This is a genomic window from Butyricimonas faecihominis (assembly GCF_033096445.1).
In the GTDB taxonomy this organism is placed as follows: Bacteria; Bacteroidota; Bacteroidia; order Bacteroidales; family Marinifilaceae; genus Butyricimonas; species Butyricimonas faecihominis.
The window spans coordinates 1,463,603-1,924,975 of record NZ_AP028155.1 but is presented as its reverse complement, the minus strand read 5'-3'; the positions used below and the strand labels follow the sequence as shown (position 1 = coordinate 1,924,975).

Sequence of the window (461,373 nt, the reverse complement as noted above, 5' to 3'; positions counted from 1 at the left end):
ACGATGTCCATGTCTTTCATGTCGGGTCGGTCTTTTGCCAGTATCCGGGAGAAAGAGTGTTCACCCACGAATGCCCCCGCAGCTATCGTGTGGAGTCCGTTGTTTTCAAGAATGTCTCGTAATTCGATTAGCGCATCATCGTAATCCCGGTTCCCGAAAAGCACGACTGGAACGGCTAAAGCCCCGTTGCCTTGCATCGTGTTCAAGTAGGGTAACAGTACGTTTGGAACTCGCCCGGCATATACCGGGGTACCCAACACCACGAGATCGGAGTCCGTGAATCGCAAGGATTGTGTCCTTGCCTTTGGTAAGGTAAAATCGTATTCTTCGAGATCGGTTTTTAATGCTCTTGAAAGGCCCTTGGCCGTGGCGGTTACGATCTTGCGGGTTGTCCCTGTCGGGCTGAAGTACACGGCCCGGATCTTGTTGATTATTGTCATTTGTTATATGATTTGAACCATTCGGCAAAGCGGGTAATCCCTGTTTCGAGTGATATTTGCGGGGTATACCCGTAGTCTTCCTGCAAGCGGGTAGTATCGGCCCATGTTTGGTAAACGTCTCCCGGCTGCATCCCGACAAACTCTTTACGGGCCTCTTTTCCCAAGTTCTTTTCCAGCAAGTGGACGAAGTCCATAAGCTGGATGGGGGTTCCATGCCCGATATTGTATATCGTGGCGGGGGTACCGGGTACATCTTCCCGCAGGATCCCCGGTGTTGACACGATTTTCTCGATTCCTGTCACGATGTCCTCGATATAGGTGAAATCTCTGGAGAGATTTCCGTTGTTAAAAATGCGAATCACCTCATCGTGTTGAATGGCGTTGGCAAAAAGCATGGGAGCCATGTCCGGGCGCCCGAAGGGACCGTATACCGTGAAGAATCGTAAACCGATGGTTTGTATGCCATAGAGATGGGCGTAGGCATTTGCCATCAACTCGTCACTCTTTTTCGTGGCGGCGTAAATGCTGATCGGGTGATCCACGGTGTCCGTCTCCTTGAATGGAACAGATTGATTGTTCCCGTATACGGAAGAGGACGAGGCGTATATGAATTTCTTACAATTCGTCTTTTTGCAGGATTCCAGTAAATTAATGAATCCCATCACGTTACTTTGCACGTAACTTTCCGGGTGTTTCAAGCTATACCGTACTCCGGCTTGTGCGGCAAGGTTCACCACGCAGTCGAAAGTATGTGTGGTGAATAATTTATGAATAGCCTCGGCGTCACACAGGTCCAACTGGCAGAACGTGTAATTCGTGTTCAGGGAAGATACGATTTCTTTGCCGGGAACGGGATGGTCTATGCCACAGGCGTGTAGGCGGTCGTGTTTCAAGGCAACATCGTAATAATGATTGATAGAATCGATTCCATAAACGGTGTGTCCTGCATCCAGTAATTTCTGAACAAGATAAAAACCGATAAACCCCGCTGTTCCAGTAATTAAGACATTCATAATACCTTGTTTTTTATTTTAAATACAATTTTTACGGCAACAAAAATATAAAATTACTCCGTAAAGTTTGTATTCTTCCGGAGGTTTATGCCGCGTGAAGTCCGGCATTTACGAGCCGAAAATGTCGGTTTTTAGTTCTACGGGTACGATCCGGTTTGCGAGGGAAGAGTCATAGGGGACTTCCACCCGGATGTAGTTGTCCGTGAATCCGCCGATTGATCCGGCAATGTCGCTTTCTTCAAACAGCACCGGACGGGTTTGTCCCACGTGTGCCGTGTAGAAATTGTGCAACTTCTGTTCGGAAATGTCTAGGAGTACGTTCACCCGACGATGCTTTTCCGCTTGCGGGACTATATACGGGATGTCCAGTGCTTTTGTTCCGGAACGTTCCGAATAAGGGAACACGTGTAACTGGGAAACATCCAGTCCGGCAATGAATTGGCGGGCATCTTCGAAGGCCTCCGGTGTTTCTCCCCGCATTCCGGCAATCACGTCCACCCCGATAAAGGCATCGGGAATAAGTGTCTTGATTTCCTGTACTTTCTCTGCGAAAAGTTCTCGTTCGTAGCGTCGTCTCATCAAGTGTAACACTTCGTTACTCCCGGATTGAAGAGGTACGTGGAAGTGTGGCATGAAACGCCGGGAGGAGGCCACGAAACGAATAATGTCATCTGTCAGTAGGTTGGGTTCGATGGAGGAGATCCGGAAACGCTGGATTTCTTCCAGCTCATCCAGAGTCCGTATCAAGTCGAGGAATGTTTCCCCTGTCTCTCTCCCGAAATCTCCCGTGTTTACTCCCGTAAGAATGATTTCCTTGATACCCTTGGATGCCACGTCACGGGCTGCCTTGATCACGTCTTGGATGGCAGCGCTACGACTACGTCCGCGGGCAAAGGGAATCGTGCAGTAAGAGCAGAAATAGTCGCATCCGTCTTGAATTTTTAGGAAACACCGGGTTCTGTCCCCGTACGAGTAAGCAAGATCGAAGGTTTTAACCCCGAAAATATCGCAGGAATGTGGTTCGTGCCGTTCCTGTTCTTCGAGGTGGTTCAAATAGTGGGCCACGTTGAACTTGTCTTGCGCGTTGAGTACGAGGTGGACACCTTCAATGTCCATGATCTCTTGCGCTTTGAGTTGGGCATAACAACCAACCACAACAATGTAGGCTCCGGGGTTTCGGTGGATGATTTTCCGGATCATCTGCCGTCCTTTTTTCTCTGCAATATCCGTGACGCTACACGTGTTAATCACGAATATATCCGCTCCATCTTTTTCTCCCACAGTCACGGCTCCTTCTTGTTCAAGGCTGTGCTTGATCGTGGAGGTTTCGGAGAAATTCAACTTGCATCCTAACGTGATATATGCCACTCTCTTCCCAACAATGTTCATATGCGATCTACTTTAAATTTGCTAGCGAGGGGCAAAGATAGAGTTTTTTCATTTCTTATCCATGAATTCCTCGTATAAAGCTACGGAACCATAATGCCATAATTTGGTGTTCTCTTTTTCTAGCGCCTTGTAAGTATTGGAGTGATAAAATTGTCGAATGGCATCTATGATAGAACCGCCATGTTCTTTTATATACAGTTGTACAAAAAGGCTGACTTTGGAAGGCAGTAACAAGTAAAGATTTTTGTCTGTAATTTCCCGGTTCATTTGAATACCTCCTTTACTTTTAAAAAGGTTAAATAGGATAGTGATCGTTCCGTGTGAAACAGGAGTTGATCTACTAAAAGATACGTTTTTAGTTCTTGAATTAATTCCTGTTTATTAAGCAGACCTCCTTCATATAAGGCGAAGGCTGCGTAAACACGATCGTTTGCTACCGGACCGTAAACAATATCGTAATTATGACGATAATCTTTGTTTGTTCGATTTTCCATTACAAAATCCAGCCATTCTTCCGTCGGTTCTGTAAAACGTAATACGTTTAATTTTTCTGCAGAAGATAAATCAAACTCGTATATATTAACAATCCCCTTTTCATTCCTTTCTCCAATTTTTCGTTTTACCCATAATTCTGCTTGTTCTTGGGAAGTTGTTGTATAGAATCCCATTCCGTAATCTAATGTACGATTGGCTAGTCGGATTTGTGGTTCTTTTACTATTTCTAAACTACCATGGTATAGTTTCATTAGTTTGCCTTCTTTTGTTTGGTAATGTATTCTTTGATTTCTTCCATCAGCCATTGTTGGCTTTGTGTATGTAATACTTCAAAGTTATCCGATAAGTATGATAAGACGTTATATTTCTCGAACAGGCTAATCGTCTCTTCACCAGATAATCCTTGTTTCATTTTGTATTGTTCAATACAAAATGAAAGGAAATAGGCAATATCTAATTCTTTTTTATTCATAATAATGTCGTTCTCCAAAAATCAGTTCTTATCATATGTTCATCTATTTGCAAAAATAAGAAATTTATAATGAATGGGAGCATGGTTGTCAAGTTTTATGTACTACAATGTTACTCGAGTATGTTGTTTTTATCCGGTATATTTATAAATGATAATTTTTTTGTAAGTTTGCCCAAAGAATAGAAAAAAGCCAATGAAATACTACGTTATTGCGGGAGAGGCATCGGGCGATTTGCACGCCTCTAATCTGATTAAGGGATTGAGAAAGTTTGACCCGGATGCAAAGGTCCGCGGGTGGGGAGGTGATTTGATGCGGGAGGCCGGATGTGAGATTGTTCGTCATTATAAGGACACGGCCATCATGGGTTTCCTGACAGTCTTGAAAAATCTGGACAAGATTAAGGCAAATATCGACGCTTGTCACCAGGATATTCTGGTATGGCAGCCGGATGTTGTGATTCTCGTGGATTACGGTGGTTTTAATCTCCGGGTGGCTAAATTTATCAAGGATGCGAATATTCCCGTGTTCTATTATATTTCCCCGAAAATCTGGGCTTGGAACACGGGACGGGTGAAGAAGATCAAGCGGTTGGTGGATCGTATGTTCGTGATTTTCCCGTTTGAAGTAGACTTTTATGCCCGGTATGATTATTCCGTGCAGTATGCCGGAAATCCGTTGGTGGATGCTATTCACGACCGTCCTTTCAAGAACGAAACATTCAATGAGTTCGTGCAGGTAAATGGCTTGTCCGGTAAACCGATCATCGCTTTGGTGGCGGGCAGTCGTTCGCAGGAATTGAAACACGTGTTGCCGAAGATGCTAACTATGGTAAAACATTTTCCCGATCATGAGTTTGTGATAGCGGGAGCCCCGTCAATGAGTGACGAGGATTATGCACCTTATTTGCAGGACGTGAAGGTTCGGATAATTTACGGGCAGACCTACCGGTTGGTACGACAGGCTCGTGCAGCTTTGGTCACGTCAGGAACGGCCACGCTGGAAACTGCGATTTTGCGGACACCCCAAGTGGTTTGTTACAGTGGGGAAGGGGGGGCGTTGAGTTATTTCCTGTTTAAGACCTTTGTTAAAGTGAAATATATTTCGTTGGTCAACTTGATTGCCGGTCGAGAAGTGGTAACCGAATTATTGATGCAGAAATTGAACGAGAAGAACCTGTTGCGGGAACTCTCGGCAATCCTTCCGGAAGGAGGGAAACGACATCAGATGTTGGACGGATATGATGAGGTGAACGAGAAATTGGGTGATGCCGGAGCATCCGAACGATTTGCCCGAATGATGATTGACGAGTTATCCCGGTTCCGTGGGTGAGTTGAAATCATGAACTCTTTTCGTTTTGTCTGAAAAGGAAACGCTGCCCGTCAAAATACGGTTCGATGAGTTCAAACCGGATGAATTTGGCTAGCGTGTTTTCTGCCTTGGGACGAGATATTTTTGCCATGTGGCAGTACTGGTTCAGGGTGATTGAGTCGTGTGAAGAAAGGTAATCCAGTAACATTTGTTCTGTTTCCGTGTAATGTACGAATACTCCTTTCGGGGTTCCGACTTGTTGCCATACTTTGATATGTACGGGGGTGGCAAGTATGTTTTCATCCCGAACCCGGATGTAGGCCCACCAGCGGTTATCGTGATCCTTGGCACAATAGGGTTTCTGTTCTCCCGGTGGAACAATGACTTCGAGAACAGTACGCCCTTCCACGGTGTGGACGTGCATTTCACAATCTATTTGCGGTTTGCAGTAAAGTTTTGCGGCAGCCTCGATCATGTAAATCTCCTCTTCCGAGCGAACTCCGGCAATCTTGCCGTTATCCTTTACTCCTACGAGCAATCGTCCCCCGTCCGTGTTGGAGAATGCGGAAAGGGATTTAGCGATCTTGCGAGCATCGGAAATCTCGAATTTGAAATCCTGTTGCTGGTGTTCTCCCTCTGCAATTCGAGCGTGTATGTAATCCGCTTTTACCTGAATCATACTTGGTTATTTTTAGGTATGCAAAGATATTGGTTTTAACAAAATGAATATAGGATATTTCAAAAATTCTCTTTATCTTTGTTTCTAGAAAATGAGACATGAATCCATATACATCCGTGAGGGATGTTGGTTTGTGTCTCTTTTTTTATGGGTGTGAGAGTGTCTAATCAAAGTAATTGGTGCATGGGAAGAATAAAAGAAAAAAAGCGAGTGGCGGCAGCGAGTAGGGGACAGGTTCATTTGAATACTTTAGGTATTGATGCGGCAATCAAGGCTTACAGGACGGCAGTTCTTGATAGCGAACGGATGCAGGAAAAGATCCGGGAATTGATCCGTATGGGGGATTTTTGCCGGGAGGTTTGCCGGGATGAGGAGGCTCTTGATGCTTACGAGCGAGCCCTCTCGTGTTGTCGGGAGAACGAGAATAAGCGATCCCCCCGTTTCTGGGAGGTGGCTTGTTATTGTGCGTCCCGTGTGGATGAGTTATCGGCTCATCAGCGAAAAGATTGTTCGACAATGGTCAGTCTGGTTGATTTTTATGCAGATAATTTTGAGGGCGTGTCAAAAGCCTTTTGGCACACCCTCTAGTTTATAAAGTTTGTAAAGTTGAACCTTTGGTTCTGAAAGTTCATAAAGTCCGTTGAGCCTAGCGGGCATTTTCTCTACGGTAGCTTTGCTACCGATGAACCCGGTCCGAAAGACTTCCGTTACCTTATGAACTTTATAAACCTTATAAACTTTTGATACTTCTTTAAATCAGGTCGTGTGGATTAATTTTCCAAAAAGAATTTCAAATCATCATCCGCAGTCGTGATCCCGGCGATACCGAATTTTTCCACGAGTACTTTCGCCACGTTCGGAGAAAGAAATCCGGGTAAGGTCGGTCCGAGGTGGATGTTCTTCACTCCAAGATAGAGCAGGGCTAACAACACGATGACAGCTTTCTGTTCGTACCAAGCGATGTTGTAAACGATAGGTAATTCATTAATGTCTTTTACCCTGAAAATTTCCTTCAGTTTCAAGGCAATAACCGCCAGCGAGTAGCTATCGTTACATTGTCCGGCATCCAGTACTCTTGGAATACCGTTAATATCCCCAAGGGGTAGTTTGTTGTAACGGTACTTGGCACATCCCGCGGTAAGGATCACCGTGTCTTTCGGGAGTTTCTGGGCGAATTCGGTGTAATATTCCCGGCCTTTCATTCGGCCGTCGCATCCTGCCATAACGAAGAATTTACGGATAGCCCCGGACTTCACGGCTTCCACGACTTTGTCTGCCAGTGCGAACACTTGGTTGTGGGCGAATCCTCCAATGATACTTCCGGTTTCGATGGCCTCCGGTGCCGGGCATCTTTTAGCGTGTTCGATGATTTCACTGAAATCTTTCGGTTGTCCGGGCTTGCGCTCGATATGCTTGAATCCGGGGAAACCTGCCGATCCGGTCGTGTACACCCGGTCCTTGTAATTTGCGTCCGGATGCGGGGGAACGATGCAGTTCGTGGTGAATAGCATCGGGCCGTTGAAATGTTGGAATTCATACACTTGTCTCCACCACGAGTTACCGTAGTTTCCGGCGAAGTGTTTGTATTTCTTGAATGCCGGGTAGTAGTGTGCGGGTAGCATCTCGCTATGGGTGTAGACGTCCACCCCCGTACCTTCCGTCTGTTCCAAAAGTTCGTACAGGTCTCGCAGGTCGTGACCGCTGATTAGGATACCGGGATTTTTCCGCACGCCGATGTCCACTTTCGTGATTTCCGGGTTACCGTAAGTGTCCGTGTTGGCTTTATCAAGCAAGGCCATGGCATCAACGCCATTTTTACCACATTCAAGAACCATCTGCACGAGTTGGTCGGCAGACAGAGGGAGCGTGGTGGCTACTAGTCCCCGGTCAATGAATTCGTAGATGGACGGGTTCTCGTGTCCGAGATTATAGGCGTGTTCCGTGTAAGCAGCCATTCCCTTCATCCCGTAGGTGAGCATCTCTCTCAAAGAACGGATGTCCTCGTTTTCGGTGGAGAGAACTCCCACAAATCCGGCTTTCGATTCCATTTCTTCCAACGTGTTGGCTGTCCAGAAGGCTCCCTCGAACGTGATCTTTTCGGTTTTCCCGCCTTTGTCGAGGAAGGTCTGTTTCAGTTGTTCTCGTAATTTGATAGCCTCTTTGATTTTTTCCACGAAACGTTGCTTGTCGAAGTTCGCGTTCGTGATGGTCATGAACAAGCCATCGAGAATAAAGCGATCTGCCGAGTGGTCAACGGCATCGAGGGCTCGGAGTTGTACCCGGTAGTGGGCGATTCCCTTTAGGATAAATAGTAGTAAGTCCTGTAAATTGGCTACATCCGATGTCTTTCCGCATACGCCGCGGACCGTGCATCCGGTTCCTTTTGCTGTTTCTTGGCATTGATAACAAAACATTTTTTCCATGGTCTAGTGTGTTTGATAAATAATTTCTTTAATTGTTTGTCGCGAATGTACGGGTGCGATAAAACAATAGTTGTAATATAAATTACAAACGTGAATTTAATTTTCAATAATTTATACGAGAGTGAATGAAAAAGGTTAAAAGTAAGATAAGGTGTTAAAGAAGAAAGTGATACATTTGTGTATCATTTAAAAGATAACAGAGCATGGATATAGCACGACTTTTCGGTTGCCCTTTATGCACGGGAATTCCCGAACGGGAGAGGGAGCAGTTTATAGAAGGATTTGATTATAGCGTGAAGAGCTATATGAAAGGGGAAGTGGTTTTCCGGCAGGGAGACGTGTGCAGGTTCCTTTATATCTTGCTGGAAGGGGAAGTCGAGGCGGAAATGACGGATGATTCGGGAGCCATGTTACGAATCGAGACGATCCGGGCGCCGAGAGCGCTTGCCCCGGCGTTCCTTTTTGCCGAGGATAATCATTTTCCGGTGACGGCCACCGTTTCGGAGAAGGCCAACGTGTTTATCGCCACGAAAGAATCCGTGTTCCGTCAGATGGGATGTTATGAAAGTTTCCTGCGTAATTTTCTGTCCGTGAACGCGAACCGGACAACTTTCCTTACCGGGCGTTTGCAGTTCCTGTCATTCAAGACGATCCGGGGAAAATTGATTCATTATATTCTGGAACTGGCCTTCCCCGATAAGAAAAAGGTGTTGTTGGGAAAGTCACAGCAGGAATTGGCCGAATATTTCGGGGTGACCCGTCCGGCATTGGCCAAGGTGTTGTACGAGCTGGCTGACGAGGGGATGATTTCCGTGAATCGCCGGGAAATTATCATTCTGGATCGGGAGAAGATGCGGAGGGCCTTGAGTTAGCCTGTCGTGCTGTCTTGTCGGGTATGAGAGGGAAAGAGTTTGTCAGTTATTGTAAAAGGGGGATATAAAATTAAACATTTTTTCGTCGTTTTCGTTAACACGATAACCGGGCGGATGATCATTCGGACATCTGTTTGGGGGCATATCGTGAACTTAAATTGTGATAAAATGAGTCTTAAAGAACAATACTGGAGATATTCCCTCGTGGCAATTATTCTGTTGCTGGGGATTCTTATATTTTTTCAAATTTTGCCGTTTTTCAGCGGGATTCTGGGTGCCATGACGATTTATATCCTTCTGCGTAACCAGATGTTGTATTTGACGGAAAGGAAACGGATGAAACGTAGTATCATGGCTATTCTTCTGTTATGCGAGACGATTCTTTGTTTTCTTATCCCCCTATCGATTGTCGTGTGGGTATTCGTGAACAAGTTACAGGCCATAAACCTGGATCCGCACAGCTTGATTGCCCCGGTGGAACATGTGGCTGAGCTGATCCGGGAAAAAGTAGGGTATGATCTTTTGAGCAAAGGGAATATAGATACGATATTGGCTGCCTTGCCGAAAGTCGGTCAGTTGCTGATGGGGAGTATCAGTAGTTTTGCCATTAACGTGGTGGTGTTGCTTTTCGTACTTTATTTCATGTTGATTGGGGGGCGGGATATGGAGGAGTACGTGAGCGAGATCCTGCCGTTTAATCAACGGAATAAAAAGAATATATTACACGAGTTCAACATGATCGTGAAGTCGAATGCGATCGGGATTCCTTTGCTTGCCGTGATTCAAGGGGCCATTGCCATGCTGGGATATTTTGTATTCGGGGCTCCGAGTCCCGTGTTGTGGGGATTCTTGTCCTGTTTTGCCACGATTATCCCGATTGTCGGGGCGGCGTTGATCTGGGCCCCGCTGGCGCTGTACATGGGAATGACGGGGCATTGGGGGATGGCGATCGGGTTGGCGGTCTACGCTCTGGTCGTGATCTCGAATGTCGATAACCTGGTTCGGTTCATGTTGCAGAAGAAGATGGCGGACACTCACCCGTTGATTACGATTTTCGGGGTGGTCATCGGGCTTTCCTTGTTTGGCTTCATGGGGGTGATCTTCGGACCTTTGCTCCTGTCAATCTTTGTCTTTTGCGTGAACATTTTTAAAGTGGAATACTTGGAAGGGGAGGGACGGACGAGACCCAAGATATACAAGCCTTGATTCGTTTGGTTTACAGATGGTAATGAATGGGTTGTGCTACCCTTTTTTCGGGGTGTTACTATCACAAGCTCGTTTCTACTCTCAACTAATAGCGTTACCCCGTCATTCCGCAGTGGGGGAATGGCGGGAGTGAAAGGGAGATGCAATACCCAAGAGATAGTATAACCTTATGATTACCTTGGCTTTGGTCTGATAATGGTTGATTTTTTCGAGATAGTTCTTAGATAGTTCATTTAGACCATCGTGCATTCATCGAGCATTCTTCTTGCATTTATCTTCGATAACAATGGGTGTTGGGTGTTCTCTGTTTACTTCCGGAATGTTATTTCGTGATTGCGGGGATTAGGGAGGATGTTTAGGGAAAGTTCGGGAATCACGGGGAAGCGTAAACCGTAATTTAGGTATGAATACCAGTAATTCGTGTACACGCGGGTTGGGAGTATTTGCTTATTTTTGCGATAAATTTAATTTTGAGTTGTATTTATGAGATTAATAAAAAGTTCAAGAAAGCGTATGGTACTATGGATTATTCTGTCGATCGTGGTGGTTATGGCCATTGTCGGGATTGTTTTCGTGAATCAGCCAAGTTTCGGGAGAATTCCCCGGGGAGAACGGCTGGCAAGGATTGAACGTTCGCCGAATTACCGGGACGGGGCTTTCCGCAATATACATGAAACTCCTTTAATGACCTCGGACAAGGGGCGTTTACAGGGATTACTGGATTTCGTTTTTAAGGATAAGACCGGACTGCAACCGGACACGGCGTTGACCGTGGTGAAAACGGATTTACGGCAGATCAACCCGGAAGAGGACGTGCTGGTGTGGTTCGGACATTCATCTTATCTGGTTCAAGTGGATGGAAAACGGGTACTCGTGGACCCGGTGTTCTGCATGGCTTCCCCGGTTTCTTTTATTAACAAGCCGTTCAAGGGAACGGACGTTTATCATCCGGAGGATATGCCGGATATTGATTACCTTGTTATTTCCCATGATCATTGGGATCACCTGGATTATCATACCGTGCGGGCGTTGAAAGACCGGATCGGGAAGGTGATTTGCGGTTTGGGTGTCGGCGAGCATTTCGAGTACTGGGGGTTCGACAAGGAGCGTATTATCGAGTTGGATTGGGAGGAAGAGGTTCGTTTGGATTCCGGTTTTGTCATGCATTGTTTGCCGGCCCGGCATTTTTCGGGGCGGGGACTTTCCGCCAATAAAACGCTGTGGGCCTCGTTCTTGCTTGAAACTCCTTCCCGGAAGATATATTTGGCAGGAGATGGTGGTTACGACACACATTTTGCCCGGATCGGGGATTGTTTTCCGGGTATAGATTTGGCCATTCTTGAAAACGGACAGTATAACGAGGGATGGAAGTATATCCACTTGATGCCTGATTACTTGACCCGGGCAGCCTTGGACCTGAAAGCGAAGAAGGTGATGACCGTGCATCATTCCAAGTATGCGCTGGCCCATCATCATTGGGATGAGCCGTTACGGAACGAGATGAACATGGCAAAGAACGACTCGTTACACGTGTTGATTCCTGTCATTGGCGAGGTCGTGAGGTGGGGAGAGTAGTTCTTGGGAAATGGTTCGTTTTGTAAACCAAATGATTTAGTGAATTTTATTCCTTCGCCTGGATATTATTTTTTATTTTTGCTTGTAAATATATTGGAGGACGGTATTATGGTAAAACAGGATTATCTCGTGCGCATGATTCAAGAAATTATTTCTGCAATTGCTAGGGCTATATTGAACAAGAAGAAGATTCGTCAGCAGGATCGGGACGAGTATGACTTGTTGACGCAGCAAATGTTGGGATTTCCCGTGAAGGAGCTGGCGACGATGGATGTGCAGGAACTGATTGACCGGTATGCCAACGAGGAAGACAGGATTGGTAAGATTGAACTTGCGTCCGTGTACCTGTTGAGATTTTCGGAGGAAGTGGAGGATGATATTTTGTTGAAGTCGAAATTGCGTCAGGATGGGATTCGTTTGCTTAAATATGTTCAGCAGGAAGATACAAACTTTTCAATACAACGGGATTGTCTGATCCGGATGCTGGAAACGAATCAGTAAAATTTGGGGTGTCGTTTGGGGGAATGTTTGCCGTGTTATTGTAATTATTGTAGCATTGTTAAATCTACTTTGTAATGTGTGGGGGCAACGTTGTTTTTTTCTAGGAACATGACCATATAAATCGGGGCATAAATGATCTTACCATTGATCCTGAGATTGTCGTTATTGAAAACCACAGCTTCAGGAAGTTCATATTCATCGCAATCCATTATATTGGATAAGGCGCGATGCGTGTCGTAGTCTTTTCCGGATTTTACCTCTATAGGTAGAACTTTGCCATCAAGTTCAATGATAAAGTCCAGCTCGCCGCGTTTCTTGTTATTATAATAGTATGGCTCTAGGGCGTGTGCTACCAATTCTTGTGCTACCGCGTTTTCGTATATAGAACCGAAATTGATGTCTTTATCGCCCTTTATTATGCGTAGTTGAATACCTTCGGCATATTGTGCGGCGAGTAGTCCCACGTCGTTTTGGAAAAGTTTGAACAGATTTCGTGAACGAGCGAGTAATAATGGCATTTTAGGTTCTTCTACATTGTAAACGGGTAATGCAACTCCTGCATTCTTTAACCACAGGAAACTGTTTTGATAACGTTCGAACTTCGCATTTTCATTTAGTTTTTTTAGAATAAACCGCTTGTTTTTTGCGTTGAGCTCGGGTGGAATAAGATTAAAAATCTCTTCTATGTAGAGTTTGTCATCGGGATCATACTGGGTGATATCGCGTCTGTATAAACGAATTATATCCTGCTGAATCGCCATAACTTCTTGTAAATTATTACTCTCGATGTATTTGCTCACGGCAGCTGGCATCCCGCCTACAATGAGGTATAGGCGGAATAATTCCATTATTTTGGAATGGATAAATTCATCAACAGGAGTACGGTCTTTCCATGCATCGCGTAAAGCCGTGATCACGTTGTCGTTGATGCCTATGCATGAAATGAACTCTTCGAAATCGAGCGGGTACATATCTTTGATACCCATGTAGCCAACAGGTTCCGAGCGTAAATCCTTTAATTCTACTCCTAGCAATGAACCGCTTAATATATAGCGGTACGAGCCTTCATCGACTAAGAATTTAATAGCCGTTACAATTTCCGGATATTTCTGTACTTCGTCAAAAAAAATGAGAGTTTCGCCTTTGATCAGGGGAACGGTTGTCATTGCGGACAAGCGAAATAATATATCGGTACTATTTTTTGCACCTTTGAAAACATCAATAGCCTCAGGATTATCAATAAAATTTATTTCTACGAAGCTTTTGAACGACTTACCGAATTTGCGGATGGAGTAAGTTTTGCCAATCTGTCTAGCTCCGGTGATAAGGAGGGCATTACGGGTAGTTTTGTAATAGTTCTGTATATAATTGTCAATCTTCCTTTTGAGCATGGCGTTTCCTTTTTTATGATAGAAAATGATGTCAATATTTCCACTTTTCTAATACAAATATGGTTTTTATTTGCCGTTTTTCCAATAGTTTTGTGGTATATTTTTGCCGTTTTTCTAATAATATGTATTATGGATTGTAACAGAGTTGTTTAGTGGGTACCGGATTTTACATTAATGGGAAAGAGTTTGGGAATATCGGAATAATGTTCTACTTTTATAACTTGTCATTTGGCTTGATTGTATAGAAAAGGTCGTGGTTGAAGGAAAGTACGAAAATAAAAAGTAGAAGAAATGATACAAATTCAACATTATGAATCTCCCTGTGGAGAGCTGATTCTTGGCTCTTTCGAGGGTAAACTTTGTTTGTGTGACTGGATGTTTGAAAAACGCAGGGCATCTATTGATAAACGGATTCAGAAAGCGCTAGGGGCCGATTACGAAGAGGGTGTTTCTGACGTGATCCGGGAAACAATCATCCAGCTTGACGAATATTTTGCTCGCCAGAGGAAAACGTTTGATATTCCGCTCGTCTTTACGGGAACGGAGTTCCAGAATTCGGTGTGGCAGGAGTTGCTGGATATACCATACGGAAAAACGGTGTCTTATGGTGAGTTGGCTAAAAAGTTGGGAAACCCGAAAGCTGTTCGTGCCGTGGCTGCAGCTAATGGTGCGAATCCTATTTCGATTTTTGTTCCTTGTCATCGGGTGATTGGGGGTAACCATAAATTGGTCGGTTACGGGGGAGGCTTGGAGGCTAAAAAGGGTTTGCTAGATCTAGAGATGGGGGTGAAAAGTTTATTGAATGGTATGCGGTAAAATTGTGCATGATAGCTATATTTGTGAAAATGAAGCTAGGGTCATGGAAAATATCATCGTAGAAAAAGTCTGGTTGACCGATACAGAGGTATGGATACGTATCACTGACGGTAGGGAAGCATGTGAAAGGTTTGCCGACTATCAAAGATTGAAGTTTGCAACTCCAAAACAACGTGAAAATTTTCAAGTGGGTGATTTTGGTATTCGCTGGGAAGAACTAGATGAGGATTTAAGTTTTGAGGGATTTTTCCTTGAGAAAAAATCTAATCCTTTATATGATTTGTTTATAGCTCACCCGGAGTTGAATGCTGCAGCTATAGCACGTCGTTTGGGTATGTCTCAAAGTTTATTTGCACAATATGTAAGTGGCACGAAGAAACCCTCTAAAAAGCGTTTGGAAGAAATTGTAGAAACAATACGTGCAATAGGACGTGAATTAATATCTATATCGGCATGAACTATGAACTTTTATTTTTAGGTGAAAATTATCTCTAAAATAAACGTTGCAAACGTTGCTTTTATTTAGTCTTAAAATCAGAAAATGTATTGAAAAACAAAAAAGTATTCGAGAGAGTATCTTACCCGGTTCGTTATGCCGTGATGATATGGTTTACCGGGATCGTGCGATACTTCACCGAACACGCTATTTACCGGGTGTTATTTTCCGGTACCGAGGAGCAAAATGAAAAAATTAACCTTGGTATGACTGAAACGATCATGTCCCTTTCGCTTGTTGGTTTCGGTACGACCGCCGAAATGGAGCGGGTATCGGTTGTCGATTATTTCGATATGCAGGTGAAGGCGTTGAAAAAAATGATCTCGGATACCCGAGGAGGAGGGGCAACACTGGATGATATGTTCGTAAACAGACTATAATATGAAAGAGAAAATTGATGCGTTGAAAGAGACTTTTTTTATTACTGCCGGAATGGGCGGATCGCTATAATTATTTTGTTGAGCTGGGGGAATCTTTACCTGCAATGCCCGTGGCATTTCAAGTACCGGAGAACCGGATTGCTTGCAATTCGATGTTGTATTTCTACGTGTGCCATACTAAGACCTTTGCTATATATTTGCTTCTGCCAATGCCGTGATACTTGCTGGGTTGGCCGCTATGCTTTTTAACCTCTGCAACGGGGTATCATGGAAGGACATCCGGGATAATATGCCGTATCTACTTGCTACCTTAAAAGAATTGGGGTTGATTGATAATCTCACGCTGTCGAGGCGTGTGGCACTATTGACAATGGTTGAGAAAATAACGAATTCATAAAAAATGATTCAACGAATATTTTGTAATAAACAAATGTTTATCTATATTTGTAGTGTAAAAGTTTCTTTGAAATGTTTTCCTATGAAGAGCTAAAGGCTCGGATAGAACATGAGAAAAATAGTCTTAGGTTCTATGTCCTTTACTGGCATATTTTGAAAAAAGATATGTCGGAAGAGGAACTGGAGAGAATGATTGACTTTCATTTAGATCGTTTGATCGAACTACTTCGGTTGAAAGGTTGACAGGAAGCTCTCGAAAGAGGGCTTCCCAAAGAAACTTTACAATTTTAAATATTTTAGATATGGCAAGTTACAAAGAATTAAACGAGGAATTGGAACAAATGAAAGCGGAATTCTTGACTCTTCATTCCGAGGAAGAAGAGCGGGAATTTGGTGAGAAGATGGAACGATTTGTAGCTTCCAAAAGCCCGGAAGATCGTAAAATTCTCGCTCAAGCGTTTGTGAATGGTGCGAAGGAATCTTGTGAACGTGCGGAGAAATTATACGATGAAACGTTACGTGTTTATCTGGAAGGGATATATGAATCAATTTCGTGGTCTTATGTTGCTCGACACTATTTTGGAAAGAGTCGATCATGGTTGTGTCAGCGTATAAATGGGTTGAAGATTAGAAATAAAGAAGTACAATTTACCGAGAATGAAAAGAAGATATTATTAGATGCGTTACTTGATTTAAGTAATAACATTAAACGTACAGCTCTTGTTATAGGGCATCTCTGAAACTTTTACAACTTTAGAGGAAACCCGCCACGAGAATGGCGGGTTTTTTAATAGTAAAATTGCTACGATTTGTTTTGTGGATAATAGTAATTTTACTATCGAAAATATTCCAGTAGAGGCTTATGATTATGTAGTAAATGGTAAAAGTGCTATCGAGTGGATTATGGAACGTTATGCCATCACTACTCATAAGGATAGCAGCATTACTAATGATCCTAACTGTTGGGCTGTAAAGCATAATAATCCTCGCTATATACTAGATTTTTGCTAAGTGTGATTTACTTAAGTATGGAAACCGTAGAGATTGTGAATAAATTACCGAAACTAATCTTTTAATTGTCAGAATGAAGAGTTTACAATGATAAATTATGACAAAATAAGGGAATGTAGGGTTAAAATGGCAATGAATGCCGATGGTGGATTTCGATTGTCTGTTTTTGCTATAAATGAATTATTAGGAAAGCAACAATATATTACAGAAGAAGCTATACGTGAAGGTTTTGATTTCGCAAAAGCGAAACAGGAAAAGGAAATAGAGGAAAGTGACTTTACTACGAATGAAGAGAAAGAAGTTGAAAAGAAACAGAGAGAGTTATTTCTTAAACTTTTGGAAGAGCAAGTTAAGCTATATCTTAAAAGTCAGCACAGATTACTGTGACGTACTAGATAAAGAAAAGAATTATATAAATCTAAGTTTGTTTTTTTATTAGTCTTAAAATCAGAAAATGTATTGAAAAACAAAAAAGTATTTATATATTTGCAGATATGATACTAAATAGGTAGGAGAGCCTATCTTGAAAATATTGTGAGTTTATTCTAATCTTAAAACAGAAAATCGCCAATTTGAAGAAACAAGATTAGACATGAGATTCACGCTGGTTAAGCGTGGGTTGTTGTCTGTCTGTTTCTAGGCGTTTGGCGATGCCTCTGTTTTAGATAGAATTTACAATCCTCGCTTTTTTATTTGTGCTAATTGAGAAATTATTTTATGATATACAATAACGACCTAAATGAAGATATGAAACAAAAAAATGAATTTATTCAACGTCAACTAACTCTTTTAATTTGACTTTAAGTCCTCGGCTTATTTTATAGAGAGTACGTATTGTTGGATTAGTATTACCAGATTCAAGTCTAGCAATATTAGCATTATCCATATTGGAAGCTGCTGCAAGTTCATCCAATGTCATAGGTTTAGAAAGCCTTATTTCTTTTATTCTTTTACCAATTTTTAAAATTAAGTCTCTATCGTCCATTTTATTCTATCATAAATGATAAAAACAAAGGAAAGGATATAAAACGATTAATTATCTATCATATATGATAGAGAAAATAAAAGTGATTTACCAGATTAATGATTAAACTAGAAACAAACAAAATGAAAGAACCCCAAGAATTTATTCCCGATGAAGATCTGAAAAGATTCTTCCTAACTGGAACTCTATTTCTCAATCTATCAGAAGAGCTAGAACAACAAGAGTATAACAGGTTACGCATGTTGTACAAGCTACACAAAAGTATACACGACCTATTGTTTCATCTTTATCAATGTAATTTGAACACGCATTGTTTAGACGTTTGTGAAGTGTTCGGGTTCTATTTCGTTGAAAAAGAAGGGGCAAAGAAAAAGAAACACTACATGAGCGCACGCTTGTACAACTACATTCGTTTCGTACAGCAAATTATGAAATCAAAAAGCATGATTGCTGATTATTTATTATATAGTGCCGGGCAATTAGATGAATTGGAGCGAATTGCTAGTATTTATTATCAAAAGGATATAGGGAAAGAAATAACAAGAGAGGAAATTTTTCAACGAAAGGGACAGGAGAAAAAATAAAACAGGGGGATATTCGCTGACTAGGAACCTTTGAATATCACCCCCTTGTATTAATCAATTATATAAATTAACTAATGATCAAAGTTATGAAAAAAACTTCTGACAGGAAAGCTTTTAAACGAAAGTTACAATCGAGAAAATTAACCGTGATCGTGATTATCCGTTTCGTCATGATCTTGCTTGCTGGTTATCCTTTACTGGTAAGTGCGGGAGGGGGAAACGCACTCCGGGACGGAGGTTACCGGGTAAAAGGAAAAGTGGTCGATCGGAAAGGTGAACCTTTGCCCGGGGTAACGATCCGATTGGATAGTACCACGGTGGGGAGCGTGACGGGACAGGACGGGACGTTCGTTCTCTTGTTGCCGGAGAGGGAAGGCGTGCTTGTTTTTTCGTTTATCGGTTACGAAACGGCACGGGTGAGATACAACGGGGAAACGGCCCCTTTACTCGTGATGTTGAAAGAAAAAGTTGCGGCTCTGGATGAGGTGACCGTGGTTGCCTACGGCACGCAGAACAAGCGAGAGGTCGTGGGGGCCATGTCCACGGTAAAGGGGGAGGACCTTGAGGATATTCCCTCTCCCTCGCTGGCTAACTTGTTACAAGGACGGGTGGCAGGTATGAACGTGCTGAACACGACGGGGGCTCCCGGCGGCGGCGGAGTTTCCGTGATTATACGAGGGTTTAACAGCTTGTCGATAGAATCATCTCGACGGGGATCGGAACCCTTGTGGGTGATAGACGGGGTGCCCATGTTATCGTTCACCTCTCCCGTGACGGGAACGAACACGCTGGCAGAGATTGACCCGAATGATATTGAAAGCGTGCAAGTGTTGAAAGACGCTGCCTCTGCCGCTATCTACGGTTCACGGGCGGCCAACGGGGTGATTCTCGTGACGACGAAAAAGGGACGCTTGAACCAGCGAGCCAAGGTGAGCGTGAATGTATCGAGGACTTTCATTTTTGACCCGGCGTTACCTGACATCACTGGAGGACACCGGGAACGCCTGCACCGCCTGGAGGCTTTGCGTGATTACCAGCAAGCGGCCTATAACGGGGAGACGAACACGTACGAGTACGTGGCGGGGTACAAGGATTCTTACTTGAATCGCTTACAGTATGATTACTTCTGGAATATGGGTGACGGGGCGAATGTTGCTCCTTATCAAGACAGCTTGAATAAATTCTATAATAATTCAACGAACTTGTTTGATTATTATTTTCGCACAGCAAGGGTGACGGATGCCAGTTTGCAGTTGAGCGGGGGAAATGCCGGGATCACGTATAACGTGGGAATCGGGTATTATGACGAATCGGGTGTGTTGAGAAACACGGGATTCGGGAGGGTGAAAATTTTGGGAAATTTCTGCATGATGCCATTCCCCAAATTAGAAACTAATATGCGTTTTTATCTTGCCCGTGCGGAACGTAAAAGATCATCACGGGAGATAAACAGGTACGGGTTCACGTCGGGAACGGAACTGGAACAGGTGCCGGAGGAGTTGCTGAACACGTCAACCGTGCTGCCGGGACCGGGAAATGCCGCTTTCGACGAGCTGGTCAAACGCTTTGAAACAATTAAAGAGAAGAATGAATCGTATCGTTTGCGGGTGGCTTTCGACGTGAGTTACGAGTTCGTGAAAGGCTTGACTTTCAAATCGTCGTTGTCCGCGGATTATTCCCAGCAAAACCAGCAATTGTTCATGCCCTCGGAAGTCGATGAATACAAGGAAACTTACTCAAGTGGTCAAATCTCTCGTAACTTGATGTTGTTGAACGAGAATTTGTTGACCTATAAGCACACCTTTGCCGAGGCGCATACCGTGGACGTGCTAGCCGGACTCTCGTTCCAAACGGACGAGATGTATCTGAATTCCGGCTGGGGACGAGGGGCTCCTTCTAACTTGATTCACTACGTGAGTTGGGAAGGGAACGTGTACGACACGAAAGATAACCGTTCCCTGAAGGATTTTACTTCCGACAAGGAGAAGAGTACGATGGTCGGTGTGTTCGGTCGGGTGAATTACAATTACTTGCAGAAATATCTCGTGTCGATAACTTTGCGAAGGGATGCCAGTTCAAAATTCGGGGAAAAAGTTCGCTGGGGAACTTTCCCATCGTATGCGATTGGTTATGCTTTCTCGGAAGAGTCGTTCATGGCATGGGCTAAAAGGGTACTGGATTACGGGAAAATACGGGTGAGTTTCGGGAAATCGGGCAGGCAGTTTGACCAACCGTACGTGGCGTACGGGGTGCTTGGGGCGAGCAAGCCGTTTCTGGGTAATCCGACAGTGGAGCCGGAACTAGGTTTCGGGTTGATAAACCGGGAACTGACATGGGAAGAAACCCGCCAGTGGGATGTTGGGATGGATATGGACTTGTTGAATTATCGTCTTGGTGTGGTGGTGGATTATTATCGCCGTTATACCGATAAATTGCTTTATCCTGTACGTTTACCGGGCACGCATAACGGGTACTCGGCTCAATGGCAGAATGCTTACGGGATTTTGAATGAAGGCGTGGAAGTCATGGTGAAATGGGATATTACGCAAGAACGGGAGGTGAAATGGGATATGACCTTTAATATTGCCCGAAACTGGAACAGGTTGAAAAAGAGTCAGGATGGGAAAGATTTTTCGTCTAACGCGGGTTTGAATAACATGAACGTGATCGGGAAACCGCTGAACGGGATTTACGCTTTCAGGACAGCGGGATATTATAATTCGATGGATGAAGTGCCTTGTTATTATATTGACGGGAAATACACCCCATTGAGAACACTTAAAACACAGTTTTACAGGCCGGGAGATCGGGTTATCGTGGATGCGGACGGGAATGGCCGGATAGAGGCAAATTCGACGGAAGAGGATCGTGAGTACGTGGGGGCTCCCTTGCCATTGGCTAGTGGGGGAATCACGACATCTTTGGAATGGATGGGATTTGACTTGAATATGTTGTTTAATTACGTGTTGGGACGTCATATTCTGAATGCCGGACGGGGTGCCTCGGTGGGGACCGTGGCGGGAATGATCGTGGAGGATATCACGAAACCCGTGTTCGAGGATTTGGGAAAGGTTACTTTTTGGCAGAAACCGGGAGATCGTACTGATTACCCGAAGAACAGGCTAGAGGCAGGATTATATAATTTTAGCACGAATATTTACGCGAACGTGCAGAATGTGAGTTTTATCAAGTTGAAAACGATCACGTTGGGGTATTCTTTGCCAGAGGCGGTAAGAAAGAAACTTCATTTCGGGGCAAGGGTGTTTGTTTCAGCCGAGAACTTGTTCACTATCACTAATTATAAAGGGGCTGACCCTGAAAGCGTGGACGTGGTGACGGGGGTTGATAATTTGGGTAATTACCCGCTTGCCCGACGGGTGACGATAGGTTTAACGATTAACTTGTGATAATATGAAAAAAGTAATATATCTTTTTTTGATGGTTGTGTTGTCTGTTTCTTGTTTCGACGATTTCCTGACGGAGGAACCGGAGACGTTGGTAACTAATAATAATTTTTGGCAAAACGAGAAAGACGTGGAAAGTGCCGTGTACGGGATGCATCGTTGGTTTCGTTGGGTGATCGGCCGGGTGGACGTACATTACCGGGATCGAGGGTTACCTTTTGATAACCTTGGGAGCTGGGCGAACATTTCGAATAATGACTTGAGTAGGTTCACGCCGGATGACCCGAACACTTACTGGGGCTACGAGTACGAGTTAGTGGCCGAGGCTAACACGATTGCGGATAATATTGGACGGGCAAATATGCCGCAAGAACGTTACAATTTTTATCTCGGGCAGGTGTTGACAATCAGGGCATGGAGCTATTTTTACATTATCCGTAATTGGGGGGATGCCCCTTACATTATACACGCGGAGGATGTCGGGGAGAGAGGTCGGATGGCGTGGCAGGATATTGCGGATGCGATTATCGATGATTTGAAGTTGGCGGTTGGGTATCTTCCTCGTGTGAACGATTTGCGGGATAGCGAGGGGAGAATGATAGATAGTAAGCAAGTGCCTTCCCGGGGAACGGCGTTTGCAATCATGGCTCAAGTGTATGCATGGAAGGCGGCTTTGAATAACGAGCCGGAGTTGAATAAGCTGGCGATTGCAGCCTGTGATTCAGTGATAGATAGCGGTTCCTATGCTTTAGTGGGAAGCATAAAGGACGTGTGCGAGCGGGTGATGCTGGGGAATAGCGAGGAAGGGATATTTGAGATTGATTACCGGAACACGGAGGATGATTTAAAGTCAGGAGGTTCTTATCTAGCAGCGTTTTGCCAATCATGGCCGATCATGCCTAATAGAACTCCGGCCACGAAAAGACGTGGGTTACGCCTTGATAATACAACCGTCTATAAGATGTATCCGGACAAGTCAGACCAGCGTCGGGAGGAGTATTTTTACAAGCTCGACAGTATGGCTGGCGTGTCAACTTCGATCACGCAGGGGGCTGTCTACGTGCGAAAATTACGGCATATATTGCTTTACACGAGTGGTAGCGAGATTGGACAACTGAAATCTTTCGAGGATAACGAGATTATTATCCGGTTGGCGGATATGATCTTGTTGAGAGCCGAGCTGAAAGCCAAGACTGGTGACACGGATGGTGCCATCCGGGACTTGAACCGGGTTCGTAACCGGGCCGGGGTGCGGGATTATTCACTCGCAGACGGGGATTTACAAGATGTTATTGCAGATGAACGTGATCGGGAACTCTTTTGCGAGGGAATTTCCACGCGTTATTTTGACATCATGCGTAACGGGACTTTCCGGGAGAAATTGCGGGGAAACTTCAAAACATTGACGGAACAAGATGTGGCAGACGGGGCATTGTATTATCCCGTGGCACGGCAGGCTTTTGAGGATAATACACTGATGAGGCAGACTTCTTATTGGAAACGTAACGGATTTTCTTTTTAGTAACTTGATAACATGTAAATGATGAAAATATTTTATGTTTTTTTGGTGTTGTGGGTGGTTTTCACGGGATGTGATAACGACTTTTATCATGATTCAGGTTTAGCTGATGGTAAACATGATTGCACGGTGTGGGAATACCTACAAACGGATCATTATAACTGGGATTCGGTGATCGTGATGATTGAACATGCGGGATTGAAGGATGTTTTTGACGGGACGAATCCAGGGTTTCAGCAGATTACTTTTTTTGCTCCCACGAATTTGTCGATCAATCAATTTTTGTTTAAAACAACGGACGAGGCAGGAGAAATGGTTTACTCTTCCGTGAAGGAGGTGCCTGCGGAGTTATGTCGGGAGATGTTGTTGGCACATGTACTGGATAGGCGGATGATGAAAGAGGATTTTGATTACGAGGTGAAAGGAACGCTTACAGGAGGTACGATGGTGACAACAATCGGGGGTGTCGAATTAAGGGTGTATAGGACACTAACCCCGTATAACGGGATACCGGATATTGGTCCGGAAAGCTTGTTCTTCCATGCTGTCTTGAGTGGTCATATTGCTATGGTTGCCTCTGCGGATATTGAAATGACGAATGGCGTGGTACATTCGTTGAGTTACACGTATGAATTTACTGAATTGTAATAATTTGAAGATATGAAAAGAATGTATTGGATAGCGAATTGTTTGCTTTTAATCGGGATGTTACAGACGGGATGTCAAGATAGAACGGTGGGTTTTCTAGATATTCGTCATGCTGCTTATGCGCCGGATTCCATGATCGTGAAAGCCGGGCTTGACCCGGATGATGATGCTTATCAGATCAAATTTAAAATACCTTGGCAATCCGGGGAGATGGAGGGAGTGGAGGGAACAAACCCGGTGAAGTACACGATTCGGAATGTCCGGAGTGAACACCCCGAAGCTGTTGCACAATTTCGAATGTTTGGGCGTGGACGAGTAGAATTACCTTGGAATCACACGGTTCCTGTCGGACGTTACGTGATAGATATGCGAATTTCTAACGAGGGACATTTTTGTGACCTTGATTCAATTTTCATCGTGATCGTGAGGTGACTTCAATATAGATGCTTTTGTGTTGTGAATTTGGGATACTTTTGTTTATTTTGCACATGAAAGTGATTGGATAAAGTTGCTCTTTTCAAGAGTGTGAATTATCTTTGTGTATAGAGTAGTCGGGCTATGTTTTCTTGTAAAATCATAGTGATTTTGAATAAGTAAGCATATATAACAAACGTACTTCCCGGCTACTCTCTTTTGTACATATATGAAAAGGATACGCTAGGGTATCCTTTCCAGTTTTTTGTATCTTGCAATAGTTGTTTATTGCATGTAGACAGACACGTTCGTGTTGTCTTTACTTAAGTCAAAGTCTTCTGTTCGGGTAGAGTAATCCCCATAATCTGGGTCTGAGAATTTGAGAGTTGCTGTTTGACTTGAATTTTTCACGGTAATGGAGAAATGACCGGAAACATCCGTTTTTGTTGAACTAGATGAAGTTCCGTTGATTTGCTGGATGTAGATTCCTTCTAACGGTTGATGTGACGATAGGTCATAAACCGTTCCGCTGATTGTTCGTTGAACTTCTGGAGCTGCTGCATTCGTGAATGCGAAACACGTGATTGCACACACGAATAAACTAAGAAATAATAGTCTTTTCATAGTGATAAAATTAAAAAATAAGACATGTAGGGAAAATCCCCATTTATAACAAACGTATTCACAAGGTAGGATTATTTCTGGATAAAAACAAGAAATTAGGTGAAATAACTTTGAATTTGTGAATGGACAGAATGATTTTTCTAATTGTATGATGCTCTTGATACCATTATTTATGCTTGAGAAGGGGATAAAAATTGGCATATTGAAGAATAGAAGGTTGATCTAATTTTTTAGGTGAGCTTGAATTTCGTGGTTGAATTATTTTTTTTACTAAGCATTTTGATTGTAAGTAAAATTGTAGTACACTTGTAATGTAGAACCTGCCGGGCCTAGTTGTTGTAAAACAATGCCTAAATTGGCAGGTCGTTTTTTATCTCTGAAGTATATTATGCCTTGAAGGTCATGTTGTCCTGATGAAAAATCGAGGACTTAAAATTGAAGATGAGAAAAAGGGGGCAGTTATTTGGAAAATATTGGTTATTTTCGATTGAGTATGATCCATTATTAGAGAGAACTAAAGAATATCATATAAAAGAGGAGCAGCTTTTAAAAAGATTTTTGACCTAATACTAAATACCATAGGAGTTTTATTTGTTAGATGGTATTGGCTCACGTTAGCCCCTAATTTTTCACGTTAACCCAAAAAGTATAATAAAAATGTAATCGCAATAAAAAAGAGAGGTTGTTTTAACCTCTCTAATTGTTTGATACTCAGTAGTCGGGATGACAGGATTTGAACCTGCGACAACACGCCCCCCAGACGTGGACTCTACCGGGCTGAGCTACATCCCGAAATGCGGATGCAAATGTAGTAAAAAAATTTGGAATGAAACAAGGAGTTGAGAGAAAAATCTGATGATTGTTTGTGCTTTTTGGCTTAGATTGCAGGTTTTCATGGGTTTGGGGAATGAGAATACGGGGATATGGGGTAAAAAAATTGGATAAACCATTTTTTTAGGTAACTTTGCAATCCATTACGTGAAATTGTATTGTAAATTAAAAGAAAGGAATTGTCTATGTCAACAGAAAATGCTATAGAAAGAGTTAAATGCTTGATTATAGGATCAGGGCCTGCCGGGTATACGGCAGCGATATACGCATCGAGAGCTAATTTGAATCCGGTGTTGTACACGGGAATGCAAATGGGTGGTCAGTTGACCACGACCACGGAAGTGGAAAACTTCCCGGGATACCCGGAAGGCGTGACCGGTCCGGTGATGATGGAAGATATGAGAAAGCAAGCGGAACGTTTCGGAACGGATATTCGTTTCGGGATCGCGACGGATGTTGACTTTTCCGGTCATCCTCATAAGGTTACGATCGACGGGGAGAAGGTGATCGAGGCGGATGCCGTGATTATTGCAACGGGTGCAACTGCCAAGTACTTGGGTTTGCCTTCAGAAGAGGCATTCCGCGGGGCTGGTGTTAGTGCTTGTGCAACTTGCGACGGATTCTTCTATCGCGGAAAAGACGTGGCTGTTGTAGGTGGTGGAGATACCGCTTGCGAGGAGGCTACTTATTTGGCCGGGTTGTGTCGTAAAGTATATTTGATTGTTCGTAAGAACTATTTGAGAGCATCGAAGGCTATGCAGGAACGTGTGTTCAGAACGGAAAACATTGAAGTATTGTTCGAGCATAACACGTTGGAATTGTTTGGGTCAGACATGGGAGTTGAGGGCGCTCGTTTGGTGTACAAGAAGGGGACCCCGGAAGAGGCAACCAAGGAAATCAAGATTGACGGGTTCTTCCTGGCTATCGGGCATACTCCGAATACAGAAGTGTTCAAAAAATATATCGAAGTCGACGAGCAAGGGTATATCATTACCGAAGGTAAGTCTTGCAAGACGAATGTACCGGGTGTGTTTGCCGCAGGAGACGTGATGGACCCGACTTATCGTCAGGGAATTGCTGCTGCCGGAACCGGTTGCCGTGCTGCTATTGATGCGGAACGTTACATCGGAGAATTACATGCGTAAGTGATTTTCTCTCGAAGAGAACTTTTTGAAATAAAAAAGCTGTTTGAAGGTGTCTTTGAACAGCTTTTTCCCATTAAAATGATGAATGATGACGAGATTCTGGTTGGTTTTGATTCTGTTTGTAACAGCCTCTTTCGGGAGGGTGGAGGCTCAGGAAAATCGTAATGGTTTTCGATTGGACACGATCTATAAATCCGGGGCAAAACGCCAAGTGGTGAAAGCTCCCGTGAAAAAGAGTGTCCCTTTGAAATCGTCCGTGTCCCGGAAAACGGGAAAATGGACATTAAGCGGTTCTTGCGGGATGTCCTTCGGGGATTATACCAGTATCGATGTTTCTCCCCAGATCGGGTATCGTTGGAACGAGTTCTTCTCGGCGGGAGGAGGGGTAAGTTACAATTATCACCATTCTTCCAATCGTTATGATATGAATTATCTCGGGGTAAACGTGTTCGGGCGGGTGAACCCGGTGCGGTATATTGCCCTCCAAATCCAGCCGGAACTGAAGGGAAGTTGGGGAAAATCGTATGAGAAGAAGATTGACTTCCGTTATGTCCCCACGATGCTAGTGGGGGGAGGTGGAGTTATTCCCACCGGAACAGGCTCTATCTCCGTGATGTTTTATTATGACGTGATACAGGATAAGTATTCTCCTTACGGGAAAAATTGGGTCTGTTCCGTGGGGTATTCCTTTAATCTTTGATTATTTTATCGTGACCATCGTGGCCCCGTAACCATATTGCTTGAAAGAGGCGTCCTGATGGTTGAAACGTTTGTATTTGGTTTGAAGTTCCCAGAGGATACGTTGCCTTAATACCCCGTCTCCTTTGCCGTGTATGAACACGATCTTTTGGCCCCGGCGGAGTTTGTATTGTTCCAGTGTTTTATGGAACACGTCCATCTGGTAGTCCAGCATATCCTTGTTTTCCATGCCTGTCGTGTCGTCGAGTAGCTTGTCAATGTGCAAGTCGATCTCGATGATGTTGCTATTGGATTGTTTGGGAGTTTCCTTGTGGGACGTGTCTTCCGTTTTATGAGGCGTTTTTTGTAAAAATTGTTCCGGAATGGTTTCCAAGCCTTCTTCTTTGACGATGGATTCTTTGTCCAGCGGTCGGAGTAGCGAGGTGGAATTAAACCAGCGGGTATGTTTGTAAGCTCCCGCTTTACACAAGTTTACCGGGGTGACCTTGATTTGCGTGTCGATGGCGTTTTTCAGAACGTGAACGCCTTTCTGATAGAACACGGATTGCACGTGTATCGCTTTAATCGTGTCGATTTCTTTGAGCGAGTAATTGCCGATCAGGTATGTCGTGTTCGGGTTGCAGTTGCCTGCCGTAATCCCGGTGTACTTTTCCCCGTCATGAAACGAGATGGAATAAAGACTGGTTTGAGTGGTATCGTTCACGAAATAAATATCGAACCGACTTTCTGTCAAGTTGTTGAAATTTTCGGGGACGAACGCGATGTAAAGGGTATCGGCCGATTCCATGACCACGTTTTTCTGTCCGGATGCGGATGTGGCGGAAACCGTTTTTGTCGTGTTACTGTCGGAATGAATGACCACTAGGTTATTCACGGATGCGGGAATTTCGAACCCGTATTCGTCACAATACACGTTCACGGTGTTGTTGTCAATGATGCCGGTAACTTTACCCTCTAGCTTGTCTGATATAAATCGTACAATGTCGCCTATTCTTATATTCATGTCATCTTCTGTTTTATTGTTAGGCAAAAATAGTGTTTTTTTCATTTGAAAATATTAATTTAGCCAGCCGATTGGTGAGTTAAAAACTAAAAGTTAAAAACTAAAAAGTGGGAAAGTAGAGACTAAATTAATGATTATTAGTTGATTCGTGGGGAATGGCAATAATAAAATGAAGTAAAAGATAATATAATGACATTACAAGAATTTCAACAATCAATTAGGGAAGGGATTCCAGCAGAATTGCCGGCTCCGAAGGCTTACGAGCCGGAGATTAACCATGCCCCTAAAAGGAAAGACATCCTGACGAAAGAAGAAAAGAAACTGGCGATACGTAACGCTTTACGTTATTTTGACCCGAAACACCATGCCGTGTTGGCCCCGGAGTTTGCCGAGGAGTTGGAGAAATACGGGCGTATTTACATGTATCGTTTCCGTCCGGATTACAAGATGTATGCTCATAATATCAATGATTATCCTCACAAGAGCCTGCAAGCGGCGGGTATCATGCTGATGATGAATAATAACTTGGATTATGCCGTGGCTCAACATCCTCACGAGTTGATTACTTACGGGGGCAACGGGGCGGTGTTCCAGAACTGGGCACAGTATCGTCTGGCAATGAAGTATTTGTCGGAGATGACCGACGAGCAGACGTTGGTGTTATATTCTGGTCACCCGATGGGATTGTTCCCGTCGCATAAGGATGCACCGCGTGTCGTGGTTACGAACGGTATGGTGATCCCGAATTATTCCAAGCCGGATGATTGGGAACGTTTTAACGCTTTGGGTGTTTCCCAGTACGGGCAGATGACTGCAGGTTCGTTCATGTATATCGGTCCGCAGGGAATTGTTCACGGAACCACGATTACCGTGTTGAATGCCGGGCGTAAGATTTCCAAACATGGAGAAGGATTAGCCGGAAAATTGTTTATCACCGCGGGATTAGGTGGTATGTCAGGTGCGCAGCCGAAAGCCGGGAATATTGCCGGATGTATCAGTATTACAGCCGAGATTAACCCGAAAGCCACGCATACCCGTCACTCTCAAGGATGGGTGGATGAGGTGATTGATGATTTGGATAAACTGGTGGAACGGGTGAAAGTGGCTCGTGAGAAGAAAGAGACTGTTTCCATTGCTTACCAGGGGAACGTGGTGGACGTGTGGGAACGTTTCGCGGAGGGTGATGTGCCTGTTGAACTGGGATCAGACCAGACGTCATTGCATAACCCGTGGGCTGGTGGTTACTATCCCGTGGGCGTGAGTTTCGAGGAGTCCAAGCGGATGATGGCCGAGGAGCCGGAGTTATTCAAACAAAAGGTACAAGAATCTTTGCGTCGTCACGTGGCTGCTATTAACAAGTGCGTGGCACGTTTCAATACTTATTTCTTTGATTACGGTAATGCGTTCTTGTTGGAGTCTTCCCGTGCGGGTGCTGACATCATGAAGCCGAACGGTGATTTCAAATACCCGTCATACGTGCAGGATATTATGGGACCGATGTGTTTTGACTACGGTTTTGGTCCGTTCCGTTGGGTATGTTCCAGTGGTGACCCGAAGGATTTGGCGAAGACGGATGAGATTGCAGCTCGCGTGTTAGAGGAAATCAAGACACATTCCCCGAAAGAGATCCAACAACAGATGGATGATAATATCCGTTGGATCAAGGCTGCCATGGAGAATCACTTGGTCGTTGGGTCGCAAGCCCGGATCTTGTATGCCGATGCTGAAGGTCGTATTAAGATAGCCGAGGCGTTTAACAAGGCTATTGCTACCGGGGAAATTTCTGCTCCCGTGATTTTAGGACGTGATCATCATGACGTTTCCGGTACGGATTCTCCTTATCGTGAGACTTCAAATATATATGACGGATCTCGTTTCACGGCCGATATGGCTATCCAGAACGTGATCGGGGATTCTTTCCGCGGCGCGACTTGGGTATCTATCCACAATGGTGGTGGTGTAGGTTGGGGAGAAGTTATTAACGGTGGTTTCGGGATGATGCTTGACGGTTCTGCCGATAGCGACAGACGTTTGAAGAATATGTTATTCTGGGACGTGAATAATGGAATCTCCCGTCGTAGCTGGGCTCGTAACGAGGGGGCTGTTTTTGCCATCAAACGTGCCATGGAAGCAAACCCGAATTTGAAGGTGACATTACCGAATTTTGCCGATGACCAGTTGATCGAGTCATTGTTTTAAATAAAATATTTTTGATGTGCGGGGAATACTTTTAGGAGTGTTCCCCGTTTTTTATTCCCCTTCTTCTAGGGTAACGAGTGTTACTTGCACTGTAGTTGTACCGTAGTCTCGTTAGTAAGTCAACGGGAAGTTAACGGGAAGTTAACCGGAAGTCAACGGGAAGTTGACGTGTCGGGGGCGTGAATGTGTGCTTGATTTTATCTTGAAATGGAATCAAGATATTAACGAGATACGCCTACGACTCCGGTGAGAGTACGGTGCAAGTTACTTGAACAGGGTCGTGAATTTCGTGGGAACGGGGGTCTCGAATTTCATTTCCTTTCCCGTGACGGGATGGATAAAAGTGAGCTTGAAAGCGTGTAGAGCCAAGCGATGCAAGGGGTTTTTCGTGGCCCCGTATTTGGGGTCTCCGGTAACGGGGTGTCCGATTTCCTGCATATGTACCCTAATTTGGTTTTTGCGTCCGGTTTCCAATTCAAGTTCCACGAGTGAGAATTGCCGGTTCGATTTTAAGGTTGTGTAGTTCGTGATGGCCAATTTCCCGTCTTGTGAAGAGGTGGAGTGGACGATCAAGGCTTTGTTCTCGCTGATGTAGGATTTCACCTGTCCTTGTTCCGGTTGCGGGCATCCCTCGATGACGGCGACATATTTCCGTTCCCGGATCATTTCGTTCCAGTTTTTTTGTAGGATTTCTTGAACTTTTTTGTTTTTGGCAAACATCATGATACCGGAGGTTTCTTTGTCTAGGCGATGCAGGATAAAGATATGGTTCCGGGGATCTTTATTTTTCACGTAGTTGTTCAGTATATAATAGGCTGTTTTGGTTTTATCCCGCTCTGTTCCCATGGAGAGTAGCCCGCTTGCCTTTTCCACGACAATCAAGTGTTCGTCCTCATGTAGGATGTTGAGCATGGGGTGATGGAAAGGTGCCGCATTTTTGTTCATCCCGACGGTTACCGTGTCCCCGGGTTTGAGTGGCGTGTCGAATTGTGTGGTGATGCGGTTGTTCACTTGCACGAGTTTGTGGGCGAGGAATGATTTCACGGCTGTCCTGCTTTGGTCATGTAAAGCTTGTAACAGGAAAGGCATTAGCGTGTTTTCTTCTTGTACTTCGAAACTACGGCTACGCGGGGCTTTGGCACGGGATGAATTCTGGGGTCTCATGGGTTTATTTGTTTAATTGGGGACAAAGGTAATAAAAGTAAGGACGTGATTTGCGGGTTTATGCGAAAATAGACACTTGTTATTGGGGAGTGTTGCGGAATTAGAGGCGATTTATTGGAACTTGGGCTTACACTTTGCTGTAAATTAATATTTAGGAATTTATTCCAAATATTATTAACCAACAAATGATCGATTATGAGTAACAAATTATTATTACTGTTGATTTTAGGAGTCGTGTTTTTTTCCGCTTGCAGCGATGATGACAAGGACCCGAATTATGACGGGACATATAAAGATTCGGGATTGGAGTTGTCAAGGGACGGGATGGCATTGAGTGGAAAGAGTGTCGCTTTATCAGGTAACACGCTAACCTTGGGTAACGTGATTCCGGGAGAACCGGCATTGGCGATTCCCGTGACGATCACGGGAAATGTAGTGGAAGGTACGAGCAGTAATGATTTCCGGGAAGTGAAGGTTTCCGGGAAAATTGAAGAAGGAAAAATGAACCTGACTCTTGCGGTAAAGAATAAGGCCACGGATATTGAGGGAACTTGGGCGGTAGGAAATCTGGATGCAGGCATTATGGCCACACATTTTACGTTTACGACTGATAAGGAAAAGGTGAAATACGGTGAGACCGAGGTCGCTCCGGAGAACGTGATAGGGTTTGTGAATGGTATATTTGGATGGATGTTACCCACTTTTCTAAAGGATATAACATTCACGAGTGATGGCAATATCACGGCTTCTTACAATAGTGATATGAATAATCCGCAATATGCAACGTCTCCTAAAGGCATGGCCTTTTATAATTTGACGGGAGGAAAGCTTTATATCTCGGCAAATATTGCAGGTATTATAGAGGATGTCGGGCGTAGTACTTCTGACCCATTGACAGAGATCATGGTCGTGTTGGAACAGGGCCTTCCTTTTGAAGTCACGAAAGATACGGAAAAAGAGACAATGGATGTCTATATGACCCGGGAGACGTTATTACCATTTATGTCTTTGCTTCCTATGTTGGGAGAGGTTATGCCTGAAGAATTCCAGAGTTACGCTGGATTTATCACGGATTTGGGACCGATTATCCAAGAAGGGAAAACGGCGGAACTGGGATTGGTGTTGACGCAAAGAAATATTACGGAATAGTATAATTTGCGATATAAGTGATTTAAGGGAGTTGTATTACTATGGTATGATGCAACTCTCTTTTATTGAATATAATGGAATGTGAGTTAGATCTATTTTAAATGATCATGAGCGATTTGAACATTCTTGGCTTAATTTTTGTTAGGAGTAAATGATAAAAATCTAACATGAGAATAGTTTTAACAGGTAAATTAAAGTATGATGAAAAACAAGTTTTTAGTATTAATGATTTTAGGGATAGTATTTATTACTAGTTGTAGTGATGATGATGACAAGGATTCTCCAAAGGATTTTAATGGAATCTATTCTACGACAAGTACAGAGCGTGTGTTAGATTTAAGATATAGTGATGTTGTATTTATAGGGAAATCTGTTGATTTTAATTCGGTGGATGGAAAGAGTGCAACGTTGAAGTTGCAAGGTGTTGTGCCGGGAGAGAGTGAAACGGTGTTTTCTGATGTACAATTGGTGGAAAATAACTCTGTTTATACTTTTGTTGCGGAGAATAAAAATGATGTGAGAACAGTGGCGTTGGAAGGTTCTATCGTGAAAGGGAAGTTAACAGTGGATGTGGATGTGAAGTTTGTTCAGAATGAATTGATGAAAAAATGGAAGCTTTCAACAGTAAAAATGACATGGCTTCCTAAAGATTATTATTTGGTTGAAGGGAAATTGAATACGGGAGGTGTTGCAACTTTACTTTCTTTAGGGGGAGGAATGTTATTAAAGCAGTATTTACAAGATGTAGCTTTTTTAGAGGATGGAAATATTGTTGCGACTTATAATGCGGCTGTTGCTACAGATGAGAATCCAGAGCCTGATGCTGATTGGCGATTATCTGAGTTGAATTTGGCTCATTATTACGTGAAAGATGATATTTGTTACGTGTATCCAAATGTAGAGATGATTATGCAGCAGGTTGAAGCAGATAAAATAGGACGTTCTACCGGATCAGATCCAATGCTTTCACTTTTAGAGCAGCTTTTAACAGGGGGGATTCCCGTTTATTTTGAAATAACAAAAGGAACAGGAACGAAAGCTGATGCTATATATATGTATTTGAATGAAGTATTACTTAAAAGTTTGAAACCTCTGATTCCCTTTATTGGAGGATTAGTCCCAGGGGATTATGAAATTCCAATCTTGAAAGTTCCGATGCAACCTATTATAGATAATTTACCTGGAGCTTTAGACGTAACAACTGAATTGAAAGTAGGGTTAAAGTGTAATGCTATTGAATAGTTTCTAATAATAAAGTATTATTAAAGAATTTAACCGAGAGATTCTCTCGGTTTTTTTTTGAAAATATTATTGAATGGAATGTTTGAATTAGTGTTATTTGATTTCATATATACAAAATAGAATTGATATCTTATGAGTTATTTTCACAAGATGCTAACCAATTAATTTATTACTTTTGAATAGACACGTAGTTGGAATATTTAATTAGAAATGAAAGTATCTCTAAATAGTATAAAGTGTGATTTGTAATGATCACGTAATTAGGAATATATGACTGTTAAAGTGTTAAAATTGAATACTCCTTGTAACATTTGATTAAATTTGCACGTTTTTTGCTAATAATAAGGCTGCATGGTGCAATAAATGAAGATTTATTGTTTGCATGAATATTTAAAGAGAGGACGGATAAGTCAATGTTTAATTAATGTTTAATGAAGTATGAAAAACAAATTTTTATTATTGTTGATTTTAGGTGTAACATTTTTTGTGAGTTGTAGTGATGACGATGATAAAGCATGGAAGAATATTCCTCAGGATGAAATAGAAATCCAAAAAGTTACATTTGAAGTTAATGGCGAACAGGCGACTACAGGTACATTGCAGATGGCGGTAAAAAACGGATCAGAAGCCGTGTTGACTTTAAAAAATGTGATACCGGGCTATGCAACAATCCCTGTTAATGTAAAATTGGAAGAACAGGCTGATGATTCTTTTGTTTTTTCCGGAGAGGAAGGTTTGACTACACCACCAGCAATGCTTATTGTTCGGTCTGATGCAAAACCTGTTATTTTAAATGTAAAAGTAGAAGGTAAAATCAGTGTAGAGGGTAAAGTTTCTGCAACCGCAACAACAAAATTGTCCGAGACCGCTCAAGCGGGATTAACGGGTTCTTGGAATTTGTCAGCTACAAGTAGTGGTGAGAGTACTCCATTGTTTTTTGTATGGTCTGCTATTGATTTGGAAAAACCTAATTTCGAGAATGCGGCAGCATTAGTAAATCTGTTTGGTTCGATGATTTTATTTAATGTGTTGAATCAAGTTACTTTCCATGAAGATGGTAATATTACTGCAAAATATTGGGAAAATTTTTCCATGGAAAATATGTTTGCTAATCAAGATAAAGGTCAACTTATTGCTTCGCATGATGATTGGAGCGATTCTCCTAAAAATTTGGCATTTTGGTATGCTAAGAACAGTATGATTTATATCGTTCCTAGCATTAATGCGATTGCGCAACAAGTGAATGGAGATAATGAAGACGTAGATATTAGTAATTCTGAAGATATAGTAACTCTTCTTGCGAAATTGAAAGAGTATAATATTGATGTTGATGCTCTGCTTCCAATAGTGATGCAATGGATTACAGAAGGTATTCCAGTGAAGTATGTTAAGACAGGTGATGCTTTAAAAATTTATATAGATAAGGAGATGGCGGCACCTTTTATAACTCCGCTTTTGCCTGCATTAGATAAATTGCAAGAAGACATGGAAAAGATTATAGAGGCTGGAGAAGATGAGAATACAATAGAAATGATTCAATTAGTTTTGGGTGTTTTACAGATTGAAAAATTGACAGATATAAAAACTATTTGGGAAGAGAATACGAATGAATTTGAGATATCTCTTAATTTTGTTAGTGCCAAGTAATATATATTTGGATTAAATATTATAAACGAGTTCGCCTAGATTCTGGCGGGCTCGTTTTGTTTTAGATGTGCTTTTTTGAAATTATTCATTCTTCTCTTGTAAAAAGGAAAGTTTTTCGTGAATTTGTCCTTATGAAAAGGAAAGACGTGATAAATTAAGGTGAGTTCGATATAATAAAGCATATTTGCCCCATCCGTTAGGAAAAAGACCGGATAAAAATGGGAATATATCGGTGTTTTTTAGTTTCTTGCACGAGATGATGTGATTATTTCGAAGTGATGGATTCCGTCGTTTCGGAAGTGCCGGAATAGGTGATGTGTCATCTTTTAACTTTGGGTTTTTATCTTTCCAACTACCCCCTCTAACTCCCCCTTATTCTTATGGTTTAAACAAGTAAATCAAGTAAAATTTATGGAATAAATATCATTTTTTCTAATGACGGCAAAAACACGAGCGACCAGCTTGGCCCTGATGGCATTGATGACGGTCATCTTGTTTTTGCCTTCTTCCACCTTTCTCTTGTAATACACTTTCAATTCACTCTTCTTTTTCCTTGTTATAGACAAGGCAGCCATGTGTAGTAACGTTTTTACCTGCTTGTTTGCCCTGCGCGAGACCCTGTTACGGGAGCGCACGCTACTGCCGGAGGTGTACTGGAAAGGGGCGATTCCCGCGTGACAGGCAAACTTTCTCGAGTCGGTGAACCTTGTGAACGCCGCGGTCTCGACGATAAAACACAAGGCGGTTTCCCTTCCAATGCCCTCCACCGAGGTTATTATTTTCATTTGACGTTTTAAAACATCACAAGAATCGATGATTCCCGTTATTTCTCGCTCCACGACATCGATCATCTTCTCTAGTTCCTTGATCACGTGTTTCAACCGGTTTGCCTTCGCCTTGTAAACGGTACTCTCCATGAAATTTTTCTGGTCCGAAAGTTGCCCCTTGTACTTGCTCAAGTCCGAACGGTAAAGAGAGCGTTCCTGTCTCAGTTGCTTGACCCGTTCCAGTTCCGGGGTAAGCTCGTGATACAACATGGCCTTGTCATTGAATCGAGAAGCGTACAACGCTATCCGCCGGGCGTCTACACGGTCGTTCTTGCCACGATGAACTCCCGACGAGTACTTCAACTGGGCGGGATTTTCCAGCCACAAACGACAACCTAGATCCCGGCAAGCCAACGTCAAGGGGTAAGTGTAATTTCCCGTGTGCTCGGCACAAACAAGGCAACTGCAAAGATCCAAGCCCCGCTTTTCCGCCATGTCGACAAGGAAACGGTGGATCGCGGACGGGTTATTATCTATAACGTCCTCTTGCAAAACTTCTTTACCTTGAAGAACGCAAATGTCAAGTTTATTTTTACTCACGTCGATGCCTATAAAACAATTATTTTCCATACTTTTGTGTTTAACAAGTCTAGAGAGAAAGGATTTTGAACCTGTCCCAAGTACCTTAACAATTCAAGTTAATTTCTTATACGGGCCTGGGTTCAAGAAAGGGAAAGGAGTCCAAATAAGGGGACGAGCATGAAAGCTCACCACAGGGGTTGGTTCACTCCATTCCCGCCTTTCTTTCAATACTTTGGTTTATCCTCCAAGTTTAAGCATTTATTATTATTGTTAGCCAAGTGTTCGTCTATTTATTTCGTGTACAAATCTAAGGTGCACAGGGGGAGGACACGCTACATTGAAACATTGGAGTGCGTCCTCGCAACGGTTTCTTCTTTCGTGTAATGTTATGTTTCTATTATTCAGAGATATAAATTTGTTTTTATAGCGAACTCACGTTAAATTAGCTAAGTTGCAGTAATATTAAGTAAGTGCAAATTTTGTACTTACTGGTTGACTTTGTATTAGTAAAAATTGTACAAAGTATTTGGATAATCAAATTCCTTTTATACATTTGCAGAACGAAAAAGACAAAATATGAATAGTACATTACATCATATGCATCATCATTGCCATCACTGTATTCAGGTGAGATGATGCTGTTGTGCTGTAATTTGAAATAAAAAGTATAAACGAGCTCGCCTGAATTCAGGCGGGCTCGTTTTGTTTTTTTCGATACCATAGATGCCTTCCCGGATTCAGTGCGACGATAAAATCAGATAGAAATGGTGAAGTTAAAAGTCGCGATTCAAAAATCAGGTCGATTGAATGAGGACACGCTCGAATTGTTGAAAGAGTGTGGGATTTGTATTAATAACGGGAGAGATCAGTTAATGGCACAAGCCTCTAATTTCCCGTTGGAGGTGTTGTATTTACGAAATTCGGATATACCTCATTACGTGGAGGATGGAATTGTTGATGTGGCGATTATCGGGGAGAACACGGTGATCGAGAAAAGGGCAAATGTATTGAATTTGTTGGATTTAGGTTTTTCAGGTTGCCGGGTTTCTATTGCTATTCCTAAATCGGAGGAATTTACCGGGTTAGATTGGTTGCAGGAAAAACGGATTGCTACTTCCTATCCCAACACGTTGAATGATTTTCTGGTACAAAATAAGATTCAGGCAGAGACGCACGTGATCACGGGGTCGGTGGAGATCGCTCCCGGTATCGGATTAGCTGATGCGATCTGTGACATCGTGAGTTCCGGGAGTACACTTTTTAAGAACGGGTTGACGGAGGTCTACACGTTGTTTAAGTCTACGGCTGTTTTGGTGGCTAACCCGAAGTTGGATGAAGAGAAAATGCGGTTGGTGGAACAATTGATATTCAGAATGAAGGCGGTGTTGGCTGCCAAGTGTAACAAGTATATCCTGTTGAATGCTCCCGAAGAGAAATTACAAGAGATTTGCGATATACTTCCGGGGGTGAAAAGCCCGACAATTATGCCGTTGGAAATGAAAGGATGGTTTTCTCTACATTCGGTGGTGAACGAGAATAAGTTTTGGGAGTCTATCGGGGCGTTGAAAGCGGCGGGTGCGGAAGGGATTTTGGTGGTACCCATTGAAAAGATGATAGAGTGATTGCCTGCGGCAAGTTGCAAGTTACAGGTTGACGGGTTACAGGTTTTATGAATAGATTAAATTTATGATTATGAATAAGATATTATATCCAAGGAAGGAAGAGTGGATGAAAATATTGGAGCGTCCGGAGAATCGTGGAGAAGATTTGGACAAAGTGTGTAAAGCGGTGTTTGATGAGGTGAAGAGGGATGGGGACGAGGCATTGAAGAAGTACACGTGGTATTTTGATCGGGTAAAGCTAGAATGTTTTGAGGTGACGGAGGAGGAGTTTCAAGAGGCAGAAAAGGCTGTGAAAAAGGAGTTGAAGGAGGCGATACGGGTTGCAAAAGGGAATATTGAGGAGTTTCATAAGATTCAGATTCCAGAGAAGTGTGAATACGTGAATGAACGGGGATTCCGATGCTGGCAGGAAGGTCGGGCGATAGATCGGGTGGGATTGTATGTCCCGGGCGGGAGCGCTCCCCTGTTTTCAACCGTATTGATGTTGGCGGTTCCGGCGAAGTTGGCCGGGTGCCGGGAGGTGGTGATCTGTACGCCGCCGGGAAGGGATGGACGGGTGAATCCGGCTATTTTGTGGACGGCCCGGTTATGTGGAGTAACCCGTGTTTTTAAAGTGGGAGGGATTCAAGCGATTGCTGCATTGGCATTAGGGACGAAGAGCGTGGGGCGGGTGGATAAGATATTTGGACCGGGTAATCGTTTCGTGATGGCGGCAAAACAATGGGTCGGGCGTTATGGTGTGGCAATAGATATGCCGGCGGGGCCTTCGGAGTTGATGGTGGTGGCAGATGAATCGGCACGGGCAACATTCGTGGCGGCAGATTTATTGTCGCAGGCGGAACACGGGCCGGATAGTCAGGTGTTTCTGGTGACTTGCGATGAATCATTGATTGATCGTGTAGAAGAAGAGTTGAACAAACAATTGAATCGGATTCCTCGGAAGGCAATTGCAGAGGTGGCACTGAGAAATTCTAAATATATTGTTTTGCGTTCCCGGGAAGAGTGTGTGGAGCTGGTGAATTGCTATGCCCCGGAGCATTTGATGTTGTGCGTGAAGGATTATCTGGATTGGGTGCCGGAAATTCGGAATGCGGGTTCTGTCTTCTTGGGACACTATTCCCCGGAAAGTGCGGGAGATTATGCATCGGGGACGAACCACACTTTACCCACGAATGGGTATGCCCGTGCGTATAGCGGGGTGAACATGGATGCCTTTATGAAAAAGATAACTTTCCAAGAGATCATGCCGGAAGGTTTGGCCTATTTGGGAAAAACGATCGAGATAATGGCGGATAACGAGAAGTTGGAGGCACACGGGAATGCGGTAAGGGTTAGGAATGTAGAATCTAAAATTTAGAATTTAGGATGAAGGAATTTGGAGATATAGTAAGGGAGAATGTAAAGAGGTTACAGGCGTATTCCTGCGCTCGTGCGGAATTCGAGGGGACGAATGTGGCATTGCTGGATGCGAACGAGAACCCGTTCGCGTCGGAATATAATCGTTATCCAGATCCGTTTCAGCGGGAATTGAAACGAGAGATCGGTAGATTGAAGGGGGTGGAGGTTTCCCGGTTGGTACTGGGAAATGGGAGTGACGAGTTGATCGATATGTTGATCCGGACGGTTTGTACGCCCCGGCGGGATAATATGCTCGTTTTTTCACCGGGCTATTCGATGTACGAGGTAAGTGGACGAGTGAATGACGTGGAGGTGAGGTGTTTGGAGTTGGACGGGGAGTTCCAGCCGGAGTGGAACACGTTGTTTGATAGCGTGGATCGGTTTACGAAAATGATTTTCTTTTGCACGCCGAATAATCCGGTGGGGAACGTGATTCCTTTGGAACGTATCCGGGAGGTGGCGTCTCGTTTTGATGGGATTGTCGTGGTGGACGAGGCGTATATTGATTTTACTGATATGCCATCGGCTGTTGTTTTGCAGGAGGTTTGCCGGAATGTTGTCGTGTTGCAAACTCTATCCAAGGCTTGGGGACTTGCCGGGTTACGGGTAGGAATTTGTATGGCGGACCCGGAACTGGTGATTTATTTAAACAAAGTGAAACCGCCTTATAATATCGGTTCATTGACTCAACGGCGGGCTTTGGATGTCTTGCGGAATGAGGCTGATTTCTTGGAGAAGGTGGAGGCGATCAAGCGGGAAAGAAAAAGGGTTATCGGTTTCTTGCGGAATTTATCTTGGTTGGAGGTTGTCTGTGATTCGGAGGCCAACTTCGTGTTGATTCGTTGTGAGCGTTTTCGGGAGTTGTATGAATATTTGGTGGAAGGTGGTGTTATTGTTCGGGTACGGCATATCCCGCCCCGGTTGAGTTGCGGGTTACGGATAACCATCGGGACACGGGAAGAGAATGATTTGTTGATCGAGCGATTAAAGAAATTCGGTGATTTATGAAGAAGATATTATTTATAGATCGTGACGGTACGATTATACAGGAACCGCCGGTTGATTACCAAGTGGATAGTATGGAGAAACTGGCCTTTGTTCCGGGGGTTATTGGAGCCTTGCGGGAGATTGTTCGGGAGACGGATTATCGGTTGGTTATGGTGAGTAATCAGGATGGTTTGGGGACGGAACGGTTTCCGATGGATGCTTTTTTGCCACCACATGAATTTATGTTGAAGACGTTGGCAGGCGAGGGAATTGTTTTTGACGAGATACTGATTGATGGGAGTATGCCGGGGGATGGTTCTCCCCGGAGGAAACCGGGGATCGGTATGGTCGAAAAGTATTTGAATGAATGGTTGGATCGGGAGAACTCTTACGTGATTGGCGATCGGTTGACGGATATGCAGTTGGCGGTTAATATGGGGATTCGGGGGATATTGCTGGGAAAAGAGGAGATGGAGTGTTTACCTATTGTTTTAACCACGGATTCTTGGAGAAAAGTCGTGCGTTTTCTGAAACAGGGAAGTCGACAGGCGGTGCAAGTGAGGAAAACGGCGGAAACGGCGGTTCGGATTGCGTTAGATTTGAATGGAACGGGGCAGGGCGAGGTGAAGACGGGAATTGCTTTTTTTGATCATATGTTGGAACAGATTATTCGGCACGGGGAAATAGATTTGGTGGTTTCCGTGGAGGGGGATTTACAGGTGGATGAACATCACACGATCGAAGACACGGCTATCGTGTTGGGACAATGTTTCTCGGAGGCGTTAGGGGGTAAGAAAGGGATCGGACGATATGGTTTTGCTTTGCCGATGGATGAAGCGAGGGCAGAGGTGTTGCTGGATTTGGGAGGGCGGAGTTGGTTGGTGTGGAATGTCGTGTTTAACCGGGAGTACGTGGGAGATTTTCCCACGGAGATGACCAAGCATTTTTTTGCTTCGTTTTGTGAAGGGGCTAAATGTAATTTGCACGTGGCTGCGAAAGGTGAGAACACGCATCACGTGATAGAAGCTATTTTTAAAGCGTTTGCCCGTAGTTTGAGGATGGCCGTCCGACAAGAGGCCGGAGGAAGGATTCCGTCGACGAAGGGGAGAATGGATTAATTTTAGATTTGGAGATTTTAGATTGAAGGGGGTGTCCCAAAAGTCATTTTATTAAAATAAACTCCTCCGTCACTTCGTGCCACCTCCTCTATAAACAGAGGAGGAGCTGGTGACTCTTCCCGAAAACAGGGAGTATTTCAACTCTCCCTCTGTTTATAGAGGGAGTACCCCGAAGGGGGGAGGGAGTTTGAAAAATGACTTTGGGAATAGCCCCGGAAGAATTGGATTATGATATTTTTTATTGAAATGAGTAAAATAGTAATTATAGAGTACGGGGCGGGAAATTTGTTTTCGGTGAGGGTTGCGATAGAGAGGTTGGGGTATGAGGTGGTTTGTAGTGCTGATCCACGGGTGGTACGGGAGGCTGATAAGGTGATTTTTCCGGGTGTGGGGCAAGCTGCCGCGGCAATGAGACAATTGAAGGAAAGCGGGATGGATCGGGTGATTCCGGAATTGAAGGTTCCCGTGTTGGGGATATGTTTGGGGATGCAGTTGATGTGTGCCTATTCGGAAGAGGGAGAGACGGAGGGTTTGGGAATATTCCCGATGCGGGTGGAAGAATTCGGGAGATGTGGTAAGGTTCCTCATATGGGATGGAATGAGATTCGGGGGCTGAAATCCGGGTTGTTTGACGGGGTTGTCGAGGGGGAGATGGTGTATTTCGTACATTCGTATTGCGTGCCTGTTGGAGAGTATTCCATTGCCACGTGTGATTATCAGATAGCTTTTTCCGCGGCGATTCGGAAAGGGAATTTCTGGGGATGTCAGTTCCACCCGGAGAAATCGGCCGGGGTTGGGGAAAAGATAATTGAAAACTTTTTAAAAATGTAAGAGAAATGAAGATAACGGTTATTCCGGCAATAGATGTTATAGGAGGAAAATGCGTGAGACTTACCCGGGGCAATTACGATGAGTGTAAGACGTATTATAATGATCCGGTGGAGGCTGCCCGATATTTCGAGGATATGGGAATGAGGCGTTTGCACCTTGTCGATTTGGATGGGGCTAGGGAGTCCCGGGTAATTAATTGGCGGGTTCTGGAACGAATTTGTGAGGCGACTCGTTTGGAGGTTGATTTTAGTGGGGGTGTCAAGAGTGACGAGGATATTTGTCGGGTGTTTGATGTGGGGGCCTCGTTTGTCTGTATCGGGAGTATGGCCCAGCAAAATAGAGAAAAGACACGGGAGTGGTTGGAAAGATACGGGACTGAACGGGTTATTGTCGGGGCAGATGTAAGAGACGGGTATGTGTGTATTCAGGGGTGGAAGGTGGAGACGAAGACGACGATACACGAGTTAATAGAAACTTATTTACCCGGGTTAAAGAATGTGATGTGTACGGATATTGCCCGGGATGGGATGTTGGGAGGAGTTTCTTTGGAGCTGTATCGGGAGCTGGTGGCTCGTTATCCGGATATTACGCTTATCGCATCCGGGGGAGTAGGTTCGTTAGTGGATATTCAGGCGCTGGAGGAGGTGGGTGTTTCTGCCGTGATCGTGGGGAAGGCTTTTTATGAAAAGTTTAAAATGTAGAGTTTAGAATGCAAAAGATTCCGTGATTGCCGATTCGATGATTGGATGATTAAAATCACTTAATCGAAAATCATTAAAATCACTTAATCGATAGGATCTAAAATTAATAAGTATGTTTTTAGCAAAAAGAATTATTCCATGTTTGGATGTAAAGGCGGGGAGGACGGTGAAGGGGGTGAATTTTGAGAATTTGAGGGATGCAGGGGATATTGTGGAGTTGGCCGGTCGATATTCAGATGAGGGGGCGGATGAGTTGGTGTTTTTGGACATCACGGCAAGCTCCGATCACCGGGGTACACGGTTGGAGTGGGTGGAACGGGTGGCCCGACAAGTGCGAATACCTTTTACCGTGGGTGGGGGAATTTCATCGGAGCGGGATGTTGAGGCTCTTTTGAAGAAGGGGGCAGATAAGGTGTCTGTAAATTCCAGTGTTTTGAAAGACCCGGGTTTGATAGATCGGTTGGCGGCGGCATTTGGAAAACAGTGTATTGTTGTGGCGGTGGATGCTTGTCGGGATGGTGAGAAGTGGAGAGTATACAGTCATGGGGGACGGGTGGCTACCGATCGGGAGCTTTTTTCGTGGGTAAAGGAGGCGGAAGGACGGGGAGCCGGGGAGATTTTGTTTACCTCGATGGATCATGACGGGACACATCAAGGATTTGCCTGCGAGGCAACGGGACAAGTGGCGGATTTGGTTAATATCCCGGTTATTGCATCCGGGGGGGCGGGCTGTCCGGAAGATTTCTATGAGGCTTTGACTCGGGGAAAAGCGGATGCCGTACTGGCGGCCGGAGTTTTTCATTTCGGGCAGATCCGGATTCCGGAGTTGAAATGTTTTTTGAAAGAAAAAGGTATTGTTGTTCGATAAAATATTTAATGAAATGGTAAATATTGCAGAATTAAAATTTGATGCGGCCGGGTTAATTCCGGCAATCGTGCAGGATGCAGATACACGGGTGGTGTTGATGCAAGGGTATATGAACCGGGAGTCTCTTGCCGAGACGGAGCGTTCCGGTAAGGTGTGTTTTTTTAGTCGCTCCCGGCAGCGTTTGTGGACAAAAGGAGAGGAAAGCGGACACTTTTTACTGGTGAAGGAGATTTTGGCTGATTGTGATCGGGATTCATTATTGGTGAAGGTGAACCCCGTGGGACCGACTTGCCACACGGGACAAGATACGTGTTGGGGAGAAGAGAACGTGGATCAGGATTTTTTGTTTTACTTGCAACGGTATTTGGAAAAACGAAAAGATGAATCTCCGGAAATATCCTATACGGCTCGCCTGATCGGGAAGGGAATTAACAAGGTTGCCCAGAAGGTGGGAGAAGAGGCCGTGGAGTTGGTTATCGAGGCGAAGGATGATAACGAGGGTTTATTTCTGAACGAGGCTGCCGATCTGATGTATCACTATATCGTATTGTTGATAGCGAAGGGGTACGGGTTGGAGGATGTGGTGAGGGTTTTGAAGGGAAGACATGGGAAAGATAAAAACTAAAAGATAAAAGTTAAAAGATAAAAGGAGGCTGTGATTGCTGATTTAATGATTAAGTGATTAATGAAGAGAGTGTGGTTGTGGGGGAGGAATCACTTAATCGGCAATCGTAAATCACAAAATTAATTAGGTCCTGTTAGAGTTTTATACGAATTTGGAAGGAGAGGTCGAATAGTTTGTTGTCGTTGACTTGGGTTAGGGAGGAGCTGATGGTTGATTTGTCGGGATAGTAGGTGAGGCCGGCTTTTAGGTAGAGGGTGATGAGGGTGAAGGGTTTCCAGTTAAGATTAAGGTAGGAACGAAAACCCCGGTCGTACAGGGCGGGAAAGGAGTAACCGTAGAGAACGTTGTTTTCGTAGGCGTATATTCTGGTGTTGTAGCTGTCCGTGTCAAAGTAAGCGAAACGGAATTGGGCTTTTAGGTTGGTTTGGAGGGAGGAATACATAAGGTCTTGATAGAGTAGGTAACCACCTTCGTGTTTTTCTTTTTTCATGTAACGTGTATAACTGGTTCGGGTTCGGGATTTTAATTGTTCGCAGATGGAGTAGGTAAATTGGAGCCTGTATTCTTGTTTTATGCGGGAGACGGATTGGAGGTTTTCTCCGGTTTTATCGTCTTCCGGTTTCTCCTCGTGTTTGAAACGAAATGAACAATCCCAGCGAGAGCGGTTGAACGTGACATCTCCCACGATTTCTTGGCCATTACCGGGGATGGTTGCCTGATAACGGGGAGAGAAAAAGCGGAACCTATCATAATAGGCATTGATTTTCAGACTGCGAAAAGGGGTGCTTTCGAGACCTAGGTATAGTCCTTCCTCGTTTGTTGTGTTGGAGTATTCTGCAAAACCGCTGTTGTAGTGAGAGTGATAGCCTTTGTCATAGTGGCGGTAAAGGGCGCATAAGGCGAAGCGGGGAATCCCACTGTAACGTAGCCCGTTGACGGTTGCCCATGTTCCGTTGTCACTACGTGCTGTTTCCCCGAATAGGTAGAAATGGTAACCTCCGGTTTTGTAGTCCACGCTTACGAGTGTACGTTGGTGGCCCGTTTCGTTGTATTGCTGGTAAGCGGCTTTGCCGATGGTTAGGGCGGGTGAAAAGTTGTAGTGTAATAATTGGACGCCGATGCGGAAATACCGATGATTGAGGTGGGTGGACAGGCCGGTTGTGAATTCTTTTAGGTTGTGTTTCTTCTCACATTCTGAAAGGTTTCGGTGATAACCTGTTTCGTAAAGGGTGGCCGTTTGTACAGTTTTTGGGGAGAGGGTGTCGAGGTCAGCGAGATTACCGTCTGTTTTTTTGTAAGATACGAAGATTTCGGTGGTAATCGTGCGTGTCGGGTGCAGGCTGACAGCCATGCCTCGCAAGTATCGGTTTTCATCGGTAGAAGTGTAGGGAGCAATACCATTTCCGGATTTCTCGTTACTAAGGGTAGATGTCGATTTCCCGGAAGAGTAACCGCTCCATGCCAGTAGTCCCTGTCCCCATTGTAATTTATAGTCCCCGACAATGATTCGGTGGATGATTTTTCCCGGGGTGTAGCACGCGTGGGCAGAAAGAAAGTCAAATCCTGTTTTTTGGCTTTTCGAGAAATAATTTTCTCCCGGGTCGTTTTCTAACGTGAGTCCCCCTTGCCAGTGTTGCTGGTTTGATATTTTGTATTTTAGTAATGTACCTACGGGTGGTCCTTGAAAGCGGCTTTGCTTTTTGGCGAGATAGTCCTTTTCATACAAAAAGGCTTTCCGGCTGTACTTTTTGTAACCGGCTTGTTTTGGGCGGGTCATTTTTAAGCGGGCGAGAATTTCTTGCGATAGGTGATAACGGGATTGCTTTTCGGGGGTGTATGTTCCGATGCGTATAAATGGTTTGATGTTGGATAAATCCTGTTGACTGATTCCGGTGACGAGTAGAAGTTCGTTCGGGTGAGTAAACGGCCCGTGTTTTTTACGAAAGTCCAGTAAATTGTCTATCTGCGCATCGGAAAGGAAAAATAACATTTTCAAGCTATCGAATCCGGCTGAATTGAGGTTTATCGGTTGTGCGGAGAGGCGGATTAGGGAGTTGATCATGTCCTCGTAATAATCTTCCGATGACTCGATGTCGTTTGTTTCCAAGAGTTTCTCGATATCCGGAATGCTCTGTGAGTACACGGAGTAGGGGATAATGAAAAGTAAGATAACGACATATGTAATTTGTCGCATGGTATAAATATTCAGATTAAAATTCGTGTTGACGGGAATTTAATCATATGAGTGAACACACCTAAATAGCCGATGTTTCAAAGGTATAAAATGTTTTGGATAATCTTTCTAAAAATCTTGTTTTTTTAGAAAGTCTGCCAAGTGTAGATGTTGAATGCCTTCAATGTTACTTCCTGTGTTTAAGGGATTAAGGCTGACCACGTATTTGGGATAATTATCGGGGATTGCTAATAGATTGCCAAATTCCCGTTCTTTTGTTTTCTCGTCAACAATGAGATAAGTCGCTTGTACGTAGATTTTCTTACCTTGTTTTAAAGCTACGAAATCAATTTCAAGACCATCCTGTTGACCCACGTAGATTTCATATTGTAGGATTGAGAGATGTAAATATATGGCATTTTCGATAAGTTTATGAATATCACGTTGTAGGTCAAAGCCTATTTGACTGTTACGTAACCCGATGTCTTCGAAAAAATACTTTTCTCCAATTTCAAACTTTTTCAAGCCATTAATCTCTATTCGTCCCACTTTATGAATTAAGAAGGCGTTACTTAAAGCCTTCAGGTAATTGATAACTTGAAGTGTTGAAATATCTACCCGTTGCGATTTCAAGTATTTACTAATATTGTTCGCGGAAAAGAGATTTCCGATATTGTCGGCCGTGTATATGGCTAGTGTTTCAAGAAAATCAATATTACGAATACCTTCTCGCTTAACAACGTCTTTTAATAAAATGGTTGAATACACGTTACGCAAATATTCAAATGCCATTTCATCATTCAGTTCCAAGCGTGAAAGATAAGGCAATCCTCCGTAAGTAAGGTATTTCGTCAAACTTTGCTGGTCGTCTGGGAGCTGGTGAAAAAGTAAAAATTCCGGGTAGCTTAGACTATGGATGTGAAATTCTATATATCGGCCGGATAAATAGGTGGCTAGTTCTCCCGATAACATTTTGGCATTGCTACCCGTGCAGAAAATATCACAGGAGTCTTTGGCTTGAAGGTCACGAAGGGTATGTTCGAAATGATCAATATCCTGAATCTCGTCAATGAATAAATAGTTGGCCTTTGCCGGGTTGATTTGTGTCTTCAAATATTGGGAAAGATCTTGATCGTTATGAATCATTCGAAATTCTTCATATTCCATATTTATATATATGACGTTAGCATCCGGGTGATCGGTTTTGATTTCTTCCATGAGTTGTAGCATGATGTAACTCTTGCCTACACGCCTTTGACCGGTAAGTACTTTTATGATACCTTTTCCGATAAAAGGTTTTATCCTTTTGCTGTATAATGGACGATCAATAATCTTCATTTTATATGGTATGATTTATATGTACGGCAAATATAGGAAATTTATAAGTTATAACTTATAAAAATGGGGAATTTGTTTTGTTTGTAAGTTATGATTTATAGTTTTTGATCGAAAGATAAACTGTTTCTTGGGGGTAGTAAATAAAGAATGGGGCTGTCCAAAAAGTTATTTTATTTCAAAAACTCCTCCGTCACTTCGTGCCACCTCCTCTATAAACAGAGGAGGAGCTGGTGACTCTTCCCGAAGACCGGGAGTATTTCAACTCTCCCTCTGTTTATAGAGGGAGTACGGCGAAGCCGGGAGGGAGTTTGAAAAATGACTTTTTGGACAGCCCCTTGTTATATTGATTCTTTCCGGGGGAGATCAGTTCGTTTTGTAATCGTATTTTACTTTTGCCAGTTCGTTGTTGGCATCGACGATTTTCTTTTTCAAAGATTCTTTGAAGTCCACGATTTTAGCTTTTAATGCATTGTCGCCAACAGCCAGAATTTGTGCAGCCAGAATACCGGCATTCATGGCCCCGTTGATGGCGGTGGTGGCAACCGGGATGCCCGGAGGCATTTGGGCGATGGCTAAAAGAGCGTCCATCCCGTCGAGAGAGGCGTTGATGGGAACACCGATCACGGGAATTGGCGTCATGGCAGCGATAACACCCGGTAGGTGTGCGGCCATTCCGGCTCCGGCGATGATAACTTCAATACCCCGTTTCTGTGCATTTTTGGCAAAAGACTCCACTTCAGCCGGAGTGCGGTGAGCGGAGAGGGCATTGATCTCGAAAGGTATGCAAAAGTCGTTTAACACTTTTGCGGCTTTTTCCATTACGGGCAGGTCTGACGTGCTACCCATGATAATACTTACTTTTGGGTCCATATTTTTACCGGATTTTAAATTCAAAGTTGTACTTTTGCGCAAAGTTAAATAAAAAAATGGATTAGAGAGACGATAGGTCTATCATTCAAAAGAGAAATATGCACAGGATGAAAAGAATCAAATTGCATGATCGGTGTTTCCGACTGATGATTGAGGCTGACGTGATCGACCGGGAAATAGAGAGGGTGGGGACTCAAATTAATCGGGAACTGGCAGGAGAACGTCCTTTGTTTCTGGGAGTGTTGAACGGGGCGTTTATGTTCGTGGCTGATTTGTTGAAACATATCACGATTGAGGGGACGGAAATCAGTTTCGTGAAGATTGCTTCTTACGCCGGATTGTCCTCGACAGGAAAGGTTCAGGACCTGATCGGGTTACGGGAAGATATTACGGGACGAACCGTAGTGATTCTGGAGGATATGATTGATTCGGGAGAGTCCATTATGCATATGAAAAAAATGTTGGAAGAGAAACATCCGAAACAAGTAAAGGTGGCTGCCTTGTTCTACAAACCGAAAGCGTTGAAGTACGACCTAACGATCGATTACAAGTGTATTGCGTTGGAGAATGATTTCGTGGTAGGGCATGGGTTGGATTATGACGGGTTAGGACGTAATTATCCAGACTTGTACGTGGTGGACGAGGGAACAAATGAAAATTGAAAATGAAAAAACAAACTCCCTCCCCCCTTCGGGGTACTCCCTCTATAAACAGAGGGAGAGTTGAATTACTTTTCGACTTTGGGAAGAGTTACCAGCTCCTCCTCTGTTTATAGAGGAGGTGGCAGCGAAGCTGACGGAGGAGTTTAATTTAAAATTATAAATCTAAAATAAAAAGAATGGCATCAACGAACTTTGTCGATTACGTGAAAATATTCTGTCGTAGTGGAGCCGGGGGGCCGGGATCTATGCATCTTCATCGGGATAAACGTTCTGCCAAGGGAGGACCTGATGGTGGTAATGGTGGACGCGGAGGACACGTGATATTAAAGGGAAACCGGAATTACTGGACCTTGATTCACTTGAAATTCCAGCGCCACGTGTATGCAGAAGACGGGGAGAGCGGGAGTGGGAATTTATGCACGGGAGCTGACGGGAAAGATGTCATTATAGATGTTCCACTGGGAACTGTTGCCCGGGATGCGGATACCGGGGAAACGATTTGCGAGATCACGAAAGACGAAGAGCTTTGTGTTGCTGTCAAAGGGGGGCGTGGTGGTTTGGGTAACTGGAATTTTCGTTCAGCTACAAATCAGACGCCTCGTTACGCGCAGCCGGGAGAACCCCGGGTGGAACGGAATGTTATTCTAGAGTTAAAAGTGCTTGCCGATGTCGGATTGGTGGGTTTCCCGAATGCGGGTAAGTCGACATTGTTATCCGTTGTTTCCGCGGCAAAACCGGAGATCGCGAACTATCCGTTTACCACGTTGGTTCCGAATTTGGGAATTGTGAATTACAGGGATAACCGTTCTTTTGTGATGGCTGATATTCCCGGAATCATTGAGGGGGCGCATCTGGGAAAAGGTTTGGGACTTCGTTTCTTGCGGCATATTGAACGAAATTCTGTATTGTTGTTTATGGTTCCCTCGGATAGTGAGGATATTCACGGGGAGTATAAAATTTTGTTGAACGAGCTAAAACAGTATAATCCCGAGTTGTTGGATAAAAAACGACTTCTGGCTATCAGTAAATCGGATTTTATTGATAAGGAGCTGATGTCTGAAATGGAGAAAGATTTACCGGATATTCCCTACGTGTTCATTTCTTCCGTGACGGGGAGTGGAATCATGGAATTGAAAGATATGCTGTGGAGGGTCTTGAACGAAGAGTAGCGAACGGCCTTTTCTTATTTTATATTTTTTTCAAGTAAACGGGGTAACCGAATATGTTAATCGCCGTATATTCATAGGAATTTAAATAAATGACTTATGAATTACGGAATTAGTGTATTGTTTCGATTTATTCCCTTGTTGATGGCGTTGATTTGCTTTTTCTTTGGAGGGTATATTTTTGGATTCGGGAATGATGAAGCACGGTGGGTAGCGGGGCCGGTCGTATTTTCATTAGGCGTACTTTGTATTGCGTTGTTTGCCACGGCAGCCACGATTATTCGGCAACTGATCCACACGTATAACCCTGTTGCGAAATATTTATTACCCGGTATGGGATATTTATTCGCTTTAGGAACGATGATTTGGGGTATTTATCTGTTCAGTTCTCCTGAACCGCAGAATTTATTTGTCCCGGGACACGTGATTTGTGGCGTGTCGTTGATCGCGGCTTGTATTTCAACGGCAGCAACTTCATCTACTAAATTCACACTTATTCCGGTGAATTCACACGGGACAAGCGATAAAATTAATCCTAACGGTTTCTCGGCTACGACGGAAACAGTGTTGATCGGGTTAACCGTTTTGTTTTCCACGGTAGCGTGGGTTTGGGCGATAGTATTATTGTCAGGCTCCGGGGGTGATCATTTGGTTGCCGGGAGCGTGATGGCCGGATTGGCTTGTATTTGTACGAGTTTGATCGGGCTGGTTGCAAGTATATCTCGTCAGATCAGGAATGATTATGGCGAGAAGGATCGGAAGTATTGGCCAAGACTGGTGTTTTTCATGGGGACAATCTGCATCGTGGGGGGAATTGTTGAGCTGTTGGCAGCACCTGTCCCCGTGAATACAACCGGTTTTATTCTGATCGGTTTAGGTCTTGTCTGTTTTAGTATTTCCAGTAAGATTCTGTTATTAGCCAAAGTGTGGCGTCAAGAGTTCAAGTTGGCGAATCGTATCCCGTTGATTCCCGTGATGACTGCCTTGTTGGCTCTTTTTCTGGGCGCATTCCTTTTTGAAGAATCGACGGTTGATAATGCATTTTTTGTGCCTGCCCGGGTACTGATCGGTTTGGGAGGTATTTGTTTCTCCCTGTTCTCGATTGTCAGTATTCTGGAAAGCGGGACTTCCAGTAAATAATATCCCTTTGGAGGTTTTGATTTGAGTTTATATTTCCGAGTCGCGGGAACTCTTTTGGGAGAGTTTTCGCGATTCTTTGTTTGTAATCTTTTAAAACGTGGTAGAATTCGTTATTTTCGCCTCCGAAATAAAAGAATAAAGTCATGGCTAAAAAAGAGAAGGTACAGGAGATGTTTAACGGGATCGCACCGAAGTACGATTTGTTGAATCATCTGTTGTCTATGGGTATAGATAAGAGCTGGCGTAAGAAGGCAATGAAAGTTGTCGGTGCGGGGCGAAAGGATTTGGTGTTGGATATTGCTTGCGGGACGGGAGATTTTTCGATCGAGGCGTTGAAACATGGAGTGAAACGAGTGGTCGGGGCCGATATTTCGGAAAATATGCTGGCCGTGGCACGGGAGAAAGCGAAAGCAAAGGGGTTATCTGATCAGCTTGATTTTCAGTTTGGGGATAGCGAGAACCTCACCTTCGACTCGAATACTTTTGATGCCGTGACAGTTGCTTTTGGCGTGCGTAATTTTGAACATCTTGAATTAGGACTGACAGAAATGTGTCGGGTGCTGAAACCCGGGGGAAAGGTGGTTATTCTAGAATTTTCGACGCCTGAACATTTCCCGATGAAACAGTTGTATAATTTTTATTTTAAACATATTCTGCCTTTTGTGGGAGGAGTGATTTCCGGAAACCGGAAGGCGTATGAATATTTGCCAGCCTCCGTGTTCGCGTTTCCGCAGGGGAAGGATTTTCTGGATATTATGCGGAGTGCCGGTTACTCGAATGTTTCGCAACAGCGGCTGACTTTTGGAATTGCCAGTTTGTATGTAGGAGAGAAATAAAAAGGGGCTGAAAAAAATCAGCCCTTTTTTATTTTACCATTCAACAGCATCGCGGTTGATCGGCATGGTCATGCATCTTGCACCACCACCTCCGCGGGGAAGTTCTGATCCCTCGATGGTGATCATGTATTTTTCGTATTTACTCAGATCGACTTTGTTGCTGATCACGTCGTTGGCACGAATAATCTCGAAACCGGCATTGTTCATGGCTTCAACGGTATAATTGTTGCGTGCGTAGCCTAACACTTTACCCGGGGCCACGCAGAAGAAGTTTGCACCACTATGCCATTGTTCTCTCTCCATATTCCAAGTTTCGTCTTCTCCACCGCAATACACGGGTTCCAAGTCCATACCCAGTTTTTTCAGGGCGTGTAACAATGTCTTTTCCCGGCGGATGCTGATTAGTTTCCCGTGTTGAATCTTGATGTGAACCGTCTGGTAATTGCCCGGACTCATGATCAAGGGTTCGTAAACCATACATTTGTCCTTATCTAGGAAAGTGAACACCATATCCAAGTGAATGAAGGATTCCGGGGAATGGGGTAGTTCCTGTACAAGAATATGTTGTACCTTGTCTTCGTTTCGGTTGATAAAGTTATACATCAAGGCGTCGATAGCGCGGGTTGACGTGCGCATACCGTTACCGATAACCAATATATCATCCCGTGCAATCTGTACGTCACCGCCTTCGATGGTTAATTTACGAAGGGGATCAGATTCTGTGTTCAAACTTAACGTCTTGGTGTTAAATCCGGGCGTGAAGTCAAAAATAGATTGCATGATGATTGCCTCGCGATCACGAACAGCGTTAGCCATCCTACCAATAAGTACTTCGTTGTACATACTCATGGAGGCATCGCGGGTGAAGAAGAAATTATGTAACGGGCGCAAGTCGTACCAATCTTTATTCAAGAATTTGGTCAACGTGTCGCGTTTCATTTCAACCCCTTCGATCAGCAAACGGGCCAAATCTTCGGCATTTTCATCCAACAATTGATCTTTAATTGATCCTTTGGGGGTTGTTTCAGCAATAAAAGGCTCTATCTTTTCGATGCGGTTCAACACTTCCAGTTTGATGGCATCGTCTTTTAAAATGTTTGTCAGGAGGTCTTTGACCTGGTAGGTTTTCGTGATTTTACCTAAAACCTCACTGAGTTGCTTGTATTCTTTTCGTGCGATTGATAAATTTAGAATATCGCTATAGAGCGCCCTCTCAGCGTTCTCGGGAGTCATGTTTTCTACCTCCTCGCCTGGTGTATGGAGTATCACTCCATTCAGTTTTCCGATTTCGGATTGAACATTTACCTCTACAATCTTAGACATATATGTGTTTTTTTGATTACGTGGCAAAATTACGATATAAAGGTTGATAAACCTTATAAATCACCACTATAATTATGCAAAAGGTAAAAATAAATATGCACTATTTAAAAGGAGAAAGGGATACGTCACGTACCCCTTTCAATATCTCGAAGAGTTGTCCGGCCTCTCCGAGCTGGTTGCATCTTAAATATTTTGAGTATACAATTCAACGTTTTCCATCACTTTTGAAATAGCCTGTATACATTAGTTCCAATAGAGGAATATCTCACCTAAATATTCTTTGCAAAATTATAATATAAAATTGATAATAACAAATAAACGTCAACATAATTGTCGGTTGATAGGGAGTATTGGTGTAATGCTTTGTTTTGTATTTGTAATATTGAAAGCCACCCCAAGATAACCCGGGATGGCTTTTGATAACCCAAACGGAATTTTGCAAATGATGGGTTATTTTTTATGTATTAATTTTAGAATCTAAATCCAATTTTCAACATCGGGTTAGATAGAAAATCAAATCCGTGAGTGTCTGATGATAGGAGTTTCAACCCGACTTGTGGTCGGATATTATATACCGTGTAGTCATAGGCAATCGGTCGAATTTCGATAGAAATAAAAAGTGCTTTGGAGACGAAATAATCGAATCCGGTGACACCGGCAACCCGGTATCCGAAAGCTTCTCCAATAGATTTTCCTAGATAGGATTCGTCATCCGCTTTTGCTTCTTGTTTCCCGTAAGAGAATCCAAATTCCCCTCCATAACGGAAAAATAGTTTGTCATATTTGGTTTTCACGAATCTTTCCGCTCCGAGGACAATGGAATACTTTATCTTATCTTTTGATGTTACGAAATTGTAATCTGGAATGTCTCCGGTTTCGAATTTTCCATCCGTGCTGTTACCGGGTAAAGCTTTGTACTCGGGATTATGCTTGAATGAAAATCCTCCCATTGCTTTCAGCGCCCATTTTTTCGCAAACATCCATCTGAATTCGAAATTCAGTGACAACTGTTTATCGAACCAGCTGGTTTGTGGGGCGGAGATATTGTAGGTGCTCAAATCCGGGGCCGGGGCTTCCATACCGACAAACGAGCCTACACCTAAATTTAAAGAGACGGATTTGTCCCCTTTCTTTGGTGTAAAATCATCTTTTGTTTGTGCGTTGGCAAGCAGTACCGATCCTGTCATGATGATAGCAATTGTCAATACTCTTTTTAGCATATATACAAATTTAGTGAATGTCAGTGGGGAAATCCCCACTGGCATTGGGTTTTACTTATTCGGCAAGTGCTGCTTCTGCGGCATCAATAGCTGCTTGTAAACGGTCAACACGTGCTTGTAGTTCAGGTTGGATTTCTTTGAGTTTTGAAATCTCGTTGTTGAGAACATTAATTTCTGCCTGGTATTCTTCATTTTGTATTCTGATGCAAGCTTCTAATTCTTCGTTCTTTTCTTCGTCACTTGCAAGAGCATTGAATTCTTTGATGGATTGCTCTGCTTTAGCGATGGCTTCTTCTGCTGTTTTTATCTCTTTTTTGTAGGTCTCTATTTGCTCATTGATGCTTTCGATGTCTAAAGAAGTTAGAATTTCCAACAGGCGATTAATACGCTCTATTTGAGAGCTTAATTCATTAGCTTCTCTTATTAATGTGGTGTATGCTGAATTCTCTAAAGCCGCTTCTGCTTCTTCTTTTTTCTGTTCAGTCGCCTCAATGTTGGCTACCGCTTCATCCCAATCTGCTTTGGCTTGATTCATCTCAGCCAGTAACGTTTCGGTTGTTTTGGCTGCATTGTCAACGATCGTGTTGAATTCATCGGCTAGTAACGTTGCGATTTCTAATTCATCAATTGCTTCTTGTACCTTAACAACAAGTTCACCTTGATTGATTTCCGAAACAGCAGCAACAGCATCATTGTATGCTTTTTGTGTGATTGTGACATTTTCTTTTGCCTTTTCGTATGCTGTTTCATTTTCTTCAAGAGCTTTGGTGGCATCAGCGATATCTTTTTTAGCTGTTGCTAATGCGGCATCGTTTGCTGTTACGGCATCGCTTGCTTTAGTCAGTTCAGCTAAAGCTTTTGCTTCATTTGTCTTGGCAACACCCAATAAAGCTTCTAACTCGGCTTTCTTCTCAGGAGTAGATCCGGATCTTTCAGCTCGTTGGTATATTTTACCACCACGCCTTTTTTCGCATCGTAATCTGTTTGGGCAGCAGTCTTTTTATTATTTAATTCGTTTACTTTACCTTCGTAAGTAGCTTTGTCTTTTGTCGCTTTTTCAAGTTTCGTTTTTTGTTCTTTGATTATTTCTTCAAGTGGTGCCAAAGCAGCTTTTGCATCTGTTGCTGCTTTCTCTAGTTTTCCTAAATTTGCTTTTGTTTCAGCTAGTTCTTTTTCAGCTCCTTCTTTTGCTGTAGTTGCCTCTTTAATAGCAGTTGCTTGTCTGTCTTTCTCGGCAGCAATCTTGGTTGTGATATTTTGTTCGAATTCAGGATATCCCGGGAAAGAGAATGTTTTTTCAGTTCCTTTGCTTGTTACAACTGTTATATCGAACGGAGAGATCAATTTTTTCGTGGGATTGCTGTTGTAATCCTCTTTTGCTTTTTCGTAAGCCTTTTCTTTGGTAATAGCCTCTTGTTTGGCCGTTTCCACTGCTTGTTTTGCATCACAAATAGCTTTCAATAATTTTTTTGCTTCGTCAGCAGTATTGATCATTTCTGCCGTTTTGGAATCAAGCTCTTTGGTAAGTTCTTCAAGCTTTGTATTAAGTTCATTGATTTTTTTTTCAATAGCGGCGTCTGTCAGCGTTTTTGAGGCTTCAAGCTCAGCAATAGCTTCTTTTGCAGTGGTTACTTTTTCTTGATTTTCTTTTATTATTTCTTGGAAACTAGCGAGGTGCACCTCGAAATTATCAGAAATGAGATTCTTGTACCGATTTACTCTGTCTTCGTTATTGGCGATTTCGTTTTGATTATTACGAAGTTTCCGCAGGGCTTTGACATAGTCTGCATACATTTGCTCTAGTTCCGGGTTGAGTTTACCGGCAATAATGGCGGCATTTAATTTGTTCAAAAAATCTTGTTGTTTGTATGCTTCCTCGGCTTTACGAGTTTCGTATTCAAGTTCATAAATTTTTTGTTGATATTCATTTGCTATTTCTGCTGCTTTTGCTTCATTCCGAATCTTTTCAGCTTCTGCAAGTAGTTTTTCAGCTTCAGCTTCCGTTTTGGCTACGTTGGCTTCTGCGATCAAACGTTCAATTTCAAGGCGAGCTGCTTCATTTTTAGCTTCATTCTCTACTTTCAATTTTTCGATTTCTGCCAGTAATTTTTGAGCCTCTCCTTGTGCTTGCAGCATTTCGGCTTGTGCCTTCAGCCATTCCGTTTTTGCGGTACGGATTTGTTCAACTGTAGCAGATTCCTTGTCATCCACGCAGGATGATAATAAGGCGACAGTTATCAACACAAATAATAAACTTATTTTTCTCATAACACCTTGTTTTTTAATTAAACATTTAATAATTCAATAATTTATTTAATACATTTACAAACGCCTTGTTGTATTCAATTGACAAAAGTATGGTATAAAATTTACATGTGCAAATAATATTCAACATTTTTGTGGTTATATATTACGTTTATTAAAACTTTTCTCGTGATAATTCTCGTAATTTTGAACTATGAAATTGGATATAGGAGAGATTATAAGGCAAGAGTTCGAGAAAAGTGGTTTGAGTGCCAGCCAGTTCGCTCGTATGATTAACAAAGAAAGGACGTTGGTATATCATCTTTTCAAGCGTCAATCTATTGATACAGATTTGTTGTATCAGATTTGCATGGTGTTGAATGTGGACTTGTTTAGTCTGTTCTCGGAGAAGTTGAGACAAGAAAATAATATTATTGGGGCATGTCATTCCCAAAAAGCCGAGAGTGTATCGTCCAAACGGAAGATTATGCTGGAGATAGAATTGGATGATGAAGAGTATCAAAAAATGATCCAAAAAGCATTGAACATATAGCCCTTCAATTATTCTTAATTCCGGATTATTTTAACACGAATTCGATAGAAGCAATTGTTTCCACGCTCATAGGGAGTCGGGGAAATAGTGATTTGTCCCAGTAAAGTGGGCATTTAAATGAAATTTCTATCTGATAGGGTTATTATCCTGTTTTCAAATTGTTATGATAGACTTACTTGAATGTTAATAATTACTATTGTAATCTAATATATTGTTATTTTGATAGGAGCGGAATAGGGGAGGAATGGGAGCGGAATGGGAGCGGCTCGCAATATGATAACAAGATAATCCTGTTTTGATAACGTTATTTTACATTATTTTGCATTAAGTTTTTGTAGAACACCCCTAAATCCGTGAGTGTTGAAACACGAATTTAGGGTATTCTTGAACAATTCTCGTATTGTTGGTTGCCCTCGTTTTCGAGAATATCAAGGATGTGGATTTATCCGGAATATAACCGCGTGTGGTTTATATATCCAGTTTCACCACGGTAATTCCCGAGCCTCCCATTTGTACATGTTCATCCCCGCAGGAACCCACGACCGGATTGGTCTTTAAAAAATCCCGTATGATTTGCCGAAGGGCTCCTGTACCTGTTCCATGTAAGATACGGAGGTCTTTCATGTTTAGCATGACGGCATTGTCAATGAATTCCGATACTTTCATGAGCGCCTCGTCTCCCCGTAGTCCTCGTACGTCGATCTCCGGTTTGAAATCCATGCGTTTCTGGCTGATGTTTTCCAGATAATTGGAAGAGGGGCGTGGCATCCTGTTTTGCGTGATTTTCTTGGCAGCACTGTTCGATATTTTCGAGAGGCGTTCCACTTTCACGGTAGTCATGAGACCGCCGAGAGCGATAACCGCGTTTTTCTCGTTAATTTCGATAATTTCACCCACGGCTTTATTATCCAGTTGCACGAGATCTCCTTTGCTGAAAGTCGGCGCCTGTTGCTGTTGATCGGTCTCTTCCGACGTGGAGGTTTGGGTGCGTTTCCCTTTTTCCTTTTGTTTCTTTTCCCGGTTTTTCAATTTCTCGATTTTTCTCTTCAGTCGTTCTTCCTCTTCTTCTTCGCTGAACAGTAACCGTCGTTTTTCTTCCTCGAATGTTTGGCGAACCAGTCGGGTTTGCTCCTTTTCGGCTTGACTTTCTTTGATTTGCCGGATGGTATTTTCTATCGTTTTGTTCGCCCCGGAGATGAGTTCTTTGGCTTTCTCTTGGGCTTCTTGGATGATTGTTTTCCGGAGTTTGGAGGCATCGTCCAGTTCTTTTTTATAACGCTCCAGCACTTCTTCCAAGCGTTTTTCATTTTCATGGATGCGTTTCCGTTTTTCTTCCCAGTAACGTTTATCCCGTAGGATTTCTTTCAAGTGCTTGTCGAAATTTACCCGGTCTTCACCGATCTTGCTGGCGGCATCGTCCAAAATCTCTTTGGGTAACCCGATTTTCTTGGCGATTTCGAATGCAAAAGACGAACCCGGTTTCCCGATCTCCAGTTGGAAAAGCGGCAACATCCGATGGCTGTCATAAAGCATGGCCCCGTTTGCAATTCCGGAAGCTGAAGAGGCAAAATGTTTTAAATTGGTGTAGTGTGTCGTGATGACACCTCTCGTTTGGTTATTATTTAAAGCATTTAAAATGGCTTCAGCTATCGCTCCGCCCAGCATGGGTTCGGTTCCCGTACCGAACTCGTCGATCAGGATAAGCGTATCCCGCGAGGCGTAACGGATGAAATTCTTCATGTTTACCAGATGCGAGCTGTATGTACTCAAATCATTTTCAAGAGACTGTTCGTCTCCCATGTCAATGAGTATTTTGTGGAATATCCCGAATTTACTGGATTCTTCCACGGGTACGGGTACGCCGCATTGGAACATATATTGTAATAAACCGGCTGTTTGCAGGCAGACGGATTTACCACCCGCGTTAGGACCGGAAATTAGGATGATTCGCTGATCTTCATTTATTTCAATATCCAAGGGAACAACCTCTTTCCCGTTTGCTTTCAAGCTTAGGTAGAGTAGGGGATGCTTTGCCCTGTACCATAGCATGGAAGGGGTATCTTCAAAAAGGGGGACGATGGCATTCACCCGGATGGCAAAGAGTGCTTTTGCTCGCACGAAATCCACGAATGCCATGAAATCATAGGCCGGAATCAGGTCATATATATAAGGACGCAAATCGTCGGCAAATTGCCGGAGAATACGGGTGATTTCCCGTTTTTCTTCTAGTTGTAGTTCCCGGATTTCATTGTTCGTCTCGATGATTTCCGCGGGTTCGATATAAGAGGTTTTCCCGGTGGTGGATTCATCATGCACGATACCATTTAATTTCCGCTTGAAGGCGGCAGGCACGGGAATCACCATTCTACCGTCCCGGATAGCAATGTTGCTGTCCTTGTCGGCCCATCCTTCCTCCTGTGCTTTCTGCAACAGGGATTGCATACGTCGGGAGATTCCGGATTGCTTTTTAGCAATGCTATGACGTATGTTGCCTAAAGCGGGTGAGGCGGTATCCTTGATTGTCCCGAATTTTGAAACGATCGAGTCCAGACGTTGCAGGATATAGGGGAATACCCGTACGTCTCCGGCCCGGGCTACCAGATGAGGGTAAACTTCTTGTTTGGTGTTGAAGAACCGCATGATGGCGTTCAGCGACTCCAGTGAATTTTTTAAGACAACCAGCTCGTTTACTTCCAGAAACAAACCCTCTACTTTTATACGCAACAAGAAGGGACGGGCATCATGGTAATAGGAAACCGGGAAGTTCTCTTCCTCTTGACAGATCCGCATGAATTCGGAGGTTTCGGCCAAAGAGGTTTCGATCCATCCGGCATCGGTGGAGAACTTGATGGCGCTGACCAGTTCCCGGCCCATGTCACTCAGGCAGTTATTGCTGATAAGTTGTCTTATTTTGTCGAATTTTATTTTAGATTCAAAATTTTCGGGATAAATCATATTGAATTGAAAATTGAAAGTACAAAATTGAAAATTACTTGTTCGAGATCATGAACTTGTGTGTCGTTCCCTGATCTGTTTTGATGAGGACGTAATCATCCGGCTTGATCTTGTCCGCGTGTTTCGGGAGATACCGGATGATGAGATTACCCATCATTTCCTTGCCCAACGTGAGAGGGGTACAGTCCACTTCTAAGTAGTCGGGTTTGAAAATCGACAGGATCGATATGTTCTTTTTACCCGTGTTGATCATGTTTATGATTTGGTGTTTCGTCTCTGCCTGTTTTAAGTGGATCGTGTCCGTGGTGAAACGTAAGTTACCCACCACGATGGGGTAGGTTGTCGGGATGTCAACCGATTTCGTGATGACTTCTCCTTCTAAACGCAATACGATGTTCGGGGGAGTGGCGTTCGTGTACACGATAATCTTTTTCGAGAACACGCCGGGGCGATCTTTCGGGTTGAACGTGACGGTGATCACGCTACTGTCTCCGGGAGGAATGGGTTTCCTGTTCCATTTGGGAGTAGTGCAACCACACGTGGTTTCAATAAATTTTATCAACAAGGGAGCTTTCCCTTTGTTTGTAAATTTAAATTCGTGAGTTACTTTTCCCCCGTTTTCCTGCACGAGTCCCATGTTGAACGTGGTCTTTTCGAACGCGATCTTGGCTCGTTGAGCGAATGATAGCGTGGGGATGAAAAGTAATATTACATATATAAATATCTTCATCTGTATTTCTTTTTGTTTGTGGAAAATTGGAATACAAAAATACAAAAAGGGTTGGAAAAGATTGGTTTATGTCGGAATAAAACGTATCTTTGCGGCGTTAAAATTAATATTAAATCTAAAAGACTGTACATCATGTATTTGACATCAGAAAAGAAAGAAGAACTTTTTTCACAGTACGGGAAGTCTAATAAAGATACCGGCTCTGTTGAGTCACAAGTAGCTTTATTTTCCTACCGTATCGCTCATTTAACTGAGCATTTAAAGAAAAACCACAAAGATTTCGCTACTCAAAGATCTTTGATTAAATTGGTTGGAAAACGTAGAGCGTTGCTTGATTACATGAAGAAGAGAGATATCGATAGATATCGTGCTATCGTTAAAGCATTGAATTTACGTAAATAATTACATAAAAACGACCCGGGTCGTCCGGGTCGTTTTACTTTTAATCCTCCCCTCCTCCTCCTTTTATCTAAAAAGAATTCCGTTAAAATGTTTAGTATTTTAACAGTTTTATTATTTCTATGAACATTATTGAAAAAAGCATTACCCTGAAAGATGGTCGGGTAATAACATTGGAAACCGGAAAATTAGCCAAACAAGCGGACGGTGCTGTCATGCTGAAAATGGGCAACACGATGTTGTTGGCTACGGTTTGTTCCGCGCAAGAGGCAGGTCCGGACGTGGACTTCATGCCTTTGTCGGTAGATTATAAAGAAAAATTTTCAGCGGTAGGACGTTTCCCCGGTGGTTTCACCCGTAGAGAGGGAAGAGCTTCCGATTACGAGATTTTGGTATCCCGTCTGATTGACCGGGCTCTGAGACCTTTGTTCCCGGATGATTATCATGCGGAAACTTTCGTGCAGGTAACGTTGTACTCGGCTGATGAAGAGTCTATGCCGGATTGTTTGGCCGGATTGGCTGCCTCTGCAGCTATTGCCGTGAGTGATATTCCTTTCCACGGTCCTATTTCCGAGGTACGTGTAGCTCGTGTAAACGGGGAGTTGATGATTAACCCGACGAAGAGCGAGTTGGCAACTGCCGATTTGGATATTATGGTTGCTGCAACCTACGAGAATATCATGATGGTTGAGGGTGAGATGAACGAGGTTTCCGAGAAAGAAATGCTCGACGCTATTAAATTTGCTCATGAAGCTATTAAAGATCATTGTTTGGTTCAAATGGAATTGGCAAAAGCCGTGAATAAAGAAAAACGGGCTTATTGTCATGAAGTGAATGATGAAGAGTTGCGTAAAGACATCTGGGCTAAATGCTACGATAAAGCGTATGCCGTTGCCCGTCAATGTAATGCCGACAAGCATTTACGCGAAAAGTTATTTACCGAGGTGAAAGAAGAGTATCTGGAATCACTTCCGGAAGAAGAGAGGGAGGCGAAGAAGAATATGGTTTCCCGTTATTATCATGACGTGGAGAAAGAGGCTGTACGGAGAATGATTTTGGATGAGGGGTTACGTCTGGATGGACGTACGACCGAACAGATTCGCCCGATCTGGTGTGAGGCCGGACCTCTTCCGGGACCTCATGGTTCTTCTATCTTTACCCGCGGTGAAACGCAGTCTTTGTCCACGGTAACTTTAGGAACCAAGCTGGATGAAAAGATTATAGATGAGGCTACTGAACAAGGAAAAGAAAAATTCTTGTTGCACTATAACTTCCCGCCGTTCTCAACGGGAGAGGCGAAAGCTAGTCGTGGTGTGGGGCGTCGTGAAGTGGGACATGGTAATTTGGCTCATCGTGCGTTGAAACGTATGTTGCCGGACAACTATCCTTACACGGTACGTGTTGTTTCTGATATTTTGGAATCTAACGGTTCATCTTCCATGGCAACGGTATGCGCCGGAACTTTGGCATTGATGGATGCCGGTATTCCGATCAAGAAACCGGTAACGGGTATCGCTATGGGATTGATCACCGATAACGAGAAATATGCCGTGTTGTCTGACATCTTGGGTGACGAGGATCACTTGGGAGATATGGACTTCAAGGTAACCGGAACGGTAGACGGTATCACCGCCACCCAGATGGATATTAAAGTAGACGGTCTTCCTTACGAGATTCTGGAGAAAGCTCTGGATCAAGCCCGGAGAGGTCGTTTACACATCATGAATATTATTAAGGAAACCTTACCTGAACCTCGTCCTGACTTGAAACCGCACGCGCCGCGTATGGTTACGCTTACGGTGGATAAGGATCAGATCGGAGCGATCATTGGCCCCGGAGGAAAGATTATTCAGGATATTCAGGAGAAATCCGGAGCGGTTATCGTTATTGAAGAAGTGGGTAATCAGGGTATCGTGGATATTGCTGCCACCAATGCAGAATCTATCGAGATTGCCGTTGCCCGCATCAAGGCTATTGCTTGCAAACCTGAAGTCGGAGAGATTTACGAGGGAGTTGTAAAGACAATCACCGCTTTCGGTGCTTTCGTGGAGTTCTTGCCGGGTAAAGACGGTTTGTTGCACGTGTCCGAGATCGATCACAAACGCGTAGAGAAAGTGGAGGATGTATTGAAAGAGGGAGATCGGGTACGTGTGAAATTGATCGATATTGATCCGAAAACCGGAAAATTCAAACTTTCCCGTAAGGTGTTGTTGCCTAAACCGGAAGGTATGGAGCAAAACGATCGTCAAAATCGCGGCGAGCGCCAAGATAGAGGCGAACGTCAAGATCGCGGACCTAGACAAGATCGGGGAGATCGTCCCCATCGGGACAGAGGTCCTAGACCGGAAAGAAAAGAAAATCAAGAATAGAGTAAAAGAGGGCAATGCCCTCTTTTTTTATCGATAAATATCGACTTTTTCATTATCTTTGTGCAAACGAAATGGTTTAAAACATGGAAAACAGATTAAATGTAGGAATCACGCACGGGGATGTAAACGGAATATCTTATGAGTTGATCATAAAATTGTTGGCAGAGAATCGGATTTGTGAGTTGTGTGTTCCTATCCTATACGGGTCGCCTAAAGTGGCCGCCTACTACCGGAAGGTATTAAATATTGAGAACTTCAGTTTAAACACGATTCGTGAGCCGGGTGAGGCCAACGGGAAACGATCCAATATCATCAATTGCGTGGATGATAACGTGAAGGTTGATCTTGGAAAAGAGACTCCCGAATCGGATCAGGCTACTATGGTTGCTTTGAAATATGCCTTGGATCAATTGGATCGGGACGAGATTGATGTGTTGACGCTGGCTCCTCAGGGACCGAATGCGTTCTTCACGGAAGAGGCCGGGTCTTTGGTGGAATATTTGGGTAAGCGTTATAATACCACGGATATTATGTCCATCTTGGTGAGCGAAAAGATAAAGATGGGTTTCGTGACCGAACAGGTTAAATTACGAGATGTGCCACATCAAGTTACACAAAAGAATATCTTCAAGAAATTAACCTTGCTGGATGATACTTTGCGTCAGGATTTTACTATTTTGAAACCAAAGATTGCTGTTCTGGGGCTAAACCCACAGGTAAATTGCGGTCAGAATGGAGATGAAGAAGTGAATGTTATTATTCCGGCGATTGAGCGAGCTAGAGAAGAGGGAATTATGGCCATTGGCCCATTCTCTGCCGAACGTTTCTTCTCGGAGAGAATGTACGAGAAATTTGACGCTGTTCTCGCCATGTATTACGATCAGGGGGTTGTGGCATTTAAGTCCGTGGACGAAGAAAGTGCCGCTTGTTATATTGCCGGGTTACCTGTGATTTGTTCGATGTCTTTAACAGATCCTCATTATGATATTGTAGGTCAGAATCTGGGTGATGAACAAGGACTTCGTAATGCTCTTTATTTGGCGATGGATGTTTGCGTGCATCGTGAACAAAATATCGAGTTACAGAAAAACCCGCTTCCACATTATGACATTGCCACAAATAGTAATGAGAGCGATTTGAACGTGGAACAGATTGAGGGAGTAAGAGCGGAACTTGAAGATTAAGTTTTTCTTTAGTCGAGAAATAAAAACGGGATTCACATAAAAATAGTGAATCCCGTTTTTATTTTAGGCTTCTGCAACCAGTTCTGCAATATCTTTTACCGGGATTTCCGGTGAGGTTTTACCCAATGTTTTTTTACATAGCGGACAGGCCGTGACAATAACATCCGGCTGGTATGCCGCATATGCTTTCACGGTATCACTACTAATTTTCGTTTTTTGCGTGGAATCAATGGCCGTATTTGCCAAGCTACCCCCGCAACAGAGTGATTTCTTCCCGTCATAGGCTGTCGAGATTTTCTGACTTACTTGTTTCAATACGCTTTCGGGGGCGTCAACGACACCGCAGCCTCTTCCCAGTTCACACGGGTTATGGAACACGGTCTTCAGATCAAGGGCGTTGACCTTTAATTGCCCTTCCTGAATCAGCATGTCGATATATTCCGTGTGGTGCATGACTTTTATATTCAACAGGTAATCCTCCTTGAAAGTTTTGTAACAGATCGGGCAGGAGGTAACCAATATATCGGCCTGTGAGGCATCAATCATTTGTAGGTTTTTATCCATGACCACTTGCGCCGCTTTCCAGTTCCCGGAAAGAGCTAACGGACGCCCGCAACAAACTCCGGCTTGTTCATCAATGAACGTGTAGTTCGCTTTTGCCTTTTCGAAAATCTGTTGCATGGATTTTATAATGCCCGGGGTAAGATGACTCATACATCCGGCAAAGTAAGCGACTTTAGCGGGTTTCACTTTCGGTTGGGGAACATAAGCATACGTGTCTTTTGTAACTCTTAATATATCCGGTCTTTTGCTTTGGCGGATGGCATTCAGGTTAATGCCCACGGGACATGAATTCTCGCAACGTCCGCACATCAGGCAGTCTTCCGCTTGTTGGGCATATTCCTCTCGATTACGCAGGCGACGGAGAAAATAGACGGGTTGCGTGTCATTTATATTACAGGACGTGTTTAATTGACAAGTGTTGATACATATTCCGCAACGGGAACAGGAATTGACCTGTATTTCACTGAATCCGTTATATTCTTTACCTTGTTTTACTCCCCAGTTTTTTAGGAAGATATAGACCATTTCAGTCGGGATATGCATGTACCGGGAAAATGGTAATAGTAGGAAGAATAGTCCAAGCAAGGAGGAGTAAAGCCACCAAGCAGGATAAGATAAACTTTCTAAGGGTAGAAATCCGCTGAAAAAGTCACCCGCGTTATGCGTGAGGAAGCTACCTCCACCGTTCAGACCGCTAGTGAAACTTTCTGCTAGGAAACGTACCGGGAAAATAAGCCAAAGTACGGTTAATATAAGCAAATCGTAAGCCCGTTGTTTCGTGGTTTTCTTCATACCGAAAATGCGGGAACAGAAACGTTTGGTGACAGCCAGTAAGATACCGATTAATAGGAATGTCAGAATCAAGTCCATCAAGAACGCGAAAAACTCGCTGTACGGGAATGTCTCTTTTGCCGGGTGGAAATAACGGAAAAAGATAGCAAAATAAGGTGGGTTGAAAGCACTGGTATGGTAAACCATGGATTCGATTTTCCCGACAACGATCAACAAGAACCATCCGAAAGCAAAGGTCATGTGCATGTATCCCAGCATCGGGTTCGTTTTGAATATATTATGATGCAACAAGCTTTCCCGGAAGATTTCCCAACCGGAACGAATGGTCTTGAAACTGAACAAGCCTTTGCGGATTTTTTTACGTTCTTCTTTCGGAAAGCTTTTGATCCACTTGTAGTATTTCACGCACAAGTATCCCAGTAGCACGACCAGTCCGATCGTGAACGGCAGGACAAAGTGATCGTAATATATTTTGTTCGTGTATTCGTATTGCTGCATAATAATTGGTTTCAGCTTTTCAATTTTGTTTTTATATAGTTGAGCATTTCTAAAATCATCTTTCGGGTTTCCACGCCTCTTGGGCAGACCAGCATGCATTTTCCGCACAACATACATTTCTGTAATTGCTCTTTCGCCTCTTTATTTTCGCCTCGCTTCATGAGCATCTGTATCTTCCGGATGTTAAAGTCCGTGAGATTCCCTGCCGTGCATCCTGCCGTGCATCCGCCACAGCCAATACATAATTTGCTGCTGGGAACGACACGTGCGATATGTTCCGTCATGGATTTGTCGTTCGTATCATAATTGATACTCCGTGTTTCCGATATGCTATAACCCCAAAAATTGATCATCTCTTAATTTTAAATCCTATTAATTTCTTGATTTAGTGATTTCCGATTCATTGATTTTTCCCCTCTATCCAACGCTCTTTTTAATCACTGAATCCTGGAATCGACAATCACAAAATCTTTTTAAGTTTCACGTATTCCATAATATTCATGGCTGCCGAACGGGCATCGGCCAGCGTGTCGGTCAGGTTCATCGGGGCACTTCCGCATCCGGCCACGAAAACACCTTCGACATTCGTGTTGTTGTTGCGATAGTGCGGGTCTTGGGATTTGATGAAACCATTGGGAGCCAAGTTCAAGCCTAGCGTGTCTGCCATCTGGCGACTACCTTCCGAGGATTCCATACCGACCAATAGGATCATCATGTCAAGCGTCATGCGCAAGGGTTTCCCGACAAGCGTGTCTTCCACCTTGATCTGTAATTGCTTGTTCATGTTTTCTGCGGCCTCGGACAATCTGCCCCGCACGAATTTGATATTGTATTTTTCCTGGGCATCCCGGTACATTTCCTCGTAACCCGGTCCGAACATACGCATATCCATGTAGAAACAGAAGATTTCCGTGTCGGGTAATAGTTCCCGAAGTTCAATGGCTTGCTTTACCCCGGTGATACAACAGAGTTTGGAGCAATGGTAGTTGCATACCTTTTCGTCACGGGAACCCACGCAATGGATGATCCCGATGCGTTTGGGGGTATTCCCGTTTGCCATTCTGATCGAGTGGTTGTAGAACATATTCTCCAGTTCCACGGAAGTGATCACGTTTTCATATATCCCGTAGCCGTACTCTTCTTTCCGGCGGGCATCGAAAAGTTTGAAGCCAGTGGAAACCAATAGGGTGTCACCTTCAAGCAAGCTGCCGTCGCTGAGAGGTACAAGAAATCTACCCTCTTTGTTCTTCTCGATTTTCCGGGGTTCCATGCCTAGATGTAACCGAATCTTCGGGTGATTCAGGTTTTGTTTTAATATGTCGTTCAGATCCTTGGCGGATTTCCGGTCAGGAAACAATTGGTACCAATTGTTCAAGTTACCGCCGGTTTCGTTGTTTTTCTCGACTAATTCCACGTCGATTCCTTGACTTGCCAGTTGATGTGCGGCTTCGCAGCCTGCCGGACCTCCTCCGATGATGATGACTTTTGCCATATATTAATTGAAAATTGAAAATTGAAAGTTGAAAATGAATGACTTCATGGTTCTTTTTCCAATTTTGTGGTTTAACATTATAATTTTGACACTCTTAGGTACGTGGGGCATTTGGGAACCCCGATGTCTTCTCCCCGGATGTTTTTGAATTTCGCTTCCGGATCGTACGGGATGCCCATTTTGTCCAGCAAGGGTTCCACGGAAACCTGGTGCATCTGCAACCCGATTTCCCACGGGTCATACCCCAAAACGAGTGCCGTGAGTTCCTCGTAGGTCAACACGGGGATACCGTAGCCGTCCTGCCCGTAGGTGGTTCCTTCCATCTCGCTGATCGTGTATTGCCATTTATCCATGAACATGGCGCACCCCGGACAGTTTGCCACGATAAAGTCGGGTTCGTAAGGTTGCATGGATTCAAATTTCTTTTTCGAGTTGGCCACGGAATATCCCCGGTTGGCCATCACGAGATACTGGCGAAAACCGAAACCGCAACAATGTCTTCTTTCTGGGTAATCGATTACATCGCCGCCCCAGGCATAAATCATACCGGATAATACGGCCGGAAATTCGGCTCCACCAATTCCTTTCGTGGGGAACATTTTCGAGTAATGACACCCGATGTGATCCACTCCCCGGAGAGGTCTTCCCGTGTGAACGTCCACCAGCTTGTATTTTGCCTGGGCAGCGATCTCGTTTCTGAACTTATAGATTATGTCTGATGTGTGAGCAAGATTTCTAGGTTTTTTAAATTCCCGTTTGGTGGCTTTCCAAAGGAATTCTCTGATTTTTTCTTCAACTTCCGGGTGGTGGTGCCATGTCTCCAATATCTCGGTATAAATGCCGAAAGATGTGATACAGGAGGGTGTCATGTTTTCGTACCCGGCCTCGGTCATGAGGGCAAAATGACGGGCGACTACTGTCATGATTGTTTCTGCCGGAACGATGTCCGAATGATAACCGATCCCGGTGCAAGTCGTGTGTCGCGGATCATCAATAACATCTTTCGCCAGTTTATTCTTCATAATATCCAAGTAAGCCCATTCCGAACCCGGGAAGAAAGTCTGGCGAATACAACTTCTCGCGTAAAAATAGTGATCATCGGCTATCTCTTTCTGATAATCCTTCCATATCTGTTGTTTACCCTCTAAATTCATCTTTCAATTTTAGATTTTTAATTTTAGATTTTAGATTTCCCTGCGCATTCCCATTCTAAATTCTAAACTTTAAATTTTAAATTCTTTTTACTGGTGTTTCCCGCTGTTTTCCATGTATGTTTTCAGGAAATAAGCCTCTTCCAGATCGACTTTCTCTTCGTCGGCCACGTGCTGGGAGCAACTGTCAATTTTTTCCAAGAATTCAGTTCCCCCGGTAACATCGAAAATTTTCCGCAATTCATCCATACTTTCCGAATCCACTTCCCGTAAGGCTCCGGCTCCCGGTTGACGATAGTTTGAGTGCATACGTTCGTACACGTCGTCCAGATGCTCGTATATCCATTCCCACACGGGACCTTGCTCCGGGTGCATTTCCGGTTTCACTAAGTCGGGAGTAACGCAATATCCTCTTTTGAGGATGGATTCCCCGATCACGTGCTTAAGTGCGTATTGTTGACGTCCTTTTTCCGAATAGACAAAATATCCCAGTTCCTGCGATATTTTTCTTAATGCCATGATCACGAGGCCCGGCGTGTTGCAGCGAGGACAACGGGTTTTACAAGACATACATTCCCCGCAATACCAGATCGTGTCGCTTTTCAACAACTCTTCGATCTCTTCTTCATTCCCCCGTTGCACGGTTTCCACGATCACCCGCGGGTCATAGTTATAGAATTCGGCTGCCGGACAAATTGCCGTGCATACCCCGCAATTCATACAGCTATTCAACCCTTCGATGAAATGAATATCTTTTTGTAACTTCTTTAAAATCTCTGACATAACTAACTCTATATGGAAAAATTACTCGTCATAATTCTTTTGCATACAAAAGTATATCTTAATATTTTGCAACTAAAGGAGAGAAATGCTTAAAATGTGGGGTATTTATACTACCATCAAGTTTGCTTGATGGGTAGTAGTTACAAGTTGCAGGTTGACCGGTTACAGGTTTGGATCTACATAGCTTGTAACTTAAAACGTCCTTTCCCCGTAAGAAAAAGGAAAAACCATGAACAAAAGTGTAAAGGGTTCTTTAACAGAGGCCAATCTTTTAAAATCATTTGCCGGAGAATCACAGGCAAAAAATCGGTATACTTTTTTCTCTGAAGTAGCGAAAAAAGAGGGATACGAACAGATAGCGGGCATATTCTACGAGACCGCTTTGCAAGAAGAGATGCACGCGAAACGTTTCTTCAGTCGTTTGGAAGGTGGAATGTTGGAGATCACTGCTGCGTATCCTGCCGGGGTTATTTTGGACACGGCCAGTAATCTGGTTGAGGCCGCGGAGGGTGAGTATGACGAGTGGCATCACTTGTATCCGGAATTTGCCAAAGTGGCCGAAGAGGAGGGATTTAAGGACATTTCCGTGATGTACCGTATGATTATCGAGGCGGAAAGAAATCATGAAACAAGGTATCGGAAACTCTTGTCGAACTTGCAGGATGGTATTCTTTTTGAACGTCCGAAAACGGTAAAATGGTATTGTCGCAAATGCGGGTATGTCCACGAGGGCCCCACGGCTCCTAAAGTTTGTCCGGCTTGTCTCCATCCGCAAGGATTCTTTGAATTGCTGGTAGAGAATTATTGAGATGAGTAGCATGAGTACAGGAACCTGAAAATGAATTTTGTCGTTTTCAGGTTTTTTATATAATTCGAATTACAATAATGACTGTCATAAATAATTAAGACAAGGGATAAGTATTATGCCGTTTGTATATATGGCTTCTGCGCTGTTGCTTAAAAACAAAATACCAGCTCAATCTCATAATGGTGTTGTAGGACAAATCGGACTATATTTCGTGACTACAGGAAGATTATCAAAAGAAAATGGACGTTTGTATTCTCGTTCTACATCTGGATCGTTTTCATAAGAAATATAAGGACGAACGACGAGACGTTTCGTTTGACCGATTGCCTATATGTAGGGGAGATGGGGATGCTACGGTAGAGCTTGCTTTACAGGAACAGAATCCAGTTCATCTCTTTTATTTCTTTGGTTCTGTGGATAATACACGCTTTTCGGGTTCGGGGTATTTCCAGTTAACGTGAGTTTGGATATTTAATTAAGAAATTGTGACGGATGAGGGAATAATCGTAGATACTCTCATCCGTTTTTTATGTGTGTTAAAGTTTGTGTACCAATAGGAAACAAAAGATTTGTCCAAAGAAAAGTAGGATGATAAAAAGGGATTGATATTGAAATGTTTATTGTGTTAATAAACGATCGATTGATGATATTAACACATTTAATAATTTTTCATTTTGGGCAAATATGTCAACCTCCTGATGGTTAAAAAGAAAAAAAATATCTGCATTCCATTTGTAAGCATGAAAAATTAGTATATTTGCAACGCAATAATCGATCGTTTTTTTAGATCAACAGTCTAGAATCAGTAAAATCAGATTATTTGCGTGGGGATGAATATAATTCTTCCAAAAGACAGTTTTTACGTACTGTACCTGTTTAAGGATGGTGCGTGAGGCACATGGGCATAAAAAGTTAAGCCTGATTCTAAAGGTTAGTGCGCGAAGCGTATCTACGTCAATCGTGATATATAAATTTTTTATTAATCAATCACGAGAATTTCCAGATTTCACAAACTATAAATATGTCAGAGGGTACGAGAACATTGCATTGGTATGCGGCGTACACTAAAATCAATCAGGAATTAACGATTAAAAAGCGGTTAGATCACTTGGAGATAGAAAATTATCTCCCCATGCGTGATGAGGTTCGTGAAACTTCTTCCGGGAGGAAAAACGTGCGGGTAATCTTGATCCCTCATTTGATTTTTATTCGAACGGATCAAACAACAGCTTTCTCGTTACTGAATGAACATGGTTTAAACGTCGTTTACCTGAAAGATTTAGAAACTCGTCATTTGTTGATTGTTCCCGATAAGCAAATGCGTGATTTCATGTTCTTGCTTGACTTTTCAGATTCCACCGTGGAGGTGATTAATGAAGAGTTGAAGCGAGGTGATCGGGTAAAAGTAATCAAAGGGCCGCTAATAGGGCTTGAAGGAGAATTGCTCCGCATAAAGGGGCATAAACGCGTAATAGTGCGCCTGGAAGGGGTCGTTTCTGTGGCAACCTCTTATATTCCGGGATCATTCCTAGAAAAAATTAAATAGAGATAGTGGCGATGAATCTTAATGATTTGTACAAAAAAGTATCGGTCATCCCAATTGGAGATTTCCCTCCATCTGCGTTGTCCGGTTTATTGCATGGGTATATCTCAATCTATTCCATCGTGCGAGTAAACCCGTGGTTGGAAGACGTGTATGGTAGCCAATGGGATATCCATGAACGGATTCGTGAAATAGCGGGAGAATTAGCCGATCTGATACAAGATCCATCTATTGCATTGGAAGATCGAGTTGGACATATTGCCGACTTGATGGAAACTTATTTGACCTATTCCGACATGGATTTTCTGGATATAGCTTTAGATGCAGCTTATGGGATAATATCACCGGAGGGTAGCGATGAGATTGTATTACCTTGTCGAACTCCGGAGATGTGTCGGTTGTTGTGTAGTTGTTATTATTTTACGGGGGAGGAGGAATGTGCAAGGCTGGCAAAGGAGATAATGATGGAATGGGAAAGTTGTGTGAAAAAAGCTTCTAAGAATCTGGAACAATTGAATGTATGGAAGTGGCTTCAGGCAGAGGAGTTTTATGAGAATATAATTGAGGAAAAGAGGAAGGGTGTACAACTAGGAGATATGAATCTTATTGGGAATAACCTTTTGGCTGGGTTAAAGATTGAGGAGCAGGATTTGAGGTGCGTTTCTTCATGTTTTGATGTATTAGCAACAAAAGAATATATTAATTTAAAATAATTTATGAAAGCTTGTTTCATGGGGTTAGGCTATATTGGTCTGCCCACAGCAATTATTGCTGCAAAACACGGTATTAAGGTTACCGGGGTGGATATAAATCCTAGTGTTGTCGAGTTAACAAATCAAGGGAAACTCCATATCGTGGAACCGGGATTGGAGGCATATTTACAAGAAGTCGTAAAAACAGGGAATTTAAAAGCTTCTCTGAAGCCGGAGGCTTGTGAGGCTTATTTTATGGTTGTTCCCACTCCTTTTAAAGGAAATCATGAGCCGGATATTTCTTACGTGGAGGCTGCCACTCGCTCTGTATTACCTTTATTAAAAGCTGGTGACTTGTATGTGATAGAGTCCACTTCCCCCATTGGAACAACAGAAAAAATGAGAGATTTGATTTATGGTGAACGACCGGAATTAAAAGATAAAATATATATAGCTTATTGCCCGGAACGAGTATTACCAGGAAACGTGATTTATGAATTAGTACATAATGACCGGGTGATTGGGGGAATTGATGAAGAGTCAACAAATAAGGCTATTGAGTTTTATTCACAATTTGTTCAAGGAACCTTACATAGAACAAATGCTCGTACAGCTGAAATGTGTAAATTGACAGAAAATTCTTCTCGGGATGTGCAGATTGCTTTTGCAAATGAGTTATCCTTGATTTGTGATAAAGCGGGAATAAACGTGTGGGAATTGATTAACTTGGCAAACAAGCATCCTCGTGTAAATATCCTTCAACCCGGTTGTGGTGTAGGGGGACATTGTATAGCTGTTGATCCTTACTTTATTACAGCGGATTTCCCGATGGAATCTAAAATTATAGCTAATGCCCGGGAAATAAATAATTACAAGGCATTCTGGTGTGCGGAAAAAGTACAAAACGAGATGTTGAAATTCGAGTTAAAGCATCATCGTAAACCGATCATTGCCATGATGGGTTTAGCTTTCAAACCGAATATTGATGACTTGCGGGAGTCTCCTGCAAAATATATTACAACCAAGGTGATGCAGTCCTGTAGTAATGCAGATATTCTTGTCGTTGAACCTAACGTGCAAGAACATAAAGTGTTTAAATTGACTGATTACAAGGAAGCTTATGACCGGGCAGATATTGTCGTGATGTTGGTCGCTCATGACGTGTTCAAGACTTTGTCATGGACAGATCAGAAGGTGATTCTTGATTTTTGTGGTATTTACAAAAAATAGATTGTTTTGATGAAAAAAATAATGTTAGTTTTTGGAACTCGTCCGGAAGCGATTAAAATGGCTCCTCTAGTGAAGGAATTCCAAAAATATCCGGAACAATTTCAAACAATTGTTTGCGTGACGGGACAGCATCGGGAAATGTTAGATCAAGTACTTCATATATTCGAGATTACACCTGATAATGATTTGAATATCATGAAACAAGGACAGGATTTATATGATGTGACGGCACGGGTTTTAACAGGAATGCGTGATGTTTTAAAAGAAGCTAATCCTGACATTGTTTTAGTACATGGAGATACTACAACGTCAATGGCTGCGGCTTTGGCTGCATTTTATCAACAGATACCGGTGGGTCACGTAGAGGCAGGTTTACGTACTCATGATATTTATAGCCCTTGGCCGGAGGAGATGAATCGTCAGATAACAGGACGAATCGCAACTTACCATTTTTCACCGACGCCTTTAAGTCGTCAAAATTTGTTAGATGAAGGTGTTTGTGATGAAAAAATTACGGTAACAGGGAACACGGTTATTGATGCCTTGTATATGGTAGTAGAACGGATAAAAAATGATAAAACATTAGATTTAGAGTTGAATTGTTCTTTGATCAATGCTGGGTATAATGTAGATCGTTTAAATGCAGGTAAGAGATTGGTATTGATAACTGGGCACAGAAGAGAGAATTTTGGCGAGGGTTTTATTAATATTTGTAAAGCAATAAAAGCATTAGTTGAAAAATTTCCAGATGTGGATTTTGTTTATCCGATGCATTTGAATCCTAATGTGAGAAAGCCAATACATGAAATGTTTGGAAAAGGTTTATCGAATTTGAAAAATATGTTTTTTATTGAGCCATTGGAATATTTGTCGTTTGTTTTTCTAATGGAAAAATCAACAATTGTGTTGACCGATAGTGGTGGAATTCAGGAAGAAGCTCCGGGATTAGGAAAACCTGTTTTAGTTATGCGAAATACTACGGAGCGTCCGGAGGCATTGGAGGCGGGAACTGTGAAATTGGTTGGAACGGATTTTAATAGGATTGTAGAGGAAGTTTCTCGTTTATTGGAAGATCAAGGTTATTATGGTGTGATGAGTGAAGCAGTGAATCCTTATGGAGATGGAAAGGCATGTGAGAGGATTGTTTATCAATTAAAAAATACAAGATAATTATCTTAGATGGTTGAATCTCTAAAGAATAAAACCGTAAAAGGGGTTGTTTGGAGCAGTGTGGAACGTTTTGCCGTAGCAGGATTACAATTTGTGATTATGATTATTATGGCTAGAGTCCTTACACCAGAAGATTATGGCTTGGTTGCAATGTTGCAAATATTTATTGCAGTGTCTCAATCTTTAATAGATAGTGGTTTTTCGCAAGCTTTAATTCGAAAATTAGATCGGACACAGGCAGATTATTCTACAGTATTTTATTTTAATATTGGGGTTGGCTTCTTTTTATATATGGTATTGTTTGTTGCTGCTCCTTTGATTGCTGATTTTTATAAAGTACCGGAATTGGTTGATATAACTCGTGTAATGGCGATTGGAATGGCTATTAATTCGTTCACAGTTGTGCAACGGGCAATTTTAACTATTAATATTGATTTTAAAACTCAAGCAAAAGCTACTGTTATTGCATCTATTATATCTGGTGTTATAGGTATAAGTATGGCATATAGTGGGTGTGGTGTGTGGTCTATTATAGTACAACAGCTTAGTAATATAGGCGTTAATGCAATTGTTTTGTGGTTCGTGTCACGTTGGCGTCCATCTAAATGTTTTTCTATGAAATCGTTTCGAGAATTGTTTGGTTTTGGTTCAAAATTGATGCTTTCAGGTTTGTTGAGTACTTTATGGAGTAATATTTACTTGATTGTAATTGGTAAGGCTTTTCCTAAAGCTGATTTGGGTTATTATACAAGGGCTCAACAATTTGCTGACTTTCCAGCTTCGGCTTTGACAGGAGTCTTTCAGAGAGTGACTTATCCCGTATTGTGTCATTTACAGAATGACAATGAACGTTTAGCTCAAAGTTATAGGAAATTATTGCGAATTGTTGCTTTTATTATTTTCCCTATTATGATTGGTCTTGCTGCAATATCGACACCTTTAGTTCTTCTTTTGCTAAGGGAACAATGGTTGTTTACTGCAGATTTATTGAAAGTTATATGTCTATTCATGATGTTTTATCCTGTACATGCGATTAATTTGAATTTGTTACAAGTAAAAGGGCGATCGGAGTTGTTTTTACGTTTGGAGGTTATAAAAAAAATAATCGGAATTGTAATACTAGTTATTACATTACCAATGGGATTAATGACAATGTGTGTAGGGCAAATAGCATCTTCGCTAATTTCTTTGGTAATTAATACTTATTATACAGGAAAATTGATAAATGTTGGGTTTGTTCGACAGATATTGGATTTGTCGCCTATTTTGTTGTTGACTTTTATTATGGGAGGCGGAGTTTATTATATAGTTACCTTTTTTACAAATATTCTTTTCCAGTTGTTAGCTGGTATAGGATTTGGCATTCTTTTCTATAGTGTGACTGCTTGGTTATTGAGATTCTCAGAGATGAAAGAATTAATGGCCATTATTAGACGTAATTAATTATGGATATTCAAAAGCAAATAACAGTGACGGCACCTTTGTTGCCTTCTTTGGATGATTTCCTGCCTTATCTGCAGGATATTTGGGAACGTAAATGGATTACAAATAACGGGTATTACCATCAGGAGTTGGAGAAAGCTTTGTGTGAGTACCTGAAAGTGCCGTATATCAGCTTGTTTACGAATGGTACGCTTCCCTTAATATGTGCTTTGCAAGCTTTGCGTATTACAGGGGAGGTGATTACGACACCATATAGTTTCGTGGCGACAACACATTCTTTGTGGTGGAATGGAATCAAACCTGTGTTTGTCGATATCGATTCGGATACATGCAATATTGACGTAGATAAGATTGAGTCTGCTATTACACCAAAGACGACAGCGATTATGCCCGTACATGTATATGGGAAGCCTTGTGATGTGAAACGCATTCAGGAGATTGCAGACAAATATGGTTTGAAGGTGATTTATGATGCGGCGCATGCTTTTGGAGTGGAGGTAGATGGTAGGTCCGTGTTAGAAGTTGGTGATATGTCTACGTTAAGTTTTCATGCCACAAAAGTATTCAACACGGTGGAAGGTGGTGCTTTAGTTTGTTGTGATGAAAAGACTAAACAGCGAATTGATTATTTGAAAAATTTTGGTTTTGCAGGAGAAACAACGATTGTGGCTCCTGGTATCAACGGAAAAATGGATGAGGTGCGTTCCGCTTATGGTCTGTTGAATTTGAAACAAGTGGACAAGGCTATAGAAGCTCGTCGCAAGGTTGCAGTTTGCTATCGTGAAGTTTTGCGGGATGTTCCAGGAATCAGTTTTATGGAAGATATGCCGGGTGTTCGGCATAATTACTCTTATTTTCCTGTTTTTGTGAATGCAGAAAAATACGGGATGACACGGGATGAACTTTATTTCAAAATGAAAGAACACGGGGTTTTAGGGCGACGTTATTTTTACCCGTTGATAAGTGAATTTTCCACTTATCGAGGATTAGAATCTGCCAGACTAGAGAATTTGTCTGTAGCATGTAAGATTGCAGATAGTGTTATTTGTTTGCCGATACATCATGAATTAGGGGTGGAAGAAATAGATAGAATACTAAGTTTGATTGTATTGTAATGAATAATATCGGTAGACGGAAAAAATTATTATTGTTGGGAGGATTACGGTATTTACTTCCGGTTATTAAAGTAGCACATAATCTAGGATATTACGTGATTACGTGTGATTATCTTCCAAGTAATATCGCTCATCAATATGCAGATGAGTATCACAATGTGAGTATTATTGATAAAGAGGCCGTGTTGACGTTAGCGAAGGAGTTACAGATAGATGGAATTATGTCATTTGCGGTAGACCCTGGTGTTATGACTGCTGCATACGTACAGGAACAATTGGGATTGCCTGCTTGTGGACCGTATGAGTCCGTGTGTATTTTGCAGAATAAGGATAAGTTTCGTGCTTTTTTGTCTGAGCATAGTTTTAGCGTGCCTTGGGCATTTGGTTTTTCTTCCATAGAAGATGCATTGTTGAAATCAGATGTTTTTACTTATCCTCTTATTGTTAAGCCAACAGATTCTGCGGGGAGTAAAGGGGTTACACGTGTTGATTTTTCAACAGAATTGGAGTATGCATTGCATGAGGCGTTTTTACATTCTATGTCCAGACGGGTGATTGTTGAGGAATTTATTGAAAAAGAGGGGTGTTCTTCTGATTCGGATTGTTTTTCTGTAGATGGAGAATTAAAATTTGTTTCTTTTTCGGCACAACATTTTGATGATCAAGCAGCTAATCCTTATACACCTTCAGCATATAGTTGGCCGTCAACTTTTACTGAAACACAAGAAAAGGAGTTGACATCAGAAATACAACGATTGTTGAAGCTTTTGGGGATGCGGACTTCTATTTATAATGTAGAAACCCGTATCGGTAAAAATGGAAAAATATATATTATGGAAGTATCTCCGCGAGGAGGGGGAAATCGTTTGGCCGAAATGTTACAATATGCCATGGGAGTGGATTTGATAAGTAATACTGTAAGGGCTGCAATGGGGGATGAAGTGGTAAACGTGGAGCAACGACCTTGTAATGAGTATTGGGTAGAAGTGATATTGCATGCCGATAAAGAAGGGATATTTGTAGGTTTAGAAATATCTCGAGAAGTGGCATGTTATGTTGTTGAAACTGATTTGTGGATACAGAAGGGGGATCGGGTCTCTGTTTTTAATGGTGCTAATGATACAATAGGTACCATGATTGTTCGATTTTTTTCAGTAGATCAATTAAATGAAAGAATTACGAGTGTGAATCAGTGGGTACGAATTAACGTGAATTGATGTATTGTTTATAAATCAGTAAAAATAGTGTTAGTAAATTTATTGTATTTAAATTAGTAATAATTGAAAATGAAAAAAATAATAGTTTTTGGTGCGACTGGAAATTTGGGAGCAAATATTTGTCTTCATCTGAAAGATAAATATGAAATTATTCCTGTTGGGCATAGGAAAAATGATAATGGCTTTTTTGCAGATTATAACATGCATTATTATTCGGTTGATATTAGTAAAAAGCAAGATTTTAATCAACTTCCTCATAAAGATGTTTATGCTGTCTTGAATTTCGCAGGAATGTTACCTGCTTCTATGAAAGGTTACGATCCAGAACTATATATATCTTCAATAATTTGTGGAACATTAAATATTCTTGAGTATATAAGAAAAATCAATGTGGATAGAATCATATTTCCTCAATCGTTGTTTGATATTAGTTATTTATTTGGAACAAAAACTCCGATTCCTGCAAATTCTATACGTAAAGCTCCGTATGAAGGTGATCATGCAATGTATGTGATTGCTAAAAATGCAGCAGTAGACATGATTGAACACTATCATTCTTTATATGGTTTGAAACGTTTCATATTTCGGTTATCGAGAATTTATAGTTATGATCCTAATCCATACACGTATACAGACGGAGAAAAGGTACTTATTTCTGATAGGTATTTAATTTATCGTGCAATGGAAGGTAAAGATTTGGAGATATGGGGAGATCCTAAACGTTTGTTAGAAACAGTACATGTTTATGATTTTTTACAGATAATCGAAAGATCTTTGGAAGTAGACCATGAAGGAGGAATTTATAATGTTGCGAGTGGAGGAAGCACTATCGAAGAAAGAGTGAAAGGAATAATGGAAATTTTTAATCCTAATCCCAATGCTAAAATTATTTATGCTCCAGAAAAAACAAATTCTACACAGTTTGTCCTTGATTATTTAAAAACAGTTAATGAATTAGGTTATAAACCATCATATACTTGGAAAGATTATTTAGAGTATTTTAAAGAGGAAATGAAAGTACAACGGTTTAAGAAGCTTTGGGGAGAGGAAAAAGATTATTACAAAAACAATATATGAAAAAAATACTGATATTAGGTGCTGCTAATGATCAACTACTTTTGATATCGAAATCAAAGGAACTTGGTTATTATGTTATAGTTTGTGATCGGACAACTACAAATCCTGGTCTAAAATATGTTGATAAACATTATCAGGTTGATTATATGGATCGGGAGGTTGTATTACAAATTGCAAAAGTTGAAGAAGTTGATGGGATAATATCGAATTCGGAAGTTGTAATGCAGAATGTCGCATATGTATGTGAAGAGTTGGGACTGCGTGGTAATACTTTAGAAAGTATTCGTAATATAGGAGAAAAGAATTTATTTAGAAAGTTACAAAATAGAATAGGAGTTTTTGCACCAAAGCAGACGGATGTAGATACAATGGAAAATGCTATCCAAGCAATAAAAGAAATGAGTTTGCCAGTATTGATAAAGCCATGTAGAAATTCTGCATCGAGAGGAATAACTAAGATAGATAGTTTTGATGAATCTCTAATAAGAAAATCGTTTGAAAATAGTGCTAGAGATTCTTGGAATAAAAAAGTTACAGTCGAAGAATTTGTTGAAATGCCTTCATTGACCGTGATAGAGGGAGATATTTTCATTTATGATGGTAAAATATTGTGGGATGGTATCTTTAATGACCAAAGAAGTTCTGGTGCACCAATGGTACCTATGAGTGATATTTCTCCATTGCATTTGTCAAGTGAGAAAAAGAATGTAATTAAAGATACCGTGGCCAAAATTGTGAAGGGGGCTGGACTTGAATTTGGTCAATTCAATATAGAAATGTATTTCACTAAAGATAACCAATTATTTGTTATTGAAATTAATACAAGGCAAGGGGGAATAGGGGTTCCTAAATTTATTGAACAATATTCTGGTTTAGATTACACAAAACTCTTAGTTTCATTATGTGTTAATGATTATAGCTATTGTAATGTATTGGATGAATGTCGGTATCCTATGTTTAAATATCTGACGCGTCACTCTGTGTTTAGTAGGGATGAAGGGATATATGATGGGTTATATATTGCTGAAGAAATAAAGGATTTTGTATGTGGTATTGAAGAAAATTTTAACAAAGGGGAAAAGGTCTTGATATGTGAAGACGGAACGGATGCCGTCGCTAGGATTGATTTTGAATTTCATACACTTGAAGAACAGAATAAGTATGCATATAGTATAGAAAATTATATTTATCCAAAATTAAAATAAAAAATGAATTGAAAATTTATAGTGGAGTTGTTCAAGAAATAAGAGCGAAAGCTTAACCTTGATCTCTTGGGATTTTGCGTTAAGTAAAAAAAGCAATGGACGGTTGTAAAAATAAGAGCAGGAGTCATATTATAAGCAGTTCAACAAGAATTAAAAAAATGCGAATTAATAGATAAGTTGAAATTAGGGAAATGAATAGAAAAGATCGGTATTTTGGGATGTCTCCACGTATTGCTCGATGGAAATTAGATACTCCATTCGAAAATTGGTTAGGTTATAAAGCAGATAAATCGGAGTTTTGGAAAAAACTTTACGTAATATATTATAAAATCTTTGATAGGAAATATTATAAAGGAGGGTTACCTTTTATAAAAGAAGAAATAGAATTACGTAGAGGAGAATGGGGTGAATTTAATGAATCTTATATTGTACGTGATATGATTTACTGTTTGCATCGTTTGGGGATTAGTTTTCAAGATTATTGTATATATGATTTAATAAATAAAAATTATCGTTGTCGTAATTCTTTCGTTACGGATAAAATGCGTTATTATTATTGTGATATTTTGAATGATAGAGAAATTTTGCCTTTGATGACAAATAAATATACATGCTATTTGAAATATCAAAGATTCTTTAAACGGGACGTGTTAGGGTGTTTTTCTGATGAAGATTTTGTGGCTTTTGAAAAATTTGTAACAAATCATCGAGATTTTATTTATAAGCCTTTAAATGAACATTCTGGACATGGTATTGCTAAATATAGTTTGGATGTAATTTCTATTTCAAGTTTTTTTCACGAAAAATTGAAACAGGGAGCTTTTGTTGTAGAAGAATTGATAACGCAAGGAGATGAAATAGCTGTGGTACATCCACAATCCGTGAATTCTTTTAGAGTTGTTACATTTACAATTGATAACAAAGTGTATATTTTGGGGGTTACTTGGAGAATTGGTACAGGAGAATCTATTATGGATAATGCTGGTGCTGGAGGTATATATGCAAGTATTGATTACCAATTAGGAGTTGTTGAATCGGATGCTGTAGATTATAGAGGTAAACATTTTAATATCCACCCAGATACTGGAGTGCAGATTGTTGGGTATAAATTACCTTGTTGGAATGAAGCATTGCTACTTGTTCATGATATGGCAACTCATCTTCCTGGTACAACTTTAATTTCTTGGGATATAGCTTATAGTGATAAAGGGTGGTTAATGATAGAAGCTAATGATAATGGTGATTGGAGTATTATACAATCTATTAAAAAGATAGGGAAAAAGGAAATCTTGTATAATTACATGGATGAGTATTTTTTAAAATGTAAATAAATTTTAGATAATAAATAGGAGTATATACGGAAAGGTATACTTTACTTATATCCTTGTAGCAAGGATAATCAATATATTAAGTACAAAATTGTGTGATAGGAGGCAGCTACTATGCTTTAGTGAAAAAGAATACTAATAATAATTTGTATATAATTAAAAAATTGAGGAAATCAAATTTAATTAGGAATTTTTGAGAATGAAAAAAGTAATTATGACTGTTGACGTAGAGGGACATGATGGTAGTGATCCTGTAACACATCTTATTATGGGAAAGACTGTGGATGGTACTAGTTATGGTATAGGTAAACTTATGGATATTTTTGATTATCATCATATTAAAGGTCTTTTTTTTGTAGATATTGCAGAAGCGTGGGATTATGGCGAAGCAGAAATTGCTACTGTACTTCGATATATAAAGGGAAGAGGGCATGATTGCGGTGTACATATTCATCCTGATCACATGGCTGATACTAATAGATTGTTTTTATGGGAATATACTAAAAATGAACAGAGAGAGATAATTAAAAAATGTACAGATTTTTATATCAAAATTCTTGGAGAAAAACCGAAAGCATTCCGTGCGGGGAAGTATGGAGCGAATCGTGATACTCTTGATATTTTAGTAGAAAATGGATATTTATGTGATTTTTCTGAATTTGTTGGTCAGCGATGGTGTCAAATTGAACCACCAGTAGCGTATAATAAAGCAACACGTTTGAGTAGTGGTTTGTTAGAGTTTCCAGTTACGTCATATAAAAGTTTTACGTTTGGGTCGTATTGTAGAAATGATAAATTAGATGCAAGTATGGCAATGAATGAGTTCAGATATTTAGTACCTCGTTTGGTAATGGAGGATTGTGTCGATCCAATTGTAATGTTTGTACATAGTTTTTCCTTATTAGATTGGAGGAAAACTCCAGATAAACCAAGAGTAAATAGGAAAAATATAAAAAAACTTGATATGATGCTTGCAATATTTAAAGAGGAATCAAGTTTGACTTTTGTATCATTGGATGAGTTACTTGATCAATCAATTATGAGTGAAGATGCATGCGAAACTATAATATCCATAAAAGGTTTTCGATCATGGCGATTCTTTATGCAGAGGGCTTGTAGTGTAATTAAAATGCGAGTTGAAACAAAAATGTGGAATACAAGGAGAAGGAAAAAATGAGAATTTATGTATTAATGGCAACGTATAGTCATCTTTATTCTAGTGGAGGGACTATCGCTAAAGCAACATACGAAATATTGCGGAAAGAGGGATATGATGTTAAAGTTATTTCAACTACAGATCAAAATATGCTGCAATGTAATGATGAGGTTACATATTTACCACTGGGATGGAAAATTCGTATAGGTTCGTTGCTGACTCGTATAGGGATGGCTGAGGACTATCTAGACCGATGGGTAAGTTCTGGATTAGAGTTTTTTAAAAAGGAGAATTTGACTCAAGAAGATTTACTTATTGCGACTAGTGTTGGTGAAATAGGAACACTCAAGCTTGCTAGTATATTGAAAAAGCTCTATAATTGTAAATATATTGCTCATTTACATGATCCTGTGAAGCATGCAAAAATGAATGGATATAAATACGATTGGAAACCTCATGCTTCACGTGAAAAGACTGAACGTAACTATCTGATCAATGCGGATTATGTCGTTACATGCTGTAATACATATTTAGAAGCATTGCACAAAAAATACTCTTTTTTGAGTAACCGTCTAGTTAACGCACACTTCGGTTGGATAGAGAGTGTCGAGAAATCAAATAGAAAAGCAGAGAATATATTAAGAATTGCATATGGAGGAAATTTTGGATGGCCACAATCTCCTGAAATTCTTGCGAAAGCTGTGGAGGGACTTGATGGTGTAGAAGCTGTTTTTATCGGAAAATATCAGAATTATAAACCTATATTGCGATTTACAGATAAATCTAACATTCGGTTGATTGACAGAATGAGTCATCGTGATTATATTATTTATATGCAAACTAATGTAGATGTTGCTTTTTTATCATTAAGTAAAGAATATTTTTCTGCATGTATTCCTGCAAAATTGTATGATTATATCAATATTGGTTTACCGATTTTAGCATCTTTACCAGATGGAGAAGCAAAAAAGATAATTAATGATAATCAATATGGAATTGCTGTATCAATTGATGTAAACGGATTACGCGAAGCAATTTGTTCTTTACTTGATGATAAGGTAAGACGTATTTTTATTAATAATATAAATTTGGATAAAAATAAATGGAATATAAAAAATCAATTATACCCATTAATTAATCTTGTCCATGAATTATCATAAACATTTTTGTTCATTGTATGAATAAAATTTTCTTTTTCTTTGTTAATATTTTAGCTGCAAGTAGATTTATGCCCAAAAGAATACGTTGTGTTATATACAAATTTTTGGGAATCGATAGTTATTCTAAAACTTTTGGAGCAGAATGTAGGATTACAACCAAAGAATTAAGCATTGGTTATGGGTGTTACATAAATCGGAACGTGATTTTTGATAATACTGCTCGAATTAGTATTGGCAATAATGTCTATATTGCAATGGGAGTACATTTTATTACGGAAGCACATCATGTCGGAACTTGTTGTAAAAGAGCAGGTAAAAACTATGCTAACTCCATTATTGTTGAAGATGGATGTTGGATAGGTGCAGATTCAATTATACTCCCGGGTGTTACTATAAAACATGGAACTATTATTGGCGCAGGGAGTGTTGTGACACACGATACTGATAGTAATGCTCTTTATTGTGGAAACCCAGCAATGAAAAAAAAAGAATATTGTGATGGTTAATTACAAGAATATTATCGTTCAGGCTACCGATCAAAATGCGTATCGCATTAGGGGAAATGTCTTATGGTTTATTCCATTTATTTTATTTTTTTCTATAGTTATATACATTCTTGGTTTGAGTGTTTATTCGAACTGGTTTTATCTTTCAATAATTTTATTAACTGTTTGTTTGAATATAAAGTTTCAAGGGTATCGCATACTTATGAGACCCTACGTATTAATATGCTTATATTATTTTGTATTTTGTTTGTTTCAAGGTTTACTTAGTGGTGTTAAATTAAGAGTGGCATTACAGGATATGTATGGAATTCTTTATTTTTTTACATCATATAGTATTGTTTTATCAGATCGATTCAGTGATCGGTGTATGATTAAAAATCTTTCAATGATAATTGTATTACTGATTCTTGTGTGTTGTTTCAATATTTTTAATACTGTATTTTCCGTTATTCAAAGGCAAGATCAAGAGGGATATCGTTTATTAATTTTTTCCATTGTTGGAGTGGGACCGGGATTATTATATTGTTTAAAAAATAATATACCAGTGAAAAAAATATATGCTATTATATTATTATTTTTATCTTGTCTTGCTGCTCTGATGTCATATTCTAAGCAGGCATATATAACAGTGGTCATCTCATTTATTATTTCTGCATTTTTATATTCAAAGAATATTTTTAAGACCTTGCGTAAACTGTTGATTTTTGGGATAATATTGTTGGGAGGAGGGCTGTTTTTTTCTTTATTAGCAGGTAAAATATCAATATTGAATACAATTAGTGAAGTATCATTATATAATTTGTATATTTTATTCGATAAAGATGCCTTTCTTTCACAAGAGGATTATCGAATAACAGAGATAAATCAATCTATTGCAGCAATAAAAGAAAATATGATTTTTGGAATAGGTTTTGGACGTAGTTACTATCATTCGGGAAGTAATTTAGATAATTGGGTACATAATGGATGGTTATGGCTGTGGCTTGATACAGGATTGATTGGTGTAATATTGATGATATCTCCATTTGTAATTGGGGTAAAAAAATTCATAAAGGCAAGGAAACATGTAAGTGATTCTCTCTTGTTTTTATTGAATACTTCGATAATTTATGTGCTAACAATATGTATAAACAGTGTGGCATCTCCAATTTTTTTTAGGGATTATACATCAATGTTATTGTTAGGAATGTTTACAGGATATTTGAATCGTAAAACATATATAGATAGATTAGAATGTTAAATAAGTATGTTTTTATTACTCCAACAATTATGGATATTGGTGGAGCTCAGACATATATATATAGTAAAGCTTGTTTTCTTGAAAAACAAGGTTTTAAAGTTGTTATTGTTACGTCATATAAAGGCGAGAGAATATTGAATTTTTCGTGTCCTCATTATTATTATGAAGAACTATACTTTTCTCCGTGTGAGTATTGTAAAAAAAAACGGGAGAAAATTATTACATCTATCATTGAGTCGACACACGTGGATTGTGATACAATTATTGAATCATCGACAATAACAATGGGACAGTGGGCAGAATTTATAGCGGAACGAATAAATGCTAAACATTTGTGTTATTCTTTAGAGGAGAACTTCAGCATAAAGAAACGTTCCTTGTATGATTTTGTAAAATTTAAATCGATACGGAATGAGCTGGCGGGAATAAGTGAGTATTCTGTTGGGATGATGTTGAAATATTTTGAACACATTAAGGGAAAGAGTAGGCAATATTTATTAGCGGCCTCGGATGATCCAATAAAAGATATTGATTGTAATGAGGTATTAATGGAGCAGTGTTGTGGGGTGGATTATGTGATTGGAACGGTAGGGAGGACTGACAAAATCCTTTTTAAAGTTTTACTTGAAAAGATTCCAGAGTATACAAAAATGCATCCAGATAAACGATTTTTGTTGATATTTATAGGTGGGCCTACTGTTAATAATAAAGTGTTAGAAAGGTATAATTCAGATAATCTCACAATTGTTAATACTGGGTATATGTATCCTATACCAGAAAAGTTAATAAAAAAGTTATCTGTAAATATTGCAACGGCAGGAAGTGTATACATCACAGCTATGTACGATATTCCATCAATATCAACTTCTGCGATGGATGCAGAGGCTATAGGTATCTTTAATTACACGACGACAAAAAATTTGTATTTGGATGATAATTGTAGCGAGGAGGGGAAAAACAATTTGTATCATTTACTTGATAGTATATTGTTTGAAAATTATTGTGTAACACACCCAGCGATGGGAGTATTCGAGTATAGGACAAGTGAAAAAATATTCGATATATTTATGGGGCATCTGGATTATCTTAATAAATCATGTCAAACGGTTATGTATTATAATATAAATTCCATCAGGTGTACTAGGTATGAGAAAATGGTTTATTTTTTTATCATTATATTTGGGATAAAATTTACAAGATTTACTTATAATATTGTGATATATATTAAAAAAAGAATAAAAATAAATAAATAAATAGTTAATTGGGATGACAATTGTATTTTTACTAACACATATACCAGACCCGCGTATAAACAAACGTATTGAAATTGCAAAACGTTCTAATAAAGTTATAGTTATTTGTGTCCGACGGGCTTCACAAGATATTTGGGAACCATATTATCAAGATATCATTCATGAGATTATTCATGTGGATCTCCCATCTGCGAGACAAATCTTTAAAAGAATTCTTGCTTCTTCGAAATATGGAAATGTGGCTAATCGACTTTTAAAGAAATATAGACCAGATATTATTTATACAGAAGGACTCGATTCTCTTTCAATTGCTGTCCGATACACACGAAGGGCATTGTGCAAGATTATATATGAAGTAGCTGATTTAAGGGAGAGTTTCATTGAAACACCATGTTCAATAACTGCTCGTATATTGACACGTTTCATAAAAAATAAAGAAATAAATCTTTTTAGGTATGTGGATAAGTTGGTAATCACATCTGAAAAATTTTATGATATTCATTACAATCGTTTGATTTCTAAAGATAATGTGATATTAATGCCTAATATTCCTGATGAAGAGCCGTTAAAAAATTATTTTAAGAAAAAAAATGGAATGTTTACTGTTGGTTTTATCGGTGGAATTAGATATTTGAAACAGATGAAAATGTTAGTGGATGCTGCAGAAATAGTTGGATGCAATGTTTTGTTTGCAGGAGCGGGTGGAACCAATTATGATTACGAGCAGATAACTGATTATTGTAAAGACAAACGGTACGTTACATTTACTGGTAGGTATATTTACAACACTGATATTGCAAAATTGTATGGTATGGTGGATTGTGTATATGCGGTATATGATGCAGATAATCCAAATGTGAGAATAGCTTTGCCAAATAAGTTGTATGAAGCGGTTTATTGTAATTTACCAATTATTGTAGCTAAAAATACTTATTTGTCTCAAGTCGTAGAAAATTGGGGAGTTGGGATATCGGTTAATCATAATGATACGAATGATTTGGTCTACGGATTAAAGAAAATGATAAATGATCCAGAATTTTATGCTTCATTATCAATTGCGTGTCAATCAAAAAAATATGAGATAAGCAATGAGAGGTATAATGCTGATCTAAAAAATGTATTATATGCAAAATAATCTGCCTGTATTAAATTATAGATTTGTTCATTTCCTTCATATTCATAAAATGAAGAGAATTGCTAGGATGCTATCTTGGTTAAACCGTTTACTTTTTTCGGTTTGGATACCTGGAAGTTGTAATATAGGTAAAAATTTTAAGTTAGGTTATTGGGGATTAGGTGTTGTAATTCATAGTAATACAGTTGTAGGTAATAACTGTACTATCGCTCAAAATGTAACCATAGGTCGGAATTTTGGTGATAAAAATGTTCCTGTAATAGGTGATGATGTTTATATTGGTACAGGAAGTGTTATCTTTGGGGATATTACAATTGGTAATAATGTCATTGTGGGAGCAAATTCTGTTGTAAATAAATCAATTCCTGATAATTGTACAGTGGTGGGCAATCCTATGCGGATTATAAAAACGAATCGTGTAAAAAAATATTATGAGATAGATAATTGCAAGAATGTGGAGGGTTAGTTTGAATGGGTGGTGCAGAAGGGAGGAGAGGCGTTAATTCCATTTGAAAGTATTGTAAATACGACTCGTGCTTCTTTTGTTTGTATCGAAAGTTTAAAGAAGAAGGCTTGGGGTGAGATTAGATAATTTTGTCGGATTGTTCTTTGAAGTAAATGTCAACTTTTAGTAAGATTGATATAATATGGAATACGGTTAAGTACTTAAAACCGATTCAGTGGCGTTATCGTGCTAAGTTGTGGTGGCAACGATTCTTTCCACAAAATTTGCAATCATTAGATACGACTCCTGATAGGCAAATATTGAATTTTGTACCGTCGATCCCGAATGAAATCACGTATTTAGGTGACAATACTTTTCAATTTTTAAATTTGCAGAAATCTTTTGGTGAGCAAGTTGATTGGGAATTTGTTGAGTTGGGAAGATTGTGGGGATATAATTTGAACTATTTTGAGTTTTTGAATCAAAAAGGTATAGACGTGAGGGAAGGGGAAAAATTGATTCAAGATTTCATTCAACATCTTCCGAAAGCCAGGATGGGGATGGAGCCTTACCCTTTGTCATTAAGGTCTATAAATTGGATTCGTTTTTTGTCGTGTAATGGTATAAATGATGTCGACATTGATGCTGTTTTATATGCTCAATTGAAATTGTTAATCCATAAACTTGAATATCATTTGTTAGGAAACCATTTGTTGGAAAATGGTTTTGCATTATTATTCGGGGCTTATTATTTTAATGATCCGGTTTTCTATAAAAAGGCAAAAGCGATACTGATACCGGAATTGCAGGAACAGGTGTTGGGTGATGGAGGGCATTTTGAGAGGAGTCCAATGTATCATTGTATCATGTTATATCGGGTGTTAGATTGCTATAATTTAGTGCGTAATAATGCTTTGTTCGGAAGGGAGTTGGAAGATATTCTGAAAGAAAGAGCAGAGGTTATGTTGGGGTGGTTGGAAGAAGTTGTTTATAGTAATGGGAGGATTCCACTACTGAATGATGCAGCTGTGGGAATAGCTCCGACTGCCAAGGAATTAATTGAATATAGCCAACGATTAGGGATATTTTGTGGTAAAAAAGTGAGGTTGAAAGAGTCCGGGTATCGGAAGGTTCGATGGGGAAAGTTCGAGTTGTTTATTGATGTAGGGGAAGTTGGACCGGATTATCAACCAGGGCATGCACATGCGGATACATTTAGTTTTGAGTTATATATCAATGGACGGCCTGTCATTGTCGATACCGGAACTTCCACGTACGAGGTAAATAATTCTCGTTTTTATGAAAGAAGTACAGCGGCTCATAATACGGTGGTTATATCCGGACAAAATTCCAGTCAGGTTTGGGCGGGACATCGTGTGGCTCGACGGGCAAGGGTTAAAGTCCTTTGTGATGAAGAAGAACGTGTTATTGCCGTGCATGATGGCTATAAACGTTTGGGATGTTTACATACCCGCAAAGTGGAAAAGATGAAAGAACATCTCCGGATTGTTGATGAAATTGATTGTGAGGGGGTGGCTTATTTACATTTTATGCCGAAAGAGGATATTGTTTTAGATGGAGACAGGCTCATGGGACCGGATTATTGTATAGAGCTCAAAGGAGCACGTGAGATTGAACCATTCACGTCTATGTACGCTCCGGAATTTAATAAAAGAGAAGAACGACGAAGCTTCCGTATTTCTTTTGACAGGAGGCTAGAGACTATTATACAATGAAAATTTTATTCTTAACTTTTTATTTTGAACCGGATCTTTGTGCCGGATCATTTCGTAATACACCGTTATTTCGAGAGTTATTACGCCAGATGAATGAGAAAGATTGGATTCATGTGATTACGACACAGCCAAATCGTTATCAGTCTTTTCATGTCGAGGGGCAAGCGAGGGAAATTGATGATAATTATAGGATAGATCGGATTTATATCCCAGAACATAAGAGTGGCTTTGTTGATCAAGCTCGTTCTTTTCGGGTGTTTTATAAAGAAGCGTTGCGATTGGCGGGAAAAGAGCGTTATGATTTGGTGTATGCTTCTTCTTCAAGATTGTTTACTGCTTTTTTAGGTAGAAGAATTGCGGGAAAACAGGGTATCCCTTTGTATTTGGATATACGAGATATTTTCGTTGATACGATCAAGGATATATTCAAGGGGAGGAAGATGATCCGGATTCCGGCCGGGATTTGTTTTGAATGGATTGAACGGTATACATTTTCGGGGGCAAAGCATATTAATTTAGTTTCGGAAGGATTTAAAACGTATTTCGAAAAATATAGTAAGCCTGTTTATTCGTATTTTACGAATGGAATAGATGATATTTTTCTTGATGTCCCGAAGTCTAAGCGGCAAGCTGCTGAAGTGAAAGTTATTACTTATGCCGGAAATATCGGGAGTGGACAAGGATTAGAAAAGGTAATCCCAATGGCAGCTAAAAAATTAGGAGATCGCTATTTTTTCAGGATTATCGGGGATGGTGGAATTAAGACATTGTTGAAAGATAGAATAAAAGAATTGGGAGTTCATAATGTGGAGTTGTTAGATCCGGTGTCAAGAGAAAAATTGATAGGATATTATAATGATTCTGATTTTCTGTTTTTACATTTGAATGATTTGGAGGCATTTAAAAAAGTACTTCCGTCAAAATTGTTTGAATATGCAGCATTTGACAAGCCTATTATAGCGGGTGTTGGTGGGTATGCTAGTCAGTTTATTCGAGAGAATTTGAGTAATTATATATTGTTTGCACCAACTGATATTGAGAGTATGGTGGAACAAATATTGAAATTTGACAGAGGGAATCAAGAACAGGGTGATTTTGTTAACAAGTTTGCCCGAAAAAATATAATGAAAGAGATGGCACGTTCTATTCTTGAGTGTCGTTAGTTTTATTGGTGTATATTTATGAATATTCTTATTACAGGAATCCACGGTTTCGTGGGTTCTAATCTTGTGTTGTCCTTAAAAGAGCGGCATGTTCTTTATGGTTTGGATATTGTTGCCCCGGAAAAAGAGGGGGTAATGAGGACGTATTCGTGGGAAGAATTGGAGGGGATAGAGGGAATAGATGCGATTGTTCATTTGGCGGGGAAGGCGCATGATACGAAAAATGAGGCGTTGGCGGAGACGTATTTTACGATAAATACGGGATTGACACAGAAGGTATTTGATTTTTTCATGAAGTCTTCGGCGAAGAAGTTTATTTTCTTTAGTTCGGTGAAGGCGGCAGCGGATTTTGTGGTGGGGGATAAGTTGACGGAGGAGGTAATCCCGACACCGAAGGGGCCTTACGGGGAGAGTAAGATTGCGGCGGAGAATTACATCCTTGAACAGTTGAAAGTTGAGAATGGAGAATTGAAACTGCAGGAGAAGCAGGTGTATATTTTGCGGCCTTGCATGATTCATGGGCCGGGGAATAAGGGAAACTTGAATTTGCTGTATAGTGTGGTGAAGAAAGGGTTACCGTGGCCGTTGGGAGATTTTGAGAATAGGAGGTCGTTTACTTCAGTGGATAATCTTTGTTACGTGGTGAATGGGTTGATTGAAAAAGAGGTACCGTCAGGGATTTATCACATGGCGGATGATGAGGCGTTGTCGACGAACGAGTTGATCCGGGAGATGTGTGAGGTGATGGGGAAGAAGGCGCATATTTGGCGGATGAATAAGGGGTTGATGAAGGAGTGTGCCGGGTTGGGGACTTTGTTACGTTTGCCATTGAATTTGGAGCGGTTGAAGAAATTGACGGAGAATTATGTTGTCTCGAATGAGAAGATCAAGCGGGCATTGGGTATTGAGCGGATGCCGGTGACAGCCGTGGAGGGGTTGAGGAAGACGATAAGGTCGTTTACGAATTGTAAATTTTAGATTTTAAATTGGGTGATTTTCGATTAGCTGATTGTTGAATTGCAGGATCGTTCAATCTCGAGATACTTTTATCTTTTAGTTTTTAACTTTTAGTTTCCATGTTGTATTATTGGGTGGTTTTTGTGGTGCTACTGGGGGTAGAGTTGCTCTATTTCCGGGTGGCGGACTATTTTAATATTATTGATAAACCGAACGAGAGAAGTTCTCACACGAGGATTACGTTGCGGGGAGGGGGGATTGTGTTTTACATGGGGGTGTTGGTTTATTTTATTGCTAGTGAGTTTAGTTTTCCGTGGTTTATGTTGGGGTTGACATTGATAGCCGGGGTGAGTTTTGTAGATGATGTGCGGTCCGTGACGCAGCGGGTGAGGCTGGTAGTGCATTTTGTGGCGATGCTATTGATGTTTTACCAGTGGGGAATGGTGTCATTGCCTTGGTGGTACGTGGTGGTGGCTTTGGTCGTCTGCACGGGGATCATTAATGCTTATAATTTCATGGATGGAATTAACGGGATCACGGGGGGATATAGTTTGGTGGTGTTGGGAGGATTGGCGTACGTGAATGGATGGGGTGTTCCTTTTGTTGACGAGAAGATGATTTACACGATGATGGTGGCGGTGTTGGTGTTTGATGGGTTTAATTTCAGGCGGAAAGCGAAGTGCTTTGCCGGGGATGTGGGAGCGGTGAGCATTGCTTTCGTGATTTTGTTTTTATTGGGGCGGTTGATTTTGGAAACGGGAGATTGGAGTTATATTATATTTTTGGCGGTTTACGGGGTGGATAGTGTACTGACAATCATACATCGGTTGATGTTACACGAGAATATCGAGTTACCGCATCGGAAGCATATGTACCAGTTGATGGCGAACGAGTTGAAGATTCCTCACGTGGTGGTTTCTTTGGTGTATATGGGGGTGCAAGCCGTGATAGTAGCGGTTTATCTGGCAATGCCGGGGATACATTATGCCTGTTTGGGAGGAAGTGTTGCCGTATTGGGGATAGGGTACGTGTTGTTTATGAGAAAGTATTTCAAGTTACACTTGGTCGTGAAGTGATTTGAAATTTTGTATAAAGAATTGAGCCTCGGAAATTCCGGGGCTTTTTTGTTTATAAATACGATGAAATTCGAGGTGATTCCGAAAAAGTTGAAGAATTTTTGGAATTGATTCCGAAAAAGTTGAAGAATTTTTGGAATTGATTCCGAAAAAGTTGTATTTTTGGAGAAAATATAGAGCAATTATGATCAAACGGAAGTTACGGGATATTATAGAAAAGAGGCTTTTTGATGGTAAGGCGATATTGTTAATGGGCCCTAGACAGGTTGGGAAAACAACTTTATTGAAAGAGCTTTTTGAAGGTCGGGAGGATGTTATGTGGCTAAATGGCGATGAGTTGGATGTACAGGCGTTGTTTGAAGGGGTTTCGGCAACTCGTTTAAAGGCAATGTTTGGTCGTAAAAAAATAATCATTATTGATGAAGCTCAACGAATTCCTAATATAGGTTTACGTTTGAAGTTGGTGACAGACCAAATAAAAGATGTACAATTGATCGCTACAGGAAGTTCTGCATTTGAATTGGCGACCAAAACGGGAGAACCTTTGACCGGGAGAAAATGGGAGTACAAGATGTACCCGCTCTCTTTTGGCGAGATGGTAGATGAGCATGGATTACTAGATGAGAAAAGAATGATCCCGCATCGTCTGATCTTTGGTTATTATCCGGAAGTCGTGATGCGTCCGGGAGAAGAACGGGAGATTTTAAGATTATTGTCTGATAGTTATTTGTATAAAGATGTATTGATGTCGGATCAAATCAACAAGCCTGATAGTCTGGTCAAATTGTTACAGGCTCTTGCCTTTCAGGTAGGTAGCCAAGTTTCTTATAATGAATTGGCTCAATTGTGTAGCTTGGATTCAAAAACGGTGGAGAAATATGTTATTTTATTAGAACAGTCTTATGTTATTTTCAGGTTGAATTCTTTTAGTCGAAACTTAAGAAATGAGCTGAAAACCAGTAAGAAAATATACTTCTATGATAACGGTATCAGGAATGCTTTAATTGCCAATTTTAATCAAATTGAGGGACGAGCTGATCGGGGTGCTTTGTGGGAGAATTTTTTAATATCAGAAAGGAAAAAGTTTTTGGAGTATAATCGTTTGTGGGGCAATTCATGGTTTTGGCGAACAAAAGAACAAAAAGAAATTGATTTGGTTGAGGAACGAGATGGAAAAATAACAGGATATGAATTTAAATGGAATCCTGATCAGAAAGTGAAAATTCCTCGTTTGTTTTTAGATTCATACGAAAATAGCGACTTCCAAGTGATACATCGGAATAATTGTGATTCGTTTTTGCTCGAATATTGAGGGGGAATGACACGGATGTGTGTTGCACAAGGTTGTGCAATTAGGTGGAAAAAGTTACTTTTGGCTTGAAAAAACAAATGTGGTAAGTATGATACAAGAATATCAAGTTAGCGGTTTTCGGGTGAGGGAATACGAGGAGTTGGAGTCCACGAACACGGAAGCAGAACGTGTGGGGTGGAGCGAGTTGGAAGATAAGATGGTGATTTTGACGTATAGGCAGACACAAGGTCGGGGACAAGTGGGGAATCATTGGGAGAGCGAGCCGGGGAAGAATATATCCATGACGGTGGTGTTTAAGCCGCGGGAGTTACTGGCGGGGCAACAGTTTGCCGTGTCGATGGTGATTGCTTTGGGGGCTTGTGATTTTATTTCCCGTTACGTGAGCGGGTGTTCCGTGAAGTGGCCGAATGATATTTACGTGGGGGATCGGAAGATTTCCGGGATATTGATCGAACATTCCATCATGGGGCGTTACGTGGGAGGTTCTTTGTGCGGTATCGGAGTGAATATTAATCAGGAACGTTTCTTGTCGGATGCTCCGAATCCGGTTTCCTTGTTTCAGTTGATCGGGGAGGAAATTCCCGTGAAGCGTGCGTTGGAGGAGTTGCTGGATTGTATTGGAAAGCGATATGAAACAATACGGGATTACGAGGGGATGGAACGTGATTTTTTGAAGGTGTTGTACCGTCGGGAGGGAGTGTATGATTGGGAAGATGAACGGGGAATGTTCCGGGCATCGATTCGGGGGGTAAACGAGTTCGGACAGCTGGTGTTGGAGGACGTGGAGGGGAATGAGCGGGTATATGGCTTTAAGGAAATCTCCTATAAATTTTAGATTTATGATTTACGATTTATGATTTTAAATTTTAGATTTTAGATTTTAAATTGCGGAGTTTTGATTATTTTTGTGCAAAACATGGATAACTTATGGTAGAGAACTATTCGGAAGATTCTATTCGGACGCTGGACTGGAGGGAACATATACGCTTGCGCCCCGGTATGTATATCGGAAAATTGGGGGACGGAGCGGCAATGGACGATGGAATATACATACTGGTTAAAGAGGTGGTGGATAATAGTATTGACGAGTTCGCGATGGGAGCGGGGAGCGAGATTATTATCAAGGTAGAGGAACGGACAGTTTCGGTACGGGATTTCGGACGAGGAATTCCGTTGGGTAAATTGATTGACGTGGCATCGAAGATGAACACGGGTGCCAAGTATGATTCCGAGGCTTTCAAAAAATCCGTGGGATTGAACGGTGTCGGTATAAAAGCCGTGAACGCTCTTTCCGAGAGTTTTATCATCCAGTCCTTCCGGGACGGGGAGACGAAACGGGTGCGATTCAACAAAGCGCTGATCGTGGAAGATCAGGAGGTGGTCCCGACCACGGAACCGAATGGTACGCTGGTGACTTTCATTGCGGACAAGGAGCTGTTCGGTAATTATCATTACATCATGGATTACCTGGAGGCCATGTTCAAGAATTACGTGTTCCTGAATTCCGGGTTGACTATCAATTTCAACGGTCAGAAATTACATTCCAAGAGAGGGTTGTATGACTTGTTGTCAGAGAATATGAGTGGGGAGGGGTTGTACCCGATCATTCATTTGAGGGGAAATGATATTGAGATGGCAATGACACACGGACGGCAGTACGGGGAGGAGTACTACTCTTTCGTGAACGGTCAGCACACGACGCAGGGAGGTACGCACTTGATTGCTTTCCGGGAGGCCGTGGTGAAGACGATCCGTGATTTTTACAAGAAAGATTTTGATTTGGCCGATATTCGTACTTCGATTATCGCAGCGATCAGCATAAAAGTACAGGAACCGATGTTCGAGTCGCAGACGAAGACAAAGTTAGGTTCTAAAGATATAGCCCCGGAGGGGCCTTCGGTGCGTAATTTTATTTTTGATTTCGTGACGAAGGAGCTGGATAATTACCTGCACCGGAATCCGGACACGGCAGAGTTGTTATTGCGCAAGATTGTCGAGACGGAAAAGGAGCGGAAAGCGATGTCCGGTATCCAGAAGATCGCGAGAGAACGAGCCAAGCAGGTAAGCTTGCACAACCGGAAGTTGCGGGATTGTCGGGTGCATTTCAATTCCAACCATGAACGGAAGACTGAATCGTCGATATTCATTACCGAGGGGGATTCTGCCAGTGGGTCTATCACAAAGTCGCGGGACGTGAACACGCAGGCCGTGTTCAGTTTGCGGGGTAAACCGTTAAATTCCTACGGGTTGACCAAGAAGATCGTGTACGAAAACGAGGAGTTCAATCTTTTGCAGGCAGCGTTGAATATCGAGAATGGAATAGAAGAATTACGTTATAATAATATCATTATTGCCACGGATGCGGATGTGGACGGGATGCACATACGATTGTTGTTGTTGACATTCTTTTTACAGTTTTTCCCGGATGTGGTACGGTCAGGACATTTGTATATTTTGCAGACCCCGTTGTTCCGGGTGCGGAATAAGAAGGAGACACGCTATTGTTACTCTGATGCAGAACGGGAAAAAGCGATCAAGCAGTTGGGGCCGAAACCGGAGATCACGCGATTTAAAGGTTTGGGAGAGATTTCCCCGGACGAGTTCGGTGGGTTTATCGGGAAAGACATCCGTTTAGAACCGGTACGCATGACAAAGCAAGACCCGATTGGTACGATCCTATCCTATTACATGGGAAAGAACACGAACGAGCGGCAGGATTTTATTATAGATAATTTGTACGTGGAGAAGGATGAAATCTAACCATTTTATGATTTTAGATTTTAAATTTTAGGTTTTAGATTGCAATTTTCAATTTTCAATTAATATGAGCGAGGAAATAGAGAACGGGGAAGTAGAGAATGTGGAGCCGGAGCAACAGGAAGAAAACGGCCGGGTGCGGTCGATTCAGCATTTGTCGGGAATGTTCGAGAAGTGGTTCTTGGATTATGCTTCCTATGTGATTCTGGAACGTGCGGTGCCTTACGTGAACGACGGGTTAAAACCTGTGCAGCGTCGTATATTACACGCGATGAAGGAGATGGATGACGGGCGGTTTAACAAGGTGGCCAATATCGTGGGGAGTACGATGGCTTATCACCCGCATGGAGATGCCTCAATCAAGGATGCGTTGGTGCAGTTGGGACAGAAGAACCTGTTGGTGGATTGTCAGGGAAACTGGGGAAATATCCTGACAGGAGATGATGCGGCTGCCGGACGTTATATCGAGGCACGTCTTTCGAAATTCGCTTTGGAGGTGGCTTTTAACCCGAAGACAACGAACTGGAAGCTGTCGTACGACGGTCGGAAAAGAGAGCCGGTGACGTTGCCCGTGAAGTTCCCGTTGTTGTTGGCGCAAGGGGTGGAAGGTATTGCCGTGGGATTGGCCTCGAAGATCTTGCCGCACAATTTCAACGAGTTGCTGGATGCCTGTATCGCTTATTTGAAAAATGAAGATTTTGTTTTATATCCGGATTTTCCGACGGGGGGAATGATCGACGTGTCGAAATATAATGACGGGTTGCGCGGGGGAGTGGTGAAAATTCGGGCCAAGATAGAGAAAGACGCCGGGAATAAGATCTTGCGAATCACGGAGATCCCATTCGGGCGGACGACTTCGGCTTTGATCGATTCGATTCTGAAGGCGAACGAGAAGGGAAAGATCAAGATCAAGAAAATTGATGATAACACGGCAGCAACGGCCGAGATTTTGGTATATCTGGCTGCGGGTGTTTCTTCCGACAAGACGATAGATGCTTTGTATGCCTGTACGGATTGCGAGTTGTCGGTTTCTCCGAACTCGTGCGTGATCGAGAATGATAAGCCGATTTTCATGCCGATTACCGATATTTTACGGAAATCGGTGGACGAAACGGTGGCCTTGTTGTTGTTGGAGTTGAAGATCAAGCTGGGCGAGTTGGAGACGGATTGGCAATATTCATCTCTGGAAAAGATATTTATTGAAGAACGTATTTACAAGGATAAAGAATTCGAGGAGAGCGAGTCGATTGATCAGGTGGTGGTTCACGTGCGGAAACGCCTGGAACCGTTCTTGCCAGAATTGATTCGTCCGGTGACGGATGACGATATAAAGCTCTTGTTGGAGATCAAGATGAAACGAATCTTGAAGTTCAACTCGGAACAGGCTGAGAATTATATTAAGGGATTGGAAGAGGAGATTGCGCGGGTGAAATTTGACATCGAGCATATCATTCCTTACTCGATCAATTATTACGAAAATATCAAGAAAAAGTACGGTAAAGGGCGGGAACGACTCACGGAAATTCGGAATTTCGAGAATATCGAGGCGACGAAGGTTGTGGTGGCAAACGAAAAGTTGTACATCAACCGGGAGGAAGGTTTTATCGGTACGGCCTTGAAGAAGGATGAGTTTATCTGCGAGTGTTCGGATATTGACGACGTGATCGTGTTCCGGAAGGATGGTACGTATTACGTGACCAAGGTGGCGGATAAGTTGTTCGTGGGAAAAGACGTGCTGTACGTGAATGTGTTCAAGAAGAATGATAAGCGCACGATATATAACGTGGCCTACCGGGATGGTAAGGTGGGACCGTCTTACGTGAAACGTTTCTTCGTGACGGGAACGACCCGCGATAAGCAATATAACTTGACGAAAGGTACGCAGGGATCACGGGTGCTGTATTTCAGTGCAAACCCGAACGGGGAGGCCGAGGTGATCAAGGTATGCTTGAAACCAAAACCGGGCATGAAGAAACTGGTGTTCGAGTATGATTTTGCAGGTTTGGCGATTAAGGGACGCGACTCGCAGGGAAACGTGTTGAGTAAGAATGATATTCACAAAATTTCGCTGGTACAGAAAGGAGCATCTACGTTGGGTGGTCGGAAAATATGGATTGACGAGGATGTATTGCGGTTGAATACTGACGGGCGTGGTCGTTACTTGGGAGAATTCCAGGGAGAGGACCGGATTCTGGTGGTGAATAAAAACGGTACTTACTACACGACGGATTATGATTTGAGTAATCACTACGAGGAGGGATTCTCGGTGCTTGAGAAATATGAACCGGAGAAAGTCTGGTCGGCTGTTTTCTTTGATGCGGAACAGCAATTCTATTACTTGAAGCGTTTCCGTTTCGAGAATGTGGCACGTCACACGCTGTTTATCGGGGAAACGGAAGGTTCGTATCTTGTAGCCTTGAGTGGTGAAAAGCGGCCTCGGTTCGAGGTTGTGTTTGGTGGACGTTACGAAAGTCGTCCGGCTGAGGTGATTGTTGCAGATGAGTTTATTGCCGAGAAATCGTACAAGGCTCGCGGAAAGCGGGTGACGACTTACGAGGTAAAACAGATCAGCGAGATCGAGCCTTTGGATAGCGGTGAGGAGGAAAGCGAGGAAACGGCTTCGACCGACATTGATTTCGAGATTACGAACCCGGATATGCTGAGTGACGAGACGCAGATGAAGTTGGATTTTGAATAAATGCCGGAAGTGAAAAGTATGAAGTACTTTATCGTGGGATATATGGCGAGTGGCAAGTCCACGTTCGGGAAGGAATTGGCCAAAGATAAAGGACTTCCTTTTCTGGATCTGGACGAGAGTGTCGAGAGCAGAGAGGGACGGTCGATTTCGGAGATTTTTGCCAAGGAGGGGGAGGAGTATTTCCGGAAGAGGGAACGGGAGATCTTGCATGAGATATGTAACGAGACGGATGAATTTGTGCTGGCCACGGGAGGGGGAACACCTTGTTTCTTTGACAATATGGACTATATGAACCAAGAGGGAACGACTGTTTTCTTGAACACGTCATCTCTTGTTATTGTCGATCGTTTGAAACGGCAACGCTCTAATCGGCCTTTGTTGGCGATGTATTCCGATAATGAGTTGGAGTTTTTTGTCCGGGAACATCTGGAATCCCGGCTTCCTTTTTATTTGAAAGCAAAAGAACAGATATAGAACCTGTGTCACGTGAGAGTTCGGGGCGTGTTTATTGGGAAATAAGCCCGTACGTGGCAACTAAAGACGTGTACCCTACCCATCATATTCGATCAGCTCAAGTGGCTTTGAAACGGAGGAAAATGGAGAGAGAAACGTCCATCCCGACTTATTTCCCGCCGAACTCTTTTCGGAATGATCCCAACTTTCTTTTATTTCCGTTTACAGATTTCGTTGTACGAGCAAGTACGGCACTTTTCCGGTAATTCCGTTTGCGTGAACGGTACTTCGGGTGAAAAGAGTTTTTCCAATAATTGCACGAGTAGATCTTGAAATTCCGGTTCGTATGGTTTAAAGCGATGAATCGGTTCTTTGTTACACTTCAACAGATAGCTGTAATTCGGTGTGAAAAGCAACTTCGTGCTGTATATTCCCGGAAGAATCGGGTCTGTACCCGGATTTTCGTACTCGTACATCATGCAATAGAGCAAGGTTTGGAAAGCCGCTTTATTTCGCTGTTTATTGTTTGAATCAAAGATGGACGGCAGGTCTTTAAGATCGGTTTTGTCGGCTCCGGTTTTGTAGTCTATGACACGGGTTCCTTGGGCGACCCGGTCAACCCGGTCGATGTCTCCTTCCACGTAGATCACGGTGGGCTGGTCAAAAGCGGAAATCGTGACGGGCATACGATATTTTCTTTCCATGGAAATGATGTGGAAAGGACATAACGTTTTATCAAATTCGAAAACCTTCTTCACGTATTTTTTCACGACAGATAGTACAAGGTCATTGGCCCCGCTTTCCAGCATTTTGGACACAGTCGTGTCGTATAACTTTTCGTAGGCAGTCTGAATGTGTTGTTCTATCAGTGAATCGTTTTTCGTCAAGGCATCGAGACCTTCTGCCGTGATCTCCCCGTCGGGGAAAGTTTGGTAGAGAGATTGTGTACTTTGATGGAAAATAGTCCCTAACAGGCGGTGATCCAACTCTTCGGCCATCTCTTCTTTCTCCTTGATCCGGGCGATATATTTGAAATAAAATTTCAGGTGACACTCCATGTACGTGTTGAGCGCGGATGGCGAGATGCCCCGTTCGTTTTCATCCGTGTAGCTTTTCAGTTGCTTTAAAATCGACGGATTTTTAGGGATGGAAATGGTCGGGTTGTCCTGAACCGATATTTTGTTTTGGAAATGGACTTCTCGGATGGGTAGTCCCGATTCGTATTTTATCTGGTAAAGGAAACGACTCATCTCGCCGCTACTCATGCCTTTCGTGACATCAGTGTACAATAGTTTGATGTTTTTAGCCCGTTGCAAGAGGCGGTAAAAGTAATAGGCGAAAAGGGCATCCATGTGTTCCGGAGTTGGTAATCCGAATCCCAGTCGCAGGTTGTAGGGGATAAATGACGAGGCGTGTCCGCCTTTCGGTAGAATTCCCTCGTTGGCGGACAGGATAATCAGGTTTTTGAAATCCAGCATACGGGTTTCCATCAATCCCATGATCTGCATTCCTTCTAGCGGCTCTCCGGAGAATGGGATGGACACACCTTGTAATATCTTGTGAATAATTTGCAGGTAAAACTTATTGTCCGGGATAATATTTTCTTCGATAAAGGTATTTTTAATGCCTTGAATCGTCGTGAAAATCGTGAATAGAAATTCCTTTTCGATGGCTAGTCCTTCATGGCTTTCGGGCTGTATGGAAGCAATCAGTTGTTTCAAAATGCGCAACAGGTAATCGAGTAAGTTCTCTTCCGACGAGGAGAATATGGTTCGTGTGATTTCGCTGAATTGAAGACTTTTTTCTGCCACGTACACGATATTGTTCGTGTTAATGTAATTCGTGATCTTGGGAATATCTTCCGAACAGGAACTTTTTATTAGTTTATGGTTCAACAGGGCGATGACTGGTTTGTAGTAATAATGGGTCATTTCTCCCTCTTTCTTGGCATAATGCTTTAAATCTCCCAGCATGGCAATCAAGGCGGCAATAGACGTGTTCTGTGCCGGATACCCCATCGTGATGTTGATTTTGTCGATCGTGTCGGGAATAGAATGAATGACCGGGGTGAGTAGGCTTTCGTCGCAAAGGACGATGGCCGTGTCCGTGTATGAATCCTGCCGTTCCGGATGGATTTGTTCAATCAGTGTCGGGATCAGTTTGGCCTGTCCGATGGTTGAGGGAACAGAGATGTACTCGATGGCTTTATCGTTGTACCTGAAGTTGTTGAAATGTTCCAGTCCCAGGGCATTGGGGAACAGTTTCATGTTCTCCCGGATATAAAGGCCTGCCTCGTGGTTGTCGTTTGCCGAATAGTACAAGTCGTAATCCCAGTAGAAGAGGGCTTGTCGGTTGTCCCGAAAATAGGAAAATATCCGTTTCTCGCATTGGTTTAAGGCATTGAATCCGGCAAATATCAGTTGACGATCCGTGTGATGTTGGGAGAGTTGTTCGCAGAATAGACGTTGTCCCATACCTTCGTAGCACAAGTTTTCATCGAGTAGTTTTGCCTTAAAACGAGTGTAGGTCGGGTAGAGTTTATCCCATACGTTTAGAAATTCCTGTTGTTCCCGACTGTATTTTTCCGAGTTGAAACTCCGCCAGAAACTTTGAATAAACTCCACCTGTTCCGGGGTAAGGTAGGGGAAGGCGGATTCAATTTCCCTCAATGCCGTGATGTTGGAAAAGAGGTCTTTGGCGTCCACGAGATATTTGTCTATGTCATCGAAATCCCCAAGTAACATATTGCCCCAAAAATAGAAATCGTCAAAACGTTCGGTCGTTCCGGCATATTCTTGATAGGTCTTGTAAAGTTTGATGATAAGAGTCAGTTCTTCGGCTTTTTTCAGTCCGGTCTGGCGTTCTATGAATTCGCTCAACGTCAGAATCTCCGGCATCCACACGGGACGATCAATCAGTTGGGCCAGTTCTTGAGCTAAGAATAGTCCGGCTCGTTTGTTCGGGAACAGAATGCTCAGGTTGTCAAAATTGTGGCCATATTTCTGAATCAGATCTTTTGCCAGGAGATGAAGAAACGAATTCATATTTTATTACTATTTTTGTTTCGGAACAAATTTACAATTTAATCATTAGATTCAATATAGATTTATGCTGAAAGAACTGTTATTAAAAAATAGAAGTTACCGTCGTTTTGTTCAGAACGTTCGGATCACACGGGAGGAATTGGCGGAATTGGTCGGACTGACTCGGTATTGTGCTTCGGGAAGAAACGCACAGGCGTTGAAATACAAGGTGGTGGCGGATGCCGATTTGTGTGGTAAGGTGTTTCCTAATTTAGCATGGGCTGGCTATCTAAAAGATTGGGACGGTCCGAAAGAGGGAGAACGCCCGGCAGCTTATTTGATCCAATTGTTGGATACTTCTATCGTGGAGAACTGTTTGTGTGATGACGGGATTCAAGCACAGACTATATTGTTGGGAGCCGTGGAGAAAGGATATGGCGGTTGTATTATCAAGGCTTTCAAGAACGAGTCGTTGCGAGAGGTGTTGCAATTGCCGGAGCATTTGAAGATTATGTATGTTATCGCTTTGGGTAGACCAAAGGAAACGGTGGTGTTGGAAGAGATGAAAGACGGTGATTACAAGTACTGGCGGGAAACGGACGGATCGCACCACGTGCCGAAACGGGCTTTGGACGAATTGGTGATTCTATGATCATTGAAGGTTTGATTCTAAATTTGGGATTGTAAAAATGAAATTACTTTGTGTGGAGTATAATGAGGCGGGTGAGGTTGCCTATAATGTCATTGGCGATAATGCCCTCCTGCGAAACAATGATGATTTCTATATTCCGGCTTTTGCCACCGAGTTGAGTTGTGTACCGCAAATAGTATTACGGGTTGGGAAGATCGGAAAACACGTGGCCGAACGTTTTGCCGGACGGTATTACGAGGAGGTGGGAGTCGGAATCCGTTTCTATGCGGATAATCTGGAAAGAGAATTGTTGGCGGCTTCTTTGTCTCCTACGGCGGCAATGGCTTTTGATTCTTCGGCGGCAATTTCACCGATGAAATCATTGGTGGACGTCTCGCTGGGAGATATGATCTTTTTATTTGAATTGAACGGTGAGAGCGTTCTCACACGTAAAGTTTGTGAGATTTCGCAAAAACCGGAGAAGACACTTGCAGCAATGTCTGAGTATTATATGTTGAAAATAGGAGACTTCTTGTTTTGTGGGGGTGTTTTTCGACAAAGGAATTTATCAATAGGAGATCACCTTCGGGTGCTTTTAGACGGGGAATGTTTGCTGGACTTTCAGGTAAAATGATAGAAATAAAAAATCGGGTTCCTAAAAACCCGATTTTTTTTATTATTTGCAATACAAGAAACGTTTGATCTTGTGAGTGGGTGTCTTTTCAAAAGGTTCATGTTGTACGAGTACAAGTTGTAGTTTTGAGAAGTTGTTTACCCGGGCGTTCACGTAATCCCGTAGTTCTTGTTTTTGTTCTTCAATGTAGTCGTTGATTTTTTCCTTATAGTTTCCGGCTTGGTCTTTCAATTTCTGGTACTGTTTTTCAAGTTCTTCCATGTTAAAATGAACCATGGCAACCAGTTTGCCGCTATTTTCCACTACGAGGGATTCGTTCACGAAACGGAAATTGTTAATGATAGATTCGATTTCTTCCGGGTAGATGTTTTCTCCGGATGCACCGAGAATCATGGTTTTGATTCTTCCGCGGATAGCTAATCTATTTTTCTTGTCGAAAGAACCCAAGTCTCCGGTTTTAAACCAACCGTCTTCTGTGAAGGTTTCTGCGGTAAGTTCCGGACGTTTGTAGTATCCTTTCATCACGTTAGGACCTTTGATCCAGATTTCACCTTGTCCGCTCTTGTCGGGATCGTTGATTTTAATTTGTACACCTTCCATGACGGGACCTACTCCTTGAAGGAATGTCTGTGATGGGTTGGAACCTGCAGCCATAGGAGCTGTTTCCGTAAGTCCGTAACCGATAGCATAGGGAAATTTAGCTTCCCGAAGGAATTGCTCTACGGTACCATCCAGTTTAGAACCACCGATTCCGAAGAATTTTAGTTCCCCACCAAAGGTTTCCATTAGTTTCTTTCCTGCCAATCGGTTGAATAATTTACGAGCCGGAGCGAATCGGTAGAGCTTGCTCATCAATTTCGAACTGGTGAATTTAGGCAACACTTGCGACTTGTAAATTTTCTCTATAATCAAGGGTACGGATAAAACTACCGTGGGACGGATTTTCTGCATTGCCGGAACAAGTAATTTTGGGGTCGGTACTCGATCCAGGTAATATACTTGTGCTCCGAACATCAAAGGTAACAAAAGTCCCAGTGTGTTTTCGTAAGTATGTGCCATGGGCAGAATACTTAGGAAACGGTAGGTTTCGTCTACAGGTTGGATAGTACGACACTGACGTGCATCCCATACCAAGTTTTTGTGTGTTAAGACTACTCCTTTCGAAAATCCTGTTGTACCGGAGGTGTAAATGATTGATGCAATGTCCTCTTCTTCAATTGAAACTTCGGGAAGAGGGGTTGTATTATTCAAATTAATATCCGGGACCAATTTATCCAAGTCTTCCGGTTGGTAGCATCCTTCCGGCATGGTGGCAAAGTTATTGATCAGGATTTTATGCTCAAGGAATGGTGTTTTTACTCCTTCCAAACATTTTGCCAGTAGGCGGGAAACGAAGATCACTTTTACCTCCGCATGTTCCAATATATTCTGGAGTTCTGTAGAACAGAATCCCGGTAAGATCGGTACGGCAATGGCTCCAATGTTTGCGATGGCGAATTGGGTGATTCCCCAGTTCGGCATATTCGCACTTAAAATGGCAACCTTGTCTCCTTTCTTTACACCTAAATGAAGTAAGTGGTTAGCAATAGATACGACCTCGTTATATAAATCTTGGTAAGTTTTTTTTCCGCTTGCGACAAAATTTAAAGATAAATTTTTTGAAAACTTGGAACAACTATTTTTCAAGAGTTCCGGTAGTGTCAATTTCTTTAAAGTCATGTTTTAATAATATGAATTTTCCATACAAAGATAATACAGAAAACAACACGATGTGGTTAAAATATTTAAAAATAGAGTAAATGGCTTGAAAGTGAGGGAAAATTGAAACAATTTCTAGTGTTTTACGTATCGGCAAGACTTGATTTATTTGAGGGGTCCGGCTTTTTATTCTTTTCGGGAAAAATGAGAAAAAAATAGACTCCGATAACGCCATCGGAGTCTATTTTTATTATTATTTCGTAGGAATTGCAGCTAATGTAGCTTTCAAGAATTCCCAGAATTTACTTACTGATTCGATGTTCACTTTCTCGTCCGGAGAGTGAGGAGAACTGATGGTCGGTCCGAAAGAAATCATGTCCCAATGTGGGTAGGCAGATCCTAGGATACCACATTCTAATCCGGCATGGATAGCCATGATTGCCGGTTTCTTACCGTATAATTTCATGTAAACTTCTTCCATTTCTTTGCGGATAGCTGAATCCGGATTCGGTTTCCATCCCGGGTATTCTCCGGTAAAGTTGATCTTGCTTGCTTCTGCCAGTTCAAATACAGATGCTACTACTTGAGCTAACGATGTTTTTGCGGTTTCAACAGAAGAACGCATTAACATGTAGATTTCGATCTTTCCTTCTCCACCTTTCACGATAGCCAAATTGTTGGATGTTTCAACCGTGTCCGGCATGGAATCGATCATTCTCATGGCACCATTCGGGCAAGCCTTGATGGCGTTAATCAGGTTGTATTGTACTTTTACCGGCATCACGTTTTGTGGAAGAGCTGTTTCTTCTGCAAAGAAAGTGAGATTCGGTTCTTTAGCGCTTAATTCAGCTTTAAATATTCCCTCGTATTCTTTTACTTTAGCAAGGAATTTGTCTGCATTAGCAGCCGGAACAGTTACGATTCCGAAAGCTTCACGCGGGATTGCGTTTCTCATGTTTCCTCCGGATACGGAAGAAAGACGAAGGTCTAATTCTTTGCTGACTGCTTTCAAGAAACGGAAATATAATTTGTTGGCGTTTCCTCTACCCAAGTTGATGTCCATTCCGGAGTGACCTCCTTTTAATCCTTTCAATGATAATTGGAATGCTTTATGTCCTGCAGGAACGGCTTCGGGAGTGTAGTCGAACGCGATCTCTCCATCAATACCTCCAGCGCAACCAACATACAATTCGCCTTCTGTTTCAGAGTCAAGATTTAACAAGATGTCTCCTTTTAACCAGTTGTGGCGGATGCCGTTTGCTCCATCCATTCCGGTTTCTTCGGTAGCCGTGATTAACACTTCAACCGGACCGTGAGGAATATCTTTTGATAATAGAATAGCCATTCCGGTGGCAACACCGATACCGTTGTCTGCTCCAAGAGTGGTTCCGTCTGCTGTTACCCATTCCCCGTCGATATATGCTTCAATAGGATCTTTGGTGAAGTCGTGTTGTTTGTCTTCATTTTTTTGAGGAACCATGTCCAAGTGACCTTGCAGGATAACTCCCTTGCGGTTTTCCATTCCCGGGGTTGCCGGTTTGCTTAATAATATGTTGTTAGCCTCGTCCATTTCAGCATGGATTCCGTTTTCTTTTGCCCAATTCATAATGAATTCTCTGGCTTTTTCTTCATGGTTTGACGGACGTGGAACTTGAGTTAGTTTATAAAAGTTTTCCCAGATAGCTTTGGGTTCTAACGTACAGATACATTTACTCATAACGTTTTTATTTTTTAATTTATGATTTAAGATTTCAGCTTAGTTATCCCGGAGATAATTACGCTGAGATCATGTTTATTTCTATCGTTTGCAAGATATAAAAAAAACAGATAAGTTGTGATCGAATCACAACTTATCTGTTTTTTTTGTTTCAGGTTGGTAAGTTACAAGTTACAGGTTCTTGACGTGCAAGCGTTGACGTTAAACCTGTAACTTGTAACCTGCCAACCTGTAGCTTGAATCAACATTTGAAATTTTATTTCAAATGTTGATTCAAGTAGTTCACAAATTTAGTGTATAACTGTAACCGGGTGTAACCACCGTATATGCTATGGTTACGGTTGGTGTAAATCTGCATATCGAATTGTTTGTTTGCCTGTACGAGAGCCTCGGATAATTCGTAAGTGTTTTGCACGTGTACGTTGTCATCCGCAGTTCCGTGGCATAACAATAAGTTTCCTTTTAAGTGTTTTACCCAGTTGATCGGGGAGTTGTCATTGTATCCGGAAGGATTATCCTGCGGGCGTCTCATGAAGCGTTCCGTATAGATGGAATCGTAGAATCCCCAGTGAGTAACGGGAGCAACGGCGATAGCCGTGGAGAACACGTCGTTCCCTTTCATAAGGCAAAGTGATGACATGAATCCGCCAAAGCTCCAACCCCAGATACCTACTTTTTGTGCATCGATGTAAGATTGTCCGGCAAGCCATTTTGCGGCAGCGATCATATCGTCGCTTTCGATTTTTCCGAGTTGCATATAGGTACATTTGCGGAATTCTTCCCCTCTGGCAGCCGTTCCGCGAGGATCGATGCAAGCCACGATATAACCTTCTTGTGCGAGGTATTGTGTCCAATCCATGCCCCAGCTATTGCTTACTTGCTGAGAGTTCGGCCCACTGTATTGGATGATTAATAACGGGTAAGCTTTTGATGCGTCAAAATTCACGGGTTTCATGAGCCATGCATTTAACATGGTCGTTCCGTCTGCTGCCGGGATTTGAATGAATTCTTTTTTGGCAACATTGTAATCTGCCAGTTTCGTTTTCAACGCGGCATTGTCTTCCAGCGTGCGAACAGCTTTACCGTTTGCCGCGTACAGGGTATACACGTGAGGCATATCCGCGTTAGATACTATATTAATATAGTATTTGAATGATTTACTGAATTCTGCTTCATTCCATCCTTTTGTCGGAGTGAGTTTCTTCTTCTTACCCTTCAAGTCAATAGAGTAGATATATTTTTCCAAAGGAGATTCTTCGTGAGAGGCGTAGTAATAAAGTTTTTTTACCGGATCGTACCCGTAGAAATCAACCACGTCGTATTTACCGGAAGTGATCGGCTGAATTTCTTTACCGCTCATGGCATACAAGTAGAGGTGAGAATAACCACTTTTTTCACTACTCATGATGAAATGTTGCCCGTCTTCCATGAAGATCAAGTTGTCCAAGTTGCTTTCCGCGATATAATATTTATTTTCTTCCCGGTAAAGCACGGTTGTACTTCCCACGCGGGCATTGGCCAACAGGATTTCCAGTTGATTCTGGAAACGGTTCAGTTTCATGATAGCTAATCTTTTCGGATCTTTTGTCCATTTGATACGAGGTATGTAAATATCTGCCTCTTCACCAATATTCATTGGGGTGGTGACACGATCTTTAATGTCGTAAACGTGGACGCTCACGATCGAATTGGCTTCCCCGGCTTTCGGGTATTTATAGGAATAGTTCGAGGGATAAAGGGCATTTTGTTCGTATGCCGGATATTGTCCTCTGAACATATTCATGTGGTAAGTCTTCACGGCTGATTCGTCAAATTTGATGAATGCGAGGGCAGATCCGTCGGGGGCCCACTCGAAGGCTTTGTTGAACCCGAATTCCTCTTCATATACCCAGTCGGGTGCTCCGTTAATGATTTCGTTAAATTTCCCATCAAAGGTGATTTGAATTTCGGAACCGAAACGTAAGTCCGCGATAAAGATGTTGTTGTCTCTCACGAATGCCACTTTCGTTCCGGTAGGAGAGAAGGTTGCCAAACGTTGAGAACCACCTTCCGATAAAGGTTTTAATTCCTTATTTTTAAAATCGAATACGAAGTAGTCTGCCGTGAATGAACGACGGTAGATCGGATTTATATTCGTGCAAATCAGAATCCGGTCTTCTTCCGGGCTGAATTCGTAATCTTGGATAGTCTGAACAGCTTTGTACTTGGGATCGTTCAAGTCTAGTAAAGTGCTTACGGCTTTCCCGGTTTTGTAACTATACATGACCAGCTTTTTGCCTTTGTCTTCCAACACGGTATAGTGTTCCCCGTCATTTAGCGAACGGAGGCCTGAAACACCTTGTGTCCTGAACGTGTAGGTCAAGTTAAAATCTTCCAGAGTGAATTTTTTGCCCTTGTTTTGAGCGTTTCCGGGTAGGGCAAACCCCACGATAAACATACATACAATTAACTTGTAAAACATCCTCATGACAATTATTTTTTGTTTTTTTAATTTGGACCAAAGATATAAATAATTTTAGATTTATGATTTTAGATTTAATTATTCCTATCTTTGTGCGCTCAAAATCATGATTAGATGAAATATACCCTTTTAGCGAAAGACAAAAACAGTGATGCACGATGTGGTGTGTTAACCACAAATCATGGGAATATTGAAACTCCGATCTTTATGCCTGTGGGTACGGTGGGAACCGTGAAAGCCGTGCATGCGAGAGAGTTGAAGGAAGATATTAAGGCCCAGATCATTTTGGGCAACACGTATCATTTGTATTTGCGACCGGGTACAGAGGTGTTGGAAGAAGCAGGGGGACTACATAAATTTAATTCATGGGATCGTCCGATCCTCACGGATAGTGGCGGCTTTCAAGTTTTTTCTTTAGGAGATTGTCGGAAAATCACGGAAGAAGGGGTCGTCTTCCGTTCTCATATTGATGGTTCGAAACATCTGTTTACTCCTGAAAATGTCATGGATATTCAGCGCAAGATAGGGGCTGATATTATCATGGCATTTGATGAGTGTCCCCCGGGGCAGAGTGAATACGGTTACGCGAAGAATTCTTTGGAGCTGACCCAGCGTTGGTTGGAACGATGCGTGAAACGATTTGATTCCACGGAGCCATTGTACGGTTATCACCAGTCGCTTTTTCCGATCGTGCAAGGATGTACCTTCCGGGATTTGCGGGAAAAGGCAGCGGAACACGCTGTTTCTCTTGATCGAGAGGGATATGCAATCGGGGGATTGGCTGTTGGGGAAGAGGCTGAGGTCATGTACGAGATGATTCAAGTCGTAAACCGGATTTTGCCGCAGGATAAGCCCCGTTACCTGATGGGTGTCGGGACCCCGGAGAATATTTTGGAGGCAATCTCTTTAGGTGTGGATATGTTTGATTGCGTGATGCCGACCCGAAACGGGAGAAATGGTATGTTGTTTACCACGGAGGGCGTGATCAATATAAAGAACAAGAAGTGGGAGAAGGATTTCAGTCGTATTGATCCGGCCGGGTTGAGTTTTGTAGATGATGATTACTCGAAAGCGTATTTGCGCCATTTAATCAAGGCAGATGAAATTTTAGGGCTACAAATTTGCTCGATCCATAATTTGTCGTTTTATTTGTGGTTAGTACGTGAAGCTCGTAAACATATACTGGAAGGAGATTTCGTGACGTGGAAGGAGAGTACGATAAAGAAAGTTACAAGAAGATTATAGTGCTGAGAAGCAACTAGCGTAAAATGAAGAAATTAGACTTATATATTATCCGGAAGTTCCTAGGTACCTTTTTCTTTTCGATGGTACTGATCTTGAGTATTGTCGTGGTTTTTGACCTTTCGGAGAGACTGGAGAAATTTATCGAAAACGAGGCTCCCGTGAAGGCGATCATATTTGATTATTACCTGAATTTCGTGCCTTATTTCGCAAACGTGTTTTCCTCTTTGTTTACTTTTATTTCTGTTATTTTCTTCACGTCAAAGATGGCTTATAATAGTGAGATTATCGCTATTTTAAGTACGGGTATCAGTTTCCGGAGAATGGTCCGGCCATACATGATCTCGGCCGGGGTGATTGCCTGTTTGTCACTTCTTTTGAGTGCTTTTATTATTCCGAATGCCAACAAGAAGCGGATCGAGTTCTCCGAGCAATATATTTGGAAAAAGTATAGTAACAAGGAAGAGAATATTCACCGGCAGATTGCACCGGGTGTTTTTATTTATATGTCGAGTTTTAACGTGTATTCCAGTCGGGGTAATGATTTTACTTACGAGGTATTTCGGGAGGATACGTTGGTTAGTAAATTGACGGCAAAATCTATTTCATGGAATAAGGAACTTGAGAAGTGGCGGATTAACAACTGGACGCTACGGGAATTTGACGGGATCAAGGAGACTTACACGACGGGACAAACTATTGATACGCTATTAAATTTTAGTGCGGCGGAATTCTCCGAGGACCCCAAGAAAATTAAGGAGCGCTTGACATTACCGGAACTGGATGAATACATCGCCCGGCAAAAATTGCGGGGAAGTAGTAACGTGGTTGAGTTCCAGATCGAGAAGTACAAGATGTTTTCGGGCGCTTTCGCTACATTCATATTGACGTTAATTGGGGTATGTATCGCCTCTCGTAAAATTCGAGGAGGAATGGGGTTCCATTTGGGATTGGGATTATTAATCAGTTTCTCGTACATATTATTTATGCAATTTTCCACGGTTTTTGCAACCAATGGGGGCATGAGTCCGTTATTAGCGGTATGGATACCGAATATGTTATTTGCTGTGGTGGCGTTATTTGTATACCGGGCGGCACCGAAATAATTGAAAGTTGAAAATGTAGAATTAAAAATGAATAATTAAGAAGGTATGAAAAATGAGTGCATATCTTCAATCAATAGAATAGGCCGATGAGGGCTATAAGCAAGAATCATAAATTTAAAATCAAAAATTTATACGTAAGTATATGAATAGGGAGACTAAAAGACCTAGAATTACAAGGCCGATCGAGAATCGTGATGAGAATCGTCGGAGCAGAACACCGCGTTTCGAAAACCGTGAAGGTGGAGAAAGCGAAACAAGAAGACCTAACCGTTTCAACACGGACAGACCGAGACGGGAACAAGGACACGGGTATATCCGTGATTTGAACAAAGAACGGGAGAGAGAGCGTAACGAGGGTACGGGAGATCGAGATAACGGGAATCGTTATTACCGGGATTCAGACAGAAATCGTGAAAGAGGGGATCGGGAGAATAATCGTTACGAGAATCGGGATAATAGAAGATCATACGAGAGAGGTAACAGGGATAACAATCGTTTTTCCGATCGTGGAGAGCGTCGTGAAAGGCGGCCTCAAGATCGGGATGAAAATGCAGAAAGAAGAGATAATCGTTATCAAAACAGGGATCGTAATGATCGACGAGAGGAAGGACGTCGGGAAAGAGGTTCCCGTGAGGAAGGAGGACGTGGAGAAGGGTATCGTGGCGATCGTCGGGATCGCAGAGAGGGGGATGATCGTCGGGATCGTTATTCTGATCGTCCGGCGAGAAAAGTGTTTACCCGTCGGGCAGATGGGGATGGCGCTCCCAAAAGTGTGTATAGTAAGAAAAAACAAATTGAATATCGCAAGAAGAACGAGGGGCAGGAGACAGAATTACGCTTGAACCGTTATATCGCTAAAGGCGGAGTGTGTTCACGTCGTGATGCTGATGTGTTGATTGCAGCCGGTCGGGTGAAAGTAAACGGGGAGGTCGTGCAACAAGTCGGGGTAAAAGTAAAGCGTACGGATCGAGTGGAGGTTGATGATCAAGTGATTACTCCCGAACGTAAAGTATACTTGGTGTTGAATAAGCCGAAAGATTACGTGACGACCGTGGAAGATCCTTTGGAACGTAGAACCGTGATGACATTGATCGAGGGAGCTTGTAAAGAGCGCGTGTACCCGATCGGACGGCTTGACCGCCAGACCACGGGAGTGTTGCTTTTCACGAATGATGGCGATTTGGCCAAGAAATTGACTCACCCGAAGTATAACCAGAAAAAGATATACCACGTGTTCTTGGACAAGGTGGTTCAAACGGGCGACTTGGAGGCTATCCGTAAGGGGATCGACTTGGAGGATGGTTTTATCCAAGCGGATGACGTGAGAGTGGCGGAAGATGATCGTACACAGGTGGGGATTGAAATTCATTCCGGTAGAAATCGTATCGTCCGGAGGATTTTCGAGCATTTGGGTTACCAGATTCTTCGTTTGGACCGTGTCTTTTTTGCCGGGATCACGAAGAAAAATTTACCCCGGGGCCACTGGCGTTTCCTGACTGAAGATGAGGTTAATATTTTGAAGGCCTACTAAAAAAATTTTTTTTTTAATATTATTACTATTACCTTTGCGGGTGTCCACCTTTTAGGAGGTTTATCCCGTGAAGGTTTTATTTTTATATTAAAAAATTATGGTTGCATTTATCACAAATGGTCTGAATAGAATGAGGACGTTGCGTTCATTCTCATACACTCCTCGATGGATTGTATTTTTGATTGACGTGGCTCTCGCTATTATGGCAGTTAGCGTTGCTTATCTGATTTGGGTCAATTTCCAGATTGACCGGATGAGATTGGATTTTGTCTTGACCGGGGCTCTCGTTATCGTGGGTGTCCGGGTGATCAGTTTCCTGTTGGGGCATACTTATTCCGGAATAGTACGTTTCACGGGAACGGAGGATGCTTTGCGCATCTACTACGTGTTGACGGCAGGGGAGATTGCCCTTCTTTTGGGTAGTGGCGTGTTTTTCCTGTTGTATGATTATCTTTTTATACCGGTTTCCGTTTTACTCACGGAGTACGTTCTTCTGACCAGTTTGATGGTTATGAGCCGGGTGATCGTGAAGAAAGTCTTTGCGCAGTATATCGGTGCGGAGCGTACTAAAAAGAATGTAATTATATGTGGTAGCGATGAATACGGTATCATGGCAAAACATGCCATGGATAACGTGGAGGATGCCACGTATAATATTCTTGCTTTTGTTGATGTGAATGATCGGAAAGCGGGAAAGATTATCGAGGGGGTCAAGATTTACAAGATGTCGTCTTTACCCGGTTTGTTGAAACGTAACCGGGTGGACAAGGTGGTCATCGCCAAAAAGATGATTTCTCCGGATAAAAAACGGGAGATTGTCGAGATCTGCTTGGCTGCAGATGTGAATGTACTCGAAGTGCCTCGTTTTGAAAGTTGGATTAACGGGGAGTTAAGTATGCGGCATATCCGGAATATCAAGATCGAAGATTTGTTGGAGAGGGACGTGATTCACATGGAGGAGACCAATCTTCGGAAACAATTATTGAATAAAGTGGTTTTGGTGACCGGGGCGGCTGGTTCTATCGGGAGTGAAATCGTGCGGCAGTTGACGCATTTTAATCCTTCTTTGATCGTTTTGTTTGATCAGGCCGAATCTCCGCTTTATGATATTGAGCTGGAACTGAAAGAAGAGTGTGGTTTCACGGATTATAAAATCGAGATCGGGGATGTACGTGATGCGAGCCGGGTGGAAGGAATCTTTAAAACATATCATCCCAATATCGTGTATCATGCGGCTGCTTATAAGCACGTTCCCATGATGGAAAAACACCCGATTGAAGGTGTGAAAACGAATATTTTCGGAACGAAAAATGTTGCCGATTGTGCTGTGAAATATGATTGCCAGCGTTTCGTGATGATCTCTACCGATAAAGCGGTGAACCCGACGAATGTTATGGGTGCAAGTAAGCGTATAGCGGAAATTTACACGCAATCATTGAATCGCATAGCGAATACTCGTTTTATTACTACTCGTTTTGGGAACGTTTTGGGATCGAATGGTTCGGTGATCCCTCGTTTCAAGAAACAGATAGAGGCGGGTGGCCCGATAACGGTTACTCACCCGGAAATAACTCGTTTTTTCATGACTATTCCCGAGGCATGTCAGCTCGTTTTGCAAGCGGGGGCGTTGGGAAATGGCGGTGAAATATTTGTTTTTGACATGGGTAAGAGCGTTAAGATTGTCGATCTGGCTCGTAAGATGATTAAACTTTCTGGTTATGAAGTTGGGAAAGATATTCATATCGTCTTTACCGGTTTGAGACCGGGAGAGAAATTGTACGAGGAGGTGCTTAACGTGAAGGAGACGACTTTGCCGACCGTGCATGAACGAATAAAGATTGCCAAAGTACGTGAATATAATTATAGTGAAGTTACGGATGCGATAAAGGCTCTTGATATAGCTTTGCAGACAAAAGATAATTTTGCCGTGGTGAAACAAATGAAATGTATTGTTCCTGAGTTTAAATCGAAAAATTCAACCTATGAATCTATTGATTTCCAGATGGAAGAGGAAGGTGTAGAACATCATATGGAAGAGGTTTTAAATAAAATTCAGGTAGCCGAAAATTTAGAAGTCAGAGAGTAATGGAGAAGACGAATTGGTATGCAGTTTTCACTGCTTCTCGGGCGGAAAAACGTGTGAAGGAGCGTTTGGAACAAGCAGGAATCGAGAATTATTTACCTGTGCGAAAGGTCGAATTCGAGAGAAACGGGCAGGTGAGGAGATTGGAAATTCCTGTGATTACGGGGTGTATTTTTGTCCGTGTTTCTGAAATGAATTTACCTTCCGTGTTATCAATTGGGGGCGTGATTGCGTTGTTAAAAGAGAAACAGGGCCCGGTTGTGATTTCGGACGAACAGTTGGATAGTTTGCGGATTTTGAATGAAAATGCCGGATCGCTTGAAGTTGTGAGTGGAAAGGCTCTGGTTGGATCTGGTGTACGTGTGATTCAAGGCGAATTAACTGGAGTTCAGGGGGAGTTGGTCGAGGTGGCTGGTGGACATCGGGTTGCGGTTCATATTCCGTGTTTGATAGGCGTTTGTGCGGATGTTTCATTAGATTGTGTAAAGGCGTTGTAAATATTCAGATTTATTATTTCTTTCGGAAAAGTGTATTTATTTAGCTTGTAAAATATACGAAAAGTGTGTTTTTGATGTGGCTTTTTTGTTGGAAAAGTGTATCCTTGAGTCTGCATAAACCAAGAAGAAGTGTATTATGTTATACCGGAAAGTCGAAAGCTATATTGAAAAGTACTTACAATCAGGTTCTAATAAAGTACTGTTCAAAAAGTATTTGATCGTGGGAGGATTGCCTGATGCGGTGAATACGTTTGTGGAGCAACATAACGTGGTGGCCATTCGGAAGATTCAGGAAGATATTCATGCTTTATACGGCCTTGATGCTTCAAAATATGAAAAGGAACATGCCAGATTGAAAATACAGCGTATCTATAATCTTATTCCGTCAAATCTTGAAAATAGAAAAAAACGAATAATAGCAAAAAGTATTGAGAAAAAGAAAGGCAAACGAATGACGGATTATGAAGATGAATTTGATTACCTTATTTCGGTGGGAGTGGCTTTGGAGGTGAGAGCTATCAGCGTTCCTAGCTATCCGTTGATGGAGATTTGTGGAAAGAATTTACTCAAACTTTATCTGAATGACGTGGGTTTGTTGACAGTTTATTTTTTAAAAATAATATTCAAGCCATCATGCAGAATGTGCGGAGTATCAATTTAGGGTCCGTGTACGAGACTGTCGTAGCGCAAGAGTTACGTGCGCATGGTTTTAATCTCTATTACTATGATAACAAAAATAATGGTGAGGTGGATTATCTGATAGATGATGCCGATCAACTTACTGTTTTGCCGTTGGAAATAAAATCAGGAAAAGATTATGCTATTTATAGTGCGCTTAATAAACTTTTGAAAATAAAGGAATACAATATACATCAAGGTTTTGTATTATCCAATGAACAAAAGGTTTATCAGGAGAATGGTATTACTTATCTCCCTATTTATGATATTATGTTTTTTGAGCCGGGAACAAAAGTTGTGGGAGAGCTATGATATATAGCTATGCTTAAAATCATCGTGTAAATATTTGCAGGTATTTGAATGAGAGTTATATCGTCAGAGACTTTTTTAGAGGCGTGATCGTGATTTTTGTTTTTTCTTTTATAGGGTCGAAATATATTCCTCTGCGTAGAACTAAGTTTATAATGAGAACCTGTTGAGAAGCTGGGGAAATCCTAAGGAAATAATCCTCCTTTTTCAGAGATGTTTCGAAATTTATTCGAAGTTCATTCATGCCGTAATATTTGAGCTACGAAGGATTTCGAGTAATCTCTGAATAAGAGAGAGTATTTGGGTAGGATTACTTCTTCATTTGGGTTGAATTTGTGTTATATGATATTTTTTCGGCTATAATTTTATTTGTTATGCTTGTTCCTTGGGTAATAATACTTTAATTCTATGGTTTAACTATCTCTTGGGCCTTACTGGTCGCTTCCTCTTACGTTATGTTCCCGTCACGTGGCGGTGGGATAACGATTTTGGATGTGGGAAGTAGCGGTTGAGAGGTAGTTGAACGTAAGGGAAAGGGTAGTAAAATCTTAGTAGCACAATGTAAGGAAATGAGATTTTAGTTTTTGTTTGGTAGTTGGTATGTTTTAAAATAGTCACTATGAATGATTATATCTGAGATTTTTTGAGCGTTTTCTCTACGTTCTTTTTCTCGGTTAGAGTTAGCAATAGAATCACTCATGAGTAAACTTCTTCCAACACCTCTCCAAGAGGATTGGATTCCTGTTAGATCAAGGAGAGTCGGGAATATATCCATTTGTTTGATTGTATTCTGGGGTGATTTTGTGATTTTAATTAGGGATATATGGTGAGAGGAATTTCTTGAGCAATGTATTCTTGGGCGGGAGATGATTTTAAAAGAGGTGTGTGTCGTGATCACTAACGATATTTTTTTAGTAAAAAGAAAGGAGAGTGATGTTGTTAATATGTTTAAAATAACGTTGTTATAATTTTTTTGAAGCAAATTATTTAAATTAGAATGTTTGTGAATAGAATAGTTTGGTGAGCCTATTAATTTTCTATACTTTTACGAAATTAAATTGTTATATTGATTTGACATTTGTGACTGTAGGATATTATTGATTTATAATAAATGGTTTTAATAAGTTATGGAAAAAGAAATGGATTTAGTAGCTTTATGTAGATATATTTGGTTGAGGCGCTATTTTGTATGTAAGGTTGCAGTTGCTGGAGTTATATTAGGGGTGATAATTGCTTTAAGTATACCTAAAGAATACAGTACAAAAGTTCAATTACTTCCTTATGCCTCTAAAAATGACCGTGCAGACAAGAATGCTTCTTTTGCGTCAATGTTAGGTTTAACAGTTAATAATTCTTCCCTAGAAGATATTGCCTTAGATTTTTATCCTGTTGTTGTAAAAAGTACTCCTTTTTTAGTAGATTTAGCACAAATGAAGGTTGTTCCTAATGGTTTATCTGAAATGAGTCTTTTTGAATATATAACAAAGGAGCAAAAGAAGCCTTGGTGGAATTCGATGTTAAAATTATTTGGGAAATTATTCTTTTCAACACGTCTAGAATCAGATGAAAATAGTAATTTGAATTGGGATCCTTTTTATTATACCTATTGGCAGGAAATGTATCTTGATGTGATGAATGATAAAATAGAGGTTTGGGTAGAGAAAAAAAGTGGTTTGGTAAATATCGAAGTTGACATGCAAGATCCTCTTGTTGCTGCATTGATTGCGGATAGTACCATTAATAAACTTCAAACTTATGTTTCGAGCATTCAAAAAGCAAAAATGTTGAATGATATGGGGTATGCAGAAAAAATGTACAATCAAGCTAAATATAATTATGAAGTGGCGAAAGATAGGCAGGGAACTATTAGTCGTGGTCAAATTGAGCTAGAAATGTCATTGAACCTGTGTAATATGCTTGCTCGACAGTATGAAATGTTGCAAGCAAAGGTTACAGAGGAACGTACATTGTTTTCTATAATTGAACCTGCAAAGGTTGCATTAAATGCAGATAAGCCTAATAGAAAAGTAATTGTTTTTGTCTTTACTTTCCTTTTCATTTTTAGTGGGATTATTTGGTTAATACTGAAAAGGGTCTTTGCGAGAGATTAATGTAGAGAGAATGGGTATAGTGTAAATTAATAGGAATGATTAGGTTACGTAAAACAGCATTAAATAGCGGAATAACATTGCTTTTTTTTATCTTAACCGTGCTGGTGAATTTTGTTGCACGTAAGATGTTTTTAGTTTATCTAGGTACAGAATACCTGGGATTGAATACGACATTAATGAGTGTGATTGATTTCCTCTTTTTAATGGAATTAGGAGTTACATCATCGGTTGCTGTAGCTTTATATAAGCCTCTTGCAGAGAATGATCAATCCCGTATAAATGAGTTAATGTGGCTTATGCGATATTTTTTTCGATATGTTGCATTAGCTATTTTGCTTATTGGTTTATTGTTGTCCCCTTTAATTCCTAGTTTGACTGCTAAGTCTGAAGTTGGAATTATGAGTTCGTATATTGCTTACGTTGTTTTTCTTCTTGTTGCAGTTGCAAATTTCTTTTTTGGTTATCCGAGAGTGTTGTTTCGTGCAGATCAAAAAAATTATATTCTTGTAATTGCCTCTAATATTATTACTTATGTAAAGATTTGTATACAGGTTGTTTTAGTTTATTATACGAGTAATTATATTTATTGGTTGTTTGTTGAGCTTGTATTTGGAGTTTTTGGACATTACTATGTGTTATGCCAATATAAAGCTCATTATAATAATTTAGAACAAAAATCACATTTGTCGTTTAGGAAATTGCTTCAAAGTTATGATGATGTATTTTATGATGCCAAGCGTATTGCTATTCAAAGTTTTTCAAGTTATGTATCTAAACAAAGTAGTAATATTATAATTGCTACAGTTATAAATCTATCTACGGTTACATATTTTGGTAATTATATGATGTTATTCAATAATATTAATATGATGATTTGGACTGTAATGCAGAATGTTTGGGCTGGAGTGGGGGATTTGGTTGTTACTTCAACTCGTGAACAAGTTTATCGAGTATACAGAGAATTGTTGGCATTGTCTTTTTATGTACAAATTATTATTGCATTTGGCTTGTTAGTTCTAGCTCAAGATTTTATTGCATTATGGCTGGGGGAGGAATATGTATTAGCTCCCACTATTTTGTATCTTCTTGTTGCTTGTCTTACATTGGGTGCATTTACAAATACAAACACTTGTTTTTTGGCCGCTTATCGTCTTTTTAATGATGCTTGGATATCTATTGTTGAAGCTTGCTTAACGGTTGGTTTAGGAATCTTGTTTGCATTCAAGTTTGGCGTTTTTGGTGTCGTTGGTGGTATGTTAGCTGGAATTTTTTTGCTTTTTCTATGGAAACCATATTATCTTTATCGGAAGGTATTTCCTTTCCCTCTCATATCGTACTTTCTTATTGTCGGTAAAATGTTTTTTTTCTCGATAATTATTTACTTAGGAGTTAATCAATGGATTGTGAGTCCTTTGAAGGATTGGTTAAATGTGAGTAATTTGGGAGAATGGTTTGTGTGGGCTTTGGGGTCTACCAGTGTTTATGCGGTTGTTTTAGGTATATTTTTATATATCTTTGACACAGGTTTCTCTACTTTTGTGAAACGTTTTATTTCAATTAGAAGAAAAGTATAATGAAAGAGGTTCGTGTCCGATTTTCAGTTATTATCCCGCTGTATAACAAGGAGGCGTATATAGAGCAAACTTTAGGTTCTGTTTTAGCCCAAACATATCCTTTTTTTGAAGTTATAATTGTTGATGATGGTTCTTCGGATGCTAGTTTGCAGATCGTGAATGGAATAACAGATTCTCGAATACGAGTGATTTCTCAAGTTAATAGTGGCGTTGCTACCGCACGTAATAGGGGGGTAAAGGAGGCGAAGGAAAATTATGTGGCTTTTATGGATGCTGATGATTTTTGGGCTCCCAATTATTTGGAAAGGATCGCTTTTTTAATTTCTACTTGTCCTGATGCGGGAATATTTGCTTGTCGTTATGTTGAAATGATGAATGGCAATAGAAAAGCTGTTTCGATTGATTTGGAAACGACATTTGAGTATGGATATATTTCTTATTTTAGTTTGTATGCAAAAACTTTTATTTCTCCCGTGTGGACTTCTGCAACTATAGTTCTCCGTGATATATTTTTGAAAAATGGAGGTTTTAATACATCACTAAAAATGGGAGAAGATATTGATTTATGGGTTCGGATAGCGTTGAAAGAACCTATTGCTTATTTAAATGAAGAGCTTGCATATTATAATAATGATCAAATTATAGAGAATCGGCTTTCAAAGAAATTGTACGCACCCGAAGAAAGTTATATATTTTCTTTGGATACATTGAAAAAAGGCGTTTCAAATGATTGTCTTTTCTTATTAGATGGATTGATTTTGCGTACGTTACGTCCTTATTATGCTTTGGGATTTTACCGGAAAGAAACGGATAGAATTTTGAAAAGTGTGAATTTTCAGAATCATCCATTAGTTTATAGGGTATATTATCACTTGCCTCGGTGGATGGCTAAAGGAATATATTTGTTGTTGAAAAAAATGAGAGCGGTACTATCATGATATGGGTAAATAAGAATGATATAATATTAAAAATCATAATACTCTCGGCGATAGTTTTCGTCTTGTCTGGGTATTTGTTGATGGGTTGGGATAAATTATTGGTTTATACATTGTTGGTTGTAAATGTCCTTGTCATGTATTATGTCCGGAACATGCAAGTGCCGATGTTGATGTTTATTTTCATGTTTACTTATAATGTTCATTATCTGTATAATTGGGCTGGAATTCAGTTAAGTCCTTATGAACAATTTCAGAGTATGGAATATTATGGCATATCGGCAATGCTAAATTTGCTAGTATTCGCAGGAGTTATTTTAGTTGTAAGACTTAATGGTAATAAGACTCGGGAACGAACGACTTTTTCTTTCTTAAAAGAGAAAGAAAAATCTTTTGTATGGTTTTGGGTTTGTGTTGCAGTTTGTATTTTGATTTTGTATTATTTACAGCGTCAAGGAACAAATTTATTATTTGCTGAAGGAGATTTATATGATCTTTATAGGGAAAATCTTGAAAGTATAAGCGGCTTTGCCGTGTATTTTTATATTTTCTTTTTCTTATTGTTTATTTACCGTCCTTCTCCTATTTACAATATTGTTATCGGTTTTATATTAGCTTGGTATCTTTTGTTTGCATTATCTAGGGGAACACGTATGTTAATGGTGCCACCGGTGTTAATCTTCTTTTTTTATTTTTTTGAGAATAAGTTTAAATCAAGTTGGATAATTATTTTTTCAACAATTGGTCTGTTTTTATTGAGGATCATAGATCGTTTTAAAAATAATTTGCCTTTGTTGGGTGGTAATGAAGAACGAGGAGATATATTAATAAATAATCAATCAGAATTACTTTATGGAGGAAATGCTGTTATTGGCAGTGTGCGGGAAATATTTATTAGTGTTGTGGATCGTATTGAATTATTAGGAGGGTATTTGATTACCTGTATATTGCCTCCTTCGTTGGTCCCGGAAAACATGAAATATCCTCACTATCTTGGAACTATTCATGTCGATTTTGGAGGAGGTGGTATCATTGTTTTTGCATTTTACGTGATATTAGGGATGATCGGACCTTTTTTATTAGGAATGTATTTGGGAGGTACAATTAATTACGTGTATGAGAGTCGAAGACCCAATTATTATGTAATGCTTTTTTTCGTGCTTTCTTTTTTCATGATTACTCGTTGGTATTCTTATGATCCCAATTTGTTATTTCGACTTTCTTTTTATATGTTATTTGTTTTTGCCGTATTTAAATTAATTACAAAAGCTAGTTATGGAAAAACGAAAAGTGTTAATAGTTAGTTGTACAAAGTTTTATGGTGGGGGAGAGATTTTTGTGAGTAGAGTTTTTCCTCAATTAGAAGAGTATTATGACTTTTTTTATCAAGTAAGGAGTAAAGAATTGTACGAGATATTACCTTCTGAATATAAATTTTTTGTTGAACATGAGGTTTCCTTTAAGCGAGAAATCGCATTTGCGAGAAAATTGATTCGACAATACAAAATAGATATTGTTGTTTTGAATGGGAATCGTGCTATATATATGGCTCCTTTCTTGCCTAATTGTGTGCGTAAAATTGCTTATAAGCATAGTAGTGCCGCTTCTACGATGTTTATTAAGAAAGGGATTTATCATGTCTTGATAACGTTAGGATTTTTGTGTAGTGATAAGATTGTTGGAGTTTCTCGGATGGTTGTTGATGAGATAAGAGGATTTAATTCTAAAAAACTTGTTATTTATAATGGAGTAAGGATTCTAAATGAAAATAGATTGATAAAACCTATAGATAAAGAGATTAAAATTGTTTATGTAGGACGTTTAGAACGGGAAAAGGGAATAATTGAGGCTTTAGCGGCAGTAAGACAATTGTCCTGTCCTGTTCGTTTTTATGTGGCAGGAACGGGAGTTTTAGAAGATGTATTGAGGTCTGAAGTTGAGAGTGAGAAATTAGAAAATGTATATTTGTTGGGTAATGTGACAAATGTTTATGAGCTACTTTTTGATTGCGATATTTTTATTTTACCAAGTTATTATGAGGCAATTTCTCTTTCAATATTAGAAGCTATGGCGTGTGGGCTTCCTGTTTTGGCAACGAAAGTAGGAGGTATTCCTGAGGCTGTGGAGGAGAATGTAACCGGAATTCTTGTTCCTCCCATGAATGTGAGTTTTTTGAAACAAGGATTGGAAAAGTTAGTAATGGATGTATCTTTGCGTCAGCGAATGGGGCAGGCTGGGAGAAAAAGGGCTAAAAACTATTTTAATATTGAGGGTACTTTAGCATCTATTCGTGCGCTTTTAAAAAACATATAAAAATGATTATTGGAATTGATTTTAGATTTGGATATAAGAGTTTGAGGGGAATGGGAACATACGTACGAGAAATCGTAAAATGTCTGGCAAAATTAGATTCCTGTAATAAATATATCTTATATATTGATAATGCAGAGCCTTGTGAGGAATTCAAATTTCCTGTTAATTTTACTTTTTGTAAGTTGAAAGGAGGTTATTTTAGTTTTGAACAATGGTATTTGCCTCGTCAGGCCAAAAAGAATGGAGTTGATATTTTGTGGTCTCCGTATAATACATTTCCTCTTTATATCGCTTCAACGGTGAAAAGATGTGTTACGATTCATGATTTGATTTTTATGGGAAAATTATTTCCGAAATCATTACATCAATTATTAGGGAAGTATTATCGCCGTTATAATTTATTATTGGGACTAAAAAGGGTCGATTTATTATTTACTGTTTCTAATTATTCAGCGAAAGCTATTCAACAGCGTTTCGGGCTAAGTTCTTTAATTACATATAATCATATTGATATAAAACCGATAGAGCCTACGATTCAACGTGTAAGAGAAATTTTGGGACAATGGGGAATAGAGCCCGGATCATATTTTTATACAATAACTGGAAATGCTCCAAGTAAGAATTTCCCGTTGATAAAGGAAGTTTTGGAGATATTGAAAGAATATCGATTTGTGATAACAGGAATAAAACTAGAAGATTGGGATGATGCTCCTGATAATGTTTCGATTACAGGTTTTGTTACAGAGGAGGAAAAAGCAATTTTATTACAGAATGCTAAGGCTTTTCTTTTTTTATCTTTGGAAGAAGGCTTTGGTATTCCGGTATTAGAAGCAATGGTGTATGACCGTAAAATTCTTGCCTCAAATTGTTCTGCGATACCGGAAGTTGTGGGAGAGGGGGGATATTGTATTAATCCTTCAAAAGATATTATTATTGATGCAATTCATCATTTTGATCAACCTAAATGGGGTACACGTGAAGGGCGAATGAAACAATTACAAAGGTTTTCATCTTGGACCAATAGTGCAAAAGTTTTCTTGAGTGCAATTAATGATTTGTGCATATGAAAAAAATTTTAGTTATGAGCTCTCGGGCTCCTTATCCTTTACATAGTGGAGGAGCAATAAGAACTTATCAAGTAATTAAACTACTTTCAAGAATATATACAGTTGATTTGGTATATATAACGGATGATCTGAAGGATGAGACCGTTTCAGAGATGGGGCGTTTTTGTCGGGAAGTGATACCATTTCCTGTTCGGAAAATGGATTATTATTTAAATGTTTGTAAGGGATTAATCTCTAATACTCTTCCTTTGCAAGTTAATTATTTTTATTTCGATAAAGTTCAAAGTTGGGTAGATCGGAATATTCATAAATATGATGGCGTTTTTTGTAATAATATTCGTACTGCAGAATATGTGCGAAACAAAAAAGGTATTACTAAATGGCTTGATTTTGTTGATGCAATATCAATGAATTACGAGAAAGCTAAAAAACAAGAAACAGGATTGTGGCGTTGGCTTTACAAGGTCGATTTTACAAGATGTCGCCGTTATGAACAAATGGTTCTAAATGCCTTTACGAAATGTATGATTATTTCCGAGGTTGACCGTGATTATATTCTTTCAAAGTATAAAGGAGAAAAAGACATTACGGTTATTGGGAATTATGTAGATATTTCGGAAAAAGTGAATTTACACAAAAAAAATAATTATCAGTTACTTTTCGTAGGAAGAATGGATTATGAGCCTAATGTAACAGCTGTTAATTATTTTGTCGAGAATGTTTATCCTTTAGTCGAGAATGAAATCCCGGAAGTTATTTTTTATATTGTGGGAATATCTCCTAGTGTTGCGGTAAAAAAGTTGGCAAGAGTTGATAAAGTTGTTGTTACGGGGTTTGTTGAAGATGTTGCTATTTACATGCGGGAGTCTGCTATTTTTGTTGCACCAATGCGTTCTGGGGCAGGAGTTCAAAATAAAATATTGCAGGCAATGTCTATAGAAGGATGTGTTATTACAACTACGATAGGTCGAGAGGGGATAGAGGTGTGTCATGATGAGCTTATTGTAGCAGATGATCCAGTGATAATGGCTAGGCAAATTGTATTATTATTGCGTGATTCAGAAAAGAGAAAAATAATAGGAAAAAACGCAAGGAGATATATTGAAAATCATTTATCTGAGGAGGTTATTTATTCGAAGTTACGTTCTTTTATTTTGGATGAATAGATTAATAAAGTATGAAAGAGATTATATTTTTTAACATTCAATATTTGGACTAGATGATTGATATGTTTCCTAGCTATAGATTGAAAATTAAATCTAAAGAGGATTCGATAAGATGAGTATTAGATTTTTGCTAAGCATTCTTCTTGTTTAAAATATTTTGCGACCCCCTATGTTAATTATTGGTTTGAATGTGTTTATTTTTAGTTAGTTGTACTGATAATTATCTAATTGAGAGAATGGTGATTTTGTTAAGAAGTTGTTAAAAACAAAAAAACATCATTTTGTGACGCAACCTTTGATGTACTTTTACATCTTGATTAAAAACAACACACACAACACTATTATTAATTATATGAGAATGAATAAAACATCTGAGGTCTATACGACGTAAAAGGGGAGCAAGATAAGAGGAGAGAGCGTATCCTGTTTATAAACACGCTAATATGAGATAGATAATGATGCTCATGTATGTGGGCAAGTTGGAGGTTTATGCCGTTTTAAATGGATCAAGGAATGAAAAAAATATTGATTATTGGAGGAGATAGTTTTATTGCCGGGCAATTTATAAGGAAATATGTATCAACGGATTCAATCACGTGTTACAGTCGCAGACCGACCGGGTACGAGAAAGAGATTGTTGTGAAAGCATTTCGAGATATGCCCGTTGACGCATTTTCAGGGTTTGATGCGGTAATAAATTTTGCAGCTATCGTACATCGTCCGGAAGTGAAAGACCAAGAACTTTATGATGATGTGAATTATCGGATGGCTTGTTTATTAGCTCAAAAAGCAAAACAAGCTGGAGTAGGCCAGTTTGTGCAGATGAGTACGATAGCCGTGTTTGGTAGTGCCAGTCGAATTTCTGAGACAACACCGGAAAGACCACAGACTTATTACGGAAGTTCTAAGCTTAAAGCAGATAAAGAGTTAATGGCAATGAGCGACCGGGAGTTTAAGGCTGCGATTATTCGTCCGCCGATGGCATACGGGGGTGGAATGGCTCCGGGTAATATGTTGCGTTTGATTCGTTTGGTAAATAAGCATATTCCGCTGCCTTTCGGTTCTGCCCGGAATAGTCGTGATTTTATTAATGTAAAAAATTTGGTTGAGTTTATTCATTTAGCCGTGGAGAAAGAGGTTGAGGGTGTGTTCTATCCGACGGATAAAGTTCCTTATTCTACGCGTAACGTGGTCGAGGAAATTTCTCGTCAATTGGGAGTACACACGGTAAATTTACCTTCTCCTTCTATATTCTTGAAACTGGTAGAGAAGGTTCGTCCTGATCTTTATCAGAAACTTTGGGGAGATGTGGTTATTGATCGTCAGTTAGCATTAAGTGCTATCGGTTACGAGCCTCGTTATACTTTGGAGGATGGGATTCGAGAGATGGTTGAATCGTTTAAGCAACAGAAATGATAAATTGGATCTATGGATTTGTTCTCCTGCTCCTTTTCGTGCTGGAGAACATTTATTTTAAGATTGCCAAGAGGTATAATATTTTGGATGTTCCTAATGCAAGGAGTTCTCATCATACAATTACCCTACGAGGAGGTGGGGTGATTTTTTATTTAGGGGTACTTGTACATGGATTGATTTTTGATTTTTTTGCACCTTGGTTTTTATGCGGATTGACGTTGGTGGCTTTGGTGAGTTTTATTGATGATATGCACCCGCTTTCTGCAAAGGTTCGTCTTTTGATCCAGACCTTTTCTTTATTATTGCTGCTGTTGCAGTTAGGAGTCCACGAGGTCTCGTGGGGATACGTGGTTGTGGCTTTATTTGTTGGGTTAGCCATACTCAATATATATAATTTCATGGATGGTATTAACGGCATTACCGGAGGATATAGTCTGGTTGCCATGTTGGCGTTATGGGGAATCAATGCGTTTGTTTTCCCGATAGCGCCGGCGGGGTTTATTCCCGTGGTGATACTATCATTGCTGGTATTTAATTTTTATAATTTCCGTTCTCGTGCCAAATGTTTTTCCGGGGATGTAGGAGCCATATCAATGGCTTTTATTATACTTTTTTTGTTGGGTGGATTTATAATGCATACCGGACACGTGTCTGCATTAGTGTTTTTGGCAGTTTATGGGGTGGATGGGGTGCTGACGATTATCCATCGTATCTTGTTGAAAGAGAACATCGGACAACCACACCGGAAACATTTATACCAGTTGTTAGCTAACGAGGGAAAGTTTGCTCATTTGCCTGTTTCTTTGATCTACATGGGGGTACAGGCTGTTGTTAATTTGGGGTATTTGTTGGTGTTGGTATATGTTCCCGAGTATACATTGATTTATTTTATTATTTCTATGGTGGTGCTGGTGGCTGTTTATTTGCCTTTGAGATGTAAATTTTATGCGTTACGAGAGCAAGTATGAGATTTGAAGAAACGTTATAGACTGAAAACTATAATAAAATTCGATTTTCGATTTTCGATTTTCAATTAATGCTGTATCTTTGTGGCCGATCCGGCATATAGGTTTATCAGGATTGATTTGTGAATCAAGAAAGATGAACCTGTGGGATGGTTGCATAAAAAACATTCAAAAAAAGTAATATGAGATTTTTAATTTTTATTGTACTTATGCTTGGCGTCACGGGAATTGCTTGTGCGCAGATGACCGATGCGCAAGTTATTGAAGCCGTGAAGTCCGCACAGGCTCAAGGAAAAAGTCAAGACGAGATTATTTTGATGTTATCGCAAAAAGGCGTCACGAAAGAGCAGGTGTTGAGAATTAAGGAGAATTACGAGAGAGAAAATGCAGGAAAGCAGGGAGGTTTGGCTCAAGAAAATAGAGAGCGTATTGAAACTATCTCGTTAGAGAATCGGGATGTGGTGTTGGTTACAGAAGGGGATAAGAATAGTATTTTCGGGCGGAATTTGTTTAGTAATAAAAATTTAACTTTTGAACCGAGTTTGAATATTCCTACACCGGAGAATTATGTGTTGGGGCCAGGAGACGAGGTTATCATTGATATATGGGGAAATTCGGAAGCGACTGTTCGGCAGGTGATATCCCCGGAGGGGAGTATAAATGTATCGAATATAGGACCGATTTATTTGAATGGAAAACGGATTCAAGAGGCATCTTCTTATTTAAAAACGATGTTTAGTCGTATATATTCAGATTTAGCGTCAGAAAATCCATCAACATTTTTGAAAGTGTCGTTGGGACAAATTCGAAGTATTCAAGTGAACGTGATGGGGGAGATTGTCATGCCCGGGACCTATATGTTACCCTCTTTGGCAACGGTGTTTCACGCGTTGTACGCGGCAGGAGGTGTAAATAACGTGGGAACTTTGCGGGATGTCGTGTTGTATCGGAATGGAAAAGCCTTTAAGCACGTGGATGTTTATGATTATATCATGAATGGTAATAATAGTTTTGATATTACTTTGCAGGATGGTGATTTGATTAACGTGGGTACTTACGAGAAAATTGTCACTGTGGCTGGTAAAGTGAAACGTCCGATGCGTTACGAGATGAAGGGAGAGGAGAGTCTGAGTAAATTATTGGAGTATGCTGGGGGATTTACTAGTGATGCTTACAAGAAGAATGTGAATGTGAGCCGTAAGGGAGATTCCGAGTTTCAAATATATACTGTAGATAACGAAGATTTTGTTGATTTTACGTTGGCTGACGGTGATTCTGTTATGATTGATCCGATCATAAGTCGATACGAAAATCGCGTAACCGTGACAGGAGCGGTATATCGTCCCGGAAATTACGCGATAAATAATTCCATAAAGACAGTGAAGGATTTGATAAACGTGGTGGAAGGACCGCGGGAAGATGCCTTTTTAAATAGAACTATTTTATATCGAGAGAAAGAGGATTTAAGTCAAGAAATGCTTGCTGTTGATCTGGGAAAATTGTTAAGGGGTGAGATCGACGATATTCCATTGAAAAAGAATGACCGTTTGTATGTACCTTCAGCAACAGAATTGCGGGGAGATTACGTGATTGACATTCGGGGAGAGGTGAAGAATCCTCGAAAATATCCTTTCGTGGATAATATGACGTTGGAGGATGCAGTGTTACAAGCCGGTGGTTTGTTGGAGTCTGCCTCTATGGTACGGGTGGATGTTTCCCGAAGAATAAAGTCTCCTAATAGTACGGAGGAAGCTCCGGCTGAGGCTGAATTATTTACATTTGGTTTGAAGAATGGTTTGGTTGTGGAGGGAGATCCTGAATTTACACTTGAACCTTTTGATGAGATATATGTTCGTCGTTCCCCGGGATACCGTGAACAGCAGAACGTGATGGTGAATGGCGAGGTTCTTTACCCTGGTGTATACGCAAAGCGTTCATCCAATGATCGTCTTTCTGATATTGTAAAACGGGCTGGCGGGGTTACTTCCAAAGCCTACGTGAATGGGGCTCGTTTGTTGCGTCGGATGAATGCTGATGAATTGGCAAGAGTTAGTTCTGCTTTGCAGTTAGCTAAACATTCCAGTCGTGATTCTTTAGTGATAGATAGTATGTCTTTGGAAAAGGTTTATTACGTGGGAATCGATTTAAAAAAAGCATTGGAAAATCCGGGAGGTGAGGCGGACTTGGTACTTCGTGAAGGTGATGTGTTGCACGTTTCTAATTACGTGAATACAGTTAAGATTAGTGGTGCGGTGATGCATCCTAATGCTGTAACTTATCACAAGAAAATGAAATATAAGGATTACGTGGAAAATGCCGGAGGGTATAGTGTTGATGCGAAAAAACGAAGGGCATATGTGCTTTATCCAAACGGGACGCTTGCCGTATGCAAGGGAAATCGTACAAAGATAGAGCCGGGATGCGAGATTATTGTTCCGTTGAAATCCATGAACAAAAATCGGATGGGCTTACCGGAAATTTTGAGTTTGGCATCATCAACGACTTCGATAGCGGCAATGGTTACTGCAATTCTTAACAACACGAAATAGTATGGAACAGGAAGTAAAGCAGGCAAATCAGATGCCACAGGAGGAAGAAATTGATTTGGTCGAGGTGGTCCGGAAGTTGTGGAAAAACCGGAAACTGATACTGAAGATTACAGTCGTGTTTATGGTACTAGGGGTATTAGTGGCCCTGTTTAGTCCGAAAGAATATACTGCCGGATGTACGATGGTCCCTCAATCCGGGGATAAGAAAGTCGGTGGAAATTTGAGTGGACTGGCATCCATGGTCGGAATTAATTTAGGTGGGGCTTCTGGTGGTGAGGTTTTATCTCCGACAATTTATCCTAAAATTGTGGCAAGTATTCCCTTTAAGAAGGATTTGATGGCGACCCCGTTGAAGTTTGAAGGGTATGATCAACCGATCACGTTATTGGATTATTATACAAAGGATGAATACCAGAAATTTAGTTTGGGAGGTACAATTGCGAAATACACGATTGGTTTACCGGGAGTGATCATAAATGCAATTCGGGGAGAGGATACAACTATGATTTCTGCGGGTCAAGGGAGTGCGATTCAGTCTCTTTCAAAGGATGAGAAGAAGATGTCGGAGATGTTGAATGATATGATTTCTTTGAACGTGAATGATAAAGACGGTTACGTGCAATTGTCTGCGTCATTGGGAGAACCTTTGGCTGTAGCTCAGTTGGCTGAACGGGCTCAAGAGTTGTTACAGACGTATATTACGGATTTTAAAATCGAGAAGGTGAAGTCAAATTTGACTTTCGTGGAGCAACAATATGATGCTGCAAAAAAACGTTACGAGAAGATGCAGGATAGTTTGGCTCGTTTCAGAGATGCGAACAAGAGTTTTTCTTCTGCCGTGGCAAAGACTCAGGAGGAGGCTTTAACGAATGAGTATAATCTTGCTTATAGCGTGTATTCCGAGTTGGCAAAACAGATGGAACAGGCTAAGATTGCCGTGAATGAAACCACACCGATTTTGACGATCGTGGAACCTGTTGTAGTTCCGATTGAACGTTCTAAGCCTAAAAGGGGATTAATTTGCGTGTTGTTTACGTTCTTGGGAGGTTTTGCAGGAGTGGGTACGGTTTTGGCATTACCTTTCGTGGCTAATGTTTTTGGAAATGATAAATTGAAACGGTTTATAAAGGAATAAGTTTGTAGCCGGGGATCCGGTTTTCATATTACAGGAGGTGTGTCAAATGTATTGGCATACCTCTTTTTGTGAGAAGTTTTTTACCTTTGCGGTATATGGGGACTGGAGCGTGTGATAAAATATTTGATAGTTTTTGAAAATGATTGATTTTGAACAGTTAGCACGAAATATGAAGGGAGACGTGATGACGGATTCTCTTCATCAAATGATTTATGCGACAGACGCATCGGCTTATCGGGAGATACCGTTGGCTGTTGTATATCCTCGGGATGCCTCGGACGTGAAGGAATGTATCAAGTTTGCCAGAAAAAATGGGATTACATTGATTCCCCGTGCCGCGGGAACTTCTTTAGCGGGGCAGGTGGTAGGGAATGGGGTGGTCGTTGATGTGTCCCGGTATATGAATCACGTGCTAGAGATAAATGAAAAAGAGCATTGGGTTCGGGTTGAACCGGGGGTAGTGCTGGATGAATTGAATATGCAGGTAAAGTCGTTGGGATTGTTCTTTGGGCCGGAGACTTCTACTTCTAATCGTTGTTGTCTGGGAGGAATGGTGGGAAATAATTCGTGCGGTTCTCATTCTTTAGTGTATGGGAGTACCCGGGATCATCTTCTGGAGGCAAAAGTTATTTTGAGTGACGGGGAGGAGGCTTGGTTGAAGGGAATGGAGAAAGATGAGGTGAGGAATAAAATGGCGGAAGACACGTTGGAGGGAAAGATATACAGGTGTTCTGTGGAGATGTTGGAAAATAATAGAGAGGAGATTATTCAACATTTTCCGGACCCGGCTTTGCGGAGAAGAAATTCTGGGTATGCCATTGATCAATTGTTGTACTCGGATTACTTTGATGTTGTTTATGAGGAAAAGTTTAATTTGTGCAAGTTATTAGCCGGATCAGAAGGAACTCTGGCATTTGTGACCGAGTTGAAATTGAATCTTGTCCCGTTACCACCCAAAGAAAAGGCGGTAATTTGTGTACATTGCAGGACATTAGAGGAGGCGTTTGAGGGGAATCTGGTCGCATTGAAACACCACCCGGTGGCTATCGAGTTAATGGATCAGAATATATTAGAACTAAGTAAAGGAAATATAGAACAAAATAAGAACCGTTTTTTCGTTCAAGGTGATCCTGCTGCAATACTGATTGTTGAGTTGGCACAGAAAAGTAGGGAAGAGGTGGATCGGGTGGCAGACCAGATCGAAGCAGATATGAAGATGCACGGGTATGGGTATCATTTCCCGCGAGTGTACGGGAGTGATATTAATCGGGTGTGGAGTTTACGGAAGGCGGGACTAGGGTTGTTGTCCGGAATGCCGGGGAATGCGAAGCCCGTGTCCGTGATTGAGGATACAGCCGTGGCTCCGGAACGGTTACCTGCTTATATGAAGGATTTCGGGGAGATGCTGGAACGACTGGGATTGAAGTGCGTGTATCATGCACATATCAGTACGGGTGAGTTGCATTTACGTCCCGTGTTGAATTTGAAGGAGGAGAATGACCGGGTGTTATTCCGGCGTGTGGCGGAAGAGACGGCTAAGCTGGTGAAAAAGCATCGCGGCTCTTTAAGTGGAGAGCATGGTGACGGACGTTTACGAGGGGAGTTTATTCCATTGTTGTTCGGGGAGAAGGTGTATGGCTTGATGCAGGAGACTAAAGCTTGTTGGGACCCGGAGGGTATTTTTAACGCGAGGAAGATTGTGAATACGCCGCCCATGGATACCTCTCTTCGATATGAGGTAGGGGATTCGAACGTGACGTGTCGCACTTATTTTGATTTTTCAAAGGAAAAAGGTTGGTTGTGTGCTATTGAGCAATGTAATGGTTCGGGAGATTGTCGGAAATCATATGCTTTTGGTGGTACGATGTGTCCGAGTTTTCGGGCTACGAGAGAAGAGAGTCATACGACACGGGCTAGGGCGAATACGTTACGGGAGTTGATGACTCGTCCGAAAACGAAAAAGATATATGATCAGCGGGAGATTTTAGAAGTGTTAGATACCTGTGTTTCATGTAAAGCGTGTAAATCAGAATGTCCTTCTAACGTGGATATTGCTCGTTTTAAGGCAGAGTTCTTGCAACAGCATTATGATGTGTGCGGGGTTCCGATGAAGGCTTTTTTGATTGCCCGTTTGACAGAAATTCAGCGTTTGGGTACGATCTTACCGTGGTTTTATAATGCCGTCGTTCGAAACCGGATGACAGGCGGGATGTTGAAACGAATGTTGCATTTTGCCCCGGAGCGGGCGATTCCTACTCTTTATAAGACCACGTTGAAGCATTGGCTTGGTCGTTATCGGCGAAAGAATAGGGGTGAGATCGTGGGAAGAGTGTTTCTGTTTGCCGATGAGTTTACCAATTACATGGACGTGGAGATCGGGATAAAGATGATCGAATTGCTGGATCGGTTAGGGTATGAGGTTATTATACCGAAACACGTGGAAAGTGGACGGACAGCCATTTCGAAAGGTATGTTGAAGGTGGCGAAAGGGGTGGCCCGGAAGAATGTACTGTTGTTGAAAAGCTGGGTTACAGAAAATATTCCATTGGTAGGTATTGAGCCTTCGTGTATATTATCGTTCCGGGATGAATATCCGGATTTGGTAGGAGATGATTTGAAGGAAGAGGCCCTGAGGTTAGGAAAAAATTGCTTGTTGTATGACGAGTTTTTTACCCGGGAGATTCGTGCCGGAAGAATACGGGCAGAACAATTTACTGATCAACCGTTGAAGATTATGTTGCATGGGCATTGTCACCAAAAGTCGTTGGCCTCCGTTGAGCCTTCTAGAGAAATGTTATCTTTGCCAGTGAATTATAGCGTGGAGGTTATTCCTTCCGGATGTTGTGGGATGGCGGGAGCTTTCGGGTACGAGAAAAAACATTACGAGCTGTCCATGAAAATCGGGGAACAAGTGTTGTTTCCAGCTGTGAGGGATGCTGGGGAGGATGTTTGTATTTCAGCCCCGGGAACGAGTTGCCGACGACAAATAAAAGATGGTACGGGGAAACAGGCATTGCATCCGATAGAAGTTTTGTACGAGGCATTGAAATGTACGAAGGAAAAATAACTTCGAATTTCGTCCTTCTTTCGTTTGATGTAAAGTATTAATGTTATATTTTTGAAGTTCAAATTTTTAATTTGACAAAAAGGTAGATGTGAGTAAAGAACTAATAAAATGAATATGAAAAATTTTGCACTTATTGGCGTGGCGGGATATATCGCTCCAAGGCATTTGCGAGCCATAAAAGACACGGGGAATCAGTTGGTAGCTGCTTATGACAAGTTTGATAGCGTGGGTATCATGGATAGTTATTTCCCGAATTGTGCTTTTTTCACGGAGATGGAGTTGTTCGATCGTCATTGTTCAAAATTGAAGAAGACAGCCGAACGGGTGGACATGGTATCAATCTGTACGCCGAATTATTTGCATGATGCTCATATTCGTTATGGTTTGCGTTTGGGGGCTGACGTGATTTGCGAGAAACCGTTGGTATTGAATCCTTGGAATATAGATGCGTTGGAGGATGTGGAGAAAGAGACAGGACATAAAGGGTACACGATCCTGCAATTGCGTTTACACGAGTCAATAAAAGCTCTGAAAAAGAAGATCGAGGAAGGACCGAAAGACAAGGTGTATGACGTGGATTTGACTTATATTACTTCTCGCGGAAATTGGTATTATACGAGTTGGAAAGGGGACGAGCGGAAGAGTGGGGGTGTTGCCACGAATATTGGGGTCCATTTTTATGATATGTTGTCATGGATCTTTGGTCCGGTGAAGGAAAATATAGTACATGTGATGAGTCACGACCGGGTTGCCGGATTCTTGGGATTGGAAAAGGCTCGTGTACGTTATTTTTTGAGTATAAATGCTGATAATTTACCGGAAAATGCCGTGCAAGGGGAGAAAAGAACTTACCGTTCTATCCGTATTGAGGGGGAGGAATTTGAATTTAGTCAGGGATTCACGGAACTGCATACAGAGAGTTATCGGAAAATTCTGGCAGGAGAAGGGTTTCGTATAGAGGAAGCCCGTAATTGTATCGGGATAGTTCATGATATTCGACACGCAACCCCAATCGGTTTAAAAGGGGATTATCATCCTTTGGCTAAATTGCCATTGGTGAAACATCCTTTTGGTTGGGGAAGGTGATAAAAACTAAAAGATAAAAGTTAGAAGATAAAAACTAAGGGTAAAAACTAAAAATAAAGGGAAAATGAAGATTATTGATAATGGGTTGTTAGATGAGGTTTCTCGGCAGGCCGCAGAGAGTCCGCGTTTGAGGATGAATTATAATTTTCACGATACGTTGGAGGCTAATGCTCAACGCTTGTTGAATGCTTTGGAGCCGGGGACTGAATTACCTGTACATAGACATTGTTTTACCGCGGAGACTTATATCGTGCTGCGCGGTGAAATTAACGTGTTTTTTTATGATGATGACAAGCGGGTGACCGAGTCCGTGACCTTGAATCCGTTGAAAGGTGAATATGGTATTCATATACCTGCCGGGCAATGGCACACGTTGGAAGTCGTGGAGAAAGGAACCGTGATTTTTGAAGTGAAAGATGGGCCGTACCGTCCGTTGGGACCGGAAGATAGACTTGATTAATTTTAGATTCATGATTTTAGATTTTAGTCGCACGAGCGTTCGCTTTGGACGAGTTACAGATTCTTTCTCCTCTAAATTCTAAACTCTACATTTTAAATTATTGTGTATGTATAATAAGTTATTAAATAAAAAGGCAAAGTTGGCATTAGTCGGGTTGGGGTATGTCGGGTTACCGATAGCACTAGAGTTTGCCAAGAAGATTTCCGTGATCGGTTTTGATATTAACGAGGAACGGTTGGCAAAGATGAGAAAGAAAATCGACCCGTGTAATGAGTTGGGGCCGGAAGCATTTGAGAATAGTGATATTTATTTTACTTCTTCCGTGGATGAGTTACGGGAAGCGTCGTTTTTTATTGTGGCGGTTCCGACCCCGATAGATAAGTTTAATCAACCGGATTTGAAACCCCTGCTGGCGGCATCCCGCACGGTGGGAATGGCCTTAAAGAAGGGAGATTACGTAGTTTATGAATCTACGGTCTATCCGGGTTGTACGGAAGAAGATTGTGTCCCGGTGTTGGAAGAGGTTTCCGGACTGAAAGTTGGAATTGATTTTAAGATCGGTTATTCTCCGGAACGTATTAATCCGGGCGACAAGGTTCATACGTTGGCTAACACGGTAAAGATTGTTTCAGGATGTGATGCAGAGACTTTGGAAACGGTGGCTAAGGTTTACGAGTTAGTAGTGAAACCGGGAGTACATCGGGCTCCGAATATTAAGGTGGCCGAGGCCGGGAAGATTATTGAAAATACACAACGGGATGTGAATATAGCTCTGATGAACGAGTTATCCATTATTTTCAGTCGTATTGGTATCAACACGTATGACGTGCTGGAGGCCGCGGGGACGAAATGGAATTTCTTGAAGTTTTATCCCGGTTTAGTGGGAGGACATTGCATCGGGGTGGATCCCTATTACTTGGTGCATAAGGCAAAAGAGCTGAAGTATCATCCGCAAATGATTAATGCCGGACGGTTTGTAAATGATTCGATGGGAGGATATATAGCCAAGAAGATTGTGAAGAAGATGATCGGGATGGGAAAGAATATCTTGGGCGCTCGAGTGTTGGTTATGGGGGTTACGTTTAAAGAGGATGTATCGGATATTCGGAATTCGAAAGTCGTGGATATAGTGAACGAGTTGAAAGATTTTGGTGTGGATGTAGATGTTACGGACCCGAATGCAGATTCCGAAGAAGTGATGCATGAATACGGTTTTAAGTTGATCGAGAAGCCCCGGGCAAATTATGATGCTGTCATCGTGGCAGTAGCGCATAAGGAGTACATGGAGCTGGACGAGGAGTATTTCCGTGGATTGACATACGAACACGCTGTATTGGGAGATATAAAAGGAATTTACAGGGGGAAAATTCACCTGATGAAATACTGGAGCCTATAAATAAAATGATAACTTCGCGTCAGAATTTAATGATATGAAAGGAATTGTATTAGCCGGTGGATCCGGGACCAGGTTATATCCAATTACGAAAGGCGTATCAAAGCAGTTATTGCCGATATATGATAAGCCAATGGTATATTATCCCATTTCAGTATTAATGCTGGCGGGAATCAAGGATATTTTAATTATTTCAACCCCGCAGGATTTGCCGGGGTTCGAGCGTTTGCTCGGTGATGGCTCCGATTACGGGGTTCATTTCACGTATGCGGAACAGCCAAGCCCAGATGGGTTAGCACAAGCATTTATTATCGGGGAGGAGTTTATTGGAAATGATTCGGTTTGCTTGGTGTTGGGGGATAATATTTTTTATGGACAGCATTTTACAGGAATGTTGTTAGATGCCGTGAAAGCCGCGGAAGGGGAGGATAAAGCAACTGTTTTTGGTTATTGGGTAAATGATCCTGAACGTTACGGAGTGGCCGAATTCGATCAAGACGGGAATGTGCTGAGTATTGAAGAAAAACCGAAGAATCCGAAATCGAATTATGCCGTGGTCGGGTTGTATTTTTATCCGAACGAAGTGGTTCGTGTTGCTAAAGAGATAAAACCGTCCGCTCGTGGGGAGTTGGAAATTACTTCTGTGAATCAGACCTTTTTGGAGGCTGGTGATTTAAAAGTTCAGTTGTTGGGACGTGGATTTGCTTGGTTGGATACAGGAACTCATGATTCATTGGCTGAAGCTTCTAATTTTGTAGAAGTTATCGAAAAACGTCAAGGGCTGAAGATTGCTTGTTTGGAGGAGATTGCTTATATGAAGGGATGGATAGATGCGGAGCGTTTGAGGGCTGTGGCTCAACCGATGATCAAAAACCAGTATGGACAGTATTTATTGAAATTACTGCAGTAATTTCAATAAGTTGCAGGTTGGCAGGTTACAGGTTACAAGTTATTTACAGGTTATAAATTGTTTATGGGGACGGTTAGGTGTTTTGAGGATTTTAAGATTTGGCAGGATGCCCGTTTGTTGGTAAATCAGGTTTACTTGTACACTGCAGGAGTGAAGGATTATGGGTTTAATGATTAGGTTAGAAGGGCGGCAGTTTCGGTGATGAATAATATTGTGGAGGGGTATGAGGCTGGTGGTAATGTGATGTTTAAGAAGTTTTTGCAAATATCGAGGGGAAGTTGTGGTGAAGTCAGGAGTATGTTGTATTTAGCTAAAGACTTGAAATATATAGACGAAATAAAGGTAAACGGGTTATTGTCTGATTGTATGGTTTTATCTAAAGGTATCAGTAAATTAATTACTTATTTGGATGCCACAACCAGCAACTTGTAACCTGTAAACTTGTAACTAAAATATAGATGAAATAAAGGTAAACGGGTTATTGTCCGATTGTATGGTTCTATCCAAAGGTATCAGTAAATTAATTACTTATCTGGATAACACAACCTGCAACTTGTAACCTGCAAACTTGAAACTAAATTTTGAAGAATGAAAAATTTATTAATCACTGGCGGGGCCGGATTTATCGGTTCGCATCTGGTTCGGCTAATGGTAAACAAGTATCCGGAATATCGTATTGTCAATTTAGATAAGTTGACTTACGCGGGTAATTTAGCGAATTTGAAAGATATTGAGAATATGTCGAATTACAAGTTCGTGAAAGCGGATATTTGTGACTTCGAGAAAATGCGTGAGGTTTTTGCCGAATATGAAATAGATGGGGTAATCCATTTGGCTGCAGAGAGTCACGTGGATCGATCTATCAAAGATCCGTTTTCTTTTGCCCAGACAAACGTAATGGGAACGTTAAGCTTGTTGCAAGCAGCTAAATTGGCTTGGGAGGGTGATTTTGACGGAAAACTGTTTTATCATGTTTCAACGGATGAAGTGTATGGTTCTTTGCAACCGAATGGAGGTTTCTTTGTGGAGACTACAAAATACGATCCTCATTCTCCCTATTCGGCATCGAAAGCCTCTTCAGATCATTTCGTGAGAGCTTATCATGACACTTACGGTTTACCCGTGAAAATTTCTAATTGTTCTAACAATTACGGAACTTACCAGTTCCCGGAGAAGTTAATCCCGTTGTTTATAAACAATATTCGTCATAATAAACCACTTCCTGTGTATGGAACAGGAGAGAACGTGAGGGATTGGTTGTTCGTGGAGGATCATGCACGGGCAATTGATTTGATATTCCATAAAGGTAAAGTGGGGGACACTTACAATATAGGTGGGTTTAACGAATGGAAGAATATTGATCTGATCAAGGTCATGATCAAGGTTACTGACCGTTTATTAGGCCGTCCGGAAGGGACCTCCGAGAAACTGATCACGTATGTAACAGACCGGGCCGGGCACGATTTGCGTTATGCTATTGATTCCACTAAATTGCATGAAGAGTTGGGTTGGGAGCCTTCTTTGCAGTTCGAGGAGGGGATTGAAAAAACGGTAAAATGGTATTTGGAGAATCAGGATTGGTTGGATAACGTGACGAGTGGGGAATACATGAAGTATTACGAATCAATGTATAATCTGTAAATTGAAGTATGAAATTGTACTTAGTGGTACATTTTCAATTTTCAATTTTCAATTTTCAATTATAATGAAGGTTATTGAGACTGAAATAGAAGGTGTTTTTATGCTTGAACCGTGGGTGTTCGGTGATGATCGGGGATATTTCTTCGAAAGTTTTTCTTTAAAACATTTTGAAGAGAAGGTAAGTAAAACGGTGTTTGTGCAGGATAATGAATCTAAATCTAAATATGGTGTTTTACGGGGTTTGCATTATCAATTACCTCCATATACGCAGGCAAAACTGGTGAGAGTGGTGAAAGGTCGTGTTTTGGATGTTGCCGTGGATATTCGTAAAGGTTCACCGACTTTCGGGAAGTATGTTGCCGTGGAGCTGAGTGAAGAGAATAAATTGCAATTTTTCTTACCTAAGGGGTTTGCGCATGGATTTGCGGTTTTGAGTGAGGAGGCGATATTTCAGTACAAGTGTGACGAGTATTATGCTCCGGATCATGAAGGTGCGATTTGTTACAATGATCCTGATTTAGGAATAGATTGGAGATTACCGTTAGAGGATATTATATTGTCGGAGAAGGATAAAAAGCATCCGAGGTTGCGGGATGCGGTATTGTTGTAAAAAGGAATTAAATGAAAAATTATTTATTTGGACCGAATGGATTAGCTACCAAGATAGTACACACGAGATACCTGAGTCGCTGGATCGTGATGGGGATTGACGTTGTGCTTTCAACTTTGGTAACGGTTTTTGCTTACTGGCTTATCCGGTTTGTCAGGGAAGAACCTATTGTTTGGTCGTGGGTTGCATATTTGGCATTATTGGCGGCGGTCATTAGTGCTTTGGCATTTGCCATATTACATGCTCATCGTGTCGTGATGCGTTTCACCACGTTACGGGAAACTTGGCGTTTGGGGATAGCGATGGCTTTGAAAGTGATCATTCTTTACCCTTTGATTCATGTATTCTACCCACAGGTATCTAATGAAAGATTGATTTTAGGGGCTTTGTTGGACATGATGACGACTACCGTGGTGTTGGTTTCCGTGCGAGTGGTGTTAGTGAGCCTGTATGACTTTTTGAAAGTTCGTTTGCATGGAGAACAAAAGCGGGTGTTGATCTTCGGAATGGATGATTGTTCTGCCTCGCTCAGTACGGCAGTTTCTAACAGTTTCCTGCCATCTTACAAGGTAACCGGGTATTTGACTATCGGAAAAAGATATAAGCATTACCGATTATCCGGTGAATCAGTATACTTTATCACGGGAGAAGAAGGATTTAACCGCTTGGTAAAGCGTTTACGGGTGGATGGAATCGTGTTCCCGAATTATCGGACCGCTCAGGAGGAACAAAAACGATTGGTGCATTATTGTCAGAAATTGGGGTTGGAAATGTTGGTACTGCCTTCCGTGGAGGAGATGAGTGACGGGCAGTTGCCGCGTCCGCAAATGAAGGAAATCCGTTTGGAGGAATTGCTTGGGCGTGACGAGATAAAGATTAACATGAAGGAGATTGCGGAAGGATTGGAAGGGAAAGTCGTTATGGTTACAGGTGCAGCCGGTTCTATCGGGAGTGAGTTATGTCGTCAATTGACACGTTTTAATATCAAGCAATTGATATTTCTGGATTCAGCTGAAACTCCAATGCATAATATCCAGTTGGAATTTACGGATAAGTTTCCGAATACTTCTTTTGTGCCTGTGATCGGGGATGTGAGATCTCTTGATCGTATGGATTTTGTGTTCCGTAATTATCACCCTCAAGTGGTATTTCATGCGGCAGCTTACAAGCACGTGCCCTTGATGGAATCGAATCCCTGTGAAGCCGTGCGGGTAAACGTGTTTGGGACGATGAATGTTGCGGATCATGCCGTGAAGTATGGGGTGGAGCGGTTTGTTATGGTTTCCACGGATAAGGCGGTTAACCCGACGAATATCATGGGAGCCTCTAAACGTTTGGCCGAGATATATGTACAAAGTTTAAGTGTGGCTATTCGGGATGGGTTACAAGTAGGAACTACTCGTTTTATCACGACGCGTTTTGGGAACGTGTTGGGATCTAACGGTTCGGTAATTCCGAGATTCCGTGAACAGATTCGCAACGGGGGACCTGTTACGGTGACTCATCCGGATATTATTCGTTATTTCATGACGATCCCGGAAGCTTGTCGTTTGGTGATGGAAGCCGGAACGATGGGGATGGGAGGTGAGATTTATATTTTCGAGATGGGACGTCCCGTGAAGATTGCCGATATGGCAAGACGGATGATTGAATTATCGGGATTTGATCCGGATAAGGAGATTTCCATTATCTACACGGGGTTGAGACCGGGAGAGAAGTTATACGAAGAGTTGTTAAGTAACAAGGAGAACACCTTGCCGACAGCTCATACCAAAATTCGGGTAGCGAAAGTACGGGAGTATAATTATTTTGATGTAGTAAATGAATTGAATAAATTGAATGAATTGGCTGCTAGGGTAAATATCCCGGAGATGGTGAAGATGATGAAGGATATTGTACCTGAGTTTGTCAGTCGAAATTCTGAATTCGAAAAATATGATAAAGAGTCCGTGAGTTGATAAGGGGGCTAAAGTGAGTGGGTTTTGAGCGGCGAAATCATAAATTTAAAATCATAAATCTAAAATTATATATGGCGAATATATTGATCACGGGTGCGAATGGACAGTTAGGTACAGAGTTGAGAAATCGTAGCTTTTCTTTGCTGGATGACGTGTTTTACACGGATGTTGAAGAATTGGATATAACGAATTTTAAGGCGATATGTGCCTTTATTGAGACGCATGATATTGACACGATCATTAATTGTGCTGCATACACGGCTGTCGACCAAGCAGAAGACGATGAGGAAAAAGCGATGAAATTGAATCGTGATGCCGTGGCTAACTTGGCCAATGCTGCCGTGAAACTGGATTGTCTGCTGGTCCATATCTCGACAGATTACGTGTTTGACGGGACATCGGATCATCCTTATACGGAAAAAGATGCTACAAATCCGCAGAGCGTGTACGGGAGAACAAAATTGGAAGGAGAACAGGCTATCAAAAAATCGGGATGTCTGTATATTATTATCCGTACAGCTTGGCTGTACTCCGGGTATGGACATAATTTCGTGAAAACAATATCCCGTTTGGCTTCTGAGTGGGACGAGTTGAACGTGGTGAACGATCAGTGGGGAACGCCGACTTATGCGGGGGATCTGGCCGAGGCTATTATTAGCATTATGGAACGGGATGATCTCCCGGAATTGGAGGGGGTATATCACTTTACGAATGAAGGTGCTTGTACGTGGTATGATTTTGCCAAAGAAATCGTGGCGATTACAGGGGCAAATTGTAAAGTGAACCCAGTGACAACCGAGGAATATCCTTCTAAAGTAAAAAGACCTGCTTATTCAATTTTGGATAAGACAAAAATTAAGGAGACTTTCAATTTGGAGATCCGGGATTGGAGAGAAGCATTAAAAAGTTGCATGGCAACTTTTTAACGTGTATCTTCGCGGGCGTTTTTAGAAAAAGATAAATAATGATTACAGTTTCGGATTTAGAGATTCAGTTTGGGAAGAGAACTTTGTTCCGGGATGTGAATTTGAAGTTTACACCGGGGAATTGTTATGGAGTAATAGGTGCCAATGGTGCCGGGAAATCTACGTTCTTGAGAATATTGAGTGGCGATTTGGAGCCAACGCGGGGAACCGTGATGTTCGGACCGGGAGAACGGTTGTCGGTATTGAAACAGGACCACTTTGCTTATGACGAGTGTACGGTTTTGGATACCGTGTTACAGGGACACTCCTCTTTGTGGAAGGTGATGCAGGAGAAGAATGCGATATACATGAAGGAGGATTTCTCGGATGAGGACGGGATTCGGGCTGCCGAACTGGAAGAGCAGTTTGCCGGGATGGACGGATGGAATGCGGAGAGTGATGCGGCGAACTTGTTGAGTGGATTAGGTATTAAGGAAGATTTGCATTATTCCTTGATGAAAGATATAAGTGGAAAGCAGAAAGTACGGGTTTTGTTAGCTCAGGCCCTATTCGGGAAACCGGATAACTTGTTATTGGACGAGCCCACGAATGATTTGGACTTGGAGACGGTTATGTGGTTGGAAAATTATCTGGCCAATTACGAGAACACGGTCTTAGTGGTATCGCATGACCGGCATTTTCTGGATTCCGTGTGTACACATTCGGTAGATATTGATTTTGGTAAGATTCAGTTATTTGCCGGTAACTATAGTTTTTGGTATGAGTCGAGCCAGTTAGCTTTGCGTCAGGCTCAAGCTAAGAATAAGAAGGCGGAGGAGAAGAAGAAAGAGTTACAGGAGTTTATTTCCCGCTTTAGTGCTAACGTGGCAAAGTCAAAGCAAACCACGAGCCGTAAGAAAATGTTGGAGAAATTGAATGTAGAGGAGATTTTACCTTCTACCCGGAAATACCCCGGGATTATCTTTACCCCGGAACGGGAAGTGGGTGACCGGATTTTGGATGTTCGTAATTTGAGTAAATCTATCGAAGGACAGACCTTATTCCGTGATGTGGAGTTTACCGTGGAGAAAGGGGATAAAATTGCCTTCCTGTCACGTGATCCGAGAGCGATGACTGCCTTGTTGGAGATCCTTGCTGGGAATGAAAAACCGGATACGGGTAGTTTCACGTGGGGAGTAACGATCACGAATGCCTATCTTCCGTTGGATAATTCAGCTTATTTCCAGACGGATATGACTCTGGTAGAATGGTTGGGACAGTACTCTGCAGATACAAGTGAAACGTTTTTGAGAGGATTCCTCGGGAAAATGTTATTTTCCGGGGAGGATATTTACAAACGGGTGAAAGTTTTATCCGGGGGAGAGAAGATGCGTTGTATGATAGCCAAGATGATGTTGACAAATGCGAATGTCTTGTTATTGGATTCTCCGGCCAATCACTTGGATTTGGAATCCATTCAGGCTTTTAATAATACATTGGTGGCGTTTAAAGGAATCGTTTTAATGAATTCTCATGACCATGAGATCATCCAAACCGTTTGTAACCGGATCATAGAATTAACACCTAAAGGGATGATAGACAAGCGAATGGATTTTGATGATTATATCACGAGTGATAAGATTAAAGAACAATTGAATCAGATGTACTGATATTCATTCTAATTGTCTCTGTGAATAAAAATATTCGAAAATCACACTAATTAGTGTGATTTTCGAATATTTTTTGTATGTTTGTATAAATAATAGAGGTGAATTATGAAGTGTGTATTAGTGACTGGCGGAGCTGGTTTTTTAGGGTCACATTTATGTGATCGATTAATAGAATCAGGTAATTATGTGATTTGTTTAGACAATTTTTTTACCGGTTCGAAGGAAAATATTCAACATTTGGTAGGTAATCCTAATTTTGAATTGGAGGAACGGGATATTATCTGGCCTTATATGAAGGGAGTGGATGAGATTTATAATCTGGCTTGTCCGGCATCTCCGGTACACTATCAATATGACCCGATAAAAACTATAAATACCTCTGTTTTTGGTGCGGTAAATATGTTGGAATTGGCGAAAGGGGTTAAGGCAAAGTTGTTACAGGGGTCTACGAGTGAGGTTTATGGTGATCCAGTGAAACATCCGCAAACTGAAGAATACTGGGGAAACGTGAATCCTATCGGGCTGCGTTCTTGTTATGATGAAGGAAAGAGATGTGCGGAGACATTGTGCATGGATTATCACCGTCAGGCCGGGGTTGTGGTGAAAATTATTCGTATATTTAATACTTACGGACCTCGTATGGCTCAGAATGATGGGCGCGTGGTATCGAATTTTATCGTGAATGCCTTACAAGGAAAAGATATTGAGATTTATGGTGATGGAACCCAGACACGAAGTTTTCAATACGTGGATGATTTAATCGATGGTATGATTAGAATGATGGCCACGGAGGATAATTTTACTGGTCCGGTGAATCTTGGTAATCCCGGGGAATTCACGATGTTGGAACTGGCAAATTTGGTATTGGAGTTGACAGGGTCAAAGTCCCGAATCGTGTTTGGAACACTTCCGGAAGATGATCCTAGGAAGCGCAGGCCGGATATAACGTTAGCTAGAATGAAGTTAAGCTGGCAGCCGATGATCCCTTTGCGGGATGGGTTGGTGAAAACGATAGATTATTTTAAGTCTCAATTGTAATTGTTATCCTCTTTTCGCTTTTTCCCAAGTTCCTTTACCCTTGTGTTTTTTCAGATAGAAAAGTGCTTTCAACACGTTTAAATTCATGAACATGAAGTAGTAAGGGATAAATAGAATCTTTATTTTTATCTGTTTTTTGGCCATAATAGCCCCGAGACAAGCTAGAACGTAAAAGATAATTTGTAGGATGATTATGATCTTGTAGAGGGATGCTCCCTGTGCAATGACGAGAATCAAATTCAACGGGAATAGTAGGAATAATAGAGCGGGCGTAACCGACCAGCGTAGTACCCGGTGTGATATATATTGAAAGGAGAGGGTGCCATATTTGAACAGGTTGAGTAGTCCTTTTAGCCGAGCGATAGATTGTAAGCCCCCTGCTGCAATGCGTACTTTGCGTTTTTGTTCTTCGTGCATATCCGCGGAGCCGGATTCAATGGCGTAGGCCTTGTCGCAATAGGCAATTTTATAACCTTGCATGGCAATTCGTAGCGAGAGAATAAAGTCATCCAGTAAAGTGTCTTCGGGCATGGGGTTGAATAATTCCGTACGGATGGCGAATAATTCCCCTGCAGCTCCTACTGCCGAGTACAACTTGGAATCCCACGCTTTTAATTTTGATTCGTAGCGCCAGTAAAAACCTTCTCCACCTGAAACAGCGTTGTCTTTGTCCTTGTTTTCGATACGTTTCTCCCCGGCCACGCACCCCGTTTTAGGATTGGTGAAACAAGTCATAATTTCTTTTATCGATCCCACGTTGAGCATCGTGTTGGCATCTGTGAAAATCGTGTATGATGTTTTAATAAATGGCATTGCCCGGTTCAGGGCTGCCGTCTTTCCTCTGCGCTCGGGGGAAAAGAGAACCGTTACGTTCGGGTATGTGGCCAATAACATATTTGTTGAATCGGTGGAACCGTCGGTAACCCAGATCACGTGTAACTTGTCTTTCGGGTAATCGAGAGTCGCACAGTTATCCATTTTTGCTTTGATGATCTTTTCTTCGTTGTAAGCTGCGATAAGTAGCGTAACATCGGGAAGAGGTTCCGGAAGTGTTAATGGCTGTTCCGGGTGGAGTTTTTCTTTGATTTTGACAAGGATGTATAATAGGATTCCGTATCCGATGTATGTGTAGAATACGATAATAATGGAAATCCAGAATAGGTATTGAAGAAATTGTGTCATAATTGTTATTTTAGATAGAATTCACTGATAACCGGGTTATGATCGCTCCATCCTTTTTCCGGCGAGTAATAGTCTGTACATTTAAACTCTTTAGAATAAAGGATAAAGTCAATGCGTAACAGGTGGTGTATTCCCCGGAAGGTATAGGCGTATCCGTTACCTCGTGTTTTGAAACTGTCCTTTAAGTTTCCCTTGATATGTTGATAAGTGTAGGATGAAGGGGTGTCATTAAAATCTCCACAGACGATTGTGGGAATTCGTGTCGTGTCAATAACTTGTCTTACAATTTGAGCCTGCGTGGCTCTGATCTTGAAATTTAGGGCTAATTCTTGTGATATATCCGTTACGACGTCTTCTACTTGTTGTATGTCTGCATTTTGTAGTGCGGGATCATCTAGTAATTTCCGTTTCCTGCTGAAATTTGTTGTTTGTAAGTGACAACTGATTATTCTTGTCGTTGTTTCCCCGGTTTGAATATCAACCCACATGGCATCATTTGTTTGGGAATCAAGAGGTATCTTCCCGAATCGCAAAATAGGGTATTTACTAAAAATTCCCGTTCCCAAGGTTGTGGAACCGGGTAAGTAAGTTATTGCATGATGGGGGCAGTTTAACAAATGGGAAAGAGTGTCTGCGTTGATCTTGGTGTTTTCCCGGTATTCTTGGAAACAGATAATGTTAGTCTCGTTATTTTTTAGAAATTCCGAAATATAGTATTGGGTTTCCAAATGTTCCCATGATTTGAATTTTCCCACGTTATAGCTGGCTATACGTAGGGGAAGTTTTCCATCCGGTAATTCGGAAGATGATAGTGTCATTTGAAAGATTGACGTGATATAACCGCTATTTAATAAAATGGCGATGATAGGTATGATTACCCACCATTTTTTTCTAATGATCCAGTAAACGAGAATTAGTAAATTTATAATCAGAACAACAGGAATAGCTAACCCGATGAACGTGATAAATATTGATTCATTGGGGTCTGTCTGTCCGGCCATGTATGCGATGAGGCTAAATCCAGCCGTAACGAAACTAATCGGGACCATTAAGAGTGAAAAGAAATATCTGAGAGCTGCCATAGAAGTCTTATCTTGATGTTGTTTTTAATTTTACTTTCATTATAATCGGGTTATGGTCACTCCATGGAAGATGGGGTGAATCGTACACTAATCCTGTGAAAGATTTGTCGTAACTGATAAAATCTATTCGTAACAATCCTTTAATCCCGTTGAATGAATGTCCATATCCTTTCCCTCGATCCCGAAAACCGTCTGTTAAGTTATTTCCTGCAATATGGTTATAGGCAAAGGACACGGGCGTGTCGTTGAAATCTCCGCATACAATGACAGGGTAACGGGTCGTGTCAATGATGTTTCGAACTTGTACAGCTTGGCTGGCACGAATGACAAAGTTGGCTTTTAGTTGTTCCACGATGTTCACAAGTGTCCGGGCCTGACCTTTCCAGTCTTTAACGCTTCTGTATTCTTCATATTTTTTGCCATTCATGCTGACATCTGTTGTTTGTAAGTGGTTATTGAATACACGGATGGTATCTTTTCCGATTAAGATGTCTGCCCACATACTATTGTTCTTTTCGGAATTAAAATTGATTTCACCGTATCGAATTATGGGATAATGACTATATATGCTGATCCCAAAATTGGCCCATGCTGTTTGTCTGTTAAAAAACACACATCGATTGGGAAGTCCGAATTTTTGTTGAATGGTGATGCTATCCAGATGTGATTCTTCACAATGTTCTTGGATACATAAAATATCAATGTGATTGTCTTCTACTAATTTTTTTATATTATATTTTATATTTCGTGCGATCCAGTAGAAACCTTCAACATTATAGCTAGCGATGGTGATTTCATCTTTTGGAGCATAGGGAATATCTTGTTTCCAAGGTGATTGAAACATTCCTGAAAAGAATTGATGATTACTGATGATTGTGATAAATGGTAATATAATCCACCATTTTTTATGGATTCCCCAAAATACTAGGAGATATAAATTGACTAATATAATTCCCGGCATGAATAGACCAGATAATGCAGGAATCCACCATTTATCAGGATTGATACATGGTGCAAAAATTCCACATACGCCCAAGAATGTCATTCCTAGGGTTGCTGGTTTCATTAACAGGTAAAAGAAAAACCTTAGTGCGGCCATTTCTCTTTATTAGGGATAAATTTATTTGTATATTATGTGGCAAAGTTAGCAATATTGTTATTGTTTGGATTTATTTTGTCTTTTTTCTGCATCTCATCAAGTACCTTTTTCATTTGGTTATTCCATGAAAGATGTCGAATCGAATTTCTTATTTCTAAAGGCGTGATATGCAATTGATTGTAGAAATTGAGTATTTGCTTTATATCCACAGCTTCCTCGTTTGCGGGAATTTTCATGATATAAGGCATATTTTCAAAATCTTCGTCTATTTCTGAATAGATGAACGGAATACCTCTAGCTGCATATTCTCTGTTTTTAAGCGTTTTAATATTTGTGATTCCACTACGATGGCGTCCCAAACTGCCGATTCCGAAATCGCATAGTTCAAAAAGAAGGTCAAGCATTTGTCCAGCTTGCCGTCCATGCAGGATAACATAGGGAGCTAGGTGATTCTCTTTGATGATAGACATATATTCTTCACGCTCTCTTAGGCTAAAAAAATCTCCAATAATATGAAAATACACTTTGTATTGGGGAGCATGAATGTAGTAATTAGCAAGACCCTTCAACAAGCGGTCAAATCCGTGCCAATAGTGAATCTCGGCGACCCCGATTAAATGAATTTCTTGTGAAGTGTCGTTTGCTTCTTGTTTTACGGGGATGTCCTTGAAATCAATCCCATTAGAGATTTGGAGTGTTGGGATTCCGAATATCGTTTTGTAATTGGAAAAGGTGATAATTCGGTCTAAGTATTTAGCAAGTTGTTTCCTAAAACATTTGTCGATAAGTAGTTGTATCTTCCCTTTGGATAGAATGTATTCTTGATCGTACGGATACGTGGGAATTTCCATAACCACATGGATTCCGGCTTTTTTTATTTTACTAACCAGTCTAATTGTGAATGGATTGGCATTGTGGTCCGAGCGAATATATACCAGATCAATCTGGTTTTTAATAATGTAGCGGAAGACCGAATTGAATTCAAAACGTTTGTATAGTTTTCCTTTTATACCATCTCCGTAATCTGCCAGAATCTCTTGATCTAGCATACGGTATTTTATTCCTTGTTTTTCCGATAAATAACAAAGATGGGTCTCCACCCCGTTAGCTTCGAGTGCTCGTACTTGATAGTGGATCTTTTTGCTAATTCCATTGGTGGCGTGAAAGCCATGGAACGTGAGAAATAATGCTTTCATGCTTTGAATTTAAGTAGTTTCACCAAATTGTATTCTTTTGTGATATGAATATAGGTTAGATCTATCCCTATAAAGACAACTGATTTTATGATCAAATTGATAAATAACGAATATGGAGTTATGAAAGGGGTAATTAAAAATAGTGTTAGAAATACGATACTACCGAGTAAGATAGGGGAGAGAAATTGTTTCCCTAAATGAATGATAGAACGACGAAAGGTGATGTAATACATTTGGTAATAGCATTGAAGAAAACTGATTGAAAACGTGATCGTGATACTCCAGGCTACGCCATCCAGTGTTTTGAAAATAAATAATCCGACGCATATACCTGCCACGTTGATGATTGATGAGAATAACCCACATAAAAATAGGCTCTTTGTGTCGTTGGATGCTTGGAAAATGGAGCCGGAGGTAGACATGATGATTTGTATCCCGACAGAAATAGATAATATTTGAAATATTGATACAGAGGGCATCCATTGTTCACCGAATACGATCAAGGTGATTTCACGTGCCGAGAACCAAAGGAAAACAGATAATGGCAACCCGATGAAAGCTAGTAAACGGATGATTTTTTCATATGCACCTGCCAGATGATTTAAATCATGCTGATAGTCTGAAAAGATGGGGTGCATCACGGGAGTGATGACATGGGTGATATTTTGTAAAGGAAGCATCATCAGCCGATATGATTTTTCGTAATATCCCAAGGGTGACATTCCCATGTATTTCCCGATAAGGAGCTTGTCGAGATTTCGACTAAAATAGTTGATGATATTGAATATGAACTGATAAGCCGAGAATTTGAATATTTTCCGGATAGAAGGGATGCCCCAGGTCATTTCCAGTGTTTGAGGATATTTTTGATAAGATATGATAAATAGTAGGATACTGGAAAGAATGGGATTTATAATTAAAGCATAAAGTCCTGCTCCACCAAGAGCTGCCAGAATAGCGATTATACCTCCGCTTACTTGCACACCAAGACTTCTCCATGCGAGAAATTTGAAAGCTTTCGCTTTATACAATAGGGCATTCGGGACAATGTTTGCTGATGCGAAGAAAAGATTTATAGCTAATAGCTGGGTGATCGTCTTCATGCTCGGTTCTTTGTAGAAAAAGGAAATCGGCCATGAGCAAAGGAAAAATAATAGTGTTAAGATACACCCGCTCCATACCGTGAATGAAAACAATTGGTTAAGATCTTTTTGTTGAAGTTCCTTGTTTTGTATGATAGCCGCTCCTATTCCGAGGTCACTGAATATGCTGAAAAAAAAGGTGATAACCGTTACTACGGCCACGATACCGAATTTATCCGGGGATATTAATCTGGCAAGTACTCCTGTAATAATCAATGATATGAGAATACCCGAATATTTAGCAATGGCTGTATAAAAAACACCGGAGAGTAGCTCTTTTTTAATCGAACCCATAAAATTATCTTTTTAGTAGAGATTTGAAAAGTAACACGCAAATTGTTTTGCAATTCACATATTTGGAGTAGTCTATTAGGGCGCATTTCGCAATGTAAAGACGTTGTTTTGCGGGTAGTCTAAAAGCATTTCGTATGGCAGCGTTGAGCATTTTAGATAAGTGATTATGAATGATTTCTCTTACTTCGGCCTGTAAATACGTGTAGTTTTTTAATTCATTTGCCACGGTAAAGTATCCTTGAATATTCTTCATTGAAAATGGACGGGTGGTGATAGAGTTTTTTCTTACTCGTCTTTTGAAAAAAGTTCGTTGAATATATTTTACTCGTGTAGCATTTAAATATAACAGAGCCGTGTATAATTCATCTTCATGAATAATGTGGGGATAAAACCGAATATTATTTTTTTTCAGGAAACTTGAACTGGAAAAACTAAGACAAGCAGATGTCCGGAAATTACCTGTTTGATCCTGTATCTTTAACAATTCTGTCCCTTGCCAAACGTTATCGGATATTTGCAAATTGCGTTGATATTGGTAGTTTCTTGGACATGTATTTTCAGCATAGAAACTTTCTGCATCGAAAAAGACAAAATCTAATTTTTCGGCAATACATTTCTGATAACATATTTCCAGTGCATCTTTTTCCAAAAGGTCATCACTGTCCATGAAATAAACAAATTCTCCAGATGCTTTTTCTAGTCCGGTGTTGCGGGATATGGATAAACCTTGATTTTCTTGAGAGAATATTTTTATTCTATGGTCTTGTTTTGATAGTTCCAAGAGTAGAGAAAGACTATTGTCTGTGGAACCATCATTTATGATAATGATTTCAATGTCATATAATGTCTGTTTTTGTATTGATTCAACGGTTTGTTTTATGTATAACTCTGTGTTGTATACAGGAATAATCACGCTGACTTTAAATGAGTTCATTATATTCTAAATATGGTTACTATTATTATTGACAAGGGGAACTAATTCTTGTGTCCGTTCCCATGTTTTGTTTTGAAAATTGTATCGTTTGATAATTTTCGCAGGATTGCCTACGGCAACAGAATAATCGGGAATATTTTTGGTAACAACGCTTCCTGCTCCAATTTGGCATCTTTTACCGATATGAACTCCTGCAACGATGACTGAGTTGGCCCCGATATGGGACTCATCATCAATGATAACTTCTTTTTTTACTAAAGCCTGTTCGTTAGAATCCCGTTCTCCATCTTCATATCCATGATTGAAACCGGAAATAAAGACATGTTGTCCTAAGCCTACTTTATTGCCTAGATATACGGGACCTATAATGACAGAGCCGATCCCGACACGGGCATTATCACCGATAATGATATTGCCCGCTCCGTTATTTATTGTTGTAAAATCTTCGATAATCGTGTTATTACCAATAGAGAACTGATTCCACGGGAACACGTCGATACGTGATTTTCTTCGGCGGATGATAGCCCCTTTTCCTTTTTTGTGTACGAAGGGATTAATGAACCATTTAACCCAGAGACGAGGCCGGGGATTATTCGCAGGGGAGATTGACCACATGATAAGCCTCTTAATTTGAGTATTTCTTTTTATAACAGTTTTTAATTTATCAAACATTTGATGTGTTTTTATAGATCTTTAATTCCATAGTTTTCTGAATACCAAAAGTCTGTGGGAGAATTTATTTTAAAATGATTTTTAAGACCTCCATAGAAATCTTGTAAAATACTTATATCAGGCCCATTGTTTGCTTCGATGACAACTGGACCGTCTTCGGTATAGGCGATGTCCCAACCAATATATTTTATATCGCAAAATTTGAAAGCGAGCTTTAACGTGAATTCTACAATCTTGTCCCAGAATGGAATATGGAATCCTTCAAATTTGAAATTAGTATAAGGGTGTGCTAGAAACTTTTCCTGATTATTTGTTAGGGCATATTTATAGAGTTCTCCGGTGTTTGGATTTACTTTTGTGTAAAGACCACCTGAAGTTGCGTTATCAATTTCCATTCCTCCATGTCCCATTCTTAATAGTGCGAATAAAATTTTTATTTTAGAGTTATCAATACATTCAGTTACAATTCTAAATGTATTTATTGAAAATGGGTATATTTCATTTATAATGGTATGTTGTGTTAACCCGGCCTGAATGATATAATCTTGTTTAACGATTTCTTTTATGTATTCAAGATCTACTATAACGTTTTTTTGTTTATCAATAAAAGTATTAGGATTTGTCTTATTTAATACGTGAATACCAGTGCCTCCAACTCCGAATCTTGGTTTTATAAAAAGTTTTTTGTCTGGTATATTTTGAATAATTTCTAATGTTTCTTGTAAAGTTATAATGTTTTGCTGATCATTTAGAAATGAGTTATTTCTAGTATAGAGAATTGTTTTTGGTTGATTTATTCTTAAACCTTGACAGATTGTGTAGAAGAGAAATTTGTCTTCGCAAAGAATATTCCTTTCTTTGAAAGATTTCGGATAGAGCAGATAATAAGCAAAGTAATCTGGAATATAATTTTTCATTTCTGATATGCTTAGAGGGCAATCTGAGCGATACATATTATAGCGGAAATATTGTATTGGGTATATTTTCCAATATTTCCATAGTTCATGTGTTTCTTTTCGAATTTTTGATGGACTTTTCTTTTGGGTACACTGAATGTATTGGTTGATATAGTAATTGTTTTTTTGTTTGTAATAAATCCGGTGTGATTTTTCCGAACTTTTTTTTATGAAAAAATATAATATTCTTTTTGTAAATGACATGGTAATAAGTAATTTACGTTATTGATTCTTGATAAAGATTTTCAAAATAGAATTATTTTGTTACTTGCTTTGCTCTAAAATTCTAATGATTTGTTGTTCTGCATTTGTTTTTATTTTGAATTCAACTCGTCGGGAACGTTCTTTGTTTTCTGTTTGATTTGGATTATAGATTAGATGACTGGAAGATAAACCGTTGGCGGTAAGTTTACTTTTAGTCCAGTGGAGTAGTTGTTCATCTTTTATCTGCGAAAGGATATACTCTAACACTTTGCGAGTCCTGTCCTGTGAAAGTTCCATATTGTTGAAATAAGCTTGATAGGGTGAGGATTCTCCGGCCCATTCGCTGGACGTGTGGCCTTCTATACGAATCTCTTCAATATCGTTCTTGTATTTGGGATCGGTTAGAATCTGTATGAATCGGGGAAAAAAACTATCCAGAATACTTTTGAAATGATCGTTTAACTCGGCACTTCCAACATTAAATAAGATTTCGGGATTTTCAAAACGGATGGAAAGCGTTAAGGAATCCAATACGGCATTCCAGATTTGCAGATTCTTTGTAAATTCCTTTTTTAAATCGTTCGTGATTTCAACCTGTGTGGTTTCATAGGTTTGGGCAATGGAAGTTATTTTATTTTTTTCGAGATTCACACTTCTCATATACACGATAGAAATGAAAAGAAAGATCATCATAAGTACAGACATCAAGTCTGAGATTGACATCCATTGGTTTTCTTCTTTCGATGATTTAAATATTCTCATAATACACAATTAGATGTTCATTCCACGTCATTTGTTTTTTTGTACAGCGTATCGTGGTCTTGTGATAATTTCTTGATAATCGTCATTAACGTCTTGGTAAACTTCTCCAGTTCGGTTAATTCCCTTTCATACTTTTCTTCCATACGGTTTAATTGAGAACTCATTTGTTGTTCCGAGCCTTTGATAAACTCACCGAATGAGGTCACTTGCTCCATGAAAACATGATTTTGTTTCATGTTTAGATTATTGGATTTTCCCAAGAAGGTTTCGATGTTCTGTATTGTTTCTTGTAATTTAGAAAGAGTGTCTTGAAGTTGTTCCTGTATTGTTTGGTTAAATTCTTGGGAATGTATGATATGCTGTAATTGTTGTTCCAGTATATCGTATATCTTTAAAATGGTTTGATTAATTTGTTCTGAAATCCTATTGTCTAAATTGGATATAACTGTTTGGAGAGAACTAGCCAGCGCTTCCGTGTTGAAATGCAACTCTCTGGCAACCATGTTTTGTAGATTGTCGTTCAGGGATTGAAAATTATTTTTGAGTTGTTCGTTTGAAGATTTAATCTCTTGAACCAATGCTAGAGAGGTCGTCGGTTGTGTATTTTTCTCGATACTTTCAAGTACTTGGAATAACTGTTTGTCTGTGATTTCTTCTTCCTGTTTCTCTTCTTTTCTGATCCCGTAAAAGCCGGGTACAAGTTTGAGGATTAATGAGGCTAACATACCTGCGATAGAAGTTAAAAAGGCTGTTTTTAATCCTTCCAATAATTGCGGAATAGATGAGTCGATTTGCTCGACACTAAAAACCCACAGGCCGTACATGATACCTCCAAAAGTTCCCAGTAATCCGAGACTGACCACCGTTGAACTTAATAGTTGAGGATTAAACCATTTGCGTCCCAAGTATGGAAATAGAAATATAATCAACGAGCTGATAATAGAAATATAATCATTCATAATCTTCTTTTTTAGTGTATAGATTCATATATTTTCAGTAATTGTTCTGCCGTGTGTTGCCAAGAGAATTGCTTACTTCTTTCCAAGCCGTATGCAATTTGTTGATTCCGGTAGGGAACGTCTGTTTCCAGTCTGAGCAATTCCTTGGCGATGGCATTAACGTCTAGCGGACTAACCAATATCGCTCCGTCTCCTGCGATTTCCGGAATGGCAGAGGTGTTAGAAGTAATGACCGGAGTGCCACATGCCATGGCTTCCAAAAGAGGAATTCCAAAACTTTCCCGTAGGGAAGTGTAGAGAAAAGTCCGGGCACCATTATATATGGCGGGCAAATCAGAATGGGTGATATAGCCCGGAGAATAGAGCATATTTTTAATGTTTTCGATACCCTCTTGTTTTAATATTTGATGGATGACTTCTTCTTTCAGGTCTGCAATCAACAGGGGTAATGGGTGGGCAGATTGTTGTACATACACGCTATACGCTTTTAATGTGCGTGTTGTATTTTTTTTAGGATCGGTATTTCCCAAGAAAAATAAATATTCTTTGGACGGGATATATTTTTTCGTGGTGTCATAAACCGATTCTAGCGGATGGAAACGCTGGCTGAAACCATTGTGAGTGGCGATAATTTGTTCTTCCGGCAGGTGTAATGTTTCCCGAATTCGGTTACATTCAAATTGAGACACGGTAATAATCTGTTTACACTTTTTCAGTATCCGGGGAACAACAAAACGACGATAGTACCATCCCATGTTTTGGTACATGGACTTATTATTGTGTGCTCGTTTCTCTAAAAATATAATATCATGTAACGTGAGGATTAGTGGTGCCGGACAGAATAATGGAGCCGTATTGCTTGTGCAATGCACTATATCCGGTTTTATCTTGCGAATGGCTAGTGGTAAGGCAACCTGTTCCCATAGAGGATAAGTCGGACATTTTATTTCTATAATATGGAAGTTGGCTGATTCTTCCAGACAATGATCCTCTCCGGGGGCAACCAGTATATAATATTCATGGATATGATCCAGCTTTTGTAATTCCCGGATTGTTTCGAGAGCGACAAAATCCATTCCGTGCTTATTCGTGCGAAAGATACGTTGTGCTTCAATGGCTATTTTCATAGGGTTCATTTTTATAAAGTTGAGGAACCATTCTTTTCCGTGTTCACGAACTTTTTATTCATTCCCTTCATCCGGAATAAATTGACTACCATCATGATAAATAACAAGGGTAGTTTGTTGATTGATTTTTTGAACCGATCATCCACTAGTTTGTCCGGTATGGCGAGACACAACGTGACTCCCATGATAAGAAATAAAGCCCACCATTTCAAGGCAAGCGGCCAATCAATGATTTGCATAATACTTCCCATTACGATGATACCTCCGAATAGGATAAGACGAGGTGGTAACACCCATTGGATCAGTTTATCACTGTAATCAATATTCCCGGACAAGATTGCTTGGGGAAGATCTTTGAAAACTCGTCCCCATTGAGCGAATTGTGTTGCCAACCAACGGCGGCGTTGGTTATAAAATCCTTTTTCTCCTTGTGTCTTTTCATCGTATACGTACACTTCGTCCAGAAATTCAATAAATATTCTCTGTTTGAGTAATAAAACTTCTAATTCTTTATCTTCCCCTGTGGTGACGAGGTGTTTTACGTTGTCATGGAACCATTGATAGTTGAATATCATTCCCGAACCTATTAGGGCGGAGGATATGCCTAGTCTTACATGTCCACGTCGGAAAATGGAGTTGTTAACTTCTTCACTAAGACCATCAAGAACCGCAATGTCCGTGTTTCGGTTTTTTGCAGTTCGGTGGGCTTGGATAGCCTGCACTCCGGCATCAAAGACTTTATTAATTTCTAATAAAAAATTTGTATCAACAATATTATCGGCATCCAGGATAACAACGGCATCAAATTCATCCCGTTCGAAGTGGTCCATGGCGAAATTCAGGGCTTTCGCTTTTGAACTATTTTCATAGTTTGCTTTGAGTAGCGTGATCGGGAGTTGAGCCAACCGTTCGTTTGTGGTTTCTTGCATATGATCCGAGATGACAATTACTTTGTACAGCTCTTGTGGATAGTGTTGTTGTAGGAAAGACTCCACGACCGGAAGGATAACCCTATCCTCTTTATAAGCGGGGAACAGGATGGCGAATTTATGTTGTTTATTGGCTGTCGGGTAATATGATTTTCTTGTTCCTAGGGAGGCAAGAGAATAAATTAGTGGGTATGCAACGGCAACACTTGCAAGAATCCAACAGATATACTCGAATATGTATAGTGCTTCCTGAATATTCATATGTTTTCTCTTTTATGTTTTAATAGAAAAAAATCCCTGCATCCTTTGAAAATGGCTTCCACTTGTAATAACCTGCCATGTAATAGATGCATCGTTATATTTTTAGGATTGGCCATTAAAAGCTGATATAGTATAGATATATAGAGTGTCCTTCCTTGTCGGTTGCGCCAAGCGTATAACAGGCGATTCCGGGTGAGGTAATATGTTTTTAAAGGAGAATCTTGACCGGTGCTGCGACTTTCTTTGTGGAATATGGTGCAACGAGGTTCGTACCATAACTGATATCCTTGTCTTGACATTTGTGTACACCAGTCCATTTCTTCATAATAGAGAAAATAGATTTCCGGCATCCTCCCGACCTGTTCGATGACTTCTCGTTTTATCATCATAGCGGCTCCATGTAAATAACTCGTTTCTTGTGGTATGTCGAATTGTCCTTCATCCGTTTCGTTATATCCGATAGTTCGATTACGTAACGTGTATTTGCTTAAAGGAGTGAATCCAGCGAATTGTATGTGTTGGGGTGGAAAAGCAAACTTGATTTTTGGACTTACGGCACCTATTACCGGGGAGCTATACAATCTTTCGTATAGATACTTTAGATCGTTGGCCGTTACCAATGTATCATTATTTAGCAAGAATATCCCTTTCCCTTTGGCAGTCTGAATCCCCAAATTATTTCCTCCCGAAAAACCTATATTTTGTTCACTGCGAATGACGTGAACTTCCGGATATTTTTTTTGAAGAAGTAACGCTTCATTCTGAATAGAACCATTATCGACAACAATAAGCTCGTACGAACAATCTTGTGGGTATTGTTGTAGAGATTCTATTAGTTGACAAGTTTCTTCTAAACCGTTATAATTAATAGTAATAATGGATATATCAGGTTGTTGGCTCATTCTGTGTTAACTCTTTATCGTAATAGGGTGCAATGAATAGGAATACAAATAGAATACAAATGAGGATACCGTTCGGGTAAGTCGTGATGTCATTGGCATAGGCCGCAACAAATACACCAGCCAGACCAGCTATAATGGAAAATAGAATATTCTTCAATTGTTTATCTTTGATGATAAACATGGCAATATAGGAAGCTCGTATAAAAATGAGGACCAGTAAAGAAAGATAGAGAGATAATCCCACGATTCCTGTCTCCAGCCAATACATCGTAAGTAGGGAGTCCGGGGGTAATTCGGATAATTTACTATTTATAGCAAAACGTTCCATGCGTCCCCCGCTTAGTCCCAATCCGACCCCGAAAGGCTTATCCCTCATTAGAGGAATCATTTTTTCCTTGTTGATCCCTCTGACCTTAAAAGAGGCATCTTCTTTATTGAAGGCGGAACGCATCCTGCGGATGATGGAGTTACTATTGCCTATATTGGTTTGGGTGAGAAATAAGATAATGACTATCAATATTCCTCCGGCAATGAATAGATTCTTGAAACTTCGACATAGTACTGCGTATGCACATAACCCGACTAAAGGAACAGCAATGGCACTACGGGTTCCGGAGATTAATAATCCGTAGGTAGAGACAAGGGCAGTAAGCCAAAATAGATATTTTATCCAACGTGTTTTAACGAAAAAGCCTGAAATCCCGAATACGACTAGCGAAAGTCCCATTGTGATTCCAAAGTTTGCCGCATCCGACAGGAAGGAAAAGTAACGGACCCCGTAATGGATAATATGGGTTCTTGCCCCGCCTTCTACAAACAACCAGTATAATTCGGCAGAGTCAAATCCATGACTTTTTTGCCAATATCCTTTTAAGGCTGCCAATATGGATAAGATAGCCCACAGGACTAATAGCCAATGAAAATGTTTGAATTGAGTAAAGAGGACGGGTATAATTATAGCACTTATCAACGGGAAAAGAGCATATCCATTTATGGCGATAAACCATGCGTCAGCTACCGCTAACGGGTTGAAAAGTTCAAATAAACAATAAAAGAACCATATACCCCATAAAGCGGTTAGCGCATTAAAGCTACGTTTCCATTCATAAACTTGGAAGATGTTTTTTAAAAGAAGAAGACATCCGATCCCTAAAGTTAAACCGAGCATAATCATTCCGAATTTCAATGGAATATATCGGTCAATTCCAGTGATGACGTAGTTTATGACAAAAAAGACGTAAAAGTAATACTGTTTCTGGCAAAATTTGGCTGTAACCATGGCTATTGCCGGTAAACAGGCAAAAAGGAGGGCCGGGATAATTCCTCCCTTTAGTGTTAATAGGTATATAGCACTCAGACCGATGAAAAATGCGATCGCTGTAATATAGGACGAGCCATTTTTAATCATTACTTTACGGTTTATCTTTAGAGATTTGTGTTGTCTTGTCGTTTGCAGTTAGTCCTAATTGTGAAAGTTGATACAATAATTTGCGTAAAAACGAGTAAGGTGGCATTAAACCGTTCACGTCTTCCGCTGCATCTCGTTTCGTGTAATTTAATACCAAGAACAGGGGTGCTTTATGACACATTTCTTTTGTCCGTTCAAATCGTTGTTGATCTGTATTTTTCCATGTACGTCTAGAATCTACAACTTGTAAATTTAGGCTGACATTTTGTAAGATATTGGCTGTTAATGCGGCTTCTTTTAGTGAAGGATACTCTACGATAACGATTTTTTCCTTTAAGCTGTTCTTTTCCAAATCATCCGGGTCATCCATGTTCAAGGATTGAATAAAAGCTTGAGCATCTGTCTGTGGTTCATTTTGCCAGGACAATTGTGTTACGTCATATCCTCGTTCCATAAATTGTTGAGCCATTTGCTCCATGATATAGCTCTTTCCCTCTCCGGGTTCGTTACTGATTAAATTTATAATATTACTTTGATCAGGCTTAAAATAAGTCGTTGCGGAATTGCACAAGTTTTGTGCGGAAAGCGTGGTGTAAACTTTATTATATCTTCTGGCTGCAAGAGATAATTGCCGGGTGAAAGCTCCCAGAACCTTACATCCGGTCAATTGCTCGGCTTTGAAGAGAGAGTGTAATGTATGATCCAGTATCTCAATAATCAAGAAGAAAAATATTGTGAATATTAATGTTGCCAGATAAGCTCCGATTGTTAGTAATTTGTGTTTACCAAGTGCGGAGGGAACTAAGGGGTAGTAGGGGGCGTTCATTAGTTTCAAACTGGCAGAATTCATTTGAATACTCTTCTGTTTTAATAAAGCTGTATTCAAGGCATCAAGAATCGCTAAATATCTTCTTTCATTGATGTTTACCATACGTTCTTTACGTGTTAGGGTCGAACCGATTGGGGCAAAATGAATGTATTTTTGAGCCATGTGAATCTTTCGTTTATTTAAAACGATTAGTTCTGCTTGAGCCTTTTTATAGGCGAGAACTTGTTTCAACCACTCTTCGATCATGTTCTCGTTGGAAATGCCCTCTTTACTATATTTCAGATACCCTATTTTATGAACGGCTTCAGTTAAAGCCGTCTCGTTTTTGTCTAATTCCTGCTGGAGAGAATCAATGGTTACTTTCGAAACAGCATCACTCGTGTAGTATTTTGCCATGGCCAACTTTTCATTGATCTCGCTGATTTTGCTATTTAAAAGGATAAACGAATTATTGTTTTGAATAATTTCCGTGTATAACTGCATCCTTTTTTCGAGTTCCCGTTTTAAACTATCAGTTGAATTATAATTATTTAGTGTTTCCCAGTATTGTAATTCGTAATCCCGATTCAAAGCTGCCACATGCTTTGTCTCTTCGTCATAATTGATCACTTGTTTTTCTACTCGGTATTTGGTAAGGGAATCTTCTGAAATCTTGAGTTCTTTCCCAATACTATCCAGTTCGTGGCGGAAATGTTTGATGACATTATTAGTTTCGCCGAAACGTAGCTCTTGATATTGTTTATTAAATTCATCAATCAAAATCAGTACTGTTTGATATGCGATACCGGGATCATTTGTCGTGTATGAAACTTCAAGCACATCGCTATTACCGAGGCGTTTGACATATATTTTTTTCAAGGCTTCCCGATTCACATAAGGGAGGTTCCATTGATATATGCCGTAGACATAGTTTGTCGGATCGTTTGTTTCATAAGCAAGTAACTTTTCGTAGGTACGTTGCTCGTTAATCGAATCATTATCAGATTTCTTGTCTATCAAATTATGAATAGGTATTCCGTGATTGTAGAGATTTCTATAATTACTGGCTTTTGTATAGATGTTGTCTTTATGGGGATCACCGTATACCATAATGCGAGCATACAGGCGTAATGAAACCTGTTTTAAGGTTTGATCCGCAGTGATGATATTTAACAGGTTATCCATCATACTACCTTGGGTATAAGATGTCGTGGTAACCCCGCTTTCGGATAAGATATTAACTCCTGTGATAATTCCGGTATATATGGAGCAAGTGGTCGTGTAATCGCGGGGGGAATTATTGGTTTTCCAGTAGACGAGAGAGGCAACGATGATCGGTGCTATGATCAACCAGAATCGAATGCGATAGAAGAACTTGATAAAGTAGGTAATATATTTCATAACTATTTGTTTCTAAAATGAATATTACTGATGAGTTCAAGCTTTAAGAACATGATGTTTAATTCATTTATGATTTTCTCATATTCAATTTTTGCCACTTTCTGTGAATGTTTTAAGTCACTTAGCGACCTATCCTTGTTGTTTTTGTTATTGATATAGTCAAGCTCCGCTACCTGGTATTCTGCGTTATACAAGGTGATGGACTCTGTCGCTAGCTTTAGTAATTTCAATTGGTATTGAATGTTGCAATACAACTCAATAATTTCGTTTTTGATTTCATCGAATTTGATCTGTTGCGTGTACTCTGCGTTCTTGACAAGTTCTTTTTGTTTTTTCACGTTTACCCGATGGCTAAAGAGTCTGTTGAAAGGAATGATAATATTGGCTCCTACGGACCAGCTATTTTGAGTTGCTCCGGAATATACGGTCGTTAGAGGGGTATATTGGGTTTCTTGATCAGTGTATGTTCCGAGAATTCCATATGTGTACCCAGCCCGTACAGAAAAGTATTGTAACCAATCTCGTTTGGTTGCCTTTAGGTCATTACGGGCAGCCTCGATAGATGCACCAATTGCTTTCAGCCGGGGATTTGTTTTAGCTCCTTCAAAAAGAGAGTCCAGTGGAGGTAATTGATAGTTAATATATTCATTGGTCGTTAATGTTTGCGGAACGAAACTTTCATAAGGAGGAATAGAATCCCTTTTCTGTTTCTCTTGAGCAAAGCAAACAAAATCAGCACATAATAAACAGGCTATAATAATATATTTAGCACCCATATTTTAAAATATTGTTTTAATCACACATTCTCTTTTTGCACAAACGCCGTGAATGTTTTGCAAATAATCTTTATATCATTCCCGAACGAAAAGTTGCGGGCATATTTTATATCTAGTTGTTTTCTTTCTTCTGCGGAAAGGGCTCCTTGGTCACCTCTTTTTTCTACTTGCCATAAACCGGTAAGTCCGGCGGGTGCCATGAAACGCTCGATGTATTCGTCTGTGGTCAGTAGCTCAGCTTCGTATAAGGGGAGGGGGCGGTTACCGACGATGGACATATCTCCTTTCAGTATATTGACCAGTTGTGGAAGTTCATCGATGCTATATTTGCGGATGATACGTCCGACTTTGGTAATTCGGGGATCGTTTTCGAATTTGACGAAAGCATTTTTCTGTTGTTTCCGTCTGTTTTTTAATAATTGTTTTTCTGTCGTGATGAAATCATCGGCCACGAGAAGTGTCTCGTTGGATTGATTGGAGGTTGGGGAAGTTTCAGTATGAGCCTGTTGGTCTTGTGTTTCTTCCCGGTATTGATTCAATGCTTCGAATTCCTTCAGGCGTTTGTCTGCGTCCACGTACATGGAACGGAATTTGAGAAAATCAAATATGTCGTAATTACTTCCGACTCGTTTGGATTTATATATAATAGGACCTTTACTTTCGATCCGGATGGCAAGTGCCGTTACAATCAGAAGCGGGGAGAGGCAAACGATAGCTGTCCCGGAAAAGAGAATATCAAATGTTCTTTTCCACCAAGGGAGCTTGAATCTCCGGGGATTATTTTGAACATGAACTGTCGAGTGTCGCTTTATTTTGGGCAGGAAAGCCAAAGTCGTTTGTAAATCTTCTGGGGCCGTGTCGATATTGATGATTTCACTGGCACCGGAACGAAGATAGTCTGCAATATCTTCTTTTGATACTTTTTCCGAAAGCAATAATAAATACGTGTTTTTCAGATTACTTTGCTCGATAGCCTCCAACCATTGTAAATCCCTTTTTTTATTGTATGATTCGATAAAGATATAGGTGGGTGATATATCTTTCTTCGATTGTTCATTGATGCACAAAATCGTTTTAATCGGGTTATTGAAAGTAATAACTTGACACTCCAGACAATGTGATATCCTATTTATCCAGTCTGTGTTTTCCCCGATGTAATACGCGTACATATCTTTAACGCAATAAATTACGGACTCGGATCTTTAGTTCCTGCGGGTTAAAAGGTTTTAGCACGAAGTCCGAAGCTCCGGCTTCCAACAATTCAATCCGGTCGTTACTACTCTCCAAGCTGGACAAGATAATAACGGGAATAAAATTGAACGTGGAACTTGCTTTTAGCTGTTTAAGGAATGTTCGTCCGTCCATTTCCGGCATGTTTACATCCGATATGATCAAATCGGGAATATTTCCTGCATGCATCCATGCAAGAGCTTCAATCGGATTTCCTTCCGAATGCACGTTGTAATCCCTAGATAGTTGGATCGTGATAACTTTCGCTATTTCAGGTTTATCATCCACAATCAGAATGCTTTTACTCATATATCACCTTCTTTTAACAGTACAAAGATACAATATTGTTACAAAATAGCATTATTTTTGTTGGTATAAATGTGAAAAATATTCATTTTTTTTGTACATTTCGTCGATTTTAATCGAAATATAGAATGGGTGTATATGAAAGCCTTACGAGAGAAGAACTCGTTAGAAAGTTGTTAGCGCAAGAAAATTTGTGTCATGAGCTGCAAGGAAAAGTCGGGAAATTGAAAGAAGAGATTTCCCAACAAGCAAAGAACGGGGAGAGCATGAGGGCGAATGAAGGTGATTTGTGTGAAAATGTGACCGTGAAACGAACAGAAAGATTCTTGACGGATAACGTGGCTAGGTTATCGTTAATGTTAGAGGCCGGTAACGTTTTCCCTTGGTACGCGGATATTGCTAGCGGGAAAATCGAAATCGGGGATGAATTATTCAAGGCGTATGGCGTTGATCGAAAAGAATTTCAGGATGACTTTTTTAGTATAGCAACTTTTGTTGCCAGTATTTATCCGGATGACCGGGGAATTTTCGAGGCTATTTATAATAATCTTTTGGCGGGTGAGTCGTGCAAGATTGGCTTGGAACTCCGATTGGATTTGTTAAATACCGGGGAGTATAAATGGGTGGATTTAAAAGGGGTGGCTCAGGAATTTGATGAACGAGGAAAAGTTACGAAAGTTCTGGGTTTTATTGCTGATATTCAAAAAAGAAGGGATGATGAACAGGCTTTAATCGAGGCCAAGCAACGGGCGGAAGAATCGGATCGTTTGAAATCGGCCTTTTTGGCCAATGTTAGTCACGAAATTCGGACACCTTTGAACGCCATTGTCGGTTTTTCCGAGGTGATTGCTCACACGGAAGGCGAATGTGAACGGGAAGAATATTTGGATATTGTCAAGGCGAACAGTAATTTATTACTGCATCTGATTAATGATATTCTTGATTTATCCCGCATCGAATCCGGTAAAATGGAATTCATAGATGAGAACATACAGATGGACGAGTTGTGCGAAGAGTTGCGGCAAATGCATCAGATGCGGATCAAGAATGACGTGAAGGTGATTTTCGAGCGACCCGCGGTATCTCTAACGATTGTTTCCGATTCTCACCGTTTGAGACAACTCTACTCAAATTTGATTTCCAATGCTATAAAATATACCGAGAAAGGTTCGATCACTCTCGGGTACAAGCTGAAGGGGAATATGATGGAAGGGTACGTGCGGGATACCGGAAGCGGAATTCCGGTAGAAAAATTGAATAATGTATTCGGGCGTTTTGAAAAACTGGATTTGTTGAAACAGGGTTTCGGGTTAGGATTGTCTATCTGTAAATCCATTTTGGACAAAATGGGTGGAAAAATCTGGGTAGAATCCGAGCTTGGTGTTGGGTCTTGTTTTTATTTCTCGATACCTTATAATGGTACGTTACCGGTTGCAGGGGAACAGAATAAACCGTTGATATTGGTAGCGGAAGATATGGATTGTAACTACGAGTTGGTCAAGGCTATACTGGAAGAGAGATATTCCGTGCTAAGAGCGAATGACGGGATTGATGTGGTGACAAAATACGAATCACATAAACCGGATTTAATTTTAATGGATGTTCGGATGCCGGGATTGGATGGCCTGTCCGCGGCTGGAATTATCCGGGAATTGAATCCGACTATTCCAATTATAGCTACCACGGCCTTTGCTTTTGAAACGGATCGTGAAATGGCTCTTGCTGCCGGATGTAACGAATATATGTCCAAACCGTTAGAGGCTGAAAAGTTGAAAACAATGATTGAAAGATGTCTCGAAAATAAATTATAGTTTGTACATTTGTGGTAGCGTTTACGTGCGTTAATTAAAAAATAAAGTGTATGAAAATAAATCCTGCTGAATATAAGATATTAGTGGTGGATGATGTTCAGTCGAATGTGTTGCTGTTGAAGGCTTTACTTGGGCGAGAAGGGTTTGGTATCGTGTACGCAATGAACGGGACGGAAGCTTTGGAAAAAGTGAAAAGTGAACATCCGGATTTGATTTTGTTGGATGTTATGATGCCCGATATGGACGGGTTTGAGGTGGCAGGACGCTTGAAGGTGGAGCCGGAACAGGCTGAAATTCCAATTATATTTTTGACTGCTTTGAACGATTCGGCAAGTGTCGTGAAAGGTTTTCAACTCGGTGCGAATGATTTTATATCGAAACCTTTTCGTCGGGAAGAGTTGTTGATCCGGGTGGAGCATCAACTTTCTTTGGTGGATGCCAGACGGATTATTTTACGTCAGACCGAGGAATTGAGAAAGACAATAGCCGGTAGGGATAAACTTTATTCCGTGATTGCTCATGATTTGCGATCCCCGATGGCCTCCATCAAGATGTTGTGTAACACGATTATGATGAGCATCGATCAGCAAACCGTTCCGGGGGACGTGTTCGAGATGTTGGAAATGACCAATAAAACGGCAGAGGAAGTATTTTCTTTGCTGGATAATCTGTTGAAATGGACCAAGAGCCAGTTGGGTAAGTTGTCCAATGTTCCGCAACCGATAGATATGGTCGGGTTGGTTGACGGGGTTATCGAGGTGTTTAAGCCGATCGCTCAAAGTAAGTCGATTTCGTTAGAATTGAATTCCGAGATCGAGTTCGTCAATGTCATCATTGACATCGAGATGATAAAATCTGTCGTGCGTAACTTGATTTCGAATGCGATTAAATTCAGTCATAAAGATACCGTCGTTATGGTACACGTGAAGGTGCAAGATATAACCAACGAGAACGCGACAGGGGAGGGGAATGGTAAAGAAGTACTTGTCACCGTGTCAGATAAAGGATGTGGGATCAAGAAAGAAGATCAAGGGAAACTGTTAAATGAGGCCACGCATTTCACGACCTTCGGTACGGATAGCGAGGAAGGCTCCGGCTTGGGCCTGTTATTATGCAAAGATTTCGTGAGCAAAAATCACGGGCGCTTGTGGTTTACCTCTGAAGAAGGTGTCGGTTCAAACTTTAATTTCACAATTCCGATAAAGTGATTTTGTCTGGGACAAGATCAGTTGCAGGTTACAGGTTAGCAAGTTACAGGTTGGTATCGTATGAACTTGTAACCTGTTAACTTGTAACTTGTAACTAACATAAAAGGCGGTCAATCGACCGCCTTTTATGTTTCTTATTCAAATTCCTTTAGAATTTTCTCCACTTCTCCGGGGGTAACCCGTCCGTAAACTTTTTCACCGATCAGTACAACTGGGGCAAGTCCGCAGGCTCCCACGCATCGTAAGCTGGTTAAAGAGAACTTCCCGTCTGGGGTGGTCTCTCCGACATTTACCTTTAGGATACGTTTGAATTCGTCCAGAACTTTCTCTGCACCCCGAACGTAGCAAGCGGTTCCCATGCACACGGAGATCGGGTGTTCCCCTTTCGGGGTCATTGAAAAGAAAGAATAGAAGGTTACTACCCCGTACACTTTGGATACGGGTATATCTAGTTGACGGGCGATCACTTCCTGCACCTCTCTGGGCAGGTAGCCGATCAAGCCTTGTGCTTTGTGCAAGATGTTAATTAACTCTCCCGGTTGGTTCCCGAATTCTTCACACAGTTTTACCAGTTGGTCAACTTTGCACTTCGCTAATGTTATTTGTGTCATAATGATAACTTCGAATATTATTGTTCAATAATCTCTTTTCCTCTGTTAAAGTAGCACGTATGCAGCAAATGATGGGCTCTTTCGCTCATGGGTTTGCCCAAGAACTCTTCGTACAACGAGATGATGTACGGGTTCTGGTGGGATTTCCGGAGCGATTTTTCGCTGTCTTCCGTGTAGAGAGCCCGTGTACGTGCTTTCAACAAAGAAGAATCTCCATGGTGCAAGGGCTGACCTCCACCACCGATACATCCACCGGGGCAGGCCATAATCTCGATAGCATGGTATTTGGATTTGCCGGCTCTGATTTCGTTCATGAGCTTGCGGGCATTTCCTAAACCGTGTGCCACGGCTACTTTCAATTCGAATCCGTCGACATCGATCGTGGCTTCTTTCAGATTCTCGATACCTCTGACACCTTCAAAGTTCACGTTATCCAAGGTTTTACCCGTGTGGATTTCGTAAGCCGTACGTAAGGCGGCTTCCATCACGCCTCCGGTTGCCCCAAAGATCACGGCAGCACCCGTGGATTCTCCCAGCGGTGCGTCGAAGTCTTCGTCTTCCAGTTGCATGAAATTGATATTGGTCTGTTTGATCAACGCGGCCAACTCACGGGTGGAGATGGAGTAATTTACATCCGGGTCCCCGTTGGTCTTGAACTCGTCTCTTTCGCACTCGAATTTTTTGGCCAGACAAGGCATCACGGATACCACGATGAGGTTTTCACGTTTGATACCCATTTTCTCTGCCCAATATGTCTTGGCGATTGACCCGAACATCTGTTGTGGAGAACGGGCGCTTGACGGCATATCCAGTAAGTCCGGGAATTGTTTCTCGAAGAAATTCACCCAACCCGGGCAGCAAGAGGTGATGATCGGTAATTTCACCGATTTGTCACCATTCAGGAATGCTCCCAAACGACCCAGTAATTCGGTGCCTTCCTCCATGATGGTCAAGTCGGCTGCGAAGTCGGTGTCGAATACCTTGGCAAAACCCAGTTTGCGTAAAGCGGCCACCATTTTCCCGGTAACGGAAGTACCTGCCGGAAGAGCGAACTCTTCACCCAAGGCGGCACGAACGGCCGGGGCGGTTTGCACGATCACGGTCTTGTCTGGATCGGCTAAATCTTTGATCAGGCGGTTCGTGTGATCCAGTTCCGTCAAGGCTCCCACGGGACATACGGCAACGCACTGTCCGCAGAAAGTACATTCGGAATCCTGCAATGACTGGTCGAACGCGGGCATTACGACAGAGCTGAATCCCCGGTTAATGGCACTCAACGCACCCACAGTCTGCACTTCATTACACATCATTTCGCAACGACGGCAATAAATACATTTCGTGGCATCCCGGCGGATAGAAGGGGACAGGTCAACTCTGAATTCTGTTTTCTCTCCCTCGAAAGGAATTTCCCGGATACCCAGTTTGATGGCTACGGATTGCAATTCGCAATTACCGGATTTGGCGCACACCAGACAGTCTGACGGGTGGTCGGACAACATGAGTTCCAACACGGTCCTGCGGGCGTTCAGTACCCGAATCGTGTTCGTGTGTACATTCATACCGTTCTCGCAGCGAGTGGCACATGAGGGAGCCAGGTTCTTCCTGCCTTCAACCTCAACCACGCAGAGACGGCAGGATGCCGGGGCGTTTTTGATGCACAAATCCTTCAGGTTCATGTAGCAAAGGGTAGGTATGTCGATACCCATGTCCCGGGCTGCTTCAAGAATCGTGGTTCCCTTGGGAACGCTGATCTCTCGGTTATCTATTTTTAGTGTAATATTCTCGTTCATAATAAAAACTTCCTCAACTGCCGAAGCAATTCTAAATTTTAAATTCTAAATTTTAAATTATCTCGTGCTTACTGCTTTGAACTTACATTTCTCCATACAAGCTCCACACTTGATACATTTTGCCGTGTTGATGAAATGCGGTTCTTTACGTTCTCCGACGATAGCGTCTACCGGGCAGTTGCGGGCGCAGAGTCCGCATCCGATACAGAGTTCCGGATCAATGTGGTACATCAGTAATGCTTTACATTTCCCTGCCGGACACTTCTTGTCCTTGATATGCGCTAGGTACTCGTCGTAGAAGTTGTCTATCGTTGACAATATCGGGTTAGGGGAAGTTTGTCCTAAACCACAAAGAGCGGTATCTTTGATCACGCGACTCAGGTTTTTCAACATATCCAGGTCTTCCATGGTTCCCTTACCTTGGGTGATTTTTTCCAGAATGTCGTGCAGGCGTTTATTACCGATACGACAAGGTGTACATTTACCGCAGGATTCTTCCACCGTGAATTCGAGATAGAATTTGGCAACGGATACCATACAGTCGTCCTCGTCCATCACGATCATACCACCGGAACCCATCATGGAACCGGATGCCAGAAGGTTATCGAAATCGATCGGTACATCCAAGTGTTTCTCGGTCAAGCAACCGCCGGAAGGTCCCCCGGTTTGCACCGCTTTGAATTTTTTACCGTTCTTGATACCGCCACCGATCTCGTAAATTACTTCACGAAGGGTAGTTCCCATGGGAACCTCGATCAGGCCCACGTTATTGATTTTTCCGGCAAGGGCGAATACCTTGGTTCCCTTGGAGCGTTCGGTTCCGATTTTGTTGAACCAGTTAGCCCCCTTCATGATGATAGCCGGGATATTAGCTAGGGTTTCCACGTTGTTCACGTTGGTCGGGCGATTCAGGTAACCTGATTCTGCCGGAAAGGGGGGTTTCATCGTGGGTTCTCCGCGGTGTCCTTCCATGGAGTGGATCAATGCTGTTTCCTCGCCGCAAACGAAAGCTCCAGCCCCGTAGCGTAGTTCGATATTGAAAGAAAAATCGGTTCCGAAGATATTTTCACCCAGTAAACCGAATTCTTCGGCTTGGTGGATGGCTGTTTTCAGGCGTTGAATGGCAAGCGGGTATTCGGCACGGATGTAAACCAACCCTTTGGTTGCCCCGATACTGTACCCGCAGATGGCCATGGCCTCAATCACTGAATGCGGGTCGCCTTCCATGATGGAACGGTCCATGAATGCTCCCGGGTCTCCCTCGTCGGCATTACAAACCACGTATTTCTGATCTGCTTGGTATTTACTCGCGAATTCCCATTTTAAGCCGGTAGGGAATCCACCGCCTCCACGACCGCGAAGTCCGGATAATTTGATCTCGTTGATCACTTCTTCCGGTTTCATCTCGGTGATACATTTCGCTAGTGCGGAATATCCTTCACGTGCGATGTATTCTTCAATATTTTCCGGGTCGATGAATCCGCAGTTACGCAAAGCGATCCGCAGTTGTTTCTTGTAGAAACCCATGTGTTTAGAGTCGCTTACCGCTTCTTTCTTTTCCGGATCTTTATATAATAATCTTTCGACTTTCCGTCCTTTGATAACATGTTCGTTTACAATTTCCTCGGCGTCATCCGGCTTAACCTGTACGTAGAAGGTGTTGTCAGGCATGATTTTCACGATCGGTCCTTTTTCACAGAAACCGAAACAACCGGTTGCGATGACCTGAACTTCGTCTTCTAGGTTTTTCTCTTTTAAACATTCTTCCAGTCTGGTAATAATCTGGTGACTGGCAGATGCTCTACATCCCGTTCCACCACAAACGAGGATATGCATTTTATAACTCATAGATTCAAGGTTTTGATTAGTTGTTCTAGCTGTCCTTTTTTGTTTTAGATTGTTTCAAAATTTACCGGAATGATGTCGGCCACGAGCTCGTCATTCTTCAGGTATTTCTGAATGATTTCTTCGGCTCTTTCGGTCGTTACATGTCCGAACACGATCGGGTCTTTCCCCGGTTTTGTGATTTCCACGGTCGGTTCCGCGTAACAGTACCCCATGCATCCCGTTTGTGTAACCACGGCAGCAATCCCGTTTTTCTCAAGATTTTCGATAAAGTAGTTCATGGTGTCCTTACTACCCGCGGCGATTCCGCAAGTTGCCATAGCCACTTTAATCTGGATCAGGCTTTCAACCTGTTCACTTTTCTCCCGAAGATCAATCTTCGTCTGCACGTTTTCTTTGATGCGTTTGAGGTCCGCGAGTGATTTGATTTTTTCCATATAAAATGATTAAGGTTATTTTGTTTTAACTTGTTTGTGTAATCTCTTTTATGTTTTCCCGGATCATTTGTCTCAATGCCATAACGATTTCCGGGTCATTGAGAGGTACACCCTCCAGTATTTCTTTCACTTCGTTAGTATCGAATGTGTATTCCCCTTTTTCCGTCGAATGACGGTAAATAAAGTCAATTTCGGGATTTGCCGATACGAGAATGACGATACTTCCGGCAATATCACCCATGGGTGGTCTGTCCCAGTGGGAAAGGCCGAATTTCGCCTCAATAATGGTTCCTTCTCCCGTTTTTGATTCTATTTTCAAGTTTCCCCCTGTTGCTTCTGCATTCTGTTTGAATAGAGGAATGCCCAGCCCGACTTTACGCACGGTTCTACTCGTGAAAAAAGGATCGGTCACTTTGACGACGGTGGCTTCGTCCATGCCACATCCGTTATCTTTGATCGTGATGACAAGAGAATCTTCGGTTGCATTCTCTTGCAGATCAATCTCAACACGAGAGGCTTGGGCTCGTATCGAGTTTTGGGCGATATCTAGGATATGGTCCGATAACGTTTGCATTCAATACCTGTATTAATTACTCTATTTTTTCTTGAATGAGAAGCACACATTCTTATAGTTTTTATCTTTTCCCGATGATTTAATTTCAATCGCATGAAAAAACGTTCCAAATATAATTAATTTATCAATAGAAACAAGAGATTTATTATCAACTTGGTATTATATAGATTGTTTCTAATGTAGAAATTATTCTGTATTGTAATTCGTTGATTTTTGTGATTCGTATATCGAAAAATAGATCTATTTCGTGCGAATTTTGTTTCCTTTTTAGGAAAGGTATTTCTTTAGAGTTTCTTTTAATAAACGAGCGTCGATTGGTTTCGTAAGATAGTCTGTGCAACCGGCTGCGCTTGCCTCTTGCTTGTCACTGTCGAAGGCGAAAGCGCTCACGACGATGATGGGGATACAAGTGTTTAACTTCCGGATTTCACGGGTGGCTTCCAACCCATCCATGTTTGGCATTTTAAGATCCATAAGGATGGCGTCCGGGCTGTACTGCCGGTATTTTTGAATGGCCTCCAAGCCGTCGAGGGCATGAATGATTTGGTAGTCTCTTTTTAGAATAGTCATGACTAAAAGAAAATTACTTTCGTTGTCTTCGGCAACGAGTAATTTATTGATTGGCAATGTGTTCTGACTATCCATAGGAGTTTGTTCTTCGTGTCAAAAAATGAACGTTTATTAACATCACAAATATAGGTATTTTTTACTAAATCAAATCAATATTGCTTATTTTTTAATATTCTATCGATCAGATAGAAAGCAAATCGAACATTGACATTCTCCATTTTATTGATGGTCAGCATTTCAATATAATAAAACGTTCGTTTATTGATTCTTTAAAAAGAGGGGAAAATTCTATTTGTTTCAGGCTAATCCGGTATTTATTTGTTTACGTGTTTGTCGATAAGTAAACCCTAATCCTACCGATTTATCGGGGATGTAATTAGGTGATGTGCTATGATTTTGTGTAAGTAGTTTTGTTGTTGGCTGTTATGCTTTAAATTCGGAATGTGTTATATTTGCTTAAACTCTCTTAAAATGGCGGCTATAATCGGGCGACAATCGGGCGACAATCGGGCGATGGCGCCTAACAGGCGCCCAACAGCCTAGTAACCGTGACCCTACAAGGGGGAAAAAACATTGATTTGCGGGGATATAAGCTATAATAATCCCGGGTGGTTATTTCCCTTTTTTAGTCTTCCAGCTCGATTTTTCCACAAGGAGGGGAGAAGAGGGGGATTTTGGGTTTGTTTTTTAATAAATCTTTCACGTCGTCGAGTGATAGTTTGGGGGCGGGTTCCGGTCCGGCAATTCTTCCCACTCTTCCTTGGAGGTTGTATTCTTGATAGGAGGCAGGGAGTTTGTCGTTGATGAAATCATCGAGAAGACGTTGGTGTTCGATGCTGGAATGGAGGACTCTCTCTTGTATTTTGAACAGCATATCGTGTGAGATGAAAGTGCGGAAAGTGTCGAGACCTTTCTCGCAAATTCCTAGAGCAATGCCGTCTGTGAGGCAGCATGTGAATTTTTTTTCCGCGTCGGTTTGCGGGTAAAAATAGTTACTGTTGTGATCCACGTAATGCCGGATCACGTCCATACCGGGCGTGTAGAGATTATTGGGTACTAGGTGGCGTGTGCGGTAACGACTGAAAAAATGTCCCGTGTACCTACTGAAAACGAGTTCTTCGGTTCTCATGTTGTAAACGGGGAATATGATGCCGGCGCCTCTGTAAGTCTCGTAAGTGGAGTAATAGTAAACGTCCGGGTTTTCCCGTTCTTTTTTGTTGTTACATGCGATGATGATATGCCATTGGTTGTGCGTGAGGGGGGATTTCCACTCGATTTGAAATGATACGGGAAATTTCTTGGCGAACAAGATTTCCCGGCGATGCGTGTTGATGAAGAAATCCCTCTTGTTCAGAATTGCGGTGGTATCGCGTCTTGCCTCTTTGATGATGGCTTCCGGTGACATGGTGTCTAAAAACATAATCCTGCAAATTTTAAATTAACGGGTGATGGCTGCCCGGATGGAATCGAATGACAAGTCCGGTAGCGAGAGGTTCGTGAAAACTTTACCGATGTCGTCAACGTAATGCGCGTCGGAAGAGCGGATAAATTTATATCCGGACAGGTACGCGTTCTGTTGAAGAAATTGTTCCCGTGTCGTGTGAGGACTGAGTTCAAGAGCCTCGCATTTCAAGTCTTTGGGGACGAAGCCGAGTTGAGAGAGAATGCTGAAACGAGATTTGTCGATATGGGCCGGGATGAAGATGCCGTCCAGCGCATGGACGGTACGTTCGATCGTGTTTATATCGACATCCAAGGCCGTGATCAGGAGGCGTTCTTCTTCGTATGTGATCTGTTCTTCGGCATCCACGACGACTTGGTAACCGAATTTGTCCGGGTTGTTTTTTATATCTGGGAGATGGAGATCAAGGAAGTGCTGGAATGCGGTAAGGCGTTCCAAGGTGGGGAAGTACGCGAGGGCGTGAACTTCTTCCGCCGTGTTGACTTCCGTCCCACAAAGAACCCGTAGCCCTTGTTGTTCGCCCAGTTGCTGGATCACGGGGGCTTGCCGGGTGGAGTTATGGTCGGAGATCCCGATGAGGGACAGGCCTTTCTGTAATGCCATACCGATGATGTTTGCGGGACTCATGTCGAGATCCCCGCAAGGTGACAGCACGGTGTGTATGTGTAGATCGGCCCGGATTTCCATGGAATTCGTGATTACGGGTGAAGTAGTTTGTACAATTGTCCCGTGATCTCGAAAGTCTGTAACGGGCTGGAGAGAATAGGGATGTTTTCGTTATTGCTTTCTTCCAGCGTATCTTCTTCCGGGAGGTGTCCTTTGACCAGAATGATGGCCGCGATTTCTTTCAGGGAGGCAATGGCCATGACGTTTTTGTGTGTTTGCAGGGTGACCCATATATCTCCTTCTTGGGCATGTCCCATGACGTCACTTAGCAAGTCGGACGTGTAGCCGCCTTTAACTTCTCGTTGTAAACCTTCTTGTCCGGAACATACCGTGAGGTTTAGCTGGGAAACAATTTCTTGTACTGTCATAATTTGTAGTTTGTGGTTTTCGTGAATATATTTTATCTTGTTTATTCTCCAAATCTTTTTAATCCCCAAGTTTTTTCTGAAAGTTCAAGGGATTCTTCCGGTGTCATCAAGGCCTCGTTGCACAAGAGTTTTTGCATGAATACGCATTGATTGAGTTTCGCCTTTCCCTGAACGACATCCCTTGCTAGCGTGTGGCAAGCCGGGGCTCCGCAGGCCCCGCAGTCGATTTGCGGGAGAACGTGCATGATGCGGTTTAATTTTTCCATCTTTTCCATGGCGACAAGCATATTCTCGTCGAGTTGTTCGATGGAACGCGGTGGGATTTTCCCGCTGAGCTTGCCTTGCTTGAAAAGGTAGGATTCGTATTCTTGAATGTCATCGAGATCGGGTTGCTGTTGTTCGTGTTTGCTGGCTTGCATCCGTTTGCGCAGGCGTTCGATGGTCAGGAACCGGTTGTTCACGACAAGCGCCCCGCCAGCGCAGGAGTGGTCGCAGGCTCGTAATTCAAGAAAATCGATGTCCGTGAGTTCATCATTTTCTATTTTTTCGAGTATGTCGATCACGTTGTGGATTTCGTCAATGGCTAGGCAGCGACCTTCAAATTTAGAGGCCTCACCTTCCGACAAGTCCCAAGCTATGGATTCGGGGGAGAGGTACGTGCGTTCGGTTACCGTTCCCACGGGTTGATCCCGGTGTTGCGTGAGGCCCAGTTGTATTTTGTTATAAATGAAATTCAAGTTGATAACTCCGTCGATGTTGGATTGATCGTCGCCAACCGGGCTTTTTACTGCCGCGATTTTTGCGGCGCATGGAGTGACGTAGAATATACCGACTTCATCCGGCGAAATACCCTTGTCGAGATATTTTTTACGGGCGAAGATGGCTGCTAGGTCCATGGCTTGTTTTAACGGGACGATATGGTCTATCAGCGAGGGAAAACGTACCTGTATCAAGCGGACGATTGCCGGGCAGAAGGACGAGATGAAGGGACGCTCGTAAGAGTTCTTTTCCATGTAACGTTGTATGGCTTTTGCCAAGATGCCCGATGCCTGTGCCACCTCGATTACTTCCGTGAACCCCATCTGGTGGAGTTCCGCGAAGATTTGTTGTTCCGTGATTTCTTCCGAGAATTGTCCGAAAAGGACTGTCGGGAGAAGGATGATCCGGTGTTTGAAATTGAATATTTGGTTGAAATCGTCCTGCTCCACGTATATCGCATGTTGCGGACACGACTTGAGGCATTTGCCGCAGTCGACGCAAGCATTTTTGTTTATCGTCGCCAAACCACCTTTAATGCGGATGGCCTGCGTGGGGCAGAGGCTCATGCAGTGCGTGCATCCGATGCAGGCAGTACTGGCAACTTTTAAGGCGTGGTAAAACGGTTCCATGTATTAATTTTAGATTTTAAATTTTAGATCCTATCGATTAAGTGATTTAATGATTTTCGATTAAGTGATTTTAATCACCCAATCATCGAATCGGCAATCACGGAATCTTTTTTCATTCTAAACTTCTTTTATCTTTCAGTTTTCAGTTTTCAGTTTTTATCTTTTAACTTGTAGAGCCGAAGGCTCAACTTGTAACCTGTAACTTTTTTAACTGCCGCGTGCAGTTAAAAAAAAGTAGTCATCGTGACTTTTGTTCCCTCGTTTACTTTGGATTCGATGGTTAGTTTGTCACAGTTTTTCTGCATATTTGGGAGACCCATTCCGGCTCCGAATCCCATTTCCCGGACTTCGGGGGAGGCGGTGGAATATCCTTCCTGCATGGCTAGGTCTATGTCCGGTATTCCGGGCCCCCGGTCGCTGATGACGACGGTGATGACTGTGGGATCGATAGACACTTGCATGGTTCCTTCGTAAGCGTGTGCAACCACGTTAACCTCTGCTTCATAGAGGGCAACCACGATGCGTTTCAGTACGGCGGGGTTCACGTTGAGTTGTTTCAGTATCTTTTTTACCTCGCTTGAGGCAGTACCGGCACGTGAAAAGTTTCCTCCTTCGATGTTGTAGTTGAATTCCATAATGCTTGTTTTTAATAAATGGGCTCTAGCCCAGCTTCGTACAGAAGTCCGCAGACTTTGAACATGCTCTGCTTGCTTTGTAAGATAGCGATGTTACACTCTTTGGCTAATTCTACCATATCGGGGGAGGCTTGTTTTCCTCGAACAAATAGAATGAAACTGATGTCTGACATTTCTGCCGTGCGAATCACCTGTAAGTTGGCTAGTCCCGTGATGAGGATCATCTCACTGGTGTCTAACCGGAGCACGTCGCTCATTAGGTCGGCGGCAAAAGCGTGACGGATGACCTTGTCGAGATGGCCGTTTTCGTGAATCACCCGGGCATTTGATAACGCAGCAATTTCCTTTAGAGTCATAAGTTTGTTTTTTGATTGCTCCTAAGGTAATCAAAAAAAATCGGATTCTCAAAGTTTGGGAATCCGAATATTTTGAATCTATCAAATGGTGAAGGCCACCGAGAAGAGCATATCGACAAACATGGAGTTGCTTTTTGTTTCGTATCCGGTTCTGAAACCGATGTTTACGGGGAACGGGAGACGGAAGAAATGGGTGTCGGCCGAAATTTCCACGCCATAGGAGTGGTAGGTTTTGTTCCAATAGCGATTTTTCTCCCAGCCGGTATCAAAGAAGGGTTCTGCCGTGAACCGTTTCATGTAGACAAGTGGTCCGATGTGGGCATCCGGGTACCAGAACGGCAAGGCGTAAGATATTTTCAACGTTGACAGGTTGTGCCCGTAGAGAGAGGCTCCCCGGGGAGAGTAAATCTGGTTCCCGTAGTAGTTGGTTGTTTTATCCGATTTCAGTTGATGACCGAAGTAGAGTGTCCAAGAGTGATGTTTCCAGAATCCGGGAAGATACAAACGCCCTTCTGCCCATTTCGTGTCGCCGTAGTCCAATCCGTCGAATGGCGTGTGGGCGTACCCGACTTCCAAGCGTTGTCCCCAGCGGGGATAGATGTCCCGTTGACTTGTCCGGGTTTGGTTGTTGAGGACAAGCCCGTAGCGCATGATCTGGAGTTTTACATCATCCGGATTGGCGAGTACGGAGTTATACGGGTTGTTGGAAGGCAGGCTGGTCCACCGGTTGTGGTCCAACAGGTAGGAACGCCTCGGTGTTATCGAGTGTATGGCTTGAATTTCATATTTCACGTAAGGGATGATATAACGGGAATAGTTTTTCCGGGAAATGTTGAACGGGAATTGTACCGTGGCCGTTCCTTTCGTGCGTTGTGATTTATAAATGGTACGAATCGTGTCGATTTCTTGGGTTTGAACGATTTTTATCGCGTAATCTTGCATGAAATCGTCATTGCGTCCGCTCTTGAATTCCAGTTGCAAGGTGGGCCAGAATCCTTTGTAGGTGGCTTTTACCTGCCAGTTGCCGTGTTCGTAACCTTTTCCTCTCACGAATCCCGCGGTCAGGAACAGGGTGCTTAACTTGTTTTGCGAGCTGACGGCTAACCCGAAATCAATGTCCACGTCTTCAGCGTCCGGGAAGATGGGGCCCCAGCTATGGAAGTTGAATAGGTGGGAGGTTTTATTGTATTTCCGACTGGCGTAGGTGGAGTCGGCGGTTAACTTGAATTGCCAGTTTTCCTGTTGTGTCACGCTGTCGGCGATACGGAAGGTTTGGGTGTCTATGGCTTTGTTTTCTAATTGGTTTATGGCAATTTTACCCGGTTTATACCCGTCGGAAGTATAGAACGAGAATAAAAGTGAATCTTTGTTCGGGGAAACGATCGGGTAGCGCAGGCCGAATTTGGAGTTGAGTATGTTCGCCCCGAATTCTTGCGGTTGGGTTTGCCGGTAGAACGAGTTGTTGGCATCGAAAGCTCCCCGGTATATGATCTGGTCGTTCACGGTAACCGGATTGTCAATCTCGTAAGGGGTGAACGCGGTGATCTGGGTACGTTTGCCCGTGTGAATATCGATGGATTCGAGGTGTTTGCCTTTCGAAGATACCACCACGGTGACGATATTGTTTTTCCCGTCGTATGAGGGATGCACGAATAGCTCGTCTCCGGAGCCTTTTACCCGGAATATTTCTTTTTGGAACGTGTGGTCAAGGATCACGATGGAGGCGTTGTCTTCTTTGTCAACTTCCACGAATCCCCAGTTTCCCTCCACGGCAAAAGGGGCATACCTGTTTTGCCGGGTGGGGTAACGGTGATATTTCTTGTGACGTATATCGTAGCTGGCGAGTACCATTTTACCCCCGTGTTCCCAGCGGGGATGGTATTTGTACTCGGACCACACGAGCGTTTCGTCTTGATAGGCAAATTTATAATCATACATGATTCCCGTTCGGGTGATGATCTCGTCTTTGTCCGGGTGTAGGATGACCAAGGCTCCTTCTTGTGCCAATCCTTCCTTGTAGGCAATGATTTGTCCGGTTGGGGTGGCTGTCGGGTAATGGTAGTTCGTGTATATCTTGTTTGCGGTCGTGATGGTATCGAATGGGTGGGGTATTTGGTCGGACTCTTGTTTCCATATTTGTTGGAGTTCGCTGAAGTTATCCCGGTAGAGCGTGCGTTTGGCATCACAATGGGTGTTGGCTTGTTTCACGCTGTCAGGATTGACGAAAAGGGACTGGAAATGACGGGATGACCAGATCGAGTCTCGTTTTTCGTTCATCGTGAGTTTGAGGCTGCGGGCAAAAGGCGTGATCCCGTAAGGACGTTTTCCAACCCGGGAGAGGGCATCCTGCCAGATACCGGGACCGTAGTGAACACGGCTGTTTCCGACCATGTAATAGCCGAGGGCGTAGTGGTTGGGAACAAAATCTTTATAGGAGCCGAGTACGGCCTTATAATAGGTGTATATTCCTTTTTCCGTGATCTGGGCTTTCATTTCGTTGAGAAATTCAGGTGAACGTCCCCGCCCGCTTTTTCCGACGGAGGTTTCGAATACCGTGGCATCTCCTTCTAGGAACCACATGGGGACATATACCCCGATGACGGCCATCGTGATTTGTTCTCCGAAGATATAGTATAATGCTTTTGTGAAACCTTGGTTTACCTTGTCGTACTGTACAATGTGGCGGAATTCATGAATACACAAGTGTTCCAGCCAAGCGTCGCTGACATCCTGCGGGGGAGCCGTGTAGAGTTCACTCTTTTTGGGGGCCCAGCCCGCGTTCCCGTTTGACACGCCACCATTCGCCCGCACGATCATGGACATTCTTTTGGGTTTGATACCGAGGGTATTGGCGTGGGCGTATAGTTTCTCGTAAATATTTGCAAGGTATTGCGCGTTATCCTCGAAGAAATCAGGGTAGATGATCTGAAAGTTATCCGTTTTGATTTGTCGCCAGCGGGTACTGCAGGGGTCTTGTCCGAGATCGACAAATTGGGCTTTACCGGGAGTGACAAGTGTGAATATAAGCAATATGCCTATTGTCAGGGAATTTAAGAAAAACGAGGTATGTTTGTGTCTCATGTGTAGTAGCTTGTAGTTTATTTTTTTATAAAATTATTCCGCTAAAATAATTATTTTTTCCCACAATCTCCATCAAGAACAATTATCTTTGTACACGATGAAAAAGAGATCGAATCTCTTTTTCATCGTGGTTACAAGTTACAGGTTGTAAATTGCAGGTAATGACCTGAATACGTCTGAAATTTTAACTTGTAACCTGTAACTTGTAACCTGTAACTTGTAACTTGAAACTGTTATGGATAGAATTGTTGAGTTGAGAAAGTTGTTGGAGCATTACAACTACCTGTACTATGTGAAGAATGAGCCGGTGATTACCGATCAGAAGTTTGACGAGTTAATGCATGAGCTGGAACGGTTGGAGGCAGAGCATCCGGAAATGTTTGATCCGAATTCACCGACGCAGCGGGTGGGGAACGACACGACGAATGAGTTTGTGCAGGTGGCGCATAAATATGGCATGATGTCATTGGCGAACACGTATAGCGAGCAGGAGATCCGGGATTTTGATGAGCGGGTGCGAAAAGGTATCGGGGGAGATGACGTGGAGTATGTCTGCGAGTTAAAGTATGACGGGACTTCTATCAGCCTGCGCTATGAAGATGGGAATTTGCAGGTGGCGGTGACGAGGGGTGATGGCGTGAAGGGGGATGACGTGACAACTAATGTTCGGACTATTCGAACGGTTCCATTGCATATGCAGGGGGAGGATTATCCCGCGGAATTCGAGATTCGGGGGGAAATTCTGATGCCTTTTGCCGTGTTTAATCGATTGAACGAGGAACGGCTGGAGGCGGGAGAGGCTTTATTTGCCAACCCGCGGAATGCGGCAGCAGGTACGTTGAAGTTGCAGAATTCTTCCATTGTTGCCAAGCGGCAGTTGGATTGTTATTTATATTACGTGCCGGGAGAAATCACGTTGACCCCGACACATTACGGGAATTTGATGAAAGCGAGGGAATGGGGTTTTAATGTTCCCCCGTATATCGGGTTATGTCACAATATAGACGAGATTCTTGATTTTATTCACAAATGGGATGTGGAACGGAAGAATCTTCCGGTGCCTATTGACGGGATCGTGATCAAGGTGAATAGTATCAAGCAGCAGTTGCAGCTGGGGTACACGGCGAAATCGCCTCGTTGGGCCGTGGCCTATAAGTTCAAGGCGGAGCGGGTGGAGACCCGATTGCTTAGCGTGGATTACCAAGTGGGACGTACCGGTTCGATTACCCCGGTGGCTAACTTGGAACCCGTTCATATCGCGGGGACTACCGTGAAACGGGCCTCACTGCATAATGAAGATATTATTCGGGAGTTGGATTTGCACCTGCACGATATGGTGTACGTGGAGAAAGGGGGAGAGATTATCCCGAAGATCGTGGGGGTGGACGTGGAAAAGAGAGTGGCTGATGCCCCGGTAATCGAGTTTATCACGCATTGTCCGGAATGTGGTACCCCGTTGATTCGTAATGAAGGGGAGGCAAATCATTATTGCCCGAACGAGGATCATTGTCCCCCGCAGATTGCCGGGAAACTGGAACATTTCGTGAGCCGGAAGGCGATGGATATAGAGGGAATGGGGGGTGAGACCATTGATTTATTGCTGACAAAAGGGTTTATTCGGGATGTCGCAGATATTTATACTCTGCCGTCCCGTCGGGAGGAGTTGATCGGGTTGGAAAAGATTCTTTACCCGGAGAGTTACGTGATGACCAGTATTCCGTTGGGAAAAGTGATTTATGCTTTCGAGATCGGGATGAAGAATATATCTGCCAAAAACGCGGATGTTTTGGCAGAACATTTCGGTAGTCTGACGAAATTGGTCGGGGCCTCGAAAGAGGAGTTGATGGCTGTCGGGAATCTACAATTCCCCGGTGATCGGGAGAAGAATATCAATAAAATGCTGGAGTATTTTCGGATGCCGTTCAATGAGCCGTTGGAGCGTTTGAGGCAGGCCGGAGAGGTGGATATGCTGCCGTTGGATGCGGTGATTTACGCCTTGGATATACCCGAAATTGATTTCCATAAGGCTGAATTACTGTCTGTTAAGTTCGATTATATTTATCGTCTTTACACGGCAACACTGGATGAGATCGCGGAGACTGACGAAATGTCACGTGAGAATGCCGAGCGTGTATATCGTTTTTTACAGGGAAAAGAAAAGTTTATCCGGAAAATGAACACGTTGAGCGTGTATCGTTTACAAGAAAAATCGGTGGATAATCTTATTGCCGGAATAGAGAAATCGAAACAACGGAATTTGCCGGAATTCATTAATGCTCTGGGGATTCGCTATATCGGGGAGACGGCATCGAGGAATCTGGCCCGTCATTTTAAGGACATCCGGAAGTTGATGGACGCGACGTTTGAACAGTTGACGGAGGTCGAGGATATCGGGGATCAGATGGCCGGTAGCGTGATCCGTTATTTCGAAAAGGCGGAGAACCGGGAGATGATGGAACGCTTTTTGCAATATGGTATTAGCGGGACAATACAGGAAGAAGAGGGTGAATCCGATCAGTTGGCCGGAACAACCTTCGTGATCACGGGAACTCTTTCGCTGCCAAGAGAGCATTTCAAGGTAATTATCCTGAAAGCCGGGGGAAAAGTCAGTGATTCAGTATCTAACAAGACGACTTATCTTTTGGCGGGAGAGAATGCCGGGAGTAAATTGCAAAAAGCACAGAAGTTAAATGTAACTATTTTGACCGAAAAAGAGTTTAACACATTAATGGGTTCATAAAGATTGGTATATTTTATACGTTGTAAATGCTTGTGGACTTATTTTGAATATTAAAGTATATAGTTTATCTTTACGATAAATAAAAAGTAACAAGTAAAGCCGTGGAAGGGCGGCATTGAAAATATGGGAAAAGAAGATACGAGACGACTAAAACAGATCATGACTTCGGCAGGAGAAGAAGCAAAACGACTGGGGAATTCCAAGATTTACCCGGAGCATTTGTTTTTGGGATTGCTGAAGTTGAGAAGTGGAAGGGCGATTGATATATTAATGTCTTTGGGGTTGGATTTCTACGAGGTGAAAGATAAGATAGAGCAACGCTTGGAGGGGAAACGCTATAAATCCGACAAGGTGGAAAGTCTTGACTTTACATTGGCGGCGAATAGCGTGTTGAAACGTGTGTCCGACGAGGCGTGGGATCTGGGGGATGACGAATTGGACTCGGAACACGTGATGCTGGCAATATTGAGGAATCAAGCCGGTTTCGTGACGAAGCTATTTAAAACGATGAATATAGATTACGACATCTTTAAAGAAGCCGTACTAAAAGAGAAGATGCGGATGCAATCCGAATTTAATGACGAGGGGGATGATCCGGAGGACGGAGACGATGAATCTTCCATGTATAATCCTTATCGTCAAGGAGGCCCTGTTTCTTCCAAATCCGATACTCCCGTGCTGGATAATTTCGGAAATGACATCACGAAAGCCGCGGAAGAGGGAGCTTTGGACCCGATCGTGGGACGTGACCGGGAGATCGAACGTCTGGCACAGATTCTGAGTCGTCGTAAGAAGAATAACCCGGTGTTGATTGGTGATCCGGGGGTGGGTAAATCGGCTATTGCCGAGGGACTTGCCTTGCGCATTGTTCAGAAAAAGGTGTCACGGGTACTGTTTGACAAGCGGGTGATTTCGCTGGATATAGCCTCTATCGTGGCAGGTACGAAGTACCGGGGCCAATTCGAGGAACGAATGAAAGCGATTCTTGCCGAGCTGGCGAAGAACCGGAATATCATTTTGTTTATTGATGAGATTCACACGATTGTCGGGGCCGGAGGTTCCGGGGGCAACTTGGATGCGGCTAATATGTTGAAACCGGCATTGGCTCGCGGAGAAATTCAATGTATCGGGGCTACGACGCTAGACGAGTATCGCCAGAATATAGAGAAGGACGGTGCTTTGGAACGTCGTTTCCAAAAGGTGTTGGTGGAACCGACCTCGTTTGACGAGACGGTGGAAATTTTGAATAATATTAAATCCCGTTACGAGGATCATCATAACGTGCGTTACACGGATGAGGCTATCAAGGCCTGTGTGAAGTTGACAACCCGTTATATCTCCGATCGGGCTTTGCCGGATAAGGCGATTGATGCCTTGGATGAGGCGGGGTCGAGAGTACATATTTCCAATATAAATGTGCCGCCGATTATCGAACAGTTGGAGAAGGACGTGGAAGAGGTGAAGGAGAAGAAGAAGGAGGCCGTGAAACAACAGAATTTCGAGGTGGCAGCCGCTTTCCGGGATAAGGAACGGCAGTTGTTGAAACAATTGGAAGAAGAGAAAGTAAATTGGGAGCGGGATTTGCAGGAAAACCGGGTGACCGTGACCGAAGAGCATATTGCCGAGGTGGTGGCCATGATGACCGGGGTTCCGGTGAAACGTATTGCCAAGACCGAGGGGATGAAGTTGTTGCAGATGCACGATGAATTGAGCGAGAGTGTTGTCGGACAGAAAGAGGCGATCGAGAAAATCGTGAAAGCCATACATCGGAATCGTGCCGGACTGAAAGATCCGAATCGTCCGATCGGTTCATTTATTTTCTTGGGGCCGACGGGTGTCGGAAAGACACAGTTAGCCAAGGTGCTGGCCCGTTACTTGTTTGATACCGAGGATGCGTTGATCCGGATTGACATGAGTGAATACATGGAAAAATTCGCCGTGTCCCGATTGGTAGGGGCGCCTCCGGGGTACGTGGGATACGAGGAAGGCGGGCAGTTGACCGAGAAAGTACGTCGTAAACCGTATTCTGTCGTGTTGCTGGATGAAATCGAGAAGGCTCATCCGGATGTGTTCAATATTCTGTTGCAGTTGTTGGACGACGGACAGTTGACTGATAGTCTAGGACGGAAAGTGGATTTCAAGAACACGATCGTGATCATGACTTCTAATATCGGTAGCCGTCAGTTGAAAGATTTCGGCCGGGGAATCGGTTTCGGTTCCCAGAACATGGAAGGAAATAGCGAGTACGCCAGAGGGGTTGTTCAGAAAGCGTTGAAAAATGCCTTCTCACCTGAGTTCTTGAATCGTATTGACGATATTATCATGTTTAATCCTTTGACTAAAGAGGATATTTACAAGATTATAGATATCGAGTTGAAGAGCCTGTTCAAGCGGGTAAATGATCTCGGTTTGGTGATCACGATCTCGAAAGAGGCGAAAGACTTTATTATCGAGAAAGGATATGACCCGCAGTACGGGGCCCGTCCGCTGAAACGAGCTATCCAGAAATATCTGGAAGATGAATTGGCCGAGGTGATTATTAAAGGTATAGCGGAAGGAACGGAGCTAGATGTCGGTTATGATAAAGAAAACGATAAGTTGATTATCACCGAGAAGGAAAATAAGTGAAGGTGAAATCGTTTTAAAAAGAAAAGGGGCTGTCCCAAAAGTCATTTCTCAAACTCCCTCCCCCCTTCGGGGTACTCCCTCTATAAACAGAGGGAGAGTTGAAATACTCCCTTTCTTCGGGAAGAGTCACCAGCTCCTCCTCTGTTTATAGAGGAGGTGGCACGAAGTGACGGAGGAGTTTCTTGAAATAAAATAACTTTTTGGACAGCCCTTTTCTTTATCGATATTAAAAGCTTTATTTTTTGATTACTTTCTGTAAGGCGTGTATCATGGGTTCCACGCTGAGGTCATTTCCCGTGGCTTGAATCATCCACTCGTTTGGAGTTAGGCGTCCCAAGCGATAGATGCGGTCAACTTCTTGAGCGAAGTTCTTACCGTTGAGGTAATCTTCCAGCTGGAATTCGATGATCTGACCGAAGGCGTAAGCGGACAGGTATAGCGGGTAACTGATCATGTGGGAATAGACGGCTAAAACCGTTTCGTCTTTTTTGCCGAAGACAGGGGCATAGTATTTATTCCATATTTCTTTTGACAAGCTGATAGAGGCTTCTTTTAGCTGTTCAGCCGTCGCATTCGGGTTCGCATACAGCCATTCCCAGATGGAGATGTCGAGCATGGAGACTCCCATGATTTCGTACAGGCTCCAAAATTTGTCAAGAATGTCCATCTTGTCCTTTTCCGGATCGTTGTTTTCAATGCCCAATAATTGCAGATCCCGTTTTTGGAACACGAAAGCAAGTGCTTCCGTGAAAGCCGTGTTGGGAACTCCGGCCATCATGAAATTGTCTACATTGTATATGGAAATAGTTTGTTCCACGTTGTGGCCGAATTCGTGAACGGCGATATTGTACCCCTTATAATTCATTCCTTCCGCGGGAATACGGGTACGAAGATGGGACTGTTGTCCCTTCATGGCGGCACCCCACGCGTGTCCTGATCCTCGTGCGGCATCCACGGCTATTTTATCACAGATCTCGTTTGCTCTTTCGGGGGTGAAACCCAAATGTGTGAGCAGGGAGGGGAGCCCGGCCTTGAAAGCCTCTGCATTCGGGTAAAGTTTTTGTATCTGGGCATCCAGTTTGGCCTCGTCCAGATTACTACGAGGTTTGAAACCATCGTACCAAATGTCGTATGCTTCCAGTTTGCGGCCTAGACGTTTGGAAATAATCTTGCCGACTTCTTTCAATTCCGGAGAAGTGAGGAATTGGGTGAAAAGAGCTTTTACATCTTCTACCGATACTTCCATTTCTCCCGAAAACTTTCGTTCAATGAAATTCTTGTCGGCATAAGGGTCGATGGCTTTCATAGCGTGGAAGTTATTCAACATACGTTGATAACGTTCTGTTGCCTCCGGGGTTCCCGTGGCAGTTTGTCCGTTTTGAGTGAGTGTGTTCGTGTAAGGATTCCAGTCGTAAGCTCCGGAATTGATGACTTGCACGGGGATCTCCTGCGAGATAATTCGTTTCATGACCTCATAAACGGTGCGTTGCTTATCCAAACCTTCTTTCCCTTTGTTGTAATTGGCCTTGATTTCGTCTCTTAAATTCCAATGAGTAAGCAGAATTTTATCTTCGGGGAAAAGCTTTTGGCCTTTGGCGTTTAGCACATGACCCATGTAAATGTTGTAGCTTGAAATATACACGTCTGCATCACTTTCCGCTTTTACACCAGCTTGAATTAGTTCTGCCGGAACCCGTTGGGTAAACACGTCACCGAGGCGAGCATAGGCCCAAGCCATGCGGTCGTTACCTAGTTTTTCTTTGTCTTGTAAAGGTACTTCCGGGAAGTTGAGGGCAATGATAAAGCCGATTTTATTGTTGTAAAAATCATTAATCAAATGAGAGCCGGGACTGTAAGCACCGAACATGGGATCGATGTCATGAAGAGGACCGTTGTCCTGATGTAAGTTTAATTGAAGTTGGAGTGTGATTTCGTTAAAATGTCCCCATAAGGCCTCGAAGTAATGACTTACCTTTTGGAATACCTGTTGTTTTTGTTCCGGGTCTGTAATATAGTTTTTCACGCAAAATTCTTGAAATTCGGAGTCTGTGCCATCTTGTGATTGCCAAAGGTGGGCGACTTGGCGTACTCCGGTTTCGATAGCGGTAGTGTTAGTAACTCCTTTTGCCTGAATGTCGGTAATGGTGGCTTGAATTGTTTTCTCCGGGATTGCAGCTTTCGCCAAGAATCCCGAGAATAGGCATACCAATAATAACGAGTGTTTCATAACCGTTTTAGTTTATAAATTTGAGGGGCTGTAAACTACAGCCCCTCGATTTGGTTTATTGATTTAGTAGTTGGAAATATACAATGTCTTCCCAGCCGTTTCCCCGGCGGAGCCAGTTTTTCCGGTACCCGGTCTGCACGAAACCGAGTTTCTCGAAAAGTTTGCGACTACCAATGTTTCCACTGGGTACGCTACTGTAAATCTGGTTCAGTCCCAGTGTTTCGAAGCAATAGTCGATCATCAGACGGATAGCGGCTGTCGCATATCCCTGTTTTTGGTTTTCTGTATTGTGGATCATAATCCCGATACCGGCACGCTGATGATATGGATCGAAATCATAGAGATCAACTAATCCAATCCGGGCATTTGTATCCACTCTTTCAATCATCAGACGGAGTTGCTTGGTGGTATATATATCCAGATGACAAGTTTCGATGTATTTCTTTAACGTGAACAGGGAGAAGGGGGTAAGCGTGTCACTGACTTCCCATAAATCCATATCATTTTCCCATTGATACAGACATTCTAAGTCTTCAGGTTCTAAAGCTCTTAAGCGAATGATGTCATCGTTTATCATAGTTGCTGTTTTATAATTTTTTTCGAATAAGTAGTATTATTTGTCGCTTTCAAATATAACACTTTTTGGCATTAGTTGGTGTTAACGCGGAGAAAAAAATAGGTCGGGAGATAAATCTTGCCACTTTTAAAACTATCTTTGTCGGGAAAGATAAACAGGTATCATCATAGAGCAATATTCATGTATAATTTACTGACCATCTTGGGGGCTACGGCCACGGGAAAGACCTCTTTAGCGGTACGTTTGGCCGCGGAATTGAAAGGAGAGATTATTTCAGCCGATTCGAGACAAATTTATCGAGGAATGGATCTTGGTACGGGGAAGGATCTGGACGAGTATGTCTACGAGGGGACGCCTGTACCTTATCATTTGATTGATATTGCCGATGCCGGGTTTCGTTTTAATCTGTTCATGTATCAGCAGGAGTTTTTAAAAGTGTGGCAGGATTGTGAACGTAGGGGTATTTTTCCCGTGTTGTGCGGGGGAAGTGGTTTGTACGTGGAGTCCATATTGAAAGCTTACCGGATGACTCCTGTTCCGGAAAATCCCGAATTACGGGAACGGTTGGCCTGTAAGTCGTTGGCGGAATTATCCGACATCTTGTCCTCCTATCGTTCCTTACACAACACGACGGATACGGACACGGTAAAGCGGGCGATTCGGGCTATTGAGATTGCCGAGTATTATACTACACATGAACCCGTGAAAGGGGAGTTCCCGGAGATCCGATCTTTGATTGTCGGGATCCTATTTGATCGTGAGACTCGGCGACAACGGATTACAGAACGTTTACACGCCCGCTTGCAGGCGGGAATGATTGATGAGGTGAAGGGGTTGCTTGACCGGGGAATAAAACCGGAAGACTTGATATATTACGGGTTAGAGTATAAATACCTTACCTTGTATCTTACCGGAGAGTTGACTTATGACGAGATGGTGGAACAACTGAACATTGCCATTCACCAGTTTGCTAAGCGACAAATGACATGGTTCCGTAAAATGGAACGGGACGGGTTCGAGATCAAATGGCTGGATGGAAATATGCCTTTGGATGAGAAGGTCGAACAGGTGAAAGAGTGGCTTTATTAATTTTAGATTTTAAATTTTAGATTGAATGATTCAAAGATTTAGTGATTGCCGATTAAATGATTCAGCGATTCTATAATCACCTAATCTGAAATCATTAAATCACGCAATAGATAATCTTGTCGCGGGCGAACTAATCATGACAATGGCAACTACAATCGTGTCCGTGATCGTGATGATGTTCTTCTTCATCCTCTTCTTCTTTGAGGAGCATTTCTTCTAAATGAGGGATGGTGCCTTCCAGTAAGAAGGCGTTGTCTTCATTACTTTCGGATTTTAAACGTTGTATGGCTATGTGAATCTTTTCTTCCGGGATGTTACCGTGTAGGTTTTCAATGACGGTGGAGGCTTCTAGTGCTGTGATGAAGTCTTCATGCAATAACATATCAACGAATACATCCAGATATTCCGAAAAATCGATAGCTGATTCCCAGCATATGCGTAATAAATTGGCTTTTCCGCTACCTTCGGGAGCGTTGATCAATTTATCCATCAAGACTGTTTTGAAGTCGGATTCTTTCACGTCCGAGAGTAAGGCCGTGAGGTTGGTAATGATGTTCGTGTCCTGACTTTGTAACAGGATGTCCAGTAATTCGGGGACGATGGAAATATCACCTTCTTGTTTGATTTGTTCGATGGCCCCTCTAACGATGTCCATGTCATTGCTGGACAACTGTTTCAATATATCTTGTTTGTTTTCCATGTGTTTCTAAATATTTGTATCCAATACTTTTTCGGGTATTGGATACAAATATAAGGATCATTTGCGGGATTTCTTCGCTCTGGGGTGGAAATTTGTGATTGTATCCCGGAGATATGAGTTATCCAGGTGCGTGTAAATTTCCGTTGTCAGAATAGATTCGTGTCCCAGCATGTCTTGAACCGTGCGGATGTCCGCGCCGCCGTTTACCAAGTGAGAGGCAAATGAGTGGCGGAAGGTGTGGGGGGATACCACTTTATTCAAGCCGGCACGGAGTGCTGTTTCCTTGATAATATTGAATATCATCACGCGGGAAAGAGATTTTCCCATCTTGTTTAAAAAGAGAATATCCTCGAATCCTCTCGCTTTTTTCATTCTGTCGCGATCTTTTTTCAAATAGCAACGGATCTCGTCTTTTGCTTTCGCTCCTAGTGGAACAATCCGTTCCTTGTTTCCTTTTCCCTCGATTTTGATATATCCTGTTCGGAAGTTAATTTGTGATAACTTCAAGTTGACAAGTTCAGATACGCGCAAACCGCAAGAATATAATGTTTCGAGGATTGCTTTATTACGTTGTCCTTCTTGTTTGGTCAGATCCACAGCGTTAATCATGGCTTCAATTTCTTCGACGCTGAGGACGCTAGGAAGGGTACGTCCGATTTTCGGTGCATCAAGCGAGTTCGCCGGGTTGAGTCCGATGGCTCCATCGTATAACAAATACTTGAAGAAAGATTTGATGCTGGATATACTTCTAGCTTGAGTACGGGGAGTAACCCCGGTGTCTTTCAAGGCGGAAATATATTCGTTTAATACGTCATAGGACACTTCTTTCGGATTCAATGTAGGTGTCCGTTGTTCACAATAGGCTCCCAGCTTTCTGATGTCATTCAAATAAGCTTCCACCGAGTTGGTTGATAGTGATTTTTCTAAAATCAAATAAGTCCGAAAACTATCTATCGCTTCGTTCCAAATCATTTTTAGCTGTGTTACAAAATAAATAATACAAATTCTAATTCACCACTTTAAACCTATCTCAAGAGTATTCTGATAGATTTTGCCAGATAAAGGTATAAGTTTTTTCTTTGAGTTGTAACAGTTTTGTCAAGTTTAACACTCATAATTTTTATTATTAGCCTTTGTAACCGAAATTTAATGCCTAAATCCGGCTTGAAATGTCCGGTATCATCGTTTTTTTTGTTAATTTTGTATTCAGTAAAAACGGAGAATATGAAGATATTGATTTTAAATGGTCCCAATCTTAATCTTTTGGGAATCAGGGAAAAAAGTATTTACGGGGAAACCTCTTTCGAGGAGTACCTGTCGGGGCTGAGAGATTTCTACACTATGGTGGAGATCGATTATTACCAGTCGAACGTGGAGGGAGAGCTTATCAATAAGATTCATGAAGTGGGATTCTCCTATGACGGGATTATTTTGAACGCTGGAGCTTACACACATACTTCGATTGCTATCGCAGATGCTATTTCGGCAATACCCTGTCCCGTGATCGAAGTTCATATTTCTAACACGGCAAAGCGGGAAACTTTCCGTCATGTCTCTTTCCTAACTCCTGTTTGCCGGGGGGTAATTACTGGTTTCGGGTTGAAATCCTACGAACTGGCGTTACAAGCTTTTATGTGAGCGGCTTCGCCGCATTACAGGTTTGCAAGTTGCAGGTTACAGGTTGGGGAAATACACGAAGAATAACTATTATTATTAATGATATGAAGAAGACTAAGATTGTGGCTACTATATCTGACAAAAGATGTGAGGTAGAGTTTTTAGAGAAGTTATATCGTGCCGGGATGAACGTGGTACGGTTGAATACAGCTCATCAGGATATGGAGCAGGCATTGAAGGTGGTGGAGAATGTTCGGAAAGTTTCGGATAATATCGCCATCTTGATCGACACGAAAGGGCCGGAGGTGAGAACAATGCTTATGGATGAACCGATGCACGTGGACCGGGGAGAAACGATTTACCTGACAGGTGACCCGGATCTGAAGATGGAAGGGAAATTAATTCACGTGTCCTATCCTTATTTTGCAGAAGATATAAAAGTGGGTGACAAGGTGCTGGTGGACGATGGGGATGTGGAGCTAGTCGTTGTGGAGAAAAAGGATCATTATTTGGAAATGATGGTGACAAACGAGGCTGTTATCAAGAATCGTAAGAGCGTGAATGTGCCGGGAGCTTCCTTGAAATTGAAATCTTTGAGTGATAAGGACCGGGCGTTTATTGATTTTGCAATAGATAATAATCTGGATTTTATAGCTCACTCCTTCGTGCGTAATAAAGAGGATGTTATGGCGATACAGGCTATTCTGGATGCTCGGGGAAGTAAGATCAAGGTCATTGCCAAGATCGAGAATCAAGAGGGTGTGGATAATATTGACGAGATTCTGGATTACGCTTACGGGGTGATGGTTGCCCGCGGAGATTTAGGGATCGAGATCGAGGCGGAGAAAATCCCTAAGATTCAACGATATATTGTTAAAAAATGTATTGAGAGTAAGAAGCCCGTGATTATTGCCACGCAGATGTTACACACGATGATTGAGCATCCTAGGCCGACTCGTGCGGAAATTAGTGATATTGCGAATGCCGTTTACATGGGTACGGATGCGATCATGTTAAGCGGGGAAACGGCTTACGGGGCATATCCCGAGGAGGCGGTAACCGTGATGCGTGAGGTGGCAGAGGAGAACGAGGGAACGGTTCCGCCGGATGCGGGGAGAAGTCTGGTTCGTATAAATAACGAGATTACGGCAGCGTTGGCTCGTTCGGCAGTGAAAACTGCATTGATGTTACCGATTAAGGCGATTGTGGTCGACACGCTTTCCGGACGTACAGCCCGTTATCTGTCGGCTTTCCGGAGTGACTTGCCTGTTTACGCCCGGTGCTATAATGAACGGGTTATGCGAGAATTGGCTCTCTCGTTCGGGGTGTATCCCTATTATACTGAAAAACCGATGTCCCGGGATGAGTTTATGAATGATCTGCCGGAAATGTTGATGCAGAATGGCATTAAGGCTGATGACTACGTGGTGGTTGTCGGGGGAAGTTTCGGGCATGGTAAAGGAGCCTCGTTTATTGAGGTATGTAAGATTGGGGAAATCCGCTAGGTTAATTTTAAATTTTAGATTTTAAATTTGAGAATTCAATCTCAAATTTAAAATCTAAAACTTTATCAATGTTTGTCTTTCAAGATGTCCCGGATTTCAGTCAATAGTACTTCTTCTTTCGACGGGGCGGGAGGAGCTGCCGGAGCCGGGGTTTCTTCTTTTTTCGTTCTCAATTTATTCATGAATTTTATGGCGATAAAGATTGAGAATGCAATGATCAAAAAGTCGATCGTTGTTTGAATAAAGTTACCATAGTTGAGGGTGACGGCTTCGACCATTTTTCCCGTAGCCTCGTTCATGTGGGCTTTTTGTAACACGATGTGTAAATTGGAAAAATTCATGCCACCAATAAGCATTCCGATAGGGGGCATGATGATGTCACTAACCAATGATGATACGATTTTTCCGAATGCACCACCGATAATGATACCGACAGCCATATCTACCACATTCCCTTTCAGGGCAAAAGCTTTAAATTCATCTAAGAGTTTCATGTTCTGATTCGTTTTATAATTTAAGTGTTTGAACGTTTAAACATTTAAAATGTTCTAAATTTCTGCGGCAAAATTACATTAATTCTCGTAACTTTGTAAGCGTTTAACTATTGTCAATGGAAAAGGAAAGTCGGGAAAAGCAAATATATAGGGTTACAATTGTTGGTTCAATTGCTAATTTCTTTTTGTTAGTGTTTAAGTTCGTGGCGGGAATATTTGGACAAAGTAGTGCCATGATTGCGGATGCCGTGCATTCTTTGTCAGATTTCGTGACGGATATTATCGTGCTGGTTTTCGTGAAAGTTTCTGCTAAACCGAAGGATGCGGGGCATGATTACGGGCATGGAAAATATGAAACGCTGGCAACGGCAATTATCGGTATCGTTTTGTTAATGGTTGGAACAGGGATTTTCTGGAACGGGTTGAATCAGATACTTGCTTTTTATCGGGGAGAAGAATTGGGTAGTCCCGATTTAATAGCTTTGGTTGCGGCTCTTGTTTCGATCGTGGTGAAAGAAATCCTGTACCGTTATTCGGTTATCGTTGGGCGTAAGGTGCAAAGCCAAGCCGTCGTGGCGAATGCTTGGCATCATCGTTCGGATGCATTCTCGTCTATCGGTACAGCTTTGGGGATTGCCGGGGCGATTTTTCTGGGGAAAGACTGGCGGGTACTTGACCCGATTGCAGCCGTTGTAGTGAGTGTTTTTATTGTGAAAGTATCTATTCAACTTTTGATCCCTTGTTTGAATGATTTATTGGAACGATCTTTGCCGGAAGAGATCGAAAAGGAGATCATCACGATAATAAATGAAGACTCGCAAATAAAAGACCCTCATAATTTGAGAACCCGTCGGATCGGGAATGATTTTGCGATAGAGATACATATCCGTTTGCAGCCAGAGATGACCGTCCGGGAAGCTCATGTGGTTGCTACCGGGATTGAGGATCGTTTGAGGGCTAAATACGGATCACGTACTCACGTGGCCGTGCATGTGGAACCTGTGAAAAGTGAATAGATATAGATGAGAAGAACGGTGTGGTATTACACGATAGCGTGCGTGTTGTTGATATTGGTCGGGGCTTGTAAGGAAAAAGAAAAGAGTAAAAAGCCTTTTGTTTATTTTAAAAATTACCAGAGAACTTTTAATGATTTAAATGACAGGCATCTGTCATCCGCCAAGCGATTGGGAATTACTCCATTGAAATCCTCGGAGGATTTGGGTAAGGCTGACCGGAATTTAAAAGAGATTAAATCCTGCAAATTGTTTCAGGTGGATAAATTAACACATTCTGAGCCTTATCTTGTACCGGAGGCCTGTGATTTATTGGCTGATATTGCCCGGAATTTTAAAGACTCCCTGTATCAGAAAGGCCTGCCTTCCCATAGTATTATCGTGACAAGTGTGTTACGAACGGGGTCCAGCGTGAAGAAATTGCGGAAGAGTAATGGAAATGCCAGTGCCAATTCCGCTCACGTGTACGGGACTACTTTTGACGTGGCATATACGCGTTTCAAAAAAGACGGGCGTAAAAACTCCCCGGAGGAAAAGTTGAAAAGTGTGTTAGCCGACGTGTTGCAGGATTTGCGTTTGCAAAAGAAATGTTACGTTCGTTACGAGTTTAAGCAAGGTTGTTTTCATATTACAGCGAGATAACATAATCGTAAGATTGTTTATACTTTATTCTGTATCACGTTATTCTTTATTTTTTTATTTTTGCGGCGATAAAGAAAAACGTGTATGAAGAAGAGTCTTATTGCTTTAGCTTTTGGTACACTTGGTCTTGGAATAGCCGAGTTTGTGATGATGGGAATATTGCCTGATGTGGCTCGTGACTTAGGAATCAGTATCGCTACAGCCGGTCATTTGATTTCGGCCTATGCTTTGGGAGTTTGTATCGGGGCTCCCATGTTGATTTTGGCACGCAGGTATCAGTTAAAGTATATCTTGATGTTTTTGGTGGGAGTAATGATGCTGGGAAATATTTGTGCAGCTTTAGCTCCTAATTACTGGGTGATGCTTGTGGCCCGTTTCATTTCGGGATTACCGCACGGGGCTTATTTCGGGGTGGCATCTATTGTCGCCGAGAAGTTAGCGGATAAGGGGAGAGGGTCAGAGGCGGTATCTATCATGATTGCGGGAATGACGATCGCTAATTTGTTCGGTGTACCGCTGGGGACGGCTTTAAGTGCCTCGATTTCATGGCGTTTGACTTTCTTGCTCGTTGGGTGTTGGGGCGTTATCATTCTTTATTATATGTGGCGTTGGGTGCCACGGGTAGAAAATTTGCCGGATACCGGTTTGAGGGGGCAGTTCTGTTTTTTGAAATCTCCGGCACCTTGGTTGATTCTGGGGGCAACGTTGTTGGGTAATGGGGGAACCTTTGCTTGGTATAGCTACGTGACTCCCTTACTAACGAATATTGCCGGATTCCCGGCTCGTATGACCACGTTCCTTATGGTGCTTGCCGGTTTTGGAATGGTGGTGGGAAATCTGGCCGGGGGACGTTTGTCCGATCGGTTTTCCCCGGGACGAGTGGCTGCTTTTGCACAAGGAATGATCTGTGTTGCATTGCTTTTTATTTTTTTCTTCGCTCATATATCTTGGTTGGCAGTGGGGTTGATGTGTTTGTGTACAGCCGGCCTGTTTGCAGTTTCGAGTCCACAGCAGGTGTTGCTGATTCGTTATTCAAAAGGAGGGGAGATGTTGGGTGCGGCTAGTGTACAGGTGGCATTTAATTTGGGAAATGCGATCGGTGCTTATGTTGGGGGATTACCTTTGCAAGCTGGAATGAGTTACTCTTACCCAGCACTAGTAGGTGCGCCTTTTGCATTTGTCGGGTGTCTTTTGTTGGTAACTTTTTTCCGAAAATATGAACGTCGTACGATTTGATCTGATATAGTCCGGTAATAGAATCAATCTGGCTTGTTCCACCATCTCTCTGGTGTCTCGTTGATGTCCGGATTGTATCTGAAGGTAAAGTTTGGGAAAAGTTAACCTCCCGCATCGGTAACTTATCGAATACTTATCGAAGAGTTACGGGTGAGATACAGGTGAAACACATAAGAGACAGCGGAGTATGTATTATTAAAAAGAATCATTATCTTTGTCGGCCGAAAAAAATGCATTCCACGAGAGTGGCGTGCTGGCAGGTTAGGTAATAATTAAAATGACAAAAATATAATGGGTTTACAATGTGGAATAGTCGGTTTACCAAACGTGGGGAAATCGACGTTATTTAATTGTTTGAGTAATGCGAAGGCGCAATCGGCAAATTTCCCTTTTTGCACGATCGAACCGAACGTGGGAGTGATTACCGTGCCGGACGAACGACTGAATAAATTGGTCGAGTTGGTGCAACCTCAAAATGTGGTACCTGCCGTGGTGGAGATCGTGGATATTGCTGGGTTAGTGAAAGGTGCGAGTAAAGGTGAAGGTTTAGGAAATAAATTTTTGTCTAATATCCGGGAAACGGATGCTATTATTCACGTGTTACGTTGTTTTGATGATAATAATATCGTACACGTGGATGGTAATGTTGATCCGATCCGTGACAAAGAGACGATTGATACAGAGTTGCAGTTGAAAGACTTGGAAACGGTGGAAAGCCGTTTGGCAAAAGAGGAGAAGAAGGCACAGACCGGGGGTGATGCGAAGGCGAAACGTCTGGTCGAGGTGTTGCATTTATATAAAGATGCGTTGGTGCAGGGAAAATCCGCTCGTTCCGTGCAATTAAACGATTTACAGCAGGAGGCCGCGAAAGAGTTGATGTTGCTGACGAATAAACCTATTTTGTACGTTTGTAACGTGGATGAGGCTTCTGTTGTGACGGGAAATAAATACGTGGATGCCGTGCGGGAAGCCGTGAAGGACGAGGGAGCAGAAGTATTGGTGATCGGTGCCGCTATTGAGGCGGATATTGCCGAGTTGGACACGTACGAGGAGAAACAATTGTTTTTGCAGGATTTGGGACTGGAGGAAGCCGGGGTGAATAAATTAATTCGTACGGCTTACAAGTTGTTGAATTTGCGTACTTATTTTACGGCAGGTCCGAAGGAGGTGAGGGCGTGGACTTTTAAGAACGGGATGAAAGCCCCGCAGACGGCTGGGATTATTCACACGGATTTCGAAAAAGGGTTTATTCGTGCGGAAGTGATTAAATACGAGGATTTTATAGCCTTGGGATCCGAGGCAAAATGCAAGGAAGCCGGGAAGATGTCGGTGGAAGGAAAAGAGTACGTGGTGCAGGATGGGGATATGATGAACTTCCGTTTTAACGTGTAATGAGGGCATAGTTTTATCCTGGATAAAGATGATATTAAAAAAACTTTTTGGATTTGATCCCAGCGTGATGAAGGTAAAGACAGAGATCATGGCTGGGGTCACTACTTTTTTAACGATGTCGTATATTCTTGCCGTGAATCCGGATATTCTTTCAGCGGCATCGATGGACCGGGGAGCCGTGTTCACGGCTACAGCTTTGGCAGCATCTTTTGCCACGTTGGTAATGGCTATTTTGGCGAAATTACCTTTTGCCCTGGCTCCGGGTATGGGGTTGAACGCTTTTTTTGCCTTTACGTTAGTGCAGGGCATGGGATATTCCTGGGAGAGTGCCTTGGCTGCCGTTTTTATTGAGGGGCTAGTGTTTATCCTGTTGACGGTGTTTAATATACGGGAGTTGATCGTGAATGCTATTCCCGAAACGTTGAGACATGCCATATCCGTTGGAATTGGTTTGTTTATTGCTTTTTTAGGATTACAAAAGGCCGGGTTGATCGTGGCTAATCCTGCAACATTTGTTTCTTTAGGCGAGTTTACTCCATCGACGTTGTTAGCGGTGGGAGGAATTATTATCGGGGGAGTGTTGGTTGCACGGAAAGTGAAGGGGGCTCTTTTCTATGCGATCGTGGCGGTCACGTTATTAAGTATTCCTTTGGGGATTACCCGGATACCGGAAGGTTTTTCTTTAGTATCGATGCCTCATTCTCTGGAGCCGGTCTTTTTCAAGCTGGATTTTCATTCTTTGTTGTCCCCGAATATGTTGATTGCGATTTTCTCGCTCGTGTTCATGGATATTTTTGATACTTTAGGAACATTGGTCGGTACGGCAAATAAAGTGGGAATGGTGAAACCTGACGGGAGTATCCCGAAGTTGAAACCTGCGATGATGGCGGATGCCGTGGGAACAACGGTCGGGGCTTTGCTCGGAACGTCAACCACCACGACTTACGCTGAGAGTACTGCCGGTATTGCCGAGGGTGGGCGTTCCGGTTTGACAGCTGCTGTTGTTAGCGGATTGTTCATTGTCGCTCTGTTCTTTGCCCCGTTCTTTTTGTTGGTTCCGGGTATCGCTACGGCAGGGGTATTGGTGATCGTGGGGAGTTTTATGTTTGATGCGGTGAAGAAAATACGTTTTGATGATATGACCGAGGCTTTTCCTGCTTTCGTGACTATTATTATGATGCCGTTGACTTACTCGATTGCCGAGGGTATCGTGTTGGGGCTGTTGACTTACGTGTCGCTTAAATTGTTTGCGGGTAAATATCGAGAGTTAAATCTCACGATGTATATACTCTCGATATTGTGTATTTTGAAATACGTGTTTGTCTAGGTTATTCAATATCTTCCAGTTCCCGGTTTGCCACGTAGCCTCGCCATTTTTCAATGAGCTGTTGAATGTCCTGTGGTATTTCGGAATTGAAATCCATCCATTCGCCTGTTCCCGGGTGTTCAAAACCAAGGGTTTTGGCATGTAATGCTTGTCGGGGACAGAGGGCGAAACAATTTTGCACGAATTGTTTATACTTCGTGAAAGTGGTGCCTTTCAGTATTTCATTACCACCATATTCCGGATCATTGAATAACGGATGTCTGATTGATTTGAAATGAGCCCGGATTTGGTGGGTACGTCCGGTTTCCAGCACGCATTCCACGACATTCACGTAGCCCAAGCGTTCCAGCACGTGATAGTGAGTCACGGCGTGTTTGCCGTAGTCGCTACCTTCCGGGAATACACCCATGATTTTCCGGTTAGAGATACTCCTTCCGATGTTACCAATAATCGTTCCGTTGTCATTTTCCAAGTTTCCCCAGCATACGGCCACGTATTTCCGACTAGAGGTTTTATGAAAAAATTGGGAAGATAATTTGGTTTTAGCTTCTTCCGTTTTGGCAATGACTAGCAGGCCGGAAGTGTCCTTGTCTATCCGGTGAACCAACCCGGGACGGGGATCGTTTTCTTTGAATAACGGATTTCCTTTCAAGTGCCATGCCAAAGCGTTCACGAGAGTCCCCGTGTAATGCCCGTAGGAGGGATGTACCACCATGCCCGGTTCTTTGTTAATAACCAGCAGGTAGTCGTCCTCGTACACGATGTTTAGAGGTATATCTTCCGGTATGACCCGTATTTCCCGTTTCGGGTGGGGGAGCATTAAGGTGACGATGTCTTTGGGTTTTACCCGGTAATTGGATTTTACCGGTTTATTATTGACCTGTACACATTGGGCCTCTGCAGCTTCCTGTATTTTTGTACGGGATACGTTGGGTAACCGATCGACCAGAAACCGATCGATGCGCAGTAAATTTTGGCCGGGATCAACTTCCAGACGGAAATGTTCATACATTTCTTGCTCTTGTTCCGGTTCGTCCTCGCCCAATTCTTCTAAATCTTCTACTTCTTCTTCTATCATGGTTGTAGCTCCTCAATGGACAGGGAGTCCAATGCCATTATTTTTTCTTTATCTTTCGTGAGGTAGAGCGTGATGTCTCCCCCCATCTTCATCGTCATGTTCTCTTCGAATTCAGGCTCTTGCTGGTATATAATTGCCGTGGATTGGTCCGCCTCGGTTTTGACCGTGTTGTCAGGTAGGATTTCACCCACGTTTAAGAATGCCCGCAATAGCATGGCTTTTGCCTCTGCCAGTGTTTTCCCTACTAACGATGGGATGGCTACTTGGTCATTGGACGTGTTCCCGTTCCCGAGTACAATATCCACCGTATCCCCTTTTTGTATCAAACTATTGGGTTCGATGATGTTTCCCTCGTATTTGAAATCAAGTACTAGGTTTTTGAAGTTGGAAGGAACGTATTCGATTCTTCCAACGTTGAGTCCCAAGTTCTTCAATCGTTGCAAGGATTGACGGAAGGCCACGTTGCGAAGGTTCGGGAAAATGATTTTTTCCGGGGCATTGGCGTTGATGGTCAGTTGAATGGCCCGGTTGTTCTTCACGTGAGCATTCGGTGACGGGAATTGTTCTACGATAGTTCCCGGTTTGGCATTGTTGTCATAGATAGAATCGATGACAAGGATTTGCAAATTCTTCTCTTTGGCGAAAGGTTCCGCCTCGTCGGGAGTGAGTCCCCGGAGTTCGGGAACAGTAATATAATAACCATGATTCGTGTATTTCTCCAATCGATTCAACACGATATACCCGATCAGGAACAACAGGATGCAGGCTACGGCTATGTTGATCAATAACACGATGATATGTCCTTTTTTAAAGAAACCCATAGAGTGTGTAACGTTTGTAAATTTATAAAACTTGCCGTGTTCATCACTACTGAACACGGGCAGTGTTGGTATTGAAATACCTTAACTTTGCAAAAATAGCAGAGATTTTTCAATTATCACTACTATTTTACTATTTTTGCTTTGAAAATAAGAAGTGATAAAGATGGTAAGATTCATTTTAGTATTCCTGTTGCTGGGTTTGACGGGTTATGTCGGGGCGCAGGAAATCAAGATAGAGAAATCGACAGAGAAAATCGTGTATCAGGGAAAGTCCTATTATCTCCATACGGTGAAAGCCAAGGAAACGCTTTTTTCCATATGTAAGGCTTACGGTGCCTCCGTGGATGAAGTGAAGGCTTTGAATGATAAGAAAGATAATACTCTTTCGATCGGGGACGTGTTGAGAATACCTGTGATCGAACCTTTTAAATCTATTGATGATAAGTTTTATTATCACCGGATGAAACCGAAAGAGACGCTATATTCTCTTTCCCGGAAGTTTAATATCAAGATGAAACGAATTCTGAAAGATAATCCGGAGTACGACGTGAGCCGACCGATCGCGGAAGGCGCTGTCGTGAAATTGGCATTAAGGCAGATTGATCGGACCGTGTTGGAGGCTGAATTACGCTGGGAAAAACGTCAGGCGAAAGAGGTTCAACAAGCTCGGCGTGAAGAGATGGAAAAACACGAGGAAAGTCATCCGAATACTTTCCCGCCTGCCCGCGATTCATTGGAAGGAATGGTGCAGCAGGTTGTGGGTGATACCGTGTTTATTATTCCCGAAGTTGCTCATGAACAACGCCACGTGAAAGTTGCTCTTATGTTGCCTTTGTACGTGAAGGAAAACAAGTTGCCCTTATCTGAGGAGGAAATTCCGGTGGACACGCTGGGTGTGAATATACGGAACGAGCGTTGGCGTTTATCTTCTCGCACGGAACCTTTCCTGCAATTTTATCAGGGGGTATTGATGGCCGTGGATAGTTTGAAACGGCTGGGATACACGATCGATTTGCATATTTATGACACGGAACGTGATCCCAATACCGTGCAACGTTTAGTAGGGGAATTGAATTTGTTATCTCCGGATTTGATTATTGGTCCCGTGTATGCGAACACGTATAAGGCGGTTGCCGAACAGCTAGGAAACCGGACAATTCCGATGATTTTCCCACTTTCTTCACGGGGAGGAGATTTAGTCCGTTTCCCGAATTTCGTGCAGTTGAATACCTCTACGGTTTCTCTGGTAGAAGAGATGGCGGACTGGATTGTTGCGAACGATACGCAGGCTCATCTAATAAATATCATTCCGGATGGAGGGGGGCGTACCGGGGAAGAGAGTCGTTTGACTGATCTGGTACGGACTCGCTTACAGGCGAACGGGATGGAAGGTATGACGATTTGTCAATGGCGTCCTCAAATGCATTTGGATTCATTACGCAAGATCATGAGGCCGGGAGTGGAAAATATGATCTTGTTTCCAACTATAAATGAGGCGGCAGCCAGTCGGACGTTGCCCGTGTTGTCTGCACTGGCAGATCAATTCCGGATCACGGTAATTGGTTTCCCCGATTGGTTGAAATTTACTTCTATCGACGAGGAAGTGTTGTTTAAATTGAACGTGAAGATGATGGCGAATAGTTACGTGGATTATCAAGGTGATGTGGCTAAAGAGTTTTCCGCGAAACACCGGGATTATTTTTATTCGGAGCCAAATAATGTGGTGAACCGGGCGTTTGACATTGTTATGTGCTTTATCCCCTTGGTCGACATGGAACGTGGAAACACCTTGAACGTGTTGCGGGAAAAGGATATAAGCGGGGCATTTACCCGTTTCCGGTTCCATCCCGTGAGTGGATTGGGAGGCTTGGAGAATCGGGGATTATACTTGATTAACTATGGTCGGAATTTCGAAATTATCGTGAAACCGATAGTCAAATAATTCAGATTCTTTCACGGTGATAGCATAAAAAAACGACTGTAATGATACGGTTTTATCCTGTGTAGTTTGAAATAAATCAATTTTAGGGGTTTGCGGGTAACCTTTGGTTGGATATTGTCGTTGTCCTGCATAATTAGTTGTTATTACATCTTGAATAGAATGAAAATCGGGGAGTACGGCATTTTTTTTGATATGATTAATAGGAATTGAAATTTACTAAATTAACCTGTTATGGCAGAAACTACGACATACATTACTGTACAACAAAAATATAGATCTTTATTAAAGTCATGTAAGAACTTGATTTCAACCGAGGATATTCGTCTCGTGCGAAAAGCTTTCGACACGGCAATGAGCAGCGAGGCAAATTTACGAGCGGTTACCGAGAAAGATATTCATCGTTTGCTGGATACCGGATTAATTATCACTTCCGAGATCGGGTTAGGGAGGACTTCTATTATTTGTTTGATGTTGCACCGGGCAATAGAGTCCGGAACGTTGAAATTGGAACAGATAAAAACGGCATTTGGAGAAAAGGTGGCTCAGATATTAGCCGGTTTACGGGATATAAGCCATATCTACGCTACTCACCGGGTGGTGGATTCCGAAAATTTCCGGAAATTACTACTGAGTTTTGCTGAAGATGTACGGGTGCAGTTGATTTTTCTGGCGGAAAAATTGTATGATTTACGACACGCCGAGACTTTACTTCCGGAACAACAACGGGAGTTAGCCCGGGAAACCAGTTATATCTACATTCCTTTTGCCCATCGTTTAGGTTTGTATAATATCAAATCGGAGATGGAGGACCTCGCTTTGCGTTACGGGGAGCCTGAGGTGTACAAGGAGATTTCTTTAAAGCTGGAAGGAACACGGGAGGCCCGTGAAAAATATATCAACGAGTTTATTGCCCCTATCGTGGAAGAATTCAATAACCGGGGAATTAAATTCAAGGTGAAATGGCGTACCAAGACGATCGCTTCGATCTTGAACAAGATGCGGAAGAAACAGGTGGAGTTCGAGGAAATCTATGACATATTCGCGGTTCGTTTTATACTGGATAGCAGGGGGCCGGAAGAGAAGGCCGATTGCTGGAGGGCATATTCGATCGTTGCCGACAAGTACACGCCTAACCCGCAGCGATTGCGGGATTGGATTTCAGTGCCTAAATCCAATGGTTATGAATCATTGCAGACCACCGTTCTTGGACCTAATAACCGATGGGTGGAAGTGCAGATTCGTACGGAACGGATGGATGAGATTGCAGAAAAAGGATTTGCGGCTCACTGGAAGTACAAGGGGGGAACGGCGGATAAGGCTATAGAGGAGTGGCTGACTGAGTTACGCGAGATATTGGAGAGTTCGGAAGTCGGAGCCGTGGATATGCTGGACGATATTAAAATTAACCTGCAAGATAAGGAGGTACACGTGTTTACCCCGGCGGGTGATTTGAAGACTTTACCGGCGGGTGCGACGTTACTTGACTTTGCTTATGCTATCCACACGGCCGTGGGATCCCGTTGTGTAGGAGGAAAGGTAAACCAACGTAACGAGACCTTGCGCTATGTGTTGAAGAACGGGGATCAGGTATCCATCCTAACTTCGAATAATCAACAGCCGAATGCCGACTGGCTGAATATTGCCACGACTTCGAAAGCTCGTAACAAGATTCGTCAGTTTCTCACCGAAGATTCTCGGGCTCAGGCCACGCTGGGTAAGGAAATGTTGGCTCGACGGTTTAAGAATTGGAAGTTAGAGTTGACGGACGAGGTGATTCATCGTTTGCAACAACATTATAAATACAAGTTTGCTATTGATCTTTACCAGGCGATTGCCGAGGAAAAGTTGGATATGGCGGAGATCAAGGAGTTCATTACTCGCCCGAAAGAGGAGGAACGTACGGTTACTACCCCAAGAGAAGAGGTGCAGGTTACTCCGTCCCGCCCGATTAGTGAAGACGTGTTGTTGATCGACCGGAACGTGGATAACGTGGTGTACAAGTTCGCCCGTTGCTGTAACCCGGTATTCGGGGATGATATTCTGGGATTCGTTTCTATTGGTGAGGGGATCAAGATTCACCGAACCCAGTGTAAGAATGCTCTTGATTTGCAGCGTCGCTACCCGTACCGAATCGTGCAGGCGGCTTGGACGAATGCCGGGGCAACTTCTTACCAGACGGTGTTGAGTATCGTGGGACGTGAAGATGCAGGAATGGTGACCAAGATTACCGAGGTGATAGCGAAGGACCCGAAGATCACGTTACGGGGATTGTCCATTAATTCGAGTGAGGGATTATTTGACGGGCAAATCACCGTGTTGGTTAGTGATACGGAACATTTGTCACAACTGATTTCCCGGTTGAAACGTATACAGGGTGTCATGCGGGTATATCGTCATGATTCTGTGAAAGAGTAGTTTTATGTTGATTTTTCGTATATTTGTATAGTTCTAAATGATGGGTTAACACGTGATTGTAATATGTCGGAACAGGATGAGGTAAAATGGTTACAGGGATTAAGAGTTGGGGATGACCGGGCTTTTAAAGTCCTGTTTGAAAAGTATTATGCCTCACTCTGTGCATTTGCCACTAATTTCGTGAATGACCCGGACGTGGCGGAAGATATTGTACAGGAGATATTTTTCAAATTATACACGGATAAACCGACTTTTGATGTCGTGGTGGCCTTGAAATCTTATTTGTACCTGGTCACCAAGAATCAATGTCTGAATTATTTAAAACATGCTCGGATCGAGCAGGAGTATATGTCTTTCTTGAAGGAACGGGAAACAACGACATTCTTTTTTAACCAGATCGTGGAGCAGGAGTTACTGGCCTTGTTGTCAGAGGCTATTCAGGATTTACCGGAACAGACGGGACAAGTGTTCCAACTGGTGATGGAAGGTTTCGATAATGCGGAAATTGCGGAGAAACTGAATCTCTCCATAGATTCGGTAAAGTCACATAAAAAGCGTGGAAAACAATTGTTGAAGAGTCGGTTAGGAGATATAACGGTTATCCTTTTATTCCTGTCGAATTGTTAAATTTACAAGAAAGTGTCATTCAAGTGACACTTTTTTTATACTTGATTGTTTTTAAGTCGTAAAAGAAATCAAGATGAAAGAAGCATTTGAAATAGCACGAATTATTCAGAAGAGTTTGAAAGGGCAACTTTCAGAATCAGAGGAAAGACAATTATCTGATTGGCGAAAGGTTTCTGGAGAGAATGAACGTGCTTTTCAACGAATGATTTCAGAAGATTTTTACACGGTTGGGATGGAGAAGTTGGAAACGTATGATTACCGGGTGGCCTACGGGCGTTTCTTGCAAAGGAAATACCAACAACGTCGTAAAAGAAAATTTCTGATAAACGTGGTTCGGGTAGCTGCTGTTGCGTTACCGTTTATAATTGCACTTGTTCTTTATGTCGGGTTGAATCGAGATGAAGAACAAACGTTACGTCCTTCTTTGGCAACAAATATCCTTCCGGGGACGAGTAAAGCCGTGTTGACACTGGCGAACGGACAAATGATTCCTTTAGGCAAGGAGGCTGCGGATAGTACGATTATAACGGATGGGACACAAATTAATGCTTCGGGGTCTGGGGTAACATACGCTAGTGGTGGAGAAAGTGAATCGATCGTTTATAATAAATTGGAAATCCCTCGCGGGGGAGAGTTTTGTTTGACACTTTCAGATGGAACAAGGGTGTGGTTGAACTCGGAAACTTCTATCCAGTATCCGGTAGCCTTCGGGGCAAAGGAACGGCGGGTTTTCGTGCAAGGAGAGGCTTATTTTGAAGTTGCGAAGGATGCGAAGAAACCTTTTACTGTACAGTTTATGAGTTCGTCGGTAACGGTGTTGGGAACTTCCTTTAATATCCGGGCCTATCCGGAAGAGAAACAGTCGCAAGCTACTCTTGCAGAAGGTTCCGTGAGAATATACAGCCCCGGTAGTTCAATGCTGTTGAAACCGGGAGAACAGGCGGAAGTGAACGCTTTGTCGGGAGAGATGGTAAAGAGGGAGGTTGAAGTAAAGAGTTTTACGAGTTGGAAAGACGGGCGTTTCGTGTTTGAACAACAACCGTTGGAAGATATAATGAGAACATTGGAACGATGGTACGATATTCGAGTGATATTTAAGGATGAGGGGGCGAAACGAATTTCTCTGTCGGGAAATATGAAGCGATATGGTGATTTCTCCCAAGTAATGAAAATGTTACAGATGACGGGAGATGTGCGATTTGAATTACATGGAAATGATGTATATATAACTACAGAGTGAAACCCTCGATGGCCACGAGGGAAGGCAAGTGTGTAAAACAAACTAAATTAATTAATTACATTATGAAGAAGAACCGCAATAAGTCTCTTCCGGGAGGTTTATGGTTAATAAAGAACCGATTAATGATGAGAATGACGATCGTTTTATTATTGTTTTCGTCATTCACGGCTGTGGCTCAGAATGTCACTGTGAAGATGAAGAATAGTTCATTTATCCAAGTTGCTAAAGAAATTCAAAAGCAAACGGAGTTGACTTTTTTGTATAATGATGCAAAAGTAGGTAATATTACGGGATTGAATCCTGATTTCACGAATGCGGATGTAAAGGCCGTGCTGGAGTATTGTTTAAAAAATTCAGGACTTACTTTCTCGATCGTGGATAACACGGTGGTCGTTAGTCCAGTGAAATCAACTAACCAACAGCAAGAGAATAAACTTACGGTGGCAGGTAAGATCACGGATCAACAAGGTCTGCCTCTTCCGGGAGTGAATATTATTATCAAAGGAACCACGCTAGGATTCGTGTCAGACGTGGAAGGAAAGTTCACGGCGATTTGTTCACGGGGTGATTCTTTGCTTTTCTCAATGGTCGGTTTCGAGATGCAAACCGTGGCAATTACTAGCGATTCCCCTTTAAACATCAAAATGAAGGAGGCCACGGAGGCATTGGATGAGGTTGTCGTTGTTTCAACGGGTTACACTCGTCTGCCGAAAGAGCGTGCCACCGGTTCATTTAGCGTGGTAACAGCTAAGGAATTAGCAAAACGTCCCAGCCCGAATATCATGAATCGTTTGGAAGGTGTTGTTCCGGGGGTTTACGTGGATGTCAAGAATTCGGATATGACTTTTTTATATGGTTCTGATCGTTCCGATGGTTACGTGGATGAACAAACTAATATTTCCATGAATATTCGAGGGAAAAGTTCTCTTTTGAACACAACAAGACCACTACTTGTTGTAGATGGCTTCCCAACGGATATGGAAATGAAGAATATAAATCCCAACGACGTTGAATCAATTACTTTCTTGAAAGATGCCGCAGCTGCCTCTATTTGGGGCGTACGTGCAGCGAATGGCGTGATTGTTATTGAGACAAAGAAAGGGAAAAAAGGTAAAGGAGGAACAACCGTAAATTTCGGAATGAATGTAGCGACTTCCGGTTCTCCTCGCTTTAATACATTACCAATTATGAATTCTGCGGAAATGATTGATTACGAGAAGGAAATGGTGGAGAAGGGGTATATCACGAGACCCGTGAATTCAGCGTATTCGGCAGGAGCTCCGATTTCACAAGCAGCCAAATTGATTTTGGACGCGAAGGAAGGGATTATTAATCAAGCTGATGCGGATGCCGTATTGAATGAACTGGCCAGTCGGGAGGCCTATCGTGACGTGAAAAAGTATTTATTACAACCCTCTTTTTCACAGCAGTACAATTTATCTTTTAGTGGAGCATCTGACCAGATGTCTTACTTCCTTTCTGCATCTTATGCAAACGAGAGATCTAACATGAAAGGGGAAGAAGGTGATCGTTTCACGTTGACTTCCAATATGAATTTTAAAATATTGAATTGGGCTACCTTGACCACAGGATTGAGGGCCTCATTCTTTAATATTAAAAATAATGCTTTAGGACTTTCCATGATGCAGGCATCCGGAGGTCTAATATTATTACCATATAACCAATTTGTAGATGAGAATGGTAATCGAGTAGATTACTATAAGACGTACAATGAAGACTTTGTAACGGAAAAAGAAGCATTGGGATATAAAAATTGGAAGTATAATTATTTGGATGAACTGGATAACAAAGATGAGACCCGTAAAGAGCAGACTTTCGCGATGACTGTGGGATTGAATATTCCAATTCCGGGAGTAAAAGGGTTGTCATTAGACGGGCAATTCATGTTTGAAAGGAAGAATACCAAGAATCGTACTTTTGCTAACGAGAATACGTTCGAGGCCAGAGATCTTTATAACTTAGCCACGACTTATGATGCAAACACGGGTACGTTAACGAATAATCTTCCATGGGGAGGTATCTTGAATGTGAACAATGGTAATTCCCAGAATTACAGTATTCGTGGGCAGATTAATTATGATGGAATTATTGATGAAATCCATCAGATTACGGCATTAGCAGGTATGGAGATTCGTGAAACAAGAGATTGGGCGAATGGGGCTAGGTATTATGGTTATAACGAGAAGACATTAATTGCCGGTAGCCAGTTGCCGAATCCTTATATAAATATTTGGGGATATAATAGTTACTTGACAGATGCTAGTCCGGAAACTGATTATCAACGGCGATTCCTGTCTTATTATGGAAACCTGTCCTATACCTTGATGAATAAATACGTGTTGTCGGGAAGTGTGCGTTATGATGATTACAATAATTTCGGTGTCGATCGAAAATACCGGGCAACTCCGATGTGGTCAACCGGATTTTCATGGCATATTGGTCGAGAGGATTTTATCACGAATAATGTCGGATGGTTGAATCAATTGACATTTAGAATGACTTATGGGTATAACGGGAATATAGATCAAAGTCAGTATCCTTTCACGAACATATCGTTATCCACGAGTAATGATGGATTTACCCAATTGCCTTCATCCAGTATCACTTCTGCAGCGAACCCATCTATTCGCTGGGAAAAAACAGGCGTGTTGAATTTCGGGTTGGATTTTGCAGTATTGAATCACCGTCTTTCCGGTTCTATCGAGATATATCGCAAGTATTCGAGAGATTTGTTCGCAGAGTACACGATAAACCCGATATTTGGAGCGAACGCTTCCAAGCTGTTCACACTTACTCGGAATGCGGCTAAAGTGGATGGAAAAGGTGTGGATATAGCTTTGAACGGAACGATTGTGCAGAAAAGCGATTTTAATTATAGGGCTAGCTTAACCTTCTCTTATAACACGAATGAAGTAAAATCTTCTCCTTATGAATTGTATTCCAGTTTTGCAGCTAATGGTGCGGGAAGTGGCCGTATGTTAGAGGGATATAATATGAATAACTTCTGGGCTACTCGCTGGGCCGGTTTGGATGAAAAAGGAGATGCTTTGGTGTATAATGCAGATGGAGAAATCATAAAATCTACGGAAAATATTACGAATGATGATTTGGTGTATATGGGAACATTGACACCGAAGTACTTTGGTGGATTTTTTAATACGTTCACTTATAAAGGATTGTCTCTTTACGTGGGGATCACCTATAAGTTAGGGTATATTTTCCAGAAACCGACGATTTCACAACAGCCTGCAAGTAGATACGGTGGAGCTAATTATGAAATTAATGAAGATATGGCAAAACGTTGGAGAGAGGCAGGTGATGAGGCTAAAACCGATGTACCCCGTTTGGGAACGGATAACAATAGTTTTCAACGGTATAGAGGTGCTGATATTCATGTCCAAAAAGGAGATCATATCCGTTTGAAAGAAATATCATTGACTTATGAACTCCCGTCTAAATGGATAAATAAAATCATGCTTGGTAGTGCTAATATCGGGTTTACTGCAACAAACTTGGGTTTGATCTGGAAAAAGAATAATGTCGGTATAGATCCTGATTTTATTCCGAACACTAGAGATTTGCGGATGGCGCCGACACCCTCTTATAACTTCTCGTTAAATCTTAATTTCTAAAACGTGATAGATATGAACAAGAAAATATTTAGTATAATTATAGGACTTTCCTGTTGTTTCTCCGCTTGTTCCGATTGGGTGGATGTCAAGACTAAAGGATCATTGGTTCCGGAGGAGACGGAAAATTACCGTTACCTGATGAATAACACGGAAAATTTCCGTTGGACGCTTTCTTACCATGATGTGGCATCGGATGATATTGATATTTCTGATCCGGCTCAACAAGAGGCGATCTATGAAACGAATAAATTTATCCCGGTATATACTTGGGCTGACGAAATTTATAGCCAGTCTGAAAATGATGATGAGATGAATAAAGTGTACCAGGTTATCTATAATTGTAACGTGGTGATTGATGAGGTGATGGATAGTAAGAACGGGACAAACGAGGAAAAATTGGAAATTCGGGCTGAGGCACTTGTACATAGAGCCGAGGCGTATTTGACGTTAGTGAACGTGTATGGTGTTCCGTATAATGCTGCAACGGCATCCACGGATCAAGGAGTCCCCTTGTTAACTACCCCTCGTGTAGAAGGATCTCTGCCACGTGCATCTGTCGAAAAAGTGTACGAGCAGATTTTTAAAGATTTGGATGATGCTTTCGAATATTTGCCCGATGTGGCAGAATTTAATTTCTATCCGGGTAAATGTGCTATTTATGCGTTGCGAGCAAGAGCCTACCTGTTGATGGGTAATTACACGGAGGCGAAAAAGAACGCTCAAGAGGCGCTTAAATTGAAGAATACGTTGGAAAACCTGAATGACTATGTTGATCTGGCGAGTACAGAGGAAAGTGAGAGAAGGAAAAATTACGTGGAAACATTGAAAGATAAGGAAGTTATTTTTGCTAAAATGCCCGTAACTACATTCTCCATGGAGTCATATTCCACGGCTGGCCTTGTGTTAAGTGATAATCTATTGAATACTTTTGATCAGGAAAAAGATTTGCGTTATTTTTATTTTACTCGTTCCATGATAGATGATTTAGGAATGACTTATTCCGGTCGGGTGTATTTTAAGGACAATTATTATCCTTATGACTGGAAAAAGAACGAGGGACGTAACATGGGACCTTGTGTTCCAGAAATGATGCTAATTGAGGCAGAATGTTGGGCTCGCGAGGGAAACACGACGGAATCCATGAATATCGTGAATAAATTGAGAGAGTATCGTTACGTTGCAGGCGAGGACTATTCGTTGAGTGCAGCGACAGCTAAAGAGGCTTTAGGAAATGTATTACAGGAGCGTCGTAGAGAATTAACGTGTCATGGTTTACGTTGGATGGATCAACGTCGTTTGGCAAATGATCCGGATTTTCCGACACAGACGGTAACTCGGGTATTCAAGGGAACGACTTATACATTAGAACCCGGAGCCGTGCGATATACTTTCCCGATGGGAGAAAAATATTTGGAAGAAAATCCGGAGATCGGACAAATAAAATAAAAGAGTTCGTAAGGTTCATAAAGTTATAAGGTACTTTATAAACTTTGTGAACCTTACAAGCTTTATAAATTAATAAATCGTATTGTATGAAAAAAATCACGTTGTTAGGAAGTATCATTGTACTTCTGTTATTTTCTTGTGTGGCTAATGCGCAGGATCGCAGACCTTTTCACATCATTCCATTGGTGCCGGTTGTCGGTCAGGATGTGAAGTTCACGTATGACAATTCGTTGACGACTCTGGCTGACGAAGAAACGGTCTACGGAACGGTTTATTACTGGGAGAATTTGCGTTGGAGGGCAGAGGATTTGAAATTGGTGAAGAATGATACGGCATGGGAAGCAACCTGTCGAGTGCCTGAAAATTGTGCGTTGGTATCATGTAAATTTTATGCGGGGGACAAAAAGGATACAGGGGGACGTTCTACTTACACGACAATGACCTTTAACAAGAACAGGCAGAATTTACCGACGGCTTACATGGCGTGGGGAATGTTGCGGAACAAGACGTTGGAGTCTTTACCGGGGTATTGTGAAGAGGATGCGTATATTGATGATGAAGTTATGCGTTTTTGGCTGAACCAACAGCTTTTGAAAGATCCCGGAGCTAGGAAATATGTGTTCTACTATGCGGCAAAATTGTTGAATAAAATGATACCGGGAGAGAAACACGAACAGATGTTGGGTGACGTGGATTTTATACTGAACTTACCGGATGCGGATGAAGAGACGTTGTTGAAGGCACTTGAAGTCGCTAAGAATATCGTGAAAGACAGTACGAAAGCGGCGGCAGTGGAAGCTCGGATTTTGAAAGATTACCCGAATGGGATTTTGGCTAGGGATCAAGAGATCTGGCGAATCTTCAGAATTATGGATGCTGATGCGAAAGCTCCTGAATTAGATGCTTTTCTGAAACGTTTCCCGACGGAAAAGTTTCAAGATATAGAAACGGAAACGTCATCAATGTATCTGGGTAAGATCTTTCAAGCGGTAGTTTATCAACCAATTATCAAGAAGAATGATTATAGTTTGTTGTATAAATATATTCACGATGTTCCTCATCTTTATTTACTGACTTTCTACTGGCACATGGTACAAGTACCGTTAAACACGAATCAGAGAACACCGGAACAGGTGTTACCTTTTGCCAAAGCTATTTATAACGAGGTGATGACTCGTCCTCAAGTAGGTGCAGATCGAGTATATTCTGAACGGGAGTGGAAAGATTATCTGATCACGAGGGGGAAAGATATGATTCTGAAACATGCGTTCGTGTTGGATGCTACCGGTTCTTCTGCCGAGGCACTGGAGTTGATGGAAGAAATTAAAGGGAAATATAATTTTAAATCGGCAGAATATAACAATCAATATGTTCATTTATTGGAGAAGAATGGCTATCAATCGATGGTAATTCCCACGATCGTGGCTAGTGTACGGGAAGATGCGGTTACTCCCGAAATGTTGGAAATCTTGCGGAAAGATTACGTGAAACAACATAAAAACGATAAAGATTTTGAGGCTTATGTCAGTTCGTTGAAATCACAAGAGAAACAACAAGAATTGCAAAAACATTTGCAGGAGACGATGATTAACAAGGATATTGAGCTTTTTGCCATGGAAGATCTGGATGGTAAAAAGGTTGATCTTTCAAAGATGAAGGGGAAAATTATCGTGTTGGATTTCTGGGCTACTTGGTGCTCTCCTTGTAAAGCCTCTTTGCCGGGAATGCAGATGGCTGTAAATAAATACAAGAATGATCCGAACGTGGTGTTTTTCTTTATTTCCACGATGGAGACGGCGGCTGATTTTAAAGAACAGATTCGGAAATTCATGAAGGAGCATAACTACACGTTGAAGGTACTTTGTGATAACGTGAACCCGAAAACGAAAAAGCAATCGGCTGTTTATGATACTTATTCAAAGGCATTTAAGTTCTCTGGTATCCCTCATAAAATGATTATTGACGGGAACGGAAAATTGCGTTGGAGCATTAACGGTTATATGGGAAGTCCTTCGGCTTTGGCAGAGGAAATGAACCTTATGATAGAGATGTTGAAAGCGGAATAATCGGCAAGATTCATTCGATGGGTTAGGATTTAGAACAGGGTGAATGAATCCCTGTCTAAATCCTAATTTTATGTCCTTAATCTAACCGTTTTCAAACTCTGATAATACCCTGTTAATGGCTTACAGACGAGATATAGCCGAGTTAAAGCTGAGATAAAGCCGAGTTCATGTCCTCTTTGTTTTTGGGAGGTATGTTTTTTGTTTCTTTTGTTTTTACTGATATTCAGATCTTCTGGGGATTTAAACCCTTGTAATTGAAAAGGAGCTGTCCAAAAAGTCATTTTATTTCAAAAAACTCCTCCGTCACGTGCCTTCTCCTCTATAAACAGAGAATAAGCTGTCGACTGTAAGTATTTCAGCTCTCCCTCTGTTTATAGAGGGAGTACGGCGAAGCCGGGAGGGAGTTTGAAAAATGACTTTTTGGACAGCCCATTTTATTCTGTCTATGGTCTGATTATTTTATTTTCGGTCTTTTTGTACATTTTCTTGTAACCAATCCCCCATGATTTGCAGGGCTTCTTCTGAAAACACGTCTTCCAGATCGGGAATTTCTTCCCGGGTACACTCTTTACAGCGCTGGAACATGTGGTTCAGGCCGGGGAGTTCCACGATCTTGTATTGTGTGTTTCCGCCTTTATCCAGTAATTGCTTGATGGATTCCAAGTTTTCTTTGGCGGGAACCATGATGTCTTTGTCCCCGTTTAATGCCAGCACGGGTTTACGGATGCGGGGGATATAATTTTCCGGATCATAATTGATCATCTCCCTGTACCAACGTCCTTGTGCCTGATGCAGGTAACGACTGAAAAACATTTCGTCTCTCCCGTCATTAAAATTGACAGCTTTCAGTGTGGCCTCATCTTGTTGGGCTACCCATTGGTCGAAGGCTTGTCGTAAGGGTATGTCTAAGGGTTGTTCCAAGGGGACGGAGTGTACTTTGTCGAATAGCGTGTTGAAAAGGCTCATAAACTGATCCACCCGTTCCGGGGTCATTCCGGGGGTCGTACGCAAGATTGCGTCATTTTGTAATTTCAATATTTGTAAGCCATCAACACCCACACCTGCCAGAGAAATAACAAATGACACGTCCGGGGAGTCAGCTCCCAGCATGAGTGCCACTTGTCCGCCTTCGCTATGTCCGATGACTCCGATGTGCTTGGTGTCAGTTTCCGGGCGTTGTTTCAAGTAATTGATTCCGGCTTGGGCATCCCGTGCAAAATCGCTCGTCGTGGCCTCCTCGTATATCCCGTTGGTTTTTCCGGTTCCCCGGTCATCGGCTCGTAGTACGATAAAGCCTTGTCGGGTGAGGTAGTCCGCTATTTTGAAAAAGGGCTTGTGACCGGAAAAGGTTCCGTCCCGGTCTTGTTTCCCGGTTCCGGATATAATAATGGCAGCCGGAAAAGGGCCTTTACCTTGTGGGATCGTTAGCGTGCCTGCAACTTGTATCGAATCACATGACACGTAGGTGACTTCTTCGGAACGATAAGGATAAGGTGGGCGTGGGTTTTGTGCAAAATAGACCGGTTGGAGGCTATCGACTTTACCGAGAGCGAATTCCCGAGTCTTCCCGTAGGTGGTTACTTCGGCTTGAATGGAGTCTTTGCCGGAATGGAAGGAACCTTCAAAGCGGATGTTCTCCCGGTTGAAGATGGCAAGGATACTTTCGTCTGAAAGTACGAGCGTGTCGGCTTTTGCTTTGTCAATCCATTGTTCAGGAAGTGACAGGAAGGCTTGAGATGTTCCTTCTGGTGTGGTCTCTAACTCGATGAAAACTCGTTTACTACCGGATTGTCCTTGCCAAGCATGAGGCGAAGAGGTGCATCCGATTAGCGTGACGGAAGATAACAGTGCGATTGTTTTAAGGTGTAACATACAGTTTTAATTTTAGTTTTCCCTCAAAACATCCAACCGCCTGAAAAGTGTCACTTATTTTCGAATTTCTTACTGGATCTTCATTTTCAATCCTCCATTTTCAATTGTTTCAGCGTGATGACCGTGATCTCCGGCCATGCACCGAAACGCAGGGGCATCAGTCCGATATATCCCAACCCGACGTTGACGTACAAACCTTGTTTGCCTTCCATGTAGAGCCCACTCCATTCCGGATACATGAACCGGGACGGGGAAAGTCGTCCGACGGCAAATTGCATGGCGTGTGTGTGGCCTGCCAGCATGAGGTCGATGTCCGTGTCGAGTACTTCCCGGCGCCAGTGCGTGGGATTGTGGCTTAACAATAGTTTGAACGTGCATTGTTCCGAGCCTTTCATGGCTTTTGGGAGGTCACTGTATTGAGAGAATGGAGGTTCCCCGTTATTTTCCACGCCGATTAAGGCGATGCTGTCCGCGGCACGTTTCAAAATCACGTGATCATTGTTTAATAATTGCCAACCCATGGCAGCCTGCTTGTCTTGTATATCCCGGATATTCTGATCCCGGGTCTCGGTGGTAGGCCAGTTGTGGTAAGGACCGTAGTCGTGATTTCCGAGAATGGAGAACACGCCATCCGGGGCTTTCAGTTGTGCCAGAATGTTTTCGAATGGTTCCAGTTCCGTGGCTTTCGTGTTGACGATGTCACCCGTGAAAACAATTAAATCGGTTTGCTGGGCGTTGATCCGGTCCACGGCTTTTTGCAGGGCTGCTCGGTCTCCGTTCCAACTACCCGTGTGTATGTCGGAAATCTGGGCGATACGATACCCATCGAAAGCCGCAGGGAGGTTCGGGGAGGTGAAAGTGACCTGTTTCACGTCAAATCGTGTTTTACCCCATATCGCCCCGTAGAGAACCATGATCATCATGCAAGCTCCCAGTACGACTCCCAGCCAGCTAAAAGGCTGGATTTGCCATTTGAGTAAGTATTTTAACGGTAAATCAAGCAGCGAGCAAACCATGAAGATCGTTTTCGGCAGGACTATGGTCATGTAGGCGATTGTGAACGTACCGATGAGGCTTTGTATGGCTAGCGCATCCCTAGAGGATAGTAAAATCCAGACGAGCGTGAACACTAGGAACACGGAAGGGAGAAACCACAGCCAACCGAACGGGCTACCGCCTGTTGATCTGGTGATATACAATTTGTAGATATAGATATCCGGAATGATGAGTAACAAAAAGAGATAGATGGATAGTTTTCCAAGCATATTTTCTATTTTTATATAAGTGATGTTGTCGTGTCGTTTGTTTCTTTATTTAACAAAGTTATCATTTCTTTTCACGTGGTTGTCGTGTACAAGATTTTTTATCTTTCTTTGGGGAATCTTTGAGATATTGTTTGTGTTCAAGGAGGAGCTTGTCAACTTAATCTTAATTCTTTGTTCCGATTGGATGAAATTAGGATGAAAGGATAAAATATTTTTGATGATGGGGAATTTTGCGGGAGATGAAAAGGGAATAAATGATGTATGTAAATATAATTACTGCGTTATGATTAAAAGTGTTATGATATAATTTCAACGAAATTCGGTTGAAGAATTTCGTAAAGAGGCGGAGGTTGGAATGTTAAATGCCGGGGGATGGGATAAATAATTTTGTTCTTTTGTGGTTTATATTAAAGAAATCTCTACCTTTGTCTTGTCAATTCGAAAAATAATAAAGAAAGTGTATAGCACATGAAGGAATAAGCCTCCGGAAGTGTGTATACACTTTTTTTTATTAAATTCGAGTTGACATTCCATTTAATGATCCGGAGGCTTTTTTGGAAAACGTTTTTTGAAAGATATAGTTACATGTAAATGTAATATTTTGAATTCTAATTTGTCGACGAGGGTGAAAGTACCGTGATGGGAAATCATCCTTTTTTTGTATTTCTTCACTTTAAGAAAAATTTAAAACGTTTGAGTTTTGCAACCATGAAGATTCGTCTTATATTTGTTAACGAAAAATAGTGCGTGATCTTTCAATGATCTTTTATTATTCACATGATTAAAACAATTACACATGAGAAAAACAGTATTGGTTATTTTTAGTTGCTTTCTCTCCCTGTTGTTTGTTCCGAAGACTTACGGGCAAGGACAGGATAAGTTGCTGGGACTTCTGAAAGAAGAGTTGGCACAACAGATGAAAGAACTAAAGGGTGAAGAATTTCCCCCGTATCACATGAATTACAGGGTGATTGATGTGACCTCTTCCGTGGTATCGGCTTCTTTCGGGGCGCTGATGAACAGTCAGCAATATCGTTCCCGGACGTTAGTTCCGCAGATTCGGTTAGGGGATGAGAAACTCGATAATTTTAGATTTAATCAAATGGGATCGGCCATGTCCCGTTTCCAAGGACCTTCCGTGGCTCGTTTACCATTGGATGAAGAAAATAATGAAGATGCCGTTCGTCAGGCTATCTGGGACGAGGTAAACAATCGTTACAAGTTTGCCGTGGATATGTACCAGAAAACGAAGGCTGAAAGCTCTGTAAACGTGGAAGAGGAAGATAAGGCTCCTTATTTTTCGGAAGCGAAGGTGGAAAAATATTACGAGGCTCCGCTCCCGGCTGAAAAGATGACGATTGATATGGACCAATGGGCAGCCCGGATGAAAGAGATTTCAGCCGTGTTCAAAAATCAACCGGGAATTATGAAAGGGGATGCGATCATGATCTACACGGTGGAGAGACGTTATTTCGTGAATAACGAGGGGACGGAAGTCGTGCAGAATCTACCGTACGCCCGCATCATGGTGTTCGGGGAAACAAAAGCCGATGATGGGATGGAATTGCCGTTGAACTTGTCTTATTTTGCTTATGATCCGGCAGATCTTCCCGCCAATGATAAGATTATTGCTGATGCCAAGGAAATGGTGAAAACATTGGAGGCTTTGCGTGTGGCTCCGGTGGTTGATCCCTACACGGGACCGGCCTTGTTATCCGGTCCTGCCAGTGGTGTCTTCTTTCACGAGATTTTCGGTCACCGGATCGAGGGACAACGTATGAAGAGTGAGAATGACGGGCAGACGTTCAAGAAAATGATCGGCCAATTCGTGTTGCCGGAGGGGATGCACGTGTATGATGATCCGACACTTCGGCAATATGCGGGAGAGGATTTGAACGGATTTTATAAATATGATGATCAGGGTGTGAAAGCCGAACGGGTGGATGTCGTGGTGAACGGTAAGTTGAATGACTTCCTGATGACTCGTACCCCGATCGACGGCCATCCTCGCACGAACGGACACGCCCGTGCCAGCGATGGGTTTGACCCTGTTTCGCGCCAGTCTAACTTGGTGATCGAGACTTCTAACCCGAAAACTCCCGAAGAATTACGCCAGTTATTGATTGAAGAGGTAAAGAAACAAGGTAAAGAATACGGTTATTTCTTCAAGGAGGTGACGAGTGGATTTACCTTCACCGGTAAAGGTGGTACCAATTCCTTCAACGTGACCCCGCTGGAGGTGTACAAAGTATTTGCTGACGGTCGTCCGGACCAGTTGGTTCGTGGCGTGGATTTGATTGGAACCCCGCTTTCCATGTTCTCTAATATTATATATGCCGGAAATGATGCCCGCGTGTTCACGGGAATGTGTGGTGCTGAATCGGGTTCAATTCCTGTAACGGCTATTTCCCCGACTATCTTGGTGAATAAGGTAGAGACGCAAAGAAAAGCGAAATCTCAAGATATTTTACCGATTTTACCGGCTCCGGGAACGAAATAAAGATGTGGAAATTATAAAATTAGAAAGATGAGATATATATTATCACTATTAATATTTTTCCTGCTGGTAGGGCCAGTGGTGGCACAGAATGAGCAAGATCAAGTGATCTTCAAGGCGATGCAGGATGAATTACAAAGAAATAAAGCTGAATTGGCATTGCCGGGAATGGATAAACCGTTTTATTTGTCGTATTCTTTAGGTCGGTTCCGTCAGTTTGAAGTTGTCGGGGAGCTAGGAGCGATCACGAATTCACTGGAATTGCCGTGGAGAGGGGTAGGCTCGTCTCAGTTGTTGTTGGGTGATTATAATAACACGAACGATACTCGTTTCGTGGGACAATTCATGAAGGTAGGGATGCCGGCCGAGGCGGATTATGATATGATTCGTCGTAATTTTTGGCTAGTATCTGATGCTGCTTACAAGATGGCGTTGCGTGAAGCTGCTGCCAAAGAAGCGGCCTTGAAGTCAAACCCGCAAACTCAGGAGGAGGCTCAATTGCCGGACTTGGTGAAGGCAGAACCGATCACGAAGATCGTGGAAAGCAAGGTTCCCTATGAAATTGATATAAAGAAATGGGAAAACACGATTCGTGAACTTTCCGCGATATTCAAGAATTACAAGGAAATTTACAACTCATCCGTGGGTATTAGCGGTTTGGATATGGAAGTTTACAAACAGACGAGCGAGGACGTGACCATGAAACAACCGGTTACCTATGCGAATCTGTTTGCACAGGGATATGTAACCACGGAAGACGGGGTACGGATCGGGGATGCGCTTTCTATTTTGGTTGCTCGCCCGCAGGATATGCCTTCTTTGGAAGATTTGAAAAAGAAAGTAACAGCTTTTGCTGAAAATCTGATGAAGTTGAGAAATGCCCCGGTGGTTGAAGAATTCTATTCCGGGCCGGTTCTTTTTGAAGACGGGGCTTCTTCCAGTATCTTCGTGAACAACCTGTTGAATCAAGGGGGATTATTTGCTTATCGTAAGCCGATTGGTCAGGCGGGAGGCAGAACGTTGGAAGGTCGTATCGGGAGAAAGATTATTGACAACCGTTTGACCGTGAAAAATTACACTAGCTTGGAGAAATACGATGGGACCCCGTTGTTAGGTGCTTACGAGATTGACGCGGAAGGTGTTATTCCAGAAAAGGAGATGACGCTGGTTGACAAGGGGATCTTGCGTCAAATGTTGAATGGTCGGGTACCTTCTTTGAAAACTCAGCACTCCACGGGTAGCTCTCGTTTCGTGATGACCGGAAGTGATATAGTTTATGCCACGGCCCCGGGAACTATTCATATCCAAGTAGATAAGGGAACGAAACAGGACAAGATGAAAAAAGCATTAATCAAGGCTGCCAAGGATGAAGGATTGGATTATGCTTACATCGTGCGCAGTATTGCCGGACCGGCATCCCGTATTTACAAGGTTGACGTGAAAGATGGTAGTGAAACGCAGGTTCGTTTCGGTGATGTTTCTGCCATTAATCTGGCGAAGATCAAACGGGTACTGGACATTTCAAGTAAAGAAAACGTGTCTAACTACATCCTGAATCGTCAAGTGCTTTCTTCTTTGATTTATCCGGCCTCGGTTTTGATCGAGGACGTGGAAATCAACAAGTCTGAACCGAAGAAAGAGAAAGAACCGGTGTTGAAATTCCCGTTGCAGAGATAATGTAGCCGAGTGGCTAATTTTATAAACTTTACAAACTAGGGGTATGTCGAGAAAGACATACCCCTTTTTATTGTAATGTTCACTGGGAATGAATACCTTTGTTCAGTAGGTTGGTTGTTACTTTTTTAAGATAATAGGTATGACATTTGAAAATATACGTCTGGTGGCCCGTTACGAGCGAAACCTGATCATAAGAAATAAGTTGTTTTGGATATTCGCTTGTTGTGTAGTTGTGGGAATTTCTCTTTCGCACTGGCTATGGCAAGGCGATTCATTAGGTGGGCTTAGGTGGTTAAACAGGGCTTTGCCTTCGTTTATTCCTTTTTGGAATGCTTGGTTTTATAATTTGGTGCAAGGGATTATCGTGATTTTTATCGGTATCGATTTCGTGTGGCGGGATCGACGTTTGGAGACAAATGCCGTGTTCTCTGCCCGTCCGGTGACTAATTTGGCTTATCAAACGGGAAAGGTGTTGGGGATCGTGGAGGTTTGCCTCGTGCTGAACTTGATAACGATGGGATTAGGGATGATTTTCCATATCTTGTTCGGGGAACCGGAAACTTTTCAGTTGAAGATTTATTTTGTTTACCTGTTCGTGATGACCTTGCCCACGCTGTTTTTCGTGTTGGGAGTAGCTTTAATCGTGGCTAATCGGGTAAAGAATCATGCTTTGGCAGTATTGGTATTGTTGGCTGTATTTGCTGCCTTTTATTTCGGGACCACGGATTTATTGTGGGGTACCGTTGACCCATGGGGGCGTGCATTGCCGCTTTTGTTCTCGGATGTGACGGGAATGACCCGTCCGGAGTGGGTTGTTTTACAACGGGGAATGTTTGTTCTTCTGGGGTTGGGACTTGTTGTGCTGGCTATGGGAATGATGCCGCGTTTATCGGAACGGGCAGGTGTTACATGGAAAGTTAGGGCCGGGGGATGGACGTTCTTGCTGATCGGCATCTTGTTCGGAGGGGCTTATTACAGTATATTTCACGAGCTAAATAATCGAAGAGACTTGTACCGGGAGGTATTCGAAAAGTACGCCGAAGTGAAAGGGGGACACGTTAAGGTGCATAATATCTATTTTCGTCAAGAAGGGGATAAAATAACGGGGGAAAGTGATCTGGTGGTGGCAAACGTGGGAGGACGACCCTTAGTTCGCCCGGTGCTTTACTTGAATCCGGGATTAGAGGTAACGGCCTTGACAGGCGGGCAAGGGGAGAACTTGCCTTATACCCGGGAATCCCAAGCCATCCTTTTGGAGAGAGCGTTACAACCCGGTGAAGAAATCCTTTTACACGTGGTTTACGAGGGAAAGATTGATGAGGCGATTTGTTTCCCGGATTTCACGGACGAGGAGTTTCATGATACCCGCTTGATGAGCTTTTTCCGGACGTATCATTCGATGTTCCGTCATGGGAGGTGTTTTGCTCGTGTCGGGGATGATTACACGTTGCTTTTCCCGGAATGTTTGTGGTATCCGGTTGCCGTTCCCCCGGTAAACGTGAACGCCCCGTTGGCTCGTCAGTATGATTTTACCCGTTATCGATTAAAAGTCGGGGATGTCGGGAAACGAGTGGCTATCTCGCAAGGAGAGATGGAGATGAGCGGGGATACTACGGTCTTTAGAAATCGGGAGCCATTGCCTTCTCTAAGTCTGACTATCGGGGAGTACGAACGGAGGAGTATCGTGTTGGATTCCTTGACGTTCGAGTTGTATCATTTTTCCGGACATGACTTTTTCATGCGGGATTACACGAGTCTGAAAGATTCTGCCGACTTCCTTGTGGAAGAGCCGATAAGTACAATACTAGCGATAAAAGGGGGTGATTATCCGTTTGACAAATTGACCGTGGTAGAGGCTCCGGTGAATTTCGTTCCTCGTCTATATAAAGGATTTGCGGGAAGTCAATTTGTACAGCCGGAACTCTTGTTTTATCCGGAGCGGATGTATTTGGGGTATTATGCGCACGTGGGATTCTGGCCGGGAGATGACGATGAAAGGACACGTTTTGAGTTAGAGGTGGATGCATTTCGTAATATGTTGGAGGTAAACCTGCTCACGGGTATTTTTGATTGTTCGGCCCTGTTCGGTGATTTCGGTGGGGTTCTGCAATCGGAAGAATACCCGGGTTTTGGTGGTATCGTGAATGATTTGGCCAAGGTTGACTTTTCTAACGGGCCGATGATTTACTTGGGGGATGAGCTGGGCTATTCCGAAATCGTTACTTATTGGAATGGAAAATCCATGCGAGAAGCTTTCGTGGACAAGGAGACGAAAGGCAATCAGTTGCAGGAGTTACTAAAGAGAAAATATACCTTGATAGAGAAACATTTGCAGGCACTGGTCGGGGAAAGGGAATTATTCCAATTTATGAAACAATTCAAGCAACGTTATTTGTTTATGGCTCCTGATTTCGAGGTGCTTGAGCGGGAGTTTAACGCTCGTTTTCACGTGAATCTTCGGGAGATACTGGATTATTATTACGAGGGGAAAGAGTTGCCGGCATTGTTTGTTCAAGATTTGAAAGTGGAGTTGTATGAAAAGGACGAGGAAGCTAGGCATATCGGTAGCTGTAAAATATATAATCCTACTTCCGCGCCGGCAGTCGTGACGTTGAGCGTGGCGACGTATTCCATGGGAGATAACGAGATGGGATCCGGGCGACGTAGCTATTTAATCCCGGGACATAGTTGTAAGGAGATTCGGGCCGATCTCGGTACGCTTGAGGCTTTTTCATTGGAAATGAGCCTAAGCCAGAATCTTCCCGGTGAGCGTTTATTGGAATGGACTTCATCAAAAGACTTGACACGAACGAAAGATGGGAAAACGGGTATTTGGGATGTGGATAGCACCATTTTTACCCGGAAGGTTCCGGGAATGATCGTGAATGCCGAGGACCCCGGTTTTGTGATTCATGAGAAAAAGCGGAAAGGGAAATTGGCCGCTTATTTCTCAACAGGTGAGAACGGGAAAAAGTATAGTTACGTGTATGACCACGAGCATTGGACTTTGACCACGGATAGCCATTGTTACGGGGATATCGTGAAGAGTGCTTATTATAAAATTGCCGGAACAGGGAAATCTAAGGTGGAGTGGAAAGTGAACGTGGAAAATCCCGGGAAGTACGAGGTTTTGGTTTATGTTCCGGACGTGGAGGCGACTTCAGCCCGTAAGGTTTTTATCGGGGGAGCGAGACTTTTTTATCAGGTGACTTCCGCGGGGGACGTCACGGACGTGGAAGTGTTGTTGGATAACGAGGAACCGGGATGGATCTCTTTGGGGAAATATTATTTTGAGCGTGGTGAGTATAGCGTGTTTTTGAGTGACCGGGGTGGTGATTCTTTGACGTGGGAGAATGATGGCACTTACGCGTGGGAACGTGACGCCGTGCAGTTGATTTTTGCCAATGCAGTGAAATGGATACCGGTTAATGAGTAGAATTTTATTTGAAGTGTATTTTTTGGGCAAATAGTTTTATGTGATAAAACTTTTATTAGATTTGTATTTCATAAATTTAATGAGTATGAAATGATTGTTTATTTTTATGCAAGAAGAGACTGTTTCCGAATTAAAAGCACTAATAGAAGGGGATGCCATCGTTTTTGAAAATGTATTTCGCAAATATTATCACCTTCTATGTAAATATTGTCAAGGAATTATTCCTGAACCGGAAAAAGTTGAAGATATTGTTCAAGATGTTTTTGTTTATTTGTGGAACAATCATAAAACGATTCATATTAATGCTTCACTTAAAAATTATTTGTATACATCTGTTCGACACGGGGCGCAGAGGGAACTGAGAAGATTGAATTCCGTGGAAAAACATTCGGCTCGTTTGACTGAATTTATTGAATATTTGCAACAAACGGAATATTCGGAGGAAGAGATTGAGGAAATAGAGCATGTGAAATTAATTTTGAATAAACTCTCTCCTAGGAGTCGATCAATTTTTCTGATGAGTTGCGTGGAGGAGAAAACCTATAAGCAAATTGCGGCCGAATTGAATATCTCTGTTAATACGGTTAAAACTCATATCAGCAATGCATATCGAATTATCAAGGAGAAAACCCAAAGAGGGTCTTCTTTAATTCTACTCGTGTGTAATTTATTATTAGTGGGAAAATATTTTCAAAAAAAATAATTTTTTTATCACCCATTTTTAATATTCGTGTACCATAATAGTAAAATGAAGATAATTATGAGTGAAAAAATTCGATATTTGGTTCGTCGGGCTTTCAATTCCATGAAAGAAGAGCCGTATGACGTTGATATGGCTTGGAAACGGGTAAAGAGGCAACATGTACGGAATAAAGAAAAAAAGCTATTTTATTCTTTTTTCAAATATGTGGCTTGTTTCGTGTTTATAATTGGTTCGATATATATGACATGGAAATATATTCCTTTTAGGAATACATCTTCTCATCTTCAGGTTCAATGTTTGGATTCTACCCGGAAGATAAAATTGTTACTGGCTAATGGGGAACAACTTTTATTTGAAAGTAATCAAAAAATAAGTACGGAAGAATTAAACAGACGTATTTCTCCTGATTCGACAATCAAACAATTAGGGAAACAGTTCGAGGGGAAAGAACAAGACTCGTTACAATATAATAAATTATATGTTCCGAAAGGAGCGGATTTTTATCTGAAACTGTCCGATGGATCTGTTGTGAATATAAATTCGGAGTCAACTTTACATTTCCCTGTGGAATTCTCGTCAGAAAATAGGGAGGTGTATTTGGAAGGAGAAGCTTTTTTTGATGTTGTTCGGGAGGATAAGTTTCCATTTAAAGTGCATACGGGGGATAAAACTATTACCGTGCTGGGAACGAAGTTTAATGTCAGTGCATATCGTGATGATCAAGAATGGATGGCTACTCTTGTACAGGGTAAAATATCTGTCACTGCCCGAGATTTCCAGCAGGTATTGCTGCCATCCCAGCAGTTGTGCATCAATAAGGAAACTGGGGAGACTACAGTAAAGGAGGTCGAAACGGAGCTTTACACTTCATGGGTGGATGGAAAATTTTATTTTAAAGGATATCGTTTTGAAGATATTGCAAAGAAAATGGAGCGTTGGTATGATGTTGTTGTTGTTTATCAAAATGAGGAAATTAAAGATATGAAATTTCGAGGGGTGATAGATAAACATGTTCCATTGAAACAGACATTAATGTATTTGGAGAAAACAACCGATATTAAATTTGAAATAAATGATAAAGTAATAATTGTGAGTAAAATAAATTGAAAAAGAGCCGTTCTGCTAAAACGACTCTTTCTTGAACAATCTGCGAACTCTACGGCAAATAGAATGCAGATATTTATCAACATTTTAATGAACAAATTTATGAAAAAAAAAGCGTATGATCGTGCATTTAACCTGCAAGAAAGGTTAAAAAAGAAATTTATTCTTTTCATATGTACATTATTTTGGTTTACGATGGGTATTTCCAATGTTTTTGGAGAGATAAAAATGGACCGAGATAGTGTTGTATTTAAAGATAATCAAATGACGGTGGAAGCTGCGTTTGATGTTATCACGAAACAATTGAAGTATGATGTGTTTTATAGTGAAAGTGAATTGGATGTGCATCAAATGATTCAAGTTCCCCGGTTAAAAATGGGTTTAGCTGAGTTATTGAATTTTATTTTAAAAACAGAGTTTACTTACGAGATTAAAAATAGGACAATTATAATAAGTCCAAAGCGTAAGGAAAACTCGGAACAAAGAGAGATCCGGGGAATAGTGAAAGATGAGGATCAACTTCCTTTACCTGGGGTTACGATTTTAGTGAAAGGTACAACTATTGGATTATCCACGAATGCTAAAGGAGAATTTCATTTTCCGGCACCATCCAATGTTAAAGATTTGAGATTATTATTTTCTTTCGTGGGAATGGAAACGCAAGAAGTTGAGGTTAAAAGTGATTTCCTCTCTATTACGATGAAAATGAGCATGAATCAAATGGATGAAGTGATAGTACGTACGGGATTTGAGAATATTGATAAACGTAAATTAACATCTTCTGTTGTTACAGTAAAGATGGATGATATTATGGAGCCTATAACTACGACATTGGATAAAATGTTGCAAGGGAAAATACCTGGAATGGCTGTGTTACAACAATCTTCTACGGTAGGAGCAGCTCCAAAAATTCGAATCCGGGGATCCTCAACGATTGTGGGGAGTCGGGAACCACTTTGGGTATTGGATGGTATCGTGCTAGAAGATCCTGTGCCTCTTAGCCCGGAAGAATTGAATAGTATGGATCAAGTAAATTTAATTGGTAACGCTATTTCTGGAATTAATCCGGAGGATATTGAACAGATTGATGTATTGAAGGATGCGTCGGCAACTGCACTTTATGGTTCTAAAGCTGCTAACGGAGTTATCATGATTACTACGAAGAAAGGAAAGATCGGAAAACCGGCGATTCGCTATAGTATGTCTTTGGGATTTACCCATCGTCCGATGACAAGTCAAATGCATGTAATGAATTCAAAAGATCGGGTAGAGGTGTCCGAGGAGATGGTGGAAAAGGGATTGCAATTCGTTGATTCGGGAATAACCGGTTCGGTTGGATATGAAGGGCTTTTATTCCAATTATATGGCAATAAAATCAGTTATACACAATTCCAAAAAGAGGTGAAAAAAATGAAAGAGCAAAATACGGATTGGTTTAAATATTTGTTTCGGAATGCTTTGAGTCACAATCATACATTATCTGTTTCTGGTGCGAATGAAACCATTAATTATTATTTTTCGGTTGGATATTCAAGTGAACGAGGTTCTTCCTTGAAGGAAGATGCTGAACGCTTTAATTTTAATACTAATTTGGATATTAAGATAAGCGACAAGATGAATGCTAGTTTCGGTCTAAGTGCTTCAAATGGTACAACTCATCGTCCGGGAGTTGATTTGTTTCAATATGCTTATACAACTTCTAGGGCAATAGTCCCTTATGATGAAGATGGATATTATAATTTTTATGAAGTGGGGGCTGGTTATCAAAATGATCCATATAGTACGCCTAATTTGGTCTATAATGTTTTCAATGAATTGAACACCACAGGTGAAAAAAGTCAATTATTAACATTAAATACCAGATTTAGCTTTAGTTACAAAGTGGCTTCGTGTTTGAGTTTGAATGCTCTGCTCGCTTATAATATCAGTTCACATTCAAATGAAAACATGGCAGCCGAGGATAGTTATCAAGTGTCGGAATTAAGAGGCCTGGTTTATGGGTATCCGATTATTGATCCTGTGAAAGAGCCGAATTTTGCTAGGAGATGTGCCCTGCCGTTCGGAGGTAAATTGGACAATAGCGATAATCGAAATACTGGTTATTCAGCGCGTGTCACTGCCTCTTTTCAGAAGACGTTGCATGAGCGGCATGATTTTAGTCTCATGGGAGGATTGGATATGCGTAGCACCCATCAAGAAGGACACACTTCCTCTTTACTGGGATATCTTCCAGAGAGAGGGAAAAAAAGTGTTGATATTAATCCTGGCGTGTGGACATCTTATGGAGATTTATTGAAAAGTTCTCGCCCGACAATTACCGATAGCAAGAAAAATGAAGTGTCTTATTTTGCTTCTTTTTCTTATAGTTATGATAATCGTTATATTTTTAATGCAAATGTTCGTGGAGATGCTAGTAATAAATTGGGACAAGATAAGTCGGCTCGTTTTTTGCCAATCTGGTCTATATCCGGTCGCTGGAATATTGCTGATGAAAGTTTCATGGAAAATGTTACTTGGATTCAAGGCCTTAATATTCATGGTTCTTACGGATTGCAAGGAAATGTGACAGAAGCTCACAATCCGAATATGGTTGCGAATGTCGGAGCTTTAGATGCTATTTCACATTATTATGAAAGTACTGTTCATTCTCTTCCTAACCGGGGACTTCGTTGGGAGAAAACCAGATCTGTTAATATCGGTACTGATTTCTCTTTTTTTAATAGAAGGCTGGGTGCTACTTTTGAATATTATAATAAAAAAGGAAAGGATCAGTTGGTATCAACCACTATCGAATCAACAAATGGAGGTACGGCTGTAACTATTAATGACGGGAATTTAATAAATTCCGGTTGGGATTTGTCCATTTCGGCTACTCCCATTCAATTGGAAAAGTTTAGTTGGAATTTGAGTTTTAATACGAGTAAAAGTTACAATAAAGTAACTAATTCGGGGGAGATGGATAAATATATCGTATCTCAATACTTGAATGGTTCTTTGGTTAGAAATGGTAGGTCGTTAAATAGCTTTTATTCTTATCGTTTTGGGGGATTAAATGAAAAGGGAGAACCCACGTTTTTGGGGATATATGCCAAGGATGAAGAAGGAAATGTCATCATCTCATCTCAAGAAGAAGCCTTGGCGAGTGCGCTTGTCTATAGTGGTAGGAGGGAACCTTTGTTTTCCGGAGGTTTGAGTACTAGTTTTAGAATTTTTGATTTTTCGTTGAATGCTTCATTTTCTATGCAGTTTGGCTCAAAAATGCGTTTGAATGATTTATATGTGGATGGAGATCGTTTGCCTGCTCCTAATGCTAATATGTCTGATGAATTTGTGGATCGTTGGCGAAAAATTGGGGATGAAAAGCATACAGATATACCTAGATTAACAGATGAACGTCATACACCGCAAGGTTTATACTATCATAATGGAGGTGCAGCTACTATAGGGGATGATATTTTTGAATTTTATAATAATAGTGATCTACGGGTTGTTTCAGGAAATTTTGTTCGTTGTCGTTCAATTTCGTTAGCTTATTATGTACCTAATTCAATATTGAAGCATATCTATTTAAAAGGAGCTTCTTTGAGTTTCTCCGTTTCAAATCCGTTTGTTATAAAGGCGAAAGGGTTGAAAGGGCGTGATCCGGAACAAGTAACTTTAGGTAGTGGTAGTATTCCTCCTCAGAAAAATTTTAGTTTTAGTTTGAATGTAACCTTCTAAAAAGATAATTATGAAAAGAATTCTCTATATATTATTATGTTTACTTGGAATAGGGTGCAGTGATTTTTTGGAATATAAGGATAATGACAAGATTATACCTCGTGAATTAAAACATTTTGATGAATTGGTATTGGGTGAATTAATAAAGAAAACGACTGGAAGCGAGATGATGGCTCTCGATTTTATGACAGATGACATCGAGAGTGTTGTAAATCCGTTAGACGGCAGTACGAGTAGAAGAGATGTTCGGGGAGAATATTTTAGTTATTACACGTGGGCTAAAAATAACCAATTGGATATGCAGCAGAGAGAGAATAATGATGGGAATTGGGCCTCTTTTTATAATAAAATACTCATGTGTAATATTTTGGAACATGATGTAAGTGAATTTGAAGAAGATCACGATCGGGTAAGAACTCGGCTTTTGGGAGAAATTGCTTTTATGCGGGCTCTTTCTTACTATTATTTGGTAAATATGTATGGCGAGCCATACAAGGATAAAGAACAAGCGAAAATAGCTTTGGGGGTTCCTATAAATAAAGCGATCAGCGTGGAAAAGAATACTTATAAAAGGGCAAAACTACAGGAAATATATGATCTGATAGAGGAAAATTTGTTAAATTCCATTGATTTGTTAAAAGTCGGAGATCAAGCAAATTCTATTTTCCGGCCTAATGTGAATGTCGCTCAATTATTTTTGTCACGCATCTATCTTCAACAAAAAAGATGGCAGGAAGCCAAGGATATTGCTTCGGTGGTTATTTCGGAAAGCGGGGCAAGTATTGAGAATTTAGAGAATATGTCAAATTACATTGCTAATAAGATAAATTTATATAACATCTCTAATAAAAGTATTTTGTTTTCTTGGGGAAAACGTAACAGAACGCCATTGTCGTTGTCATATTCAGAGGCAGGACATTGGGAAGTTAGTCAATCGTTAAGGGAAATGTATGTGAATGAAGAGACAAAAAAGGATGTTCGTGGAACTGCATTTTTTGATGAATACAAACCTTTTTATCCTAAAAAATTTGATTCCAATAAAAAAGTTTGTTACGATTGGTGTTATCGTATAGAAGAAGCTTATCTCAATCGGGCAGAAGCGTGTATCGAATTGGGAGGAGCTGACAACCTTGAGCAAGCGATGCAAGATATAAACATTATCCGGCGTAACAGGATTGAGGGAGATTATCAAGAAACAGCTATGGATGCAGATGAAGCTCGAAAAATACTTCGAGATGAGAAAAGGATGGAGTTTTGTTTTGAAGATTGTCGGTGGTTCGATATCCGTCGATGGGGAATAGAGATTCGGCATAAATTTCATGAACTTAACGAACCTCTTGCGGGAAATACTTATGTACTTGCTCCTGGAAGTCCGAATTATATTTTAAGTCTTCCGTTAGAAGTACAAAAGATAAATTTTGAAATAGAGAATTTCGAACGGGTTGAAACAATTGTTAATGAATAACCTAAAACAAAATACGATGAAATCATATCAATTCATACTGATTATTTTGCTGGGACTTAGTCTTTATAATTGCGATAAAGAAGATGATATAATTGTTGATGAAGTTCCTTATAAAAGGGTTCACATGTATGATACCAATTCAAGTAATAAAGTGATAAAATTTATTTCCCAATATTATTATACATATGATCATTTTTTAATCACAGATCCGGATTCGTCAGATTATTTATATAATTTCAGTTCAAAAAATGAACTTTTAGAAATAACTCCTCCCGAGCAAGATGAAGAACATTTGTGGAAAGGAATAGAATTTTTGAAAGAGTTATTGTTGGATTTTTATTCTACTGATTTTATCAAGAGTCATTTCCCATATAGTATTATTTTGGTGGATGAGATGGCCGATCCTGTTTTTGGTTTGCCTGCAAATTGTTACACCGGACGATATTTTTGTTGTGTTACAATCCAAGATATGGATAATATGAGTCCGGAAGAAAAAGCGTTTTATTCAGCCGAACTGCATGAGGCAATTTGGTTCCAGATAGGGTTGTATGAAGAAAATTTTCTTGATTTACCTGATGGATTCTTTACAATTAGTTTTGAGTACTATAATTATAATAATCTCTTTGCATTGTGGCCTAGAGAACAGCATTATAAAATTGGTATTGCGAGAAATAAATTGGAACAATGGGAAGCCACATGGCTTCCTACGAAAGGTGAAGATGTCGGGACTTGGATTCGATTCCTTATTGAAACACCGGATGATGAGATTTTGGAGATTATAAATACCTACGAAGCCATGAGAACAAAATACGAAATTTTGGTGAAAGCTCTTGAACGGGTTGGTATTGATTATAAAAAATTGAGATATACAAAATAACAAGTTTGTATAAGTGTTTGAGTGGGTATTGTTTGAACTTGTTCAAACAATACCTGCCAAGAAAAAGGGAAGTTCATGTTAGTGTATAGAATACCCTTTTATACATTGTGTATTAATTAAATCTTTGAAAATGAAAAAAATGTATGTGTTGCTACTAGTTGTAGCTTTGGCTATTCCTTGCCTTGTTGTAAATGGAGCAGACTGGAAGAAGAAGAAAAAAACGGAAAAAACGGAACAGTCTGAATCCAAGAAAGAGAAACCAAAAAGTAAGTATAAAAAGTTCATGGAAAGACCGGGATTGGAAACTGTGAGAGGTGAATTTTTGGCATTTCATCGGAACGGGGAAAAGATATATGTGGAGTATCCTTTAAAACATATGGGGAGAGAAATTCTATTGGGGAGTACGCTTTCAAGAGTCAGTAATCCTCAATTTGTAAATGTCGGGTATAAACCTAATGCTCCATTGCATTTACAAGTTGATTTACAGGATTCAACAATTGTAGTTAAGCAACCTAATATGTTGGCTGTTTGTACATCAGATGATGTAAATATGCATAAGGCTATGCGACAAAACTACATAGATATGGAGTATAAACGTTTTCCGATGGAAACTTACAATGAGGATAGTACAGCCGTTATTTTTGACGCAACGGATTTGTTTAAGAATGACGATGTATCTCCGTTTTCAAGAGGAGAAGGAATCAATATATCCAAAGGAAAAACTGGAAAACCTTATTTTGGCAAGATGAAAGTTTTTGGTGACAACGCTTCAATTGAATTGAAGCAAAATCTTAATGTTTCAATAAACGTAATGATGATGAGTTTTTCTCTTGGAGATGTGGCAAGTAGTTCAACTATTTCTATGATATTGCTGCCGGAAGAGAAAATGAAACCAAGAGTTCAAGATTCTCGGATTGGTGTTTTCCCGACATACGGACATCCCACGCTAGGATTGTTGAAAGTGGATTTGGCACAAGAAGAGGATGGTATGCGGGTATTCGCATTGGTAAATCGTTGGCGAGTAGAACCATCCGACATGGAAGCTTGGGAAAAAGGAGAATTGGTGGAACCGGTGAAACCTATAGTCTGGTATGTGGATGATGCTTTCCCGGAGGAGTGGAAACCTGCTATTCGTAAAGCTGTTTTGCGATGGAATCAAGCTTTTGAAAAAATAGGATTCAAAAATGTTATGCAAGTATATGATTTCCCAAAAGATGATCCTGAATTTGATCCTGACAATTTGAAATATTCTTGCATTCGCTATTCTCCTAATCCAACACCTAATGCAATGGGACCTAGCTGGGTTGATCCTACCACGGGAGAAATTCTGAATGCTTCCGTTATTGTGTACAATGATATAATCAAATTGAATAATTTCTGGAGATTTATCCAAACAGCGCAAGTTGATACTCGTATGAGAACGAGCAAAATGCCTGATGACGTAAGGGATGAATCCATTGAGTATGTGATTGCTCATGAAATTGGTCACACGCTGGGATTAATGCATAATATGGCTGCTTCAAATGCTTATCCTGTGGATTCTTTGCGTTCGGTTTCTTTCACGCAAAAATATGGAACGACTCCTTCTATTATGGATTATGCCCGCTATAATTATATTGCGCAACCAGAAGATAAAGGTGTAAAATTGACACCTCCGAATTTAGGTGTTTATGATGAATATGTGATTAAATGGTTGTATACCCCCATCCCCGAGGCTAAAAATATGTGGGAAGAGGCTGAAATTGCCGGACGTTGGATTGATGAAAAGGCTAATGACCCTTGGTATCGTTACGGAAGACAACAAGTGGATGGACGTTATGATCCGACTAGTCTTGAAGAAGACTTGGGAGATGACCCAGTAAAAGCTGGTACTTATGGCGTAAAAAATTTGAAATATATACTTTCCAACATTAACGATTGGATTGATGGAGAGAAAAATATAAACCATCGTTCAGAACTTTACGGGGAAATTGTTAATCAGTATTTCCGTTATCTTAATAATGTTATGTATCAGATAGGGGGGATACGATTGTCTCAGGTGAAAGAGGGTACATCTGATATAAAATCTGTGCAGACTTTATCACGTTCTGTACAAAAGAATTCTCTGGCTTGGGTATTGCGTGAACTTCAAAATTGTTCTTGGATCAATGCTTCAGAATTAACCGAAAATTTTGAATTAGGTATTAATTCTTCTGCCGAAATAGCCCTAGCTGCAGCAAAAATATTATTGAATACGGTACCTCAGCATATTACTTTAGCGAATCATGTAACTAAAGGAAAAGATGTTTACTCTATTAGGGAATATTTCAATGACTTGTATGTAGGGGTTTTCGCTCCAACGATCCAAGGACGTAAGTTGACAGTTGAAGATAAAATTTTGCAACGATCCATTATTGATATGGCGTTAAAAGATTTTGAACGAGGTAAAAAAGGTAGTTCATTCTTTACTGATCGTGAAAGTTATCAAATATTCCCTTCATTTGAGGAGATAAAAACTTATGGGTTAGTTCCTGCAATGAATATCCCTCTGGTTTATGAGAAATTGCAAAAAATTGAAAATCATTATGGTAAAGGATCGGTTGCTGCGGCGTGTTTGCCTACAGGTTTTGGAGAATCGGCCTCTCTTTTCCAGAGTGAAATTAAGGTGGATCTGATTAGTGAGATTCCTGCTTATCAAACAATTGTGTTAAAAAAAGTTCGTGCTTTAGTGAAAAGTAAGATGGGAATAGCTCATAGCGATGATAAAGCTCATTATGAACTTATATTACTTCGTATAGAGAATAGTTTGGAAAATAAGTAGTGAGAAATACTTTCGACAGAAATTTGGGTTAGAGTTGTAATAGACGAAAATCTTTTATCGAAAATTCCCCTCGTTTGAATGGCAAAATTTAGGTAGAAAACGAGGGGAATTATTATTTTTGTATGGAAGTAAAATCGTGTAGATATGAAGGCCAAGATAAATAAGACGAATGCTGTTCGTTTGCTGGATAAAGCGAAGATTGACTACGAGTTAATTCCTTACGAGGTGGATGAAAATGATCTGGCCGCGGCTCACGTGGCGGCACAGTTGGGGGAGAATATCGAACAGGTGTTCAAAACGTTAGTACTGCATGGGGATCGGGGTGGTTACTTTGTTTGTGTTATTCCGGGTGATCATGAACTGGATTTGAAAGTGGCGGCTAAAGCGTCCGGGAACAAGAAAGCGGATTTGATCCCGATGAAGGAATTATTGCCTATTACCGGGTACATCCGGGGAGGTTGCTCGCCTATCGGGATGAAAAAAGAGTTCCCCACGTTTATTCACGAAAGTTGTTTAAAGTTCGAATACATTTATATCAGTGCGGGTGTTCGGGGATTACAAATCCGGCTAAACCCGAAAGATTTAATCACTTATACCCGGGCGACGTTGATAAGTTAAAAGTTAAAAAGTAAAAGCTAAAAGTTGAAGGAGAGCCAACTTTTAGCTTTTACTTTTTAGTTCTTTTATCGGACTGGAAATGCGATGGTGAATTTACTTCCTTTTCCGATCTCGCTTTCAACCCAGATTTTTCCATCATGAGCTTCCACGAAATCTTTAGAAATGGCTAGTCCTAGCCCGCTACCTTGTACTTTGGTCCCCGGAACCCGGAAATAGCGGTCGAATATACTTTGGTGGTATCTGGGGTCGATTCCTTTTCCGAAATCCTGCACGAATATTTGTATGGTCTGGTCCACTTCCTTGGCTCCCACGATGATCCGGGAGTTCTCTTTCGAATAATGGATGGCATTGGAGAGGAGATTCGTGATCACCCAAGCTATTTTTTCACTATCTACAAATAGTTTATGAATCTTTTCGGGGTATTCCACTTCGATATTACACCCGAAACGTTCGGCAAGTACCCGGGTGGCCGATACGGCATAGTTGATCAATTCGATCGGTTTCGAGATCTTCGGGCTTAAAATCAGCTTTCCGGTTTCCACTTGGGTCAATTTGAGTAGTTCCCCCGTGATGTTCAACAACCGGTCGCTATTTTCTTTTATGCTACTCGCGAGAGATTGTTGCTCGTCGTTCAAGCTGCCAATCCGTTGATCTTCCAGTAATTTCAAGCTCATCATGATAGCTGAAATCGGGGTTTTAAGCTCGTGCGAGATCGTGGAGATAAAAGTTGTTTTGGCCGAATCTAGTTCTTTGAATTCCGTGATATTCTTTAACAAGATCACGTTGCCAACCTGTTTTTCTCCCTCGGTTTCGGTCTCCGTTAATTTAATCGGTACGTAAACGGCTTGGAAAAAACTCTCCTTGTCGTCGGCGTATATCTTTAGCGGCTCGTGCTTTTCGTTTGGATGTACCAGTTCGCGAATAAGGCGGCGTAACAAGTCGTTCTTCAACGATAACTCGTCGGCAGATTGGTGAATCATCTGTTCCCGTTTGAGGTTTAACACGGTCAAAGCCTCGTTGTTCACGAAAAGAATTTGTCGGTCATGATTCAAACCGATAATCGGTTCATGAATACTGTTGACGATAGCCTCCAAGTATTTTTTGCTGGATAACAGGGTCGCCAGTGAACTTTGCTGGTACTCTTCTAGACGTTCGGCCATATCGTTGAAAGAAGTTGCCACTTCATTAAATTCCCGTGTAGAGTAGAAATGCAGGCGTTTACTGTAATTGCGGTGGGCAATCTCCACGATCCCGCGTGTCAACTCGCTGATCGGGCGGGTAATTTGCGAGGGGAACAACAGGAGCAAGGCGAGGGCAATCCCGACACTGCATATCCCGATAATAGAAATCCATAACGTGGCCTGCCGGGCCGTGTCCTCGGCAATCACGCTATTGCGTTGAATCGAGGCCATGTTCAGGCTCATGATCTGGTTCAGATCCAGCCGGAGTTGCCGGATGTTCTGTTCGCTAGGATTCTCGTCCAGCAATTTGAAATGGCGGGCCAAGCGGTCGGTGGCTTCCGACTCGTTGATTTCCGTGATATTCAGTCTCTGTTTTTCGAGGTTCTCCATGAATATATTCAACGCTTCCCGGTCCGTTTCAAGATTATCGAGGGCATAAAGCATACCTTTCGCGTAATCAAGCGAATTATAGTTATCGGACAGGATATTTTTCGTGTCGTCGGCCAGTTTATCAATGTAACTGATCGCCAGAACTCCGAGTAGCACGATGATCATGAAAAGGAGACCGATTCCCGATGTTAATTTCGTTTTTATTTTCATACCCCTAAACTTAATTCGATTTAATGATATTTTCAAGAATTCTTCCGTGTTTATGAACCGAGAATGATTAAATCTACATTTAATATAGCCAGATTATTCAATAACCTCTTGTATCGAAGGGCAGAACGCACGTACGAGAGCAACTGGATATTAGGTTTTCCCACGCAAACCGTGCTGATCTGCCTTTCCCTACAAACATTGATGATGGTTCCGATAATGTCGTCCGATTGTATTTGAAGTACCTCTCCGCCCAGTTCCGATGCCAGCTTGAAATGATTGATCAGGTAACGTTGCTTGGCCAGTGGGATGCGGTCAGCGCTTTCGTGGCGGGTTTGCACGTGGAGAACCACGAATTTGCTATTGTAATGGGTGGCTAGGCGTGCCACTTTCCGGATGAGTTTGCGCGGTGTTTTTTCCTGACTACTGATACAGGCTAAGAAGCGTTCATGGCGTAGGCCGATATTTTCCACCACCTCGTTTTCCACCTTTTTCTCCACCCGTAGGGCGACCTCTTTCAAGGCTAGTTCCCGGAGTTGAAGGATGTTTTCCGATTTGAAGAAGTTACGCAGGGCCAGTTCAATTTTATCCGGTTTGTAAATCTTTCCGGCTTTTAACCGGGAGATCAATTCTTCAGCGGTCAAGTCGATGTTCACCACCTCGTCGGCCTGTCCTAACACGCTATCGGGGACTCGTTCCTTTACCTCGATCCCGGAAATGTCCTGTACCTCCCCGTTCAGGCTTTCGATGTGCTGGATATTCACGGCCGTGATAACATTAATCCCCGCGTCCAGCAAGTCAAGCACGTCCTGCCAGCGTTTCTCGTTCACGCACCCCTCGATATTCGTGTGGGCCAGTTCATCGACAATCACCACTTCCGGGTGTATTTGTAAAATTGCCTGTAAATCCATCTCTTCGACTTCCTTGCCCTTGTAAAATAGTTTTTTGCGGGGAATGACGGGAAGGCCTTCCAGTTTGGCTGCCGTGTCAACACGACCGTGTGTTTCCACGTAACCTACTTGTACATCAACTCCCGCGGTAAGCAAATCATGTGCTTCCCGTAACATCCGATAAGTTTTTCCGACCCCGGCAATCATGCCGATATATATCTTTAAATGACCTCTCTTAGCCTTTCTGATAAGACTGAGGAAGTGTTCAACGTTCTGTTCCTTGTCCATAACGACCAACAAAATAGCAAAAAATATGCGAGATGAATATGGTTTGCTTTATTTGCCTGTTAATCAGTGTTTATCGAAATGATGGGTGATTCGATGAATGATAAAACCTTTTCATTTTGGTAGGGTATTTTTCCAAAATGGTAACCGTGTCGATTTCGTGTAAATAATCTTTGGTCTGTTTTTTGCATTATCGAAAGCATAAACTGGTATTGCAATGAAAAGAGTGATTTTATATGGAATAGTACTACTACTATGCGGGTGTGATTTAATCGAGTATCATCCGTACGATGTGCGTTTGCACGGGGAAACGGGTATAAACGCGAAGAATATAGCTCGTATAGAGGAGATTTGCGAGGGGAAGGACACCTTGCGGTTCGTGTTAATGGGAGATAGCCAGCGTTGGTATGACGAGACGGAAGATTTCGTGAAGGCGCTCAACAAGCGGGATGACGTGGACTTCGTGATCCACGGCGGGGATATATCCGATTTCGGCTTGACGAAGGAGTTCCTGTGGGTGCGGGATATTATGGGGAAGCTGAAAGTCCCTTACGTGGCCTTGCTGGGGAATCACGATATTCTCGGGAACGGGATGGATGTTTTCCTGAAGGTGTACGGGAAAGAGAATTTCTCTTTCAAGGCGGGGAATACTAAATTTGTTTGCATGAACACGAATGCCTTGGAATTCGACTACTCGCACCCGGTGCCAGACTTCACCTTCATGTACAATGAATTGCAGGACACGGTGGGATGTCCCCGGACGGTTCCGGTGATGCACGTGCAACCTTTCAACGTGGAGTTCAACAATAACGTGGCCCGTGGTTTTCATGCCTTGTTGCTGGAATTTCCGGGGGTGGAGTTCTGTTTGCACGCACACAGTCACACGCTACTTCATGAAGAGTTGTTCGAGGACGGGATTCCATATATCGGTTGTGCCGCGATGAAAGATAAGAATTATTTGTTATTCACCTTAACGCCGGGAGGGTACGAGTATGAAGTGGTCTATTATTAGAGTCGGCATCGTGACCCTGTTCATGGGACTGGTGACGAGCGTGTTGGGAATGACGGAAGATGATCGGCAGCAACGACGGGCGGAACGGCATCAGCGTAAATTACAACAATACAAGTCCGGGTGGAACCGTATGATCCCGAAGTACCAGAACGTGCAATATGCCGGTTCGATGGGATTGCTTTCCCTTGGCGTGGGTTGGGATTACGGGCGAAAGAAACAGTGGGAAACGGAGATCATGTTCGGCTTGATTCCTCGTTTTTCTTCCAACAAGGCGAAAGTGACGTTCACGTTGAAACAAAATTACGCGCCGTGGGAGGTTAGTCTCGGCGGCAAGTGGTGGTTGGAACCACTGGTGACGGGACTGTACATGAACACGGTGTTATCCGATGATTTCTGGGTGAAGGAACCGGAGAAATACCCGAATAACTATTATAAATTCTCGACCCGTGTACGCTTTCATATCTTTACCGGACAGCGAATTGCTTTCGATCTGGGGCCTCATTCCCCCTTTCGTCGAATCACGGCGTTTTACGAGTTGAGTACCTGTGATCTTTACGTCATCAGTAGCGCCACGAATAAATACGTGAGAACATGGGACATCCTGAGTCTCTCGTTTGGCGTGAAATTGCATATCTTGTAATTATTTCTCGTATATTTGTTGAATAATGTAAACAAGAAATAGCATGAAAAGAGTATTTGTATCCGTATTTTTTGTCCTCGTGGCGATGATCATGAATGCGCAGGATATTGCCGGACATTGGGGTGGAACTTTGAATATTCAGGGCGTGAAATTAAGGCTTGTTTTTCATGTTTCCCGCTCCGGGGATTCATGGACGACGAAGATGGATAGCCCTGATCAGGGGGCAAAGGGGATTCCCACGGGGAAAACGGAGTACGCGGATAGCGTGTTGACCATCACGGCACCGGCCCTTGGGATGAAATTCTCCGGGAAATGGCAGGGGGCCGATAGGATACAAGGAACTTTCATGCAAAGCGGGTTGACATTACCGTTGGAATTAACGCGAGTGGATGGAGAGGTGGCTCTTTCACGTCCACAAGAACCAAAACCTCCTTATCCATACCGGGTAGAGGAAGTGACCTTTGAAAACACGAAAGCGGGCCTGACCTTGGCGGGTACGCTGACTTTACCGGAAAAGGGCGATCATTACCCGGTTGTCGTGTTGATTTCCGGTAGCGGGCCGCAAAATAGGGATGAAGAGATGTTAGGGCATAAACCTTTTCTCGTGCTTGCCGATTATCTCACCCGGCAAGGGATCGGGGTGTTGCGCTTTGATGACCGGGGAGTGGGACAGTCAACCGGGAATTTCGAGACGGCAACCACGCTTGATTTCGCCGATGACGTGGAGGCAGCCGTCCGCTTTTTAAAGAATGACCGGAACGTGCGAAATATCGGGCTTATCGGGCATAGCGAGGGTGGGATGGTCGCTCCCCTCGTGGCCAGTCGTTCCGGGGACGTGTCTTTCATCGTTCTGTTGGCGGGTCCCGGGCTACGGGGTGACCATATATTACTGGAACAGCAAAAAGAGATGGGACGGGTGACGGGAGCGACTGCCGGGGAGTTGGATTACTTGGCTGCCGTGAATCGCCGATGTTTTGACATCGTGCTGTCGAGCGCGTCGAGCCGGGAGGCCGAACCGCTTTTGAAAGCGTACATGGATAGTTTAGCCCAAACGGGGAAATTGCCGGTAAACATGAAGGACGAGCGAGGTGCCGAACTTTGGCGTCGACAAGTGCTGTCCCCGTGGATGTATTTCTTCGTGAAATACGACCCTGTTCCCGTTTTGAGGGACGTGAAATGTCCGGTGCTGGCTTTGAACGGGAGTCGTGACCTGCAAGTTTTGCCAGAAAACTTGGGGATCATCAAGAAAGGTTTGGAGGCTGGGAGAAACCGGAGCGTGACCGTGAAGGAATTACCCGGGTTAAATCATCTTTTCCAGACTTGCGAATCAGGTTCACCCGCTTTATACGGCACGATAGAGGAAACTTTTTCGCCCGTGGCTTTGAAAGAGATCGGGGATTGGATCAAGGGGAAAGGATTTTAGATCCTATCGATTCAGTGATTTAGTGATTTCCGATTTAGTGATTTAATGATTTTAGATTAAGTGATTTAATGATTTTAGATTTTAGATTCCAGCCGCACGGGGCCGGCGCTTTAACTACCCCCTCCGGCTCCCCCTTACACAGTGGGAGAGACGGACGCGAGAAGGCACAACAATGTAACAATGCAGCCTGTCGGGGCTTTCCCTAAAAGTCATTTAATTTCAAAAAACTCCTCCGTCACTTCGTGCCACCTCCTCTATAAACAGAGGAGGAGCTGGTGACTCTTCTCGAAGACAGAGGGTATTTCAACTCTCCCTCTGTTTATAGAGGGAGTACCCCGAAGGGGGGAGGGAGTTTGAAAATGACTTTTGAACACCCCTTAGAGGGGGCATTCTAAATTCTAAACTCTAAATTCTAAATTAAAAATATATACCATGCAATACCCGCGACTTTCCCGATACCCGAAATTCCATGCCCCGGTGGCCCGACGCCTGTTTGTGATCGGCTTGTTGTTGCTGTTGATGCTCCCGAGTGTGGAGGCACAACGGAAAAAGGTAGGCGTCGTGTTAAGTGGAGGGGGAGCGAAGGGCGTGGCACACATCGGCGTGTTGCAAGTGCTGGAAAAAGCGGGAATCCCCGTGGATGTCATCGTGGGAACCAGCATGGGCTCCATCGTGGGTGGTCTGTATGCCATCGGTTATTCGGCTGATCAACTGGATAGCCTCGTGCGGGTGCAGGATTGGATGTTCCTTCTAAGTGATAAAGTGAACCGCTATGACCTGCCTTTCGGGGAGAAGGAACAGGATGGCAAGTACTTGCTTTCCGTCCCTTTTGACCGGGGGAAAAAGCGTCCGTCAGGTTTTATCAGCGGGCAGAACGTGTATAATCTCTTTTCCGATCTCACGATCGGTTATCATGATTCCCTTGATTTCCTGCAATTACCGATCCCGTTTGCCTGCGTGGCGGCGGATATGTTCCACCGGGAAGAGATCGTGATGAAGGGAGGGAATCTCGTGCAGGCGATGCGGGCGAGCATGGCTATCCCCGGCGTGTTTACCCCGGTGAGGACGGGTGACCGGGTACTGGTTGACGGGGGTATATTAAATAATTTCCCGACAGACGTGGCCCGTGAGTTGGGTGCGGAGATCGTGATCGGGGTTGACGTGCAGGCCGATTTGATGAAGGAGGACAAGCTGGAGTCTGTTTCCGGCGTGATCCCGCAGATCATCAACCTTCTTTGCATGAACAAGCACGAGGCGAACGTGAAGCTTGCCGATCTGGTGATTCGTCCCGATATGAAAGGATACACGGCCGCCAGTTTCAGCGCCCGCTCGATCGACTCGCTACTGGCCCGGGGAAAGGTGGCGGCACTGCAACAATGGTCCGAGATCACGCGGGTAAAAGAATTGATCGGGGAGTCCGGGAACGTGGACAACGAGATCCCGAAAGCCCGTCAACCGGAGAAAATAGCCATCCGGAATGTTATTATCCGGGGACTGTCCCCGCGGGAGGAAGGATGGGTTCGTCGGAAGATGCGGATAGAGGCGAATAGCGAGATCACCTTGAATGATATTCATCGTGAAATAGCGATTTTATACGGCACGAAAGCATTCGTGGCGGTGAATTACCGGTTGCTGGGGACAGCTCCCTACGATTTGGAGTTAAGCCTGAAATCCAATCCCATGAGTACGTTGAATATCGGTTTCCGGTTCGATTCGGAGGATATGGCGGCCATCTTGTTGAACACGACTTTAAACAACAGGAGCCTGCGGGGGTCACAACTGGCATTAACTGGGCGTTTGAGCAAGAATCCTTACGTGAAGCTGGAATATTCACTGGAAAATACCTTCTTGCGAGGGTTTAACCTCGCCTACATGTTCCGCTACAATAACGTGGATTATTACCGGAAAGGGAAGAAAACGAATAACGTGACTTATCGTTACCACGCGGGGGAACTGGGGCTGTCCAGCCTGTACCTGCGTAATTTTAAGTTCAAGGTGGGGTTACGCTACGAGTATTTTGATTACAATTCCTTGCTTTTCTCCAACGAGGACGAGGTGATGAGCGTTCGTCCCGAGGGCTTTTTCAGTTATTACGGGGTGGCGGAACTGGACACGTACGATCGTCGGTTCTACCCCTCCCGGGGCGTTTCCTTGGAGGCCGCTTACTCGTTGTACACGGATAACTTGGCGACGTATGACGGGGGATCGCCGTTTTCCGCCCTGTCGGTTCGTTTCTGCCCGGTTGTTTCCCTTTCCGACCGTTTGAAATTACTACCTTCCGCGTTCGGGCGGGTGTTAATCGGGCATGATCCTGCCTATTCTTACTTTAATAATCTCGGGGGAACGGAGTTCGGACGTTACAACACGCAACAGATGCCTTTCGTGGGAATTAACCACGTGGAGGTATTCGAGAATGCCGTGATCGTGGGGAAATTGGAGTTCCGCCAACGCATGGGGCGAAAGCACTATCTTTCCGTTATCGGGAACTATGCCCTGCAAGATGATAACTTCTTTGACCTCTTCGGTCGTAAGGGTATATGGGGCGGGGGAATCGGTTATTCCCGGGACTCTATGCTGGGACCGATTGATCTGGTCTTTACTTTCTCCGACTGGTCGGAAAAGTTAGGGTGTTACTTTAATCTGGGATTTTATTTTTGAGGGGGTAGTTGGAAAGTTAAAAGCTAAAAGATAAAAACTAAAAGTTGAAAATCAAGAAGCGTCGCCCCGTGTGGCTGGAATTTAAAATTTAAAATCTAAAATTAACGGCAGCGTGAGCTGCCGTTATAAACCTCACGCTCCTAAGGTCATGTGAACCGAGTTAGAGGTAATTTTCCCGTCAGCGGTTATGGCGAGACTGTAGACGTGGATGTTCTCGGGCTTGACGAAAGAGGGGACGACGATGGTGGTCACGCCGTTTTCACCCCTGTCGCGTAGTTGCTGGACAAGAGCGAAATGGTCTTCGGGACTGTAGATGACACCGTAAATGCGGTCGTCCGCCCAGCAGTAGGCGCCCTCGTAAACGGCGGATTCCTGCGTGAAGGTGATGCTATACATCTCGCCCTCCTCGGCGGCCACGGCGGGAGTCTCCGCGTTGGCGAGGGACGCGAAGAGGGAACGGAGCCTCGTTTTCTCGGCGATGATCTGCTCGCGGCTCAAGTTGGCCTTGCTGACGGTCACGGAAGGAATGAGCAACGGGCCGGCGGCGAAAAGGACTTTCGTCCAGTCGATCTCGCTGGTATACTCCTCGTTGGCTTTTTTCTTCGGGTCGACGGGAGAGTCCGGGTGAATCTTCGTGGTGGTCAGCACGCCTTCGCGTTTCTTGTTAACGCTCGTGAAACGGTTGGCCCACTTGACACCGTTCGTGTCACGGGGAAAGGTCACATGGAGTACCGGGTTCAGGTACCGAACCTCGGCATTAAGGGCCGAGAAGCCCGACGCGTTGATTTTTTGCTCCTCGTTCAGGGGCGCTTGCTTGCTGTTCTTGGCGCGGCAGCCGACCTCGCCGTTGCCTAGATTGGAGAATACCTCGTTAGCGACTTTCCCGCTCTTCTGGTAAAAGTTGGTTGATTTTATTCGTGCCATACTTTCGAGTATTAGATAAGTATTTCAAAACGCCTTTCCCCACGCTTCGAGGAAAGCACATGGTAAAGGTATGACCCTTTTTCGACTTGAACAAGAAAAAACAAATTTATTTTTAAGAAAAATTAACTTACTTTATATGTTTCATGTCTCATTCCCGTTTGGTAACTGGCGACAAGCGTGCAAAACGTTAGCTATCTTCGTGATAAGTTAACTGTACCTTCTGCAAGTTACCGGTAAGTTACCGGTAAGTCACCGCTAAGTTACCGGAGTGGTCCCGGTGACTTGACATTCACGATTTGGTAATTTCCCAAAAAAAGTGTAAACTTGACGTTAAGGTGTGTTTAAGCATTATTGGAGATTTATCGAATCATTTAAGAGGAGGCATCATGAGCAAGAAAAAGAAGGGGAAAAAGAAAACTGCGTCGCCGGTCAAACAACTGGCGACTACCCGTTCCGGCGGCACCACCACGTATTACCGTAAAGGCCGAGAATGTCATTGTGCCAGCAAGCGCCCCGCCGGATCGACAGAGGAACGCGATCGTCGCCGCGCCAAGCGATCGGAGAGACAACGACTGTTGACGAGCGTTTTCGCATTCGTTGACCGGCTCGTGAGAACCCTCTCGCGGAAACTTGCGGGCGTCAACTCGTGGATCCCCTTCGTCAAGGATACCCGCATGTCCGCCCCCAACCTGTGCCACAAGGTGAACGCCATGGCCTGCGACGAGCATGGCGTGGTGAACTTCCGGTCTTTCGTTTTCAGCGTTGGCTGGCTCGCCGTGCCGCTCTACACCCGCCTCCGCCGCAATGCGTGGACCTTCACCCTTGAATGGCGCCCCCACGGCATCCTCGACGAGACGAGGGACGATGACACGCTCGCCGTGGGCTACTTCTACGACTGCCTGCCCGACGCACCACGCGTGCTTCACCTTCCCGCGGTGACCCGTGCCGCCGGGACGGCCACTTTCACGCTACCCGATCCCGAGGGCCCCGGCAGGGAACCTCTCTCCCCGGATACGGTCGTGCATATTTATCCTTATCTCGCCAGCCCGGATACGGACGAGTACACCCGTTCCGTCTACCTGCGCGTTCCGCCCGGTGCTGATGACACCCTGAGGTAGAATGTAGAATTTAGAATTTAGAGTTTAGCCGCGGGGGAAAAGTTTAGAATTTAGAGTTCAACTTTTAGTTTTTATCTTTTATTTTTCGCTCCAAGATACCCTTCTACAGCCCGAATGATAAAAATAAAATTCACGAATTTCAACACTATGGAATAATTTTTCATAACTTTACATCATAGAATCCACGTGAAATACTATTAAACGTCATTGTCATGAATATTACCAAAAGCAAGCGGATTTCGTTCCAGAAACGAAACATTCGCGAAGTGAAGTTTCTTCTATCAATCATGCTACTAATGTACTGCGGTACCGCGCGATCCCAAGACAACCTGATATTACTAATGGAAAAGCAAACCGGGTTATCGTCACAAACATGGTTTTATTGCGGTTTCGGGAAGGAACTCGACACGAAATTAATTGAAAAACACTGGAACGAAGGACGACGTATCACGTCCGCGGCTTATACCACCTACGGGTGGTTCGTCACAATGGCCAAAAACTCGGGATTAACATGGCAATCTTATCATTATAATAGCGACTGGCCTATCGAATGGCTCGCCGAACATCGCAAGAACAACCGTTATATCACGTCTATCAGCGGGAGTGCCGGTAAATGGTTTATCGTTGTATCAGGAGGTACCGGGTACACGGACCAGATAACTAATTGCGGGGACTGGGATTGCGTGAATCAATGGATACAAAAATCCTGGAAGGAAGATTTTCGCGTCACGAACGTTACCCGGTATCGTTCTGGCTGGTACGTCATCATGAGCAAGAATTCCGGTATAGACGGGCAGACGTATTGTTTCGTCACGGAACCGGAATTGAAAAGTAAAGTAGAAAAGCTACGGGCAGAAGGGTATTATCTTCAAATAATAGAATTTGCTGATGGACAATACTTTATAATAAGTTGTACTTACAAGAACGGGAAAAAACCCATGCAAACCTATCATATTTCACCAAACAATCCCGGGGCTTGTATTTTGGAAGAAAGGGACAAAGAAAGAAATATCGCCTACATCGGGGGTGGGTTTAACTCTTCTACGCGAAACACGGGTTCCAACCAGCAACTAGCTAGTAACAATAACCTGAAAAACAACGGGAAATACACGGAACATGAAATCCCGTACATGGGGGGAACCATGAAAATACGTGTTTACCCCGACGGATCCGGAAGTGCGGTAACCGAAATGCCATGTCACCTGTGTAATCATAGCGGGCGATGCCCCGTTTGCAACGGCTCCGGGCAATACTGGCATGCTTATTTGAAAACGTGGAACCCCTGTCCAAGCTGCATGGGTTCCAAAAAATGTAAATACTGTCAAGGGAAAGGGCAACAAACCACGTGTAAATACTTCGCCCCGGGAGAAGCCGAGGCATACCTAGAGGCTAAAAGGGCTGAAAAAGACGACAATACCGGAAACAATCAAGATCGAAACAGCAATCCCCGGTATCGCGACGAGATCAGCTGGACGCCCAATTGCACTGGAAAACCTTACGCTGACGAGTGGTGCGCGAAATGTCAAAGATGGATGCAACCACACAAACACATTCGTAAACGCTTTTAATAATTCAGAACGGGAAAAGTTTAAAATTTAGAGCCTACTAATTTTAGATTTCCACCCACAAGGCCAACGCTTTTTTCTAACTTTTAACTTTTAACTTTCCAACTACCCCCTCTAGCTCCCCCTTATTCTTATGGTTTAAACAAGTAAATCAAGTAAAATTTATGGAATAAATATCATTTTTTCTAATGACGGCAAAAACACGAGCGACCAGCTTGGCCCTGATGGCATTGATGACGGTCATCTTGTTTTTGCCTTCTTCCACCTTTCTCTTGTAATACACTTTCAATTCACTCTTCTTTTTCCTTGTTATAGACAAGGCAGCCATGTGTAGTAACGTTTTTACCTGCTTGTTTGCCCTGCGCGAGACCCTGTTACGGGAGCGCACGCTACTGCCGGAGGTGTACTGGAAAGGGGCGATTCCCGCGTGACAGGCAAACTTTCTCGAGTCGGTGAACCTTGTGAACGCCGCGGTCTCGACGATAAAACACAAGGCGGTTTCCCTTCCAATGCCCTCCACCGAGGTTATTATTTTCATTTGACGTTTTAAAACATCACAAGAATCGATGATTCCCGTTATTTCTCGCTCCACGACATCGATCATCTTCTCTAGTTCCTTGATCACGTGTTTCAACCGGTTTGCCTTCGCCTTGTAAACGGTACTCTCCATGAAATTTTTCTGGTCCGAAAGTTGCCCCTTGTACTTGCTCAAGTCCGAACGGTAAAGAGAGCGTTCCTGTCTCAGTTGCTTGACCCGTTCCAGTTCCGGGGTAAGCTCGTGATACAACATGGCCTTGTCATTGAATCGAGAAGCGTACAACGCTATCCGCCGGGCGTCTACACGGTCGTTCTTGCCACGATGAACTCCCGACGAGTACTTCAACTGGGCGGGATTTTCCAGCCACAAACGACAACCTAGATCCCGGCAAGCCAACGTCAAGGGGTAAGTGTAATTTCCCGTGTGCTCGGCACAAACAAGGCAACTGCAAAGATCCAAGCCCCGCTTTTCCGCCATGTCGACAAGGAAACGGTGGATCGCGGACGGGTTATTATCTATAACGTCCTCTTGCAAAACTTCTTTACCTTGAAGAACGCAAATGTCAAGTTTATTTTTACTCACGTCGATGCCTATAAAACAATTATTTTCCATACTTTTGTGTTTAACAAGTCTAGAGAGAAAGGATTTTGAACCTGTCCCAAGTACCTTAACAATTCAAGTTAATTTCTTATACGGGCCTGGGTTCAAGAAAGGGAAAGGAGTCCAAATAAGGGGACGAGCATGAAAGCTCACCACAGGGGTTGGTTCACTCCATTCCCGCCTTTCTTTCAATACTTTGGTTTATCCTCCAAGTTTAAGCATTTATTATTATTGTTAGCCAAGTGTTCGTCTATTTATTTCGTGTACAAATCTAAGGTAGCCAAGTGTTCGTCTATTTATTTCGTGTACAAATCTAAGGTACACAGGGGGAGAATGTGCTACATTGTTACATTGTGGCGCTTTCTCGCGTCCGTCTCTCCCCCTGTGCAAGGGGGAGTCGGTGGGGGTAGTTGGAAAGTTAAAAGTTAAAAGCTAAAAACTAAAAGTTAAACTCTAAATTCTAAACTCTAAATTCTACATTCCGAAACTGTACATCCCGATGTTCTCGTACACGACGCTAAGGATTCCCGCGAGCAGGATTCCGGCGCTGCATACAACGAGACTTATACGTGAATAATTGTCAGAGTTGAATCTGGCGATCGGTTGCTCGTTCTTGTTGATAAACATGGCCTTTACCACTCTCAGGTAATAGTAGAGAGAGATAATGGTGTTCAACAGGGCGATGAAAACCAGCACGTAATATCCTTGTTGTGCCGCGGCGGCAAATATGAAGAACTTGCTGAAGAACCCGGCAAATGGCGGGATTCCTGCCAGCGAGAACAAGGCGATCATCATCACGAAGCTCAAGCGTGGATTCGTGGAGTACAACCCGTTGTAATCATCAATCGTGATCTTGCCGGAGCGATGTTCCACGACAGCGATAACCCCGAAGGCGGCTAGGTTGGATAGCATGTACACCAGCACGTAATACACCAGTCCGGTCATACCCATGGCCGTCCCGCTGATCACTCCCAGCATGATGTACCCGGCTTGAGAGATGGAGGAATAGGCGAAGAATCGTTTCAGGTTCTGTTGCCGTATGGCGAAGATGTTGGCCAGCGTGATAGAGGCTATAATTACCCAGTAAAGGATGGCCTGCCATTCCTGAACGAGCGGGGCAAACACTTTATAGAGAATGACCATCAGCACGAATGCCGCGGAGCCTTTCGAGATCACCGACAAGTAGGCGGTGACGCTGGTCGGCGCACCCTCGTACACGTCCGGGGTCCACTGGTGGAAAGGAACGAGTGATAACTTGAATCCCAGTCCCACGAAAAAGAACACGAAAGCCATCATCTGGAGCGGGCTACTGTTTAACCCGGCGGGGATGTCCTCGAAATACAGCGTTCCCGTGGTCCCGTAAATTAACGAGATCCCGTACAACGATAAGCCGGACGCGAACACGGCGGTAAGGATGTATTTGGCACCCGCCTCGGCCGATTGTTGCTTGTATTTGTCAAAAGCGGCAAGTGTTGCCATCGGTATGGATGCCGTTTCTAGCCCGATAAAGAACATCAGGAAGTTCCCGGCCGAAATCATGAAGTACATACCTAGCAGCGTGGCCAGCGTGATCATGTAGAATTCTCCCCGGCGGATAATCGTGCGCTCGCTGGAAAGCCAGTTATTGGCTTGCATGAACACGAGCAGCGTCCCGATGCTCAGGATGGATTTCATGACCCCACCCATTGCCGTGCTGTGATACATCCCCCCGAAAGCCGTCACGTCCGGGGCGGGCCAGATATTCAGCAGGATATGAATACCCACGAGAATACAAGCTATCGGTTGAAAATACCTCAGGCTTTTCGGGGTGCCGAATATGTCGTAAATTAAGAGTATAACGATCACCGCTACCAGTGATATTTCCTCCTTCATTAATAAGAAATTAGCGTAACCCATTTTTATTTTAGATTTTAGATTTTAAATTTTAAATTCCAGCCGCACGAGGCTGACGCTTTTTGATTTCCTAGTTTTAGCTTTAATCGCAAGATCGTATTCCAGCTCCTCCTCTGTTCATAGAGGAGGTGGCTGCGAAGCAGACGGAGGAGTTCGTTGCCATGTAAACGCTTTATTTACAAGAACTCCCTCCCCCCTCCGGGGTACTCCCTCTATAAACAGAGGGAGAGTTGGAATACTCACCGTCTTCGGGAAACCTTTCATTTTTATCTTTCTACTTTTAGTTTTTATCTTTTAACTTTTATCTTCCCGTGTTCATTGTAGGGCAGCAAGCACGGAGCCGAGCGATGCCCGGATCATGTCGGAGAGCCATAGAGGTGCCAGACCGATTCCGGCGATGGCAACAATCAGTATGATCGTGGAAAAACGTTCATACCAGTTGGCATCGGTGAGGGCATAGTGATGCTCGTTGACCACGCTCCCGTAGAGTAGTTTCCCGACCACTCGCAGGATGTACACGGCCGTGATCACGATGGACGTGCAAGCGATGATCGTGAATACCCGGTGGAAAGTGTCCGTTTCTTGGAACGCTCCCACGAACACGGTCATTTCTGCCACGAACCCGCTTAATCCCGGAAGACCGAGGGAGGCGAGACCGGCAATCACGTAACACACGCCGAGGTAAGGCATGATCTTCATTAAACCACCCATTTCCCGGATGTCACGAGTATGCGTGCGACCGTAGATCATTCCGATCAGGGCGAAGAACAAGGCTGTCATCAGACCGTGGGAAAGCATCTGCATCACGGCTCCCGTCATGGCCGTCTGGTTCAACATCAGGATGGCAAACAATACCAGCCCGCAGTGACTCACGGACGAGTAAGCGTTGATGTATTTCAAGTCCGTTTGCACGATGGCCGAGTAAGCCCCGTAGACGACGCTGATACCCGTGAGGATGATGAATATCCATGAAAGCTCTTTAGCGGCCTCCGGCATCAGGTAGATGGCTACCCGGAAACACCCGTAACCACCCAGTTTCATCAATACCCCGGCATGGAGCATGGAGACTGCCGTGGGGGCAGAGGCGTGACCGTCGGGTGACCATGTATGGAACGGGAATAATGCTCCAAGGACCCCGAACCCGATGAATACCAACGGGAAGAACCAGCGCTGCAGGCTTTCGGGCATGGCGTGGGCCTGCGCTATTTCCTGCAAGTTCATCGTGAATGCTCCCGTCGTCGAGGAGTGGAAGTAGATGCCAAGAATCCCCACGAGCAGCAGGGCAGAGCCTCCCATCAGCATCAACGTCAGTTTCATGGCAGCGTATTCCTTTTTCCCGCTACCCCAGACGCCGATCAGCAGGTACATGGGGATGAGGGCCACCTCGTAAAACATGAACATGGTGAAGAGGTCCACGGAGATAAAGAACCCGAATACCCCGATGGCCAGCAGGTTAAACCACAAGAAATACTCTTTTTGCAGGAAGTCCATTTTCCATGACGCGAATGTACCCGTGAAGACGATGACGGCAGAAAGCAGCAACATGGCTACCGAGATCCCGTCAACTCCCACGGAATAATGTATGTTCAAGGGAGCGTACCAAACCGTGTCGGCGGTAAACAGCATTTCAGCCGTGTTACCGGCTCCCCGTTCTCCTAAATATGCAAATACCAACCCGACGGCTAGGGCCAGCAACAGGGAAGCTCCCGTGGCCACCGCTACACGAATTTGTTGCAGGTTCTTTGAAAGAAATAACCCGCCCATCGTGAGTATTGGTATCAGAACGAATAATGATAAAAAGTTCATATCTATTTTAATTTATTAGTCTATAAAGTTCATAAGGTTCATAAAGTTCATAAGGTTCGTGGACCCCTGCGGGGCGCTTTGTCCACGGCAGCAGGAGCTGCCGATAAACACTGTCCGAAGGACACCCGTGACCTTATGGACCTTATAAACTTTATGAACGTTATAAACTCTTCCATTTTTACATTATTAATAAAACCAAGACCAGTATTAATAGCGAGCCGAACAGGATCACGTAAGCGTATTGCTGTATTTGTCCGGATTGTAATCCCCGGATAGAGTAAGACAATCGTTGCGTGACGTTTGCCAGACTGTTCAGCGATCCGTCGATCACGTGGCGGTCGAACCAAGCGATGGGGCGGGATACGCAGTTGAAGATGATACGTTTCGTGATGAAGAGGTACAACTCGTCCATGTAGAACCGTCGGTAAGCGGCACGATGCAACCCGCTGAACGTGGTGGCCAGACGATCCGGTACGGGGTTCGATCCTTTGTAGAACCACGTGGCAAGAGCGATGGAAGCCACGGCAACAACGATGCTGGTGCCGGCTACTGTCCAGTCTAGGTGGATGATATATTCCATCCCGTTGCTACTGACAAACTTCCCGAAAGGAATGAACCCGGCGAAAAGTGTTACCACGGCAAGGAATACGAGGGGAAGAGTCATGCTCTTCGGGGCCTCGTGCGGGGTGTGTTCATGCGCGCTTTCTTTACCCCAGAAGATGTTATAATAGAGGCGGAACATGTAGAATGCCGTCAGGGCCGCGATGAAGCTCATCACGACACCGAGTACCGGGCTGAACATGAACGTGGCGGCCAGTATTTCGTCTTTACTGAAGAACCCGGAGAACGGGGGGATACCTGAAATAGCGAGACAAGCCACGAGGAACGTGATGTGCGTCACGGGCAGGTATTTACGAAGACCACCCATGTGGCTCATCTCGTTGCTGTGAACGGCATGGATAATGGCTCCTGCGCCGAGGAATAACAAGGCTTTAAACATGGCGTGCGTGAACAGGTGGAACATGGATGCCATGTAGCCCAAGCCTTCGTGGCCTTCCATCCCGGAGACACCGAGCGCCACCATCATGAAACCGATCTGCGAGATCGTGGAAAAGGCCAGCACTCGCTTGATGTCCGTCTGCACGCAGGCAACTACCGCCGCGTAGAGGGAAGTGACCGCTCCTACGACCGCGATCAGCACGAGTACCTCGGGGGCCTCGAAGTAATACACGGGGAACAAGCGAGCCACGAGGTAAACCCCGGCAACCACCATCGTGGCCGCGTGGATCAGTGCCGACACGGGGGTGGGACCTTCCATTGCGTCCGGTAACCAGATATGTAACGGGAACATGGCCGACTTCCCGGCACCTCCCATGAAAATCAAGGCCATGGCCCAGCTCATCACGGAACATCCCATGAAGGTCGTCCCGGCAGCCCCGGCAAAGAGTGACGAGTCGCCTGAAGTTAACAGGTCGAAAGAGAATGTTTTCGTGTAGAACGAGAGCAACAGGATGCCGATCAAGAAACCGAGGTCGGCGAACCGGGTGACGATAAACGCTTTCTTGGATGCGGCGACAGCCTCCGGTTTCGTGTAGTAGAAACCGATCAACAGGTAGGAAGAAACACCCACCAGCTCCCAGAAAATGTACATCTGGAAGATGTTCGTGGCTACCACGAGACCCAGCATCGAGAAACTGAAGAGGGAAAGGAAGGCGTAGTAACGTTGGAAACCTTTTTCCCCGTGCATGTATCCCAAACTGTAAACGTGTACCATCAATGATACGGTCGTGATTACTACCAGCATCATGACGGAAATCGGGTCTAGCAAGATACCCAGATCAATATGCAGGTATTGCGTGAAACGCAGCCATTCGAAGTTGAACGGGATGACCGGGAGGCGTACGCCTTCTACCCGGGGCATCGAGAAATATTGCCATGCCGTCATGTAGGCTAGCAAGGCACATATCGCCAAAGATAACGTTCCTATGCTCCCGGCCGTGGTGGGTTTCAATTTCGTACCCAACAAGCCTAGCGCTAGAAATGTCAGCAATGGTAGAATCAATATTAAAACTGTGTATTCCATGTATTGATTTCTTGATTTTAGATTTTAGATTTTAGATTCCAGCCGCACGGTGCGGACGCTTCCAACTACCCCCTCCGACTCCCCCTTACACAGGGGGAGAACACGCGGCACTGTTATATCGTGGCGCCTTCTCGCGTTCGTCTCTCCCCCTGTGCAAGGGGGAGTCGGAGGGGGTAGTTGGTTTTTCATTTTCAATTCTCAATTTTCAATTGTCCATTCCTTTGCTCTTCTTCTTTCAGCTCGTTCAAGTTTTTCACCTGTATATTGCGGATGTTCCGGTATATATTGATGATGATGGCTATGGCAACGGCTGTTTCGCAAGCGGAAACCCCGATGGCGAACAGGGTGAAGAAAAAGCCTTCCATCTGTTCGGGGAAGAGATAACGGTTGAACACGGCAAAGTTGATGTCCACTGAATTCAGGATCAACTCGATTGAGATCAACACGGCAAGCAGGTTCCTCCGGGTGATGAACCCGTAAATTCCCGCGAAAAGCATGATCGTGCTGATCACCAAGTAATATTCCATGTGTAGTTCCATATACTTATTTTAGATTTATGATTTTATCGATTAAGTGATTTAGTGATTTCCGATTAAGTGATTTTAATCACTCAATCATCGAATCGGCAATCACGGAATCTTTTTCATTCTAAACTCTACATTTTAAACTTTTCTTTATCTTTTTCTCGCTATCATGATTCCACCGATGATGCAGGTCAATAGCAGGACACTGATTACCTCGAAGGGGAGTAGGTACTGGTATTTCTCCGTGCCCATCAAGGCGGTTCCGATGACTTTCTGGTTGATCTCCCCACCCACGAAGCGAGAGGGACCGAACGAGTGCATTAACGTGATGTAAACACATATTGCCGCCCCGGCGAGAGCCGTGATTAGCCCGGCAAACATCTTGCTGTTCTTCAACCTGCTCACCTTGCTTTTGTCTGCCGTGGTGAGCAATATCGAGAACACGTACAGGATAATGATACCCCCGGCGTAAATCGTTAATTGCACCGCCCCTAGGAATGAGTATTCCAACTGGAAATATATTCCGGCAGTGGCAAAAAGCACGAATAGCAGGTAGGTCGCCGATCTCAAGATTCGGTTGGTCGTCACGGTCAGGATCGAGCAGACAACGATAACCGTTGCCAGGATGAAAAAGACCGTTTCTTGTAATTCTGCTGTACTCATTATATTAATTTTAAATTTTAGATTTTAAATTTTAAATTCCCAACTACCCCCTCTAACTCCCCCTGTGTAAGGGGGAGCCGGTGGGGGTAGTCCTTTTCAATTTTCAATTTTCAATTGTCCATTTTCAATTGACTCGTCGTGCAGGTACTTCACCAGCTTGCTGCGCGTGTAGACGGCGTGTTCGAACGTGGGTTTGAACTCGATGGCTTGTTGAGGGCACATTTTCACGCAGAGCTGGCAGAACATACAGCTACCTAAATCGTACCGGTATTTTATCAACACCTTTTTCTTCTTGCCGGTTTCATCCGTGACAAATTCGGACGTGATCTTGATGGTCCCGTTCGGGCAGTTCATCTCGCAGATGCCGCAAGCGATACATTTGTGGTGATTGTTCTCGTCGTGAGGCATCACCAGTTCACCCCGGAAACGGTCAAACATTTTCAACGTGGCCCGGTTTTCCGGGTATTGCTCCGTCGTTTTCTTGGTGAAAAATTCCCGTAGCGTGACTTTCATCCCGGTCAGCAAAGAGAAAAGACCCTTGAAAAACGAGGTAATATATTTTATAATACTCTTCATAACTTCGTCTTTAAAAATGTAGTTTAAATACGACAATGATCACCATCAGGAAAAGGTTGATCAGGTTAATCGGCAACAGGTAGCGCCATTCCAAGCGGAGTAACTGGTCGATACGCAACCGCGGGAAGGTCCATTTAAACCACATGATGATGAATATAACCACGGCTGTTTTCCCGAAGAACCAGAAGATGGAAGGAATGTAATCCATGATTTGGTTGAAACTTTCCCAGCCGGGAACGTGTAACGGCATCCAACCGCCTAAGAATAGGGTGCTGGCCACGGATGCAACCACGAACATGTTCAAGTATTCGGCGAGGTAGAAGAACCCGAAGTGCATACCGGAATACTCCGTGTGGTACCCCGCGGTCAACTCCGAGTCGGCCTCCGGCAAGTCGAAGGGACCCCGGTTCGTCTCGGCTGTCCCGGCGATGATGTAAACGATAAACGCGATACAGGCCGGAATATGTCCTTTGAATAGCAACCACCCGTCTGCCTGTCCTTCCACGATCGTGGAGAGCTGCATACTTCCGGTGAATACTACCACGGTAAGGATAGATAACCCGATGGATAACTCGTAACTGATCATCTGCGCACCACTTCGCATGGCACCGATCAACGAGTATTTATTATTACTGGCCCACCCGGCAAGCAGGATTCCCACGATACCGATGGACGACACGGCGATCAGGAAGAAGATTCCCACGTTGAAGTCGATCACGTGTAGTCCTTTCGCGAAGGGAATACAACCAAAAGCCAGTACCGACGCGATAATCACGACGAAAGGGGCAAGATTGAACAGGAATCGGTCGACGTGGTTGATGTCGATGATCTCCTTGGTTAACATTTTGATCATATCGGCCACACTCTGTATGGTCCCGTAAGGCCCCACCCGGTTCGGTCCGATACGACACTGGAAAAAGGCACACACTTTACGTTCCACGTAGATCAGCACGAGGGCGATCACGGCGTATCCCACGAGCAAGCAAAGCCCGATCAGGATAAACTCAACCAGCGTGGCAGCAGCGTGCGGGAGAAAACTCCTCAAGAGTTCATCTACCCATTGTGTTATAGTTGAGAAATCAAACATGTTTCTATTTTAGATTTAATGATTTTAGATCCTATCGATTAAGTGATTTAATGATTTTCGATTAAGTGATTTTAATCATCCAATCATCGAATCGGCAATCACGGAATCTTTTTCATTCTACATTTTACATTTTTATTCATCTGTCAATGTCCGGAACAACGTAGTCCAGCGTACCGCCGATAGCGATCAGGTCGGCGATTTTACCGCCTTTCGTGATCAAGTCGACGATGGATACCAGTGGCAGGCACGGGGAACGGAATTTTACCCGGTAAGGGTATTTGTCTCCCCGGCTTTCGAGGTAAACACCGAACTCACCCCGGCTGGCTTCCACGCTCTTGAAATAGTGACCTTCCGGTAATTTGATCAGCGGTTTGGTCTTCACGGCGTAGTCTCCCGCGGGGATGTTGTCTACCAGTTGTTCCAGTATATGTAATGATTCGAGAATCTCTTCCATGCGCACCATGTAGCGGGCAAACGAGTCCCCTTCCGGGTAGAGGATTTCCTTGAAATTCACCTTGTCATATACCCCATACGGCGTGTGTTTACGCACGTCACATGACCACCCGCAGGCGCGTCCCGTCGGGCCGGATGCCCCGTAACTGATGGCGTCCTCTTTCTTGAGAATGCCCACGCCTTTCAAACGTTGTTGGGCGATCACGTTGCCCGTGAACACGTCGTGATATTCCTTGATCATCGGGGGGAGGTATTTGATGAACTCTTTGATCCGGTTGATCAGGTTCGGGTGGATGTCCGCCATCACGCCACCGATCACGTTGTAGTTCTGAATCAGTCGTCCTCCCGTGGTTTCTTCCATGATGTCCAACACCTTCTCCCGGTCACGGAAACCGTAGAAGAAAGCGGTCAGCGCTCCCATATCCATGCAGAGGCATGACCAGAACAAGAGGTGAGAGGAAAGACGGTTTAGCTCGTCCATGATGGTGCGGATGTATTTCACCCGTTCCGGGATTTCCAAGCCCATGGCTTCCTCGATGCACATACAAAGTGCGTGGCGGTTCTGGTGTGCGGCAAGGTAATCCAGACGGTCTGTCAAAGCCAGCGTTTGCGGGTAGGTGAGGCTTTCACACAATTTCTCGATGCCCCGATGGATGTACCCGCAGTTGACATCCACCTTTTTCACGATCTCTCCTTCCAGTGATACCCGGAAACGGAGTACACCGTGAGTGGCGGGGTGTTGTGGCCCAATGTTCACCACGTACTCGTCTTCTTCAAACAAGATGTTCTCTTTCTCGCTGACTTCCCCGTCGTGGGAATCAGCCTCGAACGTGGGGGTTGCATCCAACGTTTCTTCACTTTCCAGTCGTACCGGGTTTATTTCGGGGTCTGCATCGTAGTCTTTACGTAACGGATAGCCGACCCAGTCGTTCCGCAGGAACAGACGTCGCATATCAGGATGGTTGATAAACCGGATACCGAGAAAGTCGTACACTTCACGTTCGTTCAGGTTGGCCGTGGCCCAGATGTCCGAAACGGTGGGCAGTTCCGGGTTTTCCCGGTTGGCAGTGAACGTCTTTAAAAATAATTTATGCTCGTGAGCCGTGGATTGTAACAGGCTGATCACGCCTAACGTGTCGCCCCAGTCCATTCCCGTCATGCAGATCATGAAGTCGAAAGAGAGATCCCGGTCCCCTTTTAGCCGGAGAGCCAGTTCCCTGTACTTGGCGGGCTCTACCGTCACGGTAAGGATACCGCTCTCGTCGATCTCTGCCTCGGGGACAATATTTTTTATTTTATCTACTAACATGTACTAATTTTAGATTTAATGATTTTAGATCCTATTGATTAAGTGATTTAATGATTTTCGATGAAGTGATTTTAATCACTCAATCATCGAATCGGCAATCACGGAATCTTTTTCATTCTAAATTCTACATTATTCTTTGTTCTCTTTTTCCTTGTGGTTTTTGCCACCGAGGAAACGTTCCACTTTTACCTTACGTTGCAATTGGATCATCCCGTAGAGGAGGGCCTCCGGTCGCGGGGGACATCCGGGGATGTAAACGTCAACGGGGATGATAGAGTCAACCCCCTTCACCACATGATAAGAGTTTTTGAACGGTCCACCGGAAATGGCACATCCCCCCACGGCAATCACGTATTTGGGTTCGGCCATCTGGTCATAGAGGCGTTTCAGCACGGGGGCCATCTTGTGTACAATGGTTCCCGCCACCATGATAAAGTCGGCTTGGCGCGGGCTGGCTCGTGTTACCTCAAACCCGAATCGGGAGAAATCGTAACGTGCCGCTCCCACTGCCATGAATTCAATACCACAACAGCTTGTCGCAAAGGTAAGCGGCCAGAGGGAATTCGAGCGTCCCCAGTTGATAACATCGTCAAGGCATCCCACGATAACATTGGTGCCGGATGCCCGAAGTTGTTCAAGATATTCGTTATCATTGAACTCTTCATATTTCATGGATTTAATTTTTACTTCCATTCCAATGCTCCTTTCTTCCACGCGTAAGCCAATCCGAGAATAAGGATCAGCATGAAAAATAATACATTCAGTAAACCGTTAATTCCGGCATCCTGAACGGTGACCGCCCAAGGATAGAGAAACACGGTTTCCACGTCGAACATCAAAAACAAGATGGCGAACAGGTAGTATCCTACCTTGAACTGCATCCATGATTTTCCTCGCGTAGGCACGCCACATTCATAGGCTTCCCCCTTCTGTTTGTTGAAGGTACGGGGAGAAATGGCCCGAGCAATGCTCATAGCGATAACCACCAGCAAAATGGCTGTAATCAACACAACCACGAATAAAGTAAGATTCATAATTATAAAAAGTTTCAGGTTTTCAAGTTTCAAGGTACAAGTTTAGTTACAGGGGATAAATACGACAAGTTGCGAACTTGTAACTGCAACTTGCTGGGCCACCAACCCGGCCTGTAACTTGTTTGATCTCCGGCTAAACAATGATTTCTCGCAGGGCAAAGACGTAGTATTTGGTCTTCCCGAGAGTCGAATACGGGTGGAAATACAAGTTGCGTTTGGAGTGTGCTACCGCGGTGTTGTTCTTGCTGTTCCTTTGCAGGAAAAAGGGAACCAATTGTGACTTGGAGTCCGGGACAACATGGAAGTAACCCAGTGTGAGTTCGCAACTTTCGTGAAGAAAGAGTAACAGGGGAATCGTGGAGACTTCACAGATCTCGTTCCGGCAGAAATTGCATTCTAAGCAGGAGCCATTGAAGGACAGATTTTGCCCTTTTGCCAATATCCCGCTGGAACTTATCAGCACGAATAACACGATCAATATACTATTCTTCAGCACGTTCAACATCATTCTTTTTACTTAAGGTTCGCAAAGATAACCTAATTTTGAATTTTGGTTGAAAAATGTGTGGTAAAGAATGTTAATCGTGAGATTAACATTCGGGTCCATAAGGTTTATAAACCATATTTTTTTCTTACTTTTGTAATCTCTCCGGGAAAGGAGAATATCCCGGGGGTAATACATGAAATTAGGGAAAAAAATATGAGTGACACCATTCATCACGAGTGTGGTTTCGCGTTGATTCGATTGCTGAAACCATTGGATTATTATCAGAAGAAATACGGTTCTTACCTTTACGGGCTAAACAGGTTGTACATATTAATGGAAAAACAGCGTAACCGCGGCCAAGACGGCGCGGGAGTCGTGGGGTTGAAGCTCGACATGGAGCCGGGTTACAAGTACATGGACCGCGTGCGTTCCTGTGACGCGAACCCGATACAGGACGTGTTTGACCGGATTCACGAGCCGTTTACACCGGAGATTCTCCGGGAGAAGGATGCCGTTTGGGCAAAGCAAAACCTTCCATTTGTTTCCGAGGTTTACTTGGGGCATTTACGTTACGCTACTTTCGGAAAGAATAATATAGATTACGTTCACCCGCTGAAACGGGCAAGCAACTGGCGGGCGCACAATTTAGCGCTGGCGGCGAACTTTAACCTGACGAACGTGGACGAGCTGTTCGAGAGTTTGATCCGGGCGGGACAGTACCCGCGAAATTATTCCGACACGGTGACCCTGCTTGAGAAGGTAGGCTATTTTCTGGATAGCGAGATTCAGGATTTGTACCGTTTCTACAAGGAAAAGGGATTTTCGAAACAGGAGATTACCCCGTTGATTGAACGTACTGTTGATTTACCCAAGGTCCTTTCCCGGAGTAGCGAAGATTGGGACGGGGGATATGCCGTGGCAGGAGTGGTCGGGCATGGCGATGCTTTCGTGATGCGTGACCCGTGGGGGATACGTCCAGCTTATTACTACAAAGATGACGAGGTGGTCGTGGTGGCTTCCGAGGCTTCCGTGATCCAGACGGCTTTTCAAGGCATGAACATGGAAATTTCCGAGATCCGTCCGGGATACGCCCTGTTGATCAAGAAAGATGGAACCGTGACCGAGGAACTCGTGCGTGAACCGCGACAACGTGCCAGTTGTTCGTTCGAGCGTATCTACTTCTCCCGCGGGAATGACAGGAATATATACCGGGAACGGAAAAAATTGGGCGAGTTATTGACGCCTCGTTTGGTAAAGGCCGTGGATGGCGATCTCGACAACACGGTGTTTTCCTTTATCCCTAACACGGCGGAAACTTCCTTCTACGGAATGGTGAAAGGAATCCAGCAATACATGGTAGAGGAGAAAAAACGGTTGATCCGGGAGGGAAAGGCAACGTGGAGCGAGGAAACGCTCGACGAGATCATTTGCCGCGAACCCCGTATCGAGAAAATCGTGATCAAAGATGCCAAGCTGCGCACGTTTATTACCTCGGATTCCGGACGTGACGGGCTGGTGGGACACGTGTACGACGTGACCTACGGGGTCGTGCAACCCACGGATAACCTCGTGGTGATTGATGACTCGATCGTGCGGGGAACTACTTTGAAAAAGAGTATTCTGCGTATTCTCGATCGTCTTGGCCCGAAACGTATCGTGGTGGTGTCTTCCGCCCCGCAGATTCGTTACCCCGATTGCTACGGGATCGACATGACCCGGATGAACGAGTTTATAGCGTTCAATGCGGCCATCGAGTTGTTGAAGGAACGAGGCATGGAGGGACTGATTGACGAGGTGTACCGGAAGTGTAAAGCACAACAAGGACTGCCCAAAGAGCAGGTGGTGAACCACGTGAAAGAGATTTACGCTCCTTTTACCGAGGAAGAGATTTCCGACAAGATCGCCGAGATGGTGCGTGACGAGCATCTGAATGCCGAGGTAAAAGTGGTTTTCCAGTCTGTCGAAGATTTGCACGTGGCTTGCCCGAATGACACGGGTGACTGGTATTTTACCGGAAATTATCCCACTCCCGGTGGTAATAAGGTGGTCAACACCGCTTATATCAACTGGGTAGAAGGGAGGAATGAAAGATCTTATTAATTTTAGATTTTAGATTTTAAATTTTAGATTGAACCCCCTCTAGCTCCCCCTTGGAAAGGGGGAGAACACGTTGCATTGTTACATTGTAGCGCTTTCTTGCGTCCGTCTCTCCCCTGTGTAAGGGGGGAGGACACGTTGCATTGTTACGTCGTGACTCCTTCTTGCGTTCGTCTCTCCCCCTGTGTAAGGGGGAGTTGGTGGGGGTAGTTGGAAAGTTAAAAGATAAAAGATAAAAACTAAAAGTTGAAAGTAGAAAATTAAGAAGCGTCGGCCTTGTGCGGCTGGAATCTAAAATTAATAAGTTTTCACTTTCCCGTTCAAAGTTATTGCAATTTGTTTGTAAATGTTTAAATTAGTAGCGGATATTAAAAAGATCGGCTATGAAACAAGTTGTGTCATTTATTCTGTTATTTGTATTTTCCATTTGTTACGGGAATGACCCGTTAGTTGCACAAACGCGTAAAGAGAGACAAAAAGGGAAGGAAAAGAAAATTGTTCGGGAACAAGCGGTGGATTTGTTGCTGAAAGAGCAGCAAGTGGCCGCAGAACGAGCCGCTTTGAAAGAATTGTACTGGGTTCTGGGAGGGGAAGATTGGCGGGCGAAGGAGAACTGGTTAAGTGACCGGCCTGTAGAGGAGTGGTACGGGGTGAAGCGGAACTATGATAACGGGAAATTGAGTATATATCTGGGAGCAAACGGTTTGAAGGGAGTTCTGCCGGGAGCTATTTTCAGGCTGAAGACATTAGAGGTGCTTAACTTGTGTAATAACGAGATCACGGGGAGTATACCAACGGATATTGGAGAGTGTACAGCGTTGAGGCAGTTGTCACTGAACGGCAATCGTTTGATGGGAGAAATACCTGTTGGGATCGGTAAATTGGAAAATCTGGTGACGCTGGATCTTTCTCGTAACCAGTTGTCGGGGGAGATCCCGGAGGAAATCGGAGGGCTTAAGCAATTGAAATTCCTTCGAATGGGTACGAATAGATTGACGGGGGACATCCCGGCTGCTATTGGGAACCTCTCGTTGTTAGAGTGTGTGGATATTCCTTCGAATTTGCTGACAGGGAAAATTCCGGACGAGCTTATGTTTCTGGAAAACTTGGAAGAGATAAATATGTTCGGTAATCGCCTGCGGGGTGAGTTGCCTGCTGACTGGAGCCGGCTGAAAAAGTTGAGAATTTTATCATTGGGACAAAACCGGATAGACGGAGAGATTCCCGCCTCGTTGGGGAGCGTAAAAACTTTGCAAGATATTTCACTGGACAATAATTTATTGCGAGGGGCGATCCCCACTACTTTAGGGCATCTGAAGGAATTGTGGGCGTTGGTTTTATCGAATAACCGACTGACGGGAGCGATCCCCGGCGTGTTATTTACTTTGCCGAAATTGTATCGTCTGGAATTGTCGGATAATGGCCTTTCAGGTTCGTTACCCGCTGAAATCAAGGAGGCCGTGTCGTTTACATCTCTTGATTTGAGTAATAATCGTTTGAGCGGGCCGTTGCCGCCGGAACTTTGTGAGTTGGTGCGATTGAATTACTTGAATTTGCAAAATAACAGGTTTTCCGGGCCTTTACCTGCTGAAATCGGAAAAATGACGGGATTGACTTTACTGGATTTGACATCGAACAGGTTTTCGGGTCCTCTTCCGGAAGAGATAGGGCGATTGATTCACTTGCGGTCGTTATTGCTCTCAGAGAACGAGTTTTCCGGGGAGTTACCGGAGACGCTGGGGAATCTGATAAACTTGAGAAATTTCTACGTGAAAACGAATCGTTTGTCCGGGCCGTTCCCGGTGGTGTTAACGAAGTTGGTCAAGTTGGAATACTTGAACTTGAGTTTTAATAATTTCTCGGGGACGATCCCCGCGGAAATCGGGAATTGGGAAGAACTAAAACATTTGTATTTGTGGAAGAATCAGTTTAGCGGGAGTATTCCCCCGTCGATTGGTAAGTTGAGAAACTTGACGGAACTGAGTTTGGGAGAGAACCGTTTGTCGGGCGAGCTACCCAAGGAATTGGGGCAGTTGGAGAATTTGGTTACGGCATATTTGAATAATAATGCCTTTACCGGGCAGATTCCTAATGAAATGACACGAGCTTCAAATTTGAAGTATTTGAATTTGAATAGTAATAATCTTTCGGGAGACTTACCAGACGAATTAGGGAATTGGGAGGCGTTGGAGTCGTTACTCTTGGGAAGTAACAAGATCACGGGAACATTTCCTCCTTCGATCGGTAAGATGAAACGATTGAAATTTTTAAGTGTGTTCTGGAACAAGATGAGTGGGACGTTACCCTCGGAATTGGGAGAACTGGAGAATTTGGAGTGGTTGTATTTGACAAATAATCGTTTTAGTGGAACTCTGCCTTCTTCGATCAGTAATTTGAAACGGTTGAAGATTTTGGCTATACCTAATAATACGTTTTCTTCGTTTCCGGAAGAGTTGGGGGATTTGGAATCTTTAGAAGAACTAAATGCCTCAAGTGCTTTTTCGGGTGGAAGGATTCCCGAGAATATCGGAAATTTACGAAATTTGAAGTTGATGTTGTTGTGTAATAATAAGTTGTCAGGAGAGATTCCTGCAGGAATCGGAGAAATGATGATGCTGGAAAAGCTCGATTTGCGTCATAATGAATTAACGGGGGCAATTCCTGCTGAAATTGGTTACTTGGATAACTTGACCATGCTGGACATGTCTGGTAATAAGTTGAGTGGTACGATCCCCGCTGAAATCGGGAATATGAGAAAGTTGAATTTACTCAGTCTTGCCTACAATAAATTGCAAGGTGAGGTTCCCGCTGATTTGGGATGGCTCTCGGAATTAGAGGAACTGAATGTAGCGAGGAATGAGCTGGAGGGAATTTTGCCCGCCGAATGGGGTGAGTTGAAAAACTTGAAAAGATTGACTCTCACGGGTAATAAGTTTCGTGGGAGTATACCGAAAGCGTGGGAAGGAATGAAAAAACTGGAATATTTTTGGGGGCAGGATAACGCGTTGACGGGCAAGGTCCCGGATTTCTTGTTCCGTTTGCCTGTATTGAAACGGTTGTGTTTGGAAAATAACTTTTTGCAGTTGACTGAGGAACAAAAGAAGTTGGACAGGAAGGGTGAACAGTATTTTTTATTGCCACAGGGGGAAAAGTAGGGAATAGTCTCGTGAGTTTGAAAACAAGAGGCTGACTTAAAAGTCTTATCTGTATTAACCAACTACCCCCTCCAGCTCCCCCTTACACAGGGGGAGAGCTAATTACCAAGTGGTATACCCTCCTGTGTAAGGAAGGATTAGAGAAGGTAGTCGCTTCATGATGGGTTACTTGAGTATGAGTGGTTCCTCGGTAATGATAGTGGCACGACTGGAATTCTCAACTGCGATTTTTGGTCCCGGGATGAGAGGGCTGTAATCAAGGACGTGTCTGATGCGAGCTCGCTGGTTGGGTGTGATTCGATCACGATAACCGTAATTATAATCCATTATATTATATGATGTGAACGTGTTCCCGTTACGGTCTTGACGCTGTGCTGCTTGGGCAAAAGTTAGTCGGGGGACACTTGCCAACCAAGTGTCGTAGGCTGGGCGATCGTAGTCGGGGGTATCTTCACAATAATCGGTTGTTTGTCCGTTGTCACCACCGGAAAACACATGAAATAATCCAAGATAATGCCCTAGTTCATGGGCGAGTGTGGTGGGCCATACCGGTTGTGGACCGTAAGCTCCTGTTTCTAGTTTGTTTACAAATGTCTTGTTTATCATCACGGCTTGCACGGAGTTGGTGGGAAGACTGGTATAATATGTATCATTTCTTCTTAAACCCGGTAGGGATTTGCCTTGCGGGGTGTACGGGGTCATGGCGATTCCCGTCACGTTTTCTTCGGTAAAGGAGCAGATGATAATGTTGATGTACTTGTTGGGGTCCCATATTATTTGTGTACCGTTGTATGTGTTGTATCTTAAATAATTATCGACATTGAACGAGGTGGATGAACTTTGAATGGTATTTATTCCGGGTTCAACCAAGGGAGTCCCTTCGGGCGTGGTGGTGGCAAGGGTGAATTGCAGGTTGAGATTCTCGCTTTTCCCGTTGTTGCCTCGGTAGAAGTTATTCACGTAATCCATACATTCTTGAATGTAGGCGGCGGTGACTTTTGCATCATTTGCGGAACCGTCCGAGTACACGTGGAAAATGACCGGAAGTTCGAAGTAGATTTCTCCCTTTTGGGTCACGGTAAGGATTTTTTGTTGGTCTGAATTGGAGATCGTGACGGTCCCCGTGCGTTCGGTTGTGGTCGTGTTGACTTGCGTGTTGATCACAAGTGTATCTCCTTGTGGCGTACTGATCTTGCTTGCCCGGCACCAAGAGGTTGGGCTGGCAAATGACCAATCTGAACCACTCCGAAGAGCAATGCGGATGGTTTGTTGCTCGCTGCTTACCTGTATTTCGTTGCCTATTGATAATTCTATTCCCTCGAACTTGTCCTTCTCGCAGGAAGTGACAAGTAGAAAAAGAAGGTAGATAAGAATGTATTTTTGCATGTTTGTAGGTTTTATTTTTTCATGTAGCGGTCCATTTCCCGTTTGGCGTCTTTTTGTTTGAGGGTTTCCCGCTTGTCGTACTCTTTCTTTCCCCGGGCGAGGGCGATGCGGAGTTTGGCAAAGCCTTTCTCGTTAAGAAAGAGACGGACGGGGACAATGGTGAGTCCCGATTCCTTGGTCTTGCGTTCGAGCTTGACAAGTTCTTTCTTTTGTAGTAAAAGTTTACGTTCGCGGCGTTCGATGTGGTTGTAGTAGGTACCTAGTTTGTACTCGGCAACGTACATGCCCTTAATTCACAGTTCGCCGTTGTGGAAGTAACAGTAGGAATCCACCAACCCGGCTTTCCCGGCTCGGATGGATTTGATTTCGGTACCGGTGAGCATGATACCGGCGGTGTATTCTTCCAAGAACTCGTAGTCGAAGGATGCTCTTCTATTTTTTATATTAATGTCGTTTTGCATAGGTCTTGATGTTTAAGCGTAAATAGTGGGTATTCTGAACATAATCATCAATAGTTGCTGGATGATGATCGGGGACACGATCACGAGCAAACCGATGATGACGATGGCGCTTTTGCGGTATTGTACGTCGAGGGCTGTCAATTGGTTCAACCCGACGTGAAGGGTTCGCAGGCATAACAGGCTACATATTGCCATGAGTTGGGATATAAATCCTTCCGAGAATCCACTGGAAAGGCAGTGGAACGGGATGAAGACGGCCGAGCTGTACACGGCAAGGCGAAGGGCCATCCGGTTGGCTTCAGCCACTTTATTAGAGAGATATTCCCGGGTCACCCGGTAGGCGATGTAGCTTCCCACGACGGAGGCCATGAACAGGATGATGCCGGTTCCGATGGCGTAGAGAGGTGAGGTTGATAACAAACGTAGCAATATTGCACATACAGAAGAAAGTACGGACAGAGGCACAAGGAAATTCTTGAAAAGTTCGATTCCCTCGATGTTCTCCCGACCGATCACCTGCCATTCCATTTCGGGGTGAAGTAGTAGTTTCCGGGGCCTTGTGAATATGCCTTTGATGTCCAATTTCTTCATAGTAACGCGAAAATACTGTTTTTTATCGAGATTAATTCATAAGGTTCTTAAAGTTTGTCAAAGTTTATAAGATCTATAAAGTCCGTAATAAGGTCCGTGGCCCCTGCAGGACGCTTTATCCATGGTTGCTCGAGTTGCCGTTAAACGTGGTATGAAGGCTCGGTACATGAAAATGTAATTATCTTGTAACAAATGTTTTATTTCTTCGTTAAAATTTGAGTGAAACGGAGGGCTTGGAATTGTTTTGCCTGATGAGCTGTGTTGCAGATTGATTTTTTGAATAGAAACTTGTAATTTTATAGGCTGTAACTAATTAATATAGTATGAAAATAGGATTATTTATTCCCTGTTATATTAATGCGATTTACCCGGGTGTGGGGGTGGCCTCATACAAGTTGCTGACCTCGCTGGGATTGGATGTCGATTACCCGCTGGATCAGACTTGCTGCGGGCAACCAATGGCGAATGCCGGATTCGAGAAGGATTCGACGGAGCTAGCCAAGCGGATGGAGGGATTGTTCGAGAAGTATGATTACGTGGTGGGGCCATCGGCTAGTTGCGTGGTTTTCGTGAAGGAACATTACTCGAGGTTGTTGAACCGGGAGGAACATGCTTGTATCAGTAGTCGTATTTACGAGATTTGCGAATTCCTACATGATGTGGTGAAGATGGATAAGCTGGATGCCTCTTTCCCGCACAAGGTAAGTATTCACAATAGTTGCCACGGGGAGAGGTTATTGCATCTTTCTTCCCCGAGCGAGTTGATGATTCCCCGTTATTCCAAGTTGCGGGATTTGTTGTCGCTGGTGAAGGACGTGGAAGTGTTCGAGCCTAAGCGGGTGGACGAGTGTTGCGGTTTCGGGGGAATGTTCTCGGTGGAGGAACCGGCGACGTCCGTGTGCATGGGACAGGATAAGGTACATGATCATATGTCAACCGGGGCGGAATACATCACGGGAGCGGATAGTTCTTGCCTGATGCACATGGAAGGGATTATTCGCCGGGAGAAATTGCCGATAAAGACAATACACGTGGTGGAGATATTAAGTCAAGGGTTATAAACTTTATGAACTAATTTTGAAAATAACGTAAATCAAATAAATATGAGTTCACACGCTAAAGCTGCCAAGAAATTTATAGCTGACCGGGAGAGAACAGCATGGCATGATCAAGCGCTGTTTTTCGTGCGGGAGAAACGAGACCGGATGGCCCATGATGTTCCCGAATGGGAGGCGTTGCGGGAGATGGCGAGTAATATGAAACGACACACGATTGCCAATTTACCCTATTATCTCGAAATGTTCGAGAAGAACGCCACGGCAAACGGGATTCATGTTCACTGGGCGAAAAATGCCGAGGAACATAACCGGATTGTTTACGAGATTATCCAGAAACATGGGGGAAAGAATCTCGTGAAGAGTAAGTCGATGCTGTCGGAAGAGTGCGGGTTGAGTCCTTATCTGGAGGCTAGGGGAATCGATGCCGTGGAGTCGGATTTGGGTGAACGGATCATGCAGTTCATGGGTACACCGCCAAGTCATATCGTGTTGCCTGCCATTCACGTGAAACGGGAAGAGGTGGGGAAGGTGTTTGAGAAAGAGTTGCACACGGAACCGGGGAATAGCGATCCGACTTACCTGACTCACGCGGCCCGGGCTGCCTTGCGGGAGAAATTCCTGCACGCAGATATTGCCATGACGGGTGTTAATTTTGCCGTGGCCTCGTCAGGGGCTTTTGTGGTCTGTACGAACGAGGGAAATGCTGATATGGGAACTTCTTTCCCCAAGGTGCATATCGCGATCATGGGGCTTGAGAAAGTGGTGCCGGATTATGACGCTCTGGCCCTGTACGTGCGCTTGTTGGCCCGCTCTGCCACGGGACAACCTTCAACGACGTATACGTCCCATTACAAGAAACCGGTGGAAGGGCAGGAGATGCATATCGTGATCGTGGATAACGGGCGAAGTGATATTCTGGCCTGCACGGAACACGTGAATATGTTGAAGTGTATTCGTTGCGGGTCATGTATTAACACTTGTCCTGTGTATCGCCGGACGGGAGGATATTCTTACTCTTATTTTATACCGGGACCCGTGGGGATTAACTTGGGGATGTTGAAGTCGCCGGAGAAGTATTCGGGGAACGTGTCAGCCTGTTCGCTTTGTTATTCCTGTTCGAATGTTTGTCCGGTGAAGATCGATCTGGCGGAACAGATTTACAAGTGGCGGCAGAATCTGGCGCCCTTGCATTTGGCTGACTCGTCGAAGAAGTTGATGGTGAAGGGTATGAAGTTTATCATGAATCATCCCGGTTTGTTCTATCATGCCATTGCTGCCGGACGTGTTGCCGAGCGTATGCCTCGATTCGTGTTGTATAATTCTCTCGACGCGTGGGGTATCGGACGGGAACTTCCGGAGTTCGCGAAGGAGACGTTTAACGAGATGTGGAAAAAGGGATTGAAAGCCGATTAATTTACGATTTGTGAATGACGATTTACGATTGAAAAAGTGTCGGCTTTGTGCGGCTGGAATTTAAAATTAAAAATTAGAACATGGGTAGTAAAGAAGATATTTTAGCAAGGCTGAAAAAGCACGCGGTGGATCAAGTGGAACGACCGGAGATGACGTTCGAGACGTTGACATTTTCTGATCCGCTGGTACAGTTCGAGAAGATCATGAAGGCCGTGGGAGGAAATTGCGTGGTGTTGGAAAAAGGGCAGGACGTGAACGAGGTAATCCGGAACGTGTTCCCGGATGCCAAGTCGATCGCGTCGAATTTACCGGAAGTTACATGTGCCACGGTGAATCCCGACACGTTGGATGATCCGCGGGAATTGAACGGTACGGATGTCGGGGTGATCCGGGGGGATTTCGGGATTCTGGAGAACGGGATGGTATGGATTAACCAGCGTACCCGTTACAAGGCTCTCTTTTTTATTTCCGAGGCCTTGGTGATCCTACTTGACCGGAATCGTCTAGTGAATAATATGCATGAAGCATACAAGCAACCCGCTTTTGATGATTTTGGGTACGGTTGTTTCATATCCGGTCCTTCGAAGACGGCCGATATTGAACAAGCGCTAGTCATCGGGGCGCACGGGGCGAGAGCGGTGACGGTGATATTGGAATAAAATAATAAAGGCCATTTTTTATGGTCTTTATTATTCTTCGTCTTTTTTCTTTAATTCTTTCGAGAAGAAGAAATAAGCAATGATACAGACAATTAGAGGGAAAACGTAAACCAATCCCGGAGAAAAGATAGCGAAATACCATGGCATACTCCACTCTTCATGGGCTGATATTTCTAAAGCTTTATAGCCCACGTGTACAATTCCGATAGAAAGGAATGCAACGGCGGCAATCCCGAATAATTTTTGATTTTTGGCAGCTTTTATTTTGTCCATAGTTTGATTCGCCAATGGCGAGTTATAGGTTAATAAGTTGCAAATTGCAGGTTACAAAATACAAGTTTGCAGGTTAGTGATCAGCTTGTAACCTGCAAACCTGAAACTTGTAACTATTTTTTATAAAGGTGTTTGATTCCAACCCGGTGTCCGGCTACCGCAAAGTACAGGATGAAAAGGTAGCAAGGCAACATCATCCAGTAGGCTCCTTGGTGTCCCATAGAAGCGGTTAGTGAACCGTACAACATTGGAAGTAAGGCTCCCCCGGCGATAGTCATAATGAGTAGGGCCGATCCGGTCTTCGTGTGACGTCCCAACCCGAAGATTGCAAGCGGGAAGATGGCGGGCCACATGAGTGAGTTTGCCAAGCTTAGCAAGGTCAGGCACCAGATGGAGATCTCTCTCGGCAACATGACGGTACAGATTCCGAGGATAACTCCTAGGGCAGCACAGCAAGCAAGGGCTTTTTCCTGACTGATGTATTTGGGGATGGCGATGATTCCGATGATGTAACCGACGATCATGGCGATCATACCGTAAGTCGGGAATATCCGGGCGGTGTCCATGTCCATTTTCATGGATTGGGCGTAACCGATGATGGTGTCAATAGCAATTACTTCAACTCCCACGTACAAGAACAGGGTCACAATCCCGATCCACAGGTGGGGAAAACTGAATATACTTGATTTTCCGCCGTGTTGTAGGCTGCCTTCTTCTTCTTCCGGGTCCTCGATCTGGGGAAGCGGGGAGAAACGGACAAATAGGGCCAGCACGACGAGCGATACCATGATCACTACGTATGGTACGATGGATTTGGAGGCCAGTAAGTCGAGTTCCGCGGCTTTTTGTATGGCATCCATTGTTTGTAATTTTGCCTCAAGTAGGTCGATGTCTTTTAGCATGATTGATCCGAGGATCAGCGGGCTGATAGCTCCGGCTACCTTGTTACAGATACCCATGATGCTCACGCGCTGGGCGGCACTCTCGGCGGGGCCAAGCTCGATCACGTAAGGGTTGGAGGCTGTCTGAAGCACGGATAGTCCTGTACCCATGATGAATAACCCAAGCAGGAATAACCCGTAAGTGCGGGTCATGGCAGCCGGGATGAACAGTAATGCGCCGACGGCCATCACAAGGAGGCCGAGCATCATCCCGTTCTTGTATCCTGTTTTTCGCAATACCCAAGACGAGGGTAATGCCATGACAAAATAGGCAATGTAGAACGCGAAGGTCACGAGGTAACCCTGCCATTCATGTTGCAGCTCGCAGGCGATTTTAAGATAAGGGATCAAGGTGGCGTTCAACCACGTGACGAACCCGAAGATAAAGAAGAGGATTCCGATAATGATAATCCCCATGCTGTAAGAATTTTTCTTTTGTTCCATCATCTTTTCGTTAAAATATACATAAACACATAAACACTTTCAAGAATCTACAAAGTTATTAATTTTTGATAATGATGAATGAAATTGAGAAAAATTATTCGTGTGGCTGCGGGGAAGGTGTATATAGAAACCGGAGTACAGTGATAAGTTCCTGTACCCCGGTCATCCAAACTAGAAATAGTAATCAATAATCAACTTATTATTCGAAATGATTTTATCTGGCTTTACGTTTCGTGTTAAGATTTTGTACAATAGAGTTTTTTGTATCCTTCGAAGGTCTTGATTAATAAATATAGTATTGTGTCCGGAGAATATGATTTTGCCTTCCGGGTCAATAACGAGAAAAGTAGGAATACTCGTTAGATCGTAGTCGTCACGGGTGTTTTTACTTAGCTCTGGGGTCGCAAGATATTGATTCCATGGTAATTTCTCTTCCTCGAGAGCCTTTTGCCATTCTTTTTTATTTCCCCGTATTTGGGAATGATAATTGTGTGGTAAATTTCATCAATTTCAGCCGTTTCTTTTCCTGTTGTTGCATAGTTAATTTCTTGTTTTTTTGCGTGTAAAGTAGCGTTGTTATTCAACGTCTCTCTGGAAGATGGAGGGTTATCCAGCGTGATTTTATTTCCGTTTTTCAGTACAAGCTGTACGGCAGAAACGGGTTGAGGAGAGGAGATGATTTCTTCGTTCGGTTGTGTAAGATAGTGGTATGTCCCTGTTTCCATCTTCTCGTTCCGTTTATTTTTTTTGTGGAATATCCAATTTCTACTTTGAATACGGATGAGGGTGAAAACCGGGTGAGTCGATTTTTAATTTTTTTTCGGAAAGATACATCTTATGCCTTTGTAAACCCTTGAACTATGGTTGCGAGGCCCTATATAATAATATGAATATATCTTCCCGGTTAGCTAATATACTACATGATATGCCTTACTTGCAAGTATAATCTTATCAAAGATCTATTTTATCGAAGATGAATGCTCTATGAATGCAGGATGAATGCTTCGTGGTCTAAATGAACTATCAAGAAAGTGCTAGGAGAATGATAAATTGACATAGTCTAAAGCCGGGGTAAAGCCGGCCTTTTACTAAGGTAATAATCTCCTCGGGGCCTTCCATCACCCTTTTATCGCCCTTTCATTGCCCTTTGCCAATATACCGGAAAAGGTGGGGAGGGGTGACGATAAGGGGTGTGGGAAATTATTGGGGATATAAAACTGTGGGATAACGGTTGTATAACCGTGGGTGGGTCTGAACGGGGCATCGGTTTTCCGGATTAAAATGGATTTTTGAATTGTTACATTGAAAAAAAATTTATACCTTGTCAACTCATTTTGACAAGGAAAATTAATCATTAAATAAATAATAAATATGTTTGATAAAAGCGTGTATGTAAATAGAAGAAAGCAACTTATCGACAAGATGAGTGGCGGCTTGGTATTGATACTGGGTAATGAGGAAGCTCCTGCAAATTATCCGTCTAACACGTATAAATTCCGTCAGGATAGTTCTTTCCTTTATTTCTTTGGTTTGAACATGCCCGGGTTTGCCGGGTTGATGGACGTGGATTCCGGGGACGTTTGTCTGTACGGGAACGACGTGGACATGGACGATATTATTTGGATGGGACCACAACCGAGCGTGAAGGATTTGGCTGCCAGCGTGGGTGTGACTTGTTCCGCTCCTTTCGGTAAATTGGCCGGGGCTTTGAAAGAGGCCATCAGCCATGGACGCAAGATTCATTTCTTACCGCCTTATCGTTATCACAACATGTTATTGTTGGAGGATTTGTTGGGTATTCATCACTCGCTGATCAAGAATTATTCTTCTTTGGAATTGATCAAGGCCGTGGTGGCATTGCGTTCCGTGAAGGAGGCTTGCGAGATCGAGCAAATTAACTTGGCTTGTAACATTGGTAACGAGATGCACGTGGCTGCTATGAAACATGCGTTACCGGGACAGAAAGAGCAATATATTGCCGGGTTGATCGAGGGAATTGCCGCTTCTTACGGAAGTATGGTTTCTTTCCCTGTGATCCTTTCCCAGAATGGCGAGACGTTGCATAATCACGATCATAGCAAGACATTGACCGTGGGACGTATGATGCTGACGGATGCCGGGGCGGAGAATAACATGAATTATTGTTCCGATTTTACCCGTACGGTTCCGGTGGGTGGACGTTTCGATCAACGTCAGAAAGATGTATATAATATTGTATTGGCTTGTAACAACAAAGCGATGGAGATTGCCCGTCCGGGAGTGACGTACCAGTACGTGCATCTGGAAGTATGCAAGATTCTGGCTCAAGGGTTGAAAGACCTTGGCTTGATGAAAGGCGATGTGAATGCTGCTGTGGCAGCCGGAGCGCATGCGTTGTTTATGCCTCACGGGTTAGGTCACATGATGGGACTTGACGTGCATGACATGGAGGACTTGGGACAAATCTACGTGGGTTATGACGACGAGACTCGTCCGATAGATCAGTTCGGTACTTCTTCCTTGCGTATGGGGCGTAAGTTGCAACCGGGATTCGTGGTTACCGACGAGCCGGGTTGTTATTTCATCCCCGCTTTGATCGACCAGTGGAGAGAACAAGGATTGCACAAGGAATTCTTGGTATATGACAAGATCGAGACGTACAAGGACTTCGGTGGTATCCGTCTGGAAGATGATATTTTGATCACGGAGAACGGGTGTAAATGTATGGGTGATCATCGGGCGCCGATTACCGTGGAAGAGGTGGAAAATACGATAAATGGATAAAAATTATAAAGAACAGATATGAAATTCGTTGTATCAAGTAGTAGTTTTTTGATGCGGTTGCAGGCCGTGAGTAAGGTGATTAGTGGAAAACCCGCACAACCGATTCTGGATAATATTTTGTTGGTAGCCAAGGATGATACGTTGTACGCCACGGCATCTGACAAGGAAACGACCATGGAGGCCAAGATCGAGTTGGATAACTTGGATACTCCGGGAAGTATCACGATCCCGGCGAAGTTGTTGCTGGATATTCTGAAAGAGTTCCCGGAACAACCCTTGACGTTTGATATTAACACGGGGACGAACGAGGTGAAGATTATCTCGGATAAGGGAGAGTTTTCCGTGCCGGGAGAGAGTGCCGAGGATTATCCGGTACAATCCGGAATGGACGAGAGTGTGAACACGATTGCAACGAATTGCGGTATGTTGTTGGAGGGGATCACCCGTACGGTTTTCGCCACTGCAAATGATGATTTGCGTCCGGTGATGAACTGTATCTTGATAGAGATGGGACCGGAGAATTTCACGTTCGTGGCTTCGGATGCTCACAAGCTGGTACGTTACAAACGTTTTGACGCCAAGACGGACGGGGATCAGTTCGCGTTGATCCTGCCGAAGAAACCGTCTTTGTTGTTGAAGAATATATTACCGAAGGATGATAGCGAGTTGCGTTTGCAATTCAACGAGAAAATGGCTTGTTTCACTTTCGGAAATTACAAGATGGTTTGTACGCTGGTGGAAGGACGTTTCCCGAACTACAATTCCGTGATCCCGCAGAATAACCCGAAAAAGATCATTATCGAGAAAAAGGAGTTGTATAATTCATTAAGACGGGTTTCCGTGATGGCAAACCAAGCTAGTAACTTGGTGAAGTTTGATTTGAGTAACGGAACGATCGTGATTTCTGCTCAAGACGTGGATTATGCCATGTCAGGACACGAAACGATTACTTGCCAATACGAGGGAGAAGAGATGGCCATCGGGTTCAAGTCTCCTTTCGTGCAAGAGATATTATCCAACCTTAACACGGAGTCTCTGGTATTGGAGTTGTCCGATCCGAGTCGTCCGGGATTGTTCTTGCCTTTCGAGAGCGATAATGAGAACGAGGATTTGTTGATGTTATTGATGCCGATGATGGTTTAATCAGTAAGGCGAAATTCGCCTTACTGATTAAACCGAATTTAAAATTTAGAGTTTAGAATGAAAAAGATTCCGTGATTGCCGATTCGATGATTGGGTGATTAAAATCACTTCATCTAAAATCATTAAATCACTTAATCTATAGGATCTAAAATCATTAAATCTAAAATTAGTAAGTTTTGGAATTAAAATTAACCAACCCGATTGTGTTCTTTGATTTGGAGACAACGGGTATTAATATCGCGAAGGACAAGATCGTGGAGATTTCTGTTTTGAAAGTGATGCCGAACGGGAAAGAGGAACAAAAAACGATCCGGGTGAATCCGGAAATGCATATACCAGAACAGGCGTCTGCGATTCACGGAATTTATGATGATGACGTGAAAGATTGTCCGACGTTTAAGGAGATTGCCAAGGATTTGGCACGTTATATCGAGGGGTGTGATTTGGGGGGATATAATTCGAATCGTTTTGATATTCCATTGCTGGCGGAGGAATTTTTGCGTGTGGACGTGGATTTCGATATGCGGAAACGGAAGTTCGTGGACGTGCAGACAATTTTCCACAAGATGGAGCAACGTACGTTAAGTGCGGCGTATCGTTTTTATTGTAACAAGAATTTGGAAGATGCCCACACGGCGGCTGCCGATACGACGGCCACTTACGAGGTGCTGAAAGCTCAGTTGGATCGTTATAATGACACGCTGGAGAACGACATCGCTTTCCTAAGCAAGTTCTCAACACAGAATAACACGGCAGATTTTGCCGGATTTATTATTTACAATGAAGAAGGGGTAGAGGTATTTAATTTCGGGAAGAACAAAGGGGTTCCCGTGGTGAAAGTACTGAAAGAGCAACCCGGTTATTTCGCGTGGATGTTGAACGGGGAGTTCCCGTTATACACGAAAAAGATCTTGACCGAGATCCGTTTGCGGACGGCAGGGTTAGTGAAGTGACCCGGGAAAGAGTATTTCCGGATAATTAATTATATTCCTGTTTCTCAAAGACGAGATTCGTGCATTGCCCGGTCTTTGGGAAATAGGAATTTGTATTCTCCTATTTCTCCTCCCACTCCGGTTCGGTCTTCGTTGTATGTTGCGCTAAGGAAACACTTGTTTCAATATGGTTATGCTTTTACTTGTGGCGACGTTACAAGGTGTTACAGTGACGGAAGTAGAAAAATAGAGAAAAAATATATTCTAAATGATAAAGTTTTCCTCGACATGAACCGTCGAGGAAAACTTTATCATTTTATTCCCGTATACGAGTCAGATTAAGTGATCAATAGATGGTTAGGGAGCGTATCAGGTCGAGGGGGAAGAACTCTAATTATAAAGTTATTTGTTTGAAATGTAAATATGGCATATTCATTGCTATTTAACCGAGCGATGGAATGATAATAATTTGTAATAAATAAGAAGGTTTGTTTTATGGGATTTAAATGGATGATTTATATTGCGGTGGCTCTTTTGTGGAGTGGCTGCAAAGGGAAAAAGGATAACACGTATCAGGATATTGTACGTCCTGTGAGAGTGGTAAATGTGGAATCATTAGGTGCTATTAACAAGTTGTACACCGGTGTCGTGGAGGCTGAGGAGTATAGTAATCTGGCGTTTAAATTGTCCGGACCGTTGATTGCTATGAACGTGGACGAGGGGCAGAAGGTGAAAAAGGGACAGGTGATCGCGGCGGTTGACCCGCTGGATTATCGTTTGCAGTTCGAGGCGAACAAGGCGGCTTATTTAACGGCTAAATCCCAGTTGGAACGGAACAGAAGGTTGCTTTCCATGCAGGCGATCTCGCAACAAGAGTACGAAATTGCGGAGGCTAATTATATAAAAGGTAAATCGGCTTACGAGACGTCAGCGAACACGCTGGAAGACACGAAACTGCGGGCCCCGTTTGACGGTTTTGTGGAGAAGAAGTTTGTGGAGAATTACCAGAAGGTGAACCCGGGCGAGTCGATTATCAAGTTGGTTAACCCGAACAAGTTGGCGGTTGGTTTTACGTTGCCGGAGACGAGTGTTGACTTAACTCGCACGCCCATGACGGTGACCGTGGAGTTTGATACCTACAAGGGGATTTGGTTCAAGGCGAAAGTGAAAGAATTTATTGATGCCTCGCCCGATGGAACGGGTATTCCGGTGAAATTGGTAATTGATGATTCCCGGTTTTCGAGGGATAAGCATAATATATATCCCGGTTTTTCCTGTAAAGTAAATTTGAAGATAGAAACTCCGGTGGAGGATAGTTATATCGTGCCGATGAGCGCGTTGTTCAAGAATTCGACCACGAACGAGACGTGTGTTTGGGTGTATGACCCGAAGACGGAGACGGTGACTAGCCGGACCGTGGAGATCGGGCAATTGTTCGGGAATGATAAGATCATGGTGCAGAAGGGACTCACGAATGAGGACACGATTGTCGTGGCAGGGGCGAATTACATAACGGAAGGTCAAAAGGTGAAGTTGCTTAAATAGTTTGATATGATGAATATAGCTAAATATTCGCTGGAAAACACGAAGGTCGTTTATTTCTTTTTGGCCATATTGTTAGTCGGGGGAGTTTTATCTTTCGATCTACTGGGGAAAAAGGAGGATTCGCCTTTTGTGATCAAGACAGCGGTCATTATAACGAGATACCCGGGAGCAACCCCGAGCGAGGTTGAGCAGTTAATCACGGAGCCGATCGAGCGGGAAATTCAATCCATGCGCCGGGTACACAAGATTAAATCGGATTCCTATTACGGGATGTCTAAAATACAAATCGAGTTGAGCCCGGCAACCCCGCCGGAGGAGATGCCCCAAATGTGGGACGAGTTACGGCGTAAGGTGTTGAACATACAACCGTCGCTGCCACAGGGAGCCTCGACGATCAGCGTGTCGGATGATTTCGGTGACGTGTTCGGGATATACTACGGGCTGACGGCCGGAGAGGGTTTTTCTTATCACGATTTGCGGGAGTGGGGACAAAAATTGAAGACCCAGCTTGTTTCCGTGGACGGGGTGCAGAAGGTGGCCTTGTACGGGGAGCAGACGGAGGTGGTGAACGTGTTTATCTCCATGTCGAAGTTGGCGAATTCGGGGATTGATCTGAACTCTTTGATACAGACGATCAAGTCGCAAAATTCTCTGATTAACACGGGAGAGAAACGGGCAGGAAATTTGGAATTGAAGATATTGGCCGATGGGACGTACAAAACGCTAGATGATATTCGTAATCAATTGATCGTGACCCAGACGGGACAACAGGTTCGGCTGGGGGATATTACCACGATAGAAAAGGGGTACATGGACCCGCCAAACAGTTTGATGCGGGTGAATGGTAAACGGGCTATCGGCATCGGTATCTCGACCGATCCGGAGCGTGACGTGGTGAAGACGGGGGATAAGGTGAAGGAGCGATTGAGCCAGTTGGAGGAGTTGATGCCCGTGGGAATCGAACTCGTGACCCTTTACCCGGAGAACGAGATTGCACGGGAGGCAAATAACGGCTTCTTGTTGAACTTGGTGGAGTCCGTGGTGATCGTGATCTTTATTATTTTGCTGGTGATGGGGACCCGTGCCGGGTTACTGATCGGTTCCTCGTTGATTTTCTCGATCGGTGGAACGATGCTGATCATGCAGTTTATGGGAGTCGGGTTGAACCGGACGTCGCTGGCAGCTTTTATTATAGCAATGGGTATGCTGGTGGATAATGCCATCGTGGTGACGGATAATGCCCAGATATTGATTAAAAAGGGTATGCGTCGGCGAGATGCTTTGATCAAGGGGGCTACGGTTCCGCAATGGGGATTGCTGGGGGCCACGCTGATTGCTATATTTTCTTTTTTACCCTTGTACTTGGCGCCTTCTTCGGTGGCAGAAATGGTGAAACCTTTGTTTATCGTGCTGGCAGTTTCGCTGGGATTGAGTTGGATTCTGGCGTTGACGCAGACGACCGTGTTCGGTAATTTTATACTGAAGGAGAATTCCGGAGATTCTAGTAAAGATCCTTACGATACGAAGTTCTACAACAGGTTTGTTTCCGTGTTACGGGGATTGATCAAGTATAAGGTGATCACGATTGTTTCGGTGGTCTGTTTGTTCTTGGTGTCCATGTATATCATGGGGATTATGCCGCAGAATTTCTTCCCGAGTATGGATAAACCTTATTTCCGGGCAGATTGTTTCCTGCCGGAAGGGTTCAGTATTCGGGAATCGGAGGATATGATGTCGGATATTGAGGCTTATTTGCTGGATCAGGATGAGGTGGTGAACGTGTCGGTAACAATCGGGGGATCACCATTACGATATTATCTGGCAAGTACATCTTTCGGGCCGAAAGCGAATTTCGGGAATCTGTTGATCGAGGTGGAGAAAAAGGAACAGTCTCCGATCGTGGAGGAGCGTTTGAATACTTACGTGCGGGAGAATTACCCGGATATGTTGATTCGTTCCTCTTTGTTCAAGTTGTCCCCGGCGGTGGAGGCCGCCATCGAGATCGGTTTTATCGGGGAGAATATCGACACGCTTGCAGCTTTGACGGAACGGGCGATGAATATCATGCGAGAATGTGATATGGTGACGGATATTAGAAGTAGTTGGGGAAATCAGGTTCCCGTTTGGGAACCGGCCTACTCGCAGGAACGGGGACAACGCCTAGGGATAACCCGCCAGTCGGTGGCTTACGCCTTAAAAATTGCCACGAACGGGTTGGCCATCGGGGATTTCCGGGAGAAGGATTTGTTTATGCCAATATTGCTGAAAGAGGATGGGTTTGATAGTAAGAATCTGGATAATATGAAGACGCTGCCCGTGTTTGCCACGCAGGGATTCACGGTGCCTTTGGCGCAGGTGGTGGATAGCTTTGCATACGATTATCATTATAACGTGATCAAACGGTATAACCGGGACCGGGTGATGATGGCGCAATGTGACCCCAAACGGGGAGCGAACACGAAAGCGGCTTTCTCGGAAGTGTGGAACAAGGTGAAAAGTATGGATATGCCAGAAGGCTACCGGATGAAAATATTCGGGGAGGACGAGAGTCAGGTGGAGTCCAACGAGGCTTTGGCTGCCAATATGCCGTTGACGTTTATCTTGATGTTTATCGTGTTGTTGTTGCTTTTCAGAACGTACCGGAAACCGACCATTATATTGCTGATGGTGCCGTTGATTTTTATCGGGGTGGTCTTCGGCTTGCTGATGATGGGGAAAATGTTCGACTTTTTCGCTTTACTGGGCGTGTTAGGATTGGTAGGGATGAATATCAAGAATGCGATTGTACTGGTGGACCAGATCGGTATCGAACAGGAGAACGGGTTGGCCCCGCTGGATGCCGTGTTGCAGGCCACGAAGTCAAGAATCGTTCCGGTGGCAATGGCCTCGGGTACGACGATATTGGGAATGCTACCCTTGTTGTTTGACGCTATGTTTGGCGGGATGGCAGCTTGTATCATGGGTGGTTTGCTGGTAGCCAGTTTGTTGACTATCGTGGTGTTGCCCGTGACGTATTGTTTGATATTCAGGATAAAAGCGGAGTGATTTTAGATTTAATGATTTTAGATTTTAGATTGAACTCCTCCGGCCTTCGGCCACCTCCTCTATAAACAGAGGAGGAGCTGGTGACTCTTCCCGAAGACAGGGAGTATTTTAACTCTCCCTCTGTTTATAGAGGGAGTACCCCGAAGGGGGGAGGGAGTTTATTTTCAATATTCAATTTTTAATTGTATGAAGGTTTTTGTTATTATAATAGGAATTTTATGGATGACGTTGGGGAGCGGGATAGCGCAGACCTTGACGGTCGAGGAGTACCGGGCGAAGGTGCTGGATTATAATCAGGACATCAAGCAATCGAGAGAGGCTGTCAAGGCGGCGATATACGCGTTGAAAGGGGTAAAAACGGGATTCTTTCCGAAATTACAATTAAGCGGGAATTATTCGTATCAGGTAGAAGACGTGGAATTTATGCAGGGGGTTGATCTGAAACACAATAATTATTCGGCGGAGGCGGCATTGTCGCAGAACGTGTACGCGGGGAGTATGGTACGCAAGCAGCAAGAGGCGGCGAAGTTACAGAAAGCGATTGCCCGTTTGGGGGAAGAGTTGACGACGGATAATATTGTTTACGCGGCAGACGTGAGTTATTGGACGTTGGCGGCTAACGAGAGTCTGTTTTATATATCCCAAGAGTTCGTGTTGATCGTGAAGGAATTGGACGGGATTGTACAAAAACGTTTTGACGAGGGGGCGATTAGCAAGACCGACTTGCTGATGGTGAAGACCCGCTTGAAGGAGGCGGAGTTGCAAGAGTCTACCCGGAATATGAATTACCAGACAGCGATGCAGTCGTTTAAAATCATGATGGGGGTTCCTTTAGAGGAAAAGTGGGTTATTATTGACTCGATCCAGAAGCCGGTGATCGTTCCGGGTTTACAATCGTTGGAAGTGGCTTTGAAACGGAGAGCCGATTACCAGATTGCCGTGCAGGATTTTAATTTGACCAAGCAACAGACCAAGATTATACGTTCCAAGTATCTGCCGCAGCTGGCCGTGGGGGTGAAGGAGACGTGGGGTACGCCATTGATTAATGTTTCCGGTGACGAGAAGTTTGCGACGGTGGCTTTTGCGAAGTTGAGTATGCCTATTTTCAACTGGGGAGAGAAACGCCAGTACGTGAAACAGAATCGGGCGATGGAGACAAGTAAGGAGTTAGCCATGAGTAAAGTCGAGGATCAAGTGAAAGAGGAACTGGCAAATGCTTGGGTGAAGTTGAACGAGAACTGGAAACAGGTGGAGATTGCTAATTCTACGCTAGAAATTGCCCGGGAGAATTTGAAATTGAATACCTTTAGCTATAACGAAGGGAAGTTACCGATTCTGGATGTATTGTCTTCGCAGGCGACTTGGTTACAAGCCTACACGAACGTGGTTTCGGCGAATTACCAGTATAAGGTGGCGTACGCGGAGTATGTGAGAATTTTGGGAGGACGGTAGGACTTATGATTTATGATTTCGGTCTCGAATGGTTGGTACTTTTTAATTGTAAATCGTAATTCATAAATCATAAATTAATTCAGTTGTAAATTAAGGGTCTTTCCCTTGTTTTTGTGATTTTTTGGAGATCATGAGAACAGGGGAAAAATTATGTTGTTTTTTTTCGGGTTTAGGGGGGATTTATAGCAAGAAATTGTATTTTTGCAAATCAATGGATAATACGGTATTAAAAGTTTGAGAGATATGACGATAGAAAAAATGCTTACTCAGCAGGTGCTGGAGGCCGTAAAGGCTTGTTATGGGGTTGAATTAACCGAGAAAGACGTACAGTTGCAGGAAACCCGGAAAGAATTTGCCGGTGATTTGACGGTGGTCGTTTTCCCGTTTACCCGATATTCCAGAAAATCGCCCGAGGAAACGGCTAAAGAGCTGGGAGAGTATTTGAAACAAAATATTGAAGAGGTGGAAACCTACAACGTGATCAAGGGATTTTTGAACGTGGTGATTTCTTCTGCTTACTGGATCGAGGTGTTGAATGACGTGGCAAAAGAGGAGAAGTACGGTTATGCGAAGGAGCCTAGCGGGAAGACCTATATGATTGAGTACTCTTCACCGAACACGAATAAACCCTTGCATTTGGGACATATCCGGAATAATTTTCTGGGATGGTCGGTTTCTGAGATTCAGAAGGCAAATGGGCATAACGTGATTATGGTGAACTTGGTGAATGACCGGGGGATCCATATCTGTAAAAGTATGATCGCGTGGGAGAAGTTTGCCAACGGTGCTACTCCGGAGAGTACGGGAACTAAGGGGGATCACTTCGTGGGAGATTATTACGTGCGTTTTGACAAGGAGTACAAGGCGCAGATCAAGGAGTTGATGGAGCAGGGCAAGACGGAAGAGGAGGCAAAGAAAGAGGCCCCGATATTGTTGGAGGCTCAGGAGATGTTACGTAAGTGGGAAGCCGGGGACGAGAAGGTGGTTTCCTTGTGGCGGACCATGAACGATTGGGTATTGAAAGGTTTTGACGAGACCTATAAAATGATGGGTATCTCGTTTGACAAAGTATATTTCGAGTCACAGACATACAAGAAAGGGCGTGACCTCGTGTTGAAAGGTTTGGCTGATGGCGTACTTTACCGGAAAGATACCGGAAGCGTGTGGGCCGATCTTACCGGTGATGGGTTGGATCACAAGTTGTTGTTGCGGGATGACGGGACTTCTGTTTACATGACGCAGGACATTGGTACGGCATACGATCGTTTCAACGAGTTTAATATGGATCAGGAGATATACGTGGTGGGTAACGAGCAGAATTACCATTTTCAGGTGTTGTCATTGGTTTGTAAGAAGTTGGGATTCGATTGGGCCGACAAGATCAAGCATCTTTCTTACGGTATGGTTGAATTACCGGAGGGGAAAATGAAATCCCGTGAGGGGACGGTGGTGGATGCCGATGATTTGATTGACGAGATGATTCACACGGCTCGTACGACTTCCGAGGAGTTGGGGAAACTGGACGGTTACACGAAAGAAGAGGCCGAGGACGTGTATCGTAAGGTTGCTTTGGGGGCGCTGAAGTATTTTATCTTGAAGGTTGATCCGAAGAAGACCATGATGTTTAACCCGAAGGAATCTATTGATTTTAACGGGAACACGGGTCCATTTATCCAGTACACCTATACGCGTATTAAGTCTGTTTTGCGTAAAGCGGAAGAGGCCGGGGTAAAGATCGTTCCGGGAGATATTCACACGGCATTAACCGAGAAGGAACAGAATTTGGTTAAGCTGATTGCTAAATTGCCCGCGGTCGTGAAGGAGGCAGGGGATAATTATAGCCCGGCGTTGATCGGGAATTATGCTTACGAGCTGGCGAAGGAATTTAACCAGTTCTATCATGATTACTCTATACTGAAGGAAGAAAACGAGCAAGTGCGTAATTTACGTTTGCTACTGGCACGGCAATGTAGCGTGGCAATAGAGAATGCCATGGGGATGTTGGGAATAGAGATGCCGGAGAGAATGTAAGAAGATCGCCTGCGGCGAGTTGCAGGTTTACAGGTTACAAGTTGGTGTTAAATTGAATAAAGATGAGAAAGATTGAAGCTAAGAATATAGACAAGAACGTGATCAAGTTGATCGGTCAGGATTGGATGCTGGTGACGGCTGGGGATCAGGAGAAGTTCAACATGATGACGGCTAGTTGGGGATCGATGGGGTATTTGTGGAATAAACCCGTGGTGATGGTGTTTGTGCGACCACAACGTTACACGTTCGAGTTTACGGAGAAAAAAGATGAGTTTACCTTGTCGTTTTTTGACGAGAAGTACCGTCATGCATTGAATGTATGTGGTTCTGTTTCCGGGCGTAACGTGAACAAGGTGCAGGAAAGCGGGTTGACGCCCTATTTCACGGAGGCCGGGAACCCGGCTTTCGAGGAGGCAACATTGGTGTTGGAGTGTAAGAAATTATATACTGACTTCTTGAAGGAAGAGGCTTTTCTGGACAAGAAGATCGTGGATAGCCAGTACGGCCAGAAGGATTTCCACAAAGTGTACGTGGCCGAAATTGTTCATGCTTGGGTGAAGGAGTAGCTGATGGATTTATGCACGTATCATAGTCATTGTAATTTTTGTGACGGGAAAGCCCCGGCGGAGGATTTCGTGAAGGCTGCCATCGAGGCGGGATTTCATAGTTACGGGATCTCTTCGCACTCACCACTTCCTTTCGAGACCCGTTGGTCTTTAAGCAAAGGAAACGTGGAGGCTTACCTGACGGAGATAAAGCGTTTGCAGGAGAAATACGCGGGGCAGATTGAGCTTTATGTGGGGATGGAAATTGATTATCTGAATGATGATTGGGGACCGGCAGTAGAATATTTTCAGCGTATGCCGCTGGATTACCGCATTGGTTCCGTGCATCTCGTGACCGAGGAACAGACGGGTGAGATCATGGATATGGACGGGAAGTTCGAGGATTTTAGGGAGAACTTGCGTTTGGTCTTTCATGATGATCTGAGATATCTCGTGGAGGCTTATTTCAAGGCGTCTTCCCGGATGGTGGAGTTGGGTGGTTTTGATTTCGTGGCGCATTTGGATAAAATATCCATGAACGGTTCACTGATGGATAGCACGTTGACGGAACAGGAGTGGTATAACCGGTTGTTGTGGGACTATATGTCCTTGATAGCGGAGAAGGGCGTCATGGTGGAGGTGAACACGAAAGCATACACGAAAAAGGGGATGATGTTCCCCAATGTGAAGTATTTCAAGTGGTTGAAAGAGTTGAATATTCCCGTGATGGTGAATTCTGACGCTCATTTGCCCCAGTTGGTTAATGACAACCGGGCGTTGGCATTCGAGTGGTTGCGGGAAGTCGGAATAAAAAGCACGATGCGCTTGCATCAAGGTGCGTGGGTGGAAGTACCAATAGATAATAAGTAGTATAATGAATAAGTTTCTGATTCTATTAAGCAGTTTGTTTGCGTTGACTTTCTTCGGTTGTAATAACGATGAAGAAGATCTCGATTTGATTGATACATTGGAAAATGAGAAGATCGCTATTCACGAGTACCTGAGTCAGATTACCACGCCGATTCTTTATCTTGAGTATTATAGCGTGAAAGGCATGTTGATCGATACCGTCTTTATTTTCAATTACGATAATAGTGGCGAGGTTGCGAAAGATACAGGATGGGTGTTGATGGATTACGAGAAATTCTATCTAAATGGGGATAAATTGGATACGACATCTCCCGAACAGGGTGATTCCACGTTTACTTATGCTTTTGGAGGACCGGTTCTTTATCGTTATGACACGATCAAGAAATATGATTATGTGGCAGAAGCGTTTCGACATATTAGTGTTGGAAGTATGGGTGGAGAAATGATTGTACCCTCTATTTTGGCTGGAGATAAGAATAATTACGGGAAACCGTTACATTATAAGTTAAAGGCACATAAGCTCATTAACGATGTGAAAGTGAATGAGTATAAGTTGATTCGAAGTTATCTAGTAGACGTTATAGGCGTGGAGAGTGCTTTTGTTGACTTTCCTACGCGAGAAATTTCATCTATTGGAGAGCGGGATACAGTTACTTATACAGCTATTTTGGAGAAAGGAACGGGCGATCAAGATATTCAAGTAGGGGATTCTGTTTTGTTGGAAATGGATTATGGTTTGCTGGATGATGTGGGATTACAAAATCGGGTGTTGAGAAGTATGGGACGTGATTCTATTTATTTCTTGTTTAATGAGACTTGGCAGAAAAATTATCCGACTGGGTTGGTAAAAGGATTACAACATTTACAGGCTGGAGATTCTGCACATATTATCGTGCCTTATGGAATGGCTTACGGTGCGGTAGGTACAACCCGGGAAATAACTTTCCGAGATCGTACTAAACTTAAACAATATTTAATTCCTCCATACTCAACGTTATGGTATTGGGTACGGATTCGTAAAGTGGTTCCGCCTAAAACGGAAGAAGAATAATTTGAAAAATAACAGCTAAATAAAAACGGAAAATGAAAAGTAATTATTTATTTATGATGTTTTGCCTTTTGGCAAGCGGATTCATCGGGTGTTCCGATGATGATGGCGATAACTGGAAGAAAACATTTGAGGATGAGCAGGCTAGGATTAAAGATTTCGTGTATAGTAAGGATTCCGATCCGAAGATCTTCACGTATCATTATACTTACTTGAAAGAAAATATCGAGGATTACGCTTATTTGTTTAATTACCAGAAAGAAGGAAAGAAAGCAACATATGGTGATTTCGTTTGGATTAACTACACGCAAAGGAGCCTAACGGGAAATGTTATCGACTCTTCAGACCCGAGTGTTGCCGTTGGTGCCGGAGTTTCTCCCTATTATACTTTAGGTGGACCGATTTTGGTACAAATGAATACGGATAAGGATAAATATACAGATCCGTTATCAGATATTTTAATGAATATCCCGGAAGGAACAACGGGGAGTTCAATCGTTTCGAGTATTATGAGCCTTTCAACAGCTTTAGTTTATCGGGAATATACCGTGGAGGGTATCGTGAAGGAGGATAATCTACTTGCTTTTGAGAACGAAATGATCAAGCAGTATATCAAAGATAACGATTTAACAGTTTCTGAAACTGTTTATTTACATGAAGGGGCAACCGACACGATTGCTTTAATTGTCAAGACAAAAAAGAATTTGAGTGGAAAGTCTATTCAAGCGACGGATAGTGTTACCGTGTGGGCGGAGGGAAAGATTTTAGATGAATATAATACTCCTTTACGACAATTCATGAAAATGGAGAGTGATGATGAGGTGAAATGGTTTTTACCGAATATGATAAAGGGAATCTCTTTGACTTTGCCCGAACTTAGAGTTGGGGAAGAAGCTATTATCCTTTTTTCATCTGGTATGGGATATAGCTATAGCGGATTGCGAGAGTATGATGGTTCTTATGTCATCCCGGCTTATTCTACTTTATTGTTTAAAGTAAAGATTATTGGTACAAAGGAAAATCCTAAAAAGGAATAAATTATCATGAATATAGATTTGGAAAACACGCTGGCGCTTGCGGTGGCATGGGCGAAAGAGGTAGGGGAAATTCAATGCTCTTATTTCAGAAGTGGACACTTGGAACTTGAAACGAAGTCAACGGTACATGATGTCGTGACGAAGGTGGATAAGCTAAGTGAATCCATGCTGATCGAGCGTATCGGCAAGTGTTTTCCCGGTCATAGTGTGTTGGGGGAAGAAAGTGGGAAACATGATGCTCATAGTGACTATCTGTGGGTGGTGGACCCTTTGGACGGGACAAATAATTATAGTCAAGGATTACCCGTGTTTTGCGTGTCTATCGGGCTTCAATACCGGGGAGAGACGTTATTAGGAGTTGTGTACGCTCCGTACTTGAACGAGCTGTACACGGCAATCCGAGGCAAAGGGGCTTTTCTAAACAATGCCCCGATCCATGTTTCCGACAAGACGGAACTCGATCGTTCCGTGCTGGCCACGGGTTTCCCTTACGATAAGGGAATACATCCTGTGAATAATATTGATAATATTAGCCGTATTTTGCCGCATCTGAGGGGTATCAGACGCATGGGTTCAGCCGCTTACGATCTTTGCGGGGTGGCAGCCGGGTTTCTGGACGGGTACTGGGAACTGGGTTTGAAGCTCTGGGACGTGTGTGCCGGGGTGCTTATCGTGCAGGAGGCGGGAGGCCATGTTGAACCTTTCCGGGAAGACCGGGGGATTGCTATACTGGCAGGTAATTCGGTGATAGTAGAAAAAATGAAAGGGTATATAAGTTAAAGGGGCTGGAAAGTCCCTTTAATTTTAGTCTTTAAAATTTATTCTATATTACTTTACCTCGAAAGTTCTATTTTGGCTCTCATATTTTTGATTTTCTCTCTTCGGATGAGGGAAAGTAGTTGCCTTAAATTGCCTCGTTTGACGGCGACGAAAGAGTGATGGTCTTTGACTTCGATTTTACCGATGTCTTCTTTTTTCAAGTTCCCTTTTTGGCAGAGGAAACCGACGATGTCCATTTTGTTGACCTTGTCTTTTTTTCCTTTGCCGATGTAGAGGGTAGACCAGAATGGTTCTGCTGGGGCGGGGTATTTGCCGACGGGGTGGTAGGTTTCCGGGATTTCGGTTAGGAAATCCGGGCGGGATTCATCCCTGTCGAGTAGGAGAAAAGCGGTACCGGAGGCATTCATCCGGGCAGTTCGACCGTTGCGATGGGTGAAGGATTCCGGCTTTTCGGGGAGGTGATAGTGGATGATGTATTTTATCTCCGGGATGTCCAGGCCGCGGGAGGCGAGGTCCGTCGAGATGAAAATGTAAGTACTTCCATTGCGGAATTTACACAGCACTCGTTCGCGTTCTTCCTGTTCCATTCCCCCGTGGAAATACTCGTTATTGACTCCTTTATCCCACAGGTAATTACTCACTTCTTCCGCCCGTTCCCGATAGTTACAAAAAATCAGGGTAGGACCTTCCTCTAGATCACATAGTAGTTTGTAGAGCGTGTCGAGTTTGTTGTTACCTTCGGTGTACACGCTTTTGAGTGTTAACTTGATCGGTGCGGCACCTTCAAGAAAATCCAGCATGAGAGGGTTTCGTAGGCCCGTGAATTTTGGTATCTCGATGGCCGATGTTGCAGAGGTTAAGACACGCTTTTGCAGGTGTGGCAAGTACGAGAAGATGGTTTCCATGTCTTCTTGAAAACCGAATTCCAGTGCCTTATCAAACTCATCGAGAATGATGGTGGAGATCGAGCCCGTGTCAATTGTCCCCCGGGTGATGTGATCGAGAATGCGTCCCGGTGTCCCGATGATCAGTGTGGGCGTGTATGTCAGGCTGCGACTTTCCATGTTGATGTCATGTCCCCCGTAACAGCATACTACCTTGAAACCGCTTTTCAGGGAACGGAATACTTGTTCTATCTGCAAGGCCAGTTCTCTCGATGGGGTTAGGATGATAGCTTGTGCTTTCGTGTTATCCGAAGCAAGGTTTTCTAGCAAGGGTAATAGGAAGGCTAGGGTTTTACCTGATCCGGTGGGAGAGAGCAAGATGATGTGATCGGTTTCCCGATGAGCTTTCAGCGAGGTTTCTTGCATCTCGTTCAGCGAGGATATTCCAAGGGCTTGAAGGGAAGAAAACATGGTAATTTAGTGATTTTAGATTTCATCGATGGGATCACTGAATTATTAGGCTATTCAGTTTTTTCATGATTTTTGGGCGAGAGAATACGATTTTAGCCTGTCGGTAACCTTCGTCCACTATTTTTTCGATGTTATTGAGGTCGAACATGCTGTATCGGCTGATGTGTTTCGGCACGATAACGATGTCACACAAGCGGGTATCGATGTTCATGTTTGACAGAATACCCATGTGGAAGGAGCGTTCGGCTAAGTGGACCATACTTTTGATGTGATTACAGGGCTCCAGCGGGTCGATATGTACACCGATAACCGTCTCGCATAACTCCCGGATCGGGCGCACGGGTAGGTTCATAAATACCCCGCCGTCCGAGTACTGGTGGTGATTGATGGTAACGGGTACGAACACGATCGGTATAGAACAGGATGCTAACACGCAGGGGACTACTTTGCCCGTGCTGAAATGCGTAGGTATGCCCAAGTTCATGTTGGTGGCGGTGACCACCAACGGTATTTGTAGTTCCTCGAAAGTTTCAACATGAATAAACTCGGATAACCTTTTTTCCATTCCGGTCATGGTCATGATTCCGGTTTTGGAGACTAAAGGTCGTGCGAAGTCGAGCAGTTTTCTGTCTTGAAAGAATTTAAGCCCGTCCTCAGCCGAGTGACCGGATGCAAATATAAGCCCGGCTATCGCTCCCGCACTGGTTCCTGAAATGATATCCGGTTTAATTCCCAGCTCCTGCATTGCCTTGTAAACGCCTAGATGGGCGAATCCTCTGGCTCCTCCTCCACTTAATGCCAAACCTAGCTTGTATGGCCGTTTTTGTTGATTATTTTCCATGTGGTTAGTGTGTGTAATAGACTAAAAAAGGGGCTCATGCCCCTTTTTTTATTTTACTGTAGCCATGTGAGCGATTAACTCGATAACTTTGTTGGAATATCCCCACTCGTTGTCATACCAAGAAACGAGTTTCACGAAGTTAGAGTTTAACGCAATACCTGCTTTAGCATCGAAAATAGAAGTGCGGGCATCACCCAAGAAGTCAGAAGAAACAACGTCTTCTTCGGTATAACCGAGGATACCTTTCAGTTCGTTTTCAGAAGCCTCTTTCATGGCAGCTTTAATCTCTTCGTAAGTTGCAGCTTTTTCCAGACGGCAAGTCAGGTCAACAACAGATACGTCCAATGTCGGAACACGGAATGACATACCGGTTAATTTGCCGTTTAGTTCCGGGATTACTTTACCTACAGCTTTAGCAGCTCCGGTAGATGACGGGATGATGTTGCCGGCAGCGGCACGTCCACCTCTCCAGTCTTTCATAGAAGGACCGTCTACAGTTTTTTGGGTAGCGGTGGTAGCGTGTACGGTGGTCATCAAACCTTCAACAATACCGAATTTATCATGCATTACTTTCGCCAGCGGAGCCAAACAATTTGTGGTACATGATGCGTTAGAAACAATAGTTTGTCCGGCGTAGGTTTTGTGGTTTACACCCATCACGAACATCGGGGTATCATCTTTTGACGGGGCGGACATCACGACTCTTTTTGCCCCGGCTTTCAAATGAGCTTCTGCTTTTTCTTTCGTTAAGAAAAGTCCGGTTGATTCAACTACATATTCTGCACCCACCTCGTTCCATTTCAAGTCTTCCGGGTTTCTCTCTGCTGTAACACGGATAGCGTGTCCGTTTACAACGAGTTTTCCATCTTTAGCCTCAACGGTTCCGTTGAAACGACCGTGCATGGTATCATATTTCAACATGTAAACCATGTAGTCGACATCGATAAGGTCATTTATTCCAACGATTTCAATATCGTCTCTTGTCATTGCAGCTCTAAAAACTAGACGGCCGATACGTCCGAATCCGTTGATACCAACTTTAATCTTTGACATTTGTTTTTTTATTATTTGGTTAATAATGATGTTAACTCTCTCGTTTAATGTCGTAAACTCACACAAAAGTATGGATAAAAAAATGAAAAACAAAGAACTTTTAGATTAGTTATACGCGAACGTTTTTTTTCTTAAAAAAGTTTGCGCAAACGTTTTAAATATTTATCTTTGCCCAGCAATTGAAGGAAATGTTTTTTGCTTTTATAAGTGTAGTAAATTTATTGTTAGTGTGTTAAAAAGAGGCCGACGGGCCTCTTTTTTTATTTAGAGCATTGATCATTTAATGCGTATTAAATTCCTTTTATTTGTTTGATGATTAAAACTCTTTTGGTGGCAGGCGAAACCTTGTATCGGTCGTCTATGCGGTGGCCGACAACCCAAATAATGTCCTTGCCGGATTGTAGAATAAGACAATCTTTTTTCTGCTTGGCACTGAATTTGAGGTCAGTGAAAAAGTCACTTAATTTCTTTTTGCTGCGTTTCATACCGAGGGGACAGAACCAGTCACCCATGGACCAGTGGCGTAATACGAGAGGATACGTGATTTTATCGAGGTCAAAACACCCTGTGTCAAGGTCACGGGGAACGATAAAAGAGTCATCGATGTCTTGTTCTTCGAGCCGGAAGATGCTGTCATCGACGTGGTATTCTCCACTATCAGCCAAAAGAGTGCGTTTGTCTTCTTTTTCTAAGATATTGAACAGCCGCCAGTAGATCCTACCTTTCGTAAGTAAGTATTCTTCTGCCTCGAATTGTTTGCCGGGGATGGCGTCGCTGCTTTCAAGAATATCCTCGATTTGCGTGGCGTTAAAACCATAGGGCCGTAGGATCTCGAATAGGAGTGTGTAAGGGGCCGGGGCCGCCAGTGTTTTTTGTATGTCGATAAGGGTTTCCCCGTTTTCTTCACTAAGTACTTCCTCTTTCAAGCGGTCTATACCGTAGCGGTAAATTTGCTCCACTTCCTTGAGGGTGTTACAGTTCTCCCGGACCGTGTTGAGGAACGAGGGATTGATGTCCTTGCACACGGGGATGATCATGTGGCGAATTTTGTTCCGTACGTAGTCGAGCGAGTTGTTGGTGGAGTCGGTGCGATACCCCAGTTGGTTTTGCTCGATGTAAGTAAGGATCTCTTCCCGGGAACGGGACAGGAGCGGACGCAGAATACGCTCTTTGACAGGACGGATACCGGTGAGACCCTTGATGCCGGTTCCGCGGCATATATTAATAAAGAGAGTTTCGGCGAGATCGTCGGCATGGTGTCCCACGACAATGTAGTCCATTTTTTTCTTTTGGCGCATTTCTTCGAACCAGTCGTAGCGCAATTCCCGTGCGGCCATCTCTATGCTGATACTTTTTTTCTTGGCGTATTCTTGGGTGTCAAAGTGTTTTACGCTCATAGGGATACCGTAGGTTTCACAGAACCGTTTTACGAATTGTTCGTCCATGTTCGACTCTTTGCCTCGCAGGTTGAAGTTGCAATGCAAGGCGTGTATGCGTAGATTCAAGTACTTGAATGCGTGGAGTAAAGTGATTGAATCGGCCCCCCCGCTAACGGCAATGATAAATCCCGCTTTCTCGTCAATCTCGTGTTCCTTGAGGAACTGTTTTATTGTATCCAACATAACCTCTTTCTTTAATGAATAGCCTAAATTAGCGATTTTTCCTGAAAGAAGAAGGGAAACACGAATAAAAATGATGATTTTATTTTACCAGAAACGTTGTTCCCCGTTTTGTATCGTGAATACACGCTCTTCCTTGCCAGCCGTGTGATTGCGCAGCCAGTAAACCGCATTCGATGGAACGTTTTCAAATTCAACGGAATAGCCCGTGGCGATTTTACAACCGAGAGATTGCCAACCACCGAGGTCAAAGTATAATAGCTCGTACTCGTTTCCGGGGTACACGCCGTTTGCGTCGTTGCGGGGCAGGTAGATGATTTCCGACACGCTGACGGGGTGGTCGAAGTCCACGACGAGCTGGTGGGATATTCTCCCGTGAGAAAGCGGGTCGTTGTCGAAGATGTTGGCGAGGCGGGCTCCTCTACCTTCGGGGTCAATGCTTTTTCCTGTTAGGTTTAGACCCCGCTTGTCCTTGAATCTCCACTCGGCGAGTTCCACAATCTTGGTATGGTTAAATCGCCAGTAACGGTATTTTTGCGTGGTGTCGACCGGAACGATTTCGGGTTGCATGTTCGGGTTGTGGGTGACACTGTGGATGGTTACGGGGTTTCGGAATGTTGGATCGTTCGATGCTTGAAACCTTGCCCCAACAAGGGCGTTGCCGTGGTACACTTTGTGGTGATGTAAAGGATATTTACGGGTGAGGGTGAGAGTCTGTCGTCGTGTCGTGTCGGGACGTAATGTGACAGTTGTCCCGTTTGCCCGCAGGATGAAGGGATAGGCGAAGTTTCGCTGGTATTCCTTCTCGAAATAGACGGGGAAATACACGATGTTGGGACCCATGGCGTGAAAGCGGGCTTTGTCTTGTTGCACGTCGCTCCAGTCGACGACCCGGAGTTCCCGCCCGTTGAATATGGCGAGATAGGCGTGGCGTGCCTGCACGGGGACAGTTGCGGAAACCGTAACATCCGAGGTGTGCAGGTATTTGTCGGTGACATCTCGGTTGAAGGGGTTGGTGAAAAACGGGGGAATGTATTCGTCCTTTTCGGGAACGGGAATGGGGTTGGTCGAGTACGTGCGGCGATATACTTTCGGGGCGTTTTTCATCTCTATCTGTCCGGCGAGTATGTCCTTGTTTTGGGTATCCATGACGACCGTCCATTCGTGGAATCCGTTCATGTCGGCCCAATAGGGGACGTGGTCTATGGCTGCGGGAATACCTACCATACGATATGCCAGTAGTTGTAGTTGGCTAGAAAAGACACATTCTTTAGCCGAGAAGGGGATTCCTGCTAGGTTGTCCTTTCCGGAATCAAGTCCTAGGGCGTGACCGTAAACGATCTGCGCCATGTTATAGGGGGAGTGTTTTTGGTTATCAAAGTAGCGTCCTGCCTCTTGCAGGCGTTCCCTTAGCCGAGAATCTATGGAATCCCGCCAATAGTCGAGGGGTTCGTTACCAATCCGGTAAGGTAGTAAATATTCAAGGAAACTTTCAAGAGTGAGGTCTTCGAGCCAAGGACTGTTGGTCCATAGCCGGAAGGTTTGGTCAATTTGGTGAATGAGGTAGTCGGCTTTCACTTGTTCGAGGTCCGGTTCCGCCCTGAGTTGCTGGCGGGAATAGGGATAACGGAGGGGTTGCATGAGGATGACTTTCTTCATCAAGTAAGGGGTCCCCGTGCTGTCGATGATGCGTTGGAGTTGCCGAAGGTAGGGACCGTCGAGGGAATAGTGACCTGGCATGTTCTCGATAAGGAAAATAGCCGCTTTTAGTTTGAGGCTGTCGCTGGCATAGTGGTCCAGCACTTTTTGGAGTTCCAGCTTGTTGTCTCCGGCAAGTTGCAGGGTTTGTTCGAGCCGGGAGGTTGCTTCCCGGCAGGAATATAGGAATATTACTAAGAGCAGGTAAAAAATAAGGCGCACGGTCTGTTTTTGTTTGCTGGTTAATATTATAATGCAAATGTATTTAATTTATTCAAGAATGATTATTGAAAATATTATTTATCTTTGTAAAGAACCAAATAAAGAAAAGGTCATGAAAAGGGTATTTATTTTTACGGTTTCCTTGTTGGTACTGGGAACTTTAGCAAGAGTTAACGCTCAGGAAAAGGTGACGCTGGTAAAAGTCGGGGATGATGTTCCCGAATTTGTCGTGGAGATGTTTGATGGACAAAAGATCAATATTAAGGATTTAAAGGGGAAGATAGTATTAATTAATTTCTGGGCTACGTGGTGTCCTCCTTGTCAAGAGGAGTTGAAACGGGTGCAGAAGGAGATTATTGATCGCTTTAAAGGGAAAGATTTCGTGTTCTTGGCTATTTCTCGCGAGGAGAGTAAGGAGCAGGTGAAGAAGTTTCGAGAAAGAAATGGATACACGTTCCCTATGGGACTTGATCCGGAACGTAAGATTTATTCGAAGTTTGCCACGGCAACCATTCCTCGAAATTTTATCATTGATAAGAAGGGAAAGATCGTGGAGATTGAGGTCGGTTATACGAAGGAGGCTTTTGCGAAGATGATTGAGAAATTGGAGAGATTGCTAAAGTAGGAATTTTGATTGATGATTTTTAATGGCTCTCGTACTGACTTATAATAATAATTTGTTAGTACGAGAGTTTTTCTTGTTACGTGGAAGTGTAAGTGGGTGTGGCTTGATTAAAATGCTTTAAGGAAAGATTGGAATTCTTTTGAGAGGAAGTGGCATATTATTCGTTAAATGTAATATCTTTGTCTTTGAATATAAATAAAGGATCGTTTATTGCGCCTCTCTAAATAGTGCTATTTTAACATTTTTATTCATATCTCTCAAAGCACAACTAGATATAAATCAAACTCATACATCAAAATCCATCCTTGTAAATAATAAATGCAATAAACGATCGTTTTTTGTTATCAAGGATGCAAAAAATTGAGAAGATAAATATGCGAAAACAGGAGGTGTTTGATAGCTATTTCCGACGTTATTATCAAACACTTTGTTACTTTGCATTTAACTATCTAAAAGTGCAGGATGAGGCGGAAGATGTGGTACAAGAGGTGTTTATAAAACTTTTGAACTGGGATGAAAGTTTTGATAACGAGGAACATTTGAAACATTATCTTTATAAAGCTGTTCGTAATAGTTGTTTGAATCAAATAAAAATGACGGGGATTCGTGCTGATATATTGGAATCTATTCAGAAGAATACCCCGGAGGACGAGAATAATTTTTTCGTAAATGTGGTACGAGCTGAGGTCTATCAAGAGATTATGGGAGCAATTCAAGACTTACCTACAGAATGTGGAAGGATTTTTAAATTAGCTTATGTGGAAGGTTTCAGTAATGATGAAATTGCCACCCAACTTTCAATTAGTGTAAATACCGTGAAGGCTCAAAAGAATAAGGCGAAAATTCAATTGCGGGAAAAGTTAAAAGGGTTGTATCCAGTGTTGTTATTTTTATTTTAAATAACGCTTATGGTCTGGTATATCGAAGTATTGTTGCGCATACCGGAGGGGGAGAGGGAAAATCATGGGTAGAATGGCGCACAAACTTGGAGCGGGTGGGAAAGTACGAGTTGTTCGTGCATATTCCCGAGTTTTCTGCTATGAATATAATGTATAAAAGTAATTTGTTATCACAACGGGGGACACAATCGTATACAATTGTGTTACTGGAAGCTAGATATGAGATTTCTATCAATACTTCTGATTACGGGTGGATTTCTTTGGGTGAGTATGAGAGTACCTCCGGAGAGTGTGTTGTCATGTTACATGATACAGGAGATCCGAACCATATTATTATCGGGGATGCGGTGAAATGGGTGTACGTAGGAGAGAGAGGATGAATAAAAATGTATAATTTGAAATGATGAAATAAAATTATTGGTGTTGATTTTATGTGTAGAACGACGATTTGTCAATTAAAATTAGCTTTTGGTATGAGTACTAGTGATATGTAGTAATCGCTAATTGATGATGTTGAAAAAATAGATCAACTCAAAATAAATGTGGTGAGATTTTTTGAAAAAAGTTGAGTTTTGCGTAATCCTTTTTTGGAAGTTATTTGTAATAGGGGAAATTTTACAAGAGAGATGAAGAATCCATTTGAATTTACAAAAGAGTTATTGCGGTATACCCGAGGAGAACTTTCTAAGGAAGAGGAGAAAGGGATAGAGCAGGTGTTGTCGGAAGTGGAGGGAATGAATACATTGGTGGGGGAACTAAAGGATAAGAACCGAATCGAGCATGAAATGCATGTTATTGCAAGGTTTGATACGGAAAGGGCTTTAGGTAAAGTGAAAAATAGAAAACAGGTAAAAAGAAGAGGAATATTACCTTGGATTGCGGCTGCGTCTGTTGTGGTAATTGCAGGAGTTTCTGCTTGGATATTGTTAAGCCAAGAACCGGATGTACACAATTTGCCTGTAGCAGAAAAATTTGAGCCGGGTAAGGCTGTTGTGACATTAGAGATGGCATCCGGATTGAAATATCGTTTGGATACATTATCTTCTGTTGTTCGTAATAATCGGGTAAATGTTGCTTTTGATAATAATGATAGAGTACTGAAAATAAAAGAGCAAGATTCTTTAGCAGATGGTGCTACAAAAGAAATTGGGTATAACACGATCAATGTACCATATGGAGGAACGTATACGGTGGAATTGTGTGATGGAACGAAGGTATACTTGAATTCGGGAACTACATTGGAATTTCCTTCTCGGTTTGACGGAAAAGTTCGCAGTGTAATTTTGAAAGGAGAGGCATATTTTGATGTAGCTCGAAATGTAAGTAAACCGTTTGTTGTGGAGGTGGATGAGATGAAAGTGAAGGTGTTGGGTACATCTTTTAACGTGAAATCGTATGTTGATGAACCAGGGGTTTACACGACATTAGTAGAGGGTAGTGTCGCTATTCTTCGGGATGGGCAACCGGAGAAGAAGATCAAACCGGGAGAACAAGCTTATTATAATAAGGGTGTCGGAACCTTGAGTATTGCTGAAGTTGATGTCAATGAATTCACGTCTTGGAAGGATGGGTTGTTTTATTTCAAAGACATTGCTTTAGAAGAAATTTTGAGAATCGTCTCAAGATGGTACGATTTGGAAGTATTTTACATGAATCAGGGAGCGAAGAGTGTGATATACAGTGGTAAATTGCCAATGTATTCTTCTGTGGAGGATGTGTTGCGGAAGTTCGAGATATCCGGAGATGTACGTTTTGAACTGAAAGGTAGAACTTTAACTGTTTTTGATAAATAAAAACGGGATTGGGCAATCCCGTTTTGTATACCCGCTCGTTGGGCGACGAGCAGAATAAATGTTTAATTTAATTGAATTACAAATCTATGAAAAAAAATTGGGATTTGTTGCTGAATTTTTGGCAATATCGGAAATCTAAATTCTTTTTGCGCATGAAAATCTCGATGATTTTATTATTGGTGGGGGTGATGCACCTTTCCGCTAATACGTTTTCACAAACGAAAGTGTCGTTGAATATGAAAGATGCAACAGTGCAGGAGGTATTTTCCAATTTGGAAAAGATGACGAACTATACCTTCCTTTATAAGTTGGATCTTGTTAATAAATGTGGTAAAGTAAATATTGATGCCACAGATCAGGATTTCAGTCAATTATTGCTGGAGTTATTAAATCCACTAGGCTTGTCTTTTACAATAGATGATCAAGTGGTTGTTATCACTGCAAGTAAGGCCAAAGATGATGTTAAAAAAGAGCTTACTATCAAGGGGCGTGTTTTCATGAAAGATAGTACGGGAGTTCCGGGAGCAACAGTTATTTTAAAAGGAACTTCGACAGGTGTAATTACAAATATGGCAGGGGAATTTACAATCACAATTCCTTATACAGAATCTCCTGTATTGATCTTTTCCTTTTTGGGAATGAAAACTCGTGAAGTTAGATATGTTGGACAAAAGGAGATGATGGTGTTGATGGAAGAAGATGTAAAAGCGATGGATGAGGTAATTGTAACAGGTTATCAACGTATTCGAAAGTCTGATATGGTAGGATCCACGAACTCCGTTAAACGTGAGGATTTGTTTTTTAATGGAACGAATTCAATTGAGCAGATGTTACAGGGAAAACTTCCGGGAATGGTAGTTATGAATACGAGTGGTTTGGTTGGTAAACGTCAGAAAGTTCGTGTTCGAGGAACTTCAACCTTATTAGGTAATCAGGAACCTGTTTGGGTTGTTGATGGAATTATTCAAGAGGATCCATTACCCTTTAAAACACGTGAATTAGATGCTTTGGGTAATATTTCTCAGGACAATTTTGATATGGTAAAAGATTTCGTTGGAAATGCTATTTCTTGGTTGAATCCCAATGATATAGAAGATATTACTGTGTTGAAAGATGCTTCGGCTACCGTTATGTATGGTGTGAAAGCGGCTAATGGGGTAATTTTGATAAAAACAAAACAGGGACAAGCAGGTAGAATGTCCGTAAATTATAGTGGAGATATATCCATTACTCCTCGGTTGACTTATGAAAAAATGAATTTAATGAATTCTAAAGAGCGTGTGGATGTTTCTCGAGAGATTTATGAAAGAGGATTAACATCTGATAACCGTCCGTTGGAATCAATCGGTTATGAAGGAGCTTTAGGGCGCTATTTGGCCAAAGAAATTTCTTATGATGAATTTAATGATGAAGTAAAAAAGTTAGAATCAACAAATACAGATTGGTTTAAATTATTATTTCGAAATAGTGTAAGTATGAATCATAGTTTAAGTATCTCTGGAGGAACAGATAAGATTAGTTATTATGGTTCAGTAAATGCTACAATCAATAGAGGAACATCAATAGGAAATGAAAGTACGTCATATAGTGCTGCTATTGGAATAAATGCAAAGTTTGGAGAGAAGGTTAATTTGGGGTTGAGAATAAACGGTTCAACTTCGGAAACAGATGGTTATTATCAAGTCGATCCTTATAATTATGCTTCAACAACAAGTAGAGTCATTCCTTGTTTTGAAAATGGTGAAAAGTTTTTTTATAAAGATAAGAGCGGTTATCTATATAATATATTGCATGAAATATCTATGACGGGAAATACAAATACCAATCGTAGTATGGGTGTTTCAGCTAGTTTCCGTTGGGATATTTTAACCGGTTTGCAATTTGAAAGTACTTTTGGATTGAATACCTCTAATATTGTAGGAGAATCTTATGCTGATGAACAAAGTCATTATATTACGGAAATCAGAAAGTATGAATTTGGTACGCAACGTCCTGCAGATAATTTGTATCAACGTTCTCCGTTACCTCATGGGGGTGAGTTGAATACTACGGAGGATCGTAATTTCAATTATACCTGGAGGAATACATTATCTTATAACTATGTTCTTGCAGAAAAACATCGTTTTAGTTTGATGGTAGGTCAGGAATGTCGAAGTAATAAATATGATGGAGTTGCGTCTACTATTTATGGTTATTTCCCAGGACGAGGAAAATCAGTTTCTTTGCCTCCAACAATAATAAAAGATCAAAATGGAGAAGATCGGCGTAATGATTTATTAGATAAATATACAACAGTAGTAACGGATCGTAAATCTAATTATATCGGTTATTTTGCTAGTTTCACTTATGGATTTGATGAAAGATATATATTAACAGCGAGCTTCCGTTCAGATGCTTCTAATAGATTTGGTCAAGATACAAGAAATCGTTTCTTACCTGTATGGTCTATTGGAGGACGTTGGAATGTACATTATGAACCTTGGATGCAAAATCAGCAAGTGATTAGCGATTTAAATTTTAGAGTTAGTTACGGCTGGCAAGGAAATGTGGCAGAAAATTATGGACCAGATTTAATTGCTCGGATCGGAAGTGGAACAGAGACGATAGATCAAAACCGAACAGGTGAATACATGATGTTTATTAAATCGTTGCCTTATGGTAATTTGCGCTGGGAAAAAACGAAAACAATTAATTTAGGTACAGACTTTGGATTATTCCAAAATAAAATTACATGGACAATAGAATACTATAATAAGAAAACCGAAGATATGATCGTAGAAAAAGAGGTTCCTTATGCTTATGGAGTTACCTCGATGCCAATTAATGGTGGAAGTATGACGAATCAAGGTATTGAGGTTTCTGTTGGATTTACTCCTGTTCGTACAAATAATTTTACATGGAGTATGTCTATAAACTCTTCTAAAAATTTTAATGAAGTAAAGTCAACTGTAAATGAAAATGAAAATTGGAGAGCGGCTGCTAGTGGAAGTCTAAACAAAGCCGGATATGCAGTATCTTCTTTCTGGGCATTTGATTTTAGTGGCTTAAATCCAAAGACAGGGTCGGCAGAGTTTAATATTCCTTCTGTGGAAGAAAATCCGGCAGGACAAACGGATGCTACTACTTTTATGAAATATATGGGAACGTTGGAACCTGACTTTACCGGAGGTGTTTCTATGTCATTCCGTTATAAGAGTTTATCACTATCTTCATCGTTTAATCTGCAAATAGGTGGAAAGAAGTTTTTGTATGAAGTGTTTGATGAATCAATCGTGACTTCAACTCCAAGTGCTTACGTTAATTTGCCTAAGGAATTGACCAAAAGATGGAGAAAGCCCGGTGATGAGGCGTTTACAGATATTCCAGCATTATCTTCAACGGAGGCTTCGTATTACAAATTGCCGAATGGTGCTTCTGAATATGCTCCTCGTTTATATAACTACTCGGATGTACGGGTTGTGAATGCTTCTTTTTTACGTTGTAATGCTTTATCTTTAAATTATACGCTTCCAGAGAAATGGGTGAAAAAGATGTATTTGAAAAATTTATCGTTTAGTGCTTCTGTAAGTAATCCGTTTATAATTGTTAGTAAAGAATTTAAAGGGATGGACCCGGAAGTTGCAACTGGTTCACAACCAATATCTCGTACGTATTCATTTGGTATTAATGTTAGTTTATAATGATAGACGATATGAAAAGTTTTTTTTATTGTTTGATTTTTATGGCTCTTAGCATCGGAATAATGGGATGTGGTGATTTTTTGGAAGAGTCTAGTCAAGATGAAGTACGCCCAAGTACAGTTTCAGATTTAGAACAATTATTATTAGGAGAGGGATATCTGAGAACCGATTGTATATATCCTTATTTAGAGCTTTTGACAGATAATGTACAAAATGCTTATAGTGACAATGAAAGCCATGTTACTGTGTTGCAGCAAGGATTGCCTGTATTTACATGGGATGTTGATATGTTTGATAAGATGGAAGAGTTGTATACGACTGGAATAGATACTTGGGAAAAATTGTATTCCAAAATAAAAGGATGCAATGTTGTACTTGATATGCTGGATGATGTTACTGGAGATGAGAATGAAAAATTGAATCAGAGAGGTCAGGCATTGGCTTTAAGGGGATATTATTATTTTTTGTTGATAAATACGTTTGCACAGCCATATAATAAAGAAGGGGTTGATCTAAATACAGCATTGGGAGTTCCTTTGATTGTGAGTTCTGCAGTAAAAGATGAATTCCCAGCAAGAGAAAGTATTGCAAAAGTATATCAACAAATTGAACGTGACTTGTTAGAAGCTGTGGATTTGATGGATAAATATGGGCAGAATAATATACAATACAAAGTTACCCCTTTATTCGTTTATAATTTGCTGTCACGTATGTATCTTTATGTGGAAAATTGGGGAAAGGCTGCAGAATATGCTTCTGTTGTGATTACAAGAAATCCTCAATTGCGTCGCTTGTCTGATTTTGTAACAATAGAGGTTGATGAGTGGTTTGGTGATGAAACACTTACTTATGATGTAAATGGTGGTGTGTTAAATTATAACAGTCCTGAACTTATATGGGGATATGGAGATAAAAGGATTAGTGAAATTCTTTTCCAATTACCTGATATTTTTACATATCCTGGTTCTTCACCAATATTTTCAGTGTCTGATAAATTTTTGGCACAACATGATGTAAATGATTTAAGACCAGCTTGCTATTACCAACGGTATTTTAAGTCAATTGTCCCGATGGTATTTGGTTCGATATATGGGTCTAAGTCAAATTTAAATGATTTGTCGAATCCTCATAGAGGAATGAGGGTTGCTGAGGCTTACCTGAACAGGGCAGAGGCAAATATTCGATTATTTTTGGAAAATGGAAATGAAAATTTGCGTATAAGTGCATTGACTGATTTGAATTACTTACGAGAACATCGTTTCCGTCAGCCTTATGAAGATGTTAATATAACAGATGGTCAAACATTATTGGAATTTTGTTTGGATGAACGTCGTAAGGAGTTGGCTTTTGATGATCATCGTTGGTTTGATTTGCGGCGTTGTGGAATGCCAGAAATGATTCATGAGGTAACTATTAATAAAGGACAAGTACAAGAGTATCGCTTGGCAAAAGGAAGTGATCGTTACGTGTTACCAATTCCCAAGAAGGTATTGGATAAAAATCCGGCTTTAGTACAAAATCCATGATCGTATTTATTGGTAACGAATTAAATGAATGAAGAGTATGAAAAAGATATTATGTTTATTTTTAGGGTGTGTCTTATTTATCAGTTGTTATGATGAAGGTAAGATCAAACCATCAGAGGAGCCTGAGTTAATTTATGGAAAATATACTTTACCTCAAGGTGATCATGACTATGATGATGATATTGTAGCATTTTATAAAAAATATGGTTCTTTATTATTGTATAAATTCACTACAAAAGATTTTGGATGGTCTCCTACGGGTAATGTTGCTTGGGATATAACTACGGATACGATAATTATTCCTGGTGCAGGATCTAAATATGATGCTCAGCCGGCAGATGAATTGTATGTAAGTAATCAATTGGAATTATTGCAAGATAAATTATTTAATTATTTGTCTGATACATTGATGTCGTGCTTGCCTCAAAAAATATTACTATGCAGTACTTTAGATTTGGTTCCAATTGGATTAGGGTATAATCCTAAACCAGATGAACGTCAACCTTTAAATGTATATGCTGGTTTTTATCATATTGCTGTTAATTGGGGAAGTGATAAGATTTTGACAATGACGGCTGATGAACGAAATCAGTTTAAAAAAGATGTGTGTATTGCTTATTTCGGGTCTATTGTAAAGTCTTTGGGATCTCCTCAAGAGTTTTTCATGGTTTCAAATTATTCAGATAATATATCTGCAGATGATATTTATGCTAATGGGATATTAAATCATGACCATAGAACAAGTTTAGAGAATGACTGGTTTGACTATCTGAAGTTAGCTATCGAAAATTCTATTAATGATTTGGAAGCAGAGGGTGGAGTATTAAGCGAATCTGTGGATGTCAATGGGAAAATTCGAGAAAAGTACACGATTATGATAGACTTTTTTGAATCGAAATATGATTTTGATATTCAAGCAATAGGAAACGACGTGGAATAATATGAAATAGAAAGAGTGTGGTAATATTTATCACACTCTCTTAAAATCAGAATTAGATGAAAATTACATATATTGGTGTTGGGTTGTTTTGGATATGGTTATTCGTGAATGCGTTTACACTATCTGCACAGGAAAAATTAGAGTTATCTGGTAAGATTCGTGTATTGGAGCCTGTGGAGTTGAGGTTAGAGAATATAAAGGGGGAGGTTTTGCAAAAAACGATGGTAAAGAATAATAATCCATTTTCTCTACAAGCTTGTAAAATTGAACCGGACGTCTATTTGATTTGTTTGGGTGAGACAAAACAACCAATTTATTTAACCAATACCCATGTAACAATAAAAGGCTTTTACAATTGTCGGGATGTGAAGAGTAGTTCCTTAAATTTTACAGGGATTGATATATATTATGAATTGTTGAAGTGGCTGCCTAAAGAGGAATTTTCACAAGACAAGACGATTGATCCAGAAATAAAGGGAAAGTTGAAAGGGAATATGTATAGTGCGTTAGCTTATATCTCGGATATGTCGACGTACAAGCCGAACAAGTTATTATTGGATTGTATGTCAGAAGAAGCATTGAAAACGACTTCCGGCAAGTGGTTAAAGCATCGGACGGATAGCTTATATTATTATTCAATAGGAGCTCCGGCATATGATTTTACATTTCAAGATGTTCAGGGGAAAAAGGTAAGTTTAAGCGACTTTCGGGGGAAACTGGTGCTGGTAGATTTTTGGGCATCATGGTGTGGACCGTGTCGGCATGAGATGAAGAATTTATTACCAATATATAACGAATTGAAAGGGGATGATCTGGAGTTTATCAGTATATCTTTGGATTCGAAAGAAGAAAACTGGAGAAAAATGCTGGAAGAAGAGAAGTTACCTTGGGTGATGTTATGGGATAAGGAAGGATTCGTGATTGGTAATAAGCCTAACAAAATTCAACGAGCATACGGTTTTTATAGTATTCCTTTCATTGTTCTGATTGATAAAGAAGGACGTTTGTTAGCTAAGGATCTGCGAGGAGAACGGGTGAAAGAGGAGATTTTAAAGGCTAGGGCTAATAAGTGATTTATAATTAGGGATTAACGATTTGTATAGATAGATCGTTCGGTAATGTATTGTAAAAATAAAACTGTAAAGTATGAAAAAGTGTTTCTTGTTATTGATGGCGAGTGCATGCATTAGTGTTGCAAATGCACAGTTAGTAAAACAGAATGAACAAGGAGAAAAAAAACAAGCTGATTTGGATTGGTATAATTGTTCTTTTGATAAAGATGGAGTGTATGGAGCTGAGGTAAATAAAGCATATGATTTCCTAAAAGGGAAAAAAATAAAGAAAAGACCGGTTGTTGCCTTAATCGGAGCGGGCATGGATATAGAACATGAAGATTTGAAACAGGCAATTTGGGTAAATTCGAAAGAAAAGGCAGACGGAAAGGATAATGATAAAAATGGTTTGGTAGATGATATCAACGGTTGGAATTTCTTAGGTGGGAAAGATGGTCAAGTAATGGAGGCAACAATGCGGGAAGGAGATCGGGAATTTTTACGTCTAAAAGATAAATATGCTGATTATATTTTTGATGGTAAAAATTACAATAAGGTTATTGATGGAAAGTTGACTAAAGTGGCTGATCCGGAAAATATAGACGAGTATAATTATTTTTTTAAAAAGGTATTACCGGAATCTCCGGTGGCAGGAAGTTATTGTGGTTGGCAACTTACCTATGTGTTGAAAGCTTATGCAGATAAGTTTGATCAAATGATGAAAGAACGCTTTCCAGGAAAAGAATTGACGGAGGCAGAATTTGGTATTTGTTATGATCCGAAAGCTCCACGTGATTCATTGTCAGAAGTAGCATTTATGATGTGTGCAATGGGTTTTGGTGTTTATAAAACGGATAAATGGGAAACTGTTTATGCAGGTATAAGGAGTGGAGGACAAATAGAACAAGCTAAGGCCGAATATGAGAGAAAAGTAGGACAATTTGGATCTGACGGTCGTAAAGATATTATTGGAGATAATTACTTGGATATTAATGATAATAAATATGGAAACAATGTATTGTTAACGGCTGACGCTACTATTGGTACGATGGAAGCCGGTATCATTGTTGCTAAAAGAGAGAACGGCTTAGGTAGTAATGGTATCATGGATCAAGCAGAGATCATGACGTTGAGAGTTGCGGCTAATGGAGAACCTTATTTGAAAGACATCGCTTTGGCTATCCGTTATGCGGTAGATCACCAAGCAGATATTATCATGTTACCTGTCCAAAATACACTTTATCCTGAAGATCAGAAAAAATGGATTAGTGAGGCATTGGAATATGCTGAGAGTAAAGGTGTGTTTTGCGTCACTCCAGCCTGGGAGGGTGCACAGGATTTAGCAGTAGAAACTTATTACCCGAACCGTTGGATGACAGGTAAAAAAGAATTAACAAATTTAATGGTAGTTTGTTCTTCTGATAAAAATGGAAATCCCTCTATGAATTCTAATTATGGAGCTAAAGAAGTAGATTTGTATGCCCCGGGGATGGAAATTTATTCTACTTACACGGGAGATACCTACCAGAGCGGAACTGGCCTAGGATTGGCGGCTGCAACGACAGTAGGGGTTGCTGCTTTAATTAAGGCTTATTATCCTCATTTGACAGGAACGCAAATCCGGAATATTTTACTGGAGACAGTTACTTCCAGAAAGGATGCAGAGGTTGAAAAGGGTATTATTGTAGATGGGAAACCGACTCAAGATTTATTCTTATTTGGAGATTTATGTCTTTCTGGTGGTATTATTAATGCTTATCAAGCTGTAGTTGCTGCAGATAAGATTGCTAAATAAGGAAAGGAATATGAGGATGAGATTGATTTTTGGACTATTATTATTTTTGATTGTTGTGCCGCTTTCGGCACAACAAGTCAAAAGTGTGATCCCTTATCGTATGGTAGGGGGGAAAATGATCGTGGATATGACTATAAATGGACAGATTCGTTCATTTATATTTGATACGGGAGGTCAGATGGCTTTAACCGGAGAACTTTGTGAAGAACTGAATATTTCGGTAGTGGATTCGGTGAAAGTAACGGATGTGAATGGTAAGGAAGTTGGGTTACCTAGAGTGGTTGTTTCCAGCTTGATGACTCCGGATGAACGAATTAACTTTTCAGGAGTCCCGGCGATGAAATTATCAACACCTTCTCCTTTTGAATGCTTTCATGCAGATGGGTTGATCGGAAGTGATTTGTTTAAGGATTTGATCGTAGAGATAGACGGTAAAGCGAAGACAATAACTGTAACTTCGGCTGAAAAGAGTTCAGCGGTTTCTTTGCGTAAGATGCTGCCGTTTTCGGGAAAAGGTTTTATGCCGATTATAACCTTGCAGGCAGGAGCAGGAAACAGTTTGGTTGTGTTATTTGATACAGGGTGTCCTAGTTTTTTATCTTTAAAGAATACAGATTACGAAAATTTGCGTTCTAGCGGGGCTTTTCAGGTGATGAGTGAAGGTGTAGGTGGAGGATCGATCGGCGTAGGGGGTATGACGGAAGCTGAAACCTCGTATCGGATAGAATTCCCGCTTTTGTCAGTAGGTCCGACGAAATTCAAACAGGTAATAGCTGAAACAGCAACTCCACCTTATACTTTACTAGGAGTGAAATTATTGGAATACGGTAAAGTTACGATCGATTACCCTCGTAGACGCTGGTATTTTGAGGCTTACGAGCAGGAATTTGATATGACTAGCAAACATTACAACGTGAATCTACAAGTGAAGGATGGAGATTTAGTTGTGGCAACCGTGTGGTCTGCTATGAAGGGTGTCGTTGAAGTTGGGGATAAAGTAGTAAAGATTAATGGAAAGCCCACTGGTAAATATGATTTTTGTGAGAGTATTATTTCGGGTATCCCAGAATTGAAAGCGAAGAAGAAGACAAAATTGACAATTCTCACGAAAGATGGTGAGAAAGTAATCGTTTACCAAAAAGAATAAGATATGTTGAGAATACAATTCAAAACTTTTTTGTGCGGTATTTTCATGTTCTCTTTCATACATGGATTTGCTCAGCAACAACCGACAAAACGGATTTGTGATACTATTCATTATGAGTTTATCCAAGGAAAGATTGTTATACCGGTAGTTGTGAATGGGGTGAAGGTGAAGTATATTGTGGATACCGGAGGACAGACTGGAACGGACTGGGAGCATGTAAAAGCCATGGGGGGTGTTGCCACGGGTGCATCCAGATCAATATCGGATCACAATGATATGAAGGAACTTTATCAGATTGCAGAAGTAGAAAATGTGCAATTGAGTCCGAATTACACGTTGAGTAAAATGAAAACAATGGTTCTCCCTATTATTGGAAGTTTTAGGGGAATAGGTACTGTTGGGATCTTAGGTGGGGATGCTTTTGCCCAGTCTGTGGTTACTTTTGATGCGAGAAAACAGATCATGGTTATAAATTATCCTTATCGCCCGGATCGTCTGAAGATAACGGAGGGGGTAGAGATGTTTCCTGGAGATACACATCATTCTATCATTAATGTAAATTTAGGCGGGGTTGAAAAACAAGTATTGTTTGACACGGGAGCCGATGGATTTCTTTTGTTGACGGCGAATGATTTTAAAGATATAGAAGCTGCGGGTAAAGGAGAAAAGACGGCTCATGGGTTTGGGATTAATGGTGTAGGATTGGAAGGCCTGAGTCATCCGGTGGATATGAACAAGGTTAACGTGAAAGAGATGACTGTTTTAGGTAAAAAGTTCACCAATGCTGGGAGCGTTATTTCCGACAAATCGACGACTCTTGTTGGGGTTGATTTACTGCAATACGGAAAAGTTGTTATTGACTATATGAGGAATCGATTCTATTTTTTCCCCTTTGATTCGGAAATTGCAGATATGGGTGGAGCTCCTAAAACTTGGAATGTAAGTATCTTACCGGCTAACGAACGTTTTGAGATCACTACCGTATGGGATAGTATGAAAGATGTTGTGAATTTTGGAGATCAAGTCGTTGATATTAATGGAACGGATATAACAAAATTTCCGATGAGTCAACCGGCAGTTGACAGTGTTATGAATGCCATAAAAGAGAATGTGGGGTATATTGTTGTATTGAAGGATGGGCAAAAAAAGAAGATAGAGATTAGAAGAGAGTAAGGACATTTACAATTTATGATTTACGATTATGATTAGGAAAAAAACAATAATGGTATTGAGTTTATGTTTACTGACCATGGGAACATGGGCTCAAGCAAAGAACACCTCCGTGGAGGTGAAGGATTACCGAGAGGTGGATGGAAAGATTGTATTAGAAATGGTTGTAAATGGGGTAATCGCTGATTTTGTGTTAGATTTGGCCGGGCATAATGCAATATTACCGGAGTATGTGGAAAAATTGAAAATAGATCCCAATGTTCCCGGAGATTTTCGTTATGATACATTTCAGTATAAAAAAGTTTCGGTAGAAAAGTCTGTGAAGATTGGAAGTATCTCTTTTGGAAATAGTGTATTTGGGAATGAGGTGGCTGCATTTGTGTTGAAAGATGAACCTTATTTGCGGAAGCTGGGTGTTGCTGGGGTGGTTGGTAGTTCTCTGTTTAATAATGTTGTGTTGACAATCGATTCCAAGCGGAAGAAAATAACGATGAGTAATCCTTATCGCCCCTCTTATATGAAATTGGATCATCGTTCTAATATGGATTTGATCCCGGCTTCAGGTATTGTTTGTCCTGTTGTGCTAGATGGAGTAACTTATTCTTTGTTATTGGATACATGGAATAACGGGATGATTACTTTGAATGCGGCAGATTTTGCCAAGTTAAATGGTAAGGATGGGGGAAATGTAAAGGTTAGTGAAGGATATGCGTCTGCGGAAATAGCAGCAAAAAGTAAAGTTGTAGGAGCATGCCACTTTGTGAAAGGTGATTTTTCGGACATTACTGTTGCTGAAAATGGATCATTACCTCGTTCTGTTATCGGGAATGAAATTTTGAAACAAGGTTTACTTTCTATTGATTACGGGAAAAGAAAAGTGTATTTTCAGCCATTTGATTTAGCCGAGGTGAAGGATGAAGTGATAGGTGCTGACGAGGTAAAAGTGGAATCCGGTAAATTGAATCCGATTACTAGGGAATACTTTTTAGAATATGTGTATGATTATCGGAAAAGTTCGGAATTCGTGTTTAAAGGAGACAAACCGGTTGTGATTGATTTTTGGGCAACTTGGTGTGGTCCTTGTATGCGTTTGATCCCGGAATTGGAAAAAATGGCTGAAAAGTATAAAGATCAAGTGATATTTCTGAAAGTAAATGCTGATAAAGAGAAAGAGTTGTGCGGAATGTTTAATATTGTTGCTTTACCGACTGTGTTCTTTATACCCGTGAATGGGAAACCGATTGTGGAGATGGGGGCTACTCCGGAGAAATACGTGGAGATCATAGAGAAGCAGTTGCTAAAGAAATAATTAACAACAATAGATTATGAAAATAGCAGGAATTATATTTTTGTTGTTCGTGTCTTTGAGTGGAATGGCACAACAGGCCGAATCATCAAAAGAGTACGTGATAAAAGCGTGGAATGAGTTCCAACTTCCGGAAAAAGGAGCGATCAAAGCAATCTTAGCTCGGCGGGATCAGATTACACGTTACCTAAAAGTAAATAATGCAGCTGTAGAGGCTGAACAGGAGAATGGTGCGCAGGCAATTCGCCGGGCTGCAGATCTGTATGATGAAGGAAAAGATGCTCAATTAAAATCTTCCGAGATTAAAAAACTATTGAAAGGAGTGGATTTATCGACGAAAGAGTTTGTGAATTGTACTAGTTTGGAATATGTGATTGAGGACTATTTCGGACTGAAGGCTGTTGCCGAAGGTGCTCCCGTGAATCAAGCTTGGGGAAGTATGTGGTTTAATACTACAGTGGAAACGATTGGTAATAAATATGATTATCAGAGATACCGTCAGATTCTTGAATTGAATAATCCGGAGTTGTCGTTAGCTTATTTGTCATGCCTGAGATCAGTTTTCCGTTATAACGGATACACGAAAGGTTTGGATGAGATTCGTCCGTTATTTGATAAAAATATGCCGGAAGGAGCATTAAAGGATGAGATTAATGGATTGTACAAGAGTTACGAACACTTGAAGCAAGGAAATGTAGCTCCGGCATTTACATTGAAAGATTTTAGGGGTAAAGAACATTCTTTATCAGATTACAAGGGTAAAGTTTTAGTGATTGATGTGTGGGCAACCTGGTGTGGAGGATGTATTGCTAAACTACCCAAGTATATGGAAATGGCTGGAAAATATAAGGATCGTGATGATATTGTCTTTATTACCATTTCAATAGATGATAAAGGGGCTTATAATAGCTGGAAATATGCATTGCCTCGTTTGAAACTGATGGGTATGACAAATTTGTTGGCTTCCAAAGGAGAGTGTACCTTTCAGAAAGACTATAATATTACAGGGATACCTCGTTATTTCTTGATTGATAAAGAAGGAAAAATTGTTTCCGTCTATGCTCCGACTCCCGGTAAGGATTTTGAGGCGTTGATTGATATGACCTTGCAAAAATAATAACGAACAAAAATAGTAACTAGTATGAAAAAAATTGTATGGTTTGTGTTTTTGTGTTGTATCATGGTAGGGCAACCCGTTTGGGCTCAGAATAGGGTAACCGAACAGCAAAAAGTCGAGTATGATAAAGGTAATCGAGACCAAAAGTTCCTAAAAGAATATATCGAGGCGTTAAAGGCTGACGGGCAGACCGAAATATTGAATGATGTGGTGGATGAGTATTTAATGGTGTTACCATTAAATGAGCGTTACTCCGGTGGAAATTTATCGGATTTCGTGGAATATATAACTCACATGAATACGAAAACCATTGTCGATATTATTGAAAATTGGGACAAAATTTCTTTCACGGAAGAACAGGCTGATAAAATTGTGGAGAAAATAGATAATGTCTGTAAGATGGATTTGTTTCAAGTGATTATGAAGGAACGTGAAGATGAGAAAGGTCCCATTATGGATTGTAGTTCCCTACAAACAGCTTTAAGGAAGTCTGGTATTCCGGTTTCTAATGTAAGACGGCAAACCATTGAAATGTGGCAATACTGGCAGGTTAAGGATATAACGGGTATGATTGGTGCTTTTGAAAATATGTTTGTTGAATCGGAAGCTTCCCCAAAAGAAAAGGCTGGTAATGGCGTGCTTGATTTGGAAACGATGTTTGATGGGGTAATTCTTGGAAGTATGGTGAATTATATCTTGGAAGAGAGTAATTTAGAGCAATGTACCAAAATTCTTGATATCATGAATCTGGTTGTTGAGAAGAATGATAATAGTATCTTTGTTGACATGATTGCCAAATGGAAGGATAATTTTGAGGGGAAAAAGATGATGATAGAGATGGGTGAAGAATAAGTGTTGAGGATTGGGTAAAATTAAAATGAATGAGTTATGAGATTATTTATTGCTTTTTTAGTAATTTGTTGCGTGGGTTGTTCTCAATCATCACGTTATCAATTTAGTCTGAAAGGAAACATCGAGGGAGTGAAATATGGTACCGTTTTCTTGATGACTCCGGGAGATAGTTCAATAGTTTTATATAAGACTGATTTGGAGGGGGGAAAATTTGAGTTGAAGGGAGAATTGGATGAACCTAGACAAGTTATATTGAAAGTGAACCGACGTCAGACTTATTTCTTTATGGATGGTACGAATATGGAAATTTATTGCCCTTATTCGGCGTTAAGTGATAAGCATATAAAAGGGTCCCCGGCAAATAATTTAGCTGCAGAATATGACAAACTTGCCCAAGAGGGATATTACAAAGAATTTAATCAATTGATGAATGAGTATAAAGAGTTGCTGGATGTGGGTGATCAAAAAGCAGCAGATGAAAAAATGACTCAAGCACTAAAAATGGATGATAAACGTTTTGAATTGACCCGTAATTTTGTTAAACAACATCCGGATAACATGTATTCTGCCTATATTTCGGGAATTGTGAAAGAAGAAAGTTACGAGAAGGGAAAGGAGTTGTATGACTTGCTTACTCCCAAAATTCAAGCTTCATTCTATGGGCGTTTGTTGAAACAACAGACAGAGGCGTTGGCTGTTTCTGCATTAGGTGTTCCTTGTCCGGATTTCACGGCAACGGATGAGTCTGGTAATAAAGTTTCAATGGCTTCTCAGAAAGGTGGAATCATGGTTCTTGATTTTTGGGCTTCTTGGTGTGGTCCTTGTCGGCAAGAGATGAAAAATTTGCGGGAGCAATATGCTGAATTTAAAGATCAGGGAGTTCGCTTTATGAGTATCTCATTGGATGATTCTGTAGAAAAATGGAAAAAGGCTTGTGAAGAGGAGCAAATCCCATGGATCAGTGTTCGGGATGATAACGGTTGGTCTAAATCCGAAATTCGTAAGTTATTTGGTATTCAGGCGATACCATTTATCGTGTTACTGGATAAAGATGGTAATATTGTTGCCAAAAATATCCGTAGAAACAGTTTACGAGAGAAAATTTTGGAGTTGCTACAAAAATAAATAAGTTATGAAAGTTATAAATATAATTTTAGCTAGCATTATCATTTGCTTGGGGGTAGGATCTACTTGTTTCGCACAAGAAGTAAATGATAAGGCTTTACTGGAACGAGTAGATAAGGTATACCGTTTAATCCCGAGAGACTTGAATACGGATGAATTACTTCAAAAAATAAATGAGGTAGAAAAGTACGTTGGACTGGTTATAGATTCTATTGAAAATAAAGAGGCGAAAGAAAAGGCTCGATTGATTCAAGCTAAAGGGTTGTTATGGAGTTTAGGAAGTTACGTGTTTGAAACTGGAGATAAAGGATTGAAAGATGAGTTGTCAAAAAGAATTAAGGGGGTGGATCTGGATTCTCCAAGTCTGGAATTGCTTGATGATATCGACGTGGCTAATTTGTTAAATGGTTATTTCCGATTATTTATGCCAGATTTATCAGAGTTAGATAGAGCTACTTATGTTTTGTATAATATAAAAAGCGAAAAAATTCGTAATCCTTATGTGCTGACAGCATTAGTGTCAACATTAAAACAAAATGGATACACGGATGCGATTCAAGGAGTGATAGAAGATATTGAGCTTTGTTCCAAAACTGAGTCAACAATTCAAAAGGCGCATGAATTAAAAGCACAATATTATCCGGTACGAGTGGGGGAGGTGGCTCCCGATTTCGAGATGGAAGATGAATTTGGTAAGATGGTGAAACTTTCCGATTTCAGGGGAAAAATGGTGTTTATTGATGTTTGGGCTACTTGGTGTGGTGGATGTGTTGAGGGGTTGCCTTATTTCATGGCTTTGGGGGATCAATATAAGGATCAGAAGGATTTGGTGTTATTGACCATATCTGATGATGGAATAGAGGCTAAATCTCGTTGGTTAAAATTCTTAAAAGAGAAAAAATATTCCGGTAAGATTCCTCATTTGATCATCAATAAAGAGAAAGATAATTTCACGAAAGATTATTGTATTACGGGAATTCCCCGATATATTTTGATTGATAAGGAAGGGAAGATTGTGAATGCTTGGCACGTGGCAGCCAAACATGAATTATTCCCTTGGTTTTTCAAGATAGAGTTGGATAATATGAATCGAGAGTAATTTTTATTTAGTACTCAATGTTTATTTCCCGGTTTGACTTTGGTTGAACCGGGATTTATTGTTTTGTCGATGATAGGCTTAAAGGTGAATATAATTGATGGCATTCCGGATTAAATTATTATTTTTGTAATAATTATTAGATCCGAGGGAGCCGTTTATGAGAGTGATAAAGAAGGATATAGATATATTCATAGACCAACTACAGAAGGGTGATGAAGGTGCTTTTCGAGTATTATTCGATGAGTTCTATACGGCTTTGTGTCTGTTTGCAGAACGTTTCCTTGGAGAGCGGGAAGCGGCGGCGGACGTGGTTCAGGAGGCTTTTTTGAAATATTGGGACAGGCACATGGATTTTGATAATTACTATAAGATAAAATCTTTTCTTTACGTGGTGGTTCGCCATGATTGTTTGAATTTACTTCGGAATAAGCGTGAGGATTTGCCGGTGACAGAGGATATTGCCATGGACTCGGATGAATTTTTTCATAATCAAGTCATGGAAGAAGAGGCATATCGTGTATTTTACCGGGCGATTGAGCATTTGCCGCCACAGATGCGGAACGTGATCAATTACGCCTTGGAAGGATTGAAGAATGCAGATATTGCTCAAAAAATGGGAGTGTCCGAGAATGCTGTGCATGCCTATAAGAAAGAGGCGTACAAGAGATTGAAAGAGAGTATGAAAGATTATTATTACTTGTTGGATATATTTTTCTTATATCTGTTTCTTTGATTAATAAATGTTAAATAGTTAAATGCAACATACCCGATCTACCATTTCTTGTGTTGTAAGATTGAAAGAATTGATAAATATTCAATACAAGTAGTATGGATAAAGCGAAGTTTGATGTTGCGATTTTGGTGGGGAAGTATCTTGCCAACAATTTGACGGATGAAGAACAAAAGTATCTGTCCGATTGGCTTTCTTCGTCAGAAAAGAATCGTGCATGGTTTGAACGGGTAACATCGGAGTCTTATCAGATTGAAAAAGGGAAAGCAACTCGTTCCATTAACGTGGAGGAGGGGTGGAAAGCTTTGGAACTTAAACGGGAATCCCGGCTGGGGGGACGTCGCCGTCGGATCTATTGGATGCGTTACGTGGCGATGTTTGTCTTACCTCTGGCTATTGCCGTTTTATTACACCAAGTGTATTATTCCCGTAAAGATAAGGTGGAAATGGTACAGACAATTACTTCGGGAACGAGTAAGGCAATTCTTATATTGGCAGACGGTTTACCCGTGGTGCTGGAACAACAACAGGAAAAAACGCTGAAGGAATCGGATGGAACCAAGATTAACGTTCTGAAAGAACATATCAGTTACGAGAGTGATGTTGATGATAAGCAAGAGAAGTCGGTATACCATGAGCTGGTTATTCCTCGCGGGGGAGAGTTTTCTTTGACTTTGTCTGACGGGACGGAGGTCTACATGAATGCAGATTCAAAATTGCGTTTCCCGACAAAGTTCGGGAAGGGGGAACGGGTGGTAGAGTTGGAAGGGGAGGCCTATTTTCAGGTTGTTCATAACGAGGATGCTCCTTTTATCGTGAAGACTTCCCGGATGGCGATAAAAGTTTTGGGAACGGAGTTTAATGTTTCCGCTTATGCGGAGGATTCTATTATACGCACGACGTTGGTTCGGGGTTCCGTGAAGATTTCTTCGGAAGTCAGCGGGGAAAGCGTGGTTCTTCATCCCGGGGAACAGTCGGCTCTCAACCGGGGAGATCATTCCATGCTGGTGAGCGAGGTGGATGTGTCGTATGCGATGGCTTGGAAAGAAGGGCGTTTACGTTTTAAGGAGAAACCTTTGAAAGAGGTGATGAAAATTATATCCCGTTGGTATGATGTTGACGTGGTGTACGAGGACGAGGAGGTGAAAGATTATCCTTTCGGGTGTAATTTTAGTCGCCATGCAACGATAGAACCTTTATTGAAAGTATTCGAGGCGACGGGTACAATTGAAACGAGTATTCACGGTAGAAAAATATGGATTAGAAAGAGAAAATAAAACGGAAGATGGTGGTACATCTCCCGCTTGAACAAGTACTTTGTGGTAAAAGTACTATAAAGTTAAATAAATAAACACTCAAAGTTATGAAAAAAAATCATGGATTCCCCTATAAATGGGGAATAAAAATGAGGTATGTGTTGCTTGTATTACAAGTGGCCCTATTTCTTCCCCAATGGGGACACGCGAGCAATAATGTTTTATTGCCGGGACCTAAGATTAGCTTTTCGATGAAAGATGCTTTGATGAAAGATGTCATCTGGGAACTTGAAAAACGATCCGGGTTTGTATTCGCTTACAACGCGAATGATTTGTTGAAGGCGGGAAAAGTGAACGTGGAGGTGAAGGACAAGGATGTCTATGAGGCGTTGGATATTTGCTTGAAAGGAACGGGCTTGACGTATGTCGTGCAACAAGATGTTATCGTGATCAAGCGGGCAGATGCTCCGGTGCAGGAAGTGAAAAAGGTCACGATTACGGGACGGGTTGTAGATAAGGATAGTCTGCCGTTGCCGGGGGTAACGATTTTATTAAAACACACGACAATGGGTGTGGTTACCGACCAGAACGGACGTTATAGCATCACGATCCCGGATGTACAGGAGCCCGTGTTGATTTTTACTTTCGTGGGAATGAAATCCCGGGAGGTGAAGTATACGGGAAATAACGTGATTAATATCGTGTTGGAAGATGATGTGACGGAGGTGGAAGAGGTCGTGGTAACAGGAATGTTTACCCGCAAGGCCAGTAGTTTCACGGGATCGGCAACGACGATTAAGGGGGATGAATTGTTGAAGGTGGGGAATCAGAATGTATTCCAGAGTTTGAAAGCCTTGGAGCCGGGATTGATGATTTTTGAAAGTATAGACTTCGGTTCCGATCCCAATAAAGTACCGGAGATGCAATTGCGGGGAACTTCAGTGATTGCGATGGATGTGGAAGGAGCTTCGGACCTTCGGGGAAATTTTGAGAATAATCCCAATATGCCTTTGTTTATTTTAGACGGTTTTGAAGCAGCGGCAGTAAAGATTTTTGATTTGGATATTAACCGGATCGAGTCCATCACCATATTGAAAGATGCTGCCGCAAAAGCTATTTATGGATCTAAAGCGGCCAATGGCGTGGTGGTTGTCGAAACAAAAAGATCGGTTTCAAAGAACTTGAGAGTGACTTATATGGGGAATGTAAATGTCGAGGCACCTGATTTGTCTTCTTATGATTTGTGTAATGCTCGTGAAAAGTTAGAAGCCGAACGCATATATGGGATGTATACTCCTAGTAGGACGGATGAAATTGATGGGGTGCTTCGTCTGGAACGTTTGTATATGGAGCGTTTGGCTAAAGTGGAGGCGGGTGTCAATACGGATTGGATGGCTAAACCTTTGAGAAATGGTGTTGGGCATAAACATTCTTTGATGATAGAATTGGGGGATAAAAATATCCAGTTGGTGGCTAATCTTTCATATAACAGCATTGCGGGAGTTATGAAAGGTTCGGATCGGGAAAATGTAGCAGGTTCCGTTTTTGCTTCATACCGAAATAACCGATTCCGTTTCCGGAATGAATTGTCTGTTAATATAAATCGTAGTAGTGATTCTCCTTACGGTGAATTCAGTGAATATACAAGACTGAATCCATACTGGACTCCGGTGGATCAATACGGCCAAATTACAAGAAATGCCGGAGACGAGGAGGCATATTATCCTAATCCTTTGTACAATGCGACACTGAATACAAGTCTGAAAGATAAATATACGGATATCACCGATAATTTCGAGGGTGAATACGATGTTTTTGAAGGCTTGAAAGTAAGGGCAAGGATTGGTTTTACTCGGAAATTTACCCGTGCGGATCATTTCTATCCGGCAAATCATTTGAAGTTCAACACCGTGCAAGAACTTCGGAAGAGGGGCTCCTATCAAATTAATACAGGAGAGGGGCAGACCATGGATTACGATTTCAGTTTGAACTACTCCCGTCAATTGGGCGACAAACATTATGTGTTTGGTTTCTTGAGCTATAGTCTGAGCGAAAATACTTTTGAGGAAGATATTTTCAAGGCTGAAGGTTTTCCCAGTGATAAGATGAACAGTATATTTTTTGCACGTCAGTACACGGAAAATTCTAAACCAACGGGTTCTGAATCTACAAGTCGTTCCGTTGGGGTAAATGCGGTATTCAACTATTCTTTTGATGATCGGCTTTTAATGGATGTGACGTATCGGACGAATGCTTCCAGTCAATTTGGAGCAAACCAGAGATGGGGAAATTTCTGGAGTTTCGGTGGTGGATGGAATATTCACAATGAGAAATGGATGAGAGAGCTGGGATGGTTTTCGCGTTTGAAACTCCGTGCTTCTCTTGGTAGTACCGGTTCTCAAGGGTCTAATGCTTACCAGTCACTTGCTACTTACAATTATAGCGATAAATATTATGAAGATGCTTTGGGTGCTTATTTATTGGGCATGAAGAATGATGATTTGAAGTGGCAGAAAAAAATGGATTATAACTTGGGGGTGGATATGACAGTGAAGAATTGTTTTAATCTGGTTTTCGATTATTATCAGAGTATTACGGAAAATCTTTTGGTCGCTTTAACTTTACCACCTTCTTCTGGTTTCACGACCGTGCAGGAAAATATAGGGAAAGTAAAAAATGCCGGAGTGGAAGTGAATATGAGTTATACCGTATTTTCACACGCGAAAGATCGGTCTTATCTGACATTAGCCTTGCGAGGTGCTCATAATAAGAATAAAGTACTCAAGATATCCGATTCTATGAAGGCTTATAACGAGCGGATGGATAAGGAGATGTTGGAAGGTGGAAAGCCTGTTATCAAATATTATGACGGGGTATCTATGAATGCAATCTGGGCTGTGCCTTCTCTAGGGATTGATCCTGCCACCGGAAGGGAAATTTATCGAAAGAAAGATGGAAGATCGACTTTTACCTACGATGTCAATGACATGGTTATCTGTGGGGATAATCTCCCCAAACTGAATGGAAGTTTTAGTATTAATTTGGGGTATAAAGGACTGGGGTTTAATATGACCTGCATATATGAATTAGGAGCTAAAATGTTCAATCAAACGCTGATAGATCGGGTTGAAAATGTAGATATGCATTATAATGTAGATCGGCGAGTGTTGGAAGGACGTTGGCAGAATCCGGGAGATGTGGTGCGTTTTCGTTCTCTGAAATCTTATTGGGATCCTGAAACCCAAACTTATCCCAGAGATGTACAGACGAAGGCTACTTCACGTTTTGTGCAGAAAAAGAATGAATTGAATATTTCTTCTATCAACATTTCCTATGATTTTTATCGTTATGCTTTTGTGAAACAGATCGGGTTGGAACGGTTAAGTCTTGCTTTTTACATGAATGACGTGGCAAAGTTGTCGACGATAAAGACGGAAAGGGGATTGGCTTATCCCTTTGCTCGAAATTATAATTTTTCATTACAAATGACATTTTAAATACTGGAAATATGAATAAAAAGATAAATACTTGTCGTTTGATAATCGGTTTTTGCCTTTTATCGTTCGGTCTGTCATCTTGTTCCGAGTGGCTGGATGTAAAACCCAAATCCGAGATTAAAGAAGATGAGTTATTCAAGACGGAACAAGGATTTAAAGATGCCATGACAGGGGTATATGTACTCATGACGGAGGCTCAATTGTATGGTCGGGAAATGACTTTTGGGTTGGTGGAAGCAATTGGACAGCAGTATGAAATGGATCAGGCAACGAATGATTATTATGATGCAACTCAGTTCCGGTATGAGGTGGAAAAGGTAACGGCTAAGGTTGATGGAATATGGAGTTCTGCCTATAAAGTTGTGGCGAATATTAATAATATTCTTGAAAATTTGGAAACGAACGGAGGGTGCGTGACGCCTCCGGTGTATGCGCAATTGAAGGCAGAATGTCTGGGATTGAGAGCTTTTATTCATTTTGACTTGTTGAGGTTATTCGGATGGGGAAATTTGAAAGAACGTCCGGATATGTTGAACCGGCTTTGCATTCCTTATGCTTTCCAATATACGAAAGAGATCGTTCCTCAAGTGACTGTTGGAACGGCATTGGAATATATGGAAAAAGATTTGACGGAGGCGGAGAAATTGATTTCTCATGATGTTGCAACATCTCGTTTTACCTTTAATTATTATGCTCTGTTGGCAACTAGGATGCGTATTGCCATGTGGAAAGGTGATTATTCTGTTGCCCGAAAATATGCGGAAAATTTATTGAATTATGAAACAGATTTTGCTTGGGTAAGCAGAAATGCATTGGAAACGAGTTATCCGGAGAATCGGGATTTGACTTTTTCAAGTGAATATCTTTTTGGATTAAGTATCGAGCAGTATAAAGATATTACGGATTCGAATTTGGAATTTAAATTAGTTGAAAATCAGGATAATCCGCAAATGTTTTTTCATACAGCCGAAATTGCGGCTCAACTTTTTGAAGTAGAGGAAAATATAGGCTCCGGTGATTATCGTTATAAATGGTTATATGCACAAGGAGGAGATCGGTTTGCTTTTTTAAAACTCAAGCAGTATGAAAAGAGTATTTATGGTAACCGGGTCCCGTTGATGAAGAAAGCTGAAATTTACTATACGTTGGCCGAATGTTTGAATGAGTCCGGAAATGAGTCCGAACGGCAGGCGGGAGTCGGTTACTTGAATACGGTGAGAAGTAAACGGAATATACCCCAAGCTTTAGATGTTAATATATCAAAGGATGAATTGCGGGAGGAAATTCAGAAAGAATGGCGGAAAGAGATGTTGTTGGAGGGACAAATGTTCTATTATTATAAACGTAGAGGAATTTCCAGTATCCCGCGTTGCAACATTACGATGACCGATCAGACGTATGTTTTACCTTTACCTCAGGCAGAATTGGAATTTGGAGGCCGAGAAAACAATAAATAGGAATGAATATGAAAAGAATGAATAGATATAGTTTATGTTGGTTGGTTTTGCTCCTTGTCTTGTTTGAAGGATGCGAGAAAGACGAACCGATGGGATATATAGGGCGTCCCGGGTTTTATTTTAATGGTAATGAGTTTTCTTATTCCTTCGCGGAAAATCCTTGGAAAACTGTAGATACCGTGATGTTGCCCGTTATTATTACCGGCAAACTTGAAAATTATGCCCGGACTTTAAAAGCCGAGGTGGTTAAAGATTCTTCAACAGCTACGGAAAATATGTACCAGTTGCTGGAAGGAACTTTGGGAGAAAATCAGTCGGAAGGTTTTATTCCTGTCGTGTTGAATTATGTTCCTTCGTTGGATGATATAACCGTGACTCTAAAAATACAGGCCGTGGCGAATGACGATTTTCAGGAACTTGATCTTGTTTTTCCCTCTTGCCGGTTGAATTTCACGGCTAAGATTATGAAACCTTTTAACTGGTCTCAACTGCAATATTTTTTCGGTACTTATTCTACTCGTTGGTGGCGGTTTATCATGGAAAAGTGTGAACGTACTTCTTTGCCTTTTTGGGATGATTTATGGTCTCCGATTCCTAATCCTGATCCTAGCAAATATAATATGTCTTATTACGAGATGTCCAATTTGCAGGAGATGATTCGGCAGGAGTTGAGAAATTACAATAGGAATTCTTTGACCGGACCGTTGACACATGATGACGGGGATTTGGCTGGGCAACAAGTCGTGATGCCAGCTCCTTATTAATAAGTTGAATAATTATTAAAACATGAATTATGAAATTTAAGATATTTCTGGGAGTATTTCTGTTGGGTTTGTTCGCAAGCTCTTGTTTTGAAGATGAGTCGGCGAAAGATGTAACATTATTTAATCCGTTAATGATTAATGATTTTTTGTCGTCGACTGAAATATATGTGACACAGGGAGATCGTTTGAGAGTAAAAGTACTGGCTTATAAAGAGGGGACGGATGATGCGAAACTGGAATATGAATGGCGTTTGGAAGGTCACGGGCAACATTTGGATTTGGGACATTCTATGATTCTGGATACGGTGATCAACGTGCCTATGAGTCGAGATGCCTATTCGCTTTTATTTAAAGTTACCGATACGGAATATGGATTAACTTTGAGTAAAAAATATAACTTGTATGTGACGGGACAATACGTGGCCGGTTTATTGGTGGCTGATACGAAAGACGGGATGACTTCCGATATTCATTTGGTGTCGAGTAAAAATTTTACACAAGACTATAATAGGGAAGAAGATAAACATGTTTTTTGGAATGTATACAGCGTGAATAATGGTCAAAACGTAAATGGCTTGATTCAAGACATGAAGAATGTTGTCGGCCGTGGATTTTTGGAACTATCTATTGCAACGGATCATTTGATCGAGGATTTGGACCCGTTGGATAATTTTACGGTCATGCGGAGAAATAATGATATGTTCATTAAGCCTTTCGAGGGCGAAATGAATGTCGGAAAATTGGGGACAAGTTCTTCAGGTCCCTATGACATTGCTGTTGTTAATGGTTTCCTTCATAAAAGGACTCAATACGAGGAGGTAATTACTTATGGTGTCGGTTTGGTTTTGAGTGATCTTTCGGATGATTATTATATCACAGAATATAAGTATCGTTCAACTAGACCTAGGGGATATGAAATTTACGGTGTCGCTTTTGATAAGAAAAATCAGCGTTTTCTAGCTTTCCCATCTATATATGGTGCAGACAAAAATAACTTGCGTATTTTTAAACGTAAGTCTGCAGATGGCAAATTGGATCCGAACAAACCGGGCAATGTAGATTGTAAATACATTGGTTATGGACCGAACAACACCTTGTATGCAGTTATACAGAATTTGGATTCAAAAGTATATGAAGTTTGGGAGTTCAATTTGGATTCGGATGATGAAAGTGCGGATAATGTTGTGAATAGACGTTATATATTGGATCAATGTCCGGACATTGATAAAGCCATATCTTTTAGTTCGCAAGCGATGGAGAGTATTTTGTATTACGCAACCGAGGATAAGGTATATACAGCTTTGATGACTTCGGAACATCCGAAAGCTTATCCAAAGTTCTCGGCTTCATACACTCACGACGGAATTACGGTTTCTAATGAGAAAATCACGGAAATCCGGGTTGTGGATGAGTGTCCCGGAAAGGTTGAAATCCCCGGGGAAGGAGGAGAAACGGAAACATTGGCCTCCGGACGTAATATGATTACGGTTGTAACCTATAATGATGTAACGAAGGAAGGGAAAGTCACCGTGGTGCCTATTCGGTCATTAAGTACCGGAGAAGTAGTGGAAGATCCTAAATTCTATCGCGTATACGATGGGTTCGGGCGTGTTTTAAAAACAACTTGTTTCCATACTCGTTAAATTGTAGCATAATGAAAAAGATAAAATATATTTTGATGTTGTTATTGGCAGGTATTTGGATCAGTGCTTGTCAGGATAATGATGATGTGAAACCTTCGAATGAAGGGTTGAATGAATTTAGAGTAAAAGAAATTGTCGGTCGCAACGATTTGTGGGGAGATTTTAAAATAAACTTGAACTATTCGGATGATCGTTTGGATATTGGAGTTGTGGTTAACAAAGATCAAGATACTATCGCTAATCTGACAAAAGGAATGGTTATTATGAAGGTTCCGGCTCTTTCACAGGAAGAGATTGACATGCTGGAGCCGGGGAGTGAGGTGCCTATGACAAGTAGGATTATTTATCAAGTGAACCGGACAACTCGGGAAGAATCGATTACTCATTATAAAAGAGAGGATTTGCAATTTACTTTTGACTATGAGGAAAATTATATTTATGAGTTTGACGATACCTTGTCCATGAATAAGAAAGTCATGAAATGGCGTTGTTTCGGGGAGGCTGACTGGGAAATTCCTTTAACCCGAATGGTATATACGTATGAAGGAAACCGGATAGAGCGGGGAGAATATGCGGTTTATGACCATCAATGGACAGTGATTTCTCATTGGGATTACAGTTATGACGGAGATCGGCAGACGGGGGTGAAAGTCGTGGGAACTAACGGGGAGGTGAATATGGAAAAAGTGTTTACCTATCTGGCAGATACAAAAATGAAGGTCGTGACAACTCAGGCTGGAAAATCTCATGAGGTAACGTATACTTTGGATGTGAATGGATACGTTGTTCGCGTAGAAGAGGAAAACGGAAATTATATGGATATGAAATATGAGGCGGGACACGGAAATTTCAGTGATTTTATTCCTCTGTCGGTGAAATTACAAGGTGAACCTTATATAAAATAATGAAGATGAGAGTGTGGTTAATGTTGTGTAGTCTTGCCGTCTTGAGTGGCTGCAAGACTACCCCTGTTGCGGAGATTCATTTGAAGGGACGTTTGGCTGATATGGGAAGTCAGGAAGTCAGTATGGAATATACCGGGGTGACTGGAGATTTCGGTACTGGTAGGAATGTGATGTTAAAGACGGATGGGGAGGGGTATTTTGATACGATCCTTCCGTTGAGAGAACCGATGTATTTCAATATCAGTCGTAACATTCTTTACCTTTCACCCGGTGATGATTTGGAAGTTTACTTGACACCGGATACCCGTCAAGCGACTTTTAAGGGAAAAGGGAGCGAGGCGCAGTTGTTTTTGAAAGATCGGCTTTATCCCAAGGGAGGCTCTTTTCTTTTGTCCGGACGGAATGTAAGGGAGAATTTTGAGAAGACGAAAGAGGTGGTGGATGCGCTTGCGGCTTCTAAATTGGCTCAACTGGATACTCTAAAGGGGGTAACGGAGCTTTTTAAGGAGAATGAACGTATTCGGGTAAAGGCGAATTTGTTGAATAGTTATTTGACTTATGCTCTGTATAATAAAGAAAATGCAGGAGCGTCACGGGAGGAACAAAGGCAATGGTACGGGCGTTTTATTACTTCTGTTACCCCGGATGTAAATCAACTGATGCGAGAGATTACGAAAAACGAGTATTTGGATATTATAGATGTCAGGGATGTGATCGTGTATAACTTGGACCAAGCGGAATTCATGCAAGGGGTGGAGATTACTCCGGAAATGCGGGAAATCAAGGAAGCTTTACAAGTTTTGGCGAAATTGGATTCATCAACAGATCCGGAGGTGATTCTGAGCATGGAGGAGAAGACAAAATCTTTTCAGCATGAGGGAATTGTTTCTGAATTACGGGAGAAGATCCGTAATGTGAAAAGTCTGATGACGGGACAACCGGCCCACGAGATTATCATGACGGATGTTGATGGGAATGAAGTCTTGTTGAGTAGTTTTAAAGGCAAAAATATTTATTTGGATTGTTGGGCGACGTGGTGCGGTCCTTGTATTCAGGAATCCCCGGCATTTGTTGCGTTAAGTGAGAAATATAAGGATAAAGATATTGTCTTTATTCAATTGTCAACAGATAATTCCAGAAAGACTTGGTTGAGTTACTTGAAACAAAAGGAATCGGTAGTGACTCAGTTTAATTCTGTCGATAACGAAGGATTGAGAGTGAACTGGCAGGTCAAGTATATTCCTCGTTTTATCTTGATTGACAAGGAATTTAATATTGTTGAATCTTTTGCCCCGAGGCCTTCTGATCCGGAAATTACCGAACATTTGGATGCCTTGCTTGCAAAATGAATGATTATTGATAAGTAAAAGTAATTGCCGGATTTTCTTCCGGCAATTATTTTTTCCGGTTGATACTCGTACTTTCTCATTAGGAATGCTTTATTTGCGGATTTAGGGATATTCAATAAACATTTAGTGCAAATTAATGTAAAATAGTGTATTCAAAATGTGATAATACAGTTATCATATTGTAAGCCGCTCCCATTCCGCTCCCATTCCTCCCCTATTCCTCTCCTATTAGAATAATAATATATTGTATTACAATAGGAATTATTAACATTTGGAAAAGTCGATTATAGCTATTTGAAAACAGGATAATAACCCTATCTGATAGAAATTTTATTTGAATGTCCGTTTCACGGGGATAAATCACTGTTTGTCCGGGTACACGTCGATGTGGAAACAATTGCTTGCATTTTTTCTTTTGGTGCATATGCTTGATATTATATTTTTTGGAGGATAATTATATTGTTTTGTGATTATAAAGCCGTACTTTTGTTCACCCGTGGGTCGCAAAGTATGGAGAGGAAAAATGAAGATACCAGTTTATTGTTGAAGCACTTGCAAGAAGGTGACGAACGAGCTTTTCGGACGTTATTTGAGGAGTTTTATGCATCATTGTGCTTGTTTGCAACCCGTTATTTGGGCGATCGAGAAGAGGCTGCGGATGTGGTGCAAGAGACGTTTTTAAAATACTGGAACAAACACACGGATTTTGATGATTACCGGAAGATAAAGTCTTTTCTTTATGTAGTTGTACGTCATGCCTGTCTTAATTTATTGCGTGATCGTGAGTTACGTTCCCGTATCCCCGAGGAGTGGATTGAGGATTCTGAACAGGAGTTTCGAAATCAGGTGATGGAAGAGGAGGTACATCGTATTTTTAATCATGCGATAGATAAACTGCCCTTACAGATGCGAATGGTGATTAATCTTTCTTTAGATGGATTGAAGAATTCGGAGATTGCAGAAAAAATGAATCTTTCGGAGGGAACCGTTCACGCCTACAAAAAAGAAGCCTACAAAAAGTTGAGAATCAGTTTGAAAGATTATTATTATTTATTGCCTTTTCTTTTATTCATATCTCGTTAAATATTAATTAACGTTAAATACCGAATATCAGACACTCCCTAAAATCCATTTTTTGTGTTCTAGCTATGAATTTAATCTAATAGTAGCATAAAATGGATGATGACTTCTTTGATATTGTTGAGCTAGTTAGTAAATACATGACAGGAGAATTGACCGGAACAGAACGGGAGAGTTTGGATAACTGGTTGAGTCTTTCCGAAGATAATCGTAAATGGTTTCATGAGGTTACCGAAAAAGAATTTATATACCGGAAACGTCAGGAGTTGAGATCCATTGATGTAAAGGGTGGATGGAAAGCTCTTTCTCGTAAACGAGTCAAGGAGAATAGGAGGCGATTGGGGATTCGTGCGTTGAAATATGCTTGTGTTTTTATTCTACTGGTTGTTTCTTCCATGTATTTTTTAATGCAGCGTGTTGATCGGGAAGAAATTATTCCAGTGGAGAGTGCCGAGATCCTTCCCGGAACTTCCCGGGCTATCCTTTACATGGCGAATGGTTCTATTATTGATCTAGCCAATCATGATCGGGATTCGTTGCGAGAATTAGATGGAACGATTATTGGCTTGGATGGCGAGAGTATTACTTATAAAAATGCGGTAGATTCGGTAGTCAGTTCAGATTTGTATAACGAGCTTGTGATTCCCCGTGGGGGAGAATACGTGTTGACGCTTGCGGATGGAACGTTGGTATGTTTGAATGCCGGATCAAAATTACGATTCCCTGTGCAATTTAGCGGAATCACGAGGAAAGTAGAATTGGAAGGGGAAGGGTATTTTCAAGTGGCACGTAATGAAGAAATGCCTTTTGTTGTAAGTGCATCCGGGGTGAATATCACGGTGTTGGGAACAGAGTTTAATGTATCGAATTATCCTGAAAATGAAGATGTACAGACGACATTGATCAAGGGTAAAGTACAAGTAACTCTTTCAGAAAATATGGATGGCTATACCCTGCATCCGGGGGAACAAGTCGTGTATAACAAAGAAAGCGGGGAGGTTACGGTGGCAAATGTTGACGTGTCGTATGTCACGGCTTGGCGGGAAGGGCGTCTTCGTTTCCGGGATCGTCCTCTAAAAGAGATCATGGATTTTATTTCTCGTTGGTATGATGTAGATGTGGTATATGAAGATGAGGTCGTGAAGAATTACCTTTTCGGGTGTAATTTTAATCGTCATGTGACGGTGACACCTTTGCTGGAACTATTCCAGAGTACGGGGACTGTCCGCTTTGAAGTAGTTGGAAAGAAAATCATCGTAAAAAAATAGCGAAGAATATGCAACTATTCTTCGCTCGTTAATAACACCTCTTGCTGGAGGCATTAAAAAATCGAATTTAATCAAATCAAAAGTATGAAAAAAAAACGTAGAAGTACTCGTTGGAAAGTAACAAATGTAAGAAATTTGTTTTTAGCTTTCCAGATGGCTATTGTTTTGGTGTTGTCCGGAGGACACGTGTATGGAATGGCGGATGAACCGCTACTTAATTTATCGTTGAAAAATGTGGCGATAAAGGACGCTCTTTGGGAGATTGAGAAGCAATCCAAGATGGTTTTCGTGTATAATGCAGATGACTTGGGTAAGGCTGGCAAGATCTCCGTGGAGATCAAGGGTAAAACGGTACGGGAGGCTTTGGACATTTGTTTGAAGAATTCCGGATTTGAATACACGATAGAACAGAATACGGTTGTCATCAAACGTAAAGTAGCGGCAAAAACGACTAATGTGCAAAAAATCACGGTAAAAGGAAAGGTTGTTGATAAAAGTGAGACGGGGTTACCGGGAGTAACTATTGTACTAAAGGGAACGAGTGTAGGTGTGGTAACCGATATGAATGGTCATTATTCGATAACCATCCCTTTGATGGGTAATCCGGTACTCGTGTTCTCTTTTATCGGGATGAAAAAACAGGAGGTGGCGGTCAATGATCGACAAGAGATTAACGTGATATTAGAAGAGGACCAGACCGAGATGGAGGAAGTTGTGGTTACCGGTATTTATTCCCGTAAAAAAGAGAGTTTCACGGGGTCTTCTCAAACGTATAAAGCGGAAGAGTTGAAAATGATAGGTAATCAGAATATTTTGCAAAGTTTAAAAGCGCTAGACCCGGCATTTAATATCATGGAAAACAACCAATACGGTTCTGACCCTAACCGTACTCCGGATATTGAGATACGGGGAAAAACGAGTATCGTGGGGATGAAAGAGGAATTTGGTGAAGACCCGAATCAACCTTTGTTTATTTTGGACGGTTTTGAAACGACGTTGGAAACGATCATGGACTTGAGCTTGGATCGTGTTGCTTCCGTGACATTGTTGAAAGATGCGGCTTCTACGGCTATTTATGGAGCGAAAGCGGCTAATGGAGTGGTGGTCGTGGAGACGAAAGCTCCCGTGCAAGGGCGTTTGCGCTTGTCCTATAATGGTAGTTTTGAGGTATCTTTTGCCGATTTGACGGATTATAATTTAATGAATGCGGCAGAGAAGTTGGAGTTTGAATTATTAGCCGGGAACTTTAAGTCGAATTTGATCGCTTTCGAGGAAGCCAACAAGATACGTTATAATAACTTGTTATATAATGTGAATCGGGGTGTGAACACGTATTGGATGTCAGAGCCGTTGCGGACGGGATTAACTCAACGTCATAATGTTTACGTGGAAGGTGGTGACTCGCAGATGCGTTACGGTTTAGGGATAAACTACACGAACATTCAGGGGGTAATGCAGGAATCCCGTCGTCAGGTGATGAGTGGAAATCTGGATTTGTTATATCGGAAAGGTAAGTTGAGTTATAGTAATAAATTGACTGTCGATTACACGAAGACGAACGACCCCATTGTACCTTTCAGCGAGTATTCACGTGCTAACCCGTATTATACCAAGTATAACGAGGATGGGGGGATTGACAAGTGGTTGGAAAATAACGAAGAACTTGGAGTTTCGGTTCCCAATCCTTTGTGGAATGCATCTTTGAATAGTTATGACAAGGGAAATACGATAAGTATTCGGGATAATTTCCAGATGGAATATCGTCCGTGGAATTTCTTGTATGTTCGGGCTCGTTTCGGGATAACGAAATCTACTACGGATGATGAAACTTTCCGTTCCCCCGAGGATACAAAGTTTGATGATAGCGTGGAGTCTTTAAAGGGATCTTACACGGATATGCGTAGAGAGAGTTTGTCGTATGAAGGTGATTTCACGATAACTTATGGTCAATTACTTGCCGACGTACATCAGATCAATGCCGTGTTTGGAGCTTCCTGTAGTGAATCCAATAGTGATTACAAGTCATTTTCTGCGGCGGGCTTCCCGGAAGGAAACTTCACGAAGCCATCTTTTGCGAGTGGTTATGCTGCCAACGGAAAACCTTCTTATTCCGATTCTAAGAAAAGAACAGCAAATTTCTATTTTAACGGGGGATATTCTTACGATAACCGTTATCTGTTGGACGTGAACTTCCGTGCAGACGGTTCGTCCGTGTTTGGTTCCAACAAGCAATTCACGACGACTTGGGCTATCGGGTTGGCTTGGAACTTGCATAATGAGGGTTTCATCAAGAATAACACGGATTTTTTCTCGATGCTAAAGTTGAGGGCTTCAATCGGTAACCCGGGAAACCAGAATTTTGGTTCTTACAAGACAATCACGACTTACAAATTTAATAACTGGTTGTTGAATGACTTTGGAACCGGACTATTGGTTGATGCATTCGGGGATCCGGATTTAGAATGGCAGAAGACCATCGATAAAAATATCGGTTTTGATGTGAGTATGTTTAATAATCGTTTTCACGTGAACTTCGATTATTATTACAAAGTGACCGATCCGTTGATGGCGTCAATCGGGATCCCTTTATCCGTGGGTGTTTCTCAACGACTGGCTAACGTGGGTAAACAAGTAAGTAAGGGATATAACGGGACGATTAAATACGCATTTATTTATCGCCCGAAAGAACGCATCAACTGGACAACGAGTTTTACTTTCCGTCATGGTCATTCCTATTATGACAAGATCGGTAAAAACTTGGATCAGTATAATAAAGAAAATCGTTCCAATAGTTTGGCTCGTTATTATGATGGAGGAAGTCCTTCTGATTTATGGTCTGTTCGTTCGTTAGGAATTGATCCTGCAACGGGGAAAGAATTATTCCTTACAGAGAAAGGTAGAATAACATTCACTTATGACTATGCTGATGAGGTTGTCGTGGGAAATTCCGAACCGGACTTGGAAGGAGTGTTAGGGAATTCTTTTTACTATAAAGGTTTTTCTTGTAATTTTTATTGGCGTTATAGCTTCGGTGCGGATGCGTTCAACCGGACGGTATACAGCAAAGTGGAAAACATCTCCAAGGAAAGTTTGAAGCAAAATCAGGACAAGCGAGCCTTGTATGATCGTTGGAAAGAACCGGGAAATGGAGCAAAGTATAAGGGAATTTCGTTGACTGAAAATACTCCGATTTCTTCCCGATTTGTACAGAAAAATAATTACTTGACCCTTGAGTCTGTCCGGGTGGCATACGAGTTTAGCCCGGAATGGATGCAGAAGATTCATTTTTCAGGGATGACGGTAAGTGCTTATATGAATGATATTTGTCGGTTCTCGACGATCGAGGATGAGCGTGGTATTGATTACCCGTTTGCCCGGAGTTTTTCGTTCGCGTTATCGATTAATTTTTAATGGGATAGAGGTATGAAAAGATATATTTATTTGTTAGTGGTAACTTGTTTGTTCGGTTGTTCGGATTGGTTGAATGTTCAACCGAGTGACCGGGTGGCAGAGGAATCTGCATTTTCCACGATTGCGGGATTCAAACAAGCGTTGAATGGCGTGTATGTTGATTTAAATGCTACCGAGCTGTACGGACAGACCCTCACGTGTGAAATGCTTGAAATCTTAGCACAGCGTTATAATATAAATCAGGAAAACAAGGAGTGGTCAGCTTTCATGACGTATGATTTTGCCGGATCTTACACCTTGAATCGGGTAGAAAAAATTTGGGAAAGAGCCTATAACTTGATCGCCAATACGAACTTGATCATAAAGAATTGTGACGAGCGGCGGGAAGTGCTACCGGATGATTATTACCAGATGATAAAAGGTGAGGCTTTGGCGTTGAGAGGTTTTTTACATTTTGATTTATTTCGTTTGTTCGGGCCAGTTTATGGGGTAGATTCCACGTTAGAATCAATTCCTTATTACAAGGAATTTGCCTTGGATGTACAACCTACGCTGATTGGTACTGAATTCATGAAAAACGTGATCGTTGATTTACGGGCGGCGAAAGATTTATTGTCAACAGATCCGATTATCACGAATGGAGTAGCCGGAGATCCTTCGGACAAATTTAAGTCCAAGCGGAACTTGCGTTTGAATTACTATGCTGTCCAAGGATTGTTGTCCCGGGCTTATATGTATATCGGGGAATTGGATAGTGCTTTAGTATATGCCCAAAATGTGATTGATGTTCATGAACGTATTTTCCCGTGGGTAACTAGAAATGAAGCCGTGGCGGGAACGGAGCCGGACAGGGTATTTTCATCTGAAGTTTTGTTTGCCTCGCAGAATCGAAATGTCGGAGGATTGTATAATTCGCTTTTTAATGGAGAATCCTTGAAGATTTCTTCATTGCTGGGAATACGTAATGATGTAGCCAAGTATAGATTCGATAATGCGGAGGAATCGGATATAAGAGTATTAAGTTTCATGAAAAATAAGGCAACCGTGAGTGGGGTGGATTATCGTTTGTTTAACAAGTTTGAATCTGCGGTTGGAGATTCTATTTATTCGCAGATGATGCCCCTTATACGAGTTAGCGAACTTTATTTGATGGTTTCTGAGATATATTATGAACAGGGACAGAAAAGTAAGGGGGCTCCTTATTTTAATGCTTTAAGGGAAAATCGGGGGCTTTCCGGTGTTTCGACTTCCTCTTACCCGAGTTATTTGCTTGATGAATGGTGGAGGGAGTTTATCGGGGAAGGACAATTATTCTATTATTACAAACGGACGATGGCGGAAGAGATGCATTCGGCGACAAACGCGTATAATGAAACATCCGTGAAATTGAGTAATTATGTTCTGCCGATACCTGATGGCGAAACGAAATATAATTAAGAAGAAAGGAGAGATTATGAAACAGATATGCTATATAATATTATTCTTCACGGCTTTCTTTTATGCTTGTGAAAAAGATGTGGATAGTTACGAGGGGGAAAGTGGTATTTATTTTGACACGGAAGGCAAGTTGAACGACACGGTTGTGGTGTCTTGGGGAATGAAAGCCGGGGACGTGGTAACCCGTAATTTGAAATTGCGTGTTATGCTCGTCGGTACGGTGGCGGATTATGACAGGAAGTTTACCGTGGATGTGATTTCTGATCAAACAGATACGTTGGCAGCTGAAGAGGGTGTTGATTTCGAGCCGTTTGATAAGGAATATACGATTCCCGCTAATGGAGCCTACGCGGATATAAATATCGTGCTAAAGCGTCGGGAGACGTTGAAACAGCGTAGTAGGCGTTTTACGGTGAAGTTGAATGAAACACCGGAATTACATTTCATGTACACGCGTCGTAGTCGGATAGACTCCCTTACTTCTTTGGACGTGGATTATCAACGAGTGGTTTTCATGAATGAAAATTTTCCTCGTCCGGGTTGGTGGACTCGTGAGGGGCAAAAACGATTCGGAGATTGGAGTCAAACAAAAGCCGGGTTAATTTGTGATGTGATGAATATAGATCGGGAAGTTTGGTTAGGTGTTTTGGGAGAAGGTACTTTCACGCAGGGTTATTTGTCCTACGTGGGAAAATACATGTATCGTTGGTTGCAGGAAAATCCGACGAAGGATGAGGATGGAGAATGGATGGAAATGGGACCGGATTCCCAAGATTAATTTAATTGTTTTATGAAGTATAAAATGAGAATTATGAAATATACAATATTCGGTTTATTATTCATCGTGATAGGATTTATTTGTTCTTGTGCGGATGATAAGGGCAATTACAATTATCAGGATATAAATAAATTATCAATTACAGGGATTGAAACGGGAAATGCGTATCGAAAAATCTCTCACGTGGATACCCTGAGGATTTATCCGGAAGTGAAAAGTCTGACGGGTGCTGAAGGAGAATATACTTATGAATGGAAGTTCATTCCGCAGAATGCGGATAAAGATAAAGGGGCGGATACGCTTGATTTCGTGGTGGCTACAACAAAGGATTTGGAGTTACCTATCACGTTAAAGGCGGATTCCTATACTTGTTTTTATCGGGTTGAAGATAAAGCGACCAAGGTAAGCTGGTATCAAAAGTTTTATTTGCAGGTGAGTAGCTTAACGAGCGAGGGGTGGATGGTGCTTTGTGAACAGGATGGCCAATCTCGTATGGATATGATCGTGAACGTGGATGCGAATACGGATATTATTTCTAGGGATATTTGGTCGGAAAGTGATTTGGTAACGGGAAAACCGGTAAAGCTTATGAGTAATTTTTCCGGTGCGGGAGGAAATATCTATTTGTTTACCTGCGAAAATGGAACTTATCGCTTGGACCAAACGGATATGCACGCTGGGGAAGATAATAATATCAAATGGAATTTTGGTGATCAGCCGAATCACATGCACGTGCAGGCATCCGGGGTTTCATTATACGATTATTATCAATATAACGGGAAATATGAGTTTATTGATTATCTGTATTGGATTGTTATTGATGAGAATGGTGATGTGTACTGTAATAACGTGTCTGTAAACGGAGGATTGTTTGAATTTCCGATTAATGAAATTAATGGTATGAAATTCAAGGCTGCGCCTTTCGTGGCGAATGCTTGCCGTTATCGGCGAGGTGGCGGTTCCTATACTTTAGGAGGTACTTCAACCATGTTGTATGATGAGGCTGGGCGTTTCATCGAGGTGAAGGCAAAATCCGGAGGAATTCCCTCTGTCATGAAATTTTCTGGGGATGAGATCCTTTTCCCGGCGGAGCAAGAGGGAAAGGAAATGGTTCTTATGCAATCCACGGTAAATGATGGACTGACCTATGTCGTGTTGAAAGATCGTGCCGGAGATTATTATTATTACGGGATTGTTTTAGGGACGGAAGGTGTAAACACACAGCGATACTATGGAAAGTTATCCGGAACCGATGTGGATCAAGCGACTCTTTTTGCTTGTCATCCGTTATACGGAACGTTATTTTACGCGACGAAGGACAGGATATATGAGTTTGACATGAAAAACCCAAGTACTCCGGTGAAAGAGATTTGTCATTTCCCGGGAGAAACTATAAAAGTGTTGAAATTTAATCCATTCTCGGCATTCCGTCAATATAAAGTTTGGGAGGATATGCGTAGTGAACATCTGGTAGTGGGAACCACGATTGATGGTGCTGACGAGAAAGGATGTGGTATCATGCGGACTTACGAGTTTGAACCGCAATGGGATAAAGCTCCTATTTTGAAGAAGGAACACAAAGGTTTAGGAAAGATCGTGGATATTGCCTATAAAGAAATAAGATAATATATGGTGAAGATTATGAGTGGCTGGTTGGTCATGTGGATGGCTCTTTTGTGTGGATGTCAATCAACTTCGAAATATATAATTCAGGGAAACTTTGCAGGTTATTCGGGGAAAGTATTTTTACTTTCCCCGAATATGGCCGATAAGCTGGATACGTTGGGAAGAGTGGAGGTTCGGAATGGTAATTTTCAACTGGCGGGAATGGTTGAAAAGCCTAGATTCGTATGGCTGGAAGTGGAGAACAGGAAGTTGAAAATTCCCATGTTTCTTGAAAATACGTCCTATTCGGTTCTAGTGGATATGAAGGAACAACCAGCGACGTGGAGAGTTACCGGGGGAGAACTTCAACAGGTACGTGAACGCTTTAAACGTGAAGTGGAGGATATGATACGGGAAAAACGGGATTCGTTGGAAGGCGAGTATCAAAAGTGTGCCGAAGAAAAAAATCTTTTCGGAAAATTCCATGTGCGGGCTTTGCTCGAAGGATTGGATTCTCTTTACGAGAAGAAGGAGGACGAGTTTATCCGGGAGAATGATAACCTCGTGTCCGCAAGTTTGATTTACGTGCGATTGTCTGCCTTGAATAAAAACAAGATGCTGAGGGGAAAATATGAATTATTCGGTGATTCTGCCCGTAATTCTATTCTCGGGAAAATTCTGGCACGATACGTCGAGAATGAAGTTGATTTGAGGAAAGGGGCTTTATTTCCAGACTTCACCTTGCAGACACCGCAAGGTAAATCCGTATCTTTGTATTCCGTGAAGGCAAAAGTAAAGATTGTTGATTTTTGGGCTTCGTGGTGTGGCCCGTGTAGGGCAGAGAATCCTCACGTGAAGGAGTTGTACGAGAAGTATCACGACAAAGGGTTAGAAGTTATCAGCGTGTCGTTGGATGATAAAAAAGATAAATGGCAGAAGGCTATCGAACAGGACGGTTTACCTTGGATTCACGTGTCTGATTTACAGGCGTGGGGAAATCCGTTGGTGAAGATGTTGGGTATACAGGGAATCCCTTACTTGATTGTTTTGGATAAAGATAATCGGATTGTCGGGACCAGATTGCGAGGAGAGCAATTGGATCGGTGTGTGATGGAGGCAATACGATGAATTCGAGTTTTGTTTTGTATGAGATGGTATATTTTAACGTAAATTTAACCTAAAATGTCGGGTATTAAAATTGATTGATGCTTATATTTGAAAACTAATTAAGTTTGTGTTTTTATATATTATTTATTGCGAAATGAAACAAGTTTACCGATTATCAATTTTATTGTGTTTAATGATCTCGGTGATGTCTTCATTTGCTCAAAAGAAGAAAGCAAATGGACGTGCCGGAGGCGAGTATGTAGTGTTGGCATCCAAGGCTGTACAACAGGATGCAGCGTGGATGCAAGTAGTTAATGCGTTAAAAGAAAAGCATGGTGCGGAGGTCTTTTTTTACGAGAAAGCGCCTCGTGAGAATCTGGCGGACCTTCAACGGGTGAAACCGCGTTACGTGGCTATCGTGGAGAAACCGGAGAATTTGAACCGGGATTACGTGATTGATATGCATCACGTGAGTCGTGAGGTGGATGAGGACATTTTTGCCGATTTCCTTTGGGGTATCATCACCGGTTATGATGCAAATGGGGCGATGAAGATGTTGGACAACAGCACGGAACCTTTGGTGATTAAGAACGCCGTGGCTACGATTACAGAATTAAAGAGTGCCAAATGGTTTGACCGTTACGCTTGGGTGGATGATCAGACACTGGGATTATGGGGCGAGAAGGCAGGCAAAGGAGAGGCCGTGAAAACGGGTAATGTCTCCGTGGATGGACGATTGAAGAAACTCTCGGATATGTATGCTGCATGTGATCCGGACTTGGTGGTAACGGCATGGCATGCCACGGAAAAGGATTTGCAGGTGCGTTATTCCACGGGAGACATCCGGGCGAAAGACGGGAAGTTGTATTTCAATGATCATAAAACGAAAGCGACTTGGGATGTGCCGGAAAGTGGAAAACGGAAAGTGTTTTTTGCCGTGGGTAATTGTTTGATCGGTAACGTGAATAACACGAAAGAAAGTATGGCTATCGCTTGGATGAATGGTAGTAATGCTGCCACGATGATCGGTTACGTCGTGACCACTTGGCACGGGCGTAATGGTTGGGGTGGTTTGAAATACTGGTTGACCAATCCGGGACGTTATTCTTTGGCAGAGGCTGTTTACATGAATCAACAGGATTTCTTGTACCAGCAATATCAATGGTATCCTTCTTTGATCAAGGAAAACTATAATTTCGATGGGAATGAGTTCCTAATTGCTGCTCAGAAAGTTGCTAAAGCGATGAATGCTCAACAACCCACGAATGATCAGATCGGTTTCTGGCATGACCGCGATGTGTTGGCTTATTACGGTGATCCGAAATGGAATGTGCGTTTGCAGGAGATTCCGGAAGAGACTGATTTTACGGTGACTTCCAAGGTAAAAGGTAAGAAATGCATCATCACGATCAAGACGAAAGAGAATTTCAGCTTGGAACGTATGAAAGGGGATAAGTTCAAACAGGAACACGTGTTGGATTTGCCTTTCAGTTACTTCTTCCCTGAACGTTTGAATAATCCTCGATTGGCTGCCGGACAAGATTGGAAGGCTGCCGTGGACGAGAACTTCCTGATTATTTATGATCCGGATTTCAAACCCAATATGACGTATGAAGTTGTACTGGATATAGATAAATAAAGTATTTATTTTATTATAAGAAAAGAGGTCGTTCCAAAAAACGACCTCTTTTTGTATATATATGGGCTGTCTTGTGCCGAATAAGAAAAATTGATGTAGATCAAGCCATCCAATGCGTGGTGATGTTATCTTTGCACGATTTTTTAAGATGGGATGTATGAAACCGACTAAAACACTACGCGGACAGCTATTTAGACTGACGGGACCGATATTCGTGGAGACGTTATTGATCATGTTGCTGGGGGCAATGGATACGTTTATGCTGAGTCATTATTCGGATGATACGGTGGCGGCCGTCGGGGTAGTGAATCAATTATTGAGTCTGGTATTTCTCGTGTTCGGGGTATCGACGGTCGGGACTTCCGTGCTTTGTTCCCAGTATTTGGGGGCATCGCAACAGGCAAACGTGCGGCAGGTGATCGGGGTGTCGTTGTTTTTTAATACCCTGATCGGGGTGACCACGAGTGCTTTCCTGTATTTTCGGGCAGAGGCTTTGTTGAAGATAATGGATTTGGCCCCGGAGCTGATCGATGAGGGATTGGCTTATATGCAGATTGTGGGCGGTTTTGCCTTCTTGCAAGCTATTGCCCTAACCATGTCGGCTGTGTTGCGAAGTCACAACAAGGCGTACTATCCCATGCGGGTGACCTTGTTGATGAACGTGTTGAATATCATTGGAAACTATGCCTTGATTTTCGGTAAATTCGGGTTACCGCAAATGGGCGTCGTGGGGGCAGCGATTTCGACCTCTTCCTGCCGGGCGGTGGCGTTAGCGTTATTATTGTATATCACGTTTGGCAAGGTGGTTCCTCGCTTCTCGTTCTCGTGTCTGAGACCGTTCCCGTGGGATAAGTTGAAAAACTTGTTGCATATAGGTCTTCCAGCGGCAGGGGAACAGGTGTCATATAGTTTGTCGCAAGTGGTCATTACTTATTTCACGGTCATGTTGGGAACGGCGGCGCTGACGGCGCGTACTTATGCGATGAATATTATCCTGTTTTCATACGTGTTCTCCGTGGCCCTCGGGCAAGGGGCCGCGATCCTGATCGGGCATCTGGTCGGGGGCGAACGTACCGATGCGGCTTTTATATTGCAGAAATATTGTCTGCGACTTTCGATCGTGGTTTCCCTTTGCGTGGCGGTGGTCACGGCGGCTTGCAGTAAGTTTATTTTCGGAATGTTGACTTCCAACCCGGAGATCGTGTACATGGGGGTGATGCTTCTTTGTATTGACATTTTGCTAGAGGTGGGACGTGCGGTGAATATCCTGTCGGTAAACGTGCTGAATGCCGTGGGGGATGTGACTTATCCTTTCATCACCGGGTTGATTGTCATGTGGGGAGTGGCGACAGCGTTGAGTTACGTGTTCGGGATCTCTTTCGGTTGGGGGCTTGCCGGGATGTGGGTGGCTTTCACGTTGGACGAGAATATCCGGGCGATTATTTTCGTGCGCCGTTGGAATAGCCGGAAATGGGTGGGTAAGTCTTTTACCCGGGTGGAGAAATTGTTAAAGCAAACCAGCTCTCACTCGGCTTAACGTTTCGGGGGTCATGCCAAGCCGGGAGGCAATGTGGATGAGGGGAGCCCGTTTGACTACTTCCGGGTGTTCTGTGGCGAGTCGGTGGTAACGTTCCCGGGCGGTCTCGAAACGACAGGCATCGGCTTTTTGCTGTGATTCTATTAGGGAGTTTTCCAGCATTTTGCAATACATGTGTTCCACCTCGTGATTCGCCCGCATAAGGTCTTGTAGTTGATCGTGCGGGAAAGAATAGATAACGGTGGGTTCGAGAGCCTCGATCATCAAGTAACTCGGGGTTTGCCGGAAATAGCTTTCCAGCGAAACGAATATCCCTTTTTCATACGAGAAGTGTTCCGTGAGATCCCGCCCGTTTTTATCATAGAATAGGCGAATCATTCCTTGGGCGACCATGCTGTAATATTTACATATCTCACCTTCCCGGAGAAAAAGGTCTCCTTTGGCCAGTTCGAAACGGACGAGAATGTTGGCCAATTTCTCGTGAGTTTCCGGGCTGAGCGGGGCGGTTTGAGCCTCGAATTGCCTAATGATTTCTTCCTTCGTGTCCATGAGGCAAAAATAGTGAAAAAATCTGTTATATTTGTGACATAAAATATCATGATCATGAAACAAGTTTTATGGATACTGCTTGCTTTCGTGCTGTTATGTGCATGTGAGGAAAAGCATTTTATGACAGATCCGGGCTACCGGAAGATGGTGGAACAGGATTTTCAGAAAAAGAAGAAGGTGTTGGAAGGTAACCCGGGTAATTTGTTTGCCGTGTTCGATTCTCCGATGAGCGTGGAAGAGCGAGAGGCGCTGATGTTTCTCTACGCTTATTCTCCGTTGATTGATCTATCTTTTTCGGGGGGAGATTTTCTGTTGGAGAATGTGCGTTGGGCATTTCAAGCGAGAGAGGCGATGCCTTGGGGGAAAGATATTCCGGAAGATATATTCCGTCATTTTGTACTTCCCGTGAGGGGTGGGAAAGAGAATCTGGACACGGCTCGTATCGTTTTCTACAAGGAACTGAAGGAACGGGTTGCGACCTGTGAGTCCATGGAAAAAGCGGCGCTGGAAGTGAATCACTGGTGTCATGAACACGTGATCTATAAACCGACCAATGCCCGGACCCGTTCACCGCTAGCCACGATGCTCACGGCTTACGGTCGCTGTGGTGAAGAGTCTATTTTCACGCTGGCAGCTTTGCGGGCCGTGGGGATTCCGGCACGTCAGATATACACGCCTCGCTGGGCGCATTGTGATGATAATCACGCGTGGATTGAGGTCTGGGTGGATGGCGAGTGGAAGTACTTGGGGGCTTGTGAACCAGAACCTCGGTTGAATATTGCGTGGTTCACGTTGCCCGTGCAAAGGGCGATGTATGTGGAGTCGGAGGTGTTCGGGAAATACAATGGTCAGGAAGAGATTGTTTACGTGAATGAAAGCGGTTCAGGCGTGAACGTGACGTCCCATTATACACGGACCGCTCCGACATTAGTTCAAGTTATTGACGAGAATGGGCAACCTGTTGTGAATGCGAAGGTGGAATATAAGATATTTAATTACGGGGAGTTTTACCCCGTGGTGACATTGTATTCCGACGTGAAGGGTGAGACTTCCCTGACGTTGGGGCAAGGAGATATTTTCGTTTGGGCAAGTAAGGGAAAGAAGTTGGGTTTTGGGGAATTGTCCGTGGAGCGGCAGGATACACTGACCGTCGTGTTGGATAAAACTGTCGGGGATTTGTTTTCAGGGGAGTGGGATTTGGTACCGCCAAGGCAACATGATATAACAGCTTTGTCAACCGATGAGGAACGGGCCGTGAATGACCGTCGTTTTGCCCGGGAAGATTCGTTACGGAATGTTTACGTGGCAACTTTCATGTCGAGGACGCAAGGCGGGGATGTGGCGATGGAGTTGGGAGTGGATACGGCACGTTTTGCTGCGTATATGGTTGCGTCTCGGGGGAATTATTCCGAGTTACTGCGTTTTATGCGTGAAGTGTCGCCTGAACGTCGGACATTAGCCATGAATTTGTTGGGCGTGATTGCGGAGAAGGATTTGCAAGACACCCCGGCTGACGTGTTGTTGTCTCACGTGGAAGGGGATGGCCGTGATGTGTCGAATCCCTATTTCACGGAATACATACTGAATCCGAGAGTGCAGAACGAGTTACTTACGGCTTATCGGGAACCCGTTCGGGAATTTTTGAAGAGGCACGATATTACGGATGTTACCAGTTTGATCCAAGAAACTGGAAAAATCAAGGTTGTTGATTCCCTGTACCCCGCGAAGGTGGTAACTCCGCCGGTGGGAGTGATCCGGGCAGGGGTGACGGATGCACTTTCCCGAAATGTTTTCTTCGTGGCAGCCTGTCGTACAATGGGAATTCCGGCTCGGCTAAGCCCGATTTCGGGTAAACCGGAGTATTATCAGAACGGAACGTGGCATACGGTTAATTTCATGACCGAAAAGGTAGTACCGAAAGGGGAGTTGATGTTGCATTATGCTCAAAAGACGGTGAGTGACCCCAAATATTTCCTAAATTTCACGATCGGAAAGTTGGAGGATGGCCGGGTACGGACGATTGACTTGGGAAGTAACGCGGCGGTGGATATGGGTGTTGGTGCGTCATATAAAACGATCTTCACGAAACCGGTCACGTTGGAAGAGGGGGATTATCTTCTTTCAACGGGAAATAGACGGAGTGATGGGGCTGTTTTGGCAGATTTGGTATCATTCCAAGTGGAGGCTGGTAAATTGACAAATATAGATATGCTTATCCGTCCTTGCGTGGAGAAAATGGAGATTCTGGGAGTGGTCCCGACGGCGCTATCCATTGTCCCGGAGGGCAAGACAAAACCGGAGGCAATCCGTTTGCCGGAGAAGGGGTACATGGCGATAGCCTTGATCGAGGCGAATAAGGAACCGACAAATCATTTGTTGCGGGATATGAGCGGAATGAAAGATGATTTCGAGAATTTGGGTGTTCCCTTGTATTTCGTGTTTAAGGATGCGGATCATCAGGCTAAGTTTAATCGTGCGGACTTCCGGGTTTTTCCTTCCGTGATGCAGTGGGGAACGGACTTGGACGGTCGTTTGCTGAAAGGTTTGGCAGAAGGATTATGCTTGACGAATACGGAGAGCCTGCCTTTGATCGTCCTGTTGAACGCGAAGGGAGAGGTTGTTTTTGTTTCCCAAGGGTATCGTGTCGGGTTGGGTACGCAGATCATGAATATAATAAGTAGAAAGTGATAGACATTATAATAAGAGAATTTGATGAACGGGATGCGGAAACCGTGTCACGTCTGATTAGGAATAACTTGACCTTCGTGAATAGCCGGGATTATGAACCTGCGGTGATAGACTATATGTGCCGTTTGTTCACACCTGATTATCTGTGTGGAATATCGGCTACCCGGACGATGTTCGTGGCGGAGGAAAACGGGAAGGTGGTCGGGACGGTTGGGCTGGAAGGGGATGAGGTCTGCGCCTTGTACGTGGACCCGGATGTACATGGACGGCGGGTTGGGGAACGTTTGTTACAACGCGTTGAGGATTTTGCCTTGAGTCGTCATGTCCATTTGTTGCATTTGTCGGCCAGCCTCACGGCAGTCGGTTTTTACGAGAAAATGGGGTATCGCTCCCAAGAGAAAGAGGAATCCGAGCTTTTCGGTCCTGCTTATATTATGACTAAATTATTGTAATCTTATAAAATATTTCCACATGAAAAAGGTGTTGGTTTTCTTCGTTTGCTTGTTGTTGGCGCAGGTGAGAGTTATGGCTCAGGATATTCAAGTGCAACCTTCTCCCCGTCAGGTCAATGTTACAGGGAAGAGTATGACGATTCCGGTTGCTTTCCGGCTCGTGGGAGAACAGGAGGCTAATCCTCATGCAATCGCCCTGTTGAAACAATTTTTGGGTGATCGTCTCGGGACGGAAGGATTTCCCTTGTTCGTGGGCGAGAAAGGGGACCGGGCCGTGCGGGGAGCGAAACGGCTGATACCCGATCATCCGGAAGGATACTACCTGTCGATTACCGATAAGGCCATCACGCTGGCCGGGAATGACGAGCGGGGAACGTATTATGCCGCGCGTACCTTCATGCAGTTGTTCCACGAGGGGCATTTACCGTTTGTTGGGATTCAGGATTACCCGGACGTACGTTTCCGGGGCGTGGTCGAGGGATTTTACGGTACGCCTTGGAGCCACGAGGCCCGTTTGAGGCAACTGCGTTTTTACGGGGAGAACAAATTAAACACGTATATTTACGGGCCAAAAGACGATCCTTTCCATAGTTCGCCCAACTGGCGGAAACCTTACCCTGCCAAGGAGGCTGCTCGTCTTGCCGAGCTGGTGAAGGTGGCGGACGAGAACGAGGTGGATTTCGTGTGGGCGATTCATCCGGGGTTAGACATCCGCTGGGAGACTTCCGACCGTGATTCATTGATGGCCAAGTTCGAGCGTATGTACGATTTGGGCGTACGTTCTTTTGCCGTTTTTTTTGATGATATTTCCGGTGAGGGGGCGAAAGCCGACCGACAGGTGGAGTTGTTGAATTATATTGATGACCATTTCGTACAAGTAAAGCCCGACGTGACGCCTTTGATCGTGTGTCCAACCGAGTACAATAAAGGATGGGCACGACCGGAAAGTGGGTATCTTGCCACGATAGGTGAGAAGTTGAACCCGTCCGTGGAGGTGATGTGGACGGGAGATCGGGTGATTTCCGAGATTACCAGGGAAGGCGTGGAGTGGATTCGGGAACAGATCAAACGCCCCGCTTATATCTGGTGGAATTTCCCCGTGTCGGATTACGTGAGGGATCACCTGTTACTGGGCGAGGTGTATGGTAACGGGAAAGATATTGCCGGGAGCATTTCCGGTTTCGTGGCCAATCCCATGGAATGGGCGGAGGCATCCAAACTGGCAATATACTGCGTGGCAGACTACACGTGGAATATGCAATCGTACGATCGTTCTCGGTCATGGCACCGGGCTATTCGGGCCATCATACCGGAGAACGTGGAGGCCTTTACCGTTTTCGCCCGTCATAATTCCGATCTGGGAGAGAACGTGCATCGTTTCCGTCGGGAAGAATCCGTGGAAATTCAACCCGTGGCCGAGCGTTTCATGAAGAGGTATCGAGAAGGACATTATGATGAGCGGGATTTTCTTGCTTTGCAGGACGAGTTCGAGCGTGTGGCGGAGGCTGCCGATTTGTTGTTGATTGACCGGGAAAACGAGGCGTTGATTGAAGAAATTACCCCGTGGTTGCATCAGTTCAAGATATTGGGAGATGCTGGGCAGGAGGCCTTGGCCATGATTAAAGCCGGGGAACGTGGTGATCGTGAGCTTTTCCTGCGGAAGTATAATCACGTTAAAGCCTTGCGCAAGAGGAGTTACGAGCTGGAAAGGCAATTTAACCAGAATCCTTACCAGCCGGGCGTGAAGACCGGGACGACAGTACTTCAACCGTTGGTGCTGGATGTTTTCACGGAGGCCACGGAACGGTTTAATCGTCAGAACGGGACGGATTTGCCTTTGTTAGCCGATTATTCACCTTGTAAGTTAACCACGAACGTGCCTCAACTGGAACATCTACCTTTACAAGTATATCCCAGCCGGGTTCATTTGACCCCTTTGCTGGAAGTCGTGAAATGGCCGGCCGGGGGGTACCTGCAATTGGAACTTGATGATGCCTACCGGATTCCCGGTACTCGTTTGAATTTTGACGTGAAGGGTGACCTTTCTTGGGGTGTCATGGAAGTATCTGCTGACGGCGAAACGTGGCAGACCGTGACATTGACTCGTGACGCTCGCGGCCGTCTGAACGGTAAATGGGAGGATACTCCCGTGAAGTTCGTCCGTTTCACGAACACGGGAGAGGGAGAACAACAGGTGTATTTACGGGAGTTCTACGTGGTATTCAGTTTGTGATGCTATATTTTCTTTCCTGCCCATTTTCCGCTTTTCATGTACATGAAACCGAGAATGAGTAGGATGCTCCAGTAGGCGTGTTCCGTGGTCCAACAGATGGCGACATCCGCTTGGAGATAGAACACGATGTAGATGATGTAGAGAACGTAGAACGTGAGCGTGCCGAACTCCATGAATAGAGCCATACGGGTGTTTCCTGTTCCCGATACGGCGTTGAAAAGAATACTGCCGGGGGTGGAAAGAAGAACCGCGCTCATCATCACGAAAAGGGAAGGGATCGTGGCTTGGATGAGTTGGGGATCATCGGTGTATATTCTTAAAAATGTGGCGGGAGCCAGTAGTATGATGATGCCGATCGGGATGACAAAGAGGTAGCACATCTTGATTGTTTTGAGACAAGTACTCCAGACTTGGGAGGTGGCCTGCGCACCGATCAGGTTACTCACAAGCGAGCTGGTCGTGGCAGCGAAGGCGGAAACCGGCATGAAGAAGAACATGGCGGCACTGCGCACGATGTTGGACACTGCCAGCGGGCGTTCACCGAGGTGTTCCACGGCAATAAAGAACAGAAACCAAGTGGCCATGGCCAGAAAGGACTGGATCATGGTCCAAATGGAGATATTGAGTATGCCCGACAATAATTTCGGGTTGAAACTGGACAGGTTGAAAAGTGCGTATTTCTTCCAATCAACTTTTTTCCAAGTATATAGGATATAGAATATCATGGAAACGAGTTCTGCCACGGACGAACCGATGGCAGCCCCGCTGATGCCTAAGGCCGGGAACCCGAATTTACCGAAAATTAACAGGTAATTCAGCACGACATTGGTGCCGACCATGACAAGCGAATTGATCGTGAGGATGCGTGTCGTGGTGATTCCCACGAAGAAGGCCCGGAACATGACGGCGACAAACGAGAAAAAGAAACCGAATATTCGCCATTTCATGTAGTCGTTCGTGGCCACGTAGACTTGTTCCGAGTCAATGACAGAACGGAGAACCGAAGGCGTGTATATGCGGGAAACCGTGAACATGAGCGTGGCAAGTCCCACGAGGAAAAGTACCCCTTGTATAAAAATGGGACCGATATCCTTGTAGTTGCCTTCTCCATTACGTCGGCCAATGAGGATTTGTGCCCCGATGCTGAAACCGAAAGCGAGCATGTAGATTGCCATGTAGTACACGCCGGCTAAGGCTGATGCGCCTAGTTCGACTTCTCCCACTCTGCCGAGAAAGGCGGTATCGGTCATGTTAATCAAGTGTTCCATCAACAAACTGACCAGGATTGGGAAAGTGATCACCCATATTTGCTTGTGTGTAAATCTCATATTCGTTTCGTTTATCGTTTTGTTTTTTCGGGTCGCAAAGATACGTATTTTTATTGTTTTGTGGCTGTTCGGTGGCAGGTAAGGCAGAGAACGGGCTACATAAAGATGTCACAGGTGTGGATAGTTGATTACAAACACGTTTCATTGATCGGCTTTAATTCGGACGGGGAACGTCTGTAACTGGTCTCTGCGGATGGTTCTCCCATCGATCTCGCCCTCAAATCGGGAGGGATTGAAAATGTCATTCCGGAAAGTCCGTATAGTAGCCGTTCCGAGTATTTTATTGAGCGTGTATTTTAACGTTTCAAGACTGAAATAAGGTGATTAATTGTTAGAAAAATTAAATGAAATTGTTTACATTAGTCGCTCTTTTAATGTTCTTGTTTGTGTTAAATTTATATATTATGAAAGAAAGTTCTACGAGTATTAAGGCTTTACTGCCTGTGTTGTTCGGTTTTTTTATCATGGGATTCTGTGACGTGGTGGGGATTGCAACCAGTTACGTAAAGGCCGATTTCGGGTTAAGTGAAACTATTGCCGGATTCCTGCCTTCGATGGTATTTCTATGGTTTTTGTTACTGGCGGTCCCGGCGGCTATTTTTATGAACCGTATCGGTCGTAAGAAAACGGTATTGGTGAGTATGTTGGTGACCATTGTGGGGATGATTATTCCTTTTATTGATTATAACCTATACACGTGCCTGATCGCTTTTGCCTTGCTGGGAATCGGTAATACCATTTTGCAGGTGTCGTTGAACCCGTTATTGACGAATGTGGTGAAGGGAAACGTGCTGGCAAGTTCGTTGACCGCAGGGCAGGTGCTGAAGGCCGTTTCGTCTTTCTGTGGTCCGTTTATTGCGGCATTCGCGGCGACCGTACTGGGAAATTGGCAATATCTTTTCCCGATTTTCGCCTTGTTGACCTTGATTTCCATGGGCTGGTTAATGCTTGTGCATATTCGAGAGGAATCGCCGGAACAGTCGACCTCTTCGTGGAGAGCGACGTTCGGGTTGTTGAAGGATAGGACGATCCTGTTGCTTTTCTTGGGTATCGTGTTTGTCGTGGGCGTTGATGTCGGGATTAACACGGTGGCTCCGAAGTTATTGATCGAGCGTTGTGGGTTTGATGTTACGGGAGCGGGTGTAGGATCGAGTGTTTATTTTGCCTTCCGCACGATCGGGGCTTTCGTGGGAACTTTCCTGTTAGCACGGGTTTCCGGTAGCAAGTATTTCCGGGTGAATATTTTGGTAGCTATTACTGCCATGATCGTGTTGTTCTTCATGTCTGGGCAATACTCGATTTTGGTGTTGATCGCGTTGATCGGTTTCACGTGTTCCAGCATATTCTCCCTGATCTTCTCCATGGCCATTCAAGCCCGTCCGGAGAAAGCTAACGAGATTTCCGGTTTGATGGTGACAGGTATTTTCGGTGGTGCGGTAATCCCGCCATTGATGGGATATTGTACGGATTTGATCGGTACACAGGCCGGTTCACTTATCGTGATCCTCGGCTGTATGTGTTACTTGTTGTATTGCTCGGTGGGAATTAAAACCCAGAAGTGATTTTAAATTTCCTTCAACTTTTAGTTTTTATCTTTTAACTTTTAGCTTATTATGTATCAGTTTGATAAAAGAATAGTGATGACGTTGGATGCCGGGGGAACGAATTTTGTATTCTCGGCTATCCGGTCGAATGAAGAGATCGTTGAACCGATTGTTTTACCTTCAAATGGCGATAATTTGGAGAAGTGCTTGGAGACGATGGTTACGGGTTTTTCTGCCATCAAATTGAAGTTGCCGGAAGACCCCGTGGCGATCAGTTTTGCATTTCCCGGGCCGGCTGATTACGTGAACGGGATTATCGGTGACTTGAAGAACTTACCGGCTTTTCAAGGGGGAGTGGCATTAGGTGCTTTTTTGAGAAATAAGTTTGGGATTCCGGTATTTATCAATAATGACGGGGACCTGTTCGCTTACGGGGAGGCATTGGCTGGAGCGTTGCCGGAAGTGAATCGTATGCTACGGGATGCGGGGAAAAATAAGGTGTATAAGAATTTGATCGGGATTACCCTAGGTACCGGATTCGGTGGTGGGGTAGTTCGTGATGGGGAGCTTTTTTTGGGTGATAACGGTGCGGCTGCTGAAGTATGGGTGTTGCGGGATAAACGCCAGCCGATTTACGGGGTCGAGGAGGGAATTTCGATCCGGGCGATTAAGAGGGAATATGCCCGATTGTCTGGGGATACACGGCGGTTGACCCCGAAAGAGATTTTCGAGATTGCCGAGGGAAATCTCGAAGGAAACCCGGCGGCTGCCCGGGAAGCTTTTGATCATGCGGGAGAAGTGTTGGGAGAGGCTATTGCCTCGATGAATGCTGTGGTGGATGGTATCGTGGTGATTGGCGGAGGGATTATTGCTGCCCACAAATATTTGATGCCAGCCGTGATGCGGGAGTTGAACGGGACCTTGGAAATGTACGAAGGAGCCCCGGCGGACCGGATGGAGATGAAGGCTTTTTTCTTGGATGATCCGGGAGATTGTGCGGCATTCTTGACCCCCACGTCCAGACGTGTTGTCGTGCCCGGAACGACGGAAACGGTCGAGTATGATCCCATGAAAAGAATGGGGGTAATTACGACGAAGCTGGGAACAAGTAGGGCTATCGCTTTCGGAGCTTACGCTTTTGCCTTGAATGAGCTGGACAAATAGGAAAAGTTAAAAGATAAAATTAGTAAGGCATTTAAAATGAAAAAACAACTACCCCCACCGACTCTCCCTTACACAGGGGGAGTTAGAGGGGGTAGTTAAGGTGTTGGCCCGTGCGGTTGAAATCTAAAATAATTAATCAGATTCAAAATTTAAAATCTAGAATCTAAAATTAACTAGGGATTGTAACTCATTTTTTTTATTTTTAGAAGCTAAAAATTAATAGATCTAATACATAAAGAAATATGAGTTCAAAATATGCACTAAATCCTCACGCCTTAGTTCGTTTTTTAGAAAAAGATGCTAAAGATTTTACCAAAGATGATATTATTCGTTATGTGACGGAAAATGAAATAGAGATGATCAATTTCAGGTATCCCGGTGCGGATGGACGATTAAAGACGTTAAATTTTATTATTAATAGTCTTGATCATCTAGATAATATACTGACATGTGGTGAGCGAGTGGATGGTTCCAGTCTGTTCCCGTATATAGAGGCCGGATCAAGTGACTTGTACGTGTTACCCCGGTATCGTACGGCTTTTCTGAATCCATTCAGCGAGATTCCCGCGGTAGATATTCTTTGTAGTTTTTACACGAAGGACGGTAAACCATTGGAAATGTCACCGGAGTACACGATGCGAAAGGCACACGAGGTATTAAAGCAAGTGACGGGAATGGAATACGAGGTGATGGGGGAGTTAGAGTATTACGTGGTGAGTGAAAAGGACGATTTATTCTTGGCCTCTGATCAAAAAGGGTATCATGAGTCTACACCTTTTAACAAGGGGCGGGATTTGCGTGCGTTGGCCATGAAGTATATCGCCGGAACCGGGGGATTGATTAAATACGGGCATTCCGAGGTGGGCAATTTCACGAAGGGAAATTTGATGTACGAACAGAACGAGATCGAATTTTTGCCCACGAAAATGGAAGATGCTGCTGATCAGTTGATCATAGCTAAGTGGATTCTGAGGACATTGGCTTACCAGTTTGGTGTAGATTTGACATTTGCCCCGAAAATCACGGTTGGTAAGGCTGGGAGCGGGCTGCATATTCATACTCGTTTGAAAAAAGGGGATAAGAACATGGTGATAGAGAATGGCAAATTAACGGATAGCGCGCTGAAAGCTATTGCCGGGTATCTGGATCTGGCACCTTCGTTGACGGCTTTCGGTAACACAAATCCGATGTCATATTTCCGCTTGGTACCCCACCAAGAGGCTCCGACAAATATTTGCTGGGGAGATCGTAATCGTTCGGTGCTGGTACGTGTACCCTTGGGATGGACGAGTGGTGCGGGAGATATGTTGCGTGATGCTAACCCGTTGGAAAAAGTGGAAGATCAGGATTTCAGTGGTAAACAAACCGTGGAATTCCGTTGTCCGGATGGTTCAGCCGATGTATACCTGTTGATTGCGGGGTTGGCGGTTGCCGTGCGTCATGGATTTGAAATGAAGGATGCGCTGCAATACGCGAAGGAGCGTTACGTGGATGTTAATATATTTGATGATGCGAACAAGGGTGTTGCTGATCGGTTAAGTCAGTTGCCAGCATCCTGTTATGATTCCGCATTATGTCTGGAAAAACAACGTGCTGATTTCGAAAAGTACGGGGTGTTTGCTCCCGGTCTGGTTGATGGTTTGATTGCCGGTTTGAAAAAGTTTGATGATAAAATGTTGCGTCAGGATTTAGGAAACGACGAGGCAAAAATTATGGAACTCGTGCATAAATATTTCTATTGCGGATAAAAAGGCAATGGAAAATGGGCTATTCGATTTTGTGATGTCAAGTAGCTCATTTTTATTTTATCTGATAGTTTTTTTATTCTTAGGGGGATATTTTTATCCTTTCATTCCTTTTGGGATCTTTTATAGAGGAATTCTTTCTTCGCCTTCTTTTTTATAAATCGAATGTTCAATTGTATAATAAGTTGACTTCTAAATGCTTTGTATCAGGATAACGATTTGTCTGGTAAAATGTAAGAAGAAGGCAATTATCCTTTAGGCATTCATTAAACGATCATTTATTGATATACGTTCAAATGAGTTTAATTGTTTTGGGTGCTATAACTATAATTAATTGTTAATCAGGTTTGTTATTAATAAATAATTATTTGTGTTTATCATTATTATTATTTATTTTTGCATATTATTAAATGATCGTTCTTTGCTATTCCTAAAGAGGATGTGGGGGGATAAAAGGAACGAACGTGTATAATTAGGAATAAATGAGTGTAAAGGTATTTTTATTATTCTTTTCTCTCCTGTCTATCCCAGGAGTAGAGGTGACGAGATATTTTCCCGTCGAAGAAGTATCGGATAGTGTACGTGTATTTCGTTTTGTTCCTTGTAGAGCAACGTTTTACGTGCATTTTGGATCCAACAATGTAGAGTTGGATAGTATTCTCTCTATGGCAAAACGCTATCAGGAAGATATTGAGGCGGGGCGTATCATGTTGCAGTTGGATAGTTACAGTACATCTCTTTCAACTGATGAGGAAAATCTGAATTTAGCGTTACTTCGTGCTAACGAAGTGAAAAAAGCTATTGCTTGGCGTAGAAGGTTAACAGATCGTTGCTTTGTGGTGCATACCCACTCCACGTTGTTGGAAAATACACGTGAGGTCGTGACCGTACGTTTACTGGTAAAAGTAGGAGAAAAGCAAGGAAAGAATGTTGCTTTATCCGAGGTTCAAGATCCTAAAAAGACTAAAGTTCGTGATCACGAGAATTCATCTGTTTTGTCGGAGAATGATGTTGTCACGTTGCCTTTAGTCTCGGTGGAAGTATTACCTGTTGTGAAACTGTAGACTATTTGTCCGGTAGAATTCGAGTTTCTGGTTGTATTTTGATGATTTCCCGGTAAGGTATTGCTTATTATATTGTTATGGCGTGAGTCATGGTGATGCACAAGCAATATGTTACAGGGAAATTTCTTATTCTTGTTTATAATAAACCCTTTTACTGAGCTTGAAGGTTAATTGCCTCCCGTCATCATGGATGAAGGCCTCGTTCGTGAAACTCGTGAGGGGATTATTGGTGAATTGAATTTCGTTCTTGTTTAAAAGAAACCACTTTCCGGTAGCATCACGGGAGGAGTTTGCACTTAGATTATAAATACTGAACGTGTAGGTGTAGTCGGGATGTAATGAGAACGTGAACCGTTCTGTTGGCTTGATATTGTTGGGTACATAGGTTATGTAGTCTCCCGTGAGTCGTGTGCCACGTGGATTTGTTCCGGGGTGTAAGCTGATGATTTGAGTAACGGTAAGGCCGTTCATGGAAGTGTGTTCAACGTCGTTCGCCGGGGAGAGATGTCCGAGTAATTGAACGCTGACGCCCTTTCCGGTAGGTAGCTTTAGCGCTAAATATTGTTCTGCCAATTGGGTCGCTATTTCCCCGTTATTGATGGTGAACGTGGCACCTGTGGTTTGATCTTTTAAGGTTGCTTTATCTGTTTGATACTGGTATTCTCCGACGAAGTAATAGTTATTGGTAATGGCAGGTGTTGCGGCAAACGTGCTGTCCGGTATGTTGGAAACTTTATCTTGAGTTTTGTCCTTACATCCATTGAGAAGTACCATGGGTAAAAGTAGCGTGATCAAAATCATTGTTTTCATATTCTCCTGTTTTTACCGTGTTAAACGGAAACGACAGAGGAATGTTCGGATTGGATGATTCTTACACGAGTTTCATTTTTTCAAGTAAGATGGATGCATTCATGTTTTGACTGATACCGGGTTTCAGTTTATAATCATAGGCAATGTCATCATCCGTGTGTGTGATCTCGAAACATCGGTTAAAGAAGTTGTCCGGTATCGTGTTGGCAAGTTCTCCGAGTTCGAGGTCATGCGTGGCAACAAGTCCGGCAACAGGTAACGTGAGTAATTTTTGAAGGAAACGACGGGAGCCGTTCAACTTGTCCCGGGAGTTAGTCCCTTTTAGGATTTCATCCAAAATGATAAACAAACGTTCTTCGTGTTGTGCCATATTGACAAGTTGTTGTAAACGGAGTAATTCGGCATGGAAATAAGAGGTTCCTTTCGCCAGGTTATCAACGGTGCGCATACTGGTAAAGAGGGCCATAGGCTGGAATTCAAAACTTTCAGCCCGAACGACAGCTCCGCAACAAGCAAGTACAAGATTCACCCCTATCGCACGTAGGAAGGTGGATTTCCCGGCCATGTTCGCTCCCGTGATGATATAGAATTCGTGTAATTGGGCTACTTCGAAATCATTGGTTACACATTCATTGGCGGGTAGGAGGGGGTGACCGATGGCTGTACCCCGTAAAAGTTGATTGTCTCCGGGAGTAGGATGGATAAAATCGGGATGGTTATACTTGTAGTTGGCCAGACTGACCAGAACGTCAAGTTCTCCCGTGATTTCCACCCAAGTCGGGATGGCCGCGGCATAGCGGCGTTTCCAAGCAACAAGGCGCTGGATAAGGTGCAATTCCCGCATGAAAAGCCCGTTCATGAACATGGCAACCACTGCATTGGAGCGCTGGTCGAAACTTTCCTGTATTTTATGCAGGGAACGTAGAGCCTCGTCCGCATTGTACGTTTCGTTGAATAGTTGTTGACGCAATGTTTTTAATTTGGCGGAAGAACAGGTAAATGTAGAAAAGTGTCCGATCAGTTCGTGAAGGTTACTGAACGAGCGGGTGAATTCATCCAGACGCATATGAGTTCGTAATGTTTTTTGAGCCGGTAGATAGCTACAAAAAAGGGACACGCAGGAAAGGAGTAATGGAATATTTAACGTGAGTACGGAGGCAATGTATAATATCCAAGCGGAGACCGTCAGTACCGGAAGAATATACAGGAAAGGGCGAGTCCAGCGTGGTAGCCCGACTTGTTCCCGCTGCCATTGTTCGATTTGTTGCATGGCCATGTGGGTAATACACTGGCTGTTGCCCTTGGCCCGGAAAACGTGACACCATTCCGGCTCGCGGGCAAATTCTTCGATGGCTTGTTGGCGCTCGATGATGGGTGGCCCGGATTTTAACGGGTGGAGCAACCATTCCCGTAGCTTCTCTCTTCCGTGGGGCGTGACCGTACGGTTGACGGATTGGAAAAGGGAATCTTCCCCGAATACGTCGAGATCGTGAGCGTAAGGGTGAGACGGATCTTTGTACTCTTCGCCTGTCGGGAGATTTTTAAAGTTTCCGGCAAGATATTCCAGTTCCACACGGGAACATTCTTCAAGTTTGTGCAGGAATTGTATCTCTTTTAATAATTTGGTTTCGAATATATTCGTGATAATGAATAGTGCTATGGCAGCAATAAAAGCGATGAGATAAGGCGTGTACCCTGTGTTGGCGAAGGTATATATAAAATATATGGCTAACAGGAATAAGAAGACTTTTGTGAGGGTGATACCGTTACGCCGTTGTCTGTGTTTTTTTAAGAGGATCGTAAGGCGTGATATTTGTGCTTGATAGTATTCTTTTGGCTGCTGCATAGTATGAATGTTATTTATTGCAAATATAGTTTTTAACCTTGATATATTAAAGTGACGGGAGAAAAATGGTTTATCGTGAATTTTTTGTATAAAAATCATTGTAGAATTAAAAACAAAGGCTATATTTGCACCCGCAATCAGAAACAACAGAGGTTGTTTTTAAATCTGGTTCGGTAGTTCAGCTGGTTAGAATACATGCCTGTCACGCATGGGGTCGCGGGTTCGAGTCCCGTCCGAACCGCAGAGATGCCTGTTAGTCGATCGATTAACAGGCATCTCTCTTTTTATTGTGTTGTCTCTTCAATATACTCATGGGGTCGATTGTGGATAGTATATCTGCCCGATATGTGCTTTAAAAAGCATGGAAATAAAAAAGAGTTCCGAATATTTACTCGAAACTCTTTTTCTTGGCGGTCTGGACGGGACTCGAACCCGCGACCCCATGCGTGACAGGCATGTATTCTAACCAGCTGAACTACCAGACCAAAATGTTTTCAAAAAAGGCGGTTCGGACGGGACTCGAACCCGCGACCCCATGCGTGACAGGCATGTATTCTAACCAGCTGAACTACCGAACCTTTTTTGCATCGAACAACCGCTGTTGTTCTCAATTGCGGTGCAAAGATAGATAGTTTTTCTTATTATGCAATATTTCTAGATCGAAAAAATGGAAAAAATTGCGTTTTTCTTACAAAGAAAAATATTCTTGAGCGCCCGAAAACAAAGGGATACAGATGATTTATGTTGAGGATGAACGGGTTATTAATAAAAGTAATAAAGTGTAGGCTAAAATTTCAATTAACAGTTTTGGAGTTTAAATTTTTCCTTATATTTGTGCCACATAATAGTTGTCAAATTTAATTTAACTTATAAGATAATGAACGTACCTGCAGAATTAAAGTACACTAAAGAACACGAATGGATTCGTGTTGAGGGTGAAGAAGCATATGTTGGTATCACTGACTATGCACAAAGTCAATTAGGTGACATCGTGTTTGTTGAGGTTGAGACCGAAGGTGATAACCTAGAGGCTGGAGATACTTTCGGTAGTATCGAGGCTGTAAAGACGGTTTCTGATTTGTATATGCCGATTTCCGGAGAGGTATTGGAATTCAACTCAGAATTGGAAGATCAACCCGACTTGGTAAACAAAGATCCTTATGGAAAAGGCTGGATTATCAAGGTAAAAGTTGAAGACGAAGCACAATTAGACGGATTGTTAAGCGCTGACGCTTACAAGGCATCTATCTAATTTTATTGATAAAGGGGACTGTACGTGTTATCTCGATAAAGGGGTAACGGATACAGTCCCTTTATTTTTATTTCATGGTTGCAAAATTGAATGATCGTCATTTTCAATTTTCAATTTTCAATTCTCAATTGTTATGACATTAATAAAATCTATATCCGGTATCCGGGGAACTGTCGGTGGACGTCCGGGTGATAACCTAACTCCCTTGGATATTGTTAAATTTGTTTCGGCTTACGCCACTTGGTTGAAGACCGGGGCCGGGAAAACAAGAGCTAAAATCGTACTAGGCCGGGATGCCCGAATTTCCGGGGAGATGTATGCTAAATTAGTGGAGGCTACTTTGTCCGGTCTGGGGCATGACGTGGTGAATATCGGTTTGGCAACTACCCCAACCACGGAGATTGCCGTTACCGCAGAACAGGCTGACGGGGGAATTATCCTAACAGCCAGCCATAACCCGAAACAGTGGAATGCTTTAAAATTATTAAATAACCGGGGGGAATTCCTCTCTGCCGAGGATGGTGCAAAAGTCCTTCAGATGGCAGAACAGGAGTCGTTTGAATATGCGGAAGTGGACGAATTGGGTTCGATTACCCACAAGGATTACACGGATTACCATATTCAGCACGTGTTGGATCTAAAACTCGTGAACCGGGAGGCTATTGCCAAGGCGAATTTGAAAGTTGTCGTGGATGCGGTGAACTCCGTGGGAGGAACCGTGATTCCCGCTTTGTTGAAAGCTTTAGGTGTAAAAGAGGTTGTCGAGTTGAATTGCGAGCCTACGGGACGCTTTGCTCATAACCCGGAACCCATTCCGGAGAACCTGACCCAGATTTCAGAGAAGATCAAGGAGTGTGGGGCAGACTTGGGTATCGTGGTTGACCCGGATGTTGACCGTTTGGCATTAGTTTGCGAGAACGGTGAGATGTTCGTGGAAGAGTACACGCTGGTAGCGGTTGCCGACTACGTGTTGAAACATACTCCGGGAAATACCGTTTCTAATCTTTCTTCTTCTCGTGCTTTGCGGGACGTAACGTTGGCTCACGGACAACAATATAATGCTGCGGCCGTGGGAGAGGTGAACGTGGTGACTAAGATGAAAGAGACCAACACGGTGATTGGCGGTGAAGGAAACGGTGGAGTCATCTATCCGGAAAGCCATTACGGGCGTGATGCCTTGGTAGGTGTCGGTTTGTTCCTTTCTCATTTCGTGGCAGAAGGAAAGAGTATGACCGCTTTAAAAGCAACTTATCCGCAATATTTTATCTCAAAGAATAAGTTAACACTTTCTCCCGATATGGATGTTGATAAGATATTGGAGGGATTGAAAAAGAAATATGCCTCGGAAGAAATTACCGATATTGATGGTGTGAAAATTGATTTCAAGGACGGGTGGGTACATCTGCGGAAATCCAACACCGAACCGATTATTCGGATTTATTCCGAATCTAAAGACGAGGCTGCTGCCAATCAATTGGCAGAAGACGTTATAAAAGTAGCGAAGAGCTTGTATTGATGAAACAAGGAGCCCGGTTAAAGGCTCCTTTTTCGTTCTATTCTTTCCCCCCGACACAATGTAGATCTATGCCGTATTCTGCAAATACCTCTATTAGGTAGTCGCATTTCTTTTGAATTTGCGGGTAATTGGTATAAAGGGGATTTGCCTGTAATTCACTTTTTGTTTGGGTAAAAATGAATTCCAAGAAAGAATAAAAATCGTCGTCTTTATCTGGCGCTGTCCAATAATAAGGTTCCCAAAAATTCCAGTATGTGCCGTATTCTAAGAATCCTAATTGATACATAACCTCTTCATCATACCATTGATTTCCGGAAGAGTAGGGATTTGTTGTACCATTTTTGGCGTCTTCGGATATGAGAGAATAGGAGGCAAATGTGTTTAAAATATTGTTATACTCTATTTTGGCGATAATATCATTGTATGGATTCATCAAGAATTGAATAAACGTGCGATTCAAAGCAACTTTTAATCTTTCCCGGTATTCCGGTTTTTGTATACGTTGTGCGAAATCCTTATCCACGTGGGGTAACGTAATATGGTCGATCCCTCTCACCATATATCCTCTCTTAAAGTCCATACCGCCTTGACTGATCGTGTCCCATAACGGCACATAATTGTTGTTTTGGTATAGCATTCCGGCCATAAGAATCTTTGCGGGGAATAGTTCCTTCTTTACTTCGTCCGAGTATAGGTCAAAGAAGTCTTCCTTCAAAAACTGTACGGCTGCACGAATACCTTCCTCTTCGGCTTCCACTTTCACGTCATAGACAACATCATTACTACTGGAGGTGAAATGGTAATTGAGGTCTGCGTTGGAGAACCTGTAGAGGACGGAAGTTCCGTAATTGTTATTCCATTCCACGATCTGGTCGTCGAAATCGTGATCTCCTTGTGGAAGATCGAACCGATTGTCTTTTTTCTCGGAGATATCCAAGTCATCCTCGTTGTTGCAGGAATATAGTGCGGAAACGAGTAATATTCCTAACAGTAATATATGTAAGTTTATTTTCATAGTTTTTCGTTTTATTAATTCAATGCCGGATTACTTTCTTTGTGAGATTTCATGATGGGTAACACCCATTTAGAACTTGCTGTTCCAATTTCAACGGAATATTCATCTCCGGGAGAGGTTGATTCGTCAACACTATGAGAGAAGGATTTCATCCCGTAGCGTCGCAAATCAAACCAGCGCATACCTTCGAAACAAAATTCCCGGCGACGTTCTTCTCTACACGTTTCGATTAAATTCTCGGCATTATTGTTGAACGTGCTGCTGGTCCAAGCTTGAGAGCTGTAATTTTTAATGCGTTTCTCTCTTATCGAGTTTAAATCGGATACTGCTTTTGCAAAGTATTCATTTTGTCCGGCCTTCGCCATCTGTGCATAAGCCTCTGCCCGGTTCAGGTAAACTTCACTCAGACGTAAGCATGCTCCAAATTCAAGTTGATTAGAAAATTTGGATAGCTTTTTTTGATCTCTTTCTTCATTGTATGGGCATAGATAACCATTCCAACGTTGGTCGTCATCTGCAAAGCAATTTCGTAACGCATCAGATGCCATAAAGCATTCGGTGGTGTATTCTGCTTTCACGATTTGATATTCATTCTCGCTTGCATAATAGAATATGATCTCGGAGTTATTTAACGTGAATGGGTACGGAAATCCCCCAAGGCTAATAGCTGCCGGATAATCTATGGGAGTCATGTCATATAAGGTAAGGTTACTTCCGGGTGTAGAGAATACGCTGGTTGCATGTTCTGCTGCTTTTTCCCAGTTTTCCATGAAAAGATAGTAGCGGCTTGCCAATAAATGTGCGGCGTTCATCCCGATACGGAATTTAGAACCCGTGGCGTTGATTTCGGTCAATAGGCTGATTCCTTTTTCCACGTCCGAGATTATTGCTGCATAAACTTCGGCTACCGTGCTACGAGGAACGGAATTCTGGTCAATGGAACTACTTAATTTCAATGGGATTCCCGCTGCTTTTCCTTGTGGGGCATTGGGAGCGTTGTAAGGATAAGCATAGAGGTTGATAAGGTTGAAATAATGGAACGAACGTAATATGCGAGCTTCTCCCTCTACTCTTTTTTTCGTTTCGCTTTCTCCGCTTACCTCGTTGATCATGTCTAAAACAACATTGCATCCCGCGATCATTTTGTAAAGAGTCGCGTAGGAATCCACTTCGATACTTGTAATGCCGGTAGTCGGGTTAGGTAGGTTATTGAAGTCGTCGAACATATTTTCATTGTTCTCCACGGAACGTCCGCCCCATAAATACAGGGGACTGTATTTCGTCACGACCGGTTTGGCGTTATTGGATGTGATGTATTGGGTTACGTCGTCATCCAGTAAATTCAAGTAGGGCATTAGCGTAAAGTCCCGTCTGGGATAGCCTTCGTATGCCAGTAGCTGATCCAAGTCTTCGATCGTGGAAGGAATGACTTCGTCTTGAGAAGATTCTTCGAGAAAGTCACTACAAGACCATAGTCCAATAATGGCTAAAAGTAGAATGCTTTTTTGTATTATATTTTTCATGGTAATTGAATTTTTCAGATTAGAAACCCAAACTTATACTTAGCGAGAATTTGCGCTGACGATCAATAACCGGAAGAACCGTGGTCGCACTGGTACTTAAAGTTTCCGGATCTTGTTTACCCAGTCCTTTACTTTTGATAATAAACGGATCGGTAACGGTTAGTGCGAACGTTAAGTTTGTAAGTCTTAATTGATCCAGTATATCTTTCGGTAAAGCATACGTCAGGGAAATATTATTACATCTCAGATGATTGGCCTTTACCACCCGTAAATCAGATAGGTTATACATCTGATAACGATAAATTTCACCTTTGTCGCTTAAACTGAGTGAGTTATCCGGGAGATAGTCTGCTAAATTCTCATCCGAAGATAATATGGCCGGTATATTCGTGTATTTCTCATCACCCGGTTGTCTCCAACGTTTATTGAGTTCTGTGCTTGCATTTTTTTCCGGATCGGGGATACGTAGCTGTCCGATGCCTCCGCTGGTAGCCTGACTTCTCATGAAAGGATTCAGACGTTTATGATGTCCTAGCTGGAAGTTAAACGTGGCAGATAACGTGAATTGCTGGTACCGGAAGTTCGTGGATAATCCACCGCTGAACACAGGATCTTTTACCCCGCTGTAAACCATGTAATCAAGTAGGGTACCCGATTCAACCCTTGTTTTAGTTCCGGGTGTTTGGTCGATGATTGCAAATTGAGGGACTCCTTTGTCCGATAAACCGATATACGGGAATGACCAGAAACTGTTTAAAGCAAAGCCTTCGATAATGACACTACCATCGGTAATTTTTTCAAGCGTGGCGTTGTCCTCGTTATCTTTTACCTCGTTACGGTTAAAGCCGGAAGTTGCGCTGATACTCCATCTGATGTTTTTTGTCTGCACGGGGATAACGGTCAACGATACGTCGTAACCTTTATTGATGATGGAACCGTTATTAATTGCCATGTTTGAAGTTCCGTTCTCCACGGGTATATTCACGTAGGTGATAGCGTCAACCGTTTTTTTGTAGTAGTAGTCAATGCTTCCATATATCCGGTTGTTTAGAATGGAGAGTTCGATACCGCCATTGAAACTGTTGGTCTTTTCCCATTTCAGGTCTTTGTTTGGGAGGTTCTTGATCGACAGGAATTGATCGCCCGTCAATACGTCCGGTGCAATGTTGAAATTGGCGATCAGATAGGGACTGATATCCGGGGCTTTTCCTTGAGATCCGTAGGATGCTTTCAACGTCAAGTTGGATAACCATCCAAACTGGCGCATGAAGTTCTCTTCACTTACATTCCATCTGATTCCGGCTGATAGAACGGGGTTAAAGCGATTGTTCGTGTTCTGCCCGAATTTGTTGGATGCGTCTTGTCTGAAACTGAAAGATAACGTGTACTTGCTAGCATAAGAGTATCCCAGTGTTGCATAGAAAGACATGTAGTTTTCAATCTGATCCGTGAGAGTGATTGAGTGGCGGTCTTGATATGCAGGTACATTCGCTGTTTCTCTATATTGACAATCAGGATAAATGCTTAAAATGTAATCTCTGTTGGCTTGTTGACTGTAATTGTAGTCCACGCTTTTACCTCTGTTAGGCATGTAGCCGTATTCAACGCCACTCTGTCCGATGTAACTGTTTCCTCGAACTTCATGTCCCAAGGCAACATTGAGGGCATGGTTCCCTTCTTCATCAAGTATTTTTCCGTAATTCAGTTGGTTACGCACCGTGTAGCTTTGTTGGTTTGTTGAATTGTAATTCAAAATACCACCATAAGGTAACACGGAGGCCAAGGTTAACCATGAGTCGGATTCTCCGGTTACAAGTTCTCCATAATTGGCTCCCCGGATTTTTGAAACTGCATAAGAATGGTCATCTGCCCAAACGTTAGCCTCTGAACTGTTTCTGGTAAATGCAGTTGTTAATTCATACTTGATTTCCGGTGTAATATTCCAGATCAAGTTACCTGTAATTTGGAATTTCGTATTCTTATTCTCGTTTCCGGTATGTTCTAATTCATTCAAGAAATTGTAGCGAATATCTCTTTTAATTGCAGTGCCATTATCCAATTCGAAGTAGGCTTTTGATTCATTGATGGTATACCATTCGTCCGGGGCTAATATCCGGCTGGTATTCAGAGCATAATCTTCCGGGTTGACTCCCGTGTAGTAAGCGTTCGTCTCGGATTGACTGGCAGAGAATTGAAATTTAGTACGTAAATTATCCCGTAGTTTTGCATCCACACTGAAGTTGACCGTTTTATTGCTTTGGTCATTTCCCTTGTAGCTACTCAATGATTTGTTGAAACCCACGGAACCGTAAAAATTGAGCTTGTCGTTTCCACCGCTTAGGCTTAATGAATAATTCTGACTGACAGCGTTACGGGCGAGGATTTTGAACCAGTCCGTGTTTTGTTTTTCCATGCGGGTTACTTTTTCATTGAACTCGTCCATGGAAATCTCCTTATTCATCAGTTGGAGATAAGCTCCTTCGTAACCTACATTTTGAGGGAATTGGCTAAAGGGTACTCCGGACTCCACGATTTCTTTGGATAAAGCAATACGATCGGCAGAATTCATCCGGTCCGTTTGTCCATACGTTCTTCTAGGAGTCAGGGAAATATCCGTTCTGAAATTAACATTAATTCTTCCGTTCGTGTTAGAACCTCTTTTCGTGGTGATTACGATAACCCCGTTGGCGGCCTTTACCCCGTAAATAGCTGTGGCCGACGCGTCCTTCAAGAACGTGATACTTTCAATGTCGTCCGGGTTAAGGCCGGAAATACTACTCCCGGAAATACTTGCCATTGAGCTACTGAGGTCTCCGGAACTAAGAATGTCATTTAACTGTGCTCCGGCAAAGGGGAGAGGGTCTTCTTGAATGATACCGTCAATAACCCATACCGGGGAGGCATTCCCGATCACCGTGGAAGTTCCGCGCACTCTCACTTGAGGGGATGTTCCGATCATTCCCGAGGGAATCGTGATACTTACTCCGGGGACAACTCCTTGAAGGGCAGCATCAATACTGGTCACTCCGGCAACACGTATATCATCGCCTTTCACCGTGAAAGTCGAACCGACAACTTCATGTTTTTTCAGCGTCTGGTACCCGGTAACGACTACTTCTTCCAAAGCCTTGGTATCTTCTTTCAAGGTAATTTTGTAAGGAACCTGTTTGGCATTTACGACTACTTCCTGTGATTTCATTCCCACGAATGAAAAGATGAGCGTGCTACCTTCCGGTACCGTGATCATAAATTTTCCGTCATTGTCGGAAAGTACTCCCACGCCTTTTTGCCCTTTCACGGTAACGGTAACAGAAGGGAGCGTGATACCGGTTTCGTCATATATTGTTCCCGTTACTTTTATTTCTTTATTCTGTGCGAACACGTTGTTCGATAAGGCGAGCAACAAGATAAATAATATCTGGGTTACGGATAGTTTTATATATGTAAGTTTCATTTGAACTTTCGTTTAAATTAATAAAGGTATTTAGGTGAAGCCTTAACTTCCAGAGTAATGTATCCGTCTTTACCGGGTACCAATTCTTTGACACGGAATACGGCTTTGTTCGTGTCGTAGAGGTTTCTGTCAGGCCATTGGCTAAATCTTTGCAAGTTAATAACATAAATACCTTCCCATGTCGGATGTGTACTTTCTGTTATACTCACTCCATATGTAATGTCTGTCGTGTATTTGTATACATCGATGTAAGTTTGAGATGCCGAGATACTAGCTTGAATAAATCCAAGTTTATTTTGTGCGTAACTTCCTTCTGTAATGGCTGCATTTAAAGTTGGGATTCTGTAAGGAGCCATGATATCATATTGATTCATGATAAAACCCCAACTGGCAGACGTATTATGCGTTCCGAGTAAGGGATATAAGCGTTGCTCACGGTAATATGTTTCCACTTCATCCTCTTCGCCATAGAAATAACACAATTCGATTTCCATGAGTTCTTCCATGCTCATTTGTTGAACTTGTGCCAATGTGAAAACTTCTCCCGTGCTAAGTTTAAGAAAATGGCCATGTTCCGTGTTTCCTTGCGCTCCTAGGGTTACCGTATAGGATTTTAACTCATCAGCGACCAAAATGGTAATCGTTTTATTAATCAACTGTTTTGGCTGGTTATTATCCTTACATACCACTTGAAAATTATACGTCTGGTAATGTGATCCTTCTTCCGGCAGATAATCATTTGCCCGGAACGAGTAGGAATACTGGCTCTTGTTGTGTAGCTCGGTCGAATCCATCGTCAGCGGGAAACCTTTCAGGTATGTTCCGGCATTATCCTTGACGTACAACTCTTGGATGAATCCTTTGTTCGCGATAAAATCGATATCAATTTTGACCTCTTCTCCGGGAGAGACGATGATTGAATCTTTTTCTACCCCGTTTAATTTCACGACGAGACTCGGGCGAGGAGGCAACTCGTGGAGTTCTTTGACGCATCCTTGACAGAATGTCAGGAAGAGGCAAATGATTAACAAATAGTTTCTTGTTCTCATAAAATTGGTTTTAAGGTTTAATGATTGGTCTGATAATTTCTCTGTCATTAAATTGATTTTAGTTTATATTATTGTTTAAAAAATAAATTCTGCACTGATCGAATAATTTTGTTGTCGTTTCATTGTCGGGGTGTACGAATCGGCATTCATACTCATCACTTCAGGATCTTGATCTCCCAGACGGTGATTCTTGATGATAAACGGGTTAGTTACCGTTATACCCAAGTTTATTTCTGCGACGCGGGGGATCTTCGTTTGGTAATTTAACGAGATCCGGTTACATCGCAAATGACTGGCGGATACTACCCGCTCCGTACTCCGGTTATATAATGAATAGCGGTACACGGTGTTATAATTTCCCAAGCTCAGCGAGTTATCCGGTAAATACTGGGACACGTCTTCATCCCGTGTGGATAGGGCGGGAATACGGGTGCGTGTCTCGTCTCCCGGTTGTTGCCAACGATTCAGTAATTCTGTGGATGCGTTTACGTCAGCTCCCGGAATGGACAACATGCCATTATTGGAACTTGTGATAAATGGATTAAGACGCTTGTAGTGTCCCAATTGATAATTGAATACGGCATTTAGCGTGAAACGTTTATAACGTACGGTCGTGCTGATCCCTCCCGAAACACGGGGTTCACTGTCCCCGCTGTACACGAGGTAATCGAGCAAAGAACCGGACACCTTTTGCATTTCTCCCCCGACTTGATCCATGACGGCAAATAGCGGGGCCCCGTTTTTAGGCGATAGCCCGATGAAGGGAATCGACCAAAATCCCGATACCGGAAACCCGTCCAGCGCGGCGTTCCCGTTCGTGAAGCGCTCTAGGGCAGGCTCATCCGTGTAACTCCTTTTTAAAATATCTTTCATATAGGCTGCCGTGAAATTAACCGTCCAGCTCCAGTCACGTGTGGAGAGTGGCGATAACTTGACCTGTAATTCATATCCCTCGCTATCAATGGCACCGCTGTTGATGTACATTTTGCGGAACCCGTTTTCAATCGGGATCTCTTTTTCCACCACGATGTCCGAGGTCTCTTTCTTGTAATAATCGAATGAAACTTCCATGCTATTTTGGAATAGCGATAGGTCAATCCCGACATTCCAAGATAATGTCTTCTCCCATTTCAAATCGGGATTGGGAAGTTGTTCCAGTTGCAGGTAACTCTCGTCCGTGATCGGATCACTCGGCACGTGGCTGACAAGTGCTTTCGGTGACACGTTGGAAACTACATTTCCCTGTTTCCCGTAAGAAACCCGCAACGTGCTTGCGTTCAACCACGGTTTGGTGGGGAACCACTTCTCTTGGTGCATATCCCAGCGCGCTCCGGTGGACCAGACGGGGTAGAAACGATTGTTCGTGTGTTTGCCGAAACGGTTGGACGCGTCGTTTCTGACGTTGATGCACACCGTGTAGCGGCTGTCGTACGTGTAACCGATTGTGCCGTACTCGGAGAACGTGTTTTCCACCCGGTCAACGAGTGTCATGTCATGTTCCGTTTCGGGCGTGTCGGATGATTCGACAAGTTCAATTCCGGGGAATTGTTCCTTCACCTGTTGAAACTTGTCTGCCGGGGAACGGTAATCTTGTAATAGTGTACTCCTTTTCCCTCTCACGTATCCCCATTCAATTCCTTGTTTCCCGTCATATTTATTTTTCCGGGTTTCGATACCGAGTGTCGCGGTTATCGAATGGAAAGTCCCTTCTCCCCACGTTTTCCGGAAGTTGATTTGTCCCTTCACCGTGAGGGAACGACGGGTGTGTCGTGTATAGTCAAGGATACCTCCTGTCGGGAGCGGGCTGATGTATTCCATGAGATTCTGAACCTCTTCGGGAAGCGTGGCATTATAGTCGCATCCCCGGAGTAAGGCGACGTTCCATGATTGTGCGTCTGCCCACAACTGGCTGTCGTTCGTTCCTTGTGAGTACGCGGGTGTAACCGTTATATTCAGGTAGGGGAGGAGATTCCAAGTGAATTGTGCGTTCACGTTGACTTCCGAAGTTTTGTTATCGTTACCCGTGTGTTGTAATTCGTGCAGCATATTGAAATGGACACTGTTTCTGACGAATTGATATATCCCGTTTTTTCGGTATGACAGTGAAGTTGCCTTACCCTTCGTGTAAAACTGATCGCTGGTAACCGTGCGACTGGTCGTCAGGGCATATTGCTCCGGGTTAATTCCCGTGTAATAACCGGAAGTCGCGATGTGATACCCGGAAAGGTTCACTGCGATTTTGAATTTCGGTGACGAGTTGTAATTGAAATTCAGCATTCCGGTAAAAGTCTCCCGGTCATTCCCGATGTACGCGCTGTTTTCCTTCCTATACCCGAAAGAGGAATAGTAAGCCATCCCGTCCTTTCCCGAGTTGAAACTGACGTGGTAATTCTGGCTGATGGCGGTTCTACCCAGTGCCTTGAACCAGTCGGTATTTGTTTTCTCCAGCCGGGTAACTTCCTCGTTAAATTCAGCGTGGGAAATCTCTTTGTTGATCATTTTCATGTAAGCGGCCTCGTACCCGATTCCATCCGGAAAGCTGGGTAACGGGATTCCCGCTTCAATCATTTCTTTCGATAATTTGACCCGTTGTGCTGAGTTCATCACCTTGGCGTTGCGATAGGTGGGTATAGGGCTGAACGTGATGTCACTTCGGAATCTCACGCTTGGCTGATCGGAACGCCCTTGTTTAGTCGTGATAACGATTACCCCGTTGGAGGCCCTGATCCCGTAAATGGCCGTGGCGGAAACATCCTTTAACAGCGTGATGCTGGCAATGTCGTCCACGTTTATTCCCGACAAGTTGTTGCCCATGATGCTGGAACGTGCCGAGTTGCTGAGATCGTTCTCGTTCAACAGGTCGTAAAGCGTATTCCGGTCAAAAGGCCAGATGTTTTCCCGGATGATTCCGTCCACCACGATCAGTGGTTCCGGGTTACCGATAATCGTTGAGGTTCCTCGTACTTTCATGCGTCCCGTGGAGCCGATATTTCCGGAAGGAATCATGATTTCCAACCCGTTCAGTGTGCCTTGGAAGGCGGCCTCTAGGGAGGTCGCTCCCGGGGTGCGTATCTCTTTGGCGTTGACCGTGGAGGTCGCTCCGGTCATTTCGTTTTTGGCGATGACTTGGTAGCCGTTCACGATCACGTCTTCCACTTCCGAAACATCTGTCTCTAAGATAATCGAGTATGAATCATCTCGCGTGATCGGGGTGTAACAGGTCTTTTTGCCCACGTAACTCGTGATGAGTATCGTGTTTTCTCCTTCCGGAATCCGGATAGAGAATTGTCCGTTTTTGTCTGAAATAGTTCCCCGGTTACTTCCTTTCACCAAAATGGTGGCCGAGGGGAGCGTGATCCCGTCCTCGTCCCGGATGACTCCCTTTATGGTACGCATTGCGGGGATGGGAACCGTGTTCTTTTTCGTGATAATGATGGTTTGATTATAGATGCGAAAATCCAGCGGGAGTCCTTGCAGGCAGAAGGTCAGGACTTCCTGTAGCTCCGTTTCGTCAAAATGAACGGATCGGCGGCTGTCGATTTCTTTTACATCTTTCATCTGGTACATCATGTCATATTTTGTCTTTTTCTTAATCTTTTTCAACACCTCTTCCAGCGTGGCGTTATTCATGTGAATGCTGATTTTTTGAGCCCATACTTCCCTTGAAGTCCCCAACAGGACCACAAAAATTGTCAAGAGAATGAATTTTCTAGCACCCATCACCATCGTTTATTAGGAAAACACTAAATTATTTCATAGCTTTGTAATGGTTTTAAGGTTAATTTATTGGTCAATATTTTAATCTGTTATAATTGAGGGATGGTGTCAACATCCCTCGATTTATTTATATACCCGGATTTCGTTCCCGTCCTTTTTGAACTTGACGCCCGTGGCCATGTGAATAATTTTCAAAATGTCTTCATATCCTTTGTCTCGTTGAATGGAGATAAAGCATTTTATATCTTGTAGTTCCGGGTCGTCAAACGTGACGTTCAAGGCGAAACTTCTCCCGATGATGGTCATGATGCTACCCAGATCGACATCTTCGAATGTAAATTCGCCTCTGCGCCAAGCTGTTTGCTCTTCCACGTCCACGGAATCCACTTGCAACACGCCTTCCCGCGGTTGGAATCGGGCTTGCAATCCGGGGGTTAGCACGGTTGTCCGTGTTGTCGTGTCCGTCTGGGAATGGCAGGTAACGGCAACTTTCCCGGTTAACAGGGTGGTGGTCACTACCGGATCCTCGGGATAAGCTGTCATGTTGAACGTGGTTCCGAGTACCCTGACATCCATTGACTTGCTTTTCACGATAAAGGGAACACCGGAATGTGTCACGTCGAAATAGCCTTCCCCGGAAAGTTCAACGACACGGGCATCTTTCCCGAACACGGACGGGAAAACAAGCGTGCTACCCGCGTTCAGATGAACGTTTGTCCCGTCACTTAACTGGAGAGTGTACTCCGTGCCTTCCGGAACGACCAGTTTGTTGGGAGAGACGTGGGCTGACTCCTTCTCGTGTTGGAAAGAGACCTTTCCTTCGTTCGTGTTGATGATCCTTAACCCGTTGTAGTCCATTTGCATTTGCCGGTTCAGTTCGACCTGTTTCCCGTCATCTAGTACGAGATAGGCACTTTGTGCCAGCAAACCGGATCGCGGGTCTGTTCCCCCGGTGGTTTGGTAAAAGTAGTACCCTACTCCCAACATCACGAGGCAGGCCACGGCAGCCGCGTATTTGTAGACCACGGACAACCGTCGTGCGGGACGTGTGGCGGCGATGAATTTGTTTAACGCTTTTTCCGTGTCGAAACTGTCGTGTCGTTTTATATTTTCATGCAGCCGTGCGGGGATTCCCACCTCCTCGCGGAGTCGGGGGGAATCGGGCGCCACTTGTTCCCAATCACCGTTCGATAGTGCCTGTTCTATCTGTCGGGCGATCCTTCGGGCTTCGTTTATTTTATTTTCGACTTCTTCCATCTCTGTTCGTTTTGCTATTAAAACAACTCATGTCGGGAAAGTGTCTAAAGAAAAATGATATTTTTTTATTTTTTCGTGTTTTTGTTGTCTCCGAATGTGTTCCGGGGAGTGGGGATAACGAGGGGTAAAAGAAGGGATGTAATTGGGATATACTGACTCGTAGGGTGCTTGTTGAGCGGCTGTTAGGTGACTGTTAGGCGCCATCGCCCGATTGTCGCCCGATTATCGCCCGATTATCGCCGCCATTTTAAGAGAGTTTAAGTAAATATAACAGACGGGGCAGGTACGTTATTTTAGGCAATTATGACTCTATAGTTTTGCAACCGGGATTTCTCGTGCCGGTTTATCCCGATTTTAACCCCGGCAATGGGGATGTTAGTGGAGGTGGGGTTAATTATTTTGTTGCAGGAAAAGCATGAGTAGCGCGTATAGTTCTGGGGAAACCATTTTTTTCAATAGCGATATACCCCGCTGTTTTTGTGATCTGACCGTGCTGGATGAGGCCCCAGTCAGGGTGGAAATCTCGGTACTGTTGTACCCTTGCATCACGAGTTCCATAATTTTGGCACATTCGCTCGGAAGGTGGCGGATGTAGTCGGATAATAAACTAATAATTTCCGTCTCGACAATCGTGTTCCATGTCTGTTCGTCGGTTTCTTCTTGGACGAGGTTCTGGGCATGTTCCTGAACGATGTTATGGTGTTTGATGTAGTTCAGGCAACTGTTACGGGCCGAGAGGTAGAGGTAGGATTTCAGCGCAAGATAATTCTCGAAATGATTCTCCTTTTCCCATAGCCGGATGAACACGTCTTGAGCGACATCTTCGGCAACATCCGTGTCTTTCAGGATTTTGCTGGAATAGTAAGCAATATCTTGAAAATATTCTCGGAACAGTTGTTTGAATGCCTCGTGATCGCGGGAATTTAGTCTGTTCAAAAATGTTATGTCTGTTTCGGATGATTTCATACCACTGCAAACTTATAGATTTTTGGACGATCTTGTATAGATTGTCATTAAAAAAATGTGATGGAAGGTGCATTTATTATTTTTTGATCGTTTTAGACACTTGCACCGGGTGAGTTGTTTTTACGATATGATTGAATAAATCAACCTTAAAACCAAATTGATTTTTTTATGAAGAAAGTATTGTTTTGTATTGTATGTTTGAACATGGCCTTGCTGTGTTTCGGACAACCGGTGAAAATAAAACTGGTGGCGGAGCGGGAGGCTTTTGTCGTGTTCGGGAACGAGCGTTATGATTTGAAAAAGGGAGAAACCCGTTGGATTACGTTGGAGGGAGAGGATATGTACGGGAAAAGGTTGTTGGCAAACGAGGAGTGTTTTTTGTTTTTAGAGGCCGGGGATTTCTTGGAAGTCGTTTTGCATGAAAACCGGGGGGTGGAGTTGAAGGATGACGGGAGTTTATGCGCGGATCGGAATAATTGGTTGCGGAAAGTAGATTTGTTGAAACAGAGGTTGCAGTTTGCACGCGTTATGCCGCAATTGTTGCCCAAGGAATACGAGGGGTTGAATCTGGAGAGGGTGTGCGACTCTTTGAATGTTTGGTTGGCGACTTATCTGGAAAAGTATCCTGCCGATCGGAAAAATTTCGAGAAGGTGATGCGGACAGAGTTTAAGTACTACCGTCTGTTGGAAGCGAATGGCATCAAGTCTTCAAGGGCAACTTTTCAGGAATTTTCCGGGGAGATGTTGGCTCGCTTATCTGAAGTGATCCCGGATGCAGAAGATGATCGGGTGGTTTATTCTCCTTCTTACTGGCGTGCGGTGGAGGTGTACGTGGATTATTTACGGATCGAGGATCCCCGTAAGTTGCAAGGACGGGGGGACCGGATATACGAGAATGAGGTGAAGTTGGCAACGTATTTCCCGAAAGGTGCGGTGAGGGATAAAATAGCTTACACGAATTTGGATAATATCCTTTACTGGGTGCGGCCGGATCGTCGAGGAGATTTTGATAAATGCGTGAAACGATTGGCTCCCCGTTATGCTGACGTGTTACGGGGGAAGTTGAATAAACAGGACGCTGATCGGAAGGCGCGGAAGTTGGTGCCGGAAAACTTGTATCCCGTGTTATCGGGGGAGACCATGAACGGGGAGAGGGTGGATTTGTCTTCTTTCAAGGGATCGTGGATTTTGTTGGACGTGTGGGCCACGTGGTGCGGTCCGTGTTGTAATGAAATTCCGTTTCTGGCAAAGATGGAAGAACGTTTGCAGGGACGGAATATAGAATTCGTGTCGTTGTCCGTGGACAAGGCCGCCGACCGGGAGAAATGGATAAAAATGATGCGGGAAAAAGAGATGAAGGGGGTACAGTTGCGACTGACGGGTAAGAAAAGCGAGTTGAACGAGACGTTGTGTATCAGTGGGATACCGCATTTTGCTATTATTGATCCCACGGGAAAACTGGTGTGGAACGGTTTGCCCGGTGTTTCTTACGGGCTGATTTACCGGATACTGAAAGAGGTTCCGATAAGATAAGATGTACATGTATTTTTAATTGATTTTTCATGAAACATATTATATTGTTATTGGGATGTTTGGGATGTCTGTTTGCGGGATGCTCCGAGCCTTCCTATCGTTTGACTGTTTCTATCTATGGGAACGGAAGTTTACCGGGAGATACGGTTTACCTGTATCGTTTTAACGAGGAGACGTTACAATTTGAGAAAGGGGATTCGGCCATGTTGGATGATCGGCAACAGGTTTGTTTTACCGGGAAATACACGGGGCCGGAGTTCGTGTGTGGGGGAGTAAGGAAAAAGGCTACTTCGAAGTTCTTTATGCTGGACTCCACGGAAGTATTTGCTTATAATGTTTTATTACATGAGGAACCTAATTTCTTTAATCCTTCCGGGTATAAGCTTACGAAGAAATATATGATCGTGGAGGGAGGACGTGAGTCTGCCATACTGGATTACTATCAGGGAATGGAACGGTTGACGTTGCTTCCGGATCAGTTGAAGAGCGGAGACGCGTTTAAGGAGGGCGTGATGATGGATATGCTGGTCAAGTTCCCGAATTCGAGAGCGATGCTGATGATTTTGAATAACGAGAGGAAGCGTTTTTCGATGGATCGGTTGGGGGAGGCATTAAGTTTGTTTGATAGTCCGGAACTGATCGGACATCCTTTGTACAAAGAGTTGGTGGCTTACCGGGAGGCGGTGATGAAGACGTCCGTGGGGCAGGTGGTACCTGATTTTTCGTTGCCTTCGATGAACGGGGAAGAGGTCGCGATTCGTTCTTTCCGGGGGAAATACGTGTTGTTGGATTTTTGGGCTTCATGGTGTGGTCCTTGCATCGGGGAGATGCCCAACGTGCATAAGGCTTATGATTTATTGCATGATAAGGGGTTCGAGGTTATTTCGATTTCGACGGATAGGAAGGAATCCGACTGGCGAAAGGCTATGAAGGAGAAACAAATGGAGCATTTCGTGAATTTGAGAGACACGAAAGGAGTCTTACATGAGATATTTAACCGGGATGCGATTCCTTTTATCCTGTTGCTCGATCCACAAGGTCGGATCGTGGCTAAAGAGTTGCGAGGGAAGGATATTTACGAGGTGGCGATTGAAAGTATGAATAAATAATTGATTAATGATGAGTACTAAGAATATAATAAAATATGGTCTGTTGTGGGGATTGCTGATTTGGGCGATGGTGGTGAGAGGGCAACAGGTTGAAATTCTCCACGAGGGGAAGATCCGGTATGGCTGTCGGAACAGCATCAGTTTGTTTGGGATAAGGTGATTCCTTTACATTTTGAGGCGGGGAGAGCGGTGTACGAGGTACATCATGCTCCGAAAGTGTTTCGTTTGGCCACGGAGACAGGATATTCGTCATGGTTTTTTGTCGGGGATAAAGATCGTGTCACGGTGACCGTGTTGAATACAGATCCTTTGAATATTAAAGTAGAAGGCGATGTTTCCGGTACATATTTCTACGAGTTGGAGAATGTTAGTCGGGAATACACGAGGGGCAAATTGGAGATGACGGATGATTACATGAAAGCATGGCTGGAAAAAGATGCGACTTTAATGTATCGGGTAAATCAACAGTTGGAGCGATTAAGGAAGCATCGGGATTCCGCGTATATGGACGTGGTGGATCGGGCTATGGAAAAGGGACGTTTGGAGGAAGTACTGGTGAGGGCGAATATGCCGTTGGCTCTGAAAGGAAAGATCGTGCAGGATTTGAAAAAAGAGGGGAAGGTTACAGGCAGGCTGGTGGAAGAGTTGGATTTATACACGAAGGTGTATACTCCGGATTATGTGTATTATTTTTATTATTACCCGTACGTGTGGCGGGAACAGATTAACTCGTTACATTCGGATGAAGCTAAAGGGGAACGGTTGATGAACGAGGTGTATCGGATTATGAAACAGGAGTTTTATAACACGTTATGTAATCGGTTGGGAGAGGGTATGGCTCGGGAGAAGTTGGTCGATTACGCGGGGAGCGTGTCTGATTTTGATTATTGTATTGGGGTTCACATGGAGCTGGACGAGCAAACGAAGCGGGATACCGCGTTGAATAAATTTTCTGGGCGTATGGAAAGAATGTACATGACGAGGTCGGGAAAGGTGATGGGGGATTTTTCTTCGAAAACTCCGGAGGGGAAGAAGGTGAGTTTGGCGGATTACCGGGGAAAGTACGTGTTGCTTGATTTCTGGGCATCATGGTGCGGGCCTTGCAGGGGATTGATACCGAAGATGAAGAAGTTGTACGAGAAGTATCATGCTGCCGGGAAGTTTGATATTTTGGGTGTTTCCAAGGATGAGGATCGGGGAAAGTGGTTGAAGGCTTTGGAAGAGGAAGGTATGGCATGGAATAATATCTTGGCAAAAGAGGCTAGTTTGGAAGACCCGTCTCAATTTGAATCCGTGACAGGATTACCGCAGATGGTGGTGGTTGATCCGGAGGGAAATATCGTGTTGAGTGTTAGTGGTTCGGATAATATGGATCGGGTGATCGAGACGCTGGAAAGTGTGTTAGGGAAGTAGAAAGGGGCTGTCCAAAAAGTCATTTTTCAAACTCCCTCCCCCCTTCGGGGTACTCCCTCTATAAACAGAGGGAGAGCTGAAATACTCCCTGTCTTCGGGAAAATTCACCAGCTCCTCCTCTGTTTATAGAGGAGGTGGCACGAAGTGACGGAGGAGTTTTTGGAAATAAAATAGACTTTTTGGACAGCCCCTTTATTCCACGTACAATACTAATCCTTTTAAATATTCCCCTTCCGGGTGATAGATGCTGATCGGGTGGTCGGCAGGCTGCGTGAGTTGGTGCAGGATTTTGACTTTCCTACCCGTGTTGGCTGCCGCGGTGAAGACCGTTTGACGGAAAAGGTCCTTCGTCATAACCTGCGAACAGGAGAAGGTGAAGATTAACCCACCGGGTTTTACAACCTCGATACCCTTGCGGTTCAGTTTTTTGTATCCTTGAATGGCATTGTCCAGCACGTTTTGGTGTTTGGCAAACGCGGGAGGGTCAAGGATGATCAAGTCATATTTGTTGTGTGATTTATCAAGGAATTTAAATGCGTCTTCCACGAATGCCTCGTGGCGGGTGTCGCCGGGAAAGTTGAGTTCCACATTTTGGTTGGTTAACTCGATGGCTCTGGCCGAGGCATCCACCGAATGCACGAGTTTGGCCCCACCTCGCATGGCGTAGAATGAAAACCCACCCGTGTAACAGAACATATTGAGAACATTCTTGTCGTGGGCGTATTGTTCGAGCAAACGTCGATTCTCCCGTTGATCGACAAAAAATCCGGTCTTTTGACCTTCCAGCCAGTCCACGTTGAATTTTAACCCGTTTTCGATGGCCGTGAAGTTGTCGGTGTGACCGTACAAGTAGTCATTCTTGGGGTTAAGTCCTGCCTTAAAAGGAAGGGTTCCTTCCGACTTGTCGTATATGGCAATGAGTTTATCTCCCATGACTTCCAACAGGGCTTTCGTGATCTCTTCCCGAGCTTTATACATTCCCACGGAATGGAATTGCACGACGGCAACCCCCGCGTAATAGTCAATAACAAGTCCGGAAAGATCGTCACCTTCCCCGTGAACGAGGCGGTACACGTTGTTGTTCGGGTTGGTCGCCAAACCGATAGCTACACGTGTCAGATAGGCCTGTCGGATGCGCTCCACCCAGAAATTATAGTCAATTTCTTCTTCCTTGAACGTGAGTACACGCACGGCGATACTCCCGATCTGGTAGTGGCCCGTGGCGAGATATTCGTCGTCACTGTTATACACTTGAACGACGTCACCTTCCTGTACGTCCCCTTTGATTTTGGCTATTGCTCCCGAGAAAACCCACGGGTGCAGTCTGTATAAAGATCTTTCTTTACCGGCTTTTAGAACTATTTTGCTCATAATTATTCGTGTCGCGATGCGACGTTACTGGTTACAGGTTGACAAGTTACAGGTTTGTCTGTGACTTGACGGGGCAAAAGTAGATAAAAAAGCGGTAAAAAAATACCGGGAATGCTATTTTGCTGTTTCCCGGTGTTAAAATCTTTTTGCTACACGTTCAAAAGTTCCTTTGCCTTGTCCAGAATGGCCGTGTCATCCAGAACGACAAGTCCGCCGTCAGGGCCTTGTTCAACATGTATTCCGGCGCTCGATCCCCCGTTGTCATAATTATCGGCTCCGAAGTAGTTACGTACGGTGTCTGTACTGATACCCAAGTCTTCTGCAATTCTCTGCATACTTCCGTGAGGTAGCATGTCTTTGATTTTTCTCAGCTCGTTAAAAGTAATAGTATAAGTCATAACGTAGTAATTTTAGAGGTTTTATGTGCAATAAATTTAGAAATATATTTTGACAAAAGCAAATGGAAAGTTTATCATTCTTGTTTTTGTTACAAAAGTATTCTCGGGTATTATATTGTGTGCTAGTGGTTTATTTTGGGTATTTAGATGCAATTTATTTTATAAATAAATTTATTTCGTGCGAGACACTACTTTTTGTACCTTTGTGACCGTATAGTTTTAAAACGTAACATATATGGGATTTCAGGATTTAAATGTAAGTAAGCAAATTTTGATGGCGTTGGAAGAGGCTGGTTTCGAGAACCCGACTCCTATTCAGGAAGAAGTATTTTCGGTCAGTCGCTCCGGGAGGGATTTGATCGGTATCGCCCAGACCGGTACGGGAAAGACGCTGGCTTACCTGATCCCGATGTTGATGAAATTGCATTACGCGCAAGGGTTGGTTCCGCGGGCGCTGGTGGTTGTTCCCACGCGGGAACTGGTGGTGCAGGTGTGCGAGAGTGTTGAATTGTTGACGGAGTTCATGGACATTCGTTGCGTGGGTGTGTACGGGGGAACAAATATCCGGACACAACAGGATCGGGTGTTTGAAGGGGTGGACTTGCTCGTGGCTACACCGGGGCGTTTCATGGATATATATTATAATGGTATTATCCGTACGAAGATGATCAAGACGGTTGTGGTCGACGAGGCCGATCGGTTGATGGACTTGGGGTTCCTTCCGCAACTGAAAGGGATTTTCGAGGTGCTGCCGGAGAAACACCAGACGATGTTGTTTTCCGCTACTTTCTCGGAGGCTGTGGAGAGTCTGTCACGTGATTTTTTGAATAATCCGGTGCGGGTGGAAGTGGCTCGTCAGGCAACTCCCGTGGAGAACGTGAAACAATATCGTTATGACGTGCCGAATATTTCGACGAAGATCAATTTGTTGAAGTTGTTGCTTGCCGACAAGGAGAATTTCAAGAAAGTGATGATCTTTACCGAGACGAAGAAGAACGCAGATCGTATTGTGGAGCGTTTGGCCGATCATTGGAAAGGCGAGTTGAGTGTTATTCACTCGAATAAGGCTCAGAATACCCGTTTGAAAGCTTTGAGGTCATTTAAGGAGGGAGAGACCCGTATCATGGTGGCCTCTGACGTGGCAGCCCGCGGTATTGACGTGCAGGATGTGAGTCACGTGATCAATTTTGATATACCTTCTTTGGCGGAAGAGTACGTGCATCGAATCGGGCGTACGGCTCGTGCGGGAAAAGAAGGAGCTGCGATCAGCTTCGTGTCGGAAATCGAGGAGGATCGTTTCATGGATATAGAACGTCTGATTAATCAAGAAGTTGAAATACTTGATTTGCCTGAAAAGTTGGAGATTTCTCAGTTGTTGCTGGAAGAGGAACAGGTGCAGACCAATAATATTGTTTATCAACGGGGGAAACCGCAAGGAGGCGGGGCTTTCCATGCTAAGAAGGCGAAAAATACATATACTGCCGAGGATAACCGAAGAAACGTGATGAAGAAACGAATGGCAAAGAAAAAGAAGAAGTAATAAAAAAAGATCAAGAATTCCTTGGTCTTTTTTTTTATTTTTCCCAAATTTGCTACGATGAAAGATAAAAGCGTCATACTAGTCAGTAAACTTTTCTTGAATATTAAGAAGCGCGACACCTTTGTTGGTTAAAGGTGGTGGTCTTTCGTACCCCCATTTACATGCTTATGTTATTAATGGCCTTCCGGTCATTTCTTGAGAATTATATTACAATTAATTTATATCATTAACTATTTAAAGTTTAAAGATTATGGAATTACCTTTTGCAGAATCGTGGAAGATTAAAATGGTAGAACCCATTCGTAAAAGTACTCGTGAAGAGAGAGAACAATGGATTAAAGAGGCACATTATAATGTGTTTCAATTACGTGCAGAACACGTGTATATTGACTTGTTGACCGATTCAGGAACCGGTTCAATGAGTGATCGCCAATGGGCAGGAATGATGTTGGGTGATGAAAGTTATGCCGGAGCATCTTCTTTCTTTAACTTGAAAAACATGATTAGCCGTTTGACCGGATTCGATTACGTGATTCCGACTCACCAAGGACGTGCTGCCGAGAATGTACTTTTCTCTTATCTTGTAAAAGAGGGTGATATCGTACCGGGTAACTCTCACTTTGACACGACGAAAGGGCATATCGAAGGACGTAAGGCCATCGCTTGGGACGTGACAATCGACGAGGCAAAAGATACCCAGTTGGAAGTTCCTTTTAAAGGAAATCTTGACCCGAAGAAATTGGAAAAAGTATTGGCAGAACACGCTGATAAGATTCCGTTTATCATTGTGACTGTAACCAATAACACGGCTGGTGGACAACCTGTTTCCATGAAGAATATCAAGGAAGTTCGTGCTATCGCTGATAAATATGGCAAACGTGTCTTGTTCGACTCGGCTCGTTTCGCGGAAAATGCTTATTTCATCAAAACTCGTGAAGAAGGTTATCAGGACAAAACGATTAAAGAGATCGTGAAAGAAATGTTCGATAACGCAGATGGTATGACGATGAGCGCGAAGAAAGACGCTATCGTGAATATGGGTGGATTCATCGCAACTCGTCACCAAGACTGGTTTGAAGGTGCTAAAGGTTTCTGCGTGCAATTCGAAGGTTACCTGACATACGGAGGTATGAATGGTCGTGATATGAACGCTTTGGCTATCGGTTTGGATGAAAATACCGAATTCGATAACTTGGAAACTCGTATCAAACAAGTAGAGTACTTGGCAAAACGTTTGGATGAATTTGGAATTCCTTACCAACGTCCTGCAGGTGGTCACGCGTTGTTTATTGATGCCCCGAAAGTGTTGACTCATGTTCCGAAAGAAGAGTTCCCGGCTCAAACGTTGACCGTTGAATTGTATTTGGAGGCTGGTATTCGCGGTTGCGAGATCGGTTATATCTTGGCTGACCGTGATCCGGTAACTCGTGAAAATCGTTTCGGAGGTTTGGATCTTCTTCGTTTGGCTATCCCGAGAAGAGTGTACACGAACAACCATATGGACGTGATTGCCGTTGCTTTGAAGAATGTATATGATCGTCGTGAGCAAATTACTCGTGGTTTCCAAATTACTTGGGAAGCACCGTTAATGCGTCACTTTACCGTTCAATTGGAGCGTGCTAAATAAAAAGAAAAGGGGCGAAAGCCCCTTTTTGTTTATAAACGTTATGAACTATTTCTTTAAGCTAGCTAAAGCTGCATCATAGTTAGGTTCTTGGGTAATTTCCGGAACGAGTTCTTCGTAGATGATCTTTCCGTTCTCATCAATAACAACAACAGAACGAGCTAATAATCCGGCTAAAGGTCCGTCTATCATTTCTACTCCATATTTGTCACCGAACGCATGATCTCTGAATGCAGAAAGAGGAATTACTTTGTCAATTCCTTCTGTGGTACAGAAACGAGCGTGTGCGAAAGGAAGGTCTTTAGAGATAGCTAACACGATCGTGTTGTCCATTTCTGCCGCAAGTTTGTTGAATGTGCGTACAGATGTTGCGCATACGCTGGTGTCAAGACTGGGGAAAATGTTTAGAACAACACGTTTACCCTTTTCGCTTGCCAAGGTCAATTCAGATAAATCCGTTTTTACTAATGAGAAATCGGGAGCGACTGAACCAACTGAAGGTAGATTACCTTTCGTGTTTATGCTATTTCCTGCAAGTGTTATTTTTGCCATAGTGTTTTAAATTTTAATGTTTGACTTATTATCGTTTTTCAAATATATAATTTTAATCTTGTTTCGCAAAAAGAAAATTCATAGCTTGTTTTACGGGAGTTTTGAAATAAAGTTTTACGAAAGCGAATGAAATTTTGTCTTTGTTAAGTGTATTGTGGAGAATGATGCGGTAGGAGTTCATTTTAATCTAAAAAAATATGTGCGAATGTTTGTATTTATACGAGAAAGCGCTATCTTTGCACCGTCAAAATTAAATGACACTCGGTTCGGTAGCTCAGCTGGATAGAGCAACGGCCTTCTAAGCCGTAGGTCTTGGGTTCGAATCCCAACCGGATCACAATTTGATGTCATAACCCGCTAAAACATAAAAAGTTATAGCGGGTTTATTTTTATTGTGGTCCAATATTTACTCCCAAATGCTTGTATTTTTGTCCAGCATACCTTCTACAACTCCGTCCCCTCCGACTCTGACACCAAGAATATTGGTATCCGTTTTTAACTCGACAATGATTCTGGAAACACAGGAAAGATTATGTCCTTGTTCAAAGATGTACCTTTGTGGTCTTATTCCAAGATCGTGAAGGTAACAGGCTAAGGCGCAATTGGAGGTTCCTGTTGCGGCCTCTTCGTTGATACCATAAAGTGGGGCGAAGTTCCTGCAAATGGCTGTGGGGGTATTGTCTATATCAGATCCTGTGAGGGCGAAACAGTGAATACCGATACATTTCATTTCTTTGCTCAAAATAGATATTGCTTTGAAATCTGGAACCATGATTTCCAATGCATTCGATGTTGAAATCGGCATAATTATATCTCTCAATCCCGTCGAAACTATACGTGCCGGAAAACGTTCATCCAAGGAAAGAGGATGAAAGCACGAGGTTAGTCGTTCGTTGGGGATGATCTCAAAAAAGGAGGGGCTGTTCTGTTCCATGAAGACAAGGCCATCACCATCTATCCATACTTTCAATAGGCCTGCGGCAGTTTCAATAGTGTACTCTGATTTTTTTAGTCTGCCAAGCTCCCGAAGAACGATAAAAGAAGCGATAGTAGCATGACCGCAAAGAGGAACTTCGCCTTTAGGGGTAAAATACTCTAATTTGAAGTCAGCTTTGCCGGAATCGGACAGAAATACCGTTTCAGAATAGCCGAGACGTGCCGCTAATGCGATTTTTACGTTAGAGTTGGGAATGAACTCATCGAGTACGACACCGGCTTTGTTTCCTCCGGAACCATTCATGCAGAAGGCGCTTACTACATATACTTTCATCGTATAAAAATTACTTGGTATCTGTTGCGAAGTTAAGAAACTTTTAGTATCGATGCAATTGGAAAAGTAATCTCATACATATGTTAAATATTCTTTATAATCTTGTATATTCAAATGTATGTTTATATATTTGTGTATTCAAAAAAGGAGAATATGGAAACAGAATGTTTTACACAAGAAGAATTGGAAAAGTTAGCTTACGTGTTGAAAGCGGTGGCACACCCGAATCGATTGAAAATTATATGCTTGCTCTCGAAAAACGGTGAGATGAGTGTGTCGGATATATGTGACCGGATGGGATGTAGTCAGGCGTTGATTTCGCATCATCTGACAGATATGCAAGCAAAGGGAATCCTGTTGATTCGGCGGGAGGGACGTAATGCTTTTTATAGTATGGCGAGTGATCATGTCACGGAGGCCATGCGGTGCATGATGAAATGCACGAAGTAAGTCCGTGAACTTTACGGGAGAACGGACGTTATAAGTAATATAAATTAAAACGTGATATTATGGATAAATTCAATGAGTTGATTAATGGAGAAAAGCCGGTATTGGTGGACTTTTTTGCCACGTGGTGCGGGCCGTGTAAGATGATGCATCCGATTTTGGAGGAGGTGAAAAAGAGGCTGGGTGATAAGGTAATCATCTTGAAGATTGACGTGGATGTGCCAGCTAACCGACAACCGGTGTATTTGTATCATATCCAGTCGGTACCCACGTTGATGTTATTTAAACAGGGAAAGGTGTTGTGGAATAATAGCGGGGTAGTTCAAGCATCACAGTTACAGGAAATAATTGAAAAATATATATAACCCTAAAATCTAAGCGTGTATGAAATATCTGATTGTTGGTGGTGTGGCGGGTGGTGCCTCAACGGCAGCCCGTTTGCGTAGGCTCGATGAGAGTGCTGAAATTATTATGTTCGAGAGAGGTGATTATATCTCTTATGCCAATTGCGGTTTACCTTATTATATCGGAGAGGTGATTTACGAACGGGAGAAACTTTTCGTGCAAACACCGGAAAGTTTTGCCGCACGATTTAATATTGAGGCTCGGGTGCGTTCGGAGGTGGAGCGTGTAAATCCGGAAAAGAAAACAATCACGGTCCATAATTTGGATTCGGGAGGACTTTATGAAGAGACGTATGATAAATTGATCTTGTCGCCGGGAGCGGCTCCGGTTCGTCCACCGTTAGAGGGGATTGATACGGAAGGAATTTTTACCTTACGTAACGTGAATGATACGGATCGGGTGAAGGAGTATATCGAGGAGCATGACGTGAAACGGGCGTTGATCGTGGGGGCCGGATTTATTGGGTTGGAGATGGCGGAGAACCTACATGAATATGGGATTCAAGTGTCGGTCGTGGAAATGGCTGATCAGGTGATGACTCCGGTGGATTACGAGATTGCTACTGCAGTACATCAGCATTTTAAGTCGAAAGGTGTCGGGCTGCATTTGCAGGAGGCGGTGACAGCGTTCCGCTCCGTGGAGGACGGTATTGACGTGGTGTTGAAAAGCGGGTTGGTGTTGCAGGTTGATATGGTTGTGCTTTCTATTGGGGTGCGCCCGGATGTGAAATTGGCACGTGAGGCGGGGGTAGAGATCGGGGAGATGGGAGGAATTAAGGTGAATGAGTTTTTACAGACTTCCCAGCCGGATATTTATGCCGTGGGTGATGCCATCGAGTTCCCGAACCCGGTGAGTGGTCGTCCAGCGCTGGCGTTTTTAGCGGGACCAGCCAATAAACAGGGACGTATCTGTGCAGATAACGTGGTGAATGGTAATCATCAAAAATATAAAGGTTCTATCAGTACGGCCATTGCCAAAGTTTTCGACTTGACCGTGGGGGCAACCGGGTTGTCTGCAAAGATGTTGGATCGTCTGCAAATTCCTTATAAAGAGGCCATCGTGCATGGAGCATCTCATGCCGGGTATTATCCGGGGGCGATTATGATGGATATAAAGATTAATTTCTCACCGGAAGATGGGAAGTTGCTGGGCGCCCAAGCTGTGGGTATTGATGGGGTGGATAAACGGTTGGAAATGATGTCAGCCGTGATTCGGAATGGTGGGACTATTTATGATCTGATGGAGTTGGAACAAGCATACGCGCCACCTTACTCGTCTGCAAAGGATCCGGTGAATATGGCAGGTTTTGTGGCGGATAATATGTTGAGTGGAAAAGTGAAGATGATTAGTTGGCGGGAATTGAAAGATATGGACCGATCCAAAGTGATGCTGGTAGACGTGCGTACGGCCGAGGAGTTTGCGATGGGAAGTATCGAGGGAGCCGTGAATATTTCCTTGGATGGTTCACGGGGAGAATACCAAAAATTACCGAAAGATCGGACAATCGTGGTGTTCTGTGCCATCGGGTTGCGGGGGTATATTGCAGCCCGGGTATTGATGCAACACGGTTATGATGTGGTGAACCTGAATGGAGGTTACAAGACGTATTCAACGGCGATGGCGGAACAATGTAACCCGATAAAATATTCGGAACCGGAACCGAAAAAGCCGATGGAAGTGAAAGCTCCGGAGAAAGTGGTGGAGAAGAAATCCCTCACGATAGATGCTTGCGGCTTACAATGTCCGGGACCCGTGATGAAGTTGAAGGGTGGGATGGAGCAATTGAAGGTTGGGGAACGTTTGGAGATTAAAGTGACCGATCAAGGGTTTTCCCGGGATGTGGCATCATGGGCGAAGATGACGGGAAACCAGTTGGTGGATGTGAAGGAAGAAAAGGGTATAATTACGGCTGTGTTGGAGAAAGGGGCAGGAGTTTGTCCCGTGGTGAAGGAAGGGGCGGGGAACAACAAGACGCTGATCGTGTTCAGTGATGATCTGGATAAGGCGTTGGCGTCGTTCGTTATCGCGAACGGGGCGGCATCGACGGGACGGAAGGTAACGATGTTTTTCACCTTCTGGGGGTTGAACGTGATCCGGAAAGAGCGTACCGATGTTGTGAAGAAAGACACGATGAGCAAGATGTTCGGGATGATGATGCCTGCCGGAAGTCGTAAGTTGTCTTTATCGAAGATGAATATGATGGGGATGGGAACCCGAATGATGCGGAAGGTGATGCGTAATAAGCAAATCGATTCGTTGGAGAGTTTGATTGAACAGGCCCGGAACAATGGGGTTGAGTTCATTGCCTGCCAGATGTCCATGGACGTGATGGGGATCACGAAAGAGGAGTTGATTGATGGGGTGAATGTTGGTGGTGTGGCGACTTATCTGGAGCGGGCGGAGGATGCAAACGTGAATCTGTTTGTTTGATGGAAGGTTTTATTATATGAAAGGGGGGTGTCAAAAGTCATTTTTCAAACTCCCTCCCCCCTTCGGGGTATTGAGCCCGGAAGCCGGTCTCGAATCGGCTCTCGCTCGACAGACAACGAGTAAACTCTCTGTCTGTCCTCGCTTACTCGCCGATTTCCCTCTATAAACAGAGGGAGAGCTGAAATACTCCCTGTCTTCGGGAAGAGTCGCCAGCTCCTCCTCTGTTTATAGAGGAGGTGGCACGAAGTGACGGAGGAGTTTTTTGAGGATAAAAAAATGTTGACATACCCTCTTTATTTATACTTAATCTACCATACCCTGCCGGATTTACGCCACCCTTTTTTATAGTAATTTTCGCTTAGGTGGTTAACCATGACACCTTTTGATGTGCTGGCATGAGCGAAGTAACCGTTTTTGAGGTAGATACCCATGTGGTTGAGGGTTCTTTTTTTTCGCTTGGAGAAATTGAAAAAGACAAGATCACCCGGTTTCAAACGGTGTTTCCCGATGCGCTGGCAGTCTTTATTATAGATATTAACAACCGTGCGTTGTAGGGATTTATGGTAAACGTTTTTATACACGGCTCCCACGAAACCTGAACAATCGGCACCCGTGCGGGTGGTTCCGCCGTAACGGTAGGGGGTTCCCAACCATCGACTGACTTCTTCCAGTAGGGGTAGGTCGTCTTTTCGATTCACCGTGAAGCCTAGTTTGCGGGATAGCTGTGCAGTTTTACTTTTCTGGATGGCGAGTTGTTTGGATGAGGTGCAGGACGAAAAGGCGAGGGCCAGTAAAAGAATCCCGATATATAGCGTGTTAAATTTAAATGTTCGATTCATATTCAATTAGTTACCAATAATGTCAACAAAGATAGGGAATTCGGGAGAAGGGTTCGTCTTTTTTTGTTATTTTTGCTTTTGGATTGGTGTTAAAAAAAGTCCGAAAAACTTGAAACTTGTTATAGGGTAAAAACGTAGACCAAAGAATGAATTATTTAGCACATATATTCCTCTCGGGAGATGATCGGAGAGTTCAGATCGGGAACTTTGTCGGGGATGCTGTTAAGGGACGGACTTACGAGAATTATCCGTCGGGTTTTCGGGAGGGTATTCTGTTACACCGGGAAATTGATGATTACACGGATCATCATCTCGTGGTTCGGGAGGCAATAGATATGTTGCGAGGTGATTTCGGACGTTATTCCGGCGTTTTGACGGATATTTATTTTGATCATTTATTGGCAAGGGATTTTCGACGTTATTCCGGGCGGTCATTGAGGTGGTTTGCTTGTGGTTTTTATGGGGCGTTAGTCTTGAATTATTGTTATTTACCGGAACGCTTTAAAGGATTCCTTTGGCATTTTATCCTGACGAATCGGTTGGTGCGTTACGCGTCCCTTTCCGGGATTAAGCGTTCGCTGGAAATCATGGTGGAGTACAAGAATCTGGGAGTTGACCCGGAGGCGGCCATCGTTTTTTTCGAGAGAAATCAGGATCGGTTGCAGGAGTTGTTTGATCGTTTCCTGCCGGATGTTCAAGAGAAATGTCGTTTGATGTTGGAGGCGGATATAAGTTGTTAATCATTAATATAAATTTAGGTGTATGGAAGAATTATTTGCAAAAACTTCTAATGTGTCATTAGATGTGTTCGTAACTAAGATGATCGATTTGGGAATATCGGTCGGTTCTAAGATTTTGTTGGCTATCGTTGTGTTCATTGTGGGACGCTGGATCGTTCGGCGATTGAACAAGTTGTTGGCGAAGATATTGGAAAAGCGTCACGTGGAGGCTTCTTTGTCTACGTTCGTGAAGAGTTTGGTGAATATCACGTTAACGTTGTTGTTGATTATCGTGGTGATCGGGGTGTTGGGTATCGAGACCAGCTCGTTTATAGCCTTGTTTGCATCTGCCGGTGTTGCCATTGGTATGGCATTGAGCGGTACGTTACAGAATTTTGCCGGAGGGGTGATGATTTTGTTGTTCAAGCCGTTTAAGGTTGGAGATACGATCGAGGCTCAGGGACAGAGTGGTACGGTGAGGGAGATCCAGATATTTAATACGATTTTAGCGACTCCCGATAATAAGATTATCATTATCCCGAATGGCGGTTTGTCAACGGGGTTGATGAAAAACTATTCACGGGAGGCTACTCGCCGGGTAGATTGGGAGTTCGGAATTGCTTACGGGGATGATTACACGAAGGCGAAGGCCGTGATTGCCCGTTTGCTGGATGCGGATGGACGTGTGTTGAAGGACCCGGCTTATTTTATTGCCTTGACTTCTTTGGGAGAGAGTTCGGTGAATATCGTGGTTCGTGCTTGGGTGAACGCCGGGGATTACTGGGGTGTTTATTTTGATATGAACGAGAAGGTGTACAAGACGTTCGCCGAGGAGAATCTGAATATCCCGTTCCCGCAGTTGGATGTGCATTTGCACGGGAAGGCAGAATAGGATTCTGCCGTTACAAGTTAACGGGTTACAGGTTACAAGTTATTTAAATAGAGGGGCTGTCTAAAAAGTCATTTCATTTCAAAAAACTCCTCCGTCACTTCGTGCCACCTCCTCTATAAACAGAGGAGGAGTTGGTGACTCTTCCTGAAGATAGGGAGTATTTCAGCTCTCCCTCTGTTTATAGAGGGAGTACGGCGAAGCCGGGAGGGAGTTTGAAAAATGACTTTTGGGACAGTTCCTTTTTTGTGTTGTTCTGGAACTTTTTTTCTTATGGAAAAAGCGTTAGCTTTGCGGGGTAGGGAAGGAGAGGGGGAAAGGTACTTGTAACTCGCCGGAGGCGAACACTAAAATTGAAATTGTTATGTTACTTCTTTGGTTGGATTTGAATTCTTCGTATGCTCATTCTTCATTGGCTCTTCCGGCTATTCATGCTCAAGTGGAAGGAAAGGAGGGGAATGTGGAATGGAGGAAAGTTTCAGCGACGATTAATTCAAATGTGGGGAGTGTGGTGGCCGAGATCGTGGCGGCCCGGCCCGATGTGGTGGCGGCTACGGCATGGTTGTTCACGCATGAGGTGTTGTTGAAGATCACGGCTCGGGTGAAGGCGTTGTTACCGGAATGTACCATTATATTCGGGGGACCGGAGATGCTGGGGGATAATGAGGAGTATTTGCGTCGGAATCGGCACGTGGCTTGCGTGTTTCGGGGAGAGGGTGAGTTGGGATTTCACGAGTGGCTGGGGGTGTACGATTGTCCTTCCCGGTGGAATGAGGTTGTGGGGCTGTGTTGGTTGGATGCGGAGGGTGTGTATCATGATGGGGGATTGGCGAGGGTGATGGAGTTCGATCAATTGATGATTCCGGAACACAGTCGTTTTTTCGATTGGACAAAGCCATTCGTGCAGTTGGAAACGACGAGGGGGTGTTTTAATACTTGTGCTTTTTGCGTGAGTGGGGCGGAGAAACCCGTGCGGGTGTTGTCCGTGGAGCGTATTCGGGAACGCCTGACTGTTATTCGGGATCATGGTATTCGGGATATTCGGTTGTTGGATCGTACTTTTAACGGGTCTTCCCGGAGGGCGATTCGTTTGCTGGAGTTGTTCCGGGAGTTTGCTCCGGGGATGCGTTTTCATTTGGAGATTCATCCGGCGTTGCTTTCCGATGAGGTGAAGGAGTTGTTGCGGGAGTTGCCTGCCGGGTTGTTGCATCTGGAGGCGGGGATTCAGAGTTTACGGGAGAATGTGTTACAGGCTTGTCGGCGAATCGGTGATTTGCAGGCGGCTTTGGACGGGCTGTGTTATTTGGCGTCATTACCTAATTTGGTGGTACACGCTGATTTGATTGCCGGGTTACCATTGTATTCTTTGGAACAGATGATCGAGGATGTGCGGGTGCTGGCCGGTTTCGGAACGGGAGAGATCCAGTTGGAGTTGTTGAAATTATTACCCGGAACGGCGATGCGTGCGGAGGCAGAGGCTTTGGGAATTGTCTATTCCCCGGACGTGCCGTACGAGGTGTTGCAGACGAAAGCGATGTCGGTGGAGGATTTGCGTCAAGCCCGGTTGTTGTCTCGTTTGATTGATGGTTTTTATAATGCTTTGGCGTGGCAGGGGGTGACCCGTAAGTTGATCGGGCATGATGAATGTTTCCTGTCGGATTTTCTACGCTGGATGGAGGAACGGGAGTTGTTGGAGCAACCGCTTAGTTTGGAACGACGGGGGGCGTTGTTGTACGAATTTTGCGAGGAACGGTACCCGATGTTTCTGACTGATATTTCGGTAGCGTGGATTGTTGCGGGGATTCCTTTTGCTAAGGAACCGAGTAAGCGGCTGAAACCGTGGAGTAAAGAGATTCCGGGGGATGTGGTGAACGTGATGGGGGAATACGAGAGTGTGATGCGGGTGTATCATTTACCGGGAGAAAAGGAGGAATTCTGGTTCGGTTTCGATCGGGGAAAATCGGCGTCAAGGCCATTGTACGTGGGGAAAAAACTGAGGGGATTTTAGATTCCGGTTGCGGGGGCAAATGATTGGGGTTCATAAGGTTTATAAAGTTCATAAAGTTTATAAGGTTCATAAAGTCACGGGTGTCCTTCGGACAATGTTTTAACGGCAGTTCAAGCTGCCGTTGACAAAGCGCCCCGCAGGGGTCCATAAACCTTATGAACCTTATAAACTTTATAAACCTTATAAACTCTTTTCTTCGTTTATCCAGTTGTTAATCATTTGGCGGCCTTGGCGGGTGATGATGGATTCGGGGTGATATTGAACGCCTCGGATGGGGAGGCTTGTGTGGTAGAAGGACATGATGTGACCTTCTTCGTCGAGGGCGCTGATGCGGAGGCATGAGGGGAGCGTGTGAGGGTTCACGATCCATGAGTGGTACCGTCCTACTTGCACGGGATAGGTGAGGCCGTGGTAGAGAATGTCGGTGGGATCGACGATGGTGAGGGGACTTTCGTGGCCGTGTTTGGGGAGAGGCAGTTGTTGCAAGCTGGCACCGAAGGATTCGGCGATGGCTTGATGACCGAGGCATACACCGAGGATGTCGTGAGTGGTTTTACAATGCTCGATGAGTGCGAGAAGTTCTCCGGCCTCGGCTGGAATTCCCGGTCCGGGGGATAACAGGAGCTTGTCGTAGCGGTCGAGCGAGGAAAAGTCGATTTGGTCGTTATAAACGATGTCGAATTGGCAGTGTTCGTTTTCCCGGAGGATTTGGACGAGGTTATAGACGAACGAGTCATGATTATCAATGACAAGTATATTTTTTATTTTTGAATTCTCCATGCCGTGGCTTTCTTTGTGAGGTGGATGACCTGTTTTCTTTCGCGAAAGTAGGAATTCGGGGGAAAATAAACTACTTTTGGCTGTTGTGTTTTATCATATAAGTTGTGATTATGGCGAAGAGAAAGAATTGGTTTTCCCTGTTTTTCACGAATTATCTGGGAGTTTTGAATGATAATTTCCTGAAGACGCTGGCGTGTTTTATTTGCATAGCTTGGGTGGGGAAGGAGAACGAGTCGATGGTGGTGACGCTGGCATCGGCGGCATTGGTGATACCGTATTTGCTGTTTTCCCCGTTGGCGGGACGATTGGCGAAGATATATAAAAAGCGAAAGATTGTGGTTTGGGCGAAGTTTGCCGAGATGCTGATTATGGTCGTGGCCACGGCCGGGTTCCTGACGCACTCGACGGGACTGGTGTTGTCGTCCATTTTGTTGATGGGGTTGCAGAGCGCGCTGTTTTCTCCTTCGAAGTACGGGTTGATTCGTGACATCGGGGGTGAAGAGGGGATTTCTTACGGTTCCGGGGCCATGGAGATGTTCGCTTTCGTGGGTATTCTGACAGGGACGTTGATGGCGGCCTTTTTGTCGGAGAGCGTGACGATCCCGGTGCTGTGCGTGATCCTGTTCGGGGTGGCGTTGTTCGGTTGGTTGTCGAGTCTGACGATTCGGGCGAACGAGAGCGAGCCGATGAAGGAGAGCCACGAGACGTTGAATCCCGTGAAGTTTGTGAAAGATATGTTCGTGCGGGCGTTGGCGTTCAAGGGGTTGAATCTGGTGGTCGTGGGACTGGCCACGTTCTGGTTTATCGGTTCGATGATTCAAATGGTGCTTATCGTGTACTGCCGTTCGGATTTGGGGATGAACGATTCGGAGACGGGTATCGTGATGTCGTTGGCTGCCGTGGGAATCGGGGCGGGATGTTATCTTGCCGGGGTGTTGTCTCGTCGGGACGTGGAGTTGGGATTGGTGCCGTACGGGGGGATCACGACGGGATTGACGTTGCTGGCAATATTCGTTTTTGACGCTCACGGGGTGACGTTCGGTGTACTTGTGTTCCTCGCCGCGTTTTTCAGCGGGATGTTCAAGGTACCGCTGGATGCTTGGATTCAAGCGAACGTGAAGGGGCGGGAGCTGGGGGATATGTTGGCTTACTCGAACTTGATCACTTTTCTGTTCATGTTGATGGCGTCGGGGTGTTTCGGGGGAATGACGATGTTTTTCGACACGAAGTACGTGTTTATTTTTCTTGCCGTGCTGACGTTCGCGATCACGATTGTTTTGTTCTCGTGCGTGGAGGAGGTGAGGGTAAGGTTTAAGAAGTTTAGACTAAAGAATTAGATATGGGTTATAAGAAGGTATTGGCGGCCTTTTACCGGGGCGTTTTGAGCGCCCGTTACCGGGTGCGCCTTGAGGGGGCGGGGTTGCTGGCCGAGCGGCGGGCAACGTTGTTTTTGCCTAATCATCAGGCGTCGGTCGATCCGCAGATTGTTTGTTCTCAGTTGTTACGTTACGTGGATGTGTCGCCGTTGGTGACGGAAGGGTATTTTAAAATCCCGGTGGTGGCTCAGGTGTTGCACTTGATGAACGCGGTGCGGGTACCGGATTTGGAGAAGAGCCGCCGGGGGGTGGAGATCGTGGCGGGGTTGAACCGGGTGGTGGTCGATGCTTTGGCGGCGGGGCATAACGTGTTGCTTTACCCGGCGGGGCAGTTGACGAGTAGCGGGTTGGAGCGTGTGGGGAACAAACAGGGGGCTTGGCAGGTGTGCCACCAGTTGCCGGAGGGAACGCGTGTCGTGGGTATGCGCATCCGGGGTTTGTGGGGGAGTATGTGGTCAAGGGCCAAGACGGGGCGCTCGCCGAATTTCGCGTGGACTTATCTGAAAGGGGTTTTTTACGTGCTGGCGAATTTGCTGTTTTTCGTGCCTCGGCGTGATGTGACGATTACTTTCGAGGACATTACCGACGACGCGGTGCGTTATGCCGCGGAGGGACGGCAGCCGTTCAATCGTTTCTTGGAGAGTTTTTATAATGCTCCGGGTGAGGAGCAACCTTTGTTTTTAAAACATTTCTTTTACGTGAGGGGACGGGGTCACTGACCGTCTTTGGGGTTATGAGTATGATTACAGCAAACGAGGTCCGGGTGTGCATGAACGAGGCGGGAGCCCGGCGGGAACCGTTTTTGTTCGGTGTTGATTTCGAGTTGTCGGAAGGCTTTTTCGTGTCCGACCCGTTGGGACAGCAAGAGATTCTTTTCGAGGCCGGGGGTGTCACTAATTCCCCGGTGAGGGAAGGGATGCCGGGGGAGGTGTCGGAAAGGGTGTTTTCCCCGAATCCGGTGGCATACGAGGTTTACCGGGAGAAGTTTGCCGCGGTGCGGGAGGGATTGGCTCGCGGCGATTCTTTTTTGTTGAACCTGACGGTGGCAACGGGGTTGGAGACGGGCTGGACGTTGGAAGAGATTTTCCACCGTGCCCGGTCGCCTTACCGTTTGTTGGTTCCGGGGCGATTTGTCTGTTTCTCGCCGGAGATTTTCGTGCGGGTGGACGAGGGGGTGATTTCTTCTTACCCGATGAAGGGAACGATTGATGCCTCGGTGCCTGACGCGGGGCGGGTGATTCTGGAGGATTACAAGGAGCGTTCGGAGCATAACACGATCGTGGATTTGATCCGGAATGATCTTAACCGGGTGGCGGAACGGGTGGACGTGCGGCGTTTCCGGTATATCGATCGTTTGCGGGTGAGCCGGGGGGAAATTCTCCAAGTGAGTTCGGAGGTGACGGGACGGTTGACGGGGGATTATTATTCCCGTTTGGGGGAGGTGGTTTTCGGGATGTTGCCTGCCGGGTCTATTTCGGGTGCGCCGAAACCTTCGACGTTACGTATTATTGCCCGGGCGGAGGGTGAACGGAGAGGGTTTTACACGGGTGTCTTCGGGTATTTTGACGGGAAGAGGCTGGATTCGGCGGTGATGATTCGCTATATAGAGGTGCGTGACGGGCGGTATTATTTTCGTAGTGGCGGGGGAATCACGATTAATAGTGAGTGCCGGGCGGAGTACGAGGAGGTGCTGGCAAAGGTGTATCTTCCGTTCGATAAGTAATCATGCTCAAACTCCTCCGTCACTTCGTGCCACCTCCTCTATAAACAGAGGAGGAGCTGGTACTTCATCCTAAAGACAGAGAGTTACTTAGCTCTCCCTCTGTTTATAGAGGGAGTACGGCGAAGCCGGGAGGGAGTTAATTTGCTATGAATTTGTATATAAGTTTCTAAATAAATTTGTTATGGAGCGTTTTATCGAGACGATCAAGGTGCTGGACGGGCAGTTTTATAATTTGGAAGCCCACGAGCGAAGGGCAAGGGCGACGGCGGAGGCCTTTTTCGGGAAGCCTCTCGCGTGGGAGGTCGGGCGGATGGTTGTTCCGGCCGCGATGTGTTCCGGGTTGGTGAAGTGTCGGGTGGTGTATGATTCGGAGGTCCGGGAGGTGAGTTTTCAGCCTTACGTGATGAGGCGGATCAGGAGTTTGCGACTGGTGAATGGGGATGGCGTGGACTACCGCTACAAATCGACGGATCGGTCGGTGTTTGCCCGTTTGCTGGAAAAGCGGGGGGAGTGTGATGACGTGTTGATCGTGCGGGATGGATGGGTGACCGATACCTCTTTTACGAACGTGGTGTTCGAGGATGCGGGGGGTGGTCTTTACACGCCGGAGACTTGTTTGCTTGAGGGGACTAGGCGGCAGAGTTTGTTGGACGAGGGGAGGATTCAGGCGTGCCCGATCCGGGTGGAGGATATTCGTCGTTTCCGGCGGGCGTTGCTGGTGAACGCGATGATTGGGTTGGAGGATGAGGTGGAGGTTTTGGATTTTAGATTTTAGATTGAACCCCCTCTGGGAGGGTGTGTCAAAAGGTATTTTATCCTCAAAAAACTCCTCTGTCTGCTTCGCAGCCACCTCCTCTATGAACAGAGGAGGAGCTGGAATGCTATCTTGCTTTAAAGTTAAAAACTAAATTCTAAATTCCTTTCAGCCTGTCGATGCCGGCACGGAGGCCGGTGAGTTTGGCTTCGAAGGGGGGGAGGCCGGCGCGGAGGGCGTCTTTTTCGGCGCGGGAGGCGACAGTTTTTTCCTCTTTTTTGGCCCGGTCGATGGCTTCGAGTTGCTCGTCGGTGGCGGTGTTGCGGAGGATGGCGAGGTGTAGGCGGGCGTCTTCCCATTCCTGCTCGACTTTGGCGAGGGCGATTTCCCGGGCCGTGGGGGGCGGGTAGGAGCGGACGGTGGGCGAGGAGTAGGTGCCATCGGCGGAGGCGGCGAAGGTGTAGATGAAGAGGTTGACCTTGTTCCAGCCCGCGGGGATGACGGTGGAGGTGATGCCGTTCTCGCCTCTTTGCCGCAAGGTTTCGAGCATACCGCGCATGAGGTACTCGATGGCGGGGACGGGGCCGTCGGCGTTGTTCACGGAGAAGAGGCAGGCGAAGAGCTTGTCGTCGTCGCGGGCGAGGCCACCGGGGATGACTTCCGCGGTCTGGGTGAAGGTGACGATGCCCTCTTCGAGGTTGACGGCGACGTCAACGTTCGGGGCGTCGAGGGAGCCGGAGGAGACGGACATGTTGTCGAAGTCGTACTCCAGCACGATTTCCTTGGTGTCCTTGTCGCGGGTGGCGGTGCAGAGCGTTTTCACGTTCTTCTGGACGAAGGCGTTGGCCGGGCTCTGGTTGCGTTTGCGTTCAAGGAATCCCTCGCGGAGGATGACTTTGAGGACGCGGGTGACTTTCCCGCTGCCCCCGTACCCGGCAATGCGCAGGTCCCGTTTCTCGCGTTTCGCGGGGTCCTTGTAGGTGGGGTCTTTCTTGCCTTTCATGCTGCCGATGATCTCGCCATCGGGACGGGTGGAGAATTTGTGCTGTCCGATACTCTTGCGTAATTCCCAGAATATCGCTGATTTTCCTTTACTCATGATTTTTCTTTTTAGAGGTGTGGTGCCGCCCGCCCGGTGTTTTTGTTTTATGCCGGGGGGACGGTTTTGTTTTTTGTCGTGTTACCCGCGGGGGCGTCGTTGCCGGGGTGTTTTGCCCGGGAACGAGGGGCTTTTCCCGTTCGTGACGCGGGGGACATCGTGAGGGGATGTTCCCGCGTTTCCGCGGTGGCGGTCACGGGGTGACGCGCTTGCCGCGATTTTCTTCCGGTGCTTTTCTCCTCACGAAAAGCACTTCGTTGGTGGTTTTGTTTCCATGTTGTAGTGCAAAGTTGAAACTATTATTCGGGGAAAACAAGTAAAATGAGTATTATTTTTAAAGTATTTTTAATGTAGTTAAATAATTTTAGTGTAAAATTGTATGAAACATAATGGAATTTTATGGTATTGGTTTTTAGTGTTTTACACGTTTTTATTGTTTTTGACCTCCGGCAGCCCGCGCCGGCAAAGGGCTGAGAAGGTATATAGCCTGCTTAAAGCCTGCTATTAACCTGCTAGAAGCCTGCCCGGGCAGGGGTGTTATTAGGTGTGTGACACGTGATATTTAGTTAAGTGATGGGCGTTGGGGATTGTTTCTCGTGAGAATGGGGGTGGTGTAATATTGGGGTATATGGTGTTCTGATGTTGGATGTGTCGGTTCGCGTGGAAAGGGGGTGAAACGGGACGATTGGAATCTGAATAAACGATCGTTTAAAGATTCTGCAATTTAGCTATATTTTCGAAATATGCAAATTTAAATGCAAACTATTTTCGATTCTGAGCAACAATAAGTTACACGGATGCGGAAAACGAAACGATTTTTCATTTTTAAATCCGCTTTAAACGATCGTTTTTTGATATAACACGATCATAATAATATGTATGCTGATGAAAAGAGTATTTACATTATTAATGAGTATGTTTCTCGTGACACGGGTGTTCGCGGTTTTGCCGTTGCCCGTGTCGGCGGGAGAGGAATTGTTGTTTTCGTGGCGTGATAGTACGCGGGAAAAGGAGAGCTGGACGGGGCGGGCCCGTCGGGCGGAGAACGTGGAGATTCGTCGCGATCGACCGAGGCGGGAGGCGATGGGACGGGAGAGCTGGACGATCGCGGAGTTTTTGTCCCGCGGCGGCGAGGTGTGGGACGGGGGAGAGAGGCTGGGGCCGCGAGGGTTCACGTTGCGGGCGAATCTGGCCCGGTGGGTGACGTTGACGCCGGACGTGGGGGTGGAGTGGCGGTCGAACGGTGGCTGGGGCGTGGTGGTGAACGGGACGTGGACATCGTGGAGCCGCGGCGGGCGGAGGTATGCCTTGTGGTGCGTGTCGCCGGGGGTGCGTTATTACTTGCCGGGCGGGTGGCACGTCGGGGTGTTCGGTCAAGGCGGGGAGTTTAATTACAAGCCGGGAAAGACGGGGCGACAGGGGGATTATCTCGGTGGCGGTGTCGCGGGTGGTCGCCGGTGGTGGCTCGGGCGGCGGTGGTCGTTGGATGTCGAGGTCGGCGCGGGGTACACGCGGGGGAAGTACGAGAAGTACAGGCTGATCCACGATACCCGGGTGCGGGGACGGGAGGTGAAGAAGGGGTACTGGGGCGTGAATCGTTTCGGGATTAATTTGGAATTTAAAATTTAGGATCGGTATGAAAAGAGATAGACGAAGATGGACGCGGTTGGCGTTCGGCGGGTTGTTGTGGGCCTGTTGCTGGGGGTGCGTGAAGGACGAGTTGCATAACACGCCTTACCCGGATCTGGGGACGGTGATGGTGGCGGCGGACTGGTCGGGCCGCTCGTCGGACGCGGCGGTGCCGGGGACGTGGGAGTTGTACGTGGATGGCGTGGACGGCGCGGGGGTCGTGGTGGAGAAGGAGGGGGCGACGTGCGGGTTGCACGATCCGGGGAAGCATGACTTGGTGGCTTTTAACCGGGCGGAAGGGGTCGGTTTTCGCGATTCGGTCGCGGTGGTGGAGGTGCTGGCTGACGGGACGCTGGAGCCGTTGCCGGGTTTCCTGTTCACGGGGACGGGAACGGTGGATGCCGTGGCGGACGACACGACGCGGGTGACGCTGCGGATGAGGCAACGGACACGGACGCTGGAGCTGGTGTTGAAGTTGTCACCCGGTGACGCGGGGCGCGTGGAGGCGGTCGAGGCGGGGTTGACGGGGATCGCGTCGTTACTGGACGTGAGGACGGGGGAGGTGCCTGCCGGGGCGGTGGGGACGGTGGCTCCCGTGTTCGGGAGCGTGACGGGAGGAGAGGGTTTCGCGGCGCGGGTGCGGTTGCTGGGTGTCGTGGCGGGGGAGAAACAGGTGCTGACGCTGGCGATTCGGATGGCGGGGGGACGCGTGGAGCGGGTGGTGACGGATTTGACGGGGGCGTTGGCGAGGTTCGGTGACGGGGTGGAGCCACTGGTGCTGGACGCGACGCTGGAGTTGCCCGCGGCGGGAGAGGTCGGGGCGGTGATCGAGGGGTGGAAGGTGGTGGAGAATGGAGAAATAGAGGTAATTTAGAATTTAGAGTTTAGAATTTAGAATGGAAAAACAACTACCCCCTTCGGAAGATAAAAGATAAAGACTAAAAGATAAAAGTTGAATTAGAAATGAAAAGTTTCCCGAAGATGGGGGGTATTTCAGCTCCTCCTCTGTTCATAGAGGAGGTGGACGCGAAGCGGACGGAGGAGTTTGTTGCAGTGGGAACGCTTTATTTACAAGAACTCCCTCCCCCCTTCGGGGTACTCCCTCTATAAACAGAGGGAGAGTTGAGTTACTATATTAAAAGATAAAAACTAAAAGATAAAAGTTTAAAGTAGGAAATTTAGAAGGGGGAGCCTTGTGTGTGGCTGGAATTTAGAATTTAAAATTAATAATGGATGGTTATGAAACAGGATGTAAAGAAATTTGGGATTTGTAGGTTGGCGGGCTGGAAGGTGGCGGGGGTGGTTTTGGTAGTTTTGGCGATGGCGGGGTGTAGTGACGCGGGGAGCGAGGGGGAAGGGAACGAGGGGGTGGCGTTGCGCGTGGATGGGGGGATCGTGGGGTTGGCACGGGCAAGCGAGGACACGTGGGAGAAGGGGGACGCGATCGGGGTTTATATGCTGGATGGCGCGACGACGGGGGAAGTGAACCGGAAGTACGTGACGGGGGAGACCGCGAAGGCGGGGAGTTTCGAGGCGGCGGACGGGGAGACTATTTATTTGCCGTCGGACGGGACGGCGAGGGATTTCACGGCTTATTACCCGTACCGGGAGGATTTGAAGGACGGGGAGTACTATATAGACCTGAGGTGGCAGGACCCGCAGCGGGACATTGACTTGATGGTGGCCGACAAGGTGACGGGGGTGACGAAGAAGGCACCGGGGGTGGGGTTCGTGTTCCGCCACAAGCTGGTGAAGTTGGACCTGACGATACGGCCGGACGGGAAGTCGCTGTCGGCGGCGGATTTGGAGGGGATGGAGGTGTATATCACGAATCAACATGCAATTGCGAAGTGTAAGGTGGCGGAAGGCGGGACGATCGAGATAATGAACGTTACCGGAGGTGTTACATTGCTGACAGCGGCAGGCGGGACGCGGGCCGAGGGGATCGTGTTGCCGAGGGCATCTACTTACGCGATGTATTTCTGGTTCAAGTTGAAGAACGGTTCCGAGTACAAGTGGTATCTCAAGGATTCACCGTTGTCGAAGGAGTTCGTGGCGGGGAACAAGTACGTGTACACGATGACGATCGGGAAACGGTCGGTGGAGGTGACGTCCACCGTGGTGGGCTGGACGGCGGGGAACGGGGACGGCGGTGAGACGGGTTTTGCAGAATGAACATGAACGAGAGAAAGGAGGATTATGAAAACGAGGTTAATGATAGTGGTGGCGGTGGCGGCGATGGCTGTCGCGTGTCATGATGGCGGGGAGGGGCCGGGAGGCGGTCCCGAGGAGTTGCGCCTGACGGGGGCGGTCAAGGGCGAGGTGGTTGCCCGCGGCGCGGCGGCGGGGGAAGTGATCGCGGCGGGGGAGGTGGTCCACGCGTGGGTGGACGAGGCGGTGAACCCGGCGGTGGCTCACGTGAAGGCGTGGCGGCTGGAGGCGGACGGGAACGGGGGGCTGGACGGGACGACGTGCTATTTCCCGGAGAACGGGAACGACGTGAATATTTACGCGATGCACGGGAATTTCAATTACGTGATCGAGGAGGGGGTGATGGGGTTTCCTGCTATGCTATATTGCGAGGTGGAGCGTATGCAGGCCGGGGAGATAGGCGTGGCGAATCGCGCGAAGTCGGACCTGTTGTTCGCCATCGAGCGGGGGGTGAGCCGCGGGAGGGAGAGTGACGGGGTGACGACACGGGAGTTGACGTTCTATCACCTGCTCTCGAAGGTGGAGGTGGCGCTGAAGGCGAGCGATGAGGTGGGGGATTTGACGGGGGCTGTTGTTAGTGTTGGAGGTACGGTTAATAGAGGGTATTTCATGCCGGACAAGGAGGCCGTGATGGAGAATGCCGCGGAGCGGGGGAAGATGATTGCTCCGGATGGGAGTTCTATTGGGCTTATAACGATAGACACGAGGGTTACCGGGAATTTTGACGGGAACACGGAGTACGGGGAGGCGATCGCGGTGCCCGGAACTGGCTTATTTATACGTGTAGATTTAAAGGACGGGAAGGTGTTGTTTTATTATAGTAACGTGACGTTGGAGAGCGGGAAGAAGTACAGGTATAATATTTACGTGGGGAAGGAGAGGCTGGAGCTGGTTTCGACGAGCATCAGCGCTTGGGAGACCGGGACGAGCGACGGGGGCGAGGCGGGGATGATGCGGCAGGTGGATTTGTCTTCGGGAGGTAATTACACGATTGCTGATGACGGGGTTTATTGTGTTTCGGGGGAGAGTAAATACTATAGTTTGATCATCAAGGGTAGCCCGACGGTGTATTTGGTGGATGCGACGATAGAGGGGTGGTATGTATCATCGATTCAGGTGTCGAGTGGTAATCCGGTGATCGTGCTGGTGGGGACGAACAGGTTAACTGGTAGGGGGTATTATAGTGGATTGTACTACAAGCCGGGTTGCAAGGTGACGCTGCGCGGGGAAGGAAAGCTGATCGCGGAGAGTGTGGGGGGAACCGGGATTGGTAGCTATATGGATCATTCGGCGGGTGATCTGGTGATAGAGAGCGGGACGATCGAGGCGACGGGAGGCTTGGGTGATCAGGGGAACGCGGGTATCGGTGGAAGTAGTAATGCCGGGTGTGGGAGTATCACGATTACCGGGGGGAAGGTGACGGCGAGGGGGAGTGACGGTGCCGCGGCGATCGGGGCCGGGAAGAATGGTCCTTGCTCGTCGATCGTGCTGGAGAATTGCGAGATTCATGTTCCCGGTGACGGGAAGGGGGGATTGAGCGGGGCGAACGGGATTGTCGCGGGGAGCGTGGTGCCTGACTTGGGCGATGGGGAGGAGATGAGGGAGAAGGGAGTAAGGGTGGAAGGAATTTAGAATTTAGAATGGAAAATGGGAAGTTTTCCCGAAGACGGTGAGTATTTCAGCTCTCCCTCTGTTTATAGAGGGAGTACCCCGAAGGGGGGAGGGAGTTCTTGTAAATAAGGTGTTTCCATGGCAATGAACTCCTCCGTCTGCTTCGCAGCCACCTCTTTCTTCCCCTGCCTGAGGGGAAGTACCCCGAAGGGGGGATGGGGAGGGAGAACAGAGGAGGAGTTGGAATACTATTTTGTGATAAAAGTTAAAGAACTAAAAGATAAAGAGATGAAAGGATTTGTAATTTGTGGATTTGTAATTTGTAATTCGTTTTTCCGGCGGGTGATGTTTGGGGTGTTGGCGGGGATGGTGATGGGGGTGGCGGGGTGTTCGGATGGTGGGGAGGAGCGGTTGCCGGAGGGACGGTACGCGTTGGAGGTGACGGCACGGGTGGAGGACGGGTCGAGGGGGCTGGATGTGAAGAAGGTGTGGAAGGCGGGTGACCGGATCGGGGTGAAGGTGACGTCGGCGAACGGGGAGAGTAGTTCGGGGATTTACCGGGTGACGGACGACGCGGGGAATGTCGAGGCGGAGAGTGCCGCTTACTGGCGGAGCGTGGGCGAGGGGACGGTGACGGCGTGGTACCCCGTGGACGCGACGGATATTAGCACGCAGGAGGACGGGAACGCGGATTTTGACGCCGCGGGACTGGACGTGTTGACGGCCAGCACGACGTGTAATTTCGGGGAGGTGGCCGACTTGGGGTTCACTCACGCGCTGGCGAGGGTGCGGGTGGATGTGATGGATCGTGATGACAAGTTGTTGCCCGTGAAGGGGGTGAAGGTGAGCGTGCTGGGAAAGACGGCGGTGGAGTTCCGGGAGGGGGTGATGACGACGGGGGGAGGCACCGGGTGCATCGCGGCTCATGCCAACGCGAGGGCGGGCCTGTTCGAGGCGCTGGTGGTTCCGGGGGAGATCGGGGTGCGCGTGGAGGTGGGGGGAAAGAGTTTCATTTACACGCCCGCGGCGGGGAAGATGCCGGAGGCGGGAAAGGTGAACAGCTACACGGTGAAGTTGAAAGAGGTGGTGCTGGCCGGGAATAAAGATATGAGCATTTCCGGTAGCGGGGAGGTGATCCTCGTGGGAAACGGGGTGACGAGTGGCAGGATCACGTTTGACGGGGATATGACGGTGGCATTGGTGAACGTGAATATAGAGGCATATAATGGTACCCCGATAACGGTTGGCGGGGGAAAGGTGACTTTCGAGCTTTTCGGGGAGAATCGGTTGGTGGCCAAGACAACGGGATATAGCGCGTTGTATAACGCGGAGGGGACGACGGTGACTTTGCGCGGGGCGGGGACGTTGGTGGCGAAGGGAGGAGAATTCGGGGCGGGAATCGGTAGCGGGTATCAGGGAACTTGCGGGGATATCACGATCTCCGGGGGCGTTGTGGTGGCGGAAGGCGGGAATGGTAGTGCAGGTATCGGTAGCGGGTATTATTATAGTCGTTGTGGAGAGATTCTGATCTCCGGGGGGAAGGTGACGGCGACAGGGGGTATGGAGGCGGCGGGAATTGGTTGTGGTGCTTTCTCCTCAACTTGCGGGAATATCACGATTTCCGGGGGAGAGGTGAAGGCCGGGACGGTGGACGGGGGGAAAGAGGCCGCGGCTATCGGGAATGGTTATGGGGCAGAGGCTCCGTTGGTCACGCTTTCGAATTGCGTGATTCGCGTTCCGGGGGATAACGGGGCGGTGACGGGCTTTAACGGGATCAAGGCCAAGAAGGTGGAGCCGGATGTCACGAATGCCGGGGAGTTGGAGAAGAAGGGGGTGACGTTGGTAATTGGAAAGCTAGAAGAAATTTAGAATTTAGAGTTTAGAATTTCACTTTGAGAGCAAGATGGTATTTTAGCTCCTCCTCTGTTCTCCCTCCCCATCCCCCCTTCGGGGTGGGGGTTGTCCCAAAAGTCATTTTATTTCCAAAAACTCCTCCGTCACTTCGTGCCACCTCCTCTATAAACAGAGGAGGAGCTGGTGACTCTTCCCGAAGACAGGGAGTATTTCAACTCTCCCTCTGTTTATAGAGGGAAATCGGCGAGTAAGCGAGGACAGACAGAGAGTTTACTCGTTGTCTGTCGAGCGAGAGCCGATTCGAGACCGGCTTCCGGGCTCAATACCCCGAAGGGGGGAGGGAGTTTGAAAAATGACTTTTTAGACAGCCCCAGTTAGAATACACACCGCCTTCGGGAAGCTTTCCATTCTAAATTCTAAACTCTAAATTCTAAATTTTCCCCTGCGCCCGGAATCTAAAATTTAAAATTAGTAAATCTAAAATTGAGATGACTATATTGGATATGACCGGGGTGAGCCGGGTTCGTTTACGGACGGTGACGGGGTTCAAGCGGATGGGGAAGTGGGTGTTCCGGTTGGCGAAGAATCACGTGAAGGTGACCCGGGAGAAACACCCGGAGATGGCGCGCACGAACGAGGATTTCGGTTCGTCGAGGAAGTTTTTCGCGCGGCTGAATAACGCGATGGGGGATTTGCTGGCGTGGAGGATTGCCGCGGCGAAGTACGGGGGTGGCATGACGGGGGATAATTTCATGTTTCACGTGAATTACGACAAGCTGGAAGGTGGCGCGGTGGCTTGTTTCCGGCTTTTCCGTTTCAGTGTCGGCACGTTGTGGTTGCCGTGGAATCTGGCCGTCACGCGCGAGAAGGGGACGGTGACGATCACGTGGCGCGATAATCGCCACTCGGCGCATTGTTCCCCGCGTGACGAGTTGTGCGTGGGGGTGCTGTACGAGAAGTTCCCGAAACGCCCGATGGTTATCAAGGACACGGGGGCGTTGCGCTCTACGGGGAGGTACACGCTGGTGCTGGATTCTCGTTTCGGGACGGAGGTTCACGTGTATCCTTTTTTCATGAACCCGGGGAGGACGGAGTTTTCGGATAGTGAACACCTTTGGTGATTAAGTGATTAAGTGATTTTAGATTTTAGATTCCAGCCGCACGAGGCCTTGCTGATTTTAGATTTAATGATTTTAGATTTTAGATTGAACTCCCTCTGGGAGGGTGTGTCAAAAGGTATTTTATCCTCAAAAAACTCCTCCGTCTGCTTCGCAGCCACCTCCTCTATGAACAGAGGAGGAGCTGGTGAAACTTCCCGAAGACAGGTAGTATTTTAGTCCTCCCCCTGTGTAAGGGGGAGTTAGAGGGGGTAGTTTTTATCTTTTAGTTTTTATTTTTCCTCTTCTCTTTTCCAATCGCCGATGTTTCTTTGGGCGGGGTCGAAGTTGACACCGATTTTGACGAGTTTCCGGCCGTCAACGGTGTAGGGAATGAGGTAGCCCCGGTCGTTGATCTGGGCGAGGGCTTGGTCGGCGGAGCCGTCGAGTTTGAACTCGAAGACGTAGATGTAGTCGGCAGTTTTCACGACGGCATCGGCCCGTCCCTTGGCGCTCCGGACTTCGGTCTCGGCGAATTGTCCCATGAGTTTGAAGACGAGGTAGAAGATCGTCTGGTAGTGGCGTTCCGTGCGGTTGTTCAGCTCGTAGGAGATGCCGGCGAAGAAGGCTCGCAGGCGGGTGAGGAAGGCATCGACATCACCCGATTCCAGCTCGTGAATAAATTTGCCGATGTAGAAACTCGTCTCCGATTCGGCCACGGGGGTGTAGAAGGGGGTGACGAAGTTTAGAAACCCGTATTTCACCTCGTCGTTGGGGAACCCTAGGGTGTATATCTGGAAACGTTCGTCGTATTTCTTGATGGTGAGGTATCCGCTCTGGTAGATCATGGGGACGGGGTTGTTGATGTTGGCCCGGTCGTCGGAGAGGGAGGCGGCGGAGACCTCTATGCCGTCGAGTTCCCGCAGGTCGAAGTCGGTCTTTTTCAGCATCTCGGCGAGGAAGGTAGGAGTGCCGCTGGCGAACCAGTAGTTCTCGAACATGGTTGAATCCAGCACGTTGAGTATGCTGAACGGGTTGTAGATGCCCACCATATCGCGATAGTTGAAATGGTACCCGTCATACATCCGGGTGAGGCGTTCCATGCACGCCTCGTCGTCGAGGTTATTTTCTTTGGCCAGTAGTTTTAGTTCCGGGACGAAGTCGGCACGAATCTCGTCGCCGGTAAGGCCGCAGAGCGCGGCGTACCTAGGGTCGAGACTGATGTCTTTCAGCTGGTTGAGGTTGCTGAAAATCCCCATCTGGGCGAACTTGGTGACACCGGTGATGAAGACGAATCGCAGCCACTGGTCGGCACTTTTTAGCACGGTGTAGAAGGCGGTGAGCGTTTCGCGGAAGGCTTTCTGCAATGCCTCGTCGTGGAAACTGTTGAGTAGCGGTTTGTCATACTCGTCGATGAGGACGACCACGCCGCGCCCGGTTTTCTCGTTCGCTTTTTTGATGACTTCCATGAACCGCCCGGAGTGGGTGATGCCCTCGCCCCCGGTTTCGTAGGTTTTTTCCCATCCCCGGAGCTGGCGTTCGAGCATGTCGTGCAGTCGTTCGGGCGAGTCGTATTTCTCGGCGTTGAGGTCGAGGTGTAGTACGGCGTGGGTGTTCCATTCCGTTTCGAGCCGCTCGATGGCGAGGCCCTTGAATAGGTCGCGCTTGCCGAGGAAGTAAGCTTCCATGGTGGAGAGTAGGAGACTCTTGCCGAAACGGCGGGGACGGCTCAGGAAGTAAGGGTTCGAGGTGCTGACGAGGCGGTACATGATTTCTGTCTTGTCGATGTACACGTAGTTTTCGCGACGTAGTTTCTCGAAGCTTTGTATGCCGATGGGCATTTTGCGGGGAAAGGATGGTAATTGATTCATGGTTGCCGTGTTTGTTTTCTTTTACGCGAAGTTACGAAAAACTTGGTTACGTTGGAGATAGGAGGGGAAAACTAAAAGATAAAAACTAAAAGATAAAAGTTGAAGAGAGTTTAGATCTTACTAATTTTAGATTTAGAGATTTTAGATTTTAGATTCCGGGCGCACGGGGCGGCGCCGAACTACCCCCTCTAACTCCCCCTGTGTAAGGCTACTCTTTATACACATCTCCGTAACGGATTGTTTTATTGAAAGTTAAAATATAATATAATAAAAGTCTATTCCCGAAGCCGGAGGGTAACTCAGCTCTCCCTCTGTTTATAGAGGGAGTACCCGAAGGGGGAGGGAGTTCTTGTAAATGAAGTGTTTACATGGCAACAAACTCCTCCGTCTGCTTCGCAGCCACCTCCTCTATGAACAGAGGAGGAGCTAAAATACTATCCCGCTCTAAGAGATGTGTATAAAGAGTAGGTGTAGAGTAGGTGTAGAGGGGGAGGCGGAGGGGGTAGTCCTCTCATTTTCAATTTTCAATTTTCAATTGCTTTCATAAGGTGTTGATGGTTAGGATTTTGTTGTTTTGTTAGAAAAAAGGTGGGGGAAAGTGGTTTAAAGTGGGAAATAATTTTATAACTTTACATCACAAATTAGGGAAGTAATATGTTGTCATTTATTGGAGATTATACATGCAAGCTAGATAGCAAGGGACGAGGGGTTGTTCCGGCTGTTTTCCGGAAGGAAATGCAGGCGGCGGGAGAGGTGTCGTTTGTGATGCGGCGGAATATTTTCGATGAATGTATTGACGTTTACCCGAAGGATGAGTGGTTGAAGTTGATCGCGGGGTTGAGGGAGAAGTTGAGCCAGTTTAACCGGGAACAGGTGCGTTTTTTCCGGGAGTTTTTCCGGGGGGCGCAGGAGGTGGAGCTGGACGGGAACGGGCGCGTGTTGATTCCGCGTAGGATGCTGGATAGCATCGGTATCGAGGGGGATGAGATCGTGATGGTGGGGCAGGATTCGAAAATCGAGATTTGGGGTAAAATAAAGTATGAAGAGAGTACGATGAATACGGATGAATTTGTACTTTTGACGTCGCAAATCGGTTTGTAGGGCTGATGGATTAATTGCCTATCGACGAGATGTTTATGTTTTTATTTTTTAACTTTAAATTTGTGTAACCATGTATCACGTGCCGGTATTGTTGGAAGAGTCCGTTTCGGGGTTGAATATTGATCCGGATGGGGTGTATCTTGATTTGACTTTCGGGGGCGGCGGTCATTCGAGAGAGATTTTAAAACGATTGAAAGATGGTTGCCTGATCGGTTTCGATCAGGATTCCGACGCGCTGGCTAACGTGCCGGATGATAGTCGGTTTATTTTCGTGAATCATAATTTCAGGTATCTGCGGAATTTTCTGCGGTACTGCGGGTACGACGAGGCGGACGGGATTCTGGCCGACTTGGGCGTGTCGTCGCACGAGTTCGACGAGGCGGGGCGGGGGTTCTCCTTCCGGTTTGACGCGGAGTTGGACATGCGGATGAACCAGCGGAGCCGGCTGAAGGCCACGGATATTCTGAATACATATAGCGAGGAGGATTTGACCCGGATTTTCAGGAACTACGGGGAGGTGGATAACGTGAGACGGTTGGTTGACCTGATCGTGAAGGCCCGGACGGAGAAGATGATCACTCGCTCGGAGGAGTTTTTGCAGGTGATCGCTCCCTGCGTGCCGAAACAGAAGGAGAAGAAGTACTTGGCGCAGGTGTATCAGGCTTTGCGTATCGAGGTGAACGGGGAGTTGGAGGCACTGGAGGATATGTTGAAGGAGGCGGAGCGGGCATTGCGTCCCGGCGGTCGGTTGGTGGTGATCACGTATCACTCGTTGGAAGACCGGATCGTGAAGAACTTTTTGAAGAGCGGTAATTTCGAGGGGAAGGTGGAGAAGGATTTTTATGGTCACGTGAAACGGAATTTCGAGTTGGTGAACCGGAAGGTGATCGTGCCGTCGGAGGAAGAGATTGAAAGAAACCCGAGAGCGAGAAGCGCGAAGTTGCGGATCGCGGAAAAACGAAAAGATGATTAAGTGATTAGGTGATTGGTGATTAAGTGATTTTAATCACTCAATCATCGAATCGGCAATCACGGAATCTTTTTCATTCTAAACTTTAAATTTTAAATTAATTACTATGTGGTTTAAGAAAAAGAAGGTAAAGGATTTTGTGCCACCGTTGCAGGAACAGAAGGAGGTGCTGGGGGATTCGATGAAGGAGTTGCTGGACGGGCGTTTGCTGGCGGACACGGTGTTGCGTAAGAACATCGGGTTTATTCTTTTTCTGACTTTTTTGGGAATCGTTTATATCGCTAACGGGTATGCAACGGAGAAGTTGTACATGAAGAAGGTGAGCATGGAGAAGGAGTTGAGCGAGTTGCGTTTCGAGTCGATCACGACGGCCTCGGAGTTGATGAGGATCAGTGTTCCCTCGGAGGTGGAGAAACGGATTCAGGAGGCGGGGTTGGATTTGGTGCAGAGTAAGGAGCCGCCTACCAAAATCAAAAGATGAAAAGAATTTAGAATTTAGAATTTAGAATTTAGAGTGGAAGGCTTCCCGAAGACGGGGAGAATTTAGGATAAAAGATGAAAATGGAGAAAACTACCCCCTCCGGCTCCCCCTTACACAGGGGGAGAGTTGATTACCAAGCGGTTTCTCCCCTTGTGCAAGGGGAAGTTAGGAAGGGGAAAACTAAAAGATGAAAGATAAAAGATATAATAACAGGTTAAGGACTATCAGGTTTTACGATGGGTATGAACTTTTAGTTTTTAACTTTTAATTTTTAACTATAACATGGCAGCATCTATAAAACATGAATTGGCCGGGCGGTTGGGACTTGTGTACCTGATCGTGATGGTGATTGCTGCCTTTATCGTGGTAAAAGCCCTGCACGTGCAAATATGGGAGGGGGATAAGTGGAGGAAGATGGGACGTTCGGTGTCGTTTAAGGATTTTGAAGTGGCACCGAACCGGGGGAATATATACGCGGATGACGGGCGAATTCTGGCGAGTTCGGTTCCTTATTATTCGCTGAGGCTGGATTGTAAGGCGATTCCGGACACGCTGTTCCGGAAGAAGGTGGATAGTTTGTCGATGATGTTGTCCCGCTTTTTCAAGGATGCCCCGACGGTGGAGTACCGGAAGAAGTTGTGGCAAGGGAAGTACGGGGCAAAGCCGAATCGTTATTTGCTTGTGAACAAGAAGAAAATTTCTTACACCGACTTGCTGGAGGTTAAGAAATTTCCTATTTTTCGGGAAAGGGGTACGAAGAGCGGTCTGATTTTGGAACGGGAGAACGTGCGTTTGCAGCCGCACAGGGACTTGGCCTACCGGACGATCGGTTATTTGAACGAGGCGAAGGATGGTAGTTTCGAGGGACGCGTGGGGATTGAAGGGGCTTTCGAGAAACAGTTGCGGGGGGAACCGGGACGGAGTATCCGGCAGATGATGTCGGGACGGTGGGTTTCGGTGACGGTGGATGATCCGGTGGACGGGAATGACGTGGTGACGACGATTAACGTGGAGTGTCAAGATATTGTGCAGGGGGCTTTGACCCGGCAGTTGGAGCATTACAAGGCCAGCGCTGGGACGGCTATCCTGATGGACGTGAAGACGGGAGATATAAAGGCCATCGCGAACGTGTCGAAGACGGCGACAGGGTACCGGGAGGTGTTGAATAACGCTATCGGGGATGCCGCGGAACCGGGTTCGGTGATCAAGGCGGCAACGATGGTGGCTTTGTTGGAGGACGGGTATGTTCACCCGGAGGACACGGTTGACTTGGGAAAAGGTATTTACACGCATAACGGGGTGACGTTGAAGGAGGCGAGGTCGCCGATCGGTAAGGTGACGGTGCAGGGGATTTTCGAGCGTTCGCTGAACGGAATCACGGAATTAGTATATGAGCATTACAGGCAACAGCCGGAGAAGTTCGTGAACCGGTGGTACGCGATGGGGTTGAATAAAAAGGTAGGGATCGAGTTGGCGGGAGAGGCGGATCCTTATATTAAGTATCCGGGGGATAAGACGTGGAGCGGTACCACGTTGCGCTGGATGAGTTTCGGGTACGAGTTGAAGATTACGCCTTTGCAGGTGTTGGCTTTTTATAATGCACTGGCAAATGACGGGAAACGGATGAAACCGCGTATCGTGAAGGAGATTCGTAACGGGAGCCGGGTAGTGGAGCGGTTCGAACCGGAGGTGGTGAGTAGCCATATTTGCAGTCGGCAGACGGTGGCTTATATGAAACAGATGATGGAAGGGGTGGTAGAGAACGGCTCGGCGAAGAATTTGAAGAACGCGGCCTGCAAGATCGCGGGGAAGACGGGGACGGCAAAGGTGGCCGCGGGGTCGAAAGGGTATAATTCCGAACCGAAGTACCGGGCCAGTTTCGTGGGGTATTTCCCGGCGGACAAGCCGATGTACTCGTGTATCGTGGTGGTGGATAACCCGTCGCGGTCGGTGGGGTATTATGGAAACGTGGTTTCGGGTAGCGTGTTCAAGGAGATTGCCGATAAGATTTACACGATGGCATCGTTGATGGGGGATAATAACGAGGACGAGGAGGAGAAAGACGAAACGTTGCCGATCAGTCAGAACGGGTTGAAGAGTGATTTTCTGGAGATATATGACGAGCTGGGGATTAACGTGACGGAGGATGAGGCGGAGCGTGCCGATTGGGTGATGACTTCGCGGGATAAGGAGGGGACGGAGTTCGTGTTGAAAGCCCGGAGCGTGGATATGACACTGGTGCCGAACGTGAAGGGAATGGGGCTGAGGGATGCGCTGTACTTGTTGGAGAATAGCGGGCTGAAAGTCGGGGTGAGCGGGGTCGGTACGGTGAGCCAGCAATCGTTGACTCCGGGAGGGAGGGTGAGAAGGGGGAGTTATGTGCATATTGAGTTGAGATAATTTAGAATTTAGAATTTAGAGTTTAGAATGAAAAAGATTCTGTGATTGCCGATTGAATGATTAAGTGATTAAAAAGAGTGTTGATTGGAGAGAATCGACTAATCGGAAATCATTAAATCACTGAATAGATAGGAGCTAAAATTAATAAGTTGAGATGAATTTAAGAGAGCTGTTAGACGGGGTTGCCTGCGAGGTCGTGCAAGGGAGACCGGATGTAGAGGTTAAGATGATACACTTCGATTCGAGAAAGGTCGGAGAGGGAGATTTGTTTGTTGCCCAAAGGGGAGTGAGTGCGGATGGACACGGGTATATCGGGAAGGCCGTGGCGGCAGGAGCTGTAGCGGTTGTCTGCGAGGAGGTGCCGGGAGAGTTGAAAGAGGGGGTAGTTTACGTGAAGACGGGCAATTCTTCGGAGGCGCTGGGGGTGATGGCCTCTAATTTTTACGGGAACCCGTCCCGCCGGATGAAGGTGGTCGGGGTGACCGGGACGAACGGGAAGACGACGACGGCGACGCTGTTGTACGAGCTGGTGCGTTTGCTGGGAAGGAAAGCGGGGCTTTTGTCAACGGTGTGTAATTATATCGGGGACGAGAGGGTTCACGCTACTCACACGACTCCGGATGCGATGGAGATTAACGAGCTGATGGGGCGGATGGTGGATGCCGGGTGCGAGTATTGTTTCATGGAAGTGAGTTCGCACGCTATTGACCAAAGACGGATTAGCGGGTTGGATTTTGATGGGGCGATTTTCTCGAATATCACGCACGATCATCTCGATTATCACAAGACTTTTAAAGCGTATATCGAAGCGAAGAAGGCGTTTTTTGACCGCTTGCCGAAAAAGGCTTTCGCGTTGACGAACGGAGATGACAAGAACGGGATGGTGATGTTGCAGAACACGGCAGCCCGTAAATATACTTATTCCTGTAAGCGGATGGCGGATTTTAACTGCAAGACGTTGGAACGGCATCTGGACGGGACGTTATTGCATCTGGACGGCAGCGAGGTGTGGACGAGGTTCGTGGGGGATTTTAATGCTTATAATTTGTTGGCGGTTTACGCGAGTGCGCGGTTGCTGGATTTCGGGAAGGAGGAGTTGTTGCCCGTGATGAGTATGCTGGTGCCGGTGTCGGGGCGTTTCGAGACCATTTTATCGAACGAGGGGGTGATGGCTATCGTGGATTACGCGCACACGCCGGACGCGTTGGAGAACGTGTTATCGACGATCGAGGGGCTGAAGAAAGAGGGGACGGTGATCACGGTGGTGGGTGCCGGGGGTGACCGGGATCGGACGAAACGGCCGGAGATGGCGGAGGTTGCCTGTCGGTTGAGTGACCGGGTGATTCTGACGTCCGATAACCCGCGAAGTGAGGAACCTGCCGCGATAATCGAGGATATGCGTGCCGGGGTGCCGGACGAGGCGGCGAGCCGGGTGCTGGCGATTACCGATCGGAAGGAGGCGATTCGTGCGGCGTTGATGTTGGCGAAGAAGGGGGACATCGTGCTGGTGGCCGGAAAGGGACACGAGGATTACCAAGAGATAAAGGGTGTGAAACATCATTTTGATGATAAAGAGGTTATTAAGGAAATATTTAAGTTGTAGGTCATGTTTTATCATATCTTTGATTATTTAGAACAGTTTGATTTCCCGGGAGCGGGGATGTTTCAATATATCACGTTCCGGTCGGCTTGCGCGGTGATTTTGTCATTGTTGATTGCCACGGTGGTGGGAAAGCGCATTATCCGTATTTTGCAGAAGCAACAGGTCGGGGAAGAAATCCGGGACTTGGGACTAGAAGGTCAGATGCAGAAGAAGGGAACACCGACGATGGGCGGGGTGATTATCTTGCTGGCGATTCTGGTTCCGGTGGTTTTGTTTGCCCGGTTGGATAACGTGTATATCCAGTTGATGATTGTTTCGACGATTTGGTTGGGGCTGATCGGTTTTCTGGATGATTATATCAAGGTGTTCCGGAAGCACAAGGAGGGGTTGAAGGGACGTTTCAAGGTGATCGGACAAGTAGGGTTGGGGTTGATTGTGGGTGTGACACTTTACGTGAGCGATGACGTGCTGATCCGGGAGAAGGTTTCCATTTCGGAAGTCGGGGTGGTAACTAGCACGGTAGATGAGGGGTTCGTGTCCGAGAATAGCCAGACCGTTTTGACGAAAGATATAAAATCGACCAAGACGACGATACCTTTTTTCAAGAATAACGAGTTTGATTACGCTTGGTTCGGGGCGCTTTTCGGGGACTATGCCGAGGAGATCGGTTGGATCGTGTTTATTATTATCACGATCGTGATTGTTACGGCGGTGTCGAACGGGGCGAATCTGACGGATGGATTGGACGGATTGGCAACGGGGACTTCGGCTATCGTGGGGGCGACGTTGGGTATTTTGGCGTACGTGTCGGGTAATATGGTGTACGCGGATTACTTGAATATCATGTATATTCCACATTCGGGGGAGCTGGTGGTGTTTATTGCCGCGTTTATCGGGGCGACGATCGGGTTCCTGTGGTATAACTCGTTTCCGGCTCAAGTGTTTATGGGTGACACGGGGAGTTTGTCGCTGGGGGGAATTATTGCCGTGTTCGCAATCATGATTCATAAAGAGTTGCTGATCCCTATCCTGTGTGGTATTTTCCTCGTGGAGAATTTGTCGGTGATGATGCAGGTCAGCTATTTTAAATATACAAAGAAGAAGTTCGGGGAGGGACGACGGATATTCCTGATGTCCCCGTTACATCACCATTTCCAGAAGAAAGGGATTCCGGAACCGAAGATCGTGACCCGGTTCTGGATCGTGGGAATTGCATTGGCGGTGATAACGATTGTGACGTTGAAAATACGATAGAGGAGATTTAAAATAAAGAGATTCAGTGATTGGCGATTTAATGATTCAGAGATTGAAAAGAGTATTGGATCGTGAGCGGGAATCACCTAATCGGAAATTACTAAATCATTTAATTCGTAAGATTTAAAATCTAAAATGATGGAACGTTTGGTTATTTTAGGCGGAGGAGAAAGTGGAGCGGGAGCTGCCAAGTTAGGAAAGAAGCTAGGGTATGAGGTTTTTTTGTCGGACAAGGGGAAGTTGGCCGACAAGTATAAGCGTGTGTTGGAGGAATTGGGGGTAGAGTATGAAGAGGGGCAACACACGGAAGAATGCGTTTTCGCTGCGGATTTGGTGGTGAAGAGTCCGGGGATTCCGGATAAGCTGCCGATGATCGTGGGGCTGAGGGAGAAGGGAATCGAGGTGATTTCCGAGATCGAGTTTGCGGGACGGCACACGGATGCGAAGATGTATTGTATCACGGGGAGTAACGGGAAGACTACTACTACTTTGTTGTTGTATCATATATTGGAGAAGGCTGGGTATGACGTGGGACTGGCCGGGAATGTGGGGAATAGTCTGGCGGCACAGGTGGCTGACGATTTGCATCGGGTGTACGTGGTGGAGTTGTCTAGTTTTCAGTTGGACGGGATGTTCCAATTCCGTTGTGACACGGCGATATTGACGAATATTACACCGGATCATTTGGATCGGTATGATTATAAATTTGAGAATTACGCAAATTCGAAGTTCCGGATATTGAATAATATGCGGAAGGAGGATTTGTTTATATATGGTTATGACTGCGAGGTAGTGCGGGAGAGAGTGGAACGGGGGGATATTGTGCCGGAGGCAGTCGGGTTCACTTACTCGGATTACGCCGGGGTGAACGCTTACATGGATGGGGACACGGTGGTGGCCCGTTGGGGAGATCGGGAGTTCCGGATTGCCAAACAGGAGATCACGATTCAAGGACGGCATAACGTGTATAACGCGATGGCAGCAATATTGGCCGCTTTGAAGGCCGGGGTGAGTGACGAGGATTTGAGGACGGGGTTGACAACATTCCCGCAGGTGGAGCATCGTTTGGAGACGGTGGACGTGGTGAATGGTGTCACTTATATTAATGATTCAAAGGCAACAAACGTGGATTCGGCTTGGTATGCTTTGGATAGTATGCACGCTCCGGTGGTGTGGATTGCGGGAGGAACGGATAAAGGAAATGATTACAGCGTGTTGTTTGATTTGGTGAAGGAGAAGGTGAAGTTGTTGATTTGTATGGGAGTGGATAATAAGAAGTTGATCGAGGCGTTCTCGCCGATCTGCGAGGTGGTGGATACTCATAGTCTGGATGAGACGATGGAGGTGGCTTATCGCCGGGCAGAGAAGGGGGATGTGGTACTGCTTTCTCCGTGTTGCGCTAGTTTTGACTTGTTTAAGAATTACGAGAATAGAGGGGAGATGTTTAAGGAGAAGGTGAAAAGCTTAAAGGAGAGTAGAATTTAGAATTTAGAGTTTAGAATGAAAAGAACTCCTCCGGCCTTTGGCCACCTCCTCTATAAACAGAGGAGGAGTTGGAGACTCTTCCTGAAGACGGAGAGTAATTTAACTCTCCCTCTGTTTATAGAGGGAGTACGGCGGAGCCGGGAGGGAGTTTAATTTAAAATAGAGAAATCAGTATGTTGAATCTAAAGAATAAGGTGGTATTTAAGGGGGATCGGACGTTGTGGTACGTGGTCATCGGGTTGATGCTGGCCTCGTTGATCGTGGTGTATTCTTCGACGGGGAGTCTGGCGTTTCGTGTGCGGGGAGGGAATACCAGTTATTATTTGATTAAACAGTTGTTTTTGATGTTCGGGTGTATGGTGGTGATTCTGACATTGCAGTCGTTTCACTACAAGTACTTCCTTTCGTTTGCCAAGATCGTGCTGGGGATGTCGTTGATATTCCTGTTGTGGGCGAAGTTTGCGGGTACGACGTTAAATGATGCGGGGCGTTGGGTGACGATTCCGGGAATCGGGTTCACGTTCCAGCCTTCGGAAATGGCGAAACTGGGGATTATTATGTACTGTGCCCGTGCGATTGCTTTTGAACAGACGGAGGAGTGTTGTAGCAATAATGTGTTATGGCGAATGACGTTAGTGGTGCCGGTGCTGTTCTTGATTTTTATGGAGAATTTCTCGACATCGGCGTTGCTGGGCGGGGTTTGTTTGGTGATGTTGTTTGTCGGTCGTTTATACTGGAAGACGTACGCGAAGTTGATCGGGGTGATCGTGGGGTTGATGATTCTGATGCTGGCGGTTGTTTTTATCGTTCCGGAAAAACATTTGAAGTCGGCGGGACGTTTGCTGACGGTGAAAAGCCGTATCGAGCATTTCGTGAACCCGAGCGAGACGGACAGTGACGATTCGTACCAATCGGATCAAGCGAAGATTGCCGTGGCAAAAGGAGGATTGATGGGGCTGGGACCGGGAAATAGCGTGCAGCGGAATTTCTTGCCTCACCCGTATTCGGATTTTATATTTGCTATTATTGTGGAGGAATACGGGCTGGTTGGGGCCGGGATCGTGATGTTGCTTTACCTGATTATTTTGTACCGGGTAGGGGTGATTGTGCGGCGTTGCACGAGGATGTTCCCGGCGATTTTGGTGGCCGGATTGGGGCTGTGTATCGTGTTTCAGGCATTGATTAACATGGGGGTTTGCGTGGGACTTTTCCCCGTGACCGGGCAGCCGTTACCACTGGTGAGTATGGGGGGTACTTCCCTGTTGTTCACGAGTGCGTCTTTCGGGATGATTCTGAGTGTCAGTCATACTTTCTCGGAAGAGGGAGAACGGGAAGAGAAGGAGAAACTAAAGATGGCTGCTCAAGGTATAAACGAGGAAGAAGAGAACGAGGAAAATTGAACATGAAGATATTTGAGATATGAAGAAAGTAATTATTAGTGGAGGCGGAACGGGAGGACATATATTTCCTGCCCTTTCTATCGCGAATGCGCTGAAACGGTTGAATAAGGATATAGAGATTCTGTTCGTGGGGGCAGAGGGGAAGATGGAGATGGAGAAGGTACCGGAGGCCGGGTATAAGATCGTGGGATTACCGGTGAGAGGGTTACAACGTAAGTTGACGTTGAATAATTTGAAGGTGCTGTGGAATTTGTGGCGGAGTTTGAAGAAGGCCAAACGTGTGGTGCGGGAGTTTAAGCCGGATGTAGTAGTTGGTGTTGGAGGGTATGCCAGTGGACCGATTGGAAAGGTGGCCACGAACGCGGGTATTCCGTTGGTGTTACAGGAGCAAAATTCATACGCCGGGGTGACCAATAAGTTGCTGGCAAAGAAGGCTGCCAAGATTTGCGTGGCTTACGAGGGAATGGAACGTTTTTTTCCAAAGGAAAAGATTATATTTACGGGGAATCCGGTGCGGAAGGATTTGTTGAATGCCGTGAATGAACGGGTGGAGGGGATTGCTTTCTACGGGCTGGATGCAAATAAGAAAACGGTGCTGGTCACCGGAGGTAGTCTGGGAGCCGGGTCAATTAACAAGGCTATGGTGAGATGGTTGGAGAAGATTGCGGGGTGGAAGGACGTGCAGGTGATTTGGCAGTGCGGGAGTTATTACCACAAGGAGCTGGAAGAACAATTGAAGGGACGTATGCCGGAAAACGTGAAGTTTATGCCGTTTTTGAAACGGATGGATTTGGCGTATGCCTGTGCTGATTTGGTGGTGGCAAGAGCGGGTGCAGGTACGATTTCAGAGTTGTGCTTGCTGGGAAAAGCCGTGGTGTTAGTGCCCTCGCCTAACGTGGCAGAAGATCACCAGACGAAGAATGCTATGGCGCTGGTGAATAAACAAGCTGCCGTGATGGTGAAGGATGCCGAGGTGGTGGAGCGTTTGGGAGAGGTGATGGAACGCTTGTTGCAGGATGATGGGGAACGGAAAAGTTTGTCCGAGCATATCTTGACGCTGGCAATGAAGGATTCGGATGAGGTGATTGCGAGGGAAATATTGAAGATAGTTTAAAGTGTAGAATGTAAAATTTAGAATTGAATGGTCTGCCATTTTAAATTTTAAATTTTAAATTTTAAATTCATGGTATGGATATTAAGAATATAAAGGCGGTGTATTTTGTGGGTATCGGGGGGATTGGAATGAGTGCGTTGGCTCGTTATTTTAAGATGATGGGTTACGAGGTGGCAGGATATGACCGGACATCGTCACCGTTGACACGAAAAATGACGGACGAAGAAGGGTTTGAGATTACTTACGAGGATGACGAGAAGGGAGTTCGGGAGGTTTTCCGGGATAAGGAGCATACGTTGGTGGTATATACCCCGGCGGTACCGCAGGAAAATCGTATTCTTAGTTTTTTCCGGGATAACGGGTACGCTTTGCATAAACGGGCGGAGGTGCTGGGATTTTTGTCTCATAGTAAAAAAGCACTTTGCATTGCCGGAACGCATGGAAAGACGACGACTACGACGATGCTGGCTTTTCTGTTGAATCGTTCGCACGTGGGATGTAGTGCTTTCCTAGGGGGAATTTCCTCTAATTTCGGCACGAATTTGTTGATTGATAAGGATTCGGATTACGTGGTGATCGAGGCGGACGAGTATGATCGTTCATTTTTGCATTTACATCCGGAGATTGCGGTAATCACGGCTATGGATGCGGATCATCTGGATATATACGGGACGCACGAGCATTTGATCGAGGCTTTCGAGGAATTTGCCTTGCAGACACGAGGTGAGTTGTTTTTACGTAAGGGGTTGGAATTGAAAAAAAGAACGATTACGGGGCATTATGCTGCCGGGGAGAAAGCGGATTATTATGCCAATCGGTTGCGAGTGGATAACGGGAGTTACTTGTTTGATTATATCGGGAAAGATTTGGAGATAAGGGATTTGAGGATGTGTTTTCCGGGGCGGGTGAACGTGGAGAACGCGACGGCTGCAATCACGGTGGCTTTGTATGCAGGAGTGACACCGGAAGAGATTCGGGAGGCTTTGCCTTTGTTTAAAGGGGTTTCCCGTAGATTTGACGTACATGCGAAGAGTGACCGATTGATTTATATTGACGATTACGCTCATCATCCGCGGGAGATTGAGGCATCTCTTTCTTCCATTCGGGAGATGTGGCCGGATAAGAGGTTGACGGTAGCTTTTCAGCCTCATTTGTACTCACGGACAAATGATTTTTACCCGGAGTTTGCGAAGAGTTTGAATCTTGCGGATCAGGTGATCCTGCTGGATATTTACCCGGCACGGGAGCAACCGATTCCGGGGGTGACATCGGGGTTGATTGCCGAGCGACTGACGGTGCCATTCGTGCGGGTGACGAAGGAAGAGTTTCCGGAGTATGTGAAGGAGAACGTGAAGGAGGGAGTTTTTATGACCGTGGGAGCCGGGGATATAGATCGTTTTATTCCGATTTTCACGGAGATGTTTGGAGGGACGGATTGCTGATCGGGGTTACAGGTTTGGATGTAATGGATAAGAGACGAGAATTTGAATTAGAAATTTTAAATTTGTAGGCTGGGAATAGAGATGAAACGCATTTTACCTTACATATTATCTTGCATTTTGCTTGTATACCTGATAATTGTGCTTACCTTTGTGGCGACAAAATCGGGGGAGGTAACATGTAGAGGGGTACGGGTGGCTGTCAAAAATACGGATGTTAACGTGTTTGTCGATGAGGAGGATGTTATGAAGGCGATAAAGAAGGGGTACGGAGACATTATGGACAAAAGTATATTGGCGGTGAATAAAGATAGTTTGGAAAGGGTGCTTGTCAAGAATCCGATGATTAAATCGGCTCAGGTTTACTACAGTTTAGACGGTTATATTCATGTAAATATCCAGCAACGTGAACCTGTTTTGAGAGTACTAACGGGTGAAGGGTATTACGTGGATCGTGACGGGAGAGTGATGCCGTTGTCTTCTAAGTTTACTTCCAGGGTTGTTGTAGCAACCGGTGATATAAATAAGAAATTCGCTTGCGAGAAACTGGGTCCTTTCGCGATGAAATTGAAGAATGAACCATTTTGGGACGCGTATATCGAACAACTGGTTGTGAGGTCGAACGAGGATGTTGTGATGATTCCTAAAGTGGGGGATTTCCGGATCGTGTTGGGAAAGGTGGATGATTGCGAGGCGAGGTTGGAGAAGTTGATGTTGTTTCTGAAGGACGGTATCACGAAAAAAGGGTGGAATCGTTACAAGGAGATCAATTTGAAGTTTGACAACCAAGTTGTTTGTGTTAGAAAATAAAATATTAGATATTATGGGGTTTGTAGCTTCTTTGGATATGGGGTCTGGAAAAATGGTGATGGCTCTCGGAGAAAAGTCCGGGAGTGATTGTCGTTTGGTCGGTGTCATAAGTATTGCCTCACAAGGAGTTAAACGGGGCAAAATTGTTGATAAACTTCGGGCAAAAGCATGTATCCAGCGTTTGTTGGATCGTTTTAAGAGCGAGTATGAGGTTCATATTGATGCTTTGAACGTTGCTTTGAGCGGGGCGTGGGTGAAACAGATTGAAGACCGGGAGAATATCAAGTTTTCTCGTCCGAAGAGTATAGACCAAGGGGATTTGCAGGAGATGGAAAAAAAGTGTCGGAGCGTGGTGGGGGCCGGTGATGAGGAAGTGGTGGATGTCGTTCCGTTCGCTTATTACGTGGATAAGGAGAGTGAGGTGAACCCGGTGGGAGTTACGGCGAAACGGTTGGATGTCCATTATCACGTGTATGTGGCAAGGAGTAGTGAGTTGAGGGATTTGAGGGATATGTTTGCCAACCTAGGGGTTGATAAGATAGATTTTTATTCGATGGCCGGAGCCGCGCAGAAGGCTTTGATCACGGCAGGATCGGATATATGTAATTTCGCTTTGCTTGATCTAGGCGCAGATAGTATCAAAGTACAGGTTTTCCAAGACGGGCTTGTTTATTTTGACGAGGAGTTGCCATTGGGATGCAGCACGATTGATGGGGATATAAATACAGCATTTTCGATTAATGACATGGAGAAGGCACGCAAGCTGAAAGAAGAGTTCGGTATGGCGTTGCGGGCATCGTGCAAGAACCGGAAGATTATGATTCCCGATACGAAGTATTGTATTGATAGTCATGATTTGGTACACGTGGAGCAATCCCGTTTGGAGGAATTGTTGGAAGGGGCTATTTTCCAAATGCAGGAAAGTGGTTGCTACGAGGATTTGGATGACGGGATTTTGTTGACCGGAGGCGGTTGTCAGGTGGCGGGGATCGAGGTGTTGTTGTCCAAGTTGTCGGGACATTCGGTCGGATTTGCAAAGGTGGCAAGTGTTAAAGCGGATCGGGAGGCTAGTTTGAAGTCCCCAGCGTATTTTACGGCTTTGGGACTGTTGCAGTGTGAACGTCGGGAGGTGAAAAAGCCTAAATCCGGTGGATGGTTTAGTAATTTTTTTAAAGAATAAATGATATAAGACCTTTCAGCTATGCTTAATGAAGATGATTTATTGGTTGTGAATATTCCACCACAGGAAGAATCGATTATCAAGGTGATCGGAGTGGGTGGAGGCGGTAGTAATGCCGTGAACCATATGTGCCGTCAGGGTATTCGGGGCGTAGAGTTCGTGGTGTGTAACACGGATATACAGGCGTTGCGGATTAGTCCCGTGAAGAATCGTATTCAGATCGGTAAGGAGCTTACCGAGGGGCGTGGAGCGGGAAGTTTGCCGGAACGCGGTAAACAGTCGGCTATTGAAAGTCTGGATTATATCAAAACGATATTGGAGCGTAACACGAAAATGGTGTTTATCACGGCAGGTATGGGAGGTGGAACCGGAACGGGAGCCGCGCCTATTATTGCCAAGCAAGCTCGTGAGTTAGGTATTCTGACTATCGGAATCGTGACGATCCCTTTCAGTTTTGAGGGACGGAAACGAGTGGAGCAAGCTATGGAGGGTGTTGACGAGTTGTCGAATTACGTGGATGCCCTGTTGATTATATGTAACGAGAAGTTGCGGGATATGTACGGGGATTTGAAATTGTCGAAAGCGTTCGAGATGGCGGATAACGTGTTGACGATCGCGGCTAAGAGTATTGCGGAGATCATTACGTTGAAGGGATTCGTGAACGTGGACTTTGCCGATGTGGAGGTGGTGATGCGGAATAGTGGGGTGGCGCTGATGGGTGCCGGAGAGTCGGTTGGAGAGAATCGTGCGCTGGAGGCTGCGAAGATGGCATTGGAATCGCCCTTGTTGAATAGTAATGATATTCGGGGGGCATCTAATATATTGTTGAATATGTTGTACGGTAGTAAGGAGATCACGATGGATGAGATTACCTTGATTACCGATTACGTGAAGGAGTTGGTCGGGAACGATGTGGACGTGATTTGGGGGGCTGGTAAGGATGATGCTCTAGGTGATGAGTTGCACGTGGCTGTGATCGCTACAGGGTTTAACGGTTCACCTATCGAAAGGAAAAAGACGAATATTTCTTTCAAGGTGGAGACCGTGGAAGATTTGGAGATGCAGACGGTGGATGCCCGGAAGTTGGAGGAAGAGGAGCGGATGCGCAAGCAAAAACTGGAGGAAAGTCGTCGGTTGCGCCAACAGCGAGGTGAACAGCGGCGGGATGTCGGGAAACGTCAACGGGCTATCGTGTTTGACGACGATGATGACGATGAACCGGTTCGGGAAGAGGAGACTCACCGGAAACGAATCGAAGAGTACGATCGGGAGTTTGAACTGGAGAACGGGCGCAAACGGGGAAAAAATGAGGTGCCGGATGTAGATAGTTGGTTCAAGCGTAAGCTGGGGAATATGTTCAACGAGGATATGAATAGGGATTCACAAATGTAATAATGGACGATCATGGTAGATGGATTGATAAATTTTAACCAGTTTGAGATTACTACCCCGATTATTAAGGTGATCGGAGTCGGAGGTGGTGGCGGTAATGCTGTGGAATACATGTACAGGCAAGGGATCTGTGACGTGGATTTCGTGTTGTGTAATACCGATTCGCAAATATTGGAACATAGTCCTATTCCGACCATTATTCAATTGGGGAAGACCCTGACTGAAGGACGGGGAGCGGGGAACCGACCGGAAATCGGAGAGGCTGCCGCTAACGAGAGTATTGATGATATAAAAGCGTTGTTGAGTACCAATACGAAGATGGTGTTTATCACGGCAGCGATGGGGGGAGGTACCGGGACCGGTGCGGCACCCGTGATTGCCAAGGTTGCCAAGGATATGGGTATTCTGACGGTGGGTATTGTTACGATACCTTCCCGCTTCGAGGGGCCGAAACGTTTGGATCAGGCTCGTGAAGGGGTAAAAAGATTAAAAGAACACGTGGATTCTTTGATTATCATAGATAATGAGAAGATACAACGGATATTCGGATCGCAGACATTGTCGAGTGCATTTGCCAAGGCTAACGACGTGTTGAATATTGCTGCCAAGGGTATCGCGGAGATTATCACGTTACCGGGATATATAAACGTCGACTTTGCCGACGTGAGAACGGTGATGACGGATAGTGGAATTGCTATTATGGGTGCGGCGAAAGCCTCCGGTGAAGACCGGGCGAAGCGGGTGATTGCCGAGGCTTTGAATAGTCCTCTGCTGAATAAGAGCGATATACTGGGAGCTAGTGACATCTTGTTGAATATTACATCCGGGACGGATGAGATTACGATGGATGAGATGAGTGAAATCACGAATTACGTGATTAAGGAAGTAGGTGATAATGCAGCTATAATCTGGGGTGTGGGAACTGATGAGGCGCTGGAAGACGCAATTTCCGTGACGGTGATTGCTACCGGCTTTCCCATGGAGGACGTGGAAAACACGTTCACGAAACCCTTGAAGGGAGTTGCGTCCGTGAATGATGTTTCGGAAGAGGCGGTGGATGCCGCCCGTACGAAGAAGATCAAGGACGGGGTAAAGGATTACGTACAGGTCATTTTAAAGGAATCGGAGGTTTTGCTTCAACCGGATCTGTCACCCGAAAAAATAGAAGAATTGGCAACGACTCCGGCGTATACACGGAGACATTTAAAAATAGACAGACCCTAGCGATTTAGTGATTTAATGATTTAGCGATTACGTGATTTCCGGTTTATAAGTAGAGGCGTTAGCCTTGTGAGGAGGAATCTAAAATCAAAAATCACTAAATCCGAAATTGTAAGGGGGTAATTTAAAACAGTTTAATGGAAAAATTTAGAGAATTAGGATTAGACGGGGAAATTCTTAAAGGAATTGCAGATTTAGGGTTTGAAACACCGAGTCCGGTACAAGAGAAGGCCATCCCTGTTATTTTGGGCGAAGAAAATGATTTGGTTGTGTTAGCCCAGACCGGGACGGGAAAAACAGCGGCTTTCGGATTGCCGTTATTACAGAAAATTAATCCGGAGTGGAATAGTGTACAGATATTGGTTCTGAGTCCCACGCGTGAGTTGTGTATGCAAATCGGGAGTGACTTGAAAAAATATTCAAAGTATCTTCCGGATATTCGTGTGACCTGTGTGTACGGGGGGACGGATATTAGAAGGCAAATGAAAGAATTACAGAAGGGGGTACACGTGGTTGTGGCTACTCCGGGACGTTTGGTTGACTTGTTGAACCGGAAGGCATTGAATATCGAGACCGTGTTTGCTGTCGTGCTGGATGAGGCCGACGAGATGTTGAACATGGGATTCCAAGAAGATCTGGACTTTATCTTGAGTAACACGCCTAAGGATAAAAATACATATTTGTTTTCGGCGACAATGCCGAAAGAGGTAGAGCGGATTGCCCGGAATTATCTGGTGAACCAGAAGGAGATTTCCGTGGGTAAGAAGAATCAGGGTGCAGACACGGTGTCTCACCAATATTATATGGTTCGTGCGAAAGATTGTTACGAGACGTTACGTCGAATCGTGGATTGCGCTCCCAGTATGTACGCTATTATTTTTACCCGCACGAAAAATGATGCGCAGGATATAGCGAAACATTTGCAGCGTGATGGAATTGATTGCGATGCATTACATGGGGATCTGAGCCAAGCGCAGCGGGATAACGTGATGAACGCTTTCCGGGCGAAACGGCTGAAAGTGTTGGTGGCAACCGATGTGGCAGCTCGTGGGTTGGATGTGGATTGCCTGACACACGTGATCAATTACAATTTGCCGGAAGACGTGGAGAGTTACACGCATCGTAGCGGTAGAACGGGACGTGCCGGAAAGGAAGGAATCTCTATTGCGATTATTCACTCGAAAGAGAAAGGGAAATTGCGTCGGATTGAAGGTATCTTGAAAAAGAAGTTCGAGTACAAGCAAGTTCCGGTAGGGGAAGAGATTTGTCGGGCTCAGTTGGCATTCTATGCAGATAAGATTTTAGCATCGGAGGATCAAGAGGATATGGATCTGTATGCTCCGGATGTGTACGAAAAGTTCGCAGAGCTGACGAAAGAAGAGTTGATCCAACATTTGGTTTCCTATGAGTTCGGTAAGTTACTGAAGAAGTATAAGAATACGGCTGATTTGAATATTAGCGAGGATGACCGTGGAGGTCGTTCAGAGCGAGGTGAACGTGGAGATCGGGGAGATCGACGTGACCGTCGGGGACGTGGAGAAGAGACTGTGTACAGCACGTTTATGCTGAATGTCGGTCGGGAAGACGGGTTGACACCTCGTGATTTGATGGGCTTGATTAATAAATATTCTCGTCGTCGGGGGATTGGTGTCGGAGGTATTCGTATTTTTGATACAGATACTAAATTCGAGATTGACGAGGAGAGTGCATCTGATTTCGCCGTAGATTTCAGCAAGGTTCTTTTTAATGGTATTCCATTGGAGATAAAGGCTATCCCGACTCGGGACAATGGACGTCGTCGGGATGACCGGAGTCGAGGCGAGTTTTCCGGAAGACGGGAACGTCGAGATCGGGACAAACGAGATAGCCGAGGTGGCGGACGTCGGGAAGAAAAGAGTGGTGGAAAGAGAAGAGGAAGACCGGGAAGTGATCCGAAAAAGCCGAGAAATTTCAATAGATCGTCTTCTCGCGGCTAGAAAATAATTTGTACATTTGAACATGGGAAGTGTAAGGTTTACTTTACATTTTCACATGTTCAATGTTTATATATTCAAATTGAAAAATGATGGAAATTAAGAGTGCCAATTTTGTGATAAGTAACACGGATGTGAAGAAGTGTCCGGATCCGGATAGACACGAATATGCGTTTATCGGGAGATCGAACGTGGGGAAATCTTCGTTAATTAACATGTTAACGAACCACAGTAAACTGGCCAAGACATCCGGCAGTCCGGGAAAGACACAATTAATCAATCATTTTTTGATTAATGATGAATGGTATCTGGTGGATTTACCCGGATACGGCTATGCCAGAACATCTAAATCTCAGCGAGGACAATTCAGTTCCATGATAAAGAATTATATTTTAAAACGGGAGAATATGGTATGTCTTTTCGTGTTGATTGACAGCCGGCACGATCCGTTGAAGATTGATCTCGATTTCATGGAGTGGCTGGGAGAGAATGGGGTGCCTTTTGTTATGGTCTTCACGAAGGCCGATAAGTTGACGACCACGGAACGAATGAATTGTATTGCCAAATATCAGGAAAAGATGAAAGATACATGGGAAAGTATGCCCATGGCGTTTATTACTTCTGCTGAAACAAAATTGGGACGGGTGGAGTTGTTGTCTTATATTTCTGAGTTGAATAGATTAGAACTGGAATAAGATGGTGTGATGAAATGATTTTATAATCATGAAATCATAGAATCGGCAATCACAGAATCTTTAAATCATAAATTAACATGGAGGCTATTGGATTATACCAATTGAATAGTTTGGTGAAACGGGAGTTAAAGAATCGTTTTCCGGATAGTTTTTTGGTTATAGCCGAGATTGCTGATGTGAAAGAAAATCGGTCCGGACATTGTTATCTGGAGTTGGTGGAGAAGAGGGAGGAAGATGATGCGGTGATAGCCACGGCTCGGGCTACGATATGGGCTTTTACCTATCGGATGCTAAGACCTTATTTTGAAACAACCACGGGAAAATCTTTACAAAAAGGGATCAAGGTACTGGTTCGTGCCGAGATTGTCTTTCATGAGTTGTACGGGTATTCTTTAAATATAAAAGATATTGATCCGACTTTCACGGTTGGAGATCTGGAGCGGAAACGTAAAGAAATTATTGATCGATTGACGCAAGAGGGGGTAATTGATATGAATCGGGAATTGGAGTTTCCGATGTTACCGAAGACGGTGGCTATTATATCTTCCCCTACGGCTGCCGGGTATGGTGATTTCGTGGATCAGTTACATCGTAATGTTTACGGGTATGCTTTTCATACCAAGTTGTTTCCTGCCGTTATGCAGGGGGAGAAAACAACAGAATCTATTATTGCTGCCTTGGAAAGAATTTACGAGTATGAATCACTTTTTGATGTGGTGGTGATTATTCGAGGGGGTGGTTCACAAACGGATTTGGGTAGTTTTGATTCCTACGAGCTGGCTGCTAACGTGGCGCAGTTTCCTATTCCTATTCTTGCAGGTATCGGACATGAACGGGATGAAACGATCGTGGACCGGGTGGCTTATCGGAGTGTGAAGACCCCAACGGCAGCGGCGGCTTTTCTGATTGAGTGCTTTAACGAGGTGGATAGTGTATTGGAGGACGCTAAGGAAACCTTGGTGAGAGAAACCAGAAGAATTTTGCAAGAAGAAAAAACTCGTCAGGTAGTACGAATTACGGAGTTCAAGCAATTTACCCGTCTTTTTTTAGAGGGGCAGGCAAATAATTTGACCTTGTCGTCCCGGAGAGTAGAACACGCCTCAAGGCTTTTTGTACAGGAGCGAATCAATGGATTGGAGCAATTGAAGATGAAGGTAGAAGGGAAGGTTGGAACCTTGTTTGAGCGTCAGAGGAATCGTTTGGACGATATACAAAAGACAATGGTACGTAAAACAACAGAATTGTTTACGGCTAATCGTTATTTTCTGGAGTTGGCAGAAACGAAAATGAAGTATGTTGATCCGAAAAACATACTGGAAAAAGGATTCTCGATTACTCGCATCAACGGAAAGGCGGTTCGGGAGACGGATCGTGTGAAGAAAGGGGATGTGCTTGAAACAGAATTGTTCAAGGGAGTTATTCGAAGTGAAATAAAAGATATTGAGACAAACATCTAATATATAATCGGTTATGGAAGAAAAATTGACATATAAATCCGCTATGGAGGAGATTGAAAGCTTGGTGAAGTTGTTGGAAGAAAATAAGTTGGATGTGGATGAGCTGAGCGAGAAAGTGAAGCGTATGGCGGTGCTTGTTGAGTTTTGTAAGGGTAAATTACACCGGACGGAAGAGGATGTAAATAACGTGTTGAAATCAATTACCGAATGATGAAATCCGGTTGGCTGTTTCTTTGCATGCTGATTTCAGTGACCTCTGCGTTAGGGCAGACTCGAACAGGAGAACGAAATTTGTGGGGAAGGGATGAAGTGAAACATGCAGCGATAGGGGTTTGCGTGAAGAACGTGGAAACGGGACAGGTTGTGTACGAGCATAATCCGGGAATGGCATTACGTCCGGCCTCCGTGGTTAAATTGTTTTCTTCTGCATTAGCATTAAAACGGGAAGGAGATTCTTTAACTTACACAACAGAGGTTTTTTATACAGGGGAGATTGATGAAGGGAAACTCTCTGGAAATATTGTTATACAGGCGGGAGGTGATCCGACATTAGATTCAAAATATTTTCCAAAAACGTGCTTTATGGATAGTCTTGTTTCTAAAGTTGTGAACTTGGGGATTAAACGAATTCATGGAAATATTATTATAGAGACAGAAGGTGAACCAGCCCGTATTCCGGGGTCTTGGCCGTGGGAAGACGTGGCAAATTATTACGGGGCTCTTTATCATTCATTTAATTACCGGGATAATACGTACACGATAAACTTGAAATCCGGAAAACCGGGCACTCAAACCAAGATCGTGTCTGTTGAGCCTTCTGTTCCGGGAGTAAAATTACGGAACGAAGTGATGGCTTCTGCCAAGAATGCGAATGATGCGTGGATATACGGGGGGCCAGAGACTGCGACGTTATTAATTCAGGGGACTATTCCAGCCAATCGTTCTTCTTTTGCGGTGAAGGGAGCTATGCATCACCCGGATGCTTGTTTTAGGGCAGAACTGGAAAAGCGATTGAAGGGGAAAGGTATCACGTTGGATAAACAAAAGATAGAAGACGGAGAGCGTCACGCTTTGTTTACGTTAGTCTCTCCTTTTTTAAAAGATATTGTTTATTATACCAATAAGAATAGTATCAATCTTTTTGCCGAGGCTTTGGGCGAATTAATCAGTCCGACAGATTACGCGAGAACAGTGAAGGCAGAATTAAGTGGTATGGGAATAGATTCATGTGGAATTACGTTGAAAGATGCCAGTGGTTTATCGCCAGCGAATGCCGTTCCGGCGGAAGTATTCACGGATTTATTGATTTGGGCAAAGGGACATTTAAGTGATGTTTTTGTTGCCTCCTTACCACAAGGAAATGTGGATTGGGGATTACGAATTTATTCTGATCATCCAATTTTACGGGGGAATATTCTTGCCAAAACGGGGTCTATGTCCGGGGTTCGGGCGCTTGCCGGGTATTTGAAAACTCAACGAGGAGAAACGTTAGCTTTTACGATTCTTGTGAATAATTACGTGGGTGATCCCGTGAAGGTGCAGGAGATCATTAGGGATTTATTGAAAGAGTTTGCAGATAAATGAAAAAAACCGGCAAAACGCCGGTTTTTATTCTAAATATATAGAACGAATTATTCATTCTTGAATTGGTCATCTCCGAATGCTAACATCGGGAAGGTGATAAAGGGGAAGAAAATAGTTGCAATGGTGAATCCGATGCCTTTTCCAAATTTCTCTAAAAACTCTTTTAAAGCAATGATCGAGAAGATGATGTTCGCAATGGGAACAAAGATCATAATCAATAGCCACCACCACGGTCTGTTAATGATTTGGAGCATTACGTAAAGATTGTAAATAGGGATAATGCCTTCCCAGCCTTGTCTTCCTGCTTTTTCGTACACTTTCCACATTGAAACAAGTAATAATACGACAATAAGCAAGTAAATGATAGATACTAACATAGTTCTGATTTTTTAGTTAAACATTTATAGTAATAGAATTCCTTTTTGCCACACAGCATTTCTGTTGCAAATGTATAAAAATTGATATGAATGTCAAAGATTTTTGATGTTTATCGTGCGTCTTTTTTCTTTCAAGGAATTGTAGGATTTCGTTTTTGAAGTAGAGTGTATGGAAATGAAGCGATAAAGATAAAGTCTCGACAAAATTTGATCATTTCACAAAATTGCATACCTTTGCCCTAGGTGTTGGTTTGGGATTAACGATAGGATATCTGTTGAGGAGAGGGAGAGGGTATATCGATCGAATCCGAAGAAAAGAAGTTCTATATTTAAATTTACAATTCCTTATCAAGAAATTGCTATCATAAAGGTATAACGATATGGAAAATAATGAAATTAAAGGAAATGTTAGTGAGGGAAGAACCGTTTTAGTGGCAGAAGATGTTGAGAGTAATTTTCTGCTATTAAAAGCAATTATCGGAAAAATGTATAATTTACTTCACGCTTGGAATGGAAAGGAAGCTGTTGAGATATATGAACAATTCCAACCGGATTTTATTCTTATGGATATTAAAATGCCAGAAATGGACGGGCTAGAGGCAACTCGAATTATTCGTAAAGTTTCTCAAGAAATTCCGATTATAGCTTTAACAGCGTTTGCTTTTGATGACGATCGGGTAAAAGCGTTAGAGGCTGGTTGTAATGATTATTTGACCAAGCCGTTGTCAGCTCCTTTATTAAAGGAAACGATTGCCAAGTATCTGGTTTGATTGATATTATTATAAAATTATTGTATTTCTAATTTACGTGTATGGAAGTTCGTTATGGATTTCCATGTCGTGTATAAGGAAGGTGTTATTGGGTATGAAAAAAGCTGTAAACTTATTTGTTTACAGCTTTTTTATGTAGATGCTAGAATTTTATTTCACTTCCTCAAAAATAATATATTATATAAATCAGCAAGTTACAAATATATGGTACAAATATGATATCCTTTTATACAATACACTCTAAAAATGATAATAAAGAGAGTTTCTCATAGAGAAGGAAAGATTTATATTTATTTAACACTTCATTCCCTATTTGCAGATGTTTTCATTTGCTACTGGATATTTTCACTTGTTATGCTTTTCTTTTCACAAATAGCATAAAATGAACTTATTACAGTTACTTCCTCTATTTTTGCCTTTCGCTTTTTATGAAAATGCGTTGTACCTTTGCATTGAGAAATAAATAACAATAGACATGAAGCAAAAACAATATATACTCCACTCTTGGGTAATAGAGGTCATTGCGGTGCTGCTGGCTTCGATGATTGCATTTCAAGTATGCAATATATTTGGCATACGAATGAATTTGCTTCCGTTTATTATGGCTACCGGATATGTCATACTAAAATTCATGTATCATCTTTGCATTACGGTGGCAAGATATATTATAGAAGCTATCCCTCAATCATTTTGGGTATCAGTCAAGAAAAGAGGCAATAAAAAGCCATTGGCTTTAGTTCCTTTTCCTATCTCAAACTGCGAAGAAGTTCAGAAAAAACGAATGGAATTATTTCACTATGAATACCAGCGTGAGCAACAACAATACCAACAGCAAAAAGAGAAAGAAGATGATGAAAAACTTAATGCTATTCTGAAATACACACGAGATACATTTAAACGTTTTGATTTGGATGAAACTGAGATTTTCCAAATATGTGAATGTGTTCGCTATTTTGTGGCCAATAGGCGAGTCCTTTCTATGACTGAAATTCATATCAAGAAGCACAATTCTATCACCCAAATCTCTTTGAAGAACTTCGCTTGGAATATCGCTTTCCAATATAATATAGGTAGAGATATGACTACATCATTTGTGATGGCGACATTTTCCGAATGGTTCGCTAACTCTACATTTGACACTGTTAGAAAAAATCTGCGCACTACTACTGGACGTCATAAGATTGAAATTGACGAAAATATCTTATCAAAATACGCTATCTAATCCTTTTTTTGCTTCCTGATAATAATTATTATCGGAAGTTGTTTATACTGTCAGACAATTTATATAAATTTGCCCTCGGATTAAAACATTTTACCTCATGGCTAATTTAAACAGATTAAAAGTGGTACTTGCAGAGCAACAGAAAACAGGAAAATGGCTTGCAGAGCAAATTGGGAAGTCCAACTGTACTGTAAGTAAATGGTGCAGCAATTCGGTTCAGCCAGACCTTAAAACGCTTAATGATATAGCCAATGTTCTTAATATTGACGTGAAAGACTTGCTTGTCAGCAGTTGCAAATCATAAAACAACTTATGCCATGGAAGTAAACAAGAAAGAACTTAAAGAACAAGAGATACGCACTCTGTTCATTACTCCTGCACTCAATCAAAAAGGATGGGCTGTAGGCGTCAATATGCGTGAAGAGTATTATTTTACGGATGGTCGAGTACTTGTTATTGGCAACCAACATTCTGTGGCGGAGGGTAAAAAAGCCGATTATTTACTATATCATAAAGGTAAGCCCATCGCTGTAGTTGAAGCTAAAGACAATAAGCACGCAGTTGGAGGCGGTATTCAACAGGCTATGAGCTATGCCGAAATCCTTGACCTGAAATTTGCGTATTCCAGTAATGGTAATGCTTTCTTGGAACATGACTTTATCACGGGAAAAGAAACCGAAATCAAGTTAGAGGATTTTCCGACAGAGGAAGAACTATACAGTCGTTATCTTGCATCTAAGAATTACACATCAGTTGAACTTAACATAATAGAAACACCTTTCTATTATGATGCACATAGCCATGACCCACGATATTACCAACGCATAGCAGTTGATCGCACAGTAGAAGCTATCGCAAGAGGGCAACAACGTGTACTTGTGGTAATGGCTACCGGTACTGGTAAGACTTTTACTGCTTTCCAGATTATCCATCGTCTTCATAAAAGTGGGGCTAAGAAAAAGATTCTTTATCTTGCAGACCGCAATATCCTCATTGACCAAACAATGGTGCAAGACTTCAAGCCTTTCAAGAAGTTTATGACCAAGATAACTTCTGTTGGAGAGGGGAAGGAAAAAATTGATTCGTCATACGAAGTGTATATGGCTTTATACCACCAATTGGTCGGGAAAGAGGGTAAACCAGACCCATTCTTGGAGGTGCAGCCAAATTTCTTTGACTTAATTATTGTCGATGAGTGTCATAGAGGAAGTGCAAAAGACGATTCCGCATGGCGCAAGGTATTGGAATATTTTAGTTCGGCTACCCAAATTGGTATGACAGCCACACCGAAAGCAGACGAAGGAGCGAACAACTTGGATTATTTCGGTGAACCAGTATATACCTATTCACTTCTTCAAGGCATTCAAGATGGTTTCTTAGCTCCATACAGGGTTACAGCAGACTTTATCAATGTTGATTTACAAGGATGGACTCCAGAAGAAGGTGAAATAGATTTATTGGGCAAGGAGATTGAACAGAAACTATATCAAAGACAGAATATAGGTCGTGATCTTGCCATCAAGTTAAGGCGTAAAGTAGTAGCGCATAGGATAACCCAAATGTTATATGACATTGGTCGTATGACAAAGACAATCGTATTCTGTTCTGATATTGAGGAAGCTGCCGAAATGCGGACGCTGCTTATCAATATGAATAGCGATTTATGTAAAAAGTCACCTTACTATGTTACACGTATTGTTGGTGAGGATAAAGAAGGTAAGAAACAACTGGACAATTTCATTAGTGTAGATGAGCCTTATCCTGTAATTGTTACCACATCTGAACTTTTATCCACAGGAGTGGACTGCAAAACTTGTGGTTTAATCGTCATAGACAAAGAAATTGGTTCCATGACTGAATTTAAGCAAATCATTGGACGAGGTACACGACTTAGAAAAGACAAGGGCAAATGGCATTTGGAAATCCTTGATTTCCGCAATGCTACCGCAAAATTCAAAGATCCAGCATTTGATGGCAACCCGGAACCACCCAAAGGAGGAGGGAAAAAGCCAAAGCCTTACAAAATCATTGATGCTCCAGAAACTCCAATAGTATCTGAGCATCGTGAGAAATATCTTATCAGCGGTAAGAATATTCGCATTGCCCATGAAATCGTTTCAGTGTTAGGAGAAGATGGTAAGACGATGAGAACGGAAAGTGTTCAGTCGTTTGCTAAAAAGCAATTATTACGCCATTACCAAACTTTGGATGATTTTATCCAAACGTGGACGGAGGCAGAACGCAAACAGGCCATTATGGATGAATTGAAGGAATATGCTATTCTGATAGATGCTGTACGTGAAGCTAATCCGGCATTGAAGGATGCCGACATCTTTGATGTGATATGCCACGTTGCGTTTGACCAACCGCCATTAACAAGGAAAGAGAGAGCAAACAATGTAAAGAAGCGTAATTACTTCGGGAAGTACGAAGGTAAAGCTCGTGAAGTATTGGAGGCTCTTCTTGACAAATATGCAGAGAATGGTATTCTCGACTTTGAAAAGGCGAACATCTTGGAGATACCGCCATTCAATAGCATAGGGAAACCAACAAAAATCATAAAGTTATTTGGCGGTAAGGTTGCTTTTGAGCAAGCCATCAGAGAACTAGAATATCAAATTTATAAATCAGCTTAAAAATGGCAGTAAACAACATCATAAAGCGAATCCAAAATATAATGCGCCAAGACGCTGGTATCAATGGTGACGCACAGAGAATTGAACAAATGACTTGGATGTTTTTCTTGAAAGTCTATGACACTCAGGAAGAAACTTGGGAATACAAAGATGAAAACTACAAGTCTATCATCCCCGAAGATTTGCGTTGGCGTAAATGGGCAGTAGACGAAAAAGACGGTGAAGCATTAACAGGAGAAGCATTGCTCTCTTTTGTCAATGAAAAACTGTTCCCTACTTTAAAGAATCTTCCGATAGACGCCAATACACCAAGAGCCAAAAGCATTGTTCAAGAAACATTTGCTGACTTAAACCAGTATATGAAGAATGGAACGCTTTTGCGTCAAGTGGTCAACATCGTAAATGAAATCGAATTTGACGATGCTGATGACCGCCACACATTTGGAGATATTTATGAGGGAATCTTGAAAGACTTGCAATCAGCAGGCAATGCAGGTGAGTTCTATACTCCACGTGCTTTGACAGACTTTATCGTGATGATGCTTGACCCGAAATTGGGCGAGACCTTTGGTGACTTCACCAGTGGTACAGGCGGCTTCCTTACCTCTGCTCTCAATTATATGAGTAAGAGCGTCAGTTCTGCCGAAGATGGAGAAAAACTGCAAAATGCAGTCGTGGGACAAGAATGGAAACCGCTACCTTATCTTTTGAGTATAACAAATCTGTTACTCCATGATATTGAAGCTCCCAATATAGCTAACTGTGATTCGCTTGGAACAAATATCACTGATTTCAAGGAAAGCGATAAAGTGGATGTTATCGGTATGAATCCTCCGTATGGTGGTAGCACAGAAGATAGTGTAAAAAGCAATTTTCCGGTGCAGTACCGTTCAAGTGAAACAGCGGATTTGTTTATAGCCCTTATCATGTACCGCCTCAAAGCTAGTGGTAGATGCGGTGTGATTATCCCAGATGGTTTCTTGTTTGGTACGGATGGAGCAAAATTTGCACTTAAAGAAAATTTACTCCGCAAGTTCAATCTGCATACCATCATCCGTTTACCGGGTTCGATATTCTCCCCATATACCTCTATTGCAACCAACATTCTTTTCTTTAATAATGAAGAAGCAGAGGGCTGCGAAGAAGGATTCAAGACCAAAGAGACATGGTTCTATCGCTTGGATATGCCGGAAGGCTACAAGCACTTCTCAAAGACCAAACCAATGAAGGTGGAGCATACCCTACCTATTCAGGAATGGTGGAAAGACAGGAAAGAAATTATCAATGATGAAGTGGGAGAAAAGAGCCGTGTGTTCACTGCCCAACAGTTGATTGATTTGGATTGCAACTTCGACCAGTGCAAGTTCCCGAAAGAGGAAGAAGAAATACTCCCTCCGGCAGAACTGCTCAAACAGTATTTTGAGAAACGTGCTGCACTCGACCATGAAATAGACAAAACCCTTTCTGAGATTCAAAAAATTCTCGGCATAGACATAAAATCGTGTAACTGATAATAGTGAAGTGATATGAAAGATTTGACCATCTCAAACATAGAACGGCAGAATGTACTTAACAATCGTTTTGCGGTCAGTAAAGTACAAGAGCATCTTGATATAGAAGGAATGCTCTTTGAGGGAGAATACCGCTTTACAAAAAAAATGGTTGCCGACTTTTATCAAGTTGACACATCTACAATAGATCGTTACCTGCAATCAAATTCTGATGAGCTGAAACATAATGGATATATTTTATGTAAGGGTAAACAATTGAAAGAGTTTAAGTTAGAATTTGCTCACCTTATTAATGAGGCGAGCAAAACAACGCAGCTCGGATTATTTAATTTCCGCTCTTTCTTGAATATAGGTATGCTGCTTACAGAGAGTGAGAAAGCTAAAAAAGTCCGTAGCCTTATCTTGGATTTTGTGATTACTACCATCAATGAAAAGACAGGTGGAGGAACAAAATATATTAATCGTAGAGATGTGAATTATCTTCCTGCCGCAATCACAGAAGAAAACTATCGGAAAAATCTTACTTCTGCCATCAATCAATATGTGGATGGGCATCCTACATACAAATATTCTCAGATTACAGATTTTATCTACAAAGCTGTATTCAAAGAGAATGCTAAAGAATACCGAGAAGTATTAAAGTTGGATTCAAAAGACAATGTTCGACACACGTTGTATTCAGAGGTTCTATTGGTTATCTCTTCTTTTGAAAACGGAGTGGGTGCTGCTATCAGTGAACGATTCAAGGAAAATGGCGGCAGAAAACTTACCATTGACGAGGTAGAGCGCATTGTGAATGAACTTGCCGAACATCCCATGCAGAAACCTTATCTAAATGACGCCAGAACAAAAATGGCTTCAAGAGATTTCAGCTTTCGGGATGCGTATCATGGTAATATAGCAGATTATCTGCAAGCTGTTACTCCAGAAGAGTTTGAACGATTCATCGGCGACCAGTCTATTGATTTTGACCGTATCTTAGCGGACAATAAAGATGTGCTTAAACGCTTAAAACAAGCAGAGGATGAATAAGGGAATTATTTACATAGATTACGATGAAGCCCTAAACATCTATGGCAAAATGATTGATGCCAGTGATGGTGGCTTTGAAGGAGTGCGTGATGAAGGCGGTATTCGTGCTACATTGGATTTTGTGCAAAACGATTTATACTATCCTACCTTTGCCGACAAACTGACCTATTTGATGTATAGATTTTGTTCCGGGCACTTCTTCAATGATGGGAACAAGCGTATTGCACTGACTTTGAGTGCGTACTTCTTACACAAAAATAATTACTATTGGCACGCTTGTATCTGTATGCGTACATTGGAATCTATCATTTATCACGTGGCAGCATCGAACATCGACCAAGATTTGCTGCTACGCATCGTCAATAGCTTTTTGACCAGTAAAGATTATGACGAAGAACTGAAAATAGATATTGCCAATGCCATGAGCAAAGGAGAATTAGGAATACAAGGCGAAGATTACGAATAAATGAATATAATTATGGCAAATGTACTTGAAATCATAAAAAACGAAATTACGCAAGATTATTATAAAAATAATTTTCCAAATGATGGTCAACGTTTCGTTGCGTGGTATATGCGGAATATACATCTTCTGGATCAAAGACAAGCTAAAGATGCCATCACAGACGGAGCCAATGATAAACAAATTGATGCCGTATACATTGATGAAGACGAGCAAAAAATATATATTGTACAAGGGAAATACTACCTTGGTGAATCTGTTGATGCAACTCCTGTGAGAGAAGTTATATCTGCTTGGAGCCAGTTTAGTAACTTAGCTCAATTACAGGAAAATGCTAATTCTAAATTAAAGACTAAAATATCAGAAATAGCAACAGCATTAGAAGATGACTCTTACTGCGTATGTTTTGAATTAATAACAACATCTATCTTTACGGATGCGGCTATGGATGATATACATTCATTCCAAACCAAATTATCAGAGGAAGATGATGCTGAATTGAATTATAGTACACAATTCTCCGTAGTTGATAAACAAGGTTTGGAAGATGCTTATAGTTGTGTTATTGAACAAACGAATCCAACTTTAAACCATACTATCAAGCTTGAAGCTGGTAAATATATGACGACAGAATTAGGGGCGACAAGCGTAATAGTTGCAGCCATGCCTCTGAAAGAATGTATAAAACTCCCTGGCATTAAAGATGGATCTTTGTTCCAGAAAAATGTACGACAGAGTTTAGGCATTAACAATACCGTAAATAAAAAGATCAAGAAAACCATAAACGATCCGAATAAATGTGGTGACTTCTTCTTTTTTCATAATGGAATCACTGCCATTTGTAACAAAATTGAAGAATGTGGCAATGGTGAGTTTAAACTTTATGGATTGAATGTTGTAAATGGATGTCAATCATTGAATACTATTTTAAGTTGTAGTGAGAATGTACGAAAGCGTGATGATGCTTATGTTCTATTCAGATTTTATGAAATTCCACAAAGAGACAGGGCTGATTCTATTAGCATTAACACAAACACGCAAAGTGCTGTAAAGGCAAGAGATTTACGCAGTAACAGTAAGCAGATATTGAAACTCAAAAAGGCATACGAAGCAAAATATTCTAATGGATTCTTTGCAACCAAAAGAGGTGAAATTATTCCAGCCGACAAGGACAAACAGTACTGCATAGAGTTATCATATTTAGGAAAGAATCTTACAGCTTGGTACATGCAAAGACCTAATTTATCTTATGGTGAAACTAAGATTTTTGACAAGTATTTCAATACATTGTTCAAGAACGACTATTTGCCTGAAGATGCTTATGCTCTATCGTTTTGGATGAGAAAAATAATGGATGCATGGACTCAGGAAAACCCATTAGGACTGGAAGAGGAACTACTAACAATGAAGGCTTATGCTCCATACCATCTTCTTTTTGCCATATCAATGGTTTTTGCTAAATGTAACAATCAAACAAATGTACCATCACCGAGTGAGTGCTTAAAAGTTGCTTCTGAAAACAATCTTGTTGACAGCATAATTAATATTGCGGCAAACTGTTTAAACAGTGCTATTTCGGCAGAAAAAAACAATTGCGAGCAGAATAATAGAAGTTTCATTCCTCAAAATTGGGTAAAAAACAAGAGTTGCAATGCAGGTATTATGTCTGCTATTCAGAATTATTTTTCTTTCCTCCCAACAATGAATAAGGAGATGGATTCCAAACTTAAAAATGGAGTAAAAATAGACTCAAAGTATTTCTCATATAGAGTACAAGCAGAGGATTAAAAAATGAACGGAAAGCAATTAAAAAACAGCATACTTCAGTGGGCGATACAGGGCAAACTTGTACCGCAAGATCCTAATGACGAACCGGCATCTGTACTTCTTGAACGTATCAGAGCCGAAAAAGCTAGACTGGTCAAGGAAAAGAAAATCAAGAAAGATAAAAACGAATCTATCATTTACCGTGGTGATGATAATTCCTATTATGAGAAGTTTCTCGCTACGGGGGAAGTGAAATGTATTGATGAGGAGATTCCGTTTGAGATTCCAAAGGGATGGGAATGGAGTAAACTGTCAAATGTTATAGAACTGCTATCAGGGCAAGACTTTATTCCTGAAAAGTATAATTCGAGTAATCAAGGAATTCCCTATATTACAGGAGCAAGTAATATTGTGAATGGGAATTTGGTAATAAATCGTTGGACTGAAACTCCTACGGTAATAGGAAAATTAGGAGATTTACTTATTGTTTGTAAAGGTTCAGGAGTTGGGAAAATGTGCATCTGTAATGTAGATAAAATACATATTGCTAGACAAATTCAAATTATTAGAAATTTCTCCAATGCGATAAGTCTATCATATGTTAAATCTGTAGTTGAAGCTAATTTGCAAACGATAATTTCTAATGCACAAGGTGTTATCCCTGGAATTAGCCGTGAGCATATATTAAATCTTCTAATTCCACTTCCACCTACTAACGAGCAATATGAAATAGATAAAAAACTTCAAGAAATATTACCTGTTATCGATCGATATGCAAAATCTCAAGAGACATTAGATAAATTAAATGTAGAGCTTCTAGGAAATCTCAAAAAATCCATCCTACAAGAAGCTGTTCAAGGTCGGCTTGTACAACAAATAGCAGAAGAAGGAACTGGCGAAGAGTTACTTGAACAGATAAAATTGGAAAAGCAGCAACTCATTAAAGAAGGCAAGTTGAAGAAGTCTACTTTGACTGATTCTGTTATCTTTCGTGGTGACGATAACAAGTATTATGAGCAGGTAGGTAAAAAGTGCTTGGATATAACAGAACAGATACCTTTTGAAACTCCCAAGAATTGGGTATGGACAAGACTTTCTCATATTGCAAACATTTACACTGGCAACAGTATTAGTGAAACTGAAAAGAAATCAAAATTTACAGATGTTATAGGACGTTATTATATTGGAACTAAGGATGTTGATTTTAATAATCGGATTATTTACGATAATGGCATTGCGATTCCGAAACAATATGAACCTGATTTTAGACTTGCTCCCAATAACTCAATATTGATGTGTATTGAAGGTGGAAGTGCCGGAAGAAAAATTGCAATACTGAATCAAGATGTATGTTTTGGGAATAAGTTATGTTGTTTCTCACCATTTGTTGGAATCGGGAAATACATGTACTATTATCTACAGTCACCATCGTTCTTTGAACTATTTAACCTAAATAAAACGGGCATTATAGGTGGTGTAAGTATAGCAAAAGTAAAAGAAATATTAATACCATTACCTCCGATTAAAGAACAACAACGCATTGTTGCTCAAATAGAAAAACTATTTGAGCAACTGCGATAGTTCATTTATCCGTTCTGCAATACGCTGCTGTTCTTGATAAGGTGGAATACCAATAGGCAGATTGTAGAATAACTCTTTATTGAGGTGCGGAATAGCCGCACCTCTTTTTGAATTTCTCAAATCCTCTTTATAGAACAGAATGAAAGCCAAAATATATGGTTTCCATATAGCCGAAGAAAGCCATAACTGTTTGAATGTACTCCCCATATACCCATCTTGCGGAACAGTGAAAACTTCACCTGAATTTTCACCATCTACAAGAATGATGTTATCTCCGGCATAGACAAATTTTCCTTTCTCTACAATGGTAGCAGATGATTTACCACGTAGGTATTTTGCATCCAGACAGATGCCCTTTCCGTTTCTTTTTTCACCGTCTATCAGTTGGCATATGTCTTTCAAACGTAGCACAGACCAAATGTTAGGATATTCAAAAGGAAGCTCAATCTCAACGGTTTGCGCATTTATCCTCTCATAATACTTGCTAATTGCTCAATCTTTGAGATAATTCGGCTTTGCTCCATCAGAGGTGGAATCGGAACTAGATAAGTTTTTACTGTAGCAGTTGCAAGCTCCTTTTGTTTTGTACTACCATCCGATTTATCTTCTATTACAGATTGTACCGTATTGCTTGTGAAATAGTAATAAAGGTATTGTGGCAGAACAAACTTTTTCATTGCTCTTATAACAGTAACATGACTATCTGTCACAGCCAATTCATACGGGTTTAAGGTACTACAATAAATTGCCATTCGTCCTAATGTTCCCAATCCTGTAGAGTTCCACATTAAATCTCCGTCCTGTAAAATACGTTCTTCACCATACGATGATAAAGTATCTGGATCTATGAATTGGGCTTTATCTATTGAGAAACCACTCCATTGATTACACTTTTGCGCTACAACAGGGTATTTCTTTATCAGAGAGTATTTAGGTGACTTCCCTCTTTGGATATAAGAACATATATCGTTAAGTCTTACCCAACTCCAGCTATCAGGTATTTCAAATGGAATCTCGTCAGTAATATTCATTTCCGTATTTCCATTCTTCTCGAAGTACTTGTTATCGTCACCACGGAAGATAACAGAAGTAGCCAAGGCGGACTTCTTTAGCTTGCCCTCCTTCACTAACTTTTGCTTCTCTGCTTTTATTTGTTCAAGCAGTTCTTGCGCAGAACCTTCTTCTGCTATTTGTGGAACGAGTTTTCCTTGAATAGCCTCTTGTAGAATAGACTTTCTAAGAAGTTCGTAAACAGAATTATCTAAAGAATCCAATTTTGTCTGTAAAGTAGCATACTTATCAATAAAAGCATCAACCATCGACATTTTCTCCAATATTCTGTGCTGTTCTTTTACAGGTGGTATTGCCAATAAAATGGAATTCATCTTTTCTTGATTCATTTTCGGTTGAGCTGTACCTGTTACATAATCGACAAGAGATATAGCATTTATAAATAGAGCTACATAAGAAAGTGCCATTTCGCTGCAAACATCAAGCACATGGGCATGATTGTTCACCCAATACTTTCCTTTTGCTATAAAAGCAATGGGGGTACTTCTATTGATAAGATTTGCCCCATCTTCCCCAATTAGCAATAAATCTTTATCAAAAAGATATTTGTCAACTTTGTCGATAACACCGGAAGCCCCATAATAATCGTAAGTTTTCTTTAGATGTTGACGTTGAGCTACAGAAAGTGGAACCCTTTCACTATCCTTATTTATCATTACATTGCCAAAACGCTCCCATTCCCACCCCTGGGGTATCTCAAACGGTATCTCCTCATCAATGCACTTCACCTCTCCCGTAGCAAGCATCTTCTCATAATAGGAACTCAATGAATTTGTAAATACCATACATTATTAATGATAGTGAATTGTTTAACTAATAATGTATCAGACATGAACATTGAAAATTTTGGAACGTATCTTCGTCAAGGGAATATGGCGGAGAACACGATTGCGGCTTATCTATATGCCGTAAAAGAGTATTATTCCCGACATAAGGAACTGAACAAGCGCAACCTGCTTGTTTATAAGACTTATCTCATTGAAAAATTCAAGCCTAAAACCGTAAATCTACGTATTCAGGCAATGAACAAGTATCTTGACTATATGAATAAATCTCGTTTGAGATTAAAATCCGTCAAGGTACAACAGCGTAGTTATCTGGAAAATGTAATCAGCAATGCCGACTACGCTTTTCTGAAAAACAAACTAAAAAAGGAAGAAAACCAAGAATGGTATTTCGTAGTTCGTTTCCTTGCTGCTACAGGTGCACGAGTCAGTGAACTAATACAAATGAAGGTGGAACACGTGCAGATAGGTTATTTTGACATCTATACCAAAGGTGGCAAGATACGTCGTATCTATATTCCTAAATCACTCCGCAAGGAAGCTACGGAGTGGCTCAATAGCACCAATCGTACAAGCGGTTATCTATTCCTCAATCGCTTTGGCGAGCGTATCACCACCAGAGGTATTGCCCAACAGTTAAAAAACTATGCCACAAAATATGGTTTGAACGAGAAAGTGGTTTATCCTCATTCGTTCCGCCATCGCTTTGCCAAGAATTTCTTGGAGAAGTTCAACGATATTTCTTTACTTGCCGACCTGATGGGGCATGAAAGCATTGAAACCACTCGTATTTATTTGAGGCGTAGCAGTGCCGAGCAACAGGAAATTGTGGATAAGATTATAACTTGGTAAAGGCAATTTATCTGCGTTGCTGTGAGTTTTTCGTCTTCTGTTCTCCCCAAGGGAGTTCAGAGGATGAACCTCCGCTACCAGTTCCGACATGGACTTGCGCCTGACCACCTGCGGCAAGTTCAAAAGCCACTCCAAGTAGGTTGGCTTGTGCTTCATTGACCTGTTCCTGAGGCTCAAACACATCATTTATCAATTCATAGATGGTAGCTTCGTCTTTGGTGAAACTTTCCCATATCGGATTGAGCCAATCAACATGTTTTATAGAGTCGTATTTCTCATTACCTACCTGTGTCCAAATATGCAGACTGGGCTTATTATAATTGGGAATGAAATGGTGGATAAGTTCCGCCCCGGATGACAGACTGTAACGCTGAGGGTTAGCCTTACGGTCGAGCTGGTCAATGCGTAGATTCAACTTTTCTATAACAGAATCCTTTGCTTTGGATTGTCGGCCTGTTTTTTCTGCCATACGTATAGCCTTGTCTATCTCTTTCTGATAGCCGTTCCTTAATTGTTCAATCTCTTCCCTATGTTTTTCTTTCAGTTGAGACTTTTCAGACATTAGGGTTTTAATCTGATTTTTGAGTTTGGCAATCTGCTCATCCCTACTCGCAAGCTCTTTTTTCGCTTTAGCCAAATCCCCCTTGCCGAACCACGAAAGGATTGTGTTTTTCCCCTCTTGTGCTTTTTCAATGTCTGCCTGCAATTTGGCGATGTCTTCCTCATACCGATTTATTTGCTGTTTATAGTATTCTGAATTTGCCAGATGTTTTGCTGTAGAACCGACAATGCCACGCTGCAATCCGAATGGCTTCATGGCTGCTGCATAACTGTTCTGGTATTCGTGCAGTTTGCTACGTCGCATAACATCATCTGCCGATAGGCGTGCCCCGGACTTTGTTGCGTACTTCTTCTCACCCTCACGCTTTTTACGAAGTCGTTCTGTTGTTACAATGGGTACGATTGTGGCATGCAAGTGCGGAGTTTTCTCGTCCATGTGCAATACACAAGAAACAAGATTCTCGCTTCCGAAAGTATTTTTCAGCCATTTTAGATTGGCATCTATCCAATTATCCAACTTACCTTCCTTGGCAATCTTCATCATCTGTTCATGTGTTCCGGTCAAGATAATGCGGATGGCTTTCGTCTGGTTCTTGCCAACCTTGCGATGCAGTCTGGCATGGTCTATCCGATGTTGTATAGCATCCGTCCGGTTCTTCACCCCGGCAGGAAATACAACCAGTTCCCGATTGAGGTGCGTCCTATTTGCATCGGCATTGATGGGTACATATTTTTCCCTCTTGGCATCCTTCCTTTCTATATGGCATGACATACCAGAATCATTACCACTGCCACGTTGAAGGTGGCAGACTGCGTATTGCGTATTACTCATATCTTATTTCCTTTTATTGTTATACACTGATTCTTTGGTTGTAAAATCCCGCCTTTTGTGCCACAGGCATCCGGGTGTCGAGAGGGTATCCCTCCGCTTATGGGCTTTTTTACTGCCACTAGGAGAGTGAAAGCGGTGAAAATGCCCTAATAAGCTACGGGATTTTACAAACCCTTTCCCAAAGACAGCGAGCTGTCCTATTCATCTTTTTATTACATCTGTTCTACATCCACTAACTCCAATTTCAATTCATCAATGAGCATCTGCAAAGCCGGATTACGTTGTATCATTTTGGAGAGTATTATTTGCGGAGTATCTTTCATCAGAAGGAAATCTGCAATGTCCAATCCTTTTTTTCGTTGTTCATCTGTAGCGCATTGTTCCAGACTATCACTCAATACAACTTTGGAACATACGGAAGTAAGCAAAGGCATTTTGGTTTGCCAAACTTCTTTTGCTCCCAAGTCTGGGCATAGCATAACTGGCCTTCCTTTCAAAATACTTATCACATCAGGCTTGAAACATCCGTGCATTCCACCGGTAGCCAACCATATAAACTCCGGCATATAATGGGTCGCTACCAAAGCGGATTTTTCGCTTTCCACAATAGCTACTGGTTTGATCGGATTATCAGACAACAGATGTTCGCCAAACAGACATTGCTTCAAATGGTAATTTTGGAAATTTAGTTCCGTATGTACCCAACTTATATAACTTCTTGGCTCTTTTATCCGATGTCCTGTTTTTGAATCATACAACATTATTTTTCCTGTTCGTACATTACCCTGCCAATCAATTTGCCAATAGACGGTAGAACCGCCCCACTTCTTTGATGTACCAACATGATACAGTTGGAATATCCGGGAAGTCTCGTCTTTGCCCAATACTCCGGATAGGTAAATGTACAATGGATTCATGCCATAGTTGGTAAGAGTACGTTCCATTAGTTCATTGTCAACAAAAGAGGTAGGAGATGGCAAATGAGACTTAGGCTTGTCGACTTCAACGAAATCATCCTTTTTGTAATCCATCACCATTGGGTTATCATGAAAATAATCTGATGGAGTGTAATGGTATTGACAAGATTGTTCATGGTCGCATCTGCCTACATAATCAGGAAAAGTTATTTCTCCTTGACTATCTATGTACTTGACAAAGCATTGCTTCTTTCCACACTTCGGGCATGAAAATTTTGAACCACGCTTATATTTTTGAAGAGAAAATCTATATTCAGCCATACTTCTTTGTTTTGTTATTGCAGTCCATGCAACTTGCACTTATTGCAGTTTTGCAGAAATCCTATGTAAGCGCAAAGTGCAAACTGCAACAACTGCAAACTGCAAAAGGTGTCGTTTATTGCAGTTTCTCATATTCACCTCGCTTTACCTTCTTGATAATCTTATTCGTGGCAAGATTAACCAAAGAGTACATCACCGACCTTTCCGACAACCCTACTTCTTTTCCGGCTTGAATAGCATCGGCAGTAGTGAAAGTTGCGGAAAGGCAATCAAGCAATTCTCTCTTTTGTGGTTCAACGCTCTCTCTCAGCATATATCTTTGAATGTTGGTATAACAGTTCTCAAAGTATTCACTCAATGCAATAGCTGATTTGGTTGAGTCAATATCCACAAAATCCTTGTGTGCTTCATTGCAAGCCCAGCGAAGAATCTGCAAGACTAAAGCCAAACGAGCCGTAATCATGGGAGCCTTAATCACTCTGCTATCCACCAATCCATCATCTTGGATTTGATTAACAGCCCGAATCGCATTATTGCGCCAGTTTGTAAAATAGGCTTTGGCTTCCGAAGAAAATTCCAGTACATTATGTATGGCTCTGTCATCTTCATTCTCTGTAAATGGCAAACTAATCACCTTATTTATAATAGAATCCCACATAGATGAGTATTTACCAAAAGTTGATACGGAAGAATCTTCATCCAAGCCCCAATCTGAAATTTCCTGAGACGATGGATAAACAAAAATTATTCTGTCTATCAGCCCATTGTCTTTATATCCTTTCTCTATTAGTTCGTGCATACGTGTCGTTTGCATCGTGCCGACAATATTTATAAAAGGATGCTCTATATGAATAGGTACAGGGATGCTGCACCTTGAAACATCCAATGGCTTTCCGCTGAATGCAGTCAATAACTGTTCAATGAGTTGCCCTTTGCTATATTGATTCACGGCATTAAACATTCCCATTATTTCATCCACATATACCACGACACCTCGCTGATTGTCATCCAGCGCACGCATTAAAGCCTCCGGTGTAAAATCGGATATGATGATTCTTCGTAAAACAGGTTTGTCCGGCAGTGAAGAGGATTTGTCTTTTTTGACCTTGTTGTTTTCAATCAAGCTATTATAATGCTCCATATCCAATTTGAATTGCTTGATGATTTTTGCATCATGCTTTCGGATAGGGCGGAATGCGAAATCCAAAGGTGGGGTTTTGCCCATTCCGGGACGACCTACCAATATCATATAGAGGGCAGGATTACTAATCCATCCACCACGAATACGGATATTGACAGCGTTGCCAATAGCGGTTGACACTGCCACCAAAAGAGAAGCCATCATGTACTCAATGGAATAATTTTCTTGCCGTGCTAAAGCCAATATCATATCTTGAATTTTGGCAGGAAAAGCATCCAAAGGAATCTTGCTTTCAAAGACCCCTTCAAATTCCATTCTGAGTGCATTGCATAAATTGGTTGAATCCATTAGAACCTGGTATTTCTTTTTGACTTTATGAATTGGGCGGCTTCATCCGCCAGTTCCTTCTGCGATTTCCGTTTGCCGTCATGAAGCCATGCGTCAATCTCCGATTTGAGAAACATGATACGCTTCCCTCTCTTATGAAACGGAATCTGGTGGCAACTCGTCCATCCGTAAACGGTCTGTTCCGCCGGATGGCTGGGTAGGTATTCGCACAGTTCTTTCAGGTTCATCCACTGGTCGACAGGCCGTACTTGTGGGATGTTGTTCAGACTGTCAATCTTGGAATCAAGTTTATTGAGTTTGTCCATCATCCATGACATTGCCTTAGGCAAATCTTCAAATGTAATGTTCATGTCTTCCATATCGTTATTAGTTGATTTTGCTGCAAAGTAATGGCAAATTTCAATACTGATTTATGGATGGCAAATATCACATAAAGAAACATCAGCAGGTCATAAGAATCATAAACTATATGCACTGATTATCAGTGCATATAATGACAAATTCCATTATTAGATTTTTTCGTTTATGCCTCTCGACATAAGGGAATCATCATCGAATCATAAGGTTGTGAAGATAAAAATGTATAGAAACAGAAAGCCACCCACATGAAAGATGCAGATGGCTTACAGAATAAGAAATCAATGTCGCTTTCTATACTTAGCGTAAATTATTTTTTAGAAATTTCTTAAGCGAGATTGTAGTTATACCCAATAGCTTAGACTTAAGTTGTAGCCCATTGTCTGATGTAAGCATAATTGGATTCTGTTCTTTATACTTTAATGCGACTGATAATATCATATTGTCAGGTGAACGTTTATCAAAGTCATCTGGCAATAAAGAAGTATCTGCGAACTCGTATAAAATCTCATGCTGTGACTCATTATTAAGATTACGTAAAGCCTTCTCCGCGTTTTGTCTTCGTTCTTCAGTTAATTTGATTTTCATCTTATCGAGCTCATCCGTCATCTTTGCAGACAAGATGATAGGATACTTTCTGTCAATCTTAGAAATAATATCGGGATAGTCCACAAAAACATTAGTATCAATGATATAATAGTTTTTCTTTGTTATACTTAATTCCTTCTTTTTCCGTTCAAATTGAGAAAGGTCAATTTTACCTACAACTCTCAACCCTATTGTGGAGGAGACCGTTGATACTGTTTTTTCTTCAGATATAGGTTGGACTATAGGGGCTGATGATTCTGACTCTTGCAAATTAGTTCTCCATACATTTGTTTTACCATCAAACTTATCACAATTATCTATAAACTGTAATACTGTAGGTGATACAGTGTGAAATTCGTTAAGAGGCATATCTGAAATAATGAGAGTCGTACTAAGCGAACGGCTTGTTGCTACATTAAAACGTCGATCTTCTAGTGCGAAACCCGGATTCCTTCCAGGAATGTATAGAATAGCATAATCAACAGTCATACCTTGGATTCTATCTATCGTTTCGATAGTTATATCCAGTTCAAGGTCAGACGTACAGAAACGTTTCTGCAGTTCCTTTACAGAATCTCTAAAAGGTGTTATGATAGCTAAAGAACGATCAGGGTAAAATTTTTCCAGCTTTTCAATCACATCTCGTATAATAGCATCTGCTTTATCTGAATAAACTCCATTGCGGACATCTAGTGTACAATGGTAAAGTACACCGCCATCTTGTGGAAATAAGACACTATTCGCTTTGGTAAAATCTAAATAGTCTTGCTTCACAGACACAAAACGATTTCCGTAAAAGCATTTTGTAAGGGAGGCTGATCGACTCGTGAGACGGAAAGTGGTTACTATACGATAAGATTTTATCGATGTCCCCAGCACCATAGACTTCAATCCTTCAACTTGTGTTGCCACATTCCACGAATTATATTGTGGATTGTTAAGTTTCACGATAGGTGGCAACTGCATAGGATCACCTACAATTAGGCAATCAATCCCCAACTGCTTAAACGCAACTATAGCCGTGAGAAAAGCCTGAGAAGCTTCTTCTATGACTACCAAATCGTATTGTGGCAAACCATACAGAGTCATCTTCTTTTCGCTAAAAACAC

371 protein-coding genes, 5 tRNA genes and 3 pseudogenes (2 of these 379 only partly in view) are annotated in these 461,373 nt (G+C 43.2%); 251 read left to right on the top strand and 128 right to left on the bottom strand.

The window, feature by feature from the left end:
• The 6 genes from R8806_RS08080 to R8806_RS08055 form a co-directional block, all read right to left on the bottom strand.
• Positions 1-440 carry the 5' portion of an EFR1 family ferrodoxin gene (locus R8806_RS08080; protein ID WP_124317740.1) on the bottom strand. Its footprint begins 382 nt before the window's first position, so 440 of the gene's 822 nt are visible here — the first part of the coding sequence; the start codon lies at positions 438-440; its stop codon lies beyond the left edge, outside the window.
• Positions 437-1,453, bottom strand: a complete 1,017-nt coding sequence (locus tag R8806_RS08075; RefSeq protein WP_124317739.1) for a GDP-mannose 4,6-dehydratase — start codon at positions 1,451-1,453, stop codon at positions 437-439. Before R8806_RS08075 ends, R8806_RS08080 begins: the two co-directional genes overlap by 4 nt.
• A gap of 108 nt (positions 1,454-1,561) precedes the next feature.
• Positions 1,562-2,842 (bottom strand): tRNA (N(6)-L-threonylcarbamoyladenosine(37)-C(2))-methylthiotransferase MtaB, encoded by a 1,281-nt coding sequence (gene mtaB / locus R8806_RS08070; protein ID WP_124317738.1) that lies wholly within the window; start codon positions 2,840-2,842, stop codon positions 1,562-1,564.
• A 48-nt stretch (positions 2,843-2,890) separates the two neighbouring features.
• Complete coding sequence (locus R8806_RS08065; protein WP_087422231.1) at positions 2,891-3,109, bottom strand: hypothetical protein; 219 nt, start codon at positions 3,107-3,109, stop codon at positions 2,891-2,893.
• Positions 3,106-3,642, bottom strand: a complete 537-nt coding sequence (locus tag R8806_RS08060) for a DUF3990 domain-containing protein (protein ID WP_229783032.1) — start codon at positions 3,640-3,642, stop codon at positions 3,106-3,108. Before R8806_RS08060 ends, R8806_RS08065 begins: the two co-directional genes overlap by 4 nt.
• Entirely contained in the window at positions 3,588-3,809 is a 222-nt protein-coding gene (locus R8806_RS08055) for a DUF3791 domain-containing protein (RefSeq protein ID WP_124317737.1), read from the bottom strand. The genes R8806_RS08060 and R8806_RS08055 overlap by 55 nt, the downstream gene beginning before the upstream one ends.
• 193 nt (positions 3,810-4,002) lie before the next feature.
• On the opposite strand from R8806_RS08055, the gene lpxB reads away from it, so the two are divergent.
• Positions 4,003-5,139: a lipid-A-disaccharide synthase gene (gene lpxB, locus R8806_RS08050; RefSeq protein WP_124318365.1), complete on the top strand. Its 1,137-nt coding sequence runs from the start codon at positions 4,003-4,005 to the stop codon at positions 5,137-5,139.
• A 7-nt stretch (positions 5,140-5,146) separates the two neighbouring features.
• Here the strand turns inward: lpxB and R8806_RS08045 are convergent, their stop codons facing one another.
• Positions 5,147-5,797: an AlbA family DNA-binding domain-containing protein gene (locus R8806_RS08045; RefSeq protein WP_124318366.1), complete on the bottom strand. Its 651-nt coding sequence runs from the start codon at positions 5,795-5,797 to the stop codon at positions 5,147-5,149.
• Between the two features lie 183 nt (positions 5,798-5,980).
• Here R8806_RS08045 and R8806_RS08040 point away from each other — a divergent pair, with 183 nt between their 5' ends.
• Positions 5,981-6,385 (top strand): hypothetical protein, encoded by a 405-nt coding sequence (locus R8806_RS08040; RefSeq protein ID WP_124316994.1) that lies wholly within the window; start codon positions 5,981-5,983, stop codon positions 6,383-6,385.
• Between the two features lie 182 nt (positions 6,386-6,567).
• Here R8806_RS08040 and hcp read toward each other — a convergent pair whose 3' ends face one another.
• Positions 6,568-8,211 carry a hydroxylamine reductase gene (hcp, locus tag R8806_RS08035; RefSeq protein ID WP_124317002.1) on the bottom strand — a complete coding sequence of 548 codons (1,644 nt, stop codon included), beginning with the start codon at positions 8,209-8,211 and terminating at the stop codon, positions 6,568-6,570.
• A gap of 212 nt (positions 8,212-8,423) precedes the next feature.
• Between hcp and R8806_RS08030 the strand changes: the two genes are divergently transcribed.
• The 4 genes from R8806_RS08030 to R8806_RS08015 all read left to right on the top strand — a co-directional run bounded on the left by R8806_RS08030 (position 8,424) and on the right by R8806_RS08015 (position 12,374).
• Complete coding sequence (locus R8806_RS08030; protein WP_124316995.1) at positions 8,424-9,092, top strand: Crp/Fnr family transcriptional regulator; 669 nt, start codon at positions 8,424-8,426, stop codon at positions 9,090-9,092.
• A gap of 168 nt (positions 9,093-9,260) precedes the next feature.
• Positions 9,261-10,298: an AI-2E family transporter gene (locus R8806_RS08025; RefSeq protein WP_124316996.1), complete on the top strand. Its 1,038-nt coding sequence runs from the start codon at positions 9,261-9,263 to the stop codon at positions 10,296-10,298.
• A gap of 513 nt (positions 10,299-10,811) precedes the next feature.
• Complete coding sequence (locus R8806_RS08020; protein WP_124317003.1) at positions 10,812-11,873, top strand: MBL fold metallo-hydrolase; 1,062 nt, start codon at positions 10,812-10,814, stop codon at positions 11,871-11,873.
• A gap of 108 nt (positions 11,874-11,981) precedes the next feature.
• On the top strand, positions 11,982-12,374 hold the full coding sequence (locus tag R8806_RS08015) for a hypothetical protein (RefSeq protein WP_087422234.1): 393 nt from the start codon (positions 11,982-11,984) through the stop codon (positions 12,372-12,374).
• Positions 12,375-12,418: 44 nt separating this feature from the next.
• Here R8806_RS08015 and R8806_RS08010 read toward each other — a convergent pair whose 3' ends face one another.
• The gene (locus R8806_RS08010; protein ID WP_124316997.1) at positions 12,419-13,765 is read right to left on the bottom strand and encodes an ATP-binding protein; all 1,347 of its coding nucleotides are present in this window, start codon (positions 13,763-13,765) and stop codon (positions 12,419-12,421) included.
• Between the two features lie 291 nt (positions 13,766-14,056).
• On the opposite strand from R8806_RS08010, the gene R8806_RS08005 reads away from it, so the two are divergent.
• The 9 genes from R8806_RS08005 (at position 14,057) to R8806_RS07975 (ending at position 17,251) form a co-directional block, all read left to right on the top strand.
• Complete coding sequence (locus R8806_RS08005) at positions 14,057-14,581, top strand: methylated-DNA--[protein]-cysteine S-methyltransferase (RefSeq protein WP_124316998.1); 525 nt, start codon at positions 14,057-14,059, stop codon at positions 14,579-14,581.
• Positions 14,582-14,624: 43 nt separating this feature from the next.
• Positions 14,625-15,038, top strand: a complete 414-nt coding sequence (locus R8806_RS08000) for a DUF2442 domain-containing protein (RefSeq protein WP_124317004.1) — start codon at positions 14,625-14,627, stop codon at positions 15,036-15,038.
• A gap of 89 nt (positions 15,039-15,127) precedes the next feature.
• A complete protein-coding gene (locus tag R8806_RS07995; protein ID WP_124316999.1) occupies positions 15,128-15,457 on the top strand; it encodes a hypothetical protein in 330 nt (109 codons plus the stop codon).
• Between the two features lie 44 nt (positions 15,458-15,501).
• Positions 15,502-15,675 carry a SufE family protein gene (locus R8806_RS20065; protein ID WP_087422029.1) on the top strand — a complete coding sequence of 58 codons (174 nt, stop codon included), beginning with the start codon at positions 15,502-15,504 and terminating at the stop codon, positions 15,673-15,675.
• Positions 15,651-15,854 carry a SufE family protein gene (locus tag R8806_RS20060; protein WP_353844630.1) on the top strand — a complete coding sequence of 68 codons (204 nt, stop codon included), beginning with the start codon at positions 15,651-15,653 and terminating at the stop codon, positions 15,852-15,854. The genes R8806_RS20065 and R8806_RS20060 overlap by 25 nt, the downstream gene beginning before the upstream one ends.
• A 71-nt stretch (positions 15,855-15,925) precedes the next feature.
• Entirely contained in the window at positions 15,926-16,096 is a 171-nt protein-coding gene (locus R8806_RS07990) for a diguanylate cyclase (protein ID WP_117722722.1), read from the top strand.
• A gap of 59 nt (positions 16,097-16,155) precedes the next feature.
• Complete coding sequence (locus R8806_RS07985) at positions 16,156-16,593, top strand: DUF5053 domain-containing protein (protein ID WP_027200946.1); 438 nt, start codon at positions 16,156-16,158, stop codon at positions 16,591-16,593.
• A 76-nt stretch (positions 16,594-16,669) separates the two neighbouring features.
• Complete coding sequence (locus R8806_RS07980; RefSeq protein WP_373289781.1) at positions 16,670-16,864, top strand: type ISP restriction/modification enzyme; 195 nt, start codon at positions 16,670-16,672, stop codon at positions 16,862-16,864.
• 132 nt (positions 16,865-16,996) lie between these two features.
• Complete coding sequence (locus tag R8806_RS07975; RefSeq protein WP_167513947.1) at positions 16,997-17,251, top strand: hypothetical protein; 255 nt, start codon at positions 16,997-16,999, stop codon at positions 17,249-17,251.
• A gap of 379 nt (positions 17,252-17,630) precedes the next feature.
• On the opposite strand, the gene R8806_RS07970 is transcribed toward R8806_RS07975, so the two are convergent.
• A complete protein-coding gene (locus R8806_RS07970) occupies positions 17,631-17,849 on the bottom strand; it encodes a helix-turn-helix domain-containing protein (protein WP_124318469.1) in 219 nt (72 codons plus the stop codon).
• A gap of 122 nt (positions 17,850-17,971) precedes the next feature.
• Between R8806_RS07970 and R8806_RS07965 the strand changes: the two genes are divergently transcribed.
• From R8806_RS07965 to R8806_RS07945, 5 genes are all read left to right on the top strand, one after another.
• On the top strand, positions 17,972-18,433 hold the full coding sequence (locus R8806_RS07965; RefSeq protein WP_124318470.1) for a hypothetical protein: 462 nt from the start codon (positions 17,972-17,974) through the stop codon (positions 18,431-18,433).
• A gap of 86 nt (positions 18,434-18,519) precedes the next feature.
• Positions 18,520-21,840 carry a SusC/RagA family TonB-linked outer membrane protein gene (locus R8806_RS07960; RefSeq protein ID WP_124316791.1) on the top strand — a complete coding sequence of 1,107 codons (3,321 nt, stop codon included), beginning with the start codon at positions 18,520-18,522 and terminating at the stop codon, positions 21,838-21,840.
• A gap of 4 nt (positions 21,841-21,844) precedes the next feature.
• Positions 21,845-23,359 carry a RagB/SusD family nutrient uptake outer membrane protein gene (locus R8806_RS07955; RefSeq protein ID WP_124316790.1) on the top strand — a complete coding sequence of 505 codons (1,515 nt, stop codon included), beginning with the start codon at positions 21,845-21,847 and terminating at the stop codon, positions 23,357-23,359.
• 18 nt (positions 23,360-23,377) lie between these two features.
• Positions 23,378-24,004 carry a fasciclin domain-containing protein gene (locus tag R8806_RS07950; protein WP_229783031.1) on the top strand — a complete coding sequence of 209 codons (627 nt, stop codon included), beginning with the start codon at positions 23,378-23,380 and terminating at the stop codon, positions 24,002-24,004.
• A 12-nt stretch (positions 24,005-24,016) separates the two neighbouring features.
• Positions 24,017-24,436 (top strand): hypothetical protein, encoded by a 420-nt coding sequence (locus R8806_RS07945; RefSeq protein WP_229783030.1) that lies wholly within the window; start codon positions 24,017-24,019, stop codon positions 24,434-24,436.
• A 267-nt stretch (positions 24,437-24,703) separates the two neighbouring features.
• On the opposite strand, the gene R8806_RS07940 is transcribed toward R8806_RS07945, so the two are convergent.
• A complete protein-coding gene (locus tag R8806_RS07940) occupies positions 24,704-25,042 on the bottom strand; it encodes a carboxypeptidase regulatory-like domain-containing protein (RefSeq protein ID WP_164719631.1) in 339 nt (112 codons plus the stop codon).
• Between the two features lie 718 nt (positions 25,043-25,760).
• Positions 25,761-25,834 (bottom strand) — tRNA-Pro (locus R8806_RS07935).
• 224 nt (positions 25,835-26,058) lie between these two features.
• Between R8806_RS07935 and trxB the strand changes: the two genes are divergently transcribed.
• Together trxB and R8806_RS07925 are read left to right on the top strand one after the other, a co-directional pair.
• Positions 26,059-27,018, top strand: coding sequence for a thioredoxin-disulfide reductase (trxB, locus tag R8806_RS07930; protein ID WP_087422032.1), 960 nt, complete (start codon positions 26,059-26,061; stop codon positions 27,016-27,018).
• Positions 27,019-27,103: 85 nt separating this feature from the next.
• Positions 27,104-27,718 carry a hypothetical protein gene (locus R8806_RS07925; protein ID WP_124316788.1) on the top strand — a complete coding sequence of 205 codons (615 nt, stop codon included), beginning with the start codon at positions 27,104-27,106 and terminating at the stop codon, positions 27,716-27,718.
• Here R8806_RS07925 and R8806_RS07920 read toward each other — a convergent pair whose 3' ends face one another.
• Positions 27,719-28,720, bottom strand: coding sequence for a DUF2027 domain-containing protein (locus tag R8806_RS07920; RefSeq protein WP_124316787.1), 1,002 nt, complete (start codon positions 28,718-28,720; stop codon positions 27,719-27,721).
• A gap of 189 nt (positions 28,721-28,909) precedes the next feature.
• On the opposite strand from R8806_RS07920, the gene R8806_RS07915 reads away from it, so the two are divergent.
• On the top strand, positions 28,910-30,919 hold the full coding sequence (locus tag R8806_RS07915; protein ID WP_124316786.1) for a urocanate hydratase: 2,010 nt from the start codon (positions 28,910-28,912) through the stop codon (positions 30,917-30,919).
• A gap of 264 nt (positions 30,920-31,183) precedes the next feature.
• Here the strand turns inward: R8806_RS07915 and R8806_RS07910 are convergent, their stop codons facing one another.
• Positions 31,184-32,083 carry an RluA family pseudouridine synthase gene (locus R8806_RS07910; protein ID WP_124316785.1) on the bottom strand — a complete coding sequence of 300 codons (900 nt, stop codon included), beginning with the start codon at positions 32,081-32,083 and terminating at the stop codon, positions 31,184-31,186.
• A 195-nt stretch (positions 32,084-32,278) separates the two neighbouring features.
• Here R8806_RS07910 and R8806_RS07905 point away from each other — a divergent pair, with 195 nt between their 5' ends.
• The 3 genes from R8806_RS07905 (at position 32,279) to R8806_RS07895 (ending at position 36,121) form a co-directional block, all read left to right on the top strand.
• On the top strand, positions 32,279-33,232 hold the full coding sequence (locus R8806_RS07905) for a DUF4925 domain-containing protein (protein ID WP_124318339.1): 954 nt from the start codon (positions 32,279-32,281) through the stop codon (positions 33,230-33,232).
• Between the two features lie 198 nt (positions 33,233-33,430).
• Positions 33,431-34,474, top strand: coding sequence for a DUF4925 domain-containing protein (locus tag R8806_RS07900; protein ID WP_151412186.1), 1,044 nt, complete (start codon positions 33,431-33,433; stop codon positions 34,472-34,474).
• Positions 34,475-34,912: 438 nt separating this feature from the next.
• Positions 34,913-36,121 carry a DUF4925 domain-containing protein gene (locus R8806_RS07895; RefSeq protein WP_151412187.1) on the top strand — a complete coding sequence of 403 codons (1,209 nt, stop codon included), beginning with the start codon at positions 34,913-34,915 and terminating at the stop codon, positions 36,119-36,121.
• A 398-nt stretch (positions 36,122-36,519) separates the two neighbouring features.
• Here R8806_RS07895 and R8806_RS07890 read toward each other — a convergent pair whose 3' ends face one another.
• The gene (locus tag R8806_RS07890) at positions 36,520-37,518 is read right to left on the bottom strand and encodes an IS110 family RNA-guided transposase (RefSeq protein ID WP_124318433.1); all 999 of its coding nucleotides are present in this window, start codon (positions 37,516-37,518) and stop codon (positions 36,520-36,522) included.
• Between the two features lie 716 nt (positions 37,519-38,234).
• On the opposite strand from R8806_RS07890, the gene hisG reads away from it, so the two are divergent.
• The 8 genes from hisG to hisIE all read left to right on the top strand — a co-directional run bounded on the left by hisG (position 38,235) and on the right by hisIE (position 45,620).
• The gene (hisG, locus tag R8806_RS07885) at positions 38,235-39,092 is read left to right on the top strand and encodes an ATP phosphoribosyltransferase (RefSeq protein ID WP_124317624.1); all 858 of its coding nucleotides are present in this window, start codon (positions 38,235-38,237) and stop codon (positions 39,090-39,092) included.
• 70 nt (positions 39,093-39,162) lie between these two features.
• A complete protein-coding gene (gene hisD / locus R8806_RS07880; RefSeq protein WP_124317625.1) occupies positions 39,163-40,449 on the top strand; it encodes a histidinol dehydrogenase in 1,287 nt (428 codons plus the stop codon).
• Between the two features lie 8 nt (positions 40,450-40,457).
• A complete protein-coding gene (hisC, locus tag R8806_RS07875; RefSeq protein WP_124317626.1) occupies positions 40,458-41,498 on the top strand; it encodes a histidinol-phosphate transaminase in 1,041 nt (346 codons plus the stop codon).
• Entirely contained in the window at positions 41,495-42,595 is a 1,101-nt protein-coding gene (hisB, locus tag R8806_RS07870) for a bifunctional histidinol-phosphatase/imidazoleglycerol-phosphate dehydratase HisB (protein WP_124317627.1), read from the top strand. The genes hisC and hisB overlap by 4 nt, the downstream gene beginning before the upstream one ends.
• Positions 42,596-42,841: 246 nt before the next feature.
• Positions 42,842-43,426, top strand: coding sequence for an imidazole glycerol phosphate synthase subunit HisH (gene hisH, locus R8806_RS07865; RefSeq protein WP_124317628.1), 585 nt, complete (start codon positions 42,842-42,844; stop codon positions 43,424-43,426).
• Between the two features lie 5 nt (positions 43,427-43,431).
• Positions 43,432-44,127 carry a 1-(5-phosphoribosyl)-5-[(5-phosphoribosylamino)methylideneamino]imidazole-4-carboxamide isomerase gene (locus R8806_RS07860; protein ID WP_151412233.1) on the top strand — a complete coding sequence of 232 codons (696 nt, stop codon included), beginning with the start codon at positions 43,432-43,434 and terminating at the stop codon, positions 44,125-44,127.
• 112 nt (positions 44,128-44,239) lie between these two features.
• A complete protein-coding gene (gene hisF / locus R8806_RS07855) occupies positions 44,240-44,995 on the top strand; it encodes an imidazole glycerol phosphate synthase subunit HisF (protein ID WP_087422045.1) in 756 nt (251 codons plus the stop codon).
• Positions 44,996-45,008: 13 nt separating this feature from the next.
• Positions 45,009-45,620 (top strand): bifunctional phosphoribosyl-AMP cyclohydrolase/phosphoribosyl-ATP diphosphatase HisIE, encoded by a 612-nt coding sequence (hisIE, locus tag R8806_RS07850; protein ID WP_124318003.1) that lies wholly within the window; start codon positions 45,009-45,011, stop codon positions 45,618-45,620.
• A 133-nt stretch (positions 45,621-45,753) separates the two neighbouring features.
• Here the strand turns inward: hisIE and R8806_RS07845 are convergent, their stop codons facing one another.
• The 3 genes from R8806_RS07845 to purE form a co-directional block, all read right to left on the bottom strand.
• Positions 45,754-47,814, bottom strand: a complete 2,061-nt coding sequence (locus R8806_RS07845) for a helix-hairpin-helix domain-containing protein (protein ID WP_124318002.1) — start codon at positions 47,812-47,814, stop codon at positions 45,754-45,756.
• Positions 47,815-47,922: 108 nt separating this feature from the next.
• Entirely contained in the window at positions 47,923-49,131 is a 1,209-nt protein-coding gene (locus R8806_RS07840) for an ATP-binding protein (RefSeq protein WP_124318001.1), read from the bottom strand.
• A gap of 363 nt (positions 49,132-49,494) precedes the next feature.
• Positions 49,495-50,001 carry a 5-(carboxyamino)imidazole ribonucleotide mutase gene (purE, locus tag R8806_RS07835; protein WP_087422472.1) on the bottom strand — a complete coding sequence of 169 codons (507 nt, stop codon included), beginning with the start codon at positions 49,999-50,001 and terminating at the stop codon, positions 49,495-49,497.
• A 107-nt stretch (positions 50,002-50,108) separates the two neighbouring features.
• On the opposite strand from purE, the gene R8806_RS07830 reads away from it, so the two are divergent.
• The 4 genes from R8806_RS07830 to ubiE all read left to right on the top strand — a co-directional run bounded on the left by R8806_RS07830 (position 50,109) and on the right by ubiE (position 53,805).
• Complete coding sequence (locus R8806_RS07830; RefSeq protein WP_087422471.1) at positions 50,109-50,663, top strand: phosphoribosyltransferase; 555 nt, start codon at positions 50,109-50,111, stop codon at positions 50,661-50,663.
• Between the two features lie 176 nt (positions 50,664-50,839).
• Positions 50,840-51,832 carry a GTPase ObgE gene (obgE, locus tag R8806_RS07825; protein WP_087422470.1) on the top strand — a complete coding sequence of 331 codons (993 nt, stop codon included), beginning with the start codon at positions 50,840-50,842 and terminating at the stop codon, positions 51,830-51,832.
• A gap of 96 nt (positions 51,833-51,928) precedes the next feature.
• Positions 51,929-52,969 carry a DUF2776 family protein gene (locus R8806_RS07820; protein ID WP_087422469.1) on the top strand — a complete coding sequence of 347 codons (1,041 nt, stop codon included), beginning with the start codon at positions 51,929-51,931 and terminating at the stop codon, positions 52,967-52,969.
• A 143-nt stretch (positions 52,970-53,112) separates the two neighbouring features.
• Positions 53,113-53,805 carry a bifunctional demethylmenaquinone methyltransferase/2-methoxy-6-polyprenyl-1,4-benzoquinol methylase UbiE gene (ubiE, locus tag R8806_RS07815; RefSeq protein ID WP_118304278.1) on the top strand — a complete coding sequence of 231 codons (693 nt, stop codon included), beginning with the start codon at positions 53,113-53,115 and terminating at the stop codon, positions 53,803-53,805.
• A 33-nt stretch (positions 53,806-53,838) separates the two neighbouring features.
• On the opposite strand, the gene R8806_RS07810 is transcribed toward ubiE, so the two are convergent.
• The 4 genes from R8806_RS07810 to R8806_RS07795 all read right to left on the bottom strand — a co-directional run bounded on the left by R8806_RS07810 (position 53,839) and on the right by R8806_RS07795 (position 58,616).
• Complete coding sequence (locus R8806_RS07810) at positions 53,839-55,128, bottom strand: arginine deiminase (RefSeq protein WP_124317486.1); 1,290 nt, start codon at positions 55,126-55,128, stop codon at positions 53,839-53,841.
• A 470-nt stretch (positions 55,129-55,598) separates the two neighbouring features.
• On the bottom strand, positions 55,599-56,348 hold the full coding sequence (locus tag R8806_RS07805; RefSeq protein WP_087422466.1) for a BT1926 family outer membrane beta-barrel protein: 750 nt from the start codon (positions 56,346-56,348) through the stop codon (positions 55,599-55,601).
• Between the two features lie 55 nt (positions 56,349-56,403).
• On the bottom strand, positions 56,404-57,234 hold the full coding sequence (locus R8806_RS07800) for a coiled-coil domain-containing protein (RefSeq protein ID WP_317715799.1): 831 nt from the start codon (positions 57,232-57,234) through the stop codon (positions 56,404-56,406).
• A gap of 8 nt (positions 57,235-57,242) precedes the next feature.
• Positions 57,243-58,616 (bottom strand): hypothetical protein, encoded by a 1,374-nt coding sequence (locus tag R8806_RS07795; RefSeq protein WP_317715797.1) that lies wholly within the window; start codon positions 58,614-58,616, stop codon positions 57,243-57,245.
• 190 nt (positions 58,617-58,806) lie between these two features.
• Here R8806_RS07795 and R8806_RS07790 point away from each other — a divergent pair, with 190 nt between their 5' ends.
• Positions 58,807-59,145, top strand: a complete 339-nt coding sequence (locus R8806_RS07790) for a helix-turn-helix domain-containing protein (protein ID WP_087422464.1) — start codon at positions 58,807-58,809, stop codon at positions 59,143-59,145.
• 468 nt (positions 59,146-59,613) lie between these two features.
• Here the strand turns inward: R8806_RS07790 and R8806_RS07785 are convergent, their stop codons facing one another.
• Both R8806_RS07785 and R8806_RS07780 read right to left on the bottom strand, forming a co-directional pair.
• On the bottom strand, positions 59,614-62,100 hold the full coding sequence (locus tag R8806_RS07785; RefSeq protein WP_124318180.1) for an endonuclease MutS2: 2,487 nt from the start codon (positions 62,098-62,100) through the stop codon (positions 59,614-59,616).
• A gap of 34 nt (positions 62,101-62,134) precedes the next feature.
• Positions 62,135-62,830 carry a DUF1573 domain-containing protein gene (locus R8806_RS07780; protein ID WP_124318179.1) on the bottom strand — a complete coding sequence of 232 codons (696 nt, stop codon included), beginning with the start codon at positions 62,828-62,830 and terminating at the stop codon, positions 62,135-62,137.
• 132 nt (positions 62,831-62,962) lie between these two features.
• Here R8806_RS07780 and rpsO point away from each other — a divergent pair, with 132 nt between their 5' ends.
• The 3 genes from rpsO to R8806_RS07765 all read left to right on the top strand — a co-directional run bounded on the left by rpsO (position 62,963) and on the right by R8806_RS07765 (position 66,782).
• On the top strand, positions 62,963-63,232 hold the full coding sequence (gene rpsO, locus R8806_RS07775; protein WP_087422516.1) for a 30S ribosomal protein S15: 270 nt from the start codon (positions 62,963-62,965) through the stop codon (positions 63,230-63,232).
• Between the two features lie 119 nt (positions 63,233-63,351).
• Entirely contained in the window at positions 63,352-65,598 is a 2,247-nt protein-coding gene (gene pnp, locus R8806_RS07770) for a polyribonucleotide nucleotidyltransferase (protein WP_124317184.1), read from the top strand.
• Positions 65,599-65,681: 83 nt separating this feature from the next.
• Positions 65,682-66,782, top strand: a complete 1,101-nt coding sequence (locus R8806_RS07765; RefSeq protein WP_124317183.1) for a PdxA family dehydrogenase — start codon at positions 65,682-65,684, stop codon at positions 66,780-66,782.
• Between the two features lie 63 nt (positions 66,783-66,845).
• Here R8806_RS07765 and R8806_RS07760 read toward each other — a convergent pair whose 3' ends face one another.
• From R8806_RS07760 to R8806_RS07740, 5 genes are all read right to left on the bottom strand, one after another.
• Positions 66,846-68,636: a (Fe-S)-binding protein gene (locus tag R8806_RS07760; protein ID WP_221230340.1), complete on the bottom strand. Its 1,791-nt coding sequence runs from the start codon at positions 68,634-68,636 to the stop codon at positions 66,846-66,848.
• A gap of 11 nt (positions 68,637-68,647) precedes the next feature.
• Complete coding sequence (locus R8806_RS07755) at positions 68,648-68,989, bottom strand: 4Fe-4S dicluster domain-containing protein (RefSeq protein WP_027200982.1); 342 nt, start codon at positions 68,987-68,989, stop codon at positions 68,648-68,650.
• A 107-nt stretch (positions 68,990-69,096) separates the two neighbouring features.
• Positions 69,097-70,128 carry an FAD-dependent oxidoreductase gene (locus R8806_RS07750; protein ID WP_124317182.1) on the bottom strand — a complete coding sequence of 344 codons (1,032 nt, stop codon included), beginning with the start codon at positions 70,126-70,128 and terminating at the stop codon, positions 69,097-69,099.
• 77 nt (positions 70,129-70,205) lie between these two features.
• Positions 70,206-71,282: a CoB--CoM heterodisulfide reductase iron-sulfur subunit B family protein gene (locus R8806_RS07745; RefSeq protein WP_124317181.1), complete on the bottom strand. Its 1,077-nt coding sequence runs from the start codon at positions 71,280-71,282 to the stop codon at positions 70,206-70,208.
• Between the two features lie 87 nt (positions 71,283-71,369).
• On the bottom strand, positions 71,370-72,062 hold the full coding sequence (locus R8806_RS07740) for a 4Fe-4S dicluster domain-containing protein (RefSeq protein WP_117775459.1): 693 nt from the start codon (positions 72,060-72,062) through the stop codon (positions 71,370-71,372).
• Positions 72,063-72,291: 229 nt separating this feature from the next.
• Between R8806_RS07740 and rbr the strand changes: the two genes are divergently transcribed.
• From rbr to R8806_RS07600, 28 genes are all read left to right on the top strand, one after another.
• Positions 72,292-72,870 (top strand): rubrerythrin, encoded by a 579-nt coding sequence (rbr, locus tag R8806_RS07735; protein WP_124317180.1) that lies wholly within the window; start codon positions 72,292-72,294, stop codon positions 72,868-72,870.
• Positions 72,871-73,109: 239 nt separating this feature from the next.
• Entirely contained in the window at positions 73,110-73,331 is a 222-nt protein-coding gene (locus R8806_RS07730; protein WP_124317179.1) for a hypothetical protein, read from the top strand.
• A 560-nt stretch (positions 73,332-73,891) separates the two neighbouring features.
• Complete coding sequence (locus R8806_RS07725; protein ID WP_124318093.1) at positions 73,892-74,416, top strand: UpxY family transcription antiterminator; 525 nt, start codon at positions 73,892-73,894, stop codon at positions 74,414-74,416.
• 11 nt (positions 74,417-74,427) lie between these two features.
• Positions 74,428-75,126: a hypothetical protein gene (locus R8806_RS07720; RefSeq protein WP_124318092.1), complete on the top strand. Its 699-nt coding sequence runs from the start codon at positions 74,428-74,430 to the stop codon at positions 75,124-75,126.
• 3 nt (positions 75,127-75,129) lie between these two features.
• Complete coding sequence (wecC, locus tag R8806_RS07715; protein ID WP_124318091.1) at positions 75,130-76,335, top strand: UDP-N-acetyl-D-mannosamine dehydrogenase; 1,206 nt, start codon at positions 75,130-75,132, stop codon at positions 76,333-76,335.
• A gap of 9 nt (positions 76,336-76,344) precedes the next feature.
• Complete coding sequence (gene wecB, locus R8806_RS07710) at positions 76,345-77,505, top strand: non-hydrolyzing UDP-N-acetylglucosamine 2-epimerase (RefSeq protein WP_124318090.1); 1,161 nt, start codon at positions 76,345-76,347, stop codon at positions 77,503-77,505.
• Between the two features lie 9 nt (positions 77,506-77,514).
• Positions 77,515-78,948: a lipopolysaccharide biosynthesis protein gene (locus R8806_RS07705; RefSeq protein WP_151412150.1), complete on the top strand. Its 1,434-nt coding sequence runs from the start codon at positions 77,515-77,517 to the stop codon at positions 78,946-78,948.
• A 2-nt stretch (positions 78,949-78,950) separates the two neighbouring features.
• A complete protein-coding gene (locus R8806_RS07700; RefSeq protein WP_124318328.1) occupies positions 78,951-80,063 on the top strand; it encodes a DegT/DnrJ/EryC1/StrS family aminotransferase in 1,113 nt (370 codons plus the stop codon).
• A complete protein-coding gene (locus R8806_RS07695) occupies positions 80,063-81,280 on the top strand; it encodes an ATP-grasp domain-containing protein (RefSeq protein ID WP_124318195.1) in 1,218 nt (405 codons plus the stop codon). Before R8806_RS07700 ends, R8806_RS07695 begins: the two co-directional genes overlap by 1 nt.
• Positions 81,281-81,349: 69 nt before the next feature.
• On the top strand, positions 81,350-82,357 hold the full coding sequence (locus R8806_RS07690; protein WP_124318196.1) for an NAD-dependent epimerase/dehydratase family protein: 1,008 nt from the start codon (positions 81,350-81,352) through the stop codon (positions 82,355-82,357).
• Positions 82,354-83,562: an ATP-grasp domain-containing protein gene (locus R8806_RS07685; RefSeq protein ID WP_151412151.1), complete on the top strand. Its 1,209-nt coding sequence runs from the start codon at positions 82,354-82,356 to the stop codon at positions 83,560-83,562. The genes R8806_RS07690 and R8806_RS07685 overlap by 4 nt, the downstream gene beginning before the upstream one ends.
• Positions 83,563-83,753: 191 nt before the next feature.
• Positions 83,754-84,893, top strand: a complete 1,140-nt coding sequence (locus tag R8806_RS07680) for a sugar-transfer associated ATP-grasp domain-containing protein (RefSeq protein WP_151412152.1) — start codon at positions 83,754-83,756, stop codon at positions 84,891-84,893.
• A 196-nt stretch (positions 84,894-85,089) separates the two neighbouring features.
• Positions 85,090-86,067 carry a polysaccharide deacetylase family protein gene (locus R8806_RS07675; RefSeq protein WP_151412153.1) on the top strand — a complete coding sequence of 326 codons (978 nt, stop codon included), beginning with the start codon at positions 85,090-85,092 and terminating at the stop codon, positions 86,065-86,067.
• A complete protein-coding gene (locus R8806_RS07670; protein WP_151412154.1) occupies positions 86,040-87,206 on the top strand; it encodes a glycosyltransferase family 4 protein in 1,167 nt (388 codons plus the stop codon). Before R8806_RS07675 ends, R8806_RS07670 begins: the two co-directional genes overlap by 28 nt.
• Positions 87,207-87,223: 17 nt before the next feature.
• Entirely contained in the window at positions 87,224-87,712 is a 489-nt protein-coding gene (locus R8806_RS07665) for a DapH/DapD/GlmU-related protein (protein WP_124318445.1), read from the top strand.
• A gap of 385 nt (positions 87,713-88,097) precedes the next feature.
• Positions 88,098-88,952 (top strand): O-antigen ligase family protein, encoded by an 855-nt coding sequence (locus R8806_RS07660; protein WP_167513943.1) that lies wholly within the window; start codon positions 88,098-88,100, stop codon positions 88,950-88,952.
• Positions 88,953-88,981: 29 nt separating this feature from the next.
• Positions 88,982-90,205 (top strand): hypothetical protein, encoded by a 1,224-nt coding sequence (locus tag R8806_RS07655; protein WP_151412156.1) that lies wholly within the window; start codon positions 88,982-88,984, stop codon positions 90,203-90,205.
• A gap of 13 nt (positions 90,206-90,218) precedes the next feature.
• Complete coding sequence (locus tag R8806_RS07650; protein ID WP_124317087.1) at positions 90,219-91,340, top strand: glycosyltransferase; 1,122 nt, start codon at positions 90,219-90,221, stop codon at positions 91,338-91,340.
• Positions 91,330-91,806: a serine O-acetyltransferase gene (locus R8806_RS07645; protein ID WP_183312877.1), complete on the top strand. Its 477-nt coding sequence runs from the start codon at positions 91,330-91,332 to the stop codon at positions 91,804-91,806. Before R8806_RS07650 ends, R8806_RS07645 begins: the two co-directional genes overlap by 11 nt.
• 263 nt (positions 91,807-92,069) lie before the next feature.
• Positions 92,070-93,521 carry an alginate lyase family protein gene (locus tag R8806_RS07640; protein WP_229782994.1) on the top strand — a complete coding sequence of 484 codons (1,452 nt, stop codon included), beginning with the start codon at positions 92,070-92,072 and terminating at the stop codon, positions 93,519-93,521.
• Positions 93,518-94,684, top strand: coding sequence for a glycosyltransferase family 4 protein (locus R8806_RS07635; protein WP_124317085.1), 1,167 nt, complete (start codon positions 93,518-93,520; stop codon positions 94,682-94,684). Before R8806_RS07640 ends, R8806_RS07635 begins: the two co-directional genes overlap by 4 nt.
• Before the next feature lie 18 nt (positions 94,685-94,702).
• Positions 94,703-95,662, top strand: a complete 960-nt coding sequence (locus R8806_RS07630) for an NAD-dependent epimerase/dehydratase family protein (protein WP_124317084.1) — start codon at positions 94,703-94,705, stop codon at positions 95,660-95,662.
• 101 nt (positions 95,663-95,763) lie between these two features.
• Complete coding sequence (locus R8806_RS07625) at positions 95,764-96,717, top strand: MraY family glycosyltransferase (RefSeq protein WP_124317089.1); 954 nt, start codon at positions 95,764-95,766, stop codon at positions 96,715-96,717.
• A 184-nt stretch (positions 96,718-96,901) separates the two neighbouring features.
• On the top strand, positions 96,902-98,029 hold the full coding sequence (locus R8806_RS07620) for an ATP-binding protein (protein WP_124317083.1): 1,128 nt from the start codon (positions 96,902-96,904) through the stop codon (positions 98,027-98,029).
• A gap of 88 nt (positions 98,030-98,117) precedes the next feature.
• Positions 98,118-98,864: a biotin--[acetyl-CoA-carboxylase] ligase gene (locus R8806_RS07615; protein WP_221230339.1), complete on the top strand. Its 747-nt coding sequence runs from the start codon at positions 98,118-98,120 to the stop codon at positions 98,862-98,864.
• A gap of 92 nt (positions 98,865-98,956) precedes the next feature.
• A complete protein-coding gene (locus R8806_RS07610; RefSeq protein WP_151412157.1) occupies positions 98,957-100,789 on the top strand; it encodes a DNA topoisomerase IV subunit B in 1,833 nt (610 codons plus the stop codon).
• A gap of 64 nt (positions 100,790-100,853) precedes the next feature.
• Positions 100,854-103,484, top strand: a complete 2,631-nt coding sequence (locus R8806_RS07605) for a DNA gyrase/topoisomerase IV subunit A (RefSeq protein WP_124317367.1) — start codon at positions 100,854-100,856, stop codon at positions 103,482-103,484.
• A complete protein-coding gene (locus R8806_RS07600; protein WP_244980145.1) occupies positions 103,485-103,958 on the top strand; it encodes a shikimate kinase in 474 nt (157 codons plus the stop codon).
• 191 nt (positions 103,959-104,149) lie between these two features.
• On the opposite strand, the gene R8806_RS07595 is transcribed toward R8806_RS07600, so the two are convergent.
• Positions 104,150-106,981, bottom strand: coding sequence for a PD-(D/E)XK nuclease family protein (locus R8806_RS07595; protein WP_124317368.1), 2,832 nt, complete (start codon positions 106,979-106,981; stop codon positions 104,150-104,152).
• Positions 106,982-107,045: 64 nt separating this feature from the next.
• On the opposite strand from R8806_RS07595, the gene R8806_RS07590 reads away from it, so the two are divergent.
• Both R8806_RS07590 and R8806_RS07585 read left to right on the top strand, forming a co-directional pair.
• Positions 107,046-107,612 (top strand): nitroreductase family protein, encoded by a 567-nt coding sequence (locus R8806_RS07590; RefSeq protein WP_124317369.1) that lies wholly within the window; start codon positions 107,046-107,048, stop codon positions 107,610-107,612.
• 37 nt (positions 107,613-107,649) lie between these two features.
• The gene (locus tag R8806_RS07585) at positions 107,650-108,225 is read left to right on the top strand and encodes a fumarylacetoacetate hydrolase family protein (RefSeq protein ID WP_124317370.1); all 576 of its coding nucleotides are present in this window, start codon (positions 107,650-107,652) and stop codon (positions 108,223-108,225) included.
• Positions 108,226-108,267: 42 nt separating this feature from the next.
• On the opposite strand, the gene R8806_RS07580 is transcribed toward R8806_RS07585, so the two are convergent.
• The 3 genes from R8806_RS07580 to R8806_RS07570 all read right to left on the bottom strand — a co-directional run bounded on the left by R8806_RS07580 (position 108,268) and on the right by R8806_RS07570 (position 114,101).
• Positions 108,268-109,944, bottom strand: coding sequence for an AMP-binding protein (locus R8806_RS07580; RefSeq protein ID WP_151412158.1), 1,677 nt, complete (start codon positions 109,942-109,944; stop codon positions 108,268-108,270).
• Positions 109,945-110,176: 232 nt separating this feature from the next.
• Positions 110,177-111,640, bottom strand: coding sequence for an aminoacyl-histidine dipeptidase (locus tag R8806_RS07575; RefSeq protein WP_151412159.1), 1,464 nt, complete (start codon positions 111,638-111,640; stop codon positions 110,177-110,179).
• A gap of 256 nt (positions 111,641-111,896) precedes the next feature.
• Positions 111,897-114,101: a S9 family peptidase gene (locus tag R8806_RS07570; protein WP_124317270.1), complete on the bottom strand. Its 2,205-nt coding sequence runs from the start codon at positions 114,099-114,101 to the stop codon at positions 111,897-111,899.
• Between the two features lie 114 nt (positions 114,102-114,215).
• Here R8806_RS07570 and tgt point away from each other — a divergent pair, with 114 nt between their 5' ends.
• The 30 genes and pseudogenes from tgt to R8806_RS07420 all read left to right on the top strand — a co-directional run bounded on the left by tgt (position 114,216) and on the right by R8806_RS07420 (position 151,516).
• Positions 114,216-115,346, top strand: a complete 1,131-nt coding sequence (gene tgt / locus R8806_RS07565) for a tRNA guanosine(34) transglycosylase Tgt (protein ID WP_124317269.1) — start codon at positions 114,216-114,218, stop codon at positions 115,344-115,346.
• A 23-nt stretch (positions 115,347-115,369) separates the two neighbouring features.
• Positions 115,370-116,449: an LptF/LptG family permease gene (locus R8806_RS07560; RefSeq protein WP_027199888.1), complete on the top strand. Its 1,080-nt coding sequence runs from the start codon at positions 115,370-115,372 to the stop codon at positions 116,447-116,449.
• 142 nt (positions 116,450-116,591) lie between these two features.
• Positions 116,592-117,980: a pseudouridine synthase gene (locus tag R8806_RS07555; protein WP_087422416.1), complete on the top strand. Its 1,389-nt coding sequence runs from the start codon at positions 116,592-116,594 to the stop codon at positions 117,978-117,980.
• 97 nt (positions 117,981-118,077) lie between these two features.
• Positions 118,078-120,066, top strand: coding sequence for a polysaccharide biosynthesis protein (locus tag R8806_RS07550; protein ID WP_229782992.1), 1,989 nt, complete (start codon positions 118,078-118,080; stop codon positions 120,064-120,066).
• Positions 120,066-120,560 carry a UpxY family transcription antiterminator gene (locus R8806_RS07545; protein WP_124317268.1) on the top strand — a complete coding sequence of 165 codons (495 nt, stop codon included), beginning with the start codon at positions 120,066-120,068 and terminating at the stop codon, positions 120,558-120,560. Before R8806_RS07550 ends, R8806_RS07545 begins: the two co-directional genes overlap by 1 nt.
• 136 nt (positions 120,561-120,696) lie before the next feature.
• Positions 120,697-121,221 (top strand): ATP-binding protein, encoded by a 525-nt coding sequence (locus R8806_RS07540; protein ID WP_229782991.1) that lies wholly within the window; start codon positions 120,697-120,699, stop codon positions 121,219-121,221.
• Complete coding sequence (locus tag R8806_RS07535; protein WP_229782990.1) at positions 121,194-121,550, top strand: DUF4143 domain-containing protein; 357 nt, start codon at positions 121,194-121,196, stop codon at positions 121,548-121,550. Before R8806_RS07540 ends, R8806_RS07535 begins: the two co-directional genes overlap by 28 nt.
• Before the next feature lie 1,124 nt (positions 121,551-122,674).
• Positions 122,675-123,658, top strand: a complete 984-nt coding sequence (locus R8806_RS07530; RefSeq protein WP_151412160.1) for a Wzz/FepE/Etk N-terminal domain-containing protein — start codon at positions 122,675-122,677, stop codon at positions 123,656-123,658.
• Between the two features lie 35 nt (positions 123,659-123,693).
• Positions 123,694-125,232 (top strand): lipopolysaccharide biosynthesis protein, encoded by a 1,539-nt coding sequence (locus R8806_RS07525; RefSeq protein ID WP_124318237.1) that lies wholly within the window; start codon positions 123,694-123,696, stop codon positions 125,230-125,232.
• Positions 125,232-126,170 carry a glycosyltransferase family 2 protein gene (locus tag R8806_RS07520; protein ID WP_151412161.1) on the top strand — a complete coding sequence of 313 codons (939 nt, stop codon included), beginning with the start codon at positions 125,232-125,234 and terminating at the stop codon, positions 126,168-126,170. The genes R8806_RS07525 and R8806_RS07520 overlap by 1 nt, the downstream gene beginning before the upstream one ends.
• 257 nt (positions 126,171-126,427) lie before the next feature.
• The gene (locus R8806_RS07515) at positions 126,428-127,471 is read left to right on the top strand and encodes a hypothetical protein (protein ID WP_151412162.1); all 1,044 of its coding nucleotides are present in this window, start codon (positions 126,428-126,430) and stop codon (positions 127,469-127,471) included.
• Positions 127,443-128,480 (top strand): glycosyltransferase, encoded by a 1,038-nt coding sequence (locus R8806_RS07510; protein WP_124318332.1) that lies wholly within the window; start codon positions 127,443-127,445, stop codon positions 128,478-128,480. Before R8806_RS07515 ends, R8806_RS07510 begins: the two co-directional genes overlap by 29 nt.
• 2 nt (positions 128,481-128,482) lie before the next feature.
• Positions 128,483-129,547, top strand: a complete 1,065-nt coding sequence (locus R8806_RS07505) for a glycosyltransferase family 4 protein (RefSeq protein ID WP_151412163.1) — start codon at positions 128,483-128,485, stop codon at positions 129,545-129,547.
• Positions 129,544-130,713, top strand: a complete 1,170-nt coding sequence (locus R8806_RS07500) for a glycosyltransferase (RefSeq protein WP_124318347.1) — start codon at positions 129,544-129,546, stop codon at positions 130,711-130,713. Before R8806_RS07505 ends, R8806_RS07500 begins: the two co-directional genes overlap by 4 nt.
• A gap of 513 nt (positions 130,714-131,226) precedes the next feature.
• Positions 131,227-132,129 (top strand): NAD-dependent epimerase/dehydratase family protein, encoded by a 903-nt coding sequence (locus R8806_RS07495; protein ID WP_164719694.1) that lies wholly within the window; start codon positions 131,227-131,229, stop codon positions 132,127-132,129.
• Positions 132,126-133,097, top strand: a complete 972-nt coding sequence (locus tag R8806_RS07490) for an MraY family glycosyltransferase (protein WP_124317168.1) — start codon at positions 132,126-132,128, stop codon at positions 133,095-133,097. Before R8806_RS07495 ends, R8806_RS07490 begins: the two co-directional genes overlap by 4 nt.
• Before the next feature lie 179 nt (positions 133,098-133,276).
• Positions 133,277-135,643, top strand: coding sequence for an SLBB domain-containing protein (locus R8806_RS07485; protein WP_124317169.1), 2,367 nt, complete (start codon positions 133,277-133,279; stop codon positions 135,641-135,643).
• Position 135,644: 1 nt separating this feature from the next.
• A complete protein-coding gene (locus R8806_RS07480) occupies positions 135,645-136,778 on the top strand; it encodes a Wzz/FepE/Etk N-terminal domain-containing protein (protein WP_124317170.1) in 1,134 nt (377 codons plus the stop codon).
• Positions 136,779-136,917: 139 nt separating this feature from the next.
• Positions 136,918-139,845 carry an FAD-binding and (Fe-S)-binding domain-containing protein gene (locus R8806_RS07475; protein WP_183312878.1) on the top strand — a complete coding sequence of 976 codons (2,928 nt, stop codon included), beginning with the start codon at positions 136,918-136,920 and terminating at the stop codon, positions 139,843-139,845.
• 114 nt (positions 139,846-139,959) lie between these two features.
• Positions 139,960-140,931 (top strand): Gfo/Idh/MocA family protein, encoded by a 972-nt coding sequence (locus R8806_RS07470; protein ID WP_124317171.1) that lies wholly within the window; start codon positions 139,960-139,962, stop codon positions 140,929-140,931.
• A gap of 64 nt (positions 140,932-140,995) precedes the next feature.
• Complete coding sequence (locus R8806_RS07465) at positions 140,996-141,391, top strand: WbuC family cupin fold metalloprotein (protein ID WP_087422402.1); 396 nt, start codon at positions 140,996-140,998, stop codon at positions 141,389-141,391.
• 106 nt (positions 141,392-141,497) lie between these two features.
• A complete protein-coding gene (locus R8806_RS07460; RefSeq protein WP_124318135.1) occupies positions 141,498-142,787 on the top strand; it encodes a nucleotide sugar dehydrogenase in 1,290 nt (429 codons plus the stop codon).
• Positions 142,788-142,821: 34 nt separating this feature from the next.
• Complete coding sequence (gene rfbA / locus R8806_RS07455) at positions 142,822-143,694, top strand: glucose-1-phosphate thymidylyltransferase RfbA (protein WP_087422400.1); 873 nt, start codon at positions 142,822-142,824, stop codon at positions 143,692-143,694.
• A 189-nt stretch (positions 143,695-143,883) separates the two neighbouring features.
• Positions 143,884-144,126, top strand: a pseudogene (locus R8806_RS07450) (four helix bundle protein); the annotation flags it as partial.
• 156 nt (positions 144,127-144,282) lie between these two features.
• Positions 144,283-145,335, top strand: a complete 1,053-nt coding sequence (gene rfbB, locus R8806_RS07445) for a dTDP-glucose 4,6-dehydratase (protein ID WP_124318134.1) — start codon at positions 144,283-144,285, stop codon at positions 145,333-145,335.
• A gap of 64 nt (positions 145,336-145,399) precedes the next feature.
• A complete protein-coding gene (gene rfbC, locus R8806_RS07440) occupies positions 145,400-145,945 on the top strand; it encodes a dTDP-4-dehydrorhamnose 3,5-epimerase (RefSeq protein WP_151412164.1) in 546 nt (181 codons plus the stop codon).
• An 11-nt stretch (positions 145,946-145,956) separates the two neighbouring features.
• A complete protein-coding gene (locus R8806_RS07435) occupies positions 145,957-147,903 on the top strand; it encodes a polysaccharide biosynthesis protein (protein ID WP_124317975.1) in 1,947 nt (648 codons plus the stop codon).
• Positions 147,904-147,974: 71 nt separating this feature from the next.
• Entirely contained in the window at positions 147,975-148,829 is an 855-nt protein-coding gene (gene rfbD, locus R8806_RS07430) for a dTDP-4-dehydrorhamnose reductase (protein WP_124317974.1), read from the top strand.
• A gap of 38 nt (positions 148,830-148,867) precedes the next feature.
• Positions 148,868-150,478 (top strand): ABC-F family ATP-binding cassette domain-containing protein, encoded by a 1,611-nt coding sequence (locus R8806_RS07425; RefSeq protein WP_124317973.1) that lies wholly within the window; start codon positions 148,868-148,870, stop codon positions 150,476-150,478.
• 105 nt (positions 150,479-150,583) lie between these two features.
• Positions 150,584-151,516 carry a UDP-glucuronic acid decarboxylase family protein gene (locus tag R8806_RS07420; RefSeq protein ID WP_124317495.1) on the top strand — a complete coding sequence of 311 codons (933 nt, stop codon included), beginning with the start codon at positions 150,584-150,586 and terminating at the stop codon, positions 151,514-151,516.
• A gap of 3 nt (positions 151,517-151,519) precedes the next feature.
• On the opposite strand, the gene R8806_RS07415 is transcribed toward R8806_RS07420, so the two are convergent.
• The 18 genes from R8806_RS07415 to R8806_RS07330 all read right to left on the bottom strand — a co-directional run bounded on the left by R8806_RS07415 (position 151,520) and on the right by R8806_RS07330 (position 171,149).
• A complete protein-coding gene (locus R8806_RS07415; RefSeq protein ID WP_124317494.1) occupies positions 151,520-152,698 on the bottom strand; it encodes a glycosyltransferase family 2 protein in 1,179 nt (392 codons plus the stop codon).
• Positions 152,699-152,703: 5 nt separating this feature from the next.
• Positions 152,704-153,780, bottom strand: coding sequence for an endonuclease/exonuclease/phosphatase family protein (locus R8806_RS07410; protein WP_124317493.1), 1,077 nt, complete (start codon positions 153,778-153,780; stop codon positions 152,704-152,706).
• Between the two features lie 7 nt (positions 153,781-153,787).
• Entirely contained in the window at positions 153,788-154,879 is a 1,092-nt protein-coding gene (locus R8806_RS07405) for an endonuclease/exonuclease/phosphatase family protein (protein WP_124317492.1), read from the bottom strand.
• 32 nt (positions 154,880-154,911) lie between these two features.
• On the bottom strand, positions 154,912-156,075 hold the full coding sequence (locus tag R8806_RS07400; RefSeq protein WP_124317491.1) for a glycosyltransferase family protein: 1,164 nt from the start codon (positions 156,073-156,075) through the stop codon (positions 154,912-154,914).
• Positions 156,072-157,511 (bottom strand): lipopolysaccharide biosynthesis protein, encoded by a 1,440-nt coding sequence (locus R8806_RS07395; protein ID WP_124317490.1) that lies wholly within the window; start codon positions 157,509-157,511, stop codon positions 156,072-156,074. Before R8806_RS07395 ends, R8806_RS07400 begins: the two co-directional genes overlap by 4 nt.
• Positions 157,512-157,515: 4 nt before the next feature.
• Positions 157,516-158,445, bottom strand: a complete 930-nt coding sequence (locus tag R8806_RS07390; RefSeq protein ID WP_124317489.1) for a glycosyltransferase family 2 protein — start codon at positions 158,443-158,445, stop codon at positions 157,516-157,518.
• A 6-nt stretch (positions 158,446-158,451) separates the two neighbouring features.
• Positions 158,452-159,117 (bottom strand): acyltransferase, encoded by a 666-nt coding sequence (locus R8806_RS07385; protein WP_124317488.1) that lies wholly within the window; start codon positions 159,115-159,117, stop codon positions 158,452-158,454.
• A gap of 11 nt (positions 159,118-159,128) precedes the next feature.
• Positions 159,129-160,034 carry a sugar-transfer associated ATP-grasp domain-containing protein gene (locus tag R8806_RS07380; protein WP_167513944.1) on the bottom strand — a complete coding sequence of 302 codons (906 nt, stop codon included), beginning with the start codon at positions 160,032-160,034 and terminating at the stop codon, positions 159,129-159,131.
• Positions 160,035-160,337: 303 nt separating this feature from the next.
• Positions 160,338-161,039 (bottom strand): OmpA/MotB family protein, encoded by a 702-nt coding sequence (locus R8806_RS07375; protein ID WP_124316007.1) that lies wholly within the window; start codon positions 161,037-161,039, stop codon positions 160,338-160,340.
• Positions 161,040-161,056: 17 nt separating this feature from the next.
• A complete protein-coding gene (locus R8806_RS07370; RefSeq protein WP_124316006.1) occupies positions 161,057-161,998 on the bottom strand; it encodes a hypothetical protein in 942 nt (313 codons plus the stop codon).
• A gap of 11 nt (positions 161,999-162,009) precedes the next feature.
• Positions 162,010-163,125 (bottom strand): glycosyltransferase family 4 protein, encoded by a 1,116-nt coding sequence (locus tag R8806_RS07365; RefSeq protein WP_124316005.1) that lies wholly within the window; start codon positions 163,123-163,125, stop codon positions 162,010-162,012.
• An 11-nt stretch (positions 163,126-163,136) separates the two neighbouring features.
• The gene (locus R8806_RS07360; protein ID WP_124316004.1) at positions 163,137-164,315 is read right to left on the bottom strand and encodes a glycosyltransferase family 2 protein; all 1,179 of its coding nucleotides are present in this window, start codon (positions 164,313-164,315) and stop codon (positions 163,137-163,139) included.
• Positions 164,312-165,217: a glycosyltransferase family 2 protein gene (locus tag R8806_RS07355; RefSeq protein WP_124316003.1), complete on the bottom strand. Its 906-nt coding sequence runs from the start codon at positions 165,215-165,217 to the stop codon at positions 164,312-164,314. The genes R8806_RS07360 and R8806_RS07355 overlap by 4 nt, the downstream gene beginning before the upstream one ends.
• A complete protein-coding gene (locus R8806_RS07350; protein WP_124316002.1) occupies positions 165,201-166,625 on the bottom strand; it encodes an O-antigen ligase family protein in 1,425 nt (474 codons plus the stop codon). The genes R8806_RS07355 and R8806_RS07350 overlap by 17 nt, the downstream gene beginning before the upstream one ends.
• A 4-nt stretch (positions 166,626-166,629) precedes the next feature.
• Complete coding sequence (locus R8806_RS07345) at positions 166,630-168,834, bottom strand: GumC domain-containing protein (RefSeq protein ID WP_124316001.1); 2,205 nt, start codon at positions 168,832-168,834, stop codon at positions 166,630-166,632.
• 2 nt (positions 168,835-168,836) lie between these two features.
• The gene (locus R8806_RS07340) at positions 168,837-169,610 is read right to left on the bottom strand and encodes a TolC family protein (protein WP_124316000.1); all 774 of its coding nucleotides are present in this window, start codon (positions 169,608-169,610) and stop codon (positions 168,837-168,839) included.
• A 20-nt stretch (positions 169,611-169,630) separates the two neighbouring features.
• Entirely contained in the window at positions 169,631-170,779 is a 1,149-nt protein-coding gene (locus R8806_RS07335; RefSeq protein WP_124315999.1) for a sugar transferase, read from the bottom strand.
• A 4-nt stretch (positions 170,780-170,783) separates the two neighbouring features.
• The gene (locus R8806_RS07330; RefSeq protein WP_124315998.1) at positions 170,784-171,149 is read right to left on the bottom strand and encodes a response regulator transcription factor; all 366 of its coding nucleotides are present in this window, start codon (positions 171,147-171,149) and stop codon (positions 170,784-170,786) included.
• 125 nt (positions 171,150-171,274) lie between these two features.
• Here R8806_RS07330 and R8806_RS07325 point away from each other — a divergent pair, with 125 nt between their 5' ends.
• Together R8806_RS07325 and R8806_RS07320 are read left to right on the top strand one after the other, a co-directional pair.
• Positions 171,275-172,957 (top strand): hybrid sensor histidine kinase/response regulator, encoded by a 1,683-nt coding sequence (locus R8806_RS07325; RefSeq protein ID WP_124315997.1) that lies wholly within the window; start codon positions 171,275-171,277, stop codon positions 172,955-172,957.
• Between the two features lie 50 nt (positions 172,958-173,007).
• A complete protein-coding gene (locus R8806_RS07320; protein WP_124315996.1) occupies positions 173,008-174,165 on the top strand; it encodes a hybrid sensor histidine kinase/response regulator in 1,158 nt (385 codons plus the stop codon).
• A gap of 134 nt (positions 174,166-174,299) precedes the next feature.
• Here the strand turns inward: R8806_RS07320 and R8806_RS07315 are convergent, their stop codons facing one another.
• From R8806_RS07315 to R8806_RS07255, 13 genes are all read right to left on the bottom strand, one after another.
• Positions 174,300-174,776: an NADH-quinone oxidoreductase subunit NuoE family protein gene (locus tag R8806_RS07315; RefSeq protein WP_087422374.1), complete on the bottom strand. Its 477-nt coding sequence runs from the start codon at positions 174,774-174,776 to the stop codon at positions 174,300-174,302.
• Positions 174,777-174,793: 17 nt separating this feature from the next.
• Positions 174,794-176,566, bottom strand: a complete 1,773-nt coding sequence (locus tag R8806_RS07310) for an NADH-dependent [FeFe] hydrogenase, group A6 (RefSeq protein ID WP_221230338.1) — start codon at positions 176,564-176,566, stop codon at positions 174,794-174,796.
• 57 nt (positions 176,567-176,623) lie between these two features.
• Positions 176,624-178,414: an NADH-quinone oxidoreductase subunit NuoF gene (locus tag R8806_RS07305; RefSeq protein ID WP_124315994.1), complete on the bottom strand. Its 1,791-nt coding sequence runs from the start codon at positions 178,412-178,414 to the stop codon at positions 176,624-176,626.
• A 44-nt stretch (positions 178,415-178,458) separates the two neighbouring features.
• The gene (locus R8806_RS07300; RefSeq protein ID WP_087422371.1) at positions 178,459-178,848 is read right to left on the bottom strand and encodes a (2Fe-2S) ferredoxin domain-containing protein; all 390 of its coding nucleotides are present in this window, start codon (positions 178,846-178,848) and stop codon (positions 178,459-178,461) included.
• A gap of 25 nt (positions 178,849-178,873) precedes the next feature.
• Positions 178,874-179,422 carry an ATP-binding protein gene (locus tag R8806_RS07295; RefSeq protein ID WP_124315993.1) on the bottom strand — a complete coding sequence of 183 codons (549 nt, stop codon included), beginning with the start codon at positions 179,420-179,422 and terminating at the stop codon, positions 178,874-178,876.
• 267 nt (positions 179,423-179,689) lie between these two features.
• On the bottom strand, positions 179,690-180,067 hold the full coding sequence (locus R8806_RS07290) for a response regulator (protein ID WP_124315992.1): 378 nt from the start codon (positions 180,065-180,067) through the stop codon (positions 179,690-179,692).
• A 550-nt stretch (positions 180,068-180,617) separates the two neighbouring features.
• The gene (locus tag R8806_RS07285; RefSeq protein ID WP_124315991.1) at positions 180,618-181,412 is read right to left on the bottom strand and encodes a hypothetical protein; all 795 of its coding nucleotides are present in this window, start codon (positions 181,410-181,412) and stop codon (positions 180,618-180,620) included.
• An 18-nt stretch (positions 181,413-181,430) separates the two neighbouring features.
• The gene (locus tag R8806_RS07280) at positions 181,431-182,141 is read right to left on the bottom strand and encodes a PHP domain-containing protein (RefSeq protein ID WP_124315990.1); all 711 of its coding nucleotides are present in this window, start codon (positions 182,139-182,141) and stop codon (positions 181,431-181,433) included.
• Between the two features lie 11 nt (positions 182,142-182,152).
• A complete protein-coding gene (locus R8806_RS07275) occupies positions 182,153-182,488 on the bottom strand; it encodes a DRTGG domain-containing protein (RefSeq protein ID WP_124315989.1) in 336 nt (111 codons plus the stop codon).
• Positions 182,489-182,529: 41 nt separating this feature from the next.
• Complete coding sequence (locus R8806_RS07270) at positions 182,530-183,876, bottom strand: [Fe-Fe] hydrogenase large subunit C-terminal domain-containing protein (RefSeq protein WP_151412196.1); 1,347 nt, start codon at positions 183,874-183,876, stop codon at positions 182,530-182,532.
• Positions 183,877-184,100: 224 nt separating this feature from the next.
• The gene (locus R8806_RS07265; RefSeq protein ID WP_027199839.1) at positions 184,101-184,511 is read right to left on the bottom strand and encodes an ATP-binding protein; all 411 of its coding nucleotides are present in this window, start codon (positions 184,509-184,511) and stop codon (positions 184,101-184,103) included.
• A gap of 11 nt (positions 184,512-184,522) precedes the next feature.
• Positions 184,523-184,867 (bottom strand): DRTGG domain-containing protein, encoded by a 345-nt coding sequence (locus R8806_RS07260; RefSeq protein ID WP_027199838.1) that lies wholly within the window; start codon positions 184,865-184,867, stop codon positions 184,523-184,525.
• 81 nt (positions 184,868-184,948) lie between these two features.
• A complete protein-coding gene (locus R8806_RS07255; protein WP_124316377.1) occupies positions 184,949-187,948 on the bottom strand; it encodes a hypothetical protein in 3,000 nt (999 codons plus the stop codon).
• 235 nt (positions 187,949-188,183) lie between these two features.
• Here R8806_RS07255 and ligA point away from each other — a divergent pair.
• The 3 genes and pseudogenes from ligA to R8806_RS07245 all read left to right on the top strand — a co-directional run.
• A pseudogene (gene ligA / locus R8806_RS20100) lies at positions 188,184-189,800 on the top strand (NAD-dependent DNA ligase LigA); the annotation flags it as partial.
• On the top strand, positions 189,792-190,688 hold the full coding sequence (locus R8806_RS20095) for a helix-hairpin-helix domain-containing protein (protein ID WP_458692892.1): 897 nt from the start codon (positions 189,792-189,794) through the stop codon (positions 190,686-190,688). The pseudogene ligA and the gene R8806_RS20095, both read left to right, overlap by 9 nt.
• Positions 190,689-190,811: 123 nt before the next feature.
• The gene (locus tag R8806_RS07245; RefSeq protein WP_118258399.1) at positions 190,812-193,316 is read left to right on the top strand and encodes an ATP-dependent Clp protease ATP-binding subunit; all 2,505 of its coding nucleotides are present in this window, start codon (positions 190,812-190,814) and stop codon (positions 193,314-193,316) included.
• 235 nt (positions 193,317-193,551) lie between these two features.
• On the opposite strand, the gene R8806_RS07240 is transcribed toward R8806_RS07245, so the two are convergent.
• Together R8806_RS07240 and R8806_RS07235 are read right to left on the bottom strand one after the other, a co-directional pair.
• Positions 193,552-195,543 (bottom strand): hypothetical protein, encoded by a 1,992-nt coding sequence (locus R8806_RS07240; protein ID WP_124316375.1) that lies wholly within the window; start codon positions 195,541-195,543, stop codon positions 193,552-193,554.
• Positions 195,544-195,598: 55 nt separating this feature from the next.
• Entirely contained in the window at positions 195,599-196,120 is a 522-nt protein-coding gene (locus tag R8806_RS07235) for a GNAT family N-acetyltransferase (protein ID WP_087422362.1), read from the bottom strand.
• Between the two features lie 180 nt (positions 196,121-196,300).
• Here R8806_RS07235 and miaA point away from each other — a divergent pair, with 180 nt between their 5' ends.
• Positions 196,301-197,209 (top strand): tRNA (adenosine(37)-N6)-dimethylallyltransferase MiaA, encoded by a 909-nt coding sequence (gene miaA / locus R8806_RS07230; RefSeq protein WP_183312876.1) that lies wholly within the window; start codon positions 196,301-196,303, stop codon positions 197,207-197,209.
• A gap of 130 nt (positions 197,210-197,339) precedes the next feature.
• On the opposite strand, the gene R8806_RS07225 is transcribed toward miaA, so the two are convergent.
• Both R8806_RS07225 and xerD read right to left on the bottom strand, forming a co-directional pair.
• A complete protein-coding gene (locus tag R8806_RS07225) occupies positions 197,340-197,909 on the bottom strand; it encodes a hypothetical protein (RefSeq protein WP_124316374.1) in 570 nt (189 codons plus the stop codon).
• A gap of 57 nt (positions 197,910-197,966) precedes the next feature.
• On the bottom strand, positions 197,967-198,881 hold the full coding sequence (xerD, locus tag R8806_RS07220; RefSeq protein WP_124316373.1) for a site-specific tyrosine recombinase XerD: 915 nt from the start codon (positions 198,879-198,881) through the stop codon (positions 197,967-197,969).
• A gap of 252 nt (positions 198,882-199,133) precedes the next feature.
• Between xerD and aroQ the strand changes: the two genes are divergently transcribed.
• Both aroQ and pyk read left to right on the top strand, forming a co-directional pair.
• Entirely contained in the window at positions 199,134-199,547 is a 414-nt protein-coding gene (gene aroQ, locus R8806_RS07215) for a type II 3-dehydroquinate dehydratase (protein ID WP_124316372.1), read from the top strand.
• Between the two features lie 83 nt (positions 199,548-199,630).
• Positions 199,631-201,031, top strand: a complete 1,401-nt coding sequence (gene pyk / locus R8806_RS07210) for a pyruvate kinase (protein WP_124316371.1) — start codon at positions 199,631-199,633, stop codon at positions 201,029-201,031.
• 65 nt (positions 201,032-201,096) lie between these two features.
• On the opposite strand, the gene mscL is transcribed toward pyk, so the two are convergent.
• The gene (mscL, locus tag R8806_RS07205) at positions 201,097-201,525 is read right to left on the bottom strand and encodes a large-conductance mechanosensitive channel protein MscL (protein ID WP_087422357.1); all 429 of its coding nucleotides are present in this window, start codon (positions 201,523-201,525) and stop codon (positions 201,097-201,099) included.
• A gap of 116 nt (positions 201,526-201,641) precedes the next feature.
• Between mscL and R8806_RS07200 the strand changes: the two genes are divergently transcribed.
• The 5 genes from R8806_RS07200 (at position 201,642) to R8806_RS07180 (ending at position 207,135) form a co-directional block, all read left to right on the top strand.
• A complete protein-coding gene (locus tag R8806_RS07200) occupies positions 201,642-202,541 on the top strand; it encodes a cation diffusion facilitator family transporter (RefSeq protein WP_124317206.1) in 900 nt (299 codons plus the stop codon).
• Between the two features lie 6 nt (positions 202,542-202,547).
• Positions 202,548-203,180, top strand: coding sequence for a DUF5715 family protein (locus R8806_RS07195; RefSeq protein ID WP_124317207.1), 633 nt, complete (start codon positions 202,548-202,550; stop codon positions 203,178-203,180).
• 84 nt (positions 203,181-203,264) lie between these two features.
• Positions 203,265-204,416 (top strand): MFS transporter AraJ, encoded by a 1,152-nt coding sequence (gene araJ, locus R8806_RS07190; protein WP_124317208.1) that lies wholly within the window; start codon positions 203,265-203,267, stop codon positions 204,414-204,416.
• Between the two features lie 291 nt (positions 204,417-204,707).
• Positions 204,708-205,808 carry a redox-regulated ATPase YchF gene (gene ychF / locus R8806_RS07185; protein ID WP_087422353.1) on the top strand — a complete coding sequence of 367 codons (1,101 nt, stop codon included), beginning with the start codon at positions 204,708-204,710 and terminating at the stop codon, positions 205,806-205,808.
• Positions 205,809-205,836: 28 nt separating this feature from the next.
• A complete protein-coding gene (locus tag R8806_RS07180) occupies positions 205,837-207,135 on the top strand; it encodes an NCS2 family permease (protein ID WP_124317209.1) in 1,299 nt (432 codons plus the stop codon).
• A 1-nt stretch (position 207,136) separates the two neighbouring features.
• Here R8806_RS07180 and R8806_RS07175 read toward each other — a convergent pair whose 3' ends face one another.
• Both R8806_RS07175 and R8806_RS07170 read right to left on the bottom strand, forming a co-directional pair.
• Positions 207,137-208,213, bottom strand: a complete 1,077-nt coding sequence (locus R8806_RS07175; RefSeq protein ID WP_118304157.1) for an RluA family pseudouridine synthase — start codon at positions 208,211-208,213, stop codon at positions 207,137-207,139.
• Positions 208,210-209,034 carry a PASTA domain-containing protein gene (locus tag R8806_RS07170; RefSeq protein ID WP_124317210.1) on the bottom strand — a complete coding sequence of 275 codons (825 nt, stop codon included), beginning with the start codon at positions 209,032-209,034 and terminating at the stop codon, positions 208,210-208,212. The genes R8806_RS07175 and R8806_RS07170 overlap by 4 nt, the downstream gene beginning before the upstream one ends.
• Before the next feature lie 163 nt (positions 209,035-209,197).
• On the opposite strand from R8806_RS07170, the gene R8806_RS07165 reads away from it, so the two are divergent.
• The 7 genes from R8806_RS07165 to R8806_RS07135 all read left to right on the top strand — a co-directional run bounded on the left by R8806_RS07165 (position 209,198) and on the right by R8806_RS07135 (position 222,423).
• Positions 209,198-210,976, top strand: a complete 1,779-nt coding sequence (locus R8806_RS07165; RefSeq protein WP_124317211.1) for an amino acid ABC transporter substrate-binding protein — start codon at positions 209,198-209,200, stop codon at positions 210,974-210,976.
• 231 nt (positions 210,977-211,207) lie between these two features.
• Positions 211,208-213,391, top strand: a complete 2,184-nt coding sequence (locus R8806_RS07160; RefSeq protein ID WP_151412197.1) for a RelA/SpoT family protein — start codon at positions 211,208-211,210, stop codon at positions 213,389-213,391.
• Positions 213,392-213,454: 63 nt separating this feature from the next.
• Complete coding sequence (locus R8806_RS07155) at positions 213,455-214,018, top strand: RNA polymerase sigma factor (RefSeq protein ID WP_124317201.1); 564 nt, start codon at positions 213,455-213,457, stop codon at positions 214,016-214,018.
• A 73-nt stretch (positions 214,019-214,091) separates the two neighbouring features.
• Entirely contained in the window at positions 214,092-215,258 is a 1,167-nt protein-coding gene (locus R8806_RS07150; protein WP_124317202.1) for a FecR family protein, read from the top strand.
• A gap of 62 nt (positions 215,259-215,320) precedes the next feature.
• Positions 215,321-218,911 (top strand): SusC/RagA family TonB-linked outer membrane protein, encoded by a 3,591-nt coding sequence (locus R8806_RS07145; RefSeq protein ID WP_164719701.1) that lies wholly within the window; start codon positions 215,321-215,323, stop codon positions 218,909-218,911.
• Positions 218,912-218,923: 12 nt separating this feature from the next.
• Positions 218,924-220,357 (top strand): RagB/SusD family nutrient uptake outer membrane protein, encoded by a 1,434-nt coding sequence (locus R8806_RS07140; RefSeq protein ID WP_124317204.1) that lies wholly within the window; start codon positions 218,924-218,926, stop codon positions 220,355-220,357.
• A gap of 86 nt (positions 220,358-220,443) precedes the next feature.
• Positions 220,444-222,423 carry a TlpA family protein disulfide reductase gene (locus tag R8806_RS07135; protein WP_151412198.1) on the top strand — a complete coding sequence of 660 codons (1,980 nt, stop codon included), beginning with the start codon at positions 220,444-220,446 and terminating at the stop codon, positions 222,421-222,423.
• A gap of 459 nt (positions 222,424-222,882) precedes the next feature.
• Here R8806_RS07135 and R8806_RS07130 read toward each other — a convergent pair whose 3' ends face one another.
• Together R8806_RS07130 and R8806_RS07125 are read right to left on the bottom strand one after the other, a co-directional pair.
• Positions 222,883-224,295 carry an alpha/beta hydrolase family protein gene (locus R8806_RS07130; protein WP_124318116.1) on the bottom strand — a complete coding sequence of 471 codons (1,413 nt, stop codon included), beginning with the start codon at positions 224,293-224,295 and terminating at the stop codon, positions 222,883-222,885.
• A gap of 86 nt (positions 224,296-224,381) precedes the next feature.
• Positions 224,382-225,560: a metallophosphoesterase gene (locus tag R8806_RS07125; protein ID WP_124318115.1), complete on the bottom strand. Its 1,179-nt coding sequence runs from the start codon at positions 225,558-225,560 to the stop codon at positions 224,382-224,384.
• Positions 225,561-226,356: 796 nt separating this feature from the next.
• On the opposite strand from R8806_RS07125, the gene R8806_RS07120 reads away from it, so the two are divergent.
• From R8806_RS07120 to ybaK, 10 genes are all read left to right on the top strand, one after another.
• The gene (locus tag R8806_RS07120) at positions 226,357-228,060 is read left to right on the top strand and encodes a TldD/PmbA family protein (protein ID WP_124318333.1); all 1,704 of its coding nucleotides are present in this window, start codon (positions 226,357-226,359) and stop codon (positions 228,058-228,060) included.
• 27 nt (positions 228,061-228,087) lie between these two features.
• Positions 228,088-229,734 carry a metallopeptidase TldD-related protein gene (locus R8806_RS07115; protein ID WP_221230337.1) on the top strand — a complete coding sequence of 549 codons (1,647 nt, stop codon included), beginning with the start codon at positions 228,088-228,090 and terminating at the stop codon, positions 229,732-229,734.
• Between the two features lie 139 nt (positions 229,735-229,873).
• Positions 229,874-233,170 carry a golvesin C-terminal-like domain-containing protein gene (locus R8806_RS07110; RefSeq protein WP_151412199.1) on the top strand — a complete coding sequence of 1,099 codons (3,297 nt, stop codon included), beginning with the start codon at positions 229,874-229,876 and terminating at the stop codon, positions 233,168-233,170.
• A gap of 106 nt (positions 233,171-233,276) precedes the next feature.
• Positions 233,277-233,873 (top strand): RNA polymerase sigma-70 factor, encoded by a 597-nt coding sequence (locus tag R8806_RS07105; RefSeq protein ID WP_151412200.1) that lies wholly within the window; start codon positions 233,277-233,279, stop codon positions 233,871-233,873.
• Positions 233,874-233,930: 57 nt separating this feature from the next.
• A complete protein-coding gene (locus R8806_RS07100) occupies positions 233,931-234,980 on the top strand; it encodes a FecR family protein (RefSeq protein WP_167513949.1) in 1,050 nt (349 codons plus the stop codon).
• Between the two features lie 99 nt (positions 234,981-235,079).
• Positions 235,080-238,697: a SusC/RagA family TonB-linked outer membrane protein gene (locus R8806_RS07095; protein WP_164719950.1), complete on the top strand. Its 3,618-nt coding sequence runs from the start codon at positions 235,080-235,082 to the stop codon at positions 238,695-238,697.
• 10 nt (positions 238,698-238,707) lie between these two features.
• Positions 238,708-240,162 carry a RagB/SusD family nutrient uptake outer membrane protein gene (locus tag R8806_RS07090; protein ID WP_151412202.1) on the top strand — a complete coding sequence of 485 codons (1,455 nt, stop codon included), beginning with the start codon at positions 238,708-238,710 and terminating at the stop codon, positions 240,160-240,162.
• Between the two features lie 16 nt (positions 240,163-240,178).
• Complete coding sequence (locus R8806_RS07085; RefSeq protein WP_124316525.1) at positions 240,179-241,039, top strand: hypothetical protein; 861 nt, start codon at positions 240,179-240,181, stop codon at positions 241,037-241,039.
• A 130-nt stretch (positions 241,040-241,169) separates the two neighbouring features.
• Positions 241,170-243,839, top strand: coding sequence for a zinc-dependent metalloprotease (locus R8806_RS07080; RefSeq protein WP_151412203.1), 2,670 nt, complete (start codon positions 241,170-241,172; stop codon positions 243,837-243,839).
• Between the two features lie 144 nt (positions 243,840-243,983).
• A complete protein-coding gene (ybaK, locus tag R8806_RS07075; RefSeq protein WP_027199809.1) occupies positions 243,984-244,457 on the top strand; it encodes a Cys-tRNA(Pro) deacylase in 474 nt (157 codons plus the stop codon).
• Positions 244,458-244,522: 65 nt separating this feature from the next.
• On the opposite strand, the gene R8806_RS07070 is transcribed toward ybaK, so the two are convergent.
• Complete coding sequence (locus R8806_RS07070; RefSeq protein ID WP_124316524.1) at positions 244,523-246,238, bottom strand: sensor histidine kinase; 1,716 nt, start codon at positions 246,236-246,238, stop codon at positions 244,523-244,525.
• A gap of 50 nt (positions 246,239-246,288) precedes the next feature.
• On the bottom strand, positions 246,289-247,413 hold the full coding sequence (locus R8806_RS07065) for a sensor protein KdpD (protein WP_124316523.1): 1,125 nt from the start codon (positions 247,411-247,413) through the stop codon (positions 246,289-246,291).
• 214 nt (positions 247,414-247,627) lie between these two features.
• On the opposite strand from R8806_RS07065, the gene R8806_RS07060 reads away from it, so the two are divergent.
• From R8806_RS07060 to R8806_RS07045, 4 genes are all read left to right on the top strand, one after another.
• A complete protein-coding gene (locus tag R8806_RS07060) occupies positions 247,628-248,422 on the top strand; it encodes a metallophosphoesterase family protein (RefSeq protein WP_124316522.1) in 795 nt (264 codons plus the stop codon).
• Positions 248,403-249,062 carry a hypothetical protein gene (locus R8806_RS07055; protein WP_124316521.1) on the top strand — a complete coding sequence of 220 codons (660 nt, stop codon included), beginning with the start codon at positions 248,403-248,405 and terminating at the stop codon, positions 249,060-249,062. The genes R8806_RS07060 and R8806_RS07055 overlap by 20 nt, the downstream gene beginning before the upstream one ends.
• A gap of 43 nt (positions 249,063-249,105) precedes the next feature.
• Complete coding sequence (locus tag R8806_RS07050) at positions 249,106-250,485, top strand: alpha/beta hydrolase family protein (RefSeq protein ID WP_124316520.1); 1,380 nt, start codon at positions 249,106-249,108, stop codon at positions 250,483-250,485.
• Positions 250,486-250,917: 432 nt separating this feature from the next.
• Positions 250,918-253,143 carry a patatin-like phospholipase family protein gene (locus R8806_RS07045; protein ID WP_229782988.1) on the top strand — a complete coding sequence of 742 codons (2,226 nt, stop codon included), beginning with the start codon at positions 250,918-250,920 and terminating at the stop codon, positions 253,141-253,143.
• 132 nt (positions 253,144-253,275) lie between these two features.
• On the opposite strand, the gene R8806_RS07040 is transcribed toward R8806_RS07045, so the two are convergent.
• Entirely contained in the window at positions 253,276-254,067 is a 792-nt protein-coding gene (locus R8806_RS07040) for a hypothetical protein (protein WP_124316519.1), read from the bottom strand.
• Between the two features lie 386 nt (positions 254,068-254,453).
• Here R8806_RS07040 and R8806_RS07035 point away from each other — a divergent pair, with 386 nt between their 5' ends.
• A complete protein-coding gene (locus R8806_RS07035; RefSeq protein WP_151412204.1) occupies positions 254,454-255,185 on the top strand; it encodes a hypothetical protein in 732 nt (243 codons plus the stop codon).
• A gap of 212 nt (positions 255,186-255,397) precedes the next feature.
• On the top strand, positions 255,398-256,753 hold the full coding sequence (locus R8806_RS07030; RefSeq protein WP_124318410.1) for a DUF7477 domain-containing protein: 1,356 nt from the start codon (positions 255,398-255,400) through the stop codon (positions 256,751-256,753).
• Between the two features lie 148 nt (positions 256,754-256,901).
• Here R8806_RS07030 and R8806_RS07025 read toward each other — a convergent pair whose 3' ends face one another.
• The 12 genes from R8806_RS07025 to R8806_RS06970 form a co-directional block, all read right to left on the bottom strand.
• Positions 256,902-257,900, bottom strand: a complete 999-nt coding sequence (locus R8806_RS07025; RefSeq protein ID WP_124318433.1) for an IS110 family RNA-guided transposase — start codon at positions 257,898-257,900, stop codon at positions 256,902-256,904.
• Positions 257,901-258,362: 462 nt separating this feature from the next.
• Positions 258,363-259,784 carry an NADH-quinone oxidoreductase subunit N gene (locus tag R8806_RS07020; protein WP_087422133.1) on the bottom strand — a complete coding sequence of 474 codons (1,422 nt, stop codon included), beginning with the start codon at positions 259,782-259,784 and terminating at the stop codon, positions 258,363-258,365.
• Between the two features lie 312 nt (positions 259,785-260,096).
• On the bottom strand, positions 260,097-261,587 hold the full coding sequence (locus R8806_RS07015; protein WP_124318217.1) for a complex I subunit 4 family protein: 1,491 nt from the start codon (positions 261,585-261,587) through the stop codon (positions 260,097-260,099).
• A gap of 178 nt (positions 261,588-261,765) precedes the next feature.
• Positions 261,766-263,670 carry an NADH-quinone oxidoreductase subunit L gene (gene nuoL / locus R8806_RS07010; RefSeq protein ID WP_124318304.1) on the bottom strand — a complete coding sequence of 635 codons (1,905 nt, stop codon included), beginning with the start codon at positions 263,668-263,670 and terminating at the stop codon, positions 261,766-261,768.
• Positions 263,671-263,861: 191 nt separating this feature from the next.
• Positions 263,862-264,197, bottom strand: a complete 336-nt coding sequence (nuoK, locus tag R8806_RS07005) for an NADH-quinone oxidoreductase subunit NuoK (RefSeq protein ID WP_151412216.1) — start codon at positions 264,195-264,197, stop codon at positions 263,862-263,864.
• Between the two features lie 147 nt (positions 264,198-264,344).
• Positions 264,345-264,857 (bottom strand): NADH-quinone oxidoreductase subunit J family protein, encoded by a 513-nt coding sequence (locus R8806_RS07000; RefSeq protein ID WP_027199796.1) that lies wholly within the window; start codon positions 264,855-264,857, stop codon positions 264,345-264,347.
• 96 nt (positions 264,858-264,953) lie between these two features.
• Positions 264,954-265,433: a 4Fe-4S dicluster domain-containing protein gene (locus R8806_RS06995; protein ID WP_124317572.1), complete on the bottom strand. Its 480-nt coding sequence runs from the start codon at positions 265,431-265,433 to the stop codon at positions 264,954-264,956.
• Between the two features lie 10 nt (positions 265,434-265,443).
• Entirely contained in the window at positions 265,444-266,520 is a 1,077-nt protein-coding gene (gene nuoH / locus R8806_RS06990; RefSeq protein WP_027199794.1) for an NADH-quinone oxidoreductase subunit NuoH, read from the bottom strand.
• A 136-nt stretch (positions 266,521-266,656) separates the two neighbouring features.
• A complete protein-coding gene (locus R8806_RS06985; RefSeq protein ID WP_124317573.1) occupies positions 266,657-268,282 on the bottom strand; it encodes an NADH-quinone oxidoreductase subunit D-related protein in 1,626 nt (541 codons plus the stop codon).
• A 129-nt stretch (positions 268,283-268,411) separates the two neighbouring features.
• Positions 268,412-268,975 carry an NADH-quinone oxidoreductase subunit B gene (locus tag R8806_RS06980; RefSeq protein WP_027199792.1) on the bottom strand — a complete coding sequence of 188 codons (564 nt, stop codon included), beginning with the start codon at positions 268,973-268,975 and terminating at the stop codon, positions 268,412-268,414.
• Positions 268,966-269,316 (bottom strand): NADH-quinone oxidoreductase subunit A, encoded by a 351-nt coding sequence (locus tag R8806_RS06975; RefSeq protein WP_087422139.1) that lies wholly within the window; start codon positions 269,314-269,316, stop codon positions 268,966-268,968. The genes R8806_RS06980 and R8806_RS06975 overlap by 10 nt, the downstream gene beginning before the upstream one ends.
• Positions 269,317-269,449: 133 nt before the next feature.
• Positions 269,450-269,824: a hypothetical protein gene (locus tag R8806_RS06970; protein WP_124317574.1), complete on the bottom strand. Its 375-nt coding sequence runs from the start codon at positions 269,822-269,824 to the stop codon at positions 269,450-269,452.
• A gap of 192 nt (positions 269,825-270,016) precedes the next feature.
• On the opposite strand from R8806_RS06970, the gene R8806_RS06965 reads away from it, so the two are divergent.
• Entirely contained in the window at positions 270,017-271,903 is a 1,887-nt protein-coding gene (locus R8806_RS06965) for an amidophosphoribosyltransferase (protein ID WP_124317575.1), read from the top strand.
• Positions 271,904-272,283: 380 nt separating this feature from the next.
• Positions 272,284-275,055 (top strand): leucine-rich repeat domain-containing protein, encoded by a 2,772-nt coding sequence (locus R8806_RS06960; RefSeq protein ID WP_124316154.1) that lies wholly within the window; start codon positions 272,284-272,286, stop codon positions 275,053-275,055.
• 165 nt (positions 275,056-275,220) lie between these two features.
• Here the strand turns inward: R8806_RS06960 and R8806_RS06955 are convergent, their stop codons facing one another.
• The 3 genes and pseudogenes from R8806_RS06955 to R8806_RS06945 all read right to left on the bottom strand — a co-directional run bounded on the left by R8806_RS06955 (position 275,221) and on the right by R8806_RS06945 (position 277,493).
• Positions 275,221-276,441 (bottom strand): zinc-dependent metalloproteinase lipoprotein, encoded by a 1,221-nt coding sequence (locus tag R8806_RS06955; RefSeq protein ID WP_124316155.1) that lies wholly within the window; start codon positions 276,439-276,441, stop codon positions 275,221-275,223.
• An 11-nt stretch (positions 276,442-276,452) separates the two neighbouring features.
• Positions 276,453-276,902, bottom strand: a pseudogene (smpB, locus tag R8806_RS06950) (SsrA-binding protein SmpB).
• A gap of 12 nt (positions 276,903-276,914) precedes the next feature.
• On the bottom strand, positions 276,915-277,493 hold the full coding sequence (locus tag R8806_RS06945; RefSeq protein ID WP_124316156.1) for a hypothetical protein: 579 nt from the start codon (positions 277,491-277,493) through the stop codon (positions 276,915-276,917).
• A gap of 323 nt (positions 277,494-277,816) precedes the next feature.
• On the opposite strand from R8806_RS06945, the gene R8806_RS06940 reads away from it, so the two are divergent.
• From R8806_RS06940 to R8806_RS06930, 3 genes are all read left to right on the top strand, one after another.
• Positions 277,817-278,554, top strand: coding sequence for a (Fe-S)-binding protein (locus tag R8806_RS06940; RefSeq protein WP_124316157.1), 738 nt, complete (start codon positions 277,817-277,819; stop codon positions 278,552-278,554).
• A gap of 42 nt (positions 278,555-278,596) precedes the next feature.
• Complete coding sequence (locus R8806_RS06935) at positions 278,597-279,964, top strand: lactate utilization protein B (protein ID WP_124316158.1); 1,368 nt, start codon at positions 278,597-278,599, stop codon at positions 279,962-279,964.
• A gap of 80 nt (positions 279,965-280,044) precedes the next feature.
• Positions 280,045-280,623 (top strand): LutC/YkgG family protein, encoded by a 579-nt coding sequence (locus R8806_RS06930; RefSeq protein ID WP_124316159.1) that lies wholly within the window; start codon positions 280,045-280,047, stop codon positions 280,621-280,623.
• Between the two features lie 30 nt (positions 280,624-280,653).
• On the opposite strand, the gene R8806_RS06925 is transcribed toward R8806_RS06930, so the two are convergent.
• From R8806_RS06925 to R8806_RS06915, 3 genes are all read right to left on the bottom strand, one after another.
• Complete coding sequence (locus tag R8806_RS06925; RefSeq protein WP_124316160.1) at positions 280,654-280,896, bottom strand: hypothetical protein; 243 nt, start codon at positions 280,894-280,896, stop codon at positions 280,654-280,656.
• Positions 280,897-281,009: 113 nt separating this feature from the next.
• The gene (locus R8806_RS06920) at positions 281,010-282,284 is read right to left on the bottom strand and encodes a sugar MFS transporter (RefSeq protein WP_229782932.1); all 1,275 of its coding nucleotides are present in this window, start codon (positions 282,282-282,284) and stop codon (positions 281,010-281,012) included.
• A 386-nt stretch (positions 282,285-282,670) separates the two neighbouring features.
• Complete coding sequence (locus R8806_RS06915; protein WP_124316161.1) at positions 282,671-283,006, bottom strand: hypothetical protein; 336 nt, start codon at positions 283,004-283,006, stop codon at positions 282,671-282,673.
• Between the two features lie 646 nt (positions 283,007-283,652).
• On the opposite strand from R8806_RS06915, the gene R8806_RS06910 reads away from it, so the two are divergent.
• From R8806_RS06910 to R8806_RS06855, 12 genes are all read left to right on the top strand, one after another.
• A complete protein-coding gene (locus R8806_RS06910) occupies positions 283,653-285,044 on the top strand; it encodes an aminopeptidase P family protein (RefSeq protein WP_124316162.1) in 1,392 nt (463 codons plus the stop codon).
• An 18-nt stretch (positions 285,045-285,062) separates the two neighbouring features.
• Positions 285,063-286,187: a DNA polymerase III subunit beta gene (dnaN, locus tag R8806_RS06905; protein ID WP_124316163.1), complete on the top strand. Its 1,125-nt coding sequence runs from the start codon at positions 285,063-285,065 to the stop codon at positions 286,185-286,187.
• Between the two features lie 176 nt (positions 286,188-286,363).
• Positions 286,364-287,140, top strand: coding sequence for a 3'-5' exonuclease (locus tag R8806_RS06900; RefSeq protein WP_027199774.1), 777 nt, complete (start codon positions 286,364-286,366; stop codon positions 287,138-287,140).
• A 474-nt stretch (positions 287,141-287,614) separates the two neighbouring features.
• A complete protein-coding gene (locus tag R8806_RS06895) occupies positions 287,615-288,664 on the top strand; it encodes an efflux RND transporter periplasmic adaptor subunit (protein ID WP_229782931.1) in 1,050 nt (349 codons plus the stop codon).
• A 9-nt stretch (positions 288,665-288,673) separates the two neighbouring features.
• The gene (locus tag R8806_RS06890; RefSeq protein WP_124316166.1) at positions 288,674-291,709 is read left to right on the top strand and encodes an efflux RND transporter permease subunit; all 3,036 of its coding nucleotides are present in this window, start codon (positions 288,674-288,676) and stop codon (positions 291,707-291,709) included.
• Between the two features lie 186 nt (positions 291,710-291,895).
• Positions 291,896-293,161, top strand: a complete 1,266-nt coding sequence (locus R8806_RS06885) for a TolC family protein (RefSeq protein WP_151412214.1) — start codon at positions 291,896-291,898, stop codon at positions 293,159-293,161.
• 243 nt (positions 293,162-293,404) lie between these two features.
• A complete protein-coding gene (gene argS / locus R8806_RS06880; RefSeq protein ID WP_124317106.1) occupies positions 293,405-295,192 on the top strand; it encodes an arginine--tRNA ligase in 1,788 nt (595 codons plus the stop codon).
• 62 nt (positions 295,193-295,254) lie between these two features.
• A complete protein-coding gene (locus R8806_RS06875; RefSeq protein ID WP_124317105.1) occupies positions 295,255-295,758 on the top strand; it encodes a flavin reductase family protein in 504 nt (167 codons plus the stop codon).
• Positions 295,759-295,761: 3 nt separating this feature from the next.
• Entirely contained in the window at positions 295,762-296,607 is an 846-nt protein-coding gene (locus R8806_RS06870; RefSeq protein ID WP_124317104.1) for a histidinol-phosphatase, read from the top strand.
• Between the two features lie 4 nt (positions 296,608-296,611).
• The gene (locus R8806_RS06865) at positions 296,612-297,658 is read left to right on the top strand and encodes an FKBP-type peptidyl-prolyl cis-trans isomerase (RefSeq protein ID WP_124317103.1); all 1,047 of its coding nucleotides are present in this window, start codon (positions 296,612-296,614) and stop codon (positions 297,656-297,658) included.
• A 32-nt stretch (positions 297,659-297,690) separates the two neighbouring features.
• Complete coding sequence (locus tag R8806_RS06860; RefSeq protein ID WP_124317102.1) at positions 297,691-298,692, top strand: FKBP-type peptidyl-prolyl cis-trans isomerase; 1,002 nt, start codon at positions 297,691-297,693, stop codon at positions 298,690-298,692.
• A 6-nt stretch (positions 298,693-298,698) separates the two neighbouring features.
• Complete coding sequence (locus R8806_RS06855; protein ID WP_124317101.1) at positions 298,699-299,472, top strand: inositol monophosphatase family protein; 774 nt, start codon at positions 298,699-298,701, stop codon at positions 299,470-299,472.
• Positions 299,473-299,525: 53 nt separating this feature from the next.
• On the opposite strand, the gene R8806_RS06850 is transcribed toward R8806_RS06855, so the two are convergent.
• The 5 genes from R8806_RS06850 to R8806_RS06830 form a co-directional block, all read right to left on the bottom strand.
• Positions 299,526-300,827 carry a DEAD/DEAH box helicase gene (locus R8806_RS06850; protein ID WP_124317100.1) on the bottom strand — a complete coding sequence of 434 codons (1,302 nt, stop codon included), beginning with the start codon at positions 300,825-300,827 and terminating at the stop codon, positions 299,526-299,528.
• A gap of 34 nt (positions 300,828-300,861) precedes the next feature.
• Entirely contained in the window at positions 300,862-301,668 is an 807-nt protein-coding gene (locus R8806_RS06845) for a patatin-like phospholipase family protein (RefSeq protein ID WP_124317099.1), read from the bottom strand.
• Between the two features lie 48 nt (positions 301,669-301,716).
• Entirely contained in the window at positions 301,717-302,721 is a 1,005-nt protein-coding gene (gene gap, locus R8806_RS06840) for a type I glyceraldehyde-3-phosphate dehydrogenase (RefSeq protein ID WP_118301982.1), read from the bottom strand.
• A gap of 290 nt (positions 302,722-303,011) precedes the next feature.
• Positions 303,012-304,343, bottom strand: a complete 1,332-nt coding sequence (tilS, locus tag R8806_RS06835) for a tRNA lysidine(34) synthetase TilS (RefSeq protein WP_124318194.1) — start codon at positions 304,341-304,343, stop codon at positions 303,012-303,014.
• A gap of 84 nt (positions 304,344-304,427) precedes the next feature.
• Complete coding sequence (locus tag R8806_RS06830) at positions 304,428-306,260, bottom strand: hypothetical protein (protein ID WP_124318193.1); 1,833 nt, start codon at positions 306,258-306,260, stop codon at positions 304,428-304,430.
• Positions 306,261-306,372: 112 nt separating this feature from the next.
• Here R8806_RS06830 and R8806_RS06825 point away from each other — a divergent pair, with 112 nt between their 5' ends.
• From R8806_RS06825 to R8806_RS06665, 33 genes are all read left to right on the top strand, one after another.
• On the top strand, positions 306,373-306,885 hold the full coding sequence (locus tag R8806_RS06825) for a TlpA family protein disulfide reductase (RefSeq protein ID WP_124317992.1): 513 nt from the start codon (positions 306,373-306,375) through the stop codon (positions 306,883-306,885).
• Positions 306,886-307,259: 374 nt separating this feature from the next.
• Complete coding sequence (locus R8806_RS06820) at positions 307,260-307,784, top strand: RNA polymerase sigma factor (protein WP_164719911.1); 525 nt, start codon at positions 307,260-307,262, stop codon at positions 307,782-307,784.
• The gene (locus R8806_RS06815; protein ID WP_455785874.1) at positions 307,733-308,164 is read left to right on the top strand and encodes a golvesin C-terminal-like domain-containing protein; all 432 of its coding nucleotides are present in this window, start codon (positions 307,733-307,735) and stop codon (positions 308,162-308,164) included. Before R8806_RS06820 ends, R8806_RS06815 begins: the two co-directional genes overlap by 52 nt.
• A gap of 246 nt (positions 308,165-308,410) precedes the next feature.
• Positions 308,411-309,577 carry a FecR family protein gene (locus R8806_RS06810; RefSeq protein ID WP_124317989.1) on the top strand — a complete coding sequence of 389 codons (1,167 nt, stop codon included), beginning with the start codon at positions 308,411-308,413 and terminating at the stop codon, positions 309,575-309,577.
• Between the two features lie 86 nt (positions 309,578-309,663).
• A complete protein-coding gene (locus tag R8806_RS06805) occupies positions 309,664-313,257 on the top strand; it encodes a SusC/RagA family TonB-linked outer membrane protein (protein WP_151412212.1) in 3,594 nt (1,197 codons plus the stop codon).
• A complete protein-coding gene (locus tag R8806_RS06800) occupies positions 313,257-314,783 on the top strand; it encodes a RagB/SusD family nutrient uptake outer membrane protein (RefSeq protein WP_124318004.1) in 1,527 nt (508 codons plus the stop codon). The genes R8806_RS06805 and R8806_RS06800 overlap by 1 nt, the downstream gene beginning before the upstream one ends.
• Before the next feature lie 37 nt (positions 314,784-314,820).
• The gene (locus R8806_RS06795) at positions 314,821-315,723 is read left to right on the top strand and encodes a hypothetical protein (protein WP_124318005.1); all 903 of its coding nucleotides are present in this window, start codon (positions 314,821-314,823) and stop codon (positions 315,721-315,723) included.
• Positions 315,724-315,779: 56 nt separating this feature from the next.
• On the top strand, positions 315,780-316,796 hold the full coding sequence (locus tag R8806_RS06790; RefSeq protein WP_124318006.1) for a TlpA family protein disulfide reductase: 1,017 nt from the start codon (positions 315,780-315,782) through the stop codon (positions 316,794-316,796).
• A 73-nt stretch (positions 316,797-316,869) separates the two neighbouring features.
• A complete protein-coding gene (locus R8806_RS06785; RefSeq protein ID WP_151412211.1) occupies positions 316,870-318,570 on the top strand; it encodes a S8 family serine peptidase in 1,701 nt (566 codons plus the stop codon).
• Positions 318,571-318,580: 10 nt separating this feature from the next.
• Positions 318,581-319,717, top strand: a complete 1,137-nt coding sequence (locus R8806_RS06780) for a pepsin/retropepsin-like aspartic protease family protein (RefSeq protein ID WP_124316438.1) — start codon at positions 318,581-318,583, stop codon at positions 319,715-319,717.
• 3 nt (positions 319,718-319,720) lie between these two features.
• Positions 319,721-320,890 carry a hypothetical protein gene (locus tag R8806_RS06775; RefSeq protein ID WP_229782930.1) on the top strand — a complete coding sequence of 390 codons (1,170 nt, stop codon included), beginning with the start codon at positions 319,721-319,723 and terminating at the stop codon, positions 320,888-320,890.
• A 49-nt stretch (positions 320,891-320,939) separates the two neighbouring features.
• Entirely contained in the window at positions 320,940-322,196 is a 1,257-nt protein-coding gene (locus tag R8806_RS06770) for a thioredoxin domain-containing protein (RefSeq protein ID WP_124316437.1), read from the top strand.
• Between the two features lie 16 nt (positions 322,197-322,212).
• A complete protein-coding gene (locus R8806_RS06765) occupies positions 322,213-323,310 on the top strand; it encodes a TlpA family protein disulfide reductase (RefSeq protein ID WP_124316436.1) in 1,098 nt (365 codons plus the stop codon).
• Positions 323,311-323,334: 24 nt separating this feature from the next.
• Positions 323,335-324,162 (top strand): hypothetical protein, encoded by an 828-nt coding sequence (locus R8806_RS06760; RefSeq protein WP_124316435.1) that lies wholly within the window; start codon positions 323,335-323,337, stop codon positions 324,160-324,162.
• Positions 324,163-324,198: 36 nt separating this feature from the next.
• Positions 324,199-325,287, top strand: coding sequence for a TlpA disulfide reductase family protein (locus tag R8806_RS06755; RefSeq protein WP_124316434.1), 1,089 nt, complete (start codon positions 324,199-324,201; stop codon positions 325,285-325,287).
• A 7-nt stretch (positions 325,288-325,294) separates the two neighbouring features.
• Complete coding sequence (locus R8806_RS06750; RefSeq protein ID WP_124316433.1) at positions 325,295-326,386, top strand: TlpA family protein disulfide reductase; 1,092 nt, start codon at positions 325,295-325,297, stop codon at positions 326,384-326,386.
• A 157-nt stretch (positions 326,387-326,543) separates the two neighbouring features.
• A complete protein-coding gene (locus R8806_RS06745) occupies positions 326,544-327,119 on the top strand; it encodes an RNA polymerase sigma factor (RefSeq protein ID WP_209279549.1) in 576 nt (191 codons plus the stop codon).
• 95 nt (positions 327,120-327,214) lie between these two features.
• Complete coding sequence (locus R8806_RS06740; protein ID WP_124316432.1) at positions 327,215-328,393, top strand: FecR family protein; 1,179 nt, start codon at positions 327,215-327,217, stop codon at positions 328,391-328,393.
• An 86-nt stretch (positions 328,394-328,479) separates the two neighbouring features.
• The gene (locus tag R8806_RS06735; protein ID WP_124316431.1) at positions 328,480-331,869 is read left to right on the top strand and encodes a SusC/RagA family TonB-linked outer membrane protein; all 3,390 of its coding nucleotides are present in this window, start codon (positions 328,480-328,482) and stop codon (positions 331,867-331,869) included.
• Between the two features lie 11 nt (positions 331,870-331,880).
• Positions 331,881-333,326, top strand: a complete 1,446-nt coding sequence (locus R8806_RS06730; protein WP_124316430.1) for a RagB/SusD family nutrient uptake outer membrane protein — start codon at positions 331,881-331,883, stop codon at positions 333,324-333,326.
• 8 nt (positions 333,327-333,334) lie between these two features.
• Positions 333,335-334,090 carry a DUF4843 domain-containing protein gene (locus tag R8806_RS06725; protein WP_167513950.1) on the top strand — a complete coding sequence of 252 codons (756 nt, stop codon included), beginning with the start codon at positions 333,335-333,337 and terminating at the stop codon, positions 334,088-334,090.
• 29 nt (positions 334,091-334,119) lie between these two features.
• A complete protein-coding gene (locus R8806_RS06720; RefSeq protein WP_124318022.1) occupies positions 334,120-335,733 on the top strand; it encodes a PKD-like family lipoprotein in 1,614 nt (537 codons plus the stop codon).
• A gap of 11 nt (positions 335,734-335,744) precedes the next feature.
• On the top strand, positions 335,745-336,638 hold the full coding sequence (locus tag R8806_RS06715) for a hypothetical protein (RefSeq protein ID WP_124318021.1): 894 nt from the start codon (positions 335,745-335,747) through the stop codon (positions 336,636-336,638).
• Positions 336,639-336,643: 5 nt separating this feature from the next.
• Entirely contained in the window at positions 336,644-337,987 is a 1,344-nt protein-coding gene (locus tag R8806_RS06710) for a TlpA family protein disulfide reductase (RefSeq protein WP_164719925.1), read from the top strand.
• Positions 337,988-338,497: 510 nt separating this feature from the next.
• Positions 338,498-339,070 (top strand): RNA polymerase sigma factor, encoded by a 573-nt coding sequence (locus R8806_RS06705; protein WP_151412209.1) that lies wholly within the window; start codon positions 338,498-338,500, stop codon positions 339,068-339,070.
• Positions 339,071-339,162: 92 nt separating this feature from the next.
• Positions 339,163-340,335 (top strand): FecR family protein, encoded by a 1,173-nt coding sequence (locus R8806_RS06700; protein WP_124318035.1) that lies wholly within the window; start codon positions 339,163-339,165, stop codon positions 340,333-340,335.
• 84 nt (positions 340,336-340,419) lie between these two features.
• Positions 340,420-343,746, top strand: coding sequence for a SusC/RagA family TonB-linked outer membrane protein (locus R8806_RS06695; RefSeq protein ID WP_124318036.1), 3,327 nt, complete (start codon positions 340,420-340,422; stop codon positions 343,744-343,746).
• Positions 343,747-343,758: 12 nt separating this feature from the next.
• The gene (locus R8806_RS06690; RefSeq protein ID WP_151412208.1) at positions 343,759-345,183 is read left to right on the top strand and encodes a RagB/SusD family nutrient uptake outer membrane protein; all 1,425 of its coding nucleotides are present in this window, start codon (positions 343,759-343,761) and stop codon (positions 345,181-345,183) included.
• A 16-nt stretch (positions 345,184-345,199) separates the two neighbouring features.
• Positions 345,200-345,961 carry a DUF4843 domain-containing protein gene (locus R8806_RS06685; protein ID WP_158571860.1) on the top strand — a complete coding sequence of 254 codons (762 nt, stop codon included), beginning with the start codon at positions 345,200-345,202 and terminating at the stop codon, positions 345,959-345,961.
• A 33-nt stretch (positions 345,962-345,994) separates the two neighbouring features.
• Complete coding sequence (locus tag R8806_RS06680) at positions 345,995-347,587, top strand: PKD-like family lipoprotein (RefSeq protein ID WP_164719814.1); 1,593 nt, start codon at positions 345,995-345,997, stop codon at positions 347,585-347,587.
• Positions 347,588-347,590: 3 nt separating this feature from the next.
• Positions 347,591-348,694: a TlpA disulfide reductase family protein gene (locus tag R8806_RS06675; protein ID WP_124317745.1), complete on the top strand. Its 1,104-nt coding sequence runs from the start codon at positions 347,591-347,593 to the stop codon at positions 348,692-348,694.
• Between the two features lie 184 nt (positions 348,695-348,878).
• On the top strand, positions 348,879-350,312 hold the full coding sequence (locus tag R8806_RS06670) for a hypothetical protein (protein ID WP_229782929.1): 1,434 nt from the start codon (positions 348,879-348,881) through the stop codon (positions 350,310-350,312).
• A gap of 148 nt (positions 350,313-350,460) precedes the next feature.
• A complete protein-coding gene (locus tag R8806_RS06665) occupies positions 350,461-351,849 on the top strand; it encodes an MATE family efflux transporter (RefSeq protein WP_124317980.1) in 1,389 nt (462 codons plus the stop codon).
• Here R8806_RS06665 and R8806_RS06660 read toward each other — a convergent pair.
• The gene (locus tag R8806_RS06660; protein ID WP_124317979.1) at positions 351,820-352,398 is read right to left on the bottom strand and encodes a Crp/Fnr family transcriptional regulator; all 579 of its coding nucleotides are present in this window, start codon (positions 352,396-352,398) and stop codon (positions 351,820-351,822) included. The two genes, R8806_RS06665 and R8806_RS06660, sit on opposite strands and share 30 nt — an antisense overlap.
• 54 nt (positions 352,399-352,452) lie before the next feature.
• On the opposite strand from R8806_RS06660, the gene R8806_RS06655 reads away from it, so the two are divergent.
• From R8806_RS06655 to R8806_RS06645, 3 genes are read left to right on the top strand one after another with little or no spacing between them, the layout of a single operon-like run.
• Complete coding sequence (locus R8806_RS06655; RefSeq protein WP_124317978.1) at positions 352,453-355,086, top strand: transglutaminase-like domain-containing protein; 2,634 nt, start codon at positions 352,453-352,455, stop codon at positions 355,084-355,086.
• Complete coding sequence (locus R8806_RS06650; protein WP_151412207.1) at positions 355,083-355,538, top strand: GNAT family N-acetyltransferase; 456 nt, start codon at positions 355,083-355,085, stop codon at positions 355,536-355,538. Before R8806_RS06655 ends, R8806_RS06650 begins: the two co-directional genes overlap by 4 nt.
• A 19-nt stretch (positions 355,539-355,557) precedes the next feature.
• A complete protein-coding gene (locus tag R8806_RS06645; RefSeq protein WP_124317559.1) occupies positions 355,558-357,771 on the top strand; it encodes a beta-N-acetylglucosaminidase in 2,214 nt (737 codons plus the stop codon).
• Between the two features lie 2 nt (positions 357,772-357,773).
• Here the strand turns inward: R8806_RS06645 and R8806_RS06640 are convergent, their stop codons facing one another.
• Positions 357,774-359,099, bottom strand: a complete 1,326-nt coding sequence (locus tag R8806_RS06640) for an MATE family efflux transporter (protein WP_124317558.1) — start codon at positions 359,097-359,099, stop codon at positions 357,774-357,776.
• Between the two features lie 404 nt (positions 359,100-359,503).
• On the opposite strand from R8806_RS06640, the gene R8806_RS06635 reads away from it, so the two are divergent.
• The 4 genes from R8806_RS06635 (at position 359,504) to R8806_RS06620 (ending at position 364,616) form a co-directional block, all read left to right on the top strand.
• Positions 359,504-360,661, top strand: a complete 1,158-nt coding sequence (locus R8806_RS06635) for an MFS transporter (RefSeq protein ID WP_124317557.1) — start codon at positions 359,504-359,506, stop codon at positions 360,659-360,661.
• A 51-nt stretch (positions 360,662-360,712) separates the two neighbouring features.
• Entirely contained in the window at positions 360,713-361,807 is a 1,095-nt protein-coding gene (locus tag R8806_RS06630; RefSeq protein WP_124317556.1) for an ROK family protein, read from the top strand.
• Between the two features lie 242 nt (positions 361,808-362,049).
• Positions 362,050-363,555, top strand: a complete 1,506-nt coding sequence (locus R8806_RS06625) for a glutamine synthetase family protein (protein ID WP_124317555.1) — start codon at positions 362,050-362,052, stop codon at positions 363,553-363,555.
• Between the two features lie 479 nt (positions 363,556-364,034).
• A complete protein-coding gene (locus R8806_RS06620) occupies positions 364,035-364,616 on the top strand; it encodes a hypothetical protein (RefSeq protein ID WP_124318073.1) in 582 nt (193 codons plus the stop codon).
• A gap of 126 nt (positions 364,617-364,742) precedes the next feature.
• On the opposite strand, the gene R8806_RS06615 is transcribed toward R8806_RS06620, so the two are convergent.
• Together R8806_RS06615 and R8806_RS06610 are read right to left on the bottom strand one after the other, a co-directional pair.
• Positions 364,743-365,426 (bottom strand): hypothetical protein, encoded by a 684-nt coding sequence (locus R8806_RS06615; protein ID WP_124318074.1) that lies wholly within the window; start codon positions 365,424-365,426, stop codon positions 364,743-364,745.
• A 61-nt stretch (positions 365,427-365,487) separates the two neighbouring features.
• Positions 365,488-367,272 carry a MutS-related protein gene (locus R8806_RS06610; protein ID WP_164719966.1) on the bottom strand — a complete coding sequence of 595 codons (1,785 nt, stop codon included), beginning with the start codon at positions 367,270-367,272 and terminating at the stop codon, positions 365,488-365,490.
• Between the two features lie 167 nt (positions 367,273-367,439).
• On the opposite strand from R8806_RS06610, the gene R8806_RS06605 reads away from it, so the two are divergent.
• Positions 367,440-367,513 (top strand) — tRNA-Asp (locus R8806_RS06605).
• A 167-nt stretch (positions 367,514-367,680) separates the two neighbouring features.
• On the opposite strand, the gene R8806_RS06600 is transcribed toward R8806_RS06605, so the two are convergent.
• Positions 367,681-367,757, bottom strand: a tRNA-Asp gene (locus tag R8806_RS06600).
• A 19-nt stretch (positions 367,758-367,776) separates the two neighbouring features.
• Positions 367,777-367,850, bottom strand: a tRNA-Asp gene (locus tag R8806_RS06595).
• A gap of 299 nt (positions 367,851-368,149) precedes the next feature.
• On the opposite strand from R8806_RS06595, the gene gcvH reads away from it, so the two are divergent.
• The gene (gene gcvH / locus R8806_RS06590; RefSeq protein ID WP_087422705.1) at positions 368,150-368,524 is read left to right on the top strand and encodes a glycine cleavage system protein GcvH; all 375 of its coding nucleotides are present in this window, start codon (positions 368,150-368,152) and stop codon (positions 368,522-368,524) included.
• A 133-nt stretch (positions 368,525-368,657) separates the two neighbouring features.
• Complete coding sequence (gene glmM, locus R8806_RS06585) at positions 368,658-370,040, top strand: phosphoglucosamine mutase (RefSeq protein WP_124317385.1); 1,383 nt, start codon at positions 368,658-368,660, stop codon at positions 370,038-370,040.
• 37 nt (positions 370,041-370,077) lie between these two features.
• On the opposite strand, the gene R8806_RS06580 is transcribed toward glmM, so the two are convergent.
• From R8806_RS06580 to R8806_RS06550, 7 genes are all read right to left on the bottom strand, one after another.
• A complete protein-coding gene (locus R8806_RS06580; RefSeq protein ID WP_124317386.1) occupies positions 370,078-371,055 on the bottom strand; it encodes a hypothetical protein in 978 nt (325 codons plus the stop codon).
• Between the two features lie 14 nt (positions 371,056-371,069).
• Positions 371,070-372,578, bottom strand: coding sequence for a RagB/SusD family nutrient uptake outer membrane protein (locus R8806_RS06575; RefSeq protein WP_124317387.1), 1,509 nt, complete (start codon positions 372,576-372,578; stop codon positions 371,070-371,072).
• Between the two features lie 19 nt (positions 372,579-372,597).
• On the bottom strand, positions 372,598-376,032 hold the full coding sequence (locus R8806_RS06570; protein WP_124317388.1) for a SusC/RagA family TonB-linked outer membrane protein: 3,435 nt from the start codon (positions 376,030-376,032) through the stop codon (positions 372,598-372,600).
• A gap of 17 nt (positions 376,033-376,049) precedes the next feature.
• Positions 376,050-377,081 carry a hypothetical protein gene (locus tag R8806_RS06565; RefSeq protein ID WP_124317389.1) on the bottom strand — a complete coding sequence of 344 codons (1,032 nt, stop codon included), beginning with the start codon at positions 377,079-377,081 and terminating at the stop codon, positions 376,050-376,052.
• Between the two features lie 75 nt (positions 377,082-377,156).
• Positions 377,157-380,801, bottom strand: coding sequence for a SusC/RagA family TonB-linked outer membrane protein (locus tag R8806_RS06560; RefSeq protein WP_164720034.1), 3,645 nt, complete (start codon positions 380,799-380,801; stop codon positions 377,157-377,159).
• 120 nt (positions 380,802-380,921) lie between these two features.
• Positions 380,922-382,055: a FecR family protein gene (locus R8806_RS06555; protein ID WP_124317516.1), complete on the bottom strand. Its 1,134-nt coding sequence runs from the start codon at positions 382,053-382,055 to the stop codon at positions 380,922-380,924.
• Positions 382,056-382,445: 390 nt separating this feature from the next.
• The gene (locus tag R8806_RS06550; protein WP_124317517.1) at positions 382,446-383,021 is read right to left on the bottom strand and encodes an RNA polymerase sigma factor; all 576 of its coding nucleotides are present in this window, start codon (positions 383,019-383,021) and stop codon (positions 382,446-382,448) included.
• 168 nt (positions 383,022-383,189) lie between these two features.
• Here R8806_RS06550 and R8806_RS06545 point away from each other — a divergent pair, with 168 nt between their 5' ends.
• The 4 genes from R8806_RS06545 to R8806_RS06530 are packed head-to-tail and all read left to right on the top strand — an operon-like array spanning position 383,190 to position 387,076.
• The gene (locus tag R8806_RS06545; RefSeq protein ID WP_124317518.1) at positions 383,190-384,554 is read left to right on the top strand and encodes a TlpA family protein disulfide reductase; all 1,365 of its coding nucleotides are present in this window, start codon (positions 383,190-383,192) and stop codon (positions 384,552-384,554) included.
• A gap of 29 nt (positions 384,555-384,583) precedes the next feature.
• Positions 384,584-385,663, top strand: a complete 1,080-nt coding sequence (locus R8806_RS06540) for a TlpA family protein disulfide reductase (RefSeq protein ID WP_124317519.1) — start codon at positions 384,584-384,586, stop codon at positions 385,661-385,663.
• A 7-nt stretch (positions 385,664-385,670) separates the two neighbouring features.
• Complete coding sequence (locus R8806_RS06535; RefSeq protein WP_317715795.1) at positions 385,671-385,823, top strand: hypothetical protein; 153 nt, start codon at positions 385,671-385,673, stop codon at positions 385,821-385,823.
• Positions 385,820-387,076, top strand: a complete 1,257-nt coding sequence (locus tag R8806_RS06530) for a TlpA family protein disulfide reductase (protein ID WP_317715793.1) — start codon at positions 385,820-385,822, stop codon at positions 387,074-387,076. The genes R8806_RS06535 and R8806_RS06530 overlap by 4 nt, the downstream gene beginning before the upstream one ends.
• A gap of 192 nt (positions 387,077-387,268) precedes the next feature.
• Here R8806_RS06530 and R8806_RS06525 read toward each other — a convergent pair whose 3' ends face one another.
• Together R8806_RS06525 and R8806_RS06520 are read right to left on the bottom strand one after the other, a co-directional pair.
• The gene (locus R8806_RS06525; RefSeq protein ID WP_087422693.1) at positions 387,269-388,447 is read right to left on the bottom strand and encodes a class I SAM-dependent rRNA methyltransferase; all 1,179 of its coding nucleotides are present in this window, start codon (positions 388,445-388,447) and stop codon (positions 387,269-387,271) included.
• Between the two features lie 149 nt (positions 388,448-388,596).
• Positions 388,597-388,845, bottom strand: coding sequence for a DNA-binding protein (locus R8806_RS06520; protein ID WP_087422692.1), 249 nt, complete (start codon positions 388,843-388,845; stop codon positions 388,597-388,599).
• Between the two features lie 235 nt (positions 388,846-389,080).
• Here R8806_RS06520 and R8806_RS06515 point away from each other — a divergent pair, with 235 nt between their 5' ends.
• Both R8806_RS06515 and R8806_RS06510 read left to right on the top strand, forming a co-directional pair.
• Complete coding sequence (locus tag R8806_RS06515; RefSeq protein WP_124318403.1) at positions 389,081-390,385, top strand: DEAD/DEAH box helicase; 1,305 nt, start codon at positions 389,081-389,083, stop codon at positions 390,383-390,385.
• A 250-nt stretch (positions 390,386-390,635) separates the two neighbouring features.
• Positions 390,636-392,012 (top strand): tryptophanase, encoded by a 1,377-nt coding sequence (locus tag R8806_RS06510; protein WP_124318358.1) that lies wholly within the window; start codon positions 390,636-390,638, stop codon positions 392,010-392,012.
• Between the two features lie 45 nt (positions 392,013-392,057).
• Here the strand turns inward: R8806_RS06510 and tpx are convergent, their stop codons facing one another.
• Positions 392,058-392,561 carry a thiol peroxidase gene (gene tpx, locus R8806_RS06505; protein ID WP_124318357.1) on the bottom strand — a complete coding sequence of 168 codons (504 nt, stop codon included), beginning with the start codon at positions 392,559-392,561 and terminating at the stop codon, positions 392,058-392,060.
• Positions 392,562-392,824: 263 nt separating this feature from the next.
• Here tpx and R8806_RS06500 point away from each other — a divergent pair.
• Positions 392,825-392,898, top strand: a tRNA-Arg gene (locus R8806_RS06500).
• 69 nt (positions 392,899-392,967) lie between these two features.
• On the opposite strand, the gene R8806_RS06495 is transcribed toward R8806_RS06500, so the two are convergent.
• Entirely contained in the window at positions 392,968-393,831 is an 864-nt protein-coding gene (locus R8806_RS06495) for a PhzF family phenazine biosynthesis protein (RefSeq protein WP_124318398.1), read from the bottom strand.
• Positions 393,832-393,984: 153 nt separating this feature from the next.
• On the opposite strand from R8806_RS06495, the gene R8806_RS06490 reads away from it, so the two are divergent.
• Genes R8806_RS06490 through R8806_RS06480 form a run of 3 tightly spaced genes read left to right on the top strand, consistent with a single transcriptional unit; the run spans position 393,985 to position 397,113 of the window.
• On the top strand, positions 393,985-394,281 hold the full coding sequence (locus R8806_RS06490) for an ArsR/SmtB family transcription factor (protein ID WP_087422711.1): 297 nt from the start codon (positions 393,985-393,987) through the stop codon (positions 394,279-394,281).
• Between the two features lie 59 nt (positions 394,282-394,340).
• Positions 394,341-394,643, top strand: coding sequence for a thioredoxin (gene trxA, locus R8806_RS06485; RefSeq protein WP_124318252.1), 303 nt, complete (start codon positions 394,341-394,343; stop codon positions 394,641-394,643).
• A 19-nt stretch (positions 394,644-394,662) separates the two neighbouring features.
• Complete coding sequence (locus R8806_RS06480) at positions 394,663-397,113, top strand: DsrE/DsrF/DrsH-like family protein (RefSeq protein ID WP_124318251.1); 2,451 nt, start codon at positions 394,663-394,665, stop codon at positions 397,111-397,113.
• Positions 397,114-397,421: 308 nt separating this feature from the next.
• Here R8806_RS06480 and R8806_RS06475 read toward each other — a convergent pair whose 3' ends face one another.
• On the bottom strand, positions 397,422-397,952 hold the full coding sequence (locus R8806_RS06475; protein ID WP_124317712.1) for a C40 family peptidase: 531 nt from the start codon (positions 397,950-397,952) through the stop codon (positions 397,422-397,424).
• 146 nt (positions 397,953-398,098) lie between these two features.
• Between R8806_RS06475 and R8806_RS06470 the strand changes: the two genes are divergently transcribed.
• The 3 genes from R8806_RS06470 (at position 398,099) to R8806_RS06460 (ending at position 401,568) form a co-directional block, all read left to right on the top strand.
• Positions 398,099-398,692 carry an acyl carrier protein phosphodiesterase gene (locus R8806_RS06470; protein WP_124317713.1) on the top strand — a complete coding sequence of 198 codons (594 nt, stop codon included), beginning with the start codon at positions 398,099-398,101 and terminating at the stop codon, positions 398,690-398,692.
• A 22-nt stretch (positions 398,693-398,714) separates the two neighbouring features.
• Complete coding sequence (locus R8806_RS06465; protein WP_124317714.1) at positions 398,715-399,563, top strand: mechanosensitive ion channel family protein; 849 nt, start codon at positions 398,715-398,717, stop codon at positions 399,561-399,563.
• A 361-nt stretch (positions 399,564-399,924) separates the two neighbouring features.
• Positions 399,925-401,568, top strand: coding sequence for a B12-binding domain-containing radical SAM protein (locus R8806_RS06460; protein ID WP_124317715.1), 1,644 nt, complete (start codon positions 399,925-399,927; stop codon positions 401,566-401,568).
• A 180-nt stretch (positions 401,569-401,748) separates the two neighbouring features.
• Here the strand turns inward: R8806_RS06460 and R8806_RS06455 are convergent, their stop codons facing one another.
• The gene (locus tag R8806_RS06455; protein WP_124317716.1) at positions 401,749-402,348 is read right to left on the bottom strand and encodes an anthranilate synthase component II; all 600 of its coding nucleotides are present in this window, start codon (positions 402,346-402,348) and stop codon (positions 401,749-401,751) included.
• Between the two features lie 110 nt (positions 402,349-402,458).
• Between R8806_RS06455 and R8806_RS06450 the strand changes: the two genes are divergently transcribed.
• From R8806_RS06450 to R8806_RS06435, 4 genes are all read left to right on the top strand, one after another.
• Positions 402,459-403,685 carry an MFS transporter gene (locus R8806_RS06450; protein WP_124317717.1) on the top strand — a complete coding sequence of 409 codons (1,227 nt, stop codon included), beginning with the start codon at positions 402,459-402,461 and terminating at the stop codon, positions 403,683-403,685.
• 2 nt (positions 403,686-403,687) lie between these two features.
• Complete coding sequence (locus R8806_RS06445) at positions 403,688-404,443, top strand: lysophospholipid acyltransferase family protein (RefSeq protein WP_151412221.1); 756 nt, start codon at positions 403,688-403,690, stop codon at positions 404,441-404,443.
• Positions 404,444-404,457: 14 nt separating this feature from the next.
• Positions 404,458-405,447 carry an aminodeoxychorismate synthase component I gene (locus R8806_RS06440; RefSeq protein WP_373289722.1) on the top strand — a complete coding sequence of 330 codons (990 nt, stop codon included), beginning with the start codon at positions 404,458-404,460 and terminating at the stop codon, positions 405,445-405,447.
• Positions 405,448-405,628: 181 nt separating this feature from the next.
• A complete protein-coding gene (locus R8806_RS06435; protein ID WP_151412220.1) occupies positions 405,629-406,222 on the top strand; it encodes an aminotransferase class IV in 594 nt (197 codons plus the stop codon).
• 136 nt (positions 406,223-406,358) lie between these two features.
• On the opposite strand, the gene R8806_RS06430 is transcribed toward R8806_RS06435, so the two are convergent.
• The gene (locus R8806_RS06430) at positions 406,359-407,300 is read right to left on the bottom strand and encodes a hypothetical protein (protein ID WP_124318422.1); all 942 of its coding nucleotides are present in this window, start codon (positions 407,298-407,300) and stop codon (positions 406,359-406,361) included.
• Positions 407,301-408,185: 885 nt separating this feature from the next.
• On the opposite strand from R8806_RS06430, the gene R8806_RS06425 reads away from it, so the two are divergent.
• From R8806_RS06425 to R8806_RS06395, 7 genes are all read left to right on the top strand, one after another.
• A complete protein-coding gene (locus R8806_RS06425) occupies positions 408,186-408,929 on the top strand; it encodes a DUF3575 domain-containing protein (RefSeq protein ID WP_167513952.1) in 744 nt (247 codons plus the stop codon).
• 7 nt (positions 408,930-408,936) lie between these two features.
• The gene (locus R8806_RS06420) at positions 408,937-409,803 is read left to right on the top strand and encodes a FimB/Mfa2 family fimbrial subunit (protein WP_151412218.1); all 867 of its coding nucleotides are present in this window, start codon (positions 408,937-408,939) and stop codon (positions 409,801-409,803) included.
• 89 nt (positions 409,804-409,892) lie between these two features.
• Positions 409,893-410,039, top strand: a complete 147-nt coding sequence (locus tag R8806_RS06415; RefSeq protein ID WP_167513951.1) for a hypothetical protein — start codon at positions 409,893-409,895, stop codon at positions 410,037-410,039.
• Positions 410,040-410,168: 129 nt separating this feature from the next.
• Entirely contained in the window at positions 410,169-411,104 is a 936-nt protein-coding gene (locus R8806_RS06410) for a fimbrillin family protein (RefSeq protein WP_151412217.1), read from the top strand.
• Between the two features lie 24 nt (positions 411,105-411,128).
• Positions 411,129-412,772, top strand: coding sequence for a fimbrillin family protein (locus tag R8806_RS06405; protein ID WP_183312864.1), 1,644 nt, complete (start codon positions 411,129-411,131; stop codon positions 412,770-412,772).
• 117 nt (positions 412,773-412,889) lie between these two features.
• On the top strand, positions 412,890-414,620 hold the full coding sequence (locus tag R8806_RS06400) for a fimbrillin family protein (protein WP_151411786.1): 1,731 nt from the start codon (positions 412,890-412,892) through the stop codon (positions 414,618-414,620).
• 473 nt (positions 414,621-415,093) lie between these two features.
• Positions 415,094-415,726 carry a hypothetical protein gene (locus R8806_RS06395; RefSeq protein WP_124318271.1) on the top strand — a complete coding sequence of 211 codons (633 nt, stop codon included), beginning with the start codon at positions 415,094-415,096 and terminating at the stop codon, positions 415,724-415,726.
• Positions 415,727-415,995: 269 nt separating this feature from the next.
• Here R8806_RS06395 and R8806_RS06390 read toward each other — a convergent pair whose 3' ends face one another.
• Positions 415,996-417,573 carry an ATP-binding protein gene (locus tag R8806_RS06390; RefSeq protein WP_124318272.1) on the bottom strand — a complete coding sequence of 526 codons (1,578 nt, stop codon included), beginning with the start codon at positions 417,571-417,573 and terminating at the stop codon, positions 415,996-415,998.
• A 654-nt stretch (positions 417,574-418,227) separates the two neighbouring features.
• On the opposite strand from R8806_RS06390, the gene R8806_RS06385 reads away from it, so the two are divergent.
• From R8806_RS06385 to dacB, 19 genes are all read left to right on the top strand, one after another.
• Positions 418,228-418,674: a division/cell wall cluster transcriptional repressor MraZ gene (locus R8806_RS06385; RefSeq protein ID WP_124318463.1), complete on the top strand. Its 447-nt coding sequence runs from the start codon at positions 418,228-418,230 to the stop codon at positions 418,672-418,674.
• A gap of 70 nt (positions 418,675-418,744) precedes the next feature.
• Positions 418,745-419,647 carry a 16S rRNA (cytosine(1402)-N(4))-methyltransferase RsmH gene (gene rsmH / locus R8806_RS06380; protein WP_087420591.1) on the top strand — a complete coding sequence of 301 codons (903 nt, stop codon included), beginning with the start codon at positions 418,745-418,747 and terminating at the stop codon, positions 419,645-419,647.
• 103 nt (positions 419,648-419,750) lie between these two features.
• Complete coding sequence (locus R8806_RS06375) at positions 419,751-420,125, top strand: FtsL-like putative cell division protein (RefSeq protein ID WP_151411785.1); 375 nt, start codon at positions 419,751-419,753, stop codon at positions 420,123-420,125.
• 282 nt (positions 420,126-420,407) lie between these two features.
• Positions 420,408-422,525, top strand: coding sequence for a penicillin-binding protein (locus R8806_RS06370; RefSeq protein WP_221230309.1), 2,118 nt, complete (start codon positions 420,408-420,410; stop codon positions 422,523-422,525).
• Between the two features lie 154 nt (positions 422,526-422,679).
• Positions 422,680-424,128, top strand: coding sequence for a UDP-N-acetylmuramoyl-L-alanyl-D-glutamate--2,6-diaminopimelate ligase (locus R8806_RS06365; RefSeq protein WP_124317364.1), 1,449 nt, complete (start codon positions 422,680-422,682; stop codon positions 424,126-424,128).
• Positions 424,129-424,131: 3 nt separating this feature from the next.
• A complete protein-coding gene (mraY, locus tag R8806_RS06360; RefSeq protein ID WP_124317363.1) occupies positions 424,132-425,382 on the top strand; it encodes a phospho-N-acetylmuramoyl-pentapeptide-transferase in 1,251 nt (416 codons plus the stop codon).
• Between the two features lie 138 nt (positions 425,383-425,520).
• Positions 425,521-426,867, top strand: coding sequence for a UDP-N-acetylmuramoyl-L-alanine--D-glutamate ligase (murD, locus tag R8806_RS06355; RefSeq protein WP_124317365.1), 1,347 nt, complete (start codon positions 425,521-425,523; stop codon positions 426,865-426,867).
• A 173-nt stretch (positions 426,868-427,040) separates the two neighbouring features.
• Entirely contained in the window at positions 427,041-428,267 is a 1,227-nt protein-coding gene (locus tag R8806_RS06350) for an FtsW/RodA/SpoVE family cell cycle protein (protein WP_087420586.1), read from the top strand.
• A gap of 19 nt (positions 428,268-428,286) precedes the next feature.
• Positions 428,287-429,381, top strand: coding sequence for an undecaprenyldiphospho-muramoylpentapeptide beta-N-acetylglucosaminyltransferase (murG, locus tag R8806_RS06345; RefSeq protein ID WP_118302057.1), 1,095 nt, complete (start codon positions 428,287-428,289; stop codon positions 429,379-429,381).
• Positions 429,382-429,455: 74 nt separating this feature from the next.
• Entirely contained in the window at positions 429,456-430,823 is a 1,368-nt protein-coding gene (gene murC, locus R8806_RS06340) for a UDP-N-acetylmuramate--L-alanine ligase (protein ID WP_124316965.1), read from the top strand.
• 150 nt (positions 430,824-430,973) lie between these two features.
• Positions 430,974-431,630 carry a cell division protein FtsQ/DivIB gene (locus tag R8806_RS06335; RefSeq protein ID WP_229782483.1) on the top strand — a complete coding sequence of 219 codons (657 nt, stop codon included), beginning with the start codon at positions 430,974-430,976 and terminating at the stop codon, positions 431,628-431,630.
• Positions 431,631-431,643: 13 nt separating this feature from the next.
• Positions 431,644-432,810, top strand: coding sequence for a cell division FtsA domain-containing protein (locus tag R8806_RS06330; protein WP_124316966.1), 1,167 nt, complete (start codon positions 431,644-431,646; stop codon positions 432,808-432,810).
• Positions 432,811-432,831: 21 nt separating this feature from the next.
• On the top strand, positions 432,832-434,202 hold the full coding sequence (gene ftsZ, locus R8806_RS06325) for a cell division protein FtsZ (RefSeq protein WP_087420582.1): 1,371 nt from the start codon (positions 432,832-432,834) through the stop codon (positions 434,200-434,202).
• A 12-nt stretch (positions 434,203-434,214) separates the two neighbouring features.
• Positions 434,215-435,426 carry a cell division protein FtsZ gene (ftsZ, locus tag R8806_RS06320; protein WP_124316967.1) on the top strand — a complete coding sequence of 404 codons (1,212 nt, stop codon included), beginning with the start codon at positions 434,215-434,217 and terminating at the stop codon, positions 435,424-435,426.
• Positions 435,427-435,560: 134 nt separating this feature from the next.
• Positions 435,561-437,399 (top strand): DEAD/DEAH box helicase, encoded by a 1,839-nt coding sequence (locus R8806_RS06315; protein WP_124316968.1) that lies wholly within the window; start codon positions 435,561-435,563, stop codon positions 437,397-437,399.
• A gap of 89 nt (positions 437,400-437,488) precedes the next feature.
• The gene (gene yihA, locus R8806_RS06310; RefSeq protein ID WP_118302812.1) at positions 437,489-438,091 is read left to right on the top strand and encodes a ribosome biogenesis GTP-binding protein YihA/YsxC; all 603 of its coding nucleotides are present in this window, start codon (positions 437,489-437,491) and stop codon (positions 438,089-438,091) included.
• Between the two features lie 77 nt (positions 438,092-438,168).
• Positions 438,169-439,548 (top strand): exodeoxyribonuclease VII large subunit, encoded by a 1,380-nt coding sequence (gene xseA, locus R8806_RS06305; RefSeq protein ID WP_151411784.1) that lies wholly within the window; start codon positions 438,169-438,171, stop codon positions 439,546-439,548.
• Between the two features lie 13 nt (positions 439,549-439,561).
• Entirely contained in the window at positions 439,562-439,759 is a 198-nt protein-coding gene (gene xseB / locus R8806_RS06300) for an exodeoxyribonuclease VII small subunit (RefSeq protein WP_034502262.1), read from the top strand.
• Positions 439,756-441,132, top strand: a complete 1,377-nt coding sequence (gene dacB / locus R8806_RS06295; RefSeq protein WP_124316969.1) for a D-alanyl-D-alanine carboxypeptidase/D-alanyl-D-alanine endopeptidase — start codon at positions 439,756-439,758, stop codon at positions 441,130-441,132. The genes xseB and dacB overlap by 4 nt, the downstream gene beginning before the upstream one ends.
• Before the next feature lie 47 nt (positions 441,133-441,179).
• On the opposite strand, the gene R8806_RS06290 is transcribed toward dacB, so the two are convergent.
• Positions 441,180-441,509 carry a DUF5684 domain-containing protein gene (locus R8806_RS06290; RefSeq protein ID WP_027201036.1) on the bottom strand — a complete coding sequence of 110 codons (330 nt, stop codon included), beginning with the start codon at positions 441,507-441,509 and terminating at the stop codon, positions 441,180-441,182.
• A gap of 380 nt (positions 441,510-441,889) precedes the next feature.
• Between R8806_RS06290 and R8806_RS06285 the strand changes: the two genes are divergently transcribed.
• The 9 genes from R8806_RS06285 (at position 441,890) to R8806_RS06245 (ending at position 452,491) form a co-directional block, all read left to right on the top strand.
• On the top strand, positions 441,890-442,279 hold the full coding sequence (locus R8806_RS06285) for a response regulator (protein ID WP_317715791.1): 390 nt from the start codon (positions 441,890-441,892) through the stop codon (positions 442,277-442,279).
• Between the two features lie 475 nt (positions 442,280-442,754).
• Positions 442,755-443,501, top strand: coding sequence for a hypothetical protein (locus tag R8806_RS06280; protein ID WP_135950349.1), 747 nt, complete (start codon positions 442,755-442,757; stop codon positions 443,499-443,501).
• A 97-nt stretch (positions 443,502-443,598) separates the two neighbouring features.
• Entirely contained in the window at positions 443,599-443,805 is a 207-nt protein-coding gene (locus R8806_RS06275) for a helix-turn-helix transcriptional regulator (RefSeq protein ID WP_032564469.1), read from the top strand.
• 13 nt (positions 443,806-443,818) lie between these two features.
• On the top strand, positions 443,819-446,137 hold the full coding sequence (gene hsdR / locus R8806_RS06270; RefSeq protein ID WP_135950348.1) for an EcoAI/FtnUII family type I restriction enzme subunit R: 2,319 nt from the start codon (positions 443,819-443,821) through the stop codon (positions 446,135-446,137).
• A 2-nt stretch (positions 446,138-446,139) separates the two neighbouring features.
• Positions 446,140-447,648, top strand: coding sequence for a class I SAM-dependent DNA methyltransferase (locus tag R8806_RS06265; RefSeq protein ID WP_005936642.1), 1,509 nt, complete (start codon positions 446,140-446,142; stop codon positions 447,646-447,648).
• Between the two features lie 15 nt (positions 447,649-447,663).
• The gene (locus tag R8806_RS06260) at positions 447,664-448,680 is read left to right on the top strand and encodes a hypothetical protein (RefSeq protein ID WP_005936643.1); all 1,017 of its coding nucleotides are present in this window, start codon (positions 447,664-447,666) and stop codon (positions 448,678-448,680) included.
• Entirely contained in the window at positions 448,673-449,146 is a 474-nt protein-coding gene (locus R8806_RS06255; RefSeq protein ID WP_149941426.1) for a Fic family protein, read from the top strand. Before R8806_RS06260 ends, R8806_RS06255 begins: the two co-directional genes overlap by 8 nt.
• Before the next feature lie 12 nt (positions 449,147-449,158).
• The gene (locus tag R8806_RS06250; protein ID WP_005936645.1) at positions 449,159-450,931 is read left to right on the top strand and encodes an AIPR family protein; all 1,773 of its coding nucleotides are present in this window, start codon (positions 449,159-449,161) and stop codon (positions 450,929-450,931) included.
• Between the two features lie 3 nt (positions 450,932-450,934).
• Positions 450,935-452,491, top strand: a complete 1,557-nt coding sequence (locus tag R8806_RS06245; protein ID WP_221230310.1) for a restriction endonuclease subunit S — start codon at positions 450,935-450,937, stop codon at positions 452,489-452,491.
• Here the strand turns inward: R8806_RS06245 and R8806_RS06240 are convergent.
• Together R8806_RS06240 and R8806_RS06235 are read right to left on the bottom strand one after the other, a co-directional pair.
• The gene (locus R8806_RS06240; protein ID WP_018451903.1) at positions 452,471-452,893 is read right to left on the bottom strand and encodes a restriction endonuclease subunit S; all 423 of its coding nucleotides are present in this window, start codon (positions 452,891-452,893) and stop codon (positions 452,471-452,473) included. The genes R8806_RS06245 and R8806_RS06240 overlap by 21 nt on opposite strands.
• Positions 452,894-452,955: 62 nt before the next feature.
• A complete protein-coding gene (locus R8806_RS06235; RefSeq protein ID WP_151411783.1) occupies positions 452,956-454,347 on the bottom strand; it encodes a restriction endonuclease subunit S in 1,392 nt (463 codons plus the stop codon).
• A gap of 45 nt (positions 454,348-454,392) precedes the next feature.
• On the opposite strand from R8806_RS06235, the gene R8806_RS06230 reads away from it, so the two are divergent.
• A complete protein-coding gene (locus tag R8806_RS06230; RefSeq protein ID WP_005936653.1) occupies positions 454,393-455,199 on the top strand; it encodes a tyrosine-type recombinase/integrase in 807 nt (268 codons plus the stop codon).
• 7 nt (positions 455,200-455,206) lie between these two features.
• On the opposite strand, the gene mobV is transcribed toward R8806_RS06230, so the two are convergent.
• The 5 genes from mobV to R8806_RS06205 form a co-directional block, all read right to left on the bottom strand.
• Positions 455,207-456,592, bottom strand: a complete 1,386-nt coding sequence (gene mobV, locus R8806_RS06225; protein ID WP_005936656.1) for a MobV family relaxase — start codon at positions 456,590-456,592, stop codon at positions 455,207-455,209.
• A gap of 212 nt (positions 456,593-456,804) precedes the next feature.
• A complete protein-coding gene (locus R8806_RS06220; protein ID WP_022393626.1) occupies positions 456,805-457,830 on the bottom strand; it encodes a DUF6371 domain-containing protein in 1,026 nt (341 codons plus the stop codon).
• A gap of 115 nt (positions 457,831-457,945) precedes the next feature.
• Positions 457,946-459,319: a DUF3987 domain-containing protein gene (locus R8806_RS06215; protein WP_135950343.1), complete on the bottom strand. Its 1,374-nt coding sequence runs from the start codon at positions 459,317-459,319 to the stop codon at positions 457,946-457,948.
• Positions 459,319-459,678, bottom strand: coding sequence for a helix-turn-helix domain-containing protein (locus tag R8806_RS06210; protein WP_005936665.1), 360 nt, complete (start codon positions 459,676-459,678; stop codon positions 459,319-459,321). The genes R8806_RS06215 and R8806_RS06210 overlap by 1 nt, the downstream gene beginning before the upstream one ends.
• Positions 459,679-459,976: 298 nt before the next feature.
• Positions 459,977-461,373: the 3' portion of a PIN domain-containing protein gene (locus R8806_RS06205; protein WP_135950342.1), read on the bottom strand. Its footprint extends 952 nt past the window's final position; 1,397 of the gene's 2,349 nt are visible here — the last part of the coding sequence; its start codon lies off the right edge, out of view — the gene reads right to left on this strand; the stop codon is at positions 459,977-459,979.

What these genes read in the sequence shown, in the direction of transcription:
- R8806_RS07760 (WP_221230340.1), bottom strand. Translation starts at nt 68,636, where the DNA reads ATGCAGCAATACGAATACACGAACAAAATATATTACGATCACTTTGTC.
- hisD (WP_124317625.1), top strand. Translation starts at nt 39,163, where the DNA reads ATGAATAAGATATTATATCCAAGGAAGGAAGAGTGGATGAAAATATTG.
- R8806_RS07200 (WP_124317206.1), top strand. Translation starts at nt 201,642, where the DNA reads ATGGAAAAGGAAAGTCGGGAAAAGCAAATATATAGGGTTACAATTGTT.
- R8806_RS07460 (WP_124318135.1), top strand. Translation starts at nt 141,498, where the DNA reads ATGTATAATAAGTTATTAAATAAAAAGGCAAAGTTGGCATTAGTCGGG.
- R8806_RS06780 (WP_124316438.1), top strand. Translation starts at nt 318,581, where the DNA reads ATGAGGATGAGATTGATTTTTGGACTATTATTATTTTTGATTGTTGTG.
- R8806_RS07925 (WP_124316788.1), top strand. Translation starts at nt 27,104, where the DNA reads ATGATGACGAGATTCTGGTTGGTTTTGATTCTGTTTGTAACAGCCTCT.
- R8806_RS07780 (WP_124318179.1), bottom strand. Translation starts at nt 62,830, where the DNA reads ATGAAGATATTTATATATGTAATATTACTTTTCATCCCCACGCTATCA.
- xseA (WP_151411784.1), top strand. Translation starts at nt 438,169, where the DNA reads ATGGAGGCTATTGGATTATACCAATTGAATAGTTTGGTGAAACGGGAG.
- R8806_RS06985 (WP_124317573.1), bottom strand. Translation starts at nt 268,282, where the DNA reads ATGTTAGTAGATAAAATAAAAAATATTGTCCCCGAGGCAGAGATCGAC.
- R8806_RS07255 (WP_124316377.1), bottom strand. Translation starts at nt 187,948, where the DNA reads ATGAGACACAAACATACCTCGTTTTTCTTAAATTCCCTGACAATAGGC.
- R8806_RS07675 (WP_151412153.1), top strand. Translation starts at nt 85,090, where the DNA reads ATGAAAAAAGTAATTATGACTGTTGACGTAGAGGGACATGATGGTAGT.
- R8806_RS07890 (WP_124318433.1), bottom strand. Translation starts at nt 37,518, where the DNA reads ATGGAAAATAATTGTTTTATAGGCATCGACGTGAGTAAAAATAAACTT.
- R8806_RS06315 (WP_124316968.1), top strand. Translation starts at nt 435,561, where the DNA reads ATGGAAAAATTTAGAGAATTAGGATTAGACGGGGAAATTCTTAAAGGA.
- R8806_RS07480 (WP_124317170.1), top strand. Translation starts at nt 135,645, where the DNA reads ATGGAACAGGAAGTAAAGCAGGCAAATCAGATGCCACAGGAGGAAGAA.
- R8806_RS06545 (WP_124317518.1), top strand. Translation starts at nt 383,190, where the DNA reads ATGAAGAAAGTATTGTTTTGTATTGTATGTTTGAACATGGCCTTGCTG.
- R8806_RS07405 (WP_124317492.1), bottom strand. Translation starts at nt 154,879, where the DNA reads ATGGCCGCACTAAGGTTTTTCTTTTACCTGTTAATGAAACCAGCAACC.
- R8806_RS07990 (WP_117722722.1), top strand. Translation starts at nt 15,926, where the DNA reads ATGTTTTCCTATGAAGAGCTAAAGGCTCGGATAGAACATGAGAAAAAT.
- R8806_RS07915 (WP_124316786.1), top strand. Translation starts at nt 28,910, where the DNA reads ATGACATTACAAGAATTTCAACAATCAATTAGGGAAGGGATTCCAGCA.
- R8806_RS06395 (WP_124318271.1), top strand. Translation starts at nt 415,094, where the DNA reads ATGACTATATTGGATATGACCGGGGTGAGCCGGGTTCGTTTACGGACG.
- R8806_RS06510 (WP_124318358.1), top strand. Translation starts at nt 390,636, where the DNA reads ATGGAATTACCTTTTGCAGAATCGTGGAAGATTAAAATGGTAGAACCC.
- R8806_RS07490 (WP_124317168.1), top strand. Translation starts at nt 132,126, where the DNA reads ATGATAAATTGGATCTATGGATTTGTTCTCCTGCTCCTTTTCGTGCTG.
- R8806_RS06285 (WP_317715791.1), top strand. Translation starts at nt 441,890, where the DNA reads ATGGAAAATAATGAAATTAAAGGAAATGTTAGTGAGGGAAGAACCGTT.
- R8806_RS07500 (WP_124318347.1), top strand. Translation starts at nt 129,544, where the DNA reads ATGAAAAAAATTTTAGTTATGAGCTCTCGGGCTCCTTATCCTTTACAT.
- R8806_RS08060 (WP_229783032.1), bottom strand. Translation starts at nt 3,642, where the DNA reads ATGGCTGATGGAAGAAATCAAAGAATACATTACCAAACAAAAGAAGGC.
- R8806_RS07525 (WP_124318237.1), top strand. Translation starts at nt 123,694, where the DNA reads ATGATTAGGTTACGTAAAACAGCATTAAATAGCGGAATAACATTGCTT.
- R8806_RS07680 (WP_151412152.1), top strand. Translation starts at nt 83,754, where the DNA reads ATGAATAGAAAAGATCGGTATTTTGGGATGTCTCCACGTATTGCTCGA.
- R8806_RS07360 (WP_124316004.1), bottom strand. Translation starts at nt 164,315, where the DNA reads ATGAATATTCAGGAAGCACTATACATATTCGAGTATATCTGTTGGATT.
- R8806_RS06575 (WP_124317387.1), bottom strand. Translation starts at nt 372,578, where the DNA reads ATGAAAAATATAATACAAAAAAGCATTCTACTTTTAGCCATTATTGGA.
- R8806_RS07960 (WP_124316791.1), top strand. Translation starts at nt 18,520, where the DNA reads ATGAAAAAAACTTCTGACAGGAAAGCTTTTAAACGAAAGTTACAATCG.
- R8806_RS07165 (WP_124317211.1), top strand. Translation starts at nt 209,198, where the DNA reads ATGGTAAGATTCATTTTAGTATTCCTGTTGCTGGGTTTGACGGGTTAT.
- hsdR (WP_135950348.1), top strand. Translation starts at nt 443,819, where the DNA reads ATGGAAGTAAACAAGAAAGAACTTAAAGAACAAGAGATACGCACTCTG.
- R8806_RS07345 (WP_124316001.1), bottom strand. Translation starts at nt 168,834, where the DNA reads ATGAAATATATTACCTACTTTATCAAGTTCTTCTATCGCATTCGATTC.
- R8806_RS06635 (WP_124317557.1), top strand. Translation starts at nt 359,504, where the DNA reads ATGAAAGAAAGTTCTACGAGTATTAAGGCTTTACTGCCTGTGTTGTTC.
- R8806_RS07660 (WP_167513943.1), top strand. Translation starts at nt 88,098, where the DNA reads ATGATAATTGTATTACTGATTCTTGTGTGTTGTTTCAATATTTTTAAT.
- R8806_RS06580 (WP_124317386.1), bottom strand. Translation starts at nt 371,055, where the DNA reads ATGAAAATAAACTTACATATATTACTGTTAGGAATATTACTCGTTTCC.
- R8806_RS06390 (WP_124318272.1), bottom strand. Translation starts at nt 417,573, where the DNA reads ATGAATCAATTACCATCCTTTCCCCGCAAAATGCCCATCGGCATACAA.
- R8806_RS07700 (WP_124318328.1), top strand. Translation starts at nt 78,951, where the DNA reads ATGGATATTCAAAAGCAAATAACAGTGACGGCACCTTTGTTGCCTTCT.
- R8806_RS07465 (WP_087422402.1), top strand. Translation starts at nt 140,996, where the DNA reads ATGAAGATTATTGATAATGGGTTGTTAGATGAGGTTTCTCGGCAGGCC.
- R8806_RS06720 (WP_124318022.1), top strand. Translation starts at nt 334,120, where the DNA reads ATGAAATTTAAGATATTTCTGGGAGTATTTCTGTTGGGTTTGTTCGCA.
- R8806_RS07315 (WP_087422374.1), bottom strand. Translation starts at nt 174,776, where the DNA reads ATGACACAAATAACATTAGCGAAGTGCAAAGTTGACCAACTGGTAAAA.
- R8806_RS06725 (WP_167513950.1), top strand. Translation starts at nt 333,335, where the DNA reads ATGAAAAGAATGAATAGATATAGTTTATGTTGGTTGGTTTTGCTCCTT.
- R8806_RS07055 (WP_124316521.1), top strand. Translation starts at nt 248,403, where the DNA reads ATGAAGTGGTCTATTATTAGAGTCGGCATCGTGACCCTGTTCATGGGA.
- R8806_RS06570 (WP_124317388.1), bottom strand. Translation starts at nt 376,032, where the DNA reads ATGAAACTTACATATATAAAACTATCCGTAACCCAGATATTATTTATC.
- R8806_RS07240 (WP_124316375.1), bottom strand. Translation starts at nt 195,543, where the DNA reads ATGAAACACTCGTTATTATTGGTATGCCTATTCTCGGGATTCTTGGCG.
- R8806_RS06895 (WP_229782931.1), top strand. Translation starts at nt 287,615, where the DNA reads ATGGGATTTAAATGGATGATTTATATTGCGGTGGCTCTTTTGTGGAGT.
- R8806_RS07685 (WP_151412151.1), top strand. Translation starts at nt 82,354, where the DNA reads ATGAAAAAAATACTGATATTAGGTGCTGCTAATGATCAACTACTTTTG.
- R8806_RS06925 (WP_124316160.1), bottom strand. Translation starts at nt 280,896, where the DNA reads ATGGACAAAATAAAAGCTGCCAAAAATCAAAAATTATTCGGGATTGCC.
- R8806_RS06330 (WP_124316966.1), top strand. Translation starts at nt 431,644, where the DNA reads ATGGGGTTTGTAGCTTCTTTGGATATGGGGTCTGGAAAAATGGTGATG.
- R8806_RS06645 (WP_124317559.1), top strand. Translation starts at nt 355,558, where the DNA reads ATGAAAAAGGTGTTGGTTTTCTTCGTTTGCTTGTTGTTGGCGCAGGTG.
- R8806_RS07015 (WP_124318217.1), bottom strand. Translation starts at nt 261,587, where the DNA reads ATGAACTTTTTATCATTATTCGTTCTGATACCAATACTCACGATGGGC.
- R8806_RS07945 (WP_229783030.1), top strand. Translation starts at nt 24,017, where the DNA reads ATGAAAAGAATGTATTGGATAGCGAATTGTTTGCTTTTAATCGGGATG.
- R8806_RS06610 (WP_164719966.1), bottom strand. Translation starts at nt 367,272, where the DNA reads ATGCAGCAGCCAAAAGAATACTATCAAGCACAAATATCACGCCTTACG.
- R8806_RS07595 (WP_124317368.1), bottom strand. Translation starts at nt 106,981, where the DNA reads ATGAATTCGTTTCTTCATCTCCTGGCAAAAGATCTGATTCAGAAATAT.
- R8806_RS06700 (WP_124318035.1), top strand. Translation starts at nt 339,163, where the DNA reads ATGGATGATGACTTCTTTGATATTGTTGAGCTAGTTAGTAAATACATG.
- R8806_RS06670 (WP_229782929.1), top strand. Translation starts at nt 348,879, where the DNA reads ATGTCTTCATTTGCTCAAAAGAAGAAAGCAAATGGACGTGCCGGAGGC.
- R8806_RS06445 (WP_151412221.1), top strand. Translation starts at nt 403,688, where the DNA reads ATGGGTTATAAGAAGGTATTGGCGGCCTTTTACCGGGGCGTTTTGAGC.
- R8806_RS07605 (WP_124317367.1), top strand. Translation starts at nt 100,854, where the DNA reads ATGAGCGAGGAAATAGAGAACGGGGAAGTAGAGAATGTGGAGCCGGAG.
- R8806_RS06525 (WP_087422693.1), bottom strand. Translation starts at nt 388,447, where the DNA reads ATGAGCAAAATAGTTCTAAAAGCCGGTAAAGAAAGATCTTTATACAGA.
- R8806_RS07985 (WP_027200946.1), top strand. Translation starts at nt 16,156, where the DNA reads ATGGCAAGTTACAAAGAATTAAACGAGGAATTGGAACAAATGAAAGCG.
- R8806_RS06800 (WP_124318004.1), top strand. Translation starts at nt 313,257, where the DNA reads ATGATAGACGATATGAAAAGTTTTTTTTATTGTTTGATTTTTATGGCT.
- R8806_RS06290 (WP_027201036.1), bottom strand. Translation starts at nt 441,509, where the DNA reads ATGTTAGTATCTATCATTTACTTGCTTATTGTCGTATTATTACTTGTT.
- R8806_RS07920 (WP_124316787.1), bottom strand. Translation starts at nt 28,720, where the DNA reads ATGAATATAAGAATAGGCGACATTGTACGATTTATATCAGACAAGCTA.
- R8806_RS07305 (WP_124315994.1), bottom strand. Translation starts at nt 178,414, where the DNA reads ATGAGTTATAAAATGCATATCCTCGTTTGTGGTGGAACGGGATGTAGA.
- R8806_RS06260 (WP_005936643.1), top strand. Translation starts at nt 447,664, where the DNA reads ATGAAAGATTTGACCATCTCAAACATAGAACGGCAGAATGTACTTAAC.
- R8806_RS06940 (WP_124316157.1), top strand. Translation starts at nt 277,817, where the DNA reads ATGAAAATAGGATTATTTATTCCCTGTTATATTAATGCGATTTACCCG.
- R8806_RS06955 (WP_124316155.1), bottom strand. Translation starts at nt 276,441, where the DNA reads ATGCAAAAATACATTCTTATCTACCTTCTTTTTCTACTTGTCACTTCC.
- R8806_RS07100 (WP_167513949.1), top strand. Translation starts at nt 233,931, where the DNA reads ATGAGTGAAAAAATTCGATATTTGGTTCGTCGGGCTTTCAATTCCATG.
- R8806_RS08055 (WP_124317737.1), bottom strand. Translation starts at nt 3,809, where the DNA reads ATGAATAAAAAAGAATTAGATATTGCCTATTTCCTTTCATTTTGTATT.
- R8806_RS07070 (WP_124316524.1), bottom strand. Translation starts at nt 246,238, where the DNA reads ATGAAAATAAAAACGAAATTAACATCGGGAATCGGTCTCCTTTTCATG.
- R8806_RS06420 (WP_151412218.1), top strand. Translation starts at nt 408,937, where the DNA reads ATGAAAAGAGATAGACGAAGATGGACGCGGTTGGCGTTCGGCGGGTTG.
- R8806_RS06825 (WP_124317992.1), top strand. Translation starts at nt 306,373, where the DNA reads ATGAAAAGGGTATTTATTTTTACGGTTTCCTTGTTGGTACTGGGAACT.
- R8806_RS06910 (WP_124316162.1), top strand. Translation starts at nt 283,653, where the DNA reads ATGTTTGATAAAAGCGTGTATGTAAATAGAAGAAAGCAACTTATCGAC.
- R8806_RS06495 (WP_124318398.1), bottom strand. Translation starts at nt 393,831, where the DNA reads ATGAAAGTATATGTAGTAAGCGCCTTCTGCATGAATGGTTCCGGAGGA.
- R8806_RS06660 (WP_124317979.1), bottom strand. Translation starts at nt 352,398, where the DNA reads ATGGACACGAAGGAAGAAATCATTAGGCAATTCGAGGCTCAAACCGCC.
- mtaB (WP_124317738.1), bottom strand. Translation starts at nt 2,842, where the DNA reads ATGAACATTGTTGGGAAGAGAGTGGCATATATCACGTTAGGATGCAAG.
- R8806_RS07415 (WP_124317494.1), bottom strand. Translation starts at nt 152,698, where the DNA reads ATGACACAATTTCTTCAATACCTATTCTGGATTTCCATTATTATCGTA.
- R8806_RS07085 (WP_124316525.1), top strand. Translation starts at nt 240,179, where the DNA reads ATGAAATCATATCAATTCATACTGATTATTTTGCTGGGACTTAGTCTT.
- rfbD (WP_124317974.1), top strand. Translation starts at nt 147,975, where the DNA reads ATGGCGAATATATTGATCACGGGTGCGAATGGACAGTTAGGTACAGAG.
- R8806_RS07510 (WP_124318332.1), top strand. Translation starts at nt 127,443, where the DNA reads ATGGAAAAACGAAAAGTGTTAATAGTTAGTTGTACAAAGTTTTATGGT.
- R8806_RS07435 (WP_124317975.1), top strand. Translation starts at nt 145,957, where the DNA reads ATGAAAAATTATTTATTTGGACCGAATGGATTAGCTACCAAGATAGTA.
- murD (WP_124317365.1), top strand. Translation starts at nt 425,521, where the DNA reads ATGGAACGTTTGGTTATTTTAGGCGGAGGAGAAAGTGGAGCGGGAGCT.
- mobV (WP_005936656.1), bottom strand. Translation starts at nt 456,592, where the DNA reads ATGAGTAATACGCAATACGCAGTCTGCCACCTTCAACGTGGCAGTGGT.
- R8806_RS06730 (WP_124316430.1), top strand. Translation starts at nt 331,881, where the DNA reads ATGAATAAAAAGATAAATACTTGTCGTTTGATAATCGGTTTTTGCCTT.
- R8806_RS07295 (WP_124315993.1), bottom strand. Translation starts at nt 179,422, where the DNA reads ATGCAAACGTTATCGGACCATATCCTAGATATCGCCCAAAACTCGATA.
- R8806_RS07300 (WP_087422371.1), bottom strand. Translation starts at nt 178,848, where the DNA reads ATGGAAAAAATCAAATCACTCGCGGACCTCAAACGCATCAAAGAAAAC.
- R8806_RS07900 (WP_151412186.1), top strand. Translation starts at nt 33,431, where the DNA reads ATGATGAAAAACAAGTTTTTAGTATTAATGATTTTAGGGATAGTATTT.
- rpsO (WP_087422516.1), top strand. Translation starts at nt 62,963, where the DNA reads ATGTATTTGACATCAGAAAAGAAAGAAGAACTTTTTTCACAGTACGGG.
- R8806_RS07645 (WP_183312877.1), top strand. Translation starts at nt 91,330, where the DNA reads ATGCAAAATAATCTGCCTGTATTAAATTATAGATTTGTTCATTTCCTT.
- R8806_RS06820 (WP_164719911.1), top strand. Translation starts at nt 307,260, where the DNA reads ATGCGAAAACAGGAGGTGTTTGATAGCTATTTCCGACGTTATTATCAA.
- R8806_RS07225 (WP_124316374.1), bottom strand. Translation starts at nt 197,909, where the DNA reads ATGGAAAACAAACAAGATATATTGAAACAGTTGTCCAGCAATGACATG.
- R8806_RS07840 (WP_124318001.1), bottom strand. Translation starts at nt 49,131, where the DNA reads ATGAAGATTATTGATCGTCCATTATACAGCAAAAGGATAAAACCTTTT.
- xerD (WP_124316373.1), bottom strand. Translation starts at nt 198,881, where the DNA reads ATGATTTGGAACGAAGCGATAGATAGTTTTCGGACTTATTTGATTTTA.
- R8806_RS06920 (WP_229782932.1), bottom strand. Translation starts at nt 282,284, where the DNA reads ATGATGGAACAAAAGAAAAATTCTTACAGCATGGGGATTATCATTATC.
- R8806_RS07550 (WP_229782992.1), top strand. Translation starts at nt 118,078, where the DNA reads ATGGTTGCATTTATCACAAATGGTCTGAATAGAATGAGGACGTTGCGT.
- murC (WP_124316965.1), top strand. Translation starts at nt 429,456, where the DNA reads ATGGATATTAAGAATATAAAGGCGGTGTATTTTGTGGGTATCGGGGGG.
- R8806_RS07505 (WP_151412163.1), top strand. Translation starts at nt 128,483, where the DNA reads ATGATTATTGGAATTGATTTTAGATTTGGATATAAGAGTTTGAGGGGA.
- rfbB (WP_124318134.1), top strand. Translation starts at nt 144,283, where the DNA reads ATGAAAAATTTATTAATCACTGGCGGGGCCGGATTTATCGGTTCGCAT.
- R8806_RS07380 (WP_167513944.1), bottom strand. Translation starts at nt 160,034, where the DNA reads ATGAAAAATTATATTCCAGATTACTTTGCTTATTATCTGCTCTATCCG.
- R8806_RS06640 (WP_124317558.1), bottom strand. Translation starts at nt 359,099, where the DNA reads ATGAGATTTACACACAAGCAAATATGGGTGATCACTTTCCCAATCCTG.
- R8806_RS06785 (WP_151412211.1), top strand. Translation starts at nt 316,870, where the DNA reads ATGAAAAAGTGTTTCTTGTTATTGATGGCGAGTGCATGCATTAGTGTT.
- R8806_RS07080 (WP_151412203.1), top strand. Translation starts at nt 241,170, where the DNA reads ATGAAAAAAATGTATGTGTTGCTACTAGTTGTAGCTTTGGCTATTCCT.
- R8806_RS06935 (WP_124316158.1), top strand. Translation starts at nt 278,597, where the DNA reads ATGAGTTCACACGCTAAAGCTGCCAAGAAATTTATAGCTGACCGGGAG.
- R8806_RS07750 (WP_124317182.1), bottom strand. Translation starts at nt 70,128, where the DNA reads ATGGCAAAAGTCATCATCATCGGAGGAGGTCCGGCAGGCTGCGAAGCC.
- ychF (WP_087422353.1), top strand. Translation starts at nt 204,708, where the DNA reads ATGGGTTTACAATGTGGAATAGTCGGTTTACCAAACGTGGGGAAATCG.
- R8806_RS07395 (WP_124317490.1), bottom strand. Translation starts at nt 157,511, where the DNA reads ATGGGTTCGATTAAAAAAGAGCTACTCTCCGGTGTTTTTTATACAGCC.
- R8806_RS06945 (WP_124316156.1), bottom strand. Translation starts at nt 277,493, where the DNA reads ATGAAGAAATTGGACATCAAAGGCATATTCACAAGGCCCCGGAAACTA.
- R8806_RS07600 (WP_244980145.1), top strand. Translation starts at nt 103,485, where the DNA reads ATGCCGGAAGTGAAAAGTATGAAGTACTTTATCGTGGGATATATGGCG.
- R8806_RS08005 (WP_124316998.1), top strand. Translation starts at nt 14,057, where the DNA reads ATGATACAAATTCAACATTATGAATCTCCCTGTGGAGAGCTGATTCTT.
- R8806_RS06475 (WP_124317712.1), bottom strand. Translation starts at nt 397,952, where the DNA reads ATGAATCGAACATTTAAATTTAACACGCTATATATCGGGATTCTTTTA.
- R8806_RS07795 (WP_317715797.1), bottom strand. Translation starts at nt 58,616, where the DNA reads ATGAGAAAAATAAGTTTATTATTTGTGTTGATAACTGTCGCCTTATTA.
- mscL (WP_087422357.1), bottom strand. Translation starts at nt 201,525, where the DNA reads ATGAAACTCTTAGATGAATTTAAAGCTTTTGCCCTGAAAGGGAATGTG.
- R8806_RS06980 (WP_027199792.1), bottom strand. Translation starts at nt 268,975, where the DNA reads ATGGAAGTAAAAATTAAATCCATGAAATATGAAGAGTTCAATGATAAC.
- R8806_RS07325 (WP_124315997.1), top strand. Translation starts at nt 171,275, where the DNA reads ATGGGTGTATATGAAAGCCTTACGAGAGAAGAACTCGTTAGAAAGTTG.
- R8806_RS07630 (WP_124317084.1), top strand. Translation starts at nt 94,703, where the DNA reads ATGAATATTCTTATTACAGGAATCCACGGTTTCGTGGGTTCTAATCTT.
- R8806_RS07310 (WP_221230338.1), bottom strand. Translation starts at nt 176,566, where the DNA reads ATGAACGAGAATATTACACTAAAAATAGATAACCGAGAGATCAGCGTT.
- R8806_RS06695 (WP_124318036.1), top strand. Translation starts at nt 340,420, where the DNA reads ATGAAAAAAAAACGTAGAAGTACTCGTTGGAAAGTAACAAATGTAAGA.
- nuoH (WP_027199794.1), bottom strand. Translation starts at nt 266,520, where the DNA reads ATGTTTGATTTCTCAACTATAACACAATGGGTAGATGAACTCTTGAGG.
- R8806_RS07620 (WP_124317083.1), top strand. Translation starts at nt 96,902, where the DNA reads ATGATCAAACGGAAGTTACGGGATATTATAGAAAAGAGGCTTTTTGAT.
- R8806_RS06970 (WP_124317574.1), bottom strand. Translation starts at nt 269,824, where the DNA reads ATGATGTTGAACGTGCTGAAGAATAGTATATTGATCGTGTTATTCGTG.
- R8806_RS07860 (WP_151412233.1), top strand. Translation starts at nt 43,432, where the DNA reads ATGAAGATAACGGTTATTCCGGCAATAGATGTTATAGGAGGAAAATGC.
- R8806_RS06685 (WP_158571860.1), top strand. Translation starts at nt 345,200, where the DNA reads ATGAAACAGATATGCTATATAATATTATTCTTCACGGCTTTCTTTTAT.
- R8806_RS07560 (WP_027199888.1), top strand. Translation starts at nt 115,370, where the DNA reads ATGAAGAAATTAGACTTATATATTATCCGGAAGTTCCTAGGTACCTTT.
- R8806_RS06630 (WP_124317556.1), top strand. Translation starts at nt 360,713, where the DNA reads ATGTATCAGTTTGATAAAAGAATAGTGATGACGTTGGATGCCGGGGGA.
- R8806_RS07130 (WP_124318116.1), bottom strand. Translation starts at nt 224,295, where the DNA reads ATGTTACACCTTAAAACAATCGCACTGTTATCTTCCGTCACGCTAATC.
- R8806_RS06415 (WP_167513951.1), top strand. Translation starts at nt 409,893, where the DNA reads ATGAAAAGTTTCCCGAAGATGGGGGGTATTTCAGCTCCTCCTCTGTTC.
- R8806_RS07335 (WP_124315999.1), bottom strand. Translation starts at nt 170,779, where the DNA reads ATGTACGCGTATTACATCGGGGAAAACACAGACTGGATAAATAGGATA.
- R8806_RS06560 (WP_164720034.1), bottom strand. Translation starts at nt 380,801, where the DNA reads ATGGGTGCTAGAAAATTCATTCTCTTGACAATTTTTGTGGTCCTGTTG.
- trxB (WP_087422032.1), top strand. Translation starts at nt 26,059, where the DNA reads ATGTCAACAGAAAATGCTATAGAAAGAGTTAAATGCTTGATTATAGGA.
- R8806_RS06960 (WP_124316154.1), top strand. Translation starts at nt 272,284, where the DNA reads ATGAAACAAGTTGTGTCATTTATTCTGTTATTTGTATTTTCCATTTGT.
- R8806_RS07515 (WP_151412162.1), top strand. Translation starts at nt 126,428, where the DNA reads ATGGAATATTATGGCATATCGGCAATGCTAAATTTGCTAGTATTCGCA.
- R8806_RS06915 (WP_124316161.1), bottom strand. Translation starts at nt 283,006, where the DNA reads ATGGAAACAGGGACATACCACTATCTTACACAACCGAACGAAGAAATC.
- R8806_RS06410 (WP_151412217.1), top strand. Translation starts at nt 410,169, where the DNA reads ATGAAACAGGATGTAAAGAAATTTGGGATTTGTAGGTTGGCGGGCTGG.
- R8806_RS07390 (WP_124317489.1), bottom strand. Translation starts at nt 158,445, where the DNA reads ATGAACTCATTTAAAGTCAGCGTGATTATTCCTGTATACAACACAGAG.
- ftsZ (WP_087420582.1), top strand. Translation starts at nt 432,832, where the DNA reads ATGCTTAATGAAGATGATTTATTGGTTGTGAATATTCCACCACAGGAA.
- R8806_RS07030 (WP_124318410.1), top strand. Translation starts at nt 255,398, where the DNA reads ATGAATATTACCAAAAGCAAGCGGATTTCGTTCCAGAAACGAAACATT.
- R8806_RS06550 (WP_124317517.1), bottom strand. Translation starts at nt 383,021, where the DNA reads ATGAAATCATCCGAAACAGACATAACATTTTTGAACAGACTAAATTCC.
- R8806_RS06275 (WP_032564469.1), top strand. Translation starts at nt 443,599, where the DNA reads ATGGCTAATTTAAACAGATTAAAAGTGGTACTTGCAGAGCAACAGAAA.
- R8806_RS06965 (WP_124317575.1), top strand. Translation starts at nt 270,017, where the DNA reads ATGAGTGACACCATTCATCACGAGTGTGGTTTCGCGTTGATTCGATTG.
- R8806_RS06860 (WP_124317102.1), top strand. Translation starts at nt 297,691, where the DNA reads ATGAAAAGTAATTATTTATTTATGATGTTTTGCCTTTTGGCAAGCGGA.
- R8806_RS06350 (WP_087420586.1), top strand. Translation starts at nt 427,041, where the DNA reads ATGTTGAATCTAAAGAATAAGGTGGTATTTAAGGGGGATCGGACGTTG.
- R8806_RS07090 (WP_151412202.1), top strand. Translation starts at nt 238,708, where the DNA reads ATGAAAAGAATTCTCTATATATTATTATGTTTACTTGGAATAGGGTGC.
- R8806_RS06885 (WP_151412214.1), top strand. Translation starts at nt 291,896, where the DNA reads ATGAAGGTTTTTGTTATTATAATAGGAATTTTATGGATGACGTTGGGG.
- R8806_RS07020 (WP_087422133.1), bottom strand. Translation starts at nt 259,784, where the DNA reads ATGGGTTACGCTAATTTCTTATTAATGAAGGAGGAAATATCACTGGTA.
- R8806_RS06430 (WP_124318422.1), bottom strand. Translation starts at nt 407,300, where the DNA reads ATGAGTAAAGGAAAATCAGCGATATTCTGGGAATTACGCAAGAGTATC.
- wecC (WP_124318091.1), top strand. Translation starts at nt 75,130, where the DNA reads ATGAAAGCTTGTTTCATGGGGTTAGGCTATATTGGTCTGCCCACAGCA.
- R8806_RS07340 (WP_124316000.1), bottom strand. Translation starts at nt 169,610, where the DNA reads ATGGGTGCTAAATATATTATTATAGCCTGTTTATTATGTGCTGATTTT.
- R8806_RS06875 (WP_124317105.1), top strand. Translation starts at nt 295,255, where the DNA reads ATGAGAAAGATTGAAGCTAAGAATATAGACAAGAACGTGATCAAGTTG.
- hisH (WP_124317628.1), top strand. Translation starts at nt 42,842, where the DNA reads ATGAGTAAAATAGTAATTATAGAGTACGGGGCGGGAAATTTGTTTTCG.
- gcvH (WP_087422705.1), top strand. Translation starts at nt 368,150, where the DNA reads ATGAACGTACCTGCAGAATTAAAGTACACTAAAGAACACGAATGGATT.
- R8806_RS06805 (WP_151412212.1), top strand. Translation starts at nt 309,664, where the DNA reads ATGAAAAAAAATTGGGATTTGTTGCTGAATTTTTGGCAATATCGGAAA.
- R8806_RS07545 (WP_124317268.1), top strand. Translation starts at nt 120,066, where the DNA reads ATGGAGAAGACGAATTGGTATGCAGTTTTCACTGCTTCTCGGGCGGAA.
- R8806_RS07365 (WP_124316005.1), bottom strand. Translation starts at nt 163,125, where the DNA reads ATGAAAATAGCCATTGAAGCACAACGTATCTTTCGCACGAATAAGCAC.
- R8806_RS06710 (WP_164719925.1), top strand. Translation starts at nt 336,644, where the DNA reads ATGAGAGTGTGGTTAATGTTGTGTAGTCTTGCCGTCTTGAGTGGCTGC.
- R8806_RS07810 (WP_124317486.1), bottom strand. Translation starts at nt 55,128, where the DNA reads ATGTCTAAGATTGTAGAGGTAAATGTTCAATCCGAAATCGGAAAACTG.
- araJ (WP_124317208.1), top strand. Translation starts at nt 203,265, where the DNA reads ATGAAGAAGAGTCTTATTGCTTTAGCTTTTGGTACACTTGGTCTTGGA.
- R8806_RS06480 (WP_124318251.1), top strand. Translation starts at nt 394,663, where the DNA reads ATGAAATATCTGATTGTTGGTGGTGTGGCGGGTGGTGCCTCAACGGCA.
- R8806_RS07105 (WP_151412200.1), top strand. Translation starts at nt 233,277, where the DNA reads ATGCAAGAAGAGACTGTTTCCGAATTAAAAGCACTAATAGAAGGGGAT.
- R8806_RS07720 (WP_124318092.1), top strand. Translation starts at nt 74,428, where the DNA reads ATGAATCTTAATGATTTGTACAAAAAAGTATCGGTCATCCCAATTGGA.
- hisB (WP_124317627.1), top strand. Translation starts at nt 41,495, where the DNA reads ATGAAGAAGATATTATTTATAGATCGTGACGGTACGATTATACAGGAA.
- R8806_RS07590 (WP_124317369.1), top strand. Translation starts at nt 107,046, where the DNA reads ATGCTGAAAGAACTGTTATTAAAAAATAGAAGTTACCGTCGTTTTGTT.
- dnaN (WP_124316163.1), top strand. Translation starts at nt 285,063, where the DNA reads ATGAAATTCGTTGTATCAAGTAGTAGTTTTTTGATGCGGTTGCAGGCC.
- R8806_RS07115 (WP_221230337.1), top strand. Translation starts at nt 228,088, where the DNA reads ATGAGATATATATTATCACTATTAATATTTTTCCTGCTGGTAGGGCCA.
- R8806_RS07585 (WP_124317370.1), top strand. Translation starts at nt 107,650, where the DNA reads ATGAAATTACTTTGTGTGGAGTATAATGAGGCGGGTGAGGTTGCCTAT.
- R8806_RS06760 (WP_124316435.1), top strand. Translation starts at nt 323,335, where the DNA reads ATGAAAAAAATTGTATGGTTTGTGTTTTTGTGTTGTATCATGGTAGGG.
- dacB (WP_124316969.1), top strand. Translation starts at nt 439,756, where the DNA reads ATGATGAAATCCGGTTGGCTGTTTCTTTGCATGCTGATTTCAGTGACC.
- R8806_RS06655 (WP_124317978.1), top strand. Translation starts at nt 352,453, where the DNA reads ATGAAACAAGTTTTATGGATACTGCTTGCTTTCGTGCTGTTATGTGCA.
- R8806_RS06465 (WP_124317714.1), top strand. Translation starts at nt 398,715, where the DNA reads ATGGAAGAATTATTTGCAAAAACTTCTAATGTGTCATTAGATGTGTTC.
- R8806_RS06540 (WP_124317519.1), top strand. Translation starts at nt 384,584, where the DNA reads ATGAAACATATTATATTGTTATTGGGATGTTTGGGATGTCTGTTTGCG.
- R8806_RS07820 (WP_087422469.1), top strand. Translation starts at nt 51,929, where the DNA reads ATGAATTACGGAATTAGTGTATTGTTTCGATTTATTCCCTTGTTGATG.
- R8806_RS08065 (WP_087422231.1), bottom strand. Translation starts at nt 3,109, where the DNA reads ATGAACCGGGAAATTACAGACAAAAATCTTTACTTGTTACTGCCTTCC.
- R8806_RS06745 (WP_209279549.1), top strand. Translation starts at nt 326,544, where the DNA reads ATGAGAGTGATAAAGAAGGATATAGATATATTCATAGACCAACTACAG.
- R8806_RS08010 (WP_124316997.1), bottom strand. Translation starts at nt 13,765, where the DNA reads ATGCTCAAAAGGAAGATTGACAATTATATACAGAACTATTACAAAACT.
- R8806_RS07970 (WP_124318469.1), bottom strand. Translation starts at nt 17,849, where the DNA reads ATGGACGATAGAGACTTAATTTTAAAAATTGGTAAAAGAATAAAAGAA.
- R8806_RS07570 (WP_124317270.1), bottom strand. Translation starts at nt 114,101, where the DNA reads ATGTTTTACAAGTTAATTGTATGTATGTTTATCGTGGGGTTTGCCCTA.
- R8806_RS07765 (WP_124317183.1), top strand. Translation starts at nt 65,682, where the DNA reads ATGGAAAACAGATTAAATGTAGGAATCACGCACGGGGATGTAAACGGA.
- rsmH (WP_087420591.1), top strand. Translation starts at nt 418,745, where the DNA reads ATGTATCACGTGCCGGTATTGTTGGAAGAGTCCGTTTCGGGGTTGAAT.
- R8806_RS07650 (WP_124317087.1), top strand. Translation starts at nt 90,219, where the DNA reads ATGACAATTGTATTTTTACTAACACATATACCAGACCCGCGTATAAAC.
- hisIE (WP_124318003.1), top strand. Translation starts at nt 45,009, where the DNA reads ATGGTAAATATTGCAGAATTAAAATTTGATGCGGCCGGGTTAATTCCG.
- R8806_RS08020 (WP_124317003.1), top strand. Translation starts at nt 10,812, where the DNA reads ATGGTACTATGGATTATTCTGTCGATCGTGGTGGTTATGGCCATTGTC.
- R8806_RS06400 (WP_151411786.1), top strand. Translation starts at nt 412,890, where the DNA reads ATGGCAATGAACTCCTCCGTCTGCTTCGCAGCCACCTCTTTCTTCCCC.
- R8806_RS08015 (WP_087422234.1), top strand. Translation starts at nt 11,982, where the DNA reads ATGGTAAAACAGGATTATCTCGTGCGCATGATTCAAGAAATTATTTCT.
- R8806_RS06870 (WP_124317104.1), top strand. Translation starts at nt 295,762, where the DNA reads ATGGATTTATGCACGTATCATAGTCATTGTAATTTTTGTGACGGGAAA.
- R8806_RS07425 (WP_124317973.1), top strand. Translation starts at nt 148,868, where the DNA reads ATGATTACAGTTTCGGATTTAGAGATTCAGTTTGGGAAGAGAACTTTG.
- nuoL (WP_124318304.1), bottom strand. Translation starts at nt 263,670, where the DNA reads ATGGAATACACAGTTTTAATATTGATTCTACCATTGCTGACATTTCTA.
- R8806_RS06740 (WP_124316432.1), top strand. Translation starts at nt 327,215, where the DNA reads ATGGATAAAGCGAAGTTTGATGTTGCGATTTTGGTGGGGAAGTATCTT.
- R8806_RS06280 (WP_135950349.1), top strand. Translation starts at nt 442,755, where the DNA reads ATGAAGCAAAAACAATATATACTCCACTCTTGGGTAATAGAGGTCATT.
- R8806_RS06680 (WP_164719814.1), top strand. Translation starts at nt 345,995, where the DNA reads ATGAAATATACAATATTCGGTTTATTATTCATCGTGATAGGATTTATT.
- R8806_RS07895 (WP_151412187.1), top strand. Translation starts at nt 34,913, where the DNA reads ATGAAAAACAAATTTTTATTATTGTTGATTTTAGGTGTAACATTTTTT.
- R8806_RS06520 (WP_087422692.1), bottom strand. Translation starts at nt 388,845, where the DNA reads ATGACTTATACTATTACTTTTAACGAGCTGAGAAAAATCAAAGACATG.
- R8806_RS07575 (WP_151412159.1), bottom strand. Translation starts at nt 111,640, where the DNA reads ATGAGTAAATGTATCTGTACGTTAGAACCCAAAGCTATCTGGGAAAAC.
- tgt (WP_124317269.1), top strand. Translation starts at nt 114,216, where the DNA reads ATGAAATATACCCTTTTAGCGAAAGACAAAAACAGTGATGCACGATGT.
- R8806_RS06765 (WP_124316436.1), top strand. Translation starts at nt 322,213, where the DNA reads ATGAAAATAGCAGGAATTATATTTTTGTTGTTCGTGTCTTTGAGTGGA.
- R8806_RS06930 (WP_124316159.1), top strand. Translation starts at nt 280,045, where the DNA reads ATGGGTAGTAAAGAAGATATTTTAGCAAGGCTGAAAAAGCACGCGGTG.
- R8806_RS07845 (WP_124318002.1), bottom strand. Translation starts at nt 47,814, where the DNA reads ATGCGACAAATTACATATGTCGTTATCTTACTTTTCATTATCCCCTAC.
- R8806_RS07050 (WP_124316520.1), top strand. Translation starts at nt 249,106, where the DNA reads ATGAAAAGAGTATTTGTATCCGTATTTTTTGTCCTCGTGGCGATGATC.
- tpx (WP_124318357.1), bottom strand. Translation starts at nt 392,561, where the DNA reads ATGGCAAAAATAACACTTGCAGGAAATAGCATAAACACGAAAGGTAAT.
- R8806_RS07320 (WP_124315996.1), top strand. Translation starts at nt 173,008, where the DNA reads ATGAAAATAAATCCTGCTGAATATAAGATATTAGTGGTGGATGATGTT.
- R8806_RS07060 (WP_124316522.1), top strand. Translation starts at nt 247,628, where the DNA reads ATGAAAAGAGTGATTTTATATGGAATAGTACTACTACTATGCGGGTGT.
- rfbA (WP_087422400.1), top strand. Translation starts at nt 142,822, where the DNA reads ATGAAAGGAATTGTATTAGCCGGTGGATCCGGGACCAGGTTATATCCA.
- mraY (WP_124317363.1), top strand. Translation starts at nt 424,132, where the DNA reads ATGTTTTATCATATCTTTGATTATTTAGAACAGTTTGATTTCCCGGGA.
- R8806_RS07955 (WP_124316790.1), top strand. Translation starts at nt 21,845, where the DNA reads ATGAAAAAAGTAATATATCTTTTTTTGATGGTTGTGTTGTCTGTTTCT.
- R8806_RS06675 (WP_124317745.1), top strand. Translation starts at nt 347,591, where the DNA reads ATGGTGAAGATTATGAGTGGCTGGTTGGTCATGTGGATGGCTCTTTTG.
- R8806_RS07330 (WP_124315998.1), bottom strand. Translation starts at nt 171,149, where the DNA reads ATGAGTAAAAGCATTCTGATTGTGGATGATAAACCTGAAATAGCGAAA.
- R8806_RS06230 (WP_005936653.1), top strand. Translation starts at nt 454,393, where the DNA reads ATGAACATTGAAAATTTTGGAACGTATCTTCGTCAAGGGAATATGGCG.
- R8806_RS06665 (WP_124317980.1), top strand. Translation starts at nt 350,461, where the DNA reads ATGGGATGTATGAAACCGACTAAAACACTACGCGGACAGCTATTTAGA.
- R8806_RS06795 (WP_124318005.1), top strand. Translation starts at nt 314,821, where the DNA reads ATGAAAAAGATATTATGTTTATTTTTAGGGTGTGTCTTATTTATCAGT.
- R8806_RS06615 (WP_124318074.1), bottom strand. Translation starts at nt 365,426, where the DNA reads ATGAAAACAATGATTTTGATCACGCTACTTTTACCCATGGTACTTCTC.
- hcp (WP_124317002.1), bottom strand. Translation starts at nt 8,211, where the DNA reads ATGTTTTGTTATCAATGCCAAGAAACAGCAAAAGGAACCGGATGCACG.
- R8806_RS07260 (WP_027199838.1), bottom strand. Translation starts at nt 184,867, where the DNA reads ATGACTCTAAAGGAAATTGCTGCGTTATCAAATGCCCGGGTGATTCAC.
- R8806_RS06555 (WP_124317516.1), bottom strand. Translation starts at nt 382,055, where the DNA reads ATGGAAGAAGTCGAAAATAAAATAAACGAAGCCCGAAGGATCGCCCGA.
- R8806_RS07245 (WP_118258399.1), top strand. Translation starts at nt 190,812, where the DNA reads ATGGGAAAAGAAGATACGAGACGACTAAAACAGATCATGACTTCGGCA.
- R8806_RS07530 (WP_151412160.1), top strand. Translation starts at nt 122,675, where the DNA reads ATGGAAAAAGAAATGGATTTAGTAGCTTTATGTAGATATATTTGGTTG.
- R8806_RS07905 (WP_124318339.1), top strand. Translation starts at nt 32,279, where the DNA reads ATGAGTAACAAATTATTATTACTGTTGATTTTAGGAGTCGTGTTTTTT.
- R8806_RS07535 (WP_229782990.1), top strand. Translation starts at nt 121,194, where the DNA reads ATGCAGAATGTGCGGAGTATCAATTTAGGGTCCGTGTACGAGACTGTC.
- R8806_RS06220 (WP_022393626.1), bottom strand. Translation starts at nt 457,830, where the DNA reads ATGGCTGAATATAGATTTTCTCTTCAAAAATATAAGCGTGGTTCAAAA.
- R8806_RS06435 (WP_151412220.1), top strand. Translation starts at nt 405,629, where the DNA reads ATGGAGCGTTTTATCGAGACGATCAAGGTGCTGGACGGGCAGTTTTAT.
- R8806_RS07120 (WP_124318333.1), top strand. Translation starts at nt 226,357, where the DNA reads ATGAGAAAAACAGTATTGGTTATTTTTAGTTGCTTTCTCTCCCTGTTG.
- R8806_RS07025 (WP_124318433.1), bottom strand. Translation starts at nt 257,900, where the DNA reads ATGGAAAATAATTGTTTTATAGGCATCGACGTGAGTAAAAATAAACTT.
- R8806_RS07095 (WP_164719950.1), top strand. Translation starts at nt 235,080, where the DNA reads ATGAAAAAAAAAGCGTATGATCGTGCATTTAACCTGCAAGAAAGGTTA.
- R8806_RS08075 (WP_124317739.1), bottom strand. Translation starts at nt 1,453, where the DNA reads ATGAATGTCTTAATTACTGGAACAGCGGGGTTTATCGGTTTTTATCTT.
- R8806_RS07615 (WP_221230339.1), top strand. Translation starts at nt 98,118, where the DNA reads ATGATACAAGAATATCAAGTTAGCGGTTTTCGGGTGAGGGAATACGAG.
- glmM (WP_124317385.1), top strand. Translation starts at nt 368,658, where the DNA reads ATGACATTAATAAAATCTATATCCGGTATCCGGGGAACTGTCGGTGGA.
- R8806_RS07355 (WP_124316003.1), bottom strand. Translation starts at nt 165,217, where the DNA reads ATGAGCCAACAACCTGATATATCCATTATTACTATTAATTATAACGGT.
- R8806_RS06515 (WP_124318403.1), top strand. Translation starts at nt 389,081, where the DNA reads ATGGGATTTCAGGATTTAAATGTAAGTAAGCAAATTTTGATGGCGTTG.
- R8806_RS07540 (WP_229782991.1), top strand. Translation starts at nt 120,697, where the DNA reads ATGTTATACCGGAAAGTCGAAAGCTATATTGAAAAGTACTTACAATCA.
- obgE (WP_087422470.1), top strand. Translation starts at nt 50,840, where the DNA reads ATGGCATCAACGAACTTTGTCGATTACGTGAAAATATTCTGTCGTAGT.
- R8806_RS06890 (WP_124316166.1), top strand. Translation starts at nt 288,674, where the DNA reads ATGAATATAGCTAAATATTCGCTGGAAAACACGAAGGTCGTTTATTTC.
- R8806_RS07035 (WP_151412204.1), top strand. Translation starts at nt 254,454, where the DNA reads ATGAGCAAGAAAAAGAAGGGGAAAAAGAAAACTGCGTCGCCGGTCAAA.
- R8806_RS07140 (WP_124317204.1), top strand. Translation starts at nt 218,924, where the DNA reads ATGAACAAGAAAATATTTAGTATAATTATAGGACTTTCCTGTTGTTTC.
- R8806_RS06440 (WP_373289722.1), top strand. Translation starts at nt 404,458, where the DNA reads ATGAGTATGATTACAGCAAACGAGGTCCGGGTGTGCATGAACGAGGCG.
- R8806_RS07745 (WP_124317181.1), bottom strand. Translation starts at nt 71,282, where the DNA reads ATGAATTTAGAGGGTAAACAACAGATATGGAAGGATTATCAGAAAGAG.
- R8806_RS06535 (WP_317715795.1), top strand. Translation starts at nt 385,671, where the DNA reads ATGATGAGTACTAAGAATATAATAAAATATGGTCTGTTGTGGGGATTG.
- aroQ (WP_124316372.1), top strand. Translation starts at nt 199,134, where the DNA reads ATGAAGATATTGATTTTAAATGGTCCCAATCTTAATCTTTTGGGAATC.
- R8806_RS07725 (WP_124318093.1), top strand. Translation starts at nt 73,892, where the DNA reads ATGTCAGAGGGTACGAGAACATTGCATTGGTATGCGGCGTACACTAAA.
- R8806_RS07475 (WP_183312878.1), top strand. Translation starts at nt 136,918, where the DNA reads ATGATTGATTTTGAACAGTTAGCACGAAATATGAAGGGAGACGTGATG.
- gap (WP_118301982.1), bottom strand. Translation starts at nt 302,721, where the DNA reads ATGTCAAAGATTAAAGTTGGTATCAACGGATTCGGACGTATCGGCCGT.
- purE (WP_087422472.1), bottom strand. Translation starts at nt 50,001, where the DNA reads ATGGACCCAAAAGTAAGTATTATCATGGGTAGCACGTCAGACCTGCCC.
- R8806_RS07730 (WP_124317179.1), top strand. Translation starts at nt 73,110, where the DNA reads ATGGACGTTTGTATTCTCGTTCTACATCTGGATCGTTTTCATAAGAAA.
- R8806_RS06210 (WP_005936665.1), bottom strand. Translation starts at nt 459,678, where the DNA reads ATGGAAGACATGAACATTACATTTGAAGATTTGCCTAAGGCAATGTCA.
- rfbC (WP_151412164.1), top strand. Translation starts at nt 145,400, where the DNA reads ATGAAGGTTATTGAGACTGAAATAGAAGGTGTTTTTATGCTTGAACCG.
- R8806_RS07950 (WP_229783031.1), top strand. Translation starts at nt 23,378, where the DNA reads ATGATGAAAATATTTTATGTTTTTTTGGTGTTGTGGGTGGTTTTCACG.
- R8806_RS07180 (WP_124317209.1), top strand. Translation starts at nt 205,837, where the DNA reads ATGATATTAAAAAAACTTTTTGGATTTGATCCCAGCGTGATGAAGGTA.
- R8806_RS06470 (WP_124317713.1), top strand. Translation starts at nt 398,099, where the DNA reads ATGAATTATTTAGCACATATATTCCTCTCGGGAGATGATCGGAGAGTT.
- R8806_RS06750 (WP_124316433.1), top strand. Translation starts at nt 325,295, where the DNA reads ATGAAAGTTATAAATATAATTTTAGCTAGCATTATCATTTGCTTGGGG.
- R8806_RS06370 (WP_221230309.1), top strand. Translation starts at nt 420,408, where the DNA reads ATGGCAGCATCTATAAAACATGAATTGGCCGGGCGGTTGGGACTTGTG.
- R8806_RS06250 (WP_005936645.1), top strand. Translation starts at nt 449,159, where the DNA reads ATGGCAAATGTACTTGAAATCATAAAAAACGAAATTACGCAAGATTAT.
- R8806_RS06620 (WP_124318073.1), top strand. Translation starts at nt 364,035, where the DNA reads ATGAGTGTAAAGGTATTTTTATTATTCTTTTCTCTCCTGTCTATCCCA.
- R8806_RS06975 (WP_087422139.1), bottom strand. Translation starts at nt 269,316, where the DNA reads ATGAATCTTACTTTATTCGTGGTTGTGTTGATTACAGCCATTTTGCTG.
- R8806_RS06425 (WP_167513952.1), top strand. Translation starts at nt 408,186, where the DNA reads ATGAAAAGAGTATTTACATTATTAATGAGTATGTTTCTCGTGACACGG.
- R8806_RS07975 (WP_167513947.1), top strand. Translation starts at nt 16,997, where the DNA reads ATGAATGCCGATGGTGGATTTCGATTGTCTGTTTTTGCTATAAATGAA.
- R8806_RS07420 (WP_124317495.1), top strand. Translation starts at nt 150,584, where the DNA reads ATGAAGTGTGTATTAGTGACTGGCGGAGCTGGTTTTTTAGGGTCACAT.
- ybaK (WP_027199809.1), top strand. Translation starts at nt 243,984, where the DNA reads ATGAAGGCCAAGATAAATAAGACGAATGCTGTTCGTTTGCTGGATAAA.
- R8806_RS06215 (WP_135950343.1), bottom strand. Translation starts at nt 459,319, where the DNA reads ATGGATTCAACCAATTTATGCAATGCACTCAGAATGGAATTTGAAGGG.
- R8806_RS07370 (WP_124316006.1), bottom strand. Translation starts at nt 161,998, where the DNA reads ATGAATGATTATATTTCTATTATCAGCTCGTTGATTATATTTCTATTT.
- R8806_RS20095 (WP_458692892.1), top strand. Translation starts at nt 189,792, where the DNA reads ATGGCTGTCGGGAATCTACAATTCCCCGGTGATCGGGAGAAGAATATC.
- R8806_RS06460 (WP_124317715.1), top strand. Translation starts at nt 399,925, where the DNA reads ATGTTACTTCTTTGGTTGGATTTGAATTCTTCGTATGCTCATTCTTCA.
- R8806_RS07175 (WP_118304157.1), bottom strand. Translation starts at nt 208,213, where the DNA reads ATGATAGAAGAAGAAGTAGAAGATTTAGAAGAATTGGGCGAGGACGAA.
- R8806_RS06450 (WP_124317717.1), top strand. Translation starts at nt 402,459, where the DNA reads ATGGCGAAGAGAAAGAATTGGTTTTCCCTGTTTTTCACGAATTATCTG.
- R8806_RS06705 (WP_151412209.1), top strand. Translation starts at nt 338,498, where the DNA reads ATGGAGAGGAAAAATGAAGATACCAGTTTATTGTTGAAGCACTTGCAA.
- R8806_RS06865 (WP_124317103.1), top strand. Translation starts at nt 296,612, where the DNA reads ATGAATAAGTTTCTGATTCTATTAAGCAGTTTGTTTGCGTTGACTTTC.
- R8806_RS08000 (WP_124317004.1), top strand. Translation starts at nt 14,625, where the DNA reads ATGGAAAATATCATCGTAGAAAAAGTCTGGTTGACCGATACAGAGGTA.
- R8806_RS07965 (WP_124318470.1), top strand. Translation starts at nt 17,972, where the DNA reads ATGAAAGAACCCCAAGAATTTATTCCCGATGAAGATCTGAAAAGATTC.
- hisF (WP_087422045.1), top strand. Translation starts at nt 44,240, where the DNA reads ATGTTTTTAGCAAAAAGAATTATTCCATGTTTGGATGTAAAGGCGGGG.
- R8806_RS07410 (WP_124317493.1), bottom strand. Translation starts at nt 153,780, where the DNA reads ATGGCAGCTCTCAGATATTTCTTTTCACTCTTAATGGTCCCGATTAGT.
- R8806_RS07065 (WP_124316523.1), bottom strand. Translation starts at nt 247,413, where the DNA reads ATGGACAAGGAACAGAACGTTGAACACTTCCTCAGTCTTATCAGAAAG.
- R8806_RS07170 (WP_124317210.1), bottom strand. Translation starts at nt 209,034, where the DNA reads ATGGGTTTCTTTAAAAAAGGACATATCATCGTGTTATTGATCAACATA.
- R8806_RS07665 (WP_124318445.1), top strand. Translation starts at nt 87,224, where the DNA reads ATGAATAAAATTTTCTTTTTCTTTGTTAATATTTTAGCTGCAAGTAGA.
- R8806_RS07495 (WP_164719694.1), top strand. Translation starts at nt 131,227, where the DNA reads ATGAAAAAAATATTGATTATTGGAGGAGATAGTTTTATTGCCGGGCAA.
- R8806_RS07145 (WP_164719701.1), top strand. Translation starts at nt 215,321, where the DNA reads ATGAAGAAGAACCGCAATAAGTCTCTTCCGGGAGGTTTATGGTTAATA.
- R8806_RS08025 (WP_124316996.1), top strand. Translation starts at nt 9,261, where the DNA reads ATGAGTCTTAAAGAACAATACTGGAGATATTCCCTCGTGGCAATTATT.
- R8806_RS07375 (WP_124316007.1), bottom strand. Translation starts at nt 161,039, where the DNA reads ATGAGAATATTTAAATCATCGAAAGAAGAAAACCAATGGATGTCAATC.
- R8806_RS07385 (WP_124317488.1), bottom strand. Translation starts at nt 159,117, where the DNA reads ATGTTTGATAAATTAAAAACTGTTATAAAAAGAAATACTCAAATTAAG.
- R8806_RS07400 (WP_124317491.1), bottom strand. Translation starts at nt 156,075, where the DNA reads ATGAAAGCATTATTTCTCACGTTCCATGGCTTTCACGCCACCAATGGA.
- trxA (WP_124318252.1), top strand. Translation starts at nt 394,341, where the DNA reads ATGGATAAATTCAATGAGTTGATTAATGGAGAAAAGCCGGTATTGGTG.
- R8806_RS07045 (WP_229782988.1), top strand. Translation starts at nt 250,918, where the DNA reads ATGCAATACCCGCGACTTTCCCGATACCCGAAATTCCATGCCCCGGTG.
- R8806_RS07000 (WP_027199796.1), bottom strand. Translation starts at nt 264,857, where the DNA reads ATGAGTACAGCAGAATTACAAGAAACGGTCTTTTTCATCCTGGCAACG.
- R8806_RS07790 (WP_087422464.1), top strand. Translation starts at nt 58,807, where the DNA reads ATGAAATTGGATATAGGAGAGATTATAAGGCAAGAGTTCGAGAAAAGT.
- R8806_RS07755 (WP_027200982.1), bottom strand. Translation starts at nt 68,989, where the DNA reads ATGATCAATTTTTGGGGTTATAGCATATCGGAAACACGGAGTATCAAT.
- R8806_RS06735 (WP_124316431.1), top strand. Translation starts at nt 328,480, where the DNA reads ATGAAAAAAAATCATGGATTCCCCTATAAATGGGGAATAAAAATGAGG.
- R8806_RS06690 (WP_151412208.1), top strand. Translation starts at nt 343,759, where the DNA reads ATGAAAAGATATATTTATTTGTTAGTGGTAACTTGTTTGTTCGGTTGT.
- R8806_RS06490 (WP_087422711.1), top strand. Translation starts at nt 393,985, where the DNA reads ATGGAAACAGAATGTTTTACACAAGAAGAATTGGAAAAGTTAGCTTAC.
- R8806_RS06455 (WP_124317716.1), bottom strand. Translation starts at nt 402,348, where the DNA reads ATGGAGAATTCAAAAATAAAAAATATACTTGTCATTGATAATCATGAC.
- pyk (WP_124316371.1), top strand. Translation starts at nt 199,631, where the DNA reads ATGAAGAAGACTAAGATTGTGGCTACTATATCTGACAAAAGATGTGAG.
- ubiE (WP_118304278.1), top strand. Translation starts at nt 53,113, where the DNA reads ATGGCTAAAAAAGAGAAGGTACAGGAGATGTTTAACGGGATCGCACCG.
- R8806_RS07580 (WP_151412158.1), bottom strand. Translation starts at nt 109,944, where the DNA reads ATGACTTTAAAGAAATTGACACTACCGGAACTCTTGAAAAATAGTTGT.
- R8806_RS07690 (WP_124318196.1), top strand. Translation starts at nt 81,350, where the DNA reads ATGAAAAAAATAATAGTTTTTGGTGCGACTGGAAATTTGGGAGCAAAT.
- lpxB (WP_124318365.1), top strand. Translation starts at nt 4,003, where the DNA reads ATGAAATACTACGTTATTGCGGGAGAGGCATCGGGCGATTTGCACGCC.
- R8806_RS06810 (WP_124317989.1), top strand. Translation starts at nt 308,411, where the DNA reads ATGAAGAATCCATTTGAATTTACAAAAGAGTTATTGCGGTATACCCGA.
- R8806_RS06625 (WP_124317555.1), top strand. Translation starts at nt 362,050, where the DNA reads ATGAGTTCAAAATATGCACTAAATCCTCACGCCTTAGTTCGTTTTTTA.
- R8806_RS06365 (WP_124317364.1), top strand. Translation starts at nt 422,680, where the DNA reads ATGAATTTAAGAGAGCTGTTAGACGGGGTTGCCTGCGAGGTCGTGCAA.
- xseB (WP_034502262.1), top strand. Translation starts at nt 439,562, where the DNA reads ATGGAAGAAAAATTGACATATAAATCCGCTATGGAGGAGATTGAAAGC.
- R8806_RS06770 (WP_124316437.1), top strand. Translation starts at nt 320,940, where the DNA reads ATGGTATTGAGTTTATGTTTACTGACCATGGGAACATGGGCTCAAGCA.
- R8806_RS07155 (WP_124317201.1), top strand. Translation starts at nt 213,455, where the DNA reads ATGTCGGAACAGGATGAGGTAAAATGGTTACAGGGATTAAGAGTTGGG.
- yihA (WP_118302812.1), top strand. Translation starts at nt 437,489, where the DNA reads ATGGAAATTAAGAGTGCCAATTTTGTGATAAGTAACACGGATGTGAAG.
- R8806_RS07740 (WP_117775459.1), bottom strand. Translation starts at nt 72,062, where the DNA reads ATGTCAGAGATTTTAAAGAAGTTACAAAAAGATATTCATTTCATCGAA.
- R8806_RS07160 (WP_151412197.1), top strand. Translation starts at nt 211,208, where the DNA reads ATGGCAGAAACTACGACATACATTACTGTACAACAAAAATATAGATCT.
- R8806_RS07555 (WP_087422416.1), top strand. Translation starts at nt 116,592, where the DNA reads ATGAATAGGGAGACTAAAAGACCTAGAATTACAAGGCCGATCGAGAAT.
- R8806_RS07830 (WP_087422471.1), top strand. Translation starts at nt 50,109, where the DNA reads ATGAAAAGAATCAAATTGCATGATCGGTGTTTCCGACTGATGATTGAG.
- R8806_RS07125 (WP_124318115.1), bottom strand. Translation starts at nt 225,560, where the DNA reads ATGCTTGGAAAACTATCCATCTATCTCTTTTTGTTACTCATCATTCCG.
- murG (WP_118302057.1), top strand. Translation starts at nt 428,287, where the DNA reads ATGAAGAAAGTAATTATTAGTGGAGGCGGAACGGGAGGACATATATTT.
- hisC (WP_124317626.1), top strand. Translation starts at nt 40,458, where the DNA reads ATGAAGGAATTTGGAGATATAGTAAGGGAGAATGTAAAGAGGTTACAG.
- R8806_RS06565 (WP_124317389.1), bottom strand. Translation starts at nt 377,081, where the DNA reads ATGAGAACAAGAAACTATTTGTTAATCATTTGCCTCTTCCTGACATTC.
- argS (WP_124317106.1), top strand. Translation starts at nt 293,405, where the DNA reads ATGACGATAGAAAAAATGCTTACTCAGCAGGTGCTGGAGGCCGTAAAG.
- rbr (WP_124317180.1), top strand. Translation starts at nt 72,292, where the DNA reads ATGAACAAAAGTGTAAAGGGTTCTTTAACAGAGGCCAATCTTTTAAAA.
- R8806_RS07705 (WP_151412150.1), top strand. Translation starts at nt 77,515, where the DNA reads ATGGTTGAATCTCTAAAGAATAAAACCGTAAAAGGGGTTGTTTGGAGC.
- miaA (WP_183312876.1), top strand. Translation starts at nt 196,301, where the DNA reads ATGTATAATTTACTGACCATCTTGGGGGCTACGGCCACGGGAAAGACC.
- ftsZ (WP_124316967.1), top strand. Translation starts at nt 434,215, where the DNA reads ATGGTAGATGGATTGATAAATTTTAACCAGTTTGAGATTACTACCCCG.
- R8806_RS06385 (WP_124318463.1), top strand. Translation starts at nt 418,228, where the DNA reads ATGTTGTCATTTATTGGAGATTATACATGCAAGCTAGATAGCAAGGGA.
- R8806_RS06235 (WP_151411783.1), bottom strand. Translation starts at nt 454,347, where the DNA reads ATGGTATTTACAAATTCATTGAGTTCCTATTATGAGAAGATGCTTGCT.
- R8806_RS07350 (WP_124316002.1), bottom strand. Translation starts at nt 166,625, where the DNA reads ATGATTAAAAATGGCTCGTCCTATATTACAGCGATCGCATTTTTCATC.
- R8806_RS07940 (WP_164719631.1), bottom strand. Translation starts at nt 25,042, where the DNA reads ATGAAAAGACTATTATTTCTTAGTTTATTCGTGTGTGCAATCACGTGT.
- R8806_RS07150 (WP_124317202.1), top strand. Translation starts at nt 214,092, where the DNA reads ATGAAAGAAGCATTTGAAATAGCACGAATTATTCAGAAGAGTTTGAAA.
- tilS (WP_124318194.1), bottom strand. Translation starts at nt 304,343, where the DNA reads ATGTTGGATACAATAAAACAGTTCCTCAAGGAACACGAGATTGACGAG.
- R8806_RS08040 (WP_124316994.1), top strand. Translation starts at nt 5,981, where the DNA reads ATGGGAAGAATAAAAGAAAAAAAGCGAGTGGCGGCAGCGAGTAGGGGA.
- nuoK (WP_151412216.1), bottom strand. Translation starts at nt 264,197, where the DNA reads ATGGAATATTACTTGGTGATCAGCACGATCATGCTTTTCGCGGGAATT.
- R8806_RS07655 (WP_151412156.1), top strand. Translation starts at nt 88,982, where the DNA reads ATGGATATTGGTGGAGCTCAGACATATATATATAGTAAAGCTTGTTTT.
- R8806_RS06755 (WP_124316434.1), top strand. Translation starts at nt 324,199, where the DNA reads ATGAGATTATTTATTGCTTTTTTAGTAATTTGTTGCGTGGGTTGTTCT.
- R8806_RS08045 (WP_124318366.1), bottom strand. Translation starts at nt 5,797, where the DNA reads ATGATTCAGGTAAAAGCGGATTACATACACGCTCGAATTGCAGAGGGA.
- R8806_RS06265 (WP_005936642.1), top strand. Translation starts at nt 446,140, where the DNA reads ATGGCAGTAAACAACATCATAAAGCGAATCCAAAATATAATGCGCCAA.
- R8806_RS07785 (WP_124318180.1), bottom strand. Translation starts at nt 62,100, where the DNA reads ATGATTTATCCCGAAAATTTTGAATCTAAAATAAAATTCGACAAAATA.
- R8806_RS07470 (WP_124317171.1), top strand. Translation starts at nt 139,960, where the DNA reads ATGAAAAATTTTGCACTTATTGGCGTGGCGGGATATATCGCTCCAAGG.
- R8806_RS07695 (WP_124318195.1), top strand. Translation starts at nt 80,063, where the DNA reads ATGAATAATATCGGTAGACGGAAAAAATTATTATTGTTGGGAGGATTA.
- R8806_RS08030 (WP_124316995.1), top strand. Translation starts at nt 8,424, where the DNA reads ATGGATATAGCACGACTTTTCGGTTGCCCTTTATGCACGGGAATTCCC.
- wecB (WP_124318090.1), top strand. Translation starts at nt 76,345, where the DNA reads ATGAAAAAAATAATGTTAGTTTTTGGAACTCGTCCGGAAGCGATTAAA.
- R8806_RS07520 (WP_151412161.1), top strand. Translation starts at nt 125,232, where the DNA reads ATGAAAGAGGTTCGTGTCCGATTTTCAGTTATTATCCCGCTGTATAAC.
- hisG (WP_124317624.1), top strand. Translation starts at nt 38,235, where the DNA reads ATGGTGAAGTTAAAAGTCGCGATTCAAAAATCAGGTCGATTGAATGAG.
- R8806_RS07805 (WP_087422466.1), bottom strand. Translation starts at nt 56,348, where the DNA reads ATGCTAAAAAGAGTATTGACAATTGCTATCATCATGACAGGATCGGTA.
- R8806_RS06790 (WP_124318006.1), top strand. Translation starts at nt 315,780, where the DNA reads ATGAAAATTACATATATTGGTGTTGGGTTGTTTTGGATATGGTTATTC.
- R8806_RS07285 (WP_124315991.1), bottom strand. Translation starts at nt 181,412, where the DNA reads ATGTTTTTAGACACCATGTCACCGGAAGCCATCATCAAAGAGGCAAGA.
- R8806_RS06850 (WP_124317100.1), bottom strand. Translation starts at nt 300,827, where the DNA reads ATGTTTTCTTCCCTTCAAGCCCTTGGAATATCCTCGCTGAACGAGATG.
- pnp (WP_124317184.1), top strand. Translation starts at nt 63,352, where the DNA reads ATGAACATTATTGAAAAAAGCATTACCCTGAAAGATGGTCGGGTAATA.
- R8806_RS06775 (WP_229782930.1), top strand. Translation starts at nt 319,721, where the DNA reads ATGTTGAGAATACAATTCAAAACTTTTTTGTGCGGTATTTTCATGTTC.
- R8806_RS07270 (WP_151412196.1), bottom strand. Translation starts at nt 183,876, where the DNA reads ATGGAACCGTTTTACCACGCCTTAAAAGTTGCCAGTACTGCCTGCATC.
- R8806_RS07040 (WP_124316519.1), bottom strand. Translation starts at nt 254,067, where the DNA reads ATGGCACGAATAAAATCAACCAACTTTTACCAGAAGAGCGGGAAAGTC.
- R8806_RS07265 (WP_027199839.1), bottom strand. Translation starts at nt 184,511, where the DNA reads ATGGAATTCAACTACAACATCGAAGGAGGAAACTTTTCACGTGCCGGT.
- R8806_RS06715 (WP_124318021.1), top strand. Translation starts at nt 335,745, where the DNA reads ATGAAAAAGATAAAATATATTTTGATGTTGTTATTGGCAGGTATTTGG.
- R8806_RS06245 (WP_221230310.1), top strand. Translation starts at nt 450,935, where the DNA reads ATGAACGGAAAGCAATTAAAAAACAGCATACTTCAGTGGGCGATACAG.
- R8806_RS07275 (WP_124315989.1), bottom strand. Translation starts at nt 182,488, where the DNA reads ATGACAGTACAAGAAATTGTTTCCCAGCTAAACCTCACGGTATGTTCC.
- R8806_RS06995 (WP_124317572.1), bottom strand. Translation starts at nt 265,433, where the DNA reads ATGAAGAGTATTATAAAATATATTACCTCGTTTTTCAAGGGTCTTTTC.
- R8806_RS07610 (WP_151412157.1), top strand. Translation starts at nt 98,957, where the DNA reads ATGGTAGAGAACTATTCGGAAGATTCTATTCGGACGCTGGACTGGAGG.
- R8806_RS07485 (WP_124317169.1), top strand. Translation starts at nt 133,277, where the DNA reads ATGAGATTTTTAATTTTTATTGTACTTATGCTTGGCGTCACGGGAATT.
- R8806_RS07280 (WP_124315990.1), bottom strand. Translation starts at nt 182,141, where the DNA reads ATGGAAATCCGGGCCGATCTACACATACACACCGTGCTGTCACCTTGC.
- R8806_RS06405 (WP_183312864.1), top strand. Translation starts at nt 411,129, where the DNA reads ATGAAAACGAGGTTAATGATAGTGGTGGCGGTGGCGGCGATGGCTGTC.
- R8806_RS07110 (WP_151412199.1), top strand. Translation starts at nt 229,874, where the DNA reads ATGACATTTGAAAATATACGTCTGGTGGCCCGTTACGAGCGAAACCTG.
- R8806_RS07635 (WP_124317085.1), top strand. Translation starts at nt 93,518, where the DNA reads ATGAAAATTTTATTCTTAACTTTTTATTTTGAACCGGATCTTTGTGCC.
- R8806_RS07910 (WP_124316785.1), bottom strand. Translation starts at nt 32,083, where the DNA reads ATGAGACCCCAGAATTCATCCCGTGCCAAAGCCCCGCGTAGCCGTAGT.
- R8806_RS06855 (WP_124317101.1), top strand. Translation starts at nt 298,699, where the DNA reads ATGAATATAGATTTGGAAAACACGCTGGCGCTTGCGGTGGCATGGGCG.
- R8806_RS06845 (WP_124317099.1), bottom strand. Translation starts at nt 301,668, where the DNA reads ATGGAAAATAATCAACAAAAACGGCCATACAAGCTAGGTTTGGCATTA.
- R8806_RS06255 (WP_149941426.1), top strand. Translation starts at nt 448,673, where the DNA reads ATGAATAAGGGAATTATTTACATAGATTACGATGAAGCCCTAAACATC.
- R8806_RS07195 (WP_124317207.1), top strand. Translation starts at nt 202,548, where the DNA reads ATGAGAAGAACGGTGTGGTATTACACGATAGCGTGCGTGTTGTTGATA.
- R8806_RS07290 (WP_124315992.1), bottom strand. Translation starts at nt 180,067, where the DNA reads ATGGATAGTCAGAACACATTGCCAATCAATAAATTACTCGTTGCCGAA.
- R8806_RS07235 (WP_087422362.1), bottom strand. Translation starts at nt 196,120, where the DNA reads ATGATAAACGATGACATCATTCGCTTAAGAGCTTTAGAACCTGAAGAC.
- R8806_RS07135 (WP_151412198.1), top strand. Translation starts at nt 220,444, where the DNA reads ATGAAAAAAATCACGTTGTTAGGAAGTATCATTGTACTTCTGTTATTT.
- R8806_RS06375 (WP_151411785.1), top strand. Translation starts at nt 419,751, where the DNA reads ATGTGGTTTAAGAAAAAGAAGGTAAAGGATTTTGTGCCACCGTTGCAG.